Origin of the sequence: Serratia sarumanii (assembly GCF_029962605.1) — a bacterium.
Lineage (GTDB): Bacteria > Pseudomonadota > Gammaproteobacteria > Enterobacterales > Enterobacteriaceae > Serratia > Serratia sarumanii.
In genome coordinates, this window is the sequence record NZ_CP124750.1 from 1 (window position 1) to 458,870 (window position 458,870).

General features: G+C 60.1%; 403 protein-coding genes, 19 tRNA genes, 6 rRNA genes, 1 other RNA gene, 1 pseudogene and 1 riboswitch (1 of these 431 running past the window's edge). Of the genes and pseudogenes, 288 read left to right on the forward strand and 142 right to left on the reverse strand.

Features of this window, described 5'->3' with window-relative positions:
* From dnaA to yidA, 5 genes are all read left to right on the forward strand, one after another.
* The gene (gene dnaA, locus SSARUM_RS00005) at positions 1-1,395 is read left to right on the forward strand and encodes a chromosomal replication initiator protein DnaA (RefSeq protein ID WP_049235245.1); all 1,395 of its coding nucleotides are present in this window, start codon (positions 1-3) and stop codon (positions 1,393-1,395) included.
* 4 nt (positions 1,396-1,399) lie between these two features.
* Positions 1,400-2,500 carry a DNA polymerase III subunit beta gene (dnaN, locus tag SSARUM_RS00010; protein WP_004933892.1) on the forward strand — a complete coding sequence of 367 codons (1,101 nt, stop codon included), beginning with the start codon at positions 1,400-1,402 and terminating at the stop codon, positions 2,498-2,500.
* A gap of 45 nt (positions 2,501-2,545) precedes the next feature.
* A complete protein-coding gene (gene recF, locus SSARUM_RS00015) occupies positions 2,546-3,631 on the forward strand; it encodes a DNA replication/repair protein RecF (RefSeq protein WP_004933895.1) in 1,086 nt (361 codons plus the stop codon).
* An 18-nt stretch (positions 3,632-3,649) separates the two neighbouring features.
* Positions 3,650-6,064: a DNA topoisomerase (ATP-hydrolyzing) subunit B gene (gyrB, locus tag SSARUM_RS00020; RefSeq protein WP_033636532.1), complete on the forward strand. Its 2,415-nt coding sequence runs from the start codon at positions 3,650-3,652 to the stop codon at positions 6,062-6,064.
* 124 nt (positions 6,065-6,188) lie between these two features.
* Positions 6,189-7,004: a sugar-phosphatase gene (gene yidA / locus SSARUM_RS00025; protein WP_033649554.1), complete on the forward strand. Its 816-nt coding sequence runs from the start codon at positions 6,189-6,191 to the stop codon at positions 7,002-7,004.
* 25 nt (positions 7,005-7,029) lie between these two features.
* On the opposite strand, the gene SSARUM_RS00030 is transcribed toward yidA, so the two are convergent.
* Both SSARUM_RS00030 and SSARUM_RS00035 read right to left on the reverse strand, forming a co-directional pair.
* The gene (locus SSARUM_RS00030; RefSeq protein WP_033649553.1) at positions 7,030-7,971 is read right to left on the reverse strand and encodes an ornithine cyclodeaminase family protein; all 942 of its coding nucleotides are present in this window, start codon (positions 7,969-7,971) and stop codon (positions 7,030-7,032) included.
* A complete protein-coding gene (locus SSARUM_RS00035) occupies positions 7,958-8,926 on the reverse strand; it encodes a threonine/serine dehydratase (protein WP_033649552.1) in 969 nt (322 codons plus the stop codon). The genes SSARUM_RS00030 and SSARUM_RS00035 overlap by 14 nt, the downstream gene beginning before the upstream one ends.
* A gap of 35 nt (positions 8,927-8,961) precedes the next feature.
* Here SSARUM_RS00035 and SSARUM_RS00040 point away from each other — a divergent pair, with 35 nt between their 5' ends.
* Together SSARUM_RS00040 and SSARUM_RS00045 are read left to right on the forward strand one after the other, a co-directional pair.
* On the forward strand, positions 8,962-9,282 hold the full coding sequence (locus SSARUM_RS00040) for a hypothetical protein (protein WP_060431250.1): 321 nt from the start codon (positions 8,962-8,964) through the stop codon (positions 9,280-9,282).
* Between the two features lie 131 nt (positions 9,283-9,413).
* Positions 9,414-10,694, forward strand: coding sequence for a DUF3748 domain-containing protein (locus tag SSARUM_RS00045; RefSeq protein WP_033649550.1), 1,281 nt, complete (start codon positions 9,414-9,416; stop codon positions 10,692-10,694).
* Positions 10,695-10,724: 30 nt separating this feature from the next.
* Here SSARUM_RS00045 and SSARUM_RS00050 read toward each other — a convergent pair whose 3' ends face one another.
* The gene (locus SSARUM_RS00050; protein ID WP_033636538.1) at positions 10,725-11,072 is read right to left on the reverse strand and encodes a YceK/YidQ family lipoprotein; all 348 of its coding nucleotides are present in this window, start codon (positions 11,070-11,072) and stop codon (positions 10,725-10,727) included.
* Between the two features lie 310 nt (positions 11,073-11,382).
* Here SSARUM_RS00050 and ibpA point away from each other — a divergent pair, with 310 nt between their 5' ends.
* The 3 genes from ibpA (at position 11,383) to SSARUM_RS00065 (ending at position 14,150) form a co-directional block, all read left to right on the forward strand.
* On the forward strand, positions 11,383-11,796 hold the full coding sequence (gene ibpA / locus SSARUM_RS00055; RefSeq protein ID WP_004933919.1) for a small heat shock chaperone IbpA: 414 nt from the start codon (positions 11,383-11,385) through the stop codon (positions 11,794-11,796).
* A gap of 100 nt (positions 11,797-11,896) precedes the next feature.
* Complete coding sequence (gene ibpB / locus SSARUM_RS00060; protein WP_004933922.1) at positions 11,897-12,325, forward strand: small heat shock chaperone IbpB; 429 nt, start codon at positions 11,897-11,899, stop codon at positions 12,323-12,325.
* 166 nt (positions 12,326-12,491) lie between these two features.
* Positions 12,492-14,150 (forward strand): putative transporter, encoded by a 1,659-nt coding sequence (locus SSARUM_RS00065; protein ID WP_033649549.1) that lies wholly within the window; start codon positions 12,492-12,494, stop codon positions 14,148-14,150.
* Between the two features lie 10 nt (positions 14,151-14,160).
* Here SSARUM_RS00065 and SSARUM_RS00070 read toward each other — a convergent pair whose 3' ends face one another.
* From SSARUM_RS00070 to SSARUM_RS00085, 4 genes are all read right to left on the reverse strand, one after another.
* Positions 14,161-14,541, reverse strand: a complete 381-nt coding sequence (locus SSARUM_RS00070) for a type II toxin-antitoxin system VapC family toxin (RefSeq protein ID WP_033649548.1) — start codon at positions 14,539-14,541, stop codon at positions 14,161-14,163.
* Entirely contained in the window at positions 14,541-14,762 is a 222-nt protein-coding gene (locus SSARUM_RS00075) for a ribbon-helix-helix domain-containing protein (RefSeq protein WP_039568270.1), read from the reverse strand. The genes SSARUM_RS00070 and SSARUM_RS00075 overlap by 1 nt, the downstream gene beginning before the upstream one ends.
* Positions 14,763-14,837: 75 nt before the next feature.
* Positions 14,838-16,088 carry a valine--pyruvate transaminase gene (locus SSARUM_RS00080; protein WP_060388266.1) on the reverse strand — a complete coding sequence of 417 codons (1,251 nt, stop codon included), beginning with the start codon at positions 16,086-16,088 and terminating at the stop codon, positions 14,838-14,840.
* A 135-nt stretch (positions 16,089-16,223) separates the two neighbouring features.
* Positions 16,224-18,287, reverse strand: a complete 2,064-nt coding sequence (locus tag SSARUM_RS00085) for an alpha-amylase (protein ID WP_060388267.1) — start codon at positions 18,285-18,287, stop codon at positions 16,224-16,226.
* A 196-nt stretch (positions 18,288-18,483) separates the two neighbouring features.
* On the opposite strand from SSARUM_RS00085, the gene SSARUM_RS00090 reads away from it, so the two are divergent.
* Positions 18,484-18,636: a hypothetical protein gene (locus SSARUM_RS00090; protein WP_019455508.1), complete on the forward strand. Its 153-nt coding sequence runs from the start codon at positions 18,484-18,486 to the stop codon at positions 18,634-18,636.
* Between the two features lies 1 nt (position 18,637).
* Here the strand turns inward: SSARUM_RS00090 and ghrB are convergent, their stop codons facing one another.
* The 8 genes from ghrB to SSARUM_RS00130 form a co-directional block, all read right to left on the reverse strand.
* Complete coding sequence (ghrB, locus tag SSARUM_RS00095) at positions 18,638-19,615, reverse strand: glyoxylate/hydroxypyruvate reductase GhrB (RefSeq protein ID WP_060431252.1); 978 nt, start codon at positions 19,613-19,615, stop codon at positions 18,638-18,640.
* Positions 19,616-19,687: 72 nt separating this feature from the next.
* Positions 19,688-20,956 (reverse strand): MFS transporter, encoded by a 1,269-nt coding sequence (locus tag SSARUM_RS00100; protein WP_033636543.1) that lies wholly within the window; start codon positions 20,954-20,956, stop codon positions 19,688-19,690.
* A gap of 140 nt (positions 20,957-21,096) precedes the next feature.
* A complete protein-coding gene (locus SSARUM_RS00105; RefSeq protein WP_033649579.1) occupies positions 21,097-22,062 on the reverse strand; it encodes a sugar kinase in 966 nt (321 codons plus the stop codon).
* A gap of 7 nt (positions 22,063-22,069) precedes the next feature.
* Positions 22,070-22,822: a hypothetical protein gene (locus SSARUM_RS00110; RefSeq protein WP_060431254.1), complete on the reverse strand. Its 753-nt coding sequence runs from the start codon at positions 22,820-22,822 to the stop codon at positions 22,070-22,072.
* Between the two features lie 166 nt (positions 22,823-22,988).
* Positions 22,989-24,023 (reverse strand): LacI family DNA-binding transcriptional regulator, encoded by a 1,035-nt coding sequence (locus tag SSARUM_RS00115; RefSeq protein WP_033649545.1) that lies wholly within the window; start codon positions 24,021-24,023, stop codon positions 22,989-22,991.
* A 124-nt stretch (positions 24,024-24,147) separates the two neighbouring features.
* On the reverse strand, positions 24,148-24,810 hold the full coding sequence (locus SSARUM_RS00120; RefSeq protein ID WP_033631402.1) for an OmpA family lipoprotein: 663 nt from the start codon (positions 24,808-24,810) through the stop codon (positions 24,148-24,150).
* A gap of 249 nt (positions 24,811-25,059) precedes the next feature.
* Entirely contained in the window at positions 25,060-25,512 is a 453-nt protein-coding gene (locus tag SSARUM_RS00125) for an N-acetyltransferase (RefSeq protein WP_060429040.1), read from the reverse strand.
* Complete coding sequence (locus SSARUM_RS00130) at positions 25,509-26,075, reverse strand: DNA-3-methyladenine glycosylase I (RefSeq protein ID WP_060431256.1); 567 nt, start codon at positions 26,073-26,075, stop codon at positions 25,509-25,511. Before SSARUM_RS00130 ends, SSARUM_RS00125 begins: the two co-directional genes overlap by 4 nt.
* Before the next feature lie 196 nt (positions 26,076-26,271).
* On the opposite strand from SSARUM_RS00130, the gene SSARUM_RS00135 reads away from it, so the two are divergent.
* The 7 genes from SSARUM_RS00135 to SSARUM_RS00165 all read left to right on the forward strand — a co-directional run bounded on the left by SSARUM_RS00135 (position 26,272) and on the right by SSARUM_RS00165 (position 37,334).
* On the forward strand, positions 26,272-28,260 hold the full coding sequence (locus SSARUM_RS00135; protein ID WP_060426676.1) for an autotransporter outer membrane beta-barrel domain-containing protein: 1,989 nt from the start codon (positions 26,272-26,274) through the stop codon (positions 28,258-28,260).
* A gap of 737 nt (positions 28,261-28,997) precedes the next feature.
* Positions 28,998-29,915, forward strand: coding sequence for a glycine--tRNA ligase subunit alpha (gene glyQ / locus SSARUM_RS00140; RefSeq protein ID WP_004933966.1), 918 nt, complete (start codon positions 28,998-29,000; stop codon positions 29,913-29,915).
* A 9-nt stretch (positions 29,916-29,924) separates the two neighbouring features.
* Positions 29,925-31,994: a glycine--tRNA ligase subunit beta gene (gene glyS / locus SSARUM_RS00145; RefSeq protein WP_033649541.1), complete on the forward strand. Its 2,070-nt coding sequence runs from the start codon at positions 29,925-29,927 to the stop codon at positions 31,992-31,994.
* Positions 31,995-32,302: 308 nt separating this feature from the next.
* Positions 32,303-33,022 carry a DUF3053 domain-containing protein gene (locus SSARUM_RS00150; protein ID WP_033636551.1) on the forward strand — a complete coding sequence of 240 codons (720 nt, stop codon included), beginning with the start codon at positions 32,303-32,305 and terminating at the stop codon, positions 33,020-33,022.
* Positions 33,023-33,564: 542 nt separating this feature from the next.
* Complete coding sequence (locus tag SSARUM_RS00155) at positions 33,565-35,484, forward strand: PTS mannitol transporter subunit IICBA (protein ID WP_060419927.1); 1,920 nt, start codon at positions 33,565-33,567, stop codon at positions 35,482-35,484.
* Positions 35,485-35,542: 58 nt separating this feature from the next.
* Positions 35,543-36,688 (forward strand): mannitol-1-phosphate 5-dehydrogenase, encoded by a 1,146-nt coding sequence (gene mtlD / locus SSARUM_RS00160; RefSeq protein WP_033653964.1) that lies wholly within the window; start codon positions 35,543-35,545, stop codon positions 36,686-36,688.
* Between the two features lie 91 nt (positions 36,689-36,779).
* Positions 36,780-37,334, forward strand: coding sequence for an MltR family transcriptional regulator (locus SSARUM_RS00165; protein WP_033638634.1), 555 nt, complete (start codon positions 36,780-36,782; stop codon positions 37,332-37,334).
* Here the strand turns inward: SSARUM_RS00165 and SSARUM_RS00170 are convergent.
* Positions 37,331-37,939 (reverse strand): LysE family translocator, encoded by a 609-nt coding sequence (locus SSARUM_RS00170; protein ID WP_060431258.1) that lies wholly within the window; start codon positions 37,937-37,939, stop codon positions 37,331-37,333. The two genes, SSARUM_RS00165 and SSARUM_RS00170, sit on opposite strands and share 4 nt — an antisense overlap.
* Positions 37,940-38,081: 142 nt before the next feature.
* Here SSARUM_RS00170 and SSARUM_RS00175 point away from each other — a divergent pair, with 142 nt between their 5' ends.
* Both SSARUM_RS00175 and SSARUM_RS00180 read left to right on the forward strand, forming a co-directional pair.
* Positions 38,082-39,548: an aminotransferase-like domain-containing protein gene (locus SSARUM_RS00175; RefSeq protein WP_033636555.1), complete on the forward strand. Its 1,467-nt coding sequence runs from the start codon at positions 38,082-38,084 to the stop codon at positions 39,546-39,548.
* Between the two features lie 73 nt (positions 39,549-39,621).
* A complete protein-coding gene (locus tag SSARUM_RS00180) occupies positions 39,622-39,984 on the forward strand; it encodes a YibL family ribosome-associated protein (RefSeq protein WP_004933989.1) in 363 nt (120 codons plus the stop codon).
* Positions 39,985-39,995: 11 nt separating this feature from the next.
* On the opposite strand, the gene SSARUM_RS00185 is transcribed toward SSARUM_RS00180, so the two are convergent.
* The 4 genes from SSARUM_RS00185 to sodA form a co-directional block, all read right to left on the reverse strand.
* Positions 39,996-40,775, reverse strand: coding sequence for a class I SAM-dependent methyltransferase (locus SSARUM_RS00185; RefSeq protein ID WP_033649536.1), 780 nt, complete (start codon positions 40,773-40,775; stop codon positions 39,996-39,998).
* A gap of 101 nt (positions 40,776-40,876) precedes the next feature.
* The gene (yiiM, locus tag SSARUM_RS00190; protein WP_033649535.1) at positions 40,877-41,548 is read right to left on the reverse strand and encodes a 6-hydroxyaminopurine reductase; all 672 of its coding nucleotides are present in this window, start codon (positions 41,546-41,548) and stop codon (positions 40,877-40,879) included.
* A 99-nt stretch (positions 41,549-41,647) separates the two neighbouring features.
* On the reverse strand, positions 41,648-43,576 hold the full coding sequence (locus SSARUM_RS00195) for a methyl-accepting chemotaxis protein (protein ID WP_049215033.1): 1,929 nt from the start codon (positions 43,574-43,576) through the stop codon (positions 41,648-41,650).
* A gap of 126 nt (positions 43,577-43,702) precedes the next feature.
* Positions 43,703-44,323 (reverse strand): superoxide dismutase [Mn], encoded by a 621-nt coding sequence (gene sodA, locus SSARUM_RS00200; protein WP_004934003.1) that lies wholly within the window; start codon positions 44,321-44,323, stop codon positions 43,703-43,705.
* A 415-nt stretch (positions 44,324-44,738) separates the two neighbouring features.
* Here sodA and fdnG point away from each other — a divergent pair, with 415 nt between their 5' ends.
* The 10 genes from fdnG (at position 44,739) to SSARUM_RS00250 (ending at position 55,593) form a co-directional block, all read left to right on the forward strand.
* Complete coding sequence (gene fdnG / locus SSARUM_RS00205; RefSeq protein ID WP_103774334.1) at positions 44,739-47,786, forward strand: formate dehydrogenase-N subunit alpha; 3,048 nt, start codon at positions 44,739-44,741, stop codon at positions 47,784-47,786.
* A 12-nt stretch (positions 47,787-47,798) separates the two neighbouring features.
* A complete protein-coding gene (fdxH, locus tag SSARUM_RS00210) occupies positions 47,799-48,701 on the forward strand; it encodes a formate dehydrogenase subunit beta (protein WP_004934014.1) in 903 nt (300 codons plus the stop codon).
* On the forward strand, positions 48,698-49,333 hold the full coding sequence (fdoI, locus tag SSARUM_RS00215; protein WP_004934017.1) for a formate dehydrogenase cytochrome b556 subunit: 636 nt from the start codon (positions 48,698-48,700) through the stop codon (positions 49,331-49,333). The genes fdxH and fdoI overlap by 4 nt, the downstream gene beginning before the upstream one ends.
* Positions 49,333-50,262 (forward strand): formate dehydrogenase accessory protein FdhE, encoded by a 930-nt coding sequence (fdhE, locus tag SSARUM_RS00220; RefSeq protein WP_033649531.1) that lies wholly within the window; start codon positions 49,333-49,335, stop codon positions 50,260-50,262. Before fdoI ends, fdhE begins: the two co-directional genes overlap by 1 nt.
* Before the next feature lie 114 nt (positions 50,263-50,376).
* On the forward strand, positions 50,377-51,027 hold the full coding sequence (locus SSARUM_RS00225) for a DcrB-related protein (protein WP_033649530.1): 651 nt from the start codon (positions 50,377-50,379) through the stop codon (positions 51,025-51,027).
* A gap of 40 nt (positions 51,028-51,067) precedes the next feature.
* Positions 51,068-51,673, forward strand: a complete 606-nt coding sequence (locus SSARUM_RS00230; protein ID WP_033649529.1) for a glutathione S-transferase — start codon at positions 51,068-51,070, stop codon at positions 51,671-51,673.
* 69 nt (positions 51,674-51,742) lie between these two features.
* Positions 51,743-53,137: an L-seryl-tRNA(Sec) selenium transferase gene (gene selA, locus SSARUM_RS00235; RefSeq protein WP_033649528.1), complete on the forward strand. Its 1,395-nt coding sequence runs from the start codon at positions 51,743-51,745 to the stop codon at positions 53,135-53,137.
* A complete protein-coding gene (gene selB, locus SSARUM_RS00240) occupies positions 53,134-54,975 on the forward strand; it encodes a selenocysteine-specific translation elongation factor (RefSeq protein ID WP_033649527.1) in 1,842 nt (613 codons plus the stop codon). The genes selA and selB overlap by 4 nt, the downstream gene beginning before the upstream one ends.
* A gap of 82 nt (positions 54,976-55,057) precedes the next feature.
* Positions 55,058-55,318, forward strand: a complete 261-nt coding sequence (locus SSARUM_RS00245) for a CopG family ribbon-helix-helix protein (RefSeq protein ID WP_033649526.1) — start codon at positions 55,058-55,060, stop codon at positions 55,316-55,318.
* On the forward strand, positions 55,318-55,593 hold the full coding sequence (locus tag SSARUM_RS00250; protein ID WP_033649525.1) for a type II toxin-antitoxin system RelE/ParE family toxin: 276 nt from the start codon (positions 55,318-55,320) through the stop codon (positions 55,591-55,593). Before SSARUM_RS00245 ends, SSARUM_RS00250 begins: the two co-directional genes overlap by 1 nt.
* A gap of 11 nt (positions 55,594-55,604) precedes the next feature.
* On the opposite strand, the gene SSARUM_RS00255 is transcribed toward SSARUM_RS00250, so the two are convergent.
* A complete protein-coding gene (locus SSARUM_RS00255; protein WP_033636572.1) occupies positions 55,605-56,516 on the reverse strand; it encodes a LysR family transcriptional regulator in 912 nt (303 codons plus the stop codon).
* Positions 56,517-56,637: 121 nt separating this feature from the next.
* Here SSARUM_RS00255 and SSARUM_RS00260 point away from each other — a divergent pair, with 121 nt between their 5' ends.
* The gene (locus tag SSARUM_RS00260) at positions 56,638-57,264 is read left to right on the forward strand and encodes a LysE family translocator (protein WP_033649524.1); all 627 of its coding nucleotides are present in this window, start codon (positions 56,638-56,640) and stop codon (positions 57,262-57,264) included.
* A gap of 53 nt (positions 57,265-57,317) precedes the next feature.
* Here SSARUM_RS00260 and SSARUM_RS00265 read toward each other — a convergent pair whose 3' ends face one another.
* The gene (locus SSARUM_RS00265) at positions 57,318-58,565 is read right to left on the reverse strand and encodes an MFS transporter (RefSeq protein ID WP_033649577.1); all 1,248 of its coding nucleotides are present in this window, start codon (positions 58,563-58,565) and stop codon (positions 57,318-57,320) included.
* A gap of 217 nt (positions 58,566-58,782) precedes the next feature.
* Between SSARUM_RS00265 and SSARUM_RS00270 the strand changes: the two genes are divergently transcribed.
* On the forward strand, positions 58,783-59,775 hold the full coding sequence (locus tag SSARUM_RS00270; protein WP_033649523.1) for an acyltransferase: 993 nt from the start codon (positions 58,783-58,785) through the stop codon (positions 59,773-59,775).
* Here SSARUM_RS00270 and SSARUM_RS00275 read toward each other — a convergent pair.
* From SSARUM_RS00275 to SSARUM_RS00285, 3 genes are all read right to left on the reverse strand, one after another.
* Positions 59,770-60,693: a GlxA family transcriptional regulator gene (locus tag SSARUM_RS00275; protein ID WP_033636576.1), complete on the reverse strand. Its 924-nt coding sequence runs from the start codon at positions 60,691-60,693 to the stop codon at positions 59,770-59,772. The two genes, SSARUM_RS00270 and SSARUM_RS00275, sit on opposite strands and share 6 nt — an antisense overlap.
* 2 nt (positions 60,694-60,695) lie before the next feature.
* Entirely contained in the window at positions 60,696-61,247 is a 552-nt protein-coding gene (locus SSARUM_RS00280) for an isochorismatase family protein (protein ID WP_033636578.1), read from the reverse strand.
* Between the two features lie 100 nt (positions 61,248-61,347).
* Positions 61,348-62,736, reverse strand: coding sequence for an amidohydrolase family protein (locus tag SSARUM_RS00285; RefSeq protein ID WP_060431262.1), 1,389 nt, complete (start codon positions 62,734-62,736; stop codon positions 61,348-61,350).
* Between the two features lie 206 nt (positions 62,737-62,942).
* Between SSARUM_RS00285 and SSARUM_RS00290 the strand changes: the two genes are divergently transcribed.
* On the forward strand, positions 62,943-63,563 hold the full coding sequence (locus tag SSARUM_RS00290) for a nucleotidyltransferase domain-containing protein (protein ID WP_049213614.1): 621 nt from the start codon (positions 62,943-62,945) through the stop codon (positions 63,561-63,563).
* On the forward strand, positions 63,514-63,954 hold the full coding sequence (locus SSARUM_RS00295; protein WP_039568213.1) for a hypothetical protein: 441 nt from the start codon (positions 63,514-63,516) through the stop codon (positions 63,952-63,954). The genes SSARUM_RS00290 and SSARUM_RS00295 overlap by 50 nt, the downstream gene beginning before the upstream one ends.
* Positions 63,955-63,960: 6 nt before the next feature.
* On the opposite strand, the gene SSARUM_RS00300 is transcribed toward SSARUM_RS00295, so the two are convergent.
* Positions 63,961-64,815 (reverse strand): LysR family transcriptional regulator, encoded by an 855-nt coding sequence (locus SSARUM_RS00300; protein WP_033649519.1) that lies wholly within the window; start codon positions 64,813-64,815, stop codon positions 63,961-63,963.
* A gap of 210 nt (positions 64,816-65,025) precedes the next feature.
* Here SSARUM_RS00300 and SSARUM_RS00305 point away from each other — a divergent pair, with 210 nt between their 5' ends.
* The 6 genes from SSARUM_RS00305 to SSARUM_RS00330 all read left to right on the forward strand — a co-directional run bounded on the left by SSARUM_RS00305 (position 65,026) and on the right by SSARUM_RS00330 (position 70,658).
* Entirely contained in the window at positions 65,026-66,144 is a 1,119-nt protein-coding gene (locus SSARUM_RS00305; RefSeq protein WP_282494951.1) for a cyanate transporter, read from the forward strand.
* A gap of 75 nt (positions 66,145-66,219) precedes the next feature.
* Positions 66,220-67,563: an esterase-like activity of phytase family protein gene (locus tag SSARUM_RS00310; protein WP_039568210.1), complete on the forward strand. Its 1,344-nt coding sequence runs from the start codon at positions 66,220-66,222 to the stop codon at positions 67,561-67,563.
* A gap of 100 nt (positions 67,564-67,663) precedes the next feature.
* Positions 67,664-67,758: transfer RNA gene (locus SSARUM_RS00315), tRNA-Sec, on the forward strand.
* A 162-nt stretch (positions 67,759-67,920) separates the two neighbouring features.
* A complete protein-coding gene (locus SSARUM_RS00320; RefSeq protein WP_033649517.1) occupies positions 67,921-69,090 on the forward strand; it encodes a tyrosine-type recombinase/integrase in 1,170 nt (389 codons plus the stop codon).
* Between the two features lie 62 nt (positions 69,091-69,152).
* Entirely contained in the window at positions 69,153-70,016 is an 864-nt protein-coding gene (locus tag SSARUM_RS00325; RefSeq protein WP_071998171.1) for an HAD family hydrolase, read from the forward strand.
* Positions 70,017-70,019: 3 nt separating this feature from the next.
* Positions 70,020-70,658, forward strand: coding sequence for a hypothetical protein (locus SSARUM_RS00330; protein WP_072264961.1), 639 nt, complete (start codon positions 70,020-70,022; stop codon positions 70,656-70,658).
* A gap of 265 nt (positions 70,659-70,923) precedes the next feature.
* Here SSARUM_RS00330 and SSARUM_RS00335 read toward each other — a convergent pair whose 3' ends face one another.
* Together SSARUM_RS00335 and SSARUM_RS00340 are read right to left on the reverse strand one after the other, a co-directional pair.
* On the reverse strand, positions 70,924-71,178 hold the full coding sequence (locus SSARUM_RS00335; protein WP_033649516.1) for an ogr/Delta-like zinc finger family protein: 255 nt from the start codon (positions 71,176-71,178) through the stop codon (positions 70,924-70,926).
* A complete protein-coding gene (locus SSARUM_RS00340) occupies positions 71,175-71,900 on the reverse strand; it encodes a hypothetical protein (RefSeq protein ID WP_047571707.1) in 726 nt (241 codons plus the stop codon). Before SSARUM_RS00340 ends, SSARUM_RS00335 begins: the two co-directional genes overlap by 4 nt.
* Before the next feature lie 530 nt (positions 71,901-72,430).
* Between SSARUM_RS00340 and SSARUM_RS00345 the strand changes: the two genes are divergently transcribed.
* From SSARUM_RS00345 to SSARUM_RS00375, 7 genes are all read left to right on the forward strand, one after another.
* Entirely contained in the window at positions 72,431-72,694 is a 264-nt protein-coding gene (locus SSARUM_RS00345) for a helix-turn-helix transcriptional regulator (protein WP_033645095.1), read from the forward strand.
* Positions 72,691-72,936 carry a hypothetical protein gene (locus tag SSARUM_RS00350; RefSeq protein WP_060431238.1) on the forward strand — a complete coding sequence of 82 codons (246 nt, stop codon included), beginning with the start codon at positions 72,691-72,693 and terminating at the stop codon, positions 72,934-72,936. The genes SSARUM_RS00345 and SSARUM_RS00350 overlap by 4 nt, the downstream gene beginning before the upstream one ends.
* A gap of 5 nt (positions 72,937-72,941) precedes the next feature.
* Positions 72,942-73,487 (forward strand): host cell division inhibitor Icd-like protein, encoded by a 546-nt coding sequence (locus SSARUM_RS00355; protein ID WP_060431236.1) that lies wholly within the window; start codon positions 72,942-72,944, stop codon positions 73,485-73,487.
* A complete protein-coding gene (locus SSARUM_RS00360) occupies positions 73,484-73,747 on the forward strand; it encodes a hypothetical protein (RefSeq protein WP_015376559.1) in 264 nt (87 codons plus the stop codon). Before SSARUM_RS00355 ends, SSARUM_RS00360 begins: the two co-directional genes overlap by 4 nt.
* Positions 73,744-74,079: a DUF5375 family protein gene (locus SSARUM_RS00365; RefSeq protein WP_060431234.1), complete on the forward strand. Its 336-nt coding sequence runs from the start codon at positions 73,744-73,746 to the stop codon at positions 74,077-74,079. The genes SSARUM_RS00360 and SSARUM_RS00365 overlap by 4 nt, the downstream gene beginning before the upstream one ends.
* A gap of 11 nt (positions 74,080-74,090) precedes the next feature.
* Positions 74,091-76,424 carry a primase-helicase zinc-binding domain-containing protein gene (locus SSARUM_RS00370; protein ID WP_060431232.1) on the forward strand — a complete coding sequence of 778 codons (2,334 nt, stop codon included), beginning with the start codon at positions 74,091-74,093 and terminating at the stop codon, positions 76,422-76,424.
* A gap of 1,089 nt (positions 76,425-77,513) precedes the next feature.
* Positions 77,514-78,275, forward strand: coding sequence for a WYL domain-containing protein (locus SSARUM_RS00375; protein WP_080281328.1), 762 nt, complete (start codon positions 77,514-77,516; stop codon positions 78,273-78,275).
* A gap of 539 nt (positions 78,276-78,814) precedes the next feature.
* Here the strand turns inward: SSARUM_RS00375 and SSARUM_RS00380 are convergent.
* Complete coding sequence (locus SSARUM_RS00380) at positions 78,815-79,153, reverse strand: colicin E1 family microcin immunity protein (protein ID WP_050438982.1); 339 nt, start codon at positions 79,151-79,153, stop codon at positions 78,815-78,817.
* 199 nt (positions 79,154-79,352) lie between these two features.
* Positions 79,353-80,255 (reverse strand): LysR family transcriptional regulator, encoded by a 903-nt coding sequence (locus tag SSARUM_RS00385; protein WP_039568343.1) that lies wholly within the window; start codon positions 80,253-80,255, stop codon positions 79,353-79,355.
* A gap of 140 nt (positions 80,256-80,395) precedes the next feature.
* Between SSARUM_RS00385 and SSARUM_RS00390 the strand changes: the two genes are divergently transcribed.
* The 6 genes from SSARUM_RS00390 to SSARUM_RS00415 all read left to right on the forward strand — a co-directional run bounded on the left by SSARUM_RS00390 (position 80,396) and on the right by SSARUM_RS00415 (position 86,261).
* Positions 80,396-81,931 (forward strand): MFS transporter, encoded by a 1,536-nt coding sequence (locus SSARUM_RS00390; RefSeq protein WP_039568208.1) that lies wholly within the window; start codon positions 80,396-80,398, stop codon positions 81,929-81,931.
* Between the two features lie 41 nt (positions 81,932-81,972).
* Positions 81,973-83,016, forward strand: a complete 1,044-nt coding sequence (locus SSARUM_RS00395) for an HlyD family secretion protein (RefSeq protein ID WP_060426700.1) — start codon at positions 81,973-81,975, stop codon at positions 83,014-83,016.
* Positions 83,013-84,458: an efflux transporter outer membrane subunit gene (locus SSARUM_RS00400; protein WP_033653984.1), complete on the forward strand. Its 1,446-nt coding sequence runs from the start codon at positions 83,013-83,015 to the stop codon at positions 84,456-84,458. Before SSARUM_RS00395 ends, SSARUM_RS00400 begins: the two co-directional genes overlap by 4 nt.
* Positions 84,439-85,212, forward strand: coding sequence for a siderophore-interacting protein (locus SSARUM_RS00405; protein WP_033653985.1), 774 nt, complete (start codon positions 84,439-84,441; stop codon positions 85,210-85,212). Before SSARUM_RS00400 ends, SSARUM_RS00405 begins: the two co-directional genes overlap by 20 nt.
* A gap of 21 nt (positions 85,213-85,233) precedes the next feature.
* The gene (locus SSARUM_RS00410; protein ID WP_033636596.1) at positions 85,234-85,677 is read left to right on the forward strand and encodes a universal stress protein; all 444 of its coding nucleotides are present in this window, start codon (positions 85,234-85,236) and stop codon (positions 85,675-85,677) included.
* A 71-nt stretch (positions 85,678-85,748) separates the two neighbouring features.
* Complete coding sequence (locus SSARUM_RS00415; RefSeq protein ID WP_060431229.1) at positions 85,749-86,261, forward strand: Mpo1 family 2-hydroxy fatty acid dioxygenase; 513 nt, start codon at positions 85,749-85,751, stop codon at positions 86,259-86,261.
* Between the two features lie 64 nt (positions 86,262-86,325).
* On the opposite strand, the gene SSARUM_RS00420 is transcribed toward SSARUM_RS00415, so the two are convergent.
* Positions 86,326-86,496, reverse strand: a complete 171-nt coding sequence (locus tag SSARUM_RS00420; protein WP_162846235.1) for a hypothetical protein — start codon at positions 86,494-86,496, stop codon at positions 86,326-86,328.
* Positions 86,497-87,227: 731 nt separating this feature from the next.
* Between SSARUM_RS00420 and SSARUM_RS00425 the strand changes: the two genes are divergently transcribed.
* On the forward strand, positions 87,228-88,394 hold the full coding sequence (locus SSARUM_RS00425) for an MFS transporter (RefSeq protein WP_039568202.1): 1,167 nt from the start codon (positions 87,228-87,230) through the stop codon (positions 88,392-88,394).
* 32 nt (positions 88,395-88,426) lie between these two features.
* On the opposite strand, the gene SSARUM_RS00430 is transcribed toward SSARUM_RS00425, so the two are convergent.
* Positions 88,427-89,176: an NAD-dependent epimerase/dehydratase family protein gene (locus SSARUM_RS00430; protein ID WP_060431227.1), complete on the reverse strand. Its 750-nt coding sequence runs from the start codon at positions 89,174-89,176 to the stop codon at positions 88,427-88,429.
* 665 nt (positions 89,177-89,841) lie between these two features.
* Here SSARUM_RS00430 and bglF point away from each other — a divergent pair.
* The 3 genes and pseudogenes from bglF (at position 89,842) to SSARUM_RS00445 (ending at position 94,643) form a co-directional block, all read left to right on the forward strand.
* Entirely contained in the window at positions 89,842-91,704 is a 1,863-nt protein-coding gene (bglF, locus tag SSARUM_RS00435; RefSeq protein ID WP_060431224.1) for a PTS beta-glucoside transporter subunit IIABC, read from the forward strand.
* Positions 91,705-91,718: 14 nt separating this feature from the next.
* Complete coding sequence (locus SSARUM_RS00440; RefSeq protein ID WP_043148320.1) at positions 91,719-93,122, forward strand: glycoside hydrolase family 1 protein; 1,404 nt, start codon at positions 91,719-91,721, stop codon at positions 93,120-93,122.
* 295 nt (positions 93,123-93,417) lie between these two features.
* Positions 93,418-94,643, forward strand: a pseudogene (locus SSARUM_RS00445) (carbohydrate porin).
* Here the strand turns inward: SSARUM_RS00445 and SSARUM_RS00450 are convergent.
* The gene (locus SSARUM_RS00450) at positions 94,644-95,243 is read right to left on the reverse strand and encodes an HD domain-containing protein (RefSeq protein WP_060427054.1); all 600 of its coding nucleotides are present in this window, start codon (positions 95,241-95,243) and stop codon (positions 94,644-94,646) included.
* A 97-nt stretch (positions 95,244-95,340) separates the two neighbouring features.
* Here SSARUM_RS00450 and SSARUM_RS00455 point away from each other — a divergent pair, with 97 nt between their 5' ends.
* From SSARUM_RS00455 to dppF, 13 genes are all read left to right on the forward strand, one after another.
* Entirely contained in the window at positions 95,341-95,805 is a 465-nt protein-coding gene (locus tag SSARUM_RS00455) for a MarR family winged helix-turn-helix transcriptional regulator (RefSeq protein ID WP_033650004.1), read from the forward strand.
* 160 nt (positions 95,806-95,965) lie between these two features.
* Complete coding sequence (locus SSARUM_RS00460) at positions 95,966-96,391, forward strand: organic hydroperoxide resistance protein (protein ID WP_004934114.1); 426 nt, start codon at positions 95,966-95,968, stop codon at positions 96,389-96,391.
* Between the two features lie 226 nt (positions 96,392-96,617).
* Positions 96,618-98,312, forward strand: a complete 1,695-nt coding sequence (gene eptB / locus SSARUM_RS00465) for a kdo(2)-lipid A phosphoethanolamine 7''-transferase (protein WP_060431222.1) — start codon at positions 96,618-96,620, stop codon at positions 98,310-98,312.
* A 127-nt stretch (positions 98,313-98,439) separates the two neighbouring features.
* Complete coding sequence (uhpA, locus tag SSARUM_RS00470; protein WP_033636607.1) at positions 98,440-99,030, forward strand: transcriptional regulator UhpA; 591 nt, start codon at positions 98,440-98,442, stop codon at positions 99,028-99,030.
* Complete coding sequence (gene uhpB / locus SSARUM_RS00475; RefSeq protein ID WP_033653994.1) at positions 99,027-100,571, forward strand: signal transduction histidine-protein kinase/phosphatase UhpB; 1,545 nt, start codon at positions 99,027-99,029, stop codon at positions 100,569-100,571. The genes uhpA and uhpB overlap by 4 nt, the downstream gene beginning before the upstream one ends.
* Before the next feature lie 95 nt (positions 100,572-100,666).
* The gene (gene uhpC / locus SSARUM_RS00480) at positions 100,667-101,998 is read left to right on the forward strand and encodes an MFS transporter (protein WP_041037243.1); all 1,332 of its coding nucleotides are present in this window, start codon (positions 100,667-100,669) and stop codon (positions 101,996-101,998) included.
* A 120-nt stretch (positions 101,999-102,118) separates the two neighbouring features.
* A tRNA-Pro gene (locus SSARUM_RS00485) sits at positions 102,119-102,195 on the forward strand.
* A gap of 424 nt (positions 102,196-102,619) precedes the next feature.
* Complete coding sequence (gene chiA, locus SSARUM_RS00490; RefSeq protein ID WP_060431220.1) at positions 102,620-104,311, forward strand: chitinase ChiA; 1,692 nt, start codon at positions 102,620-102,622, stop codon at positions 104,309-104,311.
* A gap of 601 nt (positions 104,312-104,912) precedes the next feature.
* Positions 104,913-106,520 carry a dipeptide ABC transporter periplasmic-binding protein DppA gene (gene dppA / locus SSARUM_RS00495; protein WP_060431218.1) on the forward strand — a complete coding sequence of 536 codons (1,608 nt, stop codon included), beginning with the start codon at positions 104,913-104,915 and terminating at the stop codon, positions 106,518-106,520.
* Positions 106,521-106,690: 170 nt separating this feature from the next.
* A complete protein-coding gene (gene dppB, locus SSARUM_RS00500; protein ID WP_033636611.1) occupies positions 106,691-107,710 on the forward strand; it encodes a dipeptide ABC transporter permease DppB in 1,020 nt (339 codons plus the stop codon).
* 11 nt (positions 107,711-107,721) lie between these two features.
* Positions 107,722-108,624: a dipeptide ABC transporter permease DppC gene (dppC, locus tag SSARUM_RS00505; protein ID WP_025304838.1), complete on the forward strand. Its 903-nt coding sequence runs from the start codon at positions 107,722-107,724 to the stop codon at positions 108,622-108,624.
* A gap of 15 nt (positions 108,625-108,639) precedes the next feature.
* Positions 108,640-109,620, forward strand: a complete 981-nt coding sequence (dppD, locus tag SSARUM_RS00510; RefSeq protein ID WP_004934132.1) for a dipeptide ABC transporter ATP-binding protein — start codon at positions 108,640-108,642, stop codon at positions 109,618-109,620.
* On the forward strand, positions 109,617-110,606 hold the full coding sequence (gene dppF / locus SSARUM_RS00515; RefSeq protein WP_033636613.1) for a dipeptide ABC transporter ATP-binding subunit DppF: 990 nt from the start codon (positions 109,617-109,619) through the stop codon (positions 110,604-110,606). Before dppD ends, dppF begins: the two co-directional genes overlap by 4 nt.
* Before the next feature lie 299 nt (positions 110,607-110,905).
* On the opposite strand, the gene bcsG is transcribed toward dppF, so the two are convergent.
* Genes bcsG through bcsE form a run of 3 tightly spaced genes read right to left on the reverse strand, consistent with a single transcriptional unit; the run spans position 110,906 to position 114,316 of the window.
* Positions 110,906-112,561 (reverse strand): cellulose biosynthesis protein BcsG, encoded by a 1,656-nt coding sequence (gene bcsG, locus SSARUM_RS00520; protein WP_033649883.1) that lies wholly within the window; start codon positions 112,559-112,561, stop codon positions 110,906-110,908.
* Complete coding sequence (gene bcsF / locus SSARUM_RS00525; RefSeq protein ID WP_004934139.1) at positions 112,558-112,761, reverse strand: cellulose biosynthesis protein BcsF; 204 nt, start codon at positions 112,759-112,761, stop codon at positions 112,558-112,560. Before bcsF ends, bcsG begins: the two co-directional genes overlap by 4 nt.
* On the reverse strand, positions 112,748-114,316 hold the full coding sequence (gene bcsE, locus SSARUM_RS00530) for a cellulose biosynthesis protein BcsE (RefSeq protein ID WP_033649882.1): 1,569 nt from the start codon (positions 114,314-114,316) through the stop codon (positions 112,748-112,750). Before bcsE ends, bcsF begins: the two co-directional genes overlap by 14 nt.
* Before the next feature lie 189 nt (positions 114,317-114,505).
* Here bcsE and bcsR point away from each other — a divergent pair, with 189 nt between their 5' ends.
* The 9 genes from bcsR to SSARUM_RS00575 all read left to right on the forward strand — a co-directional run bounded on the left by bcsR (position 114,506) and on the right by SSARUM_RS00575 (position 130,543).
* Positions 114,506-114,697 (forward strand): cellulose biosynthesis protein BcsR, encoded by a 192-nt coding sequence (bcsR, locus tag SSARUM_RS00535; protein ID WP_033649881.1) that lies wholly within the window; start codon positions 114,506-114,508, stop codon positions 114,695-114,697.
* A 3-nt stretch (positions 114,698-114,700) separates the two neighbouring features.
* On the forward strand, positions 114,701-115,441 hold the full coding sequence (bcsQ, locus tag SSARUM_RS00540; RefSeq protein WP_033649880.1) for a cellulose biosynthesis protein BcsQ: 741 nt from the start codon (positions 114,701-114,703) through the stop codon (positions 115,439-115,441).
* A complete protein-coding gene (bcsA, locus tag SSARUM_RS00545; protein ID WP_060431216.1) occupies positions 115,438-118,041 on the forward strand; it encodes a UDP-forming cellulose synthase catalytic subunit in 2,604 nt (867 codons plus the stop codon). The genes bcsQ and bcsA overlap by 4 nt, the downstream gene beginning before the upstream one ends.
* A gap of 62 nt (positions 118,042-118,103) precedes the next feature.
* On the forward strand, positions 118,104-120,410 hold the full coding sequence (gene bcsB, locus SSARUM_RS00550) for a cellulose biosynthesis cyclic di-GMP-binding regulatory protein BcsB (RefSeq protein WP_060431214.1): 2,307 nt from the start codon (positions 118,104-118,106) through the stop codon (positions 120,408-120,410).
* 5 nt (positions 120,411-120,415) lie between these two features.
* Positions 120,416-121,528, forward strand: a complete 1,113-nt coding sequence (gene bcsZ, locus SSARUM_RS00555; RefSeq protein WP_060424208.1) for a cellulose synthase complex periplasmic endoglucanase BcsZ — start codon at positions 120,416-120,418, stop codon at positions 121,526-121,528.
* Complete coding sequence (gene bcsC, locus SSARUM_RS00560) at positions 121,510-124,983, forward strand: cellulose synthase complex outer membrane protein BcsC (RefSeq protein WP_060431212.1); 3,474 nt, start codon at positions 121,510-121,512, stop codon at positions 124,981-124,983. The genes bcsZ and bcsC overlap by 19 nt, the downstream gene beginning before the upstream one ends.
* A gap of 230 nt (positions 124,984-125,213) precedes the next feature.
* Positions 125,214-127,220, forward strand: coding sequence for a biofilm formation regulator HmsP (hmsP, locus tag SSARUM_RS00565; protein ID WP_033649876.1), 2,007 nt, complete (start codon positions 125,214-125,216; stop codon positions 127,218-127,220).
* Positions 127,221-127,493: 273 nt separating this feature from the next.
* Positions 127,494-128,780 (forward strand): dicarboxylate/amino acid:cation symporter, encoded by a 1,287-nt coding sequence (locus SSARUM_RS00570; protein WP_033649875.1) that lies wholly within the window; start codon positions 127,494-127,496, stop codon positions 128,778-128,780.
* A gap of 260 nt (positions 128,781-129,040) precedes the next feature.
* The gene (locus SSARUM_RS00575) at positions 129,041-130,543 is read left to right on the forward strand and encodes a M16 family metallopeptidase (protein WP_033636624.1); all 1,503 of its coding nucleotides are present in this window, start codon (positions 129,041-129,043) and stop codon (positions 130,541-130,543) included.
* Between the two features lie 25 nt (positions 130,544-130,568).
* Here the strand turns inward: SSARUM_RS00575 and ppiC are convergent, their stop codons facing one another.
* Positions 130,569-130,850, reverse strand: a complete 282-nt coding sequence (gene ppiC / locus SSARUM_RS00580) for a peptidylprolyl isomerase PpiC (RefSeq protein ID WP_004934175.1) — start codon at positions 130,848-130,850, stop codon at positions 130,569-130,571.
* A 109-nt stretch (positions 130,851-130,959) separates the two neighbouring features.
* Between ppiC and rep the strand changes: the two genes are divergently transcribed.
* Positions 130,960-132,984, forward strand: coding sequence for a DNA helicase Rep (gene rep, locus SSARUM_RS00585; RefSeq protein WP_033654001.1), 2,025 nt, complete (start codon positions 130,960-130,962; stop codon positions 132,982-132,984).
* A gap of 177 nt (positions 132,985-133,161) precedes the next feature.
* On the opposite strand, the gene ppx is transcribed toward rep, so the two are convergent.
* Positions 133,162-134,658: an exopolyphosphatase gene (ppx, locus tag SSARUM_RS00590; RefSeq protein ID WP_033636627.1), complete on the reverse strand. Its 1,497-nt coding sequence runs from the start codon at positions 134,656-134,658 to the stop codon at positions 133,162-133,164.
* Positions 134,659-134,663: 5 nt separating this feature from the next.
* Complete coding sequence (rhlB, locus tag SSARUM_RS00595) at positions 134,664-135,950, reverse strand: ATP-dependent RNA helicase RhlB (protein ID WP_004934183.1); 1,287 nt, start codon at positions 135,948-135,950, stop codon at positions 134,664-134,666.
* A 131-nt stretch (positions 135,951-136,081) separates the two neighbouring features.
* On the opposite strand from rhlB, the gene trxA reads away from it, so the two are divergent.
* From trxA to SSARUM_RS00690, 19 genes are all read left to right on the forward strand, one after another.
* The gene (trxA, locus tag SSARUM_RS00600; protein ID WP_033636629.1) at positions 136,082-136,408 is read left to right on the forward strand and encodes a thioredoxin TrxA; all 327 of its coding nucleotides are present in this window, start codon (positions 136,082-136,084) and stop codon (positions 136,406-136,408) included.
* A gap of 400 nt (positions 136,409-136,808) precedes the next feature.
* Complete coding sequence (gene rho / locus SSARUM_RS00605) at positions 136,809-138,068, forward strand: transcription termination factor Rho (protein ID WP_004934188.1); 1,260 nt, start codon at positions 136,809-136,811, stop codon at positions 138,066-138,068.
* Between the two features lie 296 nt (positions 138,069-138,364).
* Positions 138,365-139,462 carry a UDP-N-acetylglucosamine--undecaprenyl-phosphate N-acetylglucosaminephosphotransferase gene (gene wecA / locus SSARUM_RS00610; protein WP_049233749.1) on the forward strand — a complete coding sequence of 366 codons (1,098 nt, stop codon included), beginning with the start codon at positions 138,365-138,367 and terminating at the stop codon, positions 139,460-139,462.
* A gap of 20 nt (positions 139,463-139,482) precedes the next feature.
* A complete protein-coding gene (gene wzzE / locus SSARUM_RS00615; RefSeq protein WP_033636634.1) occupies positions 139,483-140,535 on the forward strand; it encodes an ECA polysaccharide chain length modulation protein in 1,053 nt (350 codons plus the stop codon).
* An 85-nt stretch (positions 140,536-140,620) separates the two neighbouring features.
* Positions 140,621-141,751, forward strand: a complete 1,131-nt coding sequence (wecB, locus tag SSARUM_RS00620) for a non-hydrolyzing UDP-N-acetylglucosamine 2-epimerase (protein WP_033649873.1) — start codon at positions 140,621-140,623, stop codon at positions 141,749-141,751.
* A complete protein-coding gene (wecC, locus tag SSARUM_RS00625; protein WP_033649872.1) occupies positions 141,748-143,010 on the forward strand; it encodes a UDP-N-acetyl-D-mannosamine dehydrogenase in 1,263 nt (420 codons plus the stop codon). Before wecB ends, wecC begins: the two co-directional genes overlap by 4 nt.
* The gene (gene rffG, locus SSARUM_RS00630) at positions 143,007-144,074 is read left to right on the forward strand and encodes a dTDP-glucose 4,6-dehydratase (RefSeq protein WP_033649871.1); all 1,068 of its coding nucleotides are present in this window, start codon (positions 143,007-143,009) and stop codon (positions 144,072-144,074) included. Before wecC ends, rffG begins: the two co-directional genes overlap by 4 nt.
* A gap of 48 nt (positions 144,075-144,122) precedes the next feature.
* Positions 144,123-145,004 (forward strand): glucose-1-phosphate thymidylyltransferase RfbA, encoded by an 882-nt coding sequence (gene rfbA / locus SSARUM_RS00635; RefSeq protein WP_033649870.1) that lies wholly within the window; start codon positions 144,123-144,125, stop codon positions 145,002-145,004.
* On the forward strand, positions 144,982-145,713 hold the full coding sequence (gene rffC, locus SSARUM_RS00640) for a dTDP-4-amino-4,6-dideoxy-D-galactose acyltransferase (protein WP_049233759.1): 732 nt from the start codon (positions 144,982-144,984) through the stop codon (positions 145,711-145,713). Before rfbA ends, rffC begins: the two co-directional genes overlap by 23 nt.
* Complete coding sequence (rffA, locus tag SSARUM_RS00645; RefSeq protein ID WP_060431210.1) at positions 145,700-146,830, forward strand: dTDP-4-amino-4,6-dideoxygalactose transaminase; 1,131 nt, start codon at positions 145,700-145,702, stop codon at positions 146,828-146,830. The genes rffC and rffA overlap by 14 nt, the downstream gene beginning before the upstream one ends.
* A 1-nt stretch (position 146,831) precedes the next feature.
* The gene (gene wzxE / locus SSARUM_RS00650; protein ID WP_033649867.1) at positions 146,832-148,082 is read left to right on the forward strand and encodes a lipid III flippase WzxE; all 1,251 of its coding nucleotides are present in this window, start codon (positions 146,832-146,834) and stop codon (positions 148,080-148,082) included.
* Entirely contained in the window at positions 148,079-149,164 is a 1,086-nt protein-coding gene (locus tag SSARUM_RS00655; protein ID WP_039568151.1) for a TDP-N-acetylfucosamine:lipid II N-acetylfucosaminyltransferase, read from the forward strand. The genes wzxE and SSARUM_RS00655 overlap by 4 nt, the downstream gene beginning before the upstream one ends.
* Positions 149,161-150,528 carry an ECA oligosaccharide polymerase gene (gene wzyE, locus SSARUM_RS00660; protein ID WP_039568148.1) on the forward strand — a complete coding sequence of 456 codons (1,368 nt, stop codon included), beginning with the start codon at positions 149,161-149,163 and terminating at the stop codon, positions 150,526-150,528. Before SSARUM_RS00655 ends, wzyE begins: the two co-directional genes overlap by 4 nt.
* 14 nt (positions 150,529-150,542) lie before the next feature.
* Positions 150,543-151,283, forward strand: coding sequence for a lipopolysaccharide N-acetylmannosaminouronosyltransferase (gene wecG / locus SSARUM_RS00665; protein WP_033636645.1), 741 nt, complete (start codon positions 150,543-150,545; stop codon positions 151,281-151,283).
* Between the two features lie 365 nt (positions 151,284-151,648).
* Positions 151,649-153,052, forward strand: a complete 1,404-nt coding sequence (gene thrP / locus SSARUM_RS00670; RefSeq protein ID WP_039568145.1) for a bifunctional threonine/serine APC transporter ThrP — start codon at positions 151,649-151,651, stop codon at positions 153,050-153,052.
* Positions 153,053-153,187: 135 nt separating this feature from the next.
* Positions 153,188-153,264 (forward strand) — tRNA-Arg (locus SSARUM_RS00675).
* A 59-nt stretch (positions 153,265-153,323) separates the two neighbouring features.
* Positions 153,324-153,399, forward strand: a tRNA-His gene (locus tag SSARUM_RS00680).
* A 41-nt stretch (positions 153,400-153,440) separates the two neighbouring features.
* Positions 153,441-153,527 (forward strand) — tRNA-Leu (locus SSARUM_RS00685).
* 74 nt (positions 153,528-153,601) lie between these two features.
* Positions 153,602-153,678, forward strand: a tRNA-Pro gene (locus tag SSARUM_RS00690).
* A gap of 723 nt (positions 153,679-154,401) precedes the next feature.
* On the opposite strand, the gene hemY is transcribed toward SSARUM_RS00690, so the two are convergent.
* From hemY to hemC, 4 genes are read right to left on the reverse strand one after another with little or no spacing between them, the layout of a single operon-like run.
* Positions 154,402-155,598 carry a protoheme IX biogenesis protein HemY gene (hemY, locus tag SSARUM_RS00695; protein ID WP_039568142.1) on the reverse strand — a complete coding sequence of 399 codons (1,197 nt, stop codon included), beginning with the start codon at positions 155,596-155,598 and terminating at the stop codon, positions 154,402-154,404.
* A 3-nt stretch (positions 155,599-155,601) separates the two neighbouring features.
* Positions 155,602-156,726, reverse strand: coding sequence for a uroporphyrinogen-III C-methyltransferase (gene hemX / locus SSARUM_RS00700; protein ID WP_033636648.1), 1,125 nt, complete (start codon positions 156,724-156,726; stop codon positions 155,602-155,604).
* Positions 156,727-156,748: 22 nt separating this feature from the next.
* Positions 156,749-157,489, reverse strand: a complete 741-nt coding sequence (hemD, locus tag SSARUM_RS00705) for a uroporphyrinogen-III synthase (protein ID WP_033636649.1) — start codon at positions 157,487-157,489, stop codon at positions 156,749-156,751.
* Entirely contained in the window at positions 157,486-158,427 is a 942-nt protein-coding gene (gene hemC / locus SSARUM_RS00710) for a hydroxymethylbilane synthase (protein ID WP_033649636.1), read from the reverse strand. Before hemC ends, hemD begins: the two co-directional genes overlap by 4 nt.
* 316 nt (positions 158,428-158,743) lie before the next feature.
* Here hemC and SSARUM_RS00715 point away from each other — a divergent pair, with 316 nt between their 5' ends.
* Entirely contained in the window at positions 158,744-161,296 is a 2,553-nt protein-coding gene (locus tag SSARUM_RS00715) for a class I adenylate cyclase (protein ID WP_019452546.1), read from the forward strand.
* Between the two features lie 36 nt (positions 161,297-161,332).
* On the opposite strand, the gene cyaY is transcribed toward SSARUM_RS00715, so the two are convergent.
* On the reverse strand, positions 161,333-161,653 hold the full coding sequence (cyaY, locus tag SSARUM_RS00720; RefSeq protein ID WP_033649637.1) for an iron donor protein CyaY: 321 nt from the start codon (positions 161,651-161,653) through the stop codon (positions 161,333-161,335).
* Positions 161,654-161,731: 78 nt separating this feature from the next.
* On the opposite strand from cyaY, the gene lptM reads away from it, so the two are divergent.
* The 6 genes from lptM to uvrD all read left to right on the forward strand — a co-directional run bounded on the left by lptM (position 161,732) and on the right by uvrD (position 167,409).
* Entirely contained in the window at positions 161,732-161,938 is a 207-nt protein-coding gene (lptM, locus tag SSARUM_RS00725) for an LPS translocon maturation chaperone LptM (protein WP_004934241.1), read from the forward strand.
* Positions 161,939-162,009: 71 nt separating this feature from the next.
* The gene (gene dapF / locus SSARUM_RS00730; RefSeq protein ID WP_004934244.1) at positions 162,010-162,834 is read left to right on the forward strand and encodes a diaminopimelate epimerase; all 825 of its coding nucleotides are present in this window, start codon (positions 162,010-162,012) and stop codon (positions 162,832-162,834) included.
* Complete coding sequence (locus SSARUM_RS00735) at positions 162,831-163,544, forward strand: DUF484 domain-containing protein (protein ID WP_033636652.1); 714 nt, start codon at positions 162,831-162,833, stop codon at positions 163,542-163,544. Before dapF ends, SSARUM_RS00735 begins: the two co-directional genes overlap by 4 nt.
* Positions 163,541-164,452 (forward strand): tyrosine recombinase XerC, encoded by a 912-nt coding sequence (xerC, locus tag SSARUM_RS00740; RefSeq protein WP_016929495.1) that lies wholly within the window; start codon positions 163,541-163,543, stop codon positions 164,450-164,452. The genes SSARUM_RS00735 and xerC overlap by 4 nt, the downstream gene beginning before the upstream one ends.
* Positions 164,452-165,168: a 5-amino-6-(5-phospho-D-ribitylamino)uracil phosphatase YigB gene (gene yigB / locus SSARUM_RS00745; protein WP_033649639.1), complete on the forward strand. Its 717-nt coding sequence runs from the start codon at positions 164,452-164,454 to the stop codon at positions 165,166-165,168. Before xerC ends, yigB begins: the two co-directional genes overlap by 1 nt.
* 78 nt (positions 165,169-165,246) lie before the next feature.
* The gene (uvrD, locus tag SSARUM_RS00750; protein ID WP_033649640.1) at positions 165,247-167,409 is read left to right on the forward strand and encodes a DNA helicase II; all 2,163 of its coding nucleotides are present in this window, start codon (positions 165,247-165,249) and stop codon (positions 167,407-167,409) included.
* Between the two features lie 46 nt (positions 167,410-167,455).
* Here the strand turns inward: uvrD and SSARUM_RS00755 are convergent, their stop codons facing one another.
* On the reverse strand, positions 167,456-167,929 hold the full coding sequence (locus tag SSARUM_RS00755) for a WbuC family cupin fold metalloprotein (protein ID WP_060431208.1): 474 nt from the start codon (positions 167,927-167,929) through the stop codon (positions 167,456-167,458).
* Positions 167,930-168,374: 445 nt separating this feature from the next.
* Between SSARUM_RS00755 and corA the strand changes: the two genes are divergently transcribed.
* On the forward strand, positions 168,375-169,325 hold the full coding sequence (corA, locus tag SSARUM_RS00760; RefSeq protein ID WP_004934262.1) for a magnesium/cobalt transporter CorA: 951 nt from the start codon (positions 168,375-168,377) through the stop codon (positions 169,323-169,325).
* Positions 169,326-169,341: 16 nt separating this feature from the next.
* Here corA and rarD read toward each other — a convergent pair whose 3' ends face one another.
* Complete coding sequence (gene rarD, locus SSARUM_RS00765) at positions 169,342-170,229, reverse strand: EamA family transporter RarD (RefSeq protein WP_033636655.1); 888 nt, start codon at positions 170,227-170,229, stop codon at positions 169,342-169,344.
* Positions 170,230-170,294: 65 nt separating this feature from the next.
* Positions 170,295-170,765, reverse strand: a complete 471-nt coding sequence (locus tag SSARUM_RS00770; protein WP_033636656.1) for a thioesterase family protein — start codon at positions 170,763-170,765, stop codon at positions 170,295-170,297.
* 203 nt (positions 170,766-170,968) lie between these two features.
* Here SSARUM_RS00770 and pldA point away from each other — a divergent pair, with 203 nt between their 5' ends.
* The 3 genes from pldA to rhtC are packed head-to-tail and all read left to right on the forward strand — an operon-like array spanning position 170,969 to position 174,356.
* Positions 170,969-171,847, forward strand: coding sequence for a phospholipase A (gene pldA / locus SSARUM_RS00775; RefSeq protein WP_060431206.1), 879 nt, complete (start codon positions 170,969-170,971; stop codon positions 171,845-171,847).
* Positions 171,848-171,890: 43 nt separating this feature from the next.
* Complete coding sequence (gene recQ / locus SSARUM_RS00780) at positions 171,891-173,723, forward strand: ATP-dependent DNA helicase RecQ (protein WP_033636658.1); 1,833 nt, start codon at positions 171,891-171,893, stop codon at positions 173,721-173,723.
* A 12-nt stretch (positions 173,724-173,735) separates the two neighbouring features.
* Positions 173,736-174,356: a threonine export protein RhtC gene (gene rhtC / locus SSARUM_RS00785; RefSeq protein ID WP_016929486.1), complete on the forward strand. Its 621-nt coding sequence runs from the start codon at positions 173,736-173,738 to the stop codon at positions 174,354-174,356.
* Between the two features lie 48 nt (positions 174,357-174,404).
* On the opposite strand, the gene rhtB is transcribed toward rhtC, so the two are convergent.
* Positions 174,405-175,025 (reverse strand): homoserine/homoserine lactone efflux protein, encoded by a 621-nt coding sequence (gene rhtB / locus SSARUM_RS00790; RefSeq protein ID WP_025304879.1) that lies wholly within the window; start codon positions 175,023-175,025, stop codon positions 174,405-174,407.
* A gap of 147 nt (positions 175,026-175,172) precedes the next feature.
* Between rhtB and pldB the strand changes: the two genes are divergently transcribed.
* Both pldB and yigL read left to right on the forward strand, forming a co-directional pair.
* The gene (gene pldB, locus SSARUM_RS00795; RefSeq protein WP_033649643.1) at positions 175,173-176,216 is read left to right on the forward strand and encodes a lysophospholipase L2; all 1,044 of its coding nucleotides are present in this window, start codon (positions 175,173-175,175) and stop codon (positions 176,214-176,216) included.
* 4 nt (positions 176,217-176,220) lie between these two features.
* Positions 176,221-177,018 (forward strand): sugar/pyridoxal phosphate phosphatase YigL, encoded by a 798-nt coding sequence (yigL, locus tag SSARUM_RS00800; protein WP_033636660.1) that lies wholly within the window; start codon positions 176,221-176,223, stop codon positions 177,016-177,018.
* A gap of 54 nt (positions 177,019-177,072) precedes the next feature.
* Here the strand turns inward: yigL and glpQ are convergent, their stop codons facing one another.
* Together glpQ and glpT are read right to left on the reverse strand one after the other, a co-directional pair.
* On the reverse strand, positions 177,073-178,152 hold the full coding sequence (gene glpQ / locus SSARUM_RS00805; RefSeq protein ID WP_041037198.1) for a glycerophosphodiester phosphodiesterase: 1,080 nt from the start codon (positions 178,150-178,152) through the stop codon (positions 177,073-177,075).
* Between the two features lie 82 nt (positions 178,153-178,234).
* The gene (glpT, locus tag SSARUM_RS00810; RefSeq protein ID WP_033636663.1) at positions 178,235-179,590 is read right to left on the reverse strand and encodes a glycerol-3-phosphate transporter; all 1,356 of its coding nucleotides are present in this window, start codon (positions 179,588-179,590) and stop codon (positions 178,235-178,237) included.
* A gap of 364 nt (positions 179,591-179,954) precedes the next feature.
* Between glpT and glpA the strand changes: the two genes are divergently transcribed.
* From glpA to glpC, 3 genes are read left to right on the forward strand one after another with little or no spacing between them, the layout of a single operon-like run.
* Complete coding sequence (glpA, locus tag SSARUM_RS00815) at positions 179,955-181,604, forward strand: anaerobic glycerol-3-phosphate dehydrogenase subunit A (protein ID WP_282494081.1); 1,650 nt, start codon at positions 179,955-179,957, stop codon at positions 181,602-181,604.
* Entirely contained in the window at positions 181,594-182,862 is a 1,269-nt protein-coding gene (gene glpB, locus SSARUM_RS00820) for a glycerol-3-phosphate dehydrogenase subunit GlpB (protein WP_060431203.1), read from the forward strand. Before glpA ends, glpB begins: the two co-directional genes overlap by 11 nt.
* Positions 182,859-184,058: an anaerobic glycerol-3-phosphate dehydrogenase subunit GlpC gene (glpC, locus tag SSARUM_RS00825; RefSeq protein ID WP_049195212.1), complete on the forward strand. Its 1,200-nt coding sequence runs from the start codon at positions 182,859-182,861 to the stop codon at positions 184,056-184,058. Before glpB ends, glpC begins: the two co-directional genes overlap by 4 nt.
* Positions 184,059-184,093: 35 nt before the next feature.
* Here the strand turns inward: glpC and SSARUM_RS00830 are convergent, their stop codons facing one another.
* The 3 genes from SSARUM_RS00830 to SSARUM_RS00840 form a co-directional block, all read right to left on the reverse strand.
* The gene (locus SSARUM_RS00830) at positions 184,094-184,657 is read right to left on the reverse strand and encodes a DcrB family lipoprotein (protein WP_033636670.1); all 564 of its coding nucleotides are present in this window, start codon (positions 184,655-184,657) and stop codon (positions 184,094-184,096) included.
* An 80-nt stretch (positions 184,658-184,737) separates the two neighbouring features.
* Positions 184,738-185,172, reverse strand: coding sequence for a GNAT family N-acetyltransferase (locus tag SSARUM_RS00835; protein WP_060431201.1), 435 nt, complete (start codon positions 185,170-185,172; stop codon positions 184,738-184,740).
* A 41-nt stretch (positions 185,173-185,213) separates the two neighbouring features.
* Positions 185,214-185,873: a 7-cyano-7-deazaguanine/7-aminomethyl-7-deazaguanine transporter gene (locus tag SSARUM_RS00840; RefSeq protein WP_033636672.1), complete on the reverse strand. Its 660-nt coding sequence runs from the start codon at positions 185,871-185,873 to the stop codon at positions 185,214-185,216.
* A gap of 220 nt (positions 185,874-186,093) precedes the next feature.
* On the opposite strand from SSARUM_RS00840, the gene tusA reads away from it, so the two are divergent.
* Positions 186,094-186,339 carry a sulfurtransferase TusA gene (gene tusA / locus SSARUM_RS00845; protein WP_025304890.1) on the forward strand — a complete coding sequence of 82 codons (246 nt, stop codon included), beginning with the start codon at positions 186,094-186,096 and terminating at the stop codon, positions 186,337-186,339.
* A gap of 89 nt (positions 186,340-186,428) precedes the next feature.
* On the opposite strand, the gene SSARUM_RS00850 is transcribed toward tusA, so the two are convergent.
* On the reverse strand, positions 186,429-188,747 hold the full coding sequence (locus tag SSARUM_RS00850; RefSeq protein WP_039568114.1) for a zinc/cadmium/mercury/lead-transporting ATPase: 2,319 nt from the start codon (positions 188,745-188,747) through the stop codon (positions 186,429-186,431).
* Between the two features lie 681 nt (positions 188,748-189,428).
* Here SSARUM_RS00850 and SSARUM_RS00855 point away from each other — a divergent pair.
* Together SSARUM_RS00855 and SSARUM_RS00860 are read left to right on the forward strand one after the other, a co-directional pair.
* Positions 189,429-190,892 carry a serralysin family metalloprotease gene (locus SSARUM_RS00855; protein WP_033636674.1) on the forward strand — a complete coding sequence of 488 codons (1,464 nt, stop codon included), beginning with the start codon at positions 189,429-189,431 and terminating at the stop codon, positions 190,890-190,892.
* A 55-nt stretch (positions 190,893-190,947) separates the two neighbouring features.
* Positions 190,948-191,325, forward strand: coding sequence for an AprI/Inh family metalloprotease inhibitor (locus SSARUM_RS00860; RefSeq protein ID WP_060431200.1), 378 nt, complete (start codon positions 190,948-190,950; stop codon positions 191,323-191,325).
* 42 nt (positions 191,326-191,367) lie between these two features.
* Here the strand turns inward: SSARUM_RS00860 and SSARUM_RS00865 are convergent, their stop codons facing one another.
* Positions 191,368-191,994, reverse strand: coding sequence for a lysoplasmalogenase (locus SSARUM_RS00865; RefSeq protein ID WP_033636676.1), 627 nt, complete (start codon positions 191,992-191,994; stop codon positions 191,368-191,370).
* A 159-nt stretch (positions 191,995-192,153) separates the two neighbouring features.
* Between SSARUM_RS00865 and SSARUM_RS00870 the strand changes: the two genes are divergently transcribed.
* Positions 192,154-192,510, forward strand: a complete 357-nt coding sequence (locus SSARUM_RS00870; protein WP_033649654.1) for a DUF2500 domain-containing protein — start codon at positions 192,154-192,156, stop codon at positions 192,508-192,510.
* 3 nt (positions 192,511-192,513) lie between these two features.
* Here the strand turns inward: SSARUM_RS00870 and SSARUM_RS00875 are convergent, their stop codons facing one another.
* Both SSARUM_RS00875 and rsmD read right to left on the reverse strand, forming a co-directional pair.
* Positions 192,514-192,786: a DUF1145 family protein gene (locus SSARUM_RS00875; RefSeq protein ID WP_004934327.1), complete on the reverse strand. Its 273-nt coding sequence runs from the start codon at positions 192,784-192,786 to the stop codon at positions 192,514-192,516.
* Complete coding sequence (rsmD, locus tag SSARUM_RS00880) at positions 192,776-193,396, reverse strand: 16S rRNA (guanine(966)-N(2))-methyltransferase (RefSeq protein ID WP_033636678.1); 621 nt, start codon at positions 193,394-193,396, stop codon at positions 192,776-192,778. Before rsmD ends, SSARUM_RS00875 begins: the two co-directional genes overlap by 11 nt.
* Positions 193,397-193,638: 242 nt before the next feature.
* Here rsmD and ftsY point away from each other — a divergent pair, with 242 nt between their 5' ends.
* From ftsY to rpoH, 4 genes are all read left to right on the forward strand, one after another.
* Entirely contained in the window at positions 193,639-195,327 is a 1,689-nt protein-coding gene (gene ftsY / locus SSARUM_RS00885) for a signal recognition particle-docking protein FtsY (RefSeq protein ID WP_060431198.1), read from the forward strand.
* 5 nt (positions 195,328-195,332) lie between these two features.
* The gene (gene ftsE / locus SSARUM_RS00890; RefSeq protein WP_004934337.1) at positions 195,333-196,004 is read left to right on the forward strand and encodes a cell division ATP-binding protein FtsE; all 672 of its coding nucleotides are present in this window, start codon (positions 195,333-195,335) and stop codon (positions 196,002-196,004) included.
* Positions 195,994-196,947, forward strand: coding sequence for a permease-like cell division protein FtsX (ftsX, locus tag SSARUM_RS00895; protein WP_033636680.1), 954 nt, complete (start codon positions 195,994-195,996; stop codon positions 196,945-196,947). Before ftsE ends, ftsX begins: the two co-directional genes overlap by 11 nt.
* A 317-nt stretch (positions 196,948-197,264) precedes the next feature.
* Positions 197,265-198,122 carry an RNA polymerase sigma factor RpoH gene (rpoH, locus tag SSARUM_RS00900; protein WP_004934345.1) on the forward strand — a complete coding sequence of 286 codons (858 nt, stop codon included), beginning with the start codon at positions 197,265-197,267 and terminating at the stop codon, positions 198,120-198,122.
* 63 nt (positions 198,123-198,185) lie between these two features.
* Here the strand turns inward: rpoH and SSARUM_RS00905 are convergent, their stop codons facing one another.
* The 3 genes from SSARUM_RS00905 to panM are packed head-to-tail and all read right to left on the reverse strand — an operon-like array spanning position 198,186 to position 201,857.
* Positions 198,186-200,207 carry a hypothetical protein gene (locus SSARUM_RS00905; protein ID WP_089185438.1) on the reverse strand — a complete coding sequence of 674 codons (2,022 nt, stop codon included), beginning with the start codon at positions 200,205-200,207 and terminating at the stop codon, positions 198,186-198,188.
* Positions 200,208-200,250: 43 nt separating this feature from the next.
* Positions 200,251-201,468, reverse strand: a complete 1,218-nt coding sequence (locus SSARUM_RS00910) for a DUF3142 domain-containing protein (protein ID WP_033649657.1) — start codon at positions 201,466-201,468, stop codon at positions 200,251-200,253.
* Positions 201,465-201,857 (reverse strand): aspartate 1-decarboxylase autocleavage activator PanM, encoded by a 393-nt coding sequence (panM, locus tag SSARUM_RS00915; RefSeq protein ID WP_033636683.1) that lies wholly within the window; start codon positions 201,855-201,857, stop codon positions 201,465-201,467. Before panM ends, SSARUM_RS00910 begins: the two co-directional genes overlap by 4 nt.
* Positions 201,858-202,262: 405 nt before the next feature.
* Here panM and SSARUM_RS00920 point away from each other — a divergent pair, with 405 nt between their 5' ends.
* The 12 genes from SSARUM_RS00920 to SSARUM_RS00975 all read left to right on the forward strand — a co-directional run bounded on the left by SSARUM_RS00920 (position 202,263) and on the right by SSARUM_RS00975 (position 214,550).
* Positions 202,263-203,378, forward strand: coding sequence for a branched-chain amino acid ABC transporter substrate-binding protein (locus SSARUM_RS00920; protein ID WP_033636684.1), 1,116 nt, complete (start codon positions 202,263-202,265; stop codon positions 203,376-203,378).
* A gap of 117 nt (positions 203,379-203,495) precedes the next feature.
* Complete coding sequence (gene livH / locus SSARUM_RS00925) at positions 203,496-204,422, forward strand: high-affinity branched-chain amino acid ABC transporter permease LivH (RefSeq protein ID WP_015376290.1); 927 nt, start codon at positions 203,496-203,498, stop codon at positions 204,420-204,422.
* A complete protein-coding gene (locus SSARUM_RS00930; protein ID WP_033636685.1) occupies positions 204,419-205,702 on the forward strand; it encodes a high-affinity branched-chain amino acid ABC transporter permease LivM in 1,284 nt (427 codons plus the stop codon). Before livH ends, SSARUM_RS00930 begins: the two co-directional genes overlap by 4 nt.
* Positions 205,699-206,469: a high-affinity branched-chain amino acid ABC transporter ATP-binding protein LivG gene (livG, locus tag SSARUM_RS00935; protein WP_033636686.1), complete on the forward strand. Its 771-nt coding sequence runs from the start codon at positions 205,699-205,701 to the stop codon at positions 206,467-206,469. Before SSARUM_RS00930 ends, livG begins: the two co-directional genes overlap by 4 nt.
* A 1-nt stretch (position 206,470) precedes the next feature.
* Positions 206,471-207,172: a high-affinity branched-chain amino acid ABC transporter ATP-binding protein LivF gene (livF, locus tag SSARUM_RS00940; protein WP_033636687.1), complete on the forward strand. Its 702-nt coding sequence runs from the start codon at positions 206,471-206,473 to the stop codon at positions 207,170-207,172.
* A gap of 44 nt (positions 207,173-207,216) precedes the next feature.
* Positions 207,217-208,404: an aminotransferase-like domain-containing protein gene (locus SSARUM_RS00945; protein ID WP_004934394.1), complete on the forward strand. Its 1,188-nt coding sequence runs from the start codon at positions 207,217-207,219 to the stop codon at positions 208,402-208,404.
* A gap of 188 nt (positions 208,405-208,592) precedes the next feature.
* A complete protein-coding gene (ugpB, locus tag SSARUM_RS00950) occupies positions 208,593-209,912 on the forward strand; it encodes a sn-glycerol-3-phosphate ABC transporter substrate-binding protein UgpB (protein WP_033636688.1) in 1,320 nt (439 codons plus the stop codon).
* A gap of 78 nt (positions 209,913-209,990) precedes the next feature.
* On the forward strand, positions 209,991-210,878 hold the full coding sequence (gene ugpA, locus SSARUM_RS00955) for a sn-glycerol-3-phosphate ABC transporter permease UgpA (protein ID WP_015376293.1): 888 nt from the start codon (positions 209,991-209,993) through the stop codon (positions 210,876-210,878).
* The gene (gene ugpE / locus SSARUM_RS00960; protein WP_019455301.1) at positions 210,875-211,720 is read left to right on the forward strand and encodes a sn-glycerol-3-phosphate ABC transporter permease UgpE; all 846 of its coding nucleotides are present in this window, start codon (positions 210,875-210,877) and stop codon (positions 211,718-211,720) included. Before ugpA ends, ugpE begins: the two co-directional genes overlap by 4 nt.
* 5 nt (positions 211,721-211,725) lie before the next feature.
* On the forward strand, positions 211,726-212,796 hold the full coding sequence (locus SSARUM_RS00965; RefSeq protein ID WP_060431195.1) for a sn-glycerol-3-phosphate import ATP-binding protein UgpC: 1,071 nt from the start codon (positions 211,726-211,728) through the stop codon (positions 212,794-212,796).
* The gene (gene ugpQ, locus SSARUM_RS00970) at positions 212,796-213,533 is read left to right on the forward strand and encodes a glycerophosphodiester phosphodiesterase (RefSeq protein WP_033649663.1); all 738 of its coding nucleotides are present in this window, start codon (positions 212,796-212,798) and stop codon (positions 213,531-213,533) included. The genes SSARUM_RS00965 and ugpQ overlap by 1 nt, the downstream gene beginning before the upstream one ends.
* A gap of 60 nt (positions 213,534-213,593) precedes the next feature.
* Positions 213,594-214,550, forward strand: a complete 957-nt coding sequence (locus SSARUM_RS00975; protein ID WP_060431193.1) for an AEC family transporter — start codon at positions 213,594-213,596, stop codon at positions 214,548-214,550.
* On the opposite strand, the gene SSARUM_RS00980 is transcribed toward SSARUM_RS00975, so the two are convergent.
* The gene (locus SSARUM_RS00980) at positions 214,531-214,860 is read right to left on the reverse strand and encodes a hypothetical protein (protein ID WP_047569765.1); all 330 of its coding nucleotides are present in this window, start codon (positions 214,858-214,860) and stop codon (positions 214,531-214,533) included. The genes SSARUM_RS00975 and SSARUM_RS00980 overlap by 20 nt on opposite strands.
* A 151-nt stretch (positions 214,861-215,011) precedes the next feature.
* On the opposite strand from SSARUM_RS00980, the gene SSARUM_RS00985 reads away from it, so the two are divergent.
* Complete coding sequence (locus SSARUM_RS00985) at positions 215,012-215,872, forward strand: carboxylate/amino acid/amine transporter (protein ID WP_033649666.1); 861 nt, start codon at positions 215,012-215,014, stop codon at positions 215,870-215,872.
* A gap of 34 nt (positions 215,873-215,906) precedes the next feature.
* On the opposite strand, the gene metR is transcribed toward SSARUM_RS00985, so the two are convergent.
* Positions 215,907-216,851: an HTH-type transcriptional regulator MetR gene (gene metR, locus SSARUM_RS00990; RefSeq protein WP_033649667.1), complete on the reverse strand. Its 945-nt coding sequence runs from the start codon at positions 216,849-216,851 to the stop codon at positions 215,907-215,909.
* 90 nt (positions 216,852-216,941) lie between these two features.
* On the opposite strand from metR, the gene metE reads away from it, so the two are divergent.
* On the forward strand, positions 216,942-219,230 hold the full coding sequence (gene metE / locus SSARUM_RS00995) for a 5-methyltetrahydropteroyltriglutamate--homocysteine S-methyltransferase (protein WP_080430352.1): 2,289 nt from the start codon (positions 216,942-216,944) through the stop codon (positions 219,228-219,230).
* Positions 219,231-219,314: 84 nt separating this feature from the next.
* Here metE and SSARUM_RS01000 read toward each other — a convergent pair whose 3' ends face one another.
* Entirely contained in the window at positions 219,315-220,142 is an 828-nt protein-coding gene (locus SSARUM_RS01000) for a dienelactone hydrolase family protein (protein WP_033636697.1), read from the reverse strand.
* A 488-nt stretch (positions 220,143-220,630) separates the two neighbouring features.
* Between SSARUM_RS01000 and udp the strand changes: the two genes are divergently transcribed.
* The 12 genes from udp to hemB all read left to right on the forward strand — a co-directional run bounded on the left by udp (position 220,631) and on the right by hemB (position 231,250).
* Positions 220,631-221,392, forward strand: a complete 762-nt coding sequence (gene udp / locus SSARUM_RS01005) for a uridine phosphorylase (RefSeq protein ID WP_004934432.1) — start codon at positions 220,631-220,633, stop codon at positions 221,390-221,392.
* 129 nt (positions 221,393-221,521) lie between these two features.
* Complete coding sequence (locus tag SSARUM_RS01010) at positions 221,522-222,304, forward strand: tyrosine-protein phosphatase (protein ID WP_033636699.1); 783 nt, start codon at positions 221,522-221,524, stop codon at positions 222,302-222,304.
* A 79-nt stretch (positions 222,305-222,383) separates the two neighbouring features.
* Positions 222,384-222,914 (forward strand): DedA family protein, encoded by a 531-nt coding sequence (locus SSARUM_RS01015; protein ID WP_033649669.1) that lies wholly within the window; start codon positions 222,384-222,386, stop codon positions 222,912-222,914.
* Between the two features lie 140 nt (positions 222,915-223,054).
* Positions 223,055-224,602, forward strand: coding sequence for a DNA recombination protein RmuC (gene rmuC / locus SSARUM_RS01020; RefSeq protein WP_033655131.1), 1,548 nt, complete (start codon positions 223,055-223,057; stop codon positions 224,600-224,602).
* A 78-nt stretch (positions 224,603-224,680) separates the two neighbouring features.
* Positions 224,681-225,436, forward strand: a complete 756-nt coding sequence (ubiE, locus tag SSARUM_RS01025) for a bifunctional demethylmenaquinone methyltransferase/2-methoxy-6-polyprenyl-1,4-benzoquinol methylase UbiE (RefSeq protein WP_025304918.1) — start codon at positions 224,681-224,683, stop codon at positions 225,434-225,436.
* 13 nt (positions 225,437-225,449) lie between these two features.
* Entirely contained in the window at positions 225,450-226,058 is a 609-nt protein-coding gene (gene ubiJ / locus SSARUM_RS01030) for a ubiquinone biosynthesis protein UbiJ (protein ID WP_060427087.1), read from the forward strand.
* The gene (gene ubiB, locus SSARUM_RS01035; protein WP_004934451.1) at positions 226,055-227,686 is read left to right on the forward strand and encodes a ubiquinone biosynthesis regulatory protein kinase UbiB; all 1,632 of its coding nucleotides are present in this window, start codon (positions 226,055-226,057) and stop codon (positions 227,684-227,686) included. Before ubiJ ends, ubiB begins: the two co-directional genes overlap by 4 nt.
* An 80-nt stretch (positions 227,687-227,766) precedes the next feature.
* Positions 227,767-228,030, forward strand: a complete 264-nt coding sequence (gene tatA / locus SSARUM_RS01040) for a Sec-independent protein translocase subunit TatA (RefSeq protein WP_033636704.1) — start codon at positions 227,767-227,769, stop codon at positions 228,028-228,030.
* A 3-nt stretch (positions 228,031-228,033) separates the two neighbouring features.
* Positions 228,034-228,603, forward strand: a complete 570-nt coding sequence (tatB, locus tag SSARUM_RS01045; RefSeq protein ID WP_033649672.1) for a Sec-independent protein translocase protein TatB — start codon at positions 228,034-228,036, stop codon at positions 228,601-228,603.
* A 3-nt stretch (positions 228,604-228,606) separates the two neighbouring features.
* Positions 228,607-229,377, forward strand: coding sequence for a Sec-independent protein translocase subunit TatC (tatC, locus tag SSARUM_RS01050; protein WP_033649673.1), 771 nt, complete (start codon positions 228,607-228,609; stop codon positions 229,375-229,377).
* Between the two features lie 53 nt (positions 229,378-229,430).
* A complete protein-coding gene (gene tatD / locus SSARUM_RS01055) occupies positions 229,431-230,213 on the forward strand; it encodes a 3'-5' ssDNA/RNA exonuclease TatD (protein ID WP_033649674.1) in 783 nt (260 codons plus the stop codon).
* Positions 230,214-230,227: 14 nt separating this feature from the next.
* Positions 230,228-231,250 carry a porphobilinogen synthase gene (hemB, locus tag SSARUM_RS01060; RefSeq protein ID WP_033636707.1) on the forward strand — a complete coding sequence of 341 codons (1,023 nt, stop codon included), beginning with the start codon at positions 230,228-230,230 and terminating at the stop codon, positions 231,248-231,250.
* 45 nt (positions 231,251-231,295) lie between these two features.
* On the opposite strand, the gene rfaH is transcribed toward hemB, so the two are convergent.
* On the reverse strand, positions 231,296-231,784 hold the full coding sequence (gene rfaH / locus SSARUM_RS01065) for a transcription/translation regulatory transformer protein RfaH (protein WP_004934466.1): 489 nt from the start codon (positions 231,782-231,784) through the stop codon (positions 231,296-231,298).
* A gap of 245 nt (positions 231,785-232,029) precedes the next feature.
* Here rfaH and pepE point away from each other — a divergent pair, with 245 nt between their 5' ends.
* From pepE to fre, 3 genes are all read left to right on the forward strand, one after another.
* Entirely contained in the window at positions 232,030-232,755 is a 726-nt protein-coding gene (gene pepE, locus SSARUM_RS01070) for a dipeptidase PepE (RefSeq protein WP_033636709.1), read from the forward strand.
* Positions 232,756-232,841: 86 nt separating this feature from the next.
* Positions 232,842-234,338, forward strand: a complete 1,497-nt coding sequence (gene ubiD, locus SSARUM_RS01075) for a 4-hydroxy-3-polyprenylbenzoate decarboxylase (RefSeq protein ID WP_025304926.1) — start codon at positions 232,842-232,844, stop codon at positions 234,336-234,338.
* 50 nt (positions 234,339-234,388) lie between these two features.
* On the forward strand, positions 234,389-235,090 hold the full coding sequence (gene fre, locus SSARUM_RS01080; RefSeq protein WP_004934474.1) for an NAD(P)H-flavin reductase: 702 nt from the start codon (positions 234,389-234,391) through the stop codon (positions 235,088-235,090).
* Positions 235,091-235,262: 172 nt separating this feature from the next.
* On the opposite strand, the gene fadA is transcribed toward fre, so the two are convergent.
* Both fadA and fadB read right to left on the reverse strand, forming a co-directional pair.
* Positions 235,263-236,426, reverse strand: coding sequence for an acetyl-CoA C-acyltransferase FadA (gene fadA, locus SSARUM_RS01085; RefSeq protein ID WP_025304928.1), 1,164 nt, complete (start codon positions 236,424-236,426; stop codon positions 235,263-235,265).
* Positions 236,427-236,436: 10 nt separating this feature from the next.
* A complete protein-coding gene (gene fadB / locus SSARUM_RS01090) occupies positions 236,437-238,626 on the reverse strand; it encodes a fatty acid oxidation complex subunit alpha FadB (protein ID WP_039568036.1) in 2,190 nt (729 codons plus the stop codon).
* A gap of 429 nt (positions 238,627-239,055) precedes the next feature.
* Here fadB and pepQ point away from each other — a divergent pair, with 429 nt between their 5' ends.
* From pepQ to birA, 10 genes are all read left to right on the forward strand, one after another.
* A complete protein-coding gene (gene pepQ / locus SSARUM_RS01095) occupies positions 239,056-240,387 on the forward strand; it encodes a Xaa-Pro dipeptidase (protein WP_060431189.1) in 1,332 nt (443 codons plus the stop codon).
* Positions 240,387-241,001 (forward strand): IMPACT family protein, encoded by a 615-nt coding sequence (locus SSARUM_RS01100; RefSeq protein WP_060431187.1) that lies wholly within the window; start codon positions 240,387-240,389, stop codon positions 240,999-241,001. The genes pepQ and SSARUM_RS01100 overlap by 1 nt, the downstream gene beginning before the upstream one ends.
* 35 nt (positions 241,002-241,036) lie before the next feature.
* Positions 241,037-242,488, forward strand: a complete 1,452-nt coding sequence (gene trkH / locus SSARUM_RS01105) for a Trk system potassium transporter TrkH (RefSeq protein WP_004934492.1) — start codon at positions 241,037-241,039, stop codon at positions 242,486-242,488.
* A 21-nt stretch (positions 242,489-242,509) separates the two neighbouring features.
* Positions 242,510-243,043, forward strand: coding sequence for a menaquinone-dependent protoporphyrinogen IX dehydrogenase (gene hemG, locus SSARUM_RS01110; protein ID WP_047569749.1), 534 nt, complete (start codon positions 242,510-242,512; stop codon positions 243,041-243,043).
* Between the two features lie 391 nt (positions 243,044-243,434).
* A 16S ribosomal RNA gene (locus SSARUM_RS01115) occupies positions 243,435-244,976 on the forward strand.
* 88 nt (positions 244,977-245,064) lie between these two features.
* A tRNA-Glu gene (locus tag SSARUM_RS01120) sits at positions 245,065-245,140 on the forward strand.
* Between the two features lie 239 nt (positions 245,141-245,379).
* Positions 245,380-248,287, forward strand: a 23S ribosomal RNA gene (locus SSARUM_RS01125).
* Between the two features lie 104 nt (positions 248,288-248,391).
* A 5S ribosomal RNA gene (gene rrf / locus SSARUM_RS01130) occupies positions 248,392-248,507 on the forward strand.
* The 16S, 23S and 5S rRNA genes sit together here with 1 tRNA gene alongside, the layout of an rRNA operon.
* A 377-nt stretch (positions 248,508-248,884) precedes the next feature.
* Positions 248,885-249,922 carry a UDP-N-acetylmuramate dehydrogenase gene (gene murB, locus SSARUM_RS01135; RefSeq protein WP_033636715.1) on the forward strand — a complete coding sequence of 346 codons (1,038 nt, stop codon included), beginning with the start codon at positions 248,885-248,887 and terminating at the stop codon, positions 249,920-249,922.
* A complete protein-coding gene (birA, locus tag SSARUM_RS01140; protein WP_060431318.1) occupies positions 249,919-250,881 on the forward strand; it encodes a bifunctional biotin--[acetyl-CoA-carboxylase] ligase/biotin operon repressor BirA in 963 nt (320 codons plus the stop codon). The genes murB and birA overlap by 4 nt, the downstream gene beginning before the upstream one ends.
* Positions 250,882-250,928: 47 nt before the next feature.
* On the opposite strand, the gene coaA is transcribed toward birA, so the two are convergent.
* Positions 250,929-251,879, reverse strand: coding sequence for a type I pantothenate kinase (gene coaA / locus SSARUM_RS01145; RefSeq protein ID WP_033636718.1), 951 nt, complete (start codon positions 251,877-251,879; stop codon positions 250,929-250,931).
* Between the two features lie 219 nt (positions 251,880-252,098).
* Entirely contained in the window at positions 252,099-252,647 is a 549-nt protein-coding gene (locus SSARUM_RS01150) for a GNAT family N-acetyltransferase (protein WP_033650029.1), read from the reverse strand.
* A gap of 396 nt (positions 252,648-253,043) precedes the next feature.
* Here SSARUM_RS01150 and SSARUM_RS01155 point away from each other — a divergent pair.
* The 17 genes from SSARUM_RS01155 to SSARUM_RS01235 all read left to right on the forward strand — a co-directional run bounded on the left by SSARUM_RS01155 (position 253,044) and on the right by SSARUM_RS01235 (position 269,693).
* Positions 253,044-253,119 (forward strand) — tRNA-Thr (locus SSARUM_RS01155).
* Positions 253,120-253,144: 25 nt separating this feature from the next.
* Positions 253,145-253,229: transfer RNA gene (locus tag SSARUM_RS01160), tRNA-Tyr, on the forward strand.
* 46 nt (positions 253,230-253,275) lie between these two features.
* Positions 253,276-253,391, forward strand: a non-coding RNA gene (locus SSARUM_RS01165) — RtT sRNA.
* Between the two features lie 36 nt (positions 253,392-253,427).
* Positions 253,428-253,502 (forward strand) — tRNA-Gly (locus tag SSARUM_RS01170).
* Between the two features lie 6 nt (positions 253,503-253,508).
* Positions 253,509-253,584 (forward strand) — tRNA-Thr (locus SSARUM_RS01175).
* A 109-nt stretch (positions 253,585-253,693) separates the two neighbouring features.
* Positions 253,694-254,878, forward strand: a complete 1,185-nt coding sequence (gene tuf, locus SSARUM_RS01180) for an elongation factor Tu (RefSeq protein ID WP_015376315.1) — start codon at positions 253,694-253,696, stop codon at positions 254,876-254,878.
* 260 nt (positions 254,879-255,138) lie between these two features.
* Positions 255,139-255,522, forward strand: a complete 384-nt coding sequence (gene secE, locus SSARUM_RS01185) for a preprotein translocase subunit SecE (protein ID WP_004929916.1) — start codon at positions 255,139-255,141, stop codon at positions 255,520-255,522.
* Between the two features lies 1 nt (position 255,523).
* Positions 255,524-256,069: a transcription termination/antitermination protein NusG gene (gene nusG / locus SSARUM_RS01190; protein WP_004929914.1), complete on the forward strand. Its 546-nt coding sequence runs from the start codon at positions 255,524-255,526 to the stop codon at positions 256,067-256,069.
* Positions 256,070-256,234: 165 nt separating this feature from the next.
* On the forward strand, positions 256,235-256,663 hold the full coding sequence (gene rplK, locus SSARUM_RS01195) for a 50S ribosomal protein L11 (RefSeq protein WP_015376316.1): 429 nt from the start codon (positions 256,235-256,237) through the stop codon (positions 256,661-256,663).
* A gap of 3 nt (positions 256,664-256,666) precedes the next feature.
* Positions 256,667-257,371: a 50S ribosomal protein L1 gene (rplA, locus tag SSARUM_RS01200; protein WP_033636720.1), complete on the forward strand. Its 705-nt coding sequence runs from the start codon at positions 256,667-256,669 to the stop codon at positions 257,369-257,371.
* Positions 257,372-257,709: 338 nt separating this feature from the next.
* On the forward strand, positions 257,710-258,207 hold the full coding sequence (gene rplJ, locus SSARUM_RS01205) for a 50S ribosomal protein L10 (protein WP_004929905.1): 498 nt from the start codon (positions 257,710-257,712) through the stop codon (positions 258,205-258,207).
* 63 nt (positions 258,208-258,270) lie between these two features.
* A complete protein-coding gene (gene rplL / locus SSARUM_RS01210; protein WP_004929903.1) occupies positions 258,271-258,636 on the forward strand; it encodes a 50S ribosomal protein L7/L12 in 366 nt (121 codons plus the stop codon).
* Between the two features lie 332 nt (positions 258,637-258,968).
* Positions 258,969-262,997 carry a DNA-directed RNA polymerase subunit beta gene (gene rpoB, locus SSARUM_RS01215; RefSeq protein ID WP_033636721.1) on the forward strand — a complete coding sequence of 1,343 codons (4,029 nt, stop codon included), beginning with the start codon at positions 258,969-258,971 and terminating at the stop codon, positions 262,995-262,997.
* Between the two features lie 118 nt (positions 262,998-263,115).
* A complete protein-coding gene (gene rpoC, locus SSARUM_RS01220) occupies positions 263,116-267,339 on the forward strand; it encodes a DNA-directed RNA polymerase subunit beta' (protein ID WP_021505232.1) in 4,224 nt (1,407 codons plus the stop codon).
* A gap of 167 nt (positions 267,340-267,506) precedes the next feature.
* A complete protein-coding gene (locus SSARUM_RS01225; protein ID WP_033649989.1) occupies positions 267,507-267,953 on the forward strand; it encodes a GNAT family N-acetyltransferase in 447 nt (148 codons plus the stop codon).
* The gene (locus SSARUM_RS01230) at positions 267,953-268,417 is read left to right on the forward strand and encodes a putative pterin-binding protein (RefSeq protein WP_033655328.1); all 465 of its coding nucleotides are present in this window, start codon (positions 267,953-267,955) and stop codon (positions 268,415-268,417) included. The genes SSARUM_RS01225 and SSARUM_RS01230 overlap by 1 nt, the downstream gene beginning before the upstream one ends.
* A gap of 1 nt (position 268,418) precedes the next feature.
* Positions 268,419-269,693, forward strand: coding sequence for a sensor histidine kinase (locus tag SSARUM_RS01235; protein WP_033636723.1), 1,275 nt, complete (start codon positions 268,419-268,421; stop codon positions 269,691-269,693).
* On the opposite strand, the gene SSARUM_RS01240 is transcribed toward SSARUM_RS01235, so the two are convergent.
* The 8 genes from SSARUM_RS01240 to SSARUM_RS01275 form a co-directional block, all read right to left on the reverse strand.
* Positions 269,679-270,374 carry a helix-turn-helix domain-containing protein gene (locus SSARUM_RS01240; protein ID WP_049212543.1) on the reverse strand — a complete coding sequence of 232 codons (696 nt, stop codon included), beginning with the start codon at positions 270,372-270,374 and terminating at the stop codon, positions 269,679-269,681. The genes SSARUM_RS01235 and SSARUM_RS01240 overlap by 15 nt on opposite strands.
* A gap of 821 nt (positions 270,375-271,195) precedes the next feature.
* The gene (gene thiH / locus SSARUM_RS01245) at positions 271,196-272,329 is read right to left on the reverse strand and encodes a 2-iminoacetate synthase ThiH (RefSeq protein WP_039569784.1); all 1,134 of its coding nucleotides are present in this window, start codon (positions 272,327-272,329) and stop codon (positions 271,196-271,198) included.
* Positions 272,329-273,108 carry a thiazole synthase gene (locus SSARUM_RS01250; RefSeq protein WP_060431316.1) on the reverse strand — a complete coding sequence of 260 codons (780 nt, stop codon included), beginning with the start codon at positions 273,106-273,108 and terminating at the stop codon, positions 272,329-272,331. The genes thiH and SSARUM_RS01250 overlap by 1 nt, the downstream gene beginning before the upstream one ends.
* A gap of 1 nt (position 273,109) precedes the next feature.
* Positions 273,110-273,310 carry a sulfur carrier protein ThiS gene (thiS, locus tag SSARUM_RS01255; RefSeq protein ID WP_016929423.1) on the reverse strand — a complete coding sequence of 67 codons (201 nt, stop codon included), beginning with the start codon at positions 273,308-273,310 and terminating at the stop codon, positions 273,110-273,112.
* Positions 273,307-274,056, reverse strand: a complete 750-nt coding sequence (locus tag SSARUM_RS01260; RefSeq protein WP_015376324.1) for a HesA/MoeB/ThiF family protein — start codon at positions 274,054-274,056, stop codon at positions 273,307-273,309. The genes thiS and SSARUM_RS01260 overlap by 4 nt, the downstream gene beginning before the upstream one ends.
* Positions 274,049-274,699 (reverse strand): thiamine phosphate synthase, encoded by a 651-nt coding sequence (gene thiE, locus SSARUM_RS01265; protein ID WP_033655322.1) that lies wholly within the window; start codon positions 274,697-274,699, stop codon positions 274,049-274,051. The genes SSARUM_RS01260 and thiE overlap by 8 nt, the downstream gene beginning before the upstream one ends.
* Complete coding sequence (thiC, locus tag SSARUM_RS01270) at positions 274,692-276,635, reverse strand: phosphomethylpyrimidine synthase ThiC (protein WP_039569774.1); 1,944 nt, start codon at positions 276,633-276,635, stop codon at positions 274,692-274,694. Before thiC ends, thiE begins: the two co-directional genes overlap by 8 nt.
* Before the next feature lie 114 nt (positions 276,636-276,749).
* Positions 276,750-276,874, reverse strand: a riboswitch (TPP riboswitch).
* A gap of 39 nt (positions 276,875-276,913) precedes the next feature.
* Entirely contained in the window at positions 276,914-277,405 is a 492-nt protein-coding gene (locus SSARUM_RS01275; RefSeq protein ID WP_033636734.1) for an Rsd/AlgQ family anti-sigma factor, read from the reverse strand.
* 101 nt (positions 277,406-277,506) lie between these two features.
* Here SSARUM_RS01275 and nudC point away from each other — a divergent pair, with 101 nt between their 5' ends.
* The 6 genes from nudC (at position 277,507) to SSARUM_RS01305 (ending at position 281,882) form a co-directional block, all read left to right on the forward strand.
* Complete coding sequence (gene nudC, locus SSARUM_RS01280) at positions 277,507-278,274, forward strand: NAD(+) diphosphatase (RefSeq protein WP_033638644.1); 768 nt, start codon at positions 277,507-277,509, stop codon at positions 278,272-278,274.
* 38 nt (positions 278,275-278,312) lie between these two features.
* Positions 278,313-279,377, forward strand: coding sequence for a uroporphyrinogen decarboxylase (gene hemE / locus SSARUM_RS01285; protein ID WP_033636735.1), 1,065 nt, complete (start codon positions 278,313-278,315; stop codon positions 279,375-279,377).
* A 9-nt stretch (positions 279,378-279,386) separates the two neighbouring features.
* Positions 279,387-280,073, forward strand: coding sequence for a deoxyribonuclease V (gene nfi, locus SSARUM_RS01290; protein WP_039569769.1), 687 nt, complete (start codon positions 279,387-279,389; stop codon positions 280,071-280,073).
* Between the two features lie 48 nt (positions 280,074-280,121).
* Positions 280,122-280,712, forward strand: coding sequence for a YjaG family protein (locus SSARUM_RS01295; RefSeq protein WP_025160203.1), 591 nt, complete (start codon positions 280,122-280,124; stop codon positions 280,710-280,712).
* A gap of 189 nt (positions 280,713-280,901) precedes the next feature.
* Positions 280,902-281,174, forward strand: a complete 273-nt coding sequence (hupA, locus tag SSARUM_RS01300; protein ID WP_004929874.1) for a nucleoid-associated protein HU-alpha — start codon at positions 280,902-280,904, stop codon at positions 281,172-281,174.
* A 36-nt stretch (positions 281,175-281,210) separates the two neighbouring features.
* Positions 281,211-281,882: a DUF1481 domain-containing protein gene (locus SSARUM_RS01305; RefSeq protein ID WP_079656126.1), complete on the forward strand. Its 672-nt coding sequence runs from the start codon at positions 281,211-281,213 to the stop codon at positions 281,880-281,882.
* A gap of 49 nt (positions 281,883-281,931) precedes the next feature.
* Here the strand turns inward: SSARUM_RS01305 and purD are convergent, their stop codons facing one another.
* Both purD and purH read right to left on the reverse strand, forming a co-directional pair.
* A complete protein-coding gene (gene purD / locus SSARUM_RS01310; protein ID WP_033636738.1) occupies positions 281,932-283,215 on the reverse strand; it encodes a phosphoribosylamine--glycine ligase in 1,284 nt (427 codons plus the stop codon).
* Positions 283,216-283,263: 48 nt separating this feature from the next.
* The gene (gene purH, locus SSARUM_RS01315; protein WP_049234649.1) at positions 283,264-284,853 is read right to left on the reverse strand and encodes a bifunctional phosphoribosylaminoimidazolecarboxamide formyltransferase/IMP cyclohydrolase; all 1,590 of its coding nucleotides are present in this window, start codon (positions 284,851-284,853) and stop codon (positions 283,264-283,266) included.
* A 636-nt stretch (positions 284,854-285,489) separates the two neighbouring features.
* Here purH and SSARUM_RS01320 point away from each other — a divergent pair.
* The 5 genes from SSARUM_RS01320 to rrf (SSARUM_RS01340) all read left to right on the forward strand — a co-directional run bounded on the left by SSARUM_RS01320 (position 285,490) and on the right by rrf (SSARUM_RS01340) (position 290,633).
* Positions 285,490-287,032 (forward strand): 16S ribosomal RNA (locus tag SSARUM_RS01320).
* 75 nt (positions 287,033-287,107) lie between these two features.
* Positions 287,108-287,184, forward strand: a tRNA-Ile gene (locus SSARUM_RS01325).
* 38 nt (positions 287,185-287,222) lie between these two features.
* Positions 287,223-287,298: transfer RNA gene (locus SSARUM_RS01330), tRNA-Ala, on the forward strand.
* A gap of 207 nt (positions 287,299-287,505) precedes the next feature.
* Positions 287,506-290,413 (forward strand): 23S ribosomal RNA (locus SSARUM_RS01335).
* Between the two features lie 104 nt (positions 290,414-290,517).
* Positions 290,518-290,633 (forward strand): 5S ribosomal RNA (gene rrf, locus SSARUM_RS01340).
* Between the two features lie 348 nt (positions 290,634-290,981).
* Here the strand turns inward: rrf (SSARUM_RS01340) and actP are convergent.
* From actP to acs, 3 genes are all read right to left on the reverse strand, one after another.
* Positions 290,982-292,634: a cation/acetate symporter ActP gene (gene actP / locus SSARUM_RS01345; protein WP_033649946.1), complete on the reverse strand. Its 1,653-nt coding sequence runs from the start codon at positions 292,632-292,634 to the stop codon at positions 290,982-290,984.
* On the reverse strand, positions 292,631-292,942 hold the full coding sequence (locus SSARUM_RS01350) for a DUF485 domain-containing protein (protein ID WP_004930047.1): 312 nt from the start codon (positions 292,940-292,942) through the stop codon (positions 292,631-292,633). Before SSARUM_RS01350 ends, actP begins: the two co-directional genes overlap by 4 nt.
* 91 nt (positions 292,943-293,033) lie before the next feature.
* Positions 293,034-294,992 (reverse strand): acetate--CoA ligase, encoded by a 1,959-nt coding sequence (gene acs, locus SSARUM_RS01355; RefSeq protein ID WP_033649947.1) that lies wholly within the window; start codon positions 294,990-294,992, stop codon positions 293,034-293,036.
* Positions 294,993-295,892: 900 nt separating this feature from the next.
* Here acs and gltP point away from each other — a divergent pair.
* Positions 295,893-297,209, forward strand: a complete 1,317-nt coding sequence (gltP, locus tag SSARUM_RS01360; RefSeq protein ID WP_015376334.1) for a glutamate/aspartate:proton symporter GltP — start codon at positions 295,893-295,895, stop codon at positions 297,207-297,209.
* A gap of 274 nt (positions 297,210-297,483) precedes the next feature.
* Positions 297,484-298,827 carry a condensation domain-containing protein gene (locus SSARUM_RS01365; RefSeq protein WP_033655144.1) on the forward strand — a complete coding sequence of 448 codons (1,344 nt, stop codon included), beginning with the start codon at positions 297,484-297,486 and terminating at the stop codon, positions 298,825-298,827.
* Positions 298,828-298,869: 42 nt separating this feature from the next.
* Here SSARUM_RS01365 and SSARUM_RS01370 read toward each other — a convergent pair whose 3' ends face one another.
* Together SSARUM_RS01370 and SSARUM_RS01375 are read right to left on the reverse strand one after the other, a co-directional pair.
* Entirely contained in the window at positions 298,870-301,965 is a 3,096-nt protein-coding gene (locus SSARUM_RS01370; RefSeq protein ID WP_060430645.1) for an amino acid adenylation domain-containing protein, read from the reverse strand.
* Positions 301,966-302,029: 64 nt separating this feature from the next.
* Positions 302,030-303,640: a condensation domain-containing protein gene (locus SSARUM_RS01375; protein WP_060419672.1), complete on the reverse strand. Its 1,611-nt coding sequence runs from the start codon at positions 303,638-303,640 to the stop codon at positions 302,030-302,032.
* A gap of 534 nt (positions 303,641-304,174) precedes the next feature.
* Between SSARUM_RS01375 and SSARUM_RS01380 the strand changes: the two genes are divergently transcribed.
* The 3 genes from SSARUM_RS01380 (at position 304,175) to SSARUM_RS01390 (ending at position 310,536) form a co-directional block, all read left to right on the forward strand.
* Entirely contained in the window at positions 304,175-306,268 is a 2,094-nt protein-coding gene (locus SSARUM_RS01380) for a TonB-dependent receptor (RefSeq protein WP_033636744.1), read from the forward strand.
* A 78-nt stretch (positions 306,269-306,346) separates the two neighbouring features.
* On the forward strand, positions 306,347-309,256 hold the full coding sequence (locus SSARUM_RS01385) for a condensation domain-containing protein (protein ID WP_060419671.1): 2,910 nt from the start codon (positions 306,347-306,349) through the stop codon (positions 309,254-309,256).
* 47 nt (positions 309,257-309,303) lie between these two features.
* Positions 309,304-310,536 carry a YncE family protein gene (locus SSARUM_RS01390; RefSeq protein WP_033636746.1) on the forward strand — a complete coding sequence of 411 codons (1,233 nt, stop codon included), beginning with the start codon at positions 309,304-309,306 and terminating at the stop codon, positions 310,534-310,536.
* 58 nt (positions 310,537-310,594) lie between these two features.
* Here the strand turns inward: SSARUM_RS01390 and SSARUM_RS01395 are convergent, their stop codons facing one another.
* Positions 310,595-312,877 (reverse strand): TonB-dependent siderophore receptor, encoded by a 2,283-nt coding sequence (locus SSARUM_RS01395; RefSeq protein ID WP_033636747.1) that lies wholly within the window; start codon positions 312,875-312,877, stop codon positions 310,595-310,597.
* A 284-nt stretch (positions 312,878-313,161) separates the two neighbouring features.
* On the opposite strand from SSARUM_RS01395, the gene fes reads away from it, so the two are divergent.
* The 10 genes from fes to SSARUM_RS01445 all read left to right on the forward strand — a co-directional run bounded on the left by fes (position 313,162) and on the right by SSARUM_RS01445 (position 326,450).
* Positions 313,162-314,535, forward strand: coding sequence for an enterochelin esterase (gene fes, locus SSARUM_RS01400; protein WP_072264937.1), 1,374 nt, complete (start codon positions 313,162-313,164; stop codon positions 314,533-314,535).
* Entirely contained in the window at positions 314,510-314,716 is a 207-nt protein-coding gene (locus SSARUM_RS01405; protein WP_033636748.1) for an MbtH family protein, read from the forward strand. Before fes ends, SSARUM_RS01405 begins: the two co-directional genes overlap by 26 nt.
* Before the next feature lie 32 nt (positions 314,717-314,748).
* A complete protein-coding gene (locus tag SSARUM_RS01410) occupies positions 314,749-318,693 on the forward strand; it encodes an enterobactin synthase subunit F (protein ID WP_060430724.1) in 3,945 nt (1,314 codons plus the stop codon).
* Between the two features lie 176 nt (positions 318,694-318,869).
* Positions 318,870-320,126, forward strand: a complete 1,257-nt coding sequence (gene entS / locus SSARUM_RS01415) for an enterobactin transporter EntS (RefSeq protein ID WP_047729313.1) — start codon at positions 318,870-318,872, stop codon at positions 320,124-320,126.
* A 212-nt stretch (positions 320,127-320,338) separates the two neighbouring features.
* Positions 320,339-321,544, forward strand: a complete 1,206-nt coding sequence (locus tag SSARUM_RS01420; protein ID WP_060430725.1) for an isochorismate synthase — start codon at positions 320,339-320,341, stop codon at positions 321,542-321,544.
* Between the two features lie 7 nt (positions 321,545-321,551).
* Positions 321,552-323,180 carry a (2,3-dihydroxybenzoyl)adenylate synthase gene (locus SSARUM_RS01425; RefSeq protein WP_060425206.1) on the forward strand — a complete coding sequence of 543 codons (1,629 nt, stop codon included), beginning with the start codon at positions 321,552-321,554 and terminating at the stop codon, positions 323,178-323,180.
* Positions 323,181-323,183: 3 nt separating this feature from the next.
* A complete protein-coding gene (locus SSARUM_RS01430) occupies positions 323,184-324,044 on the forward strand; it encodes an isochorismatase (protein WP_004930014.1) in 861 nt (286 codons plus the stop codon).
* A gap of 60 nt (positions 324,045-324,104) precedes the next feature.
* Complete coding sequence (gene yncE / locus SSARUM_RS01435) at positions 324,105-325,169, forward strand: 7-bladed beta-propeller protein YncE (protein ID WP_060425210.1); 1,065 nt, start codon at positions 324,105-324,107, stop codon at positions 325,167-325,169.
* Between the two features lie 121 nt (positions 325,170-325,290).
* The gene (locus SSARUM_RS01440; RefSeq protein ID WP_060430728.1) at positions 325,291-325,911 is read left to right on the forward strand and encodes a DUF2238 domain-containing protein; all 621 of its coding nucleotides are present in this window, start codon (positions 325,291-325,293) and stop codon (positions 325,909-325,911) included.
* 158 nt (positions 325,912-326,069) lie between these two features.
* Positions 326,070-326,450 (forward strand): hypothetical protein, encoded by a 381-nt coding sequence (locus SSARUM_RS01445; protein WP_043148258.1) that lies wholly within the window; start codon positions 326,070-326,072, stop codon positions 326,448-326,450.
* Positions 326,451-326,682: 232 nt separating this feature from the next.
* Here SSARUM_RS01445 and SSARUM_RS01450 read toward each other — a convergent pair.
* The 6 genes from SSARUM_RS01450 to aspA form a co-directional block, all read right to left on the reverse strand.
* A tRNA-Phe gene (locus SSARUM_RS01450) sits at positions 326,683-326,758 on the reverse strand.
* A 160-nt stretch (positions 326,759-326,918) separates the two neighbouring features.
* Entirely contained in the window at positions 326,919-327,494 is a 576-nt protein-coding gene (gene dicD / locus SSARUM_RS01455) for a division control transcriptional repressor DicD (RefSeq protein WP_033636761.1), read from the reverse strand.
* Between the two features lie 39 nt (positions 327,495-327,533).
* Complete coding sequence (locus SSARUM_RS01460) at positions 327,534-329,258, reverse strand: protein-disulfide reductase DsbD (RefSeq protein WP_033648719.1); 1,725 nt, start codon at positions 329,256-329,258, stop codon at positions 327,534-327,536.
* Entirely contained in the window at positions 329,234-329,557 is a 324-nt protein-coding gene (gene cutA, locus SSARUM_RS01465; protein WP_004929657.1) for a divalent cation tolerance protein CutA, read from the reverse strand. Before cutA ends, SSARUM_RS01460 begins: the two co-directional genes overlap by 25 nt.
* 109 nt (positions 329,558-329,666) lie before the next feature.
* Entirely contained in the window at positions 329,667-330,968 is a 1,302-nt protein-coding gene (locus SSARUM_RS01470; RefSeq protein WP_282494101.1) for an anaerobic C4-dicarboxylate transporter, read from the reverse strand.
* Positions 330,969-331,093: 125 nt separating this feature from the next.
* Positions 331,094-332,530, reverse strand: a complete 1,437-nt coding sequence (gene aspA / locus SSARUM_RS01475; RefSeq protein WP_004929659.1) for an aspartate ammonia-lyase — start codon at positions 332,528-332,530, stop codon at positions 331,094-331,096.
* A gap of 369 nt (positions 332,531-332,899) precedes the next feature.
* On the opposite strand from aspA, the gene SSARUM_RS01480 reads away from it, so the two are divergent.
* The 4 genes from SSARUM_RS01480 (at position 332,900) to SSARUM_RS01495 (ending at position 336,149) form a co-directional block, all read left to right on the forward strand.
* On the forward strand, positions 332,900-333,388 hold the full coding sequence (locus SSARUM_RS01480; RefSeq protein WP_033636764.1) for an FxsA family protein: 489 nt from the start codon (positions 332,900-332,902) through the stop codon (positions 333,386-333,388).
* Positions 333,389-333,577: 189 nt separating this feature from the next.
* Positions 333,578-333,871 carry a co-chaperone GroES gene (locus SSARUM_RS01485; RefSeq protein ID WP_004929661.1) on the forward strand — a complete coding sequence of 98 codons (294 nt, stop codon included), beginning with the start codon at positions 333,578-333,580 and terminating at the stop codon, positions 333,869-333,871.
* A gap of 44 nt (positions 333,872-333,915) precedes the next feature.
* Complete coding sequence (gene groL, locus SSARUM_RS01490) at positions 333,916-335,562, forward strand: chaperonin GroEL (protein WP_004929662.1); 1,647 nt, start codon at positions 333,916-333,918, stop codon at positions 335,560-335,562.
* 242 nt (positions 335,563-335,804) lie between these two features.
* Positions 335,805-336,149 carry a DUF4156 domain-containing protein gene (locus tag SSARUM_RS01495; protein ID WP_025305007.1) on the forward strand — a complete coding sequence of 115 codons (345 nt, stop codon included), beginning with the start codon at positions 335,805-335,807 and terminating at the stop codon, positions 336,147-336,149.
* An 82-nt stretch (positions 336,150-336,231) separates the two neighbouring features.
* Here SSARUM_RS01495 and epmB read toward each other — a convergent pair whose 3' ends face one another.
* Positions 336,232-337,260 carry an EF-P beta-lysylation protein EpmB gene (gene epmB, locus SSARUM_RS01500; RefSeq protein ID WP_033636765.1) on the reverse strand — a complete coding sequence of 343 codons (1,029 nt, stop codon included), beginning with the start codon at positions 337,258-337,260 and terminating at the stop codon, positions 336,232-336,234.
* A 42-nt stretch (positions 337,261-337,302) separates the two neighbouring features.
* On the opposite strand from epmB, the gene efp reads away from it, so the two are divergent.
* The 4 genes from efp to sugE all read left to right on the forward strand — a co-directional run bounded on the left by efp (position 337,303) and on the right by sugE (position 338,834).
* Entirely contained in the window at positions 337,303-337,869 is a 567-nt protein-coding gene (gene efp, locus SSARUM_RS01505) for an elongation factor P (protein ID WP_004929666.1), read from the forward strand.
* A gap of 70 nt (positions 337,870-337,939) precedes the next feature.
* Positions 337,940-338,071: an entericidin A/B family lipoprotein gene (locus SSARUM_RS01510; RefSeq protein ID WP_019453400.1), complete on the forward strand. Its 132-nt coding sequence runs from the start codon at positions 337,940-337,942 to the stop codon at positions 338,069-338,071.
* A gap of 121 nt (positions 338,072-338,192) precedes the next feature.
* Positions 338,193-338,324: an entericidin A/B family lipoprotein gene (locus SSARUM_RS01515; RefSeq protein WP_033636766.1), complete on the forward strand. Its 132-nt coding sequence runs from the start codon at positions 338,193-338,195 to the stop codon at positions 338,322-338,324.
* A gap of 192 nt (positions 338,325-338,516) precedes the next feature.
* Positions 338,517-338,834, forward strand: a complete 318-nt coding sequence (sugE, locus tag SSARUM_RS01520) for a quaternary ammonium compound efflux SMR transporter SugE (protein ID WP_004929669.1) — start codon at positions 338,517-338,519, stop codon at positions 338,832-338,834.
* On the opposite strand, the gene blc is transcribed toward sugE, so the two are convergent.
* From blc to frdA, 5 genes are all read right to left on the reverse strand, one after another.
* Complete coding sequence (blc, locus tag SSARUM_RS01525; RefSeq protein ID WP_033648715.1) at positions 338,828-339,361, reverse strand: outer membrane lipoprotein Blc; 534 nt, start codon at positions 339,359-339,361, stop codon at positions 338,828-338,830. The genes sugE and blc overlap by 7 nt on opposite strands.
* Positions 339,362-339,445: 84 nt before the next feature.
* Positions 339,446-339,805, reverse strand: coding sequence for a fumarate reductase subunit FrdD (frdD, locus tag SSARUM_RS01530; protein ID WP_004929672.1), 360 nt, complete (start codon positions 339,803-339,805; stop codon positions 339,446-339,448).
* Positions 339,806-339,817: 12 nt separating this feature from the next.
* Positions 339,818-340,210 (reverse strand): fumarate reductase subunit FrdC, encoded by a 393-nt coding sequence (frdC, locus tag SSARUM_RS01535; RefSeq protein WP_004929673.1) that lies wholly within the window; start codon positions 340,208-340,210, stop codon positions 339,818-339,820.
* 15 nt (positions 340,211-340,225) lie between these two features.
* Positions 340,226-340,960: a succinate dehydrogenase/fumarate reductase iron-sulfur subunit gene (locus tag SSARUM_RS01540; RefSeq protein WP_033648713.1), complete on the reverse strand. Its 735-nt coding sequence runs from the start codon at positions 340,958-340,960 to the stop codon at positions 340,226-340,228.
* Positions 340,953-342,749 (reverse strand): fumarate reductase (quinol) flavoprotein subunit, encoded by a 1,797-nt coding sequence (gene frdA, locus SSARUM_RS01545; protein WP_033638926.1) that lies wholly within the window; start codon positions 342,747-342,749, stop codon positions 340,953-340,955. Before frdA ends, SSARUM_RS01540 begins: the two co-directional genes overlap by 8 nt.
* A 385-nt stretch (positions 342,750-343,134) precedes the next feature.
* Between frdA and epmA the strand changes: the two genes are divergently transcribed.
* Positions 343,135-344,112: an elongation factor P--(R)-beta-lysine ligase gene (epmA, locus tag SSARUM_RS01550; RefSeq protein ID WP_004929681.1), complete on the forward strand. Its 978-nt coding sequence runs from the start codon at positions 343,135-343,137 to the stop codon at positions 344,110-344,112.
* Positions 344,113-344,179: 67 nt separating this feature from the next.
* Here epmA and mscM read toward each other — a convergent pair whose 3' ends face one another.
* The 3 genes from mscM to rsgA form a co-directional block, all read right to left on the reverse strand.
* Positions 344,180-347,527 carry a miniconductance mechanosensitive channel MscM gene (gene mscM, locus SSARUM_RS01555; RefSeq protein ID WP_033648710.1) on the reverse strand — a complete coding sequence of 1,116 codons (3,348 nt, stop codon included), beginning with the start codon at positions 347,525-347,527 and terminating at the stop codon, positions 344,180-344,182.
* A gap of 13 nt (positions 347,528-347,540) precedes the next feature.
* The gene (gene asd, locus SSARUM_RS01560) at positions 347,541-348,434 is read right to left on the reverse strand and encodes an archaetidylserine decarboxylase (RefSeq protein WP_039567869.1); all 894 of its coding nucleotides are present in this window, start codon (positions 348,432-348,434) and stop codon (positions 347,541-347,543) included.
* A 76-nt stretch (positions 348,435-348,510) separates the two neighbouring features.
* On the reverse strand, positions 348,511-349,560 hold the full coding sequence (gene rsgA, locus SSARUM_RS01565; protein ID WP_033638924.1) for a small ribosomal subunit biogenesis GTPase RsgA: 1,050 nt from the start codon (positions 349,558-349,560) through the stop codon (positions 348,511-348,513).
* 240 nt (positions 349,561-349,800) lie between these two features.
* On the opposite strand from rsgA, the gene orn reads away from it, so the two are divergent.
* The 4 genes from orn (at position 349,801) to SSARUM_RS01585 (ending at position 350,885) form a co-directional block, all read left to right on the forward strand.
* The gene (gene orn, locus SSARUM_RS01570) at positions 349,801-350,346 is read left to right on the forward strand and encodes an oligoribonuclease (protein WP_033636776.1); all 546 of its coding nucleotides are present in this window, start codon (positions 349,801-349,803) and stop codon (positions 350,344-350,346) included.
* Positions 350,347-350,537: 191 nt separating this feature from the next.
* Positions 350,538-350,613, forward strand: a tRNA-Gly gene (locus SSARUM_RS01575).
* A 66-nt stretch (positions 350,614-350,679) separates the two neighbouring features.
* A tRNA-Gly gene (locus SSARUM_RS01580) sits at positions 350,680-350,755 on the forward strand.
* 54 nt (positions 350,756-350,809) lie between these two features.
* A tRNA-Gly gene (locus tag SSARUM_RS01585) sits at positions 350,810-350,885 on the forward strand.
* Between the two features lie 311 nt (positions 350,886-351,196).
* Here SSARUM_RS01585 and queG read toward each other — a convergent pair.
* Positions 351,197-352,336, reverse strand: coding sequence for a tRNA epoxyqueuosine(34) reductase QueG (queG, locus tag SSARUM_RS01590; protein WP_033648708.1), 1,140 nt, complete (start codon positions 352,334-352,336; stop codon positions 351,197-351,199).
* Here queG and nnr point away from each other — a divergent pair.
* The 16 genes from nnr (at position 352,335) to SSARUM_RS01670 (ending at position 370,975) form a co-directional block, all read left to right on the forward strand.
* The gene (gene nnr / locus SSARUM_RS01595; protein ID WP_060388203.1) at positions 352,335-353,849 is read left to right on the forward strand and encodes a bifunctional ADP-dependent NAD(P)H-hydrate dehydratase/NAD(P)H-hydrate epimerase; all 1,515 of its coding nucleotides are present in this window, start codon (positions 352,335-352,337) and stop codon (positions 353,847-353,849) included. The two genes, queG and nnr, sit on opposite strands and share 2 nt — an antisense overlap.
* 10 nt (positions 353,850-353,859) lie before the next feature.
* Positions 353,860-354,330, forward strand: coding sequence for a tRNA (adenosine(37)-N6)-threonylcarbamoyltransferase complex ATPase subunit type 1 TsaE (gene tsaE, locus SSARUM_RS01600; RefSeq protein WP_033648706.1), 471 nt, complete (start codon positions 353,860-353,862; stop codon positions 354,328-354,330).
* Between the two features lie 7 nt (positions 354,331-354,337).
* On the forward strand, positions 354,338-356,149 hold the full coding sequence (gene amiB / locus SSARUM_RS01605) for an N-acetylmuramoyl-L-alanine amidase AmiB (protein ID WP_060430729.1): 1,812 nt from the start codon (positions 354,338-354,340) through the stop codon (positions 356,147-356,149).
* A gap of 22 nt (positions 356,150-356,171) precedes the next feature.
* Positions 356,172-358,055, forward strand: a complete 1,884-nt coding sequence (mutL, locus tag SSARUM_RS01610; protein WP_060430731.1) for a DNA mismatch repair endonuclease MutL — start codon at positions 356,172-356,174, stop codon at positions 358,053-358,055.
* Entirely contained in the window at positions 358,048-358,989 is a 942-nt protein-coding gene (gene miaA / locus SSARUM_RS01615) for a tRNA (adenosine(37)-N6)-dimethylallyltransferase MiaA (RefSeq protein WP_004933679.1), read from the forward strand. Before mutL ends, miaA begins: the two co-directional genes overlap by 8 nt.
* Positions 358,990-359,103: 114 nt before the next feature.
* Positions 359,104-359,412: an RNA chaperone Hfq gene (gene hfq / locus SSARUM_RS01620; protein ID WP_004933678.1), complete on the forward strand. Its 309-nt coding sequence runs from the start codon at positions 359,104-359,106 to the stop codon at positions 359,410-359,412.
* A gap of 98 nt (positions 359,413-359,510) precedes the next feature.
* Positions 359,511-360,791: a ribosome rescue GTPase HflX gene (gene hflX / locus SSARUM_RS01625; protein ID WP_282494109.1), complete on the forward strand. Its 1,281-nt coding sequence runs from the start codon at positions 359,511-359,513 to the stop codon at positions 360,789-360,791.
* A gap of 68 nt (positions 360,792-360,859) precedes the next feature.
* A complete protein-coding gene (hflK, locus tag SSARUM_RS01630; RefSeq protein ID WP_033636782.1) occupies positions 360,860-362,110 on the forward strand; it encodes an FtsH protease activity modulator HflK in 1,251 nt (416 codons plus the stop codon).
* A 3-nt stretch (positions 362,111-362,113) separates the two neighbouring features.
* Positions 362,114-363,118: a protease modulator HflC gene (hflC, locus tag SSARUM_RS01635; RefSeq protein ID WP_004933669.1), complete on the forward strand. Its 1,005-nt coding sequence runs from the start codon at positions 362,114-362,116 to the stop codon at positions 363,116-363,118.
* Between the two features lie 63 nt (positions 363,119-363,181).
* Positions 363,182-363,382: a DUF2065 domain-containing protein gene (locus tag SSARUM_RS01640; RefSeq protein ID WP_004933666.1), complete on the forward strand. Its 201-nt coding sequence runs from the start codon at positions 363,182-363,184 to the stop codon at positions 363,380-363,382.
* A gap of 98 nt (positions 363,383-363,480) precedes the next feature.
* Positions 363,481-364,779, forward strand: a complete 1,299-nt coding sequence (locus tag SSARUM_RS01645) for an adenylosuccinate synthase (RefSeq protein WP_033654892.1) — start codon at positions 363,481-363,483, stop codon at positions 364,777-364,779.
* A gap of 233 nt (positions 364,780-365,012) precedes the next feature.
* Entirely contained in the window at positions 365,013-365,438 is a 426-nt protein-coding gene (nsrR, locus tag SSARUM_RS01650; RefSeq protein WP_033636784.1) for a nitric oxide-sensing transcriptional repressor NsrR, read from the forward strand.
* A 59-nt stretch (positions 365,439-365,497) separates the two neighbouring features.
* On the forward strand, positions 365,498-367,972 hold the full coding sequence (rnr, locus tag SSARUM_RS01655; protein WP_048321236.1) for a ribonuclease R: 2,475 nt from the start codon (positions 365,498-365,500) through the stop codon (positions 367,970-367,972).
* A gap of 61 nt (positions 367,973-368,033) precedes the next feature.
* The gene (rlmB, locus tag SSARUM_RS01660; protein WP_004933653.1) at positions 368,034-368,765 is read left to right on the forward strand and encodes a 23S rRNA (guanosine(2251)-2'-O)-methyltransferase RlmB; all 732 of its coding nucleotides are present in this window, start codon (positions 368,034-368,036) and stop codon (positions 368,763-368,765) included.
* A gap of 116 nt (positions 368,766-368,881) precedes the next feature.
* Entirely contained in the window at positions 368,882-370,510 is a 1,629-nt protein-coding gene (locus SSARUM_RS01665; protein ID WP_043148252.1) for an isovaleryl-CoA dehydrogenase, read from the forward strand.
* 66 nt (positions 370,511-370,576) lie between these two features.
* Positions 370,577-370,975: a DUF350 domain-containing protein gene (locus SSARUM_RS01670; protein ID WP_033636787.1), complete on the forward strand. Its 399-nt coding sequence runs from the start codon at positions 370,577-370,579 to the stop codon at positions 370,973-370,975.
* On the opposite strand, the gene SSARUM_RS01675 is transcribed toward SSARUM_RS01670, so the two are convergent.
* Both SSARUM_RS01675 and bsmA read right to left on the reverse strand, forming a co-directional pair.
* Positions 370,972-371,247 carry a YdgH/BhsA/McbA family protein gene (locus SSARUM_RS01675; protein WP_033638652.1) on the reverse strand — a complete coding sequence of 92 codons (276 nt, stop codon included), beginning with the start codon at positions 371,245-371,247 and terminating at the stop codon, positions 370,972-370,974. The genes SSARUM_RS01670 and SSARUM_RS01675 overlap by 4 nt on opposite strands.
* A 122-nt stretch (positions 371,248-371,369) precedes the next feature.
* Complete coding sequence (gene bsmA, locus SSARUM_RS01680; protein ID WP_033648696.1) at positions 371,370-371,678, reverse strand: biofilm peroxide resistance protein BsmA; 309 nt, start codon at positions 371,676-371,678, stop codon at positions 371,370-371,372.
* 126 nt (positions 371,679-371,804) lie between these two features.
* Between bsmA and yjfP the strand changes: the two genes are divergently transcribed.
* Positions 371,805-372,557 carry an esterase gene (gene yjfP / locus SSARUM_RS01685; protein WP_033648695.1) on the forward strand — a complete coding sequence of 251 codons (753 nt, stop codon included), beginning with the start codon at positions 371,805-371,807 and terminating at the stop codon, positions 372,555-372,557.
* Positions 372,558-372,680: 123 nt separating this feature from the next.
* Complete coding sequence (locus tag SSARUM_RS01690) at positions 372,681-373,043, forward strand: hypothetical protein (protein WP_033648694.1); 363 nt, start codon at positions 372,681-372,683, stop codon at positions 373,041-373,043.
* A gap of 96 nt (positions 373,044-373,139) precedes the next feature.
* On the opposite strand, the gene SSARUM_RS01695 is transcribed toward SSARUM_RS01690, so the two are convergent.
* Positions 373,140-373,406, reverse strand: coding sequence for a YdgH/BhsA/McbA family protein (locus SSARUM_RS01695; RefSeq protein WP_033636793.1), 267 nt, complete (start codon positions 373,404-373,406; stop codon positions 373,140-373,142).
* Positions 373,407-373,859: 453 nt separating this feature from the next.
* Between SSARUM_RS01695 and rpsF the strand changes: the two genes are divergently transcribed.
* The 5 genes from rpsF to SSARUM_RS01720 all read left to right on the forward strand — a co-directional run bounded on the left by rpsF (position 373,860) and on the right by SSARUM_RS01720 (position 375,773).
* Positions 373,860-374,258 carry a 30S ribosomal protein S6 gene (gene rpsF, locus SSARUM_RS01700; protein WP_004933634.1) on the forward strand — a complete coding sequence of 133 codons (399 nt, stop codon included), beginning with the start codon at positions 373,860-373,862 and terminating at the stop codon, positions 374,256-374,258.
* A gap of 8 nt (positions 374,259-374,266) precedes the next feature.
* On the forward strand, positions 374,267-374,584 hold the full coding sequence (gene priB, locus SSARUM_RS01705) for a primosomal replication protein N (RefSeq protein ID WP_004933632.1): 318 nt from the start codon (positions 374,267-374,269) through the stop codon (positions 374,582-374,584).
* Between the two features lie 4 nt (positions 374,585-374,588).
* Positions 374,589-374,816: a 30S ribosomal protein S18 gene (gene rpsR, locus SSARUM_RS01710; RefSeq protein ID WP_000135199.1), complete on the forward strand. Its 228-nt coding sequence runs from the start codon at positions 374,589-374,591 to the stop codon at positions 374,814-374,816.
* A gap of 39 nt (positions 374,817-374,855) precedes the next feature.
* Positions 374,856-375,308, forward strand: a complete 453-nt coding sequence (rplI, locus tag SSARUM_RS01715; protein WP_004933629.1) for a 50S ribosomal protein L9 — start codon at positions 374,856-374,858, stop codon at positions 375,306-375,308.
* A 111-nt stretch (positions 375,309-375,419) separates the two neighbouring features.
* Positions 375,420-375,773 (forward strand): DUF488 domain-containing protein, encoded by a 354-nt coding sequence (locus SSARUM_RS01720; RefSeq protein WP_033648693.1) that lies wholly within the window; start codon positions 375,420-375,422, stop codon positions 375,771-375,773.
* A gap of 3 nt (positions 375,774-375,776) precedes the next feature.
* Here SSARUM_RS01720 and SSARUM_RS01725 read toward each other — a convergent pair whose 3' ends face one another.
* Positions 375,777-376,448 carry an OapA family protein gene (locus SSARUM_RS01725; RefSeq protein ID WP_033648692.1) on the reverse strand — a complete coding sequence of 224 codons (672 nt, stop codon included), beginning with the start codon at positions 376,446-376,448 and terminating at the stop codon, positions 375,777-375,779.
* Positions 376,449-376,715: 267 nt separating this feature from the next.
* Here SSARUM_RS01725 and fklB point away from each other — a divergent pair, with 267 nt between their 5' ends.
* Positions 376,716-377,336: an FKBP-type peptidyl-prolyl cis-trans isomerase gene (gene fklB, locus SSARUM_RS01730; protein ID WP_004933618.1), complete on the forward strand. Its 621-nt coding sequence runs from the start codon at positions 376,716-376,718 to the stop codon at positions 377,334-377,336.
* 43 nt (positions 377,337-377,379) lie between these two features.
* Here the strand turns inward: fklB and ytfE are convergent, their stop codons facing one another.
* Together ytfE and SSARUM_RS01740 are read right to left on the reverse strand one after the other, a co-directional pair.
* Entirely contained in the window at positions 377,380-378,045 is a 666-nt protein-coding gene (gene ytfE / locus SSARUM_RS01735; protein ID WP_033648691.1) for an iron-sulfur cluster repair protein YtfE, read from the reverse strand.
* Positions 378,046-378,162: 117 nt separating this feature from the next.
* Positions 378,163-380,115 carry a bifunctional 2',3'-cyclic-nucleotide 2'-phosphodiesterase/3'-nucleotidase gene (locus SSARUM_RS01740; protein ID WP_060430733.1) on the reverse strand — a complete coding sequence of 651 codons (1,953 nt, stop codon included), beginning with the start codon at positions 380,113-380,115 and terminating at the stop codon, positions 378,163-378,165.
* Positions 380,116-380,369: 254 nt separating this feature from the next.
* On the opposite strand from SSARUM_RS01740, the gene cysQ reads away from it, so the two are divergent.
* A complete protein-coding gene (gene cysQ / locus SSARUM_RS01745; RefSeq protein WP_033638653.1) occupies positions 380,370-381,110 on the forward strand; it encodes a 3'(2'),5'-bisphosphate nucleotidase CysQ in 741 nt (246 codons plus the stop codon).
* A gap of 1 nt (position 381,111) precedes the next feature.
* Here the strand turns inward: cysQ and SSARUM_RS01750 are convergent, their stop codons facing one another.
* Positions 381,112-381,669 (reverse strand): YtfJ family protein, encoded by a 558-nt coding sequence (locus tag SSARUM_RS01750; protein ID WP_033636799.1) that lies wholly within the window; start codon positions 381,667-381,669, stop codon positions 381,112-381,114.
* A gap of 330 nt (positions 381,670-381,999) precedes the next feature.
* Between SSARUM_RS01750 and SSARUM_RS01755 the strand changes: the two genes are divergently transcribed.
* Complete coding sequence (locus tag SSARUM_RS01755) at positions 382,000-382,206, forward strand: DUF1107 domain-containing protein (RefSeq protein ID WP_033636801.1); 207 nt, start codon at positions 382,000-382,002, stop codon at positions 382,204-382,206.
* A gap of 72 nt (positions 382,207-382,278) precedes the next feature.
* On the opposite strand, the gene paeA is transcribed toward SSARUM_RS01755, so the two are convergent.
* Together paeA and msrA are read right to left on the reverse strand one after the other, a co-directional pair.
* Positions 382,279-383,604 carry a polyamine export protein PaeA gene (paeA, locus tag SSARUM_RS01760; RefSeq protein WP_033636802.1) on the reverse strand — a complete coding sequence of 442 codons (1,326 nt, stop codon included), beginning with the start codon at positions 383,602-383,604 and terminating at the stop codon, positions 382,279-382,281.
* A gap of 180 nt (positions 383,605-383,784) precedes the next feature.
* Positions 383,785-384,426: a peptide-methionine (S)-S-oxide reductase MsrA gene (gene msrA / locus SSARUM_RS01765; protein WP_033648689.1), complete on the reverse strand. Its 642-nt coding sequence runs from the start codon at positions 384,424-384,426 to the stop codon at positions 383,785-383,787.
* Positions 384,427-384,730: 304 nt separating this feature from the next.
* On the opposite strand from msrA, the gene tamA reads away from it, so the two are divergent.
* Genes tamA through SSARUM_RS01780 form a run of 3 tightly spaced genes read left to right on the forward strand, consistent with a single transcriptional unit; the run spans position 384,731 to position 390,614 of the window.
* Entirely contained in the window at positions 384,731-386,449 is a 1,719-nt protein-coding gene (gene tamA, locus SSARUM_RS01770; protein WP_194243329.1) for an autotransporter assembly complex protein TamA, read from the forward strand.
* Positions 386,446-390,264: an autotransporter assembly complex protein TamB gene (gene tamB, locus SSARUM_RS01775; RefSeq protein WP_060430735.1), complete on the forward strand. Its 3,819-nt coding sequence runs from the start codon at positions 386,446-386,448 to the stop codon at positions 390,262-390,264. Before tamA ends, tamB begins: the two co-directional genes overlap by 4 nt.
* A gap of 2 nt (positions 390,265-390,266) precedes the next feature.
* Positions 390,267-390,614 (forward strand): gamma-glutamylcyclotransferase family protein, encoded by a 348-nt coding sequence (locus tag SSARUM_RS01780; RefSeq protein WP_033636808.1) that lies wholly within the window; start codon positions 390,267-390,269, stop codon positions 390,612-390,614.
* A 53-nt stretch (positions 390,615-390,667) separates the two neighbouring features.
* On the opposite strand, the gene ppa is transcribed toward SSARUM_RS01780, so the two are convergent.
* Positions 390,668-391,198 (reverse strand): inorganic diphosphatase, encoded by a 531-nt coding sequence (gene ppa / locus SSARUM_RS01785; protein WP_004933594.1) that lies wholly within the window; start codon positions 391,196-391,198, stop codon positions 390,668-390,670.
* A gap of 260 nt (positions 391,199-391,458) precedes the next feature.
* Here ppa and SSARUM_RS01790 point away from each other — a divergent pair, with 260 nt between their 5' ends.
* Positions 391,459-393,012, forward strand: a complete 1,554-nt coding sequence (locus SSARUM_RS01790; RefSeq protein ID WP_060388198.1) for a methyl-accepting chemotaxis protein — start codon at positions 391,459-391,461, stop codon at positions 393,010-393,012.
* 45 nt (positions 393,013-393,057) lie between these two features.
* Here the strand turns inward: SSARUM_RS01790 and fbp are convergent, their stop codons facing one another.
* On the reverse strand, positions 393,058-394,062 hold the full coding sequence (gene fbp / locus SSARUM_RS01795) for a class 1 fructose-bisphosphatase (protein WP_004933587.1): 1,005 nt from the start codon (positions 394,060-394,062) through the stop codon (positions 393,058-393,060).
* A 169-nt stretch (positions 394,063-394,231) separates the two neighbouring features.
* On the opposite strand from fbp, the gene mpl reads away from it, so the two are divergent.
* Positions 394,232-395,611 (forward strand): UDP-N-acetylmuramate:L-alanyl-gamma-D-glutamyl-meso-diaminopimelate ligase, encoded by a 1,380-nt coding sequence (mpl, locus tag SSARUM_RS01800; RefSeq protein ID WP_033636810.1) that lies wholly within the window; start codon positions 394,232-394,234, stop codon positions 395,609-395,611.
* A 197-nt stretch (positions 395,612-395,808) separates the two neighbouring features.
* Here mpl and yhcN (SSARUM_RS01805) read toward each other — a convergent pair whose 3' ends face one another.
* From yhcN (SSARUM_RS01805) to argR, 3 genes are all read right to left on the reverse strand, one after another.
* Positions 395,809-396,072 carry a peroxide/acid stress response protein YhcN gene (yhcN, locus tag SSARUM_RS01805; protein WP_043148246.1) on the reverse strand — a complete coding sequence of 88 codons (264 nt, stop codon included), beginning with the start codon at positions 396,070-396,072 and terminating at the stop codon, positions 395,809-395,811.
* Positions 396,073-396,192: 120 nt separating this feature from the next.
* The gene (gene yhcN, locus SSARUM_RS01810; protein WP_033638655.1) at positions 396,193-396,456 is read right to left on the reverse strand and encodes a peroxide/acid stress response protein YhcN; all 264 of its coding nucleotides are present in this window, start codon (positions 396,454-396,456) and stop codon (positions 396,193-396,195) included.
* Between the two features lie 403 nt (positions 396,457-396,859).
* On the reverse strand, positions 396,860-397,330 hold the full coding sequence (argR, locus tag SSARUM_RS01815) for a transcriptional regulator ArgR (protein WP_004933572.1): 471 nt from the start codon (positions 397,328-397,330) through the stop codon (positions 396,860-396,862).
* 464 nt (positions 397,331-397,794) lie between these two features.
* On the opposite strand from argR, the gene mdh reads away from it, so the two are divergent.
* On the forward strand, positions 397,795-398,733 hold the full coding sequence (gene mdh / locus SSARUM_RS01820; RefSeq protein ID WP_033636811.1) for a malate dehydrogenase: 939 nt from the start codon (positions 397,795-397,797) through the stop codon (positions 398,731-398,733).
* Between the two features lie 66 nt (positions 398,734-398,799).
* Here the strand turns inward: mdh and SSARUM_RS01825 are convergent, their stop codons facing one another.
* Positions 398,800-399,060: a helix-turn-helix domain-containing protein gene (locus SSARUM_RS01825; RefSeq protein ID WP_033636812.1), complete on the reverse strand. Its 261-nt coding sequence runs from the start codon at positions 399,058-399,060 to the stop codon at positions 398,800-398,802.
* Between the two features lie 181 nt (positions 399,061-399,241).
* On the opposite strand from SSARUM_RS01825, the gene SSARUM_RS01830 reads away from it, so the two are divergent.
* Positions 399,242-399,598: a DNA-binding protein gene (locus SSARUM_RS01830; protein ID WP_033655297.1), complete on the forward strand. Its 357-nt coding sequence runs from the start codon at positions 399,242-399,244 to the stop codon at positions 399,596-399,598.
* A gap of 48 nt (positions 399,599-399,646) precedes the next feature.
* Here the strand turns inward: SSARUM_RS01830 and ispB are convergent, their stop codons facing one another.
* Positions 399,647-400,618, reverse strand: coding sequence for an octaprenyl diphosphate synthase (ispB, locus tag SSARUM_RS01835; RefSeq protein ID WP_033636815.1), 972 nt, complete (start codon positions 400,616-400,618; stop codon positions 399,647-399,649).
* A 270-nt stretch (positions 400,619-400,888) separates the two neighbouring features.
* Between ispB and rplU the strand changes: the two genes are divergently transcribed.
* The 4 genes from rplU to cgtA all read left to right on the forward strand — a co-directional run bounded on the left by rplU (position 400,889) and on the right by cgtA (position 403,741).
* On the forward strand, positions 400,889-401,200 hold the full coding sequence (gene rplU, locus SSARUM_RS01840; RefSeq protein ID WP_004933561.1) for a 50S ribosomal protein L21: 312 nt from the start codon (positions 400,889-400,891) through the stop codon (positions 401,198-401,200).
* 17 nt (positions 401,201-401,217) lie between these two features.
* Positions 401,218-401,475, forward strand: a complete 258-nt coding sequence (gene rpmA, locus SSARUM_RS01845) for a 50S ribosomal protein L27 (RefSeq protein WP_004933559.1) — start codon at positions 401,218-401,220, stop codon at positions 401,473-401,475.
* Between the two features lie 105 nt (positions 401,476-401,580).
* Positions 401,581-402,552, forward strand: a complete 972-nt coding sequence (locus tag SSARUM_RS01850; protein WP_033636816.1) for a DMT family transporter — start codon at positions 401,581-401,583, stop codon at positions 402,550-402,552.
* Positions 402,553-402,568: 16 nt separating this feature from the next.
* Positions 402,569-403,741, forward strand: a complete 1,173-nt coding sequence (cgtA, locus tag SSARUM_RS01855) for an Obg family GTPase CgtA (protein ID WP_004933553.1) — start codon at positions 402,569-402,571, stop codon at positions 403,739-403,741.
* 36 nt (positions 403,742-403,777) lie between these two features.
* Here the strand turns inward: cgtA and pmrB are convergent, their stop codons facing one another.
* Genes pmrB through dacB form a run of 3 tightly spaced genes read right to left on the reverse strand, consistent with a single transcriptional unit; the run spans position 403,778 to position 406,940 of the window.
* Positions 403,778-404,839 carry a two-component system sensor histidine kinase PmrB gene (pmrB, locus tag SSARUM_RS01860; protein WP_049212705.1) on the reverse strand — a complete coding sequence of 354 codons (1,062 nt, stop codon included), beginning with the start codon at positions 404,837-404,839 and terminating at the stop codon, positions 403,778-403,780.
* Positions 404,836-405,498, reverse strand: coding sequence for a two-component system response regulator PmrA (gene pmrA / locus SSARUM_RS01865; protein ID WP_033648677.1), 663 nt, complete (start codon positions 405,496-405,498; stop codon positions 404,836-404,838). Before pmrA ends, pmrB begins: the two co-directional genes overlap by 4 nt.
* Before the next feature lie 8 nt (positions 405,499-405,506).
* On the reverse strand, positions 405,507-406,940 hold the full coding sequence (gene dacB, locus SSARUM_RS01870; RefSeq protein WP_049195389.1) for a serine-type D-Ala-D-Ala carboxypeptidase: 1,434 nt from the start codon (positions 406,938-406,940) through the stop codon (positions 405,507-405,509).
* 256 nt (positions 406,941-407,196) lie between these two features.
* Between dacB and greA the strand changes: the two genes are divergently transcribed.
* Positions 407,197-407,673: a transcription elongation factor GreA gene (gene greA, locus SSARUM_RS01875; protein WP_004933539.1), complete on the forward strand. Its 477-nt coding sequence runs from the start codon at positions 407,197-407,199 to the stop codon at positions 407,671-407,673.
* Positions 407,674-407,785: 112 nt separating this feature from the next.
* Here the strand turns inward: greA and yhbY are convergent, their stop codons facing one another.
* A complete protein-coding gene (gene yhbY / locus SSARUM_RS01880) occupies positions 407,786-408,079 on the reverse strand; it encodes a ribosome assembly RNA-binding protein YhbY (protein ID WP_004933536.1) in 294 nt (97 codons plus the stop codon).
* A 143-nt stretch (positions 408,080-408,222) separates the two neighbouring features.
* Between yhbY and rlmE the strand changes: the two genes are divergently transcribed.
* The 19 genes from rlmE (at position 408,223) to yedF (ending at position 427,780) form a co-directional block, all read left to right on the forward strand.
* Positions 408,223-408,852 carry a 23S rRNA (uridine(2552)-2'-O)-methyltransferase RlmE gene (gene rlmE, locus SSARUM_RS01885; RefSeq protein ID WP_004933533.1) on the forward strand — a complete coding sequence of 210 codons (630 nt, stop codon included), beginning with the start codon at positions 408,223-408,225 and terminating at the stop codon, positions 408,850-408,852.
* 56 nt (positions 408,853-408,908) lie between these two features.
* Positions 408,909-410,840, forward strand: coding sequence for an ATP-dependent zinc metalloprotease FtsH (gene ftsH, locus SSARUM_RS01890; protein WP_004933529.1), 1,932 nt, complete (start codon positions 408,909-408,911; stop codon positions 410,838-410,840).
* A gap of 91 nt (positions 410,841-410,931) precedes the next feature.
* Positions 410,932-411,768, forward strand: coding sequence for a dihydropteroate synthase (folP, locus tag SSARUM_RS01895; protein WP_033648673.1), 837 nt, complete (start codon positions 410,932-410,934; stop codon positions 411,766-411,768).
* Between the two features lie 4 nt (positions 411,769-411,772).
* The gene (glmM, locus tag SSARUM_RS01900) at positions 411,773-413,110 is read left to right on the forward strand and encodes a phosphoglucosamine mutase (RefSeq protein ID WP_060430737.1); all 1,338 of its coding nucleotides are present in this window, start codon (positions 411,773-411,775) and stop codon (positions 413,108-413,110) included.
* A gap of 220 nt (positions 413,111-413,330) precedes the next feature.
* Positions 413,331-413,666, forward strand: a complete 336-nt coding sequence (gene secG / locus SSARUM_RS01905; protein ID WP_004933519.1) for a preprotein translocase subunit SecG — start codon at positions 413,331-413,333, stop codon at positions 413,664-413,666.
* Between the two features lie 68 nt (positions 413,667-413,734).
* Positions 413,735-413,821 (forward strand) — tRNA-Leu (locus SSARUM_RS01910).
* Between the two features lie 60 nt (positions 413,822-413,881).
* A tRNA-Met gene (locus tag SSARUM_RS01915) sits at positions 413,882-413,958 on the forward strand.
* A gap of 217 nt (positions 413,959-414,175) precedes the next feature.
* Positions 414,176-414,628: a ribosome maturation factor RimP gene (rimP, locus tag SSARUM_RS01920; RefSeq protein WP_028127574.1), complete on the forward strand. Its 453-nt coding sequence runs from the start codon at positions 414,176-414,178 to the stop codon at positions 414,626-414,628.
* Positions 414,629-414,649: 21 nt separating this feature from the next.
* The gene (nusA, locus tag SSARUM_RS01925; RefSeq protein ID WP_019453340.1) at positions 414,650-416,158 is read left to right on the forward strand and encodes a transcription termination factor NusA; all 1,509 of its coding nucleotides are present in this window, start codon (positions 414,650-414,652) and stop codon (positions 416,156-416,158) included.
* Between the two features lie 23 nt (positions 416,159-416,181).
* Positions 416,182-418,869, forward strand: a complete 2,688-nt coding sequence (gene infB, locus SSARUM_RS01930; RefSeq protein ID WP_033636822.1) for a translation initiation factor IF-2 — start codon at positions 416,182-416,184, stop codon at positions 418,867-418,869.
* 69 nt (positions 418,870-418,938) lie between these two features.
* Entirely contained in the window at positions 418,939-419,349 is a 411-nt protein-coding gene (gene rbfA / locus SSARUM_RS01935; protein WP_004933508.1) for a 30S ribosome-binding factor RbfA, read from the forward strand.
* Entirely contained in the window at positions 419,349-420,293 is a 945-nt protein-coding gene (gene truB / locus SSARUM_RS01940; protein WP_039567792.1) for a tRNA pseudouridine(55) synthase TruB, read from the forward strand. Before rbfA ends, truB begins: the two co-directional genes overlap by 1 nt.
* A gap of 124 nt (positions 420,294-420,417) precedes the next feature.
* Entirely contained in the window at positions 420,418-420,687 is a 270-nt protein-coding gene (rpsO, locus tag SSARUM_RS01945; RefSeq protein ID WP_004933502.1) for a 30S ribosomal protein S15, read from the forward strand.
* A 256-nt stretch (positions 420,688-420,943) separates the two neighbouring features.
* Positions 420,944-423,061, forward strand: a complete 2,118-nt coding sequence (gene pnp, locus SSARUM_RS01950; RefSeq protein WP_033636825.1) for a polyribonucleotide nucleotidyltransferase — start codon at positions 420,944-420,946, stop codon at positions 423,059-423,061.
* 128 nt (positions 423,062-423,189) lie between these two features.
* Entirely contained in the window at positions 423,190-424,074 is an 885-nt protein-coding gene (gene nlpI, locus SSARUM_RS01955; RefSeq protein WP_033636826.1) for a lipoprotein NlpI, read from the forward strand.
* Between the two features lie 122 nt (positions 424,075-424,196).
* Complete coding sequence (yrbN, locus tag SSARUM_RS24615) at positions 424,197-424,271, forward strand: protein YrbN (RefSeq protein ID WP_223182019.1); 75 nt, start codon at positions 424,197-424,199, stop codon at positions 424,269-424,271.
* On the forward strand, positions 424,261-426,183 hold the full coding sequence (locus SSARUM_RS01960; protein ID WP_033641661.1) for a DEAD/DEAH family ATP-dependent RNA helicase: 1,923 nt from the start codon (positions 424,261-424,263) through the stop codon (positions 426,181-426,183). The genes yrbN and SSARUM_RS01960 overlap by 11 nt, the downstream gene beginning before the upstream one ends.
* A 146-nt stretch (positions 426,184-426,329) precedes the next feature.
* On the forward strand, positions 426,330-427,544 hold the full coding sequence (yedE, locus tag SSARUM_RS01965; protein ID WP_033648664.1) for a selenium metabolism membrane protein YedE/FdhT: 1,215 nt from the start codon (positions 426,330-426,332) through the stop codon (positions 427,542-427,544).
* Complete coding sequence (yedF, locus tag SSARUM_RS01970; protein ID WP_004933486.1) at positions 427,541-427,780, forward strand: sulfurtransferase-like selenium metabolism protein YedF; 240 nt, start codon at positions 427,541-427,543, stop codon at positions 427,778-427,780. The genes yedE and yedF overlap by 4 nt, the downstream gene beginning before the upstream one ends.
* 38 nt (positions 427,781-427,818) lie before the next feature.
* On the opposite strand, the gene SSARUM_RS01975 is transcribed toward yedF, so the two are convergent.
* The gene (locus SSARUM_RS01975) at positions 427,819-428,832 is read right to left on the reverse strand and encodes a luciferase-like monooxygenase (RefSeq protein ID WP_170310560.1); all 1,014 of its coding nucleotides are present in this window, start codon (positions 428,830-428,832) and stop codon (positions 427,819-427,821) included.
* 230 nt (positions 428,833-429,062) lie between these two features.
* On the opposite strand from SSARUM_RS01975, the gene SSARUM_RS01980 reads away from it, so the two are divergent.
* From SSARUM_RS01980 to SSARUM_RS01995, 4 genes are all read left to right on the forward strand, one after another.
* Positions 429,063-430,034: an HlyD family secretion protein gene (locus SSARUM_RS01980; protein ID WP_033636831.1), complete on the forward strand. Its 972-nt coding sequence runs from the start codon at positions 429,063-429,065 to the stop codon at positions 430,032-430,034.
* Positions 430,016-431,170, forward strand: coding sequence for an ABC transporter permease (locus SSARUM_RS01985; RefSeq protein WP_033636832.1), 1,155 nt, complete (start codon positions 430,016-430,018; stop codon positions 431,168-431,170). The genes SSARUM_RS01980 and SSARUM_RS01985 overlap by 19 nt, the downstream gene beginning before the upstream one ends.
* Positions 431,167-432,306 carry an ABC transporter permease gene (locus tag SSARUM_RS01990; RefSeq protein WP_060422934.1) on the forward strand — a complete coding sequence of 380 codons (1,140 nt, stop codon included), beginning with the start codon at positions 431,167-431,169 and terminating at the stop codon, positions 432,304-432,306. The genes SSARUM_RS01985 and SSARUM_RS01990 overlap by 4 nt, the downstream gene beginning before the upstream one ends.
* Positions 432,307-432,510: 204 nt before the next feature.
* Entirely contained in the window at positions 432,511-432,834 is a 324-nt protein-coding gene (locus SSARUM_RS01995; protein ID WP_101456613.1) for a hypothetical protein, read from the forward strand.
* 308 nt (positions 432,835-433,142) lie between these two features.
* On the opposite strand, the gene SSARUM_RS02000 is transcribed toward SSARUM_RS01995, so the two are convergent.
* Together SSARUM_RS02000 and ubiU are read right to left on the reverse strand one after the other, a co-directional pair.
* Entirely contained in the window at positions 433,143-434,021 is an 879-nt protein-coding gene (locus SSARUM_RS02000) for a U32 family peptidase (protein ID WP_060430738.1), read from the reverse strand.
* Positions 434,022-434,032: 11 nt separating this feature from the next.
* Positions 434,033-435,028 carry a ubiquinone anaerobic biosynthesis protein UbiU gene (gene ubiU / locus SSARUM_RS02005; RefSeq protein WP_015376422.1) on the reverse strand — a complete coding sequence of 332 codons (996 nt, stop codon included), beginning with the start codon at positions 435,026-435,028 and terminating at the stop codon, positions 434,033-434,035.
* Between the two features lie 258 nt (positions 435,029-435,286).
* Here ubiU and ubiT point away from each other — a divergent pair, with 258 nt between their 5' ends.
* Both ubiT and SSARUM_RS02015 read left to right on the forward strand, forming a co-directional pair.
* Positions 435,287-435,808: a ubiquinone anaerobic biosynthesis accessory factor UbiT gene (gene ubiT / locus SSARUM_RS02010; protein WP_049195795.1), complete on the forward strand. Its 522-nt coding sequence runs from the start codon at positions 435,287-435,289 to the stop codon at positions 435,806-435,808.
* The gene (locus SSARUM_RS02015; protein ID WP_033648656.1) at positions 435,802-436,305 is read left to right on the forward strand and encodes a GNAT family N-acetyltransferase; all 504 of its coding nucleotides are present in this window, start codon (positions 435,802-435,804) and stop codon (positions 436,303-436,305) included. The genes ubiT and SSARUM_RS02015 overlap by 7 nt, the downstream gene beginning before the upstream one ends.
* On the opposite strand, the gene SSARUM_RS02020 is transcribed toward SSARUM_RS02015, so the two are convergent.
* From SSARUM_RS02020 to speFL, 4 genes are all read right to left on the reverse strand, one after another.
* Positions 436,292-436,597 carry a GIY-YIG nuclease family protein gene (locus tag SSARUM_RS02020; protein WP_139291246.1) on the reverse strand — a complete coding sequence of 102 codons (306 nt, stop codon included), beginning with the start codon at positions 436,595-436,597 and terminating at the stop codon, positions 436,292-436,294. The two genes, SSARUM_RS02015 and SSARUM_RS02020, sit on opposite strands and share 14 nt — an antisense overlap.
* Positions 436,598-436,683: 86 nt before the next feature.
* Positions 436,684-438,000, reverse strand: a complete 1,317-nt coding sequence (gene potE / locus SSARUM_RS02025) for a putrescine-ornithine antiporter (RefSeq protein WP_060430916.1) — start codon at positions 437,998-438,000, stop codon at positions 436,684-436,686.
* A 62-nt stretch (positions 438,001-438,062) separates the two neighbouring features.
* The gene (gene speF, locus SSARUM_RS02030) at positions 438,063-440,225 is read right to left on the reverse strand and encodes an ornithine decarboxylase SpeF (RefSeq protein ID WP_033648654.1); all 2,163 of its coding nucleotides are present in this window, start codon (positions 440,223-440,225) and stop codon (positions 438,063-438,065) included.
* 274 nt (positions 440,226-440,499) lie between these two features.
* Positions 440,500-440,604 carry a leader peptide SpeFL gene (speFL, locus tag SSARUM_RS02035; RefSeq protein WP_004933443.1) on the reverse strand — a complete coding sequence of 35 codons (105 nt, stop codon included), beginning with the start codon at positions 440,602-440,604 and terminating at the stop codon, positions 440,500-440,502.
* 433 nt (positions 440,605-441,037) lie between these two features.
* On the opposite strand from speFL, the gene SSARUM_RS02040 reads away from it, so the two are divergent.
* Both SSARUM_RS02040 and SSARUM_RS02045 read left to right on the forward strand, forming a co-directional pair.
* Entirely contained in the window at positions 441,038-441,478 is a 441-nt protein-coding gene (locus SSARUM_RS02040; RefSeq protein ID WP_033648653.1) for a YhbP family protein, read from the forward strand.
* 30 nt (positions 441,479-441,508) lie between these two features.
* A complete protein-coding gene (locus SSARUM_RS02045) occupies positions 441,509-442,141 on the forward strand; it encodes an NAD(P)H-binding protein (protein ID WP_060430740.1) in 633 nt (210 codons plus the stop codon).
* On the opposite strand, the gene phnP is transcribed toward SSARUM_RS02045, so the two are convergent.
* Genes phnP through phnF form a run of 11 tightly spaced genes read right to left on the reverse strand, consistent with a single transcriptional unit; the run spans position 442,098 to position 450,402 of the window.
* Positions 442,098-442,880 (reverse strand): phosphonate metabolism protein PhnP, encoded by a 783-nt coding sequence (gene phnP, locus SSARUM_RS02050; protein ID WP_033641671.1) that lies wholly within the window; start codon positions 442,878-442,880, stop codon positions 442,098-442,100. The two genes, SSARUM_RS02045 and phnP, sit on opposite strands and share 44 nt — an antisense overlap.
* A 13-nt stretch (positions 442,881-442,893) precedes the next feature.
* On the reverse strand, positions 442,894-443,496 hold the full coding sequence (locus SSARUM_RS02055) for a DapH/DapD/GlmU-related protein (protein WP_060388193.1): 603 nt from the start codon (positions 443,494-443,496) through the stop codon (positions 442,894-442,896).
* Positions 443,493-444,062, reverse strand: coding sequence for a ribose 1,5-bisphosphokinase (gene phnN, locus SSARUM_RS02060; protein ID WP_060388192.1), 570 nt, complete (start codon positions 444,060-444,062; stop codon positions 443,493-443,495). Before phnN ends, SSARUM_RS02055 begins: the two co-directional genes overlap by 4 nt.
* Entirely contained in the window at positions 444,062-445,198 is a 1,137-nt protein-coding gene (gene phnM, locus SSARUM_RS02065; protein WP_004933428.1) for an alpha-D-ribose 1-methylphosphonate 5-triphosphate diphosphatase, read from the reverse strand. Before phnM ends, phnN begins: the two co-directional genes overlap by 1 nt.
* On the reverse strand, positions 445,198-445,902 hold the full coding sequence (gene phnL, locus SSARUM_RS02070; protein ID WP_019453319.1) for a phosphonate C-P lyase system protein PhnL: 705 nt from the start codon (positions 445,900-445,902) through the stop codon (positions 445,198-445,200). The genes phnM and phnL overlap by 1 nt, the downstream gene beginning before the upstream one ends.
* Positions 445,903-445,918: 16 nt before the next feature.
* Entirely contained in the window at positions 445,919-446,707 is a 789-nt protein-coding gene (phnK, locus tag SSARUM_RS02075) for a phosphonate C-P lyase system protein PhnK (RefSeq protein WP_038879071.1), read from the reverse strand.
* Complete coding sequence (locus SSARUM_RS02080) at positions 446,707-447,567, reverse strand: alpha-D-ribose 1-methylphosphonate 5-phosphate C-P-lyase PhnJ (protein WP_004933420.1); 861 nt, start codon at positions 447,565-447,567, stop codon at positions 446,707-446,709. Before SSARUM_RS02080 ends, phnK begins: the two co-directional genes overlap by 1 nt.
* Positions 447,560-448,645 (reverse strand): carbon-phosphorus lyase complex subunit, encoded by a 1,086-nt coding sequence (locus SSARUM_RS02085; RefSeq protein WP_060430742.1) that lies wholly within the window; start codon positions 448,643-448,645, stop codon positions 447,560-447,562. The genes SSARUM_RS02080 and SSARUM_RS02085 overlap by 8 nt, the downstream gene beginning before the upstream one ends.
* Positions 448,645-449,226, reverse strand: a complete 582-nt coding sequence (gene phnH, locus SSARUM_RS02090) for a phosphonate C-P lyase system protein PhnH (protein ID WP_060430743.1) — start codon at positions 449,224-449,226, stop codon at positions 448,645-448,647. The genes SSARUM_RS02085 and phnH overlap by 1 nt, the downstream gene beginning before the upstream one ends.
* A 3-nt stretch (positions 449,227-449,229) precedes the next feature.
* Entirely contained in the window at positions 449,230-449,673 is a 444-nt protein-coding gene (gene phnG / locus SSARUM_RS02095) for a phosphonate C-P lyase system protein PhnG (RefSeq protein WP_019453314.1), read from the reverse strand.
* Positions 449,674-450,402, reverse strand: coding sequence for a phosphonate metabolism transcriptional regulator PhnF (gene phnF, locus SSARUM_RS02100; RefSeq protein ID WP_033648644.1), 729 nt, complete (start codon positions 450,400-450,402; stop codon positions 449,674-449,676).
* A gap of 227 nt (positions 450,403-450,629) precedes the next feature.
* Here phnF and SSARUM_RS02105 point away from each other — a divergent pair, with 227 nt between their 5' ends.
* The 4 genes from SSARUM_RS02105 to SSARUM_RS02120 all read left to right on the forward strand — a co-directional run bounded on the left by SSARUM_RS02105 (position 450,630) and on the right by SSARUM_RS02120 (position 453,698).
* Positions 450,630-451,685 (forward strand): permease, encoded by a 1,056-nt coding sequence (locus SSARUM_RS02105; protein WP_060430745.1) that lies wholly within the window; start codon positions 450,630-450,632, stop codon positions 451,683-451,685.
* Positions 451,686-451,720: 35 nt separating this feature from the next.
* Positions 451,721-451,912, forward strand: coding sequence for a hypothetical protein (locus SSARUM_RS02110; protein ID WP_223182017.1), 192 nt, complete (start codon positions 451,721-451,723; stop codon positions 451,910-451,912).
* 130 nt (positions 451,913-452,042) lie between these two features.
* On the forward strand, positions 452,043-452,834 hold the full coding sequence (locus SSARUM_RS02115) for a hypothetical protein (RefSeq protein ID WP_223182018.1): 792 nt from the start codon (positions 452,043-452,045) through the stop codon (positions 452,832-452,834).
* Positions 452,835-453,050: 216 nt separating this feature from the next.
* The gene (locus SSARUM_RS02120) at positions 453,051-453,698 is read left to right on the forward strand and encodes a DUF2971 domain-containing protein (RefSeq protein ID WP_080430348.1); all 648 of its coding nucleotides are present in this window, start codon (positions 453,051-453,053) and stop codon (positions 453,696-453,698) included.
* Between the two features lie 106 nt (positions 453,699-453,804).
* On the opposite strand, the gene nrdG is transcribed toward SSARUM_RS02120, so the two are convergent.
* From nrdG to SSARUM_RS02135, 3 genes are all read right to left on the reverse strand, one after another.
* Positions 453,805-454,269 carry an anaerobic ribonucleoside-triphosphate reductase-activating protein gene (gene nrdG, locus SSARUM_RS02125; protein ID WP_060430747.1) on the reverse strand — a complete coding sequence of 155 codons (465 nt, stop codon included), beginning with the start codon at positions 454,267-454,269 and terminating at the stop codon, positions 453,805-453,807.
* A gap of 168 nt (positions 454,270-454,437) precedes the next feature.
* Complete coding sequence (gene nrdD, locus SSARUM_RS02130; protein ID WP_033648639.1) at positions 454,438-456,576, reverse strand: anaerobic ribonucleoside-triphosphate reductase; 2,139 nt, start codon at positions 456,574-456,576, stop codon at positions 454,438-454,440.
* 244 nt (positions 456,577-456,820) lie between these two features.
* Entirely contained in the window at positions 456,821-457,735 is a 915-nt protein-coding gene (locus tag SSARUM_RS02135; RefSeq protein ID WP_060430749.1) for a LysR family transcriptional regulator, read from the reverse strand.
* 106 nt (positions 457,736-457,841) lie between these two features.
* Here SSARUM_RS02135 and SSARUM_RS02140 point away from each other — a divergent pair, with 106 nt between their 5' ends.
* The gene (locus SSARUM_RS02140; RefSeq protein WP_049211844.1) at positions 457,842-458,366 is read left to right on the forward strand and encodes an NAD(P)H-dependent oxidoreductase; all 525 of its coding nucleotides are present in this window, start codon (positions 457,842-457,844) and stop codon (positions 458,364-458,366) included.
* 32 nt (positions 458,367-458,398) lie between these two features.
* Here the strand turns inward: SSARUM_RS02140 and treC are convergent, their stop codons facing one another.
* Positions 458,399-458,870: the 3' end of an alpha,alpha-phosphotrehalase gene (treC, locus tag SSARUM_RS02145; protein WP_060430751.1), read on the reverse strand. The gene runs 1,193 nt beyond the window's last position; only the last 472 of its 1,665 coding nucleotides appear in the window; its start codon lies beyond the right edge, outside the window; it ends in the stop codon at positions 458,399-458,401.

Here is a 458,870-nt window from a genome sequence, read left to right on the forward strand (position 1 = left end):
GTGTCACTTTCGCTTTGGCAGCAGTGTCTTGCCCGATTGCAGGATGAGTTACCTGCCACAGAATTTAGTATGTGGATACGCCCATTGCAGGCGGAACTGAGTGACAACACCTTGGCGCTGTATGCGCCTAACCGCTTTGTGCTGGATTGGGTTCGCGATAAGTACTTAAACAACATCAATGGTCTGCTGAATGATTTCTGCGGCACGGACGCGCCTTTGCTGCGTTTTGAAGTCGGCAGCAAGCCGATCGCGCAGGTGATCAGCCAGACCGTGACCGCCAGCGTCAGCAGCGCCCCTGCGGCTCCCGCGGCGCGCACGGCCGCGCCTTTGCGCCCGAGCTGGGACAACGCGGCGGCGCAACCCGAGCTCTCTTACCGCTCCAACGTCAACCCCAAACACACCTTTGACAACTTCGTCGAGGGTAAGTCCAACCAATTGGCGCGCGCGGCGGCTCGTCAGGTGGCGGACAACCCGGGCGGCGCCTATAACCCGCTGTTCCTGTATGGCGGCACCGGCCTGGGTAAAACCCACCTGCTGCACGCGGTCGGCAACGGCATCATGGCGCGCAAGGCCAACGCCAAAGTGGTCTACATGCACTCGGAACGCTTCGTGCAGGACATGGTCAAAGCGTTGCAGAACAACGCCATCGAAGAGTTTAAGCGTTACTACCGTTCGGTCGACGCCTTGCTGATCGATGACATCCAATTCTTCGCCAACAAGGAGCGTTCGCAGGAAGAGTTCTTCCATACCTTTAACGCTCTGTTGGAAGGCAATCAGCAGATCATCCTGACCTCGGATCGCTACCCTAAAGAGATCAACGGGGTGGAAGATCGTCTGAAGTCGCGCTTCGGCTGGGGGCTGACGGTGGCGATCGAGCCGCCGGAGCTGGAAACCCGCGTGGCGATCCTGATGAAAAAGGCCGACGAAAACGACATCCGCCTGCCGGGCGAAGTGGCGTTCTTCATCGCCAAGCGCCTGCGTTCCAACGTGCGTGAGCTCGAAGGGGCGCTGAACCGCGTGATCGCCAACGCCAACTTTACCGGCCGGGCCATCACCATCGATTTCGTGCGCGAAGCGCTGCGCGATCTGCTGGCGCTGCAGGAAAAGCTGGTCACCATCGACAATATCCAAAAGACGGTGGCGGAGTATTACAAGATTAAAGTCGCGGATTTGCTATCCAAGCGGCGTTCGCGATCCGTTGCCCGCCCGCGCCAGATGGCGATGGCGTTGGCGAAGGAACTCACCAACCACAGCCTGCCGGAAATCGGCGATGCGTTTGGTGGCCGCGACCATACCACGGTGTTGCACGCCTGCCGGAAGATCGAGCAGCTGCGTGAGGAAAGTCACGACATCAAAGAAGATTTCTCCAATTTAATCAGAACATTATCTTCATAGCGCTATGAAATTTATCGTTGAACGTGAGCATCTGCTAAAACCGCTGCAACAGGTGAGCAGCCCGCTGGGCGGCCGCCCGACCTTGCCGATCCTGGGCAACCTGCTGCTGCAGGTGACGGAAGGCTCCCTGCTGCTGACCGGCACCGATCTGGAGATGGAGATGGTGGCGCGCGTCGCCCTGTCCCAGCCGCACGAGCCGGGCGCGACCACCGTGCCCGCGCGCAAATTCTTTGATATCTGCCGCGGCCTGCCGGAAGGGGCGGAGATCGCCGTCACGCTGGAAAGCGAGCGCATGCTGGTGCGATCCGGCCGCAGCCGCTTCTCGCTGTCCACGCTGCCTGCGGCGGACTTCCCGAACCTGGACGACTGGCAGAGCGAGGTGGAGTTCACCTTGCCGCAGGCGACGCTGAAGCGCCTGATCGAAGCCACCCAGTTCTCGATGGCCCATCAGGACGTGCGTTATTACCTGAACGGCATGCTGTTTGAAACCGAAGGCGAAGAGCTGCGCACCGTCGCGACCGACGGCCACCGCCTGGCGGTGTGCTCGATGCCGATCGGCCAACAGCTGCCGTCGCATTCGGTGATCGTGCCGCGTAAAGGGGTGATGGAGCTGGTGCGCCTGCTGGACGGCGGCGATTCGCTGCTGCAGCTGCAGATCGGCAGCAACAACATTCGCGCCCACGTCGGCGATTTCATCTTCACCTCCAAGCTGGTTGACGGCCGTTTCCCGGACTATCGCCGCGTCTTGCCGAAGAACCCGGATAAAACGCTGGAAGCCGGCTGCGATCTGCTCAAGCAGGCGTTTGCCCGCGCGGCGATTCTCTCGAACGAGAAATTCCGCGGCGTGCGGCTGTACGTCAGCCAGAACCAGCTGAAGATCACCGCCAACAACCCGGAGCAGGAAGAGGCGGAAGAGATCCTCGACGTCAGCTACGACGGCGCGGAGATGGAGATCGGCTTCAACGTCAGCTACGTGCTGGACGTGTTGAACGCGCTCAAGTGTGAAGACGTGCGCCTGCTGTTGACCGATTCGGTCTCCAGCGTGCAGATCGAAGACGGCGCCAGCCAGGCGGCGGCCTACGTTGTCATGCCGATGCGGTTGTAGTCTCGTTACCTTGAATTACAGCACCGTCATCGGTAAAGAGATTGCATGGCTCTGACGCGTTTATTGATTAAAGATTTCCGCAATATCGAGGCGGCGGATTTGGCGCTGGCGCCGGGATTCAACTTCCTGGTCGGCGCCAACGGCAGCGGCAAGACCAGCGTGCTGGAAGCGGTGTATACGCTCGGCCACGGCCGCGCCTTTCGCAGCCTGCAGGCCGGTCGGGTGATCCGCCACGACCAGCCGGAGTTCGTGCTGCACGGCCGCATCGAAGGCGCGGAGCGCGAGCTGTCGGTAGGATTGAGCAAGAGCCGTCAGGGTGACAGCAAAGTACGCATCGATGGCAGCGATGGCCACAAGGTGGCCGAGCTGGCGCAGCTGCTGCCCATGCAGCTGATCACCCCCGAAGGTTTTACCCTGCTGAACGGCGGGCCGAAATTCCGGCGCGCCTTCCTGGACTGGGGCTGTTTTCATAACGAACCCGGTTTTTTCACCGCCTGGAGCAACCTGAAACGGTTACTGAAGCAGCGCAATGCCGCGCTGCGCCAGGTGAGTCGCTATGCGCAGATCCGCGCCTGGGATCAGGAACTGATCCCGCTCGCGGAGCGCATCAGCGAATGGCGGGCGGAATACAGCGACGCGATCGCCGCGGATATTACCGCGACCTGCGCGCAGTTTCTGCCTGAATTCGCCCTGAGCTTCTCCTTCCAGCGCGGCTGGGACAAAGAGAGCGACTACGGCGAGCTGCTGGAGCGCCAGTTTGAGCGAGACAGGGCATTGACCTATACCGCGGTGGGGCCGCATAAAGCGGACTTTCGCATTCGTGCCGACGGCACGCCGGTAGAGGATTTGTTATCGCGCGGTCAGCTTAAACTGCTGATGTGCGCGTTGCGCTTGGCGCAGGGTGAGTTTCTCACCCGGCAGAGCGGGCGGCGTTGCCTGTATCTGATTGATGATTTTGCCTCCGAGCTGGACACCGGCCGTCGCCGGTTGCTGGCCGATCGCCTGAAAGCCACCCAGGCCCAGGTTTTTGTCAGCGCGGTGAGCGCTGAACAAGTGACCGACATGGCTGGTGAAAAGGGCAAGATGTTCCGCGTGGAACAGGGTAAAATAGAGGTTCAACCACAGGACTAAAATGAGCGAGAAACGTTGATGTCGAATTCTTATGACTCCTCAAGTATCAAGGTATTAAAAGGGCTGGATGCGGTGCGCAAGCGCCCGGGCATGTATATCGGCGATACCGATGACGGCACCGGTCTGCACCACATGGTATTCGAGGTTGTGGACAACGCTATCGACGAAGCGCTCGCGGGCCACTGTAGTGACATTCAGGTCACCATCCATGCCGACAACTCGGTATCGGTACAGGATGACGGCCGCGGCATTCCGACCGGCATTCACCCGGAAGAAGGGGTTTCAGCCGCAGAGGTCATCATGACCGTGCTGCACGCCGGCGGTAAATTCGACGACAACTCCTATAAAGTTTCCGGCGGCCTGCACGGCGTGGGCGTCTCGGTGGTTAACGCCCTGTCGGAGAAACTGGAGCTGGTAATCCGCCGCGAAGGCAAAGTGCACGAACAGACTTACAGCCACGGCGAGCCGCAGGCGCCGCTGACCGTGGTGGGCGAAACCGAACAGACGGGCACCATGGTGCGCTTCTGGCCGAGCCACCAGACCTTCACCAATGTGACCGATTTCGAGTACGACATTCTGGCCAAGCGTCTGCGCGAGCTGTCCTTCCTCAACTCCGGCGTGTCTATCCGCCTGAAGGACAAGCGCACCGACCGTGAAGACCACTTCCATTACGAAGGCGGCATCAAGGCGTTTGTCGAGTACCTGAACAAGAACAAAACCCCGATCCACCCGAACGTGTTCTACTTCTCGACCGTGAAAGACGACATCGGCGTGGAAGTGGCGCTGCAGTGGAACGACGGTTTCCAGGAAAACATCTACTGCTTCACCAACAACATTCCGCAGCGCGACGGCGGCACGCACCTGGTCGGTTTCCGTACCGCGATGACCCGTACGCTGAACAGCTACATGGAGAAGGAAGGCTACAGCAAGAAGGCCAAGGTCAGCGCCACCGGCGATGACGCGCGTGAAGGTCTGATCGCCGTGGTGTCGGTGAAGGTGCCGGATCCCAAGTTCTCTTCTCAGACCAAGGACAAGCTGGTCTCTTCCGAGGTGAAAACCGCGGTTGAAACGCTGATGAACGAGAAGCTGGTGGATTACCTGATGGAGAATCCGGGCGACGCGAAAATCGTGGTCGGCAAAATCATCGACGCGGCGCGTGCGCGCGAAGCGGCGCGTAAAGCGCGTGAGATGACCCGCCGCAAAGGCGCGCTGGATCTGGCCGGCCTGCCGGGCAAGCTGGCGGACTGCCAGGAACGCGATCCGGCGCTGTCCGAACTGTACCTGGTGGAAGGGGACTCCGCGGGCGGCTCTGCCAAGCAGGGGCGCAACCGCAAGAACCAGGCTATCTTGCCGCTGAAGGGGAAAATCCTCAACGTCGAGAAAGCGCGTTTCGACAAAATGCTCTCCTCGCAGGAAGTCGCGACGCTGATCACCGCGCTGGGTTGCGGCATCGGCCGCGACGAGTACAGCCCGGACAAGCTGCGTTACCACAGCATCATCATCATGACCGATGCCGACGTCGACGGTTCGCACATCCGTACGCTGCTGTTGACCTTCTTCTACCGCCAGATGCCGGAAATCATCGAGCGTGGCCACGTGTTTATCGCACAGCCGCCGCTGTACAAGGTGAAGAAAGGCAAGCAGGAGCAGTACATCAAAGATGACGAGGCGATGGATCAGTACCAGATCGCCATCGCGATGGACGGCGCTACGCTGCATACCAATGCCAGCGCACCGGCGCTCGGCGGCGAGCAGCTGGAAAAACTGGTGGCAGAACACTATGCCGTGCAGAAGCTGATCGGCCGCATGGAGCGCCGCTATCCGCGCGCGCTGCTGAACAACCTGATCTATCAGCCGACGCTGAACGAAGGCGATCTCAGCGATGAAGCCAAGGTGAAAACCTGGATCGCTTCGCTGGTGCAGGCGCTGAACGACAAAGAGCAGCACGGCAGCAGCTATGACTTCGTGATCTTCGAGAACCGCGAACGCCAGATGTTCGAACCGGCGCTGCGCATCCGCACCCACGGCGTGGATACCGACTATAAGCTGGACTTCGACTTCATCCACGGCGGCGAATACCGCAAGATCTGCCAGCTGGGCGAACAGCTGCGCGGGCTGATCGAAGACGGCGCGTTCATCGAGCGCGGCGAACGTCGTCAGCCGGTAGACAGCTTCGAGCAGGCGCTGGAGTGGCTGGTGAAAGAGTCGCGCCGCGGCCTGTCGGTGCAGCGTTATAAAGGCCTGGGCGAGATGAACCCGGAGCAGCTGTGGGAAACCACCATGGATCCGGAAAGCCGCCGCATGCTGCGCGTGACCGTCAAGGACGCCATCGCTGCCGATCAGCTGTTCACCACGCTGATGGGCGATGCGGTTGAGCCGCGCCGCGCCTTTATCGAAGAAAACGCCCTGAAAGCGGCGAACATCGATATCTGATGCGTTAATGGCTGTGAAAATCCGCGCCGGGCGACCCGCGCGGATTTTTTTACGCCTTTTTTGGCGCTGACAGCCAAGGCTGAAACGCGTTAGCATGGGAAAAAACCACTGGGAGAAGCGTTGAATGGCTATTGAACTGATTGCGATCGACATGGACGGCACGTTGCTGGATCCGCAGCACCAAATCACGCCGGCGGTAAAGCAGGCTATCGCGGCGGCGCGGCGCAAAGGGGTGCACGTGGTGCTGGCCACCGGGCGGCCTTATGTCGGCGTGCAGGACTATCTGCGCCAGTTAGACATTCAGGGCCCCGGCGATTTTTGCATAACCTACAACGGCGCGCTGGTGCTGCGCGCGGCCGACGGCGCCTGTATTCTGCAGGAAACCCTGGGTTTTGAGGACTATCTGCACTTCGAGCAGATGGCGCGCGAGCTCGGCGTTCACTACCAGGCGTTTGACTTTGACACCCTGTATACCCCGAACAAAGACATCGGCAAATACACCATACACGAGGCGGAAATGACCGGTATTCCGTTGAAATACCGCAGCGTGGAGGAGATGGATCGCCAGATGCGTTTCCCGAAAGTGATGATGATCGACGAGCCGGCGCTGCTGGACAACGCGATTGCGCGCATCCCGGCGGAAACGCGCGAGCGTTACACCATTCTGAAAAGCGCGCCTTACTACCTCGAAATCCTGCATAAGAACGTCGATAAGGGCGCCGGGGTGAGAATGCTGGCCGAGCACCTCGGCGTGGCGCGGGAAAACATCATGACGCTGGGGGATCAGGCCAACGATACGGCGATGATCGAGTATGCCGGCGTCGGCGTGGCGATGGGCAACGCCATTCCCGAGCTGAAAGCGGTGGCGCAGTTTGTCACCGGCGCCAATACCGAAGACGGCGTGGCGCGCGCCATCGAGAAGTTCGTGCTCAACGCCTGATCAAGTGGGGCGCTACGGCGCCCCTTTATATTGCCGCCAACACCCCTTTGGCGATCTGCAGATCCTGAATCGCCAGCCCGGTAAGATCGGCGATGGTGATGTGCTGCGGCTCGCTTCGCAACCGCCCTCCCAGCGCCAAGACGGCGCCCATTTCGACGATTGGCGTTGAAATCAGCCTATTTTGCCGATAAGCCGTCGCGATCTCGCCATAGTCAGCGCACTGCGCCAGCGCATCGACCAGCAGTGCGTCCGCGCGAGCCACCAGATCGGTCGCCAGCTCCTGCTTGCCGGGCGCGTCGGCACCCACGGCGGTGATGTGCGTGCCGGGCCGAATATCCGCCGCCTGTAAAATCGGTTCGCGGCTGGGCGTGGTAGTGACGATCAGCTGACAGTGCGCCGCCAGTTCCGCCGCATCCTGCGTAACCCGCACCCGAAAACCTTCGGCCTCGGCTTCGCGCCGATACGCCGCCAGCGCCTGATCGTTGCGGCCCCACACCCACACTTCGCGGCAATCGGTCACCGGTTTCAGACATTGCAGCTGCAGCCGGGCCTGCAGGCCGGTGCCGACCATGCCGATCGCCTGAATATGCGGCGGCGCGCACAGTTCGGCGGCGATGCGGCCGGCCAGTGCGGTGCGCAGCGCGGTCAGCCAGCCCTCATCCTGCAGCAGCGCCCGAGGTTCGCCGGTCTGGGCGGAGAACGCCACCACCAGCCCCTGATTGCTGGCCAAACCGCGTTCGGCGTTGCGATAGAAACCGGCGGAGACCTTGACCACGAACATATCTTCGCCTTCCAGCCAGGCGGATTTGATGCAGCAATCGCCGGCGGCCTGTTCGAACAGGAAATGCTGCACCGGCGGCTGTTGCACCCGCCGTTGCGAGTAGGCGATAAAACCCTGCTTCAGCAGCGGGGTTATAGCCTCGGCGTCGAACGCGGCGAGGATTTGCTGCCGTTTAAGGATGTGCATCGGCGATGGCCTTGAGGTACTTCTCCAGCACGATGTTTTTACCGCACAGCACCACCGCCACTTTTTTTCCCTGGTATTCCGGCGCCAGCTTGATCGCCGCCGCCAGCGCCACGCCGGCCGCGCCTTCGATAATCCACCGATCGCTGGCGGCGATCCGGCGCATCGCGCGTTTGATCTCCGTCTCGCTGACCAGCACTTTGCGGTCGATCAGCTGTTGGCACAGCGGGAAGGTTACGGCGCCCGGCTCGACGCCGCCGGCGGTGCCGTCGGACAGGGTGTCTTGCTCTTCCACCGGGAAGATATGGCCCGCTTCCAGCGCGCTGTACATGCTGGTGGCGTTTTCCGGCCAGCAGGCGATAAGCTGCGTGTTCGGCGACAATTGCTGCAGAACGGTGCCGATACCGGCGATATAGCCACCGCCGCCGACCGCCACGAACACGGCGTCCAGACCGGTGAGCTGTTCAACCAGCTCCATGCCGCAGGTGCCCTGGCCGGCGATCACCTGCTCGTCGTTATACGGCGAGATATAGGTTTTTCCCTGTTCGCGGGCGGCCTGTTCCCCGGCCAGTTCGGCGTTCAGCGCATCGCCCGGCACCCGTTCCACGGTGCCGCCCAGCGCGCGGATGGTGTCTAGCTTGATGCTCGCCGCCGTCTCCGGCGCATAAACCGTGACGCCAACGCCCATCAGCTGCCCCGCCAAAGCGACCGCCTGGCCGTGGTTGCCGGTTGAGGCGGCGATAACGCCGCGCCGGCGTTGCTCGCTATCCAGTAACCGCAACTTGTTGCTGGCGCCGCGAAATTTAAAGGAGCCGGTGTGCTGCAGATGGTCGCATTTCAGATACAGCTCGCACCCCAGCTGCTGTGAAAGCAGCACGCTGCGCTCCAATGGCGTGACCCGTACCTGAGGGCGCAGCTGTTGATGGGCAGAAACAATGGCATCGAAGAGGGGGTTCATACCGGCTCCAGAGTTTTTGTACTTAAAAATCCAGTTTGTACTTTTTTGTATTGATTGTAAACCCCGTCGCCCGGCCGCAGGGCAACCCGGCCCGCCAGCGGCAACGGCCGGGGAAGACCATCGCGTTGGCGGTGAAAATAATCATTAACCTGTCGTTTAGCGATACGATTTTTTATTTATTTGCGTTAAGAAAGGTGCTGCCGCTGACTTATTTTAATGAAGGAAATGAGAATGAAAAAAATAGTGCTCGCGGCATCCGCCTATACGGCATGGGCGCCGTTGAGTTTCGCCGCCAAGAATGCGAGCGCCTAATCGACCGTTTATTTGCTGCCGACGCCGTCGTTCGGCTTAAATGATAAAATGCTAAAAAATAATTGCGTCATTTCGAACCGAAAAATCCTCCCGCCTACCCTCTCAGGCCATATGAAACGCTGCCGCCGATCCGGTAAGATGGCGACTCAGTGCTGGCATGCGCAGGAGAACCGCCATGAGCCATCGGGAAAAACAGCTGACTTTCGACCCTCGCGGGCATCAGTTAACCAATATCAACGTCTGGACGCCGGACAGCCAATGGCTGGCTTATGACGTGCGCCCGCGCGGCGCCTCTTTCACCGGTCTGAGCATCGAGCGGGTCAACGTCGCCAGCGGCGCGGTGGAGGTGGTTTATCGCGCTCAGCACGGCGCCCACGTCGGCGTGGTCACGGTCAGCCCCGATGCGCCGGCGCGCTATGCCTTTATCCATGGCCCGGAGCACCCGGACAGCGCCTGGCAATATGATTTTCACCACCGCCGCGGGGTGATCGTCAGCGAACCGGATCGCGAGTTGGCCATCACCCTCGACGCGCTGGATATCACCGCCCCCTACACCCCCGGCGCGCTGCGCGGCGGCAGCCATGTGCACGTATTCAGCCCGGACGGCAGCCGCCTCAGCTTTACCTATAACGATCACGTCATGCACGAGTGCGATCCGGCGCGCGATCTGCGCAACGTTGGGGTGGCCGTGCCGCTGCACGGGGTCAATCCGCCGAAACAGCATCCGCGTGAGTATGACGGCAGCCACTATTGCGTGCTGGTCAGCGAGACGGTGCCGCAGCCGCAGCCGGGCAGCGATCAGATCAATCGTGCTTACGAAGAAGGCTGGATTGGCCGCGAAGGTTACCGTAAGGCCGACGGCAGCCGGCAGCGCTGGGCGCTGGCGTTCATCGGCGATACGCTGTCCGCCGCCGGTGAAAAGCTGCCGGAGGTGTTTATCGTCGATCTGCCGGAGAACGATGCCGATTACGCCAGGGCGGGCGCTCTGCCGCTGCAGGGAACGGAAAGCGAGCTGCCGGCGCCGCCGCAGGGCGTCAGGCAGCGGCGGGTGACCTTTACCGGCGATCGTTGTTTTCCGGGCGTGGCCGGCGCACCGCGCCACTGGCTGCGCAGCTCGCCGGACGGCAGCCAGATCGCGTTTTTGATGAAGGATGACGGCGGCGTGGTGCAGCTGTGGACGGTGTCGCCGAACGGCGGGGAGCCGCGCCAGGTGAGCCACAGCGAGCATGATATCCAGTCTGCCTTCAGCTGGCACCCGCAGGGCGGGGCGATTGCCTTGGTGTGTGACAACAGCGTGATGCTGTGCGAGGTCGCCGGCGGCCGTCTGCAGCGTTTGACGCAGCGCAGCGTGCAGCCGCCGTCGGGGGACGCCGTGGTGTTTTCACCGGACGGCAAGAAAGTGGCGTTTATGCGCGAGATAGCGGGGTTCAACCAGATCTTTGTGGTTGAGGTGTAAGGCGGGCCTGATGGCCCGCTGCGTGTGTGATTAGTGTGTGGCGGCGCTGTCGTTGCCTTCGCCGGGATTGCCGGTTGCCGCCAGATTCTGCTGCTCGCTGCGCAGGATGCGCGCTTTTGGCGAGTCTGCGGTGGCGTCGTTGCCGGAACGCAGATAGTCGTAAGGCAGCAGTACGGTGTCCATCACCGCAGAGAACGGCAGATCCAGCGCCACCAGCGGCATCATCGCCCAGCTGGTGTTGTCGTCCTTCAGCATGTCCACGCTGGCGCGGGTGCCGGGATAGTAACCCTGATTCGGGCCGGTATGGCTCATCACGCTGGAGCAACCGCTGGTCGCCAACAACATGCAGCCCGTCGCTATCGCTTTCATCGTCGTCATTAATCCATCCTGCAGGGTTGCTGTGCCCCTAAAATTAAGCTGAGTTATAACATCCTGTCGCTGCTTTAAAAGAAGCAAAATCCCGCTCTGTGGCGGCTCTCTCACTTTAGTGTAAGTGGTAAAAAAACTTTCGCCTAATCGGTACGAAGTTTTTTTGATCCTCGCCTGTTGAATTGATGAAATCAACCCCCATTTTATCATCAGAGCCGAATTGAGAATTCGCCGTAAGGGAATTCTGGCTTAATTAGCCTGTCCAGAGTGGAAGGCGTATTTATTTCAACCTCGCTGAAGTGCCTTAGGAGGCTGTTTTATGCGTAATTTTGATCTTTCCCCGCTATACCGTTCCGCCATTGGTTTCGATCGCCTGTTCAACGCGCTGGAAGCCGGCCAGAGTCAGGGCAACGGCGGTTATCCGCCTTATAATGTCGAGCTGGTGGACGAAAATCATTATCGCATCGCCATCGCGGTAGCCGGGTTTGCCGAGCAGGAGCTGGAGATCACCACGCAAGATAATCTGCTGATCGTGCGCGGGGCGCACAATAACGAACCGGCAGAAAAAACCTATTTATATCAGGGCATCGCCGAGCGTAATTTCGAGCGTAAATTCCAGCTGGCCGAACACATTCAAATTAAAGGTGCCAAACTGGAGAATGGCCTGTTGTATATCGACATGCAACGCATCGTGCCGGAAACATTAAAACCGCGCCGCATCGAAATTAAATAAATTTCCGTTTCGCCGGCAGGTACGCTGCCGGCAAATAATACCTAGCCTGCCGTCAGGGGGCTGAATAAACACATCTCGCTTAATGAAAGGAGTTGTTCCTATGCGTAATTACGATTTATCCCCGCTTCTGCGTCAGTGGATTGGTTTTGATAAATTGGCCAGCTCAATGGGCGGCCAGGAACCCCAGGGGTTCCCGCCGTATAACATCGAGAAAAGCGATGACAATCACTACCGCATTTCTCTGGCGCTGGCCGGTTTCCGGCAGAGCGAACTGAATATTGAAGTGGAAGGGCCGCGGCTGACCGTCAGCGGTAAACCCACTCCGCCGGAAAAACAGGTCGAATACCTGCATCAGGGCCTGGTGTGCAAAGAGTTCCAGTTGACCTTCACCCTGGCGGAGCATCTGCAGGTGTCGGAGGCCAAATTTGAAAACGGCCTGCTGCACATCGATCTGGTGCGTCAGGTGCCGGAAGCCTTGCAGCCGCAGCGCATCGCCATCGGGGCGACGCCGGAGCTGGAAGCCAAATAACCGACTGAAAAACGGTCATCATCATGCGGGGGAGATCCAGACGGGTCTCCCCCGCTGCGTTATGTGGCGCATGCCACAGTCCCCCCGTTTGTCCGATGTCATAATCCTTGTTAATTGTGTGTCTTTGGCCGCAAATTCCTTTTCAACTTTGGCAAGGATGTGACCTATGAGCGATATCGCCCTGACCGTCAGCATGTTGGCGCTGGCGGCCGTCATTGGGCTGTGGATGGGGAACTGGAAGCTGTACGGCGTTGGGCTGGGCATCGGCGGCGTGCTGTTCGGCGGCATCCTGGTCGGCCACTTCGCCCAGAGCGGGCAAATCAACCTGAACGGGGACATGCTGCACTTTATTCAGGAGTTTGGCCTGATCCTGTTCGTGTACACCATCGGCATTCAGGTCGGCCCCGGTTTCTTCTCTTCGCTGCGCGTCTCCGGGCTGCGCCTCAACGCCTTCGCGGTGCTGCTGGTGCTGACCGGCGGCGTCGTGGCGGCGGCGGTACACAAGCTGTTCGACGTGCCGCTGCCGATCATCCTCGGCGTGTTCTCCGGCGCGGTCACCAACACCCCGGCGCTGGGCGCCGGTCAGCAAATCCTGACCGATCTCGGTTCCGATCCGGCGTTGGTGGACGGCATGGGGATGGGTTACGCCATGGCCTATCCGTTCGGCATATGCGGCATCCTGCTGGTGATGTGGCTGATTCGGCTGTTTTTTCGCATCAACATCGAGCGCGAGGCGCAGGCGTTTGAAAGCAGCCTGGGCAATCAGCGTGAGCTGCTGCACGCCATCAACGTGGCGGTGCGCAACCCCAATCTGCAGGGCATGGCGATCAAGCAGGTGCCGCTGCTCAACGGTGAAGCGATCGTCTGTTCGCGCCTCAAACGCGGGGAGCTGCTGATGGTGCCGGCGCCGCACGAGCGGCTTGAGCTGGGCGACTACCTGCACCTGGTGGGCAAACGCGAAGATCTGGAGAACGCCCGACTGGTGATCGGCGAAGAGGTGGACGCCTCGCTGTCCACGCGCGGCACCGCGCTGCAGGTGGTGAGGGCGGTGGTGACCAACGAGCAGGTGCTGGGCAAGAAAATCCGCGATCTGAACCTGAAGCAAAAGTATGACGTGGTAATTTCACGCCTCAACCGCGCCGGCGTGGAGCTGGTGGCCGGCAGCAACGTGACGCTGCAATTCGGCGACATTCTGAACCTGGTCGGCCGGCCGGAGGCCATCGACGCGGTGACGGCAATCGTCGGCAACGCCCAACAAAAACTGCAGCAGGTGCAGATGCTGCCGGTGTTTATCGGCATCGGCCTTGGGGTGCTGCTCGGCTCCATTCCGCTGTTCGTGCCCGGCTTCCCGGCGGCATTGCGGCTGGGGCTGGCCGGCGGGCCGCTGGTGGCGGCGCTGATCCTGGGGCGCATCGGCAGCATCGGCAAGCTGTACTGGTTTATGCCGCCGAGCGCCAACCTGGCGCTGCGCGAACTGGGTATCGTGCTGTTTCTGGCGGTGGTCGGATTGAAGTCGGGTGGCAACTTCATCGATACCTTGCTGCACGGCGAGGGGCTGACGTGGGTCGGGTACGGCGCGTTGATCACCGCCATTCCGCTGCTGAGCGTCGGTATTCTGGCGCGCACGGTGGGCAAGATGAACTACCTGACGCTGTCCGGCATGCTGGCGGGATCGATGACCGATCCGCCGGCGCTGGCCTTCGCCAACGGTCTGCATCCTACCAGCGGCGCCGCCGCGCTGTCTTACGCCACCGTGTATCCGCTGGCGATGTTCCTGCGCATCATGTCGCCGCAGCTGCTGGCGGTGCTGTTCTGGACGCTGTAACGCTGCCCGACTACAGCCGATAAGGCATTAACACGCCGTTGTCAGTGCCAAAATCTTTGGGGTTGCGGGAGATGAGCGTCCGGAACCCCACCTGCGCGGTGGCCCAGACAATGGCGTCCGGCAGCTTCACATGCTGTGAGTGGCGCAGTTCTACGGCGCGTTCGGCAACTTCATCGGTAATAGGCAGCAGCAGGAATTGCCCTAAAAACTGGCGCGTTTTCAACTCCAGCGCCGGCCCCTGTTTTTTGGCACCCACCATCACTTCCATCCAGGTGATGGCGCTAATAGCCGGGTTGATGTGGTATTCGGTCAGAACGTCTTTGGCTTGAGGAATGCCGTTGAGATAATCGATCAGGATATTGGTGTCGAATAACGCCCGTTGAGCCACCATTATTCCCACTCCTCGCGCTGACGATTTTCGTAGTCTACGCCATCGCCCATCGCCCCGGACCAGAGCCCGAAAGCATTGCTGGGATCTTCAACGTGGTTCTCCGTCAGATAACGGGAGACGGCCTGACGGATGATTTCGGCCCGGGGAATGTGGCGGATATTTTTCAGATTGTCGAGCTGCCGCAGGTCTTCTTCAGGTAAATCGATCACGATGCGAGTCATCGCTAGCCCTCCAAAAAAAAGATATACGATATATGCATCGTATATCTTTATCGGTCGATTTTCAATCAGCTGGCGTTAGCCTTCCTGATGCGCGCGTTCGATCTCTTCCGCCAGGATCGCCACGCCGCGCTCGATTTTCTCCGGATCGGGCACGTAGTTCATGCGCATGCACTGGTGGGTGTGCGGCCATTCGTGCTCCAGCCCCGGGAAGAAGTAATGGCCCGGCACCATCAGCACGCCGCGCTTTTTCAGGCGCTGATACAGTACTTCGGTGGTGATCGGCAGATCTTTGAACCACAGCCAGAGGAAGATAGCCCCTTCCGGTTTGTGGATCAGGCAGCGCTCCGGCGACAGGTAGCGGCGGATAATCTCGATGGTGTGCTCGACGCGCTGTTTGTAGAACGGGCGAATCACCTCGTTCGACAGGCGCAGCAGATCGCCGCGCGCGATCATTTCCGTCGCCATCGCCGGCCCCATGCTGCCCGGCGACAGGCTGATGATGCCGTTCATGTTGGTCAGCGCGGTGATCACCTTCTCGTCGGCGATCACGATGCCGCAGCGCGAGCCCGGTAGGCCGAGCTTGGACAGGCTCATGCACAGGATGGTGTTCGGGTTCCACAGCGGCGTGGCGTCGCTGAAGATGATGCCGGGGAACGGCACGCCGTAGGCGTTGTCGATCACCAGCGGAATGTCGCGCTGCTGCGCCAGCAGGTCGAGCTTCATCAGCTCTTCGTCGGTGATCACGTTGCCGGTCGGGTTGGTCGGCCGCGAAACGCAGATCATGCCGATGTCGTCGCCGATGGTGAGGTGTTCGAAATCAACGTGATATTTGAACTGGCCGTCCGGCAGCAGCTCGATGTTCGGTTTGGCGGAGACGAACAGCCCTTCGTCCAGCCCGGCGTCGGCATAGCCGATGTATTCCGGCGCCAGCGGGAACAGCACGCGGCGGCGCGAACCGTCGGCGTAGCGGCCGGCGAACAGGTTGAACAAGTAGAAAAACGCGCTTTGGCTGCCGTTAGTCAGTGCAATATTCTGTGGCGAAATCTCCCAGCCGAGCTCGTCGCACAGCAGATTGGCCAGCGCTTTCAGCAGCGCGTCCTTGCCTTGCGGGCCGTCGTAGTTGCACAGCGCTTCGGTCAGTTTGCCCTGATCGAGCATCTCCTGGCACAGCTGTTTGAAGTAGGCTTCCATCTCTGGGATCTGCGCCGGGTTGCCGCCGCCGAGCATGATGGCACCGGGGGTGCGCAGGCCTTCGTTCAGGTCGTCCATCAAACGGGTAATGCCCGCATAACGGGTAAATTTTTCGCCGAAAAGTGAGAAAGTCATAGGTGCAGCAGTACTGTTTCTTAGCAGGTAATCCCCCACCATACCGCCAGACAAATCCCGCTGCAACGCGGCCGATAAATCGACCAATGGGCACAAACTTCGCCCATTGGCCGATTGGTAGCATATTACGCTGGATTATTGTGACCGTTCGCCGGCCCACACCACCATCACCTTATCGTCGCCGAGCCGGCGGCTGAAGGCGTAGTAGGCGGCGTGTGGCTGCGGGGTTTGCACGCCGCCGCCGATCGCCGGATGGCGAGCGCGGAACTGCCCCAACCGTTGCCAGTGGGCCAGCATCGGGGCTTTTTCCCCCAGCAGCTCACGCCAGTTCATGTCGGAGCGGGTGCCCTGCAGCGGATCGGAACCGGTGGGGCCGAGCGGGCGGCCGCTTTCATCGCCGTAGTAAATCTGCACCGCGCCCGGCGCCAGCAACAGCAGGTTCGCCGCCCGCTGTTGCAGCGGCAGCGAGCCTTTGGCGTCGCTGGCGAAGAACAGCCGGGTGTCGTGTGAAGAGAGGTAGCTCAGCACGTTGAAATCCTGCAGCCGCTCGGCCATCTGCCGGTAGGTGGCATCAATGTCGGCAAAGCAGCCCAATGCCTGCGCCGCCTGGTCCTGGAAGTCGAAGTTGATCATCGCGTCGAAGCCGTTTTGGTAATAGTCGCTTTTCATCACCCCGTGGCCCCAGGCCTCGCCGGTCATCCAAAACGGCGCGTCATCCAGCGCCTGCTGCGGATGATCCGCTTTCCACGCCGCCAATGCCGCCGTGGCGCGCTGCTTCAACAGCGCCAGCGTCGGTTTTTCCACGTGCTTGGCGGTATCGACGCGAAAACCGTCGATGCCGTAATCGCGCACCCACTGGCTGAGCCAGACGGTCAGGTAATCGCGGGTGGTGGCGCCGGGCATGTCGCGCGCGGCGGTGTCGGGTTTGTGGCGATAGAACAGCGGCAGGCCGCTGGCGCCGGGCGCTTCGGTTTTGATGTCCGGCAGGAAGGCCAGCGACATCGTCAGATCGTCATAGCCCGGTGAGTCATAGTCGCCGATGTCGGTGCGGATCCAGTTTTTCCCCCACCATTGGCGCCAGCCCGCCTTGTCGCTGAAGTTGATGTAGTCGTTGAAACTGTGCCAGTTTTGCCCTGGCCCGGGGCGCCAGTCGCCCCAGTTTTTCCCCAGGGTTTTCTCCACCTCCGCGCCTTGCAGATACAGCGAGCCGAAGTGAAACGTCTGCATATCCGCCAGCGTGGCGTAACCGACATGGTTCACCACCACGTCGAACAGAATGCGAATGCCGCGCCGATGCGCTTGTTCGACCAGCGTGCGCAGCTCCTGTTCGGTGCCCATGTTGGCGTCGAGGCGAGTCCAGTCCAGCGCGTAATAGCCGTGATAGGCGTAATGCGGGAAATCGCCTTTGGTGCCGCCGCCGACCCAGCCGTGGATCTGCTCCAGCGGCGAGCTGATCCACAAGGCGTTGACGCCGAGCTGCTGCAGATAATCCAGTTTTTGCGTCAGGCCGGCCAGATCGCCGCCGTGAAAGGTGCCTATTTCCTGCAGGCCGTCGCTGCGGCGCCCGTAGCTGTGGTCGTTGGCCGGGTTGCCGTTCTCAAAGCGATCGGTCAGCACGAAGTAGACTGTGGCGTTATGCCAGCTGAACGCCGCCGGTTTCGCCGTGGCGGCGGACTCCAGCAGCAACAGGCCGCCGCTGGCGGCGGTGGGCTGCAGCGTGATTTTCCCCTGGCTCACCTGCGCCGTTTGGCCGGAATAGAAATCGCGCAGCGTTTCGCCTTCGGCGAAGGTGGAGGCGACGTCGACCGTGACCGGCTTGCCGTCCCAGCGCGGGCAGCTGCGGGCAACAACGGCGGCGCTTTCCGGCGCGCTGCGCAGGCTGAGCTGCAGCGTCGGCGTGCCGCTGCGGGTGTCGATGCGCACCTGATAGTCGCCGGCGCGGAACTGCCGCCAGCTGGCCGGCGGATGGGCGCCGCAGGGCTGCAGCGACAGCGTCTGGTTAAGCTTCACCGCCTCGGCCGGCTGCCAGCAGTGGTTATCCAGATACAGGCGCAGCGGCAGTTGGCCTTTGGGCAGCGCGGCCTGGCTGGTAAACAGCCCGGCGGCAGTTTCGTCGAAGGCCGGGAAACCCGGCAGCGTCCAGCCGGCCAGCACCGAAGGCGACAGCAGCATCAACAAGGGCAGGGGTAACAGTTTCATGGCTCTCCTTACGCGCGGCAGGAAGCGTTTTTCTCGCAGGGTAGCGCCCAGTGTGGCAAACGGCGGAAAAATAGCCTCCTCCCTGCGAGGGTTTTTCGGGGAGGAGAGAAAGGGCGGAGCGTTTTCGGATTGATTCGGCTTGGCTTTGCGCGCGCGCTGCGGCAGATTAAACGATGAACATCAAAGGAGGTTAGCGATGACGGACAAAAACTGGCGAGAAGAGATCGTTCAGGCAATTCAGGATGCCGAATTGCAGCACTTCGCCGAAGAACATCAGCTGCAGGCGCTGTTCGCGCCGCAGCAGGAAGAGCAACACGGCCGGTTATCCGCAGACCACCGGCCGCGCTGAGTTATTTCCGCAACAGCTGCGGGTTGACGCAGTTTTCTTTCACCGTGCCGGTCAACGCGGCGATCAAATTATCTACCGCGCAGGCGGCCATGCCGTAGCGCGTTTCATGGGTGGCGGAGCCGATGTGCGGCAACGCCACCACGTTCGGCATGCTGAGCAGCGGTGAGTTGGCCGGCAGCGGCTCTTTCTCGAACACGTCCAACCCGGCGGCGAGGATCACGCCGTTTTGCAGCGCTTCGATCAGCGCCTGCTCATCCACCACCGGCCCGCGGCCGGCGTTGATCAGAATGCCGCTTTTCTTCATCTTCGCCAACTGATCGCGGCCGATCATGTGGAAGGTTTGTTCGGTCAGCGGCAGCGTGATGCAAACGAAATCCGACTCGGCCAGCAGGGTATCCAGATCGCAGCGGCGCGCATTAAAGCGCTGCTCCGCCTCTTCGTGCGTGCGGCGGGCGTTGTACAGCACCGGCATGCCGAAGCCGAAGTGCGCGCGCTGCGCCAGCGCCAGGCCGATGCGCCCCATGCCGAGGATGCCGATGGTTTTATGGTGCACGTCGACGCCGAACCAGTCCGGCCCGATGCTGCCGCGCCATTCGCCGGCCTTCACCCGCTCCGCCACTTCCACCACCCGGCGCGCGGTCGCCAGCACCAGGCTCATGATGGTGTCGGCGACGGTTTCGGTCAGCACCGTCGGGGTGTGCATCAGCAGCACGTTATGGGCGTTGAGCGCCTCGACGTCGAAGTTGTCGTAGCCGACGGAAACGGTCGAGGCCGCGCGCAGTTTGGGCGCCTGCTTCAGGAAGGCTTCGTCAATTTTACCGCCGGAACCGATGATCCCTTCGGCCTGCTGCAGCGCCTGGCGCAGTTCGTCGCGGTTCTCCGGCTGCAGGCCGTTGAAGGCGTGCACGGTGAAGTGCTGTTCCAGACGTTCACGCAGATCGGCGGGCAGGCTTTTGTACAATACGATAGAAGGCTTCATCACGAACTCCAGCTGGGCCAAAGGGGGCATGGCGCCCCCCGGTTGGGTTAACAGATAAAAAGTATAACCGGATCAAGCCAATTGCGGCTGGATCTCGTTGCGGGCGGGTTTGACGATCAGCGTCAACACCACTGCCACCACCAGTGCGATGGCCATAAACATGTAAGAGGCCGCCGGGCTGCCGGTGGCGCCATTCAGATAGCCGACGAACCACGAACCGAAGAACGACCCCAGCGCGCCCATGCTGTTGATCAGCGCCATGGCGCCCCCGGCGACGTTTTTCGGCAGCATTTCCGGAATGATGGCGAAGAACGGCCCGTAGGGGGCGTACATCGCGGCGCCGGCGACCACCAGCAGGCCGTAGGAGATCCAGAAGTGGTTGGCGCCGACGGCGTAAGAGCCGAAGAACGCCAGCGCGCCGATCAGCAGTAGCGGCCAGACGAACAGCTTGCGGTTTTGCATTTTGTCCGACGCCCAGGAGACCACGATCATGGCGATGGTCGCCGCCAGGTAAGGCACCGCCGACAGCCAGCCGGCTTCCACCATGCCCATCTGCATGCCGCTGCGCAGGATGGAAGGCAGCCACAGCACGAAGCCGTACACGCCGATGCTCCAGGCGAAGTACTGCACGCACAGCAGGATCACGTTGCGCGAACGGAAGGCTTCGCCGTAGTTGCGCACGGCCTTGATGCCTTTCTGCTCTTCGTCCAGCTGCTGCTGCAGCGCCTGTTTCTCATCGGCACTCAACCAGCCGGCCTGCGCCGGTTTGTCTTTCGCCAGCACCCACCAGCAGAACGCCCAGATAACCGCCGGAATGCCTTCGATGATGAACATTTCGCGCCAGCCGAAGGCGTGGATCAGGTAGCCGGACACCACCGACATCCACAGCACCGTCACCGGGTTGCCGAGGATCAGGAAGGTATTGGCGCGTGACCGCTCCGATTTGGTGAACCAGTTGCTGATGTAGATCAGCATCGCCGGCATCACCGCCGCTTCCACCACGCCGAGGATAAAGCGGATGGCGGCCAGCATCGGAATATTGCTCACCACGCCGGTCAGCGAGGCGCAGCCGCCCCACAGGATCAGGCACCAGAAGATCAATTTTTTGACGCTGCGGCGTTCGGCGTAGATGGCGCCGGGAATTTGGAAGAAGAAATAACCGAGGAAAAACAGCGCGCCCAGCAGCGAGGACATGCCTTTGGTGATGCCGAGATCTTCATTGATGCCGGCGGCAGAGGCGAAGCTGAAGTTGGCGCGATCGAGATAGGCCAGGCTGTAGGTGATAAACACGATGGGCATGATGTACCACCAGCGTTTGGCCGCGACAGTCGCTTTGTTCATGTTCAGTATCCTTCAGTGGTGTTGCGTCCCCTTCGCCTGGCACGCTGGGCATGCAAGAGGAAGGGGCAGATGCTCTCCCGACGCGTCCCGGTTGTAGGGCCAGAGGTTGACGTCATGCGGAGAAGTCGTTTTTTTTATTGTTATTCGGCCAGCGCCGCGCGGGTCGGCAGGCCCTCGCTGTCGCCGATGGCCTGGATCGCCAGCGAACCGATTTTGTTGCCGCGCTGCACCGCCTGTATCAGCGTTTTGCCTTCCAGCAGGGCGCTGAGGGTGCCGACGGCAAAGCCGTCACCGGCGCCGACGGTATCCACCACGTTGTCGACCTTGACCGCGGCCACTGCCGCCTTGTCGCCGGCGGCGGTTTTAAACCAGGCGCCGTCCGGGCCGGTTTTGATGATCACCGCCTGCACGCCGCGTTCCAGATAGAAATCGGCGATGCCTTCCGGCGTCGATTGGCCGGTGAGGATCTGCCCTTCTTTCAGCCCCGGCAGCACCCAGTCGGCGGCGAACGCCAGTTGGTTCAGCTGCTCGATCATCACCTCGCGGCTGGGCCACAGCACCGGGCGCAGATTGGGATCGAACGAAATGGTTTTGCCCATGGCGCGCATCTCGCGCGCCGCATGGTGGCACAGCGCCAGCGATTCGCTGGACAGCGCCGCCGCCACGCCGCTCAGGTGCAGGTGGCGCGCGGAACCGAAATACTCAGGGTTGAAATCGGCGACCGACAGGTGGCTGGCCGCCGAGCCTTTGCGGAAGTACTCCACGCTGGGATCGGTACCATCGGCGGTTTTGGATTTCACCTGAAAGCCGGTGGGATAGTGGCCGTCGACCGTCACCTGCCGGTAGTTGATGCCTTCTTTTTTCAGCTGCTGCAGGGTGAAGCGGCCGAACGAATCGTTGCCGACGCGGCTGACCCAGCCGACATTCATGCCCAGGCGCGCCAGGCCGATCGCCACGTTCAGCTCGGCGCCGGCGATGCGTTTGGTGAAGGTTTCCACCTCCGCCAAATCGCCGGTTTGCGCCGCCACGAACATCGCCATGGCTTCGCCCAGCGTGACCACATCCAGGGGCGCCTGCTGCGCCGTCGTTGCCGTTAACGTTGTCATCATGGGGTTACTCCGCACGCAAAATATTGACGTAATGGCGGGTGACGGCTTCCAGATCATCGCCCTGCAACGGGAATTCGATGCCGCGCGGCGCATCGTGCGGCAGGCGGGCCAGCAGATCGCGCCAGCTGCCGTCGGTATCGTCCAGCGCGACGGCGCGCCAGCCGCGCGGGCCTTGGGTGGCGGCTTTGACGTGCACGTAACCGACGTGGCGGGTCAGGCGTTCGGCGGCGGCGAAAGCGTCTTGCCCCACCCACAGCCAGTTGGCCATATCGAAGGTCATGCTGACCGGCAGGTGGCTATCTTCCGCGGCGTGGAAAAAGGCGTTCAGCATCGACAAAATGCCGCAGTCCGGCGTCTGATCGTTTTCGACCACCAGTTTGACCGGGTGCTGCTCCAGCGCCACTTTCAGCTCGGTAAAATCAAAACCGGGGCGGAAATGGCCAAGGGACAGCTTCAGCTGGCGCGCGTTCAGCGCCTGCGCTTCCGCCAGCAGCGCCGCCAGGTTGGGGTTCAGCGTATGTTGCGGGGTGAACAGCGCCTCAGGAGCGGAGTAGACGGCGAACAACTGTTGGCGATCGATTTCTTGCGCCAGGGCCGGCAGGCTGTCCAATTCGCCGGCGGCGAACAGTTCGCGGCGGATCTCCACCCCGTCGGCGCCCGCGCCGGCGATGATGGGCAACAGCGCGCGCTGGCCGCCGTATTGTTTGACGGTATCGGTGCCGTAGGCGCCGGTGACCACGATGATTTCTGTTTTCATTTTGACTCCTGAGGCGGCATTGTCGCCGCCGCTGCTGTTACCGGTACGTTAAATGGAACCGGTTCCAGCGAAAAGCGACAGAGTGTAAAAATATGATCGCAATCACGAAGCTGAGCAAAAAACAGCCGATGAGGGCGGGGCGGGCAACGGCCCCGGAGAAGGCGGGTTAGCGGGTGGTGGAGCCGCGGACGATCAGCTCGCCGGAGAACATCTGCTCGCCGCTGGGGGCTGCCAGGCCCTGAATGCGCTGCACCAGCCGCTCCAGCGCCGCGTGCCCCATTTGGTAGGTGGGCTGTTTCAGCGTGGTGATGCCGACGCCCGCCAGCTCCGCCCACTCCAGCTCGTCGAAGCCCAGCAGGCCGATGTCGTTGCCCCACTGGATGCCGAGCCGGCGCATGGCGCGCGCCACCTGCAGCGTCAGGGCGCCGTTGGCGGAGATCACCGCCTTGCGCATGCCGCGATGGCGGTCGCTGAAATCGCTCAGCACCTGCTCCAGCTTCTGCCGATCGTTGAGCGGCGTTTCGGCCTGCTCCGCCGACAGCGTGGGGTGCTGCGCCATGGTATGTCTGAAAGCGTGCAGGCGCTCGAGACGGGTATTGACCGTACCGAGCGGCTCGCTGAGGAACAAAATCGCTTCGAAACCTTGTTGCAGCAGGTGTTCGGTGGCGACGGTGGCGGCTTCGCGGTTGTTCAGACCCACCACGTCGCAGGCGAAATCGGGGATTTTGCGGTCGATCAGCACCATCGGCAGCATCGACTGCTGCAGCGTGGATAACGCTTCCTCGCGCATGCCGACCGCGTTGACCACGATGCCCTCCACCCGGTAACTGCTGAGCAGCTGCAGGTAGTGCTGTTCCTGATTGACTTCGTTGTTGGTGTTACACACCAGCAGGGTAAAGCCGTGCTGGCGGCAGGCAGCCTCGATGCCGCGCATCACGTCCACCGAATAGGGGTTGGTGATATCGGCGAGGATCAGGCCGATCAGGCGGGTCTGGCCGCCCTTCAGGCTGCGCGCCATCTGGCTTGGCCGGTAGTCGAGCTGCTGGATCGCCTGTTCGATGCGCTGTTTGAGATCGTCGGAAAGCAGGTGCTGTTCACCATTCAGATAGCGCGACACGCTGGTCTTGCCGGTTTTGGCGATGCTGGCCACATCGCTGATGGTGGCGCGTCCTGAGGCGCGCGTTGCCTTGCCTGTGCTCACAGCCGAGCCCTCCTGCGGTTAATTGCCAAGGAGACTACCATACCCGATGTGCGGGCGGGAATGTTGAAGGGTAAGGAGAAAGTCGCAGGGAGGCGGCGGGGCGCCGGTGGCGCCCCGCACGGGATTACTGCAGCGGGCTGAGGGTGATCTCGACGCGGCGGTTTTGCGCCTTGCCTTCCGCGGTGCTGTTGGAGGCGATCGGGTTGTCCGGACCGGCACCGGTGGTGCGGATACGGTTCGCCGCCACGCCCTGGGTGATCAGCGCGCTGGCTACGCCGTCGGCGCGCTGCTGCGACAGGTTCATGTTGAGCGAGCGGGAGCCGGTGCTGTCGGTGTAGCCGACAACGTTGACCGCGGTTTTCGGATACTCTTTCAGCACCATGGCGACGCCGGTCAGGGTGTTGGCGCCCGCCGGTTTCAGCGTGGCGCTGCTGCTGTCGAAGGTCACGTTGTTCGGCATGTTCAGCACGATGTTGTCGCCCTGGCGGGTGACGCTGACGCCGGTGCCTTTCATCTTGTCGCGCAGTTTGGCTTCCTGCACGTCCATGTAATAGCCTGCGCCGCCGCCGAGGGCTGCACCGGCCGCTGCGCCGATCAGCGCGCCCTTGCCGCGATCTTTCTTGGAAGAGGACAGCACGCCGACACCGGCGCCCAGTGCGGCCCCGAGGCCCGCGCCGATGCCGGATTTACCGGCTTCGGATTCACCGGTGTAAGGGTTGGTGGTACAGGCCGACAGCGCGAGCGTGAGGCTCACGGCGCCGGCAATAATTGCAATGCGTTTTTTCATGTTCTTGTCCTTAATGGCATCAGAATCTGTACGCGCCGGCCCAAAGCGGGGACGCAAAAAAAAGTGGGTGACGCAGGGAGCCCGCGTCGCCGCGCTACCTATGACGCGCGGTTTCGCCGGCAGTTCCGGAGAAAAACGTGACAAATGATGAGCGCGGGTAAGTGCTGGGGGAGTTATGCGGTAAAACGCCGGGCGGCGCTATGCAGCGGATTCTTAATTGTGCGCATCCGGAGTGCAGATGCGCCTTTTTTAAGCATAACGGGTTGAATTTTCGACTGCCGGCCAGTTCATGATCAGCGTATAGGCCTGGGTTTCATCGTTGAACAGGCGCTGCGTCACCTGAAAACCGTGCCTGTGGTAGAACGCGCAGGCGCGCAGGTTCTGCTGGTACACCTCCAGGCTGAGCCGGCGGTAGCGCTGCTGCACGTGCGTCATCAGCGCCTGGGCGACGCCGCGGCCGTGAAACGCCCGCTCGACAAACAGCGCGCCGATGAACTGCTCGTCCAGCACGCTGATAAAGCCGACGATCTCGTCGTCATGCCAGCAGGCCCAGCTTTGCGCGCGCGGCAGGTAGTTTTCACGCACCAGCGTGGCGCTCTCACGCCAGTATTTTTCCGCCACGAACGGATGAGCGGCGATGGTGCTGGGCAGCCACAGCGCCATCAGCCGGTCGATATCCTCCGGGCCACAGGGGCGGATCACCGTGGCTTTGGGTAGCACATGCATCCCGTGAGATGATCGTTCACCAGCCCGCTGGCCTGCATGAAGGCGTAACAAACGGTGGAGCCGATAAACTTGAAGCCGCGTTTTTTCAGCGCCTTGGACATGGCGTCGGACTGCTCGGTTTTGGCCGGCACCTGGTTCAGCGCCTGCCAGCGGTTGAGCTGCGGCCGGCCGCCGACGAAGTCCCAAATGAAGGTAACGAAATTCTCGCCGGCCGCCTCCATCGCCAGATAGGCTTTGGCGTTGGTGATGATGGCTTCTATCTTGCCGCGGTGGCGGATGATGCCGCTGTCCTGCAGCAGGTTTTCCACGTCCTGTTCGGTCATGGCGGCGACCCGCTGCGGATCGAAACCGTGGAAAGCGCGGCGGTAGTTCTCGCGCTTTTTCAGCACGGTGATCCAGGAAAGGCCGGCCTGCTGTCCCTCGAGGCACAGCATTTCAAACAGCTCGCGCGCGTCGGTGGTGGGCGCGCCCCATTCCTTGTCGTGATACTCGAGATACAACGGATCGGCCGTCACCCAACCGCAACGTTCGTCTGCCATCCTGACTGTCCTTATGCTGTATTTATGAACAGTAATCATCGCTCGAAGCGCCGAACTTGGCAAGCCTCTGATTGTTTTGTCATCGGCCCGCTTGACGTGACGAAAAAGCCGACAATAGTTACTACATGGCCGGTGGAAAACCGGCCAACGATAAAAACGACATTGCCTTCATTTGCAGGCTCTCAGGAGTCGATTCATGCCTCTAAAAATAACGTGCATGCCCCGCCCGGCGGCGCTTGCAGTGGCGTTGCTTTGCAGTGTGACCCTTCCGGCTCAGGCGTACGATCAACTCTACGTCTTTGGCGATAGCCTGAGCGATACCGGCAACAACGGCCGGTTCACCTATGACGGTAACCAGCACCTGCTGTACGACGAAGCGTTGGCGCAACGCATCGGGGCGGCGCTGGTGGCTTCGGACAACGGCGGTGAGAACTACGCCGCCGGCGGCGCCGTGGCGGTGCCGGGCCTGAACCCGGCCGATAACACCCAGGATCAGGTGCAGCGCTATCTGAACCGGGTCAACGGCCAGGCCGACGGCGACGGTTTGTACGTTCATTGGATCGGCGGCAACGATCTGGCGGCGGCGGCATTAAATGCCGCTACCGCGCCCGGCGTGGCCTACAACAGCGCCGCCGCGGCAGCCGCGCAGGTGCATTCGCTGCTGAACGCCGGTGCCGGCACGGTGATCGTGCCGACGGTGCCGAACATCGGCTCCACGCCGCAGCTGATGGAATTGATCATTCAACAGGCGCTGTCGCCGGTGCAGGGGGCGGCGATCCAGGCGGCCTATGCCACGCTTAATTCGGTGGCGACGCCGGACAACGCTTCACGCACGCAGGCGATCCACGCGGCGTTGGCCGCCGCGGCGAAGCAGGGCAGCGCCATTCCTCAGGTGCAGCAGGCGATCGCCACGCAGCTTATCGCGGCGTATGACAGCCTGAGCGCGCAGGCCGCCCAGCTGACCGATTTCTATAATCAAAGTGAAGACCGTTTGCTGGCGCAGGGCGGCGGCAATATCGTGCGGGTGGACGTCAACAAGCTGTTCGCCGAAGCGATCGCCAATCCGGCGCAGTTCGGCTTCGCCAACACCGCCGGCATGGCTTGCCCGCCGGGCGTTTCCTCGGCGGTCTGCAGCTCCGATATGCCCGGCTTCGACGCCGGCCAGTCCTATCTGTTCTCCGACCATTTCCACCCGAGCCCGCAGGCGCACCTGCTGATTGCGGATTATATCCAGGCGGTGTTGGATGGCCCGGCGCAGGTGGTGGCGCTGAATCAGGCGACCGCGGCGATGGCGCGCGACAGCCGCGCCACGCTCGACAGCCGCTTCCAGCAGCTGCGCCACGGCGAAAACCCGCAGGGTTCGCTGGGCGTGTTCGGTGGTTACGCCGGTCAGCACTATGACTATGCCGATAACCGGGCTGCGGGGGACGGCAACGCCACCACCCACAACCTGACCCTCGGGGTGGACTATCAGCTGACCGACGGCTGGCTGATCGGCGCGTTGATCGCCGGTTCCAACGACGATCAACATCCTTCCAGCCGCTTTGATTACAAGGCGCGCGGGCTGCTGCTGTCGGCTTTCAGTTCACTGGCGATATTCGAGCAGGGCTGGGTCAACGCCGATTTGCACTATGCGACGATGGATTATGACGACATCCGCCGCAGCCTGCGGCTGGGGCCGCTGACGCGCACCGAAACCGGTTCGACCACCGGCAGGCAGTGGGGCGCGCGCGTGACCGCCGGCTATGACTTCCCGATCGCTTCTTACCTGACCACCGGGCCGGTGGCGCAGTTCGCCTGGGATTACAGCCGCGTTTCCGGCTACAGCGAAGATGGCGATGACAGCACCGCCATGCGCTTCAACGATCAAACCTACCACTCGCAGATCGGCGCGTTGGGCTGGCGGCTGGATACGCAATTCGGCGTGTTTAACCCTTATGCGGAAGTGAGTTATCAGCACCAGTTCGGTGACGACGTCTACCGCGCCGGCGGCGGCCTGAAATCGACGCAAACCTCGTTCACCCGCGACAGTGCGGGCCAGGACAAAAACTGGGTGGATGTCACGTTGGGGGCCAACATGCCGTTGACGGACAGGGTATCGGCCTTCGCCACCGTCTCGCAAACCGGCGGGCTGAGCAGCGGCGAACAGTTTATGTATAACGTCGGCGTCAGCGCGCGTTTTTGAATTGGCCATCGGCGCGTTCAAGGGCGCAGGATCAGGATAAGCCATAAGGTCTGATAAGGGATTTATGCGAAAGGCGGCTTGGGGGGAATTATGCGGGCCGCAGTGACGTTGGCGGAAATACAAAAAAAAACTGATCCTATGAAAGGATCAGGTAGCCACTTGGCCAACACCAGGGAAAATTTTATTTATTATTGTATAACCAAAGATTAACTGTCAATTTGTTTCTGTGGCCCGTTAGCGCCGTATTTCATCCATGGCCATTCCTTCCATACCCAACGCGTCGGCACGCCGCGCGATATCGCCTTATTTTTCACGACATAAGAAATAATCTGGCACTTGATCACATTATCTCTCGATGCAGGGAGTTTTTTAGTTGATAAAATTAACAAAAATAACATTGGTGCAACTTTATCTCGTGGGAAATATAAGGATATACGCACGTAAATCAGCTTAAATTTGGTCGATGAAGAGGGAAATAGCGTTCAGCCAATTGACTATTTAAACGGCGGTGAGTGATATTTTTGTTAAGGGGATCTAATGTGTGTGCCGGGTATGTCTTTCTGAACGGCAAGGTAACCGGCCAACGTGTTGTCCTTCCCGCTGCGCCCGCCGCGGGAAAATCCAGCGCTTCTCGTCCCGATTCGCACTTGTTGCCGGATTCTGGCTGTATATCTTACGGTCAAAGGGTATACTGGCGCATTCCATCTAAATCCACTTGTATCGCGTGCGAATTCAACATGCAAAAGTTTGATACCAAGACCTTCCAGGGCCTGATCCTGACACTGCAGGATTATTGGGCGCGCCAGGGCTGCACCATCGTTCAACCATTGGACATGGAAGTCGGCGCGGGAACCTCACACCCGATGACGTGCCTGCGCGCACTGGGGCCGGAGCCGATGGCCGCCGCCTATGTGCAGCCATCCCGCCGCCCGACCGACGGCCGCTACGGTGAAAACCCGAACCGTCTGCAGCACTACTACCAGTTCCAGGTGGTGATTAAGCCATCGCCGGACAACATTCAGGAACTCTACCTGGGCTCGCTGAAAGAGCTGGGTCTGGATCCGACCATCCACGACATTCGCTTCGTGGAAGACAACTGGGAAAACCCGACGCTCGGCGCCTGGGGCCTGGGTTGGGAAGTGTGGCTGAACGGCATGGAAGTGACGCAGTTCACCTACTTCCAGCAGGTCGGCGGCCTGGAGTGCAAGCCGGTGACCGGCGAGATCACTTACGGCCTGGAGCGCCTGGCGATGTACATCCAGGGCGTGGACAGCGTATATGATCTGGTGTGGAGCAACGGCCCGCTGGGCGTCACCACCTACGGCGACGTGTTCCACCAGAACGAAGTGGAGCAGTCCACCTACAACTTCGAATACGCCGATGTCGACTTCCTGTTCTCCTGCTTCGAGCAGTACGAGAAAGAAGCCCAATCGCTGCTGGCGCTGGAAAAACCGCTGCCGCTGCCGGCCTACGAACGCATCCTGAAGGCGGGCCATACCTTCAACCTGCTGGACGCGCGCAAGGCGATTTCGGTGACCGAGCGTCAACGCTACATTCTGCGCATCCGCACGCTGACCAAAGCCGTTGCCGAAGCCTACTACGCTTCCCGCGAAGCGCTGGGCTTCCCGATGTGCAACAAGAAGAACGAGAACTAAGAGGCAGCCATGACTCAACAGACTTTCCTGGTGGAAATCGGCACGGAAGAGCTGCCGCCGAAGGCTCTTCGTTCCCTGGCGGAATCTTTCGCCGCCAACTTCACCGCCGAGCTGGACAACGCCGGCCTGGAACACGGTGACGTGAGCTGGTTCGCCGCACCGCGCCGTCTGGCGCTGAAAGTGGCCAACCTGAGCGCGGCGCAGGCCGATCGCGAAATTGAAAAACGCGGCCCGGCGATCGCCCAGGCGTTCGACGCCGAAGGCAAACCGAGCAAAGCGGCCGAAGGCTGGGCGCGCGGCTGCGGCATCACCGTCGATCAGGCTGAACGCCTGGTGACCGACAAGGGCGAGTGGTTGATGTACCGCGCCCACGTCAAAGGCCAGTCGGCGCAGGCGCTGCTGGCCGGCATGGTCAGCACCGCGCTGGCCAAACTGCCGATTCCGAAACTGATGCGTTGGGGCGACTCCGACGTGCAGTTCGTGCGTCCGGTGCACACCGTCACGATGCTGTTGGGCGCCGATCTGATCCCGGGCACCGTGCTGGGCATCGACTCTGCGCGCACCGTGCGCGGCCACCGCTTCATGGGCGAAGCCGAGTTCACCCTCGACAACGCCGACCAATACCCGCAGATCCTGCTGGAGCGCGGCAAAGTGGTCGCCGATTATGAAGCGCGTAAAGCCCTCATCAAGCGCGATGCCGAGCTGGCGGCGCAGAAGATTGGCGGCAAGGCCGATCTGAGCGACAGCCTGCTGGAAGAAGTGGCCTCGCTGGTGGAATGGCCGGTGGTGCTGACCGCCAAATTCGAAGAGAAATTCCTGGCGGTGCCGGCGGAAGCGCTGGTGTACACCATGAAGGGCGACCAGAAGTATTTCCCGGTGTACGACGCCGCGGGCAAACTGCTGCCGAACTTTATCTTCGTGGCCAACATCGAGTCGAAAGACCCGCAGCAGATCATCTCCGGTAACGAAAAGGTGGTGCGTCCGCGCCTGGCCGACGCCGAGTTCTTCTTCAACACTGACCGCAAGAAACGCCTGGAAGACAACCTGCCGCGCCTGGAAACCGTGCTGTTCCAACAGCAGCTGGGCACCCTGCGCGACAAGACCGACCGTATTCAGGCGCTGGCGGGCTGGGTTGCCGGCCAGATCGGCGCCGACGTCAACCACGCCACCCGCGCGGGCCTGCTGTCGAAGTGCGACCTGATGACCAACATGGTGTTCGAATTCACCGACACCCAGGGCGTGATGGGCATGCACTACGCGCGCCACGACGGTGAGGCGGAAGACGTCGCCGTTGCGCTGAACGAGCAGTATCAGCCGCGCTACGCCGGCGATGCGCTGCCGCAGTCGTTGGTGGCCTGTTCCCTGGCGATCGCCGACAAGATGGACACCCTGGCCGGCATCTTCGGCATCGGGCAGCATCCGAAAGGCGATAAAGACCCGTTCGCGCTGCGCCGCGCCGCGCTGGGCGTATTGCGCATCATCGTCGAGAAAAACCTGCCGCTGGATCTGCAGACCCTGACCGAAGAGGCCGTGCGCCTGTACGGCAGCAAGCTGACCAACGCCAAGGTGGTCGACGAGGTGGTGGAATTCATGCTGGGCCGCTTCCGCGCCTGGTATCAGGAGGAAGGCCACGCTGTCGATACCATTCAGGCGGTGCTGGCGCGCCGTCCGACCAAGCCGGCCGACTTCGACGCGCGCGTCAAGGCGGTCTCCCATTTCCGTACGCTGGAAGCGGCGGCGGCGCTGGCTGCGGCCAACAAACGCGTCTCCAACATTCTGGCCAAGTCTACCGAAACGCTGAACGACAGCGTGCGCGCCTCGGTGCTGAAGGATGCAGCGGAGATCCAGCTGGCGACTCACCTGGTGGTGCTGCGCGACAAGCTGCAGCCGTATTTCGCGGCGGGCAACTACCAGGAAGCGCTGGTGGAGCTGGCTGCGCTGCGCGAGCCGGTGGATGCGTTCTTCGACAACGTGATGGTCATGGCGGACGATGCGGAAGTGCGCGTGAACCGTCTGACGCTGTTGAGCAAGCTGCGCGAACTGTTCCTGCAGGTGGCGGATATCTCCGTGCTGCAGTAAATGGCCTCTCTGCTGTGACAAGGCGCCTGCGGGCGCCTTTTTTATTTCCGTTTCCTGGGGGCGAAGTCAAGGTCGCCTGGCGAATTGGGGGGCGACTTGGGGAAATTGAAGCGTCCGGTCGCCGACGGCAATGAACCTCAGTGCGTTTTGCGCACGATTTTCAACCGCATCCGGCCGGGGCAATGCTCATCGCAAGCGGAATCGCGTATCGGAATGCCGCCAGTTGATCTATTCTTATAGGCGCACGGAGTGCGGAAAAAGGGGCGGAGTCCAATGAAAAAGCAGGTTTATAACAGGAGTTATGTCACATGGCGGTAGGGATCCAGAGCAGAGGTTTCGCGCGTTGGTTGGCACCGGTATTGGCATTGTTGGTGGTCATGCAATTGACCGCCTGCGGCGATAAAGAGCCGGAACAGCGCAAAGCATTTATCGATTACTTACAGAATACCGTGATGCGCAGCGGGGCGAACATCCCCACGCTGAGCGAAGACCAGAAGCAGAAGTTCGGCAACTATGCCGGCGATTACGCGATTTTGGTCGGCTTTTCGCAGCAGCTGTCCAAGTCGGTCGGCGCCAGCCTGACGCCGGCGCTGGATCAGATTAACCAGATCCGCACCGCGCAGGACTACCTGAACAAACGCGACGCGCTGCAGCAATCGGTCGGCGCGTTGAACCTGCTGGGCCAGCAGATCCAGTCCGCTAAATCGCAGGCGGATACCGCCCGCGCGGCGCTGAAGCAGCCCGACGATCTGAAGGCGGTGTACAACCAGGCCTATGACAAGATCGTTACCGCACCGGCCAATGCCTTGATGCCGGCGATCCCGACCACCGCCGGCTTCGTGCAGGATCTGGTGCAGGTTGGCGATTTCCTGCAGAGCCAGGGCAACCAGGTCAGCTTCAACAACAACGGCGTTCAGTTCCGCACCGCGCAGCAGGTGGCGCAGTACAACACCATGATGTCGAATCTGGTGGCCAAGCAGCAGAACCTGCTGAATGCGCAGAAAGCCGTTCAAAGCGTGACGCAATAACGCACCGCATGCACGACATACGGGCCGGCATTGCCGGCCCGTTTTATTTCCCCTCAGCGTTTCCAATAGCTTGCTGGTTTATTGCGCAGGCTTCTGTACTACACTTCAATTAATCCATTCATTCGGCAATGTAGTTTTCTTTCATTCATCACTTCGCTAGTTCCCGGCGGGATGAATGCTCACAGGGATGATCAAACAGAGCGTCGCGATCGGCGCCGCAGTTGAAAATAAATTGTGATGTTTATCACAATTTAAAAACAAACCATCAGTTTAAAAATGTGATCAACATCACTTTATTTTGGGTTTTCAGGCGATTTTTTTCTCACTGTGCTTTTTTTACACGCCATAAGTGTGATCTTTATCACTATAAAGGGTGGTTTGTTGGGGTGTTGTATGTGATTTGTGTCACAAAAAATCCGTGAAGTTCGCATGACAAAAACAGCGTGATAGAGTCCGTTTCGCATACAGCGGCAACACGGCTGGATCGTCACAACAATAATCACGCGCTCTATTGTCAGCGCGTAACAATAGGGGTGTGTTTTATGTTTTCACCAGACATCAAGGTTAAAGTACAAAACTTTGGCCGCTTCCTGAGCAACATGGTGATGCCCAACATCGGCGCCTTTATCGCCTGGGGGATTATCACCGCGCTATTCATTCCAACCGGCTGGCTGCCGAATGAAACCTTAGCCAAGCTGGTCGGCCCGATGATCACCTACCTGCTGCCATTGCTGATCGGTTATACCGGCGGGCGGCTGGTGGGCGGCGAGCGCGGCGGTGTGGTCGGCGCTATCACCACCATGGGCGTCATCGTCGGCGCCGACATGCCGATGTTCCTCGGCTCGATGATCGCCGGTCCGCTGGGCGGCTGGGCTATCAAGCACTTTGACCGCTGGGTGGACGGCAAGATCAAAAGCGGTTTTGAAATGCTGGTGAACAACTTCTCCGCCGGCATCATCGGCATGCTGCTGGCGATCCTGGCTTTCCTGGGCATCGGGCCGCTGGTGGAGGTGCTCTCCAAGCTGCTGGCGGCGGGCGTGCACGTGATGGTGAAGAACAACCTGCTGCCACTGGCGTCCATCTTCGTTGAACCGGCGAAAATCCTGTTCCTGAACAACGCCATCAACCACGGCATCTTCTCGCCGCTGGGTATCCAGCAGGCCACGGAAGTCGGCAAGTCGGTATTCTTCCTGATCGAAGCCAACCCAGGCCCGGGCATGGGCGTACTGATGGCCTACATGTTCTTCGGTCGCGGCAGCGCCAAGCAATCCGCCGGCGGTGCGGCAATCATTCACTTCCTGGGTGGCATCCACGAAATCTACTTCCCTTACGTGCTGATGAACCCACGCCTGCTGCTGGCGGTGATCCTGGGGGGCATGACCGGCGTCTTCACCCTGACGATGCTGAACGGCGGCCTGGTTTCTCCGGCTTCTCCGGGTTCGATCCTGGCAGTGCTGGCGATGACCCCGAAAGGCGCCTACTTCGCCAACATTGCGGCGGTGTGCGCAGCCTTTGTCGTCTCCTTCGTGGTGTCCGCTTTCCTACTGAAAACCTCCAAGGTGAAAGAGGATGACGATCTGGAAGCCGCGACCCGTCGCATGCAAGAGATGAAATCGCAGTCCAAAGGCGGCGCGGCAACGCCGGCATCGGTCGACGGCGATCTGAGCACCGTGCGCAAAATCATCGTCGCCTGCGATGCGGGCATGGGTTCCAGCGCCATGGGCGCCGGGGTGCTGCGCAAGAAAGTGGCCGACGCCGGGCTGAAGAACATCTCGGTGACCAACAGCGCCATCAACAGCCTGCCGGACGATGTGGATCTGGTGATTACCCACCGCGATCTGACCGAGCGTGCGATGCGCCACGCGCCGCAGGCCCAGCACATCTCGCTGACCAACTTCCTCGACAGCAAGCTGTACAGCGATTTGGTCGACCGTTTGCTGGCGGCCAACAAAACCAGCGACAACCAACAAAAGGTACTGGGCGCGCTGGACGACAGCTTCGAAGCCGGTGAATCGAACCTGTTCAAGCTGAGCGAGAGCAACGTGTTCCTCAACCTGCAGGCCAGCGACAAAGAGCAGGCGATCCGCTTCGCCGGCGAGCAGCTGGTGAAAGGCGGCTACGTCGAGGCGGAGTACGTGCCGGCGATGCTGGAGCGCGAGAAACTCACCTCCACCTACCTGGGCGAGTCGATCGCCGTGCCGCACGGCACCATTGAGGCCAAAGACCGGGTGCTGCGCACCGGCGTGGTGTTCTGCCAGTACCCGCAGGGCGTGCGCTTCGGCGAGGAAGAGGATGAAGTGGCCCGTCTGGTGATCGGCATCGCCGCGCGCAACAACGAGCATATTCAGGTGATCACCAGCCTGACCAACGCGCTGGATGACGAGAGCGTGATCGAGCGGCTGGCGAATACCACCAGCGTGCAGGAAGTGCTGGACCTGCTCGGCGGCAAAAAAGCCGGATAACGGAATCATTTTAAAGGGTGCAGCTTGCTGCACCCTTCGACATTAAGAAGGTAGAGTTATGAAAGCATTACATTTTGGCGCAGGGAACATCGGCCGCGGTTTTATCGGCAAGCTGCTGGCGGACGCCGGGGTTGAGCTGACCTTCGCCGACGTCAATCAAACGGTGCTGGATCTGTTGAACAGCCGTAAAAGTTATCAGGTGCACGTGGTGGGCGAGCAAGAACGCGTGGAGAGCGTCAACAACGTCAGCGCCGTCAACAGCGGCAGCGAGGCGGCGGTGGCGCTGATCGCCGAGGCGGATCTGGTGACCACCGCCGTTGGCCCGCAAATTCTCGGCAAAATCGCCGGCACGATCGCCAAAGGGCTGGTGCTGCGTCATCAGCAGGGCAATGAGCAGCCGCTGAACATCATCGCCTGCGAGAATATGGTGCGCGGCACCAGCCAGCTGAAGCAGCATGTGCTCGCCGCGCTGCCGCAGGACGAGCAGGCATGGGTTGAGCAGCACGTCGGTTTCGTCGATTCGGCGGTCGACCGCATCGTGCCGCCGGCGGACAGCAGCGATCCGCTGGAAGTGACGGTGGAAACCTTCAGCGAATGGATCGTCGATCAGACCCAGTTCAAAGGCCAGCCTCCGGCGATCGCCGGCATGGAGCTGACCGACAACCTGATGGCGTTCGTCGAGCGCAAGCTGTTCACCCTCAATACCGGCCACGCCATCACCGCCTACCTTGGCCAACGGGCCGGGCTGCAAACCATTCGCGACGCCATTCTCGACCCGGCGATCCGTCGCGTGGTGAAAGGAGCGATGGAAGAGAGCGGTGCGGTGCTGATCAAGCGCTACGGCTTCGACGCCGACAAGCACGCCGCCTACATCAACAAAATCCTCGGCCGCTTCGAAAACCCGTATCTGCACGACGACGTCGAGCGCGTGGGGCGCCAGCCGCTGCGCAAACTGAGCGCCGGCGATCGCCTGATCAAACCGCTGCTGGGCACGCTGGAATACGGCCTGCCGCACGCCAACCTGATCCAGGGCATCGCCGCCGCCATGAGCTACCGCAGCGAACAGGATCCGCAGGCGCAGGAGTTGGCGGAATTGCTGAACACGCTCGGGCCGAAAGCCGCGCTGGCGCAAATTTCCGGCCTGCCGGCGGAAAGCGAGGTTGTAGAAGAGGCCGTTGCTGTGTATAACGCCATGCACAAGTAGAATCGTGATGATGAACACCCGAGCGCAGCTTGCTGCGCTCCTGCAATCCGAGTTCGACATCGACGGCCCTCCCCACGCCTTTCGAAAAGCGATGATGGAAGAAGCACAGGCATTTGAAAATCAGGTTCTGGAAAAGCTGAACGCGGGCAAAACGGTGCGCAGTTTCCTGATCGCGGCGGTAGAGCTGCTGGCGGAAGCGCTCAACGTGCTGGTGGTGCAGGTATTCCGCAAGGACGACTATGCGGTGAAATATGCCGTCGAACCGCTATTGTCCGGCAGCGGCCCGCTGGGGGAGCTGTCGGTGCGCCTGAAGCTGATGTATGGGCTGGGGGTGATCTCCCGCCACGAATATGAAGACGCCGAGCTGCTGATGGCGATGCGCGAAGAGCTGAATCACGACGGTGCGGAATACCGCTTCGTCGACGACGAAATCCTCGGGCCGTTCGGCGAGCTGCACTGCGTGGCCGCGCTGCCGCCGGCGCCGACCTTCCTGCAGCCGGGCGAAGCGGATGAAGCGCTGATCGCCATGCAGCGTCAGCGCTATCAGCAGATGGTGCGCTCCACCATGGTGCTGTCCATTACCGATCTGATCGCCGGCATCGGCGCCAAACAACCTTCCCGACTCTCTCCTCTCGGCCGCGGCTAAGCAAAGGCCGCGCGCCACTCGTCGAACAGCAACCACAGCGCGGTGGCGGCCATCAGGCCGGACATGACGCCGTTAAACGCGCGCAGCTTCCAGGCGACCTGGAGCGCGTTGCGCAACCGGTCGCCCAGCACCGCCCACAGCAGCACACAGGGTAAATTCAGCACGACGAAACCTGCGATGACGCTCAGCGTTTGGAAGAAGGTGGCGCCTTCGCGCGGGGTGAACAGGATCGCCACGTTGATCACCATCAGCCAGGCCTTGGGGTTGACCGCCTGAAACAGCGCGCCGTTGAGGAAACTCATTGGCCTCACCTGCTCTTTGGCGTCCGGCGAGGCCGCCTTGAACAGTTTCCATGACAGCCACAGCAGGTAGGCGCAGCCGATCACCGCCAGCGGGAAGCGGATGACGCCGGCCCAGCTGAGCGCCAGCGCCAGCAGCGGGATAATGATAGCCAACTGCACCGCGCAGCCGGCGCCGATGCCGAACAGCATCGGCAGGGTGCGGCGCAGGCCGAAGTTGACGCCCGACGAGGCCAGCAGCAGGTTGTTGGGGCCGGGGGTAATCGACATGACGGTGACGTAGCTGACAAAGGCGGAGTCCAGCATGGCAGGTTCCTTGAAAATGACGGTAATAACGAGAGGATCAGCATAATCGCTGCAATGAGATGGTGACAGAGCCACAAATTGGATATTGTTATGGTTACAGTTTTGCAAAATGTAAACTGTACCCATTGCCTGGAGAGAAACTGTGACCCTGCTCGATGAAACCCCGGATACCCGTTACCTGCAGCTGGCGGATACGCTGGCCGAGGCCATTCGCCGCGGCACGCTGCTGCCCGGCGACCGCTTGCCTTCGGTGCGGCGCTGTGCGCAAACCCATCGCGTCAGCATTAATACCGTGGTGTCGGCTTACCGCACGCTGGAGGATCGCGGGTTGATCGAAGCGCGGCCGCAATCGGGGTTTTATGTCCGCAGCACGCTGCCGGCGCTGAAGATGGCCTCGGCGCCCAGCGGCCGCATCGAGCCGCCGGCGGACGACGTGCTGGCGCTGATCGATACTGTGTTCGCCGCCCAGCAGAATCCGGCCTTCACCAACATTGCGCTGGCCTGCCCGCAGACCAGCGATTTTTATCCCGGCGGCAAGCTGGGGCGCATGCTGTCCTCTCAGCTGCGCCGTCAACCGGATCTGATCGGACAGTATTCGTTGCCGCCCGGCAGCCTGCGGCTGCGTCAGCAGATCGCCCGCCGTTCGATGACGCTGGGCATGCTGCTGGAGCCGGGCGACGTGGTGCTGACCCACGGCTGCATGGAGGCGTTGCAGCTGGCGCTGCGCGTCACCACCAAACCGGGCGACTGCGTCGGGCTGGAGTCACCGACCTACTTCTACCTGCTGCCGCTGCTGGCCAGCCTGGGGCTGAAAGCGCTGGAAATCCCCACCGATCCGCAGCTGGGGCTGTCGCTGGACGCGCTGGAGCTGCTATTGAACGAGAAACGGCTGAACGCGGTGATTGCCATGCCCACGGTGCAAAACCCGCTGGGCTGCACCATGCCGCTGGCGGCGAAAAAGCGGCTGGCTCGGCTGATGAACGATCATCAGGTGCCGTTGATTGAAGACGGGCTGTATGCCGAGATTCAGTTCGGCGGCGCGCTGTCGCCGGCGGTGAAGGCGTTCGATCGCGACGGCTGGGTGCTGTTTTGCTCCAGCTTCACCAAAACGCTGGCGCCGGATTTTCGCGTCGGCTGGATCTGCGGCGGCCGCTTTCACGAGGCGTTGCGCAAGCTGAAGGCGGTGTCGTCGATGTCCGAGTCGCAGCTGCTGTCGGAAACGCTGGCGACCTTCCTGGAGAGCGGCGGTTACGATCACCATTTGCGCAACCTGCGCAAGCGCTATGCGGCGCAGGTAGACGAGGCGCGGGCGCTGATCGCCCGGCATTTCCCGCGCGGCACGCTGGCCACGCAGCCGGCGGGCGGCTTCGTGTTTTGGGTTGAGTTCCCCCCCAACGTGGACAGCGTAGCGCTGTTCCACCAACTGCTGGAAGAGCAGATCTGTTTGACGCCGGGCACCCTGTATTCCCCCAGCGGGCGCTATCGCAACGCGCTGCGGCTCTCCTGTTGCTACCCGTTCAACGCGCGCTACACCCAGGCGTTGGCCCGGCTCGGCGCCAGAGCCTGCGAGATGAGCGGCCTGCCGCCCGGCATTGCGCAGGACGGGTAACGGCGCGCGCCTTTTGCTACAATGCCGGTATCATTGATTAGCGTGCCATTTTGGGCACAACGGGCCAGAGACCATGAAAGAGAAAGAAAAGGCAGAGATCAAGCGCCTGAGCGACCTGCTGGACGCCTTGAACCACAAAGACGCCACCGTGATCCAACAGGGCAACCCTGAGTTGATTGCGCAGCACACCAAAGAGAAAGAGAAGCTGGCGACGGAGATCGAGCGCCTGAAAAACGTGCGCGGCGAGAAGCTGAGCGCCGAAGCGCAGAAGCTGAGCAAGCTGCCGTTCAGCCGCGAAATCACCAAGAAAGAGCAGGCCGACATGGGCGCGCTGAAGAAAAGCGCGCGCGGGCTGATCGTGGTGCATCCGATGACCGCGCTGGGCCGCGAGATGGGCCTGAAAGCGGTCACCGGTTACGCCAAGAAAGCGTTCTGAACCCCCGGGCGTCAGACCTTGGTGGTGAAATACGCCTTGGTCTGATAGGGCACGGTGACCGTGTCCTGGCCCCGTAGCTCCTCTTCTTCCGCCACCAGCTGGCGCAATTGATCGATAACCTGCTCCTGTTGCGGCTGCGGCAGCGCGGCGATAAAGCTGGTTGAACGCACCCGGTTGTAGATCACGTCCTCCATCGCGCCGCGGTGGCTCAACATAAAGACCTGCTCCTGCAGCGGTTCAAAGCCTTTGAACGGGAAGAACTTGCGCCATTCGCCGGTATAGAAACGCGGCGCATCGCCTTCGTGGCGATCGACGATCTGATTCAGTTTACGCACCCAGCCGACGCGCGCATCGCGCATGTTCCACACCAGACCGAGTTTGCCGCCGGGTTTGAGAATGCGCCGGATCTCCGCCAGCGCCTGCGGCGTGGCGAACCAGTGGAAGGATTGGGCGCACACTACCGCATCGACCGACTCGTCCGGCAACGGGATCGCCTCGGCGGTGCCCGCCAGCGTTTTCACCTGCGGCAGCGCCGCCGACAGTTTTTCCAGCATTTGCGGCACCGGTTCGACGGCGATCGCCTGAGCGCCGGTTTCCAGCAGGCGCGGGGTGAACTTGCCGGTGCCGGCGCCGAGATCGATGACCGTCATGCCGGCGTGCAGGCCGATAGTCTCGCGCAGCCAAGCGGCGATTTCCGGCGGATAATCCGGCCGGCCTTTCATATAGCGATCGGCATTGGCCTGATAGCCCTCGGCGGCGGCGTGATGAATCGAATGGTTCGGGGTGGTCATTACCTGGCTCCTGGCTGAAAAACACGCGGCTACAGTATAGGCGGAAGAACAGGGTTAACGCGGCATTCGGCGCACGTTTTTCATCTTTTCCGCCCGCGCTTTCAACGGCCGAGCAGGCGGCGGTTGAAGTCCTCAAGGTGCCCTTCGGCAAGCCGCGTGAGCATGGTCTTGCTCCAGCTGGCGGAGAGGCCGGCGACCGCCAACAGGCGGCGATACTGTTCGGCGTCGAACGGCATATGCCAGGCGATGGCGATAGCTTCGGCCACCGACACGTCGCTGTTGCGCGCCGCCAGCGCCAGCGGACGATCGCCGCTGACCGCGCCCGGCGACACCACCCGATACAGCCAGCCGCAGCGGCCGCTTTGCTGCATCAGCACCGAAATGTCCTCGATGGCGAAGTGATAATTGAGCTTGAAGCACGGCGAGCGCGGCTGAGTGACCTGGATCAGCGCCTCGCCCCAGCGGAAGATGTCGCCCATAAACACATTGTGTTCGGTCAGCCCTTCGGTGGAGATATTCTCGCCGAAGGCCGGGGCGCAAAATTGCTCGGCCTGCGCCGGAAACTGCGCGCGCCAGTGGGCGTAATGCTCGCGCGGGTAGTGGCACAGCGCGCGGTCCGGCCCGCCGTGATAGCTTTTTTCCGCCTGCTCGTCGCCTTCCAGGCCGAGCGGCGTGAGCCGGATGGCGCCATCCACCTGGCGTTTGGCGATGGCGCTGGGGCGCCCGCCTTCATAGGGTTGGATGCTGCCGATGTAAACGTCTGGGTGATGCATGTGCGCCTCCGTGTCTCGCGTCGAAGGCTCAGCATAGCCTGAGTTGCGCCGGGGGGACATAACAACCCGCCCGAAAATCCTCGGGCGGGCGGCGGGGCGTCAGAAGGTGGTCCAGTTCTCTTCCGCTGCAGCGTTGGCGGCCGCGGGTTTTACCGCCGGCGCTTTCGGCGCGGCGGCTTTCACGGCGGCGGGTTCGGTCTGCTCCGCCAAACGGAACACCGAGACGCTCTGCAGCAGCATGTCGGCCTGTTCTTCCAGCGAATCGGCGGCGGCGGCGGACTCTTCCACCAGCGCGGCGTTCTGCTGGGTGGTGTGGTCCATCTCGACGATCGCCTGGCCAATCTGGGCGATGCCACGCGTCTGCTCATCGGAAGCGGCGGCGATTTCAGCCATGATGTCGCGCACGTGGGTGACCGAGCGGACGATCTGTTCCATGGTGTTGCCGGTGCTTTCCACCAGTTCGGTGCCGGTTTTCACCCGGCTGACCGATTCGGCGATCAGCCCTTCGATCTCCTTGGCCGCCTGGGCGCTGCGGCTCGCCAGGCTGCGCACTTCGCTGGCGACCACCGAGAAGCCGCGGCCCTGTTCGCCGGCGCGTGCCGCTTCCACCGCGGCGTTGAGCGCCAAGATATTGGTTTGAAAGGCAATGCCGTTGATCAGGGTGGTAATTTCGGCGATACGCTGCGAACTGCTGGAAATATCGCGCATGGTGCTGACCACGTTTTCCACCAGCTTGCCGCCCTGCTGCGCGGTCTGCGAGGCGTCGGTGGCCAGCTGATTGGCGTGATGGGCGTTGTCGGCGTTCTGTTTCACCGTGGCGGTCAGCTGTTCCATGCTGGCGGCGGTTTCCTCGACCGCCGCCGCCTGCTGTTCGGTGCGTGAGGAGAGGTCGGTGTTGCCGGCGGCGATTTCCGCCGAGGCGGTGGAGACCTGGCTGACCCCCATCTGGATCTTCTCAATCATGGTGCGCAGGTTTTGGCTCATCGCCGCCACCGCGTTCAGCAGCTGCCCCAACTCGTCGCGCCGGGTGCTGGTCTGCGCCTGGCGCAGGTCGCCGCTGGCGATGCGTTCCGCCATGGCCAGCGTGCTGTGCAGCGGACGGGTGATCTGCAGGGTGATGCGCCAGGCGATAAGCACCCCGGCGATGATGGCGATCAGCGTGGTGATGCCCATCTGCAGCTGCGCGAGATTGATATCATTGTGGGTCTGCGCCAGCTCGTCCTGCATAAAGGCGTTCACCAGCATGCCGATCGCCTGCGCGCGTTCGCCGAGCCGCCGGCTGATTTGCTGTTCGTGCTCATAGGCCGGCAGGTAGGCCGCGATGCGGTTTTTGTAATCGTCCAGCGCGGCCAGCAGCGGTTGCAGCTGCGGGCGCTGCGCGTCGCTGACCCGGCGGCTCAAGGCATTGGCCGCGTCGCGCGCATCGTCGATGGCCGCCATCAGCGGGGCTTCGGTTTCCTTGTTCAGGCTCAGCAGCAGGCCGCGCGCGCCGTAGCGCACCTGGGTCAGCTTCTGGTTCAGCTGGATGAAGGCCAACTGCAGATCGCCGTTGGTCAGCTGGCGCTCCACCTGGCTCAGGCTGGCCTGCACTTCCGACATGTTCCAGCTCTGGCGCACCGCGTCTTTCGCCGTGACCGCCTGTTCAAACTCTTTTTGCTGCTGCTGATATTCCCCGATCAGCGTCACCAGACGCTGCAGATCCTTGCGGCTTTGGGCGTCCCAGTCCAGCGCCTGCCCGTGGTCTATCAGTTTGACGGCGTTTTCAATATTGGCGCGGTTGTTCTGAATATACTCCGGCCGGTAGGTTTGGCCGTACATGGCGCGGTTGTATTTGGCCTGGTTGATCTCTTCGTTCAGCCGGTTGCTGAAGTCGATGCGATCGGCGCGTGATTCGATGATATGCAGATATTGCGCCCCGGTGCCGGCGATGATGACCGCCAACAGCAGCAACAGTGCGAAGCCGAGACCGAGCTTTTTACCTACGGTGAGATGAGTGAACTTTCCTGCCAATGCTTGCAATGCCGCCATAGCGTTTTTTCCTTCTCCGGGCGAACGTCAATTGAACAAACCATCGGCAAGACGTGGTCAAACTTTAGCGGATTTCAGGCAAAAAAATACCCGCCGGTGGCGGGCATCTGCATCAACGGGGGCGAATTACTTCTTCGCGGCGAAGCGTGCGGCGGCTTCATCCCAGTTGACCACGTTCCAGAACGCCTTGATGTAGTCAGGACGTTTGTTCTGATATTTCAGGTAGTAAGCGTGTTCCCACACGTCCAGGCCGATGATTGGGAAACCGGAAGCGCCGGCGACCGCTTCGCCCATCAGCGGGCTGTCCTGGTTAGCGGTAGACACCACGGCCAGTTTGCCGTCTTTCAGCACCAGCCAGGCCCAACCGGAACCGAAGCGGGTGGCTGCAGCTTTCTCGAACTCTTCCTGGAATTTCTCAACGCTGCCGAAATCGCGCTCGATGGCCGCTTTCAGATCGCCGCCCAGCGTGGTGCCGGTTTTCAGGTTTTTCCAGAAGAAGCTGTGGTTGGCGTGGCCGCCGGCGTTGTTGCGCATGAAGGTGCGTTTGTCGGCAGGCACTTTATCCAGATCCTGGATCAGCTCTTCAACGCTGTATTTGGCCAGCTCAGGGTAGGCTTCCAGCACGGTGTTGGCGTTGTTGACGTAGGTCTGATGGTGTTTGGTGTGATGGATTTCCATCGTCTGCTTGTCGAAATGCGGTTCCAGTGCGTCGTAAGCGTACGGCAGGGATGGCAGTGAATAACTCATAATCATCATCTCCAGTGGTGTATGGGCGGCGCAAAGCGTGAGCACCGCGTAAGCAGTCGGATCATTATAGTTAATTAAATGATATTGAAAATGATTATCAATGCCCTGTGAACTGTGTGGTTAACGATCAAATCGCTGCGCTAACCTACTGATAGAAGAAGGGGCGGATGGCTGCGTGAAGCCGTCGCCCCGGCGCGCGGGTTACTCTCTATACTGTAGGGAGCGCCAACGCCGAAATGTATCGAAATGTGCCAAAGCGTTCACTGAATGAGCACGAGTGTGTAACAACCACAAGCACGCTGTGGTAATATGGCCGGCGTTCGTAGCAAGCATAACAACAGTGACATTCGCGTTTGCCGCGCTAGCGGGCAGGCGCCTTTGAACAATGTGACAATCGAGAGTAAAGGAGACCCCCATGCAGGTCAGCAGAAGGCAGTTCTTTAAGATCTGCGCTGGCGGTATGGCAGGAACGACGGTGGCCGCGCTGGGCTTTGCCCCCGAAGTGGCGTTGGCGGAAACCCGGCAGTACAAACTGCTGCGCGCCCGCGAGACCCGTAATACCTGTACGTATTGTTCCGTCGGCTGTGGGCTGTTGATGTACAGCCTTGGTGATGGCGCCAAAAACGCCAAAGAAAGCATTTTCCATATCGAAGGGGATCCGGATCATCCGGTAAACCGCGGCGCGCTTTGCCCGAAAGGCGCCGGCCTGGTTGACTTCATCCACAGCGAAAGCCGCCTCAAGTACCCGGAATACCGGGCGCCAGGATCGGACAAATGGCAACGCATCAGCTGGGACGACGCCTTTACCCGCATCGCCAAGCTGGTGAAAGAAGACCGCGACGCCAACTTCATCAAAACCAACGATCAGGGCGTTACCGTCAACCGTTGGCTGACCACCGGCATGCTGTGCGCCTCGGCCGCCAGCAACGAAACCGGTTTTCTGTCGCAAAAATTTAGTCGCGCTCTCGGCATGCTTGCCGTAGACAACCAGGCGCGTGTCTGACACGGACCAACGGTAGCAAGTCTTGCTCCAACATTTGGTCGCGGTGCGATGACCAACCACTGGGTTGATATCAAGAACGCGAATTTGATTATCGTCATGGGCGGTAATGCGGCGGAAGCGCATCCGGTGGGGTTCCGCTGGGCGATGGAAGCCAAAATACACAACAATGCCAAGCTGATCGTGATCGATCCGCGCTTTACCCGAACCGCATCGGTGGCGGACTTCTACACGCCGATCCGCTCCGGGACCGACATCGCTTTCCTGTCGGGCGTGTTGCTGTATCTGATGACCAACAACAAGTTCAACCGCGAGTACGTCGAGGCCTACACCAACGCCAGCCTGCTGGTGCGGGAAGATTTTGCCTTCGAAGACGGCTTGTTCAGCGGCTACGACGCGGAAAACCGCAAGTACGACAAAACCACCTGGAACTACCAGTTCGACGAGAACGGCTTCGCCAAGCGCGACGTCACGCTGCAGGATCCGCGCTGCGTGTGGAACATGCTGAAACAGCACGTGAGCCGCTACACGCCTGACGTGGTGACCAACATCTGCGGCACGCCGAAGGACGATTTCCTCAAGGTGTGCGAATACATCGCCGAAACCTGCGTCGCGGATAAAACCGCTTCGTTCCTGTACGCCCTGGGCTGGACTCAGCACTCGGTCGGCGCGCAGAACATCCGCACCATGGCGATGATCCAACTGCTGCTCGGCAATATGGGCATGGCGGGCGGCGGCGTCAACGCGCTGCGCGGCCACTCCAACATTCAGGGTCTGACCGATCTCGGCCTGCTGTCGCAGAGCCTGCCGGGCTACCTGACGCTGCCGTCGGAGAAACAGACCGATCTCGAGACCTACCTGAAGGCCAACACGCCGAAGGCGCTGCTGCCGGGCCAGGTTAACTACTGGGGTAACTACCCGAAATTCTTCGTCAGCATGATGAAGACCTTCTACGGCGACAAGGCGCAGAAGGACAACAGCTGGGGCTTTGACTGGTTGCCGAAGTGGGACAAAGGCTACGACGTGCTGCAGTACTTCGAGATGATGGCGCAGGGCAAGGTCAACGGCTACTTCTGCCAGGGCTTTAACCCGGTGGCGTCGTTCCCGAACAAAAACAAGGTGGTGGCTTCGCTGTCCAAGCTGAAGTTCCTGGTGACCATCGATCCGTTGAACACCGAGACCTCCAACTTCTGGCAGAACCACGGCGAGTTCAACGAGGTGGATCCTGCGCAGATCCAGACCGAAGTGTTCCGCCTGCCGTCCACCTGCTTCGCCGAAGAGAACGGCTCGATCGTCAACTCCGGCCGCTGGCTGCAGTGGCACTGGAAAGGCGCGGACGCCCCGGGCGAAGCGCTGAACGACGGCGAGATCCTGGCGGGCATTTTCAGCCGCCTGCGCGAGATGTATGCGCGCGACGGCGGTGCGGTGCCGGAACAGGTGCTGAACATGACCTGGGACTACCTGACGCCGGACAACCCGGCGCCGGAAGAGGTGGCGCAGGAAAACAACGGCAAGGCGCTGGCGGATCTGCTGGATGCCGACGGCAAGGTGCTGGTGAAAAAAGGCGAGCTGCTCAGCTCGTTCGCGCAGCTGCGCGACGACGGCACCACCGCCAGCGGCTGCTGGATCTTCGCCGGCAGCTGGACGCCGGCCGGCAACCAGATGGCGCGGCGCGACAACGCCGATCCGTCCGGCCTCGGCAATACGCTGGGCTGGGCCTGGGCATGGCCGCTCAACCGCCGCATCCTGTATAACCGCGCCTCGGCGGATCCGCAGGGTAAACCGTGGGATCCGAAACGCCAGCTGCTGGAGTGGGACGGCGCCAAGTGGGTCGGGGCCGATATCCCGGACTACAGCACCGCCGCGCCGGGCAGCGACGTCGGGCCGTTCATCATGCAGCCGGAAGGCATGGGCCGCCTGTTCGCCACCGACAAGATGGCGGAAGGGCCGTTCCCTGAACACTACGAGCCGTTCGAAACGCCGCTCGGCACCAACCCGCTGCACCCGAACGTGGTGTCCAACCCGGCGGCGCGCGTGTTCAAGGACGATCTGGCGGCGATGGGCAAATCCGACAAGTTCCCGTACGTCGGCACCACCTATCGTCTGACCGAGCACTTCCACTACTGGACCAAGCACGCGTTGCTGAACGCCATCGCGCAGCCTGAGCAGTTTGTGGAGATCGGCGAGAAGCTGGCGGAGAAAAAAGGCATCAAGCACGGCGATACCGTGAAGGTCAGCTCCAACCGCGGCTACATCAAGGCCAAGGCGGTGGTGACCAAGCGTATTCGCACGCTGCAGGTGCACGGCCAGGAAGTCGACACCATCGGCATCCCGATCCACTGGGGTTACGAAGGGGTGGCGAAGAAAGGCTTTATCGCCAACACGCTGACGCCGTTCGTCGGCGACGCCAATACGCAAACGCCGGAGTTCAAGGCGTTCCTGGTCAACGTGGAAAAGGTGTAACGGAGACGAATTATGGCCATGCAATCTCAAGACATCATTCGTAAATCCGCCACCAATGGTTTCACGCCGGCGCCGCGCGCCCGTGACCACCAGGAAGAAGTGGCCAAACTGATCGATGTCACCACCTGTATCGGCTGCAAGGCCTGTCAGGTGGCCTGTTCCGAATGGAACGACATCCGCGACGAAGTGGGGCACAACGTCGGGGTGTACGATAATCCCGCCGATCTGACCGCCAAGTCGTGGACGGTGATGCGCTTCTCCGAGGTGGAGGAAAACGGCAAGCTGGAATGGCTGATCCGCAAGGATGGCTGCATGCACTGCGCCGATCCGGGCTGCCTGAAGGCCTGCCCGTCGGAAGGCGCGATCATTCAGTACGCCAACGGCATCGTCGACTTCCAGTCCGAGCACTGCATCGGCTGCGGCTACTGCATCGCCGGCTGCCCGTTCGACGTGCCGCGCATGAACAAGGACGACAACCGGGTGTACAAGTGCACCCTGTGCGTCGACCGCGTGGACGTCGGCCAGGAACCGGCCTGCGTGAAAACCTGCCCGACCGGCGCCATTCACTTCGGCACCAAGGAAGCGATGAAGCAGGTGGCGGCGGATCGCGTCAGCGAGCTGAACACCCGCGGCTACCAGAACGCCGGTCTGTACGATCCGGCGGGGGTGGGCGGCACGCACGTGATGTACGTGCTGCACCACGCCGACAAACCGCAGCTGTACCACGGTTTGCCGGACAACCCGAGCATCAGCCCGGCGGTGACCTTCTGGAAGGGCGTGTGGAAACCCCTGGCGGCCATCGGCTTTGCCGCCACCTTCGCGGCCAGCGTGTTCCACTATGTCGGCGTCGGGCCTAACCGCGTCGAAGATGAGGACGAGCACGACGAGTCGCACGACGAGGAGACGCGCAAATGAGAAAGGAAAAGCCCATTCAGCGTTACAGCGCACCGGAGCGCATCAACCACTGGATCGTGGCGTTCTGCTTTGTGTTCGCCGCCATCAGCGGGCTGGGGTTTTTCTTCCCCTCCTTCAACTGGCTGATGAACATCTTCGGGACGCCGCAGCTGGCGCGCATTCTGCACCCGTTTGTCGGGGTGATCATGTTTGCCGCGTTCCTGCTGATGTTCCTGCGCTACTGGAAGCATAACCTGATCAACCGGGAAGATATCGTCTGGGCCAAGAACATCCACAAAATCGCCATGAACGAGGAAGTGGGTGACACCGGGCGCTATAATTTCGGCCAGAAGTGCGTGTTCTGGGCGGCGATTATCAGCCTGGTGCTGCTGCTGGCCAGCGGCGTGGTGATCTGGCGGCCGTATTTTGCGCCGTCGTTCTCCATCCCGCTGATCCGCATCGCGCTGCTGGTGCATTCGCTGGCCGCGGTCGGCCTGATTATCGTGATTATGGTGCACATTTACGCCGCATTGTGGGTAAAAGGCACCATTACCGCGATGGTGGAAGGCTGGGTGCCGGCGGCCTGGGCCAAGAAACATCATCCGCGCTGGTACCGTGAGGTCCGCGAGAAACGACAGGAAGATAAACCCTGATGAGTATCCGCATCGTTCCTAAAGAGCAGTTAGGGGCACAGCGTGAGAAGTCCTCAACGGCGGAGAACATCCCGCCGTTACTTTTCGCCAACCTGAAAAGCCTGTACAGCCGCCGCGCTGATCGCCTGCGTCAGCTGGCGGTCGACAATCCGCTGGGCGACTATCTGAACTTCGCCGCCGAGCTGGCGCAGGCGCAGCAGCATGCGCTGCACGATAATCCGCTGCAGCTCGATCTTAGCGAAGCGCTGGCGCAGGGCGCCGCCAGCGGCAAACCGCCGCTCGATCTGAGCGTGTTCCCGCGTAGCGAGCATTGGCGCAAGCTGCTGGCGTCGCTGATCGCCGAGCTGCGCCCGCAGGCGCCGGAGCATATCCTGGCGGTGCTGGACAACTTGGAGAAAGCCTCGGCGCACGAGCTGGAGCTGATGGCCGACGCCTTGCTCAACCGCGAGTTCGGCAAGGTGGGCAGCGAGAAGGCGCCGTTCCTCTGGGCCGCGCTGTCGCTCTATTGGGCGCAGATGGCCAGCCTGATCCCCGGCAAGGCGCGCGCCGAATACGGCGAGCAGCGCCAGTTCTGCCCGGTGTGCGGCAGCATCCCGGTCTCCAGCATGGTGCACATCGGCACCGTCAACGGCCTGCGCTACCTGCACTGCAACCTGTGCGAAAGCGAATGGCACGTGGTGCGGGTGAAGTGCAGCAACTGCGAGCAGACCCGCGATCTCAACTACTGGTCGCTGGACAGCGAGCAGGCGGCGGTGAAGGCGGAAAGCTGCGGCGACTGCGGCACTTACCTGAAGATCCTGTATCAGGAAAAAGACCCGCAGGTCGAAGCGGTGGCCGACGATCTGGCTTCGCTGGTGCTGGACGCCCGCATGGAAGAAGAAGGCTTTGGCCGCAGCAGCATCAATCCGTTCCTGTTCCCGGCGGAGTAACCGCCCGGCCCCGTTCGCGCGGGGCCGGACCAGCAATTTCAGCACGGGCTTCTGGCATTCGCCCGGACGAGTTGCTACGTTTAGGCCATAACGCGCCAAGCGAAAGGAACCACGATGTTAAACACCCTGGCAAAACTGACCGCGGTCGCCGTGCTGGCGGTCGGACTGGCGGCCTGCGACAACAAAGACGACACCAAACCGGCGGTGCCGCCACCGGACACCAAGCCGACCGTGACGCAGCCCGCGCCACCGCCGCCGCCTGCGCCGGTAGAAACCCCGCCCGCGCCGCCGGGGCTGAACGTGTCGCTGCAGAAGGGCAAAATCACCTTCGAGCTGCCGCCGGGCTTTAGCGATCAAACGCTGAACAGCGGCATCATCAACGACAGCACCTCCACCATTCAGCGCTTTCTCGACGGCAAGTCGCGCCAGAGCGCGGTCTCTTCCGAAGTGATCCCGCCGGACGGCATGAAGCTCAACACCAGCGACAAAATGCTGAAAGAGCTGGCGCAGAGCGCCATCACGGTGCTGGCCGAGCGCTATCAGAATATCCAGACCACCAAAGAAGAGAACTTCAGCGTCGGCAAACAGAAGTTTCGCCGGGTGGATACCGAGCAGACCGTCAACGGGCAAAAGGTGGTCTCCACGCTGGTGTTGACGGTGTTCAACAAGCGGGTGGTGACGCTGCAAATGCTGTCGCCGGCCAAAACGCCGGAAGTGCATCAGGCGCTGGTGCAGCAGATTATCGATACCCTGGCGGTGAAGTAAGGGCGCCGCGCCGCGGCCAGGACGAAGCGGAGGAGACCGGATGAAGCTTATCGGCAGTTACACCAGCCCCTTTGTGCGCAAGATTTCCGTAATGCTGCTGGAAAAAGGGATCGCGTTCGAATTCGTCAACGATCCGCCGTATGAGCCCGGCAGCCGGGTGAAGGAGCTTAACCCGCTCGGCAAGGTGCCGGTGCTGATCGCCGATGACGGCGAGGTGTTTTACGATTCGCCGGTGGTGGCCGAATACCTCGAACTGCTGACGGTGGAGCCGGCGTTTTTGCCGGCCGATCGCGCCGCCGCACTGCGCGTCCGCCAGGTGGCGGCGCTGGCGGACGGCGTGACCGAAGCGGCGGCGACCCTGTTTCGCGAAAGCCGGCGCGCGCCGGAAAAACAGGACGAAAACTGGATGCTGCGCCAGCGTGACAAACTGACGCACGGGTTGGATGCGCTGGAGGCGCTGGCGCGGGACAAAACGTGGCTCAATGCCGAGCGGCTGACGCTGGCGGATATCGCCACCGGCTGCGCGCTGGGCTACCTCAATTTCCGCCGCATTCTGCCCAACTGGTGCGTCGGGCGCCCGGCGCTGGTCAAGCTGGCCGAACGCCTGTTCGCCCGTGAAAGCTTCGCCCGCACCGCGCCGCCCTGAGCGTTCTTTTCTCCCCGCCGCGGCGGGGTTTTGCTATGCCGATACGTCTAAATTGAAAACCGAGCGACCATGAGCACTGAATCCCACCTTCTTTACAGCCAACTGCCCGCCATCGACCGCCTGCTGCGAGAACCCGCGATTGAACCGCTGGTGGCGCAGCATGGCCAGACACTGATCGGCGAACTGCTGCGCCGGCTGCAGGCCCAGGCGCGCGACGCGATCGGGCAACAGCAACGTTTACCCGCCTGGTGCGGCGACTGGCCGCAGGCGCTGCGGGCCGAGCTGGCCCGGCAGCAACGCCCGGCTTTGCTGCCGGTGTTCAACCTCAGCGGCACCGTGCTGCACACCAACCTCGGGCGCGCCCTGCTGGCGCAGCCGGTGAAGGAGGCGGTGAGCGCGGTGATGGGGGAGGCGGTGACGCTGGAGTACGATCTGGACGGCGCCGGGCGCGGCCATCGCGATCGGGCGGTGGCGGATCTGCTGTGCCGGCTGACCGGCGCGGAGGACGCCTGCATCGTCAATAACAACGCGGCGGCGGTGCTGCTGATGCTGGCGGCGATCGCCCCCGGCAAAGAGGTGGTGGTGTCGCGCGGCGAGCTGGTGGAGATCGGCGGCGCATTCCGCATACCCGACGTGATGCGCCAGGCCGGCTGCCAACTGGTGGAGGTCGGCACCACCAACCGCACCCATCTGAAAGATTACCGCCAGGCCATCAACGAGCAGACCGGCCTGTTGATGAAAGTGCACACCAGCAACTACAGCATTCAGGGCTTTACCGCGGCGGTCGACGAGGCCGAATTGGCGCAGCTCGGAGCCGAACAGGGCGTGCCGACCGCCACCGATCTGGGCAGCGGCTCGTTGATCGACATGGCGCAGTACGGCCTGCCCGCCGAACCGATGCCGCAGCGGCTGCTGGCCGCCGGCGTCGACTTGGTGACGTTCTCCGGCGATAAGCTGCTGGGCGGCCCGCAGGCCGGGATCATCGTCGGCAAAAAGGCGTTGATCGCCCGCCTGCAGCAGCATCCGCTCAAGCGCGCGCTGCGCGTCGGCAAGCTGACGCTGGCGGCCCTGGAGGCCACGCTGCGGCTCTATCTGCAGCCGGAAAAACTGGCTGAGCAGCTGCCGACGCTGCGGCTGCTGACCCGCCCGCAGCAGGAGATGCAACAGGCGGCCGAACGGCTGCTGGCGGCGCTGGCACCGCGGTTCACCGCCGATTTCGAGCTGCGCGCCGAACCGTGCTGGTCGCAAATTGGCAGCGGTTCGCTGCCGGTGGATCGCCTGCCCAGCTATGCGCTGACCTTCACGCCGCGCGACGGCCGCGGCGCCACGCTGGAAGCGTTGGCCGAACGCTGGCGCCGCCTGCCGCAGCCGGTGATCGGCCGCCTCGGTGACGGCCGGCTGTGGCTGGATCTGCGCTGTCTGGAACAGGAAGGGGCGCTGATCGACGCGCTGAGCGCCTCATGATCATCGCCACCGCCGGCCATGTCGATCATGGCAAAACCACCCTGCTGCAGGCGATCTCCGGGATCAACGCGGATCGCCTGCCGGAAGAGAAGCGCCGCGGCATGACCATCGATCTGGGTTACGCCTACTGGCCGCAGCCGGACGGCCGGGTGCTGGGCTTTATCGACGTGCCCGGCCACGAGAAATTCCTCGCCAACATGCTGGCGGGCGTCGGCGGCATCGACCATGCGTTGCTGGTGGTGGCCTGCGACGACGGCGTGATGGCGCAAACCCGCGAACATCTGGCGATCCTGCGCCTGAGCGGGCGCCCGGCGCTGACGGTGGCGCTGACCAAGGCCGACCGGGTGGACGCGGCGCGTGTCGGCGAGGTACGCCGCCAGGTGCGCGACGAACTGGCGCGCCAGGGCTGGCCCGATGCACCGCTGTTTGTTACCGCGGCGGCGGCGGGAGAGGGTATCGAGGCGCTGCGCGCGCATTTGCTGGCGCTGCCCTCCGGCGAGCACGCGCTGACGCGCCGTTTTCGCCTGGCGGTTGACCGTGCGTTCAGCGTCAAAGGGGCGGGGCTGGTGGTGACCGGCACCGCGCTCGGCGGCCGGGTGCAGGTGGGAGATACGCTGTGGCTGACCGGCGCCGACGCGCCGGTGCGGGTGCGCGGCCTGCACGCCCAAAATCAGGTCGTGGAACAGGCCCAGGCCGGGCAACGCATCGCGTTGAACATCAGCGGCGATGTCGATAAAGACCGTGTCGCGCGCGGCGACTGGCTGCTGGCGCAGCGTCCGCCTGAGGCGGCGGAACGCATTCTGGTGGCGCTGGAAGCGGATCGGCCGATCCGCCATTGGCAGCCGCTGCATCTGCACCATGCCGCCAGCCACATCACCGGGCGCATTTCGCTGCTGAACGACGGGCTGGCGGAACTGGTCCTCGATCGCCCGCTGTGGCTGGCGGAGAACGATCGGCTGGTGCTGCGCGATATCGGCGCACGGCAAACGCTGGGCGCGGCCCGGGTGCTCAGGCTGAGCGCGCCCAAGCGCGGCAAGCGCCAGCCGGACTACCTGGCATGGCTGCAGGCCCTGGCGAACGCGCAGGACGATGCGCAGGTGCTGACGCTTGAGCTGCCGCACGGCGCGCTGTCTCTGACGGCGTTCGCCTGGGCGCGTCAGTTGACCGACGACGGCCTGGCGGCACTGCTGGCGAACCGCGATCTGCTGATCGTCGGTGATCGGGCGCTGGCGCAGGATCAGGTGCAACAGGCGGAGAGCCGGCTGTTGCAGGTGCTGGCGGAGTACCACCAACAGCACGCCGATCAACTGGGCTTAGGGCGCGCCCGTCTGCGGCGCATGGCCCTGCCCCAGCAGCCGGAAACGCTGGTGTTTATGATGATCGATCGGCTGCTGAAGGCCGGCGCACTGCGCAATACGCGCGGCTGGCTGCACCTGCCGGAACACGGTCTGGCGTTCAGCGCCGAAGAGGCGCCGCTCTGGGCGCGCATCGAACCGCTGTTCGGCGACGAGCCGTGGTGGGTGCGCGATCTGGCGAGCGAACTGGGCGAGGAGGAGAGCCGGGTGCGGGCGCTGCTGCGCAAGGCGGCCCAGCTGGGCCATGTGACGGCGGTGGTGGTGGATCGCTATTACCTCAGCCGACGTATCGAACAGTTCGCGGCGCTGATCCGCGAGCTGGATGCGGAGCGGGGCGGCGCCAACGCCGCCGACTTCCGCGATCGGCTCGGCGTCGGGCGCAAGCTGGCGATCCAGGTGCTGGAGTTCTTCGATCGCAGCGGCTTTACCCGCCGCAAGGGTAACGAGCATCTGCTGCGCGACGGCGGGTTGTTCGGCAACTGATTGCGTGTTTTTTGTTCTCTGATGGCGGTATAATCAGCTTTAATCACTTTGATTGATATTGATTGTACTGAGGAGCAAGACGATGAATACGAAAGTCATCACCGCTCATGTCCCGCTGCCTTTGGCTGAAAAGGTGGATGAAATGGCCGCCAAACTTGAACGCTCACGGGGATGGATAGTGAAGCAAGCCCTCACCGCCTGGCTCGAGCAAGAGGAAGAGCGTCGTCGGTTAACGCTGGCGGCGCTGGCCGATGTCGAACAGCAAAACGTTATCGATCATGAATCGGTAGAAGCCTGGGCTGCCAGCCTGGACAGTGACGATCCGCTGCCGGTACCGCGCTGATGGAGTTAAAATGGACGAGTAAGGCGCTATCGGATTTGGCGCGTTTGTTTGAGTTTCTTGCCTTGGTTAACCGTACTGCGGCAGCGAATTCGGTGAAGGCCTTGGTCGCCGCGCCTAAAGCGTTGCTTGATAATTCTCGCCTGGGTGAAAGACTGGACGAGTTTTTACCGCAGGAAGTGAGGCGTATTCTGGTCGGCCGTTATGAGATACGTTACCAGGTGCAGCCGGCAACGATTTATGTTCTGCGTATTTGGCATACCCGCGAAGAGCGATAGGCCGAATTCCCCTACCCGATAAATCTGACGGCGGCCCGGCTGACGTCTGGCGTCTGGGCGGTCAGAAACGCCTGTAAGCGTTCGATCAGCGGCCGCTTCGCCGATTCTTCCGGCCAAACCAGATAGTAACCGTCGCCGGTACGCACGGCGGCGTCACAGGGCAGCGCCAATAACCCCTCCTCAATCGTCCGCAGGCTCAGCGCCAGATCGCCGATCGAGACGCCGTGCCCGGCGATGGCCGCCGTGTTGCCCTGTTCCAGCGAATCAAATACCTGGCCGCGCGTGAGATCGATCGGGGCCGCGATGCCGCTTTTTTGCAGCCAGCGCCGCCAGTCGCGCCGATCGGGCGAAGGGTGGATCAGCGGGCAGGCGGCGAGGTCGCGCTGCCCGTCGGCGAGCAGCGCGGGGGCGCAAATCGGGATCAGCCATTCGTCGAACAGCTTGGCGGCGGCGGTGTTGGCGCCGAAGTGGCCGTTGCCGAGCAGGATGGCGCAGTCGTAGGGTTCGCTGAAAAAATCCACGCTGTCGATGTCCATCCAGACGCTGGCTGCCTGCACCTCGAACGCCTGCGCCGTTTGCCGGAACCGGCTCAGGCAGTCCAGCAGCCAGCGCAGGGTCAGCGTGGAGGGCGCCTTCAGCCGCAGCAGATCGCGGTGGCTTCTGAACAACTCGCACGCTTGCTCGATGCGGCCAAACCCTTGCTGCAGCTCGGCGGCGAAGATTTTCCCCTGCGGCGTGACCTCGATGCGCGGGCCGTTGCGCTGGAACAGTCGACAGCCGAAGTGCTGCTCCAGCGTTTTGATGTGCTTGCTGACGGCGCTCGGGGTGAGATGCAGCTCCTCGGCGGCCAGCGTGAACGAGCCGGTGCGGGCGGCGCTTTCGAAGGCGCGCAGGGCGTAAAGCGGCGGAAGGGAACTGGCCATCGCGGCGTCTCTAATAATGAGTCTGATTCACAGTAAACGACAGGATTACTCCTTTTTCAAGGCGGGGGCGGCGGCAGGATAATGGCGCGACGCCAACTGACTGAATGTGAGTGAAATAAAGATGAACCTGTCGTTGCTGGCGGCGTATTTCGCCGCCATTTTCTTGCTGATCGCCACGCCGGGGCCGGTGGTGGCGATGGTGGCCAACACCGCGGCGCGCTTTGGCGCCCGGCGCGCGCTGTTGACCGCGCTGGGCAGCAATGGGGCCTCTTTGTTGCTGATCGGCATCGCCGCGCTGATTATCACCGGGCTGTTCGCGGTGGATATGCGCTTGCTGCAGTGGATAGGCCTGCTGGGGTGCCTGTTGATCGGCCGCATGGCGATCGCCTCGCTGTATGAGGATTTATCCGCGCGAACCCCGGATGCGCAGCCCGTTGCGCCGCCGCAAAAACGCTCGGCGATCCTGACCGGTTTTCTGGTGGGCATCGCCAACCCCAAAGACATTATCTTCTTCGTCGCTTTTTTCCCGCAGTTTATCGCCGTCACCCCCTCGATCGGCGCCAGCCTGACGCTGTTGACCGCGCTGTGGGTGCTGGCGGACTTCGCCATCTTGCTGGCCTATATCACCCTGCTGTCGGGAACGGCGCTGCAGCGCGCGCGGCGGGCGATCTCTGTCCTGTCGGCGTTGCTGCTGTTGGGGGTGGCGGTGGTGGGAGCGGGGTATGCGCTGTGGGGGCTGCTCGGCTGAAGCCGCATAAAAAAACGCCGGTCGGGAAACCGGACCGGCGTTTATCGTGGCGTTTAAGCCGCGCCGGTCGGCTGCGGCGTGGGGTCACCGTTGCGGCGTTTGCCGATAAACAGCGCCACCAGCGTCAGCCAGCACAGGCCGCTGATGAGGTTGAACAGGTTGAACAGCCCGCTGCCGCCCCAGACGTAGGCGACCTTGGCCAGTTCGATGCCGATGGTGAACACCATCATGCTCAGCATGCCCATAGTGGCCGACACCGTGCCCTTGCTGACGTTGCTGGAGAACAGCGTCAGGCGGTACAGCCCGGCGTTGGCCAGGCCAATGCCGAAGGCGTACAGGCTCAGGCCGGCGGTCATCCACAGGTAGGCATGGCTGGAGAACTGGGTCGCCAGCGCGGCGATCAGTAGCCCCAGCAGCATCGGGCCCGCGCCCAGCTTGATCAGGCGCTCCACGCTGTTTTTGCCGGTCAGGCGCGCCAGCGTCAGGTTGCCGAGGATCAGCGCGCCGAACACCGGGATTTGCAGCAGGCCGTAATCCAGCGTCGACAGCGACTCACCGCTGATCAGGATCACCGGTGACTGGGCGATCCAGGCCAGCAGCGGCAGGCTGGCGAAACCGATCGCCAAAGCGCCGCACAGGAAGCGGCGGTTGCCCAGCACCTGACGGTAGTCGCGCCACAGGTTGGCGGCGGAAAACGCCTCGCCCTGCAGCGTGGCGGTTTCCGGCATCGCTTTCCACAGGCCGTAGAAGGCGATGGCCGCCAGCGCGGCGAACAGCACGAACATGCTCTGCCACGGCGCGACGTGGATCAGCGCCGCGCCGGCCAGCGGCCCGAGCAGCGGGGCGATCAGCGCCACGTTGGCCATCAGCGCGGTGATCTTGATGCACACCGATTCTTCAAACGACTCCTGGATGGTGGCGTAGCCGACCGCGCCGATAAAGCACAGGCCGATGCCCTGCAGGAAACGCATGGCGATGAACTGCGCGATGGTGGTGACCAACAGGATCGCCAGGCAGGAGACGATAAAGAACGCCACTCCGGCCAGCATCACCGGGCGGCGGCCGCGGCGATCCGACAGCGGCCCGAGCAGCCACTGCAGGAAGATGCCGCCGGCCAGATAGGCGGTCATCGAGGTGGGCACCCACTCTTCGCCGGCGTTGAAATCCGCCACGACGGCCAGCATGCCCGGCTGAATCATATCGTTGCCGATATAAGTGGCGAACTCGAACAGCACCAGACAAAGAGGGAATAAAAGCGCCTGTCGGCCCAAACGTGCCGCAGGTGGTAATGTCGTTTTCATATTATTGTACTGATAGTAAAAGAGAAAAAGGAACTGCCAGGGCGGGAAGCGCAAACTGAGCGAGTTGTGGCGGCTATTTTGCCGCCAATTGTTCACCTTCGCAATCATAAGGTGTGGTTTAAGTGCATTCTGATATTTCGCTTTTGGGTTGTCGCCGAACGCCGTGCCCGATAACCTCTTCTTAACATATCAATATGACACAAGATCGGGCGAGCGTTTGAGCGAGAAAATCGGCTGGATAGACAATTTGCGGGCGATAGCGTGCATGATGGTGGTGATGATCCACGCCACCACCTATTACGTCACCAACGGCGCGGCGATAGGGCTGCACAACTGGGATATCGCCAACGCGCTGAACTCGCTGTCGCGCGTGTCGGTGCCGCTGTTCTTCATGATTTCCGGCTACCTGTTCTTCGGTGAAAAGAGCGCCGGCCGGCGGCATTTCACCCGTATCGCCTGCTGCATTCTGTTCTACAGCGCCATCGCGCTGATCTATATCGCGGCCTTCACCAAGATCGGCTTCTGGCCGTCGCTGCGCGCCATCCTGCAAAAGCCGGTGTTCTACCACCTGTGGTTTTTCTACGCCATTACGGTGATTTACCTGTTGTCGCCGCTGATCAGCGTCAAACCGGTGTCGCGCCGTTACCTGGCCGCCGCGCTGGTGGTGTTGGCGGCGATCGCCAACCCGAATACCGACAAGCTGACCTTCGGCAATGCGCACCTGCTGCCGGTTAACCTGTATATCTACGGCGATACCTTCTACTACCTGCTGTATGCGCTGGCAGGGCGGGCGATTGGCATGATGGAGGCGCGCGGGCGCGCCGTGGGCTGGCTGGCGGCGCTGGGATTTGCGCTGTGCGTGGCGCTGATCGCGCGCGGCACCAAGCACCAGCTGTTCATCAACGGCAACTTCGCCGATACCTACTACATCTACAGCGGCCCGCTGGTGTTTATGGCGGCGGTGGCGCTGCTGGTGTGGGTGAAACACTGTTTGCCGCAGCCGATCGGCTGGCTGAGCACGTTCTCCCGCCATTCGCTGGCGATCTACGGTTTTCACGCCCTTATCGTCAACGTGATGCGTAGCCGGCACCTGGATTTCACCGGCCACCCGCTGCTGGATATCTTCTGGGTGTTCGGCGTGGCGCTGGGGCTCAGCCTGCTGCTGTCTGTCGGCCTGCAGCGGCTGGATACCCGCCGGCTGGTGTCATAGCGGCGAGCGCTGGCGCTGCTGGGCGCGGCGCAGCTGCCGCCCGGAAGAAAAGCCGGCCGCCAGCGCGGCCTTCTCCAACCCATATCCTTGCTGCAGGCGCTGTTGCGCCACCGCCAACCGCAGCTGCTCATGATACTCCCGCACGCTGATGCCGACGTGGTTGCGAAACAGCCGCGCCAGGTGGCGGCTGCTGACGTGCGCCTTCTCCGCCACCTGCGGCACCGACCAGTCGGCCTCCGGCTCGGCGGCCATCACGTCCTGCGCGCGGTGTACCGCCGGGTGCAGGTGGTTGCGATAGCGCAGCCAGGGCGACAGCTGCGGATCGTCCCCGGCACGGCGGAAATAGACCACCATATCGCGGGCGACGTCGCGCGCCCGGCCGGAGCCGCAGTGGCGGTGGACCAGGTGCAGCGCCAAATCGATGCCGGTGGTGATGCCCGCGCTGGTGTAGACGCCGCGATCTTCGACGAAGATACGGTTCTCTTTCACCTGCGCCGCCGGCGCCTGCCGGCGGATACGTTCGATGACGTCGTGGTGGGTGGTGCACTGATAGCCGTCGAGCAGCCCGGCCTGCGCCGCCAGCAGCGCGCCGGAACAGATACACACCAGGGTGATGCGCTGCCGCTGCAGATCGGGCCGCAGCGTCGCCAGCCAGCGGCGCGCCTGCTCGGCCTCTTCCCCGGCGAAATAGCGCTGCGAATCGCCGACGCCCGGCAGCACCAGAATGGCGCCGTCTTCCAAGCGTTCGGGCAACGGCTGCAGGCCGCTCAGCGTCATGCCGATGGAGCAGACGATCTGCGGCGCCGGGCTGAGATAACGCAGGCTGAACTGCCCGGCGAGGCGCAGGGTTTCCGCCGGGCCGCTGACGTCCAGCGACAGCACGTTGGGCAACAGCAGAAAATAGACGGCCTGCGACATGGTTACTCCTGTGCGAGTTGCGCCAGCGCCTCATCCACGCTGGCGATGCGGGCGAAACGATCGACCAGTACGGTTTCAGTATGCCGCTTCAGCTGCGCGGGGGTAAAGGTTTCACCGTCGGGATGACGCATCGGGAAGGTCAGCGTCGCCTCGGTGACGAAGGTCACCCGATAACCGAGATCTGACGCTACCCGGGTGGTGGTTTCGCAGCACTGCTCGGTGCGGATGCCGGAGACGATCAGGTGGTTGATATCCCGCTCGCGCAGCCAGGCGTCGAGGCCGGATTCGGTCAGCGCATTGTGTACGTGCTTATGCACGGTGATATCCGCCTGGTGGGTGAGGAACGGCAGGCGCTGCACATGGCCTGAAGCCAGCGAGAACGGCCCCTGCGGCGAAACGTGCAGCACATCGACCAGCGCTGCGCCGCGTTGTTGGCAACCCGCGATCAGGCGCGTCAGCGCCTGCTGAAACGCCGGCAGATCGTCCTCCTGCCAGAATGGACGGTGCTGGAATGATTGCTGGACATCGATGATCAATAACGCACTCTGTGACATTTTCGGCCCTCCGCCTGTGTGTGTGGCGACCATCTTGCGCCGCTCCTTACTCTGGCAGAAGGCCAAAAACGGCCATCATGATGACAACAGCGGACCGACCTTAGGCTTTGCTCACCTGGCCGGCCACCAGACGCCCCTGATGGAAGGTGGCGCTGCGCGCCGGCAGGCGGGCGACCGCCTCGGCGGAACAGCTGGCGTTGACCAGCACGAACTCGGCGGCGTCGCCGGCTTTTGGCCAGGCGCGCTGGCCCTTATCGTCCAGCGGCAACACGCCGCCGGTGGAGATGGCCATGGCGCGCGACAGGTGATACTCGTCGGAGCCACGGTACAGCTGGGCGTACAGGTTGGCCTTCTCCAGGATGTCGCCGGTGCCGAACGGCGACCAGTGGTCGATCACGCTGTCGGTGCCGGTCATCACGAACACCCCTTTCTCGCTGAGCTGCGGCAGCGGCATCATCAGGCCGCCGATCGGCACCGTGGAGGCGATGGTGATCTGCTGCGCCGCCAGCCGGGTGGCGGTTTCCGCCAGTTCGCCCGGCGTCAGCGTGGTCAGGGCGAAAGCGTGGCTGATGGTGACCTTGCCGCGCAGCGCCGGGTTTTGCTCCACGGTGGCGATCATATAGTTGATGGCGGCGACCCCGGCCGGGCTGGTCTCATGCAGGTGGATATCCACGCCTTTGCCGGTATCGAGGGCGATCTGGAACATGGCGTCCAGCGATTGCTCCATCGCGCCGTCGACGTTGGTCGGATCCAGCCCGCCGACGTACTGCACGCCCATCTGCATCGCTTCGCGCATCAGCGCATCGACTTTGGAGTGCAACAGCCCGTGCTGCGGGAAGGCGACGATTTCACAGCTGAAGTCCGCCTGGTGTTTTTCCAGCGCGCGCTGCAGGTGCTCCAGGCTTTTCAGGCCGCTGACCGGATCGATATTGCAGTGGCTGCGCGCCACGGTGCTGCCCTTGGACTGCAGCAGGGCGATCAGATTTTCCGCCCGCTGCTGCGAGGTGGGCAGCAGTTTCGGGATCAGCGTCTGCTCCAGTGCGATCATGTCCATGATGGTCTTGCCCTGGCGCGGGCGCGGCGCCTGCCACGGGCCGCTGTAGAAGGTTTTGTCCAGGTGGATGTGCATGTCGCGAAACGCCGGCAGCAGCAGCTGGCCCTGCGCCTTATAGCGGGGCACGCCGGCGGGCAACGCGGCGTTGGCGGCGTGAATGGCGGCGATCTTGCCGTCTTTGATCTCCAGCGTGTACAGCGCGGTGCGGGTGCCGATCACCGTCTCGCCGTCGTATTCAAAGCCGTCTTCCAGCCGCACCTCGCTCAGGCAGTAGTGGCGATCGGTCAGGGTCATCGGTGCCGGTGCGCACTGCCCGTCGCCCGGTGACGCGGCCTGCGCCATGCCGCCGGTCAGGCCGATCACCGCGCAGGCGGTGGTGAGTTTGCCGGTTTGGCTGAGGAAGGCTCTGCGGCCCGGTTGTTGAGGGTTTTCCACGTTCGGTTCCTTAATCCAGAGGTGAGGGGTGAAAACATCCCCCAATTTAGGAGAGGAACCGGCCGGTTGGCAGCGACATTTGCCACTGGTGACTATTCGATTTGGTAATGATCGGCGTCTGCTGGTGGGTTGGTTCTCCTGGCTTGCTCTTTCGCAGCTTTAATGGCTACATTTGTAGTCATTAAAGCTACATTGAGGCCAGCGTGATGCACGATCCGATGCTCGAATTACTGTTCAGCGAATACCGTAGAAAAGTGCTAAGCCTGCTGTTTATTGAAGTCGGGCAGGCGTTTCATGTGCGAGAAATTGCGCGGCGCACCGCAACTCAGGCCGGGACTTTACATAAAGAGTTGAGCAGGCTGGCTGAAGGCGGCATCTTGCTCAGGCAGCGGCAGGGCAACCAAATTTGCTATCAGGCTAACGCCGATTGCCTGATTTTTCCCGAGTTGGCGGCGATTTTCCGCAAGGCTTGCGGGCCGGCTGCGCGCTTACGGCAGGTACTGACTGGATTTGGGGAAGACATCGAACGGGCTTTCATCTTTGGTTCCGTCGCCAGTGGCAAAGCGACGGCGGCCAGTGATATTGATGTTCTGATCGTCGGTAAACTGTCTTTTGCGGAGGTGATTCAGGCGGTTTATCCGCTGCAGGAGACGCTGGGTCGGGAAATTAACCCCAAACTTTACTCGCCGGAAGAGTGGCGAGCGGCTTTGGCCGAGAACTCCGCGTTTATTCAGGACATTATGGATAAACCCCAACTTTGGATTGTGGGAGACAAGGATGACGCTGGACAATCTGGTCGGGCTGGGACTGGAGGTGATAACGCCTGACGCGGGGGCGATCAAAAAATTGCTGGCCGCCGCCGCGCGCAACCGACGCGATGCGGGTATCACTCAGCTCAGCAATGAGAGCCGTTTCGACACGGCATATAAGGCGGTCATGCAAATGGCTAATGCCGCTTTACAAGCCAAAGGATACCGCACGCTGACCAGCAAGCCCGGCCATCACCAGATCATGATCCAATCGTTGCCGCTCACCGTAGGGCTGCCGCGCGAGGCAATGATCTGCCTGGACGCATTGCGAAAGCAGCGCAACGTGGCGGATTACTCCGGCGACTTGGTGACGGACGCGGCGGTACAGGCTTGCCTTGAGCAGACAGAGGCGCTGTGGGGGCGGCTTATCGACTGGCTGCAACGTGAATATCCGCAGATAGTGGCGTAAGCGGCCTCACTTCAACCCGCAAAACACCGCCAGCCGCTGGGCCAGCGACAGCGTGGCGGCGGGGGCGCCGTCGCGGTAGTAGAGCGCCAGTTCGAAGTTGTCTATCGGCGGCAATCCTTCGGCTTCGCCCAGCACCCGATGCGTCGGCAGACGGCAGCCGGCCGGCAACAGGGTGACGCCCAGCCCGGCGGCGGAAGCGGCGGTCAGCGCCGCCAGGCTGGCGCTGCTGTAGCCGATGCGCCAGCGTTTGCCGAGGTTGTCCAGCGCCTGGCACAGCTCGTCGCGGTACAGGCCGCTGAGCGGAAATACCGCCAGCGGCACCGGCGATTGCTCTATGGCCGGGAAGGCCAGGCTGTCCAACCACAGCAGCGGTTCCGGCCGCGCGGCGCGCGGCGGTTGCCGGCGGCGCTGCTTCACCAGGATCAGATCCAGCTCTTCACGCGCGTAGGCGCTGTGCAGATCGGCGCTCAGGCCGCTGGCGACGTCCAGCCGCAGGTGCGGGTGCTCGCGGCTGAAGTCGGCCAGCAGCTCGGTGGTGGGCACGGCGAAATCCTCCGGCATGCCGATCCGCAGCACGCCGTCGCGCCAGATGCCGGTCAGCGCGTCGTGGGCCTCTTCATTCAGCGCGATGATGCGGCGCGCGTAGCTCAACAGCTTGACGCCTTCTTCGGTCAGCAGCACCTGATGCGAGGAGCGCTCAAACAGCGGCTTGCCCAGCATCTCTTCCAGCCGGCGCACCTGCTGGCTAACGGTGGACTGCGATAAAAACACCCGCTCTGCGGCGCGGGTGAAGCTGTTGCTGTCGCATACGGCGACGAAGCTGAGCAGCAGCTGCGGATTGAACATCGGGTAGCGATTCATTTTCCCACTGTTGGCTATTTTATTATTTAATTTCCCAATACTAGCGGCGTTGCCTACAGTAACGCAACGCTGCGGCGATCGCGCTGTGACGCCGCACTCTTCATTTTGCAATACCAGGAATATACCGTGTTAAATCATTCTGTTAATTCACCTTCTTCGCGCCGCTGGTTCAATCCCCTGTTGCTGGCGCTGGTGTTGATCGGCTTGAACATGCGGCCGCTGTTGACCTCGATTGGCCCGTTGCTGCCGACGCTGCGCCAGGCTACCGGGCTGAGCTTTGGCGGCGCGGCGCTGCTGACCACGCTGCCGGTGCTGATGATGGGCCTGATGGCGTTGGCGGGTGGCGCCATCAACCGGCTGTTCAGCGAACGTAGCGCCGTGGCGTTGAGCCTGTTGGCGATTGGGTCGGGCGCACTTTGGCGCGAGCTGGCCCCCGGCAGCGTGCAGCTGCTGATGAGCGCGGTGCTGGGCGGGCTCGGCATCGGGGTAATCCAGGCGGTGATGCCCGGTATCATCAAGCATCATTTCCTCAACAGCATGGCGCTGGTGGCCGGGCTGTGGTCGGCGGCGCTGATGGGCGGCGGCGGGCTGGGCGCGGCGATCACTCCGTGGCTGATGAGTGCGGGGCACGACTGGCACAGCGCGCTGGCCTGGTGGGCGTTACCGGCGCTGGTGGCGCTGCTGGCCTGGTGGCCGGTCAGTCGCGGGCTGTCGCGCCTGGGCGCGGCGGGAGAAAACCGTGGGCCAAGCCTGCTGCGCAACCGGCGCGCCTGGCTGCTCGGCGCCTATTTCGGCCTGATCAACGGCGGCTATACCAGCCTGATCGCCTGGCTGCCACCGTATTACATGCAGCTCGGTTGGCAGCCGCAGGCCAGCGGTTCGCTGCTGGCGCTGATGACCTTCGGCCAGGTGGTGGGCGCGCTGCTGTTGCCGGCGCTGGCGCGCAATCATGACCGGAGGCCGCTGCTGCTGCTGGCGCTGATGATGCAACTGATCGGCTTTATCGGCCTGATTTACCTGCCGCAGACGCTGCCGTGGCTGTGGGTGTTGGTTTCTGGGCTGGGGCTGGGCGGCGCGTTCCCGCTGTGCCTGGTGCTGGCGCTCGATCACCTGCACCAGCCGGCGGCGGCGGCCGGGCGGCTGGTGGCCTTTATGCAGGGCGTCGGCTTCCTGCTGGCGGGCGTGACACCCTACCTCTCCGGCCTGCTGCGCGACTACAGCGGTGGCTTCGTGCTGGACTGGCAGATCCACGCGCTGCTGGTGGTGGTGCTGATCGCCATCACCTGGCGCTTCCACCCGCACAGCTACCGGCGGGCGTTCGCCGAATAATATTTCTGTCATTGCCGCTCCCTATAGTGACGTTGCTTTTACTTCTGGGCGATAACAACGAAAAGGGACAATGACATGCACAACACCAAAACCCGGCTGGCGCTGCTGGTCGGCTGCATGGCGCTGAGCGCCAACCTGTGGGCCGAGGCGCAGCCGGTACCGGCGACGCTGGCGGGGCATGCGCTGCTGCCGGTGAAATCCACCGTTTCCACGCCGAAGGACGCGCCGAGCGATCTGCAGCTGAGCGGTAAGTACACCAGTGGCAAACGCGTCACCGAGCTGGGCAGCGTGGCGGGCAAATCCGCCGATCGCCTGACCGGCCTCGGCCTGCCGATCGAAGGCCAGCCGCTGCAGGGCCACTCAGGCATCAAACACATGCCCGACGGCACCTACTGGGTGCTGACCGACAACGGCTTCGGCAGCAAGGCCAACTCGCCGGACGCCATGCTGTATCTCAACCACTACAAGATCGATTTCAAAGACGGCACGGTCGCGCCGCTGAAGACGGTTTTCCTGCACGATCCGGATAAAAAGGTGCCGTTCCACATCATCAACGAGAGCACCGAGCAGCGTTATCTGACCGGCAGCGATTTCGATCCGGAAAGCTTCCAGTTTGCCGACGATGCCTTGTGGATCGGTGAAGAATTCGGGCCTTACCTGATCAAGGCCGACCTGAACGGCAAAGTGCTGGCGGTGTTCGACACCCAGGTGGACGGCAAGGTGGTGAAATCGCCGGACAACCCGACGCTAACCCTGCCGGGCGCGCCGGACGGCAAGCAGAACTTCCAGGTGGCGCGCTCCAAAGGCTTTGAAGGCATGGCCGCCTCGCCGGACGGCAGCAAGCTGTACCCGCTGCTGGAAGGGGCGCTGTGGGACGGCGAGCAGTTCGAGAACGTCGGCGGCAAACGCTATCTGCGGGTGCTGGAGTTCGACGTGAAACAGCAGGCCTGGACCGGCCGCAGCTGGCAGTACGTGCTGGAAGACAACCAGAATGCCATCGGCGACTTCAATATGATCGACGCCACCCACGGGCTGGTGATCGAGCGCGACAACGGCGAAGGCACGCCGGATAAAGCCTGCGCCGCAGGCGCGCCGACCGACAACTGCTTCAGCCAGGTGGCCAAGTTCAAGCGGGTGTATAAAATCGCCTTCTCGGACGCCAACGTCGGCAAACCGGTCGACAAACTGGCCTATATCGACCTGATGAACATCCAGGATCCGAACAAGCTGGCGCGCAAGCCGCTGAACGACGGCGTGCTGACCTTCCCGTTCTTCACCATTGAGAACGTGGACGTGGTGGACGCCAACCACATCATCGTCGGTAACGACAACAACTTCCCGTTCTCCTCCAGCCGCCAACCCAATATGGCGGATGACAACGAGTTCATCCTGCTGGACGTGAAGGATTTCCTGAAGTAGTTCTCCTTGGCCGCCGAATCGCCGGCGGCCGCACGATTTCCCGCTTAGCGCAGCGAACAAACTGCGCTATAATCAGCGCCTTGCTTCCTCTCTTCTCCAAGGAAGATCCTCGTCCCCGGTGGGGCGGCCGGACTTCAAATCCGGTTGGGGCCGCCAGCGGTCCTGGGCAGGTTCGACTCCTGTGATCTTCCGCCAAAGCTTGTCCGGGTAGTTCCTGAAAAGTCCATTAAAATGCATAAAATCAATTGATTATATGTTTTTCTTGTCCGCTGGAGTCCGTGTATAACCGCCTGAATCCGAGATAAATGTGTATAATGGTGCGTATAACATTTTTATACACAGAATCCACTTATACACATGCTCCTAACTGACATACAAATTCGACGTTCCAAACCGCAGGAAAAACCCTACACCCTCAACGACGGCCAAGGCCTGTCCCTTCTTATCAATACTGATGGGAGTAAAGGTTGGCGTTTTCGCTATCGCTATGCCGGAAAAGCCAAGCTGATGTCCTTTGGCACCTATCCCTTGGTAACGCTGGCAGACGCGCGAGAAAAGCGTGGGGAGGCCCGTAAGCAGGTTGCGAATGGCATTGATCCAGTAGCCGAGAAAAAGGCGCAAAAGCTCGCTCAGAAGCTTTCTGTCGAGAACTCCTTCGAAGCGATTAGTCGTGAATGGCACACGAACAAGGCTGACCGGTGGACTCTGGCGTACAGAGAAGAAATCATGCGCACCTTTGAGCAGGATGTGTTTCCGTATATTGGTCAACGCCCCATTGCCGAAATTAAGCCGTTAGAGCTGCTGGAAGTGCTGCGGCGCATTGAGAAGCGTGGGGCATTGGAGAAAACCCGTAAGGTACGCCAGCGCTGCGGAGAGGTCTTCCGCTACGCAATTATTACCGGCAGAGCGGAGTACAACCCAGCACCAGATCTCGCCAGCGCGTTAGCCGTGCCCAAGCAAAAGCACCACCCATACCTTTCGGCTGAAGAGCTGCCTTACTTTGTTAAGGACTTGGAAGGATATACCGGCAGTATTATCACTAAGAATGCAGCTAAGATCGTTATGTTGACTGGAGTCCGCACGCAAGAAATGCGTTTTGCAACGTGGGAAGAGATCGATCTTGAGCGTGCCATCTGGGAGATCCCCGCTGAACGCATGAAAATGCGCCGCCCGCACATTGTACCGCTCTCTACGCAGGTGGTTGAACTGTTTAAACAGCTGCAACCGATCACTGGTCACTATCCTTACATTTTCATTGGACGAAACAACCGCAGAAAGCCTATAAGTAAGGAAAGTGTGAATCAGGTTATAGAGTTGCTGGGATATAAGGGGCGTGCCACCGGTCACGGTTTCAGGCATACAATGTCTACTATCCTGCATGAACATGGGTTTGATTCTGCATGGATTGAGATGCAACTTGCTCATGTGGATAAAAATGGTATTCGAGGAACATATAACCATGCCCTATATTTTGAAAAAAGAAAAATAATGATGCAATGGTTTAGCGATTATATATATGGAACATAAATATAGAATGTCATAATAAAATGCTATATACTGTATTTAACTCCATGCTATATGAGGTTGAAATGAAAAAGACAGTACTTATAACAGATTTGGATAATACACTATTCGATTGGTTTAGTGTTTGGTACCATAGTTTCAACGCGATGTTAAATAAAGTCGTCGAGATTTCTGGATTCCCTAAAGAGGATTTGATTTCTCAGATAAGACCTATCCATCAAAAATATGGCACCGCTGAATATTCTTTCATATTAGAAAGCATCCCTTTGTTAAAAGAAAAATATGGTCATCGAGATTCTATCAATTCAGCGATGGATGATGCTATTCATTCTTTTAGAAGTGAGCGGAAAAAATATCTCAAACTCTATCCAACTGTTTTAGAAACTCTAAAAACTCTTAAGGATAAGGGGTGTTACATTGTGGCTTACACTGAATCAAAAGCATATTATTCTAATTTTCGACTAACTCGATTAGGCTTGGATGGATTAATTGATGTTCTTTTTTCGCCTGAGGATCACGAAATTCCTGATGGAGAGACAAAACAAGGAAAGTATGATCTAATTCATACAAAGCAAAAATTTACACCTATTGATGAAATTAAGCCTAACCCTCAGCTTCTTCTAGATATTATCGACTCAATAGGAGCGAAGCCTGAGGAGTGTGTTTACATTGGTGATAGTGAAATGAAAGATATTGAAATGGCCCAGAAAGCAAATGTATCTGATGTTTTTGCAAGTTATGGAGTTGGTCATTTTGAAGATAATAAAGAAGGGTATGAATTACTCCGCGCAGTGACCCATTGGACCGATGCTGATGTAGAGCGAGAGAGAAAAATAAAAGAAAATGCGCTTGGTGCAAAGCCAACCTATGTCGCAAAACAATTTTCAGATATTTTATGTTTTTTTGATTTTACTAAATTTAAAGGTTAATAAATGAATGATCTCGAAATTAGCCGCCATGAAGAAATAATTAAGCTCGAAAAACTAAAGCTAAAAGTTGACGTTTGGAAAACTGTCATTGATGTCCAGAAACACTTTAACGATCTGGAAATGAAAGTTAGAAATTTCGGAATATTAATACTTTCAGCTTTTATAGGGGCGATTGGTGTTAGTTTTAACTCCGATTCTACCTTTACTTTTTTGGGGGGTAATTATTCTGTAGCAGTTATTCTTGCTCTAGGGGCTTCAGTAGTATGGATGCTATTTTATTTTGTTGATGTCTATTGGTACCATCCTTTGCTTCTTGGGGCAGTTAAGAAAGGCCTCGATATTGAAAGTGAAATTTCTCTCGAGATCCCTAATATAAATCTAACAAAAACGATTGGTGATAAAAGTCCTAAAAATATTCTTTGTTGGAAAAACATGCATAGTACAGGGAAAGCGAATTTATTCTACTTTGGTGTTTTGTTTGTCCTGCTTTCCTCAGCTATTTCTCTTGTGTGTTTTAAATCTCCAGATAAATCAAATCAATTAAATAACCTAAAGTTTGAGGCATCTTGCATAAGGAATGATAATTATAACGGTGTTAGTTGCATCATTGCATCTCCATCGGATGCCATTAGGCTAAAATAGCCCATTGACCACATGCGCGCAATGCTATCCCCGCCTCGCCTGCGCGCTTCATGTGCCACTTTTCATGCAGTTGCATGAACGGCCGTAGGCCGCGCCAGTACTGGTGCTGGCGGGGATGAAAAGTGCATTTTCTTGCATGCAAAATCATGCACCCTATGCATGCACGCGCAATTTGAGGCTGGCTAGCCAGGAAAAAGGCTGTTTTGGGCGAGGTGGGAGAGGGAATGCCCCGCGATGCTGTCGAGAGTGGCGGGGCGGAGTGTGATTAGTGCAGGGTATGATTGCTGTTGTAGCGGCGATAACGGTTCAGCGTCCGTTTCTCCGGTGGTGGCAAGGTGTTCTCATCGACCGGTTGCGCCTGTATCGGCTGGCACAGGATTTTATCGACGCTTTCCACCGTCTTGAATGTGCAAGAACAGGTCAGGCTCTGACATTGGTAATACGCCTCTTTTGTCCGTTCCGTGATATAGCGACTGGTGCGAGTATAGGACGCATGGGTGCACAGCGGGCAGCGCATCATGATTGGGCCCCTTTCTCTTGCAGCAGACGGCGTTTTTCCGCCAGTTCTCTTGCCACTTGCGTCCGGCGAATTGGGCTGCTTTGCAGTTCCGGCAATACGCCGGTTTCTTGCGGTATCGTCAGGCCAATCTCATTAAGCACCGGGTGGTCGATATTTTGCGTAGCCATGGTAGCGCGAATGCGGCCTTGTAGGGCGCCCTGTACCTGTAGCTCAATCATCCTCATCGGATTGTCCGCATAGACGCCGTAAGCCCGTGAAGCCAGTGCACACGCCTTGATAACGTCAGGGCTGATTAGCGCCTTGCTCAGCGCATCCACGGCCTGATGCATCGCGTGAGCTGCAAAGGTCGTGAGGGCGTCTTTGTGCGCGCTCACCACCTTCGGGGCTGTGCCGCCGCAGTTGAGGTGAAGCTGCATTTTGTCCAGCTCCATCTCCTCAATCAGTCCGTCGAACTCTTTCGCCAGCTCCCGCTTGGAAATCCGGCTGTGGTGTTGCGCTTGCAGTTCCGGCGTCATTTCTCCGCGCAGTTTGCGAAACAGGGTGCGCCACTGGCTTTCTGCCTCCTGGCTCTGCACTTCGGTGTCTTTCTTCTGTTGGTGGCAGCGGGCAATGCCTGTCACGACGTCGGTCAACGCCTGATAGTTTTTGTCGTGGGCGGCGCGAGCGTCACGCAGGGCTTGCAGTTTATCGGTGATGTATTTCGGTAAGGCGGTGGTGCTCATGGTCGTGTCTCCGGTGTCAGTCAATGTGAAGCTATTCTGCTGACCGCCGTACAACATCGCCATTCATCCCGGTTGGACTGTCCCCAGGACAACAGCCTTGAGCACTGATGACAAAACCATCAAGCCATTTTTAGTTTTACCTATAACTATTCACTACTGTTCACCTAAATAAAAAATATATATAAATCAGTAAATAATAGGGTGAACAGTTTTCTATAAACTCTTCACCCGGTGTTCACCACTGTTCACCCGGCCCACAACGACCTTTTCCCTGGCTAGCAGTGGTTAGTCTGTTTATACCTATTTATTAGCAATAAATTCATTGTTGAAAACTATGGAGTAATGTTGAGGAAGGGTGAGGAGTGGTGAGGATTGCTGAGCTATTATAATTTGTTGTTTTTATGAGCATTTCTTAATGAGCCACACAACAACGCCTTGTTGCCACTCCGGTAAATATTCACATAATAGGGCGCTACCGAAGTTCACACAGTCCCGGCCAGCGTTAGCCGGACACAAAGAGATAGCGTTTTATGTTGACCGTTTCCACCCCCACCCCATCCACCCCGTCGCCGGTTATTCCTGGCAGTTACACCCCGCGCGAACGCTTTATCCGCCTGCCGGAAGTGCTCTACACCACCGGTCTATCCCGCTCCACCGTGTACGAGATGATGAGCCGCCGGCAGTTCCCGGCCCAGGTCTCCCTCGGCGGTAAAAACGTCGCCTGGCTGGCCTCCGAGGTCGAGCAGTGGATGGACGAACGTATCGCTAACCGTCACCAGGGGGCCGCCGCATGATGCAGCTAACCTTGGGTCGCCAGCATTTCACCCTTGATGAGCGTGACGCGTTGTTTGTGGCGGAAGCTATCCTGTTGCAGCGTAAAGAGCCTGGCGTCGTCTTGCCGGAGCACCGCAGTGAAAAACACGGCGTTATTTGTCTGGCGAGTCGCCAGGCCGAGCCGCGTCTGTTCCGTGCCGGGCCGGTGCCGCTGACCTGCGCGGCTGCTGATACCCGCAACGACCAACTGACGGACTGTTGATCACTATGCGATCGATTGAACGTCCGGGGGCGTCTTACGGCTTGCCCCCACGTCCGGCTCTGAGCTATAGTCCCTCCGCTGTCGCAAAATCGGCAGCCGGGCGTAGGAACCCGTGTTACTTATTGGCGACACAACACGCGCCAGGCGTGTTTTTTTATGTCGTGGCCTTAGTGCGCTCATTTTTTGCGCGGTGGATGTTATGCTATCGCAGCAGTCAATCAATGGTGGCTCAGGCGGGGCAGCCTTCGGGCTGGCCGGTTTCCAATAAGGCCGGTATTCCTACCCCCGTCTGGGCTACCACCCATAAGTGTAGGAACTTCGGTGGTAGCAATAACCAATACTTATTGGAGGCTGCCACCATGGCTACGACCCTCACCCCAACTCACCCGACATTCTGCTTTTTGTTTGCGGCCGTACGCCGGTCTGCGCTGACGGCCTCACCGCGTATCGTGCGCACCGTGGCAGATAGCGAACGCAACGCCCGCCGCCTGCTGGCCCGTGATTACGTGTTGTCCTTTGCCGGTCGTCTGCCGGTTAAGGCGGTGGCATGAACACCCTGGCCGACCGTTACTACCGCGATACTCATTACCCTATCCCGCATGCCGATTTTCTGCGTCTCCAGCATGCGCACGCCACCGGCGTGCTGTTCCTTGACCTGCTGGATACCCTTGACCTCGGCGGGCAGCGCCCCGATGCCGTGCAACAGGCATCCTTTGCCTCGGTCATTGCCTTGCTGACTGACCAGCTCGGCCACGTCGTCAACACCTGTGAATCCCAAATTCTTGCCCGCATGGAGGCCACCGCCGCATGAACACTGCATCCTGTTTACCGATTGAAGTCCGTACCGCCGTTTTCCGCCGCGCCGTGGCGCAGGCCTATCTGGATACCTGCGCCTTTTACCGGGTGAGCCTCGGGTACACGCTGGACGAGCTGCAGATGACGATTGCCCTGCGTCTGGAGGGGCATTTTGTGCGTCAGTACGGCGCAGAGGACGGCATGGACATGGCGTGCACCCTGCTGAGCGACATGGTGCAGCCGGACGTTCTGGTGGCTGCGCCGCGCCTGACCGCGCTGGGGCAAAAGATGATGGACGAACTGTGCTGCGAGCGCCTGTCGGCGGCACAGCACGCCACCGTACACTGAGGAGAGAAAGGATGAGCGCCCACTTCGTTTCCCAGACCGTACGCACCGCCACCGGCCACTGGCCGGTGATACTCCCGGCCCTCGGCATCGCCTTGCAGCCGAACGGCAAGCCGCAGCCGTGTCCAACCTGCGGTGGCAAAGACCGCTTCCGTTTCGACAACCAGGACGGGCGCGGCACCTGGTTCTGCAATCAGTGCGGGGCCGGTGACGGCCTCAACCTGGTAGAAAAAGCCCTGTCGCTGTCAGCAAAGGCCGCCGCCGAACAGGTGGCTGCCGTGATGGGAGAAAACACCAACGGCCTGCCACCGGCCGCTGAGACTGGTCATTCAACGAAAGATAAGGCCGAGTCTCAGTGCAAGGCCGCGCGACAGGCACAGGCTCTGGTGGCTGCCGCTCAACGTCAGACCGGCAATGCCTACCTGAGCGCCAAAGGCTGGCCGGAGGCAGAAACCCTGACCTTGCAGGGCCAACCGCTGCGCGTTGGCGGTATCACCTTCCACCCCGGCGACCTGCTGTTGCCGCTGCACAATGCCGGGGGCGAGGTGGTTAACGTGCAGTTGATTAACGCCCACGGTGATAAACGCATGCTGGCAGGCGGGCAGATGAAAGCCGCCTGCCACACCCTCAGTGGGCCGGACAACGCGGTTATCTGGCTCACCGAAGGCTACGCCACCGGCCTCACCGTGCATCGCCTGACCGGTGAGACGGTGTGCGTCGCGCTGAGCGCCAACAACCTAGCGGCGGTGGCGCAGCAGCTGCGCAGCCATTACCCGGATGCGCGGTTGCTGCTGGCGGCCGATAATGACCGAAACGGCACCGGACAGACCCGCGCTGCCGAGGCGGCCACCCTCACCGGCGGTGTCCCGGCACTGCCGCCCTTGGAAGGAGACTGGAACGACGTTTATGGCCGGGAAGGGGCCGAGGCCACGCGCACCCAGCTACAGGCATTCAGCCAACCGCCGCAGCCGAGCCCGTTCGACACGCTGAGCGATGCTGACCTGAAAGCCATGAGCGCCAGCGAGAAGGCCGAACTGCTGGCCGAGCACTACGGCAACACCTTGGCCGTGCCACCGGTGGGGGAAGAGCTGTGCCGCTATACGCGCGGCGCCTGGCAGGTGCTGCCACAGCGACAGCTGAGCCGGGAAATTGCCGCGCTGTTCCAGAAGGTGCGCGCGCCGTTCTCCGCCGCCGGTATCAACAGCATTTTGGACCCCCTCAAGCTGATGGTGCCGCAAATGGGCGACCCGGTTCGCCGGTTGATAGGTTTTCGTAACGGGGTGTTTGATACCGTCAGCGGGCAGTTCAGCGCCCACCGCCAAGAGCACTGGCTGCGCACCGTCAACAGCGTGGACTACACCCCGCCGCGCGACGGGGAAAACTTGGCCGACCATGCGCCGCACTTCTGGCAGTGGCTGACGCGAGCCGCCGGATGCAACCACGACAAGCAGGAGCGCATTCTCGCGGCACTCTTTATGGTACTGGCCAACCGTTACGACTGGCAGTTGTTCCTCGAAGTGACCGGCCCCGGCGGCAGCGGCAAGAGCGTGATGGCGGCCATCGCCCGGCTGTTGGCCGGTGCCGATAACACCACCTCGGCCACCATTGACAACCTGGAGTCGGCGCGCGAACGTGCCAGCGTGGTCGGCTTCTCGCTGATAATTCTGCCCGACCAGGAAAAGTGGAGCGGTGACGGGGCGGGCATCAAGGCCATCACCGGCGGCGATGCGGTCGCCATCGACCCCAAATACCGCGACGCCTACGCGGCGCACATCCCGGCGGTGATTTTGGCGGTCAACAACAACCCGATGCAGTTCAGCGACCGCAGCGGCGGCATCTCGCGCCGCCGCGTTATTCTGCCGTTCCCGGAAGCTATCGCCCCCGAAGAGCGCGACCCGTTGCTATTGGCGAAGATCACCGAAGAGCTGGCCGTGATTGTGCGTCACCTGATGCAACGTTTCGCCAACCCGAATGACGCCCGCGTACTGCTTCAGGCGCAGCAGAGTTCGGCGGAAGCTCTGGAAATCAAACGGCATGCCGATCCGCTGGTCGATTTTTGTGGTTACCTGACGGTGCTCGGCACCCCGGAAGGGATGATGATCGGCAATGCCAACATCACCCCACCGAACCCGCGCCGCTATCTGTACCACGCCTACCTGTCGTTTATGGCCGCACGGGGGTATCAGCACGTGATGAACCTGACGGCGTTCGGCCAGGCGGTGCCGCAGACGCTGAAAGAGTATGAGCATACGCTGCTCAAACGCCGCACCAAGCAGGGAATACAAACCAACCTGATATTGAGCGAAGAGTGCGAAGCGGACTGGCTGCCTAAGTGCGGGGCGGTGTGACGGTGAGCGGGTCGATCGGCCGAGCCGATCAATAGGCCATTATTGATCTGCCGAACCCATTGGACGCTCAATCGCCGCGCCGCCTATAGTGGCAGTGACCCGAATACATGCAGCAACACCAGGGCATCCTATCGGCCGCTGAACGGCCAATATCATAACGACAAGCGCTCCCCAAACCGGCTCAGGCCGGTTTTTTTAAGCACTACGATCATTAAAATGTGATATTTCAACTGATTGATAAGTAAATAAATTGTTTTAAATGGATAGCTGGTATTTCGATGAGGTGCATGAAAAGTTCTTGATAGGAAAAAGGGGAGTGAAACCTCCCCTTTAATGGTCTATCAAGCGGCGTGCGGTAGTGAACGCCAGTGTGCGCATACATACTCTAAACGTCCTAAGCGACGGCGTACGTAAGAGCACACATGTACAACTTTTTGTTGATTCATATGAATCCCTCTATTGCATTAAGGAGGGATCTCTGGATATATAGGGGCCAGAAGAGTATAATCTTCGCGTCTTATCAAAGGTCATGCTCTGGGATTGAGACCTCCCGTGTAGCATCCTCGCTTGTTTAATATTCCACTATTAACCAAGCTCTAGCCCCAAGGATAGCCATTTTCGTTCCACCGATAATGGCTATTTTTCTTTGCGAACTCCTTTAAACGGAGTCCCATCCGATTTCACATCGATGAATCGTCCTGTATCAGTATCTCGCTTAACCCAATGACCCGAGGGGGTTTGGCACTGGCTGCGATCCCGTACCGCACCAATTCGATGTCCATCACCATATGGTTTGTTGACTGCCATGATATGTCCTTCCTATGTGCGTGGCATTATTGCCGATTGTCAGTATACCAACGGCGCAGAATTGATCAAGCATTAATCGAATCAAAATGATCTCATAAATGGAACAAAAACGATCTGATGTGTGTCATAATGTCTACATGTAGTGTTTTCTATTGATTTTTTCACCAAGAGGGTGTGGCGATTATGAACCCGATATCTAGTTTTATACCCCATGGCCGTGACAGGCTGAAATACATAGAGTTTTCACTCATCTTTAAAGGGGAGGTGTCAAGAGCGAACCTCATGGATACATTTGGTATCAAAGAGGCGTCTGCTACAAGAGATCTGAATCAATACATTGAGTTAACTAATGAAAAGAACAGTTTTTTTGATAAAAAGTCTAAAAAACATGTAATTAGAGATGAAACTTTCTCTCCACACTTTGAGCTTACTGACATAGACGCACTTTGCTGGTTAAAGGCGGAGAAAGTTGATAAGAGTGAACAGTATTATACTTACAGATGCCAAAGGATAAATTTGCCTTCGCAAAGAGAGTTTGCTCCAATTACTAGAGCGATCACGCAGAAATCGAAGGTGGAGATTGAATATCTATCGGTTGATAATGGTATTTCTAAAAGAATTATTACACCACACAGTCTTTTTGATGATGGGTTAAAGATATATATAAGAGCATTTGATAGCAATAGAAAGAAATTCTTAAACTTTTCACCATCAAGAGTGGTTTCCTCTAAACTACTTGACTCAAAGCTAGGTGAAGGCGAAAAAATTGAGGATGATGAAAAGTGGAATTTATTCATTGAGTTAGATATTGTTCCTCATCCAGGTATAAAGGTGAAAGAGACAATAGAATATGAATATAAAATGATTAGAGGAATGCTAAAAATAAAAGTAAGAGAGGCAACGGCTGGGTTTTTTCTGAGGTCATGGAATGTTGATTGTTCTCCTGACGCTACGCTTTCCCCCAAAGTGTATCATTTGCATTTAAATAATGTTAAAAATTTTGAGGGGTCTGAAATGCTATTTATTGCCCCAACATCTTGGTGAGTTATAATATTTACGCTATACTCACGGCGATAAAGTATACTCGCTGATATGATAAAAATATTTAAAACCGGCTCTGTCCGGTTTTTTTTGTGCCTGAGGTTCAGACTGTTCACCCTGTAGGTGAACAGTTGTGTACACTGAGAAGGTAGCTATACACTCGCTAATGCATTGAAATTAAAATAGAAAACAAAAAAGTGTATAGGGTGAACAGTTTTGCGATAAATCTTTTTTGTAAGTGGAGTAAGCGCCGGTATTGGCTGTAATTTAAACAACTCTGAATGTAGCGGTAACAAGTATGTATATGTGTGTGTATACTATGGCTGGGTGATGCATAATTATTTTATTTAAAAAAGTGACTTGCGTTGCTTTTAGTGCTCCTGTGATCTTCCGCCAATCAATATCTCCCAATCTCCCCTGTGATTGTCGGCTCCGGTAGGGGTAATTTACTCCTCTCATTTTGTGATAGTGCGGCTTGTGTGGGTAGAAGAAACGTTCATGAAGAAGGACTACGAGGCGGTAAGCCTTGACGTAAAAACCGCTTACGCGGCCTTTTTATTTCTGAGGAACAGGGCAAGCAGATACAGGGCGCCCAGCGGCACGGCCATGACATAACAGAATGCATAATACAGGATCAGCACGCCATTTTTGCCTATGGTATCGGCGAACAGTCCGCGGTGCCAAAATTCTTCACTCGTGAACCGCAGGGCGGCCGTTTCAATGCCTTTTTTAGCACAGGGATACAGTAAAAAGCTCAGAATGGAGAGGATCAACGAAAGTGCGATATTCACCATGTCCTGGAAAGAATAGATGTAATAAAGCGCGGTAAAAAAATAGGCCGCTCCCCACACCTGACTTTTCCAATAATACGCTTTGGTCATTTGTGCCTCCCTGGGCATGAGTTCCTTTCTGTTTCGTGCTTGGCGAAATGGAATACCGATGCCATTGCCCGCGTCGCGCGGTTTACCCAAGACGTCTGAGTATGCGCAGGGCTTCGGCAAAATGCCATGTTACCGGCTTATCTGGCAGGCGTATTTGGGTTCTGCCGCGAGCGTCTTCTCTCCCCAACACCTAACCCCTTCACTCCCTTTGCAAAAAGAACTGCTTGATGGTCTGCCGCAGCCAGCGGTGCGCCGGATCGCGATCGAGGCGCGGATGCCAGGCCTGCACGATGAACACCGATTCCAGCTCGAGCGGCAGCTCGATCTCTGCTAACGGCAGGTGGATGTTGCTCACCCCCTGCAGCACGTGGCGCGGCAGCGGCAGGATAAAGTCCGATTTCATGGTCAACATCATCGCCGAATGAAAGCCCGGCAGGGTCAGGGCGACGTTGCGCTGCAGGCCGAGATCGCGCAGCGCATCGTCGATCGGCCCCTGGGTGCGCCCGCGGCGGGAGACGCTGATATGCGGGTAATGGGTCAGGGTTTCGGGCGTTACCCGGCCAATGATCGGGTGCCCCGGCCGCACCAACGCCTGAAAGGTGCTGGTGAACAGGCTCTGCGTCTTGATTTCCGGGTGCCAGTCGCGTGAGGAACCGATCACCAGATCCACCTTGCCGCTGCGCAGCGCGTCATCCTCGCCGTCGCTTTCGGCGATAAACTTCAGGCCGCTCAGCGGCGCCATGTCCCGCAGCGTCTCCAGCAAGCCGCCTGCCAGCGCGCCGATAAAAATGTCGTTGGCGCGAATGGTGAAGGTTCTGGTCAGCTTGCCGGGCTCGAAGGATTCATTCGGCGCGATCAGCGTGGCAGCCTGCTCGATGATCTCGCCGAGCTGGCGTTTCAACTCCAGCGCACGCGGCGTCGGCACCAGATGCTTACCGGCTCTGACCATGATCGGGTCGTCGAACTGCCGGCGGATGCGCCCCAGAATGCGGCTCATCGCCGGCGCGCTCAGATTCATCTTCTCGGCGGCGCCGCTCACGCTGCCTTCTTCCAGCAGCAGATTCAGCGCATAGATCAGGTTGAAATCAATTTTTTGCGGCATGGCCTCTCCGGTGGTGGTGCGCTCAATGGATTGCGTTTTGTGCAACTAGTTAATTACATCATTTCATTTTAAACAATCGAAGTAAGCCCGGATACTGCCCACGACAACAAAGATTGAGGCTGAAACAGCAGGAGTGGGGAATGGTTGAGGTGTCTGTTACGCCGCACCAAAAAAATCGATGGCTCGCCAGCGCCGGCGAAATCAACGGCCGAACCTGGCTGGGGTTGTTCGGCGTGTTTTTGGCGGTGATGGCCAGCGGCGTGGGGGAAAACGCCAGCAAGTTCGCGCTGGCGGATATACAGGGCGGCATGCTGCTGAGCTTCGATGCCGGCAGCTGGCTGACCACCTGTTATGTCACCGGCTTTGTGATCGGTTCCGGGTTTACGCCCTGTTTTTGGCCGACCTTTTCGCTGCGCCGGGTGGCGTTGACGATGTGCGGCATTTACCTGGCCGGTGGACTGCTGACGCCCTGGTTGGGAGAACAGTATGGCGTGCTGCTGGCGGTGCGCAGCCTGCAGGGCTTCGCCGGCGGCGCGTTGCCGCCGATGCTGATGACGGTGGTGTTGCGTTTTATGCCGCCGCTGATCAAGGTGCTGGGGCTGGGCGCCTATGGCTGGGTCTCCGCCTGGAGCGCCACGCTGGGCGCCACTGCCGCCGCCTTTGCCTTTCACTGGGGCTGGAGCGGTTACTTCTATTGGAACCTGCCGCTGATGGCGATCGCCGCCGTGTGCATCGGTTACGGCCTGCCGCAGGATCCGTTGCGGCTGGAGCGCCTGCGGCAGTTCAACTGGCGCGGCCTGCTGCTCGGCGGCATGGCGCTCGGCATGCTGACGATGGGCATCTCACAGGGGGAGCGCCTCGACTGGCTGAACTCACCGCTGATCTACGTTTTATTGTTGGGCGGCGGCGGATTATTGGCATTATTTCTGATGAATGAATGGTATCACCCGCTGCCCTTTTTCAATTTGCAGTTATTAAGCAAAAGGAATTTGTCCTTCTCCCTAATTACGCTGGGTGGCGTGCTGTTAATTATGGTGTCGCTGGTCAATATCACGTCGGGATATTTAGCCGCGATTCAGGGCTATCGTCAGGAACAAACCTCCGACTTAATGCTGTGGGTAGCGTTGCCGCAATTAATTACGCTGCCAATTGTCGCCATGATATGCAATACGCCGCGGGTGGATTGCCGCTGGGTGCTGGCGATCAGCCTGCTGTTGATGGCCACCGCCTGCGTGCTGGCCGCCCAGCTGACGCCGGAATGGAACGGCGACACGTTTCGCGTTATCGCGTTGTTGCAGGCGGTCGCTCAACCGATGGCGATCATCCCCCTGTTGATGCAGGCGACCGGCGGGCTGTTGCCGACCGACGGGCCGTTTGCGGCGGCCTGGTTCAACGCGGTGAAGGGTTTCGCCGCCACCGCGGCCGGCGGCGCCATCGCGCTGCTCAGCCGGCAGCGCGGGGACTATCACGCCGGCACGATCGCCGACGGTTTTGGCTCGGCCTACAGCCGCGCATCGGGGACGGCGGAGCAGCTGGCACAGCTTGCCGCTCGGCAGGGCCACGTGCTGGCCAGCGCCGATCTTTATCTGTTGGTTGCCGGCCTGGCGTTATTACTGACCGCGCTGATTTTATTTATGCCGACCCGTATTTATCCGCCGCGTTCGGTCGCCGCCTGACATTTTATCATCAGAAATAAATATTAAGTGGAGTCACTTTTATGGCTAACAAGAAAGTCGCCGTCGCCGTATTGGCGGTTACCGTTATTACGCTGGGGTTATTAATCAATAAATTCTTTATTAAAGAAACACAGCAGAATACCAACGACGCCTATATTCGCGCCGATATCTCGCGTATTTCTCCGCAGATTGCCGGTGAAATTGCGCAGGTGTTGGTCAGGGACAACCAGTGGGTCAAACAGGGTGAATTGCTGGCGGTGATCGACCCGCGTGAATTCAACGTCGCGCTGGCGCAGGCGACGGCGCAGGAGCAATCCGCCCGCGCCCGGCAGGACGACGCCAGGGCTAACCTCACCCGCCAGAGTGCGCTGATCGCCGCCGCGCAGGCGGAGCGGCAGGCGGCGCAGGCGGAGCTGGCGTTTGCGCGCCAGGAGCAGAACCGCTACCAGAGAATGGCCAGCAGCGGCGCGGGCTCCCAGCAGGCGGCGCAGCAGGCGACAACGCGGGTGCACACGCTTTCCGCCAATGTGGCGCAGGCGGAGGCGACGCTCAAAGCGGCGCGAAACATGGAGCAGGTGCTGCAAGCCAAGCTGGCGGACAGCGATGCCGAGCTGATGCTGGCGCAGGCCAAGAAAGCGATGGCCGAGCTGAACCTGTCTTACACCCGAATCACCGCGCCGATCGGCGGCGTGGTCGGCAAGAAAAGCCTGCGGGTCGGGGAGTTCGTCAAACCGGGCGATGCGCTGCTGGCCATCGTGCCGCAGGACAAGCTGTACATCATCGCCAACTACCAGGAAACCCAGCTGGAAAACATTGCGCACGGGCAGTCGGTGGACATCCATATCGATACCTTTCCCGGCCAAACGCTGAAAGGGCAGGTGGACAGCATTGCGCCGGCTTCCGGCGTCAGCTTCGCGGCCGTGGCGCCGGAGAACGCCACCGGCAACTTCACCAAGATCGTTCAGCGCATCCCGGTGAAGATCGTGTTTGATAGCAACAAGGAGCACGCCGCCTTGCTGAGCGCCCTGCGCGTCGGGATGTCCGCGGACGTCAGCATCAATACGCTGGACGGAGGCCTGCAATGAACAGAGCCGTGATCCCGCTGCTGTTGATTGCGCTGAGCGGCTGCCGGGCGGTAGGGCCGGACTACGCTCGGCCGCAGAACGCGCTGCCCAATAACTGGGGCGAGCAGGCCGGCGGCGGAGCGCTGCCGGTGGCCTGGTGGTCGATATTCAACGACGCGCCGCTGTCGCAACTGGTGCAGCGCGCGGCGGCCGGCAACCTGGATCTGCAGCTCGCCACGGCGCGCATGCAGCAAAGCCGCGCCCTGCTGGGCGTGACCGAGGCGGCGCTGATGCCGGATCTGAGTCTGGACGGCGCCTATCAGCGCCAGCGCGCCACCTCGGTGGGCAGCATGGATCCGTCCGGCAACGGCGGAGAGGCGGATTATAACCTCTGGCGCGGCGGATTCAGTGCCAGCTGGGAGCTGGACATGTGGGGCAAGCTGCGTCGCGCGTCGGAAAGCGCGCGCGCCGGCTTCGCCGCTTCGCAGGAGAATCGGCGCGCGCTGCTGACGTCGGTGACGGCGGAGGTGGCGAGCGATTATCTGCGCCTGCGCGCCACGCAGCAGCAGCTGGCGGTGGCGCAGGAAAACCGCGCCACGGCGCTACGCACGCTGCAGCTGACGCAAAGCCGTTATCAAAGCGGCGCGGGCAACGAACTGGATATCGATCAGGCGCAGGTGCAGTTGGCGCAGGTGGATGCCCTGCTGCCGACGCTGGTCGATCGGCAGGAACGCTTGATCAACGCCATCAGCCTGCTGTTGGGCGAGCGGCCGGGCGCGCTGAAAGCGATGTTGTCGCCGACGGGGCCGCTGCCGACGCTGGCGCGCGCGGTGCCGATGGGCGTGCCGTCGGATCTGGCGCTGCGCAGGCCGGATATTCGCGAAGCGGCGGCGCGTTTGCATCAGGCGACCGCCGAGATCGGCGTCGCCACCGCCGACTACTATCCGCGCATCACGCTGACCGGCAACGCGGGCTATCAGGCGCTGGCGCTGGCGGATATGGGCAGTTGGTCCACGCATACCTTCGCCATCGGCCCCACCCTGTATCTGCCGCTGTTCGACGGGGGGAAAATCACCCAGCGGGTACGCCTGAGCGAATACCGGCAGCAGGAAATGGCCATCGCCTACCAGCAAACGGTGCTGCGCGCCTGGCACGAGATCGACGACGCGCTTTCCGGCTATCGCGCCCAGCAGCGCCGCCAGACGCACTTGGCCGAGGCGCTGGCCGCCAACCGGCACGCGTTTGCGCTGGCGCGCGACAGCTATCTGAACGGCGCCAGCGATTTTATCCATGTTCTGAGCACGCAGCGTGCGCTGCTGGATCTGCAGTCCGCGCAAATTGTTTCTCAGGAGGAGACGGCGATCGCCGTGGTGAATATCTATCGAGCGCTGGGCGGTGGCTGGGAACACACCTATCCGTCTGCGGCGCCACAGGAGAAGGCTGATGCACAACACGCTGAATAAAATTGTCGATGAGATGCTGGAAAGGGACACCCGCCGCAAACGGGAGGCCCGGGTGAGCGCCGTGCGGCAAGTCACCGCCCGGATCCGCCGCATCACGTTGAGCGGCGACGATGTGGATAAGTTTATCGCCGATCCGCGCGCGCAGGAACCGGCCAGCTGGGTCAAGGTGTTCTTCCCGTGGCGCGACACGCTGGCCGGACGGGCTTACACCCTGAGCGGCATCGACAAACTCGCCCGCACCTTCGATATCGACATGGTGCTGCACGGCGAAGGCCCGGCGTCGAACTGGGCGCGTGACGCGATGCCGGGCGACAAGCTGGGGTTCGCCGGCCCTTGCTCCGGCGGCTTTCGTCTGTTGCCGCAAACCCGCTGGCTGCTGTTGCTGGGCGATGAGACCGCGCTGCCCGCCATGCGCACCATCCTCGCCTCGCTGTCTGCCCCGTTGCCGGTGCTGTGGTTCGCCGAAGTGGGCGATGCGCAGGAGATTCAGGACGTCGATTACTCCTTTTTGCAGGTGAACAGCTGGCAAATCCGCACCCGACATTTCGACAGTGTGATGAACAGCCCGCTGGTGCAGGCCGTCAGCCATTGCGAGCTGCCGCCCGGCGAAGGGCAGGTGTGGCTGGCCTGCGAACACCAGGTCGCCGCCTATCTGAAGGCGCGCTTTATCAACGAAATGGGCATTTCCCGCGCTGCGCTGTTTGCCAAGGGTTATTGGAAAAAGGGCGAAGCCAACTTCAAGGGTGCGATTTAACTCGGGCGAATGAGGGTTGTTATGATTGAGAGAGTGTTATTGGCGGTGGACTGTTTTGAACACAGCGGCAATGCCCTGGATTTTATGGCGCGTCTGCAAGGCAGCATCGGCGGCGTGATCGTACTGACGGTGGTAGACAATGCCTTCACGCTCAGCCGCAGCGGCCTGCGTTTCGACAGCGACGAGCGCGAGGAATATCCCGCCGCCCAGCGCGAAGAGGCACTGGCGGAAAAGCAGGTCGGGCAGGTGACGCGGGCGCTGAAACAGATGGGCTTCAACGCCCAGGGGCTGCTGGCCGCCGGGGCGCCCATCGAGGTGATCCCGGAACAAATGGCGCTGTTTAACTGCGATTTGCTGATCATCTCGCACCGCCACCTGTCTTCGTTGGGGCGCTGGTTGAACGCCTCCGTCACGCGCGGCCTGCTGGATGAGATTGGCCAACCGGTATTGGTGATCCCGCGCTAAGCTATGGGTAAGGGCAGCCGCATGCGGCTGCGCGCGTTCGGCGACGAAGGCCGTACATACCGGAGGTCAACATGCGAAGCCTGGAAGATCAACTTGCCGCTTATGCCGCCTACCACCGCGATGCGCGCAATATCGCCACGCATTTTATCGGCATCCCGCTGATCGTCGTCAGCCTGCTGGCGCTGCTCTCCCGGCCGGCGTGGGGGGCGGGAGGGCTGCCGTTTTCACCGGCCTGCGCGGTGGTTATCGTCGCGGCCCTCTATTACCTGCGGCTGAGCCTGCGCCTTGGCATCATGATGCTGGCGTTGCTGCTGCTGTGCCTCGTGTTCGGCGCCTGGGTGGCGTCGCTGTCGACGGCGGCGTGGCTGAGCATCGGCATCGGCGGTTTCGTCATCGGCTGGCTGTTTCAGTTTGTCGGGCACTTCTGGGAGGGGAGAAAACCGGCGTTTATGGACGACGTGACGGGCCTTATCATCGGCCCGCTGTTCGTGCTGGCGGAAGCCTGCTTCCTGGCCGGCGGGCTGCGCGAACTGCAACGGAACATCGAAATGCGTGCGGGCAAAGTGCGCAATGCAAAGCGCTAAACGAGGCGATTCCGATAGTCAGATGAAGAGCCTCTTTCAAAGAAAGAGGCTGAATGGGTTCAGATTAGGCGTGTTGGATCAATTTCCAGGTGACGCCTTTGCCGCCATAGGGGGGCATGATATTGCCTTTGGCGATTGGCGCTGTGGTTGAGGGTTTGCCAACCACTTCCCAGACACCGCTTTCCGGGCATTTCTGTCCTGTTGAGGCGGTAGTACCAATAGGTGACTTAGACATACGATCTTTCCTTAATCAAAGCGGCGCCACCATAGCGCCGGGCATAAAGATATTTACATGTTCGCTTATATATTCAACCCATAGGGGAGAATATGGAAGATAGGCATATTTTCTCTTTCTTATTTGGATTCTTTGACTTTTTTATTTACGTTTTTAATTTTTAAATATCAACCCATTTATCATTTTAATCTATGAATTGTAATTATTTTTGAATTTAATTGTTTTGGAGGCTATCTGTAAAATGCTTTCAATTTCATTATGTTAGTTTGTTTTTGTGTATTCTGATATCAATGGTGTTTATTTGGCTTATATAATTCACTTCAGAATTATATAAGAATTGATTTTGTTGGTTACATTCATTGCGTGTATATAAGTGAGTTGGTAGGGCAAGGGTTTTCCATGCTATCGCCGATAACGCATAATCAGTAAGGAATATCGTTGGTTTTTCATTGGATTTATCCGGACATGGTATGCGGAGGTTAAATACCCCAAGTGCAGAGTGATTCCCCTCGGCGCTTATCCTTCAGACGCATTAACGCCATTCTCCGCACGCATCGCCGCGATCGCGGTAAAGCAACCTTGATGCCCAATGCCGATCTCACCTCCTCACTTTTAACAAATTTGCAAAAGTCTTTTAGCCTCCCGCCTGCTTATCTTTGGTGTGATCAATGTCATACTTTCGGCATCTTAACTGTTCCCGCGCTTCGGCAGCGGTAAACCGGAGTTGTTGCATGAAAGTGAATTATCCCTTGTTAGCGCTGGCGGTAGGGGCGTTCGGCATCGGCACTACCGAATTCTCTCCCATGGGCTTGCTGCCGACCATCGCCAAAGGGGTGGACGTCTCCATTCCGATGGCCGGCATGTTGATCAGCGCCTACGCCGTCGGCGTGATGGTCGGCGCGCCGCTGATGACGCTGCTGTTGTCGCACCGGGCGCGCAGAAGCGCGCTGATTTTCCTGATGGCGATCTTTACTCTGGGCAACGTGCTGTCGGCCATCGCGCCGGATTACACCACCCTGATGCTGTCGCGCATCATCACCAGCCTGAACCACGGCGCCTTCTTTGGCCTCGGTTCGGTGGTGGCCGCCAGCGTGGTGCCGAAAGAGAAACAGGCCAGCGCCGTAGCGACCATGTTTATGGGCCTGACCATCGCCAATATCGGCGGGGTGCCTGCCGCGACCTGGCTGGGTGAAACCATCGGCTGGCGCATGTCGTTCCTGGCGACGGCCGGGCTGGGCGTGATCGCCATGCTGGGGCTGTGGTTCTCGTTGCCGAAAGGCAGCGCCGGGGCGCGCCCTGACGTCAAGCGCGAGCTGTCGGTGCTGGTGCGCCCGCAGGTGCTGACCGCGCTGCTGACGACCGTGCTGGGGGCGGGCGCGATGTTCACGCTCTATACCTACATCTCGCCGGTATTGCAGCACATCACCGAGGCGACGCCGCTGTTCGTGACGGTGATGCTAGTGCTGATCGGCGTCGGTTTCTCGATCGGCAACTACCTCGGCGGCAAGTTCGCCGACCGTTCCGAGAGCGCGACGCTGAAGGGCTTCCTGCTGCTGTTGGTGGCCATCATGCTGCTGATCCCGCTGCTGGCGCGCAGTGACATCGGCGCGGCGGTGAGCATGGTGATTTGGGGCGCGGCGACCTTTGCCGTGGTGCCGCCGCTGCAGATGCGCGTGATGCGCGTGGCCAGCGAAGCGCCGGGGCTGTCGTCTTCGGTCAACATCGGCGCTTTCAACCTGGGCAATGCGCTGGGCGCCGCCGCCGGTGGCGCGGTGGTCTCCGCCGGTTTGGGCTACAGCTTCGTGCCGGTGATGGGGGCGATTATCGCCGGGTTGGCGCTGCTGTTGGTGTTGTTCACCAGCCGCACCGCTGCAAAAGTCGTTTACGCCAACGGCTAAATACGCAGATGCGGCGGGCCTGCTCGCCGCACCTACTCAAAGCCGAGCAGGCTGAACGCATCGTCCTGCGGGGCGTAACCCAGCAGGCGACGGGTCTCTACCAGCGATAAACGCGTGTAGCGGTTATTGGAAACCCCGTGCACCACCGCATATTGCACCCCTTCGACGCGAATGCAGCGCTCCAGCAGATCGGCGGCGTCGCGATGGCTGAGGAACGCGCTCATGTCGCGAGCGCTGAGCCGATCGCCCGGGCTGAGGGTGGTGAAGTTGGCGATGCGCACCGACAGGGCGGAAAGCCCTTCCTGATGGGCGAAGTAGGCGGCGATGCCTTCGCCGAAGGCTTTGCTGGCGCCGTACAGGTTCTTCGGCTTCGGCGCGTCGTCTGGGCGGATTTGGTAATCGAGCGGATAGCCTTCCACCGCCTGCGCGCTGCTGGCGAACACCACCCGGCGGCAGCCGGCGTCTTTCGCCGCGCGGAAGATATTGAAGGTGCCGAGAATGTTGTTGTCCATCAACGAGCCGCAGAAGTCGGCATCGGGGGAGGGATCGGCCGCCAGATGCAACACGGTGTCGATATTGGCGCAGGCCGTGCGGCAGGCATCGAGATCGGCGATGTCGAAGCTGATGACTTCGTCGCCCGGCTGCCGATCGCTCAGCAGGCTGATGTCTCGTTCCGCCAGGCGCAGCGCGTAGCGATCGCCCATCGCCAGACGAAACGCCGTGGCTACCCGGCCGCCGGCGCCGGTGATCAGAATCCGTCCCAACTCAGTCCGCAACGTCATGGTCGCTGTCATCCCTACAATCGATTACGCGTTGACCAGTAATAATCGCCCGCGTGACTTTTGTCCAGTCGTTTTAATTAGTCTATCTGATGTTTTTGTCGCCATCGTCAATTGCGCACGGTGATTTTTGCGCGGGTGAATATCGTGGGATGTTAACGATGCGCAATCAGGTTTGGCGATCTATTTACCTTATGGATTGCGGGTTGTGACGAAAAAACGAGGACTGGCAGTGGATGAGCGAGCGCTTTGCTTTCGCTTGATAGTGAATTATTAGGTTAGTTAATCTTATGTTTTTGGGCGAAGCGGAGCGGTACTCCGCCACCCCTTTCCATTCTATCGCCTGCGCGATATATCACCGTGGCGCTGAAGCCGATAGAGGGCGGCAGGCCTTATTTGCCACCCCGGGACGGTTTTGCCCACCCGATCACAGTTCGGCAATTTGCCGGCGCAAAGGCTTGCGCCGGCAAAATCCGCGGTGTTAACGTCATAACTCAACCGATTTAGGGTTGTTACTGCTACGGCAGGCAAAACCTAAACCTCGCGTTTCTGTTCCCCGATGGGGCAGAGGCCGCGAGGTTTAGGTTTTTTTTTGCGCCGAATTCCGCCTCAGCGCCAGGCCAGTGCGGGGAGGGGAGCGGCAGAACGCGAAGTCTAAGGATAACTGTATGAAATATGACACATTAGCCAGTGAGATTTTGGCCGGCGTCGGTGGCCGCGACAATGTGAAAAGCCTGGTGCACTGCGCCACCCGCCTGCGTTTCAAGCTGCGCGATGACACTCGCGCCAACGCGGCAGCGCTGAAGAAAAATCCTGGCGTCATCATGGTGGTAGAGAGCGGCGGCCAGTTCCAGGTGGTGGTGGGCAACCACGTGGCGGAGGTGTTCGACGCGGTCAACCGGGTTGGCGGATTGGCCGACGGCGCGCCGAGCGACGACGCGGGCGGCAAAAAAGACAACCTGCTCAGCCGCTTTATCGATCTGGTGTCCGGCATTTTCACCCCGCTGCTCGGGGTGATGGCCGCTTCGGGGATCCTGAAAGGCTTCCTGGCGCTGAGCCTGGCCTGCGGCTGGCTGCTGGAGAGCGGCGGCACCTTCAAAATGCTGTTCGCCGCCAGCGACTCGCTGTTCTACTTCTTCCCGATCATGCTCGGCTACACCGCCGGGAAAAAATTTGGCGGCAACCCCTTCGTCACCATGGCGATCGGCGGCGCGTTGACGCATCCGCTGATGATGGCGGCGTTCGAAGCGGCGCAGCAGCCGGGGGCGGTGCGCGAGTATTTCTTCGGCATTCCGCTGACCTTCATCAACTACAGCTCGTCGGTTATCCCGATCATCTTCGCGGCCTGGGTATCCTGCCGCCTGGAGCCGCTGTTTAACCGGATGATCCACAGCGCGCTGCGCAATTTCATCACGCCGCTGCTGTGCCTGGCGATCACCGTGCCGTTGACCTTCCTGCTGATCGGCCCGGCGGCGACCTGGCTCAGCCACCTGCTGGCCAACGGCTATCAGAGCATTTACGCCTTTAACCCGATCGTTGCCGGCGCCTTTATGGGGGCGATGTGGCAGGTGTGCGTGATCTTCGGCCTGCATTGGGGGTTGGTGCCGTTGATGATCAATAACCTGAGCGTGCTGGGGCGTGACACCATGGTGCCGCTGCTGTTGCCGGCGGTGATGGGGCAGGTCGGCGCCACGCTGGGCGTGATGCTGCGCACCCGCGACGCCAAACTGCGGGCGCTGTCCGCTTCGGCCATCGGCGCCGGGATTTTCGGCATCACCGAACCGGCGGTGTACGGCGTCACGCTGCCGAACAAACGCCCGTTCATCTTCGGCTGCATCGGCAGCGCGCTGGGCGGTGCGGTGATCGGCTACTTCCAGACCTCGGTCTACTCGTTCGGCCTGGTGAGCGTATTCACCTTCGCGCAGATCATCCCCGACGGCGGCATCGACGCCACGGTATGGGGCGCGATCGGCGGCACCCTGCTGTCGTTCGTGTTCGCCGCGCTGGCCAGCTACCTGTTCGGCGTCGCGCCGACGGAAGAGACGGCGCAGCCTGAAGCCGCCGCCCCGCTTAACCGCAAACAGGCCATCCTCAGCCCGATCGCCGGCGACATCGTGCCGCTGGATCAGGTGAACGACGCGACCTTCGCCAGCGGCCTGCTGGGGAAAGGGGTGGCGATCGCGCCGCAGCAGGGGCGCGTGGTGGCGCCAGTGAGCGGCAGCGTGGCGTCGCTGTTCAAAACCAAACACGCCATCGGTATCGAATCGGACGACGGCGCGGAGATTCTCATCCACGTCGGCATCGATACCGTGAAGCTGGACGGGGCGCATTTCACCGCCCACGTGCGGGAAGGCGAGCGGGTCGCCCCGGGCGATCTGCTGATCGAGTTCGACCAGGCGGCGATCCATGCCGCCGGCTATGACACCACCACGCCGATCATCATCAGCAACAGCGATGACTACGTGGACGTGTTGACCAGCGGCCTGTCTCCGGTGCAGGAACAGGCGCCGCTGCTGACTTTATTACGTTAATTGAGGAGCAAGCGATGAACGGCAAGTTTCCGCAACATTTTCTGTGGGGCGGCGCGGTAGCGGCGAACCAGGTAGAAGGCGCGTATCAGGCCGACGGCAAGGGGCTGTCGACCTCCGATCTGCAGCCGCAGGGCATCTTCGGCGCCATCACGCCGCGCACGGAGGGCGACAGCGGCATCAAGGACGTGGCGATCGATTTCTATCATCGTTACCCGGAGGATATCGCGCTGTTCGCCGAAATGGGTTTCAAGTGCCTGCGCACCTCGATCGCCTGGACGCGCATTTTCCCGCAGGGCGACGAAGAGACGCCGAACGAAGCCGGGCTGGCGTTCTACGATCGGCTGTTCGACGAGATGGCGAAGTACGGCATTCAGCCGCTGATCACGCTGTCGCACTATGAGATGCCTTACGGCCTGGTGAAGCACTACGGCGGCTGGGGCGATCGGCGCACCATCGATTTCTTCGAACGCTATGCGCGCACCGTGTTCGAACGCTACAAGCACAAGGTCAAACACTGGCTGACCTTTAACGAGATCAACATGTCGCTGCACGCGCCTTTCACCGGCGTCGGCCTGCCGCAGGAGAGCGACAAGAGCGCCATCTATCAGGCGATCCATCATCAGCTGGTGGCCAGCGCCAAAGCGGTGAAGGCCTGCCACGAGATCGTGCCGGAGGGCAAAATCGGCAACATGCTGCTGGGCGGCATTCTGTATCCGCTGAGCTGCAAGCCGGAAGATCTGCTGGAAACCCAGCGGCAAAACCGCGACTGGCTGTTCTTCGGCGACGTGCAGGCGCGCGGCTATTACCCGGCCTATATGCAGCGTTTTTTCCGTGAAAACGGCATTCAGGTGGCGATCACCGAGGAAGATCGGCAAACGCTGCGCGAAACCATCGATTTCATCTCGTTCAGCTACTACATGAGCGGCTGCGTCACCGCCGATCCGGAGCAATACGAGACGGCGCGCGGCAACATTCTCGATATGGTGCCGAACCCGCATCTGGCCAGCTCGGAGTGGGGGTGGCAAATCGACCCGATCGGGCTGCGCTACCTGCTCAACGTGCTGTACGACCGCTATCAGAAGCCGCTGTTCATCGTCGAGAACGGACTGGGCGCCAAAGACCGCGTCGAAGCCGACGGCAGCATCCACGACGACTACCGCATCAACTACCTCAATGACCATCTGGTGCAGGTGGCGGAAGCGATCGACGACGGCGTCGAGGTGATGGGCTACACCAGCTGGGGGCCGATCGATCTGGTCAGCGCCTCGAAGGCCGAAATGTCGAAGCGCTACGGCTTCATTCACGTCGACAGGGACGATGCCGGCAACGGCAGCCTCGCGCGCCGCCGCAAGAAGAGTTTCTTCTGGTATCGCGATGTGATCCACAGCAACGGCGCCAGCCTGAAAGACCGACGCTAACCTCTAAGCCCGGCGGCAAGCGCCGGGCGTTAACCTAACGTTATTCGCTGCTATTCATGATGGGAAATTCTCTCCCAGGGAATGCTGTTGCCCGCAGTCAGCCGTTATGCGGAGAAATATAATAATGATGAAAAGCTTATTACCTCGTTCCATGACCCTGGCGGCGCTGGCGCTGCTCTGTAGCCAGGCGCAGGCGGAAACGCTGCAAACCGGCAAGGACGTCGAAGCCCCCACCGCCAAGTGGGAAGGGGTGGCGCTCGGCTTTGAACCGCCGCAGCCCGGGCTGTTGGGGGATATGCTGGGGATCAGGCCGATCCTGGAGGATCACGGTTTCCACTATAACCTCGGCTACCTCAGCCAGCTGTCGTATAACGCCGGCGGCGGTTACAACCACGATAAACAGGCGTCGTACATCGACCAATTCTCGCTGACCTTCAGCCAGGATTTGCAGGCGCTGACCGGCATTCCGGACGCGGCGATCGAAGGCAATATCGTCAACCGCAACCATGACAACAACCTGACCCGCGATCGCTTGCAGGATCCGCGCGTCGGCCTGACCGATCTGTCGCAGGAGAGCTTTGGCGGGCAGTCGATTACCCGCCTGGGCTGGCTGACCTTCAGCCGGTCCTTCCTCGATCGCCGGCTGCAGTGGCGCATCGGCATGATGAACAAGGTGCAGGATTTCGATCAGATCATCCCCTGCGATTTTCAGACGCTGACGCTGTGCGGCGGCAAGTCTGCCAACTCGTTGACCTGGTACAACTGGAACGTGCATTACTGGGGCACCACGCTGCAATACAAGTGACCGACGGCCTGACGCTCAAGGGCGGCGTGATGGAGCAGAACCCGAGCGCCCCCAGCCGCAGCCACGCCTGGAGCTGGTCCACCAAGGGCAGCAAAGGCTTCCTGTTGCCGATGGAGCTGGAGCTGAAAACTCACGCCGCCAACCAGCTGCCGGGGGTGTATAACCTGGGCGTGCTGTTCACCAACGCGCGCCAGAGCGATCTTTATGAAGGGGTGTCCGGTGGGCCGGGCGCCAGCGATCCGCAGGGCTATCGCAGCCACGATCGCACCTGGTTCCTGTATACCGGTTTCAACCAGCAGGTGACGCGCCATGCGGACGACATAAACCGCGGTCTGAGCGTGTTTTACAGCCTGGGGCTGGGGGATCAGCGCAGCAACTACCTGCACTGGTCTACCTCGACCGGCATTCGCTATCGCGGGCTGTTCGATGCGCGGCCGGACGACTGGCTGGGGCTGGGCGTCTCGGTGGTGAAGCTGAGCGACCGCTATAAAGATAATCAGCGTTATCTCAACCAAATCAACGGCGTCAGCGATTATCACGATCCGAGCTACCGGCCGGTGCCGGGCCACTCGGTGACGGCGGAGCTCTATTATCGCGTGAACGTCACGCCGTGGTTGCAGCTGCAGCCGGGCCTGCAGTACTGGCATCACCCGGCGGGCGTCAGCGAGACGCAGGACGCCTGGGTGACGGCGTTGAAAACAGTGGTGACCTTCTGATCAGGCCGCGTCGCTCTCGCGGTAGCGCCGGCGGGCGTGTTCGAACCAGCTGGCGGGCACGTTGTGCGGCGGCTGCTGCAAGCGGAGCAGCCCTTGCTCAACGATATGGCTGGCCTGGCGCCACAGCGTCGGGTCGCCTTCGGTCAGCACCTCCAGCAGGCGCTGTTTCTCGATCAGGTAGGTCTGAGCGAAGTGGCTGTCATAGTCCAGCAGCGAGCGGGTGTTGTCGATCATATCCGCCAGCTTGATGGTTTTGGCCTGCGGCGATGCGCCGGCGCTGTGGCGCCGATCGCGGTTTTTGCGCTCGAAGCGGTTGCCGTCCTCGGCGCGGCTGACGTTGGTTAGCATCCGCACCAGCTCCGCCACCTTCGGCCCGAAGTGGCTTTCGATATCGCCGAGGGTGGTGGGCGTATCTTCCACCGTGTCATGCAGCCAGGCGGCCGCCAGCATCTCTTCGGTGTGCGGCACGCTGCGCACCAGTTCCATCACCGCCTGTGGGTGGACGATGTACGGATCGTCGGTGTATTTGCGGCGCTGATCGATGGCCGCATGCGCCTTGGTGGCGTAGCGGCGCGCGCGTTCTACAAGCGTGTTCGTCATTTCCTTTCCCTCCGAGCATCCTCTGCATAAAAAAAAGGTAGCATACCTCATAAGAAATAGCTTGCGATTACATCGTGCGCTATCTATATTCAGACACATGAAAAGCACCGATACCGAACAACCCCACGCGAAGAATCTGCTGCAGCTCGATCAGCAGCTCTGTTTCGCGCTGTACTCCGCCAACCTGGCGCTGCACAAAGTCTACCGCAAGCTGTTGAATCAGCTCGAACTCACCTACCCGCAATACCTGGTGATGATGGTGCTGTGGGAGCGCGATCGGGTGACGGTATCGGATATCGGCGAGCGGCTGTTCCTCGATTCCGCCACGCTGACGCCGCTGCTGAAGCGGTTGGAAACCGCCGGTTTGCTGGTGCGTTATCGCGCCACCGCCGACGAGCGGCAGGTGATCATTGCACTCACCGAAGCCGGCCGCGCGCTGCGCGAGCGGGCGCAATCGGTGCCCGAGGCGGTGATGTGCGCCACCGACTGCAGCCTGGACGAGATCGTCTCGCTCAAACAGCAGCTGGAAAAGCTGCGCGGCAGCCTGATCGATCAGATTTGACCCGCCGCCGCCGGACGCAAGAACGGCAGGGGTGGTCTACACTGGTTAATAAGCGTCAAAAATAAGTAGTGCGCGATTTAATCGCAAAAGATAAATATGTGACCGGCTTTACCTCGTGGAAGCCGTAGTCATCTCGCCAACCAGCAAGAAGGAATGAACGATGTCTATTGAGAAAGTGGTTTACCGCGCTCACGCCACCGCAACCGGCGGCCGCGACGGCCGTGCGACCTCCTCCGACGGCGTGTTGGACGTGAAACTGGGCGTGCCGAAAGAGATGGGCGGCGCCGGCGGCGAAGTCACCAACCCCGAGCAGCTGTTTGCCGCCGGTTACTCGGCCTGCTTCCTCGGCGCGTTGAAGTTTGTCGCGGCGAAAGAAAAGGTCAAAATCCCGGCCGAAGCGAAGATCGACGGCACCGTCGGCATCGGTGAAATCCCGAACGGCTTCGGCATCGAAGTGCAGCTGGATATCTCGCTGCCGGGCATCGAGCGCAGCGTGGCGGAGGATTTGGTGAAAAAGGCGCACGTGGTGTGCCCATACTCCAACGCCACCCGCGGAAATATCGATGTGACTCTGAACGTTAAGTAAGATTTTTATCCTTATCGCGAAAAAAATGGAGGGTTTGACCCTCCATTTTCTTATCTGCCCCGCTTGAAAGCCGTTTGCAAAAAGCGTAAAAATTGCCCGTTTTGTGAGAATTCTCTTGATTATTACCCGCAAAATAACGCTTATTGCCGGTTGGCTGAACCAGAAGCCCTAATAAGTGTCTGACTGATCCAGAACCGCTACACCGTCCCCGGAGCCACCGCGTTACATGAACAAAGTTAAATCGCTATCACAGCAGAATTTATCGTTATTGTTAGCGATCTATATCGGCATATTTCTCAACCTGTCCGTTTTTTATCGTCGTTTTGATTCGCTGGCGCACGGCATTCAGGGGATTAAGTTGATTTCGGCGGTGACGGAAGTCATCGCTATCGTCCTGTTCACGTTCTTCATCATGCGGCTGGTATCGCTCGGCGGCCGGCTGTTTTATCGCATCGTCGCTTCGCTGCTGGTGTTGATTTCTGTCGCCGCCAGCTACTACATGACGTTTTTCAACGTGGTGATCGGCTACGGCATCGTGGTGTCGGTGATGACCACCGACATCGATCTGTCGAAAGAGGTGGTCGGCCTGCACTTCGTGCTGTGGATGGTGGCGCTCAGCGCCTTGCCGCTGCTGCTGATCTGGAAAAACAGCCTGCGTTACACCCTGATAGAACAGCTGAAAACCCCCGGTCATCGCATCAAGCCGCTGCTGGTCTTGCTGGCGGTGGTGGCGCTGGTCTGGCTGCCGCTGCGCATGCTGGACGACGAGCAGAGCGTGCAAGAGAAGCTCTCCAACGTCGATCTGCCGAGCTACGGCGGCGTGGTGGCGCACTCGTATCTGCCGTCCAACTGGCTGTCGGCGCTGGGGTTGTTTGCCTATACCCGCTATGACGAAAGCCAGGATCAGAGCACGATGTTCGATCCGGGCAAACACTTCACCTACGTACCGCCGGCGGATATCGACGACACCTACGTGGTATTCATCATCGGCGAGACCACGCGCTGGGACCACATGGGCATGCTGGGCTATGAGCGCGATACCACGCCGCGGCTGTCTAAAGAGAAGAATCTGGTGGCGTTTCGCGGCGAGTCGTGCGACACCTCCACCAAGCTGTCGCTGCGCTGTATGTTCGTGCGCGAAGGCGGCACCGAAGACAACCCGCAGCGCACGCTGAAAGAGCAGAACGTGTTCGCGGTACTGAAGGATCTGGGCTTCTCTTCCGAGCTGTTCGCCATGCAGAGCGAGGTGTGGTTCTACAACAACACCGAGGTGAACAACTATTCGTTCCGCGAGATGATCGCGTCCGAGAAGCGCAACGACGGCAAGGCGGTCGACGATATGCTGTTGGTGAACGAAATGAAGGAGTCGCTGGCGCGCTATCCGAAGGGCAAACACCTGGTGATCCTGCATACCAAAGGCTCGCACTACCTGTACTCGCAGCGTTATCCGCGCAGCTATGCGCGCTATCAGCCGGAGTGCATGGGGGTGGACGATTCCTGCACCAAGGCGCAGCTGATCAACGCCTTCGACAATACGGTGCTGTATACCGACAGCTTTATCGCCAATGTGATAGACCAGGTGCGCGACAAGAAGGCCATCGTGTTCTATGCCGCCGATCACGGCGAATCGATCGGTGAAAACACGCACCTGCACGGTACGCCGCGCGAGATGGCGCCGCCGGAGCAGTTCCGCGTGCCGATGATCGTATGGGCGTCGGACAAATTCCTTGAGAACCCGCAGCACCTCAGCGCCTTTGAGCAGCTGCAGGCGCAGCAGCGCATCGGCAAAACGCATCGCCACGTCGAGCTGTTTGACACCATCCTCGGCTGCCTCGGCTACACGTCTCCCGATGGCGGCATCGTGGATAAAAACAACTGGTGCCATCTGCCGCAGGATAAAACGGCGCCCGCTAGCCTGTAGTAACCCCTCCCGCCGGGTGCCTGCCTTGCGCACCCGGCAATTTCACCCAATACATTCTCTTCATCAATTATTCCGGTGTGTGCATACGGTATACTTGCGCACTTCCCCCTGTTAACCGGAGATTTCCATGACCCTGCGCGTGGCGTTTATCGACGATCATGACATTGTGCGTTCGGGCTTCGTGCAGCTGCTGTCGCTGGAAGCCGATATTCAGGTGGTGGGCGAATTCAGCGGTGCGGCGCAGGCGCGCGCCGGCCTGCCGGGGCTGGAGGTGGACGTTTGCATCTGCGACATTTCGATGCCGGACGGCAGCGGGCTGGATCTGTTGGCGGACATTCCCTCCGGCATCCGCGTGGTGATGCTGTCGATGCACGATAACCCGGCGCTGGTGGAAATGGCGCTGGATCGCGGCGCCGGCGGCTTTCTCTCCAAGCGCTGCAAGCCGGAAGATTTGATCACCGCGGTGCGCACCGTCGCCGGCGGCGGCGTTTACCTGATGCCGGAAATCGCGCAGCAGCTGGCGCGGGTGAGGGTCGATCCGTTGACCCGCCGCGAGCGCGAGATCGCGCTGTTGCTGGCGCAGGGCCAGGAGGTGCGCGAGATCGCCGCCGCCTTGGGGCTGTCGCCGAAGACGGTGCATGTGCATCGCGCCAACCTGTTCGCCAAGCTGGGCATCAACAACAACGTCGAGCTGGCCAGACGGATGCTGAACCTGTGACGCAGCGCCTGATCACCCAGCTGGCGCTGTTTTTCATCTACGCCGCCAGCGCGTTTTGCCTGTGGGGCATCGGCACCGCGCTGATCGACCCGCCCTGGCAGGCGCTGCTGCTGTTCCCGTTCGGCCTGCGCATGGGTATTTTGCTGCAGAGCCCGTATCGTTTCTGGCCGGGGATCCTGCTGGCCGACCTGCTGCTGATGGCGCTGCTGGCGGACCAGTTCGGTTACGGCCCGGCGCTGTGGGCGTCGGTGGCGGTGCTGGTGTTGACGGTGCTGCTCAGCCTGCTGGCCTCGCCGTGGCTGTTGCGCCATCAGCAGAGCGACAGCGAATGGCGCTGGCCACTGTTGCAGGGCGCGGTGGTGGGCGCCGCCGCCTTGCTGCAGGCGCTGGTGTGGCAGCTGGTGAGCGGTGAAGGCGCCCGCGCGCTGCTGCTCGGCCTGACCGGCGGTTTCACCATCGCACCGACCTGCCTGCTGTTGTGGCACTATCTGGCGCGCCAAATTTGGGTGCCGCTGGAGCCGGGGCTGATCCACAAGCCGGTGGAGCTGCGTCTGGGCCATCTGGCCAGCTACCTGCTGCTGTTTGCGTTCAGCATCTGGCTGCAGCAGCAGGTGAACGCCGCCGAGCTGCGGCGCTTTGCGCCTTTCTGCCTGGCCATTCCTATCGTGTTCATGTCTTACCGCTACGGCTGGCAGGGCGCGCTGTTGGCGACGCTGCTCAACGGCGTGGCGCTGATGGTCAACGAGCCGCCGCAGCCGGAGTCGCACCGCGACTTGCTGCTGTCGCTGCTGGCCCAAAGCCTGACCGGGCTGCTGCTGGGCGCCGGTATTCAGCGCCAGCGCGAGCTGAATCAGCAGCTGAGGCTGCGGCTGGCGGAGAACCGCCAGCTGGCGCGGGCGCTGGTGACGGCGGAGGAGCAAACCCGGCGCGAGGTGGCGCGCGAGCTGCACGATGAGGTGGGGCAGACCATCACCGTGATTCGCACCCAGGCCAGCATCGTCAAACGCCTGGCACCGGAGCCGGCGGTGGTCGGCTGCGCCGACACCATCGATGCGTTGGCGCTGCGGGTCTACGACGGGGTGCATGATGTGCTGACTCAGCTGTGGCCGGCGGCGCTGAACAACCTGCCGCTGTCGGCGGCGGTGGCGGCGATGCTGCGGGAGTCGCTGCCGCAGGACGCGTCGCTGGTGAGCAGCCTGCAGTGGCAGGTGCCGGACGAGCTGCTGGATGAAACGCTGAAAATCACGCTGTACCGGGTGTGCCAGGAAGGGGTGACCAATGTGTGCCGCCACGCCGGGGCCAGCCGCCTGGAGCTGGATGCGCGCCTGCAGCCGCGCAAAGGCGCCGCGCCGCAGATCGCCCTGACCATCCGCGACAACGGGGTGGGCTTCGATGCGGAAAACCATCAGCCGGGCTATGGCCTGCGCGGCATGCAGGAGCGCATCAGCGCCCTCGGCGGCAGCCTGCGGTTCACCGCTGAGGGGGGCGCCTGTTTGAGTGTGATCTTGCCCACAGTTTCGCCGGCGCAAACGCAAAACTAGGAAAAACTCCTAACCGCGTCGGGAATCCGGCGTAAGCCTCCCGCGCGCGCGCGGAGCATCATAGCGGCACTTTATTCAATCCTCTGAGGTTCCACATGTGGTCTTTCCTTAAAAGCCGCCCGGACGCGCCGCAGGTCACCGATCAACGGCAGATCGACGCCAGCTACAAATACTGGCGCATCCAGCTGATGTGCACCATGTACATCGGCTACGCCGCGTTTTACTTCACGCGCAAAAGTTTCAACTTCATCATGCCGGCGATGCTGAGCGATCTGGGCCTGACGATGTCCGACGTCGGCATCCTCGGCACGCTGTTCTACATCACCTACGGCTGCTCGAAATTCATTTCCGGCATGATCAGCGATCGCTCCAACCCGCGTTACTTTATGGGGCTGGGCCTGATCATGACCGGGGTGCTGAATATCTTCTTCGGCCTCAGTTCGTCGCTGCTGATGCTGGGCACGCTGTGGATCCTCAACGCCTTCTTCCAGGGCTGGGGCTGGCCGCCGTGTTCCAAAATCCTCACCAGCTGGTATTCGCGCTCCGAGCGCGGTGGCTGGTGGGCTATCTGGAACACCTCGCACAACGTCGGAGGCGCGCTGATCCCGCTGCTGGTGGGCTTTATCTCGCTGCACTTCAGCTGGCGTTACGGCATGATCATCCCCGGTATCATCGGTGTGGTGCTTGGCCTGCTGATGTGCTGGCGCCTGCGCGACAAGCCATCCACCCTGGGGCTGCCGAGCGTCGGCAAATGGCGCAACGACGCCATGGAGCTGGTGCAGGAATCGGAAGGCCAGGGGCTGAGCAACCGCGAGATCATCAAACGCTACGTGCTGACCAACAAGTACATCTGGCTGCTGGCGGTCTCTTACGTGCTGGTGTACATCGTGCGCACCGCGATCAACGATTGGGGCAACCTCTACCTGACGCAGGAAAAGGGCTATTCGCTGATGACCGCCAACTCGGCCATTTCGCTGTTTGAAGTGGGCGGCTTTATCGGTTCGCTGGTGGCCGGTTGGGGTTCCGACAAGTTGTTCCGCGGCAACCGCGGCCCGATGAACCTGATCTTCGCCATCGGTATCTTCCTGTCGGTGGCGGCACTGTGGTTGATGCCGGGCGTGACCTACCTGCTGCAGGCCTGCTGCTTCTTCGCCATCGGTTTCTTCATCTTCGGCCCGCAGATGCTGATCGGCATGGCGGCGGCGGAGTGCTCGCACAAGGATGCGGCGGGCGCGGCGACCGGTTTTGTCGGCCTGTTCGCCTACCTGGGCGCGGCGCTGTCCGGCTACCCGATTGCGCGGGTGATGGAGATCTGGCACTGGAACGGCTTCTTCGTGGTGATTTCCATCGCCGCCTGCCTGTCGGCGCTGTTCCTGCTGCCGTTCCTGCGCGCGCAGACGCCGGCGCTGAAACCGGCCAAAGCCTGAGCAAAATACGCTGCGCAGCCCCCGGCGCAGCGCATTATGGCGCTTTTATCACCACTTGAAATGCAGGGGCAAAAAAGTGATTGACGCCTATAACCGCCAGCAGTAAGATGCGCCCCGCATCGGCGAGTAGCGCAGCTTGGTAGCGCAACTGGTTTGGGACCAGTGGGTCGGAGGTTCGAATCCTCTCTCGCCGACCACCATTCGAAAAACCTGCTTTTAAAGCAGGTTTTTTTTCGCCTGTCGTTTATGAGGATGAGCACCTCCGCCGATATGGCCGGCTTCGCTTTATGGCGTGCCTCAATCTGCCGTCCTCGTGAAATATATTTATTCTTTACGCTTAATTAATTCACATTCCTTATTCCCTTTAGGTTCTTATTTCCATATTTAAATAAATTCATGCTTGCCGAATAAAACCCGGTTGATAGCGCTCTTGTTTTCACGTTTTTTTTACCTATAGTCTGAATGGACAACGCGGGATGTGTTATTCCCGCCGCGTGGAAAATACCGTGATTATTTATTAACGTTAATCTTCGTGGATTATTGCGGAATCATTTCGCTCCGGCAATGCGTGGCGTCGATTAACTCTTTTATGTTTATCCTCTCGGAATAAAGGAATCAGTTATGCGCAAATTTAATAAACCGCTGTTGGCGCTGGTGATCGGCAGCACGCTGTGTTCCGCGGCGCAGGCCGCCGCGCCGGGCAAGCCGACCATCGCCTGGGGCAACACCAAGTTCGCCATCGTCGAAGTCGATCAGGCGGCCACCGCTTATAATAATCTGGTGAAGGTAAAAAATGCCGCCGACGTTTCGGTCTCCTGGAATTTATGGAATGGCGACACCGGTACGACGGCAAAAATTTTATTAAATGGCAAAGAGGCGTGGAGCGGCCCTTCAACCGGCGCTTCCGGCACGGCGAATTTTAAAGTGAATAAAGGCGGCCGTTATCAAATGCAGGTGGCATTGTGCAATGCCGACGGCTGCTCCGCCAGCGACGCCACCGAAATTGTGGTGGCCGACACCGACGGCAGCCATTTGGCGCCGTTGAAAGAGCCGCTGCTGGAAAAGAATAAACCCTATAAACAGAATTCCGGCAAAGTGGTCGGCTCTTATTTCGTCGAGTGGGGCGTTTACGGGCGCAATTTCACCGTCGACAAGATCCCGGCGCAGAACCTGACCCATCTGCTGTACGGCTTTATCCCGATCTGCGGCGGCAACGGCATCAACGACAGCCTGAAAGAGATCGAAGGCAGCTTCCAGGCGTTGCAGCGCTCCTGCCAGGGCCGCGAGGACTTCAAAGTCTCGATCCACGATCCGTTCGCCGCGCTGCAAAAAGCGCAGAAGGGCGTGACCGCCTGGGATGACCCCTACAAGGGCAACTTCGGCCAGCTGATGGCGCTGAAGCAGGCGCATCCTGACCTGAAAATCCTGCCGTCGATCGGCGGCTGGACGCTGTCCGACCCGTTCTTCTTTATGGGCGACAAGGTGAAGCGCGATCGCTTCGTCGGTTCGGTGAAAGAGTTCCTGCAGACCTGGAAGTTCTTCGATGGCGTGGATATCGACTGGGAGTTCCCGGGCGGCAATGGCGCCAACCCGAACCTGGGCAGCCCGCAAGACGGGGAAACCTATGTGCTGTTGATGAAGGAGTTGCGGGCGATGCTGGATCAGCTGTCGGCGGAAACCGGCCGCAAGTATGAGCTGACCTCCGCCATCAGCGCCGGCAAGGACAAGATCGACAAGGTGGCTTACAACGTCGCGCAGAACTCGATGGATCACATCTTCCTGATGAGCTACGACTTCTACGGCGCCTTCGATCTGAAAAACCTGGGGCATCAGACCGCGCTGAATGCGCCGGCCTGGAAACCGGACACCGCCTACACCACGGTGAACGGCGTCAATGCGCTGCTGACGCAGGGCGTCAAGCCGGGCAAGATCGTGGTCGGCACCGCCATGTATGGCCGCGGCTGGACCGGGGTGAACGGCTACCAGAACAACATTCCGTTCACCGGCACCGCCACCGGGCCGGTTAAAGGCACCTGGGAGAACGGCATCGTGGACTACCGCCAAATCGCCAGCCAGTTCATGAGCGGCGATTGGCAGTACACCTACGACGCCACGGCGGAAGCGCCTTACGTGTTCAAACCTTCCACCGGCGATCTGATCACCTTCGACGATGCCCGCTCGGTGCAGGCCAAGGGCAAGTACGTGTTGGATAAGCAGTTGGGCGGCCTGTTCTCCTGGGAGATCGACGCGGATAACGGCGATATTCTCAACAGCATGAACGCCAGCCTGGGCAACAGCGCCGGCGTTCAATAATCGGTTGCAGTGCGTTGCCGGGGGATATCCTTTCGCCCCCGGCTTTTTCGCCGCCGAAAGTTTTTTTACGCCGCACAGATTGTGGTCCTGCCCTGCGCAAAACGCGCTCATCGGACTCACCCTTTTGGGTAATCCTTCAGCATTTCCTCCTGTCTTTAACGGCGATCACAAAAATAACCGTTCAGATATTCATCATTCAGCAACAAAGTTTTGGCGTTTTTTAACGGAGTTAAAAACCAGTAAGTTTGTGAGGGTCAGACCAATGCGCTGAAAATGTCCGCTTAGCATAAATTTTCATGCTGGAAGTGTTAACAAAAGGTTTTTTTTATGTTTGTTTGCTGTTTCTCACAGTCTGCGTAAATCCCCACTGGTTATATTGACGACACCCCAAACAGTTGGCAACTTGATAGCCTCAGGGGTAAGAGCGAGAGTTGTTTGAGTGAATTCCACGCGCTCAGACGTCCCCGCCGCGATGCGTTCCATCCGGCATTCTCTCCTCGTACACCTTCTGCCTTCGGGCACCGATCGCACAGGCCACGCAATAAAAAATACAGGTCTGGCGGCAATGACACACATCACATCACACAATGGAGCACTAACGATGACACGTTCCTTGGGTAAATCGGGGGTTCTGAAATTCGGCATTGGGCTGATCGCGCTGACCGTGGCGGCCAGCGTACAGGCCAAGACGTTGGTTTACTGTTCTGAAGGTTCCCCGGAAGGGTTCAACCCGCAGCTGTTTACCTCCGGCACCACCTACGACGCCAGCTCGGTACCGATCTACAACCGCCTGGTCGAATTCAAAATCGGCACCACCGAACTGCAGCCGGGCCTGGCTGAGAAGTGGGACGTCAGCGAAGACGGCAAAACCTACACCTTCCACCTGCGCAAAGGCGTGAAGTGGCAGAGCAGCAAAGACTTCAAACCGACGCGCGATTTCAACGCCGACGACGTGGTGTTCTCCTTTGAACGCCAGTTGGATGCGAACAACGCCTATCACAAAGTGTCCGGCGGCAGCTACGAATACTTTGAAGGCATGGACATGCCTAAGCTGATCGCCAAGATTGAAAAAGTGGACGACAACACCGTGCGCTTCGTGCTGAACCGCCCGGAAGCGCCGTTCCTGGCTGACCTGGGCATGGACTTCGCGTCCATCCTGTCCGCCGAATACGCCGACGTGATGATGAAAGCCGGCACGCCGGAGAAGATCGACCTGAACCCGATCGGCACCGGCCCGTTCCAGCTGCTGCAATACCAGAAAGACTCCAAGATCCTGTACAAGGCATTCGACGGTTTCTGGGGCACCAAGCCGAAGATCGATCGCCTGGTGTTCTCCATCACGCCTGACGCCTCCGTGCGCTACGCCAAACTGCAGAAAAACGAATGTCAGGTGATGCCGTACCCGAACCCGGCCGATATCGCCCGCATGAAGCAAGACAAGTCCATCAACCTGATGGAACAGCCGGGCCTGAACGTGGGCTACCTGTCGTTCAACGTCGAGAAAAAACCGCTGGATAACCTGAAGGTGCGTCAGGCGTTGACCATGGCGGTCAACAAGCAGGCGATCATCGACGCGGTTTATCAGGGCGCGGGCCAGGCGGCCAAGAACCTGATCCCGCCGACCATGTGGGGCTATAACGACGCGGTGCAGGATTACGCTTACGATCCGGCCAAGGCGAAAGAGCTGCTGAAAGAAGCGGGCATGGCCGACGGTTTCAGCATCGACCTGTGGGCGATGCCGGTACAGCGTCCTTACAACCCGAACGCGCGCCGCATGGCGGAAATGATCCAGGCCGACTGGGCCAAGATCGGCGTGAAAGCCAAAATCGTGACCTATGAGTGGGGTGAATACCTCAAGCGCGCCAAAGCGGGCGAACACCAGACGGTGATGATGGGCTGGACCGGCGACAACGGGGATCCGGACAACTTCTTCGCCACGCTGTTCAGCTGCGCGGCGGCGAAAGACGGCTCCAACTACTCCCGCTGGTGCTACAAGCCGTTTGAAGATCTGATTCAACCGGCGCGCGCCGAATCCAACCACGACAAGCGCATCGAACTGTACAAGCAGGCGCAGGTGGTGATGCACGATCAGGCTCCGGCGCTGATTGTCGCACACTCCACCGTGTACGAGCCTGTGCGTAAGGAAGTGAAAGGCTACGTCGTGGATCCACTCGGTAAGCATCACTTCGAGAATGTCTCTGTAGACTGATTTCGACCGCTTTACCGGAGACGCACGAATGGACTTGCAGGGGCGCAACAGGTTTGCGCCCCTGCTGACCAGTCTCCGGCGTATGGCCGTCGAATCGTTCAAAGGCATGTGAGCGTTAATAAGCCTGGCGGACGATGAGCTGCCGGGCATTGATACAGAGAGTTCGGGATATGTTGCAGTTCATACTCCGACGTTTGGGGTTAGTTATCCCAACGTTTATCGGCATTACATTGCTGACTTTTGCATTCGTCCATATGATCCCCGGCGACCCGGTGACCATCATGGCCGGGGAACGCGGTATCTCCGCCGAGCGCCACGCGCAGCTGATGGCGGAAATGGGGCTGGACAAGCCGCTCTATCAACAATATTTCTCCTACGTGTCCAACGTGCTGCAAGGCGATCTGGGCACCTCCCTCAAAAGCCGCATCTCCGTCTGGAGCGAGTTCGTTCCGCGCTTTCAGGCCACGCTGGAACTGGGCATTTGCGCGATGATCTTCGCGGTGCTGGTGGGCATTCCGGTCGGGGTGCTGGCGGCGGTCAAACGCGGCTCGGTCTTTGACCATACCGCGGTGGGTATCTCGCTGACCGGCTATTCGATGCCGATTTTCTGGTGGGGCATGATGCTGATCATGCTGGTGTCGGTGCAGCTTAACCTGACGCCGGTGTCGGGGCGCATCAGCGACACGGTCTTCCTCGACGACAGCCAGCCGCTGACCGGCTTCATGCTGATAGACACCCTGATCTGGGGCGAGCCGGGCGACTTCGTCGACGCGGTGATGCACATGATCCTGCCGGCCATCGTGCTGGGCACCATCCCGCTGGCGGTGATCGTGCGCATGACCCGTTCCTCGATGCTGGAGGTGTTGGGCGAAGACTACATCCGCACCGCGCGCGCCAAGGGCGTGAGCCGCATGCGGGTGATCGTCGTTCACGCGCTGCGCAACGCGCTGCTGCCGGTGGTGACGGTGATCGGGCTGCAGGTCGGCACCATGCTGGCCGGCGCCATTCTGACCGAAACCATCTTCTCCTGGCCGGGGCTGGGCCGCTGGCTGATCGACGCGCTGCAGCGCCGCGACTACCCGGTGGTGCAGGGCGGGGTGTTGCTGGTCGCCTGTATGATCATTCTGGTTAACCTGCTGGTAGACGTGCTCTACGGCGTGGTCAACCCGCGTATTCGCCACAAGAAATAAGGGGCGCTCTCATGTCTCAAATCACTGAGTCTGCAGTTAAAGGTGCGCCGAAGCCGATGACCCCGTTTCAGGAGTTCTGGCACTATTTCAAGCGCAATAAAGGGGCCGTGGTCGGCCTGGTGTATATCGTTCTGATGCTGGTGATCGCGCTCGGCGCCGGCGTGCTGGCGCCGCATGCGCCGGCGGACCAGTTCCGCGACGCGCTGCTCAAGCCGCCGGTGTGGCAAGAGGGCGGCAGCTGGCAATATATCCTCGGCACCGACGACGTGGGCCGCGACGTGCTGTCGCGCCTGATGTACGGTGCGCGCCTGTCGCTGCTGGTCGGCTGCCTGGTGGTGGTGCTGTCGCTGATCATGGGCGTGATATTCGGCCTGCTGGCCGGTTACTTCGGCGGCGTGGTGGACGCGATTATCATGCGCGTCGTCGACATCATGCTGGCCCTGCCGAGCCTGCTGCTGGCGCTGGTGCTGGTGGCGGTATTCGGGCCGTCGATCGTCAACGCCTCGCTGGCGCTGACCTTCGTCGCCCTGCCGCACTATGTGCGTCTGACGCGCGCAGCGGTGCTGGTGGAGGTGAACCGCGACTACGTCACCGCTTCGCGGGTGGCGGGCGCCGGCGCGCTGCGCCAGATGTTCGTCAATATTCTGCCTAACTGCCTGGCGCCTTTGATCGTGCAGGCTTCTCTCGGTTTCTCGAACGCCATTCTGGACATGGCCGCTCTCGGCTTTCTGGGCATGGGCGCGCAGCCGCCGACGCCGGAGTGGGGCACCATGCTCTCCGACGTGCTGCAGTTCGCGCAAAGCGCCTGGTGGGTGGTGACCTTCCCCGGCGTGGCGATCCTGCTGACGGTGCTGGCATTCAACCTGATGGGGGACGGTTTGCGTGACGCTCTCGACCCCAAACTCAAGCAGTAACAGAGGACGAGAGAGATGGCTTTATTGAATGTAGACAAGCTTTCGGTGCACTTCGGTGACGAAGGCACCCCGTTCCGCGCGGTAGACCGCATCAGTTACAGCGTGGAGCAAGGTCAGGTGGTCGGCATCGTCGGTGAATCCGGCTCCGGCAAATCCGTCAGTTCGCTGGCGATCATGGGCCTGATCGATTTCCCCGGCAAGGTGATGGCCGACAAGCTGGAGTTCAACGGCCAGGATCTGCGCAAGATCTCCGAAAAAGAGCGCCGCCAGCTGGTGGGCTCCGAAGTGGCGATGATCTTCCAGGATCCGATGACCAGCCTGAACCCGTGCTATACCGTCGGTTATCAGATCATGGAGGCGCTGAAGGTGCACCAGGGCGGCAACCGCCGCACTCGCCGCCAGCGCGCTATCGACCTGCTGACCCAGGTGGGCATTCCCGATCCGGCCTCGCGGCTGGACGTATATCCGCACCAGCTTTCCGGCGGTATGAGCCAGCGCGTGATGATCGCCATGGCCATCGCCTGTCGGCCGAAGCTGCTGATCGCCGATGAGCCGACGACCGCGCTCGACGTGACCATCCAGGCGCAGATCATCGAACTGCTGCTGGACCTGCAGCAGCGCGAAAACATGGCGCTGCTGCTGATCACCCACGATCTGGCGCTGGTGGCGGAAGCTGCGCACCACATCATCGTGATGTACGCCGGCCAGGTGGTGGAATCCGGCAAGGCGGCGGAGATTTTCCGCGCCCCGCGCCACCCCTATACCCAGGCGCTGCTGCGCGCGCTGCCGGAGTTCGCCGCCGACAAGGCGCGGCTGGCTTCGCTGCCGGGCGTGGTGCCGGGCAAATACGATCGCCCGACCGGCTGCCTGCTCAACCCGCGTTGTCCCTACGCCAACGAGCGCTGCCGCAACGAGGAGCCGGAACTGCGCAGCATTCCCGGCCGTCAGGTTAAATGTCACACACCGCTGGATGATGCGGGGAGGCCGACCGTATGAGCCAGAATCAACCTTTACTGCAGGCAATTGACCTGAAGAAGCATTACCCGGTGAAAAAGGGCCTGTTCGCGCCGGAGCGGCTGGTCAAGGCGCTGGACGGCGTCTCCTTCACCCTGGAGCGCGGCAAAACGCTGGCTGTGGTCGGTGAGTCGGGCTGCGGCAAATCGACGCTCGGCCGCCTGCTGACGATGATCGAAGTGCCGACCGGCGGCGAGCTGTACTACCAGGGGCAGGATTTGCTGAAGCCGGACGCCTCTGCCGAGAAGCTGCGCCGCCAGAAGATCCAAATCGTGTTCCAGAATCCTTACGGATCGCTCAACCCGCGCAAGAAGGTCGGGCAGATCCTCGAGGAGCCGCTGTTGATCAACACGTCGCTCAGCGCCGCCGAACGGCGGGAAAAAGCGCTGGAGATGATGGCGAAGGTCGGCCTGAAGACCGAGCATTACGATCGCTACCCGCACATGTTTTCCGGCGGCCAGCGTCAGCGTATCGCCATCGCCCGCGGGCTGATGCTGAACCCGGACGTGGTGATCGCCGATGAGCCGGTGTCGGCGCTGGACGTGTCGGTGCGCGCTCAGGTGCTGAACCTGATGATGGATCTGCAGCAGGATCTGGGGCTGTCCTATGTGTTCATCTCGCACGATCTGTCGGTGGTGGAGCACATCGCCGACGAGGTGATGGTGATGTACCTCGGCCGCTGCGTGGAAAAGGGCAGCAAAGAGGCGATCTTCAACAATCCGCGCCATCCGTACACTCAGGCGCTGCTGTCGGCGACGCCGCGATTGAATCCGGATATGCGCCGCGAGCGCATCAAGCTGACCGGCGAGCTGCCCAGCCCGATGAATCCGCCGCCGGGCTGTGCGTTCAATGCCCGCTGCCGCCGCGCCTTCGGCACTTGCGTTCAGCTGCAGCCGCAGCTCAAACAGTACGGCGAGCAGATGGTGGCCTGCTTTGCGGTCGATCAGGACGAACATCCGGGGGCGTGAAGCGCCGGATTTTCCTGCCTAAACCAAACGCCGGCACAGCGCCGGCGTTTTTTATTATTCAATCAAAGGGTTGGTCAGTAGACGATCGTGACAACCCGTCTTTTAAATTATGCTCTTAACATAATTCTGGAAAACGTTATATTTTTAAGAATCTTCGCATGATAATAATAATCGAATAAGAGAATTCAACGGGTTGCTGTTAATAAGTTTATTTCGGCCGATAGCGTTCGCCATTTTTATTATAAAAAACCCAATAAAAAAGCACGCCGACGGCGTGCTTTGGGTGAATGAGGCCGCGCTTATTGCGGATAAGGCACCCAGTCGCCGCCGTTCAGGCGAATGTAGGGCTTGCCCTGATACAGCATCACGATGGCGTTGTCGTTTTCGGAGATGACCGGGGTCTGCGGCAGCCCCTGGGTCAGCGCCTGCCAGTCGACGCTGGGTTCGCTGAAGACCTTGCCGTCCACCAGGCGCGACACCAGTTCAGACAGCGCCAGATAGCTGCTCGGCGTTTTGATCTGCAGCGGGCTGCCCTGATGCGGCGCCTTCATGCCCACCAGTTTGATGCCGACCGGCGTATGGGTGATATTCGGGCTGGGAATGTCGCGCAGGCCGGACATCTGCATCTTGTCGCCCACCAACGCCGCGCCGTGTTCAGGCACGATCACCACCACCACTTTGCGGCCGGATTTCTCCAACTGATCGAGGAAGGTGTTCAGCTGATCGAACAGCTTCTGCGCGCGCGGCGGGTAGTCGGCGCTCTTGTTGGAGCCGACGAAGCGGTTGCCGTCGTGCAGCGGGATGACGTTGAAGAAGGTGGCGGTGCGGCCGTCACCGCCTTTTTGCTGCTGATCCAGCCAACGGGTCAGCAATTCGAGATCGTTATAAATCGGCTCGCCGTCGAACGACGTCAGCTCGTTGCCGATGCCGGCCTGCGACATCAGCGGCGCCTGCATGTCGCCCTGTTCACGCAGTTCTTTCAGGAAGTTGCCGAACACCCCGGAGTGATCGAGCATCAGCTGTTCCTTGAAGCCGAGCTTCGCCAGGTTGTCGAACAGGTAACATTGCTGGTTCACCGGCTGATACAGATCGCGATGCGAAAGCTGGCCGCAGCTGGCGCGCAGCAAACGGATGGCCGCCGGGCCGCTGTAGGCGGTGGCCGAGTTGAAGTTGTCGAACATGATGTCCATCTTCGACCACAGCGGGTGATTTTGCAGGTTGACCGCGTCCATATCGGCCCAGGCCAGCGAACAGATGTTGATCACCAGCAGATCGAACGGCTGGGCATCGGCGGGCAAGCTGGCCGGGAACGCGGTGGTGCGGCCTTTTTCTCGCTCGTAGAACTGGTTCAGGTAGGCCGTCAGGTTGGCGCTGGTCGGCGGCAGGCTGTCTGCCGGCGCAGCATCCCCCGCCGCCGGCGCAGACGTGGCCGGCGTATTGGCGCCGCCGGCCGCGGCCGTGGAGGTCGCGGGCAGCAGCGAGACTGCCGGTCCGGCGATGTTGACGATATTGAGCCACACCAGCGCCGCCACGGTGAACACCGTGACGCGCACCCACTGCGCGACGAACAGGTAGGCGATAAACAGCACGAAGGCCGCGCCGATCATTTGCCAGTTGATAAAGCGGCCGATCAGCTCCAGCAGGTACTGGGCGCTGAAGCCGGCCAGCTGCGAACCCTGGCTGAGAATGCTGTTGATGCCCGGCAGCCAGGTGTCGTGGTAGAACAACGCGATGCCGATCGGGATGGCGAGGTAATGGCGCCAGCGATGCAGGCGCTGCGACGGGATCGGCATCAGCAGAAACGCCATGAACACCAGGTTCGGCAGCGCGTGGAAGTTCAGGTAGCCGAACCACAGCAGGGCGAATTTGGCCAGAAAGTACAGGTTCCAGCCGCCCAGTCCGCGCCAGTAGCGCCATAGAGCGTTATCGGATTGCGTCTTCGAGTTTGGATTCATGGCTGCTTCTTACGTTTAATCTGAGATGAGGAGCCTGTGCGCACCCACAAACCGGCGGATTTCAAATAGCGCGGCGATAACAACAGGTTTTGCCAGTATTGACGCAAATGCGGAAAACGCCGGTGAAAGGCGTAGCCCAGCGGGATGAAGATCAGCGCGCACAGCAGGATCAGTTGCACGATGTCGTTAAGGTTCAGCATGCGGTTCCTCCTGCGGGCCGAGCGTCAGCGTGAAGGCGACCGGCTGCCGCCGTTCTGCGGGCGCCTCGGCCGCCGTCTCGCGGGGGCGCGGCGCGGCGCCGGCGGTGCCGGTGGCCGAAATCTGCCAGCGCCCCTGGGCCATACGTTTGATTTCCGAAATGATATCGACGTCCTGATGCCACACCACCCGGTTGCTGAAGGCTTCATCCACCGGCAGGCGGAAGATGAACCTCAGCGCGGTATCCAGATCGTTGATGCGGCAGGTGGAGAGAAACAGCACCAGCCGCCCCTGCACCACGGTCATCACGTCGCCGAAGCGCCGCAGGTGGCACAGGGTCATCGCCTGTTCGGCGCGCAGACCGGTGGCCGGCCGCAGCGCCACCATCACGCCTTTGCCGTCCTCGGGCAGCAGCGTGTTGCCCATCAGCGAAAGCACCGCCTGGCTGAACGGTTCCGGCCGCATATAGCCTTTAAGCTGCAGCGGGCGCAAACCGGCCAGCAGCGCATCGATGTCGGCGGGCACATGGCGCGAGAAGCGCTGCCCCTGGATGCCCTCGAGCATGGTCAGAAAACGCGACAGCGGCGCGACGTGCGGCACGATCAGGTTGGCGCCGCAGGCCAGCAGCAGCCGCTCGTCGCTGTAGCGCAGGCTGGCGCTCATCTCGCGCACCGCGATTTTCAGGCCGTTGCCGCGGCTGCGGCGCAGGGTGTGGATCTGGTGCGCCAGGTGATCGATTTGGTCGCTTTGGTACAGCGCGAAAATCAACGTCGCCGAGAGTCTCAGCATGCCGTGCTGCGCCAGTTCGTCGTTGCTCTCCAGCAGCTGCCAGTTGGCGGACAGCGGCGGCGCGCCTTCCAGGATGCTGCGCTCGGCCAGATACAGGCCTTCATCGCTGCGCAAGGCGGTGGGGGAGGGTTGGCTGTTTTCATCCTCACCCTGCCAGCCGCCTTCCGCGGCGTACAGCGTCAGCAGCTGATTGGCGTTGATGCCGTTTTCGGTGCTCCACCAGTTCACCAGATATTGCGCGCTGTCCTGTTGCCATTGCAGGCTGGACAGGCCGTTCAGGATGCGATGCTGCGCGCTGAGCTGCCCTTTGAGCTTATTGATGCCGCCGCCGTGGCTGAGAATCAACAGCGTGCAGCCCTGCCGCCGCAGCCAGGCGGCGAGGGCGCGCGTCCACTCGCGCAGCTCTTCGGTGGTGAAGGTTTGCCACAGGCTGGCGTGGGCCAGCAGGATAAGTAAGCGATTTTGCGGCCGCAGGGCGCGCATCAGATCGTCGCTCAGCTGCGTCAGCGCGGCTTTTTTCTCCGGTAATTGATACAGCGGCAGCTTCTGCAACGCGGGCGAAGCCAGCTCGGCCAACAGGCGGTCGGGTTTGTCGCCGCTGCAGATCAGGGCGACTTTGCGGGTGGCCGGCTGGGCGGCAATGACCTGGCGACACAGCAGCGCGGCGTCGCTTTGCCTGTCGATATTGATCCAATAAAGCCCGGGGGCCTGCATCACCGACAGCTCTTCCCAAATCTGCCGAATGCCTAGAGAAAAAGAGTGCGCCATAGGATGTGTTCTACTTTCGTTGAAAGCCGACTAAAGACGTTTATATATAAAGATAGTCATTTTTACTCTGGCAATAACAAATCTCCGACGCTCTGCAACAATATTTGTTGAGAATCATCTTATTGCCTCTCTCTTTTTGTATCGTTGCTATAGTTAATTAACATAGCCTATTTTCGCCAAGGCGGAAGAATGAATAACGCACCCACCCATTTTCGTGCAGCGGCGCCTGGGGAGAGCCAGGATGACCTGCAGGCGCTCAGCCAGGCTTTTTCATTGCCGAAATTAAGCTATGTCGATATTTCCCGGCAGGAGCGGTTAACGCAAATGATGACGCGCTGGCCACTGTTGGCCGAATTGGCGCAGACCACGGGGAGCCATTGATCTATGCCGGTGATCGCGCTGCAAGGGTTGCGGGGTGGAATGGGGACGACGTCGGTCACGGCGGCGCTCGCCTGGGCGTTGCAGCAGCTGGGTGAGTCGGTGTTGGCGATCGATTTCACGCCGGATAATCTGCTGCGCCTGCATTTCAACACGCCGTTCGAGCTGGCGCGCGGCTGGGCTCGCGCGGAGCGGGATGGCGGCGGCTGGCAGGAAGGCGCGCTGCGTTATTGTGAAAACCTCGACTTTCTGCCCTTTGGCCGCCTGAATGCGGCGGAACGGCTGGAAGTGCAGCGTCAGTGTCGGGAGCAGCCGGAACGCTGGCGCGACAACCTGCGCCAACTGATCGCCGGCGATCCGCCGCGCTGGATCCTGCTGGATGTTCCGGTCGGGGACGGCGTGCTGGCGCAGCAGGCGCTGCAGCTTGCCGATTGCGTGTTCATGCTGTTGAACCCCGACGCCAACTGCCAGGTACGGCTCCATCAACAGACGCTGCCGAACGACTGCCGTTTCCTGGTCAATCACTACTCCTCCGCCAGCCAGCTGCAGCAGGATCTGCATCAGCTGTGGCTGCAAACGCTGAGCGGTCTGCTGCCGGTGGTGATCCACCGCGACGAAGCGTTGGCGGAAGCGCTGGCGGTCAAACAGCCGTTGGGCGAGTACCGCCCCGAGAGCCTGGCGGCGGATGAAGTGCTGACGCTGGCCAACTGGTGCCTGATCAACCTCAAACGGGGCGTTGCGCCATGAGCCGGGTATTGAGCCTGCTGCTGGTGCCGCCGGTGCGTCAGGCGGTGCAGACGCGCTACCGCGGCTATCGCCGCAATGGCGCATCGGCGCTGACCGCCTTTTTCGCCACGCTGCTGGTGGCGTTGGGCTGGCTGCTGCTGCGCTTCGAGTCGCCGGCCTGGCAGCGCGTGCGTACCGGCCGCGCTTACTGGTTCCCGCATCTGTCCGCCGAACGCCCGCGCCCGGCGGATGCGCTGCGTTATCTGCTGCAGGGGCTGTGGCTGCTGCTGTTTCGCAGCGGCCGCGCGCCGGTGCAGCGCGACTATTTCGCCGGTTGGCGCCGCCTGCAGCAGCGCTATGCCGACTGGCTGCAGGGCCTGCCGCAGCGGCTGAAGAACGCCGGCGTGGAACAGCGCTCGGTGGAGCGCCTCGGCCGCATGAGCCGCGGTATGCGGCGCGCGCTGTTTATTCTGGTCAGCGTGCTGGCGGCGATCCTCGCCATGCTGTGCATCTCGCAACCGTTCGATCTGCCGGCGCAGTTCGTGTTCGTCCTGCTGCTGTGGGGGATCGCGATGGTGGTGCGCCGGGTGCCGGGGCGTTTGCCCGCGCTGATGCTGATCGTGCTGTCGCTGACCGTCTCCTGTCGCTACCTGTGGTGGCGCTATACCGCCACGCTGAACTGGGACGACCCGCTAAGCCTGGTGTGCGGCCTGTTGCTGCTGGTGGCGGAAACCTACGCCTGGGTGGTGCTGGTGCTGGGCTATTTCCAGACCATCTGGCCGCTTAACCGCCAGCCGGTGCCGCTGCCCGCCGATAGCGCCAGCTGGCCGACCATCGATCTGATGGTGCCGACCTACAACGAAGATCTCGGGGTGGTGAAGCCCACCATCTACGCGGCGCTGGGCATCGACTGGCCGAAAGAGAAGGTGAATATCTATATCCTCGACGACGGCAATCGCCCCGAATTCCGGGCGTTCGCCGCCGAAGTGGGGGTGAAATACATCGCCAGGCCGACCCACGAACACGCCAAGGCCGGCAACATCAACAACGCGCTGAAGCAGGCCACCGGCGAGTTCGTGGCGATTTTCGACTGCGACCACGTGCCGACGCGATCCTTCCTGCAGCTGACCATGGGCTGGTTCTTCAAAGACAAAAAGCTGGCGATGCTGCAAACCCCGCACCATTTCTTCTCGCCGGATCCGTTCGAGCGCAACCTCGGCCGCTTCCGCCAGACGCCCAACGAAGGCACCTTGTTCTACGGGCTGGTGCAGGACGGCAACGACATGTGGGATGCGACCTTCTTCTGCGGCTCTTGCGCCATCCTGCGCCGCAGCGCGCTGGACGAAATCGGCGGCATCGCGGTGGAAACCGTCACCGAAGACGCCCACACCTCGCTGCGCTTGCACCGGCGCGGGCACACCTCGGCCTATATCCGCATTCCGCAGGCCGCCGGGCTGGCGACCGAGAGCCTGTCGGCGCACATCGGCCAGCGCATTCGCTGGGCGCGCGGCATGGTGCAGATCTTCCGGCTGGACAACCCGCTGCTGGGCAAGGGGCTGAAACTGGCGCAGCGCCTGTGCTACGCCAACGCCATGCTGCACTTCCTGTCGGGCATTCCGCGGCTGATCTTCCTCACCGCGCCGCTGGCGTTTTTGCTGCTGCATGCTTACATCATCTTCGCGCCGGCGCTGGCGATCGCGCTTTACGTGCTGCCGCACATGATCCACGCCAGCCTGACCAACTCGCGTATCCAGGGGAAATACCGCCATTCGTTCTGGAGCGAAATCTATGAAACGGTGCTGGCCTGGTATATCGCGCGGCCGACGACGGTGGCGCTGTTCAATCCGCACAAGGGCAAATTCAACGTCACCGCCAAGGGCGGGCTGGTGGAGGAGGAGCACGTCGACTGGGTGATCACCCGGCCTTACATGTTCCTGGTGATCCTGAACCTGGCCGGGCTGGCGTTCGGCGTCTGGCGGTTGGCCTATGGCCCGACGGACGAGGTGATGACGGTGATCATCAGCCTGGTGTGGGTGCTGTACAACATGACGATTCTCGGCGGTGCGGTGGCGGTGGCGGTGGAGGCCAAGCAGGTGCGTCAGGCGCACCGCGTGGAAATCGCCATGCCGGCGGCGATCGCGCGCGCCGACGGCCATCTGTATCCCTGCACGCTGCGCGATTACTCCGACGGCGGCGTGGGCATTGAGATGCGGGTGGAAAACGCGTTGAAAGACGGCGACAAGCTCTCGCTGCTGCTCAAGCGCGGCCAGCAGGAGTACAGCTTCCCCTGCGTGGTGACGCGCGCCTTCGGCAACAAGGTGGGGGTGCGCCTGGTCGACCTCTCCACCCGCGAACACATCGATTTCATTCAGTGCACCTTCGCCCGCGCCGATACCTGGGCGCTGTGGCAGGACGGGTTCCCCGAAGACCGGCCGATCGAAAGCCTGCGCGACGTACTGGCGCTGGGCTTCCGGGGGTATGTGCGCATGGCGGACTACGCGCCGCCGCTGGTGCGCGGTCTGCTGGTCGGGGTCACCTCGCTGACCGCCTGGGTCGTGTCGTTTATTCCGCGCGGCGTCGGCAGGGATCCGACCTTGGGTCAACAAGAAACAGTGGGTTAGCTGCGAGTTCAACCGCCCGCTCACTCGCCCGGTGAACAGGCTCCAACATTGATGATGATACGATGACGAGAAAAATAACCTGGTTAACTGCTCTGGCCTTAGGCATCAGCACCCTGTCGCAGGCCGAAACCGCCACCGCGCCGACCGTGGCGGCCCAGCCGCCGATCGCCGCGGCGGCCGATATGGCGATCGCGCCACCGCCGGCCGCCGCGCCGCAGGATCCGAATGCGCCGGTGCGCGACGTGTCGCTGCCGTTTGCGCAGATAGCGCCGCCGCCGGGCACCTTTGTTCTACGCGGTACCCGGCCGGACGGGCAGATCGAATTCGGCGTGCGCAGCGACGAGGTGGTCTCGCAGGCGATGCTCGATATGGAGTTTACGCCGTCGCCGGCGCTGATCCCGGTGGAGTCGCACGTTAAGGTCTACCTGAACGACGAGCTGATGGGCGTGACCACGATCGCCAAGGAGCAACTGGGCAAGCCCAATCGCATCCAGATGGCGATCGATCCGCGCTATATCACCGATTTTAACCGCGTTCGGTTGGTGTTCGTCGGTCATTATCAAAATATCTGCGAAAACCCGGCCAGCACCTCGCTGTGGCTCGACGTCAGCAAGTCCAGCGCGCTGAAGCTGCGTTTCCAGACGCTGCCGGTGAAAAACGAGCTGTCGCACTTCCCTGAGCCGTTCTTCGACAGCCGCGATAATCGGCCGCTGACGCTGCCGATGGTGTTCGCCGGCCAGCCGGATCTCGCCCAGCAGCGTGCGGCGGGCATTCTGGCGTCCTGGTTCGGCAGCAAGGCGCAATGGCGCGGGCAATCCTTCCCGACGCTGTACAATGCGCTGCCGACGCAACACGCGGTGGTGTTCGCCACCAACTCGCAGCGCCCGGATTTCCTGCGCGATTATCCGGCGGTCAACGGCCCGACGGTGGAGATGATCAGCCACCCGGACAATCCGTACGTCAAACTGCTGTTGATTCAGGGGCGTGACGACAACGATTTGATCACCGCGGTGAAGGGTATCGCGCAGGGCAACATCCTGTTCCGCGGCCAGAACGTAACGGTGGACAAGGTGGAACAGCTGGCGCCGCGCCAGCCGTACGACGCGCCGAACTGGGTGCGCACCGATCGGCCGATGACCTTCGCCGAGCTGCAGCAGTACGCCGAGCAGCTGCAAACCAGCGGTATCGAGCCCGGCCCGATTTCGTTGACCATGAACCTGCCGCCGGACCTGTTCCTGATCCGCAGCACCGGCATCGACATGCACCTGAAATACCGTTACACCGCGCCGCGCATTCAGGACGGTTCGCGGCTGAGCGTCAGCCTGAACAACCAGTTCGTGCAGGCTTACTCGCTGGTGCCGGAGCACGAGCAGGGCGCGCAGCTGCTGCGCCTGCCGTTGACGCAGGGACTGCTCGATTCCGACAAGAACGTCAATATCCCGGCGCTGCGGCTGGGGGCCACCAACCAGCTGCGCTTTGACTTCGATTACACCACGCTGCTGGCCAGCGGCGCGGAAGGGCGCTGTGAAACCTACTCCTTCACGCAAAACCACGCGGTGATCGACGGCGCGTCCACCATCGATTTCTCCGGCTACCGCCACTTTATGGCGATGCCGGATCTGCGCGCCTTCGCCAACGCCGGCTTCCCGTTCAGCCGCCTGGCGGATCTGTCGCAAACGCTGGTGTTGGTGAATCAGAAACCGCAACCGGCGCAGGTCAGCGCGCTGCTGAACGCGCTGGGCGTGATCGGCGCGCAAACCGGCTACCCAGCGCTGGCCTTCACGCTGAGCGATGACTGGTCGCAGGCGAAGGATCGCGACGACGATATCCTGATGGTCGGTACCATTCCGCCGGAGCTGCGCGACGACAAGAAAATCAGCCTGCTGGTGGACGCGACCCAAAGCTGGGTGAAACAGCCGACGCGGCAGCCGCCGCTGCCCAGCGCGGAAGCGCTGGCGGAGGACACCCGGCCGGACAGCAAGACCGCCGTCAGCTCCGAGGGGGCGATGTCGGCGATCATTGGCGTGCAGTCGCCGTTCAACGACCAGCGCAGCATCGTGGCGCTGTTGGCGGACAGCCCGCGCGGCTATGAGCTGCTGAACAATGCCCTGCTGGACAGCGGCAAGCGCGCCGCGGTATTCGGCTCGGTGGCGGTGATCCGCGAATCGGGGGTCAACAGCCTGCGCGTCGGCGATATTTACTATGTCGGCCACCTGCCGTGGTGGGAGCGGCTGTGGTATGCCCTCTCCACCCATCCGGTGCTGCTGGCGGTGATCGCGGTGGTGCTGGTGGTGATCCTGGGGCTGATGCTGTGGCGTGGCCTGAAGGCCTTCAGCCGGCGTCGTCTGGCGCCTGAAGATCGGGATTGACGGCGGTGAACGCCATGCTGCAACGCCTGTCGCTCGGCATGCTGCTGCTGTGCGCCTTCAGCGCCGCGGCGGCCTGCGAGTGGCCGGGCTGGCAACAGTACAAGCAGTTCTACATCAGCCCGCAGGGGCGGGTGATCGATCCGAGCAGCCCGAACAAAATCACCACCTCCGAGGGGCAGAGCTACGGCCTGTTCTTCGCCCTGGTGGCCAACGACCGGCCGACCTTCGATCTGCTGCTGGCCTGGACGGAGAACAATCTGGCGGCGGGCGATCTCAGCGCCCGTTTGCCCGCCTGGCTGTGGGGCGAGAGCGATGACAAACAGTGGAAGGTGCTGGACGCCAACTCGGCGTCGGACGCCGATCTGTGGATCGCCTACAACCTGCTCGAAGCCGGCCGCCTGTGGAAAAGCCGGCGCTATCAAACCCTGGGGACGCTGCTGCTGCAACGCATCGGCCGCGAGGAGGTGGCCGACATTCCCGGCCTGGGCCTGATGCTGTTGCCGGGCAAAGTCGGGTTCGTGACGGACGATCGCTGGCGGCTGAATCCCAGCTACCTGCCGCCGCAGCTGTTGGCACGTTTTGCAGCGCTGAACGGCCCGTGGCGCGCGATGCGCCAGGTCAATCAACGGCTGTGGTTGGACACCGCGCCGCACGGTTTCTCGCCGGACTGGGTGGTGTGGCGGGTCGGCGCCGGCTGGCAGCCGGATCCCGTCAAGCCGAACGTCGGCAGCTACGACGCCATTCGGGTTTATCTGTGGGCCGGCATGCTGGCGGACGACGATGAATACAAGGCGACGCTGCTCGAACGTTTTCAGCCGATGGCGCAGCTCACCGCCAAACAGGGCGTGCCGCCGGAGAAAACCGATACCGCCAGCGGCAAAACCACCGGCGGCGGCCCGGTCGGCTTTTCCGCCTCGATGTTGCCGATGTTGGCGACGCAGGCTGAGGCGCTGGCGACACAGCGGCAACGCATCAGCGAACATCCGCCGGGGGACGACGCCTATTTCAGCGCCTCGCTGACGCTGTTCGGCCAGGGGTGGGATCAACAACGTTATCGCTTTAATCGTCAGGGTGAATTGCAACCCTCGTGGGACGGCCAATGCACAACTTCAAAATAAACTGGCTGAATTTGATTCCGCTGAGCCTGGCGATGCTGCCGCAGGCGCGCGCTGCGGAAGCCGTGGCCCCGGAGCAGTGGCTGCTGGAACAGGTGCGCATTGGCGAGGCCGGCAACAAGGACGATCTGGTGCGCCAGTCGCTGTACCGGCTAGAGTTGATGGATCCGAACAACCCGGACGTGATCGCCGCGCGCATGCGTTTGGCGCTGCGGCAGGGCAATATGGCGCTGGCGCAGCAGCAGTTGGACAAGCTGAAAACCCTCGCGCCGCAGTCCAGCGCCTATCGCCAGGCGCAAATGAACATGCTGCTGACCCAGCCGGAAACCCGGCAGAAGTTGCAGCAGGCGCGCCTGATGGCGACCGCCGGCCGGTTGCCGGAGGCCAAGGCGCAGTACGATGCGCTGTTCCACGGCGAGCCGCCGACGCTCGAGCTGGCAGTGGAGTACTGGCGGCTGGTGGCGCGTTTGCCGGGGCAGGAGGCGAAGGCGTTGAAGCAGCTGCAGGCGCTGGATCAGCAATATTCCGGCAACGTGGCGCTGCGCATGTCGCTGGCGCGCATGCTGTTCAGTCAGAACCAGGACGCGCAGGCCTATGAGCTGCTGCAGAAGATCGCCGCCGATCCGGCCGGGCGCGGCGATGCCGCCGATCTGTGGCTGGACAAGGTCAAAGCGATGCCGGTCAGCGCGCAAAGCGTGGCGGCGCTCAACCGTTTCCTCGGCGTGTTCGATACCGGCGATCAGGCGACCAGCGCCCGCGAAGAGCTGGCCAGACAGCAGAAACTGTTGGCCGATCCGGCGTATCAGGCGCGGGTGCGCGGCCTGGCGCAGGTGGATAAAGGCGGCAGCCGGGCGGCCATTCCGGCGTTGCAAAAGGCGCTGGCGGCGACGCCGAACGACGCCGAGGTGCTGGGCGCGCTCGGCCAGGCCTATTCGCGCGCCGGCAACCGCCCGCAGGCGTTGAAGCTGTTCCGCCAGGCGCTTGCCGCCGACACGAACGGCTACGACAGCGGCAAGTGGCAAAGCCTGATCAAGAGCACCAGTTACTGGCTGGCGATAGACGAAGGCGACAAGGCGCTGAAGGCCGGCAATCTTGCGCTGGCCAGGCAGAAATACCAGCAGGCGCGCCAGCTCGACGACCGCGACGGCGATGCGTTTATCGGCCTGGGCGATGTGGCGGTGGCGAGCAAGGATGACGCCGCGGCGGAAGGGTTTTATCAGCAGGCGCTGCGGCGCGATCCCGGTAACGGCAGCGCGCTGCGCGGCCTGGTGAATCTCTATCAACGCCAGTCGCCGGAAAAAGCGCTGGCCTACCTCAACGGCCTGCCGCACAGCCAACAGGCCAAGCTGCGCAGCACCCTCGACGGGCTGCGGCTCGATATGTTGAAGCAACAGGCGCAGACGCTGGCGGCGCAGCAGCAGTGGCAACAGGCGGCGGAAATCTATCGCCGCGCCCAGCAGATGGATCCCGACGACGTTTGGCTGACCTATCGCTATGCGCAGGCGCTGCGTCAGGCCGGGCAGCCGCAACAGGCGGACGCCTTATTCCGGCAGCTGGCGCAGCGTCAGCGCGCCAATCCGCAGTTGGCCTATGCCTATGCGCTCTACCTTTCCGGCAGCGATCGCGACGACCAGGCGCTGGCGCAGCTCAATACGCTGCCTGCGGCGCAGTGGAACGACAACATGCGCGAACTGGCGCAGCGGCTAAAAATGCAGGCGGTGATTGCACATGCCGAACGGCTGCGGGCGGCCGGCGACGAACCGGCGGCGGAAGCCTATCTGCGCCGGCAGCCGGCGGACACCCGCATCGATTTGCTGCTGGCCGACTGGGCGCTGGCGCGCGGGGAGTATGCGGCGGCGCTGGGCGACTATCAGCGGGTGAAACGGCGCGAACCGAACAACCCGGATGCGCAGCTGGGCGAGATCGAAGCTTATGTGGCGCAGGGGGATCTGGACGCGGCGCGCCAGCGGCTGAAAACCGAACCGCAGCCGCAAGACGCTTCGCTCAACAGCCAACGGCGGGTCGCCAACGCCTGGGGCGCGGTCGGCGATCCGCAGCAGGCCGAAGCTATCTTCGGTCGGCTGAAAACGGCGGCGGCCGCGGAGCCCGTGGGGCAGACCAAGGCGCTGATCTACCGCGACGCCGCCCGGCTGGAACGGGCGCAGCGGCAGCCGGAGCGGGCGCAGCAGGATTACCGGCAGGCGATGGTGGCCGGCGGCATCACGCCGACGTTGCCGCAGGACAATGACACCTACACCTCTCTGACGCGCAATAACCCGGGCGACGACTGGTTGAAACGCGGCATCCGTTCCGAGGCCGCGGATCTGTACCGGCAGCAAGACGTGAACGTCACGCTCGATCACGATTACTGGCGCTCGAGCGGCACCGGTGGTATTTCCGACTTCAATGCGCACGACACCATGCTGCAGGTGGACATGCCGCTGTATGACGGGCGCGCCTTCTTGCGCACCGACACCGTGCAGCTGGATGCCGGCCGCTTCTCGACCGACGGCAGCGGCAAATACTACGAGACCTTCGGCACCTGCAATACGCAAGGGTGCCGCGGCGGTGAACATCAGAAATCCACCGGCACCAGCGTGGCGGCCGGCTGGAAAAACGATCGTTGGGCCGCCGATATCGGCACGACGCCGATGGGCTTCGAGGTGGTCGACTGGACCGGCGGCCTGGCCTACAGCGGCGACTGGAACCACATCGGCTGGACGCTGGCGGCCTCGCGGCGGCCGATCTCCAGCTCGCTGCTGGCGTTCGGCGGCGCCAAGGATCCGAACACCGGCACCACCTGGGGCGGCGTGCGCGCTACCGGCGTCAGCCTGAGCGCCAGCTACGATCGCGGCGAGGCGAACGGCGTGTGGGCCGATCTCAGCGCGCACCAGATTACCGGCAAGAACGTGGCGGATAACCAGCGGCAGCGGTTGATGGCCGGCTACTACTACAAGCTGATCAACGAAGACAATCGCCGTCTGAGCGTCGGGCTCAATACCATGCTGTGGCACTACCAGAAGGATTTGAGCGGCTATTCGCTGGGGCAGGGCGGCTATTACAGCCCGCAGCAATATCTGTCGCTGTCGCTGCCGGTCAACTATCGCCAGCGCACCGAGAACTGGTCGTGGGAGCTGGGCGGTTCGGTTTCGCTGTCCCATTCGAAAACCGACAGCCAGCGCCGCTATCCGCTGCAGGGGCTGATCCCGGATTCGTTGCCCGATAAGTTCGCCGTCGAGGACGGCAGCTCCTCAAGCGGCGTCGGTTATACCCTGCGGGCGATCGTCGAACGCCGTCTCAGTTCGCACTGGACGCTCGGCGCCGGTATCGACATTCAACAGGCGAAGGACTATACGCCGAGCCACGCGTTGATTTATCTGCGCTATTCCCTGGCCGGCTGGCAGGGGGATCTCGATTTGCCGCCGCAGCCGCTGACGCCTTACGCCGACTTCAAGTAGCCGGGAGGGGAAAGATTCGGAGTGTCGGACACCGGGGAGTTTTGTTACCCTGTGTCCGGGTCGCGTTTGTTCGCTTTAGGAAAAGACTGAAACCCGCGATTTTCTTGGTTTTGCCTGCGGCATAGCCAGATAAAAACAGCCGATGATCGAGTATAATCAGCCCGGTTCGAGGGGGCGGGTGAGAGTCAGCCCCCTTTTTTTGTTTCAGCCCGATTTCACGGAGAGCAGGTTTGCGGGTCAGGCGTTCGTTAACGATTAAGCAGATGGCGACGGTGTCCGGCGTGGCGCTGGTCACGATCTGCATCTTTATCGTGATCCAGTTATTCCACTTTGTGCAGCAGCGCAGGGATGACTACGCCCAGCAACTGGAGAATATCGCGCACTCCGTGCGCCAGCCGCTGGCGGAAGCGGTGCTGCGCATGGACGTGCCGGAAGCCAAAAAGGTGCTGAACACGCTGTTGCCGGTCGGCATTCTCAGCCGGGCGGATATCGTCTTGCCGAACGAATTTCAGGCGCTGCACGCCAATTTCCCGCCGGAGCGGCCGGTGCCGACGCTGATCGCCCGGCTGTTTGAGCTGCCGATCCAAATTTCCGTGCCGCTCTATTCGCTGGAGCGGGTGCCGGCCAACCAGCAGCCGCTGGCCTATCTGGTGCTGCAGGCCGATTCGTTCCGCATGTACCAGTTTATCCGCAGCATTTTGTCGACCATGCTATCGACCTACCTGCTGTTGGCGCTGATCCTGTCGGTGGCCATCACCTGGTGCATGAACCGGTTGATGGTGCATCCGCTGCGCGCGATGGCCAAAGAGCTGGAAAACATCTCGCAGGACGAAGCGCCCTACCACCAGCTGATGCTGCCGACGCTGCACCAGGACGACGAGCTCGGCCTGCTGGTGCGCAACTACAACCGTAATCAACAGACGCTGGCCAAGGCGCATGCCGACATGAGCCGCCTGAGCACCCGCCATCCGGTGACCGAACTGCCGAATCCGGCATTGCTGAACGCGTTGCTGGAACAGCATATCGCCTCCAGCCTGCGCCCCGAGCGTTTTAACCTGCTGGTGATCGGCATCGAGACGCTGCATGAAGCCTCGGGCGTGATGAGCCCGGCGATGCGTGAAGCGCTGCTGTTGGCGCTGGCGAAGAAGCTGCGCGGCTGCATCGACGAAAACGGCGTGCTGGCGCAGCTGAGCAATACCGAATTCGCCATCCTGGCCAAGGGGACCGAGCGGCCGTTCCACGCCATGCAGCTGGCGCGACGCATCATGGCGGAGATCAACGCGCCCTTGACCCTGGAAGGTCTGGCGCTGCGGCCCAACGCCAGCATCGGCATCGCGCACTACCTCAATCAGGGGGAAAGTGCGGAACAGCTGCTGCGCAGCGCCACCTCGGCGATGATGTCCGCCCACCGTGAAGGAAAAAATCAGATCCTGTTCTTCGAGCCCAGCCTGACGGAGCGCACGCAGAAGCGGCTGACGCAGGAGAGCGAGATTTTGCACGGCATCGAGCAGCGGCATTTTACGCTGTTCCTGCAGCCGCAGATCGACATGCAGTCCAACGAGGTGATCGGCGCCGAAGCGCTGCTGCGTTGGCAGCAGTATGACGGCAGCTATACCCTGCCGGCCGACGTTATCCCGCTCGCGGAAGAGCTGGGCGTGATCGTGCCTCTCGGCAACTGGGTGCTGGAAGAGTCCTGCCGCATCCTGGCGGATTGGCAGCAACGCGGCATTGCGCTGCCGCTGGCGGTCAACGTTTCCGGTATACAGATGCAGCATGAGGCGTTCGTCCCGCATCTGAAAAACCTGCTGGCGCAGTATCGGATAGACCCGCGCAAGCTGCTGTTGGAGATCACCGAGACGGTGCGCATCGACGATCTCGACCGCGCGCTGGCGCTGCTGCGCGAGTTGCACGATCTGGGATTGTCGATCGCGCTTGACGACTTCGGCATGGGCTACTCCAGTCTGGAATACCTGAACCGCTTGAAATCCCTGCCGATCGATTTGATTAAAATCGACCGCAGCTTCATTCAGGGGCTGCCGGCCGACGATGCGATGGTGCGCATTGTCAGTGCGATCTCCGAAGTGCTGGCGTTGCCGGTGATGGCCGAAGGCGTGGAAAACGCCGAGCAGCGCGACTGCCTGCTGCAGCACGGCATTCGCAGCGGGCAAGGATTCCTGTTCGCCCGGCCGCTGCCGCGCGCAGCGTTCGAAGCCGAGTTTTGCCGCGCGGCGCCGTAAGCGCCGCGTTACCTTTCCGGTACTTTTCCCCGTCCGAAAATCGCTATTTCTCCTCTACCTCTTTTGCGTTAGTGCAAACAAAGCATTACGCAATTTTCAGCTTTGCACCCCGACTGACGCGTTTCAGCTCTTAAATTCACATCAACTCCCAGGGGCGGGTGCAACAAATTATTTCCATGTTGTTAAGTGGGTGTTATTTTCCGCGCAAGCGATGAACAGGCTGGATTTTTAGACTGCTGCCTGGTGCGTGTCTTCCCCCCATAGGATGTTCATATGAAAACAACGATCTTTAAGAGCCTCTATTTTCAGGTGCTGACGGCGATCACGCTGGGTATCCTGCTTGGCCACTTCTCCCCTGACCTCGGCGCCGAGATGAAACCTCTGGGCGATGGCTTCGTCAAACTGATCAAGATGATCATCGCCCCGGTGATCTTCTGCACCGTGGTGACCGGCATCGCCGGCATGGAAAGCATGAAGGCGGTGGGGCGCACCGGCGCCATCGCGCTGCTGTATTTTGAAATCGTCAGCACCATCGCGCTGATTATCGGCCTGGTGATCGTCAACCTGGTGCAACCGGGCGCCGGCATGAATGTCGATCCCGGCACGCTGGACGCCAAGGCGGTGGCAGTCTACGCCGAGCAGGCGCAGCAGCAGGGCATCATCCCGTTCCTGCTGGACATCATCCCCGGCAGCGTGATCGGCGCATTCGCCAGCGGCAACATTCTGCAGGTGCTGCTGTTCGCGGTGCTGTTCGGCTTCGCCCTGCATCGCTTGGGTGAAAAGGGGCAGCTGATCTTCAACGTGATCGACAGCTTCTCGCGGGTGATTTTCGGCATCATCAACATGATCATGCGCCTGGCGCCGCTGGGGGCCTTCGGCGCCATGGCGTTTACCATCGGTAAATACGGCGTCGGAACCCTGGTGCAACTCGGCCAGCTGATCGTGTGCTTCTATATCACCTGTATCCTGTTCGTGGTGGTGGTGCTGGGCAGCATCGCCCGCGCCAACGGCTTCAGCATTTTCAAATTCGTCAACTACATCAAAGAAGAGCTGCTGATCGTGCTGGGGACCTCGTCGTCCGAGTCCGCGCTGCCGCGCATGCTGGATAAAATGGAGAGGCTGGGCTGCAAGAAATCGGTGGTGGGCCTGGTGATCCCGACCGGGTACTCCTTCAATCTGGACGGCACCTCTATTTATCTGACTATGGCCGCGGTGTTTATCGCGCAGGCGACCAACACCCACATGGACATCATGCATCAGATTACCCTGCTGGTGGTGTTGCTGCTCTCCTCCAAAGGGGCGGCGGGCGTGACCGGCAGCGGCTTTATCGTGTTGGCCGCCACCATCTCCGCCGTCGGCCACCTGCCGTTGGCCGGCCTGGCACTGATCCTCGGCATCGACCGCTTCATGTCGGAAGCCCGCGCGCTGACCAACCTGGTGGGCAACGGGGTGGCGACCGTGGTCGTGGCGAGGTGGTGCGGCCAACTGGATGAGAAACAGCTGAAAGCCACGCTGAACAACAAAAACGCCGGCGCGGACAAAACGCTGCCTTCCGCCTGATATTGACGGCGAATCACCGGCCGCAGCCGCGGCCGGTGAGGTTTTCCCCCTGCCTCGTAACGATTTCTTGCATTAAAAACCCCGCTATCTATTATTTTTCACTCTAATGAGTGACATCCGCAAAGGCGCGCGGTCTAACACGATGGTACACTTTCTGCTTTCCGCCCCACTGTGAAACTCAGGGCGTATTTTTATGATTCCATTGAATGGAATACACGCATTTGCATAAGAAATTGGATAGTCATTAAGTAGGGGTTCACATGCAGGGCACCAGAATTCATCTTATAGTTGGTGGGCTGCTATTGGCTGCAGCCAGTAGCAGCGTGCAGGCTGAAGCACTACAACCCGATCCTGCCTGGCAGCAGGGGGCGCTGGCCAACGGGTTTTCATGGCAAATTCTCGATACGCCGCAGCGGCCAAGCGACCGCGTGGAACTGCGGCTGATCGTCAATACCGGCTCTCTGGTGGAGTCTTCGCAACAGACCGGCTTCGCCCAGCTGTTGCCGCGGCTGGCGTTGACGCGCAGTGAAAGCTTTACCGCGCCGCAGCTGCGCGCCCTGTGGCAGCAGAGCGTGGATAACGAGCGGCCGCTGCCGCCGGCTATCATCTCGTATGATTTCACCATGTATAATCTCAGCCTGCCGAATAACCGGCCTGACCTGCTGAAAGAAGCGCTGGCCTGGCTGGCGGACACCACCGGCAAACTGGCGATCGACGAGCATACGGTGCACGCAGTGATGAACTCCACCATCAATCCGGTCGGCACGTTCCCGCCCAATACCCAAGACGTCTGGTGGCGTTACCGCCTGAAAGGCTCGACGCTGCTGGCGCACGATCCGGCGCAGCCGGCGAAACGGCCGGTCAACCTCGAACAGCTGAAGAAATTCTATCAACAGTGGTATACCCCGGATGCCATGACGCTGTTCGTTGTCGGCAAGGTCGACAGCCGCAGCCTGGGCGAGCAGATCAACAAGGCGTTCTCGCCGCTGCAGGGCAAACGTGAAACCCCGGCCCCGATGCCGACGCTGACGCCGCTGCCGCAACAGCCGGTGAGCCTGATCAGCGAGCAGGTGAAACAGGATACGCTGTCGATCATGTGGGATTCGCCGTGGCATCCGATTCGCGATTCGCAGAGCCTGCTCCGTTACTGGCGTGGCGATCTCGCCCGCGAGGCGCTGTTCTGGCATCTCCAGCAGACGCTGGAAAAAAGCGACCAGAAGAGCCTGCATCTGGGCTTTGACTGCCGCGTGCAGTACCAGCGCGGGCAGTGCGCCATCCATCTGGATACGCCGAACAACAACCTGAACGGCAGCCTGGGCTTTATCGCCCGCGAGCTGGCCAACGTGCGTGACAACGGCCTGTCGAAAGAAGAATTCGATGCGCTGCTGGCGCAGAAAAACGATCAGCTGAGCAAGCTGTTCGCGACCTACGCCCGCACCGACACCGATGTGCTGATGAGCCAGCGCCTGCGTTCGCAACAGAGCGGGGTGGTGGATATCGCGCCGGAGCTGTATCAGAAGCTGCGCCAGGAGTTCCTGTCCAGCCTGACGCTGGAGACGCTGAATCAGGCGCTGAAGCTGCAGCTTTCTCAGGAGGCGACGCTGGTGCTGATGCAGCCGAAGGGCGAGCCGGAAATGAGCATGAAGCAGCTGCAGGAAACCTATGACGGCATCATGATGCCGGCGCCGGCGGTGGTGACGGAGGAAGCCAAACCGGCCGACGCCGCGGTGGCTGCACCGGCGACGGACGCCGGCGCGCAGTAATGCCCAACAGGGGGCTCAGGCTCCCTCAGTTGCGGTACAGCACCTTGATGATGTGGTAACCGAACTGGGTTTTGACCGGGCCATAAGGTTTGAGCAGCGGGATGCTGAACACCGCTTTATCGAACGCCGGCACCATCGCGCCCTTGTTGAATTCGCCCAGCGAGCCGCCGTTGCGTTTTGACGGGCAGCTCGAGTATTTGCGCGCCAGCGTGTCGAAGCTGACGCCGCGCTTCAGCTTGGCCAGCAGCTCGTTGGCCAGCTTTTCATTGTCTACCAGAATGTGCAGGGCGCACGCCGTTTTTGCCATGGTATTGCCTTTGTCGATGCGAAAATTGCGCTGATTATACCCGCTAAATCTCATCGGCGCTTTCTGCTACAATTCCCTTCCACGTTTTACAGCCGAGCAAGCCAGTACCATGCGATTAAACCCCAGCCAACAACAAGCCGTCGAATTCGTTACCGGGCCCTGCCTGGTGTTGGCCGGTGCCGGTTCCGGCAAGACGCGCGTTATCACCAACAAGATAGCCCACCTGATCCACCACTGCGGCTACCAGGCGCGGCACATCGCCGCCGTGACCTTTACCAACAAGGCCGCGCGCGAGATGAAAGAGCGCGTGTCGCAAACTCTGGGGCGCAAAGAGGCGCGCGGGCTGATGATTTCTACTTTCCATACCCTGGGGCTGGAGATCATCAAGCGGGAATACGTGGCGTTGGGGATGAAGTCCAACTTCTCGCTGTTCGACGATCAGGATCAGCTGGCGCTGTTGAAAGAGCTGACCGAAAAGTGGCTGGAAAGTGACAAAACGCTGGTGGCGCAGCTGATTTCGACCATTTCCAACTGGAAAAACGACCTGATCGATCCCCAGCGGGCGGCGGCGCTGGCGCGCTCGGAGCGCGACAAGCTGTTCGCCCACTGCTACGGCCTGTACCACGCCCATATGCGGGCGTGCAACGTGCTGGACTTCGACGACCTGATCCTGTTGCCGACGCTGCTGCTGCAACGCAACGAAGAGGTGCGCGAACGCTGGCAGCAGCGCATCCGCTACCTGCTGGTGGATGAGTACCAGGATACCAACACCAGCCAGTACGAGCTGGTGAAGCTGCTGGTGGGCAACCGCGCGCGCTTTACCGTGGTGGGTGACGACGACCAGTCGATCTACTCCTGGCGCGGCGCGCGGCCGCAGAACCTGGTGCTGCTGAAGGAAGATTTCCCGGCGCTGCAGGTGATCAAGCTGGAGCAAAACTACCGTTCCAGCGAGCGTATCCTGAAGGCGGCCAACATTCTGATCGCCAATAACCCGCACGTGTTTGAAAAGCGGCTGTTTTCCGAGCTGGGGTATGGCGAAGAGCTGAAGGTGGTGACCGCCAACAACGAGGATCACGAAGCCGAGCGGGTGGTGGGGGAGCTGATCGCCCACCACTTCGTGAAAAAGACCAACTACGGCGACTATGCGATCCTGTACCGCGGCAACCACCAGTCGCGGGTGTTTGAAAAGATGCTGATGCAGAACCGCATCCCGTACAAGATTTCCGGCGGCACCTCATTCTTCTCGCGCCCAGAGATCAAGGATCTGCTGGCCTACCTGCGCGTGCTGACCAACCCGGAGGACGACAGCGCCTTCCTGCGCATCGTCAATACCCCCAAGCGCGAGATCGGCCCGGCGACGCTGCAGAAGCTCGGCGAGTGGGCCAACCAGCGCAACAAGAGTTTATTCCACGCCAGTTTCGATCTGGGGCTGAGCCAGCACTTGACCGGACGCGGGCTGGAATCGTTGCAGCGTTTCACCCACTGGCTGGGCGGCATCGCCCAGCAGGCGGAACGTGAGCCGGTGGCGGCGGTGCGCGATCTGATCCGCGGCGTGGATTATGAGAGCTGGCTGTTTGAAACCTCGACCAGCCCGAAGGCCGCCGAAATGCGAATGAAGAACGTCAATACGCTGTTCGGCTGGATGACGGAGATGCTGGAAGGCAGCGATCTGGACGAGCCGATGACGCTGACCCAGGTGGTGACGCGCTTCACCCTGCGCGACATGATGGAGCGCGGTGAAAGTGAAGAAGAGCTGGATCAGGTACAGCTGATGACGCTGCACGCCTCCAAGGGGCTGGAGTTCCCTTATGTGTTCCTGGTGGGCATGGAAGAGGGCCTGCTGCCGCACCAGAGCAGCATCGATGAAGACAATGTCGATGAAGAGCGGCGTCTGGCCTATGTGGGGATCACCCGCGCGCAAAAAGAGCTGATCTTCACCCTGTGCCGCGAGCGCCGTCAGTACGGCGAGCTGGTGCGGCCGGAGCCGAGCCGCTTCCTGCTGGAGCTGCCGCAGGACGATTTGGCATGGGAAACCGAGCGCAAAGTGGTGAGCCCGCAGGAGCGGATGCAGAAAGGGCAGAGCCATCTGGCCAATATCCGCGCCCAGCTGGCCAAGGCCAAAGGCGGGAATTAAAAAGACAGGGCTAGATGACTGACAAAGGAGGAAAAAGCGTGGTTTTTCCTCCTTTGTGATTATCAGCCGAAAATCAATGAATTGATTTTCCTTATTTTTTATATGCTGTCTTCTGTAAACCTGGCAATGTCATCAGGTTTGCCATTAACCTCAGGCGTGAATCGCGCCCTGGTCATTTCAACGCTGTTCTTCCAATCGCAGCGTCCAGTGGACGTAGCTCTGCCAGTGGCTTTCCTGCTCCAGCGCCTCGGCGCGCAGCGGATGCTGTTCCAGCCAACCCGGCGGCAAGATCACCGTCAGTTCATCGTCCTGATTGGCGCGCAACCGCACCGCCGGCAGCGTGTCATCGCGGCGGCGGCTGGCGAAGATGATCGCCAGGCGCAAAATGCGGCACAGACGCTGCGCAGTGCGCGGCGGCAGGGCGTTTTGCTGGTTCAACAGCGACAGGTCGAGGGGGTTGCTCTGGTTTTGCAGCAGGGTGGCCAGCAGTTTTTTCTGCGCCGGGGTAAAGCCGGGTAAGTCCAGATGGCGGATCAGGTAGGCGGCGTGTTGCGGCGCCTGCTTGAAATCGACGCTGAGGCCGAGTTCGTGGATCAGACTGGCGCTGTGCAACAGCTCGCGACATCGCGCATCCAGCTGCCACTCGTTGGCGACCTGCTGCGAGAAGTTGGCGGCGAGTTGGCTGACGCGTTCGGCCTGCTCGGTGTCGATCAGGTAGCGGCGCTGCAGGTTGCGGATGGTGCGGATGCGAATATCCTGCTCCACCGGCAGATGCAGCATGCCGTAAACCAGGCCTTCACGCAGCGCCCCGCCGGCCAGCATCATGCTTTCGATGCCCAGTTCCTGGAAGATGGCCAACAGAATGGACAGGCCGCTCGGGAACACCAGCGCGCGCTCCAGCGTCAACCCTTCGATCTCCAGCTCTTCCAGCTTGCCGCACTGAATGGCGCGCTGTTTCAGCTGGCGCAGCTTGGGCAGGGTGATGCGCTCATCCATGCCTTGCGCCACCATGATCTCCTGCAGCGCCTGTACGGTGCCGGAAGCGCCGACGCAGATCTGCCAACCTTGCTGGCGCAGCTGCGGTGCGATCGGCCGCACCATTTCGCGCGCGGCCTGTTCGGCGCGCTCGAAGTTTTCTTGCCCGAGGTTGCGATCGCTGAAGTAGCGCTCCAGCCAGGTGACGCAGCCCATCGACAGGCTATACAGCTGCGATGCCTGTGCGCCGGTGCCGGTGACCAGTTCGGTGCTGCCGCCGCCGATGTCGACGACCAGCCGCCGATCCGGCCCGCCGGTGGTGTGCGCGACACCGTGATAAATCAGCCGTGCTTCTTCTTCGCCGCTGATCACCTGTACCGGGCAGCCGAGGATTTGCTCGGCTGCCTGCAGGAACTCATCGGCGTTGGACGCCAGGCGCAGCGTGGCGGTGGCGACGACGCGGATCTGCTCGCGCGGAATGTCCTGCAGGCGTTCGGAGAACAGCCGCAGGCACTGCCAGCCGCGTTGCATGGCCTCATGCGACAGGTGATTGTTCTGATCCAGCCCGGCCGCCAGGCGCACCTTGCGCTTGATCCGCGCCAGGGTCTGAATGCTGCCGGCCACCTCGCGCACCACCAACATGTGGAAGCTGTTGGAGCCGAGATCGATGGCAGCATAAAGCGTGCTGGAGCTGAGCATGGCGATCAGCTCGAGCGTTTACGGTTGTTGCGCGGCGCGCCGCCGCGACGAGGCGCGGAGTTGCGACGTGGGCCGTTGCCGCCGCGCGGGCGCGACAGGCGTTTCGGCGCCGGCAGATCGGTCAGCAGCGCATCGCTATTGTACTTGCTTACCGGAATGCTGTGGTCGATATAGGTCTCGATCGCCGGCAGGTTGAGCGCGTACTCTTCACACGCCAGGCTGATGGAGTGGCCGCTGGCGCCTGCGCGGCCGGTACGGCCGATGCGGTGCACGTAGTCTTCGCAATCGTCAGGCAGATCGTAGTTGAATACGTGGGTGACGGCAGGAATGTGCAGACCGCGCGCGGCGACGTCGGTGGCGACCAGGATGTCGAGGTTGCCTTTAGTGAAGTCGTCAAGGATGCGCAGGCGTTTTTTCTGCGCCACGTCACCGGTCAGCAGGCCCACGCGGTGACCGTCGGCGGCCAGATGGCCCCAGATGTCTTCGCAGCGGTGCTTGGTGTTGGCGAAGATGATGGCGCGATCCGGCCACTCTTCTTCGATCAGCGTCTGCAGCAGACGCATTTTTTCTTCGTTGGACGGGTAGAACAGCTCTTCTTTAATGCGGTGGCCGGTTTTCTGTTCCGGTTCCACTTCAACATATTCGGCGTTGTTCATCTGCTCGAAGGCCAGCTCGCGTACGCGATAGGACAGGGTGGCGGAGAACAGCATGTTCAGGCGTTGATCGGCCGCAGGCATGCGGCGGAACAGCCAACGGATGTCTTTGATAAAGCCGAGATCGTACATGCGATCGGCTTCATCCAGCACGACAACCTGCATCGCGCCGAGATCGACATAGTTCTGCTTGGTGTAATCGATTAAACGGCCGGTGGTGCCAATCAGAATGTCCACGCCGCTTTCCAGCACTTTCAGCTGTTTGTCGTAGCCGTCGCCGCCGTAGGCCAGGCCCAGTTTCAGGCCGGTGCTCTGGGAGAGCGCTTCTGCGTCGGAGTGGATTTGCACCGCCAGTTCACGCGTAGGCGCCATGATCAAGGCGCGCGGCTGATTGGTCTGGCGATCCTGTTTCGCCGGGTGAGTCAGCAAATAGTGAAAAGTAGACGCCAAAAACGCCAGCGTCTTTCCGGTACCGGTTTGCGCCTGACCTGCAACGTCACGCCCGGAGAGCGTGAGCGGCAATGCTAACGCCTGGATGGGCGTGCAATTGTGAAACCCTTTTTTCTCAAGGGCTTCAAGGACTAACGGGTGCAGGGCGAAGTCGGAAAACTTCTGTTCAGTCAAGTGTGTTTTGCTCATAGTGTGGTAGAATATCAGCTAACTATTGCTTTACGAAAGCACATCCGTTGAAATAAACGCGGTGCAATAAAATCACCTTGAGTTGGTTAATGCTACACCAACAAGGTAGACATAATCCTGTGGAGTAGAACATGAGCGATAAAATTATTCACCTGACTGACAGCAGCTTCGACGCTGACGTGCTGAAAGCGGAAGGGCCGATCCTGGTCGATTTCTGGGCTGAATGGTGTGGGCCGTGCAAGATGATTGCTCCGATTCTGGATGAGATTGCCGAAGAGTTCGAAGGCAAACTGACCATCACCAAGCTGAATATCGATCAGAACCCGGCTACCGCGCCCAAGTACGGTATCCGTGGCATCCCTACGCTGTTGCTGTTCAAGAACGGTGAAGTGGCCGCGACCAAGGTTGGCGCGTTGTCCAAAGGTCAGCTCAAAGATTTCCTGAACGCGAATCTGTAATCGGGCGGGAAGCCCAGTATCAGGCGCCTGGCGGTGATGTTCAATTCACCGCTAGACGCCTGCCAAGAAGCGTGTTAAGTTTAACCACACTGCATATAGAACTTGCCCGAAGTTTTAAATCTAAAGAGTTTGAATCTAAAGCTATACTCTGTGTCGAATCACTGGCGTTGAAAGTAAACTGAACTCAGCCCGTGTTTTGGCAATCAAACGGTTTTGCAAAAATCATTTTTAAGGTACCTTCGATCTTCAACCGTCAATGCGTGCGCCCGATGTAAGCCATTTCTTACCGCGACGGCTCTGCGCCCGGTGATCGAACGTCCAGTAAACAGGCACGCATCTCGCTGCCATACCATTCACGATACAAGTTCGAGACATACCCCGAGTTTAAGAACCCACCACTATGAATCTTACCGAATTAAAGAATACGCCGGTTTCTGAGCTGATTACTCTCGGCGAAAATATGGGGCTGGAAAACCTTGCCCGCATGCGCAAGCAGGACATTATCTTCTCCATTCTGAAGCAACATGCGAAAAGCGGAGAAGATATCTTCGGCGACGGCGTGCTCGAGATATTGCAGGATGGATTCGGTTTCCTCCGCTCTGGAGACAGTTCCTACCTCGCCGGTCCCGACGACATCTACGTATCCCCTAGCCAAATCCGCCGCTTCAACCTCCGCACAGGTGACACCATTTCCGGTAAGATTCGCCCGCCAAAAGAAGGCGAGCGCTATTTTGCCCTGTTGAAAGTCAACGAAGTCAACTACGACAAGCCGGAAAACGCCCGCAGCAAGATCCTGTTCGAGAACCTGACGCCGCTGCACGCCAATTCCCGTCTGCGGATGGAGCGCGGCAACGGCTCGACCGAAGACCTGACGGCGCGCGTACTGGATCTGGCGGCACCGATTGGCCGTGGCCAGCGCGGCCTGATCGTGGCGCCGCCGAAAGCCGGTAAAACCATGCTGCTGCAGAACATTGCGCAGAGCATCGCCTACAACCACCCAGACTGCGTGCTGATGGTGCTGCTGATCGACGAACGCCCGGAAGAAGTGACTGAGATGCAGCGTCTGGTGAAAGGCGAAGTGATCGCATCGACCTTCGACGAGCCGGCTTCGCGCCACGTGCAAGTGGCCGAAATGGTGATCGAGAAGGCCAAGCGCCTGGTTGAGCACAAGAAAGACGTGATCATTCTGCTCGACTCCATCACCCGTCTGGCGCGTGCCTATAATACCGTGGTACCGGCTTCCGGCAAGGTGCTGACCGGTGGTGTGGACGCCAACGCCCTGCATCGTCCGAAGCGTTTCTTCGGTGCGGCGCGTAACGTGGAAGAGGGTGGCAGCCTGACCATCATCGCGACCGCGCTGGTCGATACCGGTTCGAAGATGGACGAAGTGATCTACGAAGAATTCAAAGGTACCGGCAACATGGAATTGCACCTGGCGCGTAAAATCGCCGAGAAGCGCGTATTCCCTGCGATCGATTACAACCGCTCCGGTACCCGTAAAGAAGAGCTGCTCACCACTTCCGAAGAGCTGCAAAAAATGTGGATCCTGCGCAAAATCATTCACCCGATGGGTGAGATTGACGCGATGGAGTTCCTCATTAATAAGTTGGCGATGACTAAAACCAACGATGAATTCTTCGATATGATGAAACGCTCATAATTCGTTAAAAAATTCGCTGAACGCCACGCCTAGTCGTGGCGTTTTTCGCTTTTGGCGGATACGATAAGTAGCAGTAATGGAAAAGTAAGTTGTTTCCTCGACTTATTGAGAATTCATCTTGTTTGTCGGTCGGCTCGGTGCCGATCGGCTTTGCTGCTGTCGTTTTGTCAGCCGATGCGAAGAAAATAGGCATGAATCACCGTTGTCATAGGAAATGACCGAAAGGTGGCGGGGGTCGATGGCACAAGCTATTGCCCGTGGTAAGCTGCCTTATCTTCTACAGAGATCTGTTAACTGTGAACTTACTCACTATGAGTACTGAAATTCTATTTGTTTTCCTGTTTTCTTTGGCTTTTCTCTTTGTTGCCCGCAAGGCGGCAAAACGTATTGGTCTGGTAGATAAACCCAATTATCGCAAACGCCATCAGGGGCTGATTCCACTGGTCGGCGGTATTTCCGTTTATGCCGGATTGTGCTTCGCGTTTTGGATTTCCGAACAACCTATCGCGCACGCCAAGCTTTATCTGACCTGCGCCGGCATTCTGGTGTTTGTGGGCGCGCTCGACGATCGTTTCGACATCAGCGTTAAAATCCGCGCCCTGGTGCAGGCGTTGGTCGGCATCGCCATGATGGTGTTCGCCGGTCTGTATCTGCGCAGCTTCGGCCATGTACTGGGCGACTGGGAGATGTTGCTGGGGCCGTTCGGCTATCTGGTGACGCTGTTTGCGGTATGGGCGGCGATCAACGCCTTCAACATGGTCGACGGCATTGATGGCCTGCTGGGTGGGCTGTCGTGCGTCTCCTTCGGCGCGCTGGGTCTGTTGCTGTACCTGAGCGGCCACCATGAGATGGCGTTCTGGTGCTTTGCGATGATCGCCACCATCGTTCCCTATATTTTGCTCAACCTCGGCATTCTCGGCCGCCGTTATAAGGTGTTCATGGGGGACGCCGGCAGTACCCTGATCGGCTTTACCGCCATTTGGCTGCTGCTGCAAAGCTCGCAGGGCAAGGCACACTCGATTAATCCGGTGACCGCACTGTGGATCATCGCTATTCCGCTGATGGACATGATAGCAATCATGTATCGTCGTTTACGCAAGGGGATGAGCCCCTTCTCTCCCGATCGTCAACATATTCACCACCTGATCATGCGAGCCGGCTTTACGCCGCGGCAGGCTTTTGTGTTGATTACCCTGGCGGCCGCATTGCTGGCGGCGGTTGGCGTGATCGGCGAACGCCTGACTTTTATCCCAGAGTGGGTTATGTTGGCATTATTCTTGCTTGCTTTCTTCCTGTACGGTTACTGCATCAAGCGCGCCTGGCGGGTTGCGCGGTACATTAAGCGTATCAAGCGTCGCCTGCGGCGTTCGAGCGATAACAAGCAAGTATCTTAACCAGAGGCTTTTTGGCTGTGATGAATCCAGAAACAACGTCTGACAAGCATACCCCGGCGGTGGATAACGAACTCGATATCCGCGGCCTGTGCTGCACCCTGTGGCGCGGCAAACCGTGGATTATCGGCATTGCGGTGCTGTTCGCGGCGGTCGCGCTGATCGTCTCTTATCTGGTAAAGCAAGAATGGAGCGCGACCGCAATCACCGACAAACCCACGGTAAATGCGCTGGGCGGTTACTACTCCCAGCAGCAGTTCCTGCGCAATCTGGATGTGCGCACGCTGCCGGCGACGGCCGGCGATCAGCCGAGCATCGCGGACGAAGCCTACAATGAGTTCATCATGCAGCTGGCGGCTTACGATACGCGTCGCGATTTCTGGCTGCAGAGCGATTACTACAAGCAACGTCAGGAAGGGGATGCCCGCGCGGATGCGGCGCTGCTCGACGAGCTGATCAACAACATCCTGTTCACGCCGCGCGACGACAAGAAAGTGCCGAACGACGGCGTGAAGCTGACGGCGGAAACTGCCGCGGACGCCAACCGCCTGCTGCGTCAATACGTGGCCTTCGCCAGCCACCGCGCTGCCCTGCACCTGAACGAAGAGATCCAGGGGGCGTGGGCCGCTCGCACTACCTCAATGAAGGCGCAGGTCAAGCGGCAGGAAGCGGTGGCGGAGTCGGTTTACAAGCGCGAGCTGAACACCACGCAGCAGGCGCTGAAAATCGCCGAAAGCCAGGGGATCAGCCGCGCGCAGACCGACACTCCGGCCGAGCAACTGCCGGATTCGGATCTGTTCCTGCTGGGCCGGCCTATGCTGCAGGCGCGTCTGGAAGGCCTGCAGGCCTCCGGCCCTACCTATGACCTGGATTACGATCAGAACCGCGCGATGCTGGCGACGCTGAACGTTGGCCCGACGTTGGATGAGAAGTTCCAGACCTATCGTTATTTGCGCACGCCGGAAGAGCCGGTAAAACGCGACAGCCCACGCCGGGTCTTCTGGCTGATTCTGTGGGGCGCGATGGGCGCTTTGGTTGGCGCGGGCGTTGCCTTGGCGCGTCGGCCGCGTAGTTAAAAATAATATAATAATCTGATGCAGGGCGCGTGAGCGCCCGATTCGCAGGCGGGGCCTGCGATTAACCGACCAAAAGAGATTCGCTGTGAAAGTGTTGACTGTTTTCGGCACCAGACCTGAAGCCATCAAAATGGCACCGCTGGTACATGCACTGGCCCAGGATGAGGCTTTTGATGCAAGAGTCTGCGTAACGGCACAGCATCGTGAGATGTTGGATCAGGTATTGCGGTTGTTTGAGATCACGCCGAATTACGACCTGAACATCATGAAACCCGGCCAGGGGCTAACGGAAATCACCTGCCGCATCCTGGAAGGGCTGAAAGGGGTGCTGGAAGACTTCAAACCGGACGTGGTGCTGGTGCACGGCGATACCACCACTACGCTGGCGACCAGCCTGGCGGCGTTCTATCAACGCATCCCCGTCGGGCATGTCGAGGCCGGGCTGCGTACCGGCAATCTGTATTCTCCCTGGCCGGAAGAGGCCAACCGCAAACTGACCGGCCACCTGGCGATGTACCATTTCGCGCCAACCGAGAACTCGCGCCAAAATCTGTTGCGCGAACTGCTGCCGGACAACCGTATTTTCGTGACCGGCAATACGGTGATCGACGCTCTGTTCTGGGTGCGTGACCGCGTGATGAGCGATGCCGCGCTGCGGGCTGGCCTGGCACAGCGTTATCCGTTCCTCGACGCCGACAAGAAACTGATCCTGGTCACCGGTCATCGCCGCGAAAGCTTTGGCGGCGGTTTTGAGCGAATTTGCAGCGCGCTGGCGGAGATCGCCCGCAATCACCCGGAAGTACAGGTGGTGTATCCGGTGCATCTCAATCCGAACGTCAGTGAGCCGGTGAATCGCATTTTGAAAGGCATCGACAACGTCATGCTGATCGAGCCGCAGGATTATCTGCCGTTTGTCTATTTGATGACCCAGGCTTACATGATCCTGACCGATTCCGGTGGCATTCAGGAAGAGGCGCCATCGTTAGGTAAACCGGTGCTGGTGATGCGCGACACCACCGAACGCCCGGAAGCGATAGATGCGGGCACGGTGCGTCTGGTCGGCACCGATGTGACCAAAATTGTTGAAGCGGTGACCCGGCTGTTGACGGACGAAAGCGAATATCACGCGATGAGTCGGGCGCATAACCCATACGGTGACGGACATGCCTGTCAGCGTATCCTCGAAGCTTTAAAGAATCATCAGGTGACACTATGAGTTTTGACACTATTTCGGTTATCGGCCTGGGTTATATCGGCTTGCCAACGGCGGCGGCGTTCGCTTCCCGCAAGAAAAAAGTGGTGGGTGTAGATGTTAACCAACATGCGGTAGATACCATTAACCGCGGCGCGATCCACATCGTCGAACCGGATCTGGACAAAGTGGTCAAGGACGCCGTCGACGGCGGTTTCCTGCGGGCGGTGACCAAACCGCTGGCGGCCGATGCGTTCCTGATCGCGGTGCCTACGCCGTTCAAGGGCGATCACGAGCCGGATCTGGCCTATGTCGAAGCGGCGGCGAAATCGCTGGCGCCGGTGCTGAAAAAAGGCGATCTGGTGATCCTGGAGTCCACCTCGCCGGTGGGGGCCACCGAACAAATGGCGGACTGGCTGGCGCAGGCGCGCAGCGATCTCAGCTTCCCGCAGCAAGCGGGCGAAGCGGCGGACGTGAATATCGCCTACTGCCCGGAGCGCGTGTTGCCGGGGCAGGTGATGGTGGAGCTGATTCAAAACGACCGCGTGATCGGCGGCATGACGCCGAAGTGCTCGGAACGTGCCAGCGCGCTGTACAAGATTTTCCTCGAGGGCGAATGTGTGATCACCAACTCGCGCACCGCCGAGATGTGCAAGCTGACGGAAAACAGCTTCCGCGACGTAAATATCGCCTTTGCCAACGAACTGTCGTTGATCTGCGCTGAGCAGGGGATCAACGTCTGGGAACTGATCCGCCTGGCGAACCGCCATCCGCGGGTGAATATTCTGCAGCCGGGGCCGGGCGTCGGTGGTCACTGCATTGCCGTCGATCCGTGGTTTATCGTGGCGCAGAATCCGCAGCAGGCACGCCTGATCCACACCGCACGCCTGGTGAACGACGGCAAACCGCTGTGGGTGGTCGACCGGGTGAAAGCGGCGGTGGCCGATTGTCTGGCCGCCACCGACAAGCGCGCGTCCGAGGTCAAAATTGCCTGCTTCGGCCTGGCCTTCAAACCGAATATCGATGATTTGCGTGAAAGCCCGGCGGTAGAAGTGGTACATCTGATCGCCGAATGGCACGTCGGCGAAACGCTGGCGGTGGAACCGAACGTCGAACAGTTGCCGAAGTCGTTGGCCGGCCATGTGACGTTGACGCCAATCGCGGAAGCGTTGCAGCAGGCCGATGTGATCGTGATGTTGGTCGATCACCAGCAGTTCAAGGCCATCCGGCCGGAAGAGATCAAGCAAAGCTGGGTGGTGGATACTAAGGGAGTCTGGCGTTGAAACGTATTTTAGTTACCGGTGGTGCCGGTTTCATTGGCTCCGCGGTTGTGCGGCACATCATCGAGGCCACCGGCGATAGCGTGGTGGTGGTGGATAAGCTGACCTATGCCGGTAACCTCGAGTCGCTGGCGGTGGTGGCCGAGAGCGAGCGCTATGCTTTCGAGCAGGTCGACATCTGCGATCGTGCCGAGCTGGATCGGGTATTTGCCCAGTATCAGCCGGACGTGGTGATGCACCTGGCGGCGGAAAGCCACGTCGATCGTTCTATCGACGGCCCAGCGGCCTTTATCGAGACCAACGTGGTGGGCACTTACACTATGCTGGAAGCGGCGCGCCAGTACTGGCAGCCGTTGGCTGCAGAGAAGAAGCAGGCTTTCCGTTTCCATCATATCTCCACCGACGAAGTGTATGGCGACCTGCACGGCACCGACGATCTATTCACCGAAACCACGCCGTATGCGCCGAGCAGTCCGTATTCCGCCTCCAAGGCGTCGAGCGATCATCTGGTGCGCGCCTGGTTGCGCACCTACGGTTTGCCGACCCTCGTGACCAACTGCTCGAACAACTACGGCCCTTATCACTTCCCGGAGAAGCTGATTCCGTTGGTGATCCTGAATGCGGTAGCCGGCAAACCGCTGCCGGTATACGGCAACGGCGCGCAGGTGCGTGACTGGCTGTATGTCGAAGATCACGCGCGCGCGCTCTATCAGGTCGTGACCGAAGGCGTGGTAGGCGAAACTTACAATATCGGCGGCCATAACGAGCGCAAGAATATCGAAGTGGTGCAGACCATTTGCGATCTGCTGGAAGAACTGGCGCCGAACAAGCCGCAGGGCGTGGCGAACTACCGCGATCTGATCACTTACGTGAAGGATCGCCCGGGTCACGATATGCGTTACGCCATCGACGCCGGCAAAATCGATCGTGAGTTGGGCTGGCGGCCGCAGGAAACCTTCGAAAGCGGCCTTCGCAAAACCGTAGTTTGGTACCTGAACAACGAGACCTGGTGGCGCCGGGTGCAAGACGGTTCTTATGCCGGCGAGCGTTTGGGCCTGTCAGATTAATTTAACGCCGTGTCGCTCTGCGGCTGCGCGGCGGGTTTTGGAGCAAGTATGAAAGGTATTATTCTGGCTGGCGGTTCCGGTACGCGTCTGCATCCGATCACGCGCGGCGTGTCCAAGCAACTGCTGCCGATCTACGACAAACCGATGGTCTATTATCCGTTGTCGGTGCTGATGCTGGCGGGAATCAAAGATATTCTGATTATCTCCACGCCGGAAGATCTGCCTTCATTCAAGCGGCTTTTGGGCAGTGGTGAAGCATTCGGTATCAATCTCAGCTATGCCGAACAGCCAAGTCCCGATGGCCTGGCTCAAGCATTTTTGATCGGTGAAGAATTTTTGGCCGGTGAGCCGAGCTGTCTGGTTTTGGGCGACAATATTTACTTTGGTCAGGGGTTCAGTCCCAAGTTGAGAAGCGTTGCAGCACGCACCACCGGCGCGACCGTGTTTGGCTATCAGGTGATGGATCCCGAGCGCTTTGGCGTGGTGGAGTTTGACGACCACTTCCGCGCGCTGTCGATCGAAGAAAAACCGGTTAAACCGAAGTCTAACTGGGCGGTGACCGGCCTGTACTTCTACGATAGCCAGGTGGTGGAGTTTGCCAAACAGGTGAAGCCTTCGGAGCGCGGCGAGCTGGAAATCACCAGCATTAACCAGATGTATCTGGAACGCGGAGAGTTGAACGTCGAGCTGCTGGGGCGTGGTTTCGCCTGGTTGGATACCGGCACGCACGACAGTCTGCTGGAAGCCAGCAGCTTTGTGCAGACGGTAGAAAAACGCCAGGGCTTTAAAATCGCCTGTCTCGAGGAGATCGCCTGGCGCAATGGCTGGCTGGATGATGAGGGCGTAAAACGCGCGGCTCAGACGCTGGCCAAAACCGGTTACGGCAAATATTTACTGGATTTACTGCATGCGCGTCCACGCCAGTATTGAGCCGCTGGTTTGGGAGAGCGACTTCTTCCAATTAGAGAGCGCCAAATTACATTTCGATAGCTCGGCGGCACCCGTAGCCGAGGCTGATTTGGATGCCTATGCGTTGGTGCAGGCCAAAATTCCCGCTTATCGCCTGGGATGGGCCGATGCGCTGTCGACGCTGGGATTCCGGCTGGTCGAAGGGGAAGTGGATCTGGTGGTGAACGTTGCGCCTGAAAGCGCGACGGCCGATGCCGCTTTGGCGGTTGCGGTGCGTCAGGCCGTTCCCGAGGACATCCCGTCATTGCGCGCTGCCGCCGGTGAGGTGTTCGCTGCCAGCCGATTTCGCGCCCCGTGGTACGATCGCGCCGATAGCGGGCGATTCTATGCGGCCTGGATCGAAAAAGCGGTGCAGGGCACCTTTGATCATCAATGCTTGCTGGTGCTGGATAGCCAGGGGCAACCCGAAGGCTTTGTCAGCCTGCGTGACATTGGCGGCCAGGAAATGCGCATTGGCCTGTTGGCGGCGTTCCCCGGCGCATCCGGCCGGGGCGTGGGCGCCAGGCTGATGACGGCGGCGATCGCCGAATGTCGGCAGCAGGGGATGCAGCGCCTGCGGGTTGCGACCCAGGTGGGCAATATCGCCGCATTACGACTCTATCAACGACAGGGTGCCGTGATTGAAAGCACCGCGTACTGGTTATACAGAGGTAGACATGATTCCATTTAACGCTCCACCGGTTGTTGGCACTGAACTGGAATATATGCAGGCTGCCATGGGCAGCGGCAAATTGTGCGGCGACGGCGGTTTCACCCGCCGCTGCCAGCAGTGGATGGAACAGCGTTTCGGCAGCGCGAAAGTGTTGTTGACGCCTTCCTGCACCGCGTCGTTGGAAATGGCCGCCATTCTGCTGGATATCCAGCCGGATGACGAAGTGATCATGCCAAGCTTTACCTTCGTTTCCACCGCCAACGCCTTTGTGCTGCGCGGCGCCAAAGTGGTGTTCGTCGACCTGCGTCCAGACACCATGAACATAGACGAAACCAAAATCGAAGCGGCGATCACCGATAAAACCCGCGCGATTGTGCCGGTGCACTATGCCGGCGTGGCCTGCGAGATGGATACCATCATGGCGCTGGCGAAGAAATATAACCTGTTCGTGGTGGAAGATGCCGCGCAGGGCGTGATGTCGACCTACAAAGGCAAGGCATTGGGCACCATTGGCCATATCGGCTGCTTCAGCTTCCATGAAACCAAAAACTACACCGCCGGCGGCGAAGGCGGCGCGACGCTGGTGAACGATCCGGCCCTGATCGATCGGGCGGAAGTCATCCGCGAAAAAGGCACCAACCGCAGCCAGTTCTTCCGTGGCCAGGTCGACAAATATACCTGGCGCGACATCGGTTCCAGCTATCTGATGTCCGACCTGCAGGCCGCCTACCTGTGGGGCCAGCTGGAAGTGGCGGAGCGCATCAACCAGCGCCGTTTGGCTCTGTGGCAGAATTACTACGACAGCTTCCTGCCGTTGACCCGGTCAGGCCGCATCGAACTGCCGGTCATCCCGGCCGACTGCGTGCATAACGCGCACATGTTCTATATCAAGTTGCGCGATATCGAAGAGCGCACGGCCTTTATCGACTACCTGAAGGAAGCCGAAATCATGGCGGTGTTCCACTATATCCCGCTGCATGATTGCCCGGCCGGCGAACGCTTTGGCCGCTTTGCCGGCGAAGATCGTTACACCACGCAGGAAAGCGCGCGCCTGGTGCGCTTGCCGCTGTTCTACAATATGTCTGATGTCAATCAGCGTACGGTAATCAATACCATCCTGAGTTTCTTTGCCTGATATGTCGTTGGCAAAAGCATCGATATGGACCGCTGGCTCCACGCTGATCAAAATCGGCGTGGGGCTGTTGGTGGTGAAACTGCTGGCGGTGGCGTTTGGCCCCAGCGGGGTGGGGCAGGCGGGTAACTTCCGCCAGTTGATTACCGTGCTGGGCGTGCTGTCCGGCGCGGGCATTTTTAACGGTATCACCAAATACGTGGCGGAGTACCACCAGGATCCGCAGCGTCTGCGTCTGGCGGTGGGCACCGCGTCGAGCATCGTGCTGGGCTTTTCGACCTTGCTGGCGCTGGTGTTTCTGTTCGCCGCCGAACCGATCAGCATCGGGCTGTTCGGGCATGCCGATTACGTCGATGTGGTGCGCGCCGTCGCTTTCATTCAGATGGGCATCGCCTACGCCAACCTGTTTATGGCGGTGCTGAAAGGCTATCGCGACGCGATGGGCAATGCGCTGGCGGTGATCGGCGGCAGCCTGCTCGGCGTGGTGGCTTATTACCTGTGCTTCAAGCTGGGCGGTTATGAAGGCGCGTTGGCGGGGCTGGCGCTGGTGCCGGCGTTGGTGGTGCTGCCGGCCGGGCTGATGCTGTGGCGGCGCAAAACGCTGCCGTTGCGCTACCTGGCGCCGCGCTGGGACAAACTCGTGGCCGGCAACCTCGGCAAGTTCACCGTCATGGCGCTGATCACTTCGGTGACGCTGCCGGTGGCCTATGTGATGATGCGTAACCTGTTGGCCGCGCATTACGGTTGGGATGAAGTGGGGATCTGGCAGGGCGTCAGCAGCATTTCCGATGCCTATCTGCAGTTCATCACCGCCTCGTTTACCGTCTATCTGCTGCCGACGCTGTCGCGGCTGACGGACAAGGGCGCCATCTCGCGGGAGATCGTGCGCTCGTTGAAATTCGTGCTGCCGGCGGTAGCGGCGGCGAGCTTTACGGTGTGGCTGCTGCGTGATTTCGCCATCTGGCTGCTGTTCTCGGATAAATTCGTCGCCATGCGCGATCTGTTTGCCTGGCAGCTGGTGGGCGACGTGCTGAAAGTCGGGGCTTATGTGTTCGGCTATCTGGTGATCGCCAAAGCGTCGCTGCGCTTCTATATCCTGACGGAAGTCAGCCAGTTTCTGCTGCTGACGCTGTTCTCGCACTGGCTGATCCCGCTGCACGGCGCGCTGGGGGCGGCTCAGGCCTATATGGCAACCTACATCGTGTATTTCGCGCTCTGTAGCTGCGTATTTCTTATCTATCGTAGACGAGTATGACCACACTGATTCACGTTCTGGGATCCGATATCCCGCATCATAACCAGACGGTGCTGCGCTTCTTCAACGACGTGCTGGCGCCGCGTTTGCCGGCTGAGCAGACGCGGCATTTTATGGTGGCGGCCAAGGATGTGGCGGCACTGGGTGATTTCCCCGCCCTGAACATTGAGCCCTACGCAGACAAGAAAAGCCTGGCGGCGGCGGTCATCGCGCGCGCTCAGGCCGATCGCGATGCGCGCTTCTTCCTGCACGGCCAGTTCAATCCGGGGCTGTGGCTGGCGCTGCTGAGCGGCAAGATCAAGGCGCGTCAGGTCAGTTGGCATATTTGGGGCGCCGATCTGTATGAAGACGCCACCAGCTGGAAATTCCGGCTGTTCTATCTGCTGCGCCGCATTGCGCAGGGGCGAGTAGGGAACGTGTTTGCTACCCGCGGCGACGTGATCCACTACCAGCAGCGCCATGCGCGGGTGCCGGCCTCGCTGCTGTACTTCCCGACCCGCATGGATCCGGCGCTGACCGACGTTCACGTCGAGAAAAACCTGGCCGGGCCGATGACGATTCTGGTGGGTAACTCCGGCGATCGCAGCAATCGGCATATCGAAGCGCTGCAGGCGATTCATCAGCAGTTCGGCGCCGACGTGCGCGTGATCCTGCCGATGGGTTATCCGGGCAATAACGATACCTACATCGAGCAGGTGCGCGCCGCCGGGTTGCCGCTGTTCGGCGAGAAAAACCTGCAGCTGCTCACGCAGCAGGTGGCGTTTGAGGATTATCTCAATATTCTGCGCGCTTGCGATCTCGGCTATTTCATTTTCAATCGCCAGCAGGGGATTGGCACCTTGTGCCTGCTGATTCAGTTCGGCGTGCCTTTCGTGCTCAGCCGGCAAAACCCGTTCTGGCAGGATTTGGCGGAACAGCATCTGCCGGTGCTGTTCTACGGCGATTCGCTGGACGAGGCGGTGGTGCGTGAAGCGCAGCGTCAGCTGGCGGCGGTGGATAAACAGGCGATCGCCTTCTTCAATCCGAACTATGTCGACGGTTGGCAGCAAGCCCTGGCGTTGGCGGCGGGAGAGCACTCATGACGTTGGCGCAATTCGGCGGCCTGTTCGTCGTCTATCTGGTCAGCCTGACGTTTATCCTGACGCTGACCTATCAGGAGTTTCGGCGCGTGCGCTTTAACTTCAACGTCTTCTTCTCGCTGCTGTATTTGCTGACGTTTTATTTCGGTTTTCCTTTGACCTGCCTGCTGGTGTTCCAGTTTGACGTCGAGGTAGTGCCGGTGGAGTTTCTGCTGTACGCCCTGCTGTCGGCGACGGCGTTTTACGCCATCTATTACGTTACCTACAAGACTCGGCTGCGCAAGCGCCGCACACAGCCGCGCGCTGCGCTGTTTACCATGAACCGGGTGGAAACCCATATGACCTGGGTGCTGCTGGCGCTGGTGGCGATCGGTACCGTTGGGATCTTCTTCATGCAGAACGGCTTCCTGCTGTTCAAGCTCAATTCCTACAGCCAGATCTTCTCAAGCGACGTGTCCGGTGTGGCGCTCAAGCGGTTCTTTTACTTCTTCATTCCGGCGATGCTGGTGGTCTATTTCCTGCGGCAGGATCTGCGCGCCTGGTTCTTGTTCCTGGTGGCGACGGTGGCGTTCGGCATTCTGACCTACGTGATCGTCGGCGGCACCCGCGCCAACATCATCATTGCCTTCGCGCTGTTCCTGTTTATCGGCATCGTGCGCGGCTGGATCACGCTGTGGATGCTGGCGGCGGCGGGCATATTCGGCGTGGTCGGTATGTTCTGGCTGGCGTTGAAGCGCTACAGCCTGGACGTCAGCGGTGCGGAAGCGTTTTATACCTTCCTCTACCTGACCCGCGATACCTTCTCGCCGTGGGAAAACCTGGCGCTGCTGTTGCAAAATTACGACAAGATCGATTTCCAGGGCCTGGCGCCGATCTTGCGTGATTTCTACGTCTTTATCCCTACCTGGCTCTGGCCCGGCCGGCCGGACGTGGTGCTGAACTCGGCCAACTACTTCACCTGGGAAGTGCTGAACAACCACTCCGGGCTGGCGATTTCGCCGACGCTGATCGGTTCGCTGGTGGTGATGGGCGGCGCGCTGTTTATCCCGCTCGGCGCGATTCTGGTGGGCATGATCATCAAGTGGTTCGACTGGCTGTATGAGCTGGGCAAAACCGAGCCGAACCGCTATAAGGCGGCCATTCTGCAGGGGTTCTGCTTCGGCGCGGTGTTCAACATGATCGTGTTGGCGCGGGAAGGGGTGGATTCATTCGTGTCGCGCGTGGTGTTCTTCTGCATTATTTTCGGCGCCTGTCTGGTGCTGGCGAAGTTGCTGTATTGGCTGTTCGATACCGCCGGGCTGATCAAGGCCAGAGTGACGCGCACCCGCGCGCTGGCGTCGCCGCCTCGGGTCAACGGTCTTTTGTAAGGGTAATGAGAACGATGGAAGCAAAGATTTCGGTGCCGCAGTATGAGCTGCGCGGTTTCAGCCTGTGGGGCTTTCGCGATATGGCGCACTGCATGGACTTTTTGTTCGACGGCGGCCGGGTAAAACAGGGCACGCTGGTGGCCATGAACGCGGAAAAGATCCTGAAGGCGGAAGAGGACCAGGCGCTGCATGCGTTGCTGGATGAGGCGGAGTACAAGTACGCAGACGGCATCAGCATGGTGCGCTCGATTCGCCGCAAATACCCGGCGGCGGACGTTTCGCGCGTTGCGGGCGCCGATCTGTGGGAAGCCTTGATGCAACGCGCCGGCCGTGAAGGCACGCCGGTCTTCCTGGTCGGCGGCAAGCCGGAGGTTTTGGCGGAAACCGAGCAAAAGCTGCGCAGCCAGTGGAATGTCAACCTGGTGGGCAGCCAGGACGGCTACTTCAAACCGGATCAGCGCGAGGCGCTGTTCGAGCGTATTCGTGCCAGCGGCGCCGCGATCGTGACGGTGGCGATGGGATCGCCGAAGCAGGAGATTCTGATGCGCGACTGCCGCAAGGTGCATCCGCAGGCGCTGTATATGGGCGTGGGCGGCACCTACGACGTCTTTACCGGCCATGTGAAGCGTGCGCCCAAGGTGTGGCAGAATCTCGGTCTGGAATGGCTCTACCGCCTGCTCAGCCAACCCAGCCGCATCGGCCGGCAGTTGAAGCTGTTGAAGTTTGTCGGCTACTATTACAGCGGCAAGATGTAACCCCTCATCCGGGGCGGAAAGTGCTGTTCCGCTCCGGTCTGCTGTACCAATAATCTGCTTTTGCGCGTTTCTCCCGCATATCTATAACCCTCGGCCCTAAACGTCGTCGCATTTATTCCATAAAGTTTTAAATTGCGGTTTGCTTATAGCGGCGAAATGCGAAACGATACCGCCCGGAAATTATCCCTGGCCGCTGAAGCTTGATGCGACAGCGCTGAACGATGTCCTTCTCACGGTCACTTCGCTCCGACAACCCGTTGATGCCAATCCGATCGGCAGGGGATGATTTATTCTTTTAATAATGACAATAACGACCGGCAGCGGCCGGCAGGCAAACACGACCCGAGAAAAATTATTGAGGATTTATGGCACACAAAGATAAACCGCAAGGGCTACACCGGGGCCTTGAGGCCCGGCATATCGAGCTTATCGCTCTGGGGGGCACCATCGGTGTCGGCCTGTTTATGGGCTCGGCCAGTACGCTGAAATGGGCGGGGCCGTCGGTGCTGCTGGCTTACATCATCGCCGGACTGTTCGTGTTCTTCATTATGCGTTCGATGGGGGAAATGTTGTTCCTCGAGCCGGTCGCCGGGTCATTTGCCGTTTACGCGCATAAGTACATGAATCCCTACTTCGGTTATCTGACCGCCTGGGGCTACTGGTTTATGTGGATTGCCGTCGGCATTTCTGAAATCACCGCCATCGGGGTGTATGTGCAGTTCTGGTTCCCGGAAATACCGCAGTGGGTGCCGGCGCTGATCGCCGTGGCGATGGTCGCGTTGGCCAACCTGGCGGCGGTGCGCCTGTACGGTGAGCTGGAGTTCTGGTTCGCCATGATCAAGGTCACCACCATCATCGTGATGATTCTGGTGGGGCTGGGGGTGATCTTCTTCGGCTTCGGCAACGGCGGTGAACCTATCGGTTTCGCCAATTTGACGGCGCACGGCGGTTTCTTTGCCGGCGGCTGGAAAGGCTTCCTGTTTGCGCTGTGCATCGTGGTGGCATCCTATCAGGGGGTTGAACTGGTGGGCATCACCGCCGGGGAAGCCAAGAACCCGCAGGTGACGCTGAAACGCGCGATCAACAATATCCTTTGGCGCATCCTGATCTTCTATGTCGGTGCGATCTTCGTCATTGTCACCATCTTCCCGTGGAACGGCATCGGCACCACCGGCAGCCCGTTCGTGCTGACCTTCGCCAAGATCGGCATCGTTGCCGCCGCCGGCATCATCAACTTCGTGGTGTTGACCGCCGCGCTCTCCGGTTGCAACAGCGGCATGTACAGCGGCGGCCGCATGCTGTACGCCCTGGCCAAGAACCGCCAACTGCCGGCGGCGTTGACCAAGCTTTCCGCCAGCGGCGTGCCGGTGAACTGCATCGCCGTCACCATCGGCTGCCTGTTGGTGGGCTCCGCGCTGAACTACATCATCCCGAATCCGGAGCAGGTGTTCGTTTATGTCTACAGCGCGAGCGTGCTGCCGGGCATGGTGCCGTGGTTCGTGGTGCTGATAAGCCAGCTCTATTTCCGCCGCGCCCATAAGGAAGCGATCAAAAACCACAGCTTTAAGTCGATCATGTTCCCGTATGTGAACTATCTGACCATCGCTTTTCTGGTTTGCGTGCTGGTCGGCATGGGAATCAACCCGGATACGCGCATTTCCCTGCTGGTCGGGGCGATTTTCTTAGCCGGTGTCAGCCTGTGCTACTTCGCTTTCGGCATGCACAAGAAACATCATCCGGTTGAAAATCGGGTAGAAACGCGCCAATAAACGGCGAAAAGGGGCTACGGAGTGCGCTTTTGTGCGCGGGAGTGAGCAAAGCGTAATCAAACGCAACATTTCTGCGAAAAAGCACTAGACAGGATTGGCGTAAATCCGTAGTATCCCCTCCCGCAACGGCGCTACGCGCCCGTAGCTCAGCTGGATAGAGCGCTGCCCTCCGGAGGCAGAGGTCTCAGGTTCGAATCCTGTCGGGCGCGCCATTAAGTTTGTGCGCAGGAGCTGCGGTGGTATATTACCGCGTGAGTAAGAAGTAGTAATGGTGGCTATAGCTCAGTTGGTAGAGCCCTGGATTGTGATTCCAGTTGTCGTGGGTTCGAGTCCCATTAGCCACCCCACTTCCTGATGAAGTGACGATTTAGCAGTATTTTGTGACAGTGCGAAGGTGGCGGAATTGGTAGACGCGCTAGCTTCAGGTGTTAGTGTTCTTACGGACGTGAGGGTTCAAGTCCCTCTCTTCGCACCACGCAAAATATCTGATAAATATAAGATTTATATGGACAATGGTCTGATAAATCGGGTAGTATGAGCAATACAAATCGGCGAGTAGCGCAGCTTGGTAGCGCAACTGGTTTGGGACCAGTGGGTCGGAGGTTCGAATCCTCTCTCGCCGACCACTTTCAAAAAAACCGACGCAAGTCGGTTTTTTTACGCCTGCAGTTTATGAGGATGAGTACCTCCGCAGGAGGTTCGAACCTCGCGAAGCGAGACGAAGGTAGGCCCGTGCAGCAATGCGCGGGCTTTTTGCGTATCTAAGGATGGGCACTTTGTCTCTGTCGGCAAGCGTGTTGGTTTTCAGCGACAGCGCCATCCAGCGCTGTCGTCAGGTTGAGACAAATAATTGATTGATTTAAAAAGATAAAATGGGCTTTGGCTTAAGTCGTCGTTTTGAGGCGACATTCTTATTACGGCTGCTGGTATGGAATGCCAGAGAGTGGCATATAACAGTAAAGACAGGGTTAAATTAAAAATTAATATATTTCAATGCATTGAGACCCGTTTTTTATTGGGAATGGCCTCAGCCTTAAAGTTGGCACGCCAAGTGCAATATCAATAGCGTAGATGCTCATTCCACCTCTTATGTTCGCCTTAGGCCTCATAAACCCTGGGAATGACGCAGAGCCGATTTAGGGTGCCTATCGCCCACGAGAACGATGACTAACCCGTCATCACGCTCAGGGCAAAACGTTGAGTGAGGCACCGCCCCTGTTGTCCTAGACCTGATTGCTTCTTTATACACTTGCCCTGCGGCAAGTGTTTTTTTTTTGCGCCTCAGGATGTTAACTGGCAAAAAAAAGCGCGGCATCAAGAGCCGCGCTGTTCTTCAATCGTGCAGGGCGCTATTCGCCGCCGTTCTGTTTCAGCGTCAACATCAGTCCTTCGCGCCGCATCTGCGCCGCTTCATCCGAACGATGCAGTTTTTCCAGCGTATCGGCCAACCAGGCGTAGTCGTAGGCATCCGGGCGCTGTTTCAGCGCTTCGCGGAAGACGTCGGCCGCCTGCTGCCACTCGCCGTGTTTCATCAGCAGCTGCCCCAGCGTGCTGTTCAGCAGCGGCGTCGCGCCGTGCTGCTTCATCTGCTGGCGCAGCGCTTTCTCCAACTGCTCGGGGTTGCCGGACTTCAGCCGCGGCAGCAGCAGCACCAGGCGCTCGTCGTATTGGCGCTTCAGGCTGTCGAGCACGATCTCCTGCGCCAGTTCGTGGTCGTTGCATTCGATCAGGTGTTCCACCATCGCGATTTGCAGCGGCACTTCGTGACGCGTCTTGCGGCTCTGATCTTTCCACCAGCGCTTCAGGCCTTCGCTGCCTTCGTCCGCCATCGCCTGATTCATCAGCCCGATATAAGCCTGCTGCTGCAATGCCTGCAGTTGCTCTTCGCTGTGGAGTTCGATTTTACGCATCGACGGCAGCACTTCCAGCAGCGATGCATAGGCGCCGGTGCGCAGATAGGCTTGTTCCGCCAGGCGCAATACTTCCGGATGACGCGGCGCCTGGTTCAGCAGGCGATCGACGCCGTGGCGCGCGGCGTGGTTCTCGCCCTGTGCCAGCTGGATGCGAACCCGGGTGATATCCACCGGCAGCTGATCGGTGTCGGCCGCTTCGGCAGCGCGCTCCAGATATTGGTTGGTGCGGAAGTCATCGCCGCGTTGCTGTGCGGCCTCGGCGGCCAGCAGGTAGTTCACCACCGGCTGTTCGGCATGATCGGCGTTGCGCGTCATCAGCTTCTCGACCTGCTTGTAGTCGCCTTCCGCCAGCTTGATCAGCGCGGCTTTGGTTTGCTGGCGCGCGCGAGTGCGCTTGCGGCCGATAAACCAACCGCGCGTGCGGGCGCCGGTGCGGAAGAGACGGCGCAGGATCCACTCGATCACCAGCAGCACCACGAACAGCAGCACCAGCATGATCGCTAGGCCGGTGACGCTGGTTTCGATATTGTAGTTGTCGGTCTGGATCAGCACATAGCCTTGATGCCCGGCCAACATCGGCCCGAGCACCACGCTGGCGATCACCACCAGGAACAGAAATAGCACGCGTAACATGGCTTAACCCTCCTGGTGAGCGGCAGGGGACTGGGTCATCAGGTTGCGCACCCGGGTCTGCATCACTTTTTCCAGCAGCGGCTGGCTTTTCAGCTGATCCGGCACGTCCATCGAGATCGACTGTTGGCTCAGGCTGTCCAGCTCTTCCAGGAAGGCCTTGGTCGCCGGATCGGTGGTGTCGAAATAGGCGCGCACCCAGGTGGAGACGGTTTCCAGCGATTGCTTGTAGGTCTCGTTCTGGTGGCGCGGGATGGCCTGCGCGGCCACCAGCAGGCGCGAACGGATGTTTTCGCGCAGGTAGATGTCCTGGTTCGGCGCCAGCAGCGGTTCGGCGCTGGCGTCGCGGCGGCGGATGGTAATGAAGTCGGCCATGAAATTGCGCCAGCTCTTGGCCAGGTTCTGCCGCCACTCGGCGATCGAACCGGAGAGCTCGCTGCTGTTTTGATCCATCGGCGCTTCGTCGGTGTCGTTGTCCGCCAAGCGCAGGTTATCCACCTGATTGGACAGCTGATTGACCTTGAGGATGATGCCGTCGTAATCGACCTGGGTCAGCGTAGCAAGCGTGCCGATGTCTTCGGTAATGGCGCGGCGCACGTCGAGCAGGCTAGGATCGTTCATGTCCGCCAGGCTGGCGTCGGCGCTTTTCAGCAGCGCGGCGGCGCTGGTCACGTCCTGATCGCTCCACAGCTTGCGGCCGGCCATTTTCACCAGGAAATCGGCCTGCGCCAGCAGCCAGGTTTTGGCGTCGCTGCCGGAGATGGTCGCCACTTTTTCCTGCAGCTCGCTCAGTTGGCGCGCGAGGTTAGCCTGCTCGCGATCGGCGGCGTCCAGGGTTTTACCCTGCTGCTGCAACAGGCCTTCCAGCGCATTTCTTTCCTGCTGCTGGCTCTGCTTCACGCCTTCAAGCTGCTGCTGCAGCGCCTGATTGGCGGCGATCAGCTGTTGCGCCTGCTGGTGCGTGTGGTAATAGCCGCCCGCGCCGAGGGCGATGACCAGCACGATAGCGATCGCGCCGAGCACCGGGCCGGTGTTCTTGCCTTTGCGGCTGGCAGCGGCTGGCTGCTGGGAGCTCTCAACCGCGGTGGTTGGCTCTTCAACCGGGGCGGATGGGGTATTTTGTTCCGTCATAGTGGCACATCCCATAGTCAGATTATTGTAGCGCGCGGATCAGCGCGTCATTATCGGCGTTGTCAGCTACCCGAATCGTACGCCAGCCCAAATCCCGGGCGAGGGTAGCCAGGCGTTCGCTCACTACTACCAGGCGGCAACGCAGCAGCCATGAAGAACGATAGTAATCAGGAACTAAAGTATAGAGCTGTTGTAACATTTCACCGCTGGTCACCACCAGCGTATCCACACCGGCGCGCTGCCAGTGGGCGCTCTGCTCGCTGCCGTCGTAGTGCACCGGGCTGCGTTGATAGCATTCATAATAGCTGACGTCGGCGCCGCGCTCGCTCAGCGTCGTGCCCAGCAACTCGCGGCCGCCGTTGCCGCGCAAAATCAGCGCGCGTTTGCCCGCCAGCTTTTGCAGCGCCGGCAGCAGCAGCAGCGTTTCGCTGATCTCGCGTTCGCGCGGGTATTCCACCGGCAAACTGCTGATGCGGTGCAGCGCCAGCCCGGTGGTGCGGCCGATGGCGTAATAAGTCAGGTGCGCGGGCCAGCTCAGCCCGGCGCGGCCGATGACCGAATCGGCATAGTTCACCGAATGCTGCGACAGCACGAACACCAGATCGCCGGCGTTCAACTGCTGCAACGCCTGCGGCAGCTGCGGCAGATCGCCACCGGGGGCGAAGTCGATCAGCGGTGCATGATAGGCAACCCGGCCGAGTGCGCGCAGCCGGCTCACTAACTGCTCTCCCGAAGGCGATGGGCGGGTTACCAGGATCGTCATGCCGGCGGATTTCCCTGATAAACTTCGCGCAGGATCTCGCGCGCGCCGCGCGCCAGCAGCTCTTCCGCCAGCTCAACGCCCATCCGTTCGGCCTCGGCGGCCGGGCCGCGGCGCTCGCCGCGCACCATCTGGCTACCGTCCGGCGCGCCGACCAGGGCACGCAGCCACAGGCTGTCGCCATCCAGTTCGGCATAGCTGCCGATCGGCACCTGGCAGCCGCCTTCCAGACGGGTGTTCATCGCCCGTTCGGCGCGCACGCGTGTTTCGGTGGCCGCATGGTTCAGCGGCGCCAGCAGCGCGCGGGTGACGCTGTCGTCGAGACGGCATTCAATGCCGACCGCACCCTGGCCGACCGCCGGCAGGCACTCTTCGGCGCTCAGCGGGCTGCGGATGCGTTGCTCCAGCCCCAGGCGTTTCAGGCCGGCCACCGCCAGAATAATTGCGTCATAGTCGCCGTTGTCCAACTTGGCCAGGCGAGTGCCGACGTTGCCGCGCAGGTCGCGCACGATCAGATCCGGGCGGCGTTCACGCAGCTGGCACTGGCGGCGCAGGCTGGAAGTGCCGACCACGCTGCCCTGCGGCAGTTGATCGAGCGAGGCGAAACGGTTGGAAACAAAAGCGTCGCGCGGATCTTCGCGTTCGCAAATGGTGGTCAAACCGAGGCCGGCGGGGAAATCGACCGGCACGTCTTTCATCGAGTGCACGGCGATGTCGGCGCGGCCTTCCAGCAGCGCCAGCTCGAGTTCTTTAACAAACAGGCCTTTACCGCCGACTTTCGCCAGCGGCGTATCCAGAATAACGTCGCCGCGCGTGACCATCGGCACCAACGCGACCTGCAGGCCGGGATGGCTGGCCATCAGACGTTGCTGCACATAATGTGCTTGCCAGAGTGCAAGCGGGCTTTGTCGGGTGGCAATTCGAATAATTTTGTCTAACATGCTTGTTACCGTTTTTATATTTCGCCATCCATCCTACCACTGAGAGCCAATACTGTCAGTGCAAGAAGCCGGAGGCGGAAAAAGGACAACGGAATCAAAGGGACGTGTGATGTGCTTTGGGGCAGTTAACACTGCGGGTAAATCGTTTAGGGAAGCGCTACAATAATTGTGAAGCGTTACCTCCTTTACGGTCAATCAGCAAGGTGTTAAATTGATCACGTTTCCAGCAATAAGTCGCCAAATATTCTTCTTACACTAACGGCGCTTATGGAATACGGGTTTTTTTCTAAACACCGGGATAATCAGGCGAGACGTCTTGTACCTCTACATCGAGACATTGAAGCAGAGACTGGATGCGATCAATCAGCTACGCGTCGATCGCGCCCTGGCGGCTATGAAGCCCGCGTTTCAACGGGTATACAGTCTGCTGCCCACCTTACTGCACCACCACCACCCGCTGATGCCGGGTTACCTGAACGGTAACGTTCCCCACGGCATTTGCCTCTACACGCCTGATGAAACTCAACAAGATTACCTGAACGATTTAGAAGACAAATGGGGCAGCCCGTTTGACAAACCGGCCAGCGGCGAGCTGCCGATCACCGGCGTCTATTCGATGGGCAGCACCTCGTCTATCGGCCAAAGCTGCAGCTCGGATCTCGACATCTGGGTCTGCCACCAGTCCTGGCTGGACAACGAAGAACGCACCCGCCTGCAGCAAAAATGCAGCCTGCTTGAGAAGTGGGCCGCCTCGATGGGGGTGGAAGTCAGCTTCTTCCTGATCGACGAAAACCGCTTCCGCCATAATGAAAGCGGCAGCCTGGGCGGCGAAGACTGCGGCTCGACGCAGCATATCCTGTTGCTCGACGAATTCTACCGCACCGCGGTGCGCCTGGCCGGCAAGCGCATCCTGTGGAACATGGTGCCGGGCGAAGAAGAAGCGCACTACGATGAATACGTGCTGTCGCTGTACGCGCAGGGCGCGCTGACGCCGAACGAGTGGCTGGATCTCGGCGGCCTGAGTTCGCTGTCGGCGGAAGAGTACTTCGGCGCCAGCCTGTGGCAGCTGTACAAGAGCATCGATTCGCCTTACAAGGCGGTGCTGAAGACCCTGCTGCTGGAAGCCTATTCCTGGGAATATCCCAATACCCAACTGCTGGCGACGGACATCAAACATCGCCTGCATCAGGGCGAGATCGTCAGCTTCGGGCTCGACGCCTACTGCATGATGCTCGAGCGCGTCACCCGCTACCTGACCGACATCAACGACACCACCCGCCTCGATCTGGCCCGCCGCTGTTTCTACCTGAAAGTGTGTGAAAAGCTGTCGCTGGCCAAGGCCTGCGTCGGCTGGCGGCGCGAGATCCTCAGCCAGCTGGTCAGCGAATGGGGCTGGAGCGAAGAGCGTCTGGCGATGCTGGACAACCGCGCCAACTGGAAAATCGAACGGGTGCGCGAAGCGCATAACGAGCTGCTCGACGCGATGATGCAGAGCTACCGCAACCTGATCCGTTTCGCTCGCCGCAACAACCTCAGCGTCAGCGCCAGCCCGCAGGATATCGGCGTGCTGACCCGCAAACTGTACGCGGCGTTCGAAGCGCTGCCCGGCAAGGTGACGCTGGTGAACCCGCAGATTTCGCCGGACCTGTCGGAAAACGACTTAACCTTTATTCACGTGCCGGTTGGCCGCGCCAACCGCACCGGCTGGTACCTGTATAATCAGGCGCCGGCCATGGATTCTATTGTCAGCCATCAGCCACTGGAATATAACCGCTACCTGAACAAGCTGGTGGCCTGGGCCTATTTCAACGGCCTGCTGACGCCGCAGACCCGCCTGCACATCAAGAGCGGCAACCTGTGCGACACCGCCAAGCTGCAGGAGCTGGTGGCCGACGTCTCCCATCACTTCCCGCTGCGCCTGCCGGCGCCGACGCCGAAAGCGCTGTACAGCCCGTGCGAAATTCGCCATCTGGCGATCATCGTCAACCTGGAAAACGATCCGACCGCCGCCTTCCGCAATCAGGTGGTGCATTTCGATTTCCGCAAGCTGGACGTGTTCAGCTTCGGCCAGCAGCAGCAGTGCCTGGTAGGCAGCATCGATCTGCTGTACCGCAACTCCTGGAACGAAGTGCGCACCCTGCATTTCAGCGGCGAGCAGTCGGTGCTGGAAGCGCTGAAAACCATTCTCGGCAAAATGCACCAGGACGCCGCGCCGCCGGAGTCGGTGGAAGTGTTCTGCTACAGCCAGCACCTGCGCGGCCTGATCCGCACCCGTATCCAGCAGCTGGTGTCGGAGTGCATCGAGCTGCGCCTGTCCAGCACCCGCCTGGAGCCCGGCCGCTTCAAGGCGGTGCGCGTCGCCGGGCAGACCTGGGGGCTGTTCTTCGAGCGCCTGAGCGTATCGGTGCAAAAGCTGGAGAACGCGGTGGAGTTTTACGGCGCCATCTCCAACAACAAGCTGCACGGCCTGTCTATCAAGGTGGAAACCGATCAGGTGCATTTGCCGCCGGTGGTGGACGGCTTCGCCAGCGAGGGGATCATCCAGTTCTTCTTCGAAGACACCTCAGACGACAAGGGCTTCAACATCTATATTCTGGACGAGTCGAATCGGGTGGAGGTGTATCACCACTGCGAGGGCAGTAAAGAGGAGCTGGTGCGAGACGTCAGCCGCTTCTATTCCTCGTCGCACGATCGCTTCACCTACGGCTCCAGCTTCATCAACTTCAACCTGCCGCAGTTCTATCAGATCGTGCAGCTCGACGGGCGCACGCAGGTGATCCCGTTCCGCAGCAACGTGCTGTCCAGCCTATGCGTGACGGTGGCCGACGGCGCCGCGCAGCCGCTGAAACAGCAGTTCCAGCTGCATTGACGCCGCAAGGGCTCGGTTGCCGAGCCCTGCTTAGCCTCAGGAAAAACGCAATTCCTCGCCGGCCTGCGCGCTGGCCGCTTCGCTGAGCAGCTGATAAAACGGCTGCCCGCTGCGATCGCATAACCAAGCGCCGTCGCGGTAGTTGAAGTGGTAGCCGCCGGCCTTGGTGGCGAGCCACACCTGGTGCAGCGGCTCTTGGCGGTTGATGACGATTTTGGTGCCGTTTTCGAAGCTCAGCGTCATTACGCCGCCATTGGTTTCGTAATCGATGTCCGCATCGCCGTCAAAATCGTCCAGTGTCTCTTCAATATTCAGCATCAGCTGGTCGGCCAACTGGTGAAACTCGCTGTCGTTCATATTCAATTCCTATTGCTTTTCATGATCCACCTGCGATTATAGAGACCTTGGACGCATGAATTACAGGCATTAATGCAAATGAAAAAACAACTACGCTATGCGCTGATGGCCGTTCTGGTTACCGGCCTCGCCGGCTGTGGTCTGAAAGGCCCGCTTTACTTCCCGCCTGCCGACCCCGCCAGCCAAAAACCGGCCAAGCCGCCGGTGCAAACGGGCGATCAGGTGCAAAAGAACCAGCAGGAGCAGTCTGGCTCTCAGCAAAAACCGTCGATGGTCGACCAGTAACACCCTGTTTACGGTGGCGAGCGCCGCCGTAAAATCAAGACGGATAGCGCGTCCAGATAGCGGAGTATGATATGCAGTTCTCCAAAATGCACGGTCTGGGCAACGACTTTATGGTGGTCGATGCCGTTACACAGAATGTCTATTTTTCACCTGAGCTGATCCGCCGGCTGGCCGATCGGCACCTGGGCGTCGGCTTTGACCAGATGCTGGTGGTAGAACCGCCTTACGATCCCGAGCTGGATTTTCACTACCGAATTTTCAACGCCGACGGCAGCGAAGTGGCGCAGTGCGGCAACGGCGCGCGCTGCTTCGCGCGCTTTGTGCGGCTGAAAGGGCTGACCAACAAACGCGACATCCGCGTCAGCACCCAAACCGGGCGCATGGTGCTCAGCGTCACCGACGACGATCTGGTGTGCGTCAACATGGGCGAGCCTAATTTCGATCCGCAGGCGGTGCCGTTCCGCGCCGCCAAGGCTGAAAAGACCTACATCATGCGCGCGGCGGAACACACCGTGCTGTGCGGCGTGGTGTCGATGGGCAACCCGCATTGTGTTTTGCAGGTGGACGATGTAAAAACCGCCAAGGTGGAGCTGCTCGGGCCGGTGCTGGAAGGGCATGAGCGCTTCCCGGAACGGGCCAACATCGGCTTTATGCAGGTGGTCAGCCGCGATCATATCAAGCTGCGCGTTTACGAGCGCGGCGCCGGCGAAACGCAGGCCTGCGGCAGCGGCGCCTGTGCGGCGGTGGCGGTGGGGATCCAACAGGAATTGCTGTCAGAAGAGGTGCATGTAGAACTGCCGGGCGGCAGCCTGCATATTCGCTGGAAAGGGCCGGGCAACCCGCTGTTTATGACCGGCCCGGCAACCCATGTCTATGACGGATTTATTCATCTATGAAAAGCGTAGAAGAACAGAGCGTCGCCGGCCTGGCGCTGGATGACGACACCGTGATGCAGTACCTGCTGCAGAACCCGGATTTCTTTATTCGCAACGCGCGCCAGGTTGAGCAGATGCGCGTGCCTCACCCGGTGCGCGGCACCGTTTCGCTGGTGGAATGGCATCTGGCCCGCCAGCGCAATCACATCGAGCGGCTGGAAGAAGAGATCACGCTGCTGATGGAGCAGGCCAGCGCCAACGAAGGGCTGTTCGCCCGGTTGTTGCACCTGCAGGCCGATCTGGCCACCGCCGACAGCCTGCAGGACATGCTCAACCGGCTGCAGCGCTGGGCGCGCGGTTTTGGTTTGGCCGGCGCCACGGTGCGCCTGTTCGCCGAGCGCTGGAAGATCGGCGCGCCTTCCGATTTCACCCATCTGGCGCTGACGCGTTCGGCGTTCGAGCCGTTTCGCATTCAGCGGCTGGGCAGCGAACAACATTACCTCGGCGGCCTGAACGGCCCCGAACTGCTGCTGCTGTTGCCGCAGGCCAAACAGATTGGCCAGATTGGCTCGGTGGCGCTGTCGATGCTGGGCGACGATGGCGAACTGGGCATGGTGATCTTCAGCAGCCGCGATACGCAACACTATCAGCAGGGCATGGGCACGGTGATGCTCAATCAACTGGCGCGCATGCTGCCGGCGCTGCTGGAACGCTGGGTCGAACGCGCATGACGCCGATTGCGCCCAGCCTGCAGCAGCCGGTGGACGCTTTTCTGCGTTATCTCAAGGTAGAACGGCAACTCAGCCCGCTGACGCAGCTTAGCTATTCGCGCCAGCTGGCGGCGCTGATGCGCCTGGCGCAGGAGATCGGCGTCACCGACTGGGCGGCGCTGGACGCCGCCCGGGTGCGCATGCTGGCGGCGCGCAGCAAACGCGCCGGCCTGCAGTCCGCCAGCCTGGCGCTGCGGCTCTCTTCGTTGCGCAGTTTCCTCGACTGGCTGGTCAGCCAGGGCGTATTGCACGCCAACCCCGCCAAAGGCATCCGCACGCCGCGCAGCGGCCGCCATCTGCCGAAAAACATCGACGTCGATGAAATGAACCAGCTGCTGGAGATCGATCTCAACGATCCGCTGGCGGTGCGCGATCGCGCCATGCTGGAGGTGATGTACGGCGCCGGTCTGCGCCTCTCCGAACTGGTGGGGCTGGATTGCCGCCATGTCGATATGGCGGCCGGCGAGGTGTGGGTGATGGGGAAAGGCAGTAAAGAGCGCAAATTGCCGATCGGGCGCACCGCCGTCACCTGGCTGGAACACTGGCTGGCGATGCGCGATCTGTTCGGGCCGGAAGATGACGCGATGTTCCTGTCCAATCAGGGGCGGCGCATCTCGACGCGCAACGTGCAAAAGCGCTTCGCCGAATGGGGCGTGAAACAGGGCGTCAACAGCCATATTCACCCGCACAAGCTGCGTCACTCCTTCGCCACTCACATGCTGGAGTCGAGCGGCGATCTGCGCGCGGTGCAGGAGCTGCTCGGCCACGCCAACCTGACCACCACGCAAATTTATACCCACCTCGACTTTCAACATCTGGCGAACGTGTACGATGCCGCGCATCCGCGCGCCAAACGGGGGAAATCCTGATGCATTTTTATCGCCCGCTGCGCCCGCTGGCGGCGCTGACTTTCGATCTGGACGACACGCTGTATGACAATCGCCCGGTGATCCGGCAAACCGAACAACAGTCGGTGGCCTTCCTGCAGAGCTACCATCCCGGTCTGAACAGCTTCCAGTCGGCGGATTTCCACCGCCTGCGCCAGGAGCTGCGCGAGCAGGATCCGGAGATCTACCACGACGTCACCCAGTGGCGCTGGCGCGCCATTCATCTGGCGCTGAGCCGGCAGGGGCTGCGCGATGCCGACGCGGCGATCGGGGCCGATGCGGCGATGCAAAACTTCGCGCTGTGGCGCAGCCGCATCGAGGTGCCGCAAGCGACCCACGCCACGCTGAAGGCGCTGGCCGCGCGCTACCCGCTGGTGGCGATCACCAACGGCAACGCCGATCCGGCGCAGTGCGGCCTGGACGGTTATTTCCAGTTCGTGTTGCGCTCCGGGCCGGACGGGCGCGCCAAGCCGTATCAGGACATGTATCACCTGGCCGTCGAGCGGCTGGGCGTGGCGCCCGAGCAGATCCTGCACGTGGGCGACGATCTGACCACCGACGTCGCCGGCGCGCTGCGCGCGGGGCTGCAGGCCTGTTGGATCAACGATCGGCAACGCTGCCTGATGCAGGCCGCCGACAGCCGTCTGCTGCCGCATATTGAGATTTCGCAGTTGGCATCGCTGACAGCATTGTTATAATCCCTGCCAGAACTCTGTATAAATTTCCAGTGAAAAACCCGTCAGCGGCGGGTTTTCCCTTAACCATTAGTGGTGCCTATGGACGTCTCCGATCTGCTCGACAGCCTGAATGAAAAACAACGTGAAGCCGTGGCGGCGCCGCGCAGCAACCTGTTGGTTCTGGCCGGAGCGGGCAGCGGCAAGACGCGGGTGCTGGTGCATCGCATCGCCTGGCTGCTGTCGGTGGAGAACTGCTCGCCGTATTCGATCATGGCGGTGACCTTCACCAACAAGGCGGCGGCGGAAATGCGCCACCGTATCGAACATCTGATCGGCACCAGCCAGGGCGGCATGTGGATCGGCACCTTCCACGGCCTGGCGCACCGTCTGTTGCGCGCCCACCACCTGGAAGCCAACCTGCCGCAGGATTTCCAGATCCTCGACAGCGACGACCAGCTGCGGCTGCTCAAGCGCATCATCAAGGCGCTGAACGTCGACGAGAAGCAGTGGCCGCCGCGTCAGGCGATGTGGTACATCAACGGCAAGAAAGACGAGGGCCTGCGCCCGCAGCACGTCGAGACCTACAACAACCCGGTAGAAGCCACCTGGCTGCGCATCTACCAGGCCTATCAGGAAGCCTGCGATCGCGCGGGGCTGGTGGATTTCGCCGAGCTGCTGCTGCGCGCGCACGAGCTGTGGCTGAACAAGCCGCATATCCTCAACCACTACCGCGAACGTTTCACCAACGTGCTGGTGGACGAATTCCAGGATACCAACAGTATCCAGTACGCTTGGATCCGCCTGCTGGCGGGCGGCAACAGCAACGTGATGATCGTCGGCGACGATGACCAGTCGATCTACGGCTGGCGCGGCGCGCAGGTGGAAAACATCCAGCGCTTCCTGAAAGATTTCCCCGGCGCGGAAACCATCCGCCTGGAGCAGAACTACCGTTCCACCAGCAACATCCTGAAAGCGGCCAACACCCTGATCGCCAACAACGACGGGCGCATGGGCAAAAACCTGTGGACCGAAGGCGGCGAAGGCGAACCGATCTCCATCTACTGCGCCTTCAACGAACTCGACGAAGCGCGCTTCGTGGTCAACCGCATCAAGACCTGGCAGGACAACGGCGGCGCGCTGAACGACTGCGCCATCCTGTACCGCAGCAACGCCCAGTCGCGCGTGCTGGAAGAGGCGCTGCTGCAGACGGCGATGCCGTACCGCATCTACGGCGGCCAGCGCTTCTTCGAACGCCAGGAAATCAAGGATGCGCTGGCTTACCTGCGCCTCATTTCCAACCGCAACGACGACGCAGCCTTCGAGCGCGTGGTCAACACCCCGACGCGCGGCATCGGCGATCGCACCCTCGACGTGGTGCGCCAGGCGGCGCGCGATCGCCAGCTGACGCTGTGGCAGGCGACGCGCGAGCTGATGCAGGACAAGGTGTTGGCCGGCCGCGCTGCGTCGGCGCTGCAGCGCTTTATCGAACTGGTGGAGTCGCTGGCGCACGAAACCGCCGACATGCCGCTGCACGTGCAGACCGACCGGGTGATCCGCGATTCCGGGCTGTTCATCATGTATGAGCAGGAGAAAGGCGAAAAGGGGCAGGCGCGCATCGAAAACCTTGAGGAATTGGTGACGGCGACGCGCCAGTTCAGCTATCAGGACGAAGATCAGGATCTGATGCCGCTGCAGGCGTTCCTGTCGCATGCGGCGCTGGAAGCGGGCGAAGGCCAGGCCGACGCCTATCAGGACGCAGTGCAGCTGATGACCCTGCACTCGGCCAAGGGGCTGGAGTTCCCGCTGGTGTTTATCGTCGGCATGGAAGAGGGCATGTTCCCGAGCCAGATGTCGCTGGATGAAGGCGGCCGTCTGGAGGAGGAGCGCCGCCTGGCCTATGTGGGCGTAACGCGCGCCATGCAGAAGCTGACGCTGACCTATGCCGAAACGCGCCGTCTGTATGGCAAAGAGGTTTACCACCGGCCGTCGCGCTTTATCGGCGAACTGCCGGAAGAGTGCGTGGAAGAAGTGCGCCTGCGCGCCAGCGTATCGCGCCCGGTCAATCACCGCCGTATGGGCACGCCGATCAGCGAGAACGATACCGGCTACAAGCTGGGCCAGCGCGTGCGCCATCCCAAGTTTGGCGAAGGCACCATCGTCAATCTGGAGGGCAGCGGCGAGCACAGCCGGCTGCAGATCGCCTTCCCAGGCGAGGGCATCAAGTGGCTGGTGGCGGCCTACGCTCGCCTGGAAACGGTATAAAAGAGAGGGGCGCGTTGCAGGGGGCAGCCCCTGCAATCGTTCAGGATCAGTGAGGGTAGCGGTCGCCGACCTGCGCGGTGGCATACCAGCGCATCACCGCTTCGGTGCCTTCACCGCCTTCCTGCGGTGCCCACGGCATGCAGTCCTCTTCGGTCAACGCCTGATACGGGCCCTGCTTTACTTCGAACACCACGCCGCCGGCATCGACTGACAACACCGCATGCCAGGTAAATGCCGGCATCTCCAGCACTTTGGTTTCTTCGCCGAGCAGGGTGCGCTGCATCACGACGCCGTCATCGTTGAACTGCAGCACGACAAAACGGCCGCGCAGCGGCGTCAGCAGTTCCCAGGTTTGCGGGTGACGGTGCGGGCGGATATAGGTGCCGGGTTCCATGGCGATCGCCAGGCGTTGCACCGGGTCGCTCAACTCTTCGTGTAAGGTGCGGTGCGCGCGCAGGCGGGGCACGCTGGCGGCCTGTTCGCTCATCGCGGTCAGTTCATGGGCGGTAATCTGTTTCATCGTTTAAATCCGCATGCTTGTCGTACCATTAGGGTGATGTCATCTTAGCAACATTCTTGGTGGCGGTAAGCGATCGCCGCGACTTTTTCAGTACGGTTTAGGCGCCATTTTTGCCATTGAACATCGTGATGATTTGTTGCGCAATTATCCCGCCTAACGTGTTGACAGGCTTTTTCTTCTCGGCGTAACATGCGCGCACTATTATCATTGAGGACAGACGCCTTGGACACACCCAGTAGATACTGGCTCACTGACCTGCGCCGCAGGTATAACTTCTAAGGCTCTCCGTTTTTGCTGATAGCCTTCGTGGTTGTCGGCGACCCCGCAAAGCGTCGCTATGAGTCAGATCTCTTCATGGTCTGAAACAAATCGGTGATACGCATCCCCTCTGTTTCTGTGCTTCAACGCGTTGTCCGCACCCGTTACCTTCACGGAGTTTTGGCACATGCTGAGCGCTTTTAAATTAGATAACCGCCGCTTGTCCCGTCTGGAGCTGGACGACTCGGATGATCTCACGTCATCGCTGTGGGTTGATCTGGTCGAGCCGGAAGAGGGCGAGCGTGAGCGCGTGCAGAATGAGCTGGGACAAAGCCTGGCGACGCGTCCCGAACTGGACGACATCGAAGCCTCCGCCCGTTTCTTCGAAGATGAAGACGGTCTGCATATCCACTCCTTCTTCTACTTTGAAGATGCGGAAGATCACGCCGGCAACTCCACGGTGGCGTTCACCATCCGCGACGGCCGCCTGTATACCCTGCGCGAGCGTGAACTGCCGGCGTTTCGCCTGTACCGCATGCGCGCCCGCAACCAGACCATGCTCGAAGGCAACGCCTACGAACTGCTGCTGGATCTGTTCGAAACCAAGATTGAACAGCTGGCGGACGAGATAGAGAACATCTACAGCGATCTGGAACAGCTCAGCCGGGTGATCATGGAAGGGCATCAGGGCGATGAATACGACGCCGCGCTATCGACGCTGGCGGAGCTGGAAGATATCGGCTGGAAGGTGCGTTTGTGTCTGATGGATACCCAGCGCGCGCTCAACTTCCTGGTGCGCAAGGCGCGTTTGCCGACCGGCCAGCTGGAGCAGGCGCGTGAAGTGCTGCGCGACATCGAATCCCTGCTGCCGCACAACGAATCGCTGTTCCAGAAGGTGAACTTCCTGATGCAGGCGGCGATGGGCTTCATCAACATCGAGCAGAACCGCATCATCAAGATCTTCTCGGTGGTGTCGGTGGTGTTCCTGCCGCCGACGCTGGTGGCCTCCAGCTACGGCATGAACTTCGAATTCATGCCGGAGCTGAAATGGTCGTTCGGCTACCCGGGCGCCATCACCTTGATGATCCTGGCCGGTCTGGCCCCTTACCTGTACTTCAAGCGCAAGAACTGGCTGTAACCCGGCGGCGCCGGGCTCAGCGCAGCTTGCGCTGGGTGTAGAGCGCGTCGAGGGTAAACAGGATCAGCGCCGCCCAGATAAAGCCGAAGGTCACCAGTTTGTCCTGGCCGACGGTTTCGCCGTAGAAGGTGATCGCCAGCAGGAACATCAGCGTCGGGCCGAGATACTGGAAGAAACCGAGCGTCGACAGGCGAAGCCGGGTGGCCGCCGCGGTGAAGCACAGCAGCGGCACGGTGGTGACGATGCCGGCGGCGACCAGCAGCAGGTTCAGCGACCACGGGTTGGCGCTCAGGTGGCTGGTGGGGCTGTCGGCGAACAGGAACAGATAGGCCGCCGCCACCGGCAGCAGCCACAGCGTTTCGATCAGCATGCCGGTCTGGGCGTCGATGGCGATTTTCTTGCGCAGCAGGCCGTAGAAGGCGAAGCTGAACGCCAGCCCCAGACCGATGATCGGCAACGAACCGAACTGCCAGAGCTGCACCAGCACCCCGGTGAACGCCAGCGCCACCGCCACCCACTGCATGCGGCGAAAGCGCTCGCCGAGAAACAGCATCCCCAACAGCACGTTAACCAGCGGGTTGATGAAGTAGCCCAGGCTGGCTTCCAGCATATGGTGGTTGTTCACCGCCCAGATGAACAGCAGCCAGTTGCCGCCGATCAACAGCGCGGTGACCGCCAGCAGCAGCAGCCGTTTGCGATTTTGGCAGGCGGCGCGCACTTTCGGCCAGTTGCGGCCCAGCGTGATCAGCGCCAGCATGAAGAAAAACGACCAGATGATCCGGTGGGTAAGGATCTCGTCCGCGGATACTTGCTGAATCAGTTTGAAATAGGCCGGGGCGATGCCCCACATAAAATAGGCGGCCAGGGCGAAGAAAATGCCCTGACGCGTTTGCTTTGCGTCCATGACGTCACTCGGTGGGGAACGTAAGATGCGGTGAGTGTACTGAAGACGCCCACCGCACACAATCATCAGCCGACCAGATAGGTGGCGGTCGCGGTCGCGATATGCAGGCCGTCGTGGTTATGCAGTTCTACGCGGGCGACGGCGACCTTATTGCCGCTGCGCAGCACGCTGGCGGAGGCGACGAAGTGTTCGCCGCGGCCGGGGCGCAGGTAGTCGACGCGCAGATCGATGGTGCCCATACGCGACAGTTTGGCGGCGATCTCTTCTTCGATCAGCGGCTCCATGCGCGTCAGCACCCCGCCGGCGCAGGCCAGCCCGGCGGCGACGTCGAGCACCGCGGCGATCACGCCGCCGTGCAGAATTTCCTGTGCGGCGTTGCCCACCAGCTTGCGCTGGTTGGTGAAGCTCAGCTCGACGTAATCATCGTCGAAGCGGCGCAGCTCCAGGCCAAGCTCGCGGTTGAACGGCATGTGGTAGACAAAGATTTCGCCGATCTTGCGGCGGGCGGCTTCCAGGGTCAGTGGTGTGGTCGACATAGCGGGTTTCCGTTTTTCTTTTGCGTTTTAAGGGAGCTAACTGGTCAGTCCAGGTTAATGGAGTGTTGATTTTATGCTTAACCTTTGTTGCTTTCCAGACTATTCCAATAAAACCGGCCTGCGCTGCGGTAAAGCCTCCTTTGTGTGTAAAATGGCCTGATTTTTTCCGGGATTGCCCTTTTTCGTTGGAGTGAGGAGAGGTTATGCGCATTTTGTCAGGGATCGTTTCCGCCACGCTGCTGATACCGGCGCTGGCATTGGCTGAGGAAGCCAAAGAGCAGCAGATTCACGATAAGCCGGCAGTGCGCGGCAGCATTATCGCCAACCTGCTGCAGGAGCACGATAATCCGTTCACGCTGTACCCTTACGATCCCAATTATCTGCTGTATACCGACACCAGCGATATCAACCAAGAAGCCATCAAGACATACAACTGGGCCGACAAGGCGCGCAAGGACGAGGTGAAATACCAGCTTAGCCTGGCGTTTCCGCTGTGGCGGGGCATTGCCGGCGACAACTCGGTGCTCGGCGCGTCTTATACTCAGCGCTCCTGGTGGCAATTGTCCAACCGCGGCGAGTCTTCACCGTTCCGCGAGACCAACTACGAGCCGCAGCTGTTCGTGGGGTGGGCGACCGATTACCGCTTTGCCGGTTGGACGCTGCGCGATGTTGAAATCGGCGTTAACCATCAGTCCAATGGCCGCTCGGACCCGACGTCGCGCAGCTGGAATCGCGGCTATGCGCGGCTGATGGCGCAAAACGGCAACTGGCAGGTGGATCTCAAGCCCTGGTTCCGTTTCTCGGAGAGCTCGAGCAACGACGACAACCCGGACATCACCAAATACATGGGATACTACCGGCTGAAGGTCGGTTACGCCTGGGGTGACAGCGTGTTCAGCGTCGACAGCCACTACAACTGGAACAGCGGCTACGGCGGCGCGGAACTGGGCTGGAGCTATCCGATCACCCGCAACGTGCGATTCTATACCCAGGTGTTCAGCGGCTACGGCGAATCGCTGATCGACTATAACTTCCGGCAGACACGGGTGGGCGTTGGTGTCATGCTGAACGATATTATGTAATCATACCCGGTGGGTGTGTACCGATGAAAAAATGGGGAAGTGTGTGTCAACCGCAGCAGTGATTAACAGAGAGTTGCTGGCCGAGCAGGTATTGCGCGATACCTTCGGCTACCAGCAATTCCGTCCGGGCCAACAAACGATTATCAACGCCGCGATCGGCGGGCAGGATTGCCTGGTGGTGATGCCGACCGGCGGCGGCAAGTCGCTGTGTTACCAAATCCCGGCGCTGGTGATGGACGGCCTGACCCTGGTGGTTTCCCCACTGATCTCGCTGATGAAGGACCAGGTCGACCAACTGTTGGCCTACGGCGTTTCCGCCGCCTGCTACAACTCGACGCAAACCCGCGAGGAGCAGCTGGACGTCATGGCCGGCTGCCGCAACGGCACCATTAAGATGCTGTACATCGCGCCGGAACGGCTGATGATGGAAAGCTTCCTCAACCTGCTCGACCACTGCCCGCCGGCGATGCTGGCGGTGGATGAGGCGCACTGTATTTCGCAGTGGGGCCATGACTTCCGGCCGGAATATCGCGCGCTGGGTCAGCTGAAACAGCGCTTCCCGTCGATGCCGGTGATCGCGCTGACCGCCACCGCCGACGAGTCCACCCGCGGCGATATCGTGCGCCTGCTGTCGTTGCAGGATCCGCTGGTGCAGGTCAGCAGCTTCGACCGGCCGAACATCCGCTACACGCTGGTGGAAAAATTCAAGCCGCTCGATCAGCTGTGGCGCTTCGTGCAGGATCAGCGCGGCAAGAGCGGCATTATCTATTGCAACAGCCGCGCCAAGGTGGAAGACACCGCCGCGCGTCTGCAAAGCCGCGGGCTGAGCGTCGGCGCCTACCACGCCGGGCTGGACAACGATCGCCGTGCGCAGGTGCAGGAAGCGTTCCAGCGCGACGATCTGCAGGTGGTGGTGGCCACCGTCGCCTTCGGCATGGGCATCAACAAACCCAACGTGCGCTTCGTGGTGCATTTCGACATTCCGCGCAATATCGAATCCTATTATCAGGAGACCGGCCGCGCCGGGCGCGACGGTCTGCCGGCCGAAGCCATCCTGCTGTACGATCCGGCCGACATGGCCTGGCTGCGCCGCTGTCTGGAGGAAAAACCCGCCGGACAGCAGCTGGATATCGAACGCCACAAGCTGAACGCCATGGGCGCGTTCGCCGAGGCGCAAACCTGCCGTCGCTTGGTGCTGCTCAACTACTTTGGCGAAGGCAAGCACGAGAACTGCGGCAACTGCGACATCTGCCTCGATCCGCCGAAGCGCTATGACGGGCTGGAGGATGCGCGCAAGGCGCTGTCCTGCGTGTACCGCGTCGGCCAGCGCTTCGGCCTGGGGTACATCGTGGAAGTGCTGCGCGGCTCCAACAACCAGCGCATTCGCGAATACGGCCACGATAAGCTGCCGGTGTACGGCATCGGCCGCGATCAAACCACCGAACACTGGACCAGCGTGCTGCGTCAGCTGATCCACCTGGGCTTTATCACCCAGAACATCGCCATGCACTCGGCGCTGCAATTGACCGAGGCGGCGCGCCCGGTGTTGCGCGGCGAAGTGGCGCTGCAGCTGGCGGTGCCGCGTATCCAGAGCCTGAAGTCGCGCGGCAGCGCCAACCAGAAATCCTACGGCGGCAATTACGATCGCAAGCTGTTCGCCAAGCTGCGCAAATTGCGCAAATCGATCGCCGACGAAGAAAATATTCCACCCTACGTGGTGTTCAACGACGCCACGCTGCTGGAAATGGCCGAACAGATGCCGATCAAGGCCGGCGATCTGCTGAGCGTCAACGGCGTCGGTCAGCGCAAACTGGAGCGTTTCGGCGCGCCCTTTATGGCGATGATCCGCGACCATCTCGACAATGACGAAGACTGAGGGCGATAAATCATGCTGATGCTGTTTCTCACCGTGGCGCTGGTGCATCTGATTGCGCTGATGAGCCCGGGGCCGGACTTCTTTTTCGTGTCGCAAACCGCTGCCAGCCGCTCGCGCCGCGAGGCGATGATGGGCGTGGTCGGCATTTCTCTCGGCATCGTGGTGTGGGCCGGCGTGGCGTTGATGGGTCTGCATCTGATCCTGCAGAAGATGGCTTGGCTGCATCAGATAATCATGGTCGGCGGCGGCATTTACCTGTGCTGGATGGGGTGGCAACTGCTGCGCTCCGCGCGGGCGCAGCAAGCGCAGCCTGCGGCGGAGGCCCAGGTGGCGTTGCCGAAGGCCGGGCGCAGCTTTATTCGCGGTTTTCTGACCAATCTGTCCAACCCGAAAGCGGTGATCTATTTCGGCAGCGTGTTCTCGCTGTTCGTCGGTGACAGCGTCGGCGCCGGGGCGCGCTGGGGACTGTTCCTGCTGATCGTCGCCGAGACCTTCGTCTGGTTCAGCCTGGTGGCGGTGGTGTTCGCGCTGCCGGCGATGCGCCGCGGCTACCAGCGGTTGGCCAAGTGGATCGACGGGGTGGCGGGGGTGCTGTTCACCGGCTTCGGGTTACACCTGATCTTTACCCGCTGACCGGCGGTGACATGCCCAAGGCCGAGCAGCGATGCCCGGCCTTTTTTGTCAGGCTTTGCGGGCGGTCGCCAGCAGCCCTGCCACCAAAATGAACAGCGAACCGAACACCCGGTTGAGCAGCTGCATCTGGCGCGGCGTTCTCAGCCAGCCGGCGATGCGCGTCGCCAGGGTGGCGTAACCGATCATCACCAGAATATCCACCACCACGGTAGTGACGCCGAGCACCAGATACTGCTCGGCCTGCGGCTGATTGGGCAAGATGAACTGCGGGAACAGCGCGGCGAGGAACACGATGCTTTTCGGGTTGGTCAGGTTGACCAGCACCGCGCGGCGGAACAGACGGCGGCGCGGCATGCTGCCCGCCAGCGCATGCAGATCCAGCGCTCCGGCGGCGCGCCATTGCTGGATGCCGAGCCACACCAGGTAGGCGGCGCCCAGCCATTTCAGCAGCTCGAACGCCAGCAGCGATTGAGAAATCAGCGCGCCGAGGCCGATGCCCACCAGTACGATGTGCGCGCTCAGACCGACCTGCAGCCCGGCGATCGACGCGGCGGCGCCGCGATAGCCGTGGCTGATGCCGGTGCTCATGGTGTTGATGGCGCCTGAGCCGGGGGACAGGCTGAGGATAAGCGTGGTCAGCAGGTAGGTTAACCACCAGTCCAAGGTCATGGTTCTCGGCTCCCTGAAAGTGTCGTTTTGTGCCACAATGCGCCGAGGCGGCGCCGTTTTTTGTAAGAATTGAATCACAATACGCTAGTATGATTTCTTGTGCCAGCGGTCACATTTTCCGCCGGCCCCACAGGGAAAACGCTCTCGATGACCTCGTTCACTCTCAGCTCCGATGACTGGTTAACGCGTGAAACGCAGTTCGCTGCCTTCGCCACCGGGCCGCTGCTGGACTTCTGGCGGCTGCGGGAAGAGGGCGAGTTCAGCGGCGTGGACGGCGTGCCGATCCGCTTTGTGCGTTTTCGCTCCGCGCGACATCAGCGGGTGGTGGTGGTCAGCCCCGGCCGCATCGAAAGCTACGTGAAATACCCCGAGGTGGCCTACGATCTGTTCCACTGCGGTTACGACGTGGTGATCGTCGATCATCGCGGCCAGGGGCGCTCCGGCCGTTTACTGGCGGATACGCACCGCGGTCATGTGGTAAACTTCGCCGACTACGTGGACGATTTCGAGCAGCTTTGGCAGCGCGAGGTCGAATCGCGCGGTTATCGGCAGCGCTTCGCGCTGGCGCATTCGATGGGCGGCGCGATCCTGGCGCAGTTCCTGCAGCGTCGGCCGCAGGCATTCGACGCGGCGGCGTTTTGCGCGCCGATGTTCGGCATCCAGTTGCCGATGCCGGGCTGGCTGGCCGACCGTATTCTCGACTGGGTGGAGACGCGCCCGGCGATCCGCGACTACTACGCGGTGGGCACCGGCCAGTGGCGTCCGTTGCCCTATGTGGTCAACGTGTTGACCCACAGCCGCGAGCGCTATCGGCGCAGCCTGCGCTATTACGCCGATTACCCCGAGCTGCAGGTGGGCGGGCCGACCTACCATTGGGTGCGGGAGAGCATCCGCGCCGGCCGGCAGATTATCGCTCAGGCCGGGGAGATAACAACGCCGCTGTTGCTTTTGCAGGCCGGTGAGGAACGGGTGGTCGACAACCGTTCGCATCAGGCTTTTTGTCAGGCTCTGTCAGACGCGGGGCGCCCTTGCGAAGGGGGGCTCCCGTGGGTTATCAACGGCGCACGCCATGAGATCCTGTTCGAGCGGGACGCGATGCGCGCCGAAGCACTGAACGCAATCCTGCGCTTCTTTGCTCAACACTTAGGCGGCGCGCTGCCGCCGACAACTCCATCAGAGGTTAGAACATAACGCTATGTATCACGTCGTCGCTTCCGATTTAGATGGCACGCTGCTGTCTCCCGACCATACCCTGTCGCCGTACGCCAAAGAAACGCTGAAGTTGCTGACCCAGCGCGGCGTGCATTTCGTGTTCGCCACCGGCCGCCACCATATCGACGTGGCGCAGATCCGCGACAGCCTGGAGATCAGCGCCTTTATGATCACCTCCAACGGCGCGCGGGTGCACAACACCGCCGGCGAGCTGATTTTCAGCCACAACCTGGACGAGGATATCGCCCGCGATCTGTACGGCATGCTGCACGACGATCCGGAGATCACCACCAACGTCTACCGCAACGATGATTGGTTTACCAACCGCGAAAGCCCGGAGCAGGAAGAATTCTTCCAGGAGTCGGTGTTCAAATATCAGCTGTTCGAACCGGGCCTGCTGGAAACCGACGGCGTCTGCAAGGTCTACTTCACCTGCGAAGATCACGAGCGGCTGCTGCAGGTGGAAGACGCCATCAACGCGCGCTGGGGCGATCGGGTCAACGTCAGCTTCTCGTTCCCGACCTGCCTGGAAGTGATGGCGGGCGGCGTGTCGAAAGGGCATGCGCTGGAAGAAGTGGCCAAGATCATCGGCTATACGCTGCAAGAGTGCATCGCCTTCGGCGACGGCATGAACGATCTGGAGATGCTGTCGATGGCCGGCAAGGGCTGCATCATGCGCGACGCGCATCAGCGCTTGAAGGATATGTTGCCGGAGCTGGAAGTGATCGGCTCCAACGTCGATAACGCGGTGCCGCACTACCTGCGCAAGATGTTCCTCTGACATAACCCGGACGTTTCTCGGAAATAACAAGGGCGCCTTGCGGCGCCCTTGGCATTACTTGTGCTGGCCCTGCTTCTGCAGGAACTGCACGCCCTTGTCCGGGAAGTCGGTGAACACGCCGTCGACGCCGGCCTGGTTGTAAATCACGTCATACAGCTGGTTCACGTTGGTCACGTACTTCGGCAGCGCATCGGCGCGGATGGTAAACGGATGCACCGCCAGCTTGCTGGCGTGCGCTTCTTTCACCATGTCGGTCAGCACGATGTGGCCCGGCTTGGATTTATCCGCCACCACCAGCATGTGGTAGTCCGGCCCGATGCCGTCGGCATACTGAGCGATTTTCTGCATCGCGCCCGGCTTGAACATCCAGTCGTAGTCGTACTCTACCCACTTGCCGTCGGCTTTCTGCTCGTAGGTTTCCTGCCAGTCGTTATAGGCGATCAGCTGCACCAGCTTCAGATCCATGCCCAGCTTCGGCTCCAGCTCGTTCTTGATGCGTTTGAGCTCGTTGGCGTCGAAGCACTGCAGGTAGACGTTGTCGTTTTTGCCGGTGTAGCCGTATTGCTTGAGCACCGCCAGCACTTTGCTGGAGATGTCCTTGCCTTCCTGTTTGTGGAACCACGGCGCCTTGATTTCAGGGTAGATGCCGATGTTCTTGCCGGTCGAATGGTTCAGACCCTGCACGAACTCGATCTCTTCCTGGAAGGTGTGTACGCGGAAGTCGGATTTGCCCATCGGGAAGCGGCCAGGGTAGCCCTGCACCTTCTTGCCGTTTTCGATTTCAAAGCCTTCGGTGAACTTCAGCGATTTGATCTCCGCCAGCGTAAAGTCGATGGCGTAATAACGGCCGTCCTTGCGCGCGCGGTCCGGGAAGCGTTCGGCGACGTCGGTGACGCGATCGAGGTAATGGTCGTGCAGCACCACCAGCTCGTTGTCTTTGGTCATCACCAGATCTTGTTCGAGGTAATCGGCGCCCTGCGCGTAGGCCATCGCCTTCGCCGGCAGAGTGTGTTCCGGCAGGTAGCCGCTGGCGCCGCGGTGGGCGATCACCACTTTGTCCGCCGCCTGCGCGGCGCTGACCATTGAGGTAGCGAGAATGATCCCTGTCAGCAGGGCTTTGACTTGAGTCCGCATTCCGTTTTCTCCTTGTTGTTGGGGGCAGGGTAGTAAAAAGGCCGCAGGGCGGCCTTTAAATCATGCAAAAGTCGTGTGACGGTTAGCCGCGCTTGCCGGCAGCGATTTCCGCGTGGTGTTTCTTTTCGTTCAGCATGGTCAGCAGCAGCAGGATAACCGCCAGCACGCCGCCGCCGATCATCACCATGAAGCCGCCGTCCCAACCGAAGAAGTCTACGGTGTAGCCGACGATGGCGCTGGCCGCGACCGAGCCGCCCAGGTAGCCGAACAGGCCGGTGAAGCCCGCGGCGGTACCGGCGGCTTTCTTCGGCGCCAGCTCCAGCGCGTGCAGGCCGATCAGCATCACCGGGCCGTAGATCAGGAAGCCGATGACCAGCATACAGATCATGTCCACGGTCGGGTTGCCCGGCGGGTTCATCCAGAACACCACGGTGGCGATGGTCACCAGCGTCATGAAGAACACGCCGGTGGCGCCGCGGTTGCCTTTGAACACTTTGTCCGACATCCAGCCGCACAGCAGGGTGCCCGGGATACCGGCGTATTCATACAGGAAGTAAGCCCAGGAAGACTTGTCCAGCGCGAAGTGCTTCACTTCTTTCAGGTAGGTCGGCGACCAGTCCAGAATGCCGTAACGCAGCAGGTAGACGAACACGTTGGCGACCGCGATGTACCACAGCAGCTTGTTCGGCAGGATATACTGCATGAAGATCTGCTTGGCGGTCAGCTCTTCTTCGTCTTTTTCACTGTAGTCGTCCGGGTAGTCGTTTTTGTACTCTTCAATCGGCGGCAGGCCGCAGGATTGCGGGGTGTCGCGCATCAGGCCGAAGGCGATCAGGGCCACCAGGATGGCGCCGAAGGCCGGCATGTACAGCGCCGCGTGCCAGTCGTTGAACCAGGCCATACCCAGCAGGAACAGCAGCGGCGGCAGGCCGCCACCCACGTTGTGGGCGCAGTTCCAGATGGAGACGATGCCGCCGCGTTCTTTCTGCGACCACCAGTGCACCATGGTGCGGCCGCACGGCGGCCAACCCATGCCCTGGAACCAGCCGCACAGGAACAGCAGGACGAACATGATGGCGATGCTGGAGGTGGCCCACGGCACGAAGCCCATGAACAACATCACCGCCGCCGCCAGGATCAGGCCGGCAGGCAGGAACACTCGCGGGTTGGAACGGTCGGAGACCGAACCCATGATGAATTTGGAGAAGCCGTAGGCGATGGAAATGCCCGACAGCGCGAAGCCGAGGTCACCGCGGCTGAAGCCTTGTTCGATCAGGTAAGGCATGGCCAGGGTGAAGTTCTTACGCACCAGATAGTAAGCGGCGTAACCGAAGAAGATCCCCAGGAAAATTTGCCAGCGCAGCTTACGGTAGAGCGGGTCTACCTTATCGCTCGGCACACGGGCGATGTGTGCGGCTGGCTTAAAAATACTCAACATGAGCGCCTCCGATGGCTTTATCTGTTATCACATCAATATGACCTTTTACGTTCATTTGATGATTGAGCGGATATCGAATGTGGTGTTTTTGTGTTCCATAACGAGCGCCATTGTCGTCAAATACGCCTGGTGTCGCTGTGACGAATGGCGCAATTGTTACACTTTTATGAAGCCACGGCGGATTTTGAGCGATTCGTTAACGTTATGAAATAGAAAAACGTCCAAAAATCGTGATTATGATCACATTGATGGTTTTTTGTGGACATTTTTATTTCGTTTGATGTTCGTTCTTGTTCCTTATCAAACAAAGACCCTTATAACCGTGGCTCAATAGGCTCATAACTACCGATCCTGAGGGAGCGACATGAGCAGCTATTTTGACGGCGGCGAAACGGATGTGATCATCATCGGCGGCGGCGCCACCGGCGCAGGCATCGCCCGCGACTGCGCGCGGCGCGGCTTGCACTGCATTTTGCTGGAGCGCCACGACATCGCCACCGGCGCCACCGGCCGCAACCACGGTTTGCTGCACAGCGGCGCGCGCTATGCGGTGACCGACGGCGAGTCGGCGCGTGAGTGCATCGAAGAAAACCGCATCCTGAAACGCATCGCCCACCACTGCATCGAGCGCACCGATGGGCTGTTCATCACCCTGCCGCAGGACTCGCTGGACTATCAGCAACAGTTTATCGCCGCCTGTCGCCAGGCCGACATCGGCGCCGAAGCGATCGACCCGCAGCTGGCGCTGCGGCTGGAGCCGGCGGCTAACCCGGCGCTGATCGGCGCGGTGCGCGTGCCGGACGGCACCGTCGATCCCTTCCGGCTGACCGCCGCCAACATGTTGGACGCGCGCGAACACGGCGCGCAGATCCTGACCTACCACCAGGTGGTGGGATTGTTGCGCAGCGGCGATCGGGTGACGGGCGTGCGCGTTTACGACCATCAGAATCAGCGGCGCTATGCGCTGCATGCGCCGGTGGTGGTCAACGCCGCCGGCATCTGGGGCCAGCAGATCGCCGAATACGCCGATTTGCGCATCCGCATGTTCCCGGCCAAGGGGGCGCTGCTGATCCTCGGCCACCGCATCAACAACATGGTGATCAACCGCTGCCGCAAACCGGCGGACGCCGACATCCTGGTGCCGGGCGACACCATCTCGCTGATCGGTACTACCTCGACCCATATCGACTACGACCAAATTGACAACATGCTGGTGACCCCGCAGGAAGTGGACATTCTGATCCGCGAGGGGGCGCTGTTGGCGCCCACCCTGGCGCAGACCCGCATTCTGCGCGCCTACGCCGGGGTACGGCCGCTGGTGGCCAGCGACGACGATCCCAGCGGGCGCAACGTCAGCCGCGGCATCGTGCTGCTCGATCACGCCGCCCGCGACGGGCTGGAAGGGTTTATCACCATCACCGGCGGCAAGCTGATGACCTACCGCCTGATGGCGGAATGGGCCACCGACAAGGTGTGCGAAAAGCTTGGCGTAAACCGCCCGTGCACCACCGCGCAGGATGCGTTGCCCGGCTCCCGCCAGTCGGCGGAGGAGACGGTGCGCAGCGTGGTTTCTCTGCCCGCCAGCATTCGCGGCTCGGCAATTTACCGCCACGGCGATCGCGCCAGCCAGGTGCCGGCGGCCGATCGGCTCGACACCAGCCTGGTGTGCGAATGCGAGGCGGTGACCGCCGGGGAAGTGCGCTATGCGGTCAACTCGCTGACCGTCAATAACCTGGTGGATCTGCGCCGCCGCACCCGCGTCGGCATGGGCACCTGCCAGGGCGAACTCTGTGCCTGCCGCGCCGCCGGGCTGTTGACGCGCTTTAACGTCAGCACGCCGCAGCAGTCCATCGCGCAGCTGTCGCAGTTCCTCAACGAACGGTGGAAAGGCGTACGGCCGATCGCCTGGGGCGACGCGCTGCGCGAGAGTGAATTTACCAGCTGGGTTTACCAGGGGCTATGCGGGCTTGAAGCCCAGGCCGACAAGGAGCAGGAGGCGGATGATGCGATTTGACGTAGTGGTGATTGGCGGTGGCCTGGCGGGCCTGAGCTGCGCCATTGCCGTGGCCGAACAGGGCAAGCGCTGTGCGGTGGTCAGTTCCGGCCAGAGCGCGCTCTACTTCTCCTCCGGCTCGCTCGACCTGCTGGCGAGATTGCCGGACGGCACGCCGGTCGAAATGCCGCTGGCGGCGTTGCCGCAGCTGGCGCAGCAGGCGCCGCAGCATCCGTATGCCCTGATCGGGCCCGGCCGGGTGGCGGCGCTGTCCGCCGCCGCGCAGCGGTTGTTGGAGCGCTGCGGGCTGAACTTGCAGGGCGAGGGCGCCAACAACCATCTGCGCATTACGCCGCTTGGCACGCGTCGCGCCACCTGGCTCAGCCCGCAGGCGATCCCGACGCTGCCGCTGACCGGCCAACTGCCGTGGCGGCGCATTGCGGTGATCGGCATCGAAGGCTTCCTTGATTTCCAGCCGCAGATGGCCGCCGACTCTCTGAGCCGGGAGCTCGGCGTAGAGACGGAGGTGGCCTATCTGCACATGCCGGCGCTGGACAGATTGCGCAATAACCCCAGCGAGTTCCGCGCGGTAAACATCGCCCGGGTGCTGGATTTGATGGAAAGTCTGCCGCCGATGGCCGAGGAACTGCGGCGGTTGGCGGGGGCAGCCGACGCGCTCTTTCTGCCGGCCTGTTTGGGATTGGAGGACGACGCGTCGCTGGCGGTGCTGCAGGATGCGGTCGGCAAGCCGATCCGGCTGCTGCCGACGCTGCCGCCTTCGGTGCCCGGCATGCGCTTGCATCAGACGCTGCGGCGGCGTTTTCAACAGCTGGGCGGCGTTTTCATGCCCGGCGACAGCGTGCTGCGCGCCGAGTGCGAAGCCGGCCGCGTCACGGGCCTGTATACCCGCAACCACGGTGATATTCCGCTGCGGGCGCAGCAGGTGGTGCTGGCCAGCGGCAGCTTCTTCAGCAACGGGCTGGTGGCGGATTTCGACGGGGTGCGCGAGCCGATCTTCGGGCTGGACGTACACAGCCGCGCGGATCGCGCCGACTGGAGCCGGCGCGAGCTGTTCGCGCCGCAGCCTTATTTGCAGTTTGGCGTGCGCACCGACGGCAGGCTGCGGGCGATGAAGCAGGGCATGCCGTTCGACAATCTGTACGCCATCGGCGCGGTCGCCGGCGGCTACGATCCGCTGCAGCAGGGCTGCGGCGCCGGCGTGTCATTGATCGGTGCGCTGCACGTCGCGCAGCAGATCGCCGCGGAGGAAAACGCATGAGCCTGCATCAGGACCACAGCTTTGAAAGCTGCATCAAATGCACCGTCTGCACCACCTATTGCCCGGTCGCCAAAGTGAACCCGCTCTATCCGGGGCCAAAACAGGCGGGGCCGGACGGCGAGCGGCTGCGGCTGAAAGATCCGGCGCTGTACGACGAAGCCTTGAAATACTGCACCAACTGCAAGCGTTGTGAAGTGGCCTGCCCGTCCGACGTCAAAATCGGCGATATCATTCAGCGCGCCCGCGCCGACTTCGCCCAGAGCAAGCCGACGCTGCGCGACGCCATCCTCAGCCACACCGATATCATGGGCTCGCTGTCGACGCCGTTCGCGCCGATCGTCAACGCCGCCACCGGGCTGAAACCGGTGCGCAAGCTGTTGGACAAGGCGCTGAAGATCGATCACCGGCGAGAACTGCCGAAATACTCGTTCGGCACTTTCCGCCGCTGGTACCGGCAGCAGGCGCAAGCTCAGCGGCGCTATGCCGAGCAGGTGGCGTTTTTCCACGGCTGCTTCGTCAACTATAACCATCCGCAGCTGGGCAAGGATTTGATCCGGGTATTCAACGCGCTGGATATCGGCGTGCAGCTGCTGAAACGCGAGAAATGCTGCGGCGTGCCGCTGATCGCCAACGGGTTTATCGAGCAGGCCAAAAAGCAGGCTAGGGTTAACGCCGAGTCGCTGCATGAAGCGGTGCTTGAGCGCGGCATTCCGGTGGTGGCGACCTCATCGAGCTGCACCTTCACCCTGCGCGACGAATATCCTCATCTGCTGGACGTGGACACCACCCCGGTGCGCGATCGGGTGGAGCTGGCGACGCGCTATCTCTATCGCCTGATCAATCAGGGGCGCAGCCTGCCGCTGAAACGCACGCCGCTGCGGGTGGCTTATCACACGCCTTGCCATATGGAGAAGATGGGCTGGACCGCCTACACCCTGGAGTTGCTGCAGCAGATACCGGGACTGGAGCTGGTGGTGCTGGATTCGCAGTGCTGCGGCATCGCCGGCACCTACGGGTTCAAATCGGAGAACTACGCCACCTCGCAAGGCATCGGCGCGCCGCTGTTCCGGCAAATCGAAGAGAGCGGAGTGGATCTGGTAGTGACCGACTGCGAGACCTGCAAATGGCAGATAGAAATGTCCACCAGCAAGCGCTGCGAGCATCCGATCACCCTGCTGGCGCAGGCGCTGGTATAAAAACGAGAGGGCCGGCAAGCCGGCCCTCTGTGGGATTACTGCTTCAGCTTCAGGGTGGAGATGATGCCTTCGGCTTCGGCCTGCGCCTGCTGCTGATTGTCCGCCGGCAGCGTCACCTGAATGGTCAGCATGTTGTTGTTCAGCGAGCCGATCAGGACGGAGGAATAGGCTTTTTCGCCGCCGCTGGTGATGATGCTGTCCAGCTGACGCAGCGGCACGCCGTTGACGTCGAGCGCCTTGTTGGTGATCACCTGCAGGTTGGCGTCACGCGCGCGCTGGGTATTCTCCAGGCGCTTGGCCAGGGTCTCCAGGCTGTCGGCGGTCTTGTCGCCCAGGATCACGATCACCGCGCGCTGGCCGGTGCTGTCTGCGTAAACATGCATGTTGTTGGCCTGGTTGCCCAGCTTGCCGCTCTGATCCGCCATGCCGACCGGCAGGGTGAACGCCAGTTTACCGTCCAGCAGGCTGACCTGCTGCCCGGCCGGCGCGCTGGCCGCCGCGCCGTCAGACGCTGCCTTGGTGTCTTTGGTGTCGCCGTCGCAGGCCGCGAGGCCAAGCGCCAGCAGGCTGATACCCATCAATTTCGCTACTTTACGCATCGGGCTTCCTTCTTCCTTTCCGGTAGGGATTCACTGTCGTATCGCAACCTATTCCAGGTTGAAATGCAAGGCAGATGTTGTCACAAGTTTTTCTCCAGTAATAGCCGATAATCAGCCACTTCGCCTTTCTTTTCCAGCTGAACAATCTGATAGTGGTGGGCGAGCAGCATCGTCAGCATGGCGCGGAACCGGTTACGGGTTTTGACTGTCAGTTGGCGATAGCCCTGCGCCCGCGCCCAGCGCTCCTGTTCGGCCAACAAGGCCTGCGCCACGCCGTGGCGACGAAATGCCGGCAGCACGCCGCCCAGCCAGCTGTAAAACACCGTTTCCCGCTGTTGATAACCGAGTTTGAAACCGGCCGGCTGGCCGTCGATTTCGGCGATCAACAGGCTGGCGGAGGCACCGCCGATGCGCCGCTGCAGATCGGCCAGGCTATGCAGGCCGCCGAATTCGGGGATGCGTTGGTAAAGGCGGTGGATTTCTTCGAGCGTGGCGGTGCGGACGATTGGGATCATGGGCGGCCTCCAAAGGATAGGGCCGCCCAGAATAACACGGCTCAGCCCGGCTGCAGGCTGCCGCTGCGCGCCGCGATGCGTTTGAGCAGCATGTTCAGCAACACGCCGTACATCGGCAGGAAGAACAGCAGGCAGATCATCACCTTGAAGCTGTAATCCACCAGCGCGATCTCCACCCAGTTGTTGGCCATGAAGGGATCGCTGCTCTTGTAGAAGGCGATGAAGAAGAACGCCAGCGTATCGCTGATATTGCCGAAGAACATCGCCGCCGCCGGCGCCACCCACCAGGCGCTGCGTTGGCGCAGGCGGTTAAAGACGTGAACGTCGAGGATCTGGCCGAGTACGTAGGCCATAAAGCTGGCGACGGCAATGCGCGCCACGAACAGGTTAAAACTGCCCAGCGCCGCGAAGCCCTGCCATTCTCCCTGATAGGTGACGGTGGAGATCACGTAAGAGATGAACAGCGCCGGCACCATCACCGCCAGGATAATCCGCCGCGCCAGCGGCGCGCCGAAAATGCGCACGGTCAGATCGGTTGCGAGGAAGATAAACGGGAAGGTAAAGGCGCCCCAGGTGGTATGGAAGCCGAAAACGGTGATCGGCAACTGCACCAGGTAGTTGCTGGAGGTAATGATGGCGATATGAAACAGCGAAAGCCAGACCAACGCCGTGAAGCGCTGCTGTGCGGTAAACGAATACATATTGTAGCCTTTTTAGCAGTGGGGTAAGGGAACCCAGTGTGTCTTGTCAAAACAGCAAAAAACGCTGCGCGGCGGCATGATACGCGTTTGCGCAACCAATGCAATGGTTAAATTTAACGCAAACGTTAACGCATCTTGCGCAGAAAAACTACCGGCGTAAACTAGGCGCTAATGAGATGCGGCGAGCGTTCGCCGATCGTTTTTGAACGAGAAAAATTGCATGACTGACTTATTTGCCCAGGCAGACCAGACGCTCGACGCGCTGGGCCTGCGTTGCCCGGAACCGGTGATGATGGTGCGCAAAACCGTGCGCCATATGGACAACGGCGAAACGCTGCTGATTATCGCCGACGATCCGGCCACCACCCGCGATATTCCGGGGTTCTGCCGCTTTATGGAGCACACGCTGGTAGCGCAGGAGACCGAGCAGGCGCCATACCGTTATCTGCTGCGTAAAGGTGTATAACGGCGACACGGTCGTGTTGATGAAGGAAAAGTCCCTTTCCCCGAAATGACAACGGGCGCGCTATGCCGCGCCCGTATTGGTTTCCGAACTTAGCTGCGCTTTCTCAACAGCCGCAGCGCGTTGGCGGTGACCAGCGCGGTGGCGCCGGAGTCCGCCAGCACCGCCAGCCACAAACCGGTCAGCCCCAGCAGGCTGGTGATCAGGAAGACCCCTTTCAACCCCAGCGCGATGGTGATGTTTTGCCGGATATTGGCGTGGGTGGCGCGCGAGATGCGGATCATCTCAGCGACGCCCAGCAGCCGGTTGTGGGTCAGGGCGGCGTCGGCGGTTTCCAATGCCACGTCGGTGCCGCTGCCCATGGCGATGCCGATGCTGGAGGCTTTCATCGCCGGGGCGTCGTTGATGCCGTCGCCGATCATCGCCGTCGGGCGCAGTTCGCTCAGCTCGGTGACCGCGTTGACCTTATCTTCCGGCAACAGACTAGCGCGATAGTCGAGGCCCAGCTCGCCGGCGATCGCCGCGGCGGCACGCGGGTTGTCGCCGGTCAGCATCACGCCGCGAATACCCAGCGCGTTCAGTTCGGCTATCGCCTGTTTGGCGTCGCTGCGCAGCGTGTCGCGCAGCGCCAGCAAGCCGATGGGCGCGCCGTCTTCCAGCACCACCACCGCCGTTTTACCGGCGTTTTCCAGCTTGTCTACCTTGCTCTGCCATTGAACGTCGAGCAGGCCCGGCGCCAGCTTGCCCGGCGCGCTGATCAGCACGGTCTTGCCGTCCACGATCCCTTCCACGCCGACGCCGGCCAGCGCGCGGCGCGCCTGCGCCAGCGGCAACTCGGCCCCGCTTGCGGCGGCGCGGTTGATGATCGCCTGCGCCAGCGGGTGATGTGAACCGGCCTCCACCGCGGCGGCAAGCTGCAGCAGCCGCTGTTCGGTGAGCGCGCCGATCGGCAGCACGTCGGTCACCGTCGGCTTGCCTTCGGTCAGGGTGCCGGTTTTATCGAAGGCGATGGTTTGTATCTGGCCCAGTTGCTCCAGCGCCGCGCCGCCTTTAATCAGCGCGCCGCGCCGCGTGGCGGCCGCCAGCCCGGATGTAATGGCCGCCGGGGTCGAGATCACCAATGCGCATGGGCAGCCGATCAGCAGCAGCGTCAGGCCGCGATAGATCCAGGTATCCCACGGCTGCGAGAACAGCAGCGGCGGCAGCAGGATCACCGCGACGGCCAGCAGCATAATGGCCGGGGTGTAATAACGGCTGAACCGGTCGAGGAAGCGTTCGATCGGCGCGCGGCGCTCTTCGGCCTCTTCAATCAGCTGCAGAATGCGGTCGATGGCGTTTTTGCCGGGCTCGGAGATCACCTTCATCTGCGCCGCCTGATCGACGGACAGGCTGCCGGCGGCCACTTTCTCGCCCTGCTGGCGCTCGACCGGCACCGATTCGCCGGTCAGGGCGCTTTCGTCGAAGCTGGCGAACGGATTGAGCAGCTCGGCGTCGGCCGGCAGGCGCCCGCCGGGCGCGATTTCAATCACGTCGCCAGGGCGCAGGCTGGCGACCGGCACGCGTTTGCGTTCCGTGCCTTGCAGCAGCAACGCGTCTTCCGGCACCAGCTCCATCAGCGCCGTCACGCCGCGTCGCGCGCGGTTGGCGGCGTAGGATTCCAGCAGTTCGCCGACCATAAACAACAGCAGCACCATCGCCGCTTCGGCGGTGGCGCCGATGAACAGCGCGCCGATGGCCGCCACGCTCATCAGCGTTTCGATGGCGAATGGCGTGCCGGAGCGGATCAAACGCAGCGCCTTGGCGGCGACCGGCGCCAATCCGACCAGCGTGGTGGCGATAAAGGCGATGCGCCCCAGCTCTGGGTTAACCCGATCCAGCACCCAGCTGACGACCATCAAGGTAGTTAACAGCAGCAGCGGTGCGAATTCGCCGAAGCGTGAGGTTTTCGGCGCGGCGGCTTTGGCGTTCTGAGTGCCGAGCAGGGTAAAGCCGGCCTGGGCGACCGCGTCCTGGATCCGCAGGCTGATGTCGGACTGTGCGTCGACTACCAGTTTCTCGGTCGCAAACAGCACCCGCGCGCTGTCGACGCCGGGGAGTGCGGTGACGGCATTTTCGATTTTCTTGGCGCAGCTGGGGCAGTCCATGCCGGTGACTTTCCAGCTGAAACGTTGGCTGCCGGAAGGGGGAGCGGCGGCCAGCCTGTCGCTTTCCTCGTCCGGATCGTCGGGCGTGGCGGCGCAGCAGCCGCTATCGCCATGATCGTGATGATGGTGGGCCTGTTCGGCCTGCGCGGCGGCGTTTTTCGGTTCGCTGCTGCAGCCATGCTGCGTTTTGCTGTGGCTGTGGTTGCAGCCGCATCCGCCTTCGGCGTGGTGATGTTCCTGATGATTATGGTTTTGCTGATTGTGCATAACGTCCCCCTTCGGGCTGTTAAACGGGTTTGCTCAGTTGACTCTACACCCTGGAGTCCACTCCAGAGTCAAGCGCCGGATGAGAATTATTGCTAACGGCGTTTAAGCGTAGAAAGGGGGATTCATTCAATAATGAATAATGCGAATTTTAATCTATCGGCTTTTCTTATCCCCTATTTGGGGAAACAGGCTCGCCGCCGATAGTTTAAATAAGAAAATAATATTCCTATAGAAACTAAAAAATCGCCCGACCTAATAATAAAGAGTTATTAATCTATAACGCTTTAGCAAAATTTACCTTTTACCCTAGGGAAAGCCAGCATGATTCGCTTGAGTCTGCAGGCCGCATTGCTATTGAAGTTTGGTGCCAACTTCTCCTCATCAAGTTTCATTTGTTTTGTAAAGAAGCCAAAAAAGCAGCATAACAAACTTTCGTTGCGATAATAAATGGTTGATTATTTTATGTGCAGTTTTGCGACCCTGCCTATAATTGGAATCGATTACCATTTTTAATGGTGATCTTATTTGCTGATATATATGCATTAATTCTACCTAACACACTGCCGGCAACGGCGCATAAGCCCCTTCCAGCAGGCCTGAGGTTCATTAGCCCTGGCTTACGGGGAGGTTATGTCTATCTGTCTGATTGATATCAATCAGGTAATGAGTGGAATCGAACCAATGCAATCTACTAAAAAGGCAATTGAAATTACTGAATCCAGCCTTGCGGCCGCGACAACCGGCTACGATGCTGTAGACGACCTGCTGCATTATCATGAGCGGGGCAACGGGATTCAGATTAATGGCAAGGATTCATTTTCTAACGAGCAAGCTGGGCTGTTTATTACCCGTGAGAACCAAACCTGGAACGGTTACAAGGTATTTGGCCAGCCGGTCAAATTAACCTTCTCCTTCCCGGACTATAAGTTCTCTTCCACCAACGTCGCCGGCGACACCGGGCTGAGCAAGTTCAGCGCGGAACAGCAGCAGCAGGCTAAGCTGTCGCTGCAGTCCTGGGCCGACGTCGCCAATATCACCTTCACCGAAGTGGCGGCCGGTCAAAAGGCCAACATCACCTTCGGCAACTACAGCCAGGATCGTCCCGGCCACTATGATTACGGCACTCAGGCCTACGCCTTCCTGCCGAACACCATTTGGCAGGGCCAGGATCTGGGCGGCCAGACCTGGTACAACGTCAACCAATCCAACGTGAAGCATCCGGCGACCGAAGACTACGGCCGTCAGACGTTCACCCATGAGATTGGCCATGCGCTGGGCCTGAGCCACCCGGGCGACTACAACGCCGGTGAGGGTAACCCGACCTATCGCGACGTCACCTATGCAGAGGATACCCGCCAGTTCAGCCTGATGAGCTACTGGAGTGAAACCAACACCGGTGGCGACAATGGCGGCCACTATGCCGCGGCTCCGCTGCTGGATGACATTGCCGCCATTCAGCATCTGTATGGCGCCAACCTGTCGACCCGCACCGGCGACACCGTGTACGGCTTTAACTCCAACACCGGTCGCGACTTCCTCAGCACCACCAGCAACTCGCAGAAAGTGATCTTTGCGGCCTGGGATGCGGGCGGTAACGATACCTTCGATTTCTCCGGTTACACCGCTAACCAGCGCATCAACCTGAACGAGAAATCGTTCTCCGATGTGGGTGGCCTGAAGGGCAACGTCTCGATCGCCGCCGGTGTGACCATCGAGAACGCCATTGGCGGTTCCGGCAACGACGTGATCGTCGGCAACGCGGCCAACAACGTGCTGAAAGGCGGCGCGGGTAACGACGTGCTGTTCGGCGGCGGCGGGGCGGATGAGCTGTGGGGCGGTGCCGGCAAAGACATCTTCGTGTTCTCTGCCGCCGGCGATTCCGCACCGGGCGCTTCAGACTGGATCCGCGACTTCCAGAAAGGGATCGACAAAATTGACCTGTCGTTCTTCAACAAAGAAGCGCAGAGCAGCGATTTCATTCACTTCGTCGATCACTTCAGCGGCACGGCCGGCGAAGCGCTGCTCAGCTACAACGCTTCCAACAACGTGACCGATTTGTCGGTGAATATCGGTGGCCATCAGGCGCCGGACTTCCTGGTGAAAATCGTCGGCCAGGTTGACGTCGCCACTGACTTTATCGTGTAACACAGCAACGGAACGCCCGGCGCAGTCTCGGCCGGGCGTGATGCGGGAGCCCGGTATGAAAGGTACTTTAACGCGCACCGCTTTGGCGGCGGGCGGCATGATGGTGACAAGTGTGGTCATGGCCGGCAGCCTGGCGCTGCCGACCGCGCAGTCGCTGGCGGGGCAATGGCAGGTGGCCGACAGCGAGCGGCAATGCCAAATCGAGTTTTTGGCGAATGAGCAAAGTGAAACCAACGGCTATCAGCTGGTGGATCGGCAACGGTGTTTGCAAAGCGTGTTTGCGGCGGAAGTCGTGGGCTGGCGCCCGGCGCCGGACGGCATCGCTCTGCTGCGGGCGGATGGCAGCACGCTGGCGTTCTTCTCGCGCGACGGCGATCTGTATCGCAATCAGCTGGGCGCCGATGATGCCCTGACGTTGAAAGCGCTGGCTTGATAATGAAAAACGGGTTCGGCGCACCGAACCCGCGGCAGAGAGTTACAGGTAGAGCGAACGCACGATCAGGAAGTGGCCGGAGAAGTAACAGAAAGCCACGATGGCGTCCGCCGCACGGAAGGTGAAACGGTAGCGGTTGAGCAGCCAAACCACGTTGGCCAGCAGCAGCAGCGAGGTGCCGGTCAGCAGCGAGAAGCCGAAATCGGTGCTGCGCAGGAAATATTGCTCGCCCGCCAGCCAGACCATCAGCAGCGTCATCGCCACGTAGGTGACGATCGGCCAGCGCATCTCTTCCAGCCGGGTCCAAAGGGTGGCCAGCAGCAACGCGCCGATCGCCAGCAGCGCCAGCGGCAGCGGCCAGAACAGGCTGAACGTCATCTGGCTGGCGAAGCTCAGGGTATACAGCAGATGGGACAGGAAAAAGGCGCCGATGGCGTACAGCACCCGCTCGCGCGGCAACAGGAGCAGCGCGTCGCCGATCAGCGTCGCCAGCAGGCCGAGCACGATCAGATAACCCGCGGCGCCGAGCACCGGCGCCTGCCAGGCCAACAGCAACAGCAGCAGCAGCGTGACGGGTTTGAACACCCAGCGCTGCCAGCGCGGGCCACGGTATGAGGCGTCGACGAACAGCCAACCGGAAAAGAATACGGCAAGGAACGGCCAACTCATTTATGTCTTCCTTATGCATGAGGGAGCCGCAACAACCGGCTCCAAACTGTCACCAATGTCACTTCTTATTTCAGTGTAGGTAGCCTGCCGACGATCGACAATGCTTTCTTGAGAATGCTATGTTTACGCCGATTTGGCCGTGAAGGAAATGGGAAACCGATGAGCAAACCACCGTTATTTTTTGTCGCCGTGATTGCGCTGATCGCCGTGCTGGCCACGCAACGCTACTTCAAACAGCGCCAGCGGGAGGCGGAAAACGATCGCGCGCCGATGCGCAGCCTGCAGGTGACGGTGAGCGACAAGCGCAGCTTCCCGGTCGCCAGGACCCGCGCGCCGCAGCGCGAACCGCTGGTCAATGAGCCGATGTATTACGAGGTGGTGTTCAGCCCGAACCAGGGCGGTGAAGACATCACGCTTCGGCTGAAACAGTGGCAATACAACCCGATAGAAAAAGGCGCGCAGGGCACGTTGAACATGCAGGGCACGCGCTTCGTCTCTTTCAGCGTTCAGCCGTAGCGGTCATTTCTTCTTGATGGGCGGCTGTTTCTTTTGCCAGGCCAGCAGCTCGAACACGCCAAAGATAAAGATCTTGGCTTCTTGCCAGTAGCTGATTGGCTGATCCTTCGGCTGGGTGGATTTCAACAGCACCAGCTGCAGGCCGTGCATCACCACCATAAAGAACAGCGCCACGTCGATGAAATACTTCAGCGGCTTGGGAAAAGGATGGAACAGGTTAGAGAGCAGGAAGCCCCACACGCACAGCATCAGCAGACGGCCCAGATTAATCAGCATGGTCGGTTTTCTCTTGCGAACGAATATAAAGGCGATAGGCCACCTGGCCGGCGACCTTCTCCCGGTGCAGCTGCCAGCTGGCAGGCACGTCCGCCGCGGCGCTTTCTGCCTCGGCTTCTACATAGATCCAGGCCTCGTCGGCCAGCCAGCCACGCTGCTCCAGCAGCAAGGCGGTCTCCGCCAGCAGGCCTTTGCGAAACGGCGGATCGAGGAACACCACGTCGAACGGTTGGCCCTCGCCCGCCAGCCAGCTCAGCGCGTTGGTGTTGATAACCACCCCCTTGCCCTGCAGCAGCGCCAGATTTTTTTCCAGCTGCTGCGCCACCGGCCGTTCGAATTCCAACAGCGTGGCGCTGCCGGCGTAGCGCGACAGCGCTTCCAGCCCTAATGCGCCGCTGCCGGCGAAACAGTCCAGGCAGCGCGCGCCCTGAATCACCGGCGCCAGCCAGTTGAACAGGGTTTCGCGCACCCGATCGGTGGTGGGGCGCAGCCCCGGGCTGTTCGGCACCGGAAGCTTGCGACCGCGCCATTGGCCGCCGATGATGCGGATCTGTCCGGCTGCGGCCTGGGGCGGTTTTTTGGCCGCCGCCCGTGGCGAGAGTCTTGTCATAAGCGTTGTTTGATTTCTTTTGCGGCGCGGAGCCGTAGAGGTTAACGAAAAGTTGCCCCTATTCTACCGGTGACGGGCTTCGGGGGGAACGGTAAAACTTTGTTGTCTGATTTCACACCGGAAAGCGTGCCGGATGCGTGTTGCTGCGCGAGGGAAAGTGATAGACTCGGCGGATTATTGTCAGCATATATCCTTCAGGTATGTAGGGTAAGCGAGCCTTCGGTACGGAGTAGAGTCATAACATGGCAAAAGATAAGAAACGTGGGTTTTTCTCCTGGCTGGGGTTTGGCCAGAAGGAAAAGGAAGAAGAGCAACAGCAACCTGAGCAGCCGGTAGAGCAGGCGGAGCCTCAGGCCGCGGAGACGCCGGCTGAACCGGCCACCGCCAAGCTGGATGACAAGCTCCCCGCCCAGGAATCTGAACCTGCCGCCTCCGTCGACACCCCGGGAGAGTGGGATAGCGGCCAGGCCGGCGAACCCATCGCGGAAAACCTGCCGGCGGCGGCCGAACACCCGACGGCGCAAGCGTTGGCCGAAGAGATTGTCAGCGTGACCGAGCAGGTAGTGGCGCAGCAGCAGCCGGTCGTCGAGCCCGAGCCGGTGGTTGAGCCCGAGCCGGTTGTTGAACCCGAGCCAGTCGTTGAACCCGAGCCGATCGCCGAGCCTGAGCCGGTTGTTGAGCCCGAACCGGTCGTCGAATCTGAGCCAGTTGTTGAGCCTGAGCCAGTTGTTGAGCCTGAGCCGGCCGTCGAGCCAGAGCCGGCCGTCGAGCCAGAGCCGGCCGTTGAACCTGAGCCAGTTGTTGAGCCTGAGCCGGTTGTCGAGCCAGAGCCGGTCGTTGAGCCAGAGCCGGTCGTTGAACCCGAGCCGGTTGTCGAGCCCGAGCCGGTCGTCGAGCCCGAGCCAGTTGTTGAGCCCGAGCCGGTCGTCGAACCAGAATCGGAGCCGGAAGAAGAAGCGCCGCTTGAACCTGTGGTGCCGGCCGCTGCGCAAGAGCAGGATCGGCCGACCAAAGAGGGCTTCTTCGCTCGCCTGAAGCGCAGCCTGCTGAAAACCAAGCAAAACCTCGGCTCCGGCTTTATGGGGCTGTTCCGCGGTAAAAAAATCGACGACGATCTGTTCGACGAGTTGGAAGAACAGCTGCTGATCGCCGATGTCGGCGTGGAGACCACGCGCAAGATCATCACCTCCCTGACCCAGCACGCCAGCCGCAAGCAGCTGAAAGACGCCGAAGCGCTGTATGGCAAGCTGAAGGAGGAAATGTCCGAAATTCTGGCCAAGGTCGATCAGCCGCTGGATGTCAGCGGGAAAACCCCGTATGTCATTCTGATGGTCGGCGTGAACGGCGTGGGTAAAACCACCACCATCGGCAAGCTGGCGCGCCAATTCCAGGCGGAAGGCAAGTCGGTGATGCTGGCAGCGGGGGATACTTTCCGCGCCGCGGCGGTGGAGCAGCTGCAGGTGTGGGGCGAACGCAATCGTATCCCGGTGGTGGCGCAGCATACCGGGGCGGATTCCGCTTCGGTGATCTTCGATGCGGTGCAGGCCGCCAAGGCGCGCGGCATCGATGTCTTGATCGCCGATACCGCCGGCCGTCTGCAGAACAAATCGCACCTGATGGAAGAGCTGAAGAAGATCGTCCGCGTCATGAAAAAACTGGACGACCAGGCCCCCCATGAGGTTATGCTGACGCTCGATGCCAGCACCGGCCAGAATGCGGTCAGCCAGGCGAAATTATTTAATGAGGCCGTGGGCTTAACCGGCATCACGCTGACTAAACTGGACGGTACCGCCAAGGGCGGGGTGATCTTCGCCATCGCCGATCAGTTCGGTATCCCGATTCGCTATATCGGCGTCGGGGAAGGCATCGAAGATTTGCGGCCGTTTAAGGCTGACGATTTTATTGAGGCACTTTTTGCCCGAGAGGATTAATACGGATGATTCGCTTTGAACAGGTCAGTAAAGCTTATCTGGGCGGACGGCAAGCGCTGCAGGGGGTCGATTTCCATCTGCGCCCGGCGGAAATGGCGTTTCTGACCGGCCATTCCGGCGCGGGGAAAAGTACCCTGCTGAAACTGATTTGCGGTATCGAACGGCCCAGCGCCGGCCACATCTGGTTTGGCGGCCACGACATCAGTCGTTTGAAAAACCGCGAGGTGCCGTTCCTGCGTCGGCAGATTGGCATGATCTTCCAGGATCACCACCTGCTGCTGGATCGCACGGTGTATGACAATGTGGCGATGCCGCTGATCATCGCCGGCGCCAGTACCGAAGACATCCGCCGCCGCGTCTCCGCCGCGCTGGACAAGGTCGGTTTGCTGGATAAAGCGAAGAACTTCCCGATTCAGCTGTCCGGCGGTGAGCAGCAGCGCGTGGGCATCGCCCGTGCGGTGGTGAACAAGCCGGCGGTGTTGCTGGCGGATGAACCGACCGGCAACCTGGACGACGCGCTGTCGGAAGGCATTCTGCGCCTGTTTGAAGAATTCAACCGCGTCGGCGTCACCGTATTAATGGCGACGCACGACACCGGGCTTATCGCCCGCCGCAATTACCGCATCCTGACGCTGAGCCAGGGCCGCATGCAAGGGGGCGCTCACCATGGCCAATAACGCAAAAACCGCCAAGAGCAAGGCGCTGCGCGGCGGCTGGCGCGAGCAGTGGCGTTACGCCTGGATGAACGCCATCAAAGACATGCTGCGCCAGCCGTTGGCGACGCTGTTGACGGTGATGGTGATCGCCATCTCCCTGACGCTGCCGAGCGTGTGCTACATCGTGTGGAAAAACGTCAGCACCGCGGCCAGCCAGTGGTACCCGACGCCGCAGCTGACGGTCTACCTGGATAAATCGCTCGACGACGACGCGGCGCTGAAAGTGCTCGACGCCATCAAGGCGGAAGCCGGCGTGGAGAAGGTGAATTACCTGTCGCGTGAAGAAGCGCGCGGCGAGTTCCGCAACTGGTCGGGCTTTGGCGGCGCGTTGGACATGTTGGAAGAGAACCCGTTGCCGGCGGTGGCGATCGTTACGCCGAAGATGAGCTTCCAGAGTTCGGATACCCTCAACACCCTGCGCGATCGCGTGGCGGCGGTGCAGGGCGTGGAAGAAGTGCGTATGGATGACAGCTGGTTTGCCCGCCTGGCGGCGCTGACCGGGTTGGCGGGCCAGATCGCGGCGATCATCGGCGTGCTGATGATCGTGGCGGTGTTCCTGGTGATCGGTAACAGCGTGCGTCTGAGCATCTTCAGCCGCCGCGACACCATCAACGTGATGAAGCTGATCGGCGCCACCGACGGTTTTATCCTGCGGCCGTTCCTTAACGGCGGGGCGATGCTCGGCTTTGCCGGCGCGCTGCTGTCGCTGGTGCTGTCCGGCGCGCTGGTGTGGCAGCTGGAGTCAGTGGTCGCCGGGGTGGCCAAGGTGTTCGGCACCACCTTCACCCTGCACGGGCTGGGCTGGGACGAGGCGCTGTTGCTGCTGATCATCTCCGCGATGATCGGTTGGATCGCCGCCTGGCTGGCGACGGTGCAACATTTACGCCGATTTACACCACAGTAAGATTTTTTTGGTATACTCTTCTCCTGCTGCTTTTGATCGCGTTGCGGGAGAAGAGTGACCTCAAGCGAAGTCAGCACAACACCTCTCTTCTTAGCGCACAAATTCCCTATCGGCCTGCACTCTCGTCACGTATTGTCAGCAACAATGCTTGCAAAAAAGGGTGAACTTTTAGGGCGGAGTACGGTCAAAAATTGCAGCAAATGTTAAGGTGCCCGGCGTGTGGAACCGCTTTTGCTTCAGCAACTGCCGTAGAATCAATCATTTCCCCGCTGTAATAATCACCTGCATGATTTTGTATTCTCATAGAGAGGGTTTGAATGACCAAAGAAATGCAAACTTTAGCCTTAGTACCCCAAGGTAGCTTGGAAGCCTATATCCGGGCAGCCAACGCCTATCCGATGCTGACGGCAGAGGAAGAGCGGGAGCTGGCTGAACGGCTGCATTATCAGGGCGATCTGGATGCCGCTAAGCAGCTCATCCTGTCTCACCTGCGCTTTGTCGCTCATATTGCCCGCAACTATTCAGGCTATGGTCTGCCACAGGCGGATCTGATTCAGGAAGGCAATATCGGCCTGATGAAAGCCGTTCGCCGCTTCAACCCTGAAGTCGGCGTGCGTCTGGTTTCCTTTGCGGTGCATTGGATTAAGGCGGAAATCCACGAGTACGTATTGCGCAACTGGCGCATCGTGAAAGTGGCGACCACCAAAGCGCAGCGCAAGCTGTTCTTTAACCTGCGCAAAACCAAACAGCGTTTGGGCTGGTTCAACCAGGACGAAGTGGAACTGGTGGCCCGCGAGCTGGGCGTAACCAGCAAAGACGTGCGCGAGATGGAGTCTCGCATGGCGGCGCAGGACATGACGTTCGATCCGACTCCGGACGACGAGGCCCGCGATGGCCAGTCGATGGCGCCGGTGCTGTACCTGCAGGACAAGAGCTCAGACTTCGCTGAAGGCATTGAGGAAGATAACTGGGAAAGCAACGCCGCAGACAAACTGGCCTATGCGCTGGAAGGTCTGGACGAGCGCAGCCAGCATATCATCCGCGCCCGCTGGCTCGACGACGACAACAAGTCGACGCTGCAGGAGCTGGCCGATCAGTACGGTGTTTCCGCCGAGCGCGTGCGCCAGCTGGAAAAGAACGCCATGAAGAAATTGAAAATGGCGATTGAAGCCTGAGTCGATGCGATATTCGAAAAAAAAGCCCGGCAAGCCGGGCTTTTTCATGCCTGAAATTCGGCGTTATGGCGCCACGGCGGCGAAGTCCGGCGCTGGGCAGTCGTAGCCGAATTTCGCCGCCCACGGGTAGCGAGTGCCGGTGTTGATGTAGCGTTGATAAAGCGCCCGGCCGGTTTTGGCGTCGCGCTTGATAACCCAGCTGGCGGCGTTACACAGCACGGCGGCATAGGCCTGGCTTTTCGGCGGCAGCAGATCGGCCGCCTGTTGCGCCAGCCCCACCGCCTGCCAGCGATAGTGCAGGAAACGGTTGTCCTGCGCCGGCAGCGCCGCCTTGGCGCGCGCCGCTTCTGCGCTGTCGATCCAGCTTTTATGCTTCAGCTCGCGAGTATCGAACGCATCCCCCAGATAGGAATAGCCAGCGCCATAGATGGCGTAGTCCGGTGTCATCTCATAGCCGGTAAACTCCAGCCCCTGGGCGCGCAGCAGGTTGGCCGCGCGATAGTAAGCTTGCGCGCGTGCCAGCGGCGCGGCGGACTTGTCCTTGGCGGCCTTCAGCTCATTGGCGTACTGCTGCGCCGCTTGCCGGTAGTTGGGGATATCGAAATAGTCCTGCGCTTCCGCGGCCCGCCCGGCGCGCATCAAGCGCCGCGCCAGCAGTTCGCGCAGCTGAACTTCCGGCGTGATTTGCTGGCCGCCACCGTAGTCGTCCGGGTTAACCGGCTTGAGCGGCGTCGTCGGCGCCGGGGCGTGCTTATCGACAAAGCCTTTCAACTCATCGACGGTCAGCACGCGCTCTGCCACATCGGCCACGTCGGCCCAGTAGAGCGCTTTGCCGCGATAAAGCAGGTCCATCGCCTGCAGATAGTCGCCGCGGTTCAGCGCCAGGATAGCCTGTTCGCCGGCCACCCGGCACTCGGGGACGATGGTTTCCGCGACAAAGTCGGCGTTACGCTGTTCGCCCCAGCTTTCGTCGGCGGGGAACGCGCTTGCCGCCTTGGCGTAGGCGGCGGTGGCGGCTTTCACGTCGCCGTCGCGCAGCGCCATTTTGGCGCGCAGCCACCACGCCAGGCCACCGTCGCCGGCGTTTTTCAGCAGGCTCGCCGCCATCGGGTATTGCCCGGAGCGGTAGGCCAATGCCGCCAGCCGATCGCTGCCGGCGAAGCCGCTTTTCACCGTGCCGTCCAGCAGCGTCAGGATCTGGCTGATGATCTGGGCAGAGCGGCCGTTGCCGTCGGTATCCGCCATTTGCAGGTTGCCGCTGCGGGCGAACAGCTCAATGGTCACCAGCTGCTGGATCAACGGATCGCCGATCACCTGCTTCAGCGTTTCCAGATGGTCGGGATTGACCAGGTAGCTGGAGACGTACTGCAGCGACTGCCCGCCGCTCGGATCGCCCTGCGCCGCCTGCTGTGCGTACAGGTGGGCAGCGGGGGCGACGTCACCCAGCCACAGGTGGATGCGCGCCTGCTGCCCGAGGCTGCTCAGCGCCAGCTGGTCGGGATCGGCGGTGCCGCTTTTCACCCGATCGATCACCTGCTGGAACGCCGCCAGCGCCTGTTCAAGTTCGGCTTTAGGCGGATGCTCGGCGGCGGGGGCCGCTTCACCCGATTCATTCACCGGCGTACCGTGGTCAGCCATCAACACCCGCCCAAGTGAATACTGCGCCCGCAGCCCCCAGTCGCCCTGTTCGGCGGCCGGGAGCTTCAGCACCTGCTGGAAATAGTCTGTGGCGCGCGGATCGTGGCTGGCGAAAGCGACGGCGCCCAGTTGATAAAAGCGTGCAGCGTTGGACAACCCCTGAGTATTGACGGCGTCAGCCTCTTCCACCGTTTTGGCGGCGCGCATTTTGCCGATCGCCACCGTTTCCGGCGATTGCGGCATCGGTTTCGGCGGCATCGGCGGCGGCGGGGCTTGCCAGCGCGGCAGCTGTTTATCCGCCGGCACCAGCCGGCCGGCTTCGAAGGCGAAATTGCCCTCCGGCATATACAGCAGGGTGCCGTTGCGGTCGATCAGCAGCCGGTTAGGGAAATCCGGGCCGCAGGCATAGCCGCTCAGCGGCAGCGCCAGCGCGGCGCCGATCAGCATGGCCAGCGGAAGAAGGCGGCGGGTGTTCCGTGCCGCGCGCGTATCAAGGTGTGACAAGGGTGCCTCCTGGCGTCAGTTGTTGGCAGCGCAGCCAGCCCAACGGCCGGGATTGCCCGGCGCGCAGCTGATCGCCGCTGATGCGAATAAAGCGTTGCCGCTGCGGTGCGGATTCCAGCCGGTAGTTGCCGACCGCGTCCGCCGCCAGGCAGTCGTCGGCGCGGATGGCCACCTCTTGCGGCAGCGGGGCGTCCACCAGCCCGTTGTTATGAATTATCAGATCATACAGCCCGTTTTGCTGTGGCTGAGGCCTAAATTTTACCTGCCAGTCGACGTTCAGCGGCTGCCGTTCGATCACCGCTCGCAGCGTGGCGAGCGACCAGGCGCGCCGATCGTCCGCCAGCGGCAAGCGGAACCAGATAATGCCGCGCAGCCGGGGCGGCGTTTGCTGCGCCAGCGTCTGCAGAAAATCGGCGATCTGCTGCGGCGCGACCGTCAGCTCGCGGCCGTTGCCCGCCACGCGCAGCGAGGACTCGCTCTCCACCTGCGCGCCCTGCGCATCAAACCCCAGCAGCGCCATGCCGTAGGCCGGCAGCGCGACGCGAAACGGCTTCGGTGTGACGGAGGCGTACTGCCGCACCCAGCGCAGCGCCAAGGAGCCGTCAAACAGCCCCTGCTGCGGCGAGAGCACCGCGTGCACCTGCAGGACGGAGCTGTCGGCCTGTTGCAGTACGCCGGGCAGGTCGGGCGAGCCGATCCAGGCCGGCAGGGCGGTGATGCCGAGCTGCAAAGCGGCGGGCAGCCGTTGGCGCAGTTGCTGCAGAAAGCGTTGGTAGTCCGGCAGGCGGGCGGTGGCGGCGTCATGATCGATCTCGACGCCGGTGACGGGCAGCCCGGCCGCCTGCCAGCGTTGGGTGAGCGCCAGCAGGCGCTGGATAATGGCCTCTTGGTCCAGCTGCGGCAGCTGGCCGTCGAGGCGCGCCACCAGCCAGAGCGGGCGGCCGTCCTGCCGCAGCAGGTTGAGATCGGCCGGGATCTCCCGCCAGCCCTCGCGCGGATGTACCTGCAGCGCCAGCACGCGCAGCCCACCGAACAGATCGCGGCTGTGTGCCAGCGCATCGGCGTGCTGCGGCGTCCAGACCCGCTGCCAGATATAAACCTGCTGATCCCAGCCTGAGGCCAGGCGCAGCGCCTGCTGGCGCCCGAGGAACGCGGCCGCCAGCCCCAGCGCAATCAAGACCAGCGCCGCCAGCCGGCGTTTCATTTTTGCCAGAGATCGCCCTGCGGTGCGAAGCCGCAGGCGCGCATGAAGTTATCGACTTCCCCGCGTTCGCGCGGCGCCAGGCCGGCGGTCGACAGCTGCCAGTGGGCGATCTGCGGCAGCTGACGCTGCGCATCCTGCACCAGGTAAAGACCGACGCCGCGGCGGCGCGTCACTTCGCGTACCAGCAGGTCCTGCAGCTCGGCGCGGTCGTTCTGCAGCGCGATTTTCACCGCCCCCAGCAGCCGCTCGTTGAAGCGGGCGGCGAACAGCGCCTTGCCGTCGCTCAGCCAGCTCTGCCACTGTTCCGGCTGCTGGTGCGGCCAAATTTTACCGAGGTCGATAAGGTCTTGCGGGGACAGCGCGGTCAGGCGCTCGATGGTCAGTTTCATGCAGAATTTCCGCGCAGCTAAATGATGCCGACAGTGTAATAGATCTTGTGCAGAGCGTTGTGTAAGTTTTTCTGTACGATTACTGTGCAATATGTTTTTTGCACGGGGCATTTTCCGAGTAAATAGTTAGTAAACGGATTGTTAACCAGCACAACGCACTACGCCTCAAGGTAAAGAGCGCAGGTTTAATTCGAATTTTATCCTGTTTACACCGCTTGTTTCTGCCTGATGAAGTTGATTTGCAGAAGAAAATTCCTGTTTAATGGCATGAAAAATAAAGTCTTATTAGAAAATAATGCCGACAAAGCGCCTAAATCATTATTACTTATAACAAAAGCGGTCAATAACGATCCGGTGCAGGCAAACACAACAGGTACGTTCACAACGACAGATGGGGATTCGCGGATGAAATTAACAACAGGTAAGGCACTGCTGGCGGGTTGTATTGCGATGGCCATGAGCCAGGCGGCCATGGCGAAAGACATCAAGGTGGCGATCGTCGGGGCGATGTCCGGCCCGGTCGCGCAGTATGGCGACATGGAGTTTACCGGCGCGCGCCAGGCGATTGCCGACATCAACGCCAAGGGCGGCATCAAGGGCGACAAGCTGGTCGGTGTGGAATACGACGACGCCTGCGACCCGAAACAGGCGGTTGCGGTCGCCAACAAGGTGATCAACGACGGCATTCGCTACGTGATCGGCCACCTGTGCTCCTCGTCCACCCAGCCGGCGTCCGATATTTATGAAGACGAAGGCGTGATCATGATTACCCCGGCGGCCACCAACGCCGATCTGACCACCCGCGGCTACAAGATGATCATGCGCACCACCGGCCTGGACTCGGATCAGGGCCCGACCGCTGCCAAATACATCCTCAGCGACATCAAGCCGAAGCGCATCGCCGTGGTGCACGACAAGCAGCAATATGGCGAAGGCCTGGCGCGCTCGGTGCGCGACAGCCTGAAAAAACAGGGCACCGAAGTGGCGATGTTCGAAGGCATCACCGCCGGCGACAAAGACTTCTCCACCCTGGTGGCGCGCCTGAAGAAAGAGAATATCGACTTCGTGTATTTCGGCGGTTACTACCCGGAAATGGGCCAGATCCTGCGTCAGGCCAAGCAGGCCGGGTTGACCACCCGCTTCATGGGGCCGGAAGGCGTGGGCAACTCCTCGCTGTCCAACATCGCCGGAGCCGCTTCGGAAGGCATGCTGGTGACGTTGCCGAAACGCTACGATCAGGTGCCTGCCAACCAGCCGATCGTCGATGCGTTGAAAGCCAAGAAGCTGGATCCGACCGGCCCGTTCGTCTGGACCACCTATGCCGCGCTGCAGTCGCTGACCACCGGCATGGAGCGCAGCGGCAGCCAGGAGCCGGCGGACATCGTCAAGGATCTGAAAACCGGCAAGCCGGTGGAGACCGTGATGGGGCCGCTGAGCTGGGATGACAAGGGCGATCTGAAAGGCTTCGAGTTCGGCGTGTTCGAATGGCATGCCAACGGCACGTCCACACCGATCAAATAAGCCATAATGATTAGGGTGGGGCGCAGCCCGCTGCGCCCGGCGGGTCGGCTTGCCGGCCCCGTCTCCCTTTACCCGCCGGTTCTCCGCCGGCGGGTTTCGCAGCCAAGGGTTCAGAGTATGTCAGAGCAGCTCCTCTATTTTCTGCAGCAGATGTTCAACGGCTTAACGTTGGGCAGCACCTATGCATTGATCGCCATCGGTTACACCATGGTTTACGGCATTATCGGCATGATCAACTTCGCCCACGGCGAGGTGTACATGATCGGCAGCTATGTCTCCTTTATCGTTATCGCCGCCCTGATGATGCTCGGCATTGACGTCGGCTGGTTGCTGATCGGCGCCGCGTTCCTGGTCTCGATCGTCATCGCCAGCGCCTACGGCTGGAGCATCGAGCGGGTGGCCTACAAGCCGGTGCGCAACTCCAAGCGCCTGATTGCGCTGATCTCGGCCATCGGCATGTCGATATTCCTGCAAAACTACGTCAGCCTGACGCAGGGCTCACGCGATCTGGCGCTGCCCAGCCTGGTGACCGGCCAGTGGGTGCTGGGGGAAAGCAACGGCTTCGCCGCCACCATCAGCACCATGCAGCTGACCATCTGGCTCGTGACCTTCCTGGCGATGCTGGCGCTGACGCTGTTTATCCGCTATTCGCGCATGGGCCGCGCCTGCCGCGCCTGTGCGGAAGACCTGAAGATGGCCAGCCTGCTGGGCATCAACACTGACCGGGTGATCTCGCTGACCTTCGTCATCGGGGCGGTGATGGCGGCGGTGGCCGGGGTGTTGCTCGGCCAGTTCTACGGCGTCATCAACCCCTACATCGGCTTTATGGCCGGCATGAAAGCCTTCACCGCCGCGGTCCTGGGCGGCATCGGCAGCATTCCCGGCGCGATGATCGGCGGCCTGGTGCTGGGCGTGGCGGAAGCGCTGACCTCCGCCTATCTCAGCACCGAATACAAAGACGTGGTGTCGTTCGCGTTGCTGATCGTGGTGCTGCTGATCATGCCGACCGGCATCCTCGGGCGTCCGGAGGTTGAGAAAGTATGAAACTCAATCTGCTCAATGCGCTGATCGCCACGGCGGTGCTGTTCGTGATGGCGTCGTTCCTGATGGGCATGCAGCTTAGCCTGGACGGCACCAAGCTGGTGGTGCACGGCGCGGCGGAAGTGCGCTGGATGTGGATCGGCATCGGCTGCGTCATCGTCTTTTTCTTCCAGCTGTTGCGCCCGCTGCTGCAGCAGGGATTGAAAAAAGTCTCCGGCCCGGCGTTCGTGTTGCCGAGCTTCGACGGCACCACGCCGCGGCAAAAGCTGCTGGCGGCTCTGCTCATCGTCGCGGCGGTTGCCTGGCCGTTCCTGGTGTCGCGCGGCACGGTGGATATCGCCACCCTGACGTTGATCTACGTGATGCTGGGCCTCGGCCTCAACGTGGTGGTGGGCTTGTCCGGTCTGCTGGTGCTCGGCTACGGCGGTTTCTACGCCATCGGCGCTTACACCTACGCGCTGCTGAATCACTATTACGGCCTCGGCTTCTGGGAGAGCCTGCCGCTGGCGGGCATCGTCACCGCCGCCTTCGGCTTCCTGCTCGGTTTCCCGGTGCTGCGGCTGCGCGGCGACTATCTGGCGATCGTGACGCTCGGCTTCGGTGAGATCGTGCGCATCCTGCTGCTGAACAATACCGAGATCACCGGCGGGCCGAACGGCATCAGCCAGATCCCGAAACCGACCTTTTTCGGCCTGGAGTTCAACCGCAGCGTGCGCGACGGCGGTTGGGATACCTTCCATAACTTCTTCGGCCTGAAATACGATCCGAGCGATCGCATCATATTCCTGTATCTGGTGGCGCTGCTGCTGGTGGTGCTGACGCTGTTCGTCATCAACCGCCTGCTGCGCATGCCGCTCGGGCGCGCCTGGGAAGCGCTGCGCGAAGACGAGATCGCCTGCCGCTCGCTGGGCCTCAGCCCGACGCGCATCAAGCTGACCGCCTTTACCATCAGCGCCGCTTTCGCCGGGTTTGCCGGCACGCTGTTCGCCGCGCGCCAGGGCTTCGTCAGCCCGGAATCTTTCACCTTCGTCGAATCGGCCTTCGTGTTGGCGATCGTCGTACTGGGGGGCATGGGCTCGCAGTTCGCGGTCATTCTGGCGGCGATCCTGCTGGTGGTGTCGCGCGAACTGATGCGCGATCTGAATGAATACAGCATGTTGCTGCTGGGTGCGCTGATGGTGTTGATGATGATTTGGCGGCCGCAGGGGCTGCTGCCGATGAAACGGCCGCAGCTGAAGCTGCAGGCGGCGGACATTCACGCGGGCAAGGGGGAGCAGGCATGAGCGTTCAACCTTTACTGCAGGTGGAAGGCCTGTCGATGCGTTTCGGCGGGCTGCTGGCGGTCAACAACGTGGCGTTGACGCTGAACGAAGGCGAAATCGTGTCGCTGATCGGCCCCAACGGCGCCGGTAAGACCACGGTGTTCAACTGCCTGACCGGTTTTTACCGCCCGACCGGCGGCACCATCAAATTGCGCGATCGCCACCTGGAAGGGCTGGCGGGGCAGGCCATCGCCCGCATGGGCGTGGTGCGCACCTTCCAGCACGTGCGGCTGTTCCGTGAAATGACGGTGATCGAGAACCTGCTGGTGGCGCAGCATCAGCACCTGAAAAGCGGCGTGTTTGCCGGGCTGTTGAAAACCCCGGCCTTCCGCCGCGCCGAAGCCGAGGCGCTGACGCACGCGGCGGAGTGGCTGGAGCGCGTCGGCCTGCTGGAGATGGCCAACCGTTCGGCGGGCAACCTGGCCTACGGGCAGCAGCGGCGGCTGGAGATCGCCCGCTGCATGGTGACCCGGCCGGAGCTGCTGATGCTGGACGAACCGGCCGCCGGCCTCAACCCGAAAGAGACCGACGAACTGGATCACCTGATCGTCGAGCTGCGCGATCGGCATAAGGTATCGGTGCTGCTGATCGAGCACGACATGAAGCTGGTGATGGGCATTTCCGACCGCATTTACGTGGTGAATCAGGGCACGCCGCTGGCGCAGGGCACACCGGCGGAGATCCGCAACAACCCGGACGTGATCCGGGCTTATTTGGGCGAAGAATAATATGCTGTCATTCAATCAGGTATCCGCCCATTACGGCAAAATTCAGGCGCTGCATCAGGTCAGCCTCACGATAAGCCAGGGTGAAATCGTGACGTTAATCGGCGCCAACGGCGCCGGTAAAACCACGCTGCTCGGCACTCTGTGCGGCGAGCCGCGCGCCAGCGAAGGTAGCATCGTCTTTCAGGATCAGGACATCACCCAGTGGCAAACCTCGCGCATCATGCGCGAAGCGGTGGCGATCGTGCCGGAAGGGCGGCGCGTCTTCTCGCGCATGACGGTGGAAGAAAACCTGGCGATGGGCGGCTTCTTCGCCGATCGCCGGCAGTATCAACAGCGCATCGAACGGGTGTTCACTCTGTTCCCGCGCCTGCTGGAGCGCCGAAACCAGCGCGCCGGCACCATGTCCGGCGGCGAACAGCAGATGTTGGCCATCGGCCGCGCGCTGATGAGCCAGCCGAAGCTGCTGCTGCTCGACGAGCCCTCGCTCGGGCTGGCGCCGATCATCATCCAGCAGATCTTCGACATCATTCAGCAGCTGCGGGAAGAGGGCATGACCATCTTCCTGGTGGAGCAAAACGCCAATCAGGCGCTGAAATTGGCGGACCGCGGTTATGTGCTGGAAAACGGCCGCGTGGTGTTGGAAGATACGGGGGCTGCATTGTTAGCCAACGAAGCAGTGAGGTCGGCGTATCTGGGCGGTTAATCCGCCCCCCTACGAATTAAAATAATCAGGTACGAGAAGAAGAAATGAAGACAGAAGGGTTACTCGCGCAGCGCATCGTTAACGTAAAAAGTTCGGCCATCCGTGAATTGCTTAAACACAGCAAGATGGAACACGTCATTTCGCTGGCGGGCGGCATCCCCTCTGATGCGCTGTTCGATTTCGAAGGATTGAGCATCGCCACCCAGCAGGCGATCACCGAACAGCCGAAAAGCGCGTTCCAGTATGGCCTGACCGAGGGCAGCCCGCTGCTGCGTGAGCGCATTTGCGCGCTGTGCGCCGAACGCGGCGTCACCGCGCGCGCGGAAGAGGTGATGGTCACCGCCGGCTCGCAGCAGGCATTGGATTTGGTGATGCGCGCCATCGTCAACCCCGGCGACGTGTTCGTGGTGGAGCGCCCGACCTACCTGGCGGCGCTGCAAACGCTGGAGCTGGCGGAAGCCAACATCATGTCGGTCTCGTCCGACAGCGACGGCATGGTGGTGGAAGAGTTGGCCGAGCTGCTGAAAACCCAGCGCATCAAGGGCGTATACGTGGTGCCGAACTTCGGCAATCCCAGCGGCATCACCCTGAGCGCCGCGCGCCGCGAACTGCTGGTGAAACTGGCCGCCGAACATAACTTCCTGATCATCGAAGACGATCCGTACGGCGAGCTGCGTTTCACCGAAGAGCGCCACCCGACGCTGCATCAGGTGTCGCAGCGGGTGCTGGGCAACACCGACCACATCATCTATACCTCGACCTTCTCCAAGATCCTGGCGCCGGGCTTGCGGTTGGGCTGGGCGATCCTGCCGCCGTTCCTGCTGCATAAAGTGGCGATCATCAAGCAGGCGGCGGATCTGCACGCCAGCGCGCTGTCGCAGAGCATCGTCGAATGCTACCTCGGCCTGGATCGCCTGCCGGCGCAGATCGACAAGATCCGCGCCGCCTACAAGCAAAAGGGCGAGATCCTGGCCGGTTTGGTGGAGCAGGAGCTGGGCGACTACATCACCTTCGATAAGCCGAAGGGCGGCATGTTCCTGTGGGCGCGTTTCCGCCAGCCGTTCAACGCCACCGAATGGCTGAATACCACGCTGCAGCAGGGCGTGGTGTTCGTGCCGGGGGAATACTTCTTCTCCGACAACCCGGATCGTTCGACCTTCCGCCTGTCGTTCGCCACCGCCACCGAGCAACAAATGCAGGAAGCGGTGGCGCGCCTGCGCCGTTCGCTGTAATCCCCGCGGCGGCGGAGCGCATGCCCGCCGCCGACATCAAACTGCCATCTTCACTTCACTCTCCTGTCACATGGCTGTCACTTTTTAGTTATTTTTCTGTCATCCGCGCATGGCATGTTAGCTTCCGAACAAAAAACTGATTCTTTTCGCTCACGCGCTTTTACACCAGCTTTTTTCAGGAGTTAGGCATGCTCACCTACGCTATTCGCAAAACCACGCTGTGCGTCGCATTGACCCTGGCGGTCAGCACTCAGGCGCTGGCGGCGACCGAGATCCCGTTCTGGCATTCGATGGAAGGCGAACTGGGTAAGGAAGTGGACTCCCTGGCGGATCGCTTCAACCAGTCGCACAGCGACGTCAAGATTGTGCCGGTTTACAAAGGCAACTACGAACAGAGCCTGGCGGCGGGCATCGCCGCTTACCGCTCCGGCAAGGCGCCGGCGATCCTGCAGGTTTACGAGGTGGGCACCGCCACCATGATGGCCAGCAAGGCCATCAAACCGGTCTATGAAGTGTTTAAAGAGGCCGGCATCAACTTCGACGAGTCGGTGTTCGTGCCGACGGTAGCCGGCTATTACACCGACAACAAGAGCGGCCATCTGCTGTCGCAGCCGTTCAACAGCTCTACGCCGGTGCTGTACTACAACAAAGACGCCTTCAAGAAGGCCGGCCTGAACCCGGATCAGCCGCCGAAAACCTGGCAGGAGCTGGCAGCGGATACCGCCAAACTGCGTGAGGCCGGCATGAAGTGCGGCTACGCCAGCGGTTGGCAGGGCTGGATCCAGCTGGAGAACTTCAGCGCCTGGCACGGCGTGCCGTTCGCCAGCGAAAACAACGGTTTCGGCGGCACCAACGCCAAGCTGGAGTTCAACAAGCCGCTGCAGGTCAAGCATATCGCGCTGCTGGAGGCGATGAACAAGAAGGGCGATTTCACCTACTTCGGCCGCAAAGACGAATCCACCGAGAAGTTTTATAACGGCGACTGCGCCATCACCACCGCTTCTTCCGGTTCGCTGGCGGACATCAAGCACTACGCCAAATTCAACTACGGCGTCGGCATGATGCCGTACGACGCCGACGCGAAAAACGCGCCGCAGAACGCCATCATCGGCGGGGCCAGCCTGTGGGTGATGAACGGCAAAGACGCCGCCACCTACAAGGGCGTGGCCGAGTTCCTGCAGTACCTGGCGCAGCCGGAAATCGCCGCCGAATGGCACCAGAAGACCGGCTATCTGCCGATCACCACCGCGGCTTACGATCTGACCAAGCAGCAGGGCTTCTACGACAAGAACCCGGGTGCCGACGTCGCCACTCGCCAGATGCTGAACAAGCCGCCGTTGCCGTTCACCAAGGGCCTGCGCCTGGGCAACATGCCGCAGATCCGCAGCGTAGTGGATGAGGAGCTGGAAGGCGTGTGGACCGGTAAGAAAACGCCTCAGCAGGCGTTGGACGCCGCCGTGCAGCGCGGTGACGTGCTGCTGCGCCGTTTCGAAGCATCAACCAAGTAACCCTGCGTCGCGGGCCCGTCCGATCGGGCTCGCGTCTTCACGCCGATCCTTCCGTACCCGATTAATGGTTTAACTGCTATGTCATCTTCCCGTCCCGGTTTCGGCTGCAGCTGGTTGCCCTATGCGTTGGTGCTGCCGCAGCTGCTGATTACCGCCGTCTTCTTTTTATGGCCCGCCGGCGAGGCGCTGTGGTATTCGGTGCAGAGCCTCGATCCGTTCGGCCTGTCCAGCCAGTTTGTCGGGCTGGATAACTTTAAGCAGCTGTTTCAGGATCCTTACTACCTCGACTCGTTCTACACCACGCTGATCTTCAGCTTCCTGGTAGCGGGCATCGGGCTGGCGGTTTCGCTGTTCTTCGCCGCGCTGGTGGACTACGTGCTGCGCGGCAGCCGGCTCTATCGCACGCTGATGATCCTGCCCTATGCGGTGGCGCCGGCGGTGGCGGCGGTATTGTGGATCTTTCTGTTCAACCCCGGCCTGGGGTTGATCACCCATTTCCTCAACGGGCTGGGCTATAACTGGAACCATGCGCAAAACAGCGGCCAGGCGATGTTCCTGGTGGTGCTGGCCTCGGTATGGCAGCAGATAAGCTATAACTTCCTGTTTTTCCTCGCGGCGCTACAGTCTATCCCGCGTTCGCTGGTGGAGGCGGCGGCCATCGACGGCGCCGGCCCGGTGCGGCGTTTCTTCCATCTGGTGCTGCCGCTGATCGCGCCGGTGAGCTTCTTCCTGCTGGTGGTCAATCTGGTGTACGCCTTCTTCGATACCTTCCCGGTGATCGACGCCGCCACCGGCGGCGGGCCGGTGCAGTCCACCACCACGTTGATCTACAAGATCTACCGCGAAGGCTTCGCCGGATTGGATCTCTCCAGCTCTGCCGCGCAGTCGGTGATCCTGATGCTGCTGGTGATCGGCCTGACGGTGATCCAGTTCCGCTTCGTTGAACGTAAGGTGCGCTATCAATGATTGAGAATCGACGCGGGCTGGATATCTTCAGCCATGTGATGCTGATTATCGGCGTGCTGGTGGTGCTGTTCCCGCTGTACGTGGCCTTTGTCGCCGCCACGCTGGACGACAAGCAGGTGTTTCAGGTGCCGATGACGCTGGTGCCCGGCGGCCACCTGTGGGAGAACATCCGCAATATCTGGCAGGGCGGCGTGGGCAACCTCAAGGTGCCGTTCTCGCTGCTGCTGCTGAACAGCGTGATCATGGCGCTGGCGATCACCTTCGGCAAGATCGCGGTGTCAGTGCTGTCGGCTTACGCCATCGTGTACTTCCGCTTCCCGCTGCGCAGCCTGTTCTTCTGGCTGATTTTCCTCACCCTGATGCTGCCGGTGGAGGTACGTATTTTCCCGACGGTGGAGGTGATCTCCAACCTCAACCTGCTGGACAGCTACACCGGTCTGACGCTGCCGCTGATGGCCTCGGCCACCGCGACCTTCCTGTTGCGCCAGTTCTTCATGACGCTGCCGGATGAGCTGCTGGAGGCGGCGCGCATCGACGGCGCCGGGCCGATGCGTTTCTTCTGGGACATCGTGCTGCCGCTGTCGAAAACCAATCTGGCGGCGCTGTTCGTCATCACCTTTATCTACGGCTGGAACCAATACCTGTGGCCGATCCTGATCACCAGCGACGCCTCGATGGGCACCGCGGTGGCGGGCATCAAGAGCATGATCTCCACTTCCGGCGCGCCGACCCAGTGGAACCAGGTGATGGCGGCGATGATCCTGACTTTATTGCCACCGCTGGCGGTGGTGCTTCTGATGCAGCGCTGGTTTGTGCGCGGTCTGGTTGATAGCGAGAAATAACGACGATGGCAGGATTAAAACTACAGGCGGTCACCAAGTCTTACGACGGTAAAACGCCGGTGATCAAACAGATCGACCTCGACGTGGTGGACGGCGAATTCATCGTGATGGTCGGCCCGTCCGGCTGCGGCAAATCCACGCTGCTGCGGATGGTGGCCGGGCTGGAACGCACCACCAGTGGTGATATCTATATCGATACCCGGCGCGTGACCGATCTGGAGCCCAAGGATCGCGGCATCGCGATGGTGTTCCAGAACTACGCGCTCTATCCGCACATGAGCGTGTACGACAACATGGCCTACGGCCTCAAGATCCGCGGTTTCGGCAAGGATCATATCCGCCAGCGGGTGGAAGAAGCGGCACGCATCCTGGAGCTGGAGCCGCTGCTCAAACGCAAACCGCGCGAGCTTTCCGGCGGCCAGCGCCAGCGCGTGGCGATGGGGCGCGCCATCGTGCGCGAACCGGCGGTATTCCTGTTCGATGAGCCGCTGTCCAACCTGGACGCCAAGCTACGGGTGCAGATGCGCCTGGAGCTGCAACAGCTGCATCGTCGTCTGAAAACCACCAGCCTGTACGTGACCCACGATCAGGTGGAGGCGATGACCTTGGCGCAGCGGGTCATCGTGATGAACAAGGGCGTGGCGGAGCAGATCGGCACCCCGAGCGAAGTGTACCAACGGCCGGCTTCGCTGTTCGTCGCCGGCTTTATCGGATCGCCGGCGATGAACCTGCTGCCAGGCACCCTGAGCGCCGACGGCGGCCAGCTGCTGCTGGCGGACGGCATGGCGCTGCCGTTGCCGGTGGCCAAACCGCAGTGGGCGGGGCGGCCGTTGACGTTGGGCATTCGGCCGGAGCATATTCAGTTGGTGGCGCAAGACCAGGGCGTGCCGCTGCAGCTGCAGACGCTGGAGCTGCTGGGGGCCGATAATCTGGCGCACGGCCAGTGGGGCGGCCACGGGGTGATCGTGCGGCTATCGCATGAAACCTTGCCGGCGGCGGGCAGTACGCTATATTTGCAGCTGCCTGCTCAGGCGCTGCACTTCTTTGACACCGACAGCGGATTACGGATGGATTGATGACCAGACACTGGCCTTACCCTCATATTGTCGCCCACCGCGGCGGCGGTTCTCTGGCGCCGGAAAACACCCTGGCGGCGATCGACGTCGGCGCGCGCCACGGCCACAAGATGATCGAGTTCGATGCCAAGCTGGCGCAGGACGGGCAAATTTTCCTGCTGCACGACGACACGCTGGATCGCACCAGCAACGGCTGGGGCGTGGCGGGCGAGCTGCCGTGGGACAAACTGGTGCAGCTGGACGCCGGCAACTGGTACAGCTCGGCCTTCAAGGGCGAGCGGCTGCCGCTGCTGTCGGAGGTGGCAGAACGCTGCCAGGAACACGGTCTGATGGCCAATATCGAGATCAAGCCGACCACCGGCAGCGACGATGAAACCGGCCGGGTGGTGGCGCTGGCGGCGCGGCTGCTGTGGCAAGGGCAGACCGATCCGCTGCTTTCTTCCTTCTCGGTGGACGCGCTGGCGGCGGCGCAGCGCACCGTGCCGGATTTGCCGCGCGGCCTGCTGCTGGAGGACTGGGACGACAACTGGCGCGAGCTGACCGAACGCCTGGATTGCGTCTCGCTGCATATCGATCACAAAGCGCTGACCGCCGAGCGGGTAAAAGCGTTGAAAGACGCCGGGCTGCGCATTCTGGTGTATACCGTCAACCAACCGGATCGCGCGCGCCTGCTGCTCGACTGGGGCGTTGACTGCATTTGCACCGACCGGATAGATTTGATCGGCCCGGATTTTTAATCCGGCGCCGATGAATCCCGCGACGACAAGCCTTGCCGCCGCACCACCGGAAGGAATGCGATGCCTGGCTTTATGATGTCACTGTGGCACCAGATCGTGCTGTCTTTACCGCTGTTTGTGCTGATCGCGTTGGGTTATGGGCTGATTCGCTGGGGGAAATGGCCTGCCGGCATCACCGATGGCCTGACGCGCTTCGTGTTTTCCCTCGCCTTGCCCGCCATGCTGTTTCGCATGATGTGCGACTTCTCGCAGCGCCCGGCGGTCGATGCCCGGCTGCTGATCGCGTTTTTCGGCAGTTGCCTGATCGTATTCGTGCTCGGCCGTCTCGTCGCCCGGCGCCTCTTTCGGCTGGATGGCGTCGCCGGATCGGTGTTTGCGCTGGGCGGCATTTTCTCCAATAACGTGATGCTCGGCTTGCCGATCGCCAGCGTGATGCTGGGGGAGGCGGCGATCCCGTCGGTGGCGCTGGTGCTGGTGTTCAACGGCCTGATCCTGTGGACGCTGGTGACGGTGTCGATCGAATGGGCGCGCAACGGTTCGCCGACGCTGAGCGGTTTCGTTAAAACCGCGCGCAGCGTGCTGACCAATCCGCTGATCGTCGGCATTCTGTCCGGCACCCTGTTCAGCCTGACCGGCCTGCCGCTGCCGGCCTTCGTCGATCGGCCGATCAGCATGCTCGGCCAGGTGGCGGCGCCGCTGTCGCTGGTGGTGCTCGGCATGGGGCTGGCGGAGTACCGCATCGGCGAAGGCTGGCGGCTGAGCTGCGCCATCTGCGTGCTGAAATTGCTGGTGCAGCCATTAGTGATTTGGCTGCTGGCCTGGATGATGGATCTGCCGCCGATGGAGACCCGGGTTGTGGTGCTGCTGGGGTCGATGGCGGTGGGGGTGAACGTCTACCTGATGTCGCGCCAGTTCAATACGCTCACCGGCCCGGCCGCCACCAGCCTGGTGATGTCCACCGTGCTGGCGGCGATCACTACGCCGCTGATCCTCACCGTTATGGGCGTGCGGGCGTAGCCGGCATCGGCGCCTGCGGCACCGCCGGCGCGGTGCGATTGAACGGATCGCGCGGCTGGTTGCCGTTGGGCAGCAGCTGCCCGCCGTTCGGCGAGGTTTGCAACAGCTGCTGCCGTTGATTGTCGAACTGCCGTTGCTGCTGCAGGCGGCGTTGATCCATCTGCCGATTGTTCAACAGGCGCTGTTGCTGAGCCTGTTGGCTGTTTTGGTTGAGCAACTGCTGCTGTGAGCGCAGGTCGGTTACGCCGTTGGCTGCCGCAGCCAGGCCGGGCAGCCACAGCAGAACAAACAGGATGTGAGAAGTTTTCATGATGGTTACCTCGCCTTTTTATTAAGCCTAACCCAACGGTGAAATTTTGCCGGTAGTTTGTCTTTTGTTCAGATGTAAACCGCCTTTTCGCCAACGCGGCGCGCATCTTCCGTTACAATCGCCCTTTCGGTCTTTTTAGGGTGAACCCATCGTGCTGCTTTTGGTTATAACCACCATCCTGTGGGCGTTTTCTTTCAGCCTGATTGGCGAGTACCTGGCGGGCCAGGTCGACAGCGGGTTCTCGGCGCTGGTGCGCATCGGGCTGGCGGCGTTGGTGTTCCTGCCGTTTCTGCGCTGGCGCAATATCAAGCCCAGGGTGATCCTGCTGTATATGCTGGTGGGCGCCTTCCAACTGGGCATCATGTACCTGTTCAGCTTCCGCGCCTATCTCTACCTGACGGTGCCGGAATTCCTGCTGTTCACCGTGCTGACGCCGCTGTACATCACCTTGATCTACGATTTGCTGAGCGGCCGGCGTCTGCGGTGGGGCTACGTATTCAGCGCGCTGCTGGCGGTGCTGGGCGCGGCGATTATCCGCTATCACCAGCTGAGCGAACACTTTTGGTGGGGGCTGCTGTTGGTGCAGGCGGCGAATATCAGCTTCGCCATCGGCATGGTCGGCTATAAGCGCCTGATGGAAGTGCACCCCTTGCCGCAGCACACCGCCTTTTCCTGGTTCTACCTGGGGGCGGCGGTGGTGGCGGTGGTGGCCTGGTTCCTGTGGGGCAATCCGCAGCAGCTGCCGACCACCAATCTGCAGTGGGGCGTGTTGATCTGGCTGGGCGTGGTGGCGTCGGGGCTGGGCTACTTTATGTGGAACTATGGTGCGACGCAGGTGGATGCCGGCACGCTCGGCATCATGAACAACATGCATGTGCCGGCCGGTTTGTTGGTCAACCTGGCCATCTGGCAACAGCAGCCGCATTGGCCGAGCTTTATCATCGGCGGGGCGGTGATCGTCGCTTCGCTGTGGGTGCATCGCCGCTGGGTGGCGCCGAAACGGCTCGGCTAAGCGGGCGGGCCACCCGGCACGGGGGGCCGAAAGTTTATACGTCGGCCGTCAACGCTTTGGCGCCGGCAGCGCCAGGGCGTGCCGCGTCGCGCACAAACGGCAGATGATCGCAGGCGTGCTGGCGGGCCGAGCGGATAAAGGCTTCGGTTACCGCCTGGCGCTGTTCGCCGTCGCGCACGGCGGCGTACAAGCGGCTCCACAGGCCGTCACCCAGGGTTTTGGTCACTATCAGCCCCTGTTGTTCGAAACTTTCCACCACCCAGTGCGGCAGCGCCGCAATCCCCATCCGCGCCGATACCATCTGGATCAGCAGCAGCGTGTTATCGACGTTCTTCAACGCCGGGCTAACGCCCGCCGGCTGCAGAAAATGCCGCCAGATATCCAGCCGCTGGCGCTGCACCGGGTAAATCAACAGCGTTTCGTCACTCAAGTCTTCCGGCTCGATGTGCGGCTTGCCGGCCAGCGGATGATCCGGCGCCAGCACCAGGCGTACCTCGAAATCGAACATCGGTGAATAGTGCAGGCCGCTGCGCGGCAGAATATCCGACGTCATGACCAGATCCAGCTCGCCCTGTTGCAAGGCCGGCTGCGGATCGAAAGTCACGCCGGAAGTAAAGTCCATCACCACCTGCGGGAAACGCCGGCGGAAGTTGTCCAGCGCCGGCGTCAGCCACTGAATGCAGCTGTGGCATTCGATGGCGATGCGCAGCGTGGTCTGGTGCGGTTCGTGGCAGGCCTGCAGCGCCTGCTGGATCTGCGGCAGCACCTGCTCCGCCAGCTGCAGCAGGATCTCGCCCTGGGCGGTGAAGCGCAGGGGCTGGCTCTTGCGCACGAACAGCTTGAAGCCCAGACGTTGCTCAAGATCGCTGAACTGGTGCGACAGGGCAGACTGCGTCTGATGAAGTTGGGCCGCCGCCCCCGCCAACGAACCGCTGTTGCGCAGGGCCTGCAGCGTCCGTAAATGTTTCAGTTCGATCATGAGAGTCCTTCACATTGACAGTGAATAAATTGCGCTTGTGGTTAATACAGTACCTGCTGATTATGGATGTGTAAACATCTGGACGGCTAAATGGGGAATATGACGATGGCAATTTTGAATCACACACTGGGTTTTCCTCGCGTTGGGCTACGACGTGAGCTGAAAAAAGCTCAGGAAAGCTACTGGGCCGGCAACTCAACGCAGGAAGAGCTGTTGGCGGTTGGCCGCGAGCTGCGCGCTCGTCATTGGCAACAGCAACAGCAGGCCGGGGTGGATTTGGTGCCGGTCGGCGATTTCGCCTGGTACGATCATGTGTTGACCACCAGCCTGCTGCTGGGCAACGTGCCGGCGCGCCATCAGAATGCGGGTGGCACGATCGATCTGGACACGCTGTTTCGCATCGGCCGTGGCCGCGCACCGACCGGCGAGCCGGCGGCCGCGGCGGAAATGACCAAATGGTTCAACACCAACTATCACTACATGGTGCCCGAATTCCAGCAAGGCCAGCAGTTCAAGCTGGGCTGGACTCAGTTGCTGGACGAAGTGGACGAAGCGCTGGCGCTCGGCCATCGCATCAAGCCGGTGCTGCTGGGCCCGGTGACCTATCTGTGGCTGGGTAAGGTGAAGGGCGAGCCGTTCGACCGCCTGTCGCTGCTGAAAGACATCCTGCCGGTATACCAACAGGTGCTGGCCGAGCTGGCGAAACGCGGCGTCGAGTGGGTGCAAATTGATGAGCCTGCGCTGGTGCTGGAACTGCCGCAAGCCTGGCTGGATGCGTTCAAACCGGCTTACGACGCGCTGCAGGGGCAGGTGAAGCTGCTGCTGACCACGTATTTCGACAGTGTCGGCCACAACCTCGATACCGTCCGCACGCTGCCGGTGCAGGGGCTGCATGTCGATCTGGTCGCCGGCCATGACGATATCGCCGCGCTGAGCGCCGCATTGCCGCAAGACTGGCTGCTGTCGCTGGGGGTAATCAACGGCCGCAACGTCTGGCGCGCCGATCTGAGCCGCTGGTTCGAACGTCTGCAGCCGCTGGTGGGCAGCCGTCCGCTGTGGATCGGCAGCTCCTGTTCACTGCTGCACAGCCCGATCGATCTGAGCGTGGAAAGCCGTCTGGACGAAGAAGTGAAAAGCTGGTTCGCCTTCGCGCTGCAAAAATGCGCCGAGCTGGCGCTGTTGAGCTCGGCGCTGAACGCGCCTGACGCGACGAAACGGGCCGAACTGGACGCCTACAGCGCGCCGATCCGCGCCCGCCGTCAGTCGAGCCGCGTGCACAACCCACAGGTCGAGCGCCGCCTGGCGGCGATCACCGCGCAGGACAGCGAACGCCACAGCGCTTACGCCGAACGCGCCAGGGCGCAGCGCGAACGTTTCAACCTGCCGGCCTGGCCGACCACCACCATCGGTTCGTTCCCGCAGACCACCGAGATCCGCGGCCTGCGTCTGGACTTCAAACAGGGCCGTTTGGACGGCAACAACTACCGCACCAGCATCGGTGAGCACATCAAACAGGCGATCGTCGAGCAGGAGCGCCTCGGGCTGGACGTGCTGGTGCACGGTGAAGCTGAGCGCAATGACATGGTGGAATATTTCGGCGAGAACCTCGACGGCTTCGTGTTTACCCAGAATGGCTGGGTGCAGAGCTACGGCTCCCGCTGCGTGAAGCCGCCGGTCATCATCGGTGACGTCAGCCGCCCGGAAGCCATCACCGTCGAATGGGCCAAATTCGCCCAGTCGCTGACCGACAAGCCGGTGAAAGGCATGTTGACCGGGCCGGTGACCATCCTGTGCTGGTCGTTCCCGCGTGAAGACGTGACCCGCGAAGTGATTGCCAAGCAGATTGCGCTGGCGCTGCGCGATGAGGTGGAAGATCTGGAAAAAGCCGGCATCGGCATCATCCAGATCGACGAACCCGCGCTGCGCGAAGGGCTGCCGCTGCGCCAATCCGACTGGGCGGCGTACCTGAACTGGGCGGTGGACGCCTTCAAACTGAACGCCGCCGTGGCGCGGGACGACACCCAGATCCACACCCACATGTGTTACTGCGAGTTCAACGACATCATGGACTCCATCGCCGCGCTGGACGCCGACGTGATCACCATCGAGACCTCGCGTTCCGATATGGATCTGCTGGAAGCCTTCAAAGAGTTCGAATACCCGAACGAAATCGGGCCGGGCGTCTACGATATCCACTCGCCGAACGTGCCGAGCGTGGAATGGATTGAAGCGCTGCTGCGTAAAGCGGCGCAGAACATCCCGGCGGAACGCCTGTGGGTTAACCCGGATTGCGGCCTGAAAACCCGCGGCTGGCCGGAAACCCGGCAGTCGCTGGCCAACATGGTATTGGCGGCACAGCGCCTGCGCGAGCAAGCGTGATGCCGTGCGGCGGATAAACCGCCGCTTATAGATTTACTGGTGTGATGATTGGGCGCTTCGGCGCCCTTTTTTATGCGAGGGAAATTATTTGACGCCGTGCTGGGCAAACCACGCCAGCATGCGCTGCCAGCCGTCCTCCGCCGCTTCGGCGTTGTAGCTGGGACGATAATCGGCGTTGAATGCATGCCCGACCTCGGGATACACCACGATTTCGGCCTCGGCGTTGGCGGCGCGGATCGCCTGACGCATGGTTTCCACCGTCTCCAGCGGGATGCCGCTGTCCTGCCCGCCATACAGCCCCAGCACCGGCGCCGACAGGTGGGTGGCGACGTCGACCGGCTGCTTCGGTGAATTCAGCGTTTTCTCGCCGACCAGTTTGCCGTACCAGGCGACCGCCGCCTTCAACTGCGGGTTGTGCGCCGCGTACAGCCAGGTGATGCGGCCACCCCAGCAGAAACCGGTGATCGCCAGCTTGCCGGCGTCGCCGCCGTGGCGGATAGCCCAGTGCGCGGCGTGATCCAGATCCGACAGCACCTGACGATCCGGCACCTTGGTGACCAACTGCTGGAACAGCTCGCCGATATCGGCGTAGTCGTTGGCGTCGCCCTGGCGGAAATAGAGCTCGGGCGCGATCGCCAGATAGCCCTGCTTGGCCAGGCGGCGGCACAGATCCTGAATATGTTCATGAACGCCGAAGATTTCCTGCACCACCAGCACGATGGGGAAAGGGCCGCTCTGGTCGGCGGGTTTGGCGACGTAGGCCGGCAGCGCATCGCCTTGGGAAGGGATGGTCGTTTGCCCGGCGTGAATGCCCTGTTCGTCGGTGATAATCGCGGAGGCGGCCAATGGCGCGGCGGCCGGGGCGAATCCCCCCTGAGCCTGTTCTAATGTCATCACATGTTCGGTTTTCATTGCGGTCTCCGTGCAATAGAAAAAAGCGCTGAGATTAACTATAGGAAAGATTACCCATTATTGGCGCTGCATGGCGCACTTTCGGACAAGTCGATAAAAAACGGCTAATTATCTGGCTTTGCGGCATTTTTAAGCGCTTTTTATCATGTTATTACGCGTTTTGCCCCGCGTAAGTGCCATAAGGTGCGTTAGAGGGCTTTTTTGTCCCTAAGCAACCGATAAGTTGGGGTTATTTCGGATTGATGAGCTAAATAGTTTCAGCCGGCAACCAACGGGCGAGGAGCAGCCGAGTTTGTCGGCTAGACTGAGGTTTAGCGGCGCGTTCTGGATGCGTCATAGTTCTTTTTTTGTGATAAAAATCACAAAAAATATGTAGCATGTAATTTGTTTCTCTTTTCATAGTGATTGTCGTCACGAAATTAAGCGGCGATTTTCAGTAGAGTACTTTTTTGTTCCTCCCAATAAACATGATCCATGAGGAGTCTCGTATGTCTCAGTCTGACGTTTTTCATCTCGGCCTCACCAAGAACGATTTACAAGGGGCTCAGCTTGCCATCGTGCCGGGCGATCCGCAGCGCGTAGAGAAGATTGCCAAGCTGATGGAAAATCCGGTGCATCTGGCCTCCCATCGTGAATTCACTACCTGGCGCGCGGAGCTGGACGGCAAGGCGGTGATCGTCTGCTCCACCGGTATCGGCGGCCCGTCTACCTCTATCGCGGTGGAAGAGCTGGCGCAGCTGGGCATTCGCACCTTCCTGCGCATCGGCACCACCGGCGCCATTCAGGCGAACATCAACGTCGGTGACGTGCTGGTCACCACGGCGGCGGTACGCCTCGACGGCGCCAGCCTGCACTTCGCGCCGATGGAGTTCCCGGCAGTCGCTGACTTCGCCTGCACCACCGCGCTGGTGGAAGCGGCCAAGGCCAGCGGCGCCACCACGCACATCGGCGTGACCGCCTCTTCCGATACCTTCTATCCGGGCCAGGAGCGTTACGACACTTACTCCGGCCGTGTGGTCAGCCGCTTCAAAGGCTCGATGGAAGAATGGCAGGCGATGGGCGTGATGAACTATGAAATGGAATCCGCCACGCTGCTGACCATGTGCGCCAGCCAGGGCCTGCGCGCCGGCATGGTGGCCGGTGTGATCGTCAACCGCACCCAGCAAGAGATCCCGAACGCCGAGACCATGAAAAACACCGAAAGCAAAGCGGTGCAGATCGTGGTGGACGCCGCCCGCCGCCTGCTGTAATCGCCTTTCCCCCACGGGCCGCCGACGCGGCCCGTTTTTCCATTCGCGGCGAATCTGTTACGGTGATACTCCTCAGCGCTGCGCCGATGGCCGCCGCGCGTTGTCATAACAAAAACAACGAGGACGTTTATGACCGCCCAGATCCTGCTTCATCCTTCGCTCGCGCCGCTCGACGGCGGCATCAATTTCCGCGACTTCGGCGGCAACGGCGTGGCCGACGGGCGCCGCATCAAGCGCGGCCTGCTGTTCCGCTCCGGTTCCCTCGAGCGGCTGACGGAAAACGACTGCGCCTTTCTCGCCGGCGTGCCGGTGCGCTCGGTGCTGGACTACCGTGATGCCGACGAGGTGCAGGCCAAGCCGGATATTCTGTGGAGTGGTGCCGACTATCACCACGTGCCGGCCAACCCGCTGAGCAGCGAAGTCAACGCCAACCTGGAGAAGCTCACCAACGAGACGCTGGCCGCCTTCGACGCCCGGGCGTTCATGCTGGAGCTGTATCGCCGCCTGCCGTTCGGCAATGCGGCCTATCAGCGGCTGGCGCAGCTGTTGAGCAATCCTGGCGGCGGCGCCATCGTGCAGCACTGCGCGGTCGGCAAGGATCGCACCGGGGTCGGTTCGGCACTGGTGCTGTTCGCGCTGGGGGCCGACGAAGCGACGGTGCTGGAAGACTATCTGCTGACCGAAACCACGCTGGCCACTTTCCGCGAGCAGATGCTGGATCAACTGTCTATCAAGCTGAATGCGGCGGCGCTGGAGCAATTCGCCTACGTGCTCAGCGCGCGCGAGGAGTTCCTGATGACGGCGTTGGGCTGCATCCGTCAGCAATACGGTTCCACCGACCGCTGGCTGGAAGCGGAATACGGCCTGGGCGCAGCCCAGCGCGAAGCGCTGCAGGCGTTCTACCTCGAGTAAATCGCCGCGCGTTTAGCCGGGGTTTAACTCGCCCCGGCCTATCCTAGGCGGCGAATTATCGCGTATCAGGAGCCCCGCATTGAGCCTCAATGACGTTATCAACTGGGTCAGCGACGTCGTGCGTCAGCACGAAGGCTGGGCCATTCCCATCATCTTCTTCCTGGCGTTCGGCGAGTCGCTGGCGTTTTTGTCGCTGCTGCTGCCGGCCACGGTGATCCTGCTGGCGCTGGGCGCGCTGATCGGCGAAAGCGGCATCGCCTTTTGGCCGATTTGGGCCGCCGCCGCCGTCGGGGCGTTTTTCGGCGACTGGCTCTCTTACTGGATCGGCTATCACTATCAGGATCGCGTGGCCCATATGTGGCCGCTGTCGCGCAATCCGCAGCTGCTGGTGCGCGGCCACGCGTTCTTTGAACGCTGGGGCGTGCTGGGCATTTTCATCGGCCGCTTCTTCGGCCCGCTGCGCGCCGTGGTGCCGCTGGTGGGCGGCATTTGCGGCATGCCGCAGCGTTATTTCCAGTTAGCCAACGTCACGTCGGCGATGATCTGGGCGTTCGGCATTCTGGCGCCGGGGGCATTCGGCATCAAGTGGCTCAGCCAGTGGCTGGGCTGATTTCTCGCTAAATTGCGCAGCGCCGCGCAATATTGTGCTCGGCGGGCAAAATCAGGCTGGACATCCATACAGCCTCCCCTTAACGTGACGGGCAATGGGCGTGCGAAACGCCGGAACGGCAAGGTGCAACAGGAGGCAGGGTGGATACCAGTCTGATTTATGGGATTGGCGGTGTCGCGATCGGCATGCTGTTGGGGTGGCTGATCGCCAGTCTGCGGGTGCAGCAGGCGAATGCGCAACATGAAACTGAACTGCGGTTGCTGGAGCAAGCGTTGCAGCAGGCGCAGCAGGAAACGGCGGCGCGGCAAGAGGCTCTGCAGCGCCACGAGCAACAGCTGCGGCAGAGCGAGCTGGAGCTACGCAACCTGCACAGCCAGTTGGCGGCCGGGCATGAAAAGCTGCAACAGCTCAACCATTGGCGCAACGAATGTGAACTGCTTAATCAGGAGCTGCGCGCCCAGCGCGAGGTCAACAGCGCGCAGGAGGCCGAGCTGCGCGAAGTCACCATCCGTCTGGAAGAGACGCGCATGGCGGCGGAAGAGAAGCAGCGCCTGCTTATCAACAGCGAACAGCGCCTCACCACCCAGTTTGAAAACCTCGCCAACCGCATTTTTGAACACAGCGGCCGCAAGGTGGACGAGCAAAATAAGCAAAGCTTGGATCGGTTGCTGCTGCCGCTGCGTGAACAGCTGGACGGGTTCCGCCGGCAGGTGCAGGACAGTTTTGGTCAGGAAGCGCGGGAGCGCCACACGCTAACGCACGAGATACGCAATCTGCAGCAGTTGAACGCGCAGATGGCGCGGGAAGCCATCAACCTCACCAAGGCGCTCAAAGGCGACAACAAGACGCAGGGCAACTGGGGCGAGGTGGTGCTGAGCCGGGTGCTGGAGGCTTCCGGCCTGCGCGAAGGACACGAGTATGAAACGCAGGTCAACGTGCGGGTGGATCACCAGAGCCGCATGCAGCCCGATGTGATCGTGCGCCTGCCGCAGGGCAAGGACGTGGTGATCGACGCCAAGATGTCGCTGATCGCCTACGAGCGCTATTTCAACGGTGAAGACGAGGTGGAGCGCGAAGCGGCGCTGAGCGAACATATCGCCTCGCTGCGCGGCCACATTCGCATGCTGGGCCGCAAGGACTATCAGCAGCTGCCGGGGCTGCGCTCGTTGGACTATGTGCTGATGTTCATTCCGGTCGAGCCCGCCTTCCTGCTGGCTATCGATCGCGAACCGGAGCTGATCAGCGAAGCGCTCAAGCACAACATCATGCTGGTCAGCCCGACCACGTTGCTGGTGGCGCTGCGCACCATCACCAACCTGTGGCGCTATGAGCATCAAAGCCAGAACGCGCAGCGCATCGCCGATCGCGCGGCGAAACTGTATGACAAGATGCGGCTGTTCGTGGACGATATGTCCGCGCTGGGGCAGAGCCTGGACAAGGCGCAGGGCAGTTATCGTCAGGCGATGAACAAACTGAGTGAAGGCCGTGGTAATCTTATCGGCCAAATTGAAGGTTTCCGCGCGCTGGGGGTTGAGGTCAAACGGCCGATAAACCCGCTGCTGGCGCAGCAAGCCGGCGCGCAACACGATGAAGCGGAAGAGGCGAACGACGACGATGTCGCCGCGCTGCCGCAGACGAAAGACGATGACGATACTGCCGGGGAACCGGGCTTCGTTTCGCACGGCTGAGGCCGTGGCGAGGTGGGGTATTCTCCGAGCTTCTGGTACACTCATCCACACAAAATTGACTGAATAGCAGGCAGGACAATGGCAGATCAACCGCAGGAAACCACCGATTTCGGTTTTCGCACCGTCGCTAGAGACGAAAAACAGGCCATGGTGGCGGACGTTTTTCATTCGGTAGCGGCAAAGTATGACGTGATGAACGACCTGATGTCGTTCGGCATCCACCGTATCTGGAAGCGTTTCACCATTGACTGCAGCGGCGTGCGCCGCGGGCAGCGCGTGCTGGATCTGGCCGGCGGTACCGGCGACCTGGCCGCCAAGTTCTCCCGCATGGTCGGCGAGCAGGGGCAGGTGGTGCTGGCGGACATCAACGATTCGATGCTGAAGATGGGACGCGAGAAGCTGCGCGATCGCGGCATCGTCGGCAACATCAATTACGTGCAGGCCAACGCCGAAGCGCTGCCGTTCCCGGACAATTACTTCGATTGCATCACCATCTCCTTTGGCCTGCGCAACGTCACCGACAAAGACAAAGCGCTGCGCTCGATGTTCCGCGTGCTCAAGCCGGGCGGCCGCCTGCTGGTGCTGGAATTCTCCAAGCCGCTGCTGGCGCCGTTGAGCAAGGCTTACGATGCCTACTCCTTCCACGTGCTGCCGAAGATCGGCGAGCTGGTGGTGAAAGATCCGGACAGCTACCGCTACCTGGCGGAATCGATCCGCATGCACCCCGATCAGGAAACCCTGAAGGGCATGATGGGCAACGCCGGTTTTGAAAACGTCACCTATTTCAACCTGACCGGTGGGATTGTCGCCCTGCATCGCGGCTTCAAGTTCTGAGAGGGAGATGCCGATGCTGTTTACCCCTCTGCTGACCGCTGCGCTGGAAACCTCGCTGAATAACCTGCTGTTTCGCGATCGCAGCATGAAAGCCGCTCGCCAACGCCTGGCGGGCAAGGTGCTGCGCATCGAACTGGAAGAGCTGGCTTCACCGCTGGTGCTGGTGTTCAGCGAACTGCGCGTGGACGTGCTGGGGCAGTCCGAAGACAGCGCCGATTGCACGGTGCGCAGCCGCATTCCCGCCTTACTGAAGCTGCGCGATCGCCAGCAGTTGCCGGTGCTGATGCGCAGCGGCGAATTGACGGTGGAAGGCGATATTCAGGTGGTGCAACAGCTGGTTGGCCTGCTCGATCTGGCGGAGTGGGATCCGGCGGAGTGGCTGGCGCCTTACATCGGCGATATCGCCGCCCAGGGCATTACGCAGGCGCTGGGAAAAGGCGCCTCGCTGCTGAAAGCCGGCTTTATGCGCCGGCAGCAGGACATGGCGGAGACGTTGACGGAAGAGTGGCGCCTGGCGCCGGGGCCGCTGGAAGTGGTGTGGTTCAACGAAGAAGTTGATGCTCTCGCCCGCAGCGCGGAAGCGCTGTTTGCCCGCATGGACAAGTTGGAGGGCAAGCGATGACCCCAGGCGAACTGCGCCGTTTGTATTTTATCGTCCGCGTTTTTCTCAGCTATGGGCTGGACGAACTGATCCCTAAGATGCGTTTGACGCTGCCGCTGCGCTTTGGCCGCCGGCTGCTGTTCTGGATGCCGAATCGGCACAAGGACAAGCCGCTGGGTGAACGGCTGCGGCTGGCGCTGCAGGAGCTGGGGCCGGTATGGATCAAGTTCGGCCAGATGATGTCGACCCGCCGCGATCTGTTTCCGCCGCACATTGCCGATCAGCTGACGTTGCTGCAGGATCGGGTGGCGCCTTTCGACGGCGCGCTGGCGCGTAAACATATCGAGCTGGCGATGGGTGGCCCACTGGAAACCTGGTTCGACGATTTCGATCAGCAGCCGCTGGCCTCTGCCTCGATCGCGCAGGTGCATACCGCGCGGTTGAAAACCACCGGCCAGGAAGTGGTGCTGAAGGTGATCCGGCCGGATATCGGGCCGATCATCAAGGCCGACGTGCGGCTGATGTACCGGTTGGCCGGCTGGGTGCCGAAGCTGTTGCCGGACGGCCGCCGTCTGCGCCCGCGTGAAGTGGTGCGCGAGTACGAGAAAACCCTGCTGGACGAATTGAACCTGCTGCGCGAAGCGGCCAACGCCATTCAGCTGCGCCGCAATTTCGACGGCAGCCCGATGCTGTACGTACCGGAAGTTTATTCCGACTACTGCCGTGAAAGCGTATTGGTGATGGAGCGCATCTACGGCATTCCGGTCTCGGATATCGCCACGCTGGAGCAGCAGGGCACCAACATGAAACTGTTGGCGGAACGCGGCGTCCAGGTGTTCTTTACCCAGGTATTCCGCGACAGCTTCTTCCATGCGGACATGCATCCCGGTAATATTTTCGTCAGCTACGAACATCCGGAAGATCCTTGCTATATCGGCATCGACTGCGGCATCGTCGGCTCGCTGAACAAGGATGACAAGCGCTATCTGGCGGAAAACTTCATCGCCTTCTTCAACCGCGATTACCGCAAGGTGGCGGAACTGCACGTCGACTCCGGTTGGGTGCCGCGCGACACCAACGTGGAAGACTTCGAATTCGCCATTCGCACCGTGTGCGAGCCGATTTTCGAGAAGCCGCTGGCGGAAATTTCCTTCGGCAACGTGCTGCTCAACCTGTTCAACACTGCGCGCCGCTTCAATATGGAAGTGCAGCCGCAGCTGGTGTTATTGCAGAAGACCTTGCTGTATGTTGAAGGGCTGGGGCGCCAACTCTATCCGCAGCTGGATCTGTGGACTACCGCCAAGCCGTTCCTCGAGAGCTGGCTGCGCGATCAGGTCGGTATTCCTGCCGTGGTGCGCGCGCTGAAAGAGAAAGCGCCGTTCTGGGCGGAGAAGCTGCCCGAACTGCCCGAGCTGTTTTACGACAGCCTGCAGCAGCATAAACTGTTGCAACAAAGCGTTGATAAGCTGACCAACCAAATGCAGGCTCAGCGGGTTCGTCAGGGGCAGTCACGTTATTTGTTCGGCGTTGGCGCTACACTGTTAGTAAGCGGTACGCTGTTGCTGCTGGGGCAAATCGAGGTGTTTCCCGCCTGGATGATGGCCGCCGGCATCGTATGCTGGGTGATTGGCTGGAAGCGAACCACCTGATTTAATTCGTTACTCTGGTAAGGCCGAGCCTATAATGCGGGCTGGCTTTAAAAGACCCTTTAAAATTAGAGGTAATTGAAATGGGCGGTATTAGTATTACGCAATTGTTGATCATCGCAGTGATCGTGGTACTGCTGTTCGGCACCAAAAAACTGCGCACGCTGGGCTCCGATCTCGGCGCCTCGATCAAGGGCTTCAAAAAGGCGATCGGCGACGATACGCCGTCGAACCCCAACACGGCTGAAAAAAGCAGCCTGGATGACGCTGACTTCGCGGCCAAGCCTATTACCGATAAGCAGCCGGAAGTGAAACCGGAAGAGTCGAAGAACAAAGAGCAGGTATAAACCGTGTTTGACATTGGGTTTAGTGAGCTGCTGCTGGTGCTGGTGATCGGCCTGATTGTTCTGGGGCCGGAACGGTTGCCGGTCGCGGTCAGAACGGTGTCGGGCTGGATCCGCGCGCTGCGCTCGCTGGCGGCCTCGGTGCAGCACGAACTGTCTCAGGAACTGAAGCTACAGGAGCTGCAGGACAGCCTGAAAAAAGCCGAACAGGCCGGCCTGCAGAACCTGACGCCGGAACTGAAGGCATCGATGGATGAGCTGAAAGACGCGGCGGAATCATTGAAACGCACTTACCGGGGCGAGACAGAAGAGCTGGCGAACACCATTCATAACCCGCAGGCCATCGATCCGGAAGCTTTGCACGACGGCGTGACGCCGGCGGAAGCGGCAACCCGCGCCAGCGCGCCCGCTGCCGTGCCAAAACCGGCAGCGGAGCCTGAGGCCGTTGCGGCTGCATCCCCGGCTGCGCCCGTGGCGGCGCAACCGGCCAAAGCACCGGTGGAAACCGCGCCGGCACCTGTCGAACCTGTTGCGGATAAAACCCCAGCGTCTCACCAACCTAGTGGCGATCGTTAATACATGGCTGTTGAAGATACCCAACCCCTTATCAGTCATCTGATAGAGCTGCGCAAGCGGCTGTTGAACTCGATTATTTGCGTGCTGGCGGTGTTCGTGGTGCTGGTGTTTTTCGCCAACGACATCTACCAGCTGGTTTCTGCACCGCTGCTCAAGCAGTTGCCGGCCGGGGCGAGCATGATCGCCACCGACGTGGCGTCACCGTTCTTTACGCCGATCAAGCTGACCATGATCGTCTCGGTGTTTGTCTCCGCGCCGATGATTCTGTATCAGGTGTGGGCATTCATCGCGCCGGCGCTGTACAAGCATGAACGCCGCCTGATGATGCCGCTGCTGGTGTCCAGCAGCCTGCTGTTCTACCTCGGCATGGCCTTCGCCTACTTCATCGTGTTCCCGCTGGCCTTCGGCTTCTTTGCCAAGACCGCGCCGATGGGGGTGACCATTGCGACCGACATTAAAAACTACCTCGATTTCGTCATGGCGCTGTTTATGGCGTTCGGCGTCGCCTTCGAAGTACCGGTCGCCATCATTCTGCTGTGCTGGAGTGGCGTCACCTCGCCGGAAGATCTGAAGAAGAAACGGCCGTATGTATTGGTCGGCGCGTTTGTGGTCGGCATGCTGTTGACGCCGCCGGACGTGTTCTCGCAAACCCTGTTGGCAATACCGATGTATCTGTTGTTTGAAGTGGGGGTATTCTTCGCTCGCTTCTATACCGGCAAGCGTCGTCCGCAAGCGGAAGAAGAAGACGAGGGTGACGAACCCCCAGCCTCATGATCCACATTGATTGCTAAGCCGCCCATTGGGCGGCTTTTGCTTTGGAAAAAACTATGTTTGATATCGGCGTTAATCTCACCAGCAGCCAATTCGCCAAAGATCGCCAGGCGGTGGTGGAACGCGCCCGCGCCGCGGGCGTGACGGGGATGTTGATTACCGGCACCGATCTGGCGGAGAGCTGCGAGGCCGCCGAACTGGCGCGGCAATATGCGGGCTACTGTTGGTCTACCGCCGGCGTGCATCCGCACTACGCCAGCGGCTGGGATGAACACACCGCCGAGCAGATTTATGCGTTGGCCGCGCGCCCTGAAGTGGCGGCGATCGGCGAATGCGGCCTGGATTTTAACCGCAATTTCTCGACGCCCGCGCAGCAGGAAGCGGCGTTCACCGCGCAGCTGGCGCTGGCGGCGGAGTTGGCGCTGCCGGTGTTTCTCCACTGCCGCGACGCACACGCACGTTTTGCCGAGCTACTGACGCCGTGGTTGGATAAACTGCCCGCGGCCGTGGTGCACTGCTTCACCGGCACCGCCGAAGAATTAACTAGCTGCCTGTCGCTGGGCCTGTCGATCGGGATTACCGGTTGGGTCTGCGACGAGCGGCGCGGCCTGGAATTGCGCGCCCTGTTGCCGCAGATCCCGGCCGAGCGTCTGCTGCTGGAAACTGACGCCCCTTATCTGTTGCCCCGGGATTTACAGCCTAAACCCGCATCTCGCCGCAACGAACCCTGTTTCCTGCCCCATATTGTGCATCAGGTCGCCGTCTGGCGACAGGAAGAGCCGCAATGGCTGGGGCAAAAAACCGATGAGAACGCCCGCCGGCTATTCCGGCTGGTTTGAGCTAGGAGAAAACTATGAGCTATGCATTTCCGGGCACCTTCCCTGGTCGCCGTATGCGCCGCGTGCGCCGTCATGACTTCAGCCGCCGCCTGGTGGCCGAGAACCAACTGACGGTCAACGACCTGATTTATCCGGTGTTTGTCATGGAAGGCAGCAACCGTCAGGAAGAAGTGGCCTCGATGCCGGGCGTATCGCGCATGACGATCGATCTGCTGGTCAAGGAAGCGGAAACTATCGCCAAACTCGGCGTGCCGGTGATCTCCCTGTTCCCGGTGATTGAGCCAGGTCTGAAATCGCTGCATGCGGAAGAAGCCTATAACCCGGAAGGGCTGGTGCAGCGCACGGTGCGCGCGCTGAAAGACGCGGTGCCAGAGCTGGGCATTCTGACTGACGTAGCGCTCGATCCCTACACCACGCACGGGCAGGATGGGGTAATCGATGAGCAGGGTTATGTGATTAACGATGTGACCAAAGACATCCTGGTGCGTCAGGCGCTTTCCCATGCCGAAGCGGGCGCGGAAATCGTGGCGCCGAGCGACATGATGGACGGCCGCATCGGGGCGATCCGCGATCGTCTGGAATTGCAGGGTCTGGTGAATACCCAGATTATGGCCTACTCCGCCAAGTATGCTTCCTGTTACTACGGCCCGTTCCGCGATGCGCTGGGTTCCAGCGGCAATCTGAAGGGTGGCAACAAGAAGACCTATCAGATGGATCCGGCCAACAGCGATGAAGCGCTGCAGGAGATTGCACAGGATCTGCAGGAAGGCGCGGATATGGTGATGGTGAAACCGGGCATGCCGTACCTCGACGTTGTGCGCCGCGTGAAGGATACCTTCGGCGTGCCAACCTTCGCTTATCAGGTGTCCGGCGAGTACGCCATGCATATGGCGGCGATTCAGAACGGCTGGCTGCAGGAGCAACCTGCGGTGATGGAGTCGTTGATGTGCTTCAAACGCGCCGGCGCCGACGGCGTGCTGACCTACTTCGCCAAGCGTGTCGCACAGTGGCTGCATGACGATGCGATGCGTCGCTAAGCGTGAAATGAGCCAACAAAAAGGCGCCTGAGGGCGCCTTTTGCATTACATCTTCTGGAACTGTCGGTTGTCGATGCTTTGGCTGACCTGTTTGTTGATCAGGTTCAGCAACAGCATCGAGCGGGCCTCGCCGTCCGGCTCGGTGTAGATCGCCTGCAGCCCTTCGAACACGCCGTCGACGATCAGGACGGTATCCCCCGGCTGCGGGGTTTCCGGATCGACATAGGTTTCGCTGGCGTGCGTGCGCAGCTCATCGATCACCTTGCTCGGGATGACGCTCGGCAGCGCGCCGAAGCGCACGAAGTGGCTGACGCCGCGGGTGGCGCTGATGGTGGTGGTGTGAATGCGCTCCGGGTCGAACTCCACAAACAGATAGTTGGGAAACAGGGGTTCGCTGACCGCGATACGCTTGCCGCGCACGATCTTTTCCAGCGTGATGATCGGGCTGAGGCAGTTTACCTGCTGCCGTTCCAGATGTTCCTGCGCCCGCAACAGCTGACCGCGTTTGCAATAAAGTAGATACCAGGATTCCATAATTTCACATGCCTTTCTGCCAGCCGGTAAGCATATCAAAAGCGCTTCCGGATACATAGTGATGCAAGTTTCAGCGTGTAACATCACCTATCTCTATGAATATGCGGCTATTAGCGAGGGGTCACACACTTATCGATACGGCGCTGGTATAACAGAGGGCTAAAAATTTGTTACCGTCACAGTATGGCAAGGCGTTGCGCCACCGGCTGTGACGCTATTCATCGTTTTTGACCGAGGGAAGATAAATGGAGCTGTTTCTGTTGAGCAACGGCAAGCTGTCTGGCGAAGCCGAGCTGCTGGGGTATGCCAAAAGCCAACTGTTGGCGATGATTGCACGTCGCGGCATCAAATCCGCCGTCTTTATCCCTTATGCGCTGATCCGTTACGACTACGACCAGCGTGCGCAGGAGCTGGCGCAAACGCTGGGCATCGAAGTCACCAGCATCCATCACGCCGCTTCGCCGGCGGCGGCGATCGCGCAGGCGGAGTGCATTTTGGTCAGCGGCGGCAATACCTGGTTGCTGAACCAAATGCTGCACGAACAAGGCTTGATCGTGCCCATCCAGCGCGCGGTGCGCGAGCGTGAAGTGCCTTACGTCGGCTGGAGCGCCGGTTGCAACGTGGCCACGCCGAGCATTCGCACCACCAATGATATGCCGGTGCGCTGCAGCGTAGTGCTGCCGGCGCTGGGGCTGTTCCCGGTGCAAATCAACCCGCATTACATCGACGCGCATATCAGCGGCCACATGGGCGAAACCCGTGACGAGCGCCTGGCGGAGTTCTGCGCGATCAACCCAAGTGAATCGGTGGTGGCGCTGCGTGAAGGCAGCCTGCTGCACGTTGAAGGCAACGAGCTGCGTTACTTCAGCGCCAACGGGCAGGGCTTCAAGGTGTTCCGCCACGGCGAGGAGACGCGCGAATATCAGGATACGCGTGCGCTGGCTGCGCTGGTGCCGTTCAACTGCGGCTGAGGGCCACCCGATGGCGGGCGGCGTTAACAAAATTGCAGCAACAACCGTGAAGAGGGCTTATAATGCCCTCCCCACTGGCCGTTATAATGATCAGCATGAAATACCGTGACTTACGCGATTTCCTCTCGTTGCTGGAGAAGAGAGGGGAACTAAAACGCATCAGCCAGCCGATCGATCCTTACCTGGAAATGACGGAGATTGCCGATCGCACCCTGCGGGCGGGCGGCCCGGCATTGCTGTTTGAAAACCCGAAAGGCTACGACATGCCGGTGCTGTGCAACCTGTTCGGCACCGCCAATCGCGTAGCGATGGGCATGGGGCAGGAAGACATCAGCGCGCTGCGCGAAGTCGGCAAACTGCTGGCGTTCCTCAAAGAGCCGGAGCCGCCGAAAGGCTTCCGCGATCTGTTCGACAAAATGCCGAAGTTCAAGCAGGTGCTGAACATGCCGACCAAGGTGCTGGGATCCGCGCCTTGTCAGGAGCAGGTATGGCAGGGCGAGGACGTCGATCTGGGCCGTATTCCGGTGATGCACTGCTGGCCGGAAGACGCCGCGCCCCTGATCACCTGGGGGCTGACGGTGACCCGCGGCCCGCATAAGGAACGGCAAAATCTCGGCATCTATCGCCAGCAGGTGCTGGGCAAGAATAAAGTGATCATGCGCTGGCTGTCGCATCGCGGCGGCGCGCTGGATTATCAGGAGTGGTGCCAGGCGCACCCCGGCGAGCGTTTCCCGGTTGCGGTAGCGCTGGGCGCCGATCCCGCCACCATCCTCGGCGCGGTGACGCCGGTGCCGGATACCCTGTCCGAATACGCTTTTGCCGGGCTGCTGCGCGGCAATAAAACCGAAGTGGTCAAGTGCCTTTCCAACGATCTGGAAGTGCCCGCCAGCGCTGAAATCGTGCTGGAAGGCTATATTGAGCCGGGTGAAATGGCGCCGGAAGGCCCCTACGGCGACCACACCGGTTACTACAATGAAATCGACCAGTTCCCGGTGTTCACCGTTACCCACATCACCCAGCGCCGCAACGCGATCTACCACTCGACCTACACCGGCCGGCCGCCGGATGAGCCGGCGATCCTGGGCGTGGCGCTGAATGAAGTGTTCGTGCCGATTCTGCAAAAGCAGTTCCCGGAAATCGTCGATTTCTATCTGCCGCCGGAAGGGTGCTCGTACCGCCTGGCGGTAGTGACCATGAAGAAACAGTACGCCGGCCACGCTAAACGCGTGATGATGGGCGTCTGGTCGTTCCTGCGGCAGTTTATGTACACCAAATTTGTTATCGTCTGCGATGACGACGTCAATGCGCGCGACTGGAACGACGTAATTTGGGCGATCACCACACGAATGGATCCGGCAAGGGATACCGTTCTGGTGGAGAATACGCCGATCGACTATCTGGACTTCGCCTCACCGGTTTCCGGCCTGGGTTCGAAGATGGGGCTGGACGCCACCAATAAATGGCCGGGTGAAACCGATCGCGAATGGGGCCGTCCGATTCAGATGGATGAAAAGGTACGTGCGCGCGTCGACGAAATCTGGGATGAGCTCGCAATCTTCAGTGACAGGGAGCCGACGCTGTAGCGTCAGGCCCTGTTCTCAGCTTTGCATTGATGACCCGACAGAGGGAACGCATGACAATATTGAGCTGTAAAGTGACCTCGGTAGAGGCCATTACCGATACGGTTTATCGGGTACGTCTGGTGCCTGAGCAGCCGTTTTCTTTCAAGGCAGGGCAATATCTGATGGTGGTGATGGACGAGCGCGACAAGCGTCCGTTCTCGCTGGCATCAACCCCGACGCAGCAAGATTACATTGAGCTGCACATCGGCGCTTCGGAGCTGAATCTGTACGCCATGGCGGTGATGGATCGCATCCTGAAAGAGCAGGCGATCACCGTCGACGTGCCGCACGGCGACGCCTGGCTGCGGGAAGAAGGCAGCCGTCCGCTGGTGCTGATCGCCGGCGGCACCGGTTTCTCTTATGCGCGTTCAATCCTGTTGACCGCGTTGGAGCAGCAGCCCGATCGCGATATTTCTATCTACTGGGGCGGGCGTGAGCTGAAGCACCTGTACGATCTGAGCGAGCTGGAAGCGCTGTCGTTGCAGCATCCGAATCTGAAGGTGATCCCGGTGGTCGAGCAGCCGGAAGCCGAATGGCGCGGCCGCAGCGGCACCGTGCTCAGCGCGGTGCTGCAGGATTTCGGCACGCTGGCGGAGCACGACATCTATATCGCCGGGCGTTTCGAGATGGCGAAAATCGCCCGTGAGCGTTTCTGCGCCGAGCGCGGCGCGCTGGAAGCGCATATGTTCGGCGACGCGTTTTCGTTTATCTGACCGATGCTATGTGCAGTGAACGGGGTGGCCGAGGGTCGCCCCGTTATTATTTGGGCGCTGGCAAACGTCAGGCATAAAAAACCCGCCCCTGACAGGCGGGAAGAACGGCAACTAAACTTGGCGGGATGCCGCGATTTGAAGTGGTGACGCGGTCATCCCAAGATAGACACAGCTAAACGCGTTCAAAGACGGTGGCGATGCCCTGACCCAGGCCGATGCACATGGTCGCCAGGCCGAACTGCGCGTCGCGACGTTCCATGTTGTTCAACAGGGTGGTCGAGATGCGGGAGCCTGAACACCCCAGCGGGTGGCCGAGCGCGATGGCGCCGCCGTTCAGGTTGATCTTGTCGTCGATGCTGTCCATCAGCCCCAGATCCTTGATGCACGGCAGCGACTGGGCGGCGAACGCTTCGTTCAGCTCGAACAGATCGATGTCCTGCACGCTCAGACCGGCGCGTTTCAGCGCCAGCTTGCTGGCCGGCACCGGGCCGTAACCCATGATGGAAGGATCGCAGCCGACGACCGCCATCGAGCGGATGCGGGCGCGGGCCTTCAAACCGAGCGCTTTGGCGCGCGATTCGCTCATCAGCAGCATGGCGGAAGCGCCGTCCGACAGGGCGGAAGAACTGCCGGCGGTGACGGTGCCGTTGACCGGATCGAACGCCGGACGCAGGGCCGACAGGCTTTCGACGGTGGTTTCCGGGCGAATGACTTCATCGAAATCGTAACGGGTCAGCACGCCATCGGCGTCGTGACCGTTGGTCGGTATGATCTCGTTTTTGAAGTAACCCGCCAGCGTCGCCGCATGCGCGCGCTGGTGGGAGCGGGCGGCGAACTCATCCTGCATCTGGCGGCTGATGTTGTGCATCTTGGCCAGCATTTCGGCGGTCAGCCCCATCATCCCGGCGGCTTTGGCCACGCTGCGGCTCAGCCCCGGATGGAAGTCCACGCCGTGGTTCATCGGCACATGGCCCATGTGTTCCACGCCGCCGATCAGGCTGACGTGTGCGTCGCCAACCATGATGGCGCGCGCCGCGTCGTGCAGCGCCTGCATCGAAGAGCCGCATAGGCGATTGACGGTCACCGCCGGCACGCGGTGCGGGATCTCGGCCAGCAGCGCGGCGTTGCGGGCGATGTTGAAGCCTTGTTCCAGCGTCTGCTGTACGCAGCCCCAGTAAATATCATCGATCTCGGCGGCGTCCAGCGCCGGGTTGCGGCTCAGCACTTCACGCATCAGGTGAGCGGAGAGATCTTCGGCGCGCACCTGGCGGAAGGCGCCGCCCTTGGAGCGGCCCATCGGCGTGCGTACGGCATCAACAATAACTACGTTTTCCATCTTTATGACCTCATGCCGGTTGGCGGGTAGCGACGTCGGACAGCGGTGTCGCCACCGGGTAGTAGCTTTCATTGCGTTCGGCCTTGGCGCGCAGACCGGCCGGCACCTGATACAGGGCGCCGAGGTGTGCGTAACGCTGGGCCAGCTCAACGTAGTTGGCGGTGCCGAGCGTATCCAGGTAGCGGAACGCGCCGCCGTGGAACGGAGGGAAGCCAATGCCGTAGACCAACGCCATATCGGCTTCCGCCGGGCTGGCGACGATCTTCTCTTCCAGGCAGCGAACCACTTCGTTGATCATCGGGATCATCATGCGCGCGATGATTTCTTCGTCGCTGATGGTCTGGCGCGGTTTGCTCACTTCGGCCAGCAGCGCATCGGTCTGCTCGTCGTTGTCCTTGCGCGGTTTGCCTTTGCTGTCCTGGCTGTAGCGGTAGAAGCCCAGCTGATTTTTCTGACCGAAGCGCTGGTTGTCGAACATCACGTCAATGGCGTCGCGGTAGTCTTTGCTCATGCGATCCGGGAAGCCGGCGGCCATTACCGCCTGCGCATGATGCGCGGTGTCGATGCCCACGACGTCGAGCAGGTAGGCCGGGCCCATCGGCCAGCCGAACTGTTTTTCCATCACTTTATCGATCTGACGGAAGTCGGCGCCGTCGCGCAGCAGCAGGCTGAAGCCGGCGAAATACGGGAACAGCACGCGGTTGACGAAGAAGCCCGGGCAGTCGTTCACCACGATCGGCGTTTTGCCCATGCGGCTAGCGTAGGCCACCACCTTGGCGATGGTGTCATCGCTGGTCTGTTCGCCGCGAATGATTTCAACCAGTGGCATGCGGTGTACCGGGTTAAAGAAGTGCATGCCGCAGAAGTTTTGCGGGCGCTTCAGCGATTTTGCCAGGTGATTAATCGGAATGGTCGAGGTGTTCGACGCCAGCACGGTGTCCTCACCGATCAGGGTTTCCACTTCCGACAGCACGGCGGCTTTGACTTTCGGGTTCTCGACGACCGCTTCGACGATCACCTGCGCGCGTTCGATACCAGCATAGTCCAGCGTCGGCTGAATGGTCGACAGCACCTGTGCCATTTTCAGGCCATCCAGCTTGCCGCGTTCCAGTTGCTTATTGAGCAGCTTGGCCGCTTCGCTCATGCCCAGCGTCAGCGACTTGTCGCTGATGTCTTTCATGATCACCGGCACGCCTTTCAGCGCCGATTGGTAAGCGATGCCGCCGCCCATGATGCCGGCGCCCAGCACCGCCGCCTGTTTCGGCGCATCCACATTCTTGGCCAGCTTTTTCGCCTGGCCCTTCACGAACTGATCGTTGAGGAAGATGCCGACCAGCGCGCGCGCTTCGTTGGAACGCGCCAACGGCACGAAGCTGGCGGTTTCCAGTTTCAGCGCTTCATCGCGGCCCAGCTTGGCGGCGGCTTCAATGGTCTTCACCGCGGTCATCGGCGCCGGGTAATGTTTACCGGCGGTCTGCAGCACCATGCCTTTGGCGGTGGTGAAGCTCATCGCCGCTTCAATCGGGCTGAGTTTCAGCGGCTCCAGCTTAGGTTGACGCGCGGCGCGCCAGTCCAGCTTGCCGTCGATCGCCTGTTGCAGCATGTTGAGCGCCGCTTCGGCCAGTTTTTCCGGTGCCACCACCGCATCCACCAGGCCGACTTTCAGCGCCTCTTTGGCGCTGACGTCTTTGCCGGCGGCGATGATTTCCAGCGCGCTGTCGTTACCCAGCAGGCGCGGCAGGCGGACGGAACCGCCGAAGCCCGGCATGATGCCCAATTTGGTTTCCGGCAGGCCGATGCGCGCGTCCGGTGAGGCGACGCGGAAATCGGTCGCCAGAATGCATTCGCAACCGCCGCCGAGCGCATAGCCGTTAATGGCCGAAATGGTCGGCACCGGCAAATCTTCCAGCCGGTTAAAGACATTGTTGGCGAACACCAGCCACTCTTGCAGCTTTTCAGCCGGTGCGGCGAACAGAGAAAGGAATTCGGTGATATCGGCGCCGACGATAAACGCGGCTTTGGAGGAACGCAGCAGCAGCCCTTTCAGCTCAGGCTGGTTTTCCAGCACGGTGAGCGCTTCGCCCAGGCTGGCGACGGTGCGGGTGTCCAGCTTGTTGACCGAGCCCGGTGCGTTGAACACCAGCTCGGCGATGCCGTTATCGAGCCAGTGCAGTTGTAATGTTTCGCCTTGGTAGAGCATGTCTATCTCCTGAATCAGCGTATGATCTGGTATGACCAGATGATGAGGAGTGTGGTTTTTATGTTAAAAATATGCAAATGAGAGATTGCATATTTGCTGGTCTGATCACATCTCACCAAGTTAGCGTTTTGATTTAAAACGAAGTTATATTTTATGTGCTATCGGCATTTGCTGGCGGTTGTCGGTCTTCATACACTTGCCAGCGGCGATTTATCATTCAGGTGAGGTTAGGCTGAATAAGGCGGCTGGTGTCATGGCGACGACGATGCGGGGCTGAAGATGGCACTCGGCTGGCTAAGGTTAAACTGCGGATGTAACGGCATTTGCCGGGAATTGCGAGCTGCTCCGCATGCCCAACGCAATGAGGTTGGTGCGCCGGAGCGCTGTGTTAAGATGACTTCTTTCGTGCTAAGGCATAAGGGTAATGTGATGGAAACGCTGGCTTCTTTGTATAACGACCACCTGGCAGAGCTGCAAAAACGCGCGCGCGAAGTGCTGGAGCGCAACAAGTTGGATGCGCTGCTGATTCACTCCGGTGAACTGCAAAAGGTATTTTTGGACGACCATAGCTATCCGTTCAAAGTGAACGCGCATTTCAAAGCCTGGGTGCCGGTGACGTCGGTGCCGAACTGCTGGTTGTGGATTGATGGCGTCAACAAGCCGAAGCTGTGGTTCTACTCCCCGGTTGACTACTGGCACAGTGTAGAGCCGCTGCCGGACAGTTTCTGGACCAAATCCCTTGAATTGATGCCGCTGGCCAACGCCGACGCTATCGCCCAGCAGCTTCCGCCGCAGCGCGAGCGCGTGGGCTATATCGGTTATGCGCAACAGCGCGCCCGCGATCTCGGCATCCCTTCGGAAAACATCAACCCGAAAGCGGTGTTGAACTACCTGGATTTCCACCGTTCGATCAAAACCGGCTATGAGCTGGCCTGCATGCGCGAAGCGCAGAAGACGGCGGTAACCGGCCATCGTGCGGCGCATGAAGCCTTCCTCTCCGGCATGAGCGAGTTCGACATCAATCTGGCCTACCTCACGGCGACAGGCCACCGCGATACCGACGTGCCTTACGACAACATCGTGGCGCTGAACGAACACGCTTCGGTACTGCACTACACCAAGCTGGATCATCAGCCGCCGGCCGAATCCCTGAGTTTCCTGATCGACGCCGGCGCGGAATACAACGGCTACGCCGCCGATCTGACCCGCACCTACGCAGCGCAAAACGGCAGCGAATTCGCCCATCTGGTGAAAGATCTCAACGGTGAACAGCTGGCGCTGATCGACACCATCAAAACCGGCGTGCGCTATACCGACTACCATGTGCAGATGCACCAGCGCATCGCCAAGCTGCTCAAGAATCACAAGCTGGTGAACGGCCTCAGCGAAGAGGCGATGGTTGAAACGGGCATCACTACGCCGTTCCTGCCGCACGGGCTGGGCCACCCGCTGGGCCTGCAGGTGCACGACGCCGCCGGCTTTATGCAGGACGAACAAGGCACCCATCTGGCGGCCCCGGCCAAGTATCCGTTCCTGCGTTGTACCCGCGTGTTGCAGCCGGGCATGGTGTTGACCATCGAGCCGGGTCTGTACTTCATCGAGTCTCTGTTGGCGCCGTGGCGCAGCGGTGAGTTCAAGCAGCACTTCGCCTGGGATCGCATCGATGCGCTGAAGCCGTATGGCGGCATCCGCATCGAAGACAACATCGTGATCCACGAAAAGCGCATCGAGAACATGACGCGCGATCTGAACCTGGCCTGATGCGGCCGTATCCGATACCGGCGGAAGCAACCTGCTTTACCGAAGAAATAAAGAAGAGCCGTTTTATCACCCTGCTGGCGCCGACCTGCGGGGTAGAAGCGGCCAAGACGTTTATTCAGCAGGTGCGGGATGAACACCCGGCGGCGCGGCACCATTGTTGGGCCTTCGTCGCCGGCAGCCCCGATGACTCGCAGCAGTTGGGATTCTCCGACGACGGAGAGCCGTCGGGTACCGCCGGCAAACCGATCCTCGCGCAGCTCATGGGCAGCGGCATCGGGGAAGTGACCGCCGTGGTCGTTCGTTACTACGGCGGTGTCAAGCTGGGCACCGGCGGATTGGTGAAAGCCTATGGCAACGGTGTTCAACAGGCGTTGAAGCAGCTGGCGTTGGCTCAAAAGGTGCCGGAAGCCGAATATATCTTGCAGTGCGACTATGCGCAGTTGGCGTTGGTGGGGAACTTGCTGCAGCAAACCGCAGGTCGGATCCTGCAGGGTGAATACGGCGCCGCCGTCGTGCTGCATCTGGCGTTGCCGGCCACGGAGGTCGAGCTGTTTGGGAATAAATTGCGTGATCTTAGTCGCGGTAATTTGCAATTAACCCCCATTTCGCAATAATTCCTCCCAATTGAATTGCTAAGGATCGTGCTGAAATGCATTTTCGCGCCATAACCCGTATCGTTGGTCTGCTGGTCATCCTGTTCTCCGGGACGATGTTTATTCCCGGCCTGGTGGCATTGATTTACCGCGATGGGGCGGGGCGCGCGTTCAGCCAAACCTTCTTCGTGGCGCTGACCATCGGTCTGATGCTGTGGTGGCCGAACCGCAAACAGAAACACGAACTGAAACCCCGCGAAGGCTTCCTGATCGTCGTGCTGTTCTGGACCGTGCTGGGCAGCGTGGGGGCATTGCCGTTCCTGTTTTCTGAACGGCCCAACTTGTCGCTGACCGACGCCTTCTTTGAATCCTTCTCGGGGCTGACGACCACCGGTGCGACGACGCTGGTGGGACTGGATTCGCTGCCGAAGGCCATTCTGTTCTATCGCCAAATGCTGCAATGGATGGGCGGCATGGGGATCATCGTGTTGGCGGTGGCGATACTGCCGATACTCGGCGTCGGCGGCATGCAGCTGTATCGGGCAGAAATGCCCGGGCCGCTGAAAGATAACAAAATGCGCCCACGCATCGCCGAAACAGCCAAAACCCTGTGGCTAATCTATGTGTTGCTGACCGTAGCCTGTGCGCTGGCGCTCTGGGGAGCAGGAATGTCGGTGTTCGATGCCATCGGCCACAGTTTCTCGACCATCGCCATCGGCGGCTTTTCTACCCACGACGCCAGTATCGGTTATTACGCCAGTCCGACCATCAACACCATCATCGCCGTGTTCCTGCTGATTTCCGGCTGTAACTACGGCCTGCACTTCGCTTTGCTCAGCGGCCGCAGTCTGAAGGTATACGGGCGCGATCCTGAATTCCGCATGTTCATCTTCGTCCAGCTGACGCTGGTGGTGGTGTGCACGTTGGTGCTCTGGGGTCATGGCGTCTATAAGAGCGGTATGGAAACGCTCAATCAGGCGTTCTTCCAGGTGGTATCGATGGCGACTACGGCCGGTTTTACGACCGACAGCATCGCCAAGTGGCCGCTGTTCCTGCCGATGCTGTTGTTGTGTTCGGCATTCATCGGCGGCTGCGCCGGCTCGACCGGCGGCGGCCTGAAGGTGATCCGTATTCTGCTGTTGTACCTGCAGGGCTCGCGCGAGTTGAAAAGGCTGGTGCACCCTAACGCGGTCTATACCATCAAATTGGGCAACCGCGCGCTGCCGGAACGCATTCTGGAGGCGGTGTGGGGATTTTTCTCCGCCTATGCGCTGGTGTTTATCGTCAGCATGCTGGCGATCATTGCTACCGGCGTTGATGATTTCTCCGCGTTTGCCGCAGTGACGGCAACGCTGAATAACCTCGGCCCCGGCCTGGGCGTAGTGGCGGATAACTTCACCACGATGCCGGCGGCGGCCAAGTGGATCCTGGTGGTGACGATGCTGTTCGGGCGCCTGGAAGTGTTTACATTGCTGGTGCTGTTCACGCCAACCTTCTGGCGTGAGTGAGCCTGATATAAGGAGTACGCCATGAAGGCATTGATACTTTATTCGAGCCGTGACGGGCAAACACGTGCTATCGCTTCTTATATAGCAAGCAAATTGCAGGATACGCTGCGCTGTGAGGTGATCGATCTGCTGCAGGCGGAACAGGTCGACCTTAATCAGTATCAGCTGGTGATGATCGGTGCTTCTATCCGTTACGGGCACTTTAACCCGGTGTTGGATAAATTCGTCAAACGTCATGCCGAGCAGCTGAATCGAATGCCGAGCGCGTTCTTTGCCGTGAACCTGACGGCGCGCAAACCGGAAAAGCGCTCGCCGCAAACCAACGCTTATACCCGCAAGTTTCTGCTGGCCTCGCCGTGGCAGCCAAAACAGTGCGCGGTGTTTGCCGGCGCATTGCGTTATCCGCGCTATCGCTGGTTCGACCGCATCATGATTCAATTTATTATGCGTATGACGGGTGGTGAAACGGATACCAGTAAGGAAGTGGAGTACACCGATTGGCAGCAGGTCGATCGTTTCGCCCAGGAATTTAGCCAGATCCCGTACGAAAAGTGACAAAAACGCGGGTTTGGCCAGCGTTTTGCCGAAAAAATCCGCGCTTGAAAAGTTTTTTGCATTTAGGGGTTGCGGCCTGCCGAGAACTCCCTATAATGCGCCTCCACTGACCGGGAACAACGACTGACAAGCCGCCGGGTCAGCGAAAAGAAAGCAAAATAAATGCTTGACTCTCCGGGCTAAAAGCGTATTATACGCAGCCCGCGCCGATGAGTTTCTCGGCACTGCTCTTTAACAATTTATCAGACAATCTGTGTGGGCACTCCACAAGACGATATCCAGCATCTTCGGATGCAAAAAAATATCAAGTCTTGAAGAGTGACTAACTGAAGTAAAATTCATGCAGTAAATCTTTGAGCATCGCTTCTCGAGTGGAAGCACATCAAGCTTTTAATTGAAGAGTTTGATCATGGCTCAGATTGAACGCTGGCGGCAGGCTTAACACATGCAAGTCGAGCGGTAGCACAGGGGAGCTTGCTCCCTGGGTGACGAGCGGCGGACGGGTGAGTAATGTCTGGGAAACTGCCTGATGGAGGGGGATAACTACTGGAAACGGTAGCTAATACCGCATAACGTCGCAAGACCAAAGAGGGGGACCTTCGGGCCTCTTGCCATCAGATGTGCCCAGATGGGATTAGCTAGTAGGTGGGGTAATGGCTCACCTAGGCGACGATCCCTAGCTGGTCTGAGAGGATGACCAGCCACACTGGAACTGAGACACGGTCCAGACTCCTACGGGAGGCAGCAGTGGGGAATATTGCACAATGGGCGCAAGCCTGATGCAGCCATGCCGCGTGTGTGAAGAAGGCCTTCGGGTTGTAAAGCACTTTCAGCGAGGAGGAAGGTGGTGAGTTTAATACGCTCATCAATTGACGTTACTCGCAGAAGAAGCACCGGCTAACTCCGTGCCAGCAGCCGCGGTAATACGGAGGGTGCAAGCGTTAATCGGAATTACTGGGCGTAAAGCGCACGCAGGCGGTTTGTTAAGTCAGATGTGAAATCCCCGGGCTCAACCTGGGAACTGCATTTGAAACTGGCAAGCTAGAGTCTCGTAGAGGGGGGTAGAATTCCAGGTGTAGCGGTGAAATGCGTAGAGATCTGGAGGAATACCGGTGGCGAAGGCGGCCCCCTGGACGAAGACTGACGCTCAGGTGCGAAAGCGTGGGGAGCAAACAGGATTAGATACCCTGGTAGTCCACGCTGTAAACGATGTCGATTTGGAGGTTGTGCCCTTGAGGCGTGGCTTCCGGAGCTAACGCGTTAAATCGACCGCCTGGGGAGTACGGCCGCAAGGTTAAAACTCAAATGAATTGACGGGGGCCCGCACAAGCGGTGGAGCATGTGGTTTAATTCGATGCAACGCGAAGAACCTTACCTACTCTTGACATCCAGAGAACTTTCCAGAGATGGATTGGTGCCTTCGGGAACTCTGAGACAGGTGCTGCATGGCTGTCGTCAGCTCGTGTTGTGAAATGTTGGGTTAAGTCCCGCAACGAGCGCAACCCTTATCCTTTGTTGCCAGCGGTTCGGCCGGGAACTCAAAGGAGACTGCCAGTGATAAACTGGAGGAAGGTGGGGATGACGTCAAGTCATCATGGCCCTTACGAGTAGGGCTACACACGTGCTACAATGGCGTATACAAAGAGAAGCGACCTCGCGAGAGCAAGCGGACCTCATAAAGTACGTCGTAGTCCGGATTGGAGTCTGCAACTCGACTCCATGAAGTCGGAATCGCTAGTAATCGTAGATCAGAATGCTACGGTGAATACGTTCCCGGGCCTTGTACACACCGCCCGTCACACCATGGGAGTGGGTTGCAAAAGAAGTAGGTAGCTTAACCTTCGGGAGGGCGCTTACCACTTTGTGATTCATGACTGGGGTGAAGTCGTAACAAGGTAACCGTAGGGGAACCTGCGGTTGGATCACCTCCTTACCTAAAGATATTGCTTCGAGTGGCGTGCTCACACAGATTGTCTGATGAAAAAGTAACGAGCAAAAGCGTCATAAAAGTACGGTGTCGTGTCCCCTTCGTCTAGAGGCCTAGGACACCGCCCTTTCACGGCGGTAACAGGGGTTCGAATCCCCTAGGGGACGCCAAGCTTCCGACCCACCCGGTGAAAGCGGCGGTCTTCAGTATCTGACGATACACCATATCTTAAAGATGACTTTCGAGTCATGTTTAAGATATTGCTCTTTAACAATCTGGAACAAGCTGAAAATTGAAACATGACGGCTGAAATTCATTCCTCCGTAGAAGTACCGGAATGAAGAGTAACCTGTCATAGAGTCTCTCAAATGTTTGCAACTTGAACGATGGAAACATCTTCGGGTTGTGAGGTTAAGTGACTAAGCGTACACGGTGGATGCCTAGGCAGTCAGAGGCGATGAAGGGCGTGCTAATCTGCGAAAAGCGTCGGTAAGGTGATATGAACCGTTATAACCGGCGATACCCGAATGGGGAAACCCAGTGTGTTTCGACACACTATCATGTCATGAATACATAGTGGCATGAGGCGAACCGGGGGAACTGAAACATCTAAGTACCCCGAGGAAAAGAAATCAACCGAGATTCCCCCAGTAGCGGCGAGCGAACGGGGAGGAGCCCAGAACCTGAATCGGCTTGTGTGTTAGTGGAAGCGTCTGGAAAGTCGCGCAGCAAAGGGTGATAGCCCCGTACACTAAAATGCACAGGTCGTGAGTTCGATGAGTAGGGCGGGACACGTGACATCCTGTCTGAATATGGGGGGACCATCCTCCAAGGCTAAATACTCCTGACTGACCGATAGTGAACCAGTACCGTGAGGGAAAGGCGAAAAGAACCCCGGCGAGGGGAGTGAAATAGAACCTGAAACCGTGTACGTACAAGCAGTGGGAGCACCTTCGTGGTGTGACTGCGTACCTTTTGTATAATGGGTCAGCGACTTATATTTTGTAGCAAGGTTAACCGTATAGGGGAGCCGTAGGGAAACCGAGTCTTAACTGGGCGAATAGTTGCAAGGTATAGACCCGAAACCCGGTGATCTAGCCATGGGCAGGTTGAAGGTTGGGTAACACTAACTGGAGGACCGAACCGACTAATGTTGAAAAATTAGCGGATGACTTGTGGCTGGGGGTGAAAGGCCAATCAAACCGGGAGATAGCTGGTTCTCCCCGAAAGCTATTTAGGTAGCGCCTCGTGAACTCATCTTCGGGGGTAGAGCACTGTTTCGGCTAGGGGGCCATCCCGGCTTACCAAACCGATGCAAACTCCGAATACCGAAGAATGTTATCACGGGAGACACACGGCGGGTGCTAACGTCCGTCGTGAAGAGGGAAACAACCCAGACCGCCAGCTAAGGTCCCAAAGTCATGGTTAAGTGGGAAACGATGTGGGAAGGCATAGACAGCCAGGATGTTGGCTTAGAAGCAGCCATCATTTAAAGAAAGCGTAATAGCTCACTGGTCGAGTCGGCCTGCGCGGAAGATGTAACGGGGCTAAACCATGCACCGAAGCTGCGGCAGCGACGCTTAGGCGTTGTTGGGTAGGGGAGCGTTCTGTAAGCCGTTGAAGGTGGCCTGTGAGGGTTGCTGGAGGTATCAGAAGTGCGAATGCTGACATAAGTAACGATAAAGCGGGTGAAAAGCCCGCTCGCCGGAAGACCAAGGGTTCCTGTCCAACGTTAATCGGGGCAGGGTGAGTCGACCCCTAAGGCGAGGCTGAAAAGCGTAGTCGATGGGAAACAGGTTAATATTCCTGTACTTGGTGTTACTGCGAAGGGGGGACGGAGAAGGCTAGGCTGGCCGGGCGACGGTTGTCCCGGTTTAAGCGTGTAGGGGGTGTGACCTGGTAAATCCGGTTGCATACTAACCCTGAGGCGTGATGACGATGCACTACGGTGCAGAAGTAGTTGATGCCCTGCTTCCAGGAAAAGCCTCTAAGCTCCAGGTAACATTAAATCGTACCCCAAACCGACACAGGTGGTCAGGTAGAGAATACCAAGGCGCTTGAGAGAACTCGGGTGAAGGAACTAGGCAAAATGGTGCCGTAACTTCGGGAGAAGGCACGCTGGCATGTAGGTGAAGTCCCTTGCGGATGGAGCTGAAGCCAGTCGAAGATACCAGCTGGCTGCAACTGTTTAATAAAAACACAGCACTGTGCAAACACGAAAGTGGACGTATACGGTGTGACGCCTGCCCGGTGCTGGAAGGTTAATTGATGGGGTCAGCCGCAAGGCGAAGCTCTTGATCGAAGCCCCAGTAAACGGCGGCCGTAACTATAACGGTCCTAAGGTAGCGAAATTCCTTGTCGGGTAAGTTCCGACCTGCACGAATGGCGTAATGATGGCCAGGCTGTCTCCACCCGAGACTCAGTGAAATTGAACTCGCTGTGAAGATGCAGTGTACCCGCGGCAAGACGGAAAGACCCCGTGAACCTTTACTATAGCTTGACACTGAACATTGAGCCTTGATGTGTAGGATAGGTGGGAGGCTTTGAAGCGTGGACGCCAGTCTGCGTGGAGCCATCCTTGAAATACCACCCTTTAATGTTTGATGTTCTAACTCGGCCCCGTGATCCGGGGTGAGGACAGTGTCTGGTGGGTAGTTTGACTGGGGCGGTCTCCTCCCAAAGAGTAACGGAGGAGCACGAAGGTTAGCTAATCACGGTCGGACATCGTGAGGTTAGTGCAAAGGCATAAGCTAGCTTGACTGCGAGAGTGACGGCTCGAGCAGGTACGAAAGTAGGTCTTAGTGATCCGGTGGTTCTGAATGGAAGGGCCATCGCTCAACGGATAAAAGGTACTCCGGGGATAACAGGCTGATACCGCCCAAGAGTTCATATCGACGGCGGTGTTTGGCACCTCGATGTCGGCTCATCACATCCTGGGGCTGAAGTAGGTCCCAAGGGTATGGCTGTTCGCCATTTAAAGTGGTACGCGAGCTGGGTTTAGAACGTCGTGAGACAGTTCGGTCCCTATCTGCCGTGGGCGTTGGAAGATTGAGAGGGGTTGCTCCTAGTACGAGAGGACCGGAGTGAACGCACCACTGGTGTTCGGGTTGTCATGCCAATGGCATTGCCCGGTAGCTAAGTGCGGAAAAGATAAGCGCTGAAAGCATCTAAGCGCGAAACTTGCCTCAAGATGAGTCTTCCCTGGGCCTTTAAGGCCCCTGAAGGAACGTTTAAGACTAAGACGTTGATAGGCTGGGTGTGTAAGTGCAGCGATGCATTGAGCTAACCAGTACTAATGATCCGTGAGGCTTAACCTTACAACACCGAAGGTGTTTTAGAGACGAAGAGATTTTCAGCGAAGTTCCGAGATTGGTTCTGATGGCGACACGAGAGTGACGCGGTTGGAATGAAACAGAATTTGCCTGGCGGCAATAGCGCGGTGGTCCCACCTGACCCCATGCCGAACTCAGAAGTGAAACGCCGTAGCGCCGATGGTAGTGTGGGGTCTCCCCATGCGAGAGTAGGACACTGCCAGGCATCAAACCAAGCCGAAAGCCCTGAACTGACGTTCAGGGCTTTTTGCTATGGGGAAAATAAATTCCCTGGCTGTATTTATTGCTTATAGAAATACCTCTATTGGCATATGCTGCTTATTTTCATAAGGAAGCATAATGTTTTTTGTCAGAGAAAAAGCTAGCTAAATATATAATTGATAGCTCCAGATTATTATTTAAATAATAAAAATATCTATTTATGAAGATGTTGATGAGAATTATCCGGTTATATCAAGGATAAATCTTAATTCTCCAGTGTATTAGGCGATAAATTTCACGTTAATTAAAACAAATATTAGCCAGACGCCTCGAATCGAGTAGACTAGGCGAAAGATTATTTCTTTATGGGTACTGAACGTTATGTCTACTGAAAGCGCGTCTTTAAAAAACCACAATACGTTTGCGCTCCCGGTCAACGCAGCGCACCTGATCATGGCCGATAGAATTGAGCTGATGCTCAAAGTGTGGCAACAAACGCGCAAGCGTCAGGAGCCGCTGCTGATTCTCGGTGAAGGTAGCAACGTGCTGTTCCTGGAGGATTTTTCTGGCACGGTAATGGTCAATCAGTTGAAAGGTATCGATGTTCGGGAAGATAACGATGCCTGGTATCTCCACGTCAGCTCCGGTGAAAACTGGCATGACCTGGTGCAATATACGCTGCAGGCCGGGATCTGCGGCCTGGAAAACCTGGCGTTGATTCCTGGATTGGCCGGCTCCGCCCCTATCCAGAACATCGGCGCCTACGGCGTCGAATTGAAAGACGTCTGCGAGTATGTCGATCTGCTGGACTTCTCTACCGGTGCTATCGATCGCATTCCGGCTGCCGAGTGTGGTTTCGGTTACCGGGAAAGCATTTTCAAACACCGTTTCCAAACCGGGCATGTCATTGTCGGGCTGGGCCTGCGTCTCAACAAACAATGGCAACCCAAATTGAGCTACGGCGATCTGGCCAAGCTGGATCCCGCCACGGTGACGCCGCTTCAGGTATTTGAATCCGTATGCGCCATGCGCCGCAGCAAGCTGCCCGATCCGCGTGAAACCGGTAATGCCGGCAGCTTCTTCAAGAATCCGCTGGTGAACGCAGAGAAAGCTGCAGAACTCATCGCCAAATATCCCGGCATGCCGCACTATCCGCAGCAGGATGGCCAGGTGAAGCTGGCCGCCGGATGGCTTATCGATCAATGCGAACTGAAAGGATATCGTATCGGCGGCGCTGCGGTACACCGTCAGCAGGCGCTGGTGCTGGTGAACATCGACAACGCCCACAGCCAAGATGTGGTGGCGCTGGCGCGCCACGTACGCAAGACAGTGGCCGATAAATTTGGCGTCTGGCTGGAGCCTGAGGTGCGTTTTATTGGCGCGACCGGTGAGCTGAATGCCGTGGCGGTGCTGTCATGAAAGATACCAAGGTTCCGTTAAAACTGATCGCGCTGCTGGCCGACGGTGAATTTCATTCCGGGGAACACCTGGGTGAGTCACTGGGCATGAGCCGTGCGGCGATCAATAAGCATATTCAGACCATTCGCGAATGGGGGCTGGATGTCTTTACCGTGCCCGGCAAAGGCTACAGCCTGCCTGGCGCCATCCAGCTGTTGGAAGCCGAGCGCATCCTCAGCCTGCTGGAAGACAAGCGTGTAAGCGTGTTGCCGGTGGTCGATTCCACCAACCAATACTTGCTGGACCGCATTGCCGAATTGCACTCTGGTGACGCCTGTGTCGCTGAATACCAGCAGGCAGGGCGAGGGCGCCGCGGGCGGCAGTGGATCTCGCCATTCGGCGCTAATTTATACCTGTCGATGTTCTGGCGATTGGAGCAGGGGCCGGCTGCGGCAATGGGGCTTAGCCTGGTGATCGGGATGGTGATGGCGGAAGTTCTGCAGCGTCTCGGTGCGGCCGATGTGCGCGTGAAGTGGCCTAACGATCTCTACCTGAACGATCGTAAATTGGCGGGGATCCTGGTCGAACTGACGGGGAAAACCGGCGATGCGGCTCAACTGGTCATCGGTGCCGGCATCAACCTGGCGATGCGTGATACCAATGCCAGCGCCATTACTCAAGGATGGATTAACCTACAGGAAGCGGGAATTCAGATCGATCGCAATGAGCTGGCTGCAACCCTGCTTAATGAACTGCGTCAGTCGTTGAAACAGTTTGAGATAGACGGGCTGGCACCCTTTATCGGTCGCTGGCGTACCCTGGATAACTTTATCGAAAGGCCGGTCAAGCTGCTTATCGGCGAGCGGCAGATTGTGGGTATCGCCCGAGGAATCGATTCGCAGGGTGCGCTGCTGCTGGAACAAGACGGGGAGATCAAGCCCTTCATCGGTGGGGAGATATCGCTGCGCAGCGCAGAATAGTTAGAGAAAGCAGGGGACGGCGACGTCCCCTGAATCGATCGGTAGGCTTACTTTCTTAAACGCACGCTTTCAACGGCGTGGTTAGCGCTTTTGGTCATGATCAGGCTGGCGCGTTCGCGTGTAGGCAATATATTCTGCTGCAAATTCAATCCGTTAATTTCATTCCATAATTGCGTGGCGATATTAATCGCTTCCGGTTCCGGCAATTTTGAATAGTGATGGAAATAAGAATCGGGATTGGAAAATGCGCCTTGACGGAATTTCAGGAAGCGATTGATATACCAGCTTTGCAATAGCGTCTCCGGGGCATCGACATATATAGAGAAGTCGACAAAATCGGAAACGAATACGCGATGCGGATCGTGAGGATAATCCATGCCGCTTTGCAATACGTTAAGCCCTTCCAGGATCAAAATATCCGGTTGCTCGATGACTTTATTACCTTCGGGCACAACGTCATAGATCAAATGAGAATAAACCGGAGCGGTGACGCGTTTGGCGCCGGATTTCACTTCCGACACGAATTTCACCAGGCTATGCATATCGTAAGACTGCGGGAAGCCTTTTTTCTTCATCAGACCGCGCTCGTTCAGCACCTTATTAGGATGCAAGAAGCCGTCGGTCGTGATCAGCTCCACGCTGCGATGTTCAGGCCAGCGGCTCAGCAACGCTTGCAACAGACGAGCGGTCGTGCTCTTACCAACGGCTACGCTGCCGGCGATGCCGATGACATAGGGAATCTTTTGCCCGTCGGTGCCGAGGAATTGCTCCAGCACCGCCTGTCGGCGCAGGTTGGAACTGATATAGAAGTTCAACAGCCGTGACAGCGGCAGATAAATCTGCGCAACTTCTTCCAACGAGAGATCTTCGTTAATCCCTTTCAGTTTAACGATCTCTTCTTCCGACAACGTCAGCGGCACCGAATCTCGCAACGCCGCCCATTGGGTACGATCGAACTGTAGGTAAGGCGTTGCTAAAGATTGATCTCTTTTTATCATAAGCCAAATTCTGCCTGTTAACGCAGGTTGGGAAAGGCGCCGGACGCCAACTCCAGAGAATAAACAAGCTGCATATTATAGACAGCTTCGTTTTTGGCGTAGACTTTTTTCGCAAAAGTTGTCGATAGGCAGCAGTTTATGTCAATTGTGCGAAGCGGCGCGCAGTTGATAAAGCGGGGTTGCAAGGCGGCATCATCGGGGCCGGATACCGCCTGAAGGTTAACTGGCGATGGCGCGCGAAGGTTGGTTCACGGTGAACAGGCGTTTATAATAAATAACGGTCGGATGGTAATGCCCATCGGGCCCCGCCGCATAATCCGGCAGCTCGCCCAAACAGCGATAACCCAGGCTGCGATAAAGCGCTTCTGCTGCCGAACCGGCCTGCGTATCCAGGTACAATAGCCCGCGTTGCTGCTGCAGCGCTACGTGCTCCAGCGTCTTCATCAGCGCCTGACCTACGCCGTTGCGGCGAGCGCGGCTATGCACCAACAGCTTCACCACCTCCGCACGATTACGGCCGTTCGGCTTCTGACAGAGTTCGAGTTGCACGGTGCCAACGACGCCGCGCTCGTCGCGGGCAATCCACAGCAGCAGTTCACCTTTAGCCAGGGCCGGTCGCAGACTGTGGAAGTAACTCTCGGCGTCTTCGTGAGGGATTAAGGTGTCGTAACCGACAGAAGCGCCGTGCGTGACGGCATCGGTCAACAGGCGGGCTAATTCATCCCGGTAAATCGGCAGCGTAGCGGCGTTGATAGGCACTATTTTCATGAGTCATTCCTCCAGATATGGGGGTAATGAAGAGAAGCAATAACTGAGCCACAGCGGCGAAAGGCATGACGACGGCAAAAGGGTGAGGGATCAGTGTAGCTCACGCCTTGGTCCGGGGCAGGTATCCCCTTTTTGGTGCATCGATCCCGCTCACAGTTTACCGTTGCGGGTTAAGTGTTTTGAGAAGGCCGACACGGAGAAAGCGGCGCTCAAGGCTTGCAAAAAGTGGATAAAATTGTAGAGAATGATTGCCGCGAGTGATGAATGTTTGCACGCTGCAGGCTGCGAATTGCATGACAGTATGCAAAATTGACTGATTTGTGAGCGAAAGTGCGCGTAAAGCAATTTTTTTGTTGCATAGGTCGCCCGCTCTACCTAGAATGCGCTGCACTTGATGCCGGCTTAGCTCAGTAGGTAGAGCAACTGACTTGTAATCAGTAGGTCACCAGTTCGATTCCGGTAGCCGGCACCATTCAAGTCACAAGTAGTTAAAATCTGGTGGGGTTCCCGAGCGGCCAAAGGGAGCAGACTGTAAATCTGCCGTCACAGACTTCGAAGGTTCGAATCCTTCCCCCACCACCAAATCTTGCCTTCGGCGATTAACTGAAATGCGATAAATGCCGCAACGGTTGATAGCGGGAGGAGAGGGCGAAAGCCTTCGGCAAGGTTCGAGCTGTGCAGCGCAAGGCGCAGCCGGCCCGAAGGATGCGAGCCGAGTGATGAACAATCCTGCTCCATCCCAAAATTCTACAGAAAAATCAGGTAGCCGAGTTCCAGGATGCGGGCATCGTATAATGGCTATTACCTCAGCCTTCCAAGCTGATGATGTGGGTTCGATTCCCACTGCCCGCTCCAAGATGTGCTGATATAGCTCAGTTGGTAGAGCGCACCCTTGGTAAGGGTGAGGTCGGCAGTTCGAATCTGCCTATCAGCACCACTTCTTAATTTCTCGCCCCCTGATTTTCTTTCTGTTCTGGATTCAACGAGCAAATGCTTGGTTGATGTGGTGATACCACCGATTTATCCGTGTCTTAGAGGGACAATCGATGTCTAAAGAAAAGTTTGAACGTACAAAACCGCACGTTAACGTCGGTACTATCGGCCACGTTGACCACGGTAAAACTACCCTGACTGCAGCGATCACTACCGTACTGGCTAAAACCTACGGCGGTTCTGCACGTGCTTTCGACCAGATCGATAACGCGCCAGAAGAAAAAGCTCGTGGTATCACCATCAACACCTCTCACGTTGAGTATGACACCCCGACTCGTCACTACGCGCACGTTGACTGCCCAGGGCACGCCGACTACGTGAAAAACATGATCACCGGTGCTGCGCAGATGGACGGCGCGATCCTGGTAGTTGCTGCGACTGATGGCCCAATGCCTCAGACCCGTGAGCACATCCTGCTGGGTCGTCAGGTTGGCGTTCCTTTCATCATCGTATTCATGAACAAATGCGACATGGTTGATGATGAAGAGCTGCTGGAACTGGTAGAAATGGAAGTTCGCGAACTGCTGTCCGCTTACGACTTCCCAGGCGACGACCTGCCAGTAATCCGCGGTTCCGCGCTGAAAGCGCTGGAAGGCGAAGCTGAGTGGGAAGCGAAAATCATCGAACTGGCTGAAGCGCTGGACAGCTACATCCCAGAGCCAGAGCGTGCTATCGACAAGCCGTTCCTGCTGCCAATCGAAGACGTATTCTCCATCTCCGGTCGTGGTACCGTTGTTACCGGTCGTGTTGAGCGCGGTATCATCAAAGTTGGCGAAGAAGTTGAAATCGTTGGTATCAAAGACACCGTTAAGTCTACCTGTACTGGCGTTGAAATGTTCCGCAAACTGCTGGACGAAGGCCGTGCTGGTGAGAACGTAGGTGTTCTGCTGCGTGGTATCAAACGTGAAGAAATCGAACGTGGTCAGGTACTGGCGAAGCCAGGCTCTATCAAGCCACACACCCAGTTCGAATCTGAAGTGTACATCCTGAGCAAAGATGAAGGTGGTCGTCACACTCCATTCTTCAAAGGCTACCGTCCACAGTTCTACTTCCGTACCACTGACGTGACCGGTACCATCGAACTGCCAGAAGGCGTAGAGATGGTAATGCCAGGCGACAACGTGAACATGGTTGTAACCCTGATTCACCCAATCGCGATGGACGACGGTCTGCGTTTCGCAATCCGTGAAGGCGGCCGTACCGTTGGCGCAGGTGTTGTAGCTAAAGTTATCGCTTAATCGCTGATAAAGTTTGACGCGACACGCGGTAAAAGGGCATCATTTGATGCCCTTTTTCTACGCTGTGAACTAGAACCTATCTCATCAGCGATTTTGCAGTCATAATCATTGGTGAGATGGGCTCTTAAACCGTATTGACTGAAATACGTCATGGCGTAAAACACCGGGATAGCGCTGAAGCGGTATCCGATCGGTTTGGTTTGCCTCGCAATGCGAGGCAAAGTTGTTTGTTCTGAATCATCATTGTGACAGGTTGGTTTATGAGTGCGAATACCGAGGCTCAAGGGAGCGGACGCGGCCTGGAAGCGGCAAAGTGGCTGATCGTCGCCGTTCTGTTGGTTGTGGCTATTGTCGGTAACTATTACTACCGTGATTTAAGCCTGCCATTGCGCGCGCTGGCAGTTGTGCTGATCATCGCCGTTGCAGGTGCAGTGGCTCTGATGACCACCAAAGGCAAAGCCACCGTTGCGTTTGCCCGCGAAGCGCGTACCGAAGTACGTAAAGTGATTTGGCCAACTCGTCAGGAAACGCTACACACCACGTTGATCGTTGCCGCGGTAACCGCCGTGATGTCACTGATTCTGTGGGGGCTGGATGGTATTCTGGTCCGTCTGGTGTCGTTTATTACTGGCCTGAGGTTCTAAAATGTCTGAAGCTCCAAAAAAACGTTGGTACGTCGTTCAGGCGTTTTCCGGTTTTGAAGGTCGCGTAGCACAATCGCTGCGTGAACACATCAAACTGCACGATATGGAAGAGTTGTTCGGCGAAGTGATGGTGCCTACGGAAGAAGTGGTTGAAATCCGTGGCGGCCAACGTCGCAAGAGCGAGCGTAAATTCTTCCCTGGCTACGTGCTGGTGCAGATGGTGATGAATGACGCCAGCTGGCACTTGGTGCGCAGCGTACCGCGCGTCATGGGGTTCATCGGCGGTACGTCTGACCGTCCTGCGCCGATCAGCGATAAAGAAGTTGATGCGATCATGAACCGCCTGCAGCAGGTTGGTGACAAGCCGCGTCCGAAAACGCTGTTCGAACCGGGCGAGCTGGTGCGCGTCAACGACGGCCCGTTTGCCGATTTCAACGGCGTGGTCGAGGAAGTCGATTACGAGAAGAGCCGCCTGAAAGTTTCCGTTTCCATCTTTGGCCGTGCAACGCCGGTGGAACTGGACTTCAGCCAGGTTGAGAAAGGCTGATCGAATAATCAGCAACGAGTGGCCCGTAGCCGCTTGTCAAAGGCGCGAAATTGAACTACAATTTCGCGCCTTTTGTTTTTAGATGCCTTGCCTGATGCATGTTGGGCGGGGTGAAACACGGGGAGCCTCTTGCGAGGCGATACTACCCAAACCGAGGAAATTTAAATGGCTAAGAAAGTACAAGCCTACGTCAAGCTGCAAGTTGCAGCTGGTATGGCGAACCCGAGCCCACCAGTGGGTCCAGCTCTGGGTCAGCAGGGCGTTAACATCATGGAATTCTGTAAGGCATTCAACGCTAAGACTGACAGCGTTGAAAAAGGTCTGCCGATTCCGGTTGTTATCACCGTTTATTCTGATCGCTCCTTCACTTTCGTTACCAAAACCCCGCCAGCAGCCGTTCTGCTGAAAAAAGCGGCTGGTATCAAGTCTGGTTCCGGTAAGCCGAACAAAGACAAAGTAGGTAAAGTGACTCGTGCTCAGGTACGTGAAATCGCAGAAACCAAAGCTGCGGACATGACTGGTTCTGACGTTGAAGCGATGACTCGCTCCATCGAAGGTACCGCTCGTTCCATGGGCCTGGTAGTGGAGGATTAAGAGATGGCTAAGCTGACCAAGCGCATGCGCGTGATCCGTGACAAAGTTGATGCTACTAAACAGTATGACATCGCTGAAGCTGTTGCTCTGCTGAAAGAGCTGGCCACCGCTAAATTCGTAGAAAGCGTTGACGTTGCCGTTAACCTCGGCATCGACGCTCGTAAATCTGACCAAAACGTTCGTGGCGCTACCGTTCTGCCACACGGCACCGGTCGTTCCGTTCGCGTTGCCGTATTTGCCCAAGGCGCTAACGCTGAAGCAGCAAAAGCTGCTGGCGCAGAGCTGGTAGGTATGGACGATCTGGCTGACCAGATCAAGAAAGGCGAAATGAACTTCGACGTTGTTATTGCTTCCCCGGATGCAATGCGCGTTGTAGGTCAACTGGGCCAGATCCTGGGTCCACGCGGCCTGATGCCAAACCCGAAAGTGGGTACCGTTACTCCGAACGTTGCTGAAGCAGTGAAAAACGCTAAAGCAGGTCAGGTTCGCTACCGTAACGACAAAAACGGCATCATCCATACCACTATCGGTAAGGTTGATTTCGACGCAGACAAACTGAAAGAAAACCTGGAAGCCCTGCTGGTTGCGCTGAAAAAAGCAAAACCTTCTCAGGCGAAAGGCATGTACATCAAGAAAGTTAGCCTCTCCACCACCATGGGTGCTGGCGTTGCTATCGATCAGAGCGGTCTGTCTGCTGCAGCGAACTAATCGCATTTGCGATTATCGCTTTGACTTGGGGCCAAGATTTGTCTAGAATCTTATGCCCCAAGGTTTTGCTATTGGCTATGCCGTAGGCAAAACAAAGATTTTTCGGTTGGAGCCTGGCCTATCCAGGCCTCCGTCCAAGACCGCAGGTGTATCGCAAGATACTTAATCCTTCCTGCGTAGACGGTGACAGAGCCTAAGAAAATTTTTCTTTTTTATAAAAGAATGTCTTTGCTGGATTCTGCTCACCGTGTTAAGCCGCTCGGCGTGGCGTTTTACAAAGCGCCGAGTGAAGTGAGTTCCGGGGGATTTTCCCCGGCTAATCCAGGAGCAAAAAGCTAATGGCATTAAATCTTCAAGACAAACAAGCGATTGTTGCTGAAGTCAGCGAAGTAGCCAAAGGCGCGCTGTCTGCGGTTGTTGCGGATTCCCGCGGCGTTACCGTAGATAAAATGACTGAACTGCGTAAAGCAGGTCGTGAAGCTGGCGTTTACATGCGTGTTGTTCGCAACACCCTGATGCGTCGCGTAGTTGAAGGCACTCCATTCGAATGCCTGAAAGACACGTTTGTCGGTCCAACCTTGATTGCATTCTCTCACGAACACCCGGGCGCTGCTGCTCGTCTGTTCAAAGAGTTCGCGAAAGCGAATGCAAAATTCGAGGTTAAAGCTGCGGCCTTTGAAGGTGAGCTGATCCCAGCGGCGCAAATCGACCGCCTGGCGACGCTGCCAACTTACGAAGAAGCGATCGCACGCCTGATGGCAACCATGAAAGAAGCCGCTGCCGGCAAACTGGTTCGCACTCTGGCTGCAGTACGCGATCAGAAAGAAGCGGCGTAAGCCATTCTTTCTTAGCCTTTGCTAACGTATTTAAACTATTTCTGAATTTTAGGAACAATTGTTATGTCTATCACTAAAGACCAAATCCTGGAAGCAGTTGCCGCTATGTCCGTAATGGACGTTGTTGAACTGGTTTCCGCTATGGAAGAAAAATTCGGCGTTTCTGCTGCTGCTGCTGTAGCTGTAGCTGCTGGCCCGGCTGAAGCTGCTGAAGAGAAAACTGAATTCGACGTTATCCTGAAAGCTGCTGGCGCTAACAAAGTTGCTGTTATCAAAGCAGTACGTGGCGCTACCGGCCTGGGTCTGAAAGAAGCTAAAGACCTGGTTGAATCTGCTCCAGCCGCTCTGAAAGAAGGCGTGAGCAAAGATGACGCAGAAGCTCTGAAAAAATCTCTGGAAGAAGCTGGCGCTGAAGTTGAAGTTAAATAAGCCAACCTTTCCGGTTGCAGCCTAGTCTTTTAGGCTGATGGCTGGTGACTTTTTAGTCACCAGCCTTTTTGCGCTGTAGGGCGCCAGTAGCGTTTCACACTGTTTGGCTGCTGGTTTCGCCTCCCAATGTTTGTTTCTATTGACGACTTAATATACCGCGGTCTTTGCACTACCAGGAGTTCTGGGGGAAGACGCGATGAAATGGTTTAAGCGTGATAGCAAGAGACATTGCGGAAAGTGTTCCCGCTTTCCGGTCGACAAAACGGTGTTGCATGAACTGTCCCTAATCGGACGGACAGATTGGGTCACTGATCAGCGAGCTGAGGAACCCTATGGTTTACTCCTATACCGAGAAAAAACGTATTCGTAAGGATTTTGGTAAACGTCCACAAGTGCTGGACATACCATATCTCCTTTCTATCCAGCTTGACTCGTTCCAGAAGTTTATCGAGCAAGATCCAGAAGGGCAGTACGGCCTTGAAGCCGCATTCCGTTCTGTTTTCCCTATCCAGAGCTACAGTGGCAATTCGGAGCTGCAATACGTTAGCTACCGTCTTGGTGAGCCGGTCTTCGACGTCAAAGAGTGCCAGATCCGTGGTGTGACGTTCTCTGCACCGCTGCGCGTAAAACTGCGCCTGGTTATCTATGAGCGCGAAGCGCCTGAAGGTACGGTCAAAGACATCAAGGAACAAGAAGTCTACATGGGCGAAATTCCGCTCATGACCGAAAACGGCACCTTTGTGATCAACGGTACTGAGAGGGTTATCGTATCTCAGTTGCACCGTAGTCCTGGCGTATTCTTCGACAGCGATAAGGGTAAAACCCACTCCTCGGGTAAAGTGCTGTACAACGCACGCATCATCCCTTACCGCGGTTCATGGTTGGACTTCGAGTTCGATCCGAAGGACAACCTGTTCGTGCGTATTGACCGTCGCCGCAAACTGCCTGCGACCATCATTCTGCGCGCGCTGAACTACACCACTGAACAGATCCTCGACCTGTTCTTTGACAAGATCGTCTTCGAAATCCGTGACAACAAGCTGCAGATGGAGCTGGTGCCAGAGCGCCTGCGTGGTGAGACCGCTTCGTTCGACATCGAAGCCAACGGCAAGATCTACGTAGAGAAAGGCCGTCGCATCACCGCTCGTCATATCCGTCAGCTGGAAAAAGACGACATTCAGAGCATTGAAGTACCGGTAGAGTACATCGCGGGCAAAGTGGTCGCGAAAGACTATATCGATACCAATACCGGCGAACTGATCTGCGCAGCCAACATGGAGCTGTCGCTGGATCTGCTGGCCAAGTTGAGCCAGTCCGGCCACAAGCGCATCGAAACGCTGTTCACCAACGATCTGGATCACGGCGCGTACATCTCTGAAACGCTGCGCGTCGATCCGACCACCGATCGTCTGAGCTCGTTGGTAGAAATCTACCGCATGATGCGCCCTGGTGAGCCGCCAACGCGCGAAGCTGCCGAAAGCCTGTTCGAGAACCTGTTCTTCTCCGAAGACCGCTACGATCTGTCCGCGGTTGGCCGTATGAAGTTCAACCGTTCTCTGCTGCGCGACGAGATCGAAGGTTCGGGCATCCTGAGCAAAGACGACATCATCGAAGTGATGAAGAAGCTCATCGATATCCGTAACGGCAAGGGCGAAGTGGACGATATCGACCACTTGGGCAACCGTCGTATCCGTTCCGTCGGCGAAATGGCCGAGAACCAGTTCCGCGTAGGTCTGGTGCGTGTTGAGCGTGCGGTGAAGGAGCGTCTGTCTCTGGGCGATCTGGATACCCTGATGCCTCAGGACATGATCAACGCCAAGCCGATTTCGGCGGCGGTGAAAGAGTTCTTCGGCTCCAGCCAGCTGTCCCAGTTCATGGACCAGAACAACCCGCTGTCCGAGATCACGCACAAGCGCCGTATCTCCGCACTGGGCCCGGGCGGTCTGACCCGTGAGCGCGCCGGCTTTGAAGTTCGAGACGTACACCCGACCCACTACGGCCGCGTGTGCCCAATCGAAACGCCGGAAGGTCCAAACATCGGTCTGATCAACTCCCTGTCCGTGTACGCACAGACTAACGAGTATGGCTTCCTGGAAACCCCGTACCGCCGCGTGCGTGACGGCGTGGTGACCGATGAAATCAACTACCTGTCTGCTATTGAAGAAGGCAACTTCGTTATCGCCCAGGCGAACTCCAACCTGGATGAAGAAGGCCGCTTCGTAGAAGACCTGGTCACCTGCCGCAGCAAAGGCGAATCAAGCCTGTTCAGCCGCGACCAGGTTGACTACATGGACGTATCCACCCAGCAGGTTGTTTCCGTTGGTGCTTCACTGATTCCATTCCTGGAACACGATGACGCCAACCGTGCATTGATGGGTGCGAACATGCAACGTCAGGCCGTACCGACCCTGCGCGCTGACAAGCCGCTGGTCGGTACCGGTATGGAACGCGCCGTAGCGGTTGACTCCGGCGTAACCGCCGTTGCCAAACGCGGCGGTGTGATCCAGTACGTGGATGCTTCCCGTATCGTTATCAAAGTTAACGAAGACGAGATGTACCCGGGCGAAGCAGGTATCGATATTTACAACCTGACCAAGTACACCCGTTCTAACCAGAACACCTGCATCAACCAGATGCCGTGTGTGAATCTGGGTGAGCCAATCGAGCGCGGCGACGTGCTGGCGGATGGCCCATCGACAGACCTGGGCGAACTGGCACTGGGCCAGAACATGCGCGTAGCGTTCATGCCTTGGAACGGCTACAACTTCGAAGACTCCATCTTGGTCTCCGAGCGCGTGGTGCAGGAAGATCGCTTCACCACCATCCACATCCAGGAACTGGCGTGCGTGTCTCGCGACACCAAGCTGGGGCCTGAAGAGATCACTGCCGACATCCCTAACGTGGGTGAAGCTGCGCTCTCCAAGCTGGATGAATCCGGTATCGTGTATATCGGTGCTGAAGTGACCGGCGGTGACATTCTGGTCGGTAAGGTAACGCCTAAAGGCGAAACCCAGCTGACGCCGGAAGAGAAACTGCTGCGTGCGATCTTCGGTGAGAAAGCGTCTGACGTTAAAGACTCTTCTCTGCGTGTACCGAACGGCGTTTCCGGTACGGTTATCGACGTGCAGGTCTTCACCCGCGATGGCGTGGAAAAAGACAAGCGCGCGTTGGAAATCGAAGAGATGCAGCTGAAGCAGGCGAAGAAAGACCTGACTGAAGAACTGCAGATCCTGGAAGCCGGCCTGTTTGCGCGTATCCACGCGGTGCTGGTTGCCGGTGGCATCGAAGCCGACAAGCTGAGCAAGCTGCCGCGCGATCGCTGGCTGGAACTGGGCCTGACCGACGAAGAGAAGCAAAACCAGCTGGAGCAGCTGGCTGAGCAGTACGACGAACTGAAATCTGACTTCGAGAAGAAGCTGGAAGCCAAGCGTCGTAAGATCACTCAGGGCGACGATCTGGCGCCGGGCGTGCTGAAAATCGTCAAGGTTTATCTGGCCGTTAAACGTCAGATCCAACCGGGTGACAAGATGGCGGGCCGCCACGGTAACAAGGGTGTTATCTCCAAGATCAACCCGATCGAAGATATGCCTTACGATGAAAACGGCACGCCGGTAGACATCGTACTGAACCCGCTGGGCGTACCATCACGTATGAACATCGGTCAGATCCTGGAAACCCACCTGGGTATGGCTGCGAAAGGCATCGGTGAGAAGATCAACCAGATGCTGAAGCAGCAGCAGGAAGTGGCCAAGCTGCGTGAGTTCATCCAGAAGGCCTACGATCTGGGCGACGACGTTTGCCAGAAAGTTGACCTGAACACCTTCAGCGACGACGAAGTGCTGCGTCTGGCAGAGAACCTGAAAAAAGGTATGCCGATCGCAACGCCGGTGTTTGACGGTGCGAAAGAGACTGAAATCAAGCAACTGCTGGAAATGGGCGGTATCCCGACTTCCGGTCAGATCACGCTGTTCGATGGCCGTACCGGTGAGCAATTCGAGCGCCAGGTTACTGTCGGCTATATGTACATGCTGAAACTGAACCACTTGGTTGACGATAAAATGCACGCCCGTTCAACCGGTTCTTACAGCTTGGTGACTCAGCAACCTCTGGGTGGTAAAGCGCAGTTCGGTGGTCAACGCTTCGGTGAGATGGAAGTGTGGGCACTGGAAGCATACGGCGCGGCTTATACCCTGCAGGAAATGCTCACCGTTAAGTCGGATGACGTTAACGGCCGTACCAAGATGTACAAAAACATCGTGGATGGCGACCACCGGATGGAGCCAGGCATGCCGGAATCCTTCAACGTACTGTTGAAAGAAATCCGCTCGCTCGGCATCAACATCGAACTGGAAGACGAGTAATCGTCATGCCGGCTCAGGCTCCCCGCCTAAGGGAGCCTGAGGGTGGTTGTTCAGGTCACACGGGTATCTACTGCGGTTGTGGGTACCCAACAGGTTTAACTCCGACAGGAGCCAATCCGTGAAAGACTTATTGAAGTTTCTGAAAGCGCAAACTAAGACCGAAGAGTTTGATGCGATCAAGATTGCTCTGGCCTCGCCAGACATGATCCGTTCGTGGTCGTTCGGTGAAGTTAAGAAGCCGGAAACCATTAACTACCGTACGTTCAAACCAGAGCGTGACGGCCTTTTCTGCGCCCGTATCTTCGGGCCGGTAAAAGATTACGAGTGCCTGTGCGGTAAGTACAAGCGCTTGAAACACCGCGGCGTGATCTGTGAGAAGTGCGGCGTTGAAGTGACCCAGACCAAAGTGCGTCGTGAGCGCATGGGCCACATCGAGCTGGCTTCGCCGACTGCGCACATCTGGTTCCTGAAATCGCTGCCATCCCGCATCGGTTTGCTGCTGGATATGCCGCTGCGTGACATCGAACGCGTACTGTACTTCGAATCCTATGTGGTGGTCGAAGGCGGTATGACCAACCTCGAGCGTCGTCAGATCCTGACCGAAGAGCAGTATCTGGACGCGCTGGAAGAGTTTGGTGACGAATTCGACGCCAAGATGGGTGCGGAAGCTATTCAGGCCCTGTTGAAAAACATGGATCTGGAAGCCGAGTGCGAGCAGCTGCGTGAAGAGCTGAACGAAACCAACTCCGAAACCAAGCGCAAGAAGCTGACCAAGCGTATCAAGCTGCTGGAAGCGTTCGTGCAGTCCGGTAACAAACCGGAGTGGATGATCCTGACCGTGCTGCCGGTACTGCCGCCGGATCTGCGTCCTCTGGTTCCGCTGGATGGCGGTCGTTTCGCGACCTCGGATCTGAACGATCTGTATCGCCGCGTGATCAACCGTAACAACCGTCTGAAACGCCTGCTGGATCTGGCTGCGCCGGACATCATCGTGCGCAACGAAAAGCGTATGCTGCAAGAAGCGGTAGACGCCCTGCTGGATAACGGCCGTCGCGGTCGTGCCATCACCGGTTCCAACAAACGTCCTCTGAAATCTTTGGCCGACATGATCAAAGGTAAGCAGGGTCGTTTCCGTCAGAACCTGCTCGGTAAACGCGTTGACTACTCCGGCCGTTCCGTAATCACCGTAGGTCCATACCTGCGCCTGCATCAGTGCGGTCTGCCTAAAAAGATGGCGCTGGAGCTGTTCAAACCGTTCATCTACGGCAAGTTGGAGCTGCGTGGCCTGGCCACCACCATCAAAGCCGCCAAGAAAATGGTTGAGCGTGAAGAAGCCGTCGTTTGGGATATCCTGGACGAAGTGATCCGCGAACACCCGGTACTGCTGAACCGTGCACCAACCCTGCACCGTTTGGGTATCCAGGCGTTTGAACCGGTTCTGATCGAAGGTAAAGCGATCCAGCTGCACCCGCTGGTTTGTGCGGCCTATAACGCCGACTTCGATGGTGACCAGATGGCCGTTCACGTACCGCTGACGCTGGAAGCCCAGCTGGAAGCGCGTGCGCTGATGATGTCCACCAACAACATCCTGTCCCCTGCGAACGGCGAGCCAATCATCGTTCCTTCTCAGGACGTTGTACTGGGTCTGTACTACATGACCCGCGACTGTGTTAACGCCAAGGGCGAAGGCATGGTGCTGAACGGTTCCAAAGAAGCTGAGCGTGTTTACCGCGCCGGCCTGGCGTCTCTGCATGCGCGCGTTAAAGTGCGTATCACCGAAGACGTCAAAAACGCCGAAGGCGAATGGACTTCTCAGACCAGCATCATCGACACCACCATCGGCCGCGCCATCCTGTGGATGATCGTACCGAAAGGTCTGCCGTACGCGATCGTTAACCAGCCTTTGGGCAAGAAAGCGATCTCCAAGATGCTGAACACCTGTTACCGCATCCTGGGCCTGAAGCCGACCGTTATCTTTGCTGACCAGATCATGTACACCGGTTTTGCTTACGCAGCCCGTTCCGGCGCTTCCGTAGGTATCGACGACATGGTTATCCCGGCCAAGAAAGCGGAGATCATCGAAGAAGCGGAAACCGAAGTTGCCGAGATCCAGGAGCAGTTCCAGTCTGGTCTGGTTACCGCCGGCGAACGCTACAACAAAGTGATCGATATCTGGGCTGCAGCGAACGAACGCGTTGCGAAAGCGATGATGGAAAACCTGTCGGTAGAAGACGTGGTTAACCGTGACGGCGAAGTGGAACAGCAAGTTTCCTTCAACAGCATCTTTATGATGGCCGACTCCGGTGCGCGTGGTTCCGCCGCTCAGATTCGTCAGCTGGCCGGTATGCGTGGTCTGATGGCGAAGCCGGACGGCTCCATCATCGAAACGCCAATCACCGCGAACTTCCGTGAAGGTCTGAACGTACTCCAGTACTTCATCTCCACCCACGGTGCTCGTAAAGGTCTGGCGGATACCGCACTGAAAACCGCGAACTCCGGTTATCTGACCCGTCGTCTGGTTGACGTGGCGCAGGATCTGGTTGTGACCGAAGACGACTGTGGCACCCACGACGGCATCCTGATGACTCCGGTTATCGAAGGTGGCGACGTGAAAGAGCCGCTGCGTGAACGCGTTCTGGGCCGTGTGACGGCAGAAGACGTCCTCAAGCCGGGTACGGCGGACATTCTGGTGCCACGCAACACCCTGCTGAACGAGAAGGCGTGTGACCTGTTGGAAGAGAACTCTGTCGACAGCGTTAAAGTCCGTTCCGTGGTGAGCTGTGAAACCGACTTTGGTGTGTGCGCAAACTGCTACGGTCGCGACCTGGCACGTGGCCACATCATCAACAAAGGTGAAGCCATCGGCGTTATCGCGGCACAGTCCATCGGTGAGCCGGGTACACAGCTGACGATGCGTACGTTCCACATCGGTGGTGCGGCATCTCGTGCGGCTGCTGAATCCAGCATCCAGGTGAAAAACAAGGGTAGCATCAAGCTGAGCAACGCGAAGTTCGTTATGAACGCTGCGGGCAAGCTGGTGATCACCTCGCGTAACACCGAACTGAAACTGATCGACGAATTCGGCCGTACCAAAGAAAGCTACAAGGTGCCTTACGGTGCCGTGATGGGCAAAGGCGACGGTGAAGAAGTTAACGGCGGCGAAACCGTCGCTAACTGGGATCCGCACACCATGCCGGTCATCAGTGAAGTCAGCGGCTTCATTCGCTTCGCGGACATGGTCGACGGCCAGACCATTACTCGCCAGACCGACGAACTGACCGGTTTGTCCTCTCTGGTAGTTCTGGACAGCGCAGAGCGTACCGGTAGCGGTAAAGACCTGCGTCCGGCACTGAAAATCGTTGACGCTCAGGGCGAAGACGTATTGATCCCAGGCACCGATATGCCTGCTCAATACTTCCTCCCGGGCAAAGCGATCGTTCAGCTGGAAGACGGCATTCAGATCGGTGCGGGTGATACCCTGGCGCGTATTCCTCAGGAATCCGGCGGTACCAAGGATATTACCGGTGGTCTGCCGCGCGTTGCCGACCTGTTCGAAGCACGTCGTCCGAAAGAGCCGGCAATCCTGGCTGAAATCAGCGGGATTATCTCGTTCGGTAAAGAGACCAAAGGCAAACGTCGCCTGGTGATCTCTCCGCTGGACGGCAGCGACGCTTACGAAGAGATGATTCCGAAATGGCGTCAGCTTAACGTGTTCGAAGGCGAAGTGGTGGAACGTGGCGACGTCGTATCCGACGGCCCAGAGTCTCCGCACGACATTCTGCGTCTGCGTGGCGTGCATGCGGTTACCCGCTACATCACCAACGAAGTGCAGGAAGTTTACCGTCTGCAAGGCGTTAAGATTAACGATAAGCACATCGAAGTTATCGTTCGTCAGATGCTGCGTAAAGGCACTATCGTTAGCGCTGGTGGCTCCGAGTTCCTGGAAGGCGAGCAGGCTGAAGTGTCTCGCGTCAAGATTGCCAACCGTCAGCTGGAAGCTGAAGGTAAGATCCCGGCAACCTTCTCGCGCGATCTGCTGGGTATCACCAAGGCTTCCTTGGCGACCGAGTCCTTCATCTCCGCTGCATCGTTCCAGGAAACGACGCGCGTTCTGACCGAAGCTGCCGTAGCCGGCAAGCGTGATGAACTGCGTGGCCTGAAAGAGAACGTCATCGTGGGCCGTCTGATCCCAGCCGGTACCGGTTACGCTTATCATCAGGATCGCATGCGTCGCCGTGCTCAGGGTGAAGCGCCGGTTGTTCCGCAAGTCAGCGCGGAAGAAGCGACGGCTAACCTGGCCGAGCTGCTCAACGCAGGCCTGGGCGGCAGCGACGACGAGTAATCGTCATCCGCGCCGCGGGCCCGGCATGCCGGGCCCATCGCCAGATAAACCGCCCCCTCGGGGGCGGTTTTTTTTCGCCTCATGCCGGGGCCGAGCAAACTTTGCTACTATGGTTACAGCAGAAATTGACCGGCGCTTTTTACCTGACAACCAAGGACAGTGCGAACATGGACAGCCTCATTACCTTCGAAAAATTGACGGCGCAACACCTGCCTTACCTGTATGAGATCCGCTTTTCCGTTGAGGAAAACCTGCTGCATCCGCATCAGATCCAGTATCTGCAGCGCAAACAGGCGCTGGAGGACATCAACCAGGGCGGCGGCTGGATCTGCAAGCATGGCGACGACTATGCCGGCGTTGGCTTCGGGCTATTCATCCCTGAACCGCTGATCGGCGGCCTGTTCGTGAAGCCGGAATACCAGTCGAAGGGGATCGGCTCCGCCTTGCTGGCACGGATCACTCACTGGATGTTTGAACACGGCGCCGAAGCGATCCACTTAACCACCGATCCCGGCTCCAAAGCCGAAGGCTTTTATCAACATCACGGCTGGGCCGTGGTCGGGCAGGATGAATTCGGCCAGGTCGAACTGGTGAAACGCCAAGAGGGTGACTGATGAAAATCAACGGATTGATGACGTTACTGCTGCTTTCGCTGTTCAGCGCGCCGCTGTATGCGGCCGTTGACTACTTTTACCTGAAGCCGCTCGACGGCGAGAAGATCAAGATAACCCGGCAGATGCTGGAGGCGATGCCGTCGCACACGATTAAAACCTCGACCAATTTCACCCCGGAAGATACGTTCACCGGCGTTGAGCTTGCGGAGCTGGTGAAAGCCTATCATCTGAAAGGCCAGTCGGTGCGCGCTTTCGCCTGGGATGATTACTCCTATTCGATGCCGATTGACGAGATGACTAAATACCGCGTGATCGTCGCCTATCAGCGCGGCGGCAAGCCGATCGACGTGGGGGAACTGGGGCCGTTCGCCATTATTTATCCGCGCGATAGCTACGCCGAGCTGAATAACCTGGATGTGAACGCGAAAACCGTCTGGCAAGTTAAACGGTTGGAGCTGAAATAAGATGAGCAAAAAACTGATCGGTACTCTTATCGCGTTGGTTGCCATCTTCTCCTTATTGATTTTGTTGATTGCCATTAACTTCGGCGGCGTAAAAGAACGCTATAAGCAGATCGAGCCCAATCTGGACAACTACTCGGTGGCCGAGATCCTCTTTCTGGCGTTTGAAAGAACCAAAACCGCGCTGCTGCTCAGTGAAAACAACGACTACGACGCCTTCCAGATCAAAAAGAAAATCTTCTACTCGAAGATTCAGATCCTGGAGAGCCGTTCTACCTTCAGCGACTCTTTTTATTACGACGACGAGTTCATCAAGAATGTTGCGCTGCTGAAGCAGCAGTACCGCACGTTGGACGATCTCTCCGCCGGCTTGCTGGTGGGGCAGAAAAACAAGGCGGACATTCTCTCTTATATGGATGATATCGAGGGCACGCTGGTCGATATCCAGGAAATTATTTATCGGATACAGATTAAAAACTTTACCGAAGTGAAAGGCATCATCCAGGAGAATTCGAGTAAAGCCGAGATGTTCGCCCTCTTTTCGTTGATTTTGGTGTTTCTGATGATGTTCCTGGTGCTGAGAAATGCCTTCTCGTTAAAAGAGATCATCAAGAACAAGAACATCTTTATCTCTTCCATCTACCACGAGATCGCCGGCTCGACTCAGGCCATCGTCATTGCCGCGGATATCATGGAGCACGAGCTGGCGCAGGAAGAGTTGAAAAAAGAAGCCCGCCTGATCTCCTATCACGGCAATAAGATCGCCGAACAAACGCGCGAGGTGATGGATTATTCGCGGCTTGAGATGGGGGAAGTCAAAATCAATATTTCCACCTTCCGGCTGAATGAGGTGGTGGACGATGCCGTAACCGGCATCGGCGCCGGGCGCGGCAATCGTCTCGTGATTCACCGTTCGTCTTATGCCGGCCTGATTGGTTCTGATAAATACAAGCTCTACCGAATATTGGCCAACCTGCTCAGCAACGCGGACAAATTTACCCACCGCGGCGCGATAACCCTTAACGTGAAGGTATGTCACGGCAATCTGTATTTGCGGGTAAAAGACACCGGCATCGGGTTTAACGTCAAAAATCTGGATCGGTTGTATAAGGCGTTCAATCAGGGGGTGGAAAGGGAAACGCGGCAGGGGTTGGGGCTGGGGCTGACCATTATCAAAAATTACGTCACGACGATGAAAGGTACCATTAAAGCCAAATCCGTCGAAGGAGTGGGCTCATCGTTTTTGATCCGCATCCCGGTCAAACTAATTAAAGAATAGGTTCGACAGCAGCAGCGAGGAGATAATCAGCGGCTTGGTCGGTTTTTCCACCAGATGTACGTCATAGTGCAGGATCATATCGCCGATGTTTTTCTCGTAGTGATTCAGCTGGCCGGTCAGAATGATGATGCGGGCGTGCGGATCGAGGGCGTCTTTAATTTTCTTCACAACGCGTTCGGAGGTCTCGCCGAAATCCAACAGCCAGTCCAGAATAAACGCCTCAAAGGACTGCTGTTCCAGCGCGGCCAGCATGGCGTCCGCCGTCTGAAAGGTCTCAGTCTCGATGCCGTATCGGCTGGCGATCTTCTTCAACAGTTCGAGAATATCCCCATCATTGTCCAGGATCGCGATACGCGGGGCCGGCAGAAAGTCTATCTTGTTGACTTTGTACAGCGGAGCCTCGGCGGCATGTTCCCGATTGGTGTTGATGATGAAAAGATCGTCTTTTTTGCAGGCGTAGGTTTCGTCGTTGTCCGCTTGCGTGACCGGGCGCTCGTCAACCTCAATATTGCAGCGCTTGTGAATGCTGTTCATGATAAAGACGGCGTTATGCGTCCTTTGGCCGGCAAACGGCTCGTTGAAGTACTGAAATACCTTTTTGACTTCATCGAGGGTGATGCCTCTTTTGCCATCCAGCTTCTGTTTGGCGCTGTTGTACTGAAGGTTCAGTATGTTGGCCATCGTGGAGGCATGCTTTCTGTCGCCAACTCCTTTCAGAGTGAGCAACGCGCTGATTGCATCGATGTAATTTGGCGTTTTCTTCATGACAACCTTGGCTTTTTTTGATGTTGACCGCGAGCGCTGAAAAACCTGCGCGAGGACCCGTGCTGGATTATAGATGATGACTGGGGGTTGCAGCGATATCAGTTTGATTTTGCTTGTCAAACTCAAAATACACTCGATGCAAAATAAAAAAACACTCAAAAGACATTCACATTTAATCGTTTGTATGGTTAATTAGCGCACATACTGTGTGATTCGCGTCCTGGGGGGGTGCCAGTCTCACAAAATAAACCGCCTGCTCTTGTCCGTAAGCAGGGAGCAGGCGGCAAAAAGATCCGCGGCCAACACCAGGGCCAATGGCAGCACCGGGGATGACCACTCGAATCTCTCTTCGTCGCTGTACCTTCTTATCCTCGTTCCCACTTTTCTGCCGCCACAGCGCTCTATGAGTATCACTCCTGAGTGAGTGCCGCACATCGTTATGCCATCTTTCTGACTGCCCATTAGCCGACAAGGCAATCTGCCCGTACGCCCTTACCGGCCGCGATACGCCATATGCGCGTTGCCGCGGACGAGGGCCCGGCGTCGCGCAAGAGAAGCTCCGGCGCGATCCGGGATGGGATAAGGCGGGGCCATCGAGAGGGTGACGGCCCCGGCCGACGCCGGGTTTGGCGGTCGGCAAGGTCACTATAGCCGGGGAGGTTACCGGCGCCAGCGCCGGCGTTCGGCATTGCGCGGCCGCTCCAGCGTTTTCTTCACGCGGCGGTAAACGTTGCCGCTTATTGCGTGCTGCGTCCCAGATAACCGTCCCAGTCTTTCCACACCGGCTGCAGCCCGGCGTTGCTGATGGCCTCGGCGACCTGCTGTGGCGTGCGGCCGTCGTGCGGCTCGAACTGTTCCAACTCCGGCGGCACGTCGTCGGCATAGCCGCCGGGCTGCGTCTTGGATCCGGCGCTGACGCTGTTGATCGCCACCGGGATCATGTGATCGCGGAAGTACGGCGACTCACGCGTAGACAGCGACAGCTCAACGTCCGGCGCGAACAGCCGGAAGGCGCAGATCAGCTGCACCAACTGAGGCTCGCTCATGATCGACGCCGGCTCAATGCCGCCGGCGCAGGGGCGCAGACGCGGGAACGAGATCGAGTAGCGGCTCTGCCAGTAGGTTTGCTGCAGGTAGAACAGATGTTCCGCCAGCAGGTAGCAGTCGGTGCGCCAGCTGTTGGACAGGCCGATCAACGCACCGAGGCCGATCTTGTCGATCCCGGCGCGCCCCAGGCGATCCGGCGTGGCCAGGCGCCAATGAAAATCCTGCTTCTGCCCGCGCAGATGGTGCTGCAGATAGGTGGCCGGATGGTAGGTTTCCTGATACACCAGCACGCCGTCCAGGCCCAGCGCTTTCAGTTCGGCGTACTCGTCCTGCGCCAGCGGCTGCACTTCCATCATCAGCGAGCTGAAGTGGCGGCGGATAGCCGGAATGTGCTGACGGAAATAGTCCATGCCAACCTTGCTCTGATGTTCGCCGGTGACCAGCAACAGGTGCTCGAACCCCAGCGCCTTGATGGCTTCGCACTCGCGTGCGATCTCCGCCGCGTCCAGCGTTTTGCGCTTGATGCGGTTGCTCATCGAAAAGCCGCAGTAGGTGCAGTCGTTGGCGCACAGGTTAGAAAGGTACAGCGGCACATAGAAGCTGACGACGTTGCCGAAGCGCTGACGGGTCAGCTGCTGCGCGCGCTGCGCCAGCGGTTCCAGATACGGCGCGGCGGCGGGGGAGATCAGCGCCATAAAGTCGTCGCGCGTCAGCTTGTCGGCGGTCAACGCGCGTTCCACGTCGCGTGCGGTTTTGCCGTTGATGCGCAGCGTAATGTCGTCCCAATCCAGCTGTTGCCAGCGGCTACTGAAATCGTCGGCCATCACTGCGTCTCCTCTGGTTGGCTGAGGAAGGCGGTCAGCGGGCTGGAGGCGGCCGCACCGCGCTGGCTGGCACCCAATCCGGCGCTGCGCGCCAGCTCGCCGGCCTCCAGCGCCAGGCGAAACGCCCGTGCCATTTGCACCGGGTCGCGCGCTACGGCGATGGCGGTATTCACCAGCACCGCGTCGGCGCCCAGCTCCATCGCTTCCAGCGCGTGGCTCGGCGCGCCGATGCCGGCGTCGACCACCACCGGCACCTTGGCCTGCTCGATGATGATCTCGAGGAAGTCACGGGTGCGCAGACCGCGGTTGGAGCCGATAGGGGCGCCGAGCGGCATCACCGCCGCGCAACCCACCTCTTCCAGCCGTTTGCACAGCACCGGATCGGCGCCGCAGTAGGGCAGCACCACAAAACCGTCTTTCACCAGCGTTTCCGCCGCCTTCAACGTTTCTATCGGATCCGGCAGCAGGTATTTCACATCGGGATGGATCTCCAGCTTCACCCAGTGGGTGCCGAGCGCTTCGCGCGCCAGCCGGGCGGCGAACACCGCTTCGGCGGCCGTTTTGGCGCCGGAGGTGTTGGGCAATAGCCTTACGCCCAGCCGCTGCAGCGGCGCCAAAATGGCGTCGTTGCCGCCGCGCAGATCGACGCGCTTCATGGCCATGGTCACCAGCTGTGAGCCGGAGGCCGCCAGCGCCTCCAGCATCAACGCCGGGGTGGCGAACTTGCCGGTGCCGGTGAACAGGCGCGAGGTAAAAGTGGTATCGGCGATTTTCAGCATGTCAGCCTCCGGCGATCGCTTGAAACAGCAAAATGTCGTCACCGTCCTGCACCTGATGGTCGGCCCAGTCGGCGCGCGGGATGATGGTTTGGTTGATCGCCAGCGCGGTGCCCGGCTGGTGGCGTTCCAGCTGGGTCAGCAGGGCGGCGACGCTGAGCGGCTGCGCCAGCTCCAGAGGTTGGTCGTTCAGACGGATCTTCATGCCGCGCCTCCGCATACCGGGCAGGCGCGGGCCTGGCTCAGTTGCAGCGTGCTCCAGCTCTGCTGCTTGCCGTCGAACAGCCGCAGCTTGCCGCTGAGGGAGGAAGGCATACCGGCCAACATCTTGATGGCTTCCAGCGCTTGCAGAGTGCCGATCACGCCCACCACCGGGCCGAGCACCCCGGCGGTGCGGCAGTTGCGCTGCGGCTCTTCCTGCTCCGGGTACAGGCAGGCGTAGCAGCCGTGCGCATAGGGCGGCTCGAGCACCAGCAACTGGCCGCTGAAACCGACCGCGCTGCCGCTGATCAGCGGCTTGGCGGCGGCGATGCAGGCGGCATTGACCTCATGACGGGTCGCCATATTGTCGCAGCAGTCCAGCACCAGATCGGCGCGGGCGACCGCGTCGCGCAGCGCTTGCCCCTGCAGCCGCTGCGCCAGCGGGATGGATTCCACCAACGGGTTCAGCGCCTGCAGGTGGCGTTGCGCCAGCGCCGCCTTGCCGGTGGCGGTATCGGCGCTGCGGTAGAGGATTTGCCGCTGCAGGTTGGTGACATGCAGCTGGTCGTCGTCGGCCAGCAGCAGCGTGCCGACGCCGGCAGCGGCCAGATACAGCGAAGCCGGGGAACCGAGCCCGCCCAAACCGACGATCAGCACCGTGGCGCGCTTGAGCCTCTCCTGGCCTTCCGGGCCGACGTCCTCCAGCAGCAGCTGGCGGCTGTAGCGCAGGAATTCCTGATCGTTAAGCATCGTTCGGATCCTCGCCTTCGATCAGCCGCAATAGCTCGGCCGTCGCCGCGCGCCAGTCCGGCGCCTGGGTGATGGCGCTGACCACCGCCACGCTGCCGACGCCGCACGCCAGCACTGCCGGTACGCGATCGATGCTGATCCCGCCGATCGCCACCGTCGGGTAATCCGCCAGGCCGGCGATGTGGCGTTTCAACTCCGCCAGCCCCTGCGGCGCCGAAGGCATGTCTTTGGTTTGGGTGGGGAAGATGTGCCCCAGCGCGATGTAGGAAGGTTTCACCGCCAGCGCGCGTGCCAACTCGGCGTCGTCATGGGTGGACACGCCCAGCCGCAGCCCGGCGCGGTGAATGGCCGCCAGATCGGTGGTATCGAGATCCTCCTGGCCCAGATGCACGCCGTAAGCGCCGTGCTTGATCGCCAGCCGCCAGTAGTCGTTGATGAACAGCCGCGCCTGATAACGCTGGCCCAGCGCGATGGCGGCGGCGATATCCGCTTCGACCTGCTCGTCAGGCAGGTCCTTGATGCGCAGCTGGATGGTGGTGACGCCGGCCTCCAGCAGGCGAGCGATCCATTCCACGCTGTCGACAACCGGGTAAAGCCCCAGCTTGTGGGGCGTAGCCGGGAAGGGGGTCGTGATATCAGTCATTGCTTGTCTCCTCTTGCAGGGTGCCGGCGCTGTGATACAGCTCGCTGCCGCGGGCGCGGAACTCGGCGGACATTTTCTCCATGCCGGTCAGCTGCACTTCGATCGGCTTGGCGGCTTCCTGGGCCGCGGCGTAGTCGCGCACCTCCTGCGAAATTTTCATCGAGCAGAATTTCGGCCCGCACATCGAGCAGAAGTGGGCGACCTTGCCGGACTCCTGCGGCAGGGTTTCGTCGTGATAGGCGCGGGCGGTGGCCGGATCGAGCGCCAGATTGAACTGATCTTCCCAGCGGAATTCGAAACGCGCCTTGGACATGGCGTTATCGCGGATCTGCGCGCCCGGATGGCCTTTGGCCAGATCGGCGGCGTGAGCGGCGATCTTGTAGGTGATCAGGCCCTGCTTGACGTCCTCTTTGTTCGGCAGGCCGAGGTGTTCTTTCGGCGTGACGTAACACAACATGGCGCAGCCGAACCAGCCGATCATTGCCGCGCCGATGCCGGAGGTGAAATGGTCATAGCCCGGGGCGATATCGGTGGTCAGCGGGCCGAGGGTGTAGAACGGCGCTTCGTGGCAGTGTTCCAGCTCTTCGGTCATGTTGCGGCGGATCATCTGCATCGGCACGTGGCCCGGGCCTTCTATCATTACCTGCACGTCGTATTCCCAGGCGATTTTGGTCAGCTCGCCCAGCGTATGCAGCTCGGCGAACTGGGCTTCGTCGTTGGCGTCCTGAATCGAGCCGGGGCGCAGGCCGTCGCCGAGCGACAGCGAAACGTCGTAGGCGGCGCAGATCTCACAGATTTCACGGAAATGCTGATAGAGGAAGTTTTCCTGATGGTGCGACAGACACCATTTGGCCATGATCGAGCCGCCGCGCGACACGATGCCGGTCAGGCGTTTGGCGGTCATTGGCACGTAGCGCAGCAGCACGCCGGCGTGGATGGTGAAGTAGTCGACCCCTTGCTCCGCCTGTTCCAGCAGCGTATCGCGGAACATCTCCCAGGTGAGGTTTTCCGCCACGCCGTTGACCTTCTCCAGCGCCTGGTAGATCGGCACGGTGCCGATGGGCACCGGGCTGTTGCGCAGGATCCACTCGCGGGTTTCGTGAATATAGCGGCCGGTAGAGAGATCCATCACGGTGTCCGCGCCCCAGCGGGTGGACCACACCAGCTTCTCCACCTCTTCTTCGATCGACGACGTGACCGCCGAGTTGCCGATATTGGCGTTCACCTTCACCAGGAAATTGCGGCCGATGATCATCGGTTCCGCCTCCGGGTGATTGATGTTGGCGGGAATGATGGCGCGGCCGGCGGCCACTTCCTGGCGCACGAACTCCGGCGTGATGTTGTCCGGCAGATTGGCGCCCCAGCTCTGGCCCGGGTGCTGGTGGCGCAGCACCTCGCCGCGAATGCGCTCGCGCCCCATGTTTTCACGGATGGCGATGAACTCCATCTCCGGGGTGACGATACCGGCGCGGGCATAGTGCAGCTGGGTCACGCGCCTGCCCGGCAGCGCCTTGCGCGGCAGCGGCAGATGTTCGAAGCGCAGATGATCCAGCCCCTCGTCCGCCAGCCGCTGTTGGGTGAAGCCGGAGCTGGCGCCGCTGAGGGTAGTGGTATCGCCGCGCGCGTCGATCCAGCCGGCGCGCAGTTTGGCGAGACCGGCGTGCACGTCGAGCTTGGCCTGCGGATCGCCGTAGGGGCCGGCGGTGTCATACACCGGGATCGCCTCGTTGGGTTCATACTGCGGGTGGTCTTTGCTGCCGCCGAGCAGGGTCGGGCTGAGCTGAATTTCGCGCATCGGCACCTGGATATCGCTGCGCGAGCCTTGCAGATAGATACGGCGTGAGTTCGGGAAAGCCATGCCTTGCAGGGTGTCGATAAACTGCTGGGCGGCTTCGCGTTGCGCTTTACGGGCGCGCGGTGGATTAACGTTAGACATAGCAAGTTCCTACCAGTGTGTTGGGTTGGGAAAGTTGCTTGTCTGGAGCTCGGAGGGAGTAATGATGGTGGCCGATAAGGCAGGGCGCCCGCAAGGGGAAGGCCGTGCCTGTGGCGATAGATTACTCTTGTTCCCTTCGCGGGTATTAACCCGATCAGGTTCCGCGGATCCCGAATTAACGGTCTCAGCCTGGCTGATTCGATGAACAAATCAGGCGCTAGGCACTCCGACAAGATGCCCCCCAGTATAGGAGGGATAAGAAAAAAAACTATAAAATTTTAACGCGCCGGATCCGGCTGCGGTTGCTGCGCGGCTTCCGCCTCCAGCAGGATCAGCTTATCTTCCAGCGCAAAGCGCGCCGCCAGCGTTTCGCCGATATCCGACAAGGCCTGGTGGAATTCCAGACAAACCTCCTGATCGATATCCACTTCGGTATAGCGATCGTGGAACGCCATGATCTGTTCGGTATTGGCCCACAGCTTGGGGTAGATGTTCACCGCCAGCGACATTTTCGGACTGGCTGCGCCTTCCACTTGTTTGATAATTCTGTCATAGATATGAAAATGCCCTGCGGAGAGGTAATCCACCAGGTTGTGGCAAAAGTTCTCCAGCGCTTTTTCATTCAGCGGCGTATGCTTTTCTTTATTCGGTTTGAGGCCTACCAGCGTGCAGTAGGCGACCAGCAACTGCTTGCGGGCCTGAAGCCATTGATCAACTAATTCATTACTACCGCCAACGCGCTGAGTCAGCCTTTCCAAACGGTTGAGCATGTTTGACTCCGTGTAAGTAATAAAAGTAACCGGTAAGTTATTAAAATGTAACAAAGCCGATTCGTAGAGTGCCAGTGAAGCTGAGGTTGTGCAACAACGATATGGAACTTGCATTAACGGGCAATGAAAACGGCTGGTGGATCGTCAGCCATGAAAGCAAACTTTGGTTACCGAACGGTGAATTGCCGTCGGGGACGGCCGCCACCCTCGGGCTGCAGGGCCGTATGGCGCGCACCATCGGTGAGTGGGCGGGGGCGCCGGTTTGGCTGGTGCGCCAGGCGATGCCGCGGGAGATGGGCTCGGTGCGTCAGCTGTTGGATCTGGATCGCGGTCTGTTTCAGCTTGCCGGGCGCGGCGTGCAGCTGGCGGATTTCTACCGTTCACATCGCTATTGCGGCTACTGCGGCCATGAGATGCACCTCAGCCGCAGCGAGAGCGCCTGCCTGTGTGGCCACTGCAAAGAGCGCTACTATCCGCAGATTGCACCCTGCGTGATCGTCGCCATTCGGCGCGAGGATCAGATCCTGCTGGCGCAACACGTGCGCCATCGCGGCGGTATCCACACGGTGCTGGCCGGCTTCGTCGAAGTGGGCGAAACGTTGGAGCAGGCGGTAGCGCGCGAAGTGATGGAAGAGAGCAATATCGAAATCAAGAACCTGCGCTACGTCACTTCACAACCCTGGCCGTTCCCGCACTCGCTGATGATGGCCTTTATGGCCGATTACCATCAGGGGGAAATTCGTCACGATCCCAAGGAGCTGCTCAACGCCGGCTGGTATCGCTACGACCAGCTGCCGCTGTTGCCGCCGCCCGGTACCGTGGCGCGCCGGTTGATTGAGGACACCGTGGCGCTGTGCCGGGCAGAATAATGTACAATGGCCGGCAGATTATTAAGGGAGCCCCATAAATGACTGAGTTGAAGAACGATCGCTACCTGCGCGCGCTGTTGCGCCAGCCGGTGGATGTGACCCCCGTATGGATGATGCGCCAGGCCGGTCGTTATTTGCCGGAGTACAAGGCGACCCGCGCCCAGGCCGGTGATTTCATGTCGCTGTGCAAGAACGCGGAGCTGGCCTGCGAGGTCACGCTGCAGCCGCTGCGCCGCTATGCGCTGGACGCCGCCATCCTGTTCTCCGACATTCTCACCATTCCCGACGCCATGGGGCTCGGCCTGTACTTTGAAGCCGGCGAAGGCCCGCGTTTCAGCTCCCCTGTTACCTGCCGCGCCGACGTCGACAAGCTGCCGGTGTTCGATCCGGAAGTGGAGCTGGGCTATGTGATGAACGCGGTGCGCACCATTCGCCGCGAGCTGAAGGGCGAAGTGCCGCTGATCGGCTTTTCCGGCAGCCCGTGGACGCTGGCGACTTATATGGTCGAAGGCGGCAGCAGCAAAGCCTTCACCAAGCTGAAGAAGATGATGTATGCCGAACCGGCCACGCTGCATCTGTTGCTGGACAAGCTGGCAGACAGCGTGATCCTGTACCTCAATGCCCAGATCAAAGCCGGCGCGCAGTCGGTGATGGTGTTCGACACCTGGGGCGGCGTGCTGACCGGGCGCGACTACCGCGAGTTCTCTTTGCACTACATGCACAAGATCGTCGACGGGCTGCTGCGTGAAAACGACGGCCGCCGCGTGCCGGTGACGCTGTTCACCAAAGGCGGCGGGCAGTGGTTGGAGGCGATGGCCGCCACCGGCTGCGATGCGCTGGGGCTGGATTGGACCACCGACATCGCCGACGCGCGTCGGCGCGTCGGCGACAAAGTGGCGCTGCAGGGCAATATGGATCCGTCGATGCTGTATGCCTCTCCGGCGCGCATCGCGGAAGAAGTGGAGACCATTCTGGCCGGTTTCGGCCACGGCAACGGCCATGTGTTCAACCTGGGCCACGGCATCCATCAGGATGTGCCGCCGGAGCACGCCGGCGCCTTCGTCGAGGCGGTGCACGCGCACTCGGCGAAATACCACCGTTAAGGATTCGATGTGACCGATATGGCGGCCCTGCGCGCCGAACAGCTGCGGCGCGCGGCTGAAGTCATTCGCTACGACGATCTGCCGGCCGAACCGCCGGCCTTCATCGCCGGCGCCGACGTGGGCTTCGAGCAAGAAGGGGCGGTGACGCGCGCCGCCATCGCCATCCTGCGCTATCCGTCGCTGGAGCTGGTGGAGTATCAGGTGGCGCGCATCGCCACCGTCATGCCCTACATCCCGGGCTTCCTGTCGTTTCGCGAATACCCGGCGCTGTTGGCCGCCTGGGGGCAGCTGCGGCAGAAGCCGGGGCTGATCTTCGTCGATGGGCATGGCATTTCGCATCCGCGGCGTCTCGGCGTCGCCAGCCATTTCGGCCTGCTGGTCGATGTGCCGACCATCGGCGTGGCCAAGAAGCGCCTGTGCGGCAAATTCGCGCCGCTGGACGCCGCCGTCGGCGCGCTGGCGCCGCTGGAAGATAAGGGTGAACCGCTGGGCTGGGTGTGGCGCAGCAAGGCGCGTTGCAACCCGCTGTTCATCTCTACCGGCCATCGCGTGAGCGCCGACAGCGCGCTGGCGTGGGTGCAACGCTGCATGGCGGGCTACCGATTACCGGAGCCGACCCGCTGGGCCGACGCCATCGCGTCGCGCCGTCCGGCGTTTCAGCGTTGGTTGCAGCAGCATCCGGAGGTGTCGCCATGAGCGATTTCGGGTACACTGCGCCGCAGATAACGCGTAAGAGAGTAAAGCATGCTACGTAACCCGATTCATTTACGTCTGGAACGGCTCGAGGCCTGGCAACATTTGACCTTTATGGCCAGTTTGTGCGAGCGTATGTACCCGAATTACCAGATGTTCTGCAAACAGACCGAGTTCGGCGATCCGGCGGTTTATCGCCGCATTCTGGATTTGGTGTGGGAAACGCTGGTGGTGAAGGACGCCAAGGTCAACTTCGACAGCCAGCTCGAGAAGTTGGAAGAGGCGATTCCGTCGGCGGAAGATTACGATCTTTACGGCGTTTACCCGGCAATTGATGCCTGTATCGCATTAGGGGAACTGATCCATTCGCGGCTCGGCGGGGAGACGCTGGAGCACGCCATCGCCATCAGCGAAACATCGATTCGCACCGTGGCGATGTTGGAAATGACCCAAGCCGGTAAGGAAATGACCGACGAAGAGTTGGAAAGTTTGCCTGCGGTAGAGGAAGAATGGGACATTCAATGGGAAATTTTCCGCCTGTTGGACGCCTGTGAAGAGCGCGATATAGACCTGATCAAGGGGCTGCGATCCGACCTGCGAGAGGCCGGTGTCAGCAACATCGGGATAAATTTAGCGCAATAAGGCAACAAAACGTGATTTAACGCCTGATTTGTCATGCCTTAAGGCTTCACATCCGCACCCTGTCTGGTCTACATTTGGGGGGCGTAAAAAAAGTGGCTATCGGTGCGTGTATGCAGGAGAGTGCTGTCAATCGGCATATCCGTCGCACTCGATGCTTTGCAAACGATAAACACACTGTAAGGATAACTTATGAACAAGACTCAACTGATTGATGTAATCGCGGACAAGGCTGACCTTTCCAAAGCACAAGCTAAACTGGCTCTGGAATCCACCCTGGCTGCTATTACTGAGTCTCTGAAAGAAGGTGATGCAGTACAATTGGTTGGCTTCGGTACTTTCAAAGTAAACCATCGTAGCGAGCGCACTGGCCGCAACCCACAGACTGGCAAAGAAATCAAAATCGCAGCAGCCAACGTGCCTGCGTTCGTTTCTGGCAAAGCACTGAAAGACGCTGTTAAATAAGACCGCGCCTCGGTGAAAAGAATAAACAGGGGGGCGATGGCGCCCCTTTTGTTTGCTCGTCGGGCGCTCATGGCCGTTGGCATCGCCGTCGGCCTGAGTGCCTGCAGTTTCCATTCCGATATCCCCAGCTTTACCGCCAGCGGCTTCGTGGCCGATCAGGGTGTGATACGCCTGTGGCGTAAAGACGATGAGCAACATCGTCCGCAGGTGTTGGTCAGCGTCTACAGCCCTTACCGTGGTCCGGGTACCATCACCACGCTGTACACCTATCAGGGCGACGTGCTGCGCCAAATCAAACGCAACGATGCCGACGGCGATCGAGATTCCATTCAGCTGCGCTTTGCCGACGACGGCACGGTGAGCTTTATGCAGCGCCAGTTGGCGACACGCCGCGAACCGTTGACCAGCGATGAAATCGCTCTGTACCAATATCAGGCGCGGCGGATCCTTGAAGTGAGCAATGCGCTGCGCGCCGGCAAGGTGAAATTGCTGCAGGGGCGCTGGATGCAGGGCGAGGTGCAAACCTGCGACGGCCAACGCATGAAACCGGGGCTGGATGCCGCCTCCATCGTTTGGATCGAGAAACGCGCCCGCAGCAGTAGCCGGCCGGTGAGCGTCGCCTGGCTGGAAGCGCCCGAAGGCAGCGAACTGCTGCTGGTGGCGAACGACGACTTCTGCAGCTGGGAACCGAAAGAAGACCAGCTGTAAAAAAGGCCCCGCGCTGCGGAGCCTCCCATCATGACCTTAGACGGCCAAATCACTTGCCGCGCGCAATCGCGCGATAACCGATATCTTTGCGGCAGAAGCTGCCCGGCCACTGAATGCCTTCCGCCAGCTGGTAGGCGCGTTGCTGCGCCTGCGCCACGGTGTCGCCCAGCGCCGTTACGCACAGCACGCGGCCGCCGCTGGTGACGACGTCATCGCCCTGCAGGCGCGTACCGGCATGGAAGACCTTGCCGTCGGCGCTTTCCTGCTGCGGCAACCCCTGGATCACTTCGCCGTTGCGATAGTCCCCCGGATAACCGCCGGCCGCCAGCACTACGCCGAGCGCAGGGCGTTCGTCCCAGTCGGAGCTTTTCTCGTTCAGGCGGCCTTCGGCACCCGCCAGGCACAGTTCCACCAGATCGGAACGCAGGCGCAGCATGATCGGCTGGGTTTCGGGATCGCCAAAACGACAGTTGAATTCGATCACCTTCGGCTGGCCATCGGCGGCGATCATCAGGCCGGCGTACAGGAAGCCGACGTAGGTGTTGCCTTCCGCCGCCATGCCGCGCACCGTCGGCCAGATCACCTGATCCATGGCGCGCCGGTGGATTTCGTCGGTCACGACCGGCGCCGGGGAGTAAGCTCCCATGCCGCCGGTGTTCGGGCCGGTGTCGCCGTCGCCGACGCGCTTGTGGTCCTGGCTGGTGGCCATTGGCACCACGTTCTCGCCGTCGACCATCACGATGAAGCTGGCTTCTTCGCCGTCGAGGAACTCTTCCACCACGATGCGATGACCGGCGTCGCCGAAGGCGTTGCCGGCCAGCATGTCTCGCACCGCCTCTTCCGCTTCCTGCAGCGTCATCGCGACGATCACGCCTTTACCGGCCGCCAGGCCATCGGCCTTGATGACGATCGGTGCACCTTTGCGGCGCACATAGGCCAGCGCCGGCTCCACCTCGGTAAAGTTTTCATATTCGGCGGTCGGGATGCGGTGGCGCGCCAGGAAATCTTTGGTGAAGGCTTTGGAGCCTTCGAGCTGCGCGGCGGCCTGCGACGGGCCGAAGATTTTCAAACCGGCGGCCTGGAAGGCATCGACCACGCCGATCACCAGCGGCGCTTCCGGCCCGACGATGGTCAGACCGATGTCATGGCTCTGGGCGAAAGCGACCAGGGCAGGGATGTCGGTGGCGGCGATCGCCACGTTTTCCAGATTGGCTTCCAGCGCGGTGCCGGCATTGCCCGGCGCAACGTAGACTTTATCCGCCAGCGGAGACTGGGCGGCTTTCCAGGCCAGCGCGTGCTCGCGCCCGCCGTTGCCGATAATCAAAATGTTCATCAGGGGCTCCACGAATGGCGTGCGCCGGAGCGCACGCGGCAAAAGGAATTAATGGCGGAAGTGACGCATGTCGGTAAAGATCATGGCGATGCCGTGTTCGTTGGCGGCGGCGATCACTTCGTCGTCGCGGATCGAGCCGCCCGGCTGGATCACGCAGGTGATGCCGACCGCCGCCGCGGCATCGATGCCGTCGCGGAACGGGAAGAAGGCGTCGGAGGCCATGGCAGACCCTTTCACTTCCAGCCCTTCATCGCCCGCTTTGATGCCGGCGATCTTGGCGGAGTAAACGCGGCTCATCTGGCCAGCGCCTATGCCGATGGTCATGTTGTCACGTGCATAAACGATGGCGTTGGATTTCACGAACTTGGCCACTTTCCAGCAGAACAGCGCGTCGCGCAGTTCCTGTTCGGTCGGCTGACGCTCGGATACCACACGCAGATCGGCGGCGGTTACCATGCCCAGATCGCGATCCTGCACCAGCAGGCCGCCGTTGACGCGCTTGAAGTCCAGCCCCGCCACGCGTTGCTGCCACTGGCCGCAGGCCAGCACGCGCACGTTCTGCTTGGCGGCCAGCAGGGAGCGCGCTTCCTGGGTGACGTTTGGCGCGATGATCACTTCCACGAACTGGCGGCTGATGATCGCCTGCGCGGTGGCGGCATCCAGCTCGCGGTTAAAGGCGATGATGCCGCCAAAGGCGGAGGTCGGGTCGGTTTGGTAAGCGCGCTCGTAGGCGGCCAGGATGTCATCGCCGATCGCCACGCCGCAAGGGTTGGCGTGTTTGACGATCACGCAGGCCGGCTCGGCGAACTCTTTCACGCATTCCAGCGCGGCGTCGGTATCGGCGATGTTGTTATAAGACAGCGCCTTGCCCTGCAGCTGTTCGGCGGTCGCGACGGACGCTTCCTTTACCTCTTCTTCTATATAGAAGGCGGCCTGCTGGTGGCTGTTCTCACCGTAGCGCATATCCTGCTTCTTGATGTAGTTGAGGTTCAGGGTGCGCGGGAAGCGGCCGGACGGCTGCTCGGTCTCGCCATGGTACGCCGGCACCAGCGCGCCGAAGTAGTTGGCGATCATGCTGTCGTAGGCGGCGGTGTGCTCGAAGGCCTTGATGGCGAGATCGAAGCGGGTGGCATAGCGCAGCGAGCCGTCGTTGTTGTCCATCTCGGTAATGATGGCGGCGTAGTCGCTGCTCTTCACCACGATGGCGACGTCTTTATGGTTCTTGGCGGCGGAGCGCACCATGGTCGGGCCGCCGATATCGATATTCTCGACTGCGTCTTCCAGCGAGCAATCCGGGCGCGCCACGGTTTGGGCGAACGGGTACAGATTGACGACCACCATGTCGATAGGCTGGATGTCATGCTGAGTCATGACGGCGTCGTCCTGTCCGCGGCGGCCGAGAATACCGCCGTGAACTTTCGGGTGCAGGGTCTTTACTCGTCCGTCCATCATCTCCGGGAAGCCGGTGTAGTCGGAAACTTCGGTAACGGGCAGACCGGCGTCTGCCAGCAGGCGAGCGGTGCCGCCGGTGGAGAGCAGTTCAACGCCGCGCTGGGAAAGCGCTTCGGCGAATTCAACGATACCGGCTTTGTCAGACACGCTGAGCAGGGCCCGGCGGATTGGACGAGGTTGTTGCATGGTTTTATCCCTTGGCTTTGAGTCGCAATTAAAGAGCGTTACGTGAATGTCCACCTCGTTCTCTCTATAAGGAAAGGTTTTTGCCTTATAAAGGGAGGGGCAGGCGCATATTCAGGTAACGCCCCCATAAAAAGGGGGATCGTTTCGTCGCGGGGAATTGTAGCGAAAACGTTTGCGTGGCGCTCGTAAATTTTCCGTGCAAATCGCATCTGTGGATAACACTGTGTGCAAGTGGGTATAAGGCGGGGTTTTGCTGTGGAATGCAGCGAACGATCGTTTTTGCGGAAAATACCTGTTGCGGCCTGCGAGGAACTCCCTATAATGCGCCTCCATCGACACGGAACATGTGAACAACTTCACAGAGTATCCGGGGGTCGCAGAGAAAAAATCCTGAAAATTAGGGTTGACTCTGAAAGAGGAAAGCGTAATATACGCCACCTCGAGTTAGCAAGCGAAAGCGCCTAACTCACTGCTCTTTAACAATTTATCAGACAATCTGTGTGGGCACTCCACAAGACGATATCCAGCATCCTCGGATGCAAAAAAATATCAAGTCTTGAAGAGTGACTAACTGAAGTAAAATTCATGCAGTAAATCTTTGAGCATCGCTTCTCGAGTGGAAGCACATCAAGCTTTTAATTGAAGAGTTTGATCATGGCTCAGATTGAACGCTGGCGGCAGGCTTAACACATGCAAGTCGAGCGGTAGCACAGGGGAGCTTGCTCCCTGGGTGACGAGCGGCGGACGGGTGAGTAATGTCTGGGAAACTGCCTGATGGAGGGGGATAACTACTGGAAACGGTAGCTAATACCGCATAACGTCGCAAGACCAAAGAGGGGGACCTTCGGGCCTCTTGCCATCAGATGTGCCCAGATGGGATTAGCTAGTAGGTGGGGTAATGGCTCACCTAGGCGACGATCCCTAGCTGGTCTGAGAGGATGACCAGCCACACTGGAACTGAGACACGGTCCAGACTCCTACGGGAGGCAGCAGTGGGGAATATTGCACAATGGGCGCAAGCCTGATGCAGCCATGCCGCGTGTGTGAAGAAGGCCTTCGGGTTGTAAAGCACTTTCAGCGAGGAGGAAGGTGGTGAGCTTAATACGTTCATCAATTGACGTTACTCGCAGAAGAAGCACCGGCTAACTCCGTGCCAGCAGCCGCGGTAATACGGAGGGTGCAAGCGTTAATCGGAATTACTGGGCGTAAAGCGCACGCAGGCGGTTTGTTAAGTCAGATGTGAAATCCCCGGGCTCAACCTGGGAACTGCATTTGAAACTGGCAAGCTAGAGTCTCGTAGAGGGGGGTAGAATTCCAGGTGTAGCGGTGAAATGCGTAGAGATCTGGAGGAATACCGGTGGCGAAGGCGGCCCCCTGGACGAAGACTGACGCTCAGGTGCGAAAGCGTGGGGAGCAAACAGGATTAGATACCCTGGTAGTCCACGCTGTAAACGATGTCGATTTGGAGGTTGTGCCCTTGAGGCGTGGCTTCCGGAGCTAACGCGTTAAATCGACCGCCTGGGGAGTACGGCCGCAAGGTTAAAACTCAAATGAATTGACGGGGGCCCGCACAAGCGGTGGAGCATGTGGTTTAATTCGATGCAACGCGAAGAACCTTACCTACTCTTGACATCCAGAGAACTTTCCAGAGATGGATTGGTGCCTTCGGGAACTCTGAGACAGGTGCTGCATGGCTGTCGTCAGCTCGTGTTGTGAAATGTTGGGTTAAGTCCCGCAACGAGCGCAACCCTTATCCTTTGTTGCCAGCGGTTCGGCCGGGAACTCAAAGGAGACTGCCAGTGATAAACTGGAGGAAGGTGGGGATGACGTCAAGTCATCATGGCCCTTACGAGTAGGGCTACACACGTGCTACAATGGCGTATACAAAGAGAAGCGACCTCGCGAGAAGCAAGCGGACCTCATAAAGTACGTCGTAGTCCGGATTGGAGTCTGCAACTCGACTCCATGAAGTCGGAATCGCTAGTAATCGTAGATCAGAATGCTACGGTGAATACGTTCCCGGGCCTTGTACACACCGCCCGTCACACCATGGGAGTGGGTTGCAAAAGAAGTAGGTAGCTTAACCTTCGGGAGGGCGCTTACCACTTTGTGATTCATGACTGGGGTGAAGTCGTAACAAGGTAACCGTAGGGGAACCTGCGGTTGGATCACCTCCTTACCTAAAGATATTAGTTCGCGTGGCGTGCTCACACAGATTGTCTGATGAAAAAGTAACGAGCAGAAATACCTTTATAGGCTTGTAGCTCAGGTGGTTAGAGCGCACCCCTGATAAGGGTGAGGTCGGTGGTTCAAGTCCACTCAGGCCTACCACTTCTCGGAAGTGGAAAAGGTACTGCGCGTGACTGTATGGGGCTATAGCTCAGCTGGGAGAGCGCCTGCCTTGCACGCAGGAGGTCAGCGGTTCGATCCCGCTTAGCTCCACCATATAGTCCGGTATTTCACTACTTCAGAGTATATTGGCAACAGTATGCTGCGAAGTATTTTGCTCTTTAACAATCTGGAACAAGCTGAAAATTGAAACATGACGGCTGAAATTCATTCCTCCGTAGAAGTACCGGAATGAAGAGTAACCTGTCATAGAGTCTCTCAAATGTTTGCAGCGCGAACGATGGAAACATCTTCGGGTTGTGAGGTTAAGTGACTAAGCGTACACGGTGGATGCCTAGGCAGTCAGAGGCGATGAAGGGCGTGCTAATCTGCGAAAAGCGTCGGTAAGGTGATATGAACCGTTATAACCGGCGATACCCGAATGGGGAAACCCAGTGTGTTTCGACACACTATCATGTCATGAATACATAGTGGCATGAGGCGAACCGGGGGAACTGAAACATCTAAGTACCCCGAGGAAAAGAAATCAACCGAGATTCCCCCAGTAGCGGCGAGCGAACGGGGAGGAGCCCAGAACCTGAATCGGCTTGTGTGTTAGTGGAAGCGTCTGGAAAGTCGCGCAGCAAAGGGTGATAGCCCCGTACACTAAAATGCACAGGTCGTGAGTTCGATGAGTAGGGCGGGACACGTGACATCCTGTCTGAATATGGGGGGACCATCCTCCAAGGCTAAATACTCCTGACTGACCGATAGTGAACCAGTACCGTGAGGGAAAGGCGAAAAGAACCCCGGCGAGGGGAGTGAAATAGAACCTGAAACCGTGTACGTACAAGCAGTGGGAGCACCTTCGTGGTGTGACTGCGTACCTTTTGTATAATGGGTCAGCGACTTATATTTTGTAGCAAGGTTAACCGTATAGGGGAGCCGTAGGGAAACCGAGTCTTAACTGGGCGAATAGTTGCAAGGTATAGACCCGAAACCCGGTGATCTAGCCATGGGCAGGTTGAAGGTTGGGTAACACTAACTGGAGGACCGAACCGACTAATGTTGAAAAATTAGCGGATGACTTGTGGCTGGGGGTGAAAGGCCAATCAAACCGGGAGATAGCTGGTTCTCCCCGAAAGCTATTTAGGTAGCGCCTCGTGAACTCATCTTCGGGGGTAGAGCACTGTTTCGGCTAGGGGGCCATCCCGGCTTACCAAACCGATGCAAACTCCGAATACCGAAGAATGTTATCACGGGAGACACACGGCGGGTGCTAACGTCCGTCGTGAAGAGGGAAACAACCCAGACCGCCAGCTAAGGTCCCAAAGTCATGGTTAAGTGGGAAACGATGTGGGAAGGCACAGACAGCCAGGATGTTGGCTTAGAAGCAGCCATCATTTAAAGAAAGCGTAATAGCTCACTGGTCGAGTCGGCCTGCGCGGAAGATGTAACGGGGCTAAACCATGCACCGAAGCTGCGGCAGCGACGCTTAGGCGTTGTTGGGTAGGGGAGCGTTCTGTAAGCCGTTGAAGGTGGCCTGTGAGGGTTGCTGGAGGTATCAGAAGTGCGAATGCTGACATAAGTAACGATAAAGCGGGTGAAAAGCCCGCTCGCCGGAAGACCAAGGGTTCCTGTCCAACGTTAATCGGGGCAGGGTGAGTCGACCCCTAAGGCGAGGCTGAAAAGCGTAGTCGATGGGAAACAGGTTAATATTCCTGTACTTGGTGTTACTGCGAAGGGGGGACGGAGAAGGCTAGGCTGGCCGGGCGACGGTTGTCCCGGTTTAAGCGTGTAGGGGGTGTGACCTGGTAAATCCGGTTGCATACTAACCCTGAGGCGTGATGACGATGCACTACGGTGCAGAAGTAGTTGATGCCCTGCTTCCAGGAAAAGCCTCTAAGCTCCAGGTAACATTAAATCGTACCCCAAACCGACACAGGTGGTCAGGTAGAGAATACCAAGGCGCTTGAGAGAACTCGGGTGAAGGAACTAGGCAAAATGGTGCCGTAACTTCGGGAGAAGGCACGCTGGCATGTAGGTGAAGTCCCTTGCGGATGGAGCTGAAGCCAGTCGAAGATACCAGCTGGCTGCAACTGTTTAATAAAAACACAGCACTGTGCAAACACGAAAGTGGACGTATACGGTGTGACGCCTGCCCGGTGCTGGAAGGTTAATTGATGGGGTCAGCCGCAAGGCGAAGCTCTTGATCGAAGCCCCAGTAAACGGCGGCCGTAACTATAACGGTCCTAAGGTAGCGAAATTCCTTGTCGGGTAAGTTCCGACCTGCACGAATGGCGTAATGATGGCCAGGCTGTCTCCACCCGAGACTCAGTGAAATTGAACTCGCTGTGAAGATGCAGTGTACCCGCGGCAAGACGGAAAGACCCCGTGAACCTTTACTATAGCTTGACACTGAACATTGAGCCTTGATGTGTAGGATAGGTGGGAGGCTTTGAAGCGTGGACGCCAGTCTGCGTGGAGCCATCCTTGAAATACCACCCTTTAATGTTTGATGTTCTAACTCGGCCCCATAATCTGGGGTGAGGACAGTGTCTGGTGGGTAGTTTGACTGGGGCGGTCTCCTCCCAAAGAGTAACGGAGGAGCACGAAGGTTAGCTAATCACGGTCGGACATCGTGAGGTTAGTGCAAAGGCATAAGCTAGCTTGACTGCGAGAGTGACGGCTCGAGCAGGTACGAAAGTAGGTCTTAGTGATCCGGTGGTTCTGAATGGAAGGGCCATCGCTCAACGGATAAAAGGTACTCCGGGGATAACAGGCTGATACCGCCCAAGAGTTCATATCGACGGCGGTGTTTGGCACCTCGATGTCGGCTCATCACATCCTGGGGCTGAAGTAGGTCCCAAGGGTATGGCTGTTCGCCATTTAAAGTGGTACGCGAGCTGGGTTTAGAACGTCGTGAGACAGTTCGGTCCCTATCTGCCGTGGGCGTTGGAAGATTGAGAGGGGTTGCTCCTAGTACGAGAGGACCGGAGTGAACGCACCACTGGTGTTCGGGTTGTCATGCCAATGGCATTGCCCGGTAGCTAAGTGCGGAAAAGATAAGCGCTGAAAGCATCTAAGCGCGAAACTTGCCTCAAGATGAGTCTTCCCTGGGCCTTTAAGGCCCCTGAAGGAACGTTTAAGACTAAGACGTTGATAGGCTGGGTGTGTAAGTGCAGCGATGCATTGAGCTAACCAGTACTAATGATCCGTGAGGCTTAACCTTACAACACCGAAGGTGTTTTAGAGACGAAGATGTTTTCAGCGAAGTTCCGAGATTGGTTCTGATGGCGACACGAGAGTGAAGCGGTTGGAATGAAACAGAATTTGCCTGGCGGCAATAGCGCGGTGGTCCCACCTGACCCCATGCCGAACTCAGAAGTGAAACGCCGTAGCGCCGATGGTAGTGTGGGGTCTCCCCATGCGAGAGTAGGACACTGCCAGGCATCAAATAAAACAACAAGCCTCATGCGAAAGCATGGGGCTTTTTGTTTTGTCTGTTATCTGGCGTTCTGCTCGAGCATGGCCATGCGAAAGGCCCGTCGGGAACGGGCCTTAACGCCGCGTGCGGCGGCCCCGGAGGGGAGAGTCTCAGGATGAGACGAATTGTGTAGGACACTGCCAGGCATCAAACCAAGCCGAAAGCCCTGAACTGACGTTCAGGGCTTTTTGCTATGCGTAAAACGCAAAAAAGCGCAGCTATGCTGCGCTGTTTCTCCGACAAAAACAGCCAGAGAAAAGGCCCCGAAGGGCCTTTGATTAGGGTGTGTTTGCTTTTTTCACTTATTATTCGGTTAATGCGAGCTACCCTGAGAGATGCCCAACCCGGTTTGCGAACGGACAAACTGAGCCCGGAAGCGTTCCCGCTCTTGCTGCCCGGCCAGTGAGCTGTCGGTGATCGAGAATAGCCAGGTACCGACAAAGGCGACAATCATCGAGAACAGCGCCGGATATTCATACGGGTAAATCGGTTTTTCATGGCCGAGGATCTGCACCCAGATCGTCGGGCCGAGGATCATCAGAATCACTGCCGTCAACAGGCCCAGCCAGCCGCCAATCATCGCGCCGCGAGTGGTCAAACGCGACCAGTACATCGACAGGATGATGATAGGGAAGTTACAGCTGGCGGCGATGGAGAACGCCAACCCGACCATAAAGGCGATGTTCTGCTTCTCGAACAAGATCCCCAGGGCAATGGCGACAATGCCTAGCACTACAACGGTGATCTTAGATACTCTCAGTTCGTCGCGCTCGGTCGCCTTGCCGTTTTTCATCACGCTGGCGTACAGGTCATGGGAAACGGCCGAGGCGCCGGCCAGCGTCAGGCCTGCAACGACCGCCAGAATGGTGGCGAAGGCCACCGCCGAGATAAAGCCGAGGAAGAAGTTGCCGCCAACGGCATTGGCCAGGTGCACCGCCGCCATGTTGGTGCCGCCCAGCAGCGCGCCGGTGGCGTCTTTGAACGCCGGATTGGCGCTGACCAACAAGATGGCGCCGAAGCCGATGATAAAGGTCAGGATATAGAAATAACCGATAAAACCGGTGGCGTAGAACACGCTCTTGCGCGCTTCTTTGGCGTCACTCACGGTGAAAAAGCGCATCAGGATGTGCGGCAGACCGGCGGTGCCGAACATCAGCGCCAGGCCGAGCGACAGCGCGGAAATCGGATCGGACACCAGGCCGCCTGGGCTCATGATGGCGATGCCTTTCGGATGCACCTTCACCGCTTCGGCGAACAGGGTGTTGAAGTCGAAGTTAACCGACTTCATCACCATCAGCGCCATAAAGCTGGCGCCGGACAGCAGCAGCACCGCCTTGATGATTTGCACCCAGGTGGTGGCCAGCATGCCGCCGAACAGCACGTACAGCACCATCAGGATACCGACCAGGATCACCGCCACGTGGTAGTTGAGCCCGAACAGCAGCTGGATCAGCTTGCCGGCGCCGACCATCTGCGCGATCAGATACAGCGCCACCACCACCAAAGAGCCGCAGGCCGACAGGGTACGGATCGGTTTCTGTTTTAGGCGGTAAGAGGCGACATCGGCAAAGGTATAGCGGCCGAGGTTGCGCAGGCGCTCCGCGATCAGGAACAGAATGATCGGCCAGCCGATGAGGAAGCCGATGGAATAGATCAGGCCGTCATAGCCCGAGGTGTAGACCAGGGCGGAGATGCCGAGAAACGAGGCGGCAGACATGAAGTCGCCGGCGATCGCCAGCCCGTTTTGCAGGCCGGTGATGCGCCCGCCCGCGGTGTAGTAATCCTGACGGGAACGGGTGCGTTTGGACGCCCAATAGGTGATGTAGAGCGTGGCGCCGACAAACAGGATAAACATCACGATCGCCTGGATGTTCAGCGGCTGACGATGTACTTCGCCGCCGATGGCTTCGGCGCAGGCCAGACCGGGCAGCAACAGCAGCGCGGTGGCAGAGAATAAGCGCTTCATTGTTTCACCTCACGCAGAATTTCTGCGGTGAGGCGATCGAACTCGCCGTTGGCGCGAAACACGTAGATCCCGGTCAAGACGAAAGAGATCACGATCAGCCCGACGCCGACCGGGATCCCGCGGGTGATGGTCGATCCGGCGGCGATCGGCGTGCCGAGCCATTGCGGATCGAAGGCGATCAACAGAATAAAGCCGACGTACAACGCCAGCGTAATCAGCGAAAGCAGCCAGGCGAACCGGCCGCGTTTTCTCACCAGCTCTTTAAAGCGCGGGTTTTCTTCAATCCCTTGATAAATGGTGTCATTCATCAGAGTGTCTCCAGTCGGTATTGAGAGATTACGCCGCGCCAGGGCCGCTCAACGGCGCGTTATCCGAATGAACGGCCTGAAGCGGCGTAAATTATGACGGCACTTTCATTGATTGTTTTTCTTCCAACAGCTTGTCGACTACGGCCGGATCCGCCAGCGTGGAGGTGTCCCCCAGGTTGCTGGTGTCGCCGGCGGCAATTTTGCGCAGGATACGCCGCATGATCTTGCCGGAGCGCGTCTTGGGCAGTGAATCTGTCCAGTGCAGCACGTCCGGCGTGGCGATCGGCCCTATCTCTTTGCGCACCCAGTTGCGCACTTCGGTATAGAGCTCCGGCGTCGGTTCTTCGCCGTGGTTCAGCGTGATGTAGGCGTAGATCGCCTGGCCTTTGATGTTATGAGGAATGCCGACCACCGCGGCTTCGGCGATTTTCGGGTGCGATACCAGCGCAGACTCGATCTCGGCGGTGCCCAGACGGTGGCCGGAGACGTTCAGCACGTCGTCGACGCGGCCGGTGATCCAGTAGTAACCGTCCTCGTCGCGACGGGCGCCGTCACCGCTGAAGTACATGCCTTTGAAGGTCGAGAAGTAGGTTTGCTCGAAGCGGTCATGATCGCCGAACAGGGTGCGTGCCTGGCCCGGCCAGGAGTCGACGATCACCAGGTTGCCTTCGCAGGCGCCTTCCTGCGGTGTGCCGACGTTATCGACCAGCGCCGGCTGTACGCCGAAGAACGGCCGCGTGGCGGAACCGGCCTTCAGCTCGGTGGCGCCCGGCAGCGGGGTAATCATGAAGCCGCCGGTTTCGGTTTGCCACCAGGTGTCGACGATCGGGCACTTTGCGTTGCCTATCTTGTTGTAGTACCACTCCCAGGCTTCCGGGTTGATCGGCTCGCCGACCGAGCCCATGATGCGCAGCGAATCGCGTCGGGTGCCTTCGATCGCCTTGTCGCCTTCGGCCATCAGGGCGCGAATGGCGGTTGGTGCGGTATACAGAATGTTGACCTGGTGCTTGTCGATCACCTGCGACAGGCGATTGACGCCCGGATAGTTAGGCACGCCTTCGAACATCAGCGTGGTGGCGCCGCAGGCCAGCGGGCCGTACAGCAGATAGCTGTGGCCGGTAACCCAGCCCACGTCGGCGGTGCACCAGTAAATGTCGCCGTCGTGGTAGTCAAACACATATTTAAAGGTCATCGCGGCGTACACCAGGTAGCCGCCAGTGGTGTGCAGCACGCCTTTCGGTTTGCCGGTCGAGCCTGAGGTGTACAGGATAAACAGCGGATCTTCGGCGTTCACTTCTTCCGGCGGGCAGTCGGCGGAGACGCCCTGGATCAGCTCATGCCACCACAGATCGCGCCCTTCCTGCCAGTAGCCCGGTTTCCCGGTGCGTTGGAACACCACCACGTTGGTGACGCTAACCACGCTGGGATTTTTCAGCGCATCATCGACGTTCTTTTTCAGCGGCACGGCGCGGCCGGCGCGCAGGCCTTCATCGGCGGTGATCACCAGCTTGGCGTTGGAGTCGATAATGCGCCCGGCGACCGCTTCCGGCGAGAAGCCGCCGAAGATCACCGAATGTACGGCGCCGATGCGCGCGCAGGCCAGCATCGCGACCGCCGCTTCCGGCACCATCGGCATATAGATAGCCACCACGTCGCCCTTTTTCACGCCGAGCTTTTTCAGCACGTTGGCGAACTGGCAGACGTCATGGTGCAACTGTTTGTAAGTCACTTTTTTGGATTGGGTCGGGTCATCGCCTTCCCAGATAATGGCGGTTTGGTCGCCGCGCTCGGCCAAATGGCGGTCCAGACAGTTGGCCGCCAGGTTCAACGTGCCGTCTTCAAACCAGCGAATGCTGACGTGGCCCGGATCGAACGAGGTATTTTTAACTTTGGTATAGGGTTTGATCCAATCCAGGATTTTGCCATGCTCACCCCAGAAAGCCTCTGGGTCTTGAACCGACTGTTGATAATACTCTTGGTATTGTGCCGGATTAATCAGGGCGCGTTCTGCAATTGCAGAAGGAATAGCGTGTTTATGCAGTTGGCTCATAGCTTTTCTCCTTGAAGTTGTTAATGATATGTCAACTGAAGGTTAAGTATAGTTTGCTACGATTCTTTGTTTCTTTTTTGCGCGGCAGATCACGCAACAAAGATATTGATTTGTAATCGTTCTGTCGCATTTGCAGGGCATATCTATCTCTTTGGTGCTTAAATCCCCATAAACCCGCATTTTTAACCAAAAACACTTATATAAAGAACAAAAAAGAATAAACAAAGAAGGGGGTAACTGCCTCTCTATTAATAGATACGCGCAGGGTCATAATTATTTCTCGCTATAAATCTTTTTGGATTATTTTTCGCTATTAATATTCGAAGTTGGTATTAACACCATATAACGATGGACGACACATCGTGAAATAACGTTTTATTAACCTTAATTCCTGATGAAAGGTTGGATGATGCCTTATGGCATTCGCTCTGCGATATCGTTCGTTTTTTAATCTGAATATAAAGTGGCGCTGCATTTATGGCCGAAAGTGTCACTCGGTCAATTCTCATTTATTTGACTTTTAAGTAACAAAATATAAACATTTTATGCGGATTAAATATGCAGAATGGGTGAAAAATAACGCATTTTAATGGCGTTCAAAAAATCGTCTCCGGCGTGCTTACGTGCTTCATTGTATGAAAAATTATGTTTTTAATAACAAGCAATTATGCCGTTTGAAATAGTAACGCGAAATTTTTGTTATTCGATTCAGCGCTCAACCCTGACAAATCAAGGCTTGCAGAGCATGCCGCCCGGATGATACAGATTTATACTGCGTCGCACCCAGGGCAGGTGAACGCTTCCACTGAATTAACATAAGCCTGTAATAAATGATTAAGTATTCTTTTCGCCGTGTTGCGACTTTGTACGGCGAAAAGGGTCTTTGAGGACTTTTTGGGTATGAAAAGTGTAAAAATTAGCCTGGCTTGGCAAATCCTGATCGCGTTGGTGCTGGGTATTATTGTTGGCGCGGTATTGCACAACCAGACCGAATCTCGTGAGTGGCTGGTGAGTAATATTCTCAGCCCGGCGGGCGATATCTTTATTCGTCTGATCAAGATGATTGTGGTGCCGATCGTTATTTCCACGCTGATCGTCGGTATTGCCGGTGTGGGCGATGCGAAAAAGCTGGGCCGCATCGGATTGAAAACCATTATCTACTTCGAAGTGATCACCACCGTCGCCATCGTGGTGGGGTTGACGTTGGCCAACGTATTCCAACCCGGCCACGGCATCGATATGTCGACGCTGACCACGGTGGACATTTCGCAGTATGAGAAAACCACCGAACAGGTGCAAAGCGGTTCGCACAGCCTGGTGGCGACCATTCTGTCGCTGATCCCGTCGAACGTCTTCTCGTCGATGGCCAAGGGCGACATGTTGCCGATTATCTTCTTCTCGGTGCTGTTCGGTCTGGGGCTGTCGTCGTTGCCGAAAGAGACCAAAGAACCGCTGCTGAAGGTGTTCAAGGCGGTGTCCGAAAGCATGTTCAAAGTCACCCACATGATCATGCGCTATGCGCCGATCGGGGTGTTTGGCCTGATTGCGGTCACGGTAGCCAACTTCGGTTTCGCTTCGCTGCTGCCGCTGGCCAAACTGGTGGTGCTGGTGTACTTCGCCATCGCGTTCTTCGCCCTGGTGGTGCTGGGGGCGGTCGCCCGGCTGTGCAACCTGCGCATCTGGACGCTGATCCGCATCCTGAAAGACGAACTGATCCTGGCTTATTCCACCGCCAGCTCGGAAACGGTGCTGCCGCGCATCATCGAAAAGATGGAGGCTTACGGCGCGCCCAAGTCGATCACCAGCTTCGTGGTGCCGACCGGCTACTCCTTTAACCTGGATGGCTCGACGCTGTACCAGAGCATCGCCGCCATCTTTATCGCCCAGCTGTACGGCATCGAGCTGTCGTTGGGGCAGGAGATCGTGCTGGTGCTGACGCTGATGGTCACCTCGAAAGGGATCGCCGGCGTGCCGGGCGTCTCGTTCGTGGTGCTGCTGGCCACGCTGGGCAGCGTCGGTATTCCGCTGGAAGGCCTGGCGTTCATCGCCGGCGTGGACCGTATCCTGGATATGGCGCGCACCGCGCTGAACGTCGTGGGTAACGCGTTGGCGGTATTGGTGATCGCCAAATGGGAGCACCAGTTCGATCGCAAGAAGGCGCTGGCCTACGAAACGGAGTTTCTGGCGCAGAAGGTGAAGCCGGCCAATCAGGCCTAATCGCCGAGTCTCGTCGATGTTAAAAACGCCCCGGGCAGTTGTGCCGGGGCGTTTTGTTTTTATGGCCCTTCAATCTGCCGCTTTCTTTGCTTTGCCCTATTGCGCGACTTGCATCCCCGCTTAACAGAATCTAAAGTGTTACCAAATTAATAGAAATGATAATAGATGTTATTATCATTTTCATTTGATGATGTATGGAGACACGCAAAAGCCGTTGAACGGCGGGGTTACGCCCGTTCGGCGTCTTTATTCGGGCTTATCAAAGGTAGGTAACATGTCGGACACCGCTTTGGCCTCTGAATGGTTGCCGCTGGCGCCAGCGCAGCTTGATTTCTGGGAAGAACACACCTTGCACCCCGGGCAGACCCTGTCCACCGTCGCACACTGCACCGAACTGTGCGGCGCGGTAGAGGAAGAGACGCTCTGCCGGGCGATCGCCACTACCCTCGCCGAGACGCAGGCGTTTGCCCTGCGCTTTGGTGAGCGGCGTGGCGACGCTCCTCCGCCGTTACGGCACGATCCACAACGCATACCGCCATTACAACGCATCGATCTGCAAACGCACGGCGATCCCTGGCAGGCGGCGCAAAGCCTGATGCGCGAAGATATCGCGCAGCGCCGGGCGCTGCACAGCGAGCCGCTAGCCGCCGCCTGGCTGCTCAAGCTGGGGCCGGAGCGCTACCTCTGGTACGTGCGTGCGCACCATATTCTGGTTGATGGCTTCGGCATGGCCTTGATTGAACACCGCTGCGCCGCGTTATATGCGCACTATCTGGGTGAAGGCAGCGCGGGTATTCCCTTTGGCGCCTTTGACGCCTTTCAACAGGCCGAGCTGGCCTACGCTGATTCTGAGCGATGCGAGCGCGATCGGCGCTTTTGGCAGAGCTATCTGCCGCCGTCGCAGGCGCTGCCGACGGTGCGCAAGGGCGGTGAGGCCTATGGCGTGCGGCGTCTAAGCACCCACCACCGGCTGCCGGCGGCGGTATCGCAACGGCTGGCACAGCTGGCGGAACGCAGCGGCATCAATTGGCCCGACTTGCTGGTGGCGCTGTCGGCGGCCTGGCTGTTTCAGGTGATGCCGCGCGACACCCGACAAGGCGATACGCTGCCGATGTGGATGCCGGCGATGAATCGCCGCGGGCAGGCTGCCACCAACGTGCCTTCGCTGGCGGTCAACACGCTGCCGCTGCTGGTGTCGCCACCCCCGTCGGCGACGCTGGGAGATTTTCTGATGACGATGGCGCAGCAACTGCGGGAGCTGCGCAGCCACGCCGGCTACCGCCTGCGTCAACTGGCCGCCGATCGCGGCGTGGAGCCAGACTCGCGCTTCTTTATTTCTCCTTTCATCAACGTGCAACCCTTCGATGCGCCCCGGTTTACCGGCTGCAGCGGCACCCGCCGCGTATTGGCCGGCGGTTCGGGCGACGGTTTTAATCTGACTTATCGCGGCCGCACCGACGCCCGCGATCTGCAGGTCGATATCGATATTTATCTGGAACAGTTCCCGACGGAGGATGTGCTGGACTATGGCGAGGCGCTGCAAGAGTTTCTGTTGCGCGCGCTGCAGCGGGAAGCCTGGGAACAACCGCTGGCGGCTCTGACGGCGTTGCCTGCCTGATAAAGTGCGGGCGGGGGATGTCCCCGCCCGAGTTTTATGGCATCAATTGGCCAGCAATGCCGCCACTTCGCGCGCGTTCTTGCATGGCAGGAGCGAACTGCTTACCAGCCGGGTGCCGAAAGCGTCATTGAGGCGCTCCGCCACCTGTTTGATATGCGGCAACTTCAGCCCCATGGTGATAAACGCCGTCTCTTCCCCCCATTCCGGGCGTGGCGTTACGCCGATCGCCTGCCAGTAAATAGTCAGGATCTCTGCGCTGCGCGCCAAAGGCGCGTTCGGCGGCGGCGCCGCACAGGCGTTCAGCGCCGGCGCGGTTTGCTGGTCGCTCAGGTCGGCGCGGATGCGATGGCGGTCGGTTTTGCCGTTGGCGGACAGCGGCAGCGCCTCGGCATGGATAAAGCGCGTGGGAATATGGGTGCAGGGCAGATAGCCGGTGGCGAAGGCGCGGATCTCGGACAGCGGCAGCGGTTTGCCGTCGCGGGTCAGATACAGGGCGCCGAGCGCCGCTTCGTTGTTCTCTCCACTGGGATAGTCCACCACCACCATATCCAGGATCGCCGGATGGCGGCGCAGCACATCTTCGATTTCCGGCAACGAGACGCGCACGCCGCGGATCTTCACATACCCGTTCACCCGGGTGGCGAACATGATGTTGCCGTCCGCACGGTAGTAGCCCTGATCGCCGGTGCGGAAAGCGCGCAGCGGTTGCCCGTCCGGCCCTTCGAGGGTGACGAAGTCATGCTGCTTCAGCTCCCCCTGCTCCAGATAGCCCAACGCCAGGTTGACCCCGGCGGTATGAATGCGGCCGACCACGCCGGCCGGGCAGTGGCTGCCGTCGTCATGGCAGATGAAGTAGCGGTTGGCCGGCAGCGGGCGGCCGTAAGGCACGGTGCCGCTCTCCTGCGGGGCGATCGGGTGCCAGATGCTCCAGATGGTGGTTTCGGTCGGCCCGCCGAGCGAGAACAGCGCGAGATCCGGGCGCAGGGTGCGCAGGGTTTGCACCGTCGCCGGCTTGATGTAGTCGCCGCCTTGCGCCACCAGGCGCAGCGAACGCAGGCTGTCGGCCGTTTTGCAGGTGAGCAGCATCTCCAGAATGGCGGGCACCGAACACCACAGGGTGACCCGGTGCTTTTCCACCAGCTGGTTCCAGCTGATGGCGTCCTTTTCCTGATGCGGCGCCGGCAGTACCAGCGTGGCGCCGGCGCACAGCGAACCGAACAGATCGAACATCGACATGTCATGGTGCGGCGGCGTGACGGAAATGAAGACGTCGTCGGCAGTGACCGCCCAGCGTTGCTGAGTCTGGTGGACGACGTTGGCGGTGGCGCGGTTGTTGAGCACCACGCATTTGGGTTTACCGGTGGTGCCGGAGGTATACAGGTAGTAGCTCGCGGCCTGGCTGGCGCTGCGTTCCGCCAACGTCTGTTCATCCGGCAGCGCAGGCGCGCGATCCGTCGGCGCCAGCAGGGCCGCCGGCGTTACGCCGATCGGCGTCTCCAGATCGCCGCCGTGCACCACCAGCGTCGGCCGGCAGTTTTCCAGCAGGTAGGCGGTGCGCTCCGGCGGCGAGTTGATATCGACAGGCACCCAGATCACGCCCTGCAGGGCGCAGGCGAGGCTGAAGATGATCTGTTCCGGGCTGCGCGGCAGATACAGCGCCACCACGTTGCCCGGCTGCACGCCGCGGCTCTGCAGGTTGGCGATCGCCGTGGCGATCCGCTGGCCCAGTTCGCGGTAGGTCAGCGTCTGTTCGCCGCAGATCAGCGCGTTGCCGCCGTTTTGTACGCCAAACAGCCGCTCGGCCAGCTGCGCCAAATAAGGATAAGGTGCGTAATTCGCTTCGCTGTCGTTGTGGCGGTAATGCGCCAGATCGATGAAGTCCCGCGGCGCGATCGCCAGGTCTGCCCGTTGGCAGCTGTGCAGGATGCGTCGCTGCAGTGCCGCCAGCATGGCTTCTACCTGCTCGCCGTGCAGCGCCTGCTCGGCGTAGTCCACGCACAGCTGCAGGTTTTTTTCGCTGTCCAGCGTCAGGCGAATGTCGATGGCGACCTGCGGCGTTTGGGTCAGGCCGTCGTGGAAGCGCACCGGCGCCTCGGCCGGCAGCGTTTCCCAGCCCAGGCAGTTGGTCAGGATCACCGGCAGCGCCGGGCCGCCCTGGCTTTGGCCGAGCAACTGCCGCGCCAGATCGACGCCGGAAAACGTCAGGTGGTCGAGCGCGCCGAGCACGTCGTCCTGTAAGGCTTGCGCGCGCTGGATAAAGTCTTCGCCGTGGCGGGAATAGCGCACCGCCACGAAGCTGGAGGCGTTGCCCAGAGCGCCGTCGGCGGCGGGGAACGCTACCGGCACGCCGACGCACAGCTCGCCGTCGGTGGTCCAGTGGGCCAGCGTATCGAGGATCAGCGCCGACAGCAGGCTGTTGCGCAGCAGCGCATGCGGCGATCCCAGACGGCCAAGCCGTTTTATCGTATCGCGCGGCAGCGTCAGGCTGGCGCGGCGATAGCGCGACGAGGTGAGATTGGCGAGCGGGGCGCGCCACGGCAACGCCGACGGCGTGGTGACATCCTGCAGCTTTTCGCGCCAGTAGGCGGCGTCGGCCTGGCGCTGCGCCGCCGATGCGGTGGGGAGCGGCAGCGCGGCGGCGGTCGGCGTCAGAGGGCGATCGTCGAACAGGCGTGCGATCACGGTGGAGATCCCTTGGCCGTCGAGGATCAAGGCATCGAAACTGGTAAAGATCAGCGTATCGTACGGCGATCCCGTCGGATCCTGCTGTTCGGCAAGTTGGATCACGGCGATGCGCCACAGCGGTTGGCTCGGATCGTGGCGCTGGTGGGAGTAACGCTCGCGCAGTTGTTCGACCTGGCGCTGCGCCGCTTCGCCATCAAGGGCGCGCAGATCGTGACGATCCAGATGCAGCGTCACCTCCGGGCGTACGTGCTGCGTGCCGCGCTGCACATCGATGCAGGTGCGCAACGCCGGGTAGTGCTGTACCAGCTCGGTCAGGCGCGCTTCAAAGCGCGGCATATCCGGCTGCCGGGCGCGGTATTCGCGAAAGTCGTGCATCGCCACGCCGCCGAGCGGCCATCGATCGCTGCGGCCCAGAAGATAGGCCTGCTGCAGTGCGGTTAATGCTGTCTCCATGGTACTTCCCTATAGTCGCTAACCGATTAAAACGAGCCGGGCGCCGCGCGCCCGGAAACCGATCTCAGTGCTGCGGCGCCAGCGCGGCGAGCAGCGTTTTCGCATGCCGTCCTGCCTCGGGCGAGCGTTGGCAGATCAGCGCCGCCAGCGCCGCAGGGGAGGAATGCGCCGCCAGATCCTGTGCCGTCAGCGCCGCCGCCAGATACTTGTTGAGCACCGTCAGCAGCGCGTTCACCCCGGCATCCGGCAAGGCCAACCGGCGGATATCGTCGTGGTCGCGCAAGCCGGCCCCGGGGGCCACCCGCGCCAGCAGCCGATGCAGCACCTGGCGCACCGGTGCCTGCTGCGCCAGCGCGTCGGGCGTGCATTGCGCCAACAGCTGCGACAGCGGGCGATCGAACGCCTCCGTTTGCCGCGCGGCCAAGTGCAGCAGCGCCCGGTAACAGGCCAGCAGGCGTGGCAGCACCTGCTCGGGGAACGCATCCAGCCGCACGTCCCAGTTGATCAGAATGCCGTCGTCGACGTGGGCGACCTGCGCATCCAGCGCCACCTGCGGCCCCTGAGAGATGACCCAGCCGAGATGGCCGAAGGTGTCGGTGACCCGTTCGGAAAACAGCGTCTTGCCGCGGATGCCGAAACCGGCGGTAAACACCACCGGCGAAGGCTGCAGGCTGCCGTGCAGGCGCGACAGATCGCGCATCACGCTCACGCCGGGGTAATCCGCATGCTCGATCAGCTCCGCCAGCTGCGTCATCAGGCGCCGGCAGAAGGCGCTCAGATTTTCCGTCGGGTTCAGCTCCACGCCGAGCAGCACCAGGTTAGAGAAATCGCCGATGAGGCGATGCGCGTCCTCCCGCTCGCTCTCGCGGTGGAACAGCGGCACGTTGAGCCGAAAGCGCGTCATGTTCCAACCCTGGCCGACGGCCAGCGCGAACAGCGCTAAAAACAGCGTCGAGAGCGAGGTGTGGTGCCGTTTGGCGACGTCCTCCAGTGCGCGGCTTTCTTCCGCATTCAGCTGTATGGCCAGGCGATCGCTGCGGCAGCGGTCCGGCGTGCGCAGCAGGTGCGGCGCCGGTGGCACCTGCGCCAGGCGCTCACGCCACCAACGCTGGCCGCGTTCGCGTCGCTGGCGCAGCGCCTCGTCGGCGTCGCGCCGTTCGAGGTGGTCGAAGTAGGCCGGCGGCATGTCATGGGGGGGCGCCGGTGGGCACTGGTGATAAAACGCCGTCAGATCTTCCATCAACAGGCGAAAGCTCATGGCATCGCCGGCGATCATATCGAGATCGACATGCAGGCGGCTGCGCCCTTCCGGCAACAGGCTCAGGCTGATATCGCAGGGCACACCCTGTTCCAGCGGCAGCAGCTGGGTACTTTTTGCCTGGCGTTTGGCGGCGAGCGCGGCTGCCAGCGTCGCTGTATCGGCGTGCCGCCAGTCGTCGAGATGCAAGGTGTGCCGGGGGCCGGGAGGCGCGATCGTCTGCCGGCCATCATCGGTAATGCGCAGGCGCAACAGCGGATGATGCAGGTACAGCGCCTCGACGGCCTGGCGTAGTCGGGCGAGATCCAGCTCGCCGCCGTCGAATTCCGCATACAGGTGGGCGGCCATGCCGCCGAGGGGAGGAGCGGACTGTCGGCCTACCCAATAGGCGGCCTGCATCGTGGTCAAAGCTTTCATCGGGTATCCATTTTGATTCAGCCAACGAGACTGCAAGAATATATCCAAATGTTAATAGGAATGAAAATTATTATTATTTAATCCATTTGGCGTGAAGGTGCTATTTATAAGGGGTTTTAGCGATGCCGGGCAGATAGGGCTTTGGAGGTGAATAATTTATCTATATTATTCTTAGCATTGAAATGATTGCTTGTTATTGCAGCGCTTGTTTTACCTGCAAAAGTATAAGGATTTCTGGCTGTTTCCGTGCTCGGCTCCTCATCTTTGTTGATAATGATTTGCATTAGAAAATGCAAAATATTATCATTCTTAACACTCTTTTACGTTTTTATACAAGCTGCCGGCCGCTTCGCCGGCGGCTTGGCCGTGGACGGGGCCGCGCTCGTTTGGCCGCGAAAAACATGGGTTTGCCGCAGGGATAAGCAACAGCAAGGCCGGGAAGGCCGGAGCGTCATGGTCTGTGTGAGTGTCGATGTAGGTTGTGTAAAAAAAATCAAATTTTGTGCACCTCTGGGATGAAAGGAGAAGACATCTATGGGCAAGCATTTTGCGGCTCAACGGCATGAAAGCGTAGGAAACGGGGAAAAAGCGGGAATGAAAGCCATTGGGGCGTTTTCCTCCGTATTTTTAGGGGTTTGTTCACTGGCGATCGGTAACGTCAACGCGGCGGAAACGAAGAGCAACGAAACCTACCAGGACGCGGAAACGCTGCTGGTTACCGGTGAGAAGGTCAAACGTTCTATTTTCGACACCAGTTCCAGCGTGCAGGTGTTCGACAGCAACCGCATCGCATCGATGCCCGACGCAGTGCAGATCCCCGATCTGCTGCGCATGACCCCCAACGTGGTGGATCTGGGCATCGGCAACGAACTTCCGACCGTGCGCGGTATCGACGGTTCCGGTCCGAACGTCGGCGCCAACGCCTTCCTCAGCGGCACCCGCCCGCGCCTCAACCTGTCGTTGGACGGCCGTTCGCTGACCTATAACGAACAGGCGTTCGGCCCGCAGTCGCTGTGGGATCTGGATCGCGTTGAAGTGTTCCTCGGCCCGCAAAGCTACATTCAGGGGCGCAACGCCATCGCCGGCGCCATCGTCATGGCCAGTAAAGATCCGACCTTCGAGTGGGAAAGCGCCTTCAAGGGCGGCGCCGGCAACCAACACTCTTCGCAACTGGCCGCCATGGCGTCCGGCCCGCTGGTGGAAGATCAGTTGGCGTTCCGCGTGAGCGTCGATCGCCAGCGCCGCCGCAGCGAGGCCGATCTGCCGGCCTATGCGCCGGTGGGCGATCCGCGCGAAGTGGAAGCCACCACCGCCCGCGCCAAGCTGTTGTTCAATCCGGCCGGCTTGCGCGACCTGACTACCAAACTGACCTTTAACCATTTCGGCAGCACCGCACCACAGAACGAAAGCCTCAACCCGCAGCCGCACCCAACCAATCCGCGCCACGATCCGCGCCGCGCCGTGTTCAAAAGCAACATGAACAGCACCATCTGGGATCTGGCCTGGGAGGCCTCCGATGCGCTGACGTTGGAAAACCGCGTTATCTATACCGATTTCAACATCAACCGTCCTACCGCTTACAACATCCAATACGCCGAGATTGACGGCCAGGAAGTTCACGTAGAGCCGGTGGTGCGCTTCGGCGGCGCGGACAGCCGCCTGCACGGGCTGGCTGGGCTGCGTTATTTCCACGGTACGCAGGATGAGTTCGTCAACATCTTCGGCGGATCGACCTTCAAGGATAAAACCGATACCCATTCGGCGTTCGCTGAGCTGACCTATGCGCTGACGCCGCAGGTGGACGTGACCGCCGCCAGCCGTCTGGAACGCGAACACCGCCGCCGCGACGGCGGCAGTCAGGCGGTGCGTATCGACTTCGATGAAACCTACACCGTGTTCCTGCCGAAGCTGGACGTGGCCTGGAAACCGACGGATACCCAAACCTACGGCGCCAAGATCGCGCGCGGCTATAACGCCGGCGGCGGCGGCATCACGATCGGCACGCCGGTGGTCAGCTATACCTACGGTTCCGAGTATGTGTGGAACTATGAGCTGTACACCCGCCATCACCTGAAAGACGCCAACGTGGTGCTGACGGGTAACATCTTCTACAACGATTACAAAGACATGCAGCTGCCGTACTCGTTGGGTGAGAACTCCAGCGTGATCCGCAACGCCGACAAGGTGGAAACCTACGGCGCGGAAATCGGCGCCACCTGGCAGCCGCGTTGGGACTTTGAGCTGTTCGGCAACCTCGGCCTGCTGAAAACCGACATCAAGAAATTCTCGGGCAGCGGCGTGGAAGGGCATGAGCTGGCGCGCGCACCGGCTTACACCGCCAATATGGGCGCCAAATATCAGTTCCTGAAAGGGTGGGAGCTGAGCAGCAACGTGGCGTTTTCGGACTCCTATTACTCGGCGTATGACAACGATTCGCGCGGGCGTATCGGCTCCTATTGGACGGCCAACGCCCAGCTGGCTTACACCTTCGACTACGGCCGCGCCACGCTGTATGCGAAAAACCTGTTTGATTCCGACCGCCGCGAGATGGTCAGAAGTAATGACATCTACACGGCGACCCTGCAGCGAGGCCGCCTGGTCGGCGCGGCGGTTGAGCTGAATTTCTAACGCTATCGCGATGACGGGGGACGAATGTCCCCCGTTTTATGCGCTATCCCGGCACGGCCGGGCAGAGGAGATAACGCAGTGATCGGTGATTTTGACAGCATTCTGAGCGATGAAGAGGCCCAGCGGCTGGAGAGCGCGTTTCAGGCGCTGGGCGCGGCGTCGGCGAGCGGCGAGCGGCCGGTGAGCGAAGCCGAAGAGCGGGCATGGTTTGCCCATCTGCAGCAGGGTGACGCACGCGGGCAGCGGGCGTTGGCCTGGCGTTTGACGGGGGATGTGGATATCGCCCAATTGACGGCGGCGCTGCAGGCGCTGGTGCGGGAAACGCCGGGCGTGGACGTGCGCTACGTTTTTGATGACGAAAACGGCCTGGTGAAACGCCCCGCCGGCTCGGCGCCGTTGCCGGTGAGCCTTCGTCAGGTGGCGGACGAACAACAGGCCATTTGTCGCCTGCTGCAAGCGCAGGCAACGCCGTTTGTACTGGAAAGCGAAGCGCCGCTGCGCTGCCTGCTGTTGCTCACGCCGGGCGATAACGTGATTTTGGGCGTGGTCTTGCATGACATCCTGGCGGAAACGCTGCCGTGGCGTCATCTGCCGGCGATGCTGTCCGCCTGTTATAACGGGGACGCGATGCCTCTGCCTTTCGCGGCGGAGCCGGTCGAGCTGGCGGAAACTCCGGAGCCGCAGTTGCCGTGGGTGCGCCAGGCGGTCTCACTGCAGGATTATCGCAGCCCGGCGCAGCGCGCTGAAGCCTTACCGCCGGTGGGCGCGCGCGTGGTCACGCGCATTGCGCGCTCGCTGTTGCCCGCCAACGACACGCCGCGGGCGCTGCTGGCGGCGGTGGCGGCGCGGTTTGCCGAGTTCGTCGCCGCGCAGGCCGGCGGGCAAGCGGTGCAGCTGTGCGTGCCGGCAGCGGATACGGCGGAGTGCGTCGGCCTGGAGCTGGGCCTGACGGCACCGCCGCTGATGCGCCTGACCGTACAGCATGGCGAGGGCGACGCCGGGCAGCGGCTGCTGGCGCAAACCGTGGCTGAACAGCCGGATCCGCAACGGGCGCAGCTGCTGGTGGCCTGGCGCGACGATCTGGCCGCAGAGTGGCGGCTGGAAGGCGTTCACGCCGAACGCCTGTTGCTGCCGCCGCTGCATACGCCGTTTGAGCTGGCGCTGCTGCTGGAGTTGCCGGAGGAGGAAGCGCTGACGCTCGAGCTGGTCACCGATCCGCGCCTCTCTCCGCACGCGGCGCCTTTCCTGCTGGAGCAGTTCAGCGCCTTCCTGGCCGGGCAGCGGAGTGCCGTCGCATTGCCGGCGGCTGAGTCCGTTTCCCCGGCGATGGCCGCGCCGGCGGCGAACGGCGACGCGGACGAAAGCGTTGCACCGCTGATTTTGCAGGAGTTCCGTGAGGCGCTGGTGGCGCCGGAAATGACCCTGGATGAAGACTTCTTCGATCGCGGCGGCCATTCGCTGGTGGCCACCCGGGTGATCGGCCGTTTGCTGAGCCTGCATCAGATCGAAATCAACATTAACGATCTGTTCAGCCATCCGACGGCGCTCGGGTTGGCGGGCTATGCCAAACGCCTGAACGTTGCGCAGCCGAATGCCGCGGTGGCTACCGCCGACGATCATGATCGGGCGCAGGCACCGCTGTCGCTGGCGCAGGAATCGCTGTGGAAGGTGTATGAAGCCTTCGGCCATGACGAGATTTTCAACCTGCCGTTCTCTCTGCGCTTCTTCGATGCGGTGGATGAAACGGCGCTGCGTCAGGCGTTTATCGACGTCATGACTCGCCATACCGTGCTGCGTTCACGCTTCGTCGAGCAGCAGGGCGCGGTGGTGCAGGTGGTGGTGCCGGCCGCCGAACTTTCGGAGTACCAGTGGTTCCGCTTCTCCCACGAGACGCCGGCGGGCAACGCCGCCGCCCTGTTGGCCGACGCTGGCCAGCACCGGTTCGATCTGGCCGCCGAGCTGCCGCTGCGCGTCACGCTGCTGCGCGATGCGGACAACGGTCAGCAGCTGCTGTCGCTGCTGTTCCACCATGTGGTGCTGGATGAATGGTCGCTCAACCTGATGATGGATGAATTGGGCGTCGCCTACCGCCATCGCGTCGTCGGCCAGGCGCCGCAGTGGAGCGGGCAGCCGCCGCAGTTCCACACCTTCGCCCGGCAGCAGCGGGCCTCCGGGGTGCAGCAGCAACATCTGGACTACTGGCTCGACGCGCTGCGCGGCGCGCCGGTCGGCCAGCCGATCTTCCGGCAAGAGCCATCCACCCACCCGGCGGTGCCGGCACCGGCGGACGTCAACGGCGGCTGGCTGGAGTTCGAGGTCGATCCCGCCGTGGCGGAAGGCCTGTATCAGCTCGCCCGCCGCAACAACGCTTCGCTGTTCAACGTGGTGTATGCCGGGATTACCTCGGCGCTGCGCCTGCTTGGCGGCCCGGCGGATCTGTTGGTGGGCACCTCGACCTCCGGCCGTAACGACGCCGAGTTCTTCGATACCGTCGGCTACTTCACCACCGTGGTGGTGCACCGCGTGCGCTTCGACGAGGGGCTGACGGTGGCCGGGTTGGTCAGCCAGGTGAAAAACACCATCAACGGCTCGCTGCCGTACACCGATATTCCGATCGATCTGGTGGAGGAAGGGCTGTTCGGTGTGGACGCCGACCGCAAGAACCACATGTTCGAAGTGTTCATCCAGATCCACAGCCGCATCAAGCTGAACGGCGAGTTCCGGCTGCAGGACGGCAGCGCGATCGCCTACCGCCAGGTGGAGCCGGAAAAAGCCGAGTCGCTGCTTGGCCTGCAGTTTGAGGTGATGGAAGACGATCTGGCCGGGGCGAAATCCCTGCGGGTGATGATGACCTATCGCCAGGATCACTACAGCCGGGAGCAGGCCAATCTGATCGCCGACGGCGTTCAGCACGTCTTTACCCAGTTTGCGCAGCACATCGCTGGCGATATCGCTCTGGCGGCGCTGCCGCCCGGGCCGCAGGCATGACGTTGTTTCACTCTAACCGAAAGCATGATTTTCAAGGAGATAAAAGGATGTCTGGAACCCTAGCAACCCCGCGCGCGTTACTGTCGCTGCTGGTGGCGGCCTCTCTGGTGGTCGCCGGCGCTGCGCAGGCCGACGATGCCGGCATCAAACCGCAGGACATCAAGCGCGAGGCGCTGTCGTCGGCGGTGGTGGAGATGGCCTACAGCACCTCGCAACAGGCGTTGTTCGTCAGCGCGCCGGACTGGAAGGAAGAGGCGCGCTCCCGCGTGCTGCGGCTGGATCCCAACACCCTGGCGATCAAGGCGGAGATCCCGCTGCAGGTGAAAGGCTTCGGCGTGGCGCTGAACGATGCGGGCAATCGCCTGTACCTGACTCAGGGCTTCAACGGCGAAGTCGGGGTGGTGGACACCACCACCAACCACGCGCTGGGCAGCATCAAGCTGCTGGACAAAGCGGTGCTGGAGCAGGCCTACAAGCAGGCGGGCATCAGCGGCAAGCGCCTGGACTTCCTGCTGGCGGAGTTGAAGAAGTTCAAAATCACCGAGGACTACCTGTACCGCATTCGCGAGATCAAGTATGACGCGCAAAGCGGCCGCTTGTTCCTGCCGGGGCTGGGCTTCGGCGTCGACAGCGTGCTGTACGTGGTCGATACCAAGGCCGGCAAGCTGGAGAAAGTGATCCCGGGCTTCGGCTACAACGCGGTGGGTATCACATTGGATGAGAAGGGCCGCCGGGTATTCGTCTCCAACATGCAGGGGCAGGTGATCACCCTGAACGCCGACACGCTGGCGATCACCGCCACCCACGAAGTGCAGGCCGATCAGCTGCTGAATCTGGTGTATGATCCGGCGAGCAATCGTCTGCTGGGTGTCGATCAGGGTATTGATCGCGATAACTACCGCAATCATCATCTGGGGCACGACTACGTGAAGCGCAGCAGCGGCCACCGGGTATTCGCGCTGGATGCGGACAGCGGCAAGGTACTGGCCAGCGAGCTGACGGATGAGGTGCCGATCGGCCTGCTGCTCGACGAGCGCAGCCAGCGGCTGTACGTCGCCAACCGCAAAGGCGTGCGCGTGGATCACGGCGCCGGGACGCTGACGGTGTTCGACGCCAAGACGCTTAAGCGTCTGCAAACCGTAGATCTGCCGCCGCACCCTAACAGTCTGGCGTTGGATCCGAAAGGCGACGCGCTGTTCGTGACGGTGAAAAACGACGGCGCTTCCACCAAGGCCGGCAAGCCGGAAAGCGTGGTGCGTATTCAGCTGCACACCAACTAACTGAATATAAATATAAAAAAGGGGCGCCGCGGCGCCCCTTTGTCATTGGGTCATGTCATCAGAAGTGGGTGTTGATGCTCATGTAGTAGGTGCGGCCCGGTTCGTTGTAGGTGGCCGCGCCTGCACCGGCGATGTTGATCGCGCCGGTGTTCGGATCGCCCACGTTCTGCGCGTTGCCGGCGCGGAACTGGCGTTTGTCGAACAGGTTATCGATGCCGGCGGTGAGGCTGACGTTTTTGGTCAGGTCATAGGTCGCGCTGGCGCCGACGACGGCATAAGGGCTGACCTCGCGGGTTTCGCCGCCGGTGGCCGGTTTACCCTGGTAGTTGTACTTCTTCGGCTTCTGACGGCCGTACCAGGTCAGGGTGGACTGCATCGACAGATCCTGCGTGGCCTGCCAGCTGAGGGTCGAGTTGACGGTGAACTTCGGGATCACCGACAGGTAATCGCCGGTGGTCTTGTTCTTGTTCTCGATCATGTAGGTGGCGTTGTTGCTCCAGGTGACGGTCTCGCTGACCGGCACGTTCAGCGAGCCTTCCAGCCCTTGCACCACCGCTTTCGGCACGTTTTCCCACTGATAGACCGCCGTGCCGGTGCTGCTGGTGGCGATGCGAGAGTTACCCGCCTCAATCTTGTTGTGGTAATCGTTGCGGAAGTAGGTCACGCCGGCCAGCCAGCCTTCGTTATGGAATTCCAGCCCGATCTCTTTGTTGACGCTGGTCTCCGCCTTCAGATCGTCGTTGCCCAGCAGGTAGCAGCCGTTTTTGGTATCGCTGCCGGCACATCCCTGGCCTTTGCTGTACAGCAGATAGTTGCCGTTGGTCTGGAACAGCGTCGGCGCTTTGTAGGAACGCGCGATGCCCATCTTCAGCGTGAAGTAGTCGCCCAGTTCCTGCGACAGGTTCAGCGCCGGGCTCCAGTTATTGCCGGATTCCGAATGCAGATCGTAGCGCAGGCCCGGCGTCAGCATGGTGGTGTCGGTCAGTTCAATGTTGTCTTCGGCGAACAGCGAGAAGATATGCGCGGAAGCATAAGGGCTGCGCGTACCGGTAGTCATGCCGGGAATGGTGCCGCCCATCAGCGTTTGGCTGGTGGACGTGCCGTCTTTCATCCGCTGCTGGGTCCACTCGGTGCCCAGAGTGGCGGTCTGGGCAACGCCCAGTTCAAACGGCACGCTGACTTCGCTGTGCGCCAGGAAGTCGTCCAGCTTGGTGGTGCCGAAGCCGGTGTTTTTGGTGTCGAAGATGCCTTCGGTGCCGCCGGCCAGCCCTTCGTTCAGGCGGGTGTTGCGGGTGCGCTCAAACTGCACGTAGTTGTTGGTGCTCACGCCGTTGTCCCAGGCGCCGCGGTGGGTCAGGCCGAAGGTTTCACGGTAGATGCGGTTGGTCTCTTCGCCGTAGTTGCTCTGCACCAGGGCGTTGGTGTTGGTGTTCTGGGTATCGCCGGCGTACAGGTTGCCCTGGCGGCCGTAAGCGTACTCGAACTCCAGCGACTGCAGATGGGCGAAGTCCCAGTGCAGCAAGGCGTCGATATTTTTATCGACCACCCCTTCACGCCCGGCCGGGACGCTGTTGGCGTAGGCGCCGACGCGTTCGGACTTATGCGATTCGTTAATGTCCCAGGCGTCGGCCTGCGTTTTGCTGTAGCCGCCGAACAGACGGAAGCTCAGGGAATCGCTCAGCGGGCCGGACAGGCTGAAGTCGGTGCGTTTGGTGGCGCCCTCCTGCTTGTGTTGCGGCACGTTGAAGTAGCCGTTCAGCGAGCCGTGCAGCGCATCGCCGGCCTTCTTGGTGATGATGTTGACCACGCCGCCCGCGGCGCCGTTGCCGTAGCGCGCCGCAGCAGGGCCGCGCAGCACTTCGATGCGCTCGATCATTTCCGGCGGCACCCAGGCGGTATCGCCGCGCGAGTCGCGCTCGCCGCGCCAGCCCTGACGCACCGAGTTGCGGCTGGAGGCCGGTTTGCCGTCGATCAGAATCAGGGTGTTTTCCGGGCCCATGCCGCGGATATCGATCTGGCGGTTGTTGCCGCGCTGGCCGCTGGTGGAGTTGCCGGTCAGGTTAACCCCGGGCATGGTGCGGATCAGTTCGCTGATGTCGCGCGCCGGCGGGCGTTTCTTGATCTCATCGGCGGTGATGGTGGACACCCCAGGCGCCTGCAGGTTCTGCCGGGCGGCGGTCACGACGATGGTGTCTTCGCCGCGCGGCTTTTTATCCGCTGCGCCGCTGTTTTCTTCCGTGGTGGGGGTGTCGGTCTGCTGCGCGGCGTTGGCGAACGCGGACGCGCCCAATCCCAAGCCGATAAGAGTGGCTAAAGAATAACGTGATAGCTTGCTTTTCATTTGAGTGTCCTACCTTGCTGCCATCCCTCGCCGAACGGGGGGAAGGGCGGTTGTAGTTTTTGTGTAGTCGGAAATAGAAAATCGGCTGCGGCAAGGGATGCCATTGATGTATCCCCGATCCCTGTCCGTTGCGCGCAATACCAGCACGATCTCCAAGCCTTACACACTATTGCAAATGCAAATTATTATCAATAGTATTTGGCGTACAGTGCGTTCGGGCGGTGGCCGGCGATAGGGAAAAGTCGACGTTCCCGGTGCCGCCAACTACAAAATGGGTAGGCGTTGTGAATACAGAACTACAGTCAGAAAGCAGCAGATTATTGGCCAGCAGCAATGCGGGCAGTCCAGGATGGTGGTTGACGGTGGCACGGCGCGGTACGCCATGGGTAGAACCGGCGGGTAACGGCCGCTGGCGAACCACCTTTTTCTGGCGCGATCCTCAGGGATGCGAATTGACCTCCGCCTACCGCCGCGTGTGGATCAACATCAACTGCCTGACCGACCATCACCAGCCGAATCCGCCGCAAAGCCTGCAGCGTTTGGCCGGCACCGACGTGTGGTACTGGCAGACCGAGCTGAGCGGCGCCTGGCGCGGCAGCTACTGCTTTATTCCCTGCTTTGACGAGCGGCCGCCGGCGTTCAGCGGCGACGATGCGCACGCCAACATGCACAACCTGCGCCACTGGTGGCACCAGGTGTTCGCCAGCGCCACCCCCGATCTGCTCAACCCGTATCGCTCCTGGCAAAGCGCCAGCGGCCACAGCGTCTCCGGCCTGCACATGCCGGATGCGCCGCCGCAGCCGGTATGGCGTTCGTTCGACGAGTATGAGATCGCCAGCGGGCGCTGCACGCCGCCGCTGCCGGCGCGTTTGCAGCGCCATACCTGGCAGAGCGAGCGCCTGGGCAACAGCCGCGACGTTTGGATCTACACCACCGGCGACAGCAAGCCGGCCGAGCGTCCGTTGGCTATCCTGCTCGACGGTCAGTTCTGGGCGAAGCAGATGCCGGTCTGGGAGCCGCTGATGCAGCTGACCCGCGAGGGGGCGTTGCCGGAAGCGGTGTATGTGTTGATCGACATCATCGATCTGCCGCACCGGGCGCGAGAATTAACCTGCAAGGACGATTTCTGGCTGGCGGTGCAGGAAGAACTGATGCCGCAGCTGGCCGACTGGGCGCCGCACAGCGACAAACCGGCCGATACGGTGGTGGCGGGGCAAAGCTTTGGCGGCCTGGCTTCCCTGTATGCCGGGCTGCGCTGGCCGCAGTGCTTCGGCGCGGTAATTACCCAGTCCGGTTCCTACTGGTGGCCGCGGCGCGACATGCTGCAGCTGCCGAGCATCCCCGACGACGCCTGCTGGCTGATGCAGCAGGTGGAACGGCATGGCCTGGGCAACCACGGTGCGCTGAAGGTATTTATGGAAGCCGGTTCGCAGGAAAAGCTGGTGCATCGGGTCAGCGGCGAAATGGCGGCTCGCCTGAGCGACGCCGGCCATCGGGTGCACTACCGGGTGGTGGAAGGCGGGCACGACGCGTTGTGCTGGCGCAGCGGCCTGACCGACGGGCTGCAGGCGGTCTGGGCCTCCGCTTTCGCCACCGCTTATCCGGCATCGGCGACGGCACGAGGAACACATGATGGAAAGCCTGAATCCGTTCGATGATCAACAGCAGCGCAGCCTGGTGCTGCGCAACGTACAACAACAATACAGTTTGTGGCCGGATTTCCGCGCCATTCCGTCCGATTGGACGATCGTCTTCGGCCCGGCGGCGCGCACCGCGTGCACCGAGTGGCTGGAACAGCATTGGCAAGACATTCTGCCGGTCGCAGCAAGCAAGGCGTGACCGGCGCCAGGTAATCACGGGAGCAATAAGCAGTGTCACACACCCCTAACTCTCTCAGCGGCCCGGCGCTTGCGGGCGAATGGCCGCTGGTCGCGGCGCAACCCGGCATCTGGGTCGCCGATCAAATCTCCCCGCATCGCAATGCCTACGCGGTGGCCCACGCCATCGAACTCAACGGCCCCATTGCCGTAGAGCCTCTGCTGCAGGCCATCATCCAGGGCCTGGGCGAGGTGGACATGCTGCGCCTGCGTTTTGCGGAACGCGACGGCGTGCCGGTGCAATGGCTGGATGACGCGCTGGCGGTGCACGAGCCGGAACTTGTCGATCTGACGACGTCGCCGGATCCCGAAGCCGCCGCGCGCGCGCTGATGGACATCGATCTGGCGAGCGATCTGCGCGCCGGCAGCGGCGCACCGCTGTATCGCCATGTGGTGATGCGCCTGGCGGATAACCGCTGGTTCTGGTATCAGCGCTATCACCATCTGCTGGTGGACGGTTTCAGCTTCACCGCCATCGCTCGCCGCGTGGCGGCGATTTACACCCATATTTGCCGCGGCGACGCGCTGGAACCGACGCCTTTCACGGCGTTCAGCGACGTGGTGGCGGAATACCAGGCTTACCGGGAGGCGCCGGCCTGGCAGCGCGACGCCGATTTCTGGCTCGAAAAAGCGCGGCAGTTGCCGCCGCCGGCCACGCTCTGCCCGCAGCCGCTGGCCGGGCAAACCCCCACGCCGCGCATCCACCGGCTGGAACAGCGCTGCGATCCGCAGGCTTTCGCCGAACTGGTGCAGTGCGGCGCGCAGCAGAAGCTGAACGCCGCCGATATGGCGGTGGCGCTGGTGGCGCTGTGGGTATCGCGCCTGAGCGGCCAACCGAGTTTCAGCGCCGGTTTTATCTTCATGCGCCGTACCGGATCGGCCGCCCTGTGCGCCGCCGGGCCAGTGATCAACGTACTGCCGATGGAGATGCATCTCGAGCCGCAGGCCACGCTGTATGAGGCCGCCGCCCGCATCAGCCGCGAGCTGAAAACGGTGCGCCGCCATCAGCGCTACGACGCCGAGCAGGTGCAGCGCGATCTGGGGCGCATCGGCGACGGCGAACCGCTGTACGGCACGGTCTTCAACTTCAAAATGTTCGATTACCAGCTGGATTTCGCCGGTATCGAAGGCATCACTCACGATCTGGCCTCCGGGCCGGTGCGCGATCTGGAGATTGCGCTGTTTATCGACGAACACCATCAGTTGAAGGTGGAACTGCTGGCCAACGCCGAGCGTTACGGTCGCCAGGAACTGCAGGCGCACCTGCAGCGACTGCCGCTGCTGCTGGCGCAGTTCGCCGCGCAGGCAACGTTGCCGATCGGCGAAGCCGATATGCTGACCGCCGACGATCACGCGCTGCTGGCGCGGGTCAACGACACGGCGCACCCGGTGCCGGCGACCACGCTGAGCCAGTTGCTGGCGCAGCAGGCGCAAACCACGCCGGACGCGCCGGCGCTGGCGGATGCGCATTTCAATTTCACCTACCGCGAAACGCGCGAGCAGGTCATGGCGCTGGCGCGTGAGCTGGTTGCGCAGGGCGTGCGGCCGGGCGACATCGTGGCGGTGGCGCTGCCGCGTTCGGTGTTCCTGTCGCTGGCGTTGATGGCGATCGTGGAAGCGGGCGCCGCCTATCTGCCGCTGGACACCGGTTATCCGGACGAGCGGCTGGCGATGATGCTGGAAGACGCCGCGCCCCGGCTGGTCATCACCAACCCGGCGCAGCAGGCGCGGTTCGCCGACAAGGGCGAAATTTTGCTGTATGACGCGCCGCTGCCGGCCGACCACGCCGCCGGGGTGGCGATCGCGGGCCCGACGCCGAACCATGCGGCCTATATTATCTTTACCTCCGGCTCCACCGGGCGTCCGAAAGGCGTGCTGGTCGGCCATCAGGCGATCGTCAACCGCCTGCTGTGGATGCAACACCAGTATCCGCTGGGGGCGGACGACGCGGTGCTGCAGAAAACGCCGTGCAGTTTCGACGTCTCGGTATGGGAATTCTTCTGGCCGCTGATGGTCGGCGCCCGGCTGGTGATGGCGCCGCCGGAGGCGCACCGCGATCCGCAGCAGCTGCAACAGCTGATCGCGCAGCACCGCATTACCACGCTGCACTTCGTGCCGTCGATGCTGGCGGCTTTCGTTGCCGCCCTGGACGACGACGCGGCGGTGGCGAGCTGCGCCGCGCTGCGCCAGGTGTTCTGCAGCGGCGAAGCGCTGCCGGCGGAGCTGTGCCGCCTGTGGCAAAGCCGCACGGCGGTGCCGCTGCACAACCTCTACGGCCCGACCGAAGCGGCGGTGGACGTGACCTGGCATCCGGCCCACGGCGACGCGCTGGCGAAGGTGACCGGCGCCAACGTGCCGATCGGCCTGCCGGTATGGAACACCGGGCTGCGCATTCTTGACGCGCGCCTGCGGCCGGTGCCGCCGGGCGTGGCGGGCGATCTGTATCTGACCGGCGTGCAGCTGGCGCACGGCTACCTTGGCCGGCCGGATCTGACCGCCAGCCGCTTTGTCGCCGATCCGTTCGGCGAGGGCGGGCGCATGTACCGCACCGGCGACGTGGCGCGCTGGCTGCCGGACGGCGCGGTGGAATATTTGGGCCGCAGCGACGATCAGCTGAAGATCCGTGGGCAGCGGATCGAGCTGAGCGAAATCGACCACGCCTTGCTGTCGCTGCCGGGCGTGCGCCAGGCGGTGACGCACGCGCTGGTGTTGCAGGGCACGCCGGTGGACGCCGGCGGCGATGCGCGCCAGTTGGTGGGCTATCTGGTGATGCAGCCTGGCGCGGGCTGGGATGCGGAAGCCCTGCGCGCGGCGCTGGCCGACCGGCTGCCGCCGCACATGGTGCCGGTGGCGCTGGTGGAAATGAGCGATTTGCCGCTGAGCGCCAACGGCAAGCTGGATCGCAAGGCCTTGCCGCAGCCGCAGGGCGGCGAGCGCAAGGCTGGGCGGCCGCCGCAGGCCGGGCTGGAAAGCGAGATCGCGGCGGTATTTGCCCGATTGCTGCAGCGCGAGCAGGTGTTCGCCGATGACGATTTCTTCGCGCTCGGCGGCCATTCGCTGCTGGCGATGCGGCTGGCGGCGGAGCTGCGCCGCGATCTGGGCAAGGCGGTGTCCGTCGGCCAGGTAATGGTGGCGTCGCGCGTTGAGCAGTTGGCGGCCTTGCTGGCGGAAGATCGTACGCAGGAAGAGGCCGATCGCAGCGGATTCGACAGCGTATTGCCGCTGCGCGTCACCGAGGGGCCGACGCTGTTCTGTCTGCACCCGGCGTCCGGTTTCTCCTGGCAGTTCAGCGTATTGCCGCGCTATCTCGATCAGCACTGGTCGCTGGTCGGTATCCAGTCGCCGCGGCCGGACGGCCCGCTGGCGCTGAGCGAAGATATGGATCAGGTGGTGGATGCCCACCTGCAGACGGTGTTGCAGGTACAGCCGCACGGGCCATACCACTTCATCGGCTACTCGCTGGGCGGCACGCTGGCGCAGGGCATCGCCGCCCGGCTGCAGGCGCGCGGCGAGCAGGTGGCGTTCCTCGGCCTGCTGGATACCTATCCGCCGGAGACCCAAAACTGGGACGTGATGCTGGACGACAACGTGTTGAAGGAAGTGCAGCGCGAGCGCGAGCAGTTCCTGGCGGTGTCGCAGGATACGCTCGATCCGGCGCTGGGCGAGACGCGCACCGCGATGTTCGACAACATCGAAGCCAACTACGCCGATTCGGTGCGGTTGCTGTCGCACACGCGCACCGCCCGCTTCCGCGGCCAGGCGACGCTGTTCGTCGCCAAACGCACATTGCAGGAAGGGATGGACGTGCAGCAGACCTGGTCGCAGTACGTCGATGCGCTGCAGGCGCACGAGCTGGACTGCGCGCATGTCGATATCGTTTCGCCGGCGTCGTTCAAAGTGCTGGGGCCGCTGCTGAACCGGATCTTGCGCACGCTGTAATCGCGCCCGTCATCTCGCCGCCAGGCACGGGGATTACCCCGCGTGTGGCGGCGTTTCTTGCGGTTGCTCACAGTTGAATATCAATGAGTTTTATTATCATTATTGATTTCGCCATCTGTGCTAGCATAGCGCCCCGCAACTGCAGAATCCCCGTTTAAAGATGTGGTGAACAACCGATGAGTAGCAAACCCTCCATCCTGCTTGATTTTAGCCTGCTGAAAACCAACCGGGCTTTCCGCGCGGTATTCTGCGCGCGCTTTATCTCCATTGTGGCGCTGGGGCTGATGGCGATCGCCATCCCGGTGCAGATCCAGGCGCTGACCGGTTCCACCCTGCAGGTCGGGCTGGCGGTGACGCTGGCCGGCGGCGGCATGTTCGCCGGGCTGCTGATGGGAGGCGTATTGGCCGATCGCTATGAGCGGCGCCGGCTGATCCTGTTCGCGCGTTCCACCTGCGGCGTCGGCTTCGTCGGCCTGTGCCTCAACGCCCTATTGCCGTCGCCTTCGCTGGCGGCCATTTATCTGCTGGCGGTGTGGGACGGCTTCTTCGGCGCGGTGGGGGTGACGGCGCTGCTGGCGGCCACGCCGGCGCTGGTGGGCCGCGAAAACATCGTGCAGGCAGGCGCCATCAGCATGCTGACGGTGCGCTTCGGCTCGATTCTTTCCCCGGCGATTGGCGGCCTGGTGATTGCCCATATGGGCATTGCCTGGAACTACGGCCTGGCGGCGTTTGGCACCCTGTTGACGCTGCTGCCGCTGCTGAGCCTGCCGCAGCTGATGCCGCCGCCGCAGCCGCGTGAACACCCGCTGCGCGCGTTGGCGGGCGGCTTCGCCTTCCTGTTCCAGAACAAGGTGATCGGCATGGTGGCGCTGATCGGCGCGCTGCTGACCATGGCCAGCGCGGTGCGCGTGCTGTACCCGGCGATGGCGGAGAGCTGGCACATCGACGCTGCCCACCTCGGCTATATGTACGCCGCCGTGCCGCTCGGCGCGGCCATCGGTGCGTTCACCAGCGGGCGCGTGGCGCACGTGGCGCGCCCCGGCTGGGTGATGCTGCTGACGGCGATCGCGGCGTTCGCCGCCATTGGCCTGTTCGGCCTGATGCCGTGGTACAGCCTGGCGTTGCTGTGCCTGGTGGCGTTCGGCTACCTGAGCGCGCTGAACTCGCTGCTGCAATACGGCCTGATCCAGAGCCTGACGCCGGACAACTTCCTCGGCCGCATCAACGGCCTGTGGACGGCGCAGAACGTGGTGGGCGATGCGCTGGGCGCATTATTGCTGGGGGCGATGGGCGCCTTCATGCTGCCGGCGATGAGCGCCAGCGGTTTCGGCTTCGGCGCGGCGGTGCTCGGCATCCTGTTGCTGTTCGCCATGACCGGTTTGCGCCAGGTCACGCTGCACAAACCGGAGCCGCAGCCCGCCACAGAAAAGTAGTCGAACGCGTTAAGACAACGCTGTGGGATCAAATAGCAATGCTTATCATCGGCATGCGTAAAACCCACAGCGTTTATGTCATGATTTCGAAATGAAAGAAGTGCTTACGTTTATTGACATAGCAAATATCGGCGAGTAATTTAGCGCGGAATTAACTCAAATGATAATCATTATTATATTGGTTATCACTTCAAATCCTTGAGGGCGAAGCGATGGATACTGCCGTGAACGACATCAATCGAAAGGAAATGCAGGAGCGCGAAGAACACCGGTTCGCCGCTGATTTTTCTCCGGCGTCGGGCTTCTTCTTTACCTCTCCTTTCCGCAGCTTGACCACCACCGGTTGTTTCAGCCGCATTCGCCTGCCGGCCGCAGACGGCGCCGACCTGAACGGCGAGTTCCAGCGCAGCGTACGGCAGGCGTTTGCCGAGGCCCGGCAGGCCGGTATCAAAAAACCGCTGCTGTGCGGCGCCATCCCGTTCGATACCCGGCAGCCTTCGGCGCTGTTTATTCCGCAGCAGAGCCGCTGGTTCGATCGCGCCGCCTTTATGGCCGGCGTTCGGCCGCCGGCGAACGGCCCTGAACTGGCCGGCGTGACGGAGCTGCCGCCGCAGCAGCCGTTTATGAACATGGTCAGCGACGCCGTCGACGCGATGAAGGCCGGCGAACTGGATAAAGTGGTGCTGTCGCGCCTGCTGGAGATCGAAACGCGCCAGCCGGTGGATCGCCATGCGCTGATGGCGCGCGTGATTGCCCAGAACCCGCACGGTTTCCATTTCCATGTGCCGCTGGAGCAGGGCGCGCTGTTGGGCGCCAGCCCGGAGCTGCTGCTACGCCAGGACGGCGGCCGTTTCTATTCCAACCCGCTGGCCGGTTCCGCCCGGCGCGAGGCCGACCCGCAGCGCGATCGCGAAGTGGGAGAGCGGCTGATGGCCTCGGCGAAAGATCGCCACGAGCATCGCATCGTCACCGAAAGCATGCGTGACGTGCTGGCCGGCCGCTGCCGTTACCTGAACGTGCCGCACACCCCTGAATTGTTGACCACCACGACGCTGTGGCATCTCTCTACGCCGATCGACGGCGAGGCGGCGTCTCCAGACGAAAATGCCCTGTCGCTGGCCTGCCTGCTGCACCCGACGCCGGCGCTGTGCGGCATGCCGACGGCCGAGGCGCACGCCCTGATCGGCAAGCTGGAGCCGTTCGATCGCGGCCTGTTCGGCGGCATCGTCGGCTGGTGCGACGACGAAGGCAACGGCGAGTGGGTAGTGACTATCCGCTGTGGCACCGTTGACGGCAACCGGGTGCGGCTGTTCGCCGGCGCCGGCATCGTGGAAGACTCTTCACCCGAATCTGAATGGCATGAAACAGGCACCAAACTCAGCACCATTCTGCGTGCCTTTGGTATGAATCAAGGATAACGACAAGATGAGCATTGCCTTTACCCCCTGGCCGGCGGAGTTCGCCAGCCGCTATCGCGAACGCGGCTACTGGACTGACAAGCCGCTGACCGAGATCCTCGATCGCCAGGCCAACAACGACGCCCCGGCGATTATCGACGCCCAGGGCAGCCTGACCTACCGCGAGCTGCAGCAGCGCGCCGATCGCCTGGCGGCCGCTCTGCTGCGCCGCGGCGTGAAATCCGGCGACACCGCGTTGGTCCAGCTGGGCAACGTGGCGGAGTTTTATATCGTGTTCTTCGCGCTGCTGAAAATTGGCGTGGCGCCGGTCAACGCGCTGTTCAGCCATCAGCGCAGCGAGCTGAACGCCTATGCCGAGCAGATCAAACCGGCGCTGCTGATCGCCGATCGCCAGCACGGGCTGTTTGCCGACGATCAATTCCTGAACGCCTTCCGCGATGCGCATCCTTCGCTGCGGGTTGTGGCGCTGCGCAGCCAGCCCGAGGGTGAACTGGCGCTAGCCGCCTGGCTGGACGAGGCGAGCGACGGTTTTGTCGCGCAGCCTTCCGCGGCCGATCAGGTGGCGTTCTTCCAGCTTTCCGGCGGCAGCACCGGCACGCCGAAGCTGATCCCGCGCACTCACAACGACTACTACTACAGCATTCGCCGCAGCGTGGAGATCTGCCGTTTCGACGCGCAGACCCGCTATCTGTGCGCGCTGCCGGTGGCGCACAACTACCCGATGAGTTCGCCGGGCGTGCTGGGCGTGTTTTATGGCGCCGGGCTGGTGGTGTTCGCCGCCGATCCGGACGCCGGGCAGTGCTTCCGCCTGATCGAACAGCACCAAATCAACGTGACGGCGCTGGTACCGCCGGCGGTCACGCTGTGGCTGCAGGCGATCGAAGAGTGGGGCGGCAATGCCCAGCTCGCCAGCCTGAAACTGCTGCAGGTGGGCGGCGCCAAGCTGGGCGAGACGCTGGCGGCGCGCATTCAGAACGAAATCGGCTGCCAACTGCAGCAGGTGTTCGGCATGGCGGAAGGGCTGGTGAACTACACCCGGCTGGACGACGACGAACGCCACATCCTGACGACGCAAGGGCGGCCGATGTCGCCGGACGATGAAGTGTGGGTGGCGGATGACGACGGCAATCCGTTGCCGGCGGGCGAGGTCGGGCGGTTGATGACGCGCGGGCCTTATACCTTCCGCGGTTACTACCAGAGCCCGGCGCACAACGCCGACGCCTTCGACGCCGACGGTTTCTACTGCTCCGGCGATCTGATCAGCATCAGCGAAGACGGCTACATCACCGTGCAGGGGCGGCAGAAAGACCAGATCAACCGCGGCGGGGAAAAGATCGCCGCCGAGGAGATCGAGAATCTGCTGCTGCGTCATCCGGACGTGATCAACGCCGCGCTGGTGTCGATGCCGGACGCGCTGATGGGGGAGAAGAGCTGCGCCTATATCATCGCCAACGCGCCGCTGAAGCCGGTGGTGCTGCGTCGCCACCTGCGCGAGCAGGGCGTGGCGGACTTCAAACTGCCGGATCGCTTTATTCAGGTGGACAGCCTGCCGCTGACCCCGGTCGGCAAAGTGGACAAAAAACGGCTGCGCCAGCAGCTCGACGCGCAACTACAGACTCAGGCTCAGGGAGATTAATCGATGGCCATTCCAAAACTTAATGACTACGCGCTGCCGACGGCGGACGAACTGCCGCAAAATAAAGTCACCTGGCAGGTAGAACCGCAGCGCGCCGCGCTGCTGATCCACGACATGCAGCAGTATTTCCTCAATTTCTGGGGCGAAGACAGCGCGCTGATTAAACAGGTGGTGGAGAACATCGCCAACCTGCGCCGCTACTGCAAACAGCAGGGCATTCCGGTGTTCTATACCGCGCAGCCGAACCAGCAGAGCGATGAAGATCGCGCGCTGTTGAACGACATGTGGGGGCCGGGCCTGAACAAACACCCTGAGCAGCAGGCGGTGACCGCCGCGCTGGCGCCGGACGAAGACGACACGGTGCTGGTGAAATGGCGCTACAGCGCCTTCCACCGCTCGCCGCTGCAGGAGATCCTGCAGGAGTCCGGCCGCGATCAGCTGATTATCTGCGGCGTGTATGCGCACATCGGCTGCCTGACCACCGCCATCGACGCCTTCATGCGCAATATCCAGCCGTTCATGGTGGCCGACGGCCTGGCGGACTTCTCGCGCGACGAACACCTGATGGCGCTGCGTTACACCGCCGGCCGATGCGGCCGGGTGGTGACCACCGCGTCTCTGTTGCCGGCTGCCGGTATCGCCAGCATCGATGCGCTGCGTCAGCAGATCCTGCCGCTGCTTGACGAAGACAGCGAAGACATGGGCAACGATGAGAACCTGATCGATTACGGCCTGGATTCGGTGCGCATCATGGAGCTGGCGACCCGTTGGCGCAAGATCCGCGGCGACATCGACTTTATCGCGCTGGCGCGCAACCCGACCATCGATAGCTGGTGGGCGCTGCTTTCCGAAGAGAAAGCCTGATTTTAATAACGAAAGAGGGCGGCCGAGCGGCCGCCCCGTTGGCTCTATAAGGAGATTTCGATGAATACTTTGATCACCAAGGGAAAACGTGCGGCATTTCCGCTGATGCTGCTGTCCACGCTGTTGTTCTCCAACTCGTTGCTGGCGCAGACCGCGCCGGAAGTGCTGCGCAAGCCGGTTGGCAAGGGCGCCTATGAAATGGCCTACAGCCCGAGCGAGAACGCGCTCTACCTGGCGACGTCGCAGAGCCGCAAGTTGGACAAGGGCGGCATCGTTTACCGTCTGGATCCGACCACGCTGGACGTGACCCAAATTATCCATAACGACATCAAGCCGTTCGGCGCCGCCGTCAACGCCAAGACCGGCACGCTGTTCTTCGGCAACACCGTCAATAACTCGGTGACCGCCATCGACGCCAAGACCGGCGACGTGAAAGGCCGTCTGGTGCTGGACGCGCGTAAGCGTTCCGAGACCGTCAAGCCGCTGGCACCGCGCGAACTGGTAGCGGATGCCGACAGCGATACCCTGTACATCACCGGGCTGGGTGAATCCAGTGTGGTGTGGGTGGTGGACGGTAAGGATCTGACCCTGCGCGCCACCGTGACCGACACCGGCAAATACGGCACCGGCCTGGCGCTGGACGCCGCCGCCAAGCGCCTGTACGTCACCAACGCCGACGGCGAACTGGTGACCATCGACACCCAATCCAACAAGGTGCTGTCGCGCAAGAAGCTGGATGAGTCCAAAGAGCACTTCTTCCTGAACATCAGCTTGGATACCGCTACCCATCGCGCGTTCATCACCGATTCCAAGCAGCCGCAGGTGCTGGTGGTGGATACCCGCAACGGCAACATCCTGAGCAAGATCGACGTGCCGGAATCGCTGGCGGTGCTGTTCAACCCGGCGCGCAATGAAGTTTACGTCACCCATCGCCAGGCGGGCGAAGTGAGCGTAATCGACGCCAAGAGCTACAAGGTGCTGAACACCATCAAGACGCCGACCCACCCGAACAGCCTGGCGCTGTCGCCGGACGGCCAGACGCTGTACGTCAGCGTCAAGCAGGCTTCCAGCCGCGAGAAAGAAGCCACCGCGCCGGACGACGTGATCCGCGTAGCGCTGAAATAATCCCGCTCAGGGTAAGCGCACACCGAACAGGCGAAGCGGCGACGCTCCGCCTGTTTTTTTTCGCCCCAGGATCTGCGGTATAAAGTGTGCATTGATCCGTTAACCCGAAGGAACGTTGGTTATGCCCGCCTCGCGTACCCCGCTGTTGTTGTTCGTTATCACCCTGCTGCTGCTGGCCGTGTTGATCCACAGCGGCATCCGCCCTTACGATCGCACCACCTGGCTGATGGAGGTGGCGCCGGTTTTGATCGCCTTGCCGCTGCTGTGGCTGACCCATCGCCGTTATCCGCTGACGCCGCTGCTCTACACGCTGATTTTCTTCCATGCGCTGATCCTGATTTTCGGCGGCATGTACAGCTACGCCCGCGTACCGCTGGGGTTTGAGGTGCAGCAGTGGCTGGATCTTGGCCGCAACCCATACGACAAACTGGGGCATTTCTTCCAGGGATTGGTGCCGGCGCTGGTGGCGCGCGAGATCCTCCAGCGCGGCGGCTATGTGCAGGGCCGCAAGATGCTGGGCTTTGTGGTGTGCTGCATCGCGCTGGCCATCAGCGCCGTTTACGAGCTGATCGAGTGGTGGGCGGCGCTGGCGCTGGGCCAGGGCGCCGACGAGTTTCTCGGCACCCAGGGTGACCCGTGGGATACCCAGTCCGACATGTTCTGCGCCTTGCTCGGCGCGCTATGCGGTTTGCTGCTGTTCGCCGGTTGGCAAGACCGGCAAATTCGCCGCCTGTGTCGATAAATCTTGGTAACAAAGGCGTGGTTGGAGGGGGCTGCATTTAATCGCGTTTACCGCCGGTTCAGCGTATTTGTGCTATATCACTGGTTCGGAGCGGCTGTTTGAATGCGAGACTGAGTTTGATCATTACCCCCTTATCCCGAAAAGCGTACGCAGTATGGATGTCGTTAACGATAGTGCTCAGCTTTGCGTGGCTAAATCTTTTGGATCTCTATAACAACGACACGTTGTTCTTTCAGAAGTTAACGATTTCCGTCATCAATAACACCTCGTTCGCCGATGTCGTCGCCTCTTACCTGAGACTGATTCTGTATCTGCCTTTCGGGCTGTTGGCGATCGTGTTGACGCTGTTGTTTTGCGCCCGGCGGCTATGCGATACCCGGTTCTTTGTGCTCGCTTGGCCGATTTCTCTGGCGGTCTTCTTGGTCTTTTGGTTTGTTAATGTCGCTTTCCCCGGACATCTCAATCTGGTGTTGGTCGCTAAATCTTGCGTACTGGCACTGATTGGGCTGGTTCCGCCGAGGAAACGAGAGGCCGAATAATCGAACGCAGTTCGATGAAGAGTCCGTACCCAGAAAGCGAAAAACCCGCCGTTTGGGCGGGTTCTTCTAAATAGGGCGACCGGACTCGGACAACCGGCGTCTGCGCCGCGTTGAACAGCGCTTCAGCGTTGGTCCGCAGGGTGAGGCCTTTGGCCGAATAATCGAACGCAGTTCGATGGAGAGTCCGTATCCCGGAAAGCGAAAAACCCGCCATAGGCGGGTTTTCTAAATATGGTGCCCGGACTCGGAATCGAACCAAGGACACGGGGATTTTCAATCCCCTGCTCTACCGACTGAGCTATCCGGGCAACGGGCAGCATTAAACCGTATTGGCCGATGGCCGTCAACGGCTTTATGCATGAAAGGCGTTAAAACGCGTCCGGTTGCTGGCTTTTCAGGCAAAGGGCGCAAAAATTGCGCCTGTTCAGGCTATCTCCTTGGGCTGGCGGCGCCGCAAGCGCGGCTCGCCTAGCTTAGCGCCCCGTTGCGGCGGCACTGCGCCACCTGCAAGATGTCTTCCGCCAGCCGTTTGGCGACCGATACGTCCTGGAGCTGGCGTTTTACCAGCAGTTTGCTCAGGCAGCCTTCCTGAATCAATTCCATTTGCTGCGCCACCATGTCGGCGTCGTCGGCGTCCATTTCGCGCAGCAGTTCGCGGGTCAGCTCCAGCGAGGTCAGCTTTTGCTGCTCCGCCAGTTGGTGGATCGGATGATCCGTTTCCGGGAAAAAGCTGCAGGCGGCGATAAACAGGCAGCCGGGATAGCGGTCGTGTTGCACGTATTCCGCCAGCACGTCATAGCGCGCCAGCAGTTTTTGCTGCGGGCTCAGGTTTTCATCCAGCAGCAGCTGGCGTCGCCAGGTGTCGATCTGTTGGCCGTGGTAGCGCAGGCAGTCGTACAGCAGCGCTTCGCGATCCGGCCAGAACCGTTTGAGATCGCCGGGCTGAACGTCGAGTTTTTCCGCCAGCATCTCTAATGTGGCGGTCGCCAGGCCCTGTTGTTCCAACAGGCCCAGCGCGGTATCAAGGACGTGTTCACGTTGCACTTGTGCTTCCTCCCATTCGCTTCCGATCTTCAGTGTCAGTTATCGCATCACTTTCTGCAAATGCGCGTTGAAGGCTTCTGCCTTCATAAAACCGGTGACCCGCTCGGCCGTCAGCTCCTGGCCCGCCGGATCGAAGAACAGGATCGTCGGCAGCCCCAGCACCTGCAGGTGCTTCAGCAGCGCCGCCTGTTCCGCGCCGTTGGCGGTGACGTCCGCCTGCAGCAGCACCGCGTTGGCCAGGCTCGCCTGCACCGCCGCATCGCTGAAGGTGTATTTCTCGAACTCTTTACAGGCCACGCACCAGTCGGCGTACAGATCCAGCATCACCGGCTTGCCGCGCGCCTGTTGCAGCGCCAGATCGAGCTGCTCGACGTTGTTGATGCGGGCAAAGGCCAGGTGTTGTTGAGCCGCCTGCTGCGCCTGATCGGCGCCGAAGGCCCAATCCTGCAGCGGCCGCGCGGCGATCACCGCCGCCGCCAACAGCAGCAGTTGCAGGGCACGCGCCCAGCCGCGCGCGCTTCTCAGGCTCAGAGCGAAGGCCCAGCCGAAGAACGCCAGGCCGAGCAGGCTCCACAGGCGCAGGCCCCACAGATCGCCGATCACCCGCTCCAGCAGGAACACCGGCAGCGCCAGAATGACGAAGCCGAAGGCCTCTTTCACGTACTGCATCCACGGGCCGCTGCGCGGCAGCAGGCGGTTGCCGAACAGGGTGACGATCACCAGCGGAATGCCCATCCCCAGCGCGTACAGGTACAGGGTGCCGCCGCCGGCCCACAGGTTACCGCTCTGGGCGATATACAGCAGGATGGCGCTGAGCGGCGCGGTGGTACAGGGCGAGCAAATCAGCCCGGCCAGGGCGCCCATCAGGAACACGCCGGTCAGTGAGCCGCCGCGCTGGGTGTTGCTCCAGCTCGCCAGCCGGGTTTGCAGCGCCGAGGGCAGCTGCAGGGAATAGAGGCCGAACATCGACAGCGCCAGCGCGATGAACAGCACCGACAGGCCGATCAGCACGTAAGGGTGCTGCAGCGCCGCCTGGAACTGCAGGCCGGCGGCGGCCACCACCAGCCCCAGCAGGGTGTAGGTGAGTGCCATGCCCTGCACGTAAACCACCGCCAGCGCCAGAATGCGGCCGCTGCTTTGCGGCCGGTCGCGGCCGAGGATGATGCCGGAGATCAGCGGGTACATCGGCAGCACGCACGGAGTGAAGGCGATGCCGATGCCGATCAGCAATGCCCACAGCGGCGAGAAAGGCAGGCTGGCCGGCGTAGCGGGCTGTTCGGTTGGCGCAGGGGCAGCCGCCGGGAGCGGGGCGACATCGCCGGCGCTGACGGCATCCAGCGGGATGACGCGGGTTTCCGGCGGATAGCAGAAGCCGGCCTCGGCGCAGCCCTGATAGGTGACGCTGAGGCTGGCGTTGGCCGCTGCCTGTTGCAGCGGCACCTGCAGATTCAGCTGCTGTTTGAAAATCGCCACTTCGCCGAAGAACTCGTCCTTGTGGCTCAACCCTTCGGGCAGGGTAAAGGCGCCCAGCGTCGCTTGCTGCGGCACCAGTTTGATCTGCTGGCGATACAGGTAGTAGCCGGGGCGGATCTGCCAGTTCAGCGTCACCTGGCTGCCTTGCTGTTTGAAATCGAAGGCGAAGGCCTGATCGACAGGCACGAACTGGCTGCCGCCCTTCGGCGCGAACAGCGAAGCCTGCGCCGCCTGCGGCAGGAAGAACAGGCTGCACAGCAGCAAAATCAGTTTAAGGAAGCGTTGATCCATAACAGGTAGTCTTTATCTCCGGCCATCACCGGCAGCACCAGCAGCTCGGGCGTCTGGTAAGGGTGATGTTGTTTCAGGGTGTCGAGCAGGGCCTGCTGACGGCGGCGATCGCTTTTGAACAGCATCTGCACTTCGTATTCCTGTTCCAGTTTCCCTTCCCAGTAATACAGCGAGGTAGCGCCGGGCAGCAGCGTGGCGCAGGCCGCCAGCTTATCGCCCAAGACCCGCGCCGCCAGTTCCTGGGCGCTGGCTTCATCGGGTGCGGTACAGAGTATGACGACAGCTTCGCAATCAGACATCTTCAGCCCTCTCATCGGTTCGAATGGGCACTATACCCTGAAGGCGGATTGGCTAGAAGGCGAGTTTATCGCCAGAAGGAAAACCGGGGCCGCAGCCCCGGTCGGAGCGTTACAGCATGATGCTGCCGAGCAGGAAGCCGAATACCACGGCGAAAATCACGCCCATGGTGCCGGGAATGAAGAACGGGTGGTTGAACACGAAGCGGCCGATGCGCGTGGTGCCGGTATCGTCCATCTGCACCGCGGCGACCAGCGTCGGGTAGGTCGGCAGGATGAACAGGCCGGAGACGGCGGCGAAGGAGGCGACGGCGGTCAGCGGCGATACGTTCAGCGCCAGCGCCATCGGCATCAGCGCCTTGGCGGTAGCGGCCTGCGAGTACAGCAGCGCCGAGCAGAAGAAGAAGATCACCGCCAGCAGCCACGGGTGCGCCTGAATGACGCTGCCGGCCGTCTCTTTGATCCAGTCGATGTTGGCCTGCACGAAGGTATCGCCCAGCCAGGCGACGCCGAGGATACAGATACAGGCGCTCATGCCGGCCTTGAAGGTGCTGGAGTTCAGCACCATGTCGGTGTCGACGCGGCACAGCAGGGTGGTCAGCGTGGCGACGCTCAGCATGATGATCAGGATGGCGTTGGTGGTGTTCATCAGCGGCTTGGCCACCAGGCCAAGACCCGGGCTGTTGATGATGGCGTAAGCCACTACGCACAGCACGCCCAGCAGGAACAGCAGCACCGAGGCTTTGGCGCGCGGTTTGATCTCCAGCGCGTTGTTGCCGCGCAGGGTGATCAGGCCTTCTTCCAGGCGTTTCAGGTACACCGGGTCGTTAGACAGCTTGGAGTCGAACAGCCAGGTCACCAGCAGCGACATCACCAGCACGGCGCAGAAGGTGGACGGGATCACCACCATCAGCAGGTGCAGGTAGCTGACGCCGTGGCCTTCCATCACCGAAGACATATACACCACCGCGGCGGAGATCGGTGAGGCGGTGATGGCGATCTGGGCGGACACTACGGCGGTCGACAGCGGCCGGCAAGGCTTGATGCCCTGTTCTTTCGCCACTTCGGCGATCACCGGCAGCGCCGAGAGCGAGATGTTGCCGGTGCCGGCGAAGATGGTCAGGAAGTAGGTGACGATAGGGGCGAGAATGGTGATGTGCTTGGGGTTCTTGCGCAGCAGCTTTTCGGTCTGCTGCACCAGGTAATCCATCCCCCCGGCGACCTGCATGGCGGAGATCGCCGCGATCACCGCCATGATGATGGAAATCACGTCGAAGGGAATGCTGCCCGGCTTGACGCCGATCAGCGCCAGGATCAGAACGCCCAATCCCCCCGCGAACCCGATACCGATACCGCCCAACCTGGCCCCTAAAAAGATGGCCAGCAGAACGATAACCAATTCTACGGCTAGCATAGTGTTTACTCCTTAAAATGAGAGAAATTGAAAATCAAACGTTAAAATTTTGTGGGCGCCTAAAAGTAAAAAGGCACGCTATCCAGAGGATTTAGCGTGCCTTTCAGGGCTACCGGGTAGGTCTGTTATTGTTCATTTTCATCCGTATAGCGTTTGGCTTTATAGGCCGGGTGCATCAGGTTCTCCACGGAGAAGATGTCATCCAGCTCGGCTTCGGTCAGCAGGCCGCGTTCCAGCACCACTTCACGCACGCTCTTGCCGGTTTCGGCGCAGATCTTCCCGACGATGTCACCGTTATGGTGGCCGATGAACGGGTTCAGATAGGTGACGATACCGATCGAGTTGAAGACGTAGTGTTCGCAGACTTCTTTATTCGCGGTGATGCCGTTAATGCATTTTTCCAGCAGGTTGTAGCAGGCGTTGGTCAGGATGTGGATCGACTCGAACATCGCCTGGCCGATCACCGGCTCCATCACGTTCAGCTGCAGCTGGCCCGCTTCGGCCGCCATGGTAACGCAAGTGTCGTTGCCAATCACCTTGAAACACACCTGATTGACCACTTCCGGCACCACCGGGTTCACTTTGGCCGGCATGATGGACGATCCTGCCTGCAGCTCTGGCAGGTTGATTTCGTTCAGGCCGGCGCGCGGGCCGGAGGAGAGCAGGCGCAGGTCGTTACAGATTTTGGACAGTTTCACCGCCAGGCGTTTGAGCGCGCTGTGCACCATCACGTAGGCGCCGCAGTCGGAGGTGGCCTCGATCAGGTCTTCCGCCGGCACCACCGGCAGGCCGCTGACTTCCGCCAGTTTTTGCACCGCCAGCGGCTGATAGCCTTCCGGGGTGTTGAGCGCGGTGCCGATGGCGGTGGCGCCCAGGTTCACTTCCAGCAGCAGCTCCGCGGTGCGGTGCAGGTTGCGGGTCTCTTCGTTCAGCAGCACGCTGAAGGCGTGGAATTCCTGGCCGAGGGTCATCGGCACCGCGTCCTGCAGCTGGGTGCGGCCCATTTTCAGGATGGTTTCGAACTCTTTCGCCTTGCGGTCGAAGCCTTCGCGCAGCTGGTTGATGGCGTCGATCAGCTTCTGGTTGGAGGCGTACACCGCGATGCGGAACCCGGTCGGGTAGGCGTCGTTGGTGGACTGGCACTTATTGAGGTGATCGTTCGGGTTCAGGTACTGGTATTCGCCTTTTTGGTGGCCCATCAGCTCCAGGCCGATGTTCGCCAGCACTTCGTTGGTGTTCATGTTCAGCGAGGTGCCTGCGCCGCCCTGGAACACGTCCACCGGGAACTGATCCATGCACTTGCCTTTATCCAGCACCTCGTCGCAGGCCTGGATGATCACGTCGGCGATTTTGCGCGGGATGGTTTTGAGTTCTTTGTTGGCCATCGCCGCGGCCTTTTTCACCATCACCATGCCGCGAACGAACTCGGGGACATCGCTGATTTTGCTGTTGCTGATGTAGAAGTTTTCAATCGCACGCAGAGTGTGGACTCCGTAGTAAGCGTCTGCGGGGACTTCACGTGTTCCTAACAGGTCTTCTTCGATACGAATGTTGTTTGACATGAGAACCTTCTCTATGTGTTGCTGCCGAATTAATAATGTGTCAGGTCAAGGCTAATAAGGGCACAGCCTAAATTAATGTTGCCGAAGGCTTGGGGCGTGAAACGATTAACCAAATCGCCCGTTGCTGCCCAGATCATATGCTGGTTGGTAAGAAATGACTGAATCCAGATCACCTTATGGTGTTTAAGGATATGCCCTTTTCCGGTTCTGTGACTTCTTTCACGTTTGTGAACTTTAGCAATAAAAACCGGCTCTCGGTTGAAATGGTGGGGTGATGCCCTCATTGTAATGGTGTCGGCCGTTTACGGCCTCTTTTTTCGCGCCGTCGCCCCGTGGCGGCCGCGCTTTACCTACCGATAGGAGAACCAGGTGCGCTGGTTACCGCTACTGCTGATATTTCTGCTGGCTTACATAGAAATATCCATCTTTATCAAAGTCGCCGCCGTGCTCGGCGTGGCTGTCACCCTGCTGCTGGTGGTGTTCAGCTCCTGCGTCGGCATTTCGCTGGTGCGCAATCAGGGCATGAAAACCTTCGTGCAGATGCAGCAAAAACTGGCGGCCGGCGAAAGCCCGGCGGCGGAAATGGTGAAAAGCGTTTCGCTGGTGCTGGCGGGCTTCCTGCTGCTGATCCCGGGTTTCTTCACCGACTTCCTCGGCCTGTTGCTGCTGCTGCCGCCGGTGCAAAAAACGCTGACGCTGAAGCTGATGCCGCATCTGTCGGTTTATCGCCCCGGCGGTTGGACGGGCGGTGACGCCGCCAACGGCAACACCTTCGACGGTGAATTCCAGCGCAAGGACGACGAACGCTCGGTGCTGGAACACCGCCCGGACGAGGAGCGCAAGCCTCACGATCGTTAAGCAAACGCGGCTCAGGCCGCGTTTTTTCTCTCTGTAGCACCCGCGCGGCCAAAAATGCGAAATTTTTTTCGTTAGCCCCCTTGAAGGGGGCTGGAACGCCCCCATCTCAAATGCCACGAGGCCGGTAATAACAACCATCCGGTGTACAACCCTAAATCTGATAGAGACCTTCTTACAGGAGAGCGTTCAATGAGTATTCGTCCATTGCATGACCGCGTTATCGTCAAGCGCAAAGAAGTTGAATCAAAATCTGCTGGCGGCATCGTCCTGACTGGCTCTGCTGCGGGTAAATCCACTCGCGGTGAAGTGGTTGCAGTGGGTAAAGGGCGTGTGCTGGAAAACGGCAACATCCAACCGCTGGATGTGAAAGTTGGCGATATCGTGATTTTCAACGACGGCTACGGCGTGAAAGCAGAGAAGATCGACAATGAAGAAGTGTTGATCATGTCCGAAAGCGACATTCTGGCAATTGTTGAAGCGTAATTGCGCTTTATCTTCTGAACTGAACGAGTTGAAGGGAAATACCAATGGCAGCTAAAGACGTAAAATTCGGCAATGACGCTCGCGTGAAAATGCTCCGCGGCGTGAATGTTCTCGCTGATGCAGTAAAAGTGACCCTGGGCCCGAAAGGCCGCAACGTAGTGCTGGATAAATCTTTCGGCGCACCGACCATCACCAAAGACGGCGTTTCCGTTGCGCGTGAAATCGAACTGGAAGACAAGTTCGAGAACATGGGCGCACAGATGGTGAAAGAAGTGGCCTCCAAAGCGAACGACGCGGCGGGCGACGGCACCACCACTGCAACCGTACTGGCTCAATCCATCATCACCGAAGGCCTGAAAGCGGTTGCTGCAGGCATGAACCCGATGGATCTGAAGCGCGGCATCGACAAAGCGGTTGTCGCTGCGGTTGAAGAACTGAAGAAACTGTCCGTACCTTGCTCCGATTCCAAAGCTATCGCTCAGGTAGGCACCATCTCCGCCAACTCCGACGAAACCGTGGGTAAACTGATCGCGGAAGCGATGGAGAAAGTGGGCAAAGAAGGCGTTATCACCGTTGAAGAAGGCACCGGCCTGCAAGACGAGCTGGACGTGGTTGAAGGTATGCAGTTCGACCGCGGTTACCTGTCCCCATACTTCATCAACAAGCCGGAAACCGGTTCTGTTGAGCTGGAAAGCCCGTTCATCCTGCTGGCCGACAAAAAGATCTCCAACATCCGCGAAATGCTGCCGGTGCTGGAAGCCGTTGCCAAAGCAGGCAAGCCGCTGCTGATCATCGCTGAAGACGTTGAAGGCGAAGCGCTGGCGACCCTGGTGGTCAACACCATGCGCGGCATCGTGAAAGTGGCTGCCGTTAAGGCGCCTGGCTTCGGCGACCGCCGTAAAGCCATGCTGCAGGACATCGCAACCCTGACTGCCGGTACCGTTATCTCTGAAGAGATCGGTCTGGAGCTGGAAAAAGCCACCCTGGAAGACCTGGGCCAGGCAAAACGCGTTGTGATCAACAAAGACACCACCATCATCATCGATGGCGTGGGCGACGAAGCGACCATCCAGGGCCGCGTTGCTCAGATCCGTCAGCAGATCGAAGAAGCGACCTCTGACTACGATCGTGAAAAACTGCAGGAGCGCGTAGCGAAACTGGCCGGCGGCGTTGCCGTTATCAAGGTTGGCGCAGCGACTGAAGTTGAAATGAAAGAGAAGAAAGCCCGCGTTGAAGACGCCCTGCACGCGACCCGCGCCGCAGTGGAAGAAGGCGTGGTGGCCGGCGGTGGCGTAGCGCTGATCCGCGTTGCAGGCAAAATCGCCGCGCTGAAAGGCGACAACGAAGACCAGAACGTGGGTATCAAAGTTGCGCTGCGCGCAATGGAAGCCCCTCTGCGTCAGATCGTGGTGAACGCCGGTGAAGAAGCTTCCGTTATCGCCAACCAGGTGAAAGCGGGCGAAGGCAGCTACGGCTACAACGCTTACTCCGAAGAATACGGCGACATGATCGCGATGGGTATCCTGGATCCAACCAAAGTGACCCGTTCTGCTCTGCAGTACGCGGCTTCCGTGGCTGGCCTGATGATCACCACCGAATGCATGGTTACCGACCTGCCGAAGGCTGACGCACCGGATCTGGGCGCAGCAGGCGGCATGGGCGGCATGGGCGGCATGGGCGGCATGATGTAATCATCCCCCACAAGCTTGTGTGCTGAGAACCCCGGTCAAATGACCGGGGTTTTTTATGCCTGCGCGCCGCCGCACTGTATTTGATGATATTTTTGCCGCCGGGGGCGATTTAGCTGGTAAACTGTTAAGTCATCAGCTGTCGCTCAAGACGTTGGCCCGCTCGCGTGGCAACGGATGCTTAAGAGATGGCATCGCTTTCTGATAAGCTTTTGCGTAATTCTCAACATCGAATGGGGAACAAGATGCGGATTAAAGCCTTACTGGGTCTCTCGGCAGCGATGCTGCTGGCGGGTTGCAGCACCACTCATGAACTGACCGCTGCGGGTCAGCAGATCAAGTTCACCGACAGCAAGCCGGCGGCGGAATGCCAGCTGCTGGGGGAAGTGACCGGCACCCAGAGCAACTGGCTGTCCGGCAACGGCGGTGAAGGCAGCTCCATGCGTGGGGCGGCCAACGATCTGCGCAACAAGGCGGCGGCCATGGGCGGCAACGTGATCTACGGCGCCAACAGCCCGAGCCAGAACCTGCTCTCCAGCTTCGCACCGCTGGACAGCAAAATGGTCGGCCAGGTTTACAAGTGCCCGTAAGGCGCTGAGGCCGCAGCCGCAAAGAGGTAAAAAAAGAGGAATGCCACGGCATTCCTCTTTTCGTTGGGGCATTTGGCGCACGTTACTCCTGCATCAGGCGCAGATCGATCGGCGTTTTGCTCGGTTCGCCGCCCACTTCGCGCGTCAGGCGCGGCACCAGATAACCGGACACCTTGCTCAGCAGCGCCTGCATGATGGCGCGCGCTTCATCGTCGCTGACCATGAAGTGCGCCGCGCCCTGCACCTTGTCCAGCACGTGGATGTAGTAAGGCAGGATACCGGCGTCGAACAGCGCGTTGCTGAGCGCCGCCAGCGTGTCGGCATCGTCGTTGACGTCGCGCAGCAGTACGCTCTGGTTGAGCAGCGTGACGCCGGCGAGGCGCAGCTGAGCCATGGCGCTTTGCAGATCGCGGTCAATTTCGTTGGCGTGGTTGATGTGGGTGACCATCAGCACCTGCAGGCGCGAGGCCGACAGTAGGCGGCACAGCGCCGGCGTGATGCGCGCCGGGATCACCACCGGCAGACGGGTGTGAATGCGCAGGCGTTTCAGGTGCGGGATGGCCTCCAGCTCGCCGACCAGCCACTCCAGCTCGCTGTCCTTGGCCATCAGCGGATCGCCGCCTGAAAAAATGATCTCGTCCAGTTCCGGGTGTTGGCGGATATAATCCAGCGCCTGCCGCCAGTTGTTCTTGTTGCCCTGATTATCCTGATAGGGGAAGTGGCGGCGGAAGCAGTAACGGCAGTTGACCGCACAGCCGCCCTTGACCAGCAGCAGCGCGCGATTGCGGTATTTGTGCAGCAGGCCCGGCACCACGCTGCGCTGCTCATCGAGCGGATCGGTGGTGAACCCTGGGGCGTTGATGAACTCCTCTCTGGCGGTCAGCACCTGGCGCAGCAGCGGGTCGTTGGCATCGCCGGGGCGCATGCGCGCAGCGAAGGCGCGCGGCACGCGCAGGGCAAACAGCCGGCGGGCATCGCGCCCCTGCGGCAGTTCCGGGTGCGTATTCAGTGACAAAAGCTGCAGTAATTCATCTGGATCGGTAATAACATCGGCGAGTTGATGCAACCAATCTTCTCTATGTGCCGTACTTTGGGTTATAATGTGTGCCATTTTTTTGGCTAAGCTACCAGTTCAAATATTCAGAGGGCCATCATGGCGACTTATTCTAGCAACGATTTCCGTCCGGGTCTTAAAATCATGTTCGAGGGCGAACCTTACGCCGTCGAAGCCAGTGAGTTCGTTAAGCCGGGCAAAGGCCAGGCGTTTGCACGCGTGAAAATGCGTCGTCTGCTGACCGGCACCCGCGTGGAAAAAACCTTCAAGTCTACCGATTCTTGCGAAGGCGCAGACGTGATGGACACCAACATGAACTACCTGTACAGCGACGGTGAGTTCTACCACTTCATGCACCCTGAGTCTTTCGAACAGCATCAGGTTGACGGCAAAACCGTCGGCGACGCGGCCAAATGGCTGCAGGATAACGCAGAGTGCATCATCACCCTGTGGGATGGCCGTCCAATCGCCGTTCAGCCGCCGAACTTCATCGAAGCGGAAATCACCGATACCGATCCTGGCCTGAAAGGCGATACCGCAGGGACTGGCGGCAAGCCGGCTACCCTGAGCACCGGCGCCGTGGTTAAAGTGCCGTTGTTCGTCCAGATCGGCGAAGTGATCAAAGTTGACACTCGCTCTGGCGAATACGTCTCTCGCGTTAAATAAGTTTCAAAGCAGAGGAACCCCCGCGGTTCCTCTGTTTTATCCCATCCCCGTTCGTTGGCAGAAAACCCGCATGTTCAAGAAAACGTTGTTGGCCGTGCTCTCCCTGTTGTTCCTTTTCTCTCTTAGCGGTTGCAATACGTTTCGCGGTTTCGGCGAGGACGTGCAGCATCTCGGCGGCGCCATTTCGCGCACGGCCAGCTGATCCCGCCCTTTAACCCGATGTATTTGCGCCACAAAGCCGGTGGTGATTCCACTCCCTGCGCCAATTTTGACTAAGCTTAGAAAGCCGTACTTTTTCATCAACGACAAATAAGGACTTTCTTATGCTGAAGAAAAGTATTATCGCGATCTTCTCTTTGATGATTTTGACCTCGTTGACCGCCTGTAATACCACCCGCGGCGTGGGTGAGGACATTCAGGCCGGCGGCAAGGCCATTCAGCGCAGCGCGGAATAATCCGTTCTCCACCCGGCGGCGTTCCGCGTGCGGAGGGCCGCCGCATTTCCTCCTCTTGCCTGAGCGTTAACGCTGCTGCTATCCTGCCGCAGTGCGGGTGAGGTTACCCGCCGTTCTTCACCCCGCTGAACGGGACGACCCGTTTACGCGTCATTATATCGGGGACGACCCCAGTGGAAGGGAGGCCGTCTCATGGCCTGGATTATTCTGCTTATCGCCGGTTTGCTCGAAGTGGTTTGGGCTATCGGTCTGAAATACACCCACGGTTTTACCCGGCTGACGCCGAGCATCATCACCATCGCCGCGATGGTGGTCAGCATGTTGTTGTTGGCCAACGCGATGAAAACGCTGCCCGCCGGCACCGCTTATGCGGTGTGGACCGGCATCGGCGCGGTGGGCGCGGCCATCATGGGCATGGTGCTGTTGGGCGAGTCGACCAATATCGCGCGTATCATCAGCCTGTGCCTGATCGTGGTCGGCATCCTCGGGCTGAAGTTCAGCAGTCACTGATCGGCGGGCTGCTCCACCCAGATCAGCGCATCGGTGGCGAAACCGTAGCCTTTGGCCGTCTGCAATAAGCTGTCGCGTACGCCGGCGTCGAGCGTCGGGGTGCGCGACAGGATCCACAGATAGTCGCGGTTAGGGCCGCAAACCAGCGCGTAGCGATACTCCGGATCCAGGGCTATCACGTTATAGCCGCCGTAGAAGGGGCCGAAGAACGACACTTTCAGCGCCGCGACCTGCGGTGAACCGATAAAGTAGGCTTTGCCTTCGCTTTCTTGCCATTGCTGTTTCTGCGGATTGAAGCCGCGATTGATGACTTTCAGCCCGCCGTCGGCGCGTGGGCTGTAGTGGGCGGTCACCCGCTGCAAACCGCGTTCAAAACGATGATCCAGACGCGCGATTTCGTACCAGGTGCCGAGATAGCGCTGACTGTCGAAAGGGGTCACGACCTTGATGTCTTTGGGCGGGGAGACGCTGCAAGCGACGGAGAGCAGGGCGGAAAGCATGACGCTAAGCTTTGACCATAAACGCATCGTTGACTCCTGTTTACCGGGGGCGAGTAGACAGTGTAGCCGATGAGCAAAGGGCGGCCAACGGGCGTTGGCCGCCTGAGCGGTTTACAGGGTGACGACGCCGATAACGGTGACCACGCTGAGGATCGCCGCCAGACCGTAGAACACCCATTTGCCGGCCGGTACATGGATCTTCAGATCGTGCATCGCATGGTGGATGCGGTGCAGGCCGCACCACAGTGGCAGAATGATCATCAGCAGCAGGAACAGGCGGCCGATCAGGCTCTGGCAGAACGCCAGCACGCGCTCGTAACCCAGTGCTTCACCGGGGAACAGCCCCAATGGCAGCAGAATACCGACCAGCAGCACGATGGCTGGTGCGACGATCGCGCCCCACATGCCGCCGGCGCCGAACAATCCCCAGAAAACCGGCTCGTCGGAGCGTTTAGGTGCTTGATTTATCATGTTTCCTCCGGATTAGATCAGGGCCACGGCCAGGATGACCACGCTGACGACGATGGTGACGGCCCACAGCCCTTTCACGATGGGGCCTGGCCCCATTTTCTCGCTGTTGACCACGATATTGGCGGCCTTCGGCGCCAAATCGAACCAGGTTTTGGTGTGCAGCGCCGCCGCCAGCAGGGCGACGACGTTGATCAACAGCACCAGCGGGTTCTGCAAGAAGCCGACGAAGCCGGCCCAGCTCTCGGCGCCACCCTTCAGCGCGAACACGCCGTAGAGCAGCACGATGCTGAACCAGACCGCCAGCACCGAGGTGCCTTCGCGCAGCATGTAGAAACGGTAAAAGCCGAGCTTTTGCCACCAGGTGGGCGTCATGGTGCGCACATAGGGCTTACGTTGAGTTGTCATGGCAATTTTTCTCCCTTATTGCGGCTTCAGCATGGCGATCATGAAGTCTTTGGCGCTCTCCACCTTGCCCTGCTGGATGGCGGCGGCGGGATCGACGTGTTTCGGACAGACTTCTGAGCAATAGCCGACGAAGGTGCAGCTCCAGACGCCGTTTTGGCCGTTAAGCTGCGGCATGCGCTGTTTCTTGCCGTGGTCGCGGTTGTCCAGGTTGTAGCGGTGCGCCAGCGTGATCGCCGCCGGGCCGATAAACTCGGGGTTGAGGCCGAACTGCGGACACGCGGCGTAGCACAGGCCGCAGTTGATGCAGCCGGAGAACTGGTGATACTTGGCCATCTGCGCCGGGGTCTGCACGTTCGGGCCGTCTTCCGGCTTGCGATCGTTGCCGATAATGTAAGGCTTGATCGCCTCCAGACTTTCGATGAAGTGAGTCATGTCGACCACCAGATCGCGCTCGATCGGGAAGTTGCCCAGCGCTTCGACCTTCATGCCGCCGACGTAATCGCGCAGGAAGGTTTTGCACGCCAGCTTCGGCACGCGGTTGACCATCATGCCGCAGGAGCCGCAGATCGCCATGCGGCAGGACCAGCGGTAGGAGAGATCCGGCGCCAGGTTATCCTTGATGTAGCCCAACGCGTCGAGCAGCGAGGTCTGTTCGTCGTAAGGCACGGCGTAGGTGACGAAATGCGGCTCGGCGTCGCTTTCCGGGTTATAGCGCATGACTTCGATCTTCAGGGTTTGCATCTCAGCCATTTGCCTGCTCCTTATTCTTTTTCTCCTGCGCTTCGGCTTCTGCGCCGTAGACGCGTTTGGCCGGCGGCAGCTTGGTGATTTTCACGTCGCTGTATTCGAGACGCGGCGCGCCCTGCGGGTTATGGAACGCCAGCGTATGCTTGAGGAAGTTGACGTCGTCGCGCTCGGTGCAGCCTTCGTCCAGGCGCTGGTGAGCGCCGCGCGACTCTTTGCGGTTAAACGCGGAGTGCGCCATGCATTCGGCGACGTCCAGGCCGTAGCCCAGCTCGATGGTGTACAGCAGATCGGTGTTGAACACGCTGGAGTTGTCGGTGATGTTGACGCGCTTGAAGCGCTCTTTCAGCTCCGCCAGCTTATCGATGGTTTTTTGCATCAGCTCCGGCGTGCGGTAGATGCCGCAGCCCTCTTCCATCGACAGCCCCATTTCGTCGCGGATCTTCGCCCAGTTTTCGTTGCCTTCCTGCTTCATCAGGTTGCTCAGGCGGGTTTCGACATCGCGGGTTTGCGCATCCAGCGCGCTGCCGTTGGCCGGCGCGGTTTCCAGCGCGCGACGCGCCGCGTGCTCACCGGCGACGCGGCCGAACACCACCAGTTCTGCCAGCGAGTTGGAGCCGAGACGGTTGGCGCCGTGCAGGCCGACGGAGGAGCATTCGCCGACCGCGAACAGCCCCTTGATGCGGGTTTCGCAATTCTGGTCGGTTTCAATGCCGCCCATGGTGTAGTGCGCGGTAGGGCGCACCGGGATCGGATCTTTCACCGGATCGACGCCGACGTAGGCCTTGGCCAGTTCGCAGATGAACGGCAGCCGCTCCAGCAGCTTTTTCTCGCCCAGGTGGCGCAGATCGAGGTAGACCACGTCGCCGCGCGGGGTGGCGATGGTGCGGCCGGCGCGCCATTCGTGCCAGAAGGCCTGGGACACCTTGTCGCGCGGGCCCAGCTCCATGTATTTGTTCTTCGGCTCGCCCAGCGGGGTTTCCGGGCCCATGCCGTAATCTTGCAGGTAACGGTAGCCGTCCTTGTTCACCAGAATGCCGCCTTCGCCGCGGCAGCCCTCGGTCATCAGGATGCCGGAACCGGGCAGGCCGGTCGGGTGATACTGCACGAACTCCATGTCGCGCAGCGGCACGCCGTGGTGGAACGCCATGCCCATGCCGTCGCCGGTAACGATGCCGCCGTTGGTGTTGTAGCGGTAGACGCGCCCGGCGCCGCCGGTGGCCATCACCACCGCGTTGGCGCGGATCTGCACGCGGGTGCCTTCCATCATGTTGAGCGCCACCAGGCCGCGCGCCTGGCCGTCATCCACCAGGATATCCAGCACGAAGTGCTCGTCGAAGCGTTGAATTTGCGGGTATTTCAGCGAGGTCTGGAACAGGGTGTGCAGCATGTGGAAGCCGGTCTTGTCGGCGGCGAACCAGGTGCGTTCGATCTTCATGCCGCCGAAGCGCCGCACGTTGACCGACCCATCCGGTTTGCGGCTCCACGGGCAACCCCACTGCTCGAGCTGGGTCATCTCGCGCGGGCACTGATGCACGAAGTGATCGACCACGTCTTGTTCGCACAGCCAGTCGCCGCCGGCGACGGTGTCGTGGAAGTGGTAGTCGAAGGTATCGTGATCCTGGGTGACGGCGGCGGAGCCCCCCTCGGCGGCGACCGTGTGGCTGCGCATCGGGTAGACCTTAGAGATCAGCGCGATTTTCAGTTGGGGATTGGCTTCCGCTGCGGCTATTGCTGCACGTAAACCAGCGCCCCCGGCCCCAATAATGGCAAGATCGGCGTTAAAGGTTTGCACTGCATTCCTCCAATGTTCTTGTTAAGAACGGCAAGTTAAATATCTATGCTTAAAATTTAGCGAACTCTTCGGGTGCTAACTAATTGAACCGATTAATGTTGCTTAAAGGTTAAGGATAGATATCTCCCACCAATAATGGGGAATTAACTATACCTAAAGTTAAGTAGTCGAAATTTGATGTGATCGATTGTTTTGTCGATTAACGCTCGACCAACAGGCTTGCCTGCCTTTTCGCGTGTTCGGCGTGCTTTACCCTTTTTAACGCGCTTTTGTCGCCTATTTATCGGAAATTGGCGTTATGGCCGGTTGTGCATCGTGAAGAATTTGTTTGGCTGCAAGGATGCGAGTAGACTGCATCCCCTGTTTGATTTCGGAGTTAATTACCATGAGCGAAACGGCAAGCTGGCAGCCTAGTGCACCCATCGCCAATTTGTTGAAACGCGCAGCGATTCTGGCTGAGATCCGGCGTTTCTTCGCCGATCGTGGCGTGCTGGAAGTTGAGACGCCCACCATGAGCCAGGCGACGGTCACCGACGTTCACCTGTTCCCGTTCGAGACGCGTTTCGTCGGGCCGGGGGCGGCAGAGGGCCTGACGCTATACATGATGACCAGCCCGGAATATCACATGAAGCGCCTGCTGGCGGCGGGCAGCGGCCCGATCTACCAAATGGGGCGCAGCTTCCGCAATGAAGAAGCCGGGCGGCATCACAACCCGGAATTCACCATGCTGGAGTGGTACCGTCCGCACTACGACATGTACCGCCTGATGAACGAGGTGGACGATTTGCTGCAACAGGTGCTGGACTGCGAGAGCGCGGAGACCCTGTCTTATCAGCAGGCGTTCCTGCGCCATCTGGACATCGATCCGCTGTCGGCGGAGAAGGCGCAGCTGCGTGAAGCGGCGGCCAAGCTCGACTTGAGCAACATCGCCGATACTGAAGAAGACCGCGATACGCTGCTGCAGCTGCTGTTTACCGTGGGCGTGGAGCCGCATATCGGCCGTGAAAAGCCGGCGTTCGTTTACCACTTCCCAGCCAGCCAGGCGGCGTTGGCGGAGATCAGCACCGAAGACCACCGCGTGGCGGAGCGTTTCGAGGTGTACTTCAAGGGCATTGAGCTGGCGAACGGTTTCCGCGAGCTGACCGACGGCCGTGAACAGCAGCAGCGCTTCGAGCAGGACAACCGCAAACGCGCGGAGCGCGGCCTGCCGCAGCAGCCGATCGACTACAACCTGTTGGCGGCGTTGCAGCACGGCATGCCGGAATGTTCCGGCGTGGCGCTGGGCGTGGATCGCCTGGTGATGCTGGCGCTGGGCGCCGAGAGCCTGAGCGACGTGTTGGCCTTCCCGGTTGGGATCGCCTGACGTTTCAGGCGTAGAGAAAAGCAAAAGGGTCGGCATTTGCCGGCCCTTTTTTTATCGCGAGAACCGCTTACAGCCCCCCGGCGTCGCGTTTGGTGTTCGGCGCCGGCGTGGACGGCGGCGTACGGCCGTTGTTGGTCAGCCGCGACAGCGTCTCGGTGCGCACCTGGAACGGCGGGTACGGCAGCGTGATGCCGTGCTCGCGGTAGCCCGCCAGGATCAACTGGTGGATCTCGTGGCGCAGCGGCATGCGGTGGCCCATCTCGGCGGCGTAAATACGCATCTCGAAGATCTGAATGCCCTGTTGCAAATCGACCAGGTAGACTTCCGGCACCGGATTGTCCAGCACCAGCGAACAGCGCTCGGCGGCGTTCATCAGGATTTTGGTCACCTCTTCGCTATTGGCCTCGCCCGGGGCCGGCACGGTCAGCACCACGCGGGTGATGGCGTCCGAGAGCGACCAGTTGACGAACTGCTCGGTGATGAACGCCTTGTTCGGCACGATGATCTCTTTGCGGTCCCAATCGGCGATGGTGGTCGCACGGGTATTGATCTTGGTTATCGTGCCGGTCAGGTTGCGGATCGTTACGGTATCGCCGATGCGGATCGGCTTCTCGAACAGGATGATCAGGCCGGAGATGAAGTTGGAGAAAATCTCCTGCATGCCAAAGCCGAGACCCACGCTGAGCGCGGTGACCACCCACTGCAGTTTCGACCATTCGATGCCGATCCAGGAAAAGCTGAGAATGGCGCCGAACAGCAACAGCAGGTATTTGGTGATGGTGGTGATGGCGTAACCGGTGCCCGGCGACAGATCCAGGTGCTGCAGCACCGCCAGTTCCAGCAGCGCCGGCAGGTTGCGCACCAGCTGCATGGTGATGATCAATACCAGAATGGCGATCAGCACTGCGCCGAGGGTGATCGGGTGGGCGGTTTCCACGCCGTTGACCGTCGAGGTCACGTCCCACAGCGAGATATTTTCCAGGAAGCTGAAGGCGGAGTGGATCTCCGACCACAAAACGATCACCGACACCAGCGCGATCAGCGTCAGGATCGAACGCACCAGCCGCAGCGACTGGGCGCTGATGGTATCCAGGTCTATCTCTGAGTAGTCCATATCCACCGAACCTTCGGTGCTGTTCGGGGTATGCGAGGTTTCGTCTTCGCCGCGGGCGCGCTGGGCCAGAATGTCCGCGCGGCGCTGTTTGGCGCGGTCGAAGGCGATGCGTCGCCGTTGGATCAGCATCCAGCGGCGGATGATGTGGTAGACGACCAGCAGCAGGAACCAGATCGCCACCGAGGTTTCCAGGCGCGCCAGCAGCGCCTGCGCGGTGGTGAGATAACCGACGCTCGACGCCAGCGCCGCCAGCAGCGGCGCCGACAGCAGCAGCCCCCAGAAGGCGCTGTTGAGCATGTTGTCGCCGGAGCCGTTTTTATCCAGATACAGCGGGATGCCGGCGCGCTTGAGGCTGTGGGTGACCAGCGCCAGCGCCAGACACAGCAGAATGAAGCACAGCCGCCCCAGCGTGTTGGCGAACTCGCGCTCTTTCAGGCTATCGAAGGTGATCAGCGCCATGATCAGCGGCACGATCAGCCAGATCGACATCTTGTAGTAGCGCATGGCGCGCGAAACCTGCTTTGCCGGCCAGCGGAAGTGCACGATGAACAACCCTTGCGGGTGGGCGAAGGCGGCGCAGATCATGCAGATCCACAGGATCGGCAGCGTGGCGGTCACCCCTTTGCCGATCGCTTCCGCCACCGGGTAGTTCCAGGCGCTCTGCAGGCCGTAGCCGAGCGCGGCCCACAGCACCGGCAGCGGCATCGCCACCAGAATCGACCAGAACACGGTGCGCACCGTCAGGAAGAATTCGTCCTGCGTCACCTTGCCGACGCGGCTGCTGGCGCGCTCGAGGAAGGCGTGGTAGTGCTTGCGCGAACTGATGCTGAAAATCACCAGCAGCAGGGCGCCGAAGATCGGGATCAGCGTTTCGCGGCTGGTCACCATCATCATGAAGGCGCCGCCGAGCTGCGACAGCGTGTCCAGCGACAGAACGCGCGTCAGATCGTGCGCCACGTTGAGCGGATAAGAGAAGTTGATCGGATTGACGTCCGGCACCCAGAACAGATAGCGGTGGGTGGCGTCGCGAATTTCGTTCAACGCTTCGATCAACTGGGTGTTGGCCACCTTCAGCTTGGTCAGCTCGAGGATTTGGGTGTCGCAACCGGACAACAACGAGTTCAGCAGCTCGCGCTGGGTGCGCAGCTGGGCATCGACGATGCGCTGCTCCTGGTTGGTCAGCGCGCTGCCGTCGTCGCGCTTGAATTCGCGCTGCGACAGTTTTTCCAGCTGAGTTTCAAACTGCAGGCGCTGCACGCGCAGCTGGGCCATGTCGCCGTCCAGCTGTTGCGGCTTGGGCATTTCCGGCAGCGTCGCCACCTGGGCGCGCAGGGTTTCCCCCAGCGCCGACGACGAACCGAGCCACTGGGCCTGCTCGATGATGGTGCTCAGCGCCTGGCGCACCTGCAGCGTCTGCGCCGCCGCCTGCCGTTGCTGCGATGAAATCAGATCCATGCGCTGCGCCTGGCTGTTCAGCGCGGCGGACAGTTCGCGGTTGATCTGCAGCTGTTGGCTGATGCTTTTTGGCAAATCGCCGTTCTGCTCGGCCAGCTGCTCGGTTTTTTCCAGCGCCTGTTCCGCTTCGCGTTGGCGCTGGGCGTTGAGGTTGTTGCGCAGCGCCTGCAGCTGAACGTCTATTTTCTCGTGGCGCTTTTTATAGACTTCGGCGCGCATGCGCGCCAGCTCCTGCCGGTTGTTGGCCGACAGCTGCGCCAGTTCCAGCTCATCCACTTTGGCCTTGCGCGCCGCGGCTTCGGTCTGCAGTAGAGCCAGGGCGGCCTGCGCGTACGGCGTGGTCGGGTTGGCGGGCTGCGCCTGCAGGCGGCGCTGCACTTCCGTCAGCGCACGGCGGGCGTCGGTCTGCTGCTGCGGCAGCTGGCCGAGCGAATCGCTGATTTCCCGCGTGCGATCCTGCTCTTGCTGCAGCAGGCGCGCCTGTTCCAGCAGCAGACTGCTGGTTTGCAGGATCTGCTGTTCCAACTCGGCGGCCGGCAGATCGTCGCCGTTCGGCAGGATCTTGTTGCTTTCCAGCACCAGCTGGCGGCGCAGTTCCTGCGTCATCTTCGGGAAATCGTCGATCACCCTCTGATACTGCTCGGAGCGAGTCTGCGACTCTTTACGCTCCGCCAGCCAGTTGAGGGCGCTTTGCAGCGCCTCGGTGGTCTCCGCCTGATTCGGCGCGTTTTTGCTGCTTTCCGCCTGCTTCAGCTCTTGCTTGAGCTGGGTCTCGGTCGGCAGGGGAGCGGCCAGCGCCGGTTGCCACAGCAGGCAACCGAGCAAAAGCGTGATGATCAGGCGCACGGCGTCGATTCCTTTAGAGCGGGGTCTGTGGTGTTTCAGCGGCGGCCGGGATTTCGGCGAACGCCTCACCCATGCGGGTGACGGTGCCGTTTTGCAACTGCGGCGCGAGCTGCACGCTGCCTGCGGTAAACAGATTGATCACCGTGGAGCCAAGCTTGAAGCGGCCCATCTCGGCGCCTTTTTCCAGCGCGATGGTGCCCTCTTCACCGGCGGCCGGGTAGGTCCAGCGTTTGATGATGCCTTCGCGCGGCGGCGTGACGGTGCCGGCCCAAACGGTTTCGATGCTGCCGACAATGGTGGCGCCGACCAGAATTTGCACCATCGGCCCGATGTCGGTGTCGAACACGCAGATCACGCGCTCGTTGCGCGCGAACAGGTTAGGCACGTTGGCGGCGGTGAGCGGGTTGACCGAGAACAGATCGCCCGGCACATAGATCATTTCGCGCAGCACGCCGGCGCACGGCATGTGCACGCGGTGGTAATCACGCGGCGCCAGATAGGTCGTGGCGAACAGGCCGTTGCGGAACGGTTCGGCCAGCAGGTAGTTGCCGGCCAGCAGCGCTTCCAGGCTGTAGTGATGGCCTTTGGCCTGGAAGATTTGATCGTCGCGGATCGGGCCGAGCTGGCTGATGGCGCCATCGGCGGGCAGCGCCAGCCAGTTGGCGTCGGCGATGATTGGGCGTGCGCCATCGCGCAGCGGGCGCACGAAGAAGTCGTTGAAGGTGGCGTAAGACGCCAGATCCGGATTTTGCGCTTCCTGCATGTCCACGCGGTAGAAGCGGGCGAAGGCCTTGATCACCAGTTGGGTCAGCCAGCCGGCCCGTTTGTCGGCGCCCCAGCCCGCCAGGCGGGTCAGCGCCAGCTTCGGTAGCCAATATTGCAATTTAATCTTGATGCTATCCAGCACGTTAACCTCGTGAATCAGGGTAAAGGGCGCGCATTGTAACGAGGGCCTCGCCGTCGTCAATGCCCGCCCGTCAGTGTCAGTCTGCGGCGTCCGTGAAGTTCTTGCGAACCTTCACCTGCGCCATGCTTTCCAGAATGCGGTGATAGTTGTCGAAACGCTCTTCCGCGATATCGCCTTTCTCCATCGCCGCGCGGATAGCGCAGCCGGGATCGGTATCGTGGCGGCAGTCGCGAAATTTGCAACCGCCTAAATAATCACGGAATTCGACAAATCCGCGGGTGATTTGTTCCGGCTCCAAGTGCCACAGGCCAAACTCGCGCACCCCCGGGGAGTCGATCACGTCGCCGCCGTGCTGGAAATGGTACAGCCGCGCGGCGGTGGTGGTATGTTGCCCGAGGCCCGATACGTCGGAAACCTGATTTACCAGAATTTGCTCTTCGGACGGCGGCAGCAGCGCATTCAGCAGGCTGGATTTGCCGACGCCGGACTGGCCGGCGAAGATGCTGATGCGCCCGGCCAGCGCCTGTTCGAACTCCGCCATGCCTTCTCGCGTCTGGCTGGAGACTTCCAGCACCCGGTAGCCAATCTTGCGATAGATATCCATCATGCCGTCGACCAGCTTGCGCGCTTCGGCGTCCAGCAGGTCGATTTTGTTGAGCACGATCAGCGGCTCGACTTCGAGCGTTTCGCAGGCCACCAGATAGCGGTCGATGATGTTCAGCGACAGCTCGGGCAGGATCGCCGACACGATGACGATCTGATTGATATTGGCGGCGATCGGCTTCACGCCGTCGTAGAAGTCCGGGCGCGTCAGCACCGAGGTGCGTTCGTGCACCGCTTCCACGATGCCCTTCACCCCTTCATGGGCGCCCAGGCCGGGGCGCCACACCACGCGATCGCCGGTGACCAGCGAACGCAGCGTACGGCGGATATTGCAGCGGTGCTGAGTGCCATCCGGCGCCTCAACGTCGGCGTGCATGCCGAAACGGCTGATGACGACGCCTTCCTGCGGCTCGCCCAGTTGGGAATCATCCGGTTCCGGTTTGTTATCAGCGCGCTTCAGACGGCGCTGATGGTTCGCCTGCACGCGGCGTTGCTGACCTTTGGACAGTTTGTTCTTACTCACTGCGCCTCACTTGACTCGATTTTATACCTTTACACGTACGGCGGCGGTTGGGGCCTTCCCCGGCCGCAGCCTTGAACCCGTCGGGGTATATGTCGCCCAGGGCGACCAAAAAGACTATGATACACGCTATTTTATATTAAATAACCGTTGTTAGCCGTCGGCTGCGGCGCGTCGCCACCGGCGGCGCCCGCCGTCTCGTCCGCACAGCGTTTTTCTCTCGGCTTTTAGGCAGGAAACATCATGACAGGAAACGAAAATAACCTGATTTGGATCGATTTGGAGATGACCGGGCTGGATCCCGAGCGTGACCGCATCATCGAGATCGCCACGCTGGTCACCGACGCCAACCTGAACATCCTGGCGGAAGGGCCGGTGATCGCCGTGCATCAGTCCGACGAACAGCTGGCGCTGATGGACGAGTGGAACGTGCGCACCCATACCGGCAGCGGGCTGGTGGAGCGGGTGAAAGCCAGCCGCCAGGACGATCGCGCCGCCGAGCTGGAAACGATAGCCTTCCTGCAGCAGTGGGTGCCGGCCGGCAAATCGCCGATCTGCGGCAACAGCGTGGGCCAGGATCGCCGTTTCCTGTTCCGCTATATGCCGGAGCTGGAGGCCTACTTCCATTACCGCTACCTGGACGTCAGCACGCTGAAGGAGCTGGCGCGCCGCTGGAAGCCGGAAATTCTCGCCGGCTTTAAAAAGCAGGGCACCCATCAGGCGCTGGACGACATTCGTGAATCGGTGGCCGAACTGGCGTATTACCGCGAACATTTCATCCAGCTCTAAGGTGCGAGGGCCTCTGCGGGGAAAAAATGCCGGTTTTAGCCGCTTAATTCGCCAATCTGGCGCTTTAATCGGCAATCAAACAAAAATCGCGTTTTTTTGCTTTCAGGGGCTTGCGGCAAAAAGGATTTCTCGTATAATGCGCACCCCGTACCGATGAAGAATTTCGTAACGTTCCACCATCGATACGCCGGGCGGGAATAGCTCAGTTGGTAGAGCACGACCTTGCCAAGGTCGGGGTCGCGAGTTCGAGTCTCGTTTCCCGCTCCAAATTCAACAATGTCGCGATGCGGCATGATGAATAAATAAAGCAGTATCAAGCAGTACCTATGCGACGCGGGAATAGCTCAGTTGGTAGAGCGCAACCTTGCCAAGGTTGAGGTCGCGAGTTCGAGCCTCGTTTCCCGCTCCAAAAATTCAAAGGTCACGCCAGTGTTTGGTGGCCGGATGCCAAAAGCATCTCAATGCGGGAATAGCTCAGTTGGTAGAGCACGACCTTGCCAAGGTCGGGGTCGCGAGTTCGAGTCTCGTTTCCCGCTCCAATTTTCTCTTCGTTTCAAACTCAAATCCAACGCTTTATCCGGCGCGGGTTTTTTTCCCGTTTTACACGCCTGGTAAAAATGTTGTGAACAGAGTTATCCACAGCCTCTGCACATAAACTCGCCTGCCTGAAAAATCAACGTCATACAAATTAAATATTTATCTATTTGATTTATAAGTTTATTTATTTATCCCAAAACGTTATGCCGATCACTTGCTCTTTTTGTTGCAGTTGAAAGACAACGTGTTTTTATTTTTATGCACAAATCCACAGAGTGAGTATTCCGGCGCTACGTCCGAATGGCGCACGCCGTCAGGCATCCCTTGGCAAACCTTTTTCCACAGCCCGTATCAGCCGTTTTTTCTGCGCCGTTTGCACCTCGATGCCCTGCGCTTCGCGGCGGGCGAGCTGTTGCGCCAGCGCCCAGTGGATATGTTCGTCCAGCATGGCGTTTTGGCCCAAACGGGTGCGTAGTGCGAGCACTATGCCGTCCTCGTAGGGCGCATTGCCCAGCGCCACGGCGATATTGCGCAGCCAGCGCAGGTGGCCGATGCGGCGTATCGCCGAGCCTTCGGTGATGCGCAGGAATTTTTCCTCCGTCCAGTTGAACAGATCGATCAGCTGCGGCGCATGCAGCGCGGCGCGCGGGCTGAAATCGTCTTCGTCGGTAAGCTGCGAAAAGCGGTTCCACGGGCAGATCAGCTGGCAGTCGTCGCAGCCGTAGATGCGGTTGCCGAGCAGCGGGCGGAACTCCTCCGGGATCGCGCCTTCCAGCTCGATGGTCAGGTAGGAGATGCAGCGCCGGGCGTCTACGGTATAGGGAGCGACGATGGCGCCGGTCGGGCAGGTGGTGATGCAGGCGACGCAGCGGCCGCACTGCTCTTCCTGCGGCTGGTCTACCGGCAGCGGCAGATCGATCAGCAATTCGCCGAGGAAAAACCACGACCCGGCTTCACGGTTGAGAATTAGTGAGTGTTTACCAACCCAGCCGATGCCCGCCTTGGCGGCCAGTGCGCGTTCCATCACCGGCGCAGAATCGACAAAGGGGCGGAAATTCAACTCGCCGCAGTAGGCCTGGATCTGATCGCCCAACTTTTTCAGGCGCTGGCGCAACAGCTTGTGATAGTCGCGCCCCAGCGCATAGCGGCTGACGTAGCCCAGCTGCGGATTTTGCAAGGTGCTGGCAAATGCCGCCTTGGCCGGCAGGTAGTTCATGCGTACGCTGATCACTCGCAGCGTGCCCGGCAACAGTTCGTGAGGGCGTGCGCGCAGCATGCCGTGGCGCGCCATCCATTCCATTTCGCCGTGGTACTGTTTGTCGAGCCAGGCCTGCAGCTTCGGCTCTTCAAGGCTCAAATCGGTATCGCAGATGCCAACCTGCTGGAATCCTAGCGATTGCCCCCATTGCTTGATATGTTGGGCGAGTTGATGGAGATCGAGGGGGTGCGTCATGACGGGCCACAGTGAAAAAGCATACGCTGACAGTTTACCACACTCTGTCTGGCCTGCGGATTGGATCCGTCGCTCGGAACCCGCAGCGGCGGCCTCGCTCGGTATTTCTCTTTACGATTTGATGCAGCGCGCCGGTCAGGCGGCCTACGCGCTGGCGCGCAACGCGTATCCCTCCCGCGACCACTGGCTGGTGCTGTGCGGCCACGGCAACAACGGCGGCGACGGCTATGTGGTGGCGCGCCTGGCGAAGGCGGCGGGCGTGCAGGTGACGCTGATCGCCTGCGACGGCGCACGGCCTTTGCCACCGGAAGCCGCAGCGGCCCGCGAGGCCTGGCAAGCCGCAGGCGGCGACATTCTGCCGGCGAGCAGCCGCTGGCCGGCGTCTGTTTCTCTCATCATCGACGGCCTGTTAGGTACCGGCCTGGGCAGCGCGCCGCGTGCGCCCTACGACGCGCTGATCGAGGCCGCCAACCGCCATTCGGCACCGGTGGTGGCGCTCGATATTCCGTCCGGCCTGCTGGCGGAGAGCGGCGCGGCGCCGGGCGCGGTCGTGCGTGCCGCGCACACCGTCACGTTCATCGGCCTCAAACCGGGGTTGCTGACCGGCCAGGCGCGCGACTGGGTCGGGCAACTTCATCAGAATGCGCTAGGCTTATCGGGTTGGTTGGCGAAGCAACCGGAGCAGATTCAGCGGCTTACCGCCGAGGTGTTGCCGCGTTGGCTGCATCCGCGCCGTCCCTGCGCCCATAAGGGCGAGCATGGCCGCCTGCTGTTGGTGGGCGGCGATCGCGGGTTCGGCGGCGCCATTCGCATGGCGGCGGAAGCGGCGCTGCGCAGTGGGGTTGGGTTGGTGCGAGTGCTTACTCACATGGAGCATGTCGCGCCGCTGTTGGCGGCCCGGCCTGAGCTGATGGCGCAGGCGCTGGACGAGGCGACGCTGCGGCAGGCGATGCAATGGGCGGATGTGCTGGTGATTGGCCCGGGGCTGGGCCAGGCTGAGTGGGGCAAAAACGCTTTGAACGTGCTGCAAACCAGCGATAAACCGGCCTTGTGGGACGCCGATGCGCTGAACTTGCTGGCATTAAATCCCGAGAAACGGCAGAATCGCGTGATGACTCCGCATCCTGGAGAGGCTGCTCGGCTGTTGAGCTGCAGCACTGCCGACATCGAGAGTGATCGCTTACTTGCCGTGCGCAAGCTGACGGCGCGTTACGGTGGCGTGGCGGTGCTGAAAGGCGCCGGTACGCTGATCGCCGATGAGCAGGGGCAGATGGCGATCGCCGACGTCGGCAACGCTGGCATGGCCTCCGGCGGCATGGGCGATGTGCTGTCGGGCATCATCGGCGGTTTGCTGGCGCAAAAGCTCTCGCTGTATGATGCCGCCTGTGCGGGCTGCGTCGTACACGGCGCGGCCGGCGATCGCGTAGCGGAAAGACAAGGAACAAGAGGCATGTTGGCGACCGATTTACTGCCGGACATCCTTCATTTCGTTAACCCTGAGTGGGCAAAATAGACTTTATCGAATGAAAGAACTCGTTTTACCTCTGCCGGACGAGGCAGCGACTGTCGCTTTGGGCACCACTTTGGCCCAGGCCTGCGATCGCGCCAGCGTCATCTATCTCTACGGCGACCTGGGCGCCGGTAAAACCACCTTCAGCCGTGGTTTCCTACAGGCGTTAGGGCATCAGGGCAACGTCAAAAGCCCGACCTACACGCTGGTGGAACCCTATGCCTTGCAGCCGCTGGCGGTGTATCACTTCGATCTGTATCGCCTGGCCGATCCGGAAGAGCTTGAATTCATGGGCATTCGCGATTACTTCGCGCAAGACGCCATCTGCCTGGTCGAATGGCCGCAGCAGGGCACCGGCGTGCTGCCGGAGCCGGATCTGGCGCTGCATCTTAGCTATCAGGGCGAGGGGCGAGAGGCGAAGATCGAGGCGATTTCCGCATACGGCAGCCAGCTGTTAGACCGCATTCATGGATCACAGGGATGATGCTGCAATGACGCACGTGTTGAAAAAATTTGCGGTCATCATGCTGATCGCCGTGCTGGGGCCGCTCGGCGCGCTGAACGCGCTGGCGGCGTCCTCGCTGTCCGATATCAAAGTGTCCAACGCCCAACGCGAAGCGACGGTGTCGGTGAGCTTCAATGGCCCGCCGGACTATGCGTTTTTCCCGCTGCACGGCCCGGAACGCGTGGTGCTGGACGTTAACCAGAAGGGCAAGGTCGGCGGTCTTCCGCTCAATTTCAGCGGGCAAAACCTGGTGAAAAGCATTCGTTCCAGCGCGCCGAAAGACGCGCAGAGCGTGCGCCTGGTGTTTGATCTGACCCAGCGCGCCAAAACCCGCGTCGCCACCCGCCAGAACGGCGGCGTGCATACCGTGGTGTTCACCATTACGGCCGAAGGCGGCGCCAATACCGTGGTGCGTAAAGCGCCGGTGCAAACGCCTGCGCCGGTTGCGGTCAATCCACCGCCGCGTCAGGCGCCGGTCACGGTCAGCCAGCCACCGCGCCAGGCGCCGGAGCCGCCGCTGCGCAAAGCGCCGACAGGATCGAATCCCTTTACCAATAAACAGACCGTGGTCGCAGGCACCGCCACAGAGGTCACGCCGCGCAGCAGCCGCGTTTCCGCCGGTTCCGGCGATCGGGTGGTGGTAGCGATCGACGCCGGCCACGGCGGCCAGGATCCGGGCGCCATTGGCCCGAGCGGGCTGAAAGAAAAGAATGTCACCATCGCCATCGCGCGCCGCCTGCAGGCGATGCTGGACGCCGATCCGCAGTTCAAACCGGTGCTGACCCGTACCGGCGACTATTTCATCTCGGTGATGGGGCGCTCCGATGTGGCGCGTAAACAGGGCGCCAACGTGCTGGTCTCCATCCACGCCGACGCCGCACCAAACCGCAGCGCCAGCGGGGCCTCCGTCTGGGTGCTGTCCAACCGCCGCGCCAACAGCGAAATGGCCGGCTGGCTCGAACAGCATGAGAAACAGTCCGAGCTGCTCGGCGGCGCCGGCGATCTGCTGGCCAACAGCCAGGCTGATCCTTACCTGAGCCAGGCAGTGCTGGATCTGCAGTTCGGCCATTCACAGCGCGTGGGATACGACGTGGCGGTGAAAGTGCTGCAGCAGTTGCAGAGTGTCGGATCGTTGCATAAACGCCGGCCGGAACACGCCAGCCTGGGCGTGCTGCGTTCGCCGGATATTCCCTCGCTGCTGGTGGAAACCGGATTTATCAGCAATAGCACGGAGGAGCGGCTGCTGGGCAGTAGCGCGTATCAGGAGAAGATTGCCAGAGCCATTCATAACGGCCTGCGCAGCTACTTCCTGGCGCATCCGCTGCAAGCCGACCCAAAGGTGGAAAACCGACCGCTGGACGTCGCAGCGGCGGTTAACACCTCAACACCAGACGTGCGCCAGCCTGAGCCTATCGTCAGCTCGGCCGGCGCGAGCCGCAGCGTAAGCGGCAAGACCCGGATCCACGTGGTGAAGCGGGCGGAAACGCTGTCCGGCATCGCCGACAGCTACGGCACCACCATGGCGGCGTTGCGGGATCTGAACAAACTGAAAAAAGACGGCGTGTGGGTCGGGCAACGCCTGAAGGTGCCAGCGGGGAAAGCCGCCGCCGTCACCACCACCGTCGCCAAGGCGAAAACGCCGGCGAAGAAAACGTCTAAACATAAAGTGGCCCGCGGGGATACGCTCTCCTCCATCGCTTCTCGCTACGGGGTCAGCGTCGGCGATCTGAAACGGGTCAATAATCTGAAGTCGGACGTCGCGCCGCTGGATCGGACGCTGACCATTCCGCAGGCCTAGCGCCATCGCTACAGGAGCCAGCATGCCTATCCAGGTGTTACCGCCGCAGCTTGCCAACCAGATTGCCGCCGGAGAGGTGGTTGAACGCCCCGCGTCGGTCGTCAAGGAGCTGGTGGAAAACAGCCTGGACGCCGGCGCAACGCGCATCGATATCGATATTGAACGCGGCGGTGCCAAGCTGATCCGCATTCGCGACAACGGCTGCGGCATCGGCAAGGACGATCTGGCGCTGGCGCTGGCACGGCACGCCACCAGTAAAATCAGCACGCTCGACGATCTGGAGGCTATCGTCAGCCTCGGTTTCCGCGGCGAAGCGCTGGCCAGTATCAGCTCGGTTTCCCGTTTGACCCTGACGTCGCGCACCGCCGAGCAAAGCGAGGCGTGGCAAGCCTATGCCGAAGGGCGCGAGCAGGCGGTGACCCTCAAACCCGCCGCGCACCCGGTCGGGAGCACGCTGGAAGTGCTGGATCTGTTTTACAATACGCCGGCGCGCCGCAAGTTCATGCGCACCGAAAAAACCGAATTCGGCCATATCGATGAAGTGGTGCGGCGCATTGCGCTGGCGCGTTTCGATGTGGCGATCAACCTCAGCCACAACGGCAAACCGATCCGCCAATACCGGGCGGCGAAAGAAGAGAGCCAGCACGAACGCCGTTTGGGCAGCATCTGCGGCCCGGCGTTTTTGCAGCATGCGCTGAACATCGACTGGCAGCACGGCGATCTGAGCATACGCGGTTGGGTGGCGGATCCGGCCGGGGCGCGCCAGCTGGGTGAAATGCAGTATTGCTACGTCAACTGCCGCATGATGCGCGATCGCTTGATCAATCACGCTATTCGTCAGGCCTATCAGGATCAGCTGAAGGACGATCAGCAGCCCGCTTACGTGCTGTATCTGGAGGTCGATCCGCATCAGGTGGACGTCAATGTTCATCCCGCCAAGCACGAAGTGCGTTTCCATCAGGCGCGGCTGGTGCACGATTTTATCTACCAGGCGGTAACCACCGTGCTGCAGCAGGCCGGTCAGACGCCGCCGCTGCCGCTGGCGGAAACGCCTGACGAAGCGCCCGCGCCGGTCTGGCAGCCGGAGAACCGCATCGCCGCCGGCGGCAACCATTTTTCTCAGCCTGCGCCGCGCCGTGAAACGCCGCCACCGGCCGGCACCGCCCGCGAGCGGGCGCCGCAGCCGGGTTGGCAAACGGCGGGCGGTTACCAGAAACGCGAAGGCGAGCTGTACGGTAAACTGATGCAGCCCGCCGCCGAGCCGCAGGCCGATGCCGCGCCGGAAGTTTCGAGCAAGCCGCCGCTGTTCCCGCCGGCGAAAGCCGCAGCGGAAACGCCGTTGGCGGGCGGCCAACACAGTTTTGGCCGGGTGTTGATGATCCATCCGCCGTGCTACGCGCTGATTGAGCAGCGCCAGCAGCCGGCGTTGCTCAATCTGGCGGTAGCCGAACGCTGGCTGCGCCAGGCGCAGCTCAACCCGCCGGCGGAAGGGCTGCGGCCGCAGCCGCTGCTGATCCCGATTAAGCTGACGTTGGAGAAGCGCGAAGCGGCGGCCATTGCGCGGCATCAGGCGCTGCTCGTGGCGATGGGGCTGGATCTGCAGACGGATCACGGCCGTGTGACGCTGCGCGCAGTGCCTTTACCATTACGCCAACAAAATTTACAAAAACTGATACCCGAACTGTTAGGCTATCTGGCCGAACATCAGGAGATGTCGCCCGCGGTGCTGGCCACCTGGCTCGCTCGCCGTCTTGGCAGCGAACATGAACAGTGGAACACCTCGCAAGCGATACAATTGTTGACCGACGTTGAACGACTTTGCCCGCAGCTGGTCAAATCGCCACCGAGCGGACTTTTACAACCCGTTGATTTACAGGCCGCACTGGCGGCCCTCAAGCATGACTGACACTGAAATGACACCACGTCCCCCGGCTATTTTCATCATGGGGCCGACCGCCTCGGGCAAGACCGCGCTGGCGATCGCGCTGCGCGAACGCCTGCCGGTGGAACTGATCAGCGTCGATTCCGCGCTGATTTACCGCGGCATGGATATCGGCACCGCCAAGCCGAGCGCCGAAGAATTGGCGCAGGCGCCGCATCGGCTGATCGATATCCGCGATCCCGCCGAAGCCTACTCGGCCGCGGAGTTTCGCGCCGACGCGCTGAAGGAGATGGCCGACATCACCGCCGCCGGGCGCATTCCGCTGCTGGTCGGCGGCACCATGTTGTATTTCAAGGCGTTGCTGGAAGGATTGTCGCCGCTGCCGTCCGCCGATCCCGCGGTGCGCGAGCGCATCGAACGGCAAGCGGCGGAGCAGGGCTGGGAGGCGTTGCATCGGCAGTTGCAGGCGATCGATCCGGTCGCGGCATTGAGAATTCATCCGAATGATCCGCAGAGACTGTCCAGAGCACTGGAAGTTTTTTTTATTTCGGGTAAAACTTTAACGGAACTGACTAAAATTTCGGGTGAATCGTTGCCGTATCAAGTTCACCAATTTGCGATAGCGCCGACCAGCCGTGAGTTGATCCATCAACGCATCGAGCTGCGGTACCATCAAATGTTGGCGGCGGGTTTTGAGACGGAAGCGCGTGCACTTTTCGCACGGGGTGATTTGCATACGGACTTGCCCTCCATTCGCTGTGTCGGTTACCGCCAGATGTGGTCATACTTGTCTGGTGAAATTAGTTACGATGAGATGGTTTATCGTGGTATTTGCGCAACACGTCAGTTGGCTAAACGCCAGATGACCTGGTTACGGGGTTGGGAGTCGGTCCATTGGTTGGACAGTGAAAAGCCGGGAGAGGCTTTGGACTCGGTGACACAGGTTGTTAGTGCATAGGTTGGGTGATTGTGTACAATTGCTGAGTATTCAGCGCGCAAATTTTTTACGTCGTTTATTTTAGAGCCGACAGGTTCTTAGTTACAAACAACAAGCAAATAAGGAAAAGATAGAATGGCTAAGGGGCAATCTTTGCAAGATCCGTTCCTGAACGCATTGCGTCGTGAACGTGTTCCGGTTTCTATTTATTTGGTGAATGGTATTAAGCTGCAAGGCCAGATTGAGTCTTTTGACCAGTTTGTCATCCTGTTGAAGAACACGGTTAGCCAGATGGTGTACAAGCACGCTATCTCTACCGTTGTCCCGTCTCGCCCGGTCTCGCATCACAGCAACAACCCGAGCGGCGGTTCAAGCAACTATCACCATGGCAACAATCCGTCTGCGCAGCAACAGCCGCAGCAGGAAAGCGATGACGCTGAATAAAGCGCGTTGCAAGTCAACCATGACGGGGAGCATAAGCAGCCGCGGGCTGTTTATGTCCCCCAAACTCACGGTGAGTGTCCGTTTGAGAGGTTGCACGCTTGTTTGACCGTTATGAAGCCGGTGAGCAGGCCGTACTGGTTCATATCTATTTCTCGCAAGACAAAGATACGGAAGACCTCAACGAGTTCGAATCGTTGGTTTCCTCAGCCGGTGTCGAAGCTTTGCAAGTGGTGACCGGTAGCCGCAAAGCCCCGCATCCGAAGTACTTTGTCGGCGAAGGAAAGGCCGAAGAAATTGCAGATGCGGTGAAAGCCAGCGGCGCGTCTGTTGTCCTGTTTGATCATTCCCTTTCCCCGGCGCAGGAAAGAAACCTCGAGCGCCTGTGCGAATGCCGGGTGATCGATCGCACCGGGCTGATTTTAGACATCTTCGCCCAGCGTGCCCGCACCCATGAAGGTAAGCTGCAGGTGGAGCTGGCGCAGTTGCGTCACATCGCCACGCGTCTGGTACGCGGCTGGACGCACCTGGAGCGGCAAAAAGGGGGGATTGGCCTGCGCGGACCGGGGGAAACTCAGCTTGAGACCGACCGTCGCCTGTTGCGTGATCGCATCAGCTTGATTCTGCGCCGCCTGGAGCGGGTAGAAAAGCAGCGTGAACAAGGCCGACGCGCGCGGACCCGCGCCGATGTGCCGACCGTATCGCTGGTGGGCTACACCAACGCCGGCAAATCCACCCTGTTTAACCGAATAACGTCTGCCGAGGTGTATGCGGCGGACCAGCTATTTGCCACCCTGGATCCTACGTTGCGGCGCATTGACGTGCCGGACGTGGGGGATACCGTGTTGGCGGATACCGTAGGCTTTATCCGGCACCTGCCGCACGATCTGGTGGCCGCCTTCAAGGCGACGCTGCAGGAAACGCGCCAGGCATCTCTGCTGCTGCACGTCATCGATGCCGCAGATCCGCGCGTCGATGAGAACATCGTAGCGGTGAACACCGTGCTGGCGGAGATAGACTCGGATGAAATCCCTACACTGTTAGTGATGAACAAAATAGATATGCTGGACGATTTTGTGCCGCGTATCGACCGCAACGACGAAAACCTGCCGATCCGGGTGTGGCTGTCCGCCGCCAGCGGAGAGGGTATTCCGTTGCTGTATCAGGCGTTGACGGAGCGCTTATCGGGGGAGATCGCGCATTACGAATTGCGCTTACCGCCACGGGCAGGCCGTCTTCGCAGCCGTTTTTACCAGCTTCAGGCGATTGAAAAAGAGTGGAACGAGGAGGACGGCAGCATTGGCGTGGTGGTGCGAATGCCGATCGTCGAATGGCGTCGTCTCTGCAAGCAAGAACAGGACCTGATTGACTTTATCGTATGATCATATCCTGTTACATTTATGCTTCGCGAAAGCCTGAAGTACCCAATCACAGAATATGGAGCTAAAACATGGCGTGGAATCAGCCCGGTAATAACGGACAGGACCGCGACCCGTGGGGGAGCAGCAATAACAATGGCGGCAACTCTGGCGGTAACAACAAAGGCGGTCGTGATCAAGGGCCACCTGATTTGGACGATATCTTCCGCAAACTGAGCAAGAAATTGAGCGGTTTCGGCGGGGGCAAAGGCTCCAACAGCAATAGCGGCGGCACCGGCACCTCTGGTCCGGGCTTCAGCGGCCGCATTATCGGTATCGCGGCGGTGGCCGTGGTGGTGATTTGGGCCGCCAGCGGCTTCTATACCATCAAGGAAGCCGAGCGCGGCGTCGTGACGCGTTTCGGCAAGTTCAGCCACCTGGTGCAGCCGGGCCTGAACTGGAAGCCGACCTTCATCGACGACGTGCGTCCGGTGAACGTGGAGTCCGTGCGCGAGCTGGCGGCGTCCGGCGTGATGCTGACCTCCGATGAAAACGTGGTGCGCGTGGAAATGAACGTGCAGTACCGCGTGACCAACCCGGAAGCGTACCTGTTCAGCGTCGTCAATGCCGACGACAGCCTGAGCCAGGCGACCGACAGCGCCCTGCGCGGCGTGATCGGCAAATACTCGATGGACCGCATCCTGACCGAAGGCCGTACCGTGGTGCGTAACGATACGCAGCGCATGCTGGAAGAGACCATTCGTCCTTACAACATGGGCATCACGCTGCTGGACGTCAACTTCCAGGCGGCGCGTCCGCCGGAAGAGGTGAAGGCATCCTTCGACGATGCGATCGCCGCGCGTGAGAACGAGCAGCAATACATCCGTGAAGCGGAAGCTTACGCCAACGAAGTTCAGCCGCGTGCGAACGGCCAGGCGCAGCGTCTGCTGGAAGACTCCAAGGCTTATAAGGACCGTACCGTCCTGGAAGCCCAGGGTGAGGTGGCGCGCTTTGCCAAGCTGTTGCCGGAATACAAGTCCGCACCGCAGATCACCCGCGAGCGTCTGTATATCGAAACCATGGAAAAAGTGCTGGGCCATACCCGTAAGGTGTTGGTGAGCGACAAAGGCAACAACCTGATGGTGCTGCCGCTGGATCAGATGCTGCGCGGCCAAGGCGCGGCGCCGGAGAGCGGCAACAAGGATACCAGCCTGATTCGCCTCAATCCGAATCCTGCGCCGGCTGCCAACAGCAGCGCCCCGCGCACCAGCGGCGGTTCGATTATGGATCAGCGCCGGGCGAATGCGCAGCGTGACGACACCACTCGCGTAGGGAGAGAGTAATCAATGCGTAAGTCTTTTGTAGTTATTGTCCTCGCGGTGCTGGTGGTGCTGTACGCTTCGCTTTTCGTGGTGCAGGAAGGCCAGCGCGGCATCGTACTGCGCTTCGGCAAGGTCCTGCGCGACGGCGAAAACAAGCCGCTGGTGTATGCGCCGGGTCTGCACCTCAAGATCCCGTTCATTGAGACCGTGAAGAACCTGGATGCGCGCATCCAGACCATGGACAACCAGGCCGATCGTTTCGTGACCAGCGAGAAGAAAGACCTGATCGTCGACTCCTATCTGAAGTGGCGCATCAGCGACTTCAGCCGTTACTACCTGGCGACCGGCGGCGGCGACGTCTCCCAGGCCGAAGTGCTGCTGAAACGCAAGTTCAGCGACCGTCTGCGTTCCGAAATCGGCCGCCTGGACGTGAAAGACATCGTGACCGACTCGCGCGGCAAGCTGATGTCCGACGTGCGTGACGCGCTGAACACCGGCACCGTGGGTGATGGCGAAGAAGTGGCGACCACCGAAGCCGATGACGCTATCGCCTCTGCGGCGGCGCGCGTTGAGCGGGAAACCACCGGCAAACAGCCGCAGGTTAACCCGAACAGCATGGCGGCGCTGGGCATCGAAGTGATCGACGTGCGTATCAAGCAGATCAACCTGCCGGCCGAAGTGTCCGACGCCATCTACCAGCGTATGCGCGCCGAGCGTGAAGCGGTAGCCCGTCGTCTGCGCTCGCAGGGCCAGGAAGAAGCCGAGAAGCTGCGCGCCAGCGCGGACTACGAGGTGACCCGTACCCTGGCGGAAGCCGAGCGTCAGGCGCGTATCACCCGCGGTGAAGGCGATGCCGAAGCGGCCAAGCTGTTCGCCAACGCGTTCAGCCAGGATCCGGACTTCTATGCCTTTATCCGCAGCCTGCGTGCCTATGAAGCCAGCTTCAAGGACAACCAGGACGTGCTGGTACTTAGCCCGGACAGCGATTTCTTCCGCTACATGAAGTCGCCTGATACCCTGCGCAAATAAGCGCGGCAGGCAATCTGATCGAGGGCCCGTTTACGCGGGCCCTTTCTCGTTTTTGGGGGATGCATGAACTCAACGATTTGGCTGGCGCTCGGGCTGGTTCTGGTGTTGGAAGGATTGGGGCCGATGCTGTTTCCGCAGGCCTGGCGCAAAATGATTGTGGCGATGTCGCAGTTGCCGGACGCGACGCTGCGGCGATTTGGCGGTGGAATAGTGGTTGCGGGCTGCGTGATCTACTACATGTTGAGCGGCCGCACGGGTCTTTAAAGTCTAGCCCAAAATTTATGCAATCGTATGCTAAAAGTGCTGAAAATCGAAAATTACGGTGGTAGAATCCATTTTTAAGCAATCGGTGATTTTGAAAAATGGGTAAGAACGTCGTCGTACTGGGCACCCAATGGGGTGACGAAGGTAAAGGCAAGGTTGTAGACCTGCTGACTGAACGGGCTCAATATGTTGTGCGCTACCAAGGTGGCCATAACGCTGGCCACACTCTGGTAATCAACGGTGAAAAAACCGTTCTTCATTTAATTCCTTCAGGTATTTTGCGTGAAAACGTCACCAGCATCATCGGCAACGGTGTTGTTCTGGCGCCGGACGCGTTGATGAAAGAAATGGGTGAACTCGAAGCGCGTGGCATCCCGGTACGCGAACGTCTGTTACTCTCTGAAGCTTGCCCGTTGATCCTGCCTTACCACGTTGCGTTGGATAACGCGCGTGAGAAAGCGCGCGGCGCAAAAGCGATCGGCACCACCGGTCGCGGCATCGGCCCGGCTTACGAAGATAAAGTGGCTCGTCGCGGTCTGCGCGTCAGCGATCTGTTCAACAAAGAAACCTTCGCCGCTAAGCTGAAAGAGATCGTCGATTACCACAACTTCCAGCTGGTCAACTACTACAAAGTTGAAGCCGTCGATTATCAGGCGACGCTGGACTACGTGCTGTCTATCGCCGACATCCTGACCGCCATGGTGGTTGACGTTTCCGAACTGCTGGACGGCGCGCGCAAGCGTGGCGACCTGATCATGTTCGAAGGCGCTCAGGGCACCCTGCTGGATATCGACCACGGTACTTACCCGTACGTTACCTCTTCCAACACCACCGCCGGCGGCGTGGCTACCGGTTCCGGCATTGGCCCACGTTATGTGGACTACGTGCTGGGCATCGTGAAAGCCTACTCCACGCGCGTGGGTGCAGGCCCGTTCCCAACCGAACTGTTCGATGAAACCGGCGAGTACCTGTGCAAGCAGGGTAACGAGTTCGGCGCCACCACCGGCCGTCGTCGTCGTACCGGCTGGCTGGACGCGGTAGCAGTGCGCCGCGCCGTGCAGATCAACTCCCTGTCCGGCTTCTGCCTGACCAAGCTGGACGTCCTGGACGGCCTGAAAGAAGTGAAGATCTGCGTGGGTTACCGCATGCCAGACGGCCGTGAAGTGGACACCACTCCGCTGGCGGCTGAAGGCTGGGAAGGCATCGAGCCTATCTACGAAACCATGCCGGGCTGGAGCGAAACCACCTTTGGCGTGAAAGAGCACAGCAAGCTGCCTCAGGCTGCGCTGAACTACATCAAGCGCATCGAAGAAGTGACCGGCGTACCGGTAGATATCATCTCTACCGGCCCGGATCGCAGCGAAACCATGATCCTGCGCGACCCGTTCGACGCATAATCAGGCTTTGCGGCATTAAACAAACCGGGCGCGTCCCGGTTTGTTTTTATCCTGACTCCCTCCGATTGCGGTTTCACGTCAAAAAATCCTTTCATAAACCCGCCTTAGGGCGCGGGATTCGCTAAATAATTAGCGACGAACTCTCCGGCTGGTTTATTATCCAATGAGTAATCTTTTGAATAGCGCCGAAAAGCGGCGTATCAGACGGGTAAAACGATACCCAGAGGTAAGATGTGCAGTTAACAAGTTTTACTGATTATGGCCTGCGGGCGTTGATCTACATGGCCTCGTTGCCGCAGGACAAGATGACCAGCATCTCGGAAGTGACCGAGGTTTACGGCGTGTCTCGCAACCATATGGTGAAGATCATCAATCAGTTGAGCCGGGTCGGTTTTGTCACGGCGGTGCGCGGCAAGCATGGCGGCATTCGCTTGGGCAAACCGGCCGAGAGCATTCGCCTCGGCGACGTGGTACGGGCGCTGGAGCCGCTCGCGCTGGTTAACTGCAGCAGTGATTTTTGCCACATCACCCCTGCCTGCCGATTGAAGCAGGTGCTCCACCAGGGCGTACAGAATTTCCTTGAAGAGCTGGATAAGCATACGTTGGCCGACATGGTCGAAGACAATCCGCCGCTCTACAAGCTATTGCTTGTCGAATAAAACGACGTTGAGAAGACAAGGCTCAACGTCATCCTGCTGATGACAACGGAGGAACCGCAATGTCACAAGATCCATTCCTGGAACGAGAAGCAGAAAAATACGAATCCCCTATCCCCAGTCGTGAATATATCCTGGCCCATTTGGCGAAAAGAGAAACGCCGGCCAGCCGCGAAGAACTGGGCAACGAACTGGGCCTCAGCGGTGAAGAGCAGCTGGAAGCGCTGCGTCGCCGCCTGCGCGCCATGGAGCGCGATGGCCAGTTAGTGTTTACCCGCCGCCAGTGCTACGCGCTGCCGGAACGTCTGGATCTGCTGCGCGGCACGGTGATCGGCCACCGCGACGGCTACGGCTTCCTGCGCGTTGAAGGCAGCAAAGACGATCTGTACCTGTCTGCCGAACAGATGAAAATGGCGATCCACGGTGACGTGGTGTTGGCGCAGGCGCTGGGCGCGGATCGCAAAGGGCGCCGCGAAGCGCGCATCGTGCGCGTGCTGGTGCCGAAAAACAGCCAGATTGTCGGCCGCTTCTTCATGGACGCCGGTACCGGCTTCGTGGTGCCGGACGACAGCCGTCTGAGCTTCGATATTCTGATCCCGGCGGACAGCGTCAGCGGCGCGCGCATGGGCTTTATGGTGGTGGTGGAGCTGACTCAGCGCCCGACCCGCCGCACCAAGGCGGTCGGCAAGATCGTCGAGATCCTCGGCGACAAGATGGGCACCAGCATGGCGGTGGACATCGCGCTGCGCACCCATGAGATCCCGCATACCTGGCCGCCGCAGGTGGAAAAACAGGTGGCCGATCTCAGCGAGCAGGTGCCGGAAGCGGCCAAGAAGGGCCGCGTCGATCTGCGCAAGCTGCCGTTGGTGACCATCGACGGTGAAGACGCACGCGACTTCGATGACGCCGTGTACTGTGAGAAGAAACGCGGCGGCGGCTGGCGCCTGTGGGTGGCGATCGCCGACGTCAGTTACTACGTGCGCCCGCGCACCGCGCTGGACGACGAAGCGCGCAGCCGCGGCAACTCGGTGTACTTCCCGTCGCAGGTGATCCCGATGCTGCCGGAAGTGCTGTCCAACGGGCTGTGCTCCCTGAACCCGCAGGTCGATCGCCTGTGCATGGTGTGCGAGATGACCATCTCCGCCCAGGGGCGCCTGTCCACGGCCAAGTTTTACGAGGCGGTGATGAGCTCGCACGCCCGCCTGACCTACAACAAGGTGTGGCACATTCTGCAGGGCGATCAGGAGCTGCGCGAGCACTACCATCCGCTGGTCAAGCACCTGGAAGAGCTGCACGCGATGTATAAGGTGCTGGATAAGGCGCGCGCCGAGCGCGGCGGCATCGCGTTTGAAACCGAAGAAGCCAAATTCATTTTCAACGCCGAGCGTCGCATCGAGCGCGTGGAGCCGACGGTGCGCAACGACGCCCACAAACTGATCGAAGAGTGCATGATCATGGCCAACGTGGCGGCCGCGCGCTTCGTCGAGAAACGCAACGAGCCGGCGCTGTACCGCGTGCACGATCGTCCGAGCGACGACCACATCTCCGCGCTGCGCAGCGTGCTGAGCGAGCTGGGGCTGACGCTGGGCGGCGGCAACAAGCCGCAGCCGAAGGACTATGCGGTGCTGATGGACGAAGTGTCCGAGCGCCCTGACCACGAAATGCTGCAAACCATGTTGCTGCGTTCGATGAAGCAGGCGATTTACGATCCGGAAAACCGCGGCCACTTCGGCCTGGCGCTGGCGTCTTACGGCCACTTCACCTCGCCAATCCGTCGTTATCCGGATCTGGCGCTGCATCGCGCGATCAAATATCAGCTGGCCAAAGAGCACGGCGAGCCGAAAGAGCGCTGGACGCCGACCGGCGGCTGGCACAGCGAATTCGAAGAGATGCTGCAGCTGGGCGAACACTGCTCGATGACCGAACGCCGCGCGGACGAAGCGACGCGTAACGTCGCCGACTGGCTGAAGTGCGATTTCATGCAGGATCACGTCGGTGAAGTGTTCAGCGGCATCATCTCCAGCGTGACCGGCTTCGGTTTCTTCGTGCGCCTGAACGATCTGTTCATCGACGGGCTGGTGCACGTATCAACGCTGGATAATGATTACTATCGCTACGATAATATCGGCCAGCGCCTGATCGGCGAATCTTCCGGCACCGTCTATCGCCTGGGGGATACGGTGGAGATCCGCGTGGACGCGGTGCATATGGACGAGCGCAAGATTGACTTCGCGCTGGTGTCCAGCACCCGCAAAGCGCGCGGTGAAGGTAAAACCGAGCGCGATCGCGCCAAGAAGGGCGGCCAGCGCACGCTGCGCGACAACGGCAACGCGGGGCGCGGCAAGCGCCGCGGCGGCAAACCGCCGGCCAACTTCGAGCCGGACAGCGCCTTCCGCAAGCAGGATGACGCCAAGCCCGCGGACAACGTGAAGAAGGCGAAAAAGAAAGCCAAGAAAGCGTCCGACAAAACGCGGAAAATCGCGGCGGCGACCAAAGCCAAACGCGCAGCCAAGAAGAAAGGTGCCGAGCAGGCTTAACCTGCCGCACATCGTTATCATCGGCCGGTTATCGCCGGCCGCACGAATTTAAAAGAGCATCATGAGCGAAATTATTTACGGCATCCACGCCGTCAAAGCCCTGTTAGAGCGTGATCCGCAACGCTTCCTGGAAGTGTTTATCCTGAAAGGCCGCGAAGATCGCCGCCTGCAACCGCTGATCGCCGAGCTGGAAGCGACCGGCATCGTGATCCAGGTGGCGAACCGCCAATGGCTGGATGACAAGGTTGAAGGCGCGGTGCACCAGGGGATCATCGCCCGGGTGCGCGAAGGGCGTCAGTATCAGGAGAACGATCTGCCGGGCCTGCTGGAAAGCGTGGAGACACCGTTCCTGCTGGTGCTGGACGGCGTGACCGACCCGCACAACCTCGGCGCCTGCCTGCGCAGCGCCGACGCTGCCGGCGTGCACGCGGTGATCGTGCCGCGCGACCGTTCCGCCCAGCTGAACGCCACCGCCAAGAAAGTGGCCTGCGGCGCCGCCGAAAACGTGCCGCTGATCCGCGTGACCAACCTGGCGCGCACGCTGCGTCTGCTGCAGGAAATGAACGTTTGGGTGGTGGGCACCGCCGGCGAAGCCGACCATACGCTGTATCAGAGCAAAATGACCGGCCCGATGGCGCTGGTGATGGGCGCGGAAGGCGAAGGCATGCGCCGTCTGACCCGCGAACACTGCGACGAACTGATCAGCATCCCGATGGCCGGCACCGTCTCTTCGCTGAACGTGTCGGTCGCCACCGGCATCTGCCTGTTCGAAGCGGTGCGCCAGCGCGGCTGATTCTTCTGACGGGGGCTTAGTGCTCCCGTTAATTCCCCCTCTTGTGATCCCGCCTGCGGCAGAAATCTCTGCGCCGACCATACTTACTCCTGACGCTTTTCTCAGGGAGCACTCTCATGGTCTGGACTACGCACACCGTTTTTAACCAACCCAAGCCGCTGGGCAACAGCAACCTGTTTCTCTCCGATACGCCGCTGCGCGAAGCGTTGCAGCGCGAGCAGGGCGGCTGGGATGCCGAGGTATTGGCCTCGCTGGGCCAGCAGCTCGGCACCCAGGAGTCGCTGGAGCTGGGGCGCCTGGCCAATGCCAACCCGCCGGAGCTGCTGCGCTACGACGCCACCGGCCAGCGGCTGGACGACGTTCGCTTTCACCCCGCCTGGCATATCCTGATGCAGGGGCTGATCGCCAACCGGGTGCACAACCTGCCCTGGCAGGAGGATGCGCGCATCGGTTCCTTCGTGGCGCGCGCCGCGCGCTTTATGCTGCATGCGCAGGTCGAGGCCGGCACGCTGTGCCCGGTGACCATGACCTTCGGCGCTACGCCGCTGTTGCTGCAGGCGTTACCGGCCGAGTTTCGCTCCTGGCTGACGCCGCTGTTGTCGGATCGTTATGACGCTCACCTGCTGCCTGGCGGGCAAAAGCGCGGCCTGCTGATCGGCATGGGCATGACGGAGAAACAGGGCGGCTCCGATGTGCTGAGCAATACCACCACCGCCGCGCCGCTCGGCGCGCGCGGGCCGGGTGAAGCCTACCGGCTGGTGGGGCACAAGTGGTTCTTCTCGGTGCCGCAGAGCGATGCGCACCTGGTGTTGGCGCAGGCCGAAGGCGGGTTGTCCTGCTTCTTCCTGCCGCGCATTTTGCCGGACGGCAGCCGCAACGCCATTCGCCTGGAGCGGTTGAAAGACAAGCTGGGCAACCGTTCCAACGCCAGCAGCGAAGTGGAATTTCAGGACGCCACCGCCTGGCTGCTGGGGGAGGAGGGCGACGGCGTGCGGCATATCCTGAAGATGGGCGGCCTGACCCGTTTCGACTGCTCGCTCGGCAGCCACGGCCTGATGCGCCGCGGGCTGTCGGTGGCGCTGTATCATGCGCTGCAGCGGCAGGCGTTCGGCAAGCTCTTGATCGAACAACCGCTGATGCGTCAGGTTCTGGCGCGCATGGCGCTGCGGCTGGAAGGGCATACCGCGTTGCTGTTCCGGCTGGCCCGCGCCTGGGAGAGCCGCAGCAATGAGGGCGAGCTGATCTACAGCCGCCTGCTGACCCCGGCGGCCAAATACAGCATCTGCCGCCAGGGCATGCCGTTCATCGCCGAGGCGATGGAGGTGCTGGGCGGCATCGGCTACTGCGAAGAGAGCGAGCTGCCGCGCCTGTATCGCGAGATGCCGGTCAACAGCATCTGGGAAGGTTCCGGCAACATCATGTGTCTGGACGTATTGCGCAGCCTGCACAAACTGCCGGGTGCGCTCGAGATGCTGCAGTTCGAACTGCAGCCGGTGCGCGGCCAGAATCGGTTGTTCGATCATGCCTGGCGGCAGTGGCAGCAGCGCGCTCGGCAACCGAGTGAGAAGATGGGGCGGCTGCTGACCCAGCAGCTGTTCGATCTGTGCTGCGCCGCGCAGTTGCTGCAGCACGCCAGCCCGCAGGTAGCCGACGCCTGGTGCCATCTGGCGCTGGATCACCGCGGCGAGAGTCTGCTGTCGGCCGAGGTGTGCGAACTGCTGCTGAACCGCGCCATCGGTGGTTAGGGAAAAGGGTGGCGCGCGGCGGCGAAAACCTTTTTAATTCAGTCTCACTCTGACAGGAAAATGCACATGGATATTCTCAGCGCGTTGGCGGCGTTCGCCTCTTACTTCTTCAGCGGTTTCGCCATGGTTTTGGTGTTTCTGTTCGTCTATACCCGCATCACCCCGCACGACGAATGGGCGTTGATCAAGGCCGATAACCAATCCGCCGCCTTTGCTTTCATCGGCGCTTGCCTGGGGTATGTGATCCCGTTGGCCAGCGCGGCGATCAACTCGATCAGCCTGCTGGATTACCTGCTGTGGGGCGTGGTGGCACTGGTGGTGCAACTGCTGCTGTTCGCGGCCGTGAAGATCTACATGCCGCGCATCAGCGACAAGATCGAAGCGAACCACCTGGCCGCCGGGATTTTCCTGGGGGGCGTCTCCGTCAGCGGCGGCGTGTTGAATGCGGCTTGCATGAGCTACTAAAGGTATAAGATGGCCGAGGCGCGCCAGCCAAGCGGGTGCGCCTGTTCTTCCATCCGCAGGATGCGGTAATAGCTGGCGCCGTGCTGGCCGGCGGTGCGGGCGATGGCCTGCTCCGCCTCCTGCGGTGAACCGGGCAGATCGTTAAAGGTGATCTCGGCGATTTCACTGAGCGGCGTCACGCGATCGGCGGGTGCCAGTTCGGCGGACTGTGCGCCGGTGCTGAGCAGCCCTACTGAAAGCAGGAGGGAGGTGAGTGCGGTGGAGCGTTTCATGGCGTTCCCCTTCGTCAGATCCTGAATCGCACCCGCAACATGCGGCATGCTGTCCGCCAGTGTGCAACACCCTACTTCAGCCTGTGCAAAGCCAGTGTAAATCTGCTTAAAAAATCCCCGCCTTACCGATACAGGATCGCCTGGGAATACCATTGGCCCGGCACGACGGTTTCGCTGTTCATGATGATCACGTAATACCGGGCGCCGGCGGCGGTGGCCTTACGCTGGATCTCCGCTTCCACGTCCATCGGGCTGCCGCGCACTACGGCGGTGACGGTACCTATCTTCACCAGCTCGGCGGTCTGCGCGCGGACGATCTCCTGCGCCTGTGCGGTGGGCGGCGGCGGCGGTTTCGGCGTGGTGGTCATGATGCCGCAGGCGGAAAGCTGTGCGGCCAGCGTCAGGATGATGAGTGTACGGACAAGCGTCATGATGACCTCGGAATAGCCGGTAGATGGCTTCAGTGTAACGCAATATAAGCTGGAACAGATTGAGCTAACGCTGGCTGGCGCAAGTTTGTCATGATGAATGCCAACAGGTGCGTTGAGGATGAACGGATGATCGAAATTCATGACGAGCGGGCGGGCGATATCGCGGTGATCCATGCCGTCCCCGCAGGGCACTATCACCGGCCCTTGCCGACGGTGTTCTTCTGTCACGGCTATACCTCGTCGAAAGAGGTGTACGCCTACTTCGCCTGTGCGCTGGCGCGCGTCGGTTTTCGGGTGGTATTGCCGGATGCCGATCGGCACGGCGAGCGGTTCGACGGCGATGAGGCGCGGCGTCTGGCCACGTTTTGGGAGATCCTGCGCAGCAATATCGACGAGCTGCCGCAGATCAAGGCGCACTTCGAGCGGCTTGGCCTGATTGCCGACGGGCGTATCGGCGTCGCCGGCGCCTCTATGGGGGGCATGACCGCGCTTGGCGCCTTCGCGCGCTTCCCGTGGGTCCGGGCGGCCGCCAGCCTGATGGGTTCCGGCTATTACCGTTCGCTGGCGCAAACGCTGTATCCGCCGTTGGGCGCAGAGGGCGAGGCGCTCTCGCCGGCGGCGTTTGCGGCGCGCACCGCCGTGCTGGCGGAATATGAGCTGGAGGGGCGTTTGGAGACGATCGCCGGGCGGCCGCTATTGCTGTGGCACGGCGAGACGGACGACGTGGTGCCGGCGGCGGACAGCCTGCGTTTGGCGGCTGAACTGCGCCGGCAAGGTGCGGGCAGCCGTCTGACGTCGCTCGTCGAACCGGGGGTGAAGCACCGCATCACGCCGCTGGCGCTGTCCGCCACGGCCGACTTCTTCCGCCGCGAGCTGTAATACGCATCCTGGCGCGATGCCTGGAATTGCACCGCTCTGTGCCTGCTGTTTCGGCCATCGTTTGGCCGAATAAAGGGGAGAATGCCAGCGTGAATTCTTTCAGGGCAGCAAGGAGCAAAGGGCATGATAAAAAACATCGGCAGTGCGGCCGGTTTAATGGGAACGATGAAAGCACGCGCCGAGCTTAACTCAGCGGCCTTCAGCGAGATGTTGGGAGCCGCCGACGGCAAGGCGCGGCAAAACAAGGCGAATCCGCTGTCGCGCATCACCGTGCAGACGATGCAAAACGTGACGGCGCTGTTCGCCTCCGCGGCGAAAGCGGCGCCCACTCACCCCGCGGCAGCCGGTGCGCTCTCGTTCGAACAGCGGGCGACGCTGGCGGAAAGCGCAGAGCTGCTGCAAACGCGAACGAACTATCTGCGGACGGCGCTGCAATTGCACAATCCGGGCAAGGCGTTCAGCATGCCGGCGCTGCTCAAGCTGTGATAAGGAAAGCGGAGCGCCCAACGAGCGGCGCTCCGGTGCGGACTGAACGGGCTTTCTGATGAAGCCCTGGGGATTTCCCTGGCGTGGCTTGTCTCTTTAGCGATACAGCTCGGCGCTGACGTGCATCGTGCTGTTGTCGCCCGGTTCGTGCAGGGCGATGATGCGATAAGAGGTCGCGCCGCGTTGATCGGCGATTTTACTGACCTGGCTGCTGGCGTCATCCGGCGAAACCACGTTCTGGTTCAGGGTGACGAAGCCGACGCTCTGGCGTTGATCGGCCTGGTGCGACGTGATCTCCGTGGCGGCCATTACGTTGGCGGAGAACAGGGCGGCCAGCGCCGTTGCGAGAATGATGCGTTTCATAGTGCCTCTCTTACTTTTTGCCGTTACGGCCTGACAGCGAGTGTCGCTGCGGCAAAAAGTCATTTATCTGCATTGAATAACCTGGAATCTTTTTCGTCGCGCTGTCTGCGGCGGATATGGTTAATTTTAGTCCGTTGCGGCGGATTAAAAAGCGGGGTCTTTTGATGGCCTCTTTCAAAAAAAGTGAAATAGATTTGTGACTCAGCGCTGATTTCATTGAAAGATTTTTGAAACCGATGGATCGGCGTACATAGGTTCTCCCACGAGCAAATCGTGCTATTTCCCATAACGCCTCGCATTAACGCGAATAAAACCCACGCAGTCCTTGAGTTTCCCGCCCTGCGTCAGTATGATTACGCGTCATTTTTCAGCCGCACACTAAACACGTTCCTTGCTTCCATGGGCCGCGGTTGACCCTGACAGGAGGCTGAATAATCCGTAAGGAGCAATTCGATGCGTCATTACGAAATCGTTTTTATGGTCCATCCTGACCAAAGCGAACAGGTTCCGGGCATGATCGAGCGTTACAGTGCTACCATCACTAACGCGCAAGGTCAGATTCACCGTCTGGAAGACTGGGGCCGCCGTCAGCTGGCTTATCCGATCAACAAACTGCACAAGGCTCACTACGTTCTGCTGAACGTTGAAGCGCCGCAGGAAGCGATCGATGAGCTGGAAACTAACTTCCGCTTCAACGACGCCGTTATCCGCAGCATGGTTATGCGCGTTAAGCACGCGGTAACTGAAGCATCTCCGATGGTTAAAGCGAAAGACGAACGTCGTGGCGATCGCCGCGAAGACTTCGCTAACGAAACCGCAGATGATGCAGATGCTGGGGATTCTGAAGAGTAATTGCCGCCGTGACGGCTAATCGTCTGGTTTTGTCGGGCACTGTGTGCAAGGCGCCGGTTCGAAAAGTGAGTCCTTCCGGGATACCGCACTGCCAATTTGTGCTAGAGCACCGTTCGCAGCAGACGGAAGCCGGATTCAGCAGACAAGCATGGTGCCGAATGCCCGTGGTTGTCAGCGGACAACAGTCACAAGCACTAACTCAAAGATTAACGGTCGGCAGTCAGATTACCGTGCAAGGCTTTGTAAGCTGCCATCAAGGGCGCAACGGGCTGAGCAAATTGGTTCTGCATGCCGAGCAGATTGAATTGATAGATTCTGGAGACTAGCCAAATGGCACGTTATTTCCGTCGTCGCAAGTTCTGCCGTTTCACCGCGGAAGGCGTTCAAGAGATTGACTATAAAGACATCGCTACGCTGAAAAACTACATCACCGAAAGTGGTAAAATTGTACCGAGCCGTATCACCGGTACTCGTGCAAAATATCAGCGCCAGCTGGCCCGTGCTATCAAGCGCGCGCGCTACCTGTCTTTGTTGCCGTACACTGATCGTCATCAGTAATCGGCCACTGTCCATTAACGACTTTGAGAGGATAAGGTAATGCAAGTTATTCTGCTTGATAAAGTAGCAAACCTGGGCAGCCTGGGTGATCAAGTTAACGTTAAAGCGGGCTACGCTCGTAACTTCCTGGTACCACAGGGCAAAGCTGTTCCTGCTACCAAGAAAAACGTTGAGTTCTTCGAAGCACGCCGTGCTGAACTGGAAGCCAAACTGGCTGACGTTCTGGCTGCTGCTGAAGCTCGCGCAACCAAGATCAACGAACTGGGTTCAGTCACCATCGCTTCCAAATCTGGCGACGAAGGTAAACTGTTCGGCTCTATCGGCACCCGCGACATCGCTGACGCAGTGACTGCGGCAGGCGTTGAAGTTGCCAAGAGCGAAGTTCGTCTGCCGAACGGCGTTCTGCGTACCACTGGCGAGCACGAAGTGCACTTCCAGGTACACAGCGACGTGTTCGCACAGCTGAATGTAGTTGTGGTTGCAGAAGCGTAATTTACGCTGCTGTTAACCCGGTTAAAACGCCAGCCTCGCGCTGGCGTTTTGCTTTTCTGCGCCCGGCAAAACGCGCTACGCTTGAAGACGGGATAAAAAGGAGAGCGTGCGATGGCAAAGATTACGCTACAGCGGGTTTACGATTTCAGCGCGCCGGCGCCGGAACACTGTTATCTGATAGACAGGCTATGGCCGCGCGGCATCAGCAAGGAGCGGCTGACGGGCGTGCAGTGGCTGAAACAGGTGGCGCCGGATGACGAACTGCGTAAGTGGTTCCATCAGCATACCGACCAGTGGGCGGTCTTCGAGGCGCGTTATCGCCAACAGCTGGCGGCCAACGACGCCTGGCGGCCGCTGGTGGCGCTGTTACGGCAGGGGCAAGCGCTGACGCTGCTGTATGGCAGCAAAGATACCGAGCACAACCAGGGCGTGGTGCTGCGCGAGTTTTTGCTGGCGCAGCTGTAGAGGTTAACGTTCCCGGCGGTAGCTGCCGTCGGCCTGGCGGCGGAACAGCACCTGGCTGTTGTCCACTGTGGTCACCGACAGCGCGTTAATCACGCCGTTGGCGTCGCGTTCGATGCGCACTTCCTGGCCGGCTTTCATGTTGCTCAGCGGCTTGTCGCCGCCTTCCACCTGCGCCATGGCGAACACTTCATTCACCGGCAGATTGTTGTCGCGAAACAGCTGCGCCAGGGTCTGGCCGGGCTGAATTTGGTAACGCTGCCAGTTGCCCGCCGGCGTCGGTTCGTTGGCTGGAGTGGCGCCGCCGCCGTTTTGCCGCTCGGCCTGCAGCGGCACGCTGGTTTCCTGCTGGGATACCGGGAACGGCTGTCTTTCGGGCGAATAGGGCCACAGCAGGGCCAGCAGCAGGATAGCGCCGAAAATCAGCACCCAGCGGCGGTGAAAGTAGGGCAGCGGCTCCATCCAATGGAAACCGTCCGGCAGATGCCAGACTTTGGCCAGCAGCGCTTTGACCTGCTGCATTTTGTCGTTGGCCGGCGGTGGCTCCGATGGCGGTTCCGCGCCTTCAGACGTGGGTGCGGCGCCCGGTTTCAGGCGCTGGCTGACGTTCAGCCAGGTGCGCAGCAGCGGCTGGTAGATGCGGGTGGTTTTCCTTCTCCTGGGCGCGATTCTGCCCATGGTGACCTCTCTTCGACGGCGAAATAATGAGCGCGGCGCGGCAAGCGCGTCGCCTGCCCGATATCCTGCTTTCAGTATAGTCCGCTAACTGATTGAAGCGAAAGGCGGCTGAGCGGCAGAACCGCGGTTTGCGGCTGCGGGCGTTAACAGAAGGTTATTGTTTCTTTTTCTACGACAAAAGTCATCATTCTCCACACAAGATTTTACCCGGCATTGACGCGCTGTTATGCTGCGCTTTCGACTTTTTACAGACTTAAGGAAAACCCCATGACAACCCCTTCTTTTGACAGCGTTGAAGCGCAAGCAAGTTACGGGATTGGTTTACAGGTCGGCCAGCAGCTGCAAGAGTCCGGGCTGGAAGGTTTGCAACCGGAAGCTTTGCTGGCGGGCCTGCGTGACGCGCTGGAAGGGAATGCCCCGGCGGTTCCGGTAGACGTGGTGCACCGCGCGCTGCGTGAAATCCACGAGCGTGCGGACGCGGTGCGCCGCGAGCGCCAGCAGGCGATGGCCGTTGAAGGCCAGAAATTCCTGGACGACAACGCCAAGCGCGACGACGTGACGCTGACCGAGTCCGGCCTGCAGTTCTCCGTGCTGGAGCAGGGCAACGGCCCGATCCCGTCCCGTCAGGACCGTGTGCGCGTGCACTACACCGGTCGTCTGATCAACGGCGACGTGTTCGATAGCTCGGTCGAGCGCGGCCAGCCGGCAGAATTCCCGGTCAGCGGCGTGATCCCAGGCTGGATCGAAGCGCTGACCCTGATGCCGGTCGGCTCCAAATGGCAGCTGTATATCCCGCATAACCTGGCCTACGGGGAGCGTGGCGCAGGCGCGTCCATCCCGCCGTTCAGCGCGCTGGTGTTCGACGTCGAGCTGCTGGAAATCCTGTAATCCCACCGAGGATTGCTCCGGGCGCCTTCGTGGCGCCCTTATTTTATGCGCCGCGCAGCGCGCGCGGGAACAGCAGATTGTTTTCCAGGCTGATGTGCTCCATCAGATCGCCGATAAACTCATCGATGCCGGTGTACAGCGCTCGCCAGGTGGTGCAGGCGCCCTCCGGTGGCGTCACGTTATCGGTGAGGAACTTCACCACTTCCAGCTGCTCACCCGCCTCGTCATGTTCATGCTCCATCACCGAGATCGGTCCGGCGGCCTGCGGCCCCATGCCCTGTTTGATCAGCGGGAACAGGATCTGTTCCTCTTTCATCATGTGATTCTCCAGATCCAGACGGATCAGGTTCAGCTGCTTCGCCAACCCGCGCGGGCAGCTGGGTTTGTCGCCGTGCACGCGTTCGACTTTTTCCGCCATCAGCACCAGTTCAGCCAATTGCTCGCGGTGCCGCTGATGAAAGCGCGGCAGAATGTAATCGATCACCTCACCGAGCGGCGCTGTGCGCCAGTCCCGGCTTTGTTCCGGCGTGGCGGCGAGTGCGGCCAGCGCGTTCTCCAACTGGTCGATGTCCAGCCCTTTACGCTCGGCGGCGCGCGCCAGCGACTGCCGGCCGCCGCAGCAGAAATCCAGCTGATGCTGGCGAAACAGCCGGGATGCCCGGGGAATGGCGATGGCGAGCGCGCCAAGGGATTGGTTGCGGTAATCCATGGTAGTGCCTCTTTAAACGAAGGAATTTTATAACATGCATTTTAAATGCAATTTAAAGAGTGCGCCAGTGGGAAAATAGCGAAGATGGCCGGGAGATGGCCCCGGCCGGGTGATTATTTATTTCGCGCTTAAATTGATGCGATAGAGCGCGAAGCCGATACGGTCATTGCCCTCGGCGGTCATCGGATATTGAGCGTGCTCCTTGATAAACGCTGTCGCTTTGTCCGACGGCGAAGTCTCGAAGCGGATATCCAGCGGCTGCTGGCTGTTGAAGGTCGCCAAACGCCAGTTGTTGTCCGCCTGCGGATGCACCGCGCCGTGCCGTTGGGTTTCGGCGCTGATGTAGGCCGCCAGCACCGACCGGTTCTCATCCGGCGAAGCGAAGGCGATGTGTTTGTCGCCGGTGCCGGCAAACTTGCCGCCGTAGGCGCGGTAGTTGTTGGTGGCGACCAGGAAGGTGGCGTTCGGATCGATCGGCTTGCCGTTGAAGGTAAGCTGCTTGATGCGCTCCGCCTTGTCGTTGATCAGCTGGCATTCGCCGTCGTAGCGTGCCGGCTGGCTGACGTCGATCTGGTAGTTGACGCCGTCGATCACGTCGAAGTTATAGGTGCGGAAGCCGTCCCAGTTGATCAAGCCCTGCGGCTTGGCGCTGTTGACGTCGATCTGGTTGAACTGGCCGGCGGAGCACTCCAGCCACTCTTTCACCTCTTTGCCGCTGGCCTTTACTACTACCAGGGTATTGGGGTAGAGATAGAGATCGGCGGCGTTGCGGAAGGTGAGCTGGCCCTTTTCCACTTCGACGAAGCTGGCCGGATCGTTCTTGCGGCCGCCGACCTTGAACGGCGCCGCCGCCGACAGCACCGGCAGATCGGCCAGATCCGGATCGCCCTGAATGTAATGTTCAACGTAGGCCTTCTGCGCATTGTTGACGATCTGCACCGTCGGATCGTCCTGCACCAGCGCCAGGTAGCTGTACATGTTGCCGTCGGATTTGCCGATCGGCTGGCTGACGAACTCGCGCGTGCCCTTGTGATCGTCCGCCAACACTTTCACCAGCGCGGCGTCTTCCGCCGCCAGCGATTTCTTGTTCTCTTTGTCGTAGATCGGCCGCGCTTCCGCTTTGGCGGCGGTCACTTTCCAGCTGCCGCCATCGTTGTTGAGCTGCAAGTCGACCACGCCGAGATGATCGCCCCATTGGCCCGGCATCACCGCCGGTACGCCGTTCAGCAGGCCTTTATCGATATCCGCGCCTTTGACGTTGGCGAAGTCCTTGCTCGGGAACACCGCATGGGCGTGGCCGAACATGATGGCGTCGATGCCCGGCACCTGGCTGAGGTAATAGACCGAGTTTTCCGCCATTGCCTTGTAAGGCTCGCTGGACAGCCCGGAATGCGGGATCGCCACCACCAGATCGGCGCCCTGTTTACGCATTTCCGGCACGTAGCGCTTGGCGGTGGCGGTGATGTCGTCCACCGTCACTTTGCCCTGCAGGTTAGCTTTATCCCACACCAGGATCTGCGGCGGCACGAAGCCGATGTAGCCGATGCGCAGCGTATGCGCCTTGCCGTCGCGGTCTTTCACCGGCGTATCGACGATGATGTACGGCGTGAACAGCGGTTTTTGCGTTTTGGCGTCGACGACGTTGGCGTTGATGTACGGGAATTTGGCGCCGGCGATGGCGTTCTTCAGGTAGTCCAGCCCGTAGTTGAATTCATGGTTGCCGATGTTGCCGACCACGTAGTCCAGCGTGTTCATCGCCTTATAGACCGGGTGCACGTCGCCCGGCTTCAACCCCTTGGCCGCCATGTAGTCGCCGAGCGGGCTGCCCTGAATGATGTCACCGTTGTCCACCAACACCGCGTTGGTAGCCTGTTGGCGCGCCTGCTGGATCAGGCTGGCGGTGCGCACCAGGCCGAACTTGTCGGTCGGCGTGTCCTTGTAGTAATCGAAGTCCATCATGTTGCTGTGCAGATCGGTGGTTTCCAGCACGCGCAGATCGACGGTGGCCGCCTGCGCCGAGGCGCACACCAGCAGCGCAAGCGCGGACAGCGTCAGTGGATGCTTCATCATTTGGGGGCTCTCCATTTCATTATTCGAGTGTTATCGCAGAGGGAAATGTAATTAACATTGCTTGCCACAGTAAACTGTGAAGTGTGGCAGAAAACGGCGGCAGGTAACGCGGGGAAGTTCACAGTTGTGCCCAACAAGATCTGAGGAATTCCCGGGGGTTAGCCGGTTGAGATGGATATTCGGCGTAAAAAAAACTAGTCTGCTAGCAGAGACAGAGGGAAATTTCCCACGGAGATGCAGAGTTGAGGTGCATGATGTTAGAGCGAATTTGCCAACTGTCCCGCGAGGCGGGGGCGGCGATCATGGCGGTGTACGACGGTGAACAACCGCTTGATGTCGCACAGAAAAAAGATGATTCACCGGTGACGGCGGCCGATCTGGCGGCGCATCACATCATCAAGCGCGGCCTGGCGGCGCTGACGCCGGAGGTGCCGCTGCTGTCGGAAGAAGATCCGCCGGCGTGGGAAGAGCGCCGCAGCTGGACGCGTTACTGGCTGGTCGATCCGCTGGACGGCACCAAAGAGTTCTTGCACCGCAACGGTGAGTTCACGGTCAATATCGCTCTGATTGAAGAGGGGCAGGCGGTGATGGGCGTAGTGTACGCGCCGGCGATAGACGTATTGTATCTGGCGGAGCGCGGCAAGGCCTGGAAAGAAGAGAAGGGCGTGCGGCAGGCGATCGGCGTCAGCAACGCGCATCCGCCGCTGGTGGTGGTGAGCCGCTCGCATATCGACGACGAGCTGAAAGATTATCTGCAGCAGCTGGGCGAGCACCAGACCGTGTCCGTCGGCTCCTCGCTGAAGTTCTGCCTGGTGGCGGAAGGCAAGGCGCAGCTCTATCCGCGCTTCGGGCCGACCAACATTTGGGATACCGCCGCAGGGCATGCGGTGGCGGTGGCCGCCGGGGCGCAAATTCACGATTGGCAGGGCAAGCCGTTGCTCTATACCCCGCGTGAATCCTTCCTCAACCCCGGCTTCCGGGTGTCGCTGTTCTGAGTTAGTTCGCCAACAGCTGGTGCAGCTTGGACATCACCTGCTGCACCTCTTCCGGCGTCAGCGCGCCGTCTTTGGCAAACTGAATGCGCCCTTGCTTATCCAGCACCACGATGGCGGAGCCTTTCGGCTGCAGATCCCAGGCCTTGCGCACGTTACCGTCGCTGTCGACGATAAACTGCGACCACGGGAACTCCTTCTTGCTGTCTTCAATGCTGCTGCGCACGAACATCGCGGTGCCCATCAGGGCATCGTCGGTGTTGACGATTGTCGTCGTTTGGTAACGATCGTGTGGTAGCTTCGCCTTCTTGATCGCTTCAATCAGTGGGTCGTTCATGTCTTTGGCGGAGCTGCGGCCGGCAATATGTTGTATCACTCGCACTTTTCCACTGAGCTGCGCGCTGTTCCAGTTCTGGTAGCTAAAATTACCTTCAGCGTAATTGAGCTCTCCTTTGTCGCTGACGCCGACCGGCGCCACGCGCTGCTGGAGCTGGAAGTTGTGCGCGGAAGCGAAAAGCGGGGCGAGCAGCAGGGATACCATCAGCATGCGACTTGTTTTCATGCTTTCTCCTTGTAATGGGGGGAATTTGTGCGACAGCACTTCGACAGCCTAAAGCATAGGATGTGATAAGAGGTCTGTCCTGTTAACCGGATCGCAGATTTTCCCTTGGTTCGCTAATCATCAGATTTTGAAGGGATATCCTGAAAACGTTATAAATTATCATATACAATTCTGTCAAAAAGTGTAAATCCAGTGCAGATCACCGGGCAGAAGTGAACGATCTGGTCTTTACTGGGTCTACTACATGCAATCAAGTTGCGTTCTGAATTTCGAGGCTGCCACCTTTGGCGGCTCGCTGAGCGCATGGATCAACGGGAGGAGCGTAAAAGAATGAGAATCTTCCAGCGTTATAACCCTTTGAAAGTGGCGAAGTACGTTAAGACCCTGTTTCGCGGAAGGCTGTATATCAAGGACGTGGGCGCATTTGAATTCGACGAGGGGAAAATCCTGCCGCCGAAGATTCGCGACAAGCGCCATTTCAGCGTGATGTCTGAAGTGAACCGTCAGGTGCTGCTGCTGCAGGCCGAGATGGGGTGAACACCTCGCTGACAGCGGTAAAAAAATGCGGCCCCGATGGGGCCGCTGATGTTTTTGTCTTATCGCCTCAAGCTACGGGGTGTCTTCCGGCGCTTTCGGCAGCACCGCCGCCGGTTTGTCGCTCAGCCGGGTGACCAGCAGCTGGTCTATCTTGTAGCTGTCGATATCCACCACTTCGAACTTGTAGCCGGCGTATTTGACGAAGTCGGTGCGTTTCGGGATCTTGCGCAGCATATACATCATAAAGCCGCCGATGGTCTCGTAGTTGCCCGCCTGCGGGAACTCGTCGATATCCAGCACGCGCATCACGTCGTCGATCGGCGTGCCGCCCTCAATCAGCCATGAGCTTTCGTCGCGCGCCACGATCTGCTCTTCCTGGCCCTGGCCGACCAAATCGCCCATCAGCGTGGTCATCACGTCGTTGAGGGTGATGATGCCCACCACCAACGCATATTCATTGAGGATCACCGCGAAGTCTTCGCCGGCGGTCTTGAAGCTTTCCAGCGCTTCGGACAGCGTCAGCGTATCCGGCACGATCAGCGCCGAGCGGATCTGCACGCCGCTGCTCAGCACCAGGCTCTGGTTGCCCAGCACGCGGTTCAGCAGGTCTTTGGAGTCGACGTAGCCGACCACCTGATCGATATGGCCGTCGCACACCAGGAACTTGGAGTGCGGATGGGTCGAGACCTTCTCCTTGATGCTCTCTTCGCTTTCGCGCAGGTCGAAGTACACCACGCTTTCGCGCGAGGTCATCGAAGACGGCACGGTGCGCGATTCCAGTTCGAACACGTTTTCAATCAGCTCATGTTCCTGCTTGCGCAGCACGCCCGCCAGGGCGCCGGCTTCCACCACCGCGTAGATGTCGTCGGAGGTGATGTCGTCCTTGCGCACCATCGGCAGCTTGAACATACGGAAGATCAGGTTGGCCATGCCGTTGAAGAACCACACCAGCGGGCGGAAGATCATGATGGAGAAACGCATCGGGTTGATGATCCGGACGGCGACCGTCTCTGGTGCAATCATACCGATGCGCTTCGGGGTCAAATCGGCGAACAGGATAAACAGGCTGGTCACCAGCACGAAGGAGCAGATGAAGCTGACTTGTTCCGCCAGTTCGGGCGACAGGAAACGATCGAACAACACCTTGAAGGTGGGAGAGAAAGCCGCGTCGCCGACGATACCGCCGAGGATGGCCACGGCGTTCAGGCCGATCTGCACCACGGTGAAGAAGATGCCTGGGGTTTCTTGCAGTTTAAGCACTCTGGCGGCGTTGACGTTGCCTTCGTCCGCCATCAGCTTCAGTTTGATCTTGCGCGAGGCGGCCAGAGAGATTTCCGACAGTGAGAAGAACGCACTCACCGCGATCAGAAAAAGAATCAGTAAAATACTGTTTAACATAATCTATCCATACGTGCCGACGGGATGCCGGCGCTCTTGAGGAAGGGTAGTACATAGTAAAAAAAGCAGCGATAACAACCAGAAGGGAAGCTATCGGGCCGCAGAAGCGGCCCGCACAGTATAGCAGTTGCCCCACAGGGGCCGCCAGCGGTTAAAAAAGTGCCGCCGGCCGGCATCGGATCAGCCCTGCGGCGGCAGGCAAACGCCGATGCCGCCCAGCCCGCAGTAGCCTTCCGGATTCTTGAACAGGTACTGCTGATGATCGTCTTCCGCGTAATAGAACGGCAGCGCCGGCGCGATCTCGGTAGTGATGACGCGCTTGTCGCCCGCCGCCTCCATCGCCTGCTGGAAGCGCTGCAGGCTGCTTTCCGCCTCGGCCTGCTGCTCCGGGCTCAGCGTATAAATCGCCGAGCGGTACTGGGTGCCGACGTCGCCGCCCTGGCGCATGCCCTGCGCCGGATCGTGATTTTCCCAGAACACCTGCAGCAGCTGTTTGTAGCTGACGACCTGCGGATCGAACACCACGCGCACCACTTCGGCGTGGCCGGTCTGGCCGCTGCACACTTCGCGGTAGGTCGGGTTCGGCGTGTAGCCGCCACTGTAGCCGGCGGCGGTGCTGTAGACGCCCGGCTGCTGCCAGAACAGGCGCTCAACGCCCCAGAAACAGCCCATGGCGAAGATTGCCACCTCCATGCCTGCCGGCACCTGGGTCATCGAGTGTTCAGTGACCACGTTGAGCGTTGCGACAGGCATTGGCGTGGTGCGGCCAGGCAGCGCGCTTGCCTTATCGACGGTTTGTGATTTATCAAAAAATGGCACCACGGTTGACTCCTGTTGTCACAGTAAGAATTGACCCTACATGGGGGCGGTTCGGTTGTATCTCACCGCGTCTTTGCCCACAATAAGTGGCAAGTTGAGTTTATGTATAAGCTTAACGCAGTATTTTGAGCGCCAAAAGTGAAGAATTCGCCTGTTGCGCGGTGGTGGCAAGCGCGGCGGGCGGCGTCCGGAACAAGGTTGAAGAGGGCTGCCGTCATGATAGCGCGGAGTCTGCCCTGGCCCCGGAGCGAACACCATAACAGGAAAGTAAAATCAATAAGGAGAACACGTGCCAAAGTACCCGGTCATGTGCTTGATATCTGTGTTGCTTGCGGCACCTGCGGCCTATGCGGCCAACGTGCGCTTGCAGGTGGAGGGGTTAAGCGGAGAGTTGGAAAAAAACGTCCGGGTGCGGCTGTCGTCGATCACGCCTGAAGAGGTCGGCACCGACGGGCGCTTCCGCGCGCGGGTGGATGAGGCGGTGCGCCAGGGGCTGCGCGCGCTCGGCTATTACCAGCCGACCATCGAGTTTACGCTGGACGATCGGCCGGGGATGTCGCGCCCGGTGCTGCACGCCAAGGTCAATCCGGGCGAACCGGTGCGTATCGCCGGCGCCAACATCGTGCTGGAAGGCGGCGCGAAGACCGATGAGGACTACCTGGCGCTGGTGAAGAAGGGGCGGCCGACCATCGGCGAGATCCTCAACCACGGCAAGTATGACAGTTTCAAAGGCTCGCTCACCGGCCTGGCGCTGCGCAAAGGCTACTTCGACGCCGACATGACCAAAAGCCAACTCGGCGTGGCCGAAGATCTGCACAAGGCGTTTTGGGATATCGATTTCAACAGCGGCGAACGTTACCGCTTCGGCAAGGTGAAATTCACCGGTTCGCAAATCCGCGAAGACTATCTGCAAAATCTGGTGCCCTTTCATCAGGGGGATTACTACAGTTCGGAGGATTTGGCCGAGCTGAACCGCCGTTTGTCCGCCACCAACTGGTTCAACTCGGTGGTGGTATCCCCTGATTTCAACGATGCCAAAGAGAACAAGATTTTGCCGTTGGACGCGCTGGTGACGCCGCGCACGCGCAACACCGTCGAAACCGGTATCGGCTACTCCACCGACGTCGGCCCGCGGGTGAAAGGCACCTGGAAAAAGCCCTGGCTCAACGATCGCGGGCATAGTCTGGAAACCAGCGCCAGCGTGTCGGCACCGGAGCAGCAGCTGGATCTGACCTACAAAATCCCATTGCTGAAGAACCCGCTGGAGCAGTATTACCTGCTGCAGGGCGGCCTCAAGAACGTCGATCTTAACGACACCAAGTCCGTCACCTCCAAAGTGGTGGCCTCGCGCAACTGGGATCTTTCCAGCGGCTGGCAGCGGGCGATCAACCTGACCTGGCGCTGGGATAACTTTACCCAGGGTAACGTCAGCAACACCACCATGCTGCTGTATCCCGGCGTCAGCTTCAGCCGCACCCGTTCGCGCGGCGGTCTGATGCCGACCTGGGGCGACAGCCAGCGCTACTCTATCGACGTGTCCGACACCTCCTGGGGCTCCGGCGTGGACTTTGCGCTGATGCAGGCGCAGAACGTCTGGATCCGCACCCTGGCCGACAAGCATCGTTTTGTGGCGCGCGGGCAGGTGGGCTGGATAGAAACCAACGACTTCGACAAGGTGCCGCCGGATCTGCGCTTCTTCGCCGGCGGTGACCGCAGCATTCGCGGCTACAAGTACAAAGACATCTCGCCGCGCGGTGACGACGGCAAGCTGACCGGCGCCTCCAAGATGCTGACCGGCTCGCTGGAGTACCAATACAACGTGACCGGCAAATGGTGGGGGGCGATGTTCGTCGACTCCGGTGAAGCGGTGAACGATATCAAGAAGAGCAACTTCAAGACCGGCGCCGGCGTAGGCGTGCGCTGGCAGTCGCCGGTGGGGCCGGTGAAGCTGGATATCGCCGCGCCTGTGGGAGACAAGGACACCCACGGGATGCAGTTCTACATCGGTTTGGGGCCTGAACTATGAGCCTGGTTAAAAAGATTTGTCTCGGATTTCTGGTCGTTCTGCTGTTGCTGATCGGCGGCCTGGCCTTCCTGATAGGCACCACCACCGGTTTGCATATGGTCATCAACGGCGCGGCGCGCTGGGTGCCGGGGCTGGAGATCGCCGGCGTCAGCGGCGGCTGGCGCGATCTGACGCTGAAGGGCGTGAAGTATCAGATGCCGGGCGTGACGGTCAACGCCGGGCAGTTCCATCTGTCGCTCGATCTCTCCTGCTTTAAGCGCAGCTCGCTGTGCGTCAATGCCTTGACCGCCCAGGATGTGGACGTGGCGGTGAACACCAAAGAGATGGCGCCTTCCGCGCCGGTGGAGGAGAGCAGTGAGCCGATCACCAATCTCAGCACGCCTTACCCGATCACGCTGCGCCTGTTGGCGTTGAACAACGTCAAGGTCACCGTCGACGACACCGCCATCTCGCTGGCCGAGTTCCGCACCGGCGCGCAGTGGCAAGAGCGCGCGCTGACGCTGATGCCGACCAAGATCGGCTCGCTGCTGATCGCATTGCCGAAAACCCCGCAAAACCCGCTGCCGGAAGCGGTGCAGCCGGCGGTCGAGGTGGCGAAAAAGGTCGGCGAGCAGGTTACCGACGCGGCGAAGCCGGCACCTCAGCCGGAAGAGAAGCCGCTGGGCGAAACGCTGAAGGAACTGTTCGCCAAACCGCTGTTGCCGGATCTGCCGGACATCCGCCTGCCGCTGGATATCACCGTCAAAGAGATCAGTGGCGAACAGCTGCGCTTGACCGGCGATACCGACGTGCTGATCACGAGCCTGTTGCTGCAGGCCAGCACGCAGGATCAACATATCCAGCTGGACAACTTCGACGTGAAGTCGCCGCAGGGCACGCTGTCGCTGCAGGGGCAGGCAACGCTGACCGGCGACTGGCCGGTGTCCCTGACCGCCAACAGCGCGCTGAACATCGAACCGCTGAAGGGCGAGAAGGTGAAGCTGAACGTCGGCGGCGGGCTGCGTGACGAGCTGAAGGTGGCGCTGAACCTGTCCGGCCCGGTCGGCGCCCAGCTCGATGTGCAAACCCGGCTGGCCGAAGCCGGCCTGCCGCTGGCGCTGACGTTGCAGAGCAAGCAGCTGAAATGGCCGCTGAGCGGCGAGGCGCAGTATCAGGTCAACGATTTCCGCCTGCGCTTTAACGGCAAGGCGACCGACTACGCGCTGTCGACGCGCGCCAATCTGAAAGGCCAGGACTTGCCGCCTGCGGTGCTGACGCTGGACGGCAAAGGCAACGTCGAGCAGTTCAAGCTGGAGCGCCTGCGCCTGGCTGCGCTGCAGGGCAATACCGATCTCACCGCGCTGGTGGACTGGAGCAAGGCCATCAGCTGGACCTCGCAATTGACGCTGAGCGGCATCAATACCGCCAAGCAGTGGCCGGAATGGCCGGCGAAACTCGACGGCAAGATCACCACGCGCGGCAGCCTGCACGGCGGCAGCTGGCAGCTGCAGGTGCCGGTGCTGCAGCTGGACGGCAACGTGAAGCAGAACAAGGTCACGGCGCGCGGTACGCTGAGCGGCAACGCCGCCGGGCAGTGGAAAATCCCCGGCATCGATCTGGCGTTGGGGCGTAACCAACTGAACGTCAAAGGGCAGCTGGACGAGAAGAGCTGGAACCTGGACGCCAACATCGACGCGCCGCGTCTGGACGGCGCGCTGCCGGGCCTGGGCGGCACCGCCAAAGGGCTGCTGAAGCTGCGCGGCAATCTGCAGGCGCCGCAGCTGCTGGCTGATTTGACCGCATCCGGCCTGCAGTGGCAGGCGCTGCGCATCAACCGCGTGAAAATAGACGGCGACGTGCGCTCCACGGATCAGATTCAGGGGCAGTTGGCGGTACGCGTCGAGCAGCTGAAGCAGGATGCGCTGGAGGTCAGCCTGCTGACCCTCGACGCCAAGGGCAGCGAGAAGCAGCACCAGCTGCAGCTGAAGATCGACGGCAAACCGGTCTCCGGCCAGCTGGCGCTGCAGGGCAGTTTCGATCGCCAGCAGCAGCGCTGGCGCGGCAATCTGAACAACACTCGCTTCAATACGCCGGTCGGGGAATGGCGCCTGACGCGCGCCATCGCGCTGGACTACCTGAACACCGAGCAGAAAATCAGCGTCGGGCCGCACTGTTGGCAGAACCCGAACGCCGAGCTGTGCGTGCCCAAGACCATTGAAGCCGGCCAGAGCGGCCAGGCCAGCGTGGTGCTCAACCGGTTCGATCTGGCGATGATCAAGCCGTTCCTCGGCCCGGAAACTGCCCTGAGCGGGGTGTTCACCGGCCGGGCCGACGTCAGCTGGAAACCGGGCGGCGCGCTGCCGGAGGCGAAAGTCACGCTGGCCGGCAACGGCGTCAAAGTGGTGCAGCAGGTGCAGGGCAACGCGCTGCCGATCGCCTTCGACACGCTGACCCTCAACGCCGGCCTGAACAACGGTCGCGCGCTGGCCGACTGGCGGATCAAGCTGACCAACAACGGCCAGTTCGACGGCAATATCCAGGTGGCGGATCCGCAGGTGCGGCGCACCATCAGCGGCAACGTCAATATCACCAACATCTCACTGGCGCTGATCAACCCGGCGCTGATGAAGGGCGAAAGCGCGGCGGGCATGCTGAACGCCAACCTGCGCCTGGGCGGCAGCGCGCAGAAGCCGCTGGTGTTCGGGCGCCTGGCGTTGGATCGGGCGAAGGTGCAGGGGCACTGGATGCCGTTCGATATGACCGACGCGCGGCTGGCGGTGAATTTCAACGGCATGACCTCGACGCTGGAAGGGCTGCTCAGCACCACGCGCGGCCAGCTGAATCTGGCGGGCGACGCCGACTGGCGTGATATCAACGCCTGGCGTGCGCGCATTGCCGCCAAGGGCGATAAGCTGCGGGTGACGGTGCCGCCGATGATCCGCATCGACGTGTCGCCGGATCTGGTGTTCGAAGCCACGCCGCAGCTGTTCTCGCTCAACGGCAAGGTCGACATTCCGTGGGCGCGCATCACGGTGCAGGAGCTGCCGGAAAGCGCGGTGGGAGTCTCTTCCGACGAGGTGATGCTGGACGACCAGCTGAAGCCGATTCAACCGAAGACCGCCTCGATCCCGATCAACAGCAATCTGATGATCCACGTCGGCAATGACGTGCGGCTGGACGCTTTTGGTCTCAAGGCCCGCCTGAAGGGCGACCTGAAGGTGGTGCAGGACAAGAAAGGGCTGGGCCTTAACGGCCAGATTGACATCCCTTCCGGCCGCTTCCATGCTTATGGTCAGGATTTGATCGTGCGTAAAGGGCAGCTGATGTTCTCCGGCCCGCCGGATCAGCCGCTGCTGAATATCGAGGCGATCCGCAACCCGGAATCCACCGAGGACGATGTGACCGCCGGCGTGCGCGTGACCGGCCTGGCGGATGCGCCGAAGCTGGAAGTGTTCTCCGATCCGGCCAAATCGCAACAGGAAGCCCTGTCTTATCTGCTGCGCGGCCAGGGCTTGAGCAGCTCCGGCGCCGACGGCAACGCCATGACCTCGATGTTAATCGGCATGGGGGTTGCACAAAGTGGTCAACTTGTGGGTAAAATCGGCGAGGCATTCGGCGTAAGTAATTTGGCTCTGGACACTCAGGGGGTTGGCGACAGTTCCCAGGTTGTCGTGAGCGGCTATGTTCTCCCAGGCTTACAAGTAAAATATGGGGTGGGCATCTTCGACTCCTTGGCCACGCTGACGTTGCGTTATCGCCTGATGCCTAAGTTGTATCTTGAAGCGGTGTCTGGTCTCGACCAGGCATTAGATTTGCTCTATCAGTTTGAGTTTTAGCGATGCGAATAATTGTCTACGGCAGTTTACGGCGCAAACAGGGAAACAGCCATTGGATGACCAACGCCCAATGGCTCGGCGAGCACGAGCTCGAAGGCTATCAGATTTATAATCTGGGCCATTACCCGGCGGCGATCCCTGGAGAGGGCACGATACATTGCGAGGTGTATCGTATTAACTCATCGATTCTGGCAGAGCTGGACGAACTGAAAAGCAACACCAAGGACTATAAGCGCGAGCTGATTCAGACGCCTTATGGGAGTGCGTGGATCTACCTGTACAAACACAGCGTGGACGGTTACCCGCGAATTACCAGCGGTGACTGGCTGAAGCGTCTCGACGATCAGTAATAAAAAAAACACCGCTCAATGAGCGGTGTTTTTTCATCGGACGGCGGCGAGAATTACTTCTTGGCAGCGCGTTCGAAGGAGGCGATGATTTCCGCTTTAGCTGCGGCAGCGTCTGCCCAGCCTTCCACTTTCACCCATTTGCCTTTTTCCAGATCTTTGTAGTGCTCGAAGAAGTGAGCGATCTGGGCTTTCAGCAGTTCTGGCAGGTCGTTCACGTCTTTCACGTGATCGTACTCTTTGGTCAGCTTGCTGTGCGGTACCGCAACCAGCTTGGCGTCTTCACCGGCTTCGTCGGTCATCTTCAGCACGCCAACCGGACGGCAGCGGATTACGGAGCCCGGCTGCAGCGGGTATGGGGTTGGGACCAGCACGTCAACCGGATCACCGTCCAGAGACAGGGTGTGGTTGATGTAGCCGTAGTTGCACGGGTAGAACATCGCGGTGGACATGAAACGGTCAACGAACAGCGCGCCGGTTTCTTTGTCGATTTCGTATTTGATTGGATCGGCGTTGGCCGGGATTTCGATTACTACGTAGATATCTTCCGGCAGGTCTTTGCCAGCAGGGACCAGATTCAAGCTCATGTCGGTTTCCTTTAATCATCAAACCAGAAATGGAGTGGCGGCTATTATAGCGGACTCTTTTGCGATTTCCTGCCCTTTTCATCGTCGAAAACCCAGTGCGCTGGCGCACGGAGAATTTCCAGATTAATCCCGCCGCGGCATGAAGTTTTGCCTCCGCCTGCCGATAACTTCAACAAACAATAATGAGCCAGCAAAGCTGGCTCCGCGTTTTGCCACCCCTACTACGTCTGATCTCACTATTCTGAAGCCGGGAAGAACTCATGCTAAAAAAGATTACGGTGAAGGCTGGGCTGATCGCCCTGCTGAGCCTGATGACCATGCTGCTGATCATGGTCAGCGTTATTGGCGTCAACGCGATTAACGAAGGATCGCGCTCGATCCATACCTTAAACCAGATCCTCGGCGAAGAGCTGGGCTCGCTGGCCAACAGCTCCAACCTGACGCTGCGCGCCAGAACCGCCGCCTCGCTGGCGGTGCGCCAACGGGAGATCGGCCAGACTGATGTCTCCGACGCCACCGTGAGCCGCATCTACGGTTACCTCGAGCAGTCGAACAAGGAAATGGCGCGCTTTGTCGGCGTCGGCACCGTGACCGAGCGCGGCCGCGAACTCTCCAACCGCCTGCAAAACAGCTACCGCGCCTATCTGGATCAGGGCGTGAAGCCGATGGCCGCCGCTATCAAGGCCGGCAAAATCGATGAGTATTATCACATTCAGGAAACGCGCATCTCCGCGTTGAGCATCGCGTTCGAAAAGGATCTCAGCGATTTCCGCAGCTTCGCCATGAAGCTCGGCGCGCAGCAGGTGTATGACGCGGAAAGCAACGCCAGCACCAAGATCTCGCTGATCGTGGTGGCGGGGCTGCTCAGCGTGCTGCTGGCGGTGCTGGCCTGGTTCGCGCTGCGGGTGATCATTCTGCGCCCGCTGGACGAGTCCATCGCGCAGCTGGAACACATCGCCGGCGGCGATCTGACCCATGAGATCCGCGGCGAGGGCGATACCGAGATGGGCCGCCTGGTGCGGGCGATGCAGCGCATGCAGCAGGCGCTGGCCAGTTCGGTCAGCAAAGTGCGCGACGCCAGCAGCCAGATTGACACCGGTTCACGCGAACTGGCGGCCGGCAACCTGCATCTGGCGCAGCGCACCGAAGAATCGGCCGCTTCGCTGGAAGAAACCGCCGCCAGCATGGAACAGCTGACCTCGACGGTGAAAATGAACGCCGAGAACTGCGAACAGGCCAACCAGCTGGCGCTGAGCGTGTCCGATATCGCCAACCAGGGCAGCGAGGTGGTCAGCCAGGTGATGAGCAAGATGCAGGCGATCACCGACAGCTCGCGCCGCATCGCCGACATCATCAGCGTGATGGACGGCATCGCCTTCCAGACCAATATCCTGGCGCTGAACGCGGCGGTGGAAGCGGCGCGCGCCGGCGAACAGGGCCGAGGTTTTGCGGTAGTGGCCGGTGAAGTGCGCAATCTGGCGCAGCGCAGCGCCCAGTCGGCGAAAGAGATCAAAGGATTGATCGAAGCCTCGCAGAACCGGGTGCAGGAAGGCGAGCAGATGGTGGAGTCGGCGGCGCAGACCATGAGCGGCATTACCGGCGAAGTGGGCCGGGTGACGGCGCTGATGCGTGAGATCTCGGCGGCGACGCGCGAACAAAGCAGCGGTATCGAACAGGTGAACCTGGCGGTGGCGCAGATGGATCAGGTGGCGCAGCAGAATGCGGCACTGGTGGAAGAGTCGGCGGCGGCGACGCGCTCGCTGGAAGATCAGGCTCAGCTGCTGGCGCAGAGCATGGCGGCGTTCAAGCTGTAAGGCGATAAGGGTTCGGCGCGGCGCCGAACCCTTGCAAAGAACGCGTTACTCGTCCGGGTTTTCGGCGATGAAGCGTTCCGCGTCTTCTACCATCGACTTGGTGCCGACGAAGAATGGCGCGCGCTGGTGCAGTTTCACCGGCGTGATGTCCAGAATGCGGTTTTTGCCGTCGCTGGCCTTACCGCCGGCCTGTTCGGCCAGGAACGCCATCGGGTTGCATTCGTACAGCAGGCGCAGCTTGCCTTGCGGGTGGCTGGCGGTGCTTGGGTAGATGTAGATGCCGCCTTTCAGCAGGTTGCGGTGGAAGTCCGCCACCAGAGAACCGATGTAGCGCGAGGTGTAAGGGCGCTGCGTCGCTTCATCCTGCTCCTGGCAGTATTTGATGTATTTCTTCACGCCGAGAGGGAACTTGATGTAGTTGCCTTCGTTGATGGAATACATGTTGCCGCTCGCCGGGAAGCGCACTTTCTCGTGGGAGAGGCAGAATACGCCCAGAGACGGGTCGTAGGTGAAGGCGTGGACGCCGTAACCGGTGGTGTACACCAGCATGGTGGACGAACCGTAAACCACATAACCCGCTGCGACCTGGGCGCTGCCCGGCTGCAGGAAGTCTTCTTCGGTCACCGGCGTGCCGACCGGCGTGATGCGACGGTAGATAGAGAAAATCGTACCGACCGAGACGTTGACATCGATGTTGGACGAACCGTCCAACGGATCCATCAAAACGACATACTTGGCATTTTCAGCTCGCTCGCCGTCGAATATCACGATTTCATCTTCTTCTTCGGAAGCGATACCCGCAACTTCACCACGCGCTTTCAACGCCGCTTTCAGTTTTTCGTTCGCGTACAGGTCCAGTTTCATCTGAACTTCGCCCTGTACGTTGGACACCCCGCTGGTGCCCAGAATATCAACCAGGCCGGCCTTGTTGATGTCGCGGTGGATGATTTTGGCGCCCAGTTTAATTGCAGAAAGTAACGCGGTCAGCTCGCCGGTGGCGTGAGAGAAGTCGTGCTGTTTCTCGACGATAAATTCGCCTAACGTTTTCATGACACAATCCCTGAATCTACGGATGGATAGCGGCCTGTTAACAAACCGCCAACGTTTTCGCGTGCAGTGTAGCCCAAAGATGCGCGCTATTCATAGGCAAATCCATTTCTTCTGGACGATTCTGAGCGTTAGAATATGCCGACATTCGATGCACTCACATGAGAAACCTATGCGCATTCACATTCTTGGGATCTGTGGCACCTTTATGGGCGGGTTGGCGATGCTGGCGCGCTCACTGGGGCATGACGTCACCGGTTCGGACGCCAACGTCTATCCGCCGATGAGCACGCTGCTGGAGAACCAGGGGATCGATCTTATTCAGGGTTATGATCCGGCCCAGCTGGATCCGGCGCCGGATCTGGTGATCATCGGCAACGCCATGACGCGCGGCAACCCGTGCGTGGAGGCGGTGCTGGAACGTGGCATCCCTTACGTTTCCGGCCCGCAGTGGCTGCACGATGCCGTGTTGCGCGATCGCTGGGTACTGGCGGTCGCCGGCACCCACGGCAAAACCACCACCGCCGGCATGGCGACCTGGATCCTCGAGGCCTGCGGCTACCAGCCCGGCTTCGTCATCGGCGGCGTGCCGGGCAACTTCGACGTATCGGCGCGCCTTGGCGGCAGCCCGTTCTTCGTGATCGAGGCCGACGAGTATGACTGCGCGTTCTTCGACAAGCGCTCCAAGTTCGTGCATTACAGCCCGCGCACGCTGATCATGAACAACCTGGAGTTCGATCACGCCGATATCTTCGACGATCTGAAAGCCATCCAGAAACAGTTCCACCACCTGGTGCGTCTGGTGCCGGGCAAAGGCAAGATCATCCTGCCGGACAACGACAGCCACCTGAAGCAGGTGATGGCGATGGGCTGCTGGAGCGAGCAGGAGCTGGTGGGGGAAGAGGGCACCTGGCGCGCACAGAAGCTGACGCCGGACGCCAGCCATTACGCGGTTTTCCTCGACGGCGAACAGGTCGGCGAAGTGAACTGGGCGCTGGTGGGCGAGCACAACATGCATAACGGCCTGATGGCCATCGCCGCCACCCGCCACGTCGGCGTGCAGCCGGCGGACGCCTGCCGCGCGTTGGGCGATTTCATCAACGCCCGCCGCCGTCTGGAGCTGCGTGGCGAAGCCAACGGCGTCACGGTCTACGACGACTTCGCGCACCACCCGACGGCGATCCTGGCCACTCTGGCCGCGCTGCGCGGCAAGGTCGGCGGCACGGCGCGCATTCTGGCGGTGCTGGAGCCGCGCTCCAACACCATGAAAATGGGCATTAGCAAAAACGATCTGGCGCCTTCGCTCGGCCGCGCCGACGAGGTGTTCCTGTTCCAGCCGCACCACATTCCGTGGCAGGTGGCGGAAGTGGCGGATGCCTGCGTGCAGCCGGCGCACTGGAGCGCGGATCTCGACACGCTGGTGGACATGGTGGTGAAAACCGCACAGCCGGGCGATCACATTCTGGTGATGAGCAACGGCGGCTTCGGCGGCATTCACGATCGCCTGCTGGACGCGCTGGCGAAAAAGCAGGAACCGAAAGTCACCTACTGATCGCTCAGCCGCATCAGCCACATCAAGGGCCGCATTCGCGGCTTTTTTTACGCCCATAAAAAAGCCCTCGCGAGCGAGGGCAACGGGGTTCGTCGGATAGGACGACGAGAGGGTCTCTGGGAAATCGGCGTTTGCGTCAGAACTCGGCAGTGGCAGTGACGAGGGTAATCAGCTCTGCAAAGCCGTTCCCAGAGTTGTTATTTGTAAATCTCGGCGGTGGCGTGGTAGTTGCCTTCGTTACGCGCTTCGATCACGCGGTAGGCGGTCGCGCCTTTCGCGTCGGCTTTCTCCGACAACGCCTGGCGAATGTCGGTCGGCGCGCCGTCGATGCCGCTGACGGTGATGGTGCCGATAGATTGCAGATTGGCGGTCTGATCGCTAGTCACCAGCTGGGCGGCGGAGGCGCCGAAGGAGATGACAGACAGCAGGCCGAATGCAGCGAGAGTAGTTTTCATGTTCATGATAGCGATCCTTGGTCATAACAGCCTGGAAGGGCTTGGCAGCGATTTTTATTCTTGAAGGCCGTTATGACAGCGTTTGATTCCAGAGATGTATTGCCCGTTGCCGGGTAATGCCGGTACTTATTTGTAGATTTCAGCGGTTGCGTGGAAGCTGCCGTCATTGCGGGCTTCGATTACGCGGTAAGCGGTCGCCCCTTTGGCGTCGGCTTTGTCGGACAGCGCCTGGCGGATGTCGGAAGGCGCAGCGGCGACGCCGCTCACGGTGATTACACCGGCCGGCTGCAGTTTTGCGGCCTGAGTTGCATCAATAGATTGTGCTGCGAATGCACCAAAGGAAAGCATGGACAGAACGCTCAGGGTTGCAACGGTAGCTTTAATTTTCATCATCTCGCCTCATCGTATTCTTTTATCAGTTCCAACGAACTGTGATTCAGTTCACGAAAATGAGTATACAGCTAGTAACGCGAAAAATTAATAGTTAGCTAACAGTTGCTAGTGAAACTTTAACCTTATGATCCTTATTTTTTATAACTGTAAGGAATAAAAAACGCTCACAAAACGATCTTTTGATGTTAAATTTATGTAATTTCAATAAGGTAAGTGCTTTTGACCAAAAGTGCGGAAGATCACAGTGGGTACTGCTGGTTACATGTAGATGTCATGGAAATGTGTTGCTGAGGGATAAAAAAGCAGTGTTAAACGCGGTTGAAGGCGGGAAAGGTAACGTAAGAGTTAAAGAAGCGCTAACAAAGTGCGGGATAAAGCCGCACTTTGTTAGCGCCAGGTTTCACAGCTCTTGCTCGAACACGCCCAGAATAGCCTCATGCAGTTTCTGAGCGGTAAAGCCGTTGGACGGGGTGACGAAAATCGTGTCGTCGCCGGCAATCGTGCCGAGGATGCCCTGGGATTTCCCCAATGAGTCGAGCAGGCGGGCGATCAGCTGCGCGGCGCCCGGGCTGGTGTGGATCACCACGACGGCGTCGTTATGGTCGACGTCCAGCACCAGATTCTTCAATGGGCTGGTGGTGGTCGGCACGCCGAGTTCGGCAGGAAGGCAATACACCATTTCCATTTTGGCATTGCGCGTACGTACCGCGCCGAACTTGGTCAGCATGCGCGATACTTTGGATTGGTTAATGTTTTCGAAGCCTTCTTCTTGCAGCGCCAAAACGATCTCGCCTTGAGAACTGAATTTTTCTTCTTTCAATAACGCTTTGAACGTCTTGATCAGATCTTCCTGTTTTGCGGGATTACGCATTTTGCACCGTGGAATGTTGATAGTGGAAGTCATGATTATGCATATAGATGAATTTTTATGCAACAAAGGCCGACCCAAAGAAAATAAGCATGACCGGGCGGCGAGGAAAGGGCGGCATTTTAACAAAATCCGGCCGCGATGAATATGCCCTTTTGGCGACGGAAAATCGGCCCGCAGTGGTAAATAAAATGTTATTAAAATGATGTTGTTCTGATGTTGCGTAAGGGTGTAATGTAACGGCCGGTTAACTTGCTCGTGAATAACCTCGCACTATTTTTGATTAGTGTGCGCTATGCCCTTCATGCGTAAGCGATTTAATCTAAAATGGGCGCGACAGCGGCCGTTTTATTACACCTGCAGGCAAGAATTGGCTAATTTATTGTTTTGAAAGGTGTAATGACTTAAGGTCCGTAACCAACACATTCACGGCGCTTTATATATTTAAGATAATAAAGGAGTATAGGATGAAAGTTGCAGTTCTCGGTGCTGCTGGCGGTATCGGCCAGGCCCTCGCCCTTCTACTCAAAACCCAGCTTCCTTCAGGTTCTGAACTCTCTCTCTACGACATTGCCCCCGTTACCCCAGGCGTTGCCGTCGACTTAAGCCACATCCCAACCGCAGTTAAAATCAAAGGCTTCAGCGGCGAAGACGCGACCCCGGCTCTGCAAGGTGCGGACGTGGTGCTGATTTCCGCCGGCGTGGCCCGTAAGCCAGGCATGGATCGCTCTGACCTGTTCAACGTTAACGCCGGCATCGTGCGTAACCTGATTGAACAAGTGGCGAAAACCTGCCCGAAAGCCTGCATCGGCATCATCACCAACCCGGTTAACACCACGGTCGCCATCGCGGCGGAAGTGCTGAAAAAAGCCGGCGTTTACGACAAGAACAAACTGTTCGGCGTGACTTCGCTGGATATCATCCGTTCCAACACCTTCGTGGCCGAGCTGAAAGGCAAGCAGCCGGAAGAGCTGAACGTGCCGGTCATCGGCGGCCACTCTGGCGTGACCATCCTGCCTCTGCTGTCGCAGATCCCAGGCGTGAGCTTCACCGATCAGGAAGTGGCGGATCTGACCAAGCGCATTCAGAACGCCGGCACCGAAGTGGTGGAAGCCAAAGCCGGCGGCGGGTCTGCAACGCTGTCCATGGGCCAGGCGGCCGCCCGTTTCGGTCTGTCTCTGGTGCGTGCGCTGCAGGGCGAGAAAGGCGTTGTGGAATGCGCTTACGTTGAAGGCGACGGCAAATACGCTCGCTTCTTCGCACAGCCGCTGGTGCTGGGCAAGAACGGCGTTGAAGAGCGCAAGGATATCGGCACCCTGAGCGCCTTCGAGCAGAAAGCGCTGAACGAGATGCTGGACGTGCTGCACAAAGATATCGAACTGGGCGAGAAGTTCATCAATAACTGATCGACGCCGATAGTCAGCCGATAAACGCCGCCGGACGCTGTTCCGGCGGTTTTTTTTGCTCCGCGTTCACGATTTGATGCGCGCCTTGCGATCCAGCAGGCAATCGCTGTGCGGATCGTAATAGCGGCTTGGCCAGATCTCCGAGGGGTGGACGCCTATCGCTTCGGCGATCAGCCATTCCCCCTTCGGCCACGGGCGCGACAGCGCGTTGGCCAGCGTCGATGAGCTTAATCCGGCCTTGCGCGACACTGCCGCCAGCGTGGTGCCCTGCTTGCGTAGCGCCGCGATGATATCTGCCGGATGCCAATCTGGGTTCCTTGAATTCATGTTTACATTCCTTTTCTGATTAGCCAAAGTTGCGTTAGTGGTATAACTAACGGGTCAAGGTTAAGCGCATGAACAACGTGAAACGCTTATTCGGAAACCAGAATACCATTAAATTTCCTAAAAAATACCCAAGTAATTTCCAAAAAATGACGTTGCCCACTATTGCCCAGAGATGATGGCTATGAAAAAAGAGTGGTTTGCCGCCAAGGAACTGACAGGCATCGCAGGATTACCTTCCTCACCACAGGGAATCAATCTGATGGCCCGGCGCGAAGGCTGGATCAGCCGCAGGCGTAAAGGCGTGCAGGGAAAAGCGTTGGAGTACCATATCGACAGCCTGCCTTCAGACGTACGTAACCTGCTGGTGCTGAAGGAAGACGGGGCGGCATATGACGTAGAGCGTCAGGATCCGTTGGCGGTCTGGATCGAGTATTACTACCATTTGACGGAAAGCGAGCGCGAGAAAATGGTGGCTTTCCTGATGCGGGAAGGGATCGGCGGCCTGCTGGCGCGTATCGACGAAGAGAGCAATACCTAGGCAGGCCCGCGTATGCGGGCCTGATGGTTTTTAAGAAATATTAATTTCTTAAAAGTCGCGTTGCACCGCCAGATGGGCCAGGCCCTCCAGCGCCGTGCGGTGCTCCGATGCCGGCAATGCCTGCAGCGCGGCGATCGCCTTGTCGGCCTCTTCCTCGGCGCGTTTGCGGGTGTATTCCAGCGAACCGCATTGCTGCATCGCCTGCAGCACCGGCTCCAACAGGTGACGGCCGTTGCCTTGCTCAATCGCGCCGCGGATCATGTCACGCTGGGCGTCGTCGCCGTTGTGCATCGCGTGCAGCAGCGGCAGGGTCGGTTTCCCTTCGTTCAGATCGTCGCCGGTGTTTTTGCCCAAGGTGCTGCCGTCGGCGCTGTAGTCGAGCAGATCGTCGATCAGCTGGAAAGCGGTGCCGAGGTAGCGGCCATAGTCTTGCAGCGCCCGTTCTTGCTCAGCGCTGGCGCCGGACAGGATCGCCGACGATTGCGCCGCCGCCTCAAACAGACGGGCGGTTTTGCTGTAGATCACCCGCATATAGCTTTCTTCGCTGATGTCGGGATCGTGCACGTTCATCAACTGCAGCACTTCACCTTCGGCGATGACGTTGACCGCTTCCGACATCAGCGCCAGCACGCGCAGGGATTCCAGGCTGGTCATCATCTGGAAGGCGCGGGTGTAGATAAAGTCGCCGACCAGCACGCTGGCGGCGTTGCCGAACGCCGCGTTGGCGGTGGCTTTGCCGCGGCGCATGTCCGATTCGTCAACGACGTCGTCATGCAGCAGCGTGGCGGTATGGATGAATTCGATCAGGGCGGCCACGGTGACGTGCTTGCTGCCTTCATAGCCCAATGCCCGCGCCGCCAGGACGGCGATCATCGGCCGGATGCGCTTACCGCCACCGCTGATAATGTAATAGCCAAGCTGATTGATGAGCGTGACATCGGAATTCAGCTGTTCGAGAATTGTTGCGTTCACGGCCGCCATATCTTGCGCGGTTAACTCGGTAATTTGCTCTAGGTTCATTGTATTTTTTTCAGCTGTGTTTCTCTTCACCGCGTTGAGATCGCTGCTCACATCGGTACATGGCGGTAACTGTCCCTATGATTGTACTTGAAAAACGGTCCAGATAAACGCCACGAAAGAAACTGCGCTTTTTTTCTTCTTTTTTCTTGTTCTGGTCTTATTCTGCTCTTGTCATGCGCTGCTTTTTTGCGTAGAATTCGCGCCCTATTGTGAATATTTATAGCGCGCTCTGAACTAACACAGTCGGGCACGCGGAAAGCGGAGTTTTATATGTACGCGGTTTTCCAAAGTGGTGGTAAACAACACCGAGTAAGCGAAGGTCAGACCGTTCGCTTGGAAAAGCTGGACATCGCAACTGGTGAAGCGGTTGAGTTTGACCAGATTCTGATGATCGCTAATGGCGAAGATATCAAAATCGGCGTTCCTTTCGTCGATGGCGGCAAGATCAAAGCTGAAGTCGTTGCTCACGGTCGTGGCGAGAAAATTAAAATTGTTAAGTTTCGTCGTCGTAAACACCACCGTAAGCAGCAGGGCCACCGTCAGTGGTTCACTGACGTTAAAATCACCGGCATCAGCGCTTAAGTTAGGAGAGCGGATTAATGGCACACAAAAAGGCTGGCGGCTCGACTCGTAACGGTCGCGATTCAGAAGCTAAACGTCTGGGCGTAAAACGCTTTGGCGGCGAAGCAGTACTGGCAGGCAGCATCATCGTTCGTCAGCGCGGCACCAAATTCCACGCTGGTACCAACGTGGGTTGCGGCAAAGACCACACTCTGTTTGCTTTGAAAGACGGTAAAGTCAAATTCGAAGTTAAAGGCCCGAGCAATCGTAAATTCATCAGCATCGAAGCTGAATAATTTTTCGAGCCTTACGAAATAGATGTAAGCCCCGCAATTCGTTGCGGGGCTTTTTACATTTATGGGTTGCCTGAGGGCAGGCCCGTCAGCGTTGGCGAAGGTGATATGGATACGAAGCAGCAGGTCGGCGTTGGCATTTCTCTGGCGTTAACCACGGCGGTTTGCTGGGGCGCGTTGCCGATTGCGATGAAAGAAGTGTTGGTGGTGATGGAGCCGTTTACCGTTGTCTGGTATCGCTTTACCATGGCCGCCATCGGTTTGGGCGCGATCCTCGCGGTGCGCGGCAAGCTGCCGCCGCTGACGATGTTCCGCCAGCCGCGTTGGCTGCTGCTGTTGGCGATCGCGACGGCGGGGCTGCTGGGCAACTTTGTGTTCTTCAGTTCCTCGCTGCAATACCTGAGCCCGACGGCGTCGCAGGTGATTGGCCAGCTGTCGCCGGTCGGCATGATGTTCGCCAGCGTGCTGATTTTAAAAGAACGCATGCGCGTCACCCAGGTCATTGGCGCCCTGATGCTGATTTGCGGACTGATGCTGTTTTTCAACGTCAGTCTGATAGAGATCTTCACCCGGCTGACGGACTACACGCTGGGCGTCATGCTGGGCGTGTGCGCGGCGATGGTCTGGGTGAGCTATGGCGTGGCGCAGAAGGTGTTGCTGCGCCGGCTGGCTTCGCCGCAGATCCTGGTTATGTTGTACACTTTATGTGCGATGGCGTTGTTCCCTCTGGCCAAACCCGAGGTGATTTTCCAGCTGAGCGGCTGGCAATTGGCGTGTTTGCTGTTTTGCGGCGCCAATACGCTGATCGGCTACGGCGCGCTGGCAGAGGCGATGGCGCGTTGGCAGGCGGCGCAGGTAAGCGCGTTGGTGACGCTGACCCCGCTGTTTACCCTGCTGTTTTCAGATTTATTGGCGTTGGCCTGGCCCCAGGCATTCGCCGCGCCGACGCTGAACATTGTCGGCTATGTCGGTGCGTTTGTGGTTGTGGCGGGCGCCATGTTTTCCGCAATTGGTCACCGGTGGTGGCCGCGACGGGCAGAACCCCCCCTGGTTGCTCCTTTGAAGCAGCCCGGTGAATGATTTACGGAGACGGTAAATGAAGTTTGTAGATGAAGCAGCGATTCTGGTCGTTGCAGGCGACGGCGGCAACGGATGCGTCAGCTTCCGCCGCGAAAAATATATCCCCAACGGTGGGCCTGACGGCGGCGACGGCGGCGACGGCGGCGACGTCTACCTGCTGGCGGACGAGAACCTCAACACCCTGATCGACTACCGTTTTGAGAAGTCTTTCCGCGCCGAGCGCGGCCAGAATGGCCAGAGCCGCGACTGTACCGGTAAACGCGGTAAAGACGTCATCATCAAGGTGCCGGTCGGCACGCGCGTGAAGGATCAGGGCACCGGCGAGATCCTCGGCGACATGACCCGCCACGAGCAGAAGCTGATGGTCGCCAAAGGCGGCTGGCACGGCCTGGGCAACACCCGTTTCAAATCTTCGGTCAACCGTGCACCGCGTCAGAAGACGCTGGGTACCGCTGGCGAAGCGCGCGACCTGTTGCTGGAGCTGTTGCTGCTGGCCGATGTAGGCATGCTGGGGCTGCCGAACGCCGGTAAATCGACCTTCATTCGCGCGGTGTCCGCCGCCAAGCCGAAGGTGGCCGATTATCCGTTCACTACGCTGGTGCCGAGCCTGGGCGTGGTGCGTATGGACCACGAGCAGAGCTTTGTGGTCGCCGACATTCCGGGGCTGATCGAGGGCGCCTCCGAAGGTGCTGGCCTGGGCATTCGCTTCCTGAAACACCTGGAGCGTTGCCGCGTGCTGCTGCACCTGGTGGACATCGCGCCGATCGACGAATCCGATCCGGTGGAGAACGCCAAAGTCATCATCAACGAGTTGAACCAATACAGCGAAAATCTGGCGCAGAAGCCTCGCTGGCTGGTGTTCAACAAAATTGATGTGATTGGTGAGGAAGAAGCCGCTGAACGCGCCAAGGCGATTGTGGAAGGCATGGGCTGGGAAGGGAAGTACTACATGATCTCCGCCGCCAACCGCGAAGGCGTCAACGCGCTGTGCTGGGACGTGATGAACTTCATCAACACCCAGCCGAAAGCGATGGCGATCGAAGAAAGCGCACCGGAAAAAGTCGAATTCATGTGGGATGACTACCACCGCGAGCAAATCGCGGAAGTGGAAGCCGAAGCGGAAGATGACTGGGATGACGACTGGGACGAAGACGACGACGAAGGCGTCGAAATTATTTACCAGAAGTAATTCGGTGATAAGGGGCTCAGCAACGCTGGGCCCTTGTTATTTAAGCGCCTTTTCCGGCAGCCAGCACTGGGCGTTCAGGCCGCGCGCATCGCGGCGGTTTTCCAGCGTCAAACGCCCCTGGTGCAACTGCACGATGCGGATCACGATATTCAGGCCCAGCCCACTGCCGCCGTAGCGTTGATCCATGCGGCGAAACGCCTGCGTCAGCTCCCCGACCATCTCTTCCTTGATCCCCGGGCCATCGTCGATGACTTGCAGCAGATAGCCGTTGTCTTGCGGCGTTAACTGCACCTGTATCGCGCCGCCTTCAGGGCCGTAACGGTGGGCGTTTTCGACCAGGTTGCGCAGCAGCAGCCGCAGCAGCACCGGATCGCCGTTTACTGTGGCAGTAGCCGGCAAGTGCCAGTCCAGCGTCTGCGCGCGTTGGGCGGCCATTTCGTCGAGCTCTTCACGCAGCGGCTGGATCACATCGGCCACCCAATCGACATGCTGATAATGGCCGCGGGCGAAGTCTTGCCCGGCGCGCGACAGCATCAGCAACTGCTCGACGGTGTGCATCAGCTGATCGATGCGGGCGATCAGCGCCTGGCTTCCCTTGACGCCCTGTTTCTCCATCAGTTCCAGATGCAGGCGGATGCCGGCCAGCGGCGTGCGCAGCTCGTGGGCGGCGTCGGCGGTGAACAGGCGTTCCTGTTGAATGGTGTTGTCCAATCGTGAGAACAGCTGATTGAGTGCATTGGTGACCGCCACCATTTCCTGGCTGTCGCTGGCGATCGGCAGCGGCGTCAGGTTATCGGCAGAGCGCTTTTCCAGCCGTTTCTGCAATTGGTTGAGCGGGCGGATGATCCAGCTGATGGCCCAAAACGACGCCAGCAGCGTGACGATCATCATGATCAGCGAAGGCGCCAACAGCGACGCGATGGCCTCGGCGATCTCGCTATCGACGCGTTCGGTACGCACTTTGGCGGACAGGGTTTCGTCCACCAGGAAGCCGATCTGTTCCTGGCTTTCGTGCCACAGCCAGAAGGCGCTAATGAGTTGCGTGACCAGCAGGATCAGCGCCAGCATCAGCAGCAGGCGGCGGCGCATGCTGATCATGAGGAGGGTTCCAGGCGGTAGCCGATGCCGCGCACGGTGCGGATGCGATCCTTGCCCAGTTTGCGGCGCAGGTTGTGAATGTGTACTTCCAGCGTGTTGGAACCTAAATCGTCTTGCCAGGTATAGAGATCCTGCTGCAGGAGTTCACGGTTGACCGTCTGCCCGGCACGCATGATAAGACGCGCCAGAATGGCGAACTCTTTCGGCGTGACCTCCACCGGCTGCTGCTGCAGGTAAACCTGCTGGCTGGAGAGGTTCAGCTGCAGATCGTCCACCTGCATCAGATTGTCGCTGTGCCCCTGGTAGCGCCGCAGGAGGGCGCGTACGCGCGCCTGCAGCTCGACCAGCGCGAAGGGTTTGACCAGGTAGTCGTCGGCGCCGGCGTCCAGCCCGTCGACGCGGTCTTCCAGCGCGTCGCGGGCGGTCAGGATCAGCACCGGCAGATCGATCTGTTGGCGGCGCCACTGCCGCAGCAGCGCGGCGCCGTCGGTGTCCGGCAGGCCGAGATCCAGGATCACCATGCTGTATTGGCTGGTGATGAGCAGGCTGTTGGCCTCCGCCGCCGTGGCGGCGCAGTCGCAGACGTAACCTTCGCCGGTCAGCGCCAGCGCCAGCCCCTGTTGCAACAGTTCATCATCCTCAACGACCAGCAGCTTCATGATGATCCTCAGTTGTTTTGGTAAATATCCCGATACAGGCGGCTTTCGAAACGCACCAGCGGCGCGCGGCGCTGTTTCTGATCCTCCGGCGGCACGGCGTAGCCGGAGAGATACTGCACGAAGGCCATGCGCTGGCCGCTGGCGGTGGTGATGAAGCCCGCCAGGTTGTACACGCCCTGCAGCGCGCCGGTCTTGGCCGACACTTTGCCGTCGACGCCGGCTTCGTGCAGGCCGCCGCGATAGCGCAGGGTACCGTCATAGCCGGACAGCGGCAGCATCGAGATGAAGTTCAGCTCGTTGTCGTGCTGCGCGATGTACTGCAGCGCCTGCATCATGGTCGCCGGCGCCAGCAGGTTGTGGCGCGACAGGCCGGAGCCGTCGGCGATGATGGTGTTGCCCAGATCGATGCCGGCCTTCTGGCGCAGCACCTGGCGTACCGCATCGGCACCCGCTCGCCAGGTGCCCGGCACGCCGAAGCGTTCGTGGCCGATGGTGCGGAAGACGGTATCGGCGATCATGTTGTCCGATTTTTTCAGCATGATCTTCAACAGATCGTGCAGCGGCGCCGACTGGGTTTGCGCGATCACCGTGCCGGTGATGCCGGGACGCGTCTGGCGTTTCAAGTGCCCGTCGATCTGGATGCCGGCCTGGATCAGTTCGTCTTTCAGGATGGCGCCCGCGTAGCTGGCGCCATCCTGGATGGCGAAGGCCAACGGCAGCGGTTCGCTGCGCTGCGTCAGGCAGCCGGTCAGGGTAAAGCGGTTCAGCTCGCCCGGCACCACGTCCAGTTCGCAGTACTGCGCGTCAGCGGAGCCGCGCGCCAGGGTGCGCACCTGGCTAAACATATTGACCGGATAATAGGAGGCGACGCGGATAAACGCCATGTCGCCCGGATTCGGCGCGCTGTACAGCGAGACCGAGAAACAGTTGCGATCGACGATGGCGGCGGCCGGCGGCGCGCTGAAGCACTGCGTCAGATCGTTCCACGGCCAGCCGGGCGCCTTGTCATGGCTGGCGAAGACCGAGGTATCGACCAGCACGTCGCCGCTGATTTGGCGCACGCCCTGTTTCTTCAGGACGGCCACCATATTGCGCAGGCTCTGGCGTTTGAAGGTCGGATCGCCGCTGAAGCGGGCGATCAGGTTGCCGCGCAGCACGCCGTCGCGGATATCGCCCTGGCTCTCCAGCGTGGTGGTGAAACGGTAATCGGGCCCGAGTTGCAGCAATGCCGCCAGCGCCGTCAGCACTTTTTGGGTACTGGCCGGCAGCGCCATCTGCTGAGAGTGATAATCGATCGTCGGCGCGCTGGCACCGATTTTCTGAACGACCAGGGCAAGGTTGGCCCCATCAGGCAGATATTGTGTGTACTCTTCAACCGGGGCCGCATTCGCATTCAGAACAAATGCGCAAGCCAATGCACTGACAATTCGTGAAAAACGCATAATCTCGGGATAACAGCTGGATAACGTGCCGTCATACTACGGTGCAATCAGGGAAAAAGTAAACGATGACCCTCAAGGAACTCTAGGCTAAAATGCGTATCAAAATGCAAAACCGATCTTGGCTTGGGCTCCGTTCCGAGTCAGGTTTCTTTTGTTTGTCGCCTGGAGGCGGGTGGCGGTATGCCAACCGTGTTTTCATACGAATACGTCAGGATGACGGTTATTTGAACAGGAAAGATTTAGAGGTATTTATACGATGAACCAAATTCCGATGACCTTGTTTGGCGCTGAAAAACTGCGCGAAGAGCTCGAATACCTGAAAAGCGTGCGCCGCCCGAAAATCATTGCGGACATCGCTGAGGCGCGCGAGCACGGCGATTTGAAAGAGAATGCCGAGTACCACGCCGCCCGCGAACAGCAGGGTTTCTGCGAAGGCCGCATTCAGGAAATCGAAGCCAAGCTGTCCAATGCTCAGGTGATCGATATCACCAAGATGCCGAACACCGGCCGAGTGATCTTCGGCGCCACCGTATCGGTGATGAATCTGGACAGTGAAGAAGAAGTGACTTACCGCATCGTTGGCGACGATGAGGCCGATTTCAAGAAAAATCTGATTTCGGTAAACTCGCCGATGGCGCGCGGCCTGATCGGCAAAGAGCAAGACGATGTGGTGGTGATCAAAACCCCTGGCGGCGACGTCGAGTATGAGATCCTGAAGGTTGAGTATCTCTGATCGAGGCCGTTGGTCATTAATGCGCCAACGTTTTGTAAAGATAGGAAAAAGGCCGCAAGCGGCCTTTTATCTTGGTCAGGCGCATGGCACCTTTTCGTTAACCTGATGGTTATTAACGCGGTAGACTGATCTTGCGCTCTTTCGACGGGCGGTAAAGAATAAGCGTACTGCCGATAACTTGCACATTGCAGGCGCCCGTTTCACGCACGATAGCATCGGCGATCAGGGTTTTGGTTTCGCGATCTTCAGCGGCGATTTTTACCTTGATCAGCTCGTGATGCTCCAGAGCCTGTTCAATTTCAGCCAGCACCCCTTCGGTAAGACCGTTATTGCCCAGCATCACCACCGGTTTTAACGGATGCGCCAGGCCTTTCAGGTGCTGTTTTTGTTTATTATTCAGATTCATTGTCTTTTTTGCTTAAGTTGGGATTGAAAACGGTACATTCTACCGCCATCTCATGTATATCACCAAATCGGTCTTCACCGGTGTGAGTCTACGTGAGCAGCGACCCTGACATAAGACTCTTTTTATGATAGTTGGAAAACGAGATGGCTAATAAAAAGCGTTCGGCTAGCTCCAGTCGCTGGTTACAAGAACACTTTAGCGATAAATATGTACAGCAGGCGCAGAAAAAGGGACTGCGTTCCCGCGCCTGGTTTAAACTTGATGAAATACAGCAGAGCGACAAACTGTTCAAACCGGGCATGACCGTGGTGGATCTCGGCGCCGCGCCGGGCGGCTGGTCGCAGTATGTGGTCACCCAAATCGGCGGTACCGGGCGCATCATCGCCTGTGATATTTTGCCAATGGATCCTATCGTTGGCGTCGATTTCCTTCAGGGCGATTTTCGTGATGAACTGGTGCTGAAGGCGCTGTTGGAACGAGTAGGCGAGAGTAAGGTTCAGGTGGTCATGTCCGATATGGCCCCGAATATGAGTGGCACCCCGGCGGTCGATATTCCAAGGTCGATGTATCTGGTGGAGTTGGCGCTGGATATGTGTCGGGATGTCCTCGCACCAGGCGGAAGTTTCCTGGTGAAGGTGTTCCAGGGAGATGGCTTTGACGAGTACCTACGGGAAATTCGCTCCCTGTTTACGAAGGTTAAGATTCGTAAGCCAGACGCTTCCCGCGCCCGTTCGCGCGAAGTGTACATTGTAGCGACAGGGCGCAAACTGTAGTACCCTAACGCTGTTTGTTAACACAGTTGTAAGATGAGGTTAATCCCTTGAGTGACATGGCGAAAAACCTAATTCTCTGGTTAGTCATCGCGGTAGTGTTGATGTCTGTATTCCAGAGCTTTGGGCCCAGCGAGTCGAATGGCCGTAGGGTGGATTACTCTACCTTCATGTCCGAACTGACCCAGGACCAGGTTCGCGAAGCGCGAATCAACGGACGTGAAATTAACGTTACCAAGAAAGACAGTAACAAATACACGACCTACATCCCTGTCAACGATCCTAAGTTGCTGGATACGTTGTTAACGAAGAATGTGAAAGTTGTCGGCGAGCCGCCTGAAGAGCCGAGCCTGCTGGCTTCTATCTTTATCTCCTGGTTCCCGATGCTGTTGCTGATCGGGGTCTGGATCTTCTTTATGCGGCAAATGCAGGGCGGCGGCGGCAAGGGCGCGATGTCCTTCGGCAAGAGCAAGGCCCGCATGCTGACGGAAGACCAGATCAAGACCACTTTCGCCGATGTCGCCGGTTGTGACGAAGCGAAAGAAGAGGTGAGCGAACTGGTGGAATACCTGCGCGAGCCGAGCCGTTTCCAGAAATTGGGCGGCAAGATCCCGAAAGGCGTGCTGATGGTTGGCCCACCGGGGACCGGTAAAACGCTGTTGGCGAAAGCGATCGCCGGCGAAGCGAAGGTGCCGTTCTTCACCATTTCCGGTTCCGACTTCGTCGAAATGTTCGTCGGTGTGGGTGCATCCCGCGTGCGCGACATGTTCGAGCAAGCGAAGAAAGCCGCGCCGTGCATCATCTTCATCGATGAAATCGACGCCGTCGGTCGCCAGCGTGGCGCCGGCCTGGGTGGCGGTCACGATGAGCGCGAACAGACCCTGAACCAGATGCTGGTTGAGATGGACGGTTTCGAAGGCAACGAAGGCATCATCGTCATCGCGGCCACCAACCGTCCGGACGTGCTTGACCCTGCGCTGCTGCGCCCGGGCCGTTTCGACCGTCAGGTCGTGGTCGGGCTGCCGGATGTGCGTGGCCGTGAGCAGATCCTGAAGGTGCACATGCGCCGCGTGCCGTTGGCGGCCGACATCGACGCCTCCGTCATTGCGCGCGGTACGCCGGGCTTCTCCGGTGCCGATCTGGCTAACCTGGTCAACGAAGCGGCGCTGTTCGCCGCCCGCGGCAACAAGCGCGTGGTGTCGATGGTGGAGTTCGAGAAAGCCAAAGACAAGATCATGATGGGTGCGGAACGCCGCTCCATGGTGATGACCGAAGCGCAGAAAGAGTCGACCGCGTATCACGAAGCGGGCCACGCCATCATTGGCCGCCTGGTTCCTGAACACGATCCGGTGCACAAGGTGACGATCATTCCTCGCGGCCGTGCGCTTGGCGTGACCTTCTTCCTGCCGGAAGGGGATGCGATCAGCGCCAGCCGTCAGAAGCTGGAGAGCCAAATCTCCACCCTGTACGGCGGCCGTCTGGCGGAAGAGATCATCTACGGGCCGGAAAAAGTCTCTACCGGTGCGTCGAACGACATCAAAGTGGCGACCTCCATCGCCCGCAACATGGTGACCCAGTGGGGCTTCTCCGAGAAGCTGGGGCCGCTGCTGTATGCGGAAGAAGAGGGCGAAGTGTTCCTGGGCCGTTCCGTGGCCAAGGCGAAGCACATGTCGGATGAAACCGCGCGCATCATCGACCAGGAAGTGAAGTCGCTGATCGAGCGTAACTACACGCGTGCTCGCTCGCTGCTGATGGAAAACATGGACATCCTGCACTCGATGAAGGATGCGCTGATGAAGTACGAAACCATCGATGCGCCGCAGATCGACGATCTGATGAACCGCAAAGACGTGCGTCCGCCTGCAGGCTGGGACGATGCGAACAAAGGCAACAGCTCCGACAACGGCGGCACCCCGAAAGCCCCGACGCCGGTAGATGAGCCGCGCACCCCAACGCCGGGCAACACCATGTCCGAACAGCTCGACAAGTAACTGCGGCTGTGTAATAACATCAAACCCCGGCATGCCGGGGTTTTTTTTGCCCGGCGGGCAGTGAACCAGGCAACAGTAAGGTGGACCAACCATGCAGTTAACCGTGCGCGACATGACGCTCAATCTCTCCCATCCGCAGGTGATGGGCATCCTCAACGTGACGCCGGATTCATTTTCCGACGGCGGCCGCCACAACACCCTGAACCAGGCGCTGCTGCACGCGCATGCGCTGATTTCGGCCGGCGCCACGATGATCGATATCGGCGGCGAGTCGACAAGGCCGGGGGCGGCAGAGGTGAGTGAAGAGGAAGAATTGGAACGGGTCGTGCCGGTGGTGGAAGCGCTGGCGCAGCGTTTTGAAGTCTTTATCTCTGTCGATACCTCGAAAGCGGGCGTGATCCGCGAATCGGCGCACGCCGGCGCACACCTGATCAACGACATTCGCTCACTTCAGGAGCCGGGTGCCCTGGCGGCGGCGGCGGAAAGCGGGCTGCCGGTCTGTCTGATGCATATGCAAGGGCAGCCGCGCACCATGCAGCAGGCGCCGCACTACGACGATCTGATTGCCGACGTTCAGGCGTTTTTCGAGCACCATATCCGGCGCTGTAACGAGGCGGGGATAACAAATCAGAAATTGCTGCTCGACCCAGGCTTCGGTTTCGGTAAAAATTTGGCGCACAACTATCAGCTTCTGGCGCGGTTGTCGGAGTTTCATCGTTTCGGTTTGCCGCTATTAGTCGGCATGTCGCGTAAATCGATGATTGGGCAACTGCTGAACGTGCCGCCGGATCAACGGGTGATCGGCAGCGTGGCCTGCGCGGTGATCGCGGCGATGCAGGGCGCGCAGATTGTCAGAGTGCATGACGTTAAAGAAACCGTCGAGGCGATGCGTGTCGTCGAGGCAACACTTTCAGCTAAGGGACAGTAGAGACATGAGCGAGCGCAAATATTTTGGCACCGACGGCATCCGTGGCAAGGTCGGGGACAGCCCCATCACGCCGGACTTCGTGCTGAAGCTGGGCTGGGCGGCCGGTAAAGTGCTGGCGCGTCACGGTTCCCGCAAGATCATCATCGGTAAGGATACGCGCATCTCCGGCTATATGCTGGAGTCCGCGCTGGAAGCCGGCCTGGCGGCCGCAGGGCTGTCCGCCTCCTTCACCGGGCCGATGCCCACCCCGGCGGTGGCTTATCTGACGCGCACCTTCCGCGCAGAAGCGGGCATCGTCATTTCCGCTTCTCATAACCCGTTCTATGACAACGGCATCAAGTTCTTCTCGATCGACGGCGCCAAGCTGCCGGACAACGTCGAAGAATCTATCGAAGCCGAGATGGAAAAGCCGCTGACCTGCGTGGAGTCCGCCGAGCTGGGTAAAGCCAGCCGCATCATCGACGCCGCCGGCCGCTATATCGAATTCTGCAAAGGCACCTTCCCAAGCGAGCTGAGCCTGAAGGGGCTGAAAATCGTGGTTGACTGCGCCAACGGGGCGACCTACCACATCGCGCCGAGCGTGCTGCGCGAGCTGGGCGCCACGGTGATCGCCATCGGCGTTGAGCCGGACGGCATGAACATCAACGAGAAGTGCGGCGCTACCGACGTGCGTCAGCTGCAGGAGCGCGTGCTGCAGGAAAAAGCGCACGTGGGCCTGGCGTTCGACGGCGACGGCGACCGCGTGATGATGGTGGATCACCTGGGCAACAAGGTGGACGGCGATCAGATCCTGTACATCATCGCCCGCGAAGGCCTGCGTCAGGGGCAACTGCGCGGTGGTGCGGTCGGCACCTTGATGAGCAATATGGGGCTGGAGCTGGCGCTGAAACAGCTGGGTATTCCGTTCGCTCGCGCTAAAGTGGGCGACCGCTATGTGTTGGAGAAGCTGCAGGAGCTGGGCTGGCGCATCGGTGCGGAAAACTCCGGCCATGTGATCCTGCTGGACAAAACCACCACCGGTGACGGCATCGTGGCCGGGCTGCAGGTGCTGACCGCCATGGTGCGCAACCACATGAGCCTGCACGACCTGTGCAGCGGCATGAAGCTGCTGCCGCAAATCCTGGTCAACGTGCGCTTCGCCGGCGATCACAATCCGCTGGAGTCCGACGCGGTGCGCAAGGTCACCGAGCAGGTAGAGGCCGAGTTGGCCGGCCGCGGCCGGGTGCTGCTGCGCAAATCGGGCACCGAGCCGCTGATCCGCGTAATGGTGGAAGGCGAGGACGAGCAGCAGGTGACCGCGCTGGCGCATCGCATTGCCGATGCGGTGAAATCCGCCGGTTAAAACAGACAGTTAGCCATCGGGCTCGGCACAGCTGAGCTCGAATAGGCGATTGTTGGCGTTTTTTTCCGCAAACGCGCCGGCGGCTGCAAATTGCCCTTGCGCGGGTTGGCGGCTTTGGTTAGTATTCACACCCGCTTCAGTAGGCAGTTTATAAAAACGCCTGCTTGATGAGTGTGAAGCATTTGGCATGCGGTGAGGCCGCAAGGATACGGGTACTACTATGTACGAAGCTCTTCTGGTAATTTTCCTGCTGATTTCAATCGGGCTGGTTGCTCTGATTATGTTGCAGCAAGGTAAAGGCGCTGATATGGGAGCCTCTTTCGGAGCAGGTGCATCAGGCACATTGTTCGGTTCGAGTGGTTCCGGTAACTTTATGACCCGCATGACTGCTGTGCTGGCGACGCTGTTCTTCGTCATCAGCCTGATTCTGGGCAACCTCAGCAGCAACCAAAGCAAGAAAGGCAGCGAGTGGGAAAACTTGGGTCAGCCAGTGAAAACTGAGCAGACAACCGCGCCGGCAGCACCTGCCAAGCCGAGCAGCGATATCCCGCAGTAAGCCGAAAAAGTTTGTAAACGGTGGTTGTGAACTCGAAAGAACAACGGCCGTTAGCAGTAAGAATCAGTACCGAGGTGGTGGAATTGGTAGACACGCTACCTTGAGGTGGTAGTGCCCTAACGGGCTTGTGGGTTCGAGTCCCATCCTCGGTACCAAATCCCAGAGATAACTTGCAATTTTGCGATTATCGGCGTAGTATTTGCCACGTTTTCGGACGCGGGGTGGAGCAGCCTGGTAGCTCGTCGGGCTCATAACCCGAAGGTCGTCGGTTCAAATCCGGCCCCCGCAACCACTTTCCTTTAAGTGTTTATTTTCAAATACACTTTTCGATTGAAATCCGCTTTTCTCGATCAACATTTGAAAATGACACTTGCTCGAAAGTTGTACCGAGGCCGCCTAGCGGCAAACAGGGTCCAGTTGCATAAAGCCCCGATTTTTCGGGGTTTTTTGTTATTTGGCAACAGAATCACTGGGCTATTTAGCCCTTTTTTTATGTCTTGGGGGTGGGCTTGTCCACATTAGAGCAACAGTTAACAGAGATGCTTTCGGCACCCGTAGAAGCGTTGGGCTTTGAGCTTGTAGGCATCGAATTCATTCGTGCGCGCCAATCGACGCTCCGCATCTATATTGATAGTGATAACGGCATCAATGTTGATGATTGCGCTGATGTCAGCCACCAGGTCAGCGCTGTATTGGACGTCGAAGATCCAATCACGGTCGCTTACAACTTGGAAGTCTCCTCTCCTGGCCTTGATCGCCCGATGTTCACCGCTGAGCACTATACGCGTTTCCTCGGTGAAGAAGTCAGCCTGGTCCTGCGCATGGCGGTACAGAACCGTCGCAAGTGGCAGGGTATTATCAAGTCTGTCGAAGGCGAGATGATCACGGTTACTGTGGAAGGGAAAGATGAAGTGTTCGCGCTGAGCAACATCCAGAAAGCGAACCTGGTACCCCACTTTTAAAGTTTGGAAGAGGCAACTAGGATGAACAAAGAGATTCTGGCTGTTGTTGAAGCAGTTTCCAATGAAAAATCCCTTCCGCGTGAGAAGATTTTCGAAGCGCTGGAAACTGCATTAGCCACCGCAACCAAGAAAAAATACGAGCAGGAAATCGACGTGCGCGTCAGCATTGACCGCAGAACCGGCGATTTCGATACCTTCCGCCGTTGGGTCGCCGTAGACGAAGTGACGCAGCCAACGCGTGAAATCACGCTGGAAGCCGCTCAGTTTGAGGATCCGAGCATCGAGCTCGGCGGCTACGTCGAAGATCAGATCGAATCCGTGACCTTCGACCGTATCACCACCCAAACCGCCAAGCAGGTTATCGTGCAGAAAGTGCGCGAAGCCGAGCGTGCGATGGTGGTTGACGCTTTCCGTGAACACGAAGGTGAGATCGTCACCGGCGTGGTGAAGAAAGTGAACCGTGACAGCATCGCACTGGATCTGGGCAACAACGCCGAAGCGGTGATTGGCCGTGAAGACATGCTGCCGCGCGAAAACTTCCGTCCGGGCGACCGCATTCGCGGCGTACTGTACGCCGTGCGTCCTGAAGCTCGCGGCGCGCAGCTGTTCGTCAGCCGTTCCAGCTCGGAAATGCTGAAAGAACTGTTCCGCATCGAAGTGCCGGAAATCGGCGAAGAAGTGATTGAAATTAAAGCGGCAGCCCGCGATCCAGGCTCCCGCGCGAAAATTGCAGTGAAAACCAACGACAAGCGCATCGACCCGGTCGGCGCCTGCGTAGGTATGCGCGGTGCGCGCGTTCAGGCCGTGTCGAGCGAGCTCGGCGGCGAACGTATCGACATCATCCTGTGGGATGATAACCCAGCGCAATTCGTCATCAACGCCATGGCACCGGCCGACGTCGCGTCGATCGTGGTAGACGAAGATAACTGCACCATGGATATCGCCGTTGAAGCCAGCAACCTGGCGCAGGCGATCGGCCGTAACGGCCAAAACGTGCGTTTGGCTTCCCAGCTGCTGAAACAACACCGCGGCGACGATCGTTGGGAACTGAACGTGATGACGGCGGACGACCTGCAGGCCAAGCACCAGGCCGAGGCTCATGCCGCTATTGATACCTTCACCAAGTATCTTGATATCGACGAAGATTTCGCCACCGTACTGGTTGAAGAAGGCTTCTCCACGCTGGAAGAGCTGGCCTACGTGCCGATCAAAGAGCTGTTGGAAATCGACGGTCTGGATGAAGATACGGTTGAAGCATTGCGCGAACGCGCCAAAGCTGCATTGACCACGCTGGCCCTGGCTCAAGAAGAAAGCCTGGGCGACAACAAACCGGCCGACGATTTGCTCAACCTGCCGGGTCTTGAGCGCAGCATGGCCTTTAAACTGGCCGCGCGTGGGGTTTGTACGCTGGAAGATCTTGCCGAGCAGGGTGTTGACGATCTGGCTGATATTGAAGGGCTTAGCGACGAGCAAGCCGGCGAGCTGATCATGGCTGCACGCAATATCTGTTGGTTTGGCGACAACGCGTAATAACTGTAGCAGGAAGGAACAGCATGACGACAGATGTAACCGTAAAATCGCTGGCAGCAGAGATTCAGACTCCGGTTGATCGCCTGGTACAGCAGTTTGCTGATGCAGGGATCAACAAGTCCGAGTCGGACTCTGTTACCCAGCAAGAAAAAGAAACATTGCTGGCGCACCTGAACCGTGAACACGGTAGCGCGCCGGGTAAACTCACTTTGCAGCGCAAAACGCGCAGCACCTTGAATATCCCGAGCACCGGCGGTAAAAGTAAATCGGTGCAAATTGAGGTCCGCAAGAAACGCACTTATGTAAATCGCGATACGCAGGAAGCCCAGTTGGCTGAAGCGGCAGAGCAGGCACAGCGTGAAGCGGAAGAGCAGGCACGGCGCGAAGCGGAAGAGCTCGCAAAACGCGAAGCGGAAGCGAAGCGCGCAGCCGAAGAGCAAGCCAAACGTGAGGCCGCGGAGATTGCTAAGCGTAATTCAGCGGAAAAAGAAAAAGTGACCAATCAACATACCGACGAAATGACCAAGCCAGCTCAGGCGGAAAAAGCACGCCGTGAAGCCGAAGCCGCTGAACTGAAACGCAAAGCGGAAGAGGAAGTGCGCCGCAAGGTTGAAGAGGAAGCCAAGCGCGTGGCGGAAGAAGCCCGTCGCATGGCCGAAGAGAACGGCGAGAAGTGGGCCCAGGCAGACGCGGCAAGCGCCGCGGTTGAAAGCGCCGACTATCACGTGACCACCTCTCAGCACGCCCGCGCCGCGGAAGACGAAAACGACGCCAAAGTTGAAGGCGATCGTCGCAGCCGCACCCGCGGCGGCAAAGCCACCAAGCAGAAGAAAGGCAACAAGCTGTCCGAATCCAAAGCGGATCGCGAAGAAGCGCGTGCCGTTACCCGTGGCGGTAAAGGCAAACGCAAGCCTAGCGCTCTGCAGCAGGGCTTCAACAAGCCGGCGCAGGTGGTTAACCGTGACGTGGTGATCGGCGAAACCATCACCGTGGCCGAGCTGGCCAACAAGATGGCGGTAAAAGGTTCTCAGGTCATCAAAGTGATGATGAAGCTGGGCGCCATGGCCACCATCAACCAGGTTATCGACCAGGAAACCGCACAGCTGGTTGCCGAAGAGATGGGCCACAAAGTTATCCTGCGTCGTGAAAACGAGCTGGAAGAAGCGCTGATGAGCGACCGTGATACGGGCGCTGCGGCCGAGCCGCGCGCGCCGGTCGTGACCATCATGGGCCACGTTGACCACGGTAAAACCTCTCTGCTGGACTACATCCGCTCCACCAAAGTGGCGGCGGGCGAAGCCGGCGGCATTACCCAGCACATCGGTGCCTACCACGTAGAAACCGAGAACGGCATGATCACCTTCCTGGATACTCCGGGCCACGCCGCGTTTACCTCGATGCGTGCTCGCGGTGCTCAGGCGACTGACATCGTGGTGCTGGTAGTGGCGGCCGACGACGGCGTGATGCCACAGACCATCGAAGCTATCCAGCACGCGAAAGCGGCGCAGGTGCCATTGGTGGTTGCGGTGAACAAAATCGACAAGCCGGAAGCCGATCCGGACCGCGTTAAGCAGGAACTGTCTCAGTACGGCGTTATGCCGGAAGAGTGGGGCGGCGAAGCGCAGTTCGTCCACGTGTCCGCGAAAGCCGGTACCGGTATCGACGAACTGCTGCAGGCTATCCTGCTGCAGGCCGAAGTTCTGGAACTGAAAGCGGTTCGCAGCGGCATGGCGAGCGGCGTGGTGATCGAGTCCTTCCTGGATAAAGGCCGTGGCCCTGTGGCTACCGTGCTGGTTCAGGAAGGTACGCTGAACAAGGGCGACATCGTTCTGTGCGGCTTCGAATACGGCCGTGTGCGTGCGATGCGCGACGAATTGGGCCGTGACGTGACCTCTGCCGGTCCGTCTATTCCTGTGGAAATCCTGGGTCTGTCCAGCGTGCCTGCAGCGGGTGACGAAGCGACCGTGGTGCGTGACGAGAAGAAAGCGCGTGAAGTGGCGCTGTACCGTCAGGGCAAGTTCCGCGAAGTCAAACTGGCGCGTCAGCAGAAGTCCAAGCTGGAAAACATGTTCGCCAACATGACCGACGGCGAAGTGTCCGAGCTGAACATCGTACTGAAGTCCGACGTACAGGGTTCTTGCGAAGCGATCAGCGACTCGCTGCTGAAACTCTCCACCGACGAAGTGAAGGTGAAGATTGTCGGCTCCGGCGTAGGTGGCATCACCGAAACCGACGCGACGCTGGCTGCGGCTTCCAACGCCATCATCCTGGGCTTCAACGTGCGTGCCGACGCTTCTGCGCGCCGCGTGATCGAAGCGGAAAGCCTGGATCTGCGTTACTACTCCGTGATCTATAACCTGATCGACGAAGTGAAGCAGGCGATGAGCGGTATGCTGGCGCCGGAATACAAGCAGCAGATCATCGGCCTGGCCGAAGTGCGTGACGTGTTCAAATCGCCTAAGTTCGGCGCTATCGCCGGCTGTATGGTTACCGAAGGGACCATCAAGCGTCACAACCCAATCCGCGTACTGCGCGACAACGTGGTTATCTATGAAGGCGAGCTGGAATCCCTGCGTCGCTTCAAAGATGACGTTAACGAAGTCCGTAACGGCATGGAATGTGGTATCGGCGTTAAGAACTATAACGACGTGCGCGTCGGCGACATGATCGAAGTGTTCGAAATCATTGAGATCCAACGCTCCATCGCTTAACGATTGCACATCTGCTTATATCTGTTTACGGGGGGCCTTGTGCCCCCCGATTTGTCTGGAGAATCCAAAATGGCAAAAGAATTCAGCCGCGGCCAACGCGTGGCGCAAGAGATGCAGAAAGAGATTGCGATCATTCTGCAGCGTGAAGTGAAAGATCCGCGCGTCGGCATGGCGACCGTTTCCGGCGTAGAAGTGTCCCGCGACCTGGCGTATGCCAAGGTTTACGTCACCTTTCTGAACGTACTGACCGAGAACCACGATCCGGATCTGGTCACCAACGGCATTAAAGCGTTGCAGGACGCTTCCGGTTACATCCGCACCCTGCTGGGCAAAGCGATGCGCCTGCGCGTGGTGCCGGAGCTGACCTTCGCTTACGACAACTCCCTGGTGGAAGGCATGCGCATGTCCAACCTGGTGACCAACGTGGTGAAGAACGACGCCGAGCGCCGTTCCGCCTCAGGTGATGACAAGGAGGATTAATGAGTCGCCCTCGTCGCCGCGGCCGTGATATCCACGGCGTGCTGTTGCTGGACAAGCCGCAGGGTTTGTCGTCCAACGATGCGCTGCAAAAAGTAAAACGCCTGTACAACGCCAACCGGGCGGGCCATACCGGCGCGCTCGATCCGCTGGCGACCGGCATGCTGCCTATCTGCCTGGGCGAAGCGACCAAGTTTTCGCAATATCTGCTCGATTCCGACAAGCGCTATCGGGTGATCGCCAAGCTGGGGCAGCGTACCGATACCTCCGACGCCGACGGCCAGATCGTGCAGGAGCGCCCGGTGAACTTCACCCAGGCGCAGCTCGACGCGGCGCTGGACACCTTCCGCGGCGATATCCAGCAGGTACCGTCGATGTATTCGGCGCTGAAATACCAGGGCAAGAAACTCTACGAGTATGCGCGCCAGGGCATTGAAGTGCCGCGCGAAGCGCGCAGCATCACGGTGTACGAGCTGCAGTTTATCCGTTGGGAAGGGGATGAGCTGGAGCTGGAGATCCACTGCTCGAAAGGCACCTACATCCGCACCATCACCGACGATCTCGGCGAGCTGCTGGGCTGCGGCGCGCACGTGATCTATCTGCGCCGCCTGCAGGTGGCGACTTATCCGATCGCGCGCATGGTGACGCTGGAACAGCTGAACGCTTTGCTGGCTCAGGCGCAGGAACAGGCGATCGCGCCCGGCGAGCTGCTCGATCCGCTGCTGATGCCGATGGACAGCCCGGTTGAGAACTATCCGGAAGTGAATTTGCTGCCGGTGGTGGCGGGCTACGTCAAGCAGGGGCAACCGGTGCAAGTGGCCGGCGCGCCGGCTTCTGGCCTGGTGCGTATCACCGAGGGTGAAGAGCGAAAATTCATCGGCGTTGGTGACATCGCCGAGGACGGTCGCGTGGCGCCGCGCCGCCTGGTGGTCGAGCATTTCGACTGACGGCGGGGCTCTGCGTCGCCTTGCGATCGCACTGCGCTAAGAGTAGAATGGCGCAGCTTATGCATTGGGTTGCTGAATTAGAGATCGGCGCCTGTTTTTATTATCTATAATCTGGAGTATTACAATGTCTCTAAGTGTTGAAGCTAAAGCTCAAATCGTAGCTGATTTCGGTCGTGGTACTAACGACAGCGGTTCTACCGAAGTTCAGGTTGCCCTGCTGACTGCGCAGATCAACCATCTGCAAGGCCACTTCTCCGAGCACAAAAAAGATCACCACAGCCGTCGTGGTCTGCTGCGTATGGTTTCTCAGCGTCGTAAGCTGCTGGACTACCTGAAGCGTAAAGATGTAGCACGTTACACCAGCCTGATCGAGCGTCTGGGTCTGCGTCGCTAATCTAGCAAGTTTCAGTGGAAAGGGGCCTATTTTGGCCCCTTTCTTCTAGGAAGCATAAGCAAATCAGGTTAATGTATTACTGATGTTTCCAAACAGGTTCTTCCGTTACAGAGGTTCGCGCGGCTAATGAGAGGCTTTATCTCCCGCCTGAGATAAGGATTGTCATTAGTCGCGAGGATGTAGTGAGAAGGCAAATCGAGTCACAGGCGTGTCGAGTCGTCAATGCGATTGCGCGCCGCTAATCAAGGATATAATTTTGCTGACACCGATCATTCGCAAATTCCAGTATGGCCAGCATACCGTCACCATCGAAACCGGTATGATGGCGCGTCAGGCCACCGCCGCCGTTATGGTGAGCATGGATGACACCGCCGTCTTCGTTACCGTCGTTGGCCAGAAAAAAGCCAAGCCGGGCCAGAGCTTCTTCCCGCTGACCGTTAACTACCAAGAGCGTACCTACGCCGCCGGCCGCATCCCGGGCAGCTTCTTCCGTCGCGAAGGCCGTCCGAGCGAAGGCGAGACCCTGACTTCTCGTCTGATCGACCGTCCGATCCGTCCACTGTTCCCGGACAACTTCCTGAACGAAGTTCAGGTGATCGCGACCGTGGTTTCCGTTAACCCGCAGGTGAACCCGGACATCGTTGCGATGATCGGTGCTTCCGCAGCCCTGAGCCTGTCCGGTATTCCGTTCAACGGCCCAATCGGCGCCGCGCGCGTGGGTTACATCAACGATCAGTACGTGCTGAACCCGACGACCGATGAGCTGAAAGAAAGCCGTCTGGATCTGGTGGTTGCCGGTACCGCCGGCGCGGTGCTGATGGTGGAATCCGAAGCGGACGTGCTGAGCGAAGATCAGATGCTGGGCGCCGTGGTGTTCGGCCACGACCAGCAGCAAGTGGTTATCGAAAACATCAACGCGCTGGTTGCCGAAGCCGGCAAACCGAAGTGGGATTGGCAGGCGCCTGCGGTCAACGAAGCGCTGCAAGCGCGCGTGGCTGAATTGGCCGAAGCTCGCCTGGGCGACGCTTACCACATCACCGAAAAACAAGAGCGTTACGCTCAGGTTGACGCGATCAAAGACAGCGTTGTTGAAACCCTGCTGGCGCAGGACGAAACGCTGGACGCCGGCGAAATCCAGGACATCCTGGGCAACCTGGAGAAAAACGTGGTGCGCAGCCGCGTACTGCGTGGCGAGCCGCGTATCGACGGCCGTGAAAAAGACATGATCCGTGGCCTGGACGTGCGCACCGGCGTACTGCCGCGCACCCACGGTTCCGCGCTGTTCACCCGTGGCGAAACTCAGGCGCTGGTTACCGCGACCCTGGGCACCGCGCGCGATGCGCAGAACCTGGACGAGCTGATGGGCGAGAAGACCGACAGCTTCCTGTTCCACTACAACTTCCCTCCGTACTCCGTGGGCGAAACCGGCATGGTCGGTTCTCCTAAGCGTCGTGAAATCGGTCACGGTCGCCTGGCGAAACGCGGCGTATTGGCTATGATGCCTAAACCGGAAGATTTCCCGTACACGGTTCGCGTGGTGTCTGAAATCACCGAATCCAACGGTTCTTCTTCCATGGCTTCCGTGTGCGGCGCGTCTCTGGCGCTGATGGACGCCGGTGTGCCAATCAAGGCTGCCGTTGCGGGTATCGCGATGGGCCTGGTGAAAGAAGCCGACAACTTTGTGGTTCTGTCCGACATTCTGGGTGACGAAGATCACCTGGGCGACATGGACTTCAAAGTGGCCGGTAGCCGCGACGGTATCACCGCGCTGCAGATGGACATCAAAATCGAAGGCATCACCCGCGAAATCATGCAGGTGGCTCTGAACCAGGCCAAGGGCGCGCGTCTGCACATCTTGGGCGTGATGGAACAGGCTATCAGCACCCCGCGCGGCGATATCTCCGAATTCGCACCGCGTATTCATACTATCCGCATCAACCCGGATAAGATTAAAGACGTGATCGGTAAGGGCGGTTCCGTTATCCGCGCGCTGACCGAAGAGACTGGCACTACCATCGAAATCGAAGATGATGGTACAGTTAAAATCGCTGCGACCGACGGGGAGAAGGCGAAATTCGCTATCCGTCGTATCGAAGAGATCACGGCAGAGATCGAAGTGGGCCGTATCTACCAGGGTAAAGTGACCCGTATCGTTGATTTCGGCGCATTCGTCGCTATCGGCGGTGGTAAAGAAGGTCTGGTACACATTTCTCAGATCGCCGACAAGCGCGTCGAGAAAGTGACCGACTATCTGCAGATGGGTCAGGAAGTGCCGGTTAAGGTACTGGAAGTTGACCGTCAGGGCCGCGTGCGTCTGAGCATCAAAGAAGCGATGGCGCCGGAAGCGGGTTCACCTGCGCCTGAAGCAGAATAACTGTATAGATAGTTTTACAGCTCCCCGCCACGGGGTTGGGAGCTGTTCGTATCGCGCGGGTAGGATGCCCGCGTTTTAGCAAACGGAGGACAGGACGTTCATCCAATGTTTGTCTTCGGGAGTGGGAAATGAAGCCTTTCTTGCGCTGGTGTTACGTTGCGACAGCACTCATGCTGGCAGGATGCAGCAACCATGATTGGCGTAAAGACGAAGTTTTGGCAATCCCGTTGCAGCCAACGTTGCAGCAGGAAGTGATCCTGGCGCGCATGGAACAAATTCTTGCCAGCCGGGCACTGACGGACGACGAACGCGCACAGCTTTTATATGAGCGCGGTGTGCTGTATGATAGCCTCGGGTTACGTGCATTAGCGCGCAATGATTTCTCGCAGGCGCTGGCGATACGTCCCGACATGCCGGAAGTTTTCAACTACCTGGGCATTTACTTAACGCAGGCAGGCAATTTTGATGCTGCCTATGAAGCGTTTGATTCTGTACTAGAGCTTGATCCAACTTACAATTACGCGCGTTTAAACCGGGGCATCGCACTGTATTATGGCGGCCGCTTCCCGTTGGCGCAGGATGATCTGCAGGCGTTTTATCAAGACGACCCAAACGATCCCTTCCGTTCGTTATGGCTGTATCTGGTGGAGCGAGAAATCGATCCCAAGAAGGCCGAGGTAGCGCTTCAGCAGCGCTATGACAAAGCGGACAGAGGGCAATGGGGATGGAATATTGTCGAATTCTACCTGGGCAAGATCAGCGAAAAAACGCTGATGGAACGCCTCAAGGCAGATGCAACGGATAACACTTCGCTCGCTGAGCATCTCAGTGAAACTGACTTCTATTTGGGTAAACACTACCTGAGTCTGGGGGACAAGGACACCGCTTCGGCGCTGTTCAAACTGACGGTGGCTAACAACGTTCACAACTTCGTTGAGCACCGCTATGCATTGTTGGAATTGGCGCTTTTGGGCCAAGAGCAAGACGACCTATCGGAATCGGACCAGCAATAGCTGACGAACACCTATCAGCCTGATGAACATTGGTTTTTAACCAAAGTTATCGCCTTCACGGGCGAGGGCTTTTTTGTTCGTTTTATAATCTAATTTGAGCCGGTTCACACTTTTCAATGAAAATGACTGAAAATTTTCTCGACGAGTTATGTAGACTGGCTGCCATTATTAATGAGGCACGTGTACATGACGACTGAGTTTGAAACCTCTTTTGCTGATCTGGGGCTGTCTGCTCCAATCATTTCCGCCCTGAACGATCTGGGCTATGAAAAACCATCTCCGATCCAGGCTGAGTGTATTCCTCACCTGTTGAACGGCCGCGACGTGCTGGGCATGGCACAGACCGGTAGTGGTAAAACTGCAGCGTTCTCGCTGCCGCTGCTGCACAACCTGCAGGCAGACCTGAAAGCACCTCAGATCCTGGTGCTGGCACCGACCCGCGAACTGGCGGTTCAGGTTGCCGAAGCGATGACCGATTTCTCCAAACACATGAACGGCGTCAACGTGGTAGCCCTGTACGGCGGCCAGCGTTACGACGTGCAGCTGCGCGCTCTGCGCCAGGGCCCGCAAATCGTTGTGGGTACCCCAGGCCGCCTGCTGGACCACCTGAAACGCGGCACCCTGAACCTCTCTAACCTGAGCGGTCTGGTGCTGGATGAAGCCGACGAAATGCTGCGCATGGGCTTTATCGAAGACGTAGAAACCATCATGGCTGAGATCCCGGCTGAACATCAGACCGCGCTGTTCTCTGCCACCATGCCGGAAGCGATCCGTCGCATCACCCGCCGCTTCATGAAAGAGCCGCAGGAAGTGCGCATCCAATCCAGCGTGACCACCCGTCCGGACATCAGCCAGAGCTACTGGTCGGTGTACGGCATGCGTAAAAACGAAGCGCTGGTGCGTTTCCTGGAAGCTGAAGACTTTGACGCGGCGATCATCTTCGTCCGTACCAAGAACGCGACCCTGGAAGTGGCCGAAGCGCTGGAGCGCAGTGGTTACAGCAGCGCCGCGCTGAACGGCGACATGAACCAGGCGCTGCGTGAGCAGACCCTGGAGCGCCTGAAAGACGGTCGTCTAGATATCCTGATCGCGACCGACGTTGCGGCCCGTGGCCTGGACGTTGAGCGCATCAGCCTGGTTGTCAACTATGACATCCCGATGGACTCCGAGTCTTACGTTCACCGTATCGGCCGTACCGGTCGTGCGGGCCGCGCCGGCCGCGCGCTGCTGTTCGTGGAAAACCGCGAACGCCGCCTGCTGCGCAACATTGAACGCACCATGAAGCTGACCATCCCGGAAGTGGAACTGCCGAACGCAGAACTGCTGGGTGAGCGTCGTCTGGCCAAGTTCGCCGCAAAAGTTCAGCAGCAGCTGGAAAGCAGCGATCTGGATCTGTACCGCGCACTGTTGACCAAACTGCAGCCGGAAGAAGAGCTGGATATGGAAACCCTGGCCGCAGCGCTGCTGAAAATGGCTCAGGGCGAACGTCCGCTGATCCTGCCGCCGGATCCGGTCTTCAAACCGCGCCAGCGCCGCGAGTTCAACGACCGTGACGATCGTCGCGGCGACCGTCGCGACAGCCGCGATAGCCGTGACGGCGACCGTCCGCGTCGCGAACGTCGTGACGTTGGCGAAATGCAGCTGTACCGCATCGAAGTGGGCCGTGACGATGGCGTAGAAGTCCGTCACATCGTTGGCGCGATCGCTAACGAAGGCGACATCAGCAGCCGTTACATCGGTAACATCAAGCTGTTCGCGTCCCACTCCACCATCGAGCTGCCAAAAGGCATGCCGGGCGAGATCCTGAATCATTTCACTCGCACCCGCATCCTGAACAAGCCGATGAACATGCAGCTGCTGGGCGATGCACAGCCGTTCGAACGCCGCGAGCGTCGTGACGGTGGCAACGGCGGCGAGCGTCGCGGCAACGGTCGTCCGTTCAACGGCGAACGTCGCGAAGGCGGCCCACGTCGTTCCTTCGGCGAACGTCGTGAAGGCGGCAACGGCGGCGAGCGTCGTGGCGGTAACTACAACCGTGACGGCAAACCGGCGCCACGCCGTGATGATGGCGCACCTGCTGCACCACGTCGTCGTTTCGGCGACGCGTAATCGCTGATTCACCGTTCGCGGTGTAGTGCTCTGAAAAACCAGCCTGCGGGCTGGTTTTTTTATGCCTGAAAGTTGCCGTCAAACGTCCCCGAATGGCGTATCATTCATAAGGTTTTTTCTTACGGATGATATGCACGGGAGATGCCATGAGTTGGCAGCAGTTCAAATCTCAATACCTGGTGCGCTTTTGGGCGCCGCTGCCGGCGGTGATCGCCGCCGGGATCCTTTCTACCTACTATTTCGGCATGACCGGCACCTTCTGGGCGGTGACCGGCGAGTTCACCCGCTGGGGCGGCCATGTGCTGCAGTGGTTCGGCCTGCACCCCGAGCAGTGGGGCTATTTCAAGGTTATCGGCCTGCAGGGCACGCCGCTGGAGCGCATCGACGGGCGCATGATCATCGGCATGTTCGCCGGCTGCATCGCCGCCGCGCTGTGGGCCAACAACATCAAGCTGCGCCAGCCGCAGCACCGCATTCGCATCGTGCAGGCGCTGCTGGGCGGCATTATCGCCGGCTTCGGCGCGCGCCTGGCGATGGGCTGTAACCTGGCGGCATTCTTCACCGGTATTCCGCAGTTCTCGCTGCACGCCTGGTTCTTCGCGCTGGCGACCGCCGCAGGGTCGTACTTCGGCGCCAAATTCACGCTGCTGCCGATGTTCCGCATTCCGGTTAAATTGCAAAAGGTGAAGGCCGCCGCGCCGCTGACGCAGAAGCCTGAGCAGGCGCGCCGCCGCTTCCGGCTGGGCATGGCGGTCTTCGGCCTGGCGGTGGCCTGGTCGCTGTGGACGCTGTTCGATGCGCCGAAGCTCGGCATCGCCATGTTGTTCGGCATCGGCTTCGGTCTGCTGATCGAACGCGCGCAGATCTGCTTCACCTCGGCGTTCCGCGATCTGTGGATCACCGGCCGCACCCACATGGCGAAAGCCATCATCATCGGCATGGCGGTGAGCGCCATCGGCATCTTCAGCTACGTGCAGCTCGGCGTGGCGCCGAAAATCATGTGGGCCGGCCCGAATGCGGTGCTGGGCGGCTTGCTGTTCGGCTTCGGCATCGTGCTGGCCGGCGGTTGCGAGACCGGCTGGATGTACCGCGCGGTGGAAGGGCAGGTGCACTACTGGTGGGTGGGGCTGGGCAACATCATCGGCGCCACGCTGCTGGCCTATTACTGGGACGATCTGGCGCCGGCGCTGGCGACCGACTACGACAAGATCAACCTGCTCGACACCTTCGGCCCGATCGGCGGCCTGCTGGTGACCTACCTGCTGCTGGCGCTGGCCTTCGCCGCCATGCTGTGGTGGGAGAAACGCTTTTTCCGCGCCCGGCCTGAGGCGCAGGTGGTGAATTTGAGGAGCCTGCCATGAAAGAGACGACGATAGTGCCGGACTACCGGCTGGACATGCTGGGCGAGCCTTGCCCGTACCCGGCGGTGGCGACGCTGGAGGCGATGCCGCAGCTGAAGCCGGGGGAAATCCTGGAGGTGATCAGCGATTGCCCGCAGTCGATCAACAACATTCCGCTCGACGCGCGCAACCACGGCTACAAGGTGCTGGATATCCAGCAGGACGGGCCGACCATCCGCTATCTGATCCAGCGTTAACGCCGAGGCGGTGGGGTTCCCCACCGCCTTTTCGCGTTTTATCCCTTCACGACGTCGCCTTTCACTCCGGCAACAATCTCGAACGAACGCAGCCGCGCCTGGTGATCGAAGATCTGGCCGTTGACCATGATCTCGTCGGCATCGGTTTCACGCAGCAGCGTTTGCAGCCCGTGGCGCACGGTTTTTTCATCGCCGACGATCGACATCCGCAGCGCCTGCTCGACGCCGTATTGCTCACCGGCGGTCCACAGCGCGTGGATGTTATCCACCGGCGGCGGCAGCGGGCCGGGCGATCCGCGGCGCAGGTTGATGAACTGCTGCTGCATCGAGCTGAACAGGAAGCGCGCATCGCTATCGCTGTCGGCGGCGATCACGTTGACGCACACCATGGCGTGCGGCTGCGCCAGCTGTTTGGACGGTTTGAAGTTTTCGCGGTACAGCTGCAGCGCCTGGAACAGCATATCCGGGGCGAAGTGCGAGGCGAAGGCGAACGGCAGGCCAAGCTGCGCCGCCAACTGCGCGCTGTAGAGGCTGGAGCCGAGCAGCCAGAGCGGCACGTGCAGCCCCTGGCCCGGCACTGCCTGCACCAGTTGGCCGGGCTGCGCGTCGCAGAAGTAGTTTTGCAGCTCCTGCACGTCGCGCGGGAAGGTATCCACATCGCCGGACAGGTGGCGGCGCAGCGCCATCATGGTGCGCTGATCGGTGCCGGGCGCGCGGCCCAGCCCCAGATCGATGCGGCCGGGGTAGAGCGACTCCAGCGTGCCGAACTGCTCGGCGATCACCAGCGGTGCATGGTTCGGCAGCATCACGCCGCCGGAGCCGAGGCGAATGCTCTGGGTGCCGGCGGCCAGATAGCCCAGCAGCACCGAGGTGGCGGCGCTGCCGATGCCGGTCATGTTGTGGTGCTCGGCCAGCCAGTAGCGCCGGTAGCCCCAGCGTTCGGCGTGCTGCGCCAAATCCAGCGAACAGTGGAAAGCGTCGCGCGCTTTGGCCCCTTGCGGGATTGGCGATAAATCCAGTACCGACAGCGGTACGGCAGTGTTTTCAGTCATGGCATCGTCCATCAGAGAGTGGATCGCTTAAAGGGCGATTGCAGGAATCTGCATACCAAAAAGCCGAAAATGATGCTTTTTAGTGTTAAAAGCATAATCCAATTTATAGTTATAAAAGAGGAGATATGTGCTTGTGATATCCTCATGAGAGCAATGGTGTTTTTTGGAGCAATTTAAGACATGGAAATGATGATCCCCGCCCGCCGCTTACCGTTCCGGGAGCCGACATAATGAAAAAAAAGACGCTGTTTACCCTGTTGCTGATGATGGTGGCGATCGCATTGGCGGTCCTGTTCCGCGCGCACAATCAGGATCTGTTACTGCAGGGTGAAGTGGACGCTCCCGAAGTGATCGTCGCTTCCAAGGCGAAAGGCCGGGTGGTTGAACGCCTGATCGAACGTGGCGACGACGTGAAAAGCGGCCAGCTGATTATCCAGCTCGACAGCCCCGAACTGATGGCGCAGCTGCGTTCCGCGCAGGCCACGCGCGACGAGGCCAAGGCGCAGCTCGATCAGTCGCTGCACGGCACCCGTGAAGAGAGCATCCGCAACCTGCGCGCCAACCTGGCGCAGGCCGAAGCGCAGTACCGCAATGCGCAAAACGACTACAACCGCAACCTGAGCGTGGCCGGCAAGGGCTATATCTCGAAGTCCGAGCTGGACGCTTCGCGCCGGGCGCGCGACACCGCCTTCCAGCAGGTGCAGGCGGCCAAGGCCAACCTGGACGAAGGTATCAACGGCGACCGCGTCGAGCTGCGGCAACAATACGCGGCGGCGCTGCGGGCGGCGGAAGAGAACCTGCTGCAGATCCAGGCGCAGAGCGACGATCTGCAGGTGAAAGCGCCGGTGGACGGCGAAGTGGGGCCGATCCCGGCCGAAGTGGGCGAGCTGCTGAACGCCGGTAGCCCGCTGGTGACGCTGATCCGGGTGCCGGACGCCTACTTCGTGTTTAACCTGCGCGAAGACATCCTGGCCCACGTGCGCAAAGGCGACAAGGTCAAGCTGCGGGTGCCGGCGCTGAAGGACAAAATGATCGACACCGAGGTGCGCTACATCGCGCCGCTGGGGGATTACGCCACCAAACGCGCCACCCGCGCCACCGGCGACTTCGACCTGAAAACCTTCGAAGTGCGCCTGTATCCGTCACAGCCGGTGGACGGCCTGCGTCCGGGGATGAGCACCTTATGGCAATGGAAAGAGTAAGGGCCGGCTGGCGCTGCTTCAGTCATGCGTTCGACAAAGAGTGTCGCGTTGCCTTTCGCAGCCCGGTGGTGCACTGGCTGAGCTGGATCTTTCCGCTGATCCTGTTTGGGCTGATCAGCAGCAACTTCTCCGAAGGCACGCTGCTCGATCTGCCGGTCTCGGTGGTGGACAGCGATCACAGCCCGCTGTCCAAGTCGCTGACCCGGCGGCTGGACGCCGGGTCGCACGCCCACGTCGAGGCCTACGGCGGCGGATTGCCGGAGTCGCTGAGCCGCCTGCGCAGCGCGCAGGATTACGCGTTGCTGTACATTCCGCCGGACTTCGAGGCCAACGCGCTGTCGGGCAAACAGCCTAGCGTGGTGATGTACTACAACGCGCTGTTCTACGGCGCCGGGCTGTACTCCACCCAGGACTTTGGCGGCCTGATGAACGAAATCAACGCCAGCACCCGCAGCATCATCGCCACCGAGATGGGCAAATCGCTGCCGCCGCTGGCGGATGTGACGCTCTCTTACGGCAGCCTGTTCAACGCCAGCGGCAGCTATATCTATTACCAGCAGTTCGCCGCCACCATCCATCTGCTGCAGCTGTTCGCGGTGACCTGCATGATCTACGTGCTGGCGCGCAGCAAATCGCTGCTGCAGGCCAAGCCGTTCAGCCTGGCGCTGCTCGGCAAGCTGGCGCCGTACACGCTGTGTTTCACCACCCTGCTGATGGTGGAGATCGCGGCGCTGGTAGGCATCTTTGACGCCCGCGTCAGCGGTAACCCGCTGTTTATGCTGATGATCGGCCTGTTTTACGTGATGGCAGCGCAGAGCATCGGCCTGCTGCTGTACACCTTTACCGGCAGCACCATCACCGCCTACAGCCTGATCGGTATTTTGGTCAGTATCGCGATGACCTTCTCCGGCATGGCGGTGCCTGAGCTGTCGATGCCGCTGCCGGCGCGCATCATTTCCAACATCGAGCCGCTGACCCACGCGCTGTACGCGATGTTCGACGTGTTCCTGCGGCAGGTGCACGCCAGCGCCATTTTCAGCGTGTGTGCGCTGCTGGCGGTCTACCCGCTGGTGGCCGCGCTGCTGGTGCGCAATCGCCTGCCGGCTCGGCTGGCAAAAGAGGGGAACGCCGGATGAAGCTCTATTGGCAAACCTTCGTTAAGGTGCTGCTCGGCATGCTGGAGCGGCCGGTGTGGCTGATGCTGATCCTGTCGCTGTGCATCATGAGCATGGTGTACGCCAACCGCACGGTGTGGGATCTGCCGGTGGGGGTGGTCGATCAGGATCACAGCACCGCCAGCCGGCAGCTGATCCGCCAACTGGACGCCACCTCCAAGATAGCGATCGAAACCTACGACAGCCTGGAGCAGGCGCAGCGCGATCTCAGCTGGCGCAAGCTGTTTGCGGTGATCATCATGCCGGTGGATCTGGAGAAGAAGATCCTCAGCGGGCAGAACATCGTGGTGCCGGTGTACGGCGACGCCACCAACCGCCTGGCCAACGGCCAGATCCAACAGGACGTGGTGGCGGCCTACCAGCAGCTGCTGACGGAGTACAACAACGGGCTGCTGCTGCGCAGCGGCTTCAGCGAACGGCAGGCGCAGATACTGCTGACGCCGATACTGGGGCAAACGCTGGACGTGTTTAACCCCGGCATCAGCTTCGCGGCGATCATCTTCCCCGGCCTGCTGGTGATGCTGTTGCAGCACTCGCTGCTGATCGCCTGTATCCGCGTCAATATCGCCATGAAGAGCATGCCCGGCGGCAAGGCGCCGCTGGCGGCGCACCTCGGCGGGCTGACGGCGCTGCTGCCGATCTGGCTGTTCCTGTCGATCGTGCTGTTCGTGCTGTGGCCGTGGGTATTGGGCTATCGGCAGACGGCGAACATCGCCGAACTGCTGCTGCTGACCTTCCCGTTCCTGCTGGCGGTATTGGGGCTGGGCAAGCTGGTGACCGAGTGCCTGCGCAGCGTCGAGATGATCTACCTGACGCTGGCGTTCATCACCACGCCGATCTTCTACCTGTCCGGCACCATCTGGCCGCTGCAGTCGATGCCGGCCTGGGTGCGCGCCATCTCCTACAGCATTCCCTCCACCTGGGGCACCAAGGCGATCGCCGGCGTCAACCAGATGGGGCTGTCGCTGAACGAAGTGTGGGGCGACGTGATGATGATGCTGGTGCTCGGCGTGGTCTACACCCTGCTGGGCTTCGGCGTGGCCTTCTTGCGCAACAGCGTGGCGCTGCGCGGGATGTTCAGGAAACGGCGGGCGTAGGGAACCAATAAAGGCGCCATATTCGGCGCCTTTATTATTTCGTATTATCGATATGTTTAAGGTTGTTTATTTAGCGGGATGTCTATTGTTATTTTTATTTAATTTCTTATATTGACTTTGGTAATTGTCATTATCGACCGGTTTAGGGAATTAATAGTTGGCGTTAGTTTTATTATAACGTGTTATTTAAAGGATGATATGAGTATGTCAACAATAAGAGAGCTTACTTCTGATGAGATGAAACTGATTGGCGGTTGTGGTGATGGAAATAACGGCGGCGATCGTGACAGGCCAAGCAGAGGTGCACCAAACTCCTGTGCCAATCAGGTTGGAATGGGTATCATCATTGGCGCATTTACCGGTTTTTCAGGTGGCCCGCCAGGGATGATAGGTATGGCGGTTGCCGGTGGCTTGATGGGGGCGGTCTCTTGCGCCGATAACAGCCCCGCAGGGAATAATAAGAATAACGGTGGTGCCTTGGGTGGCAATAAAAACGCCAATAGCGTTAATGGGCAGTGTCGATGGTGATGAGAACATCGCTTTTACCGTTTCAACAATAGAGGGTGGGTTATGGCCAATAGACGTATTTTAGGCCCGCTTTGTAATATGATGGCGCTAACGTTGAGCATGTTACTTGTCTCGTTCTCCTCGCTAAGTGTTATTTCATACGGAGAACATTTGGTAGATGCGGTCATCGCGGTTTTTACTTATTTTGGTATCAGAAGCTGCTGCCTGATGTGTGTAAGTTTATTCCATTGGTTCCACGGCGGAAATAACCGTATTCATCTTGATAAATAAACAATGCCGGCGACAGTGCGCCGCCGGCGCTTACCTCGCTAAGACACCAACTCCAATCCCGCCACGCGGCGCCAGTAGCCGTTGCAGTCGGCGTGATCGGTCAAGGCCAGCGGCTTTTCGCCGCGTTCGTTGGCGCGGAAGGCATCGATTTGCGCCAGCGTCTCGGCGCCCTGCGGCGACAGCCGCACGATGTCCACCAGCCCCTGCATGCTCGGCAGCTCGTTGCCGAGGTTGTAGCAGTAGCCGCTCATGGTCTGAATGCCGTTGAGCACGAACACCTGTTGTTGCTCCTGCGAGCGCATCATGCGGCCCTGCGGATACTTGATGCAGCAGGTTTCGCACTCGTCCTTGCCGCGGTTCTCCGAGCGGGCGGTGAAGCAGCGCGCCGAGTAGGCCAGCGGCAGGTGGCCGTAGCTCAGCACCTCCACCTCGAAGTCGTGGCGGAACCCCAGCTCGTCGCACTGCGTCAGCAGGTTGGCCAGCCAGTCGCGCGAAAGCTCGACCGGCATGCACCAGCGCATCATGCCCTGGCGGCGCAGCAGGCGCAGGGTATAGGCGTTGTAGCAGTTCAGCGCATGGCCGGCGACGAACGGCAATCCTCGTTCCGCCGCCATGTTCACCGCGCCCAGATCGTTGGCTTCAAACAGGAACTCGCCGTTTTCCACATAGCGTTTCAGCTCATTCAGCTCGGACGGCGCCTGCAGCAGCGCCAGCGTGGAGATCACCACCTGCTTGCCGCTGCGGGCGATTTCGCGCGCCAGCGCCAGCCAATCGCCGACCTTCATCTCGCGCCGCTTGGTGCAGACGCTCTCGCCGAGGTAAATGATGTCGGCGCTGCTCTCCGCTGCCTGTTGATAGAACGCCGCGATGTCGTTTTTCGGCCAGTAGTAGAGTACCGGCCCCAGTGCGTATTTCATGTTTCCTCCGGCTACTGCCATTTGCGGTGATAGGCGCCCAGCGTGGTCTGGGTGCCCTCGGACATCGCGCCCAGCGTCTCCATCCAGGCGGCGTCGGCGCGGTAGGCGGCCGGATCGGCCTGGCAACGGTCGATCGCCTGGCGCCAGACGCGCGCCACCTGGCTGACGTAAGCCGGGCTGCGCTGGCGGCCTTCGATCTTCACCGAGGCGATGTTGGCGGCCAGCAGCTCCGGCAGCAGCTCCAGCGTATTGAGGCTGGTGGGCTCTTCCAGCGCGTGGTAGCGCACGTCGTCCACCAGATAGCGGCCCTTGCACAGCGTCGGGTAGCCGGCGTTTTCATGGTCCTGATAGCGGTCGATCAGCACGTCGTTCAGGCGCGACTCCATGCCCTGCGGGGTTTGCTGCCAGCGCACGAACCGTGCCGGCGAACAGGCGCCGACGGTGTTCGGCGATTCGCCGGTCAGGTAGGAAGAGAGATAGCAGCGCCCCTCGGCCATGATACACAGGCTGCCGAAGGCGAACACTTCCAGCGGCACCGGGCTGGTGCGGGCCAGCTGTTTCACCTGATGCATCGACAGCACGCGCGGCAGCACCACCCGGCCTACCTCGAAGTTGCGCTGGTAGAAACGGATCGCCTCCTCGTTGGTGGCGGAGGCCTGCACCGAAACGTGGCGCTCCAGCTGCGGGTAGCGCTGGGCGGCGTATTCCAGCATCGCCAGATCCGCCAGAATCAGCGCGTCGGCGCCCAGCTGGGCCGCCATATCCACCGCACGCTGCCAGCGGGCGTAGCCGTCGGGATGGGCGAAGGTGTTGATGGCGATATGCAGCTTGCGGCCGTGGCGATGCACGTAATCGACCGCTTCCTGCAGCTTTTTCTCGGTGAAGTTGAGGCCGGCGAAGTGGCGCGCGTTGGTATCGTCTTTCAGACCGATGTAAACGGCGTCGGCGCCGTTATCCACCGCGGCCTTCAGGGCCGGCAGGTTGCCGGCGGGACAAAGCAGCTCCATAGATTTATCCTGGCTTAGCCGTGCGCCCGGCCGGGCGCACGCTGTCTTTAAAGGTTGCCGACGGCGGTGTTCCGCCGGCAAACGCGAATCGGGGAGGCCATTTTAGGCAAAGGGGCGTACACAGGTTTTGATTTGGGGCAGCTTATGGCGTATTGATAAACATGGCGGTGAAATGCACTATTTGTTGATATAGACCGCTGAAGCCGCGCGCCAGTGTGGCAAAATAGCGGTAGTCCGTATTGAAAGGAGTGGATGACCGTGTTGGAACAACTACGAGCACGCCTTGTGCGCCAGGGGCCGTCGCTGCTGCGCATCCCGCTGAAATTCACGCCGTTCGCCCTGCAGCGTCAGCTGCTGCAACAGGTGCTGAGCTGGCAGTTCCGCCAGGCGTTGGCGGATGGCGATCTGGAATTTCTCGAATCGCGCTGGCTGAAGATCGAAGTTCGCGATCTGGCGCTACAATGGTTTATGACGGTAGAAAACGACAAACTGGTGGTCAGCCAGCACGCCGAGGCGGACGTCAGCTTCAGCGGCGACGCCAACGATCTGATCCTGATCGCGGCGCGCAAGCAAGATCCGGATACGCTGTTCTTTCAGCGTCGGCTGCAGATTGAAGGGGATACCGAATTGGGCCTGTATGTGAAAAATTTGATGGACGCTATCGAGCTGGAAAGCATGCCTGTGCCGCTGCGCATGGGGCTGTTGCAGTTGGCTGATTTTGTCGAAGCAGGGTTGCAGGAGGGCACGGCGTCGGCTTCCCGTGTGGCGGTATCATGCTGATCCGCGTAGAGATCCCGGTAGACGCGGCGGGCATAGACGCCTTGCTGCGCCGCGCCTTTGGCCGCGACGACGAAGCCGATCTGGTGCAGCAGCTGCGCGAAGACGGCCTGCTGACGCTGGGCGTGGTCGCCACTGACGACGAAGGCGGGGTGGTGGGTTACGCCGCGTTCAGCCCGGTGGACGTGGCCGGCGAAGATCGCCAATGGGTGGCGCTGGCGCCGCTGGCGGTAGATGAAAGCCTGCGCCGCCAGGGGCTGGCTGAAAAACTGGTGTACGAAGGCTTGGATTCGTTGAACGAATTCAGCTACGCCGCGGTGGTGGTGCTGGGCGATCCGGCCTACTACGGCCGCTTCGGTTTTAAACCGGCCGCCGCCTATGGCCTGAACTGCCGCTGGCCGGACACGGAAAGCGCATTCCAGGTGTATCCGCTGGCGGAAGACGCCCTGAACGGCGTCAGCGGCGAAGTGGCTTTTTCGGCGCCGTTTAATCGCTTTTAACGACCGGCAATAGATACTCCAACGACAGCGGCGGGTGATTCACCAGCCGCTCTTTTTGTATTTTGCTCAGCTGTTTGACGCGGTATTCCAGCTTCAGCGCCGTTGAGCGATCCCCCACCTGGCAGTGAAATGCCAGCGTCAGTTCCCCTTTTCCGCGCAGCGCCTTGGCGCCTTTGCCGGCTTGATGCTGCGCCAGGCGGCGCGCCACGTCGGTGGTGATGCCGGTATACAGCATGCCGCTCGGTAAACGCAGCATGTAGAGGTGCCAGGGAGTGGGGGAAGTGTCGGTCATCGTACGCCGTTTCGGTGGCCAGGGTCGGCGTATGATGGCATGTTCGTCATCACAATCCCATCCCCGGCCGCCGGTGCCCTATCGCTTTACCCCTTTTTTCCCGCCAGCTCGAAGCGCGGCGAAACGATGCCATACAGCGTCCAGCCGAGGAAGGTGGCGATGGCGCCCCACATCATCGCTTCCTCACCGGAGCTGTAGAGCGCGTAGAAGCTGTACAGCGCGCCGATGCCGGCGATGATATTGGCGATGCGCGCCTTGTTGTCCGGCACCTTCGCCACTTTCTGAATAATGACCAGCGCCGCCATCGACAGGATGTAAGGGATGATGTTGGTCACCACCGCCAGGTTCACCAGCACGTTGAACTGCTTGTTCAGCGACGGGCTGATAGTCATCAGCGACAGGCCGCTCTGGATGACGACGATGGTCAACATGCCTTTAACCGGCGCGTCGGCCTTGCTCAGCTTGGAGAAGATTTTCGGGAAGAAGCCGCTGTCGGCGGAGGATTTGAACACCTGAGCGATGGTGAACTGCCAGCCGAGCAGCGAGCCGACGCAGGACATCACCATCAACGCCATGATGATCTTGCCGACCGCCGGGTTGAACATGTGGGAGAACGCCAGCCCGAACGGTGCGGTGGAGTTGGCCAGATCCATGTTCGGCACGATGCCGGCGATCACGTTGGTTGAAATGATATAGATCACCGCCGCGCTTAGGGTGCCGCCCAGTACGGCGATCGGCACGTTGCGCTCCGGGTTTTCCACCACGTCGGTGTTGGCGCAGGCGGATTCCAGCCCCAGGAACGCCCACAGGGTCATCGAGATCGAGGCGCCGATGGCTTCGAAGGTCGGCACCTGATGCGGGTTCCAGGCGGCGACGTAGGCGCTGCCGCTGAACCAGTACCAGCCGATGACCGAGATGCCCACCACCGGAATGATCACGCCCCAGACAGTGATGCCGCTGATTTTGCCGGTGATGCGCGCGCCGCCGAAGTTGGCGACGGTCGCCAGCCACAGCACGCCGATGGTGGCGATACAGATCCCGAGCGGGCTGAGGGTGGTGTCGAACAGCTCGGTGCCGTAGCCGACGGCGGAAATGGCGATGGCGATGTTGGCGATCAGCAGCGAAACGCCGTAGGTGTAGTTCGCCATAAAGTTGCCCGATTTGCCGAAGGCGTATTCGGCGTAGCCGCCCATGCCGCCGGATTTACGGCTGAACATGCCGCATTTGGCGAAGGCGTAGGCCAGCGCCATCGAGCCGACGGCGGTCACCAGCCAGGAAACGATCGAAATCGTGCCCACTTCGGCCAGCTTGGTCGGCAGCATAATTATGCCGGAACCCATCATATTCACGGCGGTCAGGATCGTTAATTGCACGACCCCCATTTTATTATTGGACTTACTCATGATCATTTTCTCTTTTAGGATGCGATCCGGGCGGCGAGAATCATCGCCGCCCCGTAAGGTGATTAATTTTTCATGACGTAGCCGTAAGCGCGGTTCCAACCGTCCTCATCCTGTTGGATATAAACGCCCTGCAATTCCGGCGCGAATCCCGGCAATAAGTTGATGCCTTCTTCCAGTGCCAGGAAATAACGCTGCGCGGCGCCGCCCCAAATTTCACCGGGCACCACGCACAGCACGCCAGGAGGGTAAGGCAGGGCGCCTTCGGCGGCGATGCGGCCCTCGGCTTTAGCCAGCGAGACCAATTCCACATTGCCGCGCACGAACTCGGTATTGGCGTCCTGCGGATTCATCACCACGCGCGGGAAATAACTTTTTCGGAACATCTCTTTTTGCAGTTCTTTAACGTCGTAGCTGACGTAAAGGTCGTGCATTTCCTGGCACAGCTGGCGGATGGTGTAGTTTTTGTAGCGCTGCTGGTGGTTTTTATAGACCGCAGGCAGCACCTCGCTGAGCAGGGAGTTTTGCTCGATGTGCTGCTCGAAGCGGGCGATCAGGGCCACCAGATGCTGCATCTTGGCGATGTCTTCCGCCGGCGTCAGCAGGAACAGGATCGAGTTGAGATCGCATTTTTCCGGCACGATGCCGTTTTCACGCAGGTAGTTGGCCAGAATGGTCGCCGGGATGCCGAACTCGCTGTAGCTGCCGGTGGCGGTATCGATGCCCGGCGTGGTGAGCAGCAGTTTGCACGGATCGACGAAGTACTGCGATTCGGCATAGCCCTCAAAGGCGTGCCATTTCTCGCCGGGCACGAAGTTGAAGAAGCGCAGATCGTTGGCCATCGCCGCGGTGTCATAGGCCTGCCACGGCTTGCCGTCGATCTGATCCGGCACGAACGGTTTGATCATCGTACAGGTATCCAGCAGCATTTTGCGCGCTTCGATCCCCACGCGCACGCACTCCTGCCACAGACGCTGGCCGCTTTTGCCCTCGTGCATCTTGGCGTTGACGTCCAGCGCGGCGAACAGCGGGTAGAACGGGCTGGTAGAGGCGTGCAGCATGAAGGCGTTGTTGAAGCGCTTGTGGTTGCAGTAGCGGCTCTGCCCCTTGATGTGCTTGTCTTTTTTGTGGATCTGCGAGGTTTGTGAGAAGCCGGCCTGCTGTTTGTGCACCGACTGGGTGACGATGATGCCGGGATCGTTTTCGTTCAGCTCCAGCAGCAGCGGCGAGCAGTCTTTCATCATCGGAATGAACTGCTCATAGCCCACCCAGGCGGAGTCGAACAGGATGTAGTCGCACAGGTGGCCAATCTTGTCGACCACCTGGCGGGCGTTGTAGATGGTGCCGTCGTAGGTGCCGAGCTGGATGATCGCCAGGCGGAACGGGCGGGCTTCGTTGGCGCGTTCCGGCGCCACTTCGCGGATCTGTTGGCGCAGGTAGCGTTCGTCGAAGCAGTGCGCGTCGATGCCGCCGATAAAGCCGAACGGGTTGCGGGCGGTTTCCAGATACACCGGCGTGGCGCCGGCCTGGATCAACGCGCCGTGGTGGTTGGATTTATGGTTGTTGCGGTCGAACAGCACCAGATCGCCGCGCGTCAGCAGGGCGTTGGTCGCCACCTTGTTCGAGGCCGAGGTGCCGTTGAGCACGAAGTAGGTCTTGTCGGCATTGAACACCTTGGCGGCGTGCTGCTGCGCGGCGCAAGGCGCGCCTTCGTGGATCAACAGGTCGCCCAGTTTGACGTCGGCATTGCACATATCGGAGCGGAAAAGCGTTTCGCCGTAGAAGTCGAAGAACTGGCGGCCCGCCGGATGTTTACGGAAGAACTCGCCGCCCTGGTGGCCGGGGCAGGCGAAGGTGGCGTTGCCCATTTCCACGTACTGCGTCAGCGTATTGAAGAACGGCGGCAGCAGCTCACTCTCATATTTGGCGGCGGCGGCCTCCAGCTGTTTGCCGTAGAACTGGGTATTCTTGCCGCACAGCTCAAACACGCCATGCAGCGCCGGCAATACGGCGTTATCCAGCTCTTCTTCGCAGCAGACGGCGACGAACAGCGGAATGTTCAGGCCGTGCTCTTCAATGCGCGCCACCATGCCGTGCGTGACGTCGTCTACCGACAGCACGATGGCGGCGACGTCATTGAAATCGCTGTGATGCACATCGACGATGTCGCGTTCAGTTTCAAAGCAGCCGAGGGTTTGGGTGTTGGCGGCAATTTTTAATTTTTTCATTTTTCTCATTCTTCAGGCAAAGGCAGTCCGTCGGCAAATAATTCCATTTGCCGCTAACGCCTTCACGAAAATAAAGGTGTGCGAGAACCCAGCGATGCCGAAAGGCATTAACTGTGTTCGTTGTTTTATTTAGCTTGGATGCGCTTGGCCGAAATTAAGAATGAATTGCGTGTCCTTCCCGGTTAGCGAGAAAGCGATATTATCACCGGCGTGCGGAGAATAAATAAAAACGCAATGACACTCTTATCAACAGCGTAAGAGCGAGGGGAGAGGGTTATCTGTAGTTGAAGAATGCGAAGCTAAAGCAGCTGCGATGAGCCATCATCATAATATGGGTTGTGCGCCTGATATGCGCCATTTTGCGGTTATTGTTTTCCATTTTCTAATCCACCTTGCTGAGTGAAAAGATGGCGCTATTTTAACGCAAGGTTGGCTAAAAATCGTGATGAATGTCACATAAATGCCGGTGTTTATAAATAACTATTCATTGATTATGCAATGAGTTGCATAAACAGCGTTCAGGTGGGCCAACGGGCTTGTAAACGAATTGCTAATCGACTCCGGTCGGGTGCGCTAAATTTGCGTATCGTCAGGATGGGAATAAAAGAACCGGTCGAATAAGCGGTTGCATAATGATCAAATAAATCCGTCTTGTATTTTTTATGTTATAAATCTTTTTCGGGCCTAAGTTAATAAAAATGCATTTATTGTGTTTTTATATTCAATTTGGTTTTTTGATGATTATCGTTATTTGTGACTCGCCTCAACAACGCAGGGTAAGATGAAGTGAGTGAACAGGGAGGCGAGTAACCTTGAATACCCCAGAACAACGGCAGCAGATTGCGGATTTCATCGGCAAACAACACGTCTTGACGCTGTGCGCCGGCGACGGCCTCGACATGTGGTGCGCCAACTGTTTTTACGTGTTCGACGCCGCGGCGATGGCGCTGTGGCTGATGACCGAACCGCACACCCGCCACGGCGGGCTGATGCTGAACAACGGCCGGGTGGTCGGCACCATCGCGCCGAAGCCGAAAAGCATCGCGCTGATCCGCGGCGTGCAGTATCGCGCCGAGGCGGTGCTGCTGAGCGGCGAAGAAGCCGAGGCGGCGCGCGCGCGTTACTGCAAGCGCTTCCCGATCGCCAGGGCGATGAAAGCCTCGGTTTGGCGGCTGGATCTGCACGAGGTGAAGATGACCGACAACACCCTCGGCTTCGGCAAGAAGCTGCATTGGGCGCGGTCTATACTTTAAGTCGACGTATTGATTACAACGGGAGATTGCATGGCGCGAGCACTGTTAGTCGGCGCAACCGGGCTGGTGGGGCGCGAGTTGCTGCAGCTGTTGCAAAGCGATCCGCAGATAACGGCCATCGTGGCGCCGACGCGCACGCCGCTGCCGCCGCACGGCAAGCTGACCAACCCGGTCGGCGATGCGTTGTTCGAGCTGCTGAGCGGCCTGCAGCAGCCGGTCGATCTGGTGTTCTGCTGCCTGGGCACCACCCGCCGGGCGGCGGGCAGCGCCGATGCCTTCCGCTACGTCGATTATCAACTGGTGGTGGAGAGCGCGCTGACCGGCCGCCGCTTGGGGGCGCGGCACTGTCTGGTGGTGAGCGCGTTGGGCGCCAACGCGGATTCCACCTTCCTGTATAACCGCACCAAAGGCGAGATGGAGCAGGCGCTGCGCGAACAGCACTGGCCGCGCCTGACGCTGGTGCGGCCTTCCATGCTGGTGGGGGATCGCCCCGCGCCGCGCCTGATGGAGCGCCTCACGCTGCCGCTGTTCAGGCTGCTGCCCGGCAAATGGCGCGCCGTTTCCGCCAAAGACGTGGCGCAAACGCTGCTGCAGCAGGCGTTCACGCCGGGCGAAGGGGTCAGGGTGCTGGAGTCGGATCGGCTGCACTGCTACCGAGGCTGACGCTGAGATGATCGAACGCCAGCTCCAGCCCGGCGGGCAGTTCGTTGTCCAGCAGCCACAGATCGAGATGATGGCTGATGTGCGTCAGCAACGTGCGTTTGGGCTGCAGCAACCGCTGCGTCTCCTGCGCGCGGGTCAGGTCGTTGTGGTTGCGCGGCGCCTGCGGCTGCGGCGGCAGGCTGCAATCGAGCACCAGAAGATCCAGCGCCACGTTTTGCAGATAGTCGGCGGTGGCCGGCGGTAGGCCGACGGTGTCGGTCAGGTAGGCCAGCGCAGCGCCCGCCGCCTGGATCAGATAGCCGTGGGTCAGTTTGGAGTGTTGCAGCGGCAGCGGGGTGATGCGCATGCCGCCCAGTTCGACGGTGGCGAAGGGCGCCAGCGGCGGCTGAAACGCCAGAATGCCGGGGTGTTTGAACAGGTCGTCGCAGCCCTGTTCATCCGGCGGGCCATACACCGGAATGGAATTTCCGCACCCCCAACGCAAAGGAAATAACCCCTGAACGTGATCCATGTGGTAATGTGTCAGTAAAAAACGTTGAATTTGCCCCGCCGAAAATCGCCGCTCCAAAGCCGGTAATCCCGCATCCAATAAGGTCGTTTCCCCCTGATAGTTAAGCATGGCGCTGCACGCTCGCCGTCGAAATGCCGGCTCGCGCCGCGCCCGTTGGCAGATCAGGCAGTCGCAGCCGAACACCGGCACTTGCTGCGCGCCGCCGGTGCCGAGAAAGGTCAGTTGCATCGCTCCCCCTCCGTTAAAGGTATTTCTCCGCGAAGCGGTTGATGTCGCGAAAATCCGCCAGCCGCGCCTGCAGCGTGGCGTGATCCCAGTGCCACCACTGGCTGCGTTCGATGCGTTCTATCAGCGCGTCGTCAAAGCGCATGCCGATCTTCTTGGCCGCCACGCCGGCGACGATGCTGTAAGGCTCCACGTCCTTGGTGACCACCGCCGCGCTGCCGATCACCGCGCCGTTGCCGACGCTGACGCCCGGCATCAGGATGGCGTTATGGCCGATCCACACGTCGTGGCCGACGGTGACGTGGTGCTCGCGCCGCCAGTCGAAGAACGCCGCGTCGTCTTCCCCCAGCCCGTATTCGGAGGCGCGGTAGGTAAAGTGGTGCTGCGCGATACGCTGGTAGGTCGGGTGGTTGCCGGGATTGATGCGCGCATAGGAGGCGATGGAGACGAACTTGCCGATAGTGGCGTAAAAAATCTGGTTGTGCCCGGCGGTATAGGAGTAGTCCCCTATCTCCACTTCTTCCAGGATCGCATCGTCGGCCAGATGCACATATTGGCCGAGCCGGGTGCGGTTAAGGGTCACGTTGTCGCCGATTTTCGGCTGGGCAAAGTCGTTCATGGCGTTGCGTCCTGAGCTTGTCGGGTGGCGGTAGGCAGCAGCGCCAGCAGCGCCGCCAGGGTGTCGTCGAGTGGACCATCGTTGTGCAGCACCCGGCAGCCGGCGGGCAGACTCTGCTGATATTCCGCCGCCCGCGCCAGCCGCTGCTCGATCTGTTCGGCGTTTTCCCGCCCGCGATCCTGCAGGCGCCGGCGCAGGATCGCGGTGCTGACCTGCAGGCACACCGGCAGCAGCTGCGCACCATAGCGCTGCTGCGCCTGCGGCAGGTGGGCGCGCGAACCGTTGACCGCCACGTCGATCCCTTGCAGCAGCCAAAGATCCACTTCGATCCCGAACGCGTAGCGCTGCTGGTGCGCCTGCCAGTCGAGCGCGAACAGCCCCTTGGCGCGGCGGCGCAGAAATTCCGGTTCGTTCAGCGCGATGTGATTCTCGCAGCCGGCGTCCGCCGGCCGGGTGATGTAACGGTGGGCCACCAGCGGCGCGCGGTCGGCGTCGGCCCGCAGCGCGGCCAGCAGGCTGTCCTTGCCTGCGCCGGAAGGCCCCATCAGATAAATGAGCCGCGCCATCAGAACACCTGCCTGCCCTGGCGCCACACGTTCTGCACGTAAACGTGCTCACCGTGCGGCCGCGCCAGCACCAGATCCGCCCGCAGTCCTTCGGCAATGGTGCCGCGATCCTGCAGATCCAGCGCCCGCGCCGGGTTGCGGGTGATCATGCGCACCGCCTGGGGCAGATCGTAGGCGTTGCGTTCGTCCGCCGCGAGGCGAAACGCCGCGTCCAGCAGGCTGGCCGGGTAATAATCGGAAGAGAGAATATCCAGCACCCCCAGCGCCGCCAGGTGGTGCGCCGCCACGTTGCCGGAGTGGGAACCGCCGCGCACGATGTTCGGCGCGCCCATCAGCACCTGCAGGCCCTGCTGGTGCGAGGCGCGGGCGGCCGCTTCGGTGGTGGGGAACTCGGCAATGGCGCTGCCCAGCGCGCAGGACTCGGCCACGTGCGCGGCGGTGGCGTCGTCATGGCTGGCCAACGAGATGCGGCGCGCGCGACAGTGGGCGGCGATCGCCTCGCGGTTCGGCGCGGCCCAGCGGGCGGACAGGGCGACCTGCTGTTCCTCGTACTCGCTCATCTGCTGGTCGTTGAGGTGGTATTTGCCCTGATAATATTCGCGGTATTTTTCGCGCGAGGCGAACTGGCGCTGGCCCGGCGAGTGGTCCATCAGCGACACCAGCGACACGCCCGGCTTGTCCATCAGCTGTTCGAACAGCGGCAGCGTGCTCTCGTGCGGCAGCTCGCAGCGCAGGTGCAGCCGGTGCTCGGCGCGGTTCACCCCGGCGCGCTGGCTGTGGATCACCGCGTCGATCATCTTCTGCAGGTTTTCCAGCCGGTGGCCGCCGTCGCGCACGTCGCCGATCGCCACCGCGTCCAGTACCGTGGTGATGCCGTTGGCCACCATCAGCGCGTCGTGGCTGCTCATCGCCGAATGGGCCGGCCAGTCAACGTTCGGGCGCGGGGTAAAGAACTTGTCCAGGTTGTCGGTATGCAGTTCGATCAGCCCCGGCAGCAGCCAGCCGCCGTCGCCGTCCAGCGCCTGCGGCAGCCGGCTCGGGCCGTCGGCGAAGCTGCGGATCACGCCGTCCTGCATCTCCAGCGAGCCTTGCACCACCTGGTCATCCAGCACCAGCTTAACGTTATTGACGATCATCAGAGGGCCTCCAGCGCCTGCGGCGCCTGCATGTCATAAAGCCGGTCGGCGACCTGTCGGCGGACGCCTTCATCGTGAAAAATGCCGACGATCGCCGCGCCGCGCGCCTTGGCGCGTTCGATAAGCTGCACCACCGCCGCGCTGTTGCGGCTGTCGAGCGAGGCGGTCGGTTCGTCCAGCAACAGAATGGGGTAATCGACGATAAAGCCGCGCGCGATGTTCACCCGCTGCTGCTCGCCGCCGGAGAAGGTGGACGGCGCCAGCGGCCACAGGCGCTGCGGCACGTTGAGCGCAGCGAGCAGCGCTTCGGCGCGTTCACGGCACTCGGCGCGTTCGACGCCCTGTTCCAGCAGCGGCTGCATCACCACCTCCAGCGCGCTGATGCGCGGGATCACCCGCAGGAACTGGCTGACCCAGCCCAGCGTATGGCGGCGCACCGCCAGAATTTGGCGCGCGTCGGCGCTGACCATGTCCAGCCAGTCGCCCTGGTGGTTGATCCAGATATGGCCGCTGTCCGGCAGGTAATTGGCGTACAGCGAGCGCAGCAGGGTGGATTTGCCGCTGCCGGAGTGGCCGTGCAGCACCACGCATTCGCCGCCGTGGACCGTCAGGTTGGCGTCGTGCAGCACCGGCAGGCGGGTGCCGTACTGCTGGTGCAGCACAAAGGTTTTACTGAGATGTTCAACTCGGATTTGCATAGTCATCTGTTATCGCCTTGGGTTACGACAGCACCGAAGAAACCAGCAGCTGGGTGTAAGGATGGTGCGGATCGTCCAGCACCCGGTCGGTCAGGCCGCTCTCCACCACTTCGCCCTGTTTCATCACCAGCAGACGGTGGGCCAGCAGCCGCGCCACGCCGAGATCGTGGGTGACGATCACCGCCGCCAGCTGCATTTCCACCACCAGGTTGCGCAGCAGATCGAGCAGGCGCGCCTGCACCGACACGTCTAGCCCGCCGGTCGGCTCATCCATAAACACCAGCTTGGGGTGGGTGACCAGATTGCGGGCGATCTGCAGCCGCTGCTGCATGCCGCCGGAGAAGGTGGTCGGCAGATCGTCGAGGCGCGACAGCGGGATTTCGACGTCTTCCAGCCACTGGCCGGCCTGACGGCGAATGTCGCCATAGTGGCGCTGGCCGATGGCCATCAGCCGCTCGCCGATGTTGCCGCCGGCAGAGACCTGCGGCCGCAGCCCGTCGAGCGGGTGCTGGTGCACCACACCCCAGTCGGTGCGCAGCAGGCGGCGGCGATCGCTCTCCGCCATGGCGTACAGATCCTGTTCCTGGCCCGCCTGCGGGCGGTAAAGGATCTGCCCGCGCTGCGGCGCCAGCCGCGCCGAGATCGACTTCAGCAGCGTGGTTTTACCGGAGCCGGATTCGCCGACGATGCCCAGCACTTCGCCGGGGTAGATGTCGAACGACACGTCGCTGAAGCCCTTGCCGGGGGCGTACAGGTGGGTGAGCCGGTTCACCGACAGCAGCGGGGTGGTGCTCAAAGGGGTGGAAGTCATCAGTGCTGCGCCTCTTGCGAAGATTGCGCCAGCTGCTGCCGGCAGTAGTCGGTGTCCGAACAGACGAACATGCGGTTGCCCCGATCGTCGAGCACCACCTCGTCCAGGTAGCTGTGGCGCGAGCCGCACAGCGCACAGGGTTCGTCCCACTGCTGCACGCTGAACGGATGGTCGTCGAAGTCCAGGCTCTCCACCTTGGTGAAAGGCGGCAGGGCGTAGATGCGTTTCTCGCGCCCGGCGCCGAACAGCTGCAGCGCCGGCATCATGTGCATTTTCGGGTTGTCGAATTTCGGGATCGGCGACGGATCCATCACGTAGCGATCGTTGACCTTCACCGGGTAGGCGTAGGTGGTGGCGATATGGCCGTAGCGCGCGATGTCTTCATACAGCTTCACCTGCATCACGCCGTATTCCTCCAGCGCGTGCATCTTGCGGGTCTCGGTTTCGCGCGGTTCGATAAAGCGCAGCGGCTCCGGGATCGGCACCTGATAGATCAGGATCTGGTCTTCGCGCAGCGCCGTTTCCGGAATGCGGTGACGGGTCTGGATCAGCGTGGCCTCCGGCGTGCGTTCGGTGGTTTCCACCCCGGCGACGCGCTGGAAGAAGCGGCGGATCGACACCGCGTTGGTGGTGTCGTCGGCGCCCTGATCGATCACCTTCAGCACGTCGGCGCGGCCGATGACGCTGGCGGTGAGCTGAATGCCGCCGGTGCCCCAGCCGTAGGGCATCGGCATCTCGCGGCCGCCGAACGGCACCTGATAACCGGGGATCGCCACCGCCTTCAGGATGGCGCGGCGGATCATGCGCTTGGTCTGCTCGTCCAGATAGCCGAGGTTATAGCCGGTCAATACTTCACTCATTGCGGGCCTCCTGACGCTCGCTGTATTCCTGCCGCAGCCGCTTGAGCAGCTCCAGTTCGGCCTGGAAGTCGACGTAGTGCGGCAGCTTGAGATGGGAGACGAAGCCGGCGGCCTCGACGTTGTCGGCGTGGGCCAGCACGAACTCTTCGTCCTGCGCCGGGCCGGCGACGCCTTCGCCGTAGTCGGGGCTCTGCAATGCGCGGTCCACCAACGCCATCGCCATCGCCTTGCGTTCGGCGCGGCCGAACACCAGCCCGTAACCGCGGGTGAAGTGCGGCGGATGGTCCTTGGGATCGACGAAGCCGTTGACCATTTCGCACTCGGTCAGCAGGATTTCGCCGATATCGATGGCGAAACCGAGCTCTTCAGGCACGATCTCCACCGAAACGTGGCCGGTGCGGATCTCGCCGGCGAACGGGTGGTTGCGGCCGTAGCCGCGCTGGGTGGCGTAGCCGAGCGCCAGCAGAAAACCTTCGTCGCCGCGCACCAGCTGCTGCAGGCGCGCCGAGCGCGAGCAGGGGTAAACCGGCGGATTGCGGGTGATGTCGTCCGGCGCGCTGCCGTCGTCCTGTTCCTCCCGCGCCAGCTGCTGGCGGCACAGCAGATCGAATACGTGGCTACAGTTGTCCGGCAGCGGTTCGTCGGCCTGCGGCGCACGCGGCGCCTCGCCTTCCGCCAGCAGCGCGAAGTCCAGCAGCCGGTGGGTGTAGTCGTAGGTCGGCCCCAGCACCTGCCCGCCGGGCAAGTCCTTGTAAACCGCCGAAATGCGCCGCTCCAGCCGCATGTTTTCGCTGGCCAGCGGCTCGCTGACCGCCAGGCGCGGCAGGGTGGTGCGATAGGCGCGCAGCAGGAAGATCGCCTCCACCAGATCGCCGCTGGCCTGTTTGATGGCCAGCGCCGCCAGCTCGCGATCGTAGATGCCGCCTTCGGTCATCACCCGATCCACCGCCAGGCCCAGCTGCTGTTCGATTTGTTCCGCGCCGAGAGCCGGCAGCGCGTCGTCGCCGCGCCGCAGCTGTTCCTGCAGCTGATGGGCGGCCTCAATGGCTTTTTCGCCCCCTTTTACCGCTACGTACATCAGCACACCTCCACGCGGGTGGTCCGCGGGATCGCCAGCAGGCGATCGCCGCAGGTCAGCAAAATATCCAGCCCCAGCGGGAAGCGCTGCGGGCGGTTGACCAGATAATCCAGCAGCGCCGGCGGCAGGCGCGGCGCTATCAGACGATGATTCTCTATGCCGGGGCCGGTCAGGCGCAGCGCGGCGCCGTTCTCCAGCTCGCTGAGCTGCACGATGACCGTGGCGCCGAACTCCGGCGAGATTTCCGTGCCGTGCGGCAACGCCTGCAGATCGGCGGCCTGCAACTGCTCATCGAACAGGGCAAAACAGACCTCCTGCGCCGTGGCGGCCAGCGGCGCGCCGCTGTGAAAACGAATGTTTGTTAGCACTTGCTCACTTTTAAGCGCCGCACACAGCTGCAACGGCGTTTCCTGATCGGCCAGCGTCAGCAGCGCGGCGGTGCTGGCGGCGTTCAGCGGCGCCCAGGCCGGGCCGTTCGGCAGCGCCACCCGGTGGCCCGGTTCACTCAAGGCTTTAAGAATCAAACGGAAAGCGTGCTGCGATTGGTCTATCGGTTGCTCAAAACCGGTCAATAAACTCATGGCTTAATCCCCTCGCACCAGCGTAAAGAAGTCCACCCGGCTGGCGGCGATGGCCCGGGCGCGCAGCTGGCGCTGTTCGTGCTGCAGTGCAGCCAGCGGTGCGATCAGCTGTTGTTGCAGGCGTTCGCCGTGTTCCGGCTGTTGCAGCAGCGCATCGGCCAGTGCGCACAGCTCGGCGTGCGCCTTGTCGCGCCCGGCGATATAGCTGTAGCCGTAGCCACCGTTGTCCAGCTGCACCACCGCGCGGGTGACCGTCATGTCCCCCAGCACGAAGCGGCGGCCGGTGGCGCCCATGCGCCCCTGCAGCTGGGCCAGGCCGATCTCCGGCGCGCGGATGCTGCGGTAACCCGGGCTGAGGTTCAGCGCCTGCCAGTGGCTGCGCAGCTGCTCGGGCCGGCTGTGCGCCAGCACCGACATCCAGCGTTGTCTCGACTCTAAGGCTTGCATTCAGTGCTCCATCGTCAGTTCAATCATGTCGGCGCGGGCCAGGCTGACGGAGTATTCCGCCACGTCTTCGCCGCCGCTGCGGACGTTAAGGGTGCGCACGCACAGCAGCGGCGCGTGGGTGGCGATCTCCAGCAGCCGGCTCTCTTTGGCCTGCGCGCGGCGCGCGCTGATGCGCGTCTGGCGGCGGGTCAGCGCCTGCTGGAGGTGCTGTTCGATAAACTGGTGCAGCGAACCGCTGTGGAACTGCTGCAGCGCCGGCCACCAGTCCAGATCGGGCAGATAGTGGTCGATCACGCTCATCGGCACGCCGTTGACCCGGCGCAGGGTGCGCAGGTGGATCACCATTTCGCCTTCTTCACGCGAAAGTGCGCTGGCGACATGCCCATTGCACGGGCGCAAGACAGCGAGTAAGCGCTCACTGGTGGGGTGGCTGCCCTGCTCGAACAGGTTCTGGCTGAAGCGGGTATTGGCGTGTAGCGGGTAGTCGTAAGGCCGCATCAGCACCAGAATGCCGACGCCGTGGCGGCGCTGCAGCCAGCCGCGCTCCACCAGCTGATCCACCGCGCGGCGCAGGGTGTGGCGATTGACCTGGTAACGCTCGGCCAGCTGCTGTTCCGAAGGCAGGTAGTCGCCGCAGCGGTACTGCGTGCGCAGCTCCTGTTCCAGCTGCGCGGCGATCTGCTGATAGCGGGTGGGGTAAGTGGTCGGATGTCTAGATAACTCCATCATAATAAAAACCTCGTCATACCGATGGCTGTGCGATGAAGGCGGAAGCGGTGCGTTTCATCGTGCGTCTACCCTGTGGTTTTCAAGTTGGCATCATGGTGCCGGGCGCAGATGACAATCGCGTTACGCGTCGGTGGCGAACAGATGAACTATTTTGGACAGCCCGGGCGTGCACGGGCGGCGGCGGCGCGCTATGCTGGCGCCACTGTTGACTGACTCTGGCCGCTACCATGCCGCAATCTCTGAACGCCCCTGAACACGCCCCACGCGCCTGGCCGCTGTGGAAACCGATCCTGTTTCTGCTGGTGGTGGCCGTCGGCCTCTACTACGTGAAATGGCAGCCGTACTACGGCAAGGCCTTCGTGGCGGCGGACAGCCACTCGATCGGCAAATCGATCCTGGCCGACGGCGCTGCGAGCCCCTGGCTGGCGGCCTGGCAGTACGCGCTGGTCTATTTCACCGCGGTGTGGAAGGCGGCGCTGCTCGGGGTGCTGTTAGGTTCGCTGGTGCAGGTGCTGATCCCGCGCGACTGGCTGGCGCGCACGCTCGGCCACCGGCGTTTTTCCGGCACCGTGCTGGGGGCGCTGATCGCGCTGCCGGGCATGATGTGCACCTGCTGCGCCGCGCCGGTCGCCGCCGGCATGCGCCGCCAGTCGGTATCCAGCGGCGCCGCGCTGGCCTTTTGGCTCGCCAACCCGGTACTGAACCCGGCGACGCTGGTGTTTATGGGGTTTGTGCTCGGTTGGCCGTTTGCCGCTATCCGCCTGGTGGCGGGCGTGGTGATGGTGCTGGGCATCGCCTGGCTGGTGCAGCGCGTGACCGCCCAGGACCCGCAGCCCGCCGCGCCGCAGCCGCCGGTGATGACGGCGCAGAGCGACGAGCGGCCGTTCCTCGCCCGCTGGGGCAAAGCGCTGTGGGCGCTGTTTTGGTCGACCATCCCGATCTACGTGCTGGCGGTGCTGGCGCTGGGCGCGGCGCGGGTCTGGCTGTTCCCGCACGCCGACGGCGCCGTCGACAATAGCCTGCTGTGGATCATCGCGCTGGCGATCGTCGGCTGCCTGTTCGTTATCCCCACCGCGGCGGAAATCCCGATCGTGCAGACCATGATGCTGGCGGGCATGGGCGCAGGCCCGGCGCTGGCGCTGCTGATGACCCTGCCGGCGGTCAGCCTGCCTTCGCTGCTGATGCTCAACAAAGCCTTCTCCGCCCGGGCGCTGTGCCTGACGGCGGCGCTGGTGGCGCTGTGCGGCGCACTGACCGGCGTAGTGGGGATGGGGTTGGTGTAACTGATAAGTGGCCTGATGCTGTCTCAAAGGAGGAGATGGAAATGGAACAGCGGAATAAGCCTGAAATGGACATAGAGGCGATGTTGCTGGAGCAAGCGTTGCGTGAAAGGGTGGATGCCGCCTTTGAACGCTTAAGAAACGGCACCGCGGTTTATCTCAGCCATTCGGAGGTAGAAAAACGAATGGCTATATTCAAGGTGAAAATCCAGGAGCGTTATCGAGGATGATGTTGAGCTGCGCTAGCTCACCGCTGGACTTACAGTGTCTAGGGGCGCTGTTGGTCGGCTTTGAGCGAAAAGCGGACTTTGCAATAGTTCTCACAACTGTTTAAATTATTAATAAAATCAGGAGATAAGCATGGTGATGCCTTTGGAATTTGACAATTCTTTCTTTAATAAAATTGATCCATTTTCACTTCCATTGGAAATTTGGGAAGAAAGGGAGCCAACAGAAGTAGAAACCGATGAGTTATTATCGAGAGGAGAGTGGAGGCCATGTTGCCAAATAAAGGTGAAAATAGATTTAATATTAAATTCTGCACATGACGCTGCAAGGTTAATTGCAGGGAACAAAGATGAGAATAGGATTGATAATCATGTTATTAGTTATCTTGAAAAAAACATGGAATATAAAAAATGGCGTGAATGCATGCCTCATTCAACACCAAAGCAACTAATTGATTATCAAGAAAATTACCCTCCAAAAGACTTTGAAGTTATAAATTCTTTGATTTCAAAGCATGGCATGCTGATTCCAGTAGGTCAGGCGCTATTTCACGGAGGAATATGGCCTCTAGACAAGATGGGGGGACAGGTGAAGTCATTTCTGACAAATCGCGTGTTATCAACATCGTTTTGCCCGAAAGTCGCTTTAAATAATGGAGACTGGAGGGGTAAGGCATATGATGCTGGCCGAATCGATCTTATGGTAATCACTATAAAAAGTATAGATAAGAAAGCATTTGTGTTTTCACTAGACGAGGGTTCTCATAGTCATGAGATGGAAGTGCTTTTTGAACGAGGTGTACAGTTGAGTCTTGTTAGGAGTTCAACAGTGAATCTGCACTTTAAAACTTGCAAATCGACAAGTGCATCAGATATTGACTGTAAATTTATTGCCGTTAATGTTCTTCAAATTGAAATGATATAGTGACTCTATTGTCGTTAGTTTGGATTGTGTTAGCTCCTTGGTTTGAACGTCTGCTCTGCACAGAGTGGACCGTCTGAACCACCGTGAGATCTGCTATGAGCGAACAGAAGACACTTGGTTTTTTAGGAGGTGAATTAATGTTTATGGATGAATTTTTTGGTTATTTAAAGTCAAAACTGATTTGGATATAAAATACATCGAGTGACGGTTATTAAAATGTTAAAAACAGTATATCATTTCACAACATTAAGTTCGGCAGAGAATATAGTAAAAAATGAGAATTTACGTGTATCGCGTATTAATGGTCTAAACGATCCTTTCGAATTGTTATCGGAAAATGTCGGAAATAAGAAGTTTCGACTTTCCATGAAAGAAAAAAAGAGGAATATAAATGAGTCGCATGGAATAATTTCATTCAGTAATTCATGGAAGCACCCTGTCCAATGGGCGCATTACGCTGATAAACATAAAGGTGTTTGCTTGGTTTTTTCTGTTGATAAAAGTTTATTAACGGATGTTTGCTATCATCCCGAGAGACTACTTGAGAGTAGTAACCCAAATCCATTGGATGCTTTAAAATATAAATATAAAGCTTGGGAGTATGAGGATGAAACAAGATTGATAATAGGGTTAGAAGATAAAATACTAACACGCATAGATAATCACTTCCTTATTCCTTTTCACAATAAATTAAAACTCAATGGAATTATATTCGGTGCATGCACAACTGAAAAAAACGAAGTTGATTTTTATCAAAAGATTATATCAAATTGCGACCTAAAAATTAGTAAGGTAAGACCAGCATTTAAGTCTTTTAGTATGACAAATAAAAATGACTGGAGTATTGAAAAACTTATCACATGACATGCTGCGTCTTCTACTGGCACAAAGCAGCCTGTCAGATTGACTCTGTGCCATTGCTGTATCAGTTCGAGCTTGGGCCAACACATGTGAGAGCAGCGCTGTCAGCTCATCGCAACCTATGCACCACCTGGTTGCTGCTGCCGCGCCAAATCAGCGCTGGGTCTTTCAAATCCTGTACGAACTTGCCGTCGATCAGCACGTTAATCCTGTCCACCACCTGCATTTGCTGCGCGTCCAGTTCCGCCAGCCGATAGCCGGTCCACAGCCAGATATCCTTGCCGGGGCACTCGGCGCGCACCCGTTTCACCAGCGTTAAGATGCTCGGCACGTTGGCCGGATGCAGCGGATCGCCGCCGGAGAGCGACAGCCCCTGGCGCGGCACGCGCGTATCGTTCAGATCGGCGATGATGCGGTCTTCCTGCGCCGGGGTAAACGGCTGGCCGGAGTTGAGCCGCCAGGTGCTTTTGTTGTAACAACCGGGGCACTGGTGCACGCAGCCGGCGACAAACAGCGTGCAGCGGGTGCCGGGGCCGTTGACGACGTCGATCGGGTAGTACTGGTGATAATTCATATGAGGCCTGCCCATCAGGCTATTTTACTGGCCATTTTGCCTCCGGGCAGTGCTGCCAATCCTCACGTACTGCGTGTACGCTCCGGTTGGTGCGCGCTGGCCGAAGGCAAACTGGCTGCGACAATCACGCCTGATAAACAGGCTTCTGCATAGGCTGCGCGGCGTTTCTCAGCCAAGCTGCCCGTTGCCGAGGTGTTTCACCCGGCGCTTCACCTCTTCCTGCTTGCCGGCGTTGAACGGCCGGGCATCGGGGCTGCCGAGGTAGCCGCACACCCGGCGGGTGACCGAGACCTTGGCCGAGTCGTGGTTGCCGCATTTCGGGCAGGTGAAGCCTTTGCTGGTGCAGGAGAATTCACCGGTGAAGCCGCACTCGTAGCACTCGTCGATCGGCGTGTTGGTGCCGTAGTAAGGCACCCGGCTGTAGCTGTAGTCCCACACGTCTTCCAGCGCCTTCAGGTTGTGCTGCAGGTTCGGGTACTCGCCGTAGCAGATGAAGCCGCCGCTGGCCAACGGCGGGTAGGGCGCTTCGAAGTCCAGCTTGTCGTACGGATTGACCTTCTTCTCCACGTCGAGGTGGAAGCTGTTGGTGTAATAGCCCTTGTCGGTGACGCCCGGCACCACGCCGAAATCGGCGGTGTCCAGCCGGCAGAAGCGATCGCACAGGTTTTCGCTCGGCGTGCTATAGAGGCTGAAGCCGTAGCCGGTCTCGTCTTTCCAGGCGTCGACGGCGGCGCGCAGCCGCGCGACGATCGCCACCGCTTTGGCGCGCAGCGCTTCGTCGTCATACACGTGTTTTTCGCCGCCGAACAGCGCGTTGATGGTCTCGTGCAGGCCGATGTAGCCCAGCGAGATCGACGCGCGGCCGTTCTTGAAGATATCGGCGATGTTATCGTCGGCCTTGAGCCGCACGCCGCAGGCGCCTTCCATGTACAAGATTGGCGCTACCCGCGCCTTGATGCCTTCCAGCCGGGCGATGCGCGTCATCAGGGCCTTTTTCGCCAGCTGCAGGCGCTGATCCAGCAGCGCCCAGAAGCGCGACTCATCGCCCATCGCCTCCAGCGCGATGCGCGGCAGGTTGAGGCTGATGACGCCGATGTTGTTGCGGCCGTCGTGCACCAGCTCGCCGTCCTGCTCGTAGGTGCCGAGGAAGCTGCGGCAGCCCATCGGCGTTTTGAACGAGCCGGTGACCTTCACCACCTGATCGTAGTTGAGGATATCCGGGTACATGCGCTTGCTGGCGCACTCCAGCGCCAACTGCTTGATGTCGTAGTTCGGATCGCCGTACTGGTGGTTGAGGCCGTCGCGGATGGCGAACACCAGTTTGGGGAACACGGCGGTCTTGCGGTTTTTGCCCAGCCCGGCGATGCGGTTTTTCAGGATCGAGCGCTGGATAAGGCGCGACTCCCAGCTGGTGCCGAGGCCGAAGCCGAAGGTGACGAACGGCGTCTGACCGTTGGCGGTGTGCAGGGTGTTAACCTCGTACTCCAGCGACTGGAAGGCGTCGTAACACTCTTTCTCGGTGCGCGCCATGGCATAGCCTTTGGCGTCCGGGATCTGCCATTCCTCCGCCACCTGCAGGTGTTTGCGGAAGCTCTCGTCGACGAACGGCGCCAGAATTTCATCGATGCGGTTAATGGTGGTGCCGCCATAGATATGGCTGGCGACCTGGGCGATGATCTGCGCGGTCACGGCGGTGGCGGTGGAGATCGACTTCGGCGGCTCGATTTCGGCGTTGCCCATCTTGAAGCCGTTGGTCAGCATGCCTTTCAGATCGATCAGCATGCAGTTGAACATTGGGAAGAACGGCGAGTAGTCGAGATCGTGGTAGTGAATTTCGCCGCGCTCATGGGCCAGCACTACGTCGCGCGGCAGGATGTGCTGCTTGGCGTAGTGTTTGGCGACGATGCCCGCCAGCAGGTCGCGCTGGGTGGGGATCACCTTGCTGTCCTTGTTGGCGTTTTCGTTCAGCAGCGCGCGGTTGCTCTGCTCGACCAGGCCGCGAATTTCCTGGTTCAGGCGGCCGCGCAGCTCGCGCGCCACGTCGCGATCGTGGCGGTATTCGATATAGGCGCGCGCCAGCTGTTTGTACTCGCCGGCCATCAGCTGGTTTTCCACCGCCTGCTGGATCTCGTGGATATCGACGCGCGGCTGCTGCTCCATGCGCTGAGCGACCACGCGGGCGACGGTGGCGCAGTAGTCGGCGTCGACCACGCCCACCGCCAGCGCGGCGCGCTCGATGGCCTGCGCGATGCGCGCTTCGTCAAAAGGTACCTGGCAACCGTCCCGCTTAATCACTACTGGTTTCACGTTGTACTCCTTGTTCCCCGAGGGAGCGTTCATACCCGCCTGGCGTGGCGAGCAACCGTCAAATTTCGCTTATCCACAGGGCAAAGCCGCAGCGCGTAAGGGCTGTGGCGGTGTGTGGATGATTTTGTGGATAACTACTATATATAGGTGTTCGCAATTCTTAATACACTATATATAGATATTGGCGAGATTCTTTTGATGTAGAACAAGGAAAACGGAAGAGCGTGCGCAAGCTGAACAGTCGTCAATCGCTCACTGGCCGATCGCGAAAATGTTCCAGCAGAAAATCGACCCAGACGCGCACCCGCGGCGGCAGATCCGCCGAGGCGTAATAGAGCCACAGCTGCACCGGGCGCGGCCAGCACTCCGCCAGCACCGGCCGCAGCGTGCCCTGCTCAAAGTGCTTGTCGAGGTACCAGCGCGCCAGGTTGACGATGCCCAGCCCGGCCAGCGCCGCATCCAGCAGCATCTCCGGGCGGCTCACCACCAATCGGCCGTTCAGATCCAGCGCCAGCGTTTCGCCCTGATGGCGCAGCTGCCATTTGACGTGGCGGCCGTTGCTGGGGTTGCGGTGCAGCAGGCAGTCGTGCCGCAGCAGATCGTGCGGCGTTTGCGGTTCACCGCGCCGCGCCAGATAGTCGGGCGACGCCGCCAGCGCCATGTGCATCGGGTAGAGCGGGCGCGCCACCAGCCGGCTGTCGGGATCGACCCGGCTGCCGATGCCGACGTCGAAGCCTTCGCCCACCAGATTCACCACCCGGGCATCCAGCGACAGATCGAGATCGATCTGCGGGTAGCGCGCCAGAAATTGCGGGATCAACGGCATCAGCATCTGGCGGCCGAAGCCGGGGATCATGCTGACGCGCACCACCCCGGCCGGCGCCTGCCGCTCGCCGCCGGCGCTTTCCAGCGTTGCCGCCAACGCCTGCCACAGCGGCGCCACCTGCGCCAGCAGCGCTTTGCCCTCGTCGGTCAGCAGCACGTTGTGGGTGTTGCGCTGAAACAGCCGCAGCGCCAGCTTCTCTTCCAGCGCGCGGATATTTTTGCTGACCGCCGCCGGCGTGACGCCCAGCTGGCGGGCGGCGGCGGAGAAATTTTGCGCCTGCGCGGCGGCGAGGAAGGCCGGCAGCAGGCGGTGCACGTCAAAGGGCAGCGACATAGTGGTTGATACTTTCGGTTGAAATTGAAGTGACCTTGAACAGCCTACACCCGAAGCGGCAGAAATGGAAAAATGCCTCATCTTCTTTACGTTCAAGGAATCCTTTATGTCACGCATTTTAGTGTTAACCGCCCACCGCACCCCCGACGAGTCGCGCATCAACCAGGCGCTGATCGAGGCCGTGCGCCCGCTGCCTAACGTGACCGTGCACGAACTGATCCGCACTTACCCGGATTACCGCATCGACGTGGCGCGCGAACAGGCACTGCTGGCAAGCCACGATGCGGTGGTAATGATGTTCCCGTTTTTCTGGTACAGCTCGCCGGCGATCCTGCGCGAATGGCAGGACGCGGTATTAACCTATGGTTTCGCCTACGGCAGCGAGGGCACCAAACTGCACGGCAAGCCGCTGCAATTGGTGGTGAGCACCGGCGGCAACGCGCAGGCTTATACGGCGGAAGGATACAACCGTTATCCGGTGCAGGATCTGCTGCTGCCGTTCCACGCGCTGGCTAACCTGACCGGCATGGATTATCTGCCGCCGCACCTGGTGCAGGGCGTGACCGACATGAGCGATGAGCAGTTGGCGCAAGCGGCCGCCGGGGTGGTGGCGCTGATGGGGACATTGTAGGGCGCAGCGCTCGCTCACTGCGCCCTGCGGGGTCAGTCTTCGAGCAGCCACCACACCGCTTCGAACGGCCGCAGCGTCAGCGCCTGCGGCTGGTCTGCCGAGTCGCTGTAGTTGCTCATCAGCGGGCGCCATTGGGCGGAGGCTTCCACGCCTTCCGCCGCCCAGGCCAGCGGTTCGCGGCTCAGGTTGGCCACCACCAGCAGGCGCTGGCCGTTCCAGCTGCGCTGATAGCACCACAGCGCCGGGTGATCCGGCGCCAGATCCTGATAGTCGCCGTGGGTCAGCAGCGGATACTGCTTGCGCAGGGTGATCAGCTGGCGGTAGGCATAAAACACCGAATCGAGGTCGGCCAGCGCCGCGTCGGCGTTGATCTGCGGGTAGTTCTCGGCGCAGCCGATCCACGGCGTGCCGGTGGTGAAACCGGCGTGCGGCGCGGCGCTCCACTGCATCGGCGTGCGGCCGTTGTCGCGCGATTTGTCCGCCAGGATCGCCAGCAGTTCGGCG

Excerpts from the sequence above, each read along its gene's own strand:
- SSARUM_RS02105 (WP_060430745.1), top strand. The coding sequence starts at position 450,630 with ATGCCGCAATCTCTGAACGCCCCTGAACACGCCCCACGCGCCTGGCCG.
- hemE (WP_033636735.1), top strand. The coding sequence starts at position 278,313 with ATGACTGAGTTGAAGAACGATCGCTACCTGCGCGCGCTGTTGCGCCAG.
- thiH (WP_039569784.1), bottom strand. The coding sequence starts at position 272,329 with ATGGCCGACGATTTCAGTAGCCGCTGGCAACAGCTGGATTGGGACGAC.
- SSARUM_RS00365 (WP_060431234.1), top strand. The coding sequence starts at position 73,744 with ATGAACACTGCATCCTGTTTACCGATTGAAGTCCGTACCGCCGTTTTC.
- SSARUM_RS00430 (WP_060431227.1), bottom strand. The coding sequence starts at position 89,176 with ATGACGTTGCGGACTGAGTTGGGACGGATTCTGATCACCGGCGCCGGC.
- cysQ (WP_033638653.1), top strand. The coding sequence starts at position 380,370 with ATGTTAGAGCGAATTTGCCAACTGTCCCGCGAGGCGGGGGCGGCGATC.
- ghrB (WP_060431252.1), bottom strand. The coding sequence starts at position 19,615 with ATGAAGCCTTCTATCGTATTGTACAAAAGCCTGCCCGCCGATCTGCGT.
- SSARUM_RS00910 (WP_033649657.1), bottom strand. The coding sequence starts at position 201,468 with ATGAAACGCCGGCTGGCGGCGCTGGTCTTGATTGCGCTGGGGCTGGCG.
- SSARUM_RS00110 (WP_060431254.1), bottom strand. The coding sequence starts at position 22,822 with ATGAAAACAGAAATCATCGTGGTCACCGGCGCCTACGGCACCGATACC.
- pmrA (WP_033648677.1), bottom strand. The coding sequence starts at position 405,498 with ATGAAGCTGCTGGTCGTTGAGGATGATGAACTGTTGCAACAGGGGCTG.
- SSARUM_RS01405 (WP_033636748.1), top strand. The coding sequence starts at position 314,510 with ATGGAAAGCCTGAATCCGTTCGATGATCAACAGCAGCGCAGCCTGGTG.
- rho (WP_004934188.1), top strand. The coding sequence starts at position 136,809 with ATGAATCTTACCGAATTAAAGAATACGCCGGTTTCTGAGCTGATTACT.
- SSARUM_RS00050 (WP_033636538.1), bottom strand. The coding sequence starts at position 11,072 with ATGACGACGATGAAAGCGATAGCGACGGGCTGCATGTTGTTGGCGACC.
- wzyE (WP_039568148.1), top strand. The coding sequence starts at position 149,161 with ATGACGTTGGCGCAATTCGGCGGCCTGTTCGTCGTCTATCTGGTCAGC.
- gyrB (WP_033636532.1), top strand. The coding sequence starts at position 3,650 with ATGTCGAATTCTTATGACTCCTCAAGTATCAAGGTATTAAAAGGGCTG.
- bcsB (WP_060431214.1), top strand. The coding sequence starts at position 118,104 with ATGACGAGAAAAATAACCTGGTTAACTGCTCTGGCCTTAGGCATCAGC.
- SSARUM_RS01670 (WP_033636787.1), top strand. The coding sequence starts at position 370,577 with ATGGATATTCTCAGCGCGTTGGCGGCGTTCGCCTCTTACTTCTTCAGC.
- SSARUM_RS00920 (WP_033636684.1), top strand. The coding sequence starts at position 202,263 with ATGAAATTAACAACAGGTAAGGCACTGCTGGCGGGTTGTATTGCGATG.
- glpQ (WP_041037198.1), bottom strand. The coding sequence starts at position 178,152 with ATGCGGACTCAAGTCAAAGCCCTGCTGACAGGGATCATTCTCGCTACC.
- SSARUM_RS00405 (WP_033653985.1), top strand. The coding sequence starts at position 84,439 with ATGCACAACACGCTGAATAAAATTGTCGATGAGATGCTGGAAAGGGAC.
- bcsC (WP_060431212.1), top strand. The coding sequence starts at position 121,510 with ATGCACAACTTCAAAATAAACTGGCTGAATTTGATTCCGCTGAGCCTG.
- SSARUM_RS01790 (WP_060388198.1), top strand. The coding sequence starts at position 391,459 with ATGCTAAAAAAGATTACGGTGAAGGCTGGGCTGATCGCCCTGCTGAGC.
- SSARUM_RS00265 (WP_033649577.1), bottom strand. The coding sequence starts at position 58,565 with ATGAAAACGACATTACCACCTGCGGCACGTTTGGGCCGACAGGCGCTT.
- wecG (WP_033636645.1), top strand. The coding sequence starts at position 150,543 with ATGGAAGCAAAGATTTCGGTGCCGCAGTATGAGCTGCGCGGTTTCAGC.
- phnM (WP_004933428.1), bottom strand. The coding sequence starts at position 445,198 with ATGATCGTCAATAACGTTAAGCTGGTGCTGGATGACCAGGTGGTGCAA.
- SSARUM_RS00945 (WP_004934394.1), top strand. The coding sequence starts at position 207,217 with ATGAAGACAGAAGGGTTACTCGCGCAGCGCATCGTTAACGTAAAAAGT.
- dppC (WP_025304838.1), top strand. The coding sequence starts at position 107,722 with ATGTCTCAAATCACTGAGTCTGCAGTTAAAGGTGCGCCGAAGCCGATG.
- rpoB (WP_033636721.1), top strand. The coding sequence starts at position 258,969 with ATGGTTTACTCCTATACCGAGAAAAAACGTATTCGTAAGGATTTTGGT.
- pldB (WP_033649643.1), top strand. The coding sequence starts at position 175,173 with ATGACCTCGTTCACTCTCAGCTCCGATGACTGGTTAACGCGTGAAACG.
- ubiJ (WP_060427087.1), top strand. The coding sequence starts at position 225,450 with ATGCTGTTTACCCCTCTGCTGACCGCTGCGCTGGAAACCTCGCTGAAT.
- bcsQ (WP_033649880.1), top strand. The coding sequence starts at position 114,701 with ATGCCGGTGATCGCGCTGCAAGGGTTGCGGGGTGGAATGGGGACGACG.
- rplL (WP_004929903.1), top strand. The coding sequence starts at position 258,271 with ATGTCTATCACTAAAGACCAAATCCTGGAAGCAGTTGCCGCTATGTCC.
- bcsG (WP_033649883.1), bottom strand. The coding sequence starts at position 112,561 with ATGAATCCAAACTCGAAGACGCAATCCGATAACGCTCTATGGCGCTAC.
- nudC (WP_033638644.1), top strand. The coding sequence starts at position 277,507 with ATGGAACTTGCATTAACGGGCAATGAAAACGGCTGGTGGATCGTCAGC.
- SSARUM_RS00335 (WP_033649516.1), bottom strand. The coding sequence starts at position 71,178 with ATGATGCGCTGCCCGCTGTGCACCCATGCGTCCTATACTCGCACCAGT.
- SSARUM_RS02115 (WP_223182018.1), top strand. The coding sequence starts at position 452,043 with ATGGTGATGCCTTTGGAATTTGACAATTCTTTCTTTAATAAAATTGAT.
- yigL (WP_033636660.1), top strand. The coding sequence starts at position 176,221 with ATGTATCACGTCGTCGCTTCCGATTTAGATGGCACGCTGCTGTCTCCC.
- rplI (WP_004933629.1), top strand. The coding sequence starts at position 374,856 with ATGCAAGTTATTCTGCTTGATAAAGTAGCAAACCTGGGCAGCCTGGGT.
- lptM (WP_004934241.1), top strand. The coding sequence starts at position 161,732 with ATGAAAAAACAACTACGCTATGCGCTGATGGCCGTTCTGGTTACCGGC.
- SSARUM_RS00440 (WP_043148320.1), top strand. The coding sequence starts at position 91,719 with ATGAACGGCAAGTTTCCGCAACATTTTCTGTGGGGCGGCGCGGTAGCG.
- SSARUM_RS01230 (WP_033655328.1), top strand. The coding sequence starts at position 267,953 with ATGAAAATCAACGGATTGATGACGTTACTGCTGCTTTCGCTGTTCAGC.
- SSARUM_RS00355 (WP_060431236.1), top strand. The coding sequence starts at position 72,942 with ATGCGATCGATTGAACGTCCGGGGGCGTCTTACGGCTTGCCCCCACGT.
- SSARUM_RS01995 (WP_101456613.1), top strand. The coding sequence starts at position 432,511 with ATGTCAACAATAAGAGAGCTTACTTCTGATGAGATGAAACTGATTGGC.
- bcsF (WP_004934139.1), bottom strand. The coding sequence starts at position 112,761 with ATGCTGAACCTTAACGACATCGTGCAACTGATCCTGCTGTGCGCGCTG.
- tusA (WP_025304890.1), top strand. The coding sequence starts at position 186,094 with ATGACTGACTTATTTGCCCAGGCAGACCAGACGCTCGACGCGCTGGGC.
- SSARUM_RS01665 (WP_043148252.1), top strand. The coding sequence starts at position 368,882 with ATGGTCTGGACTACGCACACCGTTTTTAACCAACCCAAGCCGCTGGGC.
- SSARUM_RS01690 (WP_033648694.1), top strand. The coding sequence starts at position 372,681 with ATGATAAAAAACATCGGCAGTGCGGCCGGTTTAATGGGAACGATGAAA.
- rffC (WP_049233759.1), top strand. The coding sequence starts at position 144,982 with ATGCGCGTCCACGCCAGTATTGAGCCGCTGGTTTGGGAGAGCGACTTC.
- yhcN (WP_033638655.1), bottom strand. The coding sequence starts at position 396,456 with ATGAAAATTAAAGCTACCGTTGCAACCCTGAGCGTTCTGTCCATGCTT.
- yedE (WP_033648664.1), top strand. The coding sequence starts at position 426,330 with ATGAGTTGGCAGCAGTTCAAATCTCAATACCTGGTGCGCTTTTGGGCG.
- coaA (WP_033636718.1), bottom strand. The coding sequence starts at position 251,879 with ATGATAAAAAGAGATCAATCTTTAGCAACGCCTTACCTACAGTTCGAT.
- SSARUM_RS01740 (WP_060430733.1), bottom strand. The coding sequence starts at position 380,115 with ATGATGAAGCATCCACTGACGCTGTCCGCGCTTGCGCTGCTGGTGTGC.
- panM (WP_033636683.1), bottom strand. The coding sequence starts at position 201,857 with ATGAAACTGACCATCGAGCGCCTGACCGCGCTGTCCCCGCAAGACCTT.
- ftsY (WP_060431198.1), top strand. The coding sequence starts at position 193,639 with ATGGCAAAAGATAAGAAACGTGGGTTTTTCTCCTGGCTGGGGTTTGGC.
- rbfA (WP_004933508.1), top strand. The coding sequence starts at position 418,939 with ATGGCAAAAGAATTCAGCCGCGGCCAACGCGTGGCGCAAGAGATGCAG.
- tamA (WP_194243329.1), top strand. The coding sequence starts at position 384,731 with ATGTGCTTGATATCTGTGTTGCTTGCGGCACCTGCGGCCTATGCGGCC.
- SSARUM_RS00330 (WP_072264961.1), top strand. The coding sequence starts at position 70,020 with ATGAATGATCTCGAAATTAGCCGCCATGAAGAAATAATTAAGCTCGAA.
- tatD (WP_033649674.1), top strand. The coding sequence starts at position 229,431 with ATGTTTGATATCGGCGTTAATCTCACCAGCAGCCAATTCGCCAAAGAT.
- phnL (WP_019453319.1), bottom strand. The coding sequence starts at position 445,902 with ATGACTATGCAAATCCGAGTTGAACATCTCAGTAAAACCTTTGTGCTG.
- eptB (WP_060431222.1), top strand. The coding sequence starts at position 96,618 with ATGAACAAAGTTAAATCGCTATCACAGCAGAATTTATCGTTATTGTTA.
- SSARUM_RS01010 (WP_033636699.1), top strand. The coding sequence starts at position 221,522 with ATGACCGCCCAGATCCTGCTTCATCCTTCGCTCGCGCCGCTCGACGGC.
- mdh (WP_033636811.1), top strand. The coding sequence starts at position 397,795 with ATGAAAGTTGCAGTTCTCGGTGCTGCTGGCGGTATCGGCCAGGCCCTC.
- ugpB (WP_033636688.1), top strand. The coding sequence starts at position 208,593 with ATGCTCACCTACGCTATTCGCAAAACCACGCTGTGCGTCGCATTGACC.
- SSARUM_RS01720 (WP_033648693.1), top strand. The coding sequence starts at position 375,420 with ATGGCAAAGATTACGCTACAGCGGGTTTACGATTTCAGCGCGCCGGCG.
- metR (WP_033649667.1), bottom strand. The coding sequence starts at position 216,851 with ATGATCGAACTGAAACATTTACGGACGCTGCAGGCCCTGCGCAACAGC.
- SSARUM_RS00305 (WP_282494951.1), top strand. The coding sequence starts at position 65,026 with ATGCGGCCGCTGTTGACCTCGATTGGCCCGTTGCTGCCGACGCTGCGC.
- SSARUM_RS00410 (WP_033636596.1), top strand. The coding sequence starts at position 85,234 with ATGATTGAGAGAGTGTTATTGGCGGTGGACTGTTTTGAACACAGCGGC.
- dppA (WP_060431218.1), top strand. The coding sequence starts at position 104,913 with ATGACACGTTCCTTGGGTAAATCGGGGGTTCTGAAATTCGGCATTGGG.
- SSARUM_RS00185 (WP_033649536.1), bottom strand. The coding sequence starts at position 40,775 with ATGACCACCCCGAACCATTCGATTCATCACGCCGCCGCCGAGGGCTAT.
- SSARUM_RS01985 (WP_033636832.1), top strand. The coding sequence starts at position 430,016 with ATGGCAATGGAAAGAGTAAGGGCCGGCTGGCGCTGCTTCAGTCATGCG.
- dppF (WP_033636613.1), top strand. The coding sequence starts at position 109,617 with ATGAGCCAGAATCAACCTTTACTGCAGGCAATTGACCTGAAGAAGCAT.
- SSARUM_RS00975 (WP_060431193.1), top strand. The coding sequence starts at position 213,594 with ATGCCTGGCTTTATGATGTCACTGTGGCACCAGATCGTGCTGTCTTTA.
- SSARUM_RS01225 (WP_033649989.1), top strand. The coding sequence starts at position 267,507 with ATGGACAGCCTCATTACCTTCGAAAAATTGACGGCGCAACACCTGCCT.
- SSARUM_RS01365 (WP_033655144.1), top strand. The coding sequence starts at position 297,484 with ATGTCGGACACCGCTTTGGCCTCTGAATGGTTGCCGCTGGCGCCAGCG.
- bsmA (WP_033648696.1), bottom strand. The coding sequence starts at position 371,678 with ATGACGCTTGTCCGTACACTCATCATCCTGACGCTGGCCGCACAGCTT.
- hemG (WP_047569749.1), top strand. The coding sequence starts at position 242,510 with ATGAAGGCATTGATACTTTATTCGAGCCGTGACGGGCAAACACGTGCT.
- hupA (WP_004929874.1), top strand. The coding sequence starts at position 280,902 with ATGAACAAGACTCAACTGATTGATGTAATCGCGGACAAGGCTGACCTT.
- SSARUM_RS00965 (WP_060431195.1), top strand. The coding sequence starts at position 211,726 with ATGGCAGGATTAAAACTACAGGCGGTCACCAAGTCTTACGACGGTAAA.
- trkH (WP_004934492.1), top strand. The coding sequence starts at position 241,037 with ATGCATTTTCGCGCCATAACCCGTATCGTTGGTCTGCTGGTCATCCTG.
- fdhE (WP_033649531.1), top strand. The coding sequence starts at position 49,333 with ATGAGTATCCGCATCGTTCCTAAAGAGCAGTTAGGGGCACAGCGTGAG.
- hemC (WP_033649636.1), bottom strand. The coding sequence starts at position 158,427 with ATGTTAGACAAAATTATTCGAATTGCCACCCGACAAAGCCCGCTTGCA.
- fadA (WP_025304928.1), bottom strand. The coding sequence starts at position 236,426 with ATGGAAAACGTAGTTATTGTTGATGCCGTACGCACGCCGATGGGCCGC.
- yhbY (WP_004933536.1), bottom strand. The coding sequence starts at position 408,079 with ATGAATCTGAATAATAAACAAAAACAGCACCTGAAAGGCCTGGCGCAT.
- ubiB (WP_004934451.1), top strand. The coding sequence starts at position 226,055 with ATGACCCCAGGCGAACTGCGCCGTTTGTATTTTATCGTCCGCGTTTTT.
- SSARUM_RS00170 (WP_060431258.1), bottom strand. The coding sequence starts at position 37,939 with ATGCTGGACTCCGCCTTTGTCAGCTACGTCACCGTCATGTCGATTACC.
- SSARUM_RS00290 (WP_049213614.1), top strand. The coding sequence starts at position 62,943 with ATGCACGATCCGATGCTCGAATTACTGTTCAGCGAATACCGTAGAAAA.
- hemY (WP_039568142.1), bottom strand. The coding sequence starts at position 155,598 with ATGTTACGCGTGCTATTTCTGTTCCTGGTGGTGATCGCCAGCGTGGTG.
- SSARUM_RS01460 (WP_033648719.1), bottom strand. The coding sequence starts at position 329,258 with ATGGATCAACGCTTCCTTAAACTGATTTTGCTGCTGTGCAGCCTGTTC.
- SSARUM_RS00260 (WP_033649524.1), top strand. The coding sequence starts at position 56,638 with ATGAACCTGTCGTTGCTGGCGGCGTATTTCGCCGCCATTTTCTTGCTG.
- SSARUM_RS00420 (WP_162846235.1), bottom strand. The coding sequence starts at position 86,496 with ATGTCTAAGTCACCTATTGGTACTACCGCCTCAACAGGACAGAAATGC.
- dapF (WP_004934244.1), top strand. The coding sequence starts at position 162,010 with ATGCAGTTCTCCAAAATGCACGGTCTGGGCAACGACTTTATGGTGGTC.
- yjfP (WP_033648695.1), top strand. The coding sequence starts at position 371,805 with ATGATCGAAATTCATGACGAGCGGGCGGGCGATATCGCGGTGATCCAT.
- SSARUM_RS00245 (WP_033649526.1), top strand. The coding sequence starts at position 55,058 with ATGAATACGAAAGTCATCACCGCTCATGTCCCGCTGCCTTTGGCTGAA.
- glpB (WP_060431203.1), top strand. The coding sequence starts at position 181,594 with ATGCGATTTGACGTAGTGGTGATTGGCGGTGGCCTGGCGGGCCTGAGC.
- SSARUM_RS00340 (WP_047571707.1), bottom strand. The coding sequence starts at position 71,900 with ATGAGCACCACCGCCTTACCGAAATACATCACCGATAAACTGCAAGCC.
- SSARUM_RS01725 (WP_033648692.1), bottom strand. The coding sequence starts at position 376,448 with ATGGGCAGAATCGCGCCCAGGAGAAGGAAAACCACCCGCATCTACCAG.
- phnH (WP_060430743.1), bottom strand. The coding sequence starts at position 449,226 with ATGAGTTTATTGACCGGTTTTGAGCAACCGATAGACCAATCGCAGCAC.
- SSARUM_RS01250 (WP_060431316.1), bottom strand. The coding sequence starts at position 273,108 with ATGCTGAAAATCGCCGATACCACTTTTACCTCGCGCCTGTTCACCGGC.
- udp (WP_004934432.1), top strand. The coding sequence starts at position 220,631 with ATGTCTCAGTCTGACGTTTTTCATCTCGGCCTCACCAAGAACGATTTA.
- tuf (WP_015376315.1), top strand. The coding sequence starts at position 253,694 with ATGTCTAAAGAAAAGTTTGAACGTACAAAACCGCACGTTAACGTCGGT.
- corA (WP_004934262.1), top strand. The coding sequence starts at position 168,375 with ATGCTGAGCGCTTTTAAATTAGATAACCGCCGCTTGTCCCGTCTGGAG.
- rpsR (WP_000135199.1), top strand. The coding sequence starts at position 374,589 with ATGGCACGTTATTTCCGTCGTCGCAAGTTCTGCCGTTTCACCGCGGAA.
- SSARUM_RS01640 (WP_004933666.1), top strand. The coding sequence starts at position 363,182 with ATGAACTCAACGATTTGGCTGGCGCTCGGGCTGGTTCTGGTGTTGGAA.
- SSARUM_RS00380 (WP_050438982.1), bottom strand. The coding sequence starts at position 79,153 with ATGACCAAAGCGTATTATTGGAAAAGTCAGGTGTGGGGAGCGGCCTAT.
- ubiD (WP_025304926.1), top strand. The coding sequence starts at position 232,842 with ATGATCAGCATGAAATACCGTGACTTACGCGATTTCCTCTCGTTGCTG.
- dacB (WP_049195389.1), bottom strand. The coding sequence starts at position 406,940 with ATGCGTTTTTCACGAATTGTCAGTGCATTGGCTTGCGCATTTGTTCTG.
- hflK (WP_033636782.1), top strand. The coding sequence starts at position 360,860 with ATGGCGTGGAATCAGCCCGGTAATAACGGACAGGACCGCGACCCGTGG.
- SSARUM_RS00225 (WP_033649530.1), top strand. The coding sequence starts at position 50,377 with ATGTTAAACACCCTGGCAAAACTGACCGCGGTCGCCGTGCTGGCGGTC.
- SSARUM_RS02000 (WP_060430738.1), bottom strand. The coding sequence starts at position 434,021 with ATGAAATACGCACTGGGGCCGGTACTCTACTACTGGCCGAAAAACGAC.
- SSARUM_RS00165 (WP_033638634.1), top strand. The coding sequence starts at position 36,780 with ATGATGGAAGAAGCACAGGCATTTGAAAATCAGGTTCTGGAAAAGCTG.
- SSARUM_RS01470 (WP_282494101.1), bottom strand. The coding sequence starts at position 330,968 with ATGCTAGCCGTAGAATTGGTTATCGTTCTGCTGGCCATCTTTTTAGGG.
- rpoH (WP_004934345.1), top strand. The coding sequence starts at position 197,265 with ATGACCAAAGAAATGCAAACTTTAGCCTTAGTACCCCAAGGTAGCTTG.
- argR (WP_004933572.1), bottom strand. The coding sequence starts at position 397,330 with ATGCGTAATCCCGCAAAACAGGAAGATCTGATCAAGACGTTCAAAGCG.
- SSARUM_RS00375 (WP_080281328.1), top strand. The coding sequence starts at position 77,514 with ATGGATACATTTGGTATCAAAGAGGCGTCTGCTACAAGAGATCTGAAT.
- hemB (WP_033636707.1), top strand. The coding sequence starts at position 230,228 with ATGAGCTATGCATTTCCGGGCACCTTCCCTGGTCGCCGTATGCGCCGC.
- SSARUM_RS00570 (WP_033649875.1), top strand. The coding sequence starts at position 127,494 with ATGAAAACAACGATCTTTAAGAGCCTCTATTTTCAGGTGCTGACGGCG.
- SSARUM_RS02140 (WP_049211844.1), top strand. The coding sequence starts at position 457,842 with ATGTCACGCATTTTAGTGTTAACCGCCCACCGCACCCCCGACGAGTCG.
- SSARUM_RS00080 (WP_060388266.1), bottom strand. The coding sequence starts at position 16,088 with ATGACTTTCTCACTTTTCGGCGAAAAATTTACCCGTTATGCGGGCATT.
- SSARUM_RS01000 (WP_033636697.1), bottom strand. The coding sequence starts at position 220,142 with ATGAAAACCGAACATGTGATGACATTAGAACAGGCTCAGGGGGGATTC.
- truB (WP_039567792.1), top strand. The coding sequence starts at position 419,349 with ATGAGTCGCCCTCGTCGCCGCGGCCGTGATATCCACGGCGTGCTGTTG.
- SSARUM_RS02080 (WP_004933420.1), bottom strand. The coding sequence starts at position 447,567 with ATGAGTGAAGTATTGACCGGCTATAACCTCGGCTATCTGGACGAGCAG.
- SSARUM_RS01240 (WP_049212543.1), bottom strand. The coding sequence starts at position 270,374 with ATGGCCAACATACTGAACCTTCAGTACAACAGCGCCAAACAGAAGCTG.
- dnaN (WP_004933892.1), top strand. The coding sequence starts at position 1,400 with ATGAAATTTATCGTTGAACGTGAGCATCTGCTAAAACCGCTGCAACAG.
- ppiC (WP_004934175.1), bottom strand. The coding sequence starts at position 130,850 with ATGGCAAAAACGGCGTGCGCCCTGCACATTCTGGTAGACAATGAAAAG.
- SSARUM_RS02015 (WP_033648656.1), top strand. The coding sequence starts at position 435,802 with ATGCTGATCCGCGTAGAGATCCCGGTAGACGCGGCGGGCATAGACGCC.
- SSARUM_RS01695 (WP_033636793.1), bottom strand. The coding sequence starts at position 373,406 with ATGAAACGCATCATTCTCGCAACGGCGCTGGCCGCCCTGTTCTCCGCC.
- hemD (WP_033636649.1), bottom strand. The coding sequence starts at position 157,489 with ATGACGATCCTGGTAACCCGCCCATCGCCTTCGGGAGAGCAGTTAGTG.
- SSARUM_RS00655 (WP_039568151.1), top strand. The coding sequence starts at position 148,079 with ATGACCACACTGATTCACGTTCTGGGATCCGATATCCCGCATCATAAC.
- SSARUM_RS00325 (WP_071998171.1), top strand. The coding sequence starts at position 69,153 with ATGAAAAAGACAGTACTTATAACAGATTTGGATAATACACTATTCGAT.
- rplJ (WP_004929905.1), top strand. The coding sequence starts at position 257,710 with ATGGCATTAAATCTTCAAGACAAACAAGCGATTGTTGCTGAAGTCAGC.
- hemX (WP_033636648.1), bottom strand. The coding sequence starts at position 156,726 with ATGACGGAACAAAATACCCCATCCGCCCCGGTTGAAGAGCCAACCACC.
- speF (WP_033648654.1), bottom strand. The coding sequence starts at position 440,225 with ATGAAAAAATTAAAAATTGCCGCCAACACCCAAACCCTCGGCTGCTTT.
- SSARUM_RS01515 (WP_033636766.1), top strand. The coding sequence starts at position 338,193 with ATGCTGAAGAAAAGTATTATCGCGATCTTCTCTTTGATGATTTTGACC.
- SSARUM_RS01825 (WP_033636812.1), bottom strand. The coding sequence starts at position 399,060 with ATGAATTCAAGGAACCCAGATTGGCATCCGGCAGATATCATCGCGGCG.
- SSARUM_RS00130 (WP_060431256.1), bottom strand. The coding sequence starts at position 26,075 with ATGGCAGACGAACGTTGCGGTTGGGTGACGGCCGATCCGTTGTATCTC.
- yhcN (WP_043148246.1), bottom strand. The coding sequence starts at position 396,072 with ATGAACATGAAAACTACTCTCGCTGCATTCGGCCTGCTGTCTGTCATC.
- pldA (WP_060431206.1), top strand. The coding sequence starts at position 170,969 with ATGCGCATTTTGTCAGGGATCGTTTCCGCCACGCTGCTGATACCGGCG.
- frdC (WP_004929673.1), bottom strand. The coding sequence starts at position 340,210 with ATGACAACTCAACGTAAGCCCTATGTGCGCACCATGACGCCCACCTGG.
- bcsR (WP_033649881.1), top strand. The coding sequence starts at position 114,506 with ATGAATAACGCACCCACCCATTTTCGTGCAGCGGCGCCTGGGGAGAGC.
- SSARUM_RS00100 (WP_033636543.1), bottom strand. The coding sequence starts at position 20,956 with ATGAACAAAGCGACTGTCGCGGCCAAACGCTGGTGGTACATCATGCCC.
- ftsE (WP_004934337.1), top strand. The coding sequence starts at position 195,333 with ATGATTCGCTTTGAACAGGTCAGTAAAGCTTATCTGGGCGGACGGCAA.
- SSARUM_RS00415 (WP_060431229.1), top strand. The coding sequence starts at position 85,749 with ATGCGAAGCCTGGAAGATCAACTTGCCGCTTATGCCGCCTACCACCGC.
- tamB (WP_060430735.1), top strand. The coding sequence starts at position 386,446 with ATGAGCCTGGTTAAAAAGATTTGTCTCGGATTTCTGGTCGTTCTGCTG.
- glpA (WP_282494081.1), top strand. The coding sequence starts at position 179,955 with ATGAGCAGCTATTTTGACGGCGGCGAAACGGATGTGATCATCATCGGC.
- glpT (WP_033636663.1), bottom strand. The coding sequence starts at position 179,590 with ATGTTGAGTATTTTTAAGCCAGCCGCACACATCGCCCGTGTGCCGAGC.
- SSARUM_RS00090 (WP_019455508.1), top strand. The coding sequence starts at position 18,484 with ATGACGGACAAAAACTGGCGAGAAGAGATCGTTCAGGCAATTCAGGAT.
- yiiM (WP_033649535.1), bottom strand. The coding sequence starts at position 41,548 with ATGCATCACCCAGACGTTTACATCGGCAGCATCCAACCCTATGAAGGC.
- SSARUM_RS00070 (WP_033649548.1), bottom strand. The coding sequence starts at position 14,541 with ATGGTGGCTCAACGGGCGTTATTCGACACCAATATCCTGATCGATTAT.
- SSARUM_RS01445 (WP_043148258.1), top strand. The coding sequence starts at position 326,070 with ATGTCGTTAACGATAGTGCTCAGCTTTGCGTGGCTAAATCTTTTGGAT.
- yedF (WP_004933486.1), top strand. The coding sequence starts at position 427,541 with ATGAAAGAGACGACGATAGTGCCGGACTACCGGCTGGACATGCTGGGC.
- bglF (WP_060431224.1), top strand. The coding sequence starts at position 89,842 with ATGAAATATGACACATTAGCCAGTGAGATTTTGGCCGGCGTCGGTGGC.
- SSARUM_RS00875 (WP_004934327.1), bottom strand. The coding sequence starts at position 192,786 with ATGCTGATTAATCTGGGCCGTCTGCTGATGCTGTGCGTGTGGGGCTTC.
- fre (WP_004934474.1), top strand. The coding sequence starts at position 234,389 with ATGACAATATTGAGCTGTAAAGTGACCTCGGTAGAGGCCATTACCGAT.
- SSARUM_RS01390 (WP_033636746.1), top strand. The coding sequence starts at position 309,304 with ATGTCTGGAACCCTAGCAACCCCGCGCGCGTTACTGTCGCTGCTGGTG.
- murB (WP_033636715.1), top strand. The coding sequence starts at position 248,885 with ATGTCTACTGAAAGCGCGTCTTTAAAAAACCACAATACGTTTGCGCTC.
- folP (WP_033648673.1), top strand. The coding sequence starts at position 410,932 with ATGCAGTTAACCGTGCGCGACATGACGCTCAATCTCTCCCATCCGCAG.
- phnN (WP_060388192.1), bottom strand. The coding sequence starts at position 444,062 with ATGGCGCGGCTCATTTATCTGATGGGGCCTTCCGGCGCAGGCAAGGAC.
- thiS (WP_016929423.1), bottom strand. The coding sequence starts at position 273,310 with ATGAAGATCCGTCTGAACGACCAACCTCTGGAGCTGGCGCAGCCGCTC.
- SSARUM_RS00195 (WP_049215033.1), bottom strand. The coding sequence starts at position 43,576 with ATGGCGGCATTGCAAGCATTGGCAGGAAAGTTCACTCATCTCACCGTA.
- SSARUM_RS00460 (WP_004934114.1), top strand. The coding sequence starts at position 95,966 with ATGTCTATTGAGAAAGTGGTTTACCGCGCTCACGCCACCGCAACCGGC.
- mtlD (WP_033653964.1), top strand. The coding sequence starts at position 35,543 with ATGAAAGCATTACATTTTGGCGCAGGGAACATCGGCCGCGGTTTTATC.
- rep (WP_033654001.1), top strand. The coding sequence starts at position 130,960 with ATGCGATTAAACCCCAGCCAACAACAAGCCGTCGAATTCGTTACCGGG.
- rffA (WP_060431210.1), top strand. The coding sequence starts at position 145,700 with ATGATTCCATTTAACGCTCCACCGGTTGTTGGCACTGAACTGGAATAT.
- bcsA (WP_060431216.1), top strand. The coding sequence starts at position 115,438 with ATGAGCCGGGTATTGAGCCTGCTGCTGGTGCCGCCGGTGCGTCAGGCG.
- SSARUM_RS02085 (WP_060430742.1), bottom strand. The coding sequence starts at position 448,645 with ATGTACGTAGCGGTAAAAGGGGGCGAAAAAGCCATTGAGGCCGCCCAT.
- SSARUM_RS02045 (WP_060430740.1), top strand. The coding sequence starts at position 441,509 with ATGGCGCGAGCACTGTTAGTCGGCGCAACCGGGCTGGTGGGGCGCGAG.
- frdD (WP_004929672.1), bottom strand. The coding sequence starts at position 339,805 with ATGATAAATCAAGCACCTAAACGCTCCGACGAGCCGGTTTTCTGGGGA.
- paeA (WP_033636802.1), bottom strand. The coding sequence starts at position 383,604 with ATGTTAAACAGTATTTTACTGATTCTTTTTCTGATCGCGGTGAGTGCG.
- SSARUM_RS01395 (WP_033636747.1), bottom strand. The coding sequence starts at position 312,877 with ATGAAAAGCAAGCTATCACGTTATTCTTTAGCCACTCTTATCGGCTTG.
- SSARUM_RS00280 (WP_033636578.1), bottom strand. The coding sequence starts at position 61,247 with ATGTCACAGAGTGCGTTATTGATCATCGATGTCCAGCAATCATTCCAG.
- nusA (WP_019453340.1), top strand. The coding sequence starts at position 414,650 with ATGAACAAAGAGATTCTGGCTGTTGTTGAAGCAGTTTCCAATGAAAAA.
- SSARUM_RS00320 (WP_033649517.1), top strand. The coding sequence starts at position 67,921 with ATGCTCCTAACTGACATACAAATTCGACGTTCCAAACCGCAGGAAAAA.
- SSARUM_RS00275 (WP_033636576.1), bottom strand. The coding sequence starts at position 60,693 with ATGTCGCAGGCCGTCTATTTTCTGCTGTTGCCCAACGTGCTGTCGCTG.
- ibpB (WP_004933922.1), top strand. The coding sequence starts at position 11,897 with ATGCGTAATTACGATTTATCCCCGCTTCTGCGTCAGTGGATTGGTTTT.
- tatA (WP_033636704.1), top strand. The coding sequence starts at position 227,767 with ATGGGCGGTATTAGTATTACGCAATTGTTGATCATCGCAGTGATCGTG.
- pmrB (WP_049212705.1), bottom strand. The coding sequence starts at position 404,839 with ATGATCAGCATGCGCCGCCGCCTGCTGCTGATGCTGGCGCTGATCCTG.
- secG (WP_004933519.1), top strand. The coding sequence starts at position 413,331 with ATGTACGAAGCTCTTCTGGTAATTTTCCTGCTGATTTCAATCGGGCTG.
- yigB (WP_033649639.1), top strand. The coding sequence starts at position 164,452 with ATGCATTTTTATCGCCCGCTGCGCCCGCTGGCGGCGCTGACTTTCGAT.
- thiE (WP_033655322.1), bottom strand. The coding sequence starts at position 274,699 with ATGACTGATATCACGACCCCCTTCCCGGCTACGCCCCACAAGCTGGGG.
- SSARUM_RS00930 (WP_033636685.1), top strand. The coding sequence starts at position 204,419 with ATGAAACTCAATCTGCTCAATGCGCTGATCGCCACGGCGGTGCTGTTC.
- livF (WP_033636687.1), top strand. The coding sequence starts at position 206,471 with ATGCTGTCATTCAATCAGGTATCCGCCCATTACGGCAAAATTCAGGCG.
- aspA (WP_004929659.1), bottom strand. The coding sequence starts at position 332,530 with ATGTCAAACAACATTCGTATCGAAGAAGACCTGTTAGGAACACGTGAA.
- wecC (WP_033649872.1), top strand. The coding sequence starts at position 141,748 with ATGAGTTTTGACACTATTTCGGTTATCGGCCTGGGTTATATCGGCTTG.
- recF (WP_004933895.1), top strand. The coding sequence starts at position 2,546 with ATGGCTCTGACGCGTTTATTGATTAAAGATTTCCGCAATATCGAGGCG.
- SSARUM_RS00425 (WP_039568202.1), top strand. The coding sequence starts at position 87,228 with ATGAAAGTGAATTATCCCTTGTTAGCGCTGGCGGTAGGGGCGTTCGGC.
- ytfE (WP_033648691.1), bottom strand. The coding sequence starts at position 378,045 with ATGGATTACCGCAACCAATCCCTTGGCGCGCTCGCCATCGCCATTCCC.
- ubiU (WP_015376422.1), bottom strand. The coding sequence starts at position 435,028 with ATGGAGCTGCTTTGTCCCGCCGGCAACCTGCCGGCCCTGAAGGCCGCG.
- xerC (WP_016929495.1), top strand. The coding sequence starts at position 163,541 with ATGACGCCGATTGCGCCCAGCCTGCAGCAGCCGGTGGACGCTTTTCTG.
- pepE (WP_033636709.1), top strand. The coding sequence starts at position 232,030 with ATGGAGCTGTTTCTGTTGAGCAACGGCAAGCTGTCTGGCGAAGCCGAG.
- SSARUM_RS01295 (WP_025160203.1), top strand. The coding sequence starts at position 280,122 with ATGCTACGTAACCCGATTCATTTACGTCTGGAACGGCTCGAGGCCTGG.
- purH (WP_049234649.1), bottom strand. The coding sequence starts at position 284,853 with ATGCAACAACCTCGTCCAATCCGCCGGGCCCTGCTCAGCGTGTCTGAC.
- ppx (WP_033636627.1), bottom strand. The coding sequence starts at position 134,658 with ATGCTCAGCTCCAGCACGCTTTATGCTGCCATCGATCTCGGCTCCAAC.
- SSARUM_RS01440 (WP_060430728.1), top strand. The coding sequence starts at position 325,291 with ATGCCCGCCTCGCGTACCCCGCTGTTGTTGTTCGTTATCACCCTGCTG.
- SSARUM_RS01350 (WP_004930047.1), bottom strand. The coding sequence starts at position 292,942 with ATGAATGACACCATTTATCAAGGGATTGAAGAAAACCCGCGCTTTAAA.
- tatC (WP_033649673.1), top strand. The coding sequence starts at position 228,607 with ATGGCTGTTGAAGATACCCAACCCCTTATCAGTCATCTGATAGAGCTG.
- glpC (WP_049195212.1), top strand. The coding sequence starts at position 182,859 with ATGAGCCTGCATCAGGACCACAGCTTTGAAAGCTGCATCAAATGCACC.
- SSARUM_RS01975 (WP_170310560.1), bottom strand. The coding sequence starts at position 428,832 with ATGACTGAAAACACTGCCGTACCGCTGTCGGTACTGGATTTATCGCCA.
- dppD (WP_004934132.1), top strand. The coding sequence starts at position 108,640 with ATGGCTTTATTGAATGTAGACAAGCTTTCGGTGCACTTCGGTGACGAA.
- SSARUM_RS02120 (WP_080430348.1), top strand. The coding sequence starts at position 453,051 with ATGTTAAAAACAGTATATCATTTCACAACATTAAGTTCGGCAGAGAAT.
- rpsF (WP_004933634.1), top strand. The coding sequence starts at position 373,860 with ATGCGTCATTACGAAATCGTTTTTATGGTCCATCCTGACCAAAGCGAA.
- potE (WP_060430916.1), bottom strand. The coding sequence starts at position 438,000 with ATGAGTAAGTCCAATAATAAAATGGGGGTCGTGCAATTAACGATCCTG.
- ftsH (WP_004933529.1), top strand. The coding sequence starts at position 408,909 with ATGGCGAAAAACCTAATTCTCTGGTTAGTCATCGCGGTAGTGTTGATG.
- actP (WP_033649946.1), bottom strand. The coding sequence starts at position 292,634 with ATGAAGCGCTTATTCTCTGCCACCGCGCTGCTGTTGCTGCCCGGTCTG.
- SSARUM_RS00295 (WP_039568213.1), top strand. The coding sequence starts at position 63,514 with ATGACGCTGGACAATCTGGTCGGGCTGGGACTGGAGGTGATAACGCCT.
- nusG (WP_004929914.1), top strand. The coding sequence starts at position 255,524 with ATGTCTGAAGCTCCAAAAAAACGTTGGTACGTCGTTCAGGCGTTTTCC.
- SSARUM_RS00450 (WP_060427054.1), bottom strand. The coding sequence starts at position 95,243 with ATGACGAACACGCTTGTAGAACGCGCGCGCCGCTACGCCACCAAGGCG.
- rplK (WP_015376316.1), top strand. The coding sequence starts at position 256,235 with ATGGCTAAGAAAGTACAAGCCTACGTCAAGCTGCAAGTTGCAGCTGGT.
- SSARUM_RS00180 (WP_004933989.1), top strand. The coding sequence starts at position 39,622 with ATGAAAGAGAAAGAAAAGGCAGAGATCAAGCGCCTGAGCGACCTGCTG.
- SSARUM_RS00980 (WP_047569765.1), bottom strand. The coding sequence starts at position 214,860 with ATGAAAACTTCTCACATCCTGTTTGTTCTGCTGTGGCTGCCCGGCCTG.
- SSARUM_RS00300 (WP_033649519.1), bottom strand. The coding sequence starts at position 64,815 with ATGAATCGCTACCCGATGTTCAATCCGCAGCTGCTGCTCAGCTTCGTC.
- SSARUM_RS01260 (WP_015376324.1), bottom strand. The coding sequence starts at position 274,056 with ATGCTTAACGATCAGGAATTCCTGCGCTACAGCCGCCAGCTGCTGCTG.
- SSARUM_RS02110 (WP_223182017.1), top strand. The coding sequence starts at position 451,721 with ATGGAAATGGAACAGCGGAATAAGCCTGAAATGGACATAGAGGCGATG.
- SSARUM_RS00830 (WP_033636670.1), bottom strand. The coding sequence starts at position 184,657 with ATGCGTAAAGTAGCGAAATTGATGGGTATCAGCCTGCTGGCGCTTGGC.
- SSARUM_RS02055 (WP_060388193.1), bottom strand. The coding sequence starts at position 443,496 with ATGAACGACTTTGCCCAGCCGAAAATCGGCGACAACGTGACCCTTAAC.
- yncE (WP_060425210.1), top strand. The coding sequence starts at position 324,105 with ATGAATACTTTGATCACCAAGGGAAAACGTGCGGCATTTCCGCTGATG.
- SSARUM_RS01375 (WP_060419672.1), bottom strand. The coding sequence starts at position 303,640 with ATGAAAGCTTTGACCACGATGCAGGCCGCCTATTGGGTAGGCCGACAG.
- phnF (WP_033648644.1), bottom strand. The coding sequence starts at position 450,402 with ATGATGGAGTTATCTAGACATCCGACCACTTACCCCACCCGCTATCAG.
- hflC (WP_004933669.1), top strand. The coding sequence starts at position 362,114 with ATGCGTAAGTCTTTTGTAGTTATTGTCCTCGCGGTGCTGGTGGTGCTG.
- SSARUM_RS00370 (WP_060431232.1), top strand. The coding sequence starts at position 74,091 with ATGAGCGCCCACTTCGTTTCCCAGACCGTACGCACCGCCACCGGCCAC.
- infB (WP_033636822.1), top strand. The coding sequence starts at position 416,182 with ATGACGACAGATGTAACCGTAAAATCGCTGGCAGCAGAGATTCAGACT.
- uhpC (WP_041037243.1), top strand. The coding sequence starts at position 100,667 with ATGTGGTCTTTCCTTAAAAGCCGCCCGGACGCGCCGCAGGTCACCGAT.
- SSARUM_RS01960 (WP_033641661.1), top strand. The coding sequence starts at position 424,261 with ATGACGACTGAGTTTGAAACCTCTTTTGCTGATCTGGGGCTGTCTGCT.
- SSARUM_RS00345 (WP_033645095.1), top strand. The coding sequence starts at position 72,431 with ATGTTGACCGTTTCCACCCCCACCCCATCCACCCCGTCGCCGGTTATT.
- cgtA (WP_004933553.1), top strand. The coding sequence starts at position 402,569 with ATGAAGTTTGTAGATGAAGCAGCGATTCTGGTCGTTGCAGGCGACGGC.
- rfaH (WP_004934466.1), bottom strand. The coding sequence starts at position 231,784 with ATGGAATCCTGGTATCTACTTTATTGCAAACGCGGTCAGCTGTTGCGG.
- phnP (WP_033641671.1), bottom strand. The coding sequence starts at position 442,880 with ATGCAACTGACCTTTCTCGGCACCGGCGGCGCGCAGCAAGTGCCGGTG.
- SSARUM_RS01540 (WP_033648713.1), bottom strand. The coding sequence starts at position 340,960 with ATGGCTGAGATGCAAACCCTGAAGATCGAAGTCATGCGCTATAACCCG.
- rsmD (WP_033636678.1), bottom strand. The coding sequence starts at position 193,396 with ATGACAAGACTCTCGCCACGGGCGGCGGCCAAAAAACCGCCCCAGGCC.
- rfbA (WP_033649870.1), top strand. The coding sequence starts at position 144,123 with ATGAAAGGTATTATTCTGGCTGGCGGTTCCGGTACGCGTCTGCATCCG.
- SSARUM_RS00905 (WP_089185438.1), bottom strand. The coding sequence starts at position 200,207 with ATGCTGATCGGCGCCGCGCTGGCGCTGCCGCTGAGCGGCTATGCCTGC.
- SSARUM_RS00230 (WP_033649529.1), top strand. The coding sequence starts at position 51,068 with ATGAAGCTTATCGGCAGTTACACCAGCCCCTTTGTGCGCAAGATTTCC.
- ppa (WP_004933594.1), bottom strand. The coding sequence starts at position 391,198 with ATGAGCTTGAATCTGGTCCCTGCTGGCAAAGACCTGCCGGAAGATATC.
- SSARUM_RS00135 (WP_060426676.1), top strand. The coding sequence starts at position 26,272 with ATGCCTCTAAAAATAACGTGCATGCCCCGCCCGGCGGCGCTTGCAGTG.
- SSARUM_RS01830 (WP_033655297.1), top strand. The coding sequence starts at position 399,242 with ATGAAAAAAGAGTGGTTTGCCGCCAAGGAACTGACAGGCATCGCAGGA.
- SSARUM_RS00850 (WP_039568114.1), bottom strand. The coding sequence starts at position 188,747 with ATGCACAATCAGCAAAACCATAATCATCAGGAACATCACCACGCCGAA.
- ugpE (WP_019455301.1), top strand. The coding sequence starts at position 210,875 with ATGATTGAGAATCGACGCGGGCTGGATATCTTCAGCCATGTGATGCTG.
- SSARUM_RS01990 (WP_060422934.1), top strand. The coding sequence starts at position 431,167 with ATGAAGCTCTATTGGCAAACCTTCGTTAAGGTGCTGCTCGGCATGCTG.
- sugE (WP_004929669.1), top strand. The coding sequence starts at position 338,517 with ATGGCCTGGATTATTCTGCTTATCGCCGGTTTGCTCGAAGTGGTTTGG.
- fklB (WP_004933618.1), top strand. The coding sequence starts at position 376,716 with ATGACAACCCCTTCTTTTGACAGCGTTGAAGCGCAAGCAAGTTACGGG.
- SSARUM_RS02135 (WP_060430749.1), bottom strand. The coding sequence starts at position 457,735 with ATGTCGCTGCCCTTTGACGTGCACCGCCTGCTGCCGGCCTTCCTCGCC.
- SSARUM_RS00855 (WP_033636674.1), top strand. The coding sequence starts at position 189,429 with ATGCAATCTACTAAAAAGGCAATTGAAATTACTGAATCCAGCCTTGCG.
- SSARUM_RS00395 (WP_060426700.1), top strand. The coding sequence starts at position 81,973 with ATGGCTAACAAGAAAGTCGCCGTCGCCGTATTGGCGGTTACCGTTATT.
- SSARUM_RS01275 (WP_033636734.1), bottom strand. The coding sequence starts at position 277,405 with ATGCTCAACCGTTTGGAAAGGCTGACTCAGCGCGTTGGCGGTAGTAAT.
- SSARUM_RS01980 (WP_033636831.1), top strand. The coding sequence starts at position 429,063 with ATGAAAAAAAAGACGCTGTTTACCCTGTTGCTGATGATGGTGGCGATC.
- SSARUM_RS00840 (WP_033636672.1), bottom strand. The coding sequence starts at position 185,873 with ATGTATTCGTTTACCGCACAGCAGCGCTTCACGGCGTTGGTCTGGCTT.
- nrdG (WP_060430747.1), bottom strand. The coding sequence starts at position 454,269 with ATGAATTATCACCAGTACTACCCGATCGACGTCGTCAACGGCCCCGGC.
- rplU (WP_004933561.1), top strand. The coding sequence starts at position 400,889 with ATGTACGCGGTTTTCCAAAGTGGTGGTAAACAACACCGAGTAAGCGAA.
- SSARUM_RS01305 (WP_079656126.1), top strand. The coding sequence starts at position 281,211 with ATGGCGCCCCTTTTGTTTGCTCGTCGGGCGCTCATGGCCGTTGGCATC.
- SSARUM_RS00385 (WP_039568343.1), bottom strand. The coding sequence starts at position 80,255 with ATGCCGCAAAAAATTGATTTCAACCTGATCTATGCGCTGAATCTGCTG.
- selA (WP_033649528.1), top strand. The coding sequence starts at position 51,743 with ATGAGCACTGAATCCCACCTTCTTTACAGCCAACTGCCCGCCATCGAC.
- SSARUM_RS01485 (WP_004929661.1), top strand. The coding sequence starts at position 333,578 with ATGAGTATTCGTCCATTGCATGACCGCGTTATCGTCAAGCGCAAAGAA.
- ubiE (WP_025304918.1), top strand. The coding sequence starts at position 224,681 with ATGGCAGATCAACCGCAGGAAACCACCGATTTCGGTTTTCGCACCGTC.
- phnG (WP_019453314.1), bottom strand. The coding sequence starts at position 449,673 with ATGCAAGCCTTAGAGTCGAGACAACGCTGGATGTCGGTGCTGGCGCAC.
- fdoI (WP_004934017.1), top strand. The coding sequence starts at position 48,698 with ATGAGAAAGGAAAAGCCCATTCAGCGTTACAGCGCACCGGAGCGCATC.
- SSARUM_RS01850 (WP_033636816.1), top strand. The coding sequence starts at position 401,581 with ATGGATACGAAGCAGCAGGTCGGCGTTGGCATTTCTCTGGCGTTAACC.
- SSARUM_RS01235 (WP_033636723.1), top strand. The coding sequence starts at position 268,419 with ATGAGCAAAAAACTGATCGGTACTCTTATCGCGTTGGTTGCCATCTTC.
- SSARUM_RS00870 (WP_033649654.1), top strand. The coding sequence starts at position 192,154 with ATGAGCAAACCACCGTTATTTTTTGTCGCCGTGATTGCGCTGATCGCC.
- SSARUM_RS00835 (WP_060431201.1), bottom strand. The coding sequence starts at position 185,172 with ATGATCCCAATCGTCCGCACCGCCACGCTCGAAGAAATCCACCGCCTT.
- blc (WP_033648715.1), bottom strand. The coding sequence starts at position 339,361 with ATGCGTTTATGGTCAAAGCTTAGCGTCATGCTTTCCGCCCTGCTCTCC.
- rpmA (WP_004933559.1), top strand. The coding sequence starts at position 401,218 with ATGGCACACAAAAAGGCTGGCGGCTCGACTCGTAACGGTCGCGATTCA.
- pepQ (WP_060431189.1), top strand. The coding sequence starts at position 239,056 with ATGGAAACGCTGGCTTCTTTGTATAACGACCACCTGGCAGAGCTGCAA.
- SSARUM_RS00105 (WP_033649579.1), bottom strand. The coding sequence starts at position 22,062 with ATGACAACGTTAACGGCAACGACGGCGCAGCAGGCGCCCCTGGATGTG.
- hfq (WP_004933678.1), top strand. The coding sequence starts at position 359,104 with ATGGCTAAGGGGCAATCTTTGCAAGATCCGTTCCTGAACGCATTGCGT.
- ugpA (WP_015376293.1), top strand. The coding sequence starts at position 209,991 with ATGTCATCTTCCCGTCCCGGTTTCGGCTGCAGCTGGTTGCCCTATGCG.
- SSARUM_RS00035 (WP_033649552.1), bottom strand. The coding sequence starts at position 8,926 with ATGAACCCCCTCTTCGATGCCATTGTTTCTGCCCATCAACAGCTGCGC.
- SSARUM_RS01425 (WP_060425206.1), top strand. The coding sequence starts at position 321,552 with ATGAGCATTGCCTTTACCCCCTGGCCGGCGGAGTTCGCCAGCCGCTAT.
- groL (WP_004929662.1), top strand. The coding sequence starts at position 333,916 with ATGGCAGCTAAAGACGTAAAATTCGGCAATGACGCTCGCGTGAAAATG.
- nlpI (WP_033636826.1), top strand. The coding sequence starts at position 423,190 with ATGAAGCCTTTCTTGCGCTGGTGTTACGTTGCGACAGCACTCATGCTG.
- ugpQ (WP_033649663.1), top strand. The coding sequence starts at position 212,796 with ATGACCAGACACTGGCCTTACCCTCATATTGTCGCCCACCGCGGCGGC.
- ibpA (WP_004933919.1), top strand. The coding sequence starts at position 11,383 with ATGCGTAATTTTGATCTTTCCCCGCTATACCGTTCCGCCATTGGTTTC.
- fdxH (WP_004934014.1), top strand. The coding sequence starts at position 47,799 with ATGGCCATGCAATCTCAAGACATCATTCGTAAATCCGCCACCAATGGT.
- SSARUM_RS00155 (WP_060419927.1), top strand. The coding sequence starts at position 33,565 with ATGTTTTCACCAGACATCAAGGTTAAAGTACAAAACTTTGGCCGCTTC.
- SSARUM_RS00400 (WP_033653984.1), top strand. The coding sequence starts at position 83,013 with ATGAACAGAGCCGTGATCCCGCTGCTGTTGATTGCGCTGAGCGGCTGC.
- fadB (WP_039568036.1), bottom strand. The coding sequence starts at position 238,626 with ATGCTCTACCAAGGCGAAACATTACAACTGCACTGGCTCGATAACGGC.
- bcsE (WP_033649882.1), bottom strand. The coding sequence starts at position 114,316 with ATGGCGCACTCTTTTTCTCTAGGCATTCGGCAGATTTGGGAAGAGCTG.
- SSARUM_RS00120 (WP_033631402.1), bottom strand. The coding sequence starts at position 24,810 with ATGAAAAAACGCATTGCAATTATTGCCGGCGCCGTGAGCCTCACGCTC.
- mpl (WP_033636810.1), top strand. The coding sequence starts at position 394,232 with ATGCGCATTCACATTCTTGGGATCTGTGGCACCTTTATGGGCGGGTTG.
- uhpA (WP_033636607.1), top strand. The coding sequence starts at position 98,440 with ATGACCCTGCGCGTGGCGTTTATCGACGATCATGACATTGTGCGTTCG.
- rarD (WP_033636655.1), bottom strand. The coding sequence starts at position 170,229 with ATGGACGCAAAGCAAACGCGTCAGGGCATTTTCTTCGCCCTGGCCGCC.
- SSARUM_RS00065 (WP_033649549.1), top strand. The coding sequence starts at position 12,492 with ATGAGCGATATCGCCCTGACCGTCAGCATGTTGGCGCTGGCGGCCGTC.
- birA (WP_060431318.1), top strand. The coding sequence starts at position 249,919 with ATGAAAGATACCAAGGTTCCGTTAAAACTGATCGCGCTGCTGGCCGAC.
- purD (WP_033636738.1), bottom strand. The coding sequence starts at position 283,215 with ATGAACATTTTGATTATCGGCAACGGCGGGCGCGAGCACGCGCTGGCC.
- rplA (WP_033636720.1), top strand. The coding sequence starts at position 256,667 with ATGGCTAAGCTGACCAAGCGCATGCGCGTGATCCGTGACAAAGTTGAT.
- rnr (WP_048321236.1), top strand. The coding sequence starts at position 365,498 with ATGTCACAAGATCCATTCCTGGAACGAGAAGCAGAAAAATACGAATCC.
- glyS (WP_033649541.1), top strand. The coding sequence starts at position 29,925 with ATGACTCAACAGACTTTCCTGGTGGAAATCGGCACGGAAGAGCTGCCG.
- SSARUM_RS00075 (WP_039568270.1), bottom strand. The coding sequence starts at position 14,762 with ATGACTCGCATCGTGATCGATTTACCTGAAGAAGACCTGCGGCAGCTC.
- SSARUM_RS01495 (WP_025305007.1), top strand. The coding sequence starts at position 335,805 with ATGCGGATTAAAGCCTTACTGGGTCTCTCGGCAGCGATGCTGCTGGCG.
- cyaY (WP_033649637.1), bottom strand. The coding sequence starts at position 161,653 with ATGAACGACAGCGAGTTTCACCAGTTGGCCGACCAGCTGATGCTGAAT.
- livG (WP_033636686.1), top strand. The coding sequence starts at position 205,699 with ATGAGCGTTCAACCTTTACTGCAGGTGGAAGGCCTGTCGATGCGTTTC.
- SSARUM_RS00455 (WP_033650004.1), top strand. The coding sequence starts at position 95,341 with ATGAAAAGCACCGATACCGAACAACCCCACGCGAAGAATCTGCTGCAG.
- SSARUM_RS01430 (WP_004930014.1), top strand. The coding sequence starts at position 323,184 with ATGGCCATTCCAAAACTTAATGACTACGCGCTGCCGACGGCGGACGAA.
- efp (WP_004929666.1), top strand. The coding sequence starts at position 337,303 with ATGGCGACTTATTCTAGCAACGATTTCCGTCCGGGTCTTAAAATCATG.
- metE (WP_080430352.1), top strand. The coding sequence starts at position 216,942 with ATGGGGAATATGACGATGGCAATTTTGAATCACACACTGGGTTTTCCT.
- rhtC (WP_016929486.1), top strand. The coding sequence starts at position 173,736 with ATGCTGATGCTGTTTCTCACCGTGGCGCTGGTGCATCTGATTGCGCTG.
- fbp (WP_004933587.1), bottom strand. The coding sequence starts at position 394,062 with ATGAAAACGTTAGGCGAATTTATCGTCGAGAAACAGCACGACTTCTCT.
- SSARUM_RS00030 (WP_033649553.1), bottom strand. The coding sequence starts at position 7,971 with ATGCACATCCTTAAACGGCAGCAAATCCTCGCCGCGTTCGACGCCGAG.
- SSARUM_RS00360 (WP_015376559.1), top strand. The coding sequence starts at position 73,484 with ATGAACACCCTGGCCGACCGTTACTACCGCGATACTCATTACCCTATC.
- acs (WP_033649947.1), bottom strand. The coding sequence starts at position 294,992 with ATGAGCCAACTGCATAAACACGCTATTCCTTCTGCAATTGCAGAACGC.
- speFL (WP_004933443.1), bottom strand. The coding sequence starts at position 440,604 with ATGGAAAACAATAACCGCAAAATGGCGCATATCAGGCGCACAACCCAT.
- SSARUM_RS01645 (WP_033654892.1), top strand. The coding sequence starts at position 363,481 with ATGGGTAAGAACGTCGTCGTACTGGGCACCCAATGGGGTGACGAAGGT.
- rhtB (WP_025304879.1), bottom strand. The coding sequence starts at position 175,025 with ATGACCTTGGACTGGTGGTTAACCTACCTGCTGACCACGCTTATCCTC.
- rpsO (WP_004933502.1), top strand. The coding sequence starts at position 420,418 with ATGTCTCTAAGTGTTGAAGCTAAAGCTCAAATCGTAGCTGATTTCGGT.
- miaA (WP_004933679.1), top strand. The coding sequence starts at position 358,048 with ATGACTGACACTGAAATGACACCACGTCCCCCGGCTATTTTCATCATG.
- rlmE (WP_004933533.1), top strand. The coding sequence starts at position 408,223 with ATGGCTAATAAAAAGCGTTCGGCTAGCTCCAGTCGCTGGTTACAAGAA.
- thiC (WP_039569774.1), bottom strand. The coding sequence starts at position 276,635 with ATGTCTAACGTTAATCCACCGCGCGCCCGTAAAGCGCAACGCGAAGCC.
- SSARUM_RS00755 (WP_060431208.1), bottom strand. The coding sequence starts at position 167,929 with ATGAAACAGATTACCGCCCATGAACTGACCGCGATGAGCGAACAGGCC.
- epmB (WP_033636765.1), bottom strand. The coding sequence starts at position 337,260 with ATGGCACACATTATAACCCAAAGTACGGCACATAGAGAAGATTGGTTG.
- nnr (WP_060388203.1), top strand. The coding sequence starts at position 352,335 with ATGACGGGCCACAGTGAAAAAGCATACGCTGACAGTTTACCACACTCT.
- glmM (WP_060430737.1), top strand. The coding sequence starts at position 411,773 with ATGAGCGAGCGCAAATATTTTGGCACCGACGGCATCCGTGGCAAGGTC.
- livH (WP_015376290.1), top strand. The coding sequence starts at position 203,496 with ATGTCAGAGCAGCTCCTCTATTTTCTGCAGCAGATGTTCAACGGCTTA.
- selB (WP_033649527.1), top strand. The coding sequence starts at position 53,134 with ATGATCATCGCCACCGCCGGCCATGTCGATCATGGCAAAACCACCCTG.
- ftsX (WP_033636680.1), top strand. The coding sequence starts at position 195,994 with ATGGCCAATAACGCAAAAACCGCCAAGAGCAAGGCGCTGCGCGGCGGC.
- amiB (WP_060430729.1), top strand. The coding sequence starts at position 354,338 with ATGACGCACGTGTTGAAAAAATTTGCGGTCATCATGCTGATCGCCGTG.
- SSARUM_RS00255 (WP_033636572.1), bottom strand. The coding sequence starts at position 56,516 with ATGGCCAGTTCCCTTCCGCCGCTTTACGCCCTGCGCGCCTTCGAAAGC.
- cutA (WP_004929657.1), bottom strand. The coding sequence starts at position 329,557 with ATGTCTGATTGCGAAGCTGTCGTCATACTCTGTACCGCACCCGATGAA.
- rhlB (WP_004934183.1), bottom strand. The coding sequence starts at position 135,950 with ATGAGCAAAACACACTTGACTGAACAGAAGTTTTCCGACTTCGCCCTG.
- SSARUM_RS00575 (WP_033636624.1), top strand. The coding sequence starts at position 129,041 with ATGCAGGGCACCAGAATTCATCTTATAGTTGGTGGGCTGCTATTGGCT.
- orn (WP_033636776.1), top strand. The coding sequence starts at position 349,801 with ATGACAGGAAACGAAAATAACCTGATTTGGATCGATTTGGAGATGACC.
- yidA (WP_033649554.1), top strand. The coding sequence starts at position 6,189 with ATGGCTATTGAACTGATTGCGATCGACATGGACGGCACGTTGCTGGAT.
- SSARUM_RS01755 (WP_033636801.1), top strand. The coding sequence starts at position 382,000 with ATGAGAATCTTCCAGCGTTATAACCCTTTGAAAGTGGCGAAGTACGTT.
- SSARUM_RS01780 (WP_033636808.1), top strand. The coding sequence starts at position 390,267 with ATGCGAATAATTGTCTACGGCAGTTTACGGCGCAAACAGGGAAACAGC.
- SSARUM_RS01150 (WP_033650029.1), bottom strand. The coding sequence starts at position 252,647 with ATGAAAATAGTGCCTATCAACGCCGCTACGCTGCCGATTTACCGGGAT.
- uvrD (WP_033649640.1), top strand. The coding sequence starts at position 165,247 with ATGGACGTCTCCGATCTGCTCGACAGCCTGAATGAAAAACAACGTGAA.
- chiA (WP_060431220.1), top strand. The coding sequence starts at position 102,620 with ATGCGCAAATTTAATAAACCGCTGTTGGCGCTGGTGATCGGCAGCACG.
- glyQ (WP_004933966.1), top strand. The coding sequence starts at position 28,998 with ATGCAAAAGTTTGATACCAAGACCTTCCAGGGCCTGATCCTGACACTG.
- dppB (WP_033636611.1), top strand. The coding sequence starts at position 106,691 with ATGTTGCAGTTCATACTCCGACGTTTGGGGTTAGTTATCCCAACGTTT.
- SSARUM_RS01510 (WP_019453400.1), top strand. The coding sequence starts at position 337,940 with ATGTTCAAGAAAACGTTGTTGGCCGTGCTCTCCCTGTTGTTCCTTTTC.
- SSARUM_RS01420 (WP_060430725.1), top strand. The coding sequence starts at position 320,339 with ATGGATACTGCCGTGAACGACATCAATCGAAAGGAAATGCAGGAGCGC.
- SSARUM_RS00770 (WP_033636656.1), bottom strand. The coding sequence starts at position 170,765 with ATGTCGACCACACCACTGACCCTGGAAGCCGCCCGCCGCAAGATCGGC.
- mutL (WP_060430731.1), top strand. The coding sequence starts at position 356,172 with ATGCCTATCCAGGTGTTACCGCCGCAGCTTGCCAACCAGATTGCCGCC.
- SSARUM_RS00735 (WP_033636652.1), top strand. The coding sequence starts at position 162,831 with ATGAAAAGCGTAGAAGAACAGAGCGTCGCCGGCCTGGCGCTGGATGAC.
- sodA (WP_004934003.1), bottom strand. The coding sequence starts at position 44,323 with ATGAGTTATTCACTGCCATCCCTGCCGTACGCTTACGACGCACTGGAA.
- SSARUM_RS01380 (WP_033636744.1), top strand. The coding sequence starts at position 304,175 with ATGGGCAAGCATTTTGCGGCTCAACGGCATGAAAGCGTAGGAAACGGG.
- gltP (WP_015376334.1), top strand. The coding sequence starts at position 295,893 with ATGAAAAGTGTAAAAATTAGCCTGGCTTGGCAAATCCTGATCGCGTTG.
- greA (WP_004933539.1), top strand. The coding sequence starts at position 407,197 with ATGAACCAAATTCCGATGACCTTGTTTGGCGCTGAAAAACTGCGCGAA.
- SSARUM_RS00310 (WP_039568210.1), top strand. The coding sequence starts at position 66,220 with ATGCACAACACCAAAACCCGGCTGGCGCTGCTGGTCGGCTGCATGGCG.
- SSARUM_RS01750 (WP_033636799.1), bottom strand. The coding sequence starts at position 381,669 with ATGAAAACAAGTCGCATGCTGATGGTATCCCTGCTGCTCGCCCCGCTT.
- trxA (WP_033636629.1), top strand. The coding sequence starts at position 136,082 with ATGAGCGATAAAATTATTCACCTGACTGACAGCAGCTTCGACGCTGAC.
- entS (WP_047729313.1), top strand. The coding sequence starts at position 318,870 with ATGAGTAGCAAACCCTCCATCCTGCTTGATTTTAGCCTGCTGAAAACC.
- phnK (WP_038879071.1), bottom strand. The coding sequence starts at position 446,707 with ATGACTTCCACCCCTTTGAGCACCACCCCGCTGCTGTCGGTGAACCGG.
- SSARUM_RS01370 (WP_060430645.1), bottom strand. The coding sequence starts at position 301,965 with ATGGAGACAGCATTAACCGCACTGCAGCAGGCCTATCTTCTGGGCCGC.
- SSARUM_RS00350 (WP_060431238.1), top strand. The coding sequence starts at position 72,691 with ATGATGCAGCTAACCTTGGGTCGCCAGCATTTCACCCTTGATGAGCGT.
- SSARUM_RS00390 (WP_039568208.1), top strand. The coding sequence starts at position 80,396 with ATGGTTGAGGTGTCTGTTACGCCGCACCAAAAAAATCGATGGCTCGCC.
- thrP (WP_039568145.1), top strand. The coding sequence starts at position 151,649 with ATGGCACACAAAGATAAACCGCAAGGGCTACACCGGGGCCTTGAGGCC.
- wzxE (WP_033649867.1), top strand. The coding sequence starts at position 146,832 with ATGTCGTTGGCAAAAGCATCGATATGGACCGCTGGCTCCACGCTGATC.
- ispB (WP_033636815.1), bottom strand. The coding sequence starts at position 400,618 with ATGAACCTAGAGCAAATTACCGAGTTAACCGCGCAAGATATGGCGGCC.
- SSARUM_RS01100 (WP_060431187.1), top strand. The coding sequence starts at position 240,387 with ATGCGGCCGTATCCGATACCGGCGGAAGCAACCTGCTTTACCGAAGAA.
- SSARUM_RS00085 (WP_060388267.1), bottom strand. The coding sequence starts at position 18,287 with ATGAAACTGTTACCCCTGCCCTTGTTGATGCTGCTGTCGCCTTCGGTG.
- SSARUM_RS00250 (WP_033649525.1), top strand. The coding sequence starts at position 55,318 with ATGGAGTTAAAATGGACGAGTAAGGCGCTATCGGATTTGGCGCGTTTG.
- epmA (WP_004929681.1), top strand. The coding sequence starts at position 343,135 with ATGAGCGAAACGGCAAGCTGGCAGCCTAGTGCACCCATCGCCAATTTG.
- SSARUM_RS00045 (WP_033649550.1), top strand. The coding sequence starts at position 9,414 with ATGAGCCATCGGGAAAAACAGCTGACTTTCGACCCTCGCGGGCATCAG.
- SSARUM_RS00860 (WP_060431200.1), top strand. The coding sequence starts at position 190,948 with ATGAAAGGTACTTTAACGCGCACCGCTTTGGCGGCGGGCGGCATGATG.
- queG (WP_033648708.1), bottom strand. The coding sequence starts at position 352,336 with ATGACGCACCCCCTCGATCTCCATCAACTCGCCCAACATATCAAGCAA.
- SSARUM_RS00150 (WP_033636551.1), top strand. The coding sequence starts at position 32,303 with ATGGCGGTAGGGATCCAGAGCAGAGGTTTCGCGCGTTGGTTGGCACCG.
- tsaE (WP_033648706.1), top strand. The coding sequence starts at position 353,860 with ATGAAAGAACTCGTTTTACCTCTGCCGGACGAGGCAGCGACTGTCGCT.
- SSARUM_RS02020 (WP_139291246.1), bottom strand. The coding sequence starts at position 436,597 with ATGACCGACACTTCCCCCACTCCCTGGCACCTCTACATGCTGCGTTTA.
- SSARUM_RS00865 (WP_033636676.1), bottom strand. The coding sequence starts at position 191,994 with ATGAGTTGGCCGTTCCTTGCCGTATTCTTTTCCGGTTGGCTGTTCGTC.
- rlmB (WP_004933653.1), top strand. The coding sequence starts at position 368,034 with ATGAGCGAAATTATTTACGGCATCCACGCCGTCAAAGCCCTGTTAGAG.
- secE (WP_004929916.1), top strand. The coding sequence starts at position 255,139 with ATGAGTGCGAATACCGAGGCTCAAGGGAGCGGACGCGGCCTGGAAGCG.
- SSARUM_RS01675 (WP_033638652.1), bottom strand. The coding sequence starts at position 371,247 with ATGAAACGCTCCACCGCACTCACCTCCCTCCTGCTTTCAGTAGGGCTG.
- wzzE (WP_033636634.1), top strand. The coding sequence starts at position 139,483 with ATGAATCCAGAAACAACGTCTGACAAGCATACCCCGGCGGTGGATAAC.